Here is a 453,375-nt window from a genome sequence, read left to right as displayed (position 1 = left end):
CTCATCCTCACCAGCCACTACATGGACGACGTGGCGGCGCTGTGTCCGCGGGTCATCGTCATCGACAAGGGGATGCTGTCGTACGACGGAGGCCTGGACGCGCTGGTGCAGCGGGTGCGGCCGGAGAAGCGGGTGGTGCTGCGCATGAACCAGGTGGTGGACGCGGCCACGCTGACGGCGCTGGGCAAGGTGGTGACGCATGACAACGTCACGGCGGTGCTGCAGGTGCCGCAGGAGGCCGTCAACACCACCGTGAGCCGGGCGCTCTCCAGCCTGCCGGTGCAGGACCTGACGGTGGAGAACGCGCCCCTGGAGGAGGTCATGAGCGAGCTGTTCGCCGAGAGCAAGGCGCGGCGCGGGGTGGTGGGCTCATGAGCGTGCGGAGCACCCTGCGTGCCTTCCCCACGTTGCTCCGGGTGGGCATCTCCGAGGCGGTGGCCTACCGGGCGGAGATGTTCGTCTGGGTGCTGTCCACCACCATGCCGTTCATCTCCATGGCGCTGTGGACGGCCGTGGCGCGCTACTCGCCCGTGGGCCGCTATGGCTCCGGGGACTTCGTGCGCTACTTCCTGGCCGCCTTCGTGGTGCGGCAGATGACGGGCGCCTGGGCGGCCTGGCAGATCAACTTCGAGGTGCGCCAGGGCACGCTGGCCATGCGGCTGCTGCGTCCCGTGTCGCCGCTGTGGTGCTACGCGGCGGAGAACCTGGGCTCCTTCCCCATGCGCTTGTTCCTGGTGGTGCCGGTGACGCTCTTCTCCGTGTACCAGGTGGGCGCCGGTTCCGTGCCCCAGACGGCGTGGGGCTGGGTCTTCTTCTTCGTGTCGCTCGCGGGGGGATGGCTCATCACCTTCCTGGCCAACGTGGCCATCGGCACCATGAGCCTTTACATGGAGAGCAGCACCAAGCTGATGGACGTGTGGGTCGCGCTCTTCTTCGTGTTCTCCGGCTACCTGTATCCGGTGGATCTCTTCCCTTCCGCGCTGCGCTGGCTGCTGGAGTGGCTGCCCTTCCGCTATCAGATTGGCCTGCCGGTGGAGTTGATGACGAACGCGCACGGTTTCGGCGAGGCGCTCGGACTGCTGGCGCGTCAGTGGCTGTGGGTGGGGTTGATGCTGCTGGTGGCGGTCGGACTCTGGAAGCGGGGCCTCAAGCGCTTCGCGGCCTTTGGAGGGTAGGGAGATGCTGCACCGCTACCTGCGCCTGCTCGGTGTCCGGCTCCGGGCCTCCAGCCTGCTCGCGATGCAGTACCGCGGGGATTTCCTCATCGACGGCCTCATCTCCATCTTCTGGACGGCCACCACGCTGGTTCCCCTGTTCGTCGTCTTCCAGGCCCAGCAGCAGAACATCGAGGGGTGGACCTTCGGCGAGTCGCTGCTGGTCATCGGCTGGTTCACGCTGCTGCAGGGCATCCTCGAGGGAGCCATCAACCCCAGCCTCACCGGCGTGGTGGAGCACATCCGCAAGGGGACGCTGGACTTCGTGCTGCTCAAGCCCGCGGACGCGCAGTTCCTGGTGTCCACCGAGCGCTTCCTGCCGTGGCGCGCCATCAACGTGGTGGCGGCGCTGAGCATCTTCGTCTACGGCTTCCACCTGCTGGGGCGGACCCCGTCACCCGTGGGCGTGCTGGTCTCCCTGGTGCTGCTGGGCACCAGCGTGCTGCTGCTCTACTCGCTGTGGATCCTCACGGTGGCCGCCGCCTTCTACGTGGTGAAGGTGGACAACCTGACGTACTTCTTCACGTCCATCTTCGATGCGGCGCGCTGGCCGGCCCCGGTGTTCCGCGGGGTGCTGTCCTTCGTCTTCACCTTCGTGATTCCGTTGGCGGTGATGACCACCTTCCCGGCGCAGGCGATGCTGGGGCGGCTGCCGTGGACGTCATTGCTGTGGGCGGTGGTGGGCTCCATCCTCTTCGCGTTCATCTCCCGCCGGGTGTGGTTGCGCGCCATCAGCCGCTACACCTCCGCGAGCAGCTGAGGCGCGCCCCTGCTTCAGAAGGCCAGTCCCATCTCCATCAATCCGACCTGGAGCGAGGGGCCCGCGGTGGCGAAGTCCGTCCCATAGCCCACGCCCAGCTCCAGCACCGACACGCAGCTGCCTCCCTCCATGCAGAAGCGCAGCGGCGCGAGCGTCACCCCGAGCGCTCCGGCCGGTCCTCGGGGTGACCGGGGGATGGTCTCGGTGCGTGTCGTCAGGGCATCCCCCATCAGCAGGGACACCGTGGCGAGCGCCGCGGGCGACCACGTGCCCCCACGTTGCACGCCCGCCCCCAGGCGCACCTCACCCACGTGCCCGAGCAGCGTGAGATAGCTCGCGTCCGCCTGGAGGATGAACCGGTCCTTCAGCACGTCGCGTACGCCCACGCCCACACCCAGGCCGCCCATGGCCCGAGAGGGCGCGAGCACGGCCGAGACGCCGCCGCGGAGATAGACCGAGAGCTGGTGGGCGCCCGGTTCCCGTGCGCTGGCGAGGGAGGGGAGGAGGCACAGGGCGCCGAGCAGCAGCCCCAACACAGGCGCCTTCATTGGACACCTCCCGCCCAGTAGGCGAGCGATACGGCCGACAACCGCACCACCTCTGCGACGAACTCGAAGTCGACGGTGTCCGGTGTATCCGTGGGCTGGTGGTAGTGGGGGCTGCGCAGGTCGGCCGTGTCTCCCAGGAAGATGGCGGGCTTGCCTGCCAGCCAGAAGGGGGCGTGATCGCTGCGCATGAGGTCTCCGGTCGCCGGTCCGTTTCCATTGCCCGGCGCGCCGAGCGTCATCACCCGGGTGAGTCCCAGGCGCTGGTTGAGCGCCCACAGCTCATCGGCCTGCTGGGAGGAGTCCGCGTTGGTGGTGGCGAGGATGAAGTCCGCCGCCGAGGGGAAGGAGAGCGGTGGCACCGACTGCTGCGAGCCGGGCGTGGTGTCCCGGTAGCCGATGCTGTCGAGGATGAGGGCCACCACCACCTTCTCGCCCTTCACCTGCTCGTTCACGTACCGGGTGCTCCCCACCAGTCCGAATTCCTCCAGGTCGAAGCCCACGAAGCGCACGGTCCGCTCGAAGGAGTGGGCCGACAGGACGCGCGCCAGCTCCAGCACCGCGGCCACTCCGGTGGAGTTGTCATCGGCCCCCGCGTAGAAGGCGTCGTAGTGCGCGCCCACCAGCACCACCTCGTCCGGGAAGCGTGTGCCCCGCTTCTCCGCGACCACATTGGCGACGTCGAGCTCGCCATCCCGCGACACCTGGTCGTTCACGGTGTAGCCCAGCTCCTGGAGCTCGCGGTGCATGTACTCACGCGCCTTCTCCCGCGTGTGGTGACAGAAGGGGTTGTCCTCGGTGGCGTCGGGGATGCCGAGGCGCGTGCAGTCCAGCGGCGTGTCGCTCCGGTGCGCGGCCACCACCTCCTCCACCGTGTTCCTCAGCCGCACCTCATCCACGGCAGCGGAGAGCTCCGGCAGGCCAGGCATTCGTGCCTCGTCGAGCGGGAGGGGTTCGGTGGCGCAGCCCGCTGACAGGGCCATGGCCATCCACAGCGGGGTGAGCCGTCTCATGGTGCGCATCAAAAAGTTCCTCCCAGGTGCAACAGGCCGAGCTGGACGCGGACGGCCGAGCCGAAGTCCTCCAAGGGGGTCGCCGCCTGTAGCTCCGCGGCGCTGACGGTGAATCGCCCGAGCTGGAAGCGCAGTGGCGCGAGCGCGAGGCCGGCATAGGTGAGTCCCAGGCGCTCCTGCACCACTCCGCGAACGCCTCGGGGGTAGGCGGGGCTCTCGCTGTAGCGACTCAGGTGGGTGAAGCCGCTCACTCCCACTTCCGGGCCCATCGCGGGCACCCAGGGTCCCACCCGCGCCACCAGCTCCACACGCCCGTAGCCCTCCAGTGGCAGCTCGGCGCTACCCGGCGGGCCCACGCGGACTCCCGCCGTCAGCCGCACGCTCCGCGGCCTCGCTCCCATGCCCAGCGTGTAGTGCCAGGCGACATCCAGGGTGAGCTGCGTCTCCGTGGAGCCCAACGAGGCAAGGGTGAGAAACGAGGTGGCGCCTACGCTGACTTCGTGGCGCGCGGGGGAGGTTGGGCCGGAGGTCTCCGCGCGTGCTCCTCCTCCCACCAACATCAGGGTCGCGGCGAGCACGTGGCTCGCTCGCTTCATGGCATTCGTGTCGGGATGTCTCATGGCGTCGGGCCGTACGGTACCCGCTCCATTGTGAGCTCCCTGCAACGTTTTCGTGCGGCTCCCGCTCCGCCGTCACCAGGCGGTGTGGCGGTAGTCCTTGAAGAAGTTGCCCCACACGTACTGGCCGGTGTTCTCCGAGTAGATGACCGGATCCACCACGCGCGCCGCGCCGTCGACGATGTCCAGCGGCGGCTGGAAGTCGAGTTCCTGCTGCTTGCGCTCCGCGTGCACCACCGGGTCCTCATCCGTGACCCAGCCGGTGTCCACCGCGTTCATGTAGATGCCGTCCTTCGCGTAGTCCGGCGCGGAGGTCAGCGTCATCATGTTCAGCGCGGCCTTGGCCATGTTCGTGTGCGGATGCTTGTCCGTCTTCGTCCCGCGCGAGAAGCTTCCCTCCATCGCGGAGACGTTCACGATGTGGCCGGGCTTGGAGCGGTCCCGCATCATCAGCGGCTTCAGCTTCCCGCAGAGGATGAAGGGCGCCACCGCGTTCACCAGGTGGACCTCCAGCATCTCGGCCGTCGGGACTTCCGCGAGCTTCATCCGCCAGGAGTTCATCGTCCGCAAATCCACCTGCTGCAGGTCCGCGTCCAGCCGGCCCTGGGGGAAGAGGGCGCTCGTGTCGCCCTCCTGCTCGAGCACGTACGGCAGCTGCGACAGCGCGGCGGACGAGTGGATGCCGAGCGCGGGATCACTGCTGCGCCACGTGGGCACGAGCGTCGAGGGGTCGACGCCGCCCGCGGCCAGGGCCGGCTGCACCGCCGCGACGCACTCCTCGTGTCCGGTGAGGAGCGGGCGCAGCTCGGGCGGGAGATCCTCGATGGGGCGCAGCTCGCCCTCCAGCAGGTGCGCGTAGAAGCCGGGCGGACGGCGCACGGTCTGCGCCGCGTTGTTGATGAGGATGTCCAGCCGCTGGTGCGTCTGCTCGATGTGCCGCGCGAAGAGCTCGACGCTGGGGGCGTGCCGCAGGTCCAGGCCATGGATGTGCAGCCGGTGCGACCAGGACGAGAAGTCCGGCTCCTGCGCGTAGCGATACGCCGCGTCCTTGGGAAACCGCGTGGTGGCGATCACCCGCGCACCCGAGCGCAGCAGCATCAACGACGCCTGGAAGCCGATCTTCACGCGCGCGCCGGTGAGCAGCGCGACCTTTCCGGACAGCGGCGCCCGCTGGGTCCGCTTCGCGTAATTGAAGTCCCCGCACTCGATGCACATCATGTCGTAGAAGAAGTGCAGCTTCCGGTACTCCGCCTTGCAGACGTAGCACCGGCGCGGGTTCTCGAGGATGCGCTCCGGACCCGTCTCCGTGGGCGGCGGCGGAGGAAGCTGCGGCACCGTGAACACGGGGGAGCGGCGCAGCGTGCGGATCTCCGTCGTCGCGCGGACGTTGCGGTCGTGCTCGCGCTTCGTCTTCTTGCGCTCGTGCCTCAGCGCCTTCGCGAGCCGCGACTTCGCGTCGCGCTCCGGGTGCACCATGTTGCCCGCAGCGGTCAGGAGCGCGATCCGGTCCTCCTCCGGGAGACGCATCAGCAGGACGCGGTCCTTGACGATCGCCTCGATGAGCTGCGTGCATCGGCGCACCTCGTCCAGCGACAAGGCGGTCGGCGGTGCATCGGCTGGGAGTGTCTGGGCTGTCTCGTCGTGCTTCATTGCCCCGGTGCATACCTCCCGAGGGGGGCAGGCGGGAAGGGCGGAGGCGGGGTCGGCTCGTAGGCAGGGTGGGGGGCCGTGCGATCGAGCCCCTCGCGCCTCATTGCAGCAGGAACCCCTTGGGCGTCAGCGGCTCGGGCACCGGCTCGCCCAGCCAGTCCGAACGGCAGCAGCAGGCAGAACAGGTATGCCGTCCGGTGCAGCAACAGGCTGTAGGCGAAAGGGGGGCCGGAGCAGGTCGTAGACCCTCACCCCGACCCTCTCCCAGAGGGAGCGGGGACGTACATGGCGTATGGAGGGGGGGCTGTGTGCCTGGATGCTCCCCGGGGGGACGCCTCATACGGACGGAACCCCGCGAAAAAACACACGCCCCGTGATAGTTCCCTTCCCGATATGGCATCCGAGCTCGACCAGGAAGTCGCCCGTCGGCGCACTTTCGCGATCATCTCCCACCCCGACGCGGGTAAGACGACCCTCACCGAGAAGCTGCTGCTCTACGGTGGCGCCATCCACCTCGCTGGCAGTGTGAAGGCTCGCCGTGCGAGCCGCCACGCCACGAGCGACTGGATGGAGCTGGAGAAGGAGCGCGGTATCTCCGTGACCTCCTCGGTGCTCCAGTTCCCCTACCGGGGCCACGCGGTGAACCTGCTGGACACCCCGGGCCACCAGGACTTCTCCGAGGACACCTACCGCACCCTGGCGGCGGCGGACTCGGCGGTGATGCTCATCGACGCCGCCAAGGGCGTCGAGCCGCAGACCAAGAAGCTCTTCAAGGTGTGCCGCATGCGCGGCATCCCCATCTTCACCTTCGTCAACAAGCTCGACCGCTTCGGCCGCGCGCCGCTCGAGCTGATGGACGAATTGGAGCAGGTGCTCGGCATCCGCGCCTACCCGATGAACTGGCCCATCGGCATGGGGCCGGAGTTCCGGGGCGTGTATGACCGGCAGAACAAGGTGGTGCACGTCTTCTCCGCGGAGGGCCGTCACGGCGAGTCCGAGGTGGCCGAGCGCTCCGTGTCCATCGACTCGCCGGACATCCACTCCGTCCTCACCGAGCGCGAGCTGGCCACGCTCAAGGAGGAGATCGAGCTGCTGGACATCGGCGGGGACGAGTTCACCCGGGAGAAGGTGGCCACGGGTCAGCTCACGCCGATGTTCTTCGGCAGCGCGATGACGAACTTCGGCGTGCGGCCGTTCCTGGACCACTTCCTGGAGCTGGCGCCGGCCCCCACGTCGCGTCAGACGAAGAACGGGCCGCGCGAGCCCACGAACCCGAAGTTCGCGGGCTTCGTGTTCAAGATCCAGGCGAACATGGATCCGGCGCACCGCGACCGCATCGCGTTCATGCGGGTGGTGTCGGGCCGGTACGTCAAGGGGATGAGCGCGTTCCACTCGCGGCTGGGCAAGGACGTGCGCCTGGCCAAGCCGAGCCAGTTCATGGCGGCCGAGCGCACGGCCATCGAGGACGCGTGGCCCGGGGACGTCATCGGTCTGTTCGACCCGGGCATGTTCCGCATCGGGGACACGCTCTGCGAGGGCGAGGATCTGCTGTTCGACAGCGTGCCGCGCTTCAGCCCGGAGCACTTCGCCATCGTGCGCTCGAAGGATCCATTGCGGCGCAAGCAGATGGAGAAGGGCCTGGAGCAGCTCTCCGAGGAGGGCACGGTGCAGATCTTCCAGCAGCTCGGGATGGGGATGAAGGATCCCATCGTGGGCGTGGTGGGAGCGCTGCAGTTCGAGGTGCTGCAGTACCGGGTGGAGCACGAGTACGGCGCTCGCATCATGCTGGACCGGCTGCCGTTCAGCCACGCGCGGTGGGTGGTGGGGCCGAACTTCGATCCGAAGAGCTTCGACTGGGAGGGCAACCGGCAGACGGTGCAGGACCGTGACGGACTGCCGCTGGTGCTCTTCCGGGACGACTGGGCGTTGCAGCACGCCGAGGAGAAGCACCCGGAGCTGAAGTTCCTCTCGGCGGCGCCGCAGCTGCGCGAGCTGGCCGCCACGGGCTCCTGAGTTCCGGTGCTACGACCCGCCCTCTTCCACTTCGAGGAGAGGGCCGGGGTCGATGCAGCCTCTGAGTTCGAGTTTCGCACTTTTGGCCGAAGCGCAAGCCGCTGCCTGCATGTCGGCGAAGGAGGGACGTACCTTGTGCCTATACCAGGGCCGCAAGGGATGCTCGTAGAGAACGTGCCCCTCCTGGGCGAACCACAGCACCGTGAAGCAGTCCGCGTTTGCGTGCCAGGGTGTCATCGAGGGTGAGCGGCACGGGGCCCGAAATGGACTTCATCCGACGAATCAAACCACACCTCAAGTCGACACCAGTCTAAGCCCCGCCCGCTGACGTTCCGCCTGGGCGTTCTCTCCGACATAGGCATCCAAGGCAACATCCCTCTGGAGTCCTTTACGTGCCACTGAAAACACTTTCTTCGCCCAGGCTTGAAAAGCGGCGGGCTTCTCAACCCAGTTGCCCGTCTCATCATAGAAGCCCCGATCATAGAACAGGCGTCCAACACGAAGGATCTTCCCGTCGTAGAAACAGCGGCTCAACTCGATAGCGGGTGACCGCAACAGATCCACGGTCCAGTAGCCCTGTTGCATCACATTCTCGAAGCTGAGCGCCTCCAATGATTCTGGCGGCACCAGGAGCATCGGCAGCCACGTCTTGCCGAACTCGGCCACAGCGAGCGTGGAGAGCAATCTCGGAACAGGCTGTTCCGACCTGTAGTCCAGATAAACCACCGGACAGTGTGCCTTCAGCCGCTGCTCGAGGATTTGAAGGTCCGCAGGAGTCAGAAAAAACCTGATCTGGTGTCCCATGTGAGTCGGCTATTCATCTTTGTATGGGTGGAACTCTGGACGCTCCCCCGTTGCTTTCTGGATATCATCCAAGGCTTTTCTTTCACGAGCCACGGGCTGACCGTCCTTCGTTTGGCGACCCACCTGATGCATTTCCTCGACACTCCCTGTCGACGGTTCCACGCCCACCACATCAACGAATCGCTTGCTCTTCGATCCTTGGGGCGTCTGAACTATGGCGAGTAACCTCATCATGGGTTCACGCCCTTCGACTTGCTTCGAAACAGGCAAGTCCCTGATTGTTGACTGGCAGTTCAACGGATGGTGACAGAGTGTAACTCAGGGCCTGCGAGGCGATCCAGACCAGCAGGTGCCCCTTCCCACTGGCGCGTCAACCGTTCGGGTAGCGCCAACCTTTGGTCAGCCGACGACGTAAGCGGTGCTATCTGCCTCGCACCTGATGGACGATGGCCTCCACCAGACGCTCCATCGCGCGTGGCCCGCCCTGGCGGAGGAAGAGGTTGGGCTCGGTGACTTCCTGTTCCATGAGCCGCAGCCCGTCCTGCTCGTTTCTCGACAGGGGCCGGTTCCATAAGGGCCGGGGCTTGGGTCGGCTCTCCTCCCCGTAGGTGCATCCGCACCTGGTTGTCCCTTCCGCGGCTCAAGCCTACTCCTGCCGGATGCCCGGAGGTGATGACCTACCTGGTAAGGTGCCTTCCATTTCTCCGCCCTTCCATGGTACGTGTCGGAGCACGTTGGAAATAACCAATGGGGACTCGCACTCCTCTCAGGCGATCCGCAGCGCACGGGAAACCACATGATCGGAACCGGCAACCCGCCCACGGACACGGGGCGCTTCACCTTCGAGTCAGGAGGCTTCCGTTACGAGGTGTTTCGTACCCTCCTCGAACACGTGGACTACGACACCCTGTTTCTCTCGTGGTGCAGGCCCTTGAAGGAGAAGGCTCGCCGGAGGCTCGTCGTCCTGAAGCAGGTAGAAGTTCCGGAGGGGCGCGAGGGCCGGACCCGAGCAATCGAGGAAGTTCAGCTCGCCGAGTACCTGCATCACCCGAGGCTCGGCCGCGTTCTCCGGCTCGCCGAGTATCAGGGGGCCCCTTTCGTGGTGATGGAACACTCGCCAGGAGCGTTCCTGGCCACGATCATCGGCTCCGGGCTGCTGCTGGAGCGGAAGCTCTCGCCTGCCCTCGCCGCCTTCATCGCCGCCGAGGTGGCCAACGCTCTCGACTACGCCCACCAGTGCGAGGACGACAGAGGGCGCGAGCTTCACATCGTTCACCGGGCCGTGAGTCCCATGAGCATTCGCCTCGGACGCAACGGTCGGGTGAAGCTCACCCACTTCGGCGCGGCCTTCTCCGAGCTTCTCGGCCGCGTTCCCACTCCGCCGCGAGTGCTCCGAGGAAACTTCGCCTACGCGGCCCCGGAGATCATTCGCTCCGTCTCCGAGAAGGGCCGGGCCGGTCTTCTCTCGCCCAAGGGGATCGACAGCCGCGCGGACATCTTCTCGCTCGGGCTCGTGCTGCTGGAGATGATCGCGGGCCACCATCCGCTCGATCCTCCTGACGTACTGCCACCCGAGGTATCCAGACGCGCGCTTCGGCTCGTTTCGGGCGTGAAGGCCGAGCAGTCGGCGTGGGCTTCCATCGAGGTGCTGGCTGACCGGCTCTTGCGCTTCGGACCCGAGGACGTGGAACGCATCGCCCAGCAAGCCCCGGCCCCTTTGAAGAAGATCGCACTCCGGGCCCTTCAGCGCGACCCCGCTGAGCGCTACCAGTCGGCCGCTGAATTGCGTGACGATCTGCGCGCGTACCTTCGCAGTCTCGGCCAACCCTTCGGCGCCACCGAGGCGGCAGCGGAACTGGCCGACATCCTCAAGAAAGCATCCGCCCTCAAGCGGAAGGATGCGCACCCTATCGAGATGGGTGTCCTCCCCTGGCCGAAGGCATCGAGCATCCGATAACCACTGGACCGAGCGCACCGATGACGGACAGGCAGAACGAGAAGAAGAAGCTGATGGTCCACCTGGCAGCGGTCGTGCGTGAGGCTCGCAAGACGGCCGAGCTGACCCAGGCTGATGTGGCGGATCGCGTTGGGATCGTCACCGAGGTTTTCGGTCGGCTGGAGCGAGGATACCTACTCCCGAGCGTTCCGACCTTTCGCAGGTTGTGCCGCGTGCTGCGCCTGGACGCAAACATCGTCCTGGGGCTCGATGTCGAGAAGGCTCCTTCGTGGCTGAAGGTGCCTGAACCCGAGGCAGATGATCCACCCGAGCTGCGCCGACTGGTGAGAACGCTTCGCCGCATGGACGCCGCACAGGTATCCGTCATGCTCAGCACGGCCAATGCGCTGGTGAGACACACGGCACAACGGCCAGATGGTCAAGCCGAGTAAGCGGATGGTTCTACCTGGCTCAATCCTCGAAGGAGGAAGCAAGTACGGTCAGCACCTTGCTGAGCACCTTCAGCCGCTTCGGCGTCCACGTGCGAAGTTGATGGAGGATGCGCCGAAGTTCAGGCGAGAGGTTCTCCACTGGGGGCGCTTCATCCACCGTGGCTGCAACCCGCGAAGGGCTCACCCCCATCAGCGCGTCAGACGAGATTCCCAGGACGATGCTGATTCGCCGCAGGCTCGGGACGGACGGCATCATGTCGCCGCGTTCGATCCTCCCGTAGACACCCGGGACGAGACCCACCTTCTGGGCGACTTGGGCCTGCGTGAGTCCGAGGCGCTCCCGTGCCGCGCGAGCCACCTCTCCGAGGGAGCGCTGAAGTTCTTCGTCCATGGAGGCCGTCTACCACGGTGGACGGGGGGCCGTGGCTTTCGGAGCGCAGCTCGCTCTCCACGAGGCTGGTAGGCTCGGCATTCTCGGGGGTGGTTCCGTGGGATTGGTCTACAGGTTGCCGGAAACCCAAGAAATGGTCGGGGGCTACCGCATTGTCGAGAGGCTCGGCAGCGGGAGCTACGGCTACGTCTACAAGGCCGAGCAGGCTGGATGCTTCTACGCCGTCAAGATCCTCCGGGGCCACTTGTTGAATGACAGGGCCAAGCGAGAGAGCAGCATCCTGAACCACCTGGAGCATCCCGATGTCGTCCGCTTCTTCGGATGCGGATACTGGCCGGATCCATTCGTCGGTCACCCCTACATCGTCATGGAGTTCGCCGGGGGCCGGACCCTGGAGACGTATGTTTCGGAGGAGAACCCCTCGGCGCGCAAGTCCGCGCGCATCATGCTGGATATCGGGCTGACGCTCGGCGAAGTGCTTCGGCAAGGCGTCATGCACAGGGACCTCAAGCCGGACAACGTCATCATCCGGGATGGGAACACGAGACCGCTGCTGATCGACTTCGGCGTGAGCACGCTCACGGGGCTCCCAGCCCCCACCACTTCGCGTCTTCCGCCAGGAACCATCGAGTTCCGCGCGCCCGAGGCGTGGCGTTTCAGCAGAGATAACGATTCCGGGAGCTACGACTACAGCCCAGCGGACGAGCTTTGGGCCCTTGGGGTGTCGTTCTATTGGCTGCTGACGGACATCCTTCCGTTCGGAGACAGGGAGGATGGAGAAGAGGGCGGACTCGCGGAACGCATCCTCCACCAAACGCCTGTGGCGCCGCATGTTCTCAATCCACGAGTCTCGCGAGCACTCTCCGACATCTGCATGCGGATGTTGGAGAAGGACCCGGCAGCACGCTACGGGAGTGTGGTCGATTTCTGCGCGGCACTCGATGCGGCCATGGCCAACGCCGAGGCCGATGCAAGCTGGGACCTCCCGCTGTTCGAGCCGGACTCGCCCCACACCAGGACGACCGAGGAAGATCCCGCGCTGGTGGATGTGGACGACTCGAAGCGCTGGCTCCGACGTTGGCTGAAGAAAGAGCGTCGGAGAGGCCGGATGCCACCGAAGAAGGTTCCGGCTCTTGCACCCGAGGCCATGGAGAAGGCCGGAGAAGCACCTGCGCCCAAGGCCGAAGTTGTCGCCGTCGTGCCGGAACAGCAATCTCCCGTTGCTGCTGCTGTCCTTGTCTCGGAGCCGGTTCCACCGGAGCCGGTTCCGCCACCAGCATCCCAAGCCCCGGCCCCTCATGGAGCACCGCGAGCTACACCAGCCCCGACCCCTCCGGTCTCGCGCCGTCGCTCTCGCTTCGCAGCAGCAGTGGGGGGCGCGGCTGTGGCGCTCGGCGCGTTCCTGTTCGCAACCTCGCTGCCCACTGGTCCTGAGTCGGCTCCACTCCACACGTCATCCGAGGCCGCTCCCACTCGACAAGCCGGGCCCGGTCGTGAAGTGGCGCAATCCGCGAAGCCGCTGGATCCTCCAAGCGGAGAAGGCGCCGAGCCTGCGATGGGCTCCATTTCCGCGCCTGTCATGATCACGATGCTTCGCAAGGACGACAGCAGCGAGAAGCCCCAACAGAAGAAGACGAAGGTCCTCGGACGCGCGGGCAATGCGCTTGGTTCAGCGGCCCTCTGTACGGCGCTGTCTGGCTGCCCAGCACCGCAGGTTCGCCCCACTCCGGAACCTGCTCCATGTCCGGCGGGCGCGGTCGAGACGATGAAGACGCTCGGCCTCGACATCGGGAACCAACATCCCGCGACATTCCCCTCGCCTGAGGCCATGTACATCACCGTGAAAGAGGGTGACACCACCATCCGATTGATTGGCGACTGGGGGAAGTTGCCGCAGAAGACTCTCTTGTCCGGGCGGCTGATCTTCGGCGATGGGCGCGTGTACGGGAGACTCACCGAAGCCAAGGTGCCGGGCGGAGACACGTTCAAGGTCTGCCTGGAAGTGAGAGACGAGGAGGGTGGGAGAGGCGCCATTCGGGAGCCGAACGGAGGACCGGAGAGCGCACGAGTCTTCTCCACGGTGCGCGTGAGAGCCGTCAGCAGCTTCGAATAAGGGCCTGCCGAGCGGTCAGTACCATCGCCCCGGGCTCAGTCACCATGGGGCCCGGAGCCGTGATAGAGGCGGACACCGTTTCTGCTTCGGAGTCTTCTCCCCGTGTTCGCTTCGTTGCCTGCTGCGTTCCTGATGATGCTGCTTCTCGCGGGGACTTCCGCCACCGCGCAGACCTGTCCTCCGCCAGGGGAGGCAGAGGGCCGCTGCATCGAGCTGACGGCGGAAGGGACCAACGAAGTCCCCGAGGTTCAAATCAGTCCAGGGCAGCCCACCACCTTCCGCTTCGACTCGGATGTGCGGGCGGGCGGGATGACGTTGGAGAATCGCGAGCACTTCGAGGTGGCGCCTGGAAGGCGGCTCCTCACGCTTGAGCCCTCGGAGAAGATGCGCGGTGCGAAATCCAGCATGGTGACGGTGTGCTTCGCCGATGATGCGGTTCCTGCTTGCGCAAACTTCCGGTTGGTTGTCCATCCCGCGATTGGTGAGCGCCAGGTGGAGATCTTCCGCCACCCGCGTTCGGTGGACTCCGTCCAGGCCGAGTTGAGGAAGACGCGCGAGGAGAACTCGGATCTGCGCGCGGAAATCCAACGGCTGCACGCGGAACGAGACAGGCCGGAGGGCCTGATCGGGCTGTTCGCCTCGGGCATGGTGGGGGAAGCGGGCATCCCGTCTCAAACCATCACCAAGCGCATCACCAAGCGCGAGAGCAACACCCTACGGCCACGGACTGTAACGACATTCCGCGCTCCTGGCCGGGTCGCCATCGAGTTGTGGTTGGAGAACCCGGACGCGGTGAAGTCGTGGACACCGCAAGGCGCGGTTTTGGTCGGGCCCAGGGGAGAGGTACTGGACGCGACCTTCTGGCCAGCCGAGCCCATCCCTTCGGGTGAGGAGCGCCGCGTCTGGCTCGAAGTGATGGCCCCGGACGCGCGGACAGAGGGCACCTTCACCCTGAAGCTCTGGGAGGCTGACGGCCAACGAACCTTCGTCATCGGGAACGTGACCTTTCCGGCTTTGACTGTGGGGCTGGGGCTTTGATGTGAGCCCGCGTGTCTCGACGCGGGAAGGCCCCTCATTGCTCAAGCCCCGGCGGGGCTGCCTGTTCTCCCACAGGACTGGCTTCCGGTGGCCATGAACGCCTCCAGACTGACCGGGTCAATCCTCACGGCAGTCCCACCCGAACGAACCGGAGCCGCCCAGCGGCGCACAGGCTGTGAACGGTAGCAGGAGACACCGCCAGCCGTTCCGCCACCTCTCGCACCGTCAGCAGCCGCGCCAACATGGGCCGCGCTTGCTGCACCTGTGTTGGTAACGTCTGGACGCAACCCCAGCCCTCCTCGGGGAGAGGGCGGGGGTCGAGACGCGCTCAGGCGCGAAGCCCGCTCACTGATCGTCGCAGGGCGTGCCCAGCCGGACGCCGGTGTAGGGCCCCAGCTCGTTGTAGATGAGCGGCAGGTTCTCCGAGACGGGCACCGCGCGCAGCTCGAGCTTCTTCTTCTTCTCGATCCAGATCGAGGGCTTCTTCTCGTCCACCACGAGCCGGAGATCGCCCTTCTTCGTGGAGAAGATCTGCCCCTCCGAATCGGAGACGAGGTTGACCATCTGCTGCGGCTTGAGATTGCCCTTGGGCCCGATGGACACCCGGAAGCGGTTCTCCTCCTCCGGCCGGAAACCCCGCTCCACCAGGTAGTAGACGCCCTTGCTGTCCCGGAGCAGGGCGTAGGGCACGAACTTCTGCGGGTTCTCCGCGAACGAGGCGGACAGGAGCAGCTCCTGTGCCTTCTCGGACTCGACGAAGGAGAAGGGGACGGTCCGCTCGCCGCAGCGCACCGCGCAGCTCCCCTTCTCCCTGTCCACGATGACATCCGAGTACACGCGCATGTCCATGCCGCGGAAGTTGGGGTTGCGGCTCTTGTCGACGAAGCGCGGCTCCAGGAAGGAGGTATTGGAGTACCGGGCGAGGGGCACCTGCACGAACGTGCGGCCGTCCCCGTAGAAGAGCTGGTCCGGGCCGTCCCTGCCGGGTGTCAGGGTGAAGTAGTGACCCTTGCCATCGGTGCAGACGGCGGTCTTCTCGAGGAGCCGCTTCTCTCCCAGGTTCTGGGCCTTGCCCCATGGGGGCTCGATGGCCCACGAGGCGTTGGAGGTGAGGAGGACCGCGGCGGTGGCGAAGATGTGACGAGCTGACATGGGCGCTCCGTCTAGAGGTTCTTTTCGAAATACTGGACGGCGAAGTCTTCCTGGTTCGCGGCATCCTGCTGCGTCGTCCACGTCACGCGCCCCGCGTCGACGGACAGCTTCATCTCATCCCCGAACTGGCAGCGGACTTCCCGCACCTTCTCGCCGATGATCCGCTTGCTCACGTTCGTGTCGCACAGCTTCTCCAGCGCGGTGAGCGGGCTCTCGCAGAAGGAGGCGATGCTGTAGTCCTTCAGCAGCTCATCCGAGATGGAATCCCAGACGATTGTCGCGGTCACCGAGGTGCCGCAGGTCTTGTTCATCGCGTTCAGCGTCTCGGCGAGCGACTGGTCGTGCCGCGCCATCGTGCCCGTGCGGTCGAACGCCGCGAGCTTGTCGAGCGTGCCGTCCGCCTTCTGCTTCTCGTACAGCGCGTAGATGTCCCTGGCCTTCAGCGCCTGGGTGCGAGCCTCGTCGTAGGAAACGCGGATGCCATTGTTGCGCCCGGGCACATGGAGCTGATGGCTCCGGGCGCCCCCTTGGGGCCGCACGATGAACGTCCGGTAGTCGCTGCCCCGCAGCGTCGTGGTGTAGTCCTCCTTGCCGTCGTAGGCGTCGTGCTTGTGCGGGAGCGCCTTGCCGTCGAACTCGCCGCCCGTGCCCTGGACGTAGACGAGCGCCTTCTGCTCCTCCGCGGGGAGGAGCGGGATGACCGCCACTTCTTCGCCCTGTGGGCCCGAGAAGACCTTCCCGGCTCCGATGGGCGCCCGGGTCGTGGCGCAGCCGAACATCCCCACGGCGATGACCATTGTCAGAATGATTCTCACGTTCGCATGTCCCCCGATGTCTTTCGCGAGCTCAAAGGTTGATTTCGTATAGCTTGCAGTACTGACGCACCCGGTTGCGCTCCGCCGGGAGAACCTTCTCCCACTGCGCGCGGGCGTTGGTGAGATCTCCCTGGCGACAGTGCGCCCGGGTCAGGAGCGAGAACGACGCCTTGGTGACCTTCGTCCGCTGGCTGCGGCGGGCGAGTCGGATCGCCTCCGCGGCATCGTTCGCGGCAAGGGCTTTCTCCGCCTCTTCCAGATCCATCCGGACCGCCTGGGGCATGACCTCGGCCGTGACCTGGCGCGTGGGGGCTCGCGCGGATGGACCGGGCTCGGCGGCGGTAGGAGCCGGCGTCTGCTCGGAGACCGCGGGCTCCTCCGGGCGTTGCTCGGAAGGAGGCTCGGCTTCAGCCTGGGCCTGGGCCGGAGACTCGACGGCGGGCGGCGGGGGCGGGTCGGCCGGTTTCGGGGATGGCTCCGCCTTCGCCGTGCTCTCCGGTGCGCTGACGGTGGGGGCGGGGGCGGTGCGCAGCAACCACCACCCGGCGGTCGCGGCCACCAGGATCAACACCGCCGCGCCCACGGCCATCGGGGCCTTCGACTTCGGCGGGGCCGCGGGGAGCGGGGCCTCGGGGGCCGACACCACCGCGAGCGCCGGCTCCTCCGCGACCTTCGACTTCGCCGCGGCACCGGGGCGCAACGCCACCGTGCGATTGGGAGCCTCCGCCTGGGGCGGCGTGGGCGCGGCCCGGGGGCCCGCCGTCACGATCTCCTGCCGGGGACGACGGGGCTCTGGGCTCGGCTGCGGCTGCGGCTTGGGCAGGCTCTGGAGCGGCGTCCCGGTCAGCGCTTCGATGAATGACGCGACGTCCGGGAAGCGCTCCTGCGGCTCCTTCGCGAGCGCCCGCTCCACCGCCGCGACCACCTCCGCGGGAAGGTCCGGACAGAGCTGGCTCAGCGGGACGGGCGGATCATGCACGATGTTGTAGATGAGCCCCGCCACGGACTCCGAGTTGAAGGGCGGCCGTCCCGCCAGCATCTCGTAGACGATGGCTCCCAGGGAGAACAGGTCCGAGCGGGCATCGAGCTCGCGGTTCTTTCCCTTCGCCTGCTCGGGCGACATGTACCGCGGCGTGCCGATGAGCACGTCCTCCTGGGTGTGGAGCGTCTGGGCCGAGACGAGCTTCGAGATGCCGAAGTCGAGCAGCTTCACCCGCTCGTGGAGCACGCCTCCGGACTCGGTGGGCACGAGGTACACGTTGCCCGGCTTCAGGTCCCGGTGGATGACCCCCGCCTGGTGGGCGGTGTGGAGGGCCGAGCCGATCTGCCGCGCGATGAGGAGCGCCTCCTGGAGTGGGAGGGGGCCCTTCCGCATCCGCTTCGAGAGGCTCTCGCCGCGCAGGTACTCCATCACCAGGTAGGGCGTGCCGTCCTCCATGCTGTGGAAGTCGAGCACCTCGACGATGTTCGGGTGGCCGAGCCGCGAGGTGATCTCCGCTTCACGCTGGAAGCGCGCGTGCAACTCGGGGCTGACCTCCTCCTGGCAGTGGAGGACCTTCACCGCCACCTGCTTGCCGGGAAGCCGGAGGTGCTGGGCCAGGAAGACGGCGCCCATTCCTCCTTTCCCCAGCTCCGAGATGAGCTCGTAGGTGTCTCTCAGGATGGTGCCGACGCGGACGGGGGCAGTGGCTGGATGGCTCATGAGGCGTGGGGCCGCTTCATACCAACTTTCCACTCCGGTCTGACTCCGCGGACCCATGACCGCGTGCGTCAGCCCGTCCGTATATTCCCAACGATTGAGAAAGACGGGCCTACTTGTACGGCACCACCGTGCCGCCGCGGTGGGCCGAGTCGCGCAGCACCAGCCGGGTTTCCTTGTGGAGGCGCGCGGCCTTGGGGCCCACGAAGAAGGCCTTGGGGTCACCCTTGCGGAAGGTCTTCTTCAGGTACTCCTCGATCTCGCGGTACAGGCGCCGGAACTGATCCGAGGCCGCCTCCTTGCGGCCCGTCTGGGGCGTCACCTCCAGCTCGGCCCACATCTGCCCGCTGAGCAGCTCGCCCTCCTCGTTCATCCGGCAGCGCTCCATGAAGATGACCGGCGAGCGCACCTCGTCGATGCGCCAGAAGCCCTTGTCCGGGCCGCGCTTCACCTTGTCCACGATGGCCGGGCCCACGGAGACGGCCACCAGGTAGAGGTCCTCCTCGGGCAGCCGGGGGACGTTCTCCTGGCTCGCTCGGAAGGCCTCCCAATCAGGGGGGACGCGCCGGGGGTACACCTCCAGCTCGAAGCGCTCGAGGAAGCGGAAGAAGGCGACCTCGTCGTCGGGGGACATGAAGAACTGAAGCTGGCTGGCCATGGGTGGCCCATTAACCGAATGCTGGCGCTTGCGGAAGTCCGAGGCGAATCGGACTAAAGGATCGCCATGGAAAAGACCTTCGACACGCTGCTCGCCCGGATGCAGGAGCTCCGGGATATCGGTGGACTCATTGGCCTGGCCACGTGGGACCAGGAGACCTACCTGCCCGCCAAGGCGGCGGAGTCGCGAGCCCACCAGCTCTCCACCTTGCAGGGCATCCACCACGAGCGCCTGGTCGATCCCCGGCTGGGCGAGCTGCTCGCCTGGGCGGCCGACAACAAGAGCCTCACCGCCGACCAGCGGGCCATGGCGCGCGTGCTCACCCAGGAGCGGGACCGGGCGGTGAAGGTGCCCAAGGCGCTGGTGCAGGCGCTCGCCGAGGCGCAGAGCCGGGGTCTCGTGGCGTGGCGCGAGGCGCGCAAGCAGAACCGCTTCGCCGTCTTCCAGCCCGCGCTGGAGCGGATGCTGGCCCTGCGGCGCGAGCAGGCGGATGCCTATGGCCACGGCGGCGAGCGCTACGACGCGCTGCTCGAGGGCTACGAGCCCGGGATGCGCGTGGCCCGCCTCACCCCGGTGCTCAGCGCCCTGCGCGACAACCTCATTCCGCTCGTCGCGGCCATTCAGGCGGCGCCGCGCAAGGTCGAGGACCTCTTCCAGGGCCGACGCTTCGATCCGGAGGCGCAGTGGCGCTTCACCCTGCGGTTGTTGGGGGACATGGGGTTCGATCTGGAGGCGGGGCGGCAGGACAAGAGCATCCACCCCTTCTCCAGCGGGCAGCACCCCACGGACGTGCGTCTCACCACGGGCATCGAGGAGGGCTCGCTGACGGCGCTCCTCAGCACGCTGCACGAGGGCGGGCACGGCCTGTACGAGCAGGGCTTCTCCGAGGCCCACTACCGCACGCCCCTGGCGAACGCGCCCTCCATGGGCCTGCACGAGTCGCAGTCTCGCCTGTGGGAGAACCTGGTGGGACGCAGCCGCGCCTTCTGGACGCACTACTTCCCGGCGCTGCGCGAGGCCTTCCCCGAGGCGCTCTCGGGCGTGGACCTGGACACCTTCCACGCCGCCCTCAATCGCGTGACGCCCTCGTTCATCCGCGTGGAGGCGGACGAGGTGACGTACAACCTGCACATCGTCCTGCGCTACGAGCTGGAGTTGCTGCTCATCCGCGACGCGCTGCCGCTGGAGGAGCTGCCCTCGGCGTGGAACGAGCGCATGCAACGCTTCCTGGGCGTCACCCCTCCGGACGACACGCGGGGCGTGCTGCAGGACATCCACTGGGCCTGGGGTGAGTTCGGCTACTTCCCCACGTACTCGCTGGGCAACCTCTACGCCGCGTCCATCTACCGCGCCGCGCAGCGCGCCCTGCCGAAGCTGGAGGAGGGCCTCGCCCGCGGTGAGCTCCGGCCCCTGCGCGACTGGCTGCGCACCCACGTGCACTCCGAGGGCTACCGCCAGCCCGCCGAGGAGCTGGTGCGCAAGGTGACGGGCCAGGGCCTCACCGACACGGACTTCCTCGCCTATCTCAAGTCCAAGTTCGGCGCCCTCTACGGCGTGGCCCTCTGACGTCACGCCGGGCCCGGTGCGGTCCGGCCTGGGAGCATGCGCTCCAACCGCGGCCACTTCCCCTCTCCCTTCGGAGAGGAGGTATCAGTCCTCTTCGGTCATTTTCCTGAAGAGGGTTGGGGGGATGTGGCGCCAGGCGCGCGCCGCCGTGCCGCCTCCTCGAGATAGACGCGCACCACCTGGGCGAGGGGCAGCTGGAGCGCCGTGTCGAGGTCCAGGAACCGGGCCCATACCACCTCGCGGTTGTCGAGGACGAGGGGGGGCTCGGCCTGGAGCTCGAGCTCGACGAAGTGGCACCGGTCGCGCTTGTACTCTTCCGTGCCCCGGGTCTCGAAGACCTCGCGCAGCTCGTGAGGGGAGACACGCAGCCCCACCTCCTCGCGCAGCTCGCGCGCGCCGGTTTCCTGCGGGGTCTCCCCCCAATGCCTGCCACCTCCCGGTAGGGCGAAGGCGCGTCTGTACGAGTTCTGCAACAGCAACACCTTGCGGCCCAGCCACACGCCGACGAGGGTGCCCTCCGTCTTCGGGCGGCGCACGAACCAGTACGCCGTCGCCAGCTTGTAGGCGCCGCGGTAGGCCACGCGCGCGAGTGGGTCGAAAAGAGTGCTCACCACACCTCCTCCTCAAAGGCTAGCCGAGCCGACCGTCACCGTCGATGCCAGGGTGAAGCCCTCTCAGGTCCGGTTTCCGCGCAGCCGCGTGTAGACATAGGAAACGGCCAGCAGCATCACCCCGAGCAGGATGAAGGTGAGGATGCGCTGGTCCGGGGGCAGCCCCGCCAGGTCGATGAGCATCAGCCGCCCCAGCGTGAAGGCCAGCACCGCGAGGCCGACGAAGCGGTACCAGCGCTCGCGCACGGCGAAGCCCAGGGCGAACATCCCGAAGGCCGCCACGCCCCAGCCCAGGGTGGTGAGCTCCTTCGGCATCAGCTCGCCCACGAGCCACAGCAGCGCGAGTCCCGCGCCGGCCGTGCAGAAGAGCTGGAGCGCGGTGCGGCGGCTTCCCTCGACGGGCGGGGGCAGCCGCTCCGAGCGGGCCACGGAGAGCCGCTCGACGAGCGTGAAGCTCACGAGCAGGGCGGCGTACAGGAACGCGCGTCCCGAGGGCGGCAGCCAGGTGGCTCCGAGCGCCACGTAGAGGATGAGCACGCCCACCACCCGCAGGGCACCCGCGCCCAGGACGCGCCCGGCGAGCCCCGCCACGAGCCCCACCGCCGTCCAGGCCCGCACCAGCGACGTGTCCTCGTAGTGCGAGGGCATGCCCAGGGCGAGCGTGAGGACGCTCGTGGCCAGGTACGCCTGGACGAGCATGGGAGAGGCGCCCCGCCACCAGGCCACCGCGGCGCCCGCGCCCTGGGCCAGCGCGACGGTGGCGAAGAAGGCGAAGAGGTGGGGCTCGCCCCAACGCGCCACCTCCACGGCCCCCAAGGTGAGCAGTCCCACCCAGTTGAGCAGCGCGAAGGAGAGCGAGGCACGCTTGGACAGCTCGCGCGGGTGCACCAGCAGCGCCACCGAGAAGAGGACGTAGTAGAGCGCGAGGAAGGAGAGGCTCAGTGCCAGCCGCTCGCTGTCGGGCTGGCCCGGGGCGATGGCCCCCGTGCGCATCGCCCAGACGACGTGCGTCGAGTAGACGGCCACCAGGCTCGACAGCGGCACGATGACCCAGCGGTTCTTCACCAGGAAGAAGAGCGCTCCGCCCGCCAGCATCGTGGTGGACATGAGGGTGAAGAGGGTGATGTCGCTGAGCATCCCCGTGTGCAGCCCGAGGAAGAGCGCGATGCCCGCCACCGTCTCCGACTGCATCCGCTGGGCGATGAGGACGATGCCCACCACGTTCAGCGCCAGCAGCACGAGCGCGAGCGTCTCGCTCTGGATGACCCGCACCGCCGGCACGAAGTGCAACGCGTACGTCACGAAGTAGGCGAGCGCGAGTCCCCCTCCGAACACGATGCGCCCGAAGAGCTCGTGGCGCCGTGACAGCCACAGGCCCAGCGCCGCGAGCCCCGCGCTCAGCAGGTAGCCCGCGCCCACCCGCACCAGCACGCCCAGCTCGCCGAAGTGGTAGATGATGAGGAAGGAGAAGCCGAGGATGAGCGCCACGATGCCCGCCCGGCTCAGCCAGTACGTGCCGAGGTGGGCCTCGAGATCCCTCGTCTCCTTCGCGGGCTCGGGTGCCGGGGGAGCTGCCTGCTCGGTGGACTGCCGGGGGAGGGCGGGCTGTGTCCGGGCCGCCGTCTCCAGGTGCTCGATGCGTGTCTCCAACCGGGAGACCGTCTCCTCCAGTCGACGCACGACATCCCGCAGATCCTGCCCGTCTCCCTCCGCCATGTGCTCCTCGTGACTTCGCCGCTCGATACCGGCCCGTCCCTCCCGCCGCACCTTATTGGGAAACGCGCGGCGCCGCGCTATTTAGTGGCCGCGAGCGGCTGCCACTCCGAGCGAAGGATTCCCATCACGAGCGTGTTCACGTACGCGCCGTCCACGTAATGGTGCTGCCTCAGCAGGCCCTCCCGGTTGAAGCCCACCTTCTCGTAGGCGCGGATGGCTCCCACGTTGTGTTCCAGCACCTCCAACTCCACCCGGTTCAGGTTCAGCGTGCCGAAGGCGTAGTCCACCATCATCCGGGTGGCCTCCGTGGCGTAGCCCTTGTTCCACTCGGACGGCTCGCCGATCAGCAGGCCGAAGACAGCGCGCCGGCTCCGGAAATCCAGCTCGTGCAGCCCGGTGGTGCCGATCATCCGGTCTCCATCTCGCAGCGCGATGGCGAAGAGGATGTCCCGCTGGCTGGCGGCCATGGTGTCCACGAACGCCACCTCCTGCCCCACGTTCATCGGGCGGTGGGTCAGCAGGTTGCGGCGCACGTCGGGGTTGTTGACGAAGGAGGCCAGCCTCGGCGCGTCCTCTCGCTCGAGCGGGCGGAAGTACAGGCGCGGGCCCAGTAAGAACGGCGTCTGCACGGTGGGGTCTCCTTTATGGAAGTGGAAGACCCTCACCCTAACCCTCTCCCAGGGGGAGAGGGGATTCGTTCCCTCAGGTGAAGAGCAGCGGCCGGCAGGCCCGGGCCAGATGCAGCGCATCCCGCGCCAGCACGTGGGCGGACAGGTTGCCGTCCAGCCACGCGGCGCGCGCCACCTGGTTGCTCAGCTCGAAGCACAGCGTCGCCGTGCGCCGCGCCAGCCGGCTGTCCTTTTGCAGGGCGCGGGCATTCAGCTCACACAGCTCCGCGCATTGCCGCAGCAGGCGCATCGGCTCGCTGTCAGCGCGCATCCCTGTCGCGGCCAATTGCGCCATCGCCGCCTCGCACGAGGCCTGACAGCTCAGGCTCGCCGCGATGCAGTGATGGATGTCGGCCGTCGCGCCACCCAGTCGCACTCCTGACATGCCCGTGCCACCTCCACAGCGGCTTGAAAACTACGCACGTTCCCCCCAGCCGCAACCGGAAGCGTCACCCTTCCGGCCACATGTTAAATCGGCCTCATGACAGGGCGCCCGTGCCTACTGCCCTCGAGAAGAACGCACAGGCGCTTACCGGGATTTTTGCCCCGCTCTCCGAGGAACTCCGGCAAAGCCCCAGGCGTGCATGTCGTCACGTCACATGCACGTGGGGCTTGTGGGGGGAACGTCCTACGCCCGCGCCGGGTCGCACGGGTGGAAGATTACGTTCCGTCTGGGTCCGGCCCTGGAGACGCTGGTGACGGGCGCGTCAAGAAGCGCATGAGTCCGGGCCGGAGGGCCTCCCGCTGGGCGATGCACAGGTCCACCCGCTCCAGTGTCTGAGCGAGGAACTTGGGGCCGCCGGGGTGGTGGGCCGAGCGCTCCTTGAAGAAGGCCTCGATGTCCTGACGGTGCGCGGGGTCGCAGAAGGCCACGCCCAGGGTGGGCGCCGCGCCGCGGGCCTCGTGCGGCAGCCGCTCGGTCAGGGCGTCGTAGTGGTCCTTCACGTAGGTGTAGAGCAGCTCGCGCGGGACTTCTTCGTTCATCAACTCTCCCGCCATGTACATGATGACCTCGAGCGGGGAGAAGTCGTCGGAGAGCAGCAGCGCGATGCTGGCGCGGACGAGCGTGGGATCGTTGAAGGCGCCCAGCGCGCCGAGCAGGGCGCCGCGCTCGGCCGGGTCACTCGTCCCGCGGGCCTCGGCCAGCATGCGCTGGTGCAGCGCCGCGTCTCCCTTGCGCGCGCCCAGTCGCAGCACCACCTCCACCATCTCCGGCGAGATGGCGCGGCGGTCCTCCAGCCACTTGCGCGTCAGCTCGAGCGACTGTGTCTGCAGCGACTCATCCCGGCCCAGGTCGGCCACGGCCTTCACCAGGGTGGGCCGCAGCAGGCGCGTGGCCTCGTCCTCGCCCGGGCGGGGCCGCAGGCCGAGCGCGTGCGCCTTGTCGCCGAACGTGCGGCGCACGAACGCCGCGTACCTGGGCCTCAGCGACTCGGGGATGAGCTCCCTCCGCACCGAGCCCACCAGGGCCAGCGCGCCGGTGAGGAGCTCCCTGTCATCCGTGGGCAGCAGGCGTGTCACCACCCCGAGCGCCTCGTCCACCGGCAGCTCATTGCTGGCCATCAGCGCCTGCGCGTCGCCGAGCAGCCCCATGCGCTCGGACAGGGTGAGCTGCTTGCCGCCGCCTTTCGTGAGCCGGCCGAGCAGGTCTCCGTCCAGCTTCGCGTGGTAGTAGCCGCGCGCGTCCGCGTTGGGGAGCACCCAGCCGGGGCAGCCGGTGGCGCCCGTCAGCACGAGCTCGCCCGTCTTCCCGGTGAGCAGGGTGCAGGCCCGCGCCTCCTGCTTGCCCATGCCGTAGCGCACGCATACGGGCACCTGCCAGGTCTGCTCCGCCGTGCTCGCGGCTCGAGAGCCCACGGGCAGGAAGCGGCGCTGCGCCAGCGTCAGCTTCGGTGGCGCGCCCGCCGCGCACTGGAGGCCCATGGTGACGAGCGGCACGCCGGGCTGGTCCAGGAAGGTGGTGAGGGGGGCCGTCATGTCGGTGCCCGCCGCCTGGGAGAGGGCCTGGAAGAAGTCGGCCGCGGTGGCGTTGCCCAGGGCGTGCTTTCGCATGTGGGCGCGCACGCCCTCGCGGAAGCGCTCCGGGCCCACCCACGCCTCGAACATGGCGAGCACCGCGTTGCCCTTGGCGTAGGTGATGTTGCCGTCGAAGGCGGTGAGGATGTCGCTCTCGTTCTCGACGGGCTGGCGGATGCGGCGCGTGGTGGCGAGCCGGTCCGCCGTCATCGCCTGCGCGCGCTCCGTCACGCGCTGGGCGTCCAGGTTCCACGAGGGCTGCCACTGGCCCGTCACCTTGAGGGAGAGCCAGTCCGCGAAGGACTCGTTGAGCCAGGTATCATCCCACCACGCCAGTGTGACGAGGTTGCCGAACCACTGGTGCGCCAGCTCGTGGGCCTGCACCCGCGCGAAGGAGCGCTGACGCTGCAGCGTGTCCTGCTCGGGCCGGGCCAGCAGCAGCGGCATCTGGAAGGTGATGAGGCCCGGGTTCTCCATGGCCCCGAAGAGCACGGGCCGCGGAATGGCCAGCACGTCCAGCTTCTCGTAGGGGTAGGGGATGCCGAAGTACTCCTCCAGCAGGCCCACCAGCGGCGGCGTGGCCTGGGCGGCATACGCGGCCTCGGCCTTGCGGCCCTTGGGGACCACGATGCGCACCGGCGTGCGCTTCTCGCCCGCGGGCGCCGCGTCCACTGTCTCGAAGGGGCCCACCGCGAAGGCCACCACCTCGCTGGGCAGCGGCGGCGTGGGCCGGAAGCGCACCGTCTTCCACCCGTCCGCGCCCTGTTCCTCGGAGGCCACTGGCGTGTTGGAGAAGGCCTGTTGGTTCCGGGGGACTCGCAGCGTCAGGTGCCAGGGCACCTTGAAGCCCGGCTCGTCGAAGCACGGTATCGCCCGGCGCGCGTCATCCGGCTGGAACTGCGTCAGCGCGTACCAGGTGTCCCCGTCCTTCTGCCGGAAGAGGCCCGTGGTCTCCTTCTCCGACGCGATGCCCTGGTAGGCGACTCGCAGCGTCGCGGGGCCCGGACCCACCGGGCGCTCGAGCAGGAAGCCGATGAAGTGGGTGCCCTCCGTCACCGCGCGCGCCGGCCGCGTCTGGCCTCCCGCCGCGAGCGTGGCCTCCTTCACCTTCAGGCCGTTGCCGTGCAGCCAGAGCTGCCGCGTGGACTCGGACAGGGTGAGCGCGATTTCCACCACGCCCTCGAAGGTCTCCTGCTCCGGGTCCACCGTGAGCTCCACCTGGTAGCCCGTGGGCTTCACGTGGGTGCCCAGGCGGAAGGTGGGAGGCCGTGGGGTCTCGGCCGCTGGCTCGGGAGCGGGGGCCGTGTTCTGGGTGGGAGCAGTGCGCTGCTGCGGTGTGGCACAGGCCACGGTGAGCGCGAGCAGCGCCCAGGGGGTGCGGCGGAGGCGGAGGTTCATGGGTCCCTCGGTTGGGTCGCGAGGGAACGTCCGAGGGGCGGTTTTATTGCAGGCGGGGTGGTGTGACCCCGATTTCCCGAGATGGCCAGGCGTGGACCTCGGGTCAGGCGTCTACGCCTGTGCACAACAGGGTCGGGTCACGGCAGGTTCTCGGGGCTGTCCAGGAAGAGCGCATGAAAGAGCGTCGTCTCCGGTGGCTCCGTGAACTGGACGTAGAGCGGGACATGGAGCTCGGCCAGTTCGTGCGGAAGCGCGGTCACTTCAAAGCTTGCTTCGATTCTCCTGGCGATGGTGTCGGCGGTCGCCTGTATTTCGGGCGGAAGCGGCCAGAATGCGAGCTTCTTGAAGATTCGCTCGTTGTTGCTGTAGTCGAATTGCACTCCGTAGACGATGTAGACGGGCGCTAGGAAGCTGACGCAACCGACGACGACCCAACGCAAGTCAGGCTGGGACCTGCTGTGTCTCGGATATGCCACACAGCAAAAGCAGGGACCAGGCCCTGTGTAGTCGCCAATGTCGAAATCGGGTAGTTCGCCCTTGAGCTTCTTCTGGAATGCCAGCCAGCGGTCATGCTCTTGAAGTTTCTGTTTGATGACCTCGAAACGCTTTTGGTCCTCGGGACTGGGGTCCTGGCTGTAGTCCTTGAACGACTGCCAGTAATTCAGCGCAATCGAAATCAACTGCGTACGGTCGAGACTCATGGCGTTACGGGCGGGGTGGGGTGAGTCTGACAGGGGGGATTGCCTCGCGGCATCTTTTCGTGACCCTGGCTCCATCAATGATGTTCTTGAGGGTCAGGTGATAGAGGGTCTTGAATTCTTCACATGCGATGCCAATGGGGGTTGCCGGCGTGACGGTGGATAGCGTTGTCTTGGCTGCTTGATTGGCGCAGCTCGCGGCGATGCTCCGCGCTCGGTCGATGGGGATTTCTCCCTGCCTCGTGTTCTTGATTGGCATTTCGACGCCAAACTTGCAGTAGAACAATTCCCCCGTGTTGTTTCTCTCGATGCCTACTTCGAGGCATGCAGCCCGCCAGCCCCCTGGTTCATTGTCATCCTTTTTGGTGACGACATCGTGGAAATGAAAATGCCTGGGACTCAGGCCTCCTTCGACAGAGGTCCTGATGCCTCCCGCAGCGCATCCTGAAAGCAGGATGCACAACACCGACCGGGCGAGCAGCGGCACGGGTTGTCTGGACATGTCCGTGGTCTCATCCCTCTCGAGCAGCAGGACACGGTGGTCGGCACGGGGTTGGATACCCTCACCCCGTCCCTCTCCCAGAGGGAGAGGGGAGGGGGCTCAGCTCTGGACCGGGTGCTGGGCGAGCAGCGTCAGCAGCTCCTCTCCGTAGAGCTGCACGCGCTTGTCTCCGATGTATGGCACCGCCCTCATCTCCTCGAGGTTCGCCGGAGGCCGTGACACCAGCGTGTCGAGGATGGCGTTGGGCATCACCACCGACGGCGTCACCTTGCGCGCCGTCGCCTTCTCCGCCCTCCACGCCTTCAGCGCGTCCTCCCTCTTGCGCCGGTTCACGTCCCTCGGGCCCTTCTGCTCCCCGCCCTCCGCCTTCAGCTCGCCCCGGCGTGACTTCTCCAGCAGCTCGCGCACCAACGCCAGCACCTCGTCCCCGTGCGACCTCACGAAGGCGCCTCGCACTCCCGCCGCCTTCGCCAGCTCCTTGGGGTTTCCCGGTGGCTTCACCGCGATGTCCGAGATGGCCATGTTGGAGAGCATCCTCCCCATCGGGACGTTCTCCGCCTCGGCCCACTCCAGCCGCTTGCGGTGCAGCGCGTGGGCAATCGCGTTGGCCAGCGTCAGTTGCGTCGGGTTCAGTCCCCCCTTCGGCAGGCGCGGCTTGAAGTCCGCTCCCACGTCCGGGCGCGCCGCCGCCTCGTCGCACATCCGCTGGCAGTCGAGCAGTACCTCCTCCAGGATGTCCGCCTTCCGGCACGCCTCCCGCACCTGCCTGCCCAGCTCCACCAGGTAGCGCACGTCGTTGGCGATGTAGTCCCTCATCCCCGGAGGCAGCGGCCGCAGCGAGAAGTCCGATTGTTGGTGCTCCTTCGGCAGCTCCACGCCCAGCCGCTCGCGCGCCAGGTCCGCCAGCCCCACCTTGGGCCACCCCAGCAGCGTGGCCGCCCGGTGGGTATCGAAGAGTCCGCGCACCCGGACTCCCGCCTCGGCCAGGTAGGGCAGGTCCCCCGAGGCGGCATGGAAGAACTTCGTCCGCCCCGGGTCCTCCATCACCGGCGCCAGGAGCGACGGCTCCACCCCGGGTTGCAGCGTGTCGAAGAGGTACACGTCCTCGTCCGTGCCTACCTGGAGGAAGCACAGCCGGGCCCGGAAGGCGTGCATCGCGTCCGCCTCCACGTCCACGGCCAGTTCCTCGGCCTGCTCCAGTTTCCGGGCGGCCGCATGGGCCCCCGGGGCATCTACGATGTCTTGCGCACCTTGTGGGAAGGTCGGCATGGCGGAGAGCAGGCTAGCGGAGCAGGTATGTACGTGTAGCGTGTTTTTTCCCCAGCCGCCGCTAGGATGACAACCCCGATGAACCCCGACGTCCTTCGCCTCGAGAAGAATCTCCTCGGCCACATGGGCCGCGCCATCTCCGACTACTCCCTCATCTCCAATGGGGACCGCATCATGGTGGGGGTGTCCGGTGGGAAGGACTCGTACACCCTCCTCTATCTGCTCCGGGAGCTTCAGCGCCGCGCGCCCGTGAAGTTCGACCTGCTGGCGGTGAACCTGGACCAGGGCCACCCCGGCTTCCCCGCCGACAAGCTGGAGGGCTGGTTCAAGAGCGAGGGCTTCGCCTACAAGATGCTCAAGGAGGACACCTACTCCGTCGTCCTCGAGAAGACGCCCCCCGGGAAGACCCAGTGCACCGTCTGCTCCCGGCTGCGGCGCGGCATCCTCTATACGGCGGCCGTGGAGCTGGGCTGCAACAAGATCGCCCTCGGCCACCACCGGGACGACCTGGCCAACACCCTGCTGCTCAACCTCTTCTTCGCCGGCTCGCTCAAGGCCATGCCGCCCATCCTCAAGAGCGACGATGGGCGCAACACCGTCATCCGCCCGCTGTGCTACGCGCCGGAGAAGGAGATCGCCGCCTACGCCGAGGCCCGGCGGTTCCCCATCATCCCGTGCGACCTGTGCGGCTCGCAGGAGAACCTGCAGCGCAAGCGCATGCAGCGGCTGATGGAGGAGCTGGGCAAGGAGATTCCCAACGTCCGGCAGAGCGTGCTGTCCGCCATGAGCAACGTGCGGGCGAGCCATCTGATGGACCGGAGCCTTTTCGACTTTTCCGCGCTCGCGTCCGAGGGTACTCAACCCGAGGGTGGTACGCAGTCGCGGGACGACGACGGCAGCAAGAACCCAGGGAGGGCTGGCGGATGCCTCGAGAGCAGGCAGTGAAGGCGCGCAAGGAGCGGAACGCGGCGCTGGTGGAGGTGATGCTGCTGGCCGCCATGGCCGATGGCCAGGTGTCGCAGCGGGAGATGCAGACGTTGTTGCGGCGCGTCATCGAGCGCCCCGAGTTCGAGGGCACCAAACCCGAGGAGCTCAACGCGCTGGTGGAGACGAGCGCCCAGAGGTTGTCCAAGGCGCACGACCTGGAGGAGATCCTCGCCTCGTTCCGGGCGCGGCTGCCGGACCACAAGAACCGGATGCTGGCCTTCGGGCTGGCGGCGTCCGTGGCGTTCGCGGACCACCGGGCCACGCGCACGGAGCTGGGCCTGCTCAAGACGTTCCAGGCCGCGCTGGGCATCTCCGAGGACGAGGTGGCGCAGATCATCGACGTCATTGAGAGTGGAGGCAGCCTGGCGGAGGCGCTGGGCGAGCCGCTGGAGCGCCTGTTCGCGGAGGTGATGGTGCTGGTGAGCGCGGCGGACGGACGTCTGAAGGAGGCGGAGGCGAGGGCGCTGGTGGAGAGCTTCGCGTCGGATCCGCTCTTCCACGACGTGAGCCCCGAGCGGGCGCAGGCCTTCGTGAGCGAGGCGGTGGCGGCGCTGGCGGCCGAGGGCCTGCCGACGCGGTTGCAGGTGCTGGCGCGTGGGCTGACGACGCATCCCCAGCGGCTGAAGGCCTACCGGCTGGCGACGAAGATCGCCCACGCCAGCGGACAGGATCCGAGCCTGAGCGAGCAGCGCATCCTCAACATGCTCCAGGCGACCTTCGGGCTCGCGGACGACGAAGTGGCGCGTCTGGACCGCGAGGCGTAAGAGGAGTCCGGCCCCCCATGTCCGCCCCTCCTTCCACTCCGGCACGATTCTCCTTCCGGTTCGGCCTGCCGCCCTCGCTGGGCAACGCGCTGGCGCGCGAGCGGGCCGAGCTCTTCACCTCGTTCATCGAGCGGGCCCTGAGCCGCAAGGTGGAGGTGAGCGTGGCGTCCAGCTACGAGGCGCTGGCGAAGGATCTGCTGGCGGGCCGGGCGGACGCGGTCTGGGCGCCGCCCTTCGTGTGCGCGAGGGTGGAGGCCATGGGCGTACGGGTGCTGGCGCGCGGGGTGCGGCGGGGCCGCTCGTCGTACCGCTCGGCGCTGGTGACGCGGGCGGGCTCCGGGCTGACGCTGGAGAAGCTGCAGGGCTCGCGGGTGGCGTGGGTGGACCGGGATTCGGTGGCCGGTTACCTGCTGCCGGTGGCGTACCTGAAGGCCAAGGGCCAGGAGCCGGCGAAGACGTTCGCCTCGCAGCAGTTCGCGGGCTCGTACAAGGCGGCGCTGGAAGCGGTGCAGAGCGGGGCGGCGGACATGGCGAGCATCTTCTGCCCGCCGGAGTCCACGGGGCTGACGTACGCGGACGGCGTGGAGGTGGTGCTGCCCGGCAAGGGTGGCGCGTTCGAACTCATCGCCTACACCGAGGAGGCGCCCAACGACGGGGTGCCGGTGGGCATGAGCGTGGCGCCGGAGCTGGCGGGCCTGCTGGAGCGGGCCCTGTTGGGGCTGCACGAGAGCGACGACGGCAAGCGCCTGCTGGAGGAGATCTTCTCCGCGGAGCGCTTCGAGCCCGCGCCGCGCATGGGCTACCGCGCCCTCTATCGCGTGGCCCTCGCGAGCCTCTGAGCTTTCGCCATCCCGTTGCATGCGTCGACGCAGGGCGTTATCGCGAGGGCTCCATCGTTTCTTCAAGGGAGACCCATGGCGATTCAGGTCGGTGACGAAGCTCCGGACTTCAACTTCACCCACAAGGATGGCGGTCCGGTCAGCCTCAAGGCCCTGCTTCAGAAGAAGAAGGCCGTGGTCCTCTATTTCTACCCGAAGGACGACACGCCGGGCTGCACGGCCCAGGCCTGCTCCTTCCGCGACTCCTATGAGTCCTTCACCGAGGCGGGCGCCGAGGTCATCGGGGTCAGCTCCGATGAGTCCACGTCTCACGACGCTTTCGCCTCCAAGCACCGGCTGCCATTCACGTTGATCCCCGATGGGGACGGCTCGCTCCGCAAGCGTTACGGTGTTCCGCGCTCGTTCCTGGGCCTGCTGCCGGGCCGGGTGACCTACGTCATCGACAGCAAGGGCGTCGTCCAGCATGTCTTCAACTCCCAGCTCCAGGCCACCCGGCACATCACCGAGGCGCTGGAGGTCATCAAGCGGTTGCAGTCCTGAGCGCCCGGAAAATCGTTTCATGAAAGCGCGGGGCTCCTCCCCTTCAGGGGGATGACAGACACAGCCGTGTCAGCGGGTGCGCGCCGGGCCGGGCGCACGCGCGGGCCAGCACCGCGACGGCGACACCGCCACGGCCGAGCTCTACACGCCGTGAGTCCCCGCCCGCGCGGGGCCCAGCGTCTGGCGCTCGAGTGTGCTCGGGGCCACCGGGAGCTGCTCCATCCGGTACTGCGGCAACGCGCGGAACAGCAGCCAGTCCCCGCTCTCGAGTGGCCCCTTCACCAGGTGTCCGGTGTCCAGCAGTTGCCGCCCGGTGGGAACCGAGGTGTCGCCGCGCGCGAGCTGGAAGCGGACGTGCTCCAGCCGTCCGTCCTCCAGCTTCACCCGGCCCTCCACGTACACGCTGTCATCGCGGAGGAAGAGCTGGGAGGCACCCTCCACCCGGCCGTAGGAGTTGTCCGCGAGGATGAGCTCGAACTCCTCCTCGCGGAGCACCGAGGGACAGTCTCCGCTCGGCGTATGACCCACCACGAGCCGGTGGATGCCCGAGCGGGCGAGCGTCCGGATGAGGGCGGGAGAGGGGAGGCCGGGATGGTTGCGCTCGTCGGCCATGCGTCCGTACACCACGCTGGCGGTGTTGATGCGCTTGCCGGGCGTGGGGGCCTGGTAGGCGATGAGCGGCTCCCAGGCCGGCGTGCCCGTCCCGTCGAGTCGGCCCTCGATGAAGGCCGCCATCTGCTCGCGGTACCAGTGGTTGAGGGCCTCCACCCAGGCGTCCACGCCCTCCACGCGCTCCCCCGTGGGCACCACCCCGAGGCTGTGCTCGTGCACCCCGCCGTGGACGAAGAGGGTGTTGCCGATGCGGTGGGCGAGCTGGCACGCGGCGAGGTAGTCGCGCATCAGCCCCTTGGGGCCAAGGTCCTCGAGGAAGCTGGCCACCACGTCCTCCTCGCTCACGGATGCGTCGGTGCGGGCCAGCTCGGTCCATCGGAACCCGAAGGCGTCGCGCGCTCCCATGGTGTTCTCGAAAATCCAACGCAGGAGCACCGGCCGAGGGGCGCTCCGCATGTCCGCTGGTGTACGGGCGAGGGGATGGCCGTTCAACTCGCGCGCCAGGCGCAGCTTGTTGATGTCCCGGTTGCCCGCCAGGAGGATGACCTGCGATGGGTACTGGCGCCTGGCCTCGAGGAGCGTCCCGAGCACCCGCCGCCCATCGGGGCCTCGGTCCACGGCATCTCCTCCGTAGACGAAGGTGGCGCCCGGACGCACCACCAATCGCCTCCCGGCCTCGAGGGACACGTGGGGGTTGTCCCGGCAGAAGCTGGCCAGCTTCTCCCAGATGCCCTCCACATCCGTGAGGTAGGCGACGGGGTGGTCGGCCTTGCTCGTTCCCGGCAGGGTGCTCGCCATGGATGAATGGTGCTCCTCCACGCCGGGTCCGTCTACGCCTCATCCCAGAGGGCGGCGAGCTCCAACTCCACTGCCTGGAAGGGCTCGGCGCGTACACGGGCCGTGCCGGTGTGTGTGCTCAGCAATGAATAGCGCACCCCTTCCAGCTGGAATACCTCCAGCTCGCGCTTTTCCGGCTCGAGAAGCCAGACGTGCCGCACACCCTCGCGCGCGTACACGGGAAGCTTGTCCTTCTGGTCCAGGGTCGCGGTGGACGGCGAGAGCACCTCGCACACCCAATCCGGGGCGAGCGTGAAGGCCGGGGTACGCGGAACGCGGGGCATCCGCTCTCTGCGCCAGCCAGCCAGAGCCGGTACCAGCACGTCCTCCCCCAGGTGCAACTCCGGTTCATCCAGGATGACCCATCCACCGGGGCCTCCCCGTCCCCGGTGGAACGCTCCCCCCAGCTCGATGCCCAGCACGGAGGCCGCCACGGTGTGAGGACCCGCTGGCCGGGGGCTGACATGGAGCTCCCCGCCGATGAGCTCCCCCACCACCCCCTCCGGCAGTGCTTCCAGGTCGGCGTAGGTGGCCGGTCCACGTCCCATGATTTCCCTCTGTCCCTCGACGCCCGTCTCCGTTTCCATGGAGCCGGTCTAGTACCTGGGTCTGACGTATGGAGGCGCCCGACACCACCTGCCCTGAGAAGTTGCCTCCGGAAGATACCCGGCGCAAGTCCGACGTCCAGGAAGGGCGGGCGGCTCCGTCAATCCAGTCCCCAGGAGAAGGCGATCTCGTTGTCCAGGGCGCCCACCAGCCGCCCTCTCACCCGAACGCCCTTCGCGCACATCACCTCGAACAGGGAGAGCAGGGCGCCCTCGTGGATGACGGGGTGGATGAAGTCGTGCTTCGTGAGGATCAGCCCGCTCCTGGGCCCCGTCCACTGAATCCAGCTCTCCCCATAGCTCACCGCGGCCCGGTAGGCCGTGGGCAGGCTGCTGATGAGAAGCCTCGGATTCCTCTGGTTCAAGGTGAGCATCGTCCTGCCCACGGCGGAGGACAGGAACGGAGGTATCACCATGCACCCCACGTATCTCAGCGCGTTCTCGAGGCTGTCGTGCTGCTCCTTCAGGAGATTCGCCGCCGTGTAGGTGACACGGAGGTAGGCGGCGGCGGGGTATCTGAAGAAGCTCGTGAAGCTCGTCTCCTGGCCCGCCTCGAGGCAGCGCTTCACGGCCTCGTCTCCAAGGCTCCGGACCGCCGCCAGCGCGCCGTTGAAGAAGAACCCGCACATGGTGTCCGCGGGTGTCGCCAGGGCCATCCTCCGTTCGAACTCCTGGGCCGAAACGAGGCCTCCCGTGTCCTGGCCAATGGACATGCCGATCATGCTCATACGCTCCCCCCGTCCGCAGAACTGCCAGGACGAGCAGAATGCAGGAAGGACCAGGAAGGGCAAGACTGCCCCCGGGGCTCGCTGTCCACTGGGTCACTCCCACCTGGACGGAGCCCGAGCCCGAGCGCGACGGGGCGGGGCTAGTTCTCTTCCGTGTCCTCGCCGGGCTCGCGAGTGCTGTCGGGACGACGGGGCGCGGGGGCCTGAGCGGTCCGGGGGCGAGCACCCTGCACGGGAGCCCGCGGCTGCCGGGCCTGCTGCCCCTGGGGGGTGGGGGCCACCCTGGTCGAGGACGGTGAGCTGGCCTCCCGCACGAGCCGTGGGTCGTACTGGATGACGGTGGGCTCGCTGGCGAAGCGCTCCTCCTCGAGCTCCGCGGCGTACAGGTCCTTCATGAACGCGGTGAGGTGCGCCTGGGTGCCGGGGAGCCGCTCGGAGAGCAGGAAGTCCTCGAGCGCGAGCTGGAACTCCCCGGCGCTCTGGAAGCGCTCCTCGCGTTTGCGCGCCAGCGCCTTCATCACCACGGCGTCCAACGTCCTGGGGATGCCGGGCACGGCCTCGGAGGGGAGGGTGACGCGGGCACCGACCACGGCCTTGAGCGTGGCCATGTCCGACTCGCGCTTGAAGAGCCGCTGGCTGGTGAGCAGCTCGTAGAAGACGATGCCCAGGCCGTACACGTCCGAGCGCGCGTCGAGCTCCTCGCCGCGGGCCTGCTCCGGGGACATGTACGCGTGCTTGCCCTTGATGGTGCCGACGATCGTCTGCGACAGCTTCCCCGCGGCCTTGGCCACGCCGAAGTCGATGAGCTTCACGTTGCCATTGAAGCCCACCAGCACGTTCTGGGGGGACACGTCGCGGTGGATGAGGCCCAGCCGGCGGCCCGAGGGCGTGCGCGCCTGGTGCGCATGGTCCAACCCCGCCGCCGCGTCCGCGATGATGCGGCACTTGAGCCCCAACGGCAGCCCGCCCTTGCGGTGGTTGGCGCGCGCGTTCACCTGACTGACGGCCTCGCCCTGGACGTACTCCATGGCGATGTAGAGCATGCCGTCCACGTCCCCCAGCTCGTAGATCTGCGCGATGTTGGGGTGGTTGAGCAGGCCGGCGATGCGCGCCTCGTCCAGGAACATCTGGATGAATTCCTGGTCCTCGGAGAGGTGGGGCAGCAGCCGCTTCACCACCAGCAGCTTCTGGAAGCCCACGGGGCCCTTCTGGCGGGCCAGGAAGACCTGGCCCATTCCGCCCGTCGCCAGTTTTCGTAGCAGCTCGTAACGGCCGAAGGTTTCCACGCGAGGGGACAACCATATCCGCCCCGGGGCCACCAGCGGAAGGACCCCGTCGTCTTGACGGGGCCCCTCGGGGACGCTCAGGGCGCCCGGGGAGGCACCACGCCGCAGGCGCTCCGGTAGCGGACCTCGATGGTCTGGCCCGCCGTGGGGACCGCGGCGCTCCGGAAGACGACCGCGTTGCGGGCGGCGTCGTAGGTCCACTGGTCCTCGGGGAGCGTCACGCCCTGGACGCGCACGGACATCTCCGCCGTGCCATTGGGCGTGGTGCTCAGGGTGAAGTCCGCCTGGAGCCCCTCCGCGCGCTGGAACAGCTTGTCCAGGAAGGGGCCGTAGTCACCCCGGCAGATGGACTCCGCCGCGCCGCCCGTGCGCTGGGCCACGGTGGTGAAGCGCGGCCCCGGGGGACCCGCGGTGGTGCAGCTGTTGTCGGTGGGCACCAGCGCGTGGAGCTGGGTGCGGTGCGCCATGCCGGTGCCCTTCACGGCCTGGAGGAACTGCACGTAGCTCTCCGGGTCGAAGCCGGAGTGATCGTCCTCGTCGGCCACCACCACCACCGCGAGCCGGGCCGTGGAGCGCAGGAAGCCCAGGTTGCCGTCATTGGGCAGCGGGGTGCGTGGATCATCCGCGCTGGTGGCCAGGGGCGAGGAGAGCGCCTGACGCATCGTCTCCAGACCCTGCACCAGGTTGTGGCACAGGCCCGTGTCATCGATGTTGGCCCGCAGCGTCTCCGCCGCCGTGGGCGAGTCACTGGAGACGGCACGCGCGCGGCGGCCGTCCACCGGGACGAGCCGTCCCCCGTCACCGCCTCCCGACACCCCGGCGCACACGGCCGCGCGGGCCGCCAGACCCGTGCTGGTGACGCCCATGCGCAGGTCCACCCCGGCCTGCCGCGCGCGCTCCACCCACCCGGGCAGGGCCGCCTTCAGCCGCGCCTGGTAGGGCTCCATGGTGGTGGTGTTGGACACCACGAAGAGGACGTCCAGCTGGTTGGTGGTGCCCTGGATGAAGCGGTCGAGCTGGAGGCCCTCGTGGTTCGTCTCCGCCAGCAGGGGGACGAGCAGCGGACTCTCGCGCTCCGCGGTGACGAAGAAGGGGCTGTAGTGCTGGCCGAGCACGTTGCGCGCGTAGGTGAACTCCAGCTCGAAGCCCTCGCCGGGGTTGAGCATGCGCGGCAGGGCGGGCGGCGTCGTCAATTGGAACTGCTCACTGGTGCCCGCGCCGAGGGCCGTGTCGTTCACGACGACGGGCGCGGCGCACTGGTTGGAGATGAGCGTGCGCCGGGGCACCGTCGGGCAGTCGTAACGGATGGGCCCGAAGTCCACGAAGGTCGGCGCGGCCACCAGGCACGTCGCCAGCGACACACCGTGGAGCGGCAGCGTCACCGTGGGCGCGGCGGGGTTGTTCACCGTCATCTTCAGCTCGCCGTGGAACTCGCCCTGCGTCGAGGGGCGGAAGGCGATCATCGCGCTGAAGGCCGTGTCGTACGGCACCACGCCGCCCGCCAGCTTGCCGCCCGGCATGAAGAAGGCGCCCCCGCCGTCATTCGACAGGTGGATGTCCTTCACCGCGCACTCGGCCCGGCCGGGGTTGCGGAAGCGGAAGCCCAGCACGGCGCCGCGGCCCGGCTCCACGTTGCCGAAGTCCAGGAGCGGCTGCGGCGTCAGCTCGTAGACGCAGGGGCCCGTGCTCCGCGCGCGGCCGGTGAGGACGATGGTGCGCTCGGGGTTGAAGAGGTCATCCGAGACGAGCACCAGCGTGGCCTGCCAGGAGCCTTCGGACTGGGGCTCGAAGTACACCGTCAGATCGAGCGCGTCCTCGCCCGGCGCGATGGGGATGTCGTCGGCTTCCAGCGCCGGCCAGGCCGTGCCCGCCTTCCAGGGGTAGGCCTGCTTGCCGCGCAGGGGCACGTCCACCGAGAAGTGCTCCGCGGCCCCCGTCCCCTTCACGCCCCGGAAGTACAGGTTGCCGGTGCTGCCGCTGTTGGTGATGCGGATCGTCTTCCCCACCTTGCCGCCCGCGGGCAGCTCGCCGAAGTCCAGCGCCACCGGGGCCACCGCCAACGCGGGCCGGCCTCCGCGCGCATCCAGCATCACCTGCGCCTGGCGCGGCTTGTCCGACTCGTAGCCCACCGTGAGCAGGCCCGTGTTGGGCCCGGAGTAGCGCGCCGCGAACTCCAGCGGCAGCTCCACCATCTCCCCCGGCTTCACCTCCCGCGCGCCCGGCTGCGCGAGCGGCGTGAAGGACTGGTCACTGGTGCTCAGCCCCCGGAGGGTGACCGGCCGCCAGGTGATGTTGCGCGCGCGCGTGAAGGACTTCGTGCGCTCGTGCACCGGAATCTTGTCGAAGGGCACCGGCTCGGGATCGAACGCGAAGGCGTGTGCCACCGAGCGGCCCGCGAGCTCCGCCGTCGTCGGAGTGCAGGTGGCGCAGGGCCTCACCTCCACCTGCGCGCGCATGTCGCCCAGGGAGCGCGGCAGGTACTTCGTCTCCAGCTGCTGCGTGCTGAGCGGTGGCACGGTGAAGGTGTCCGTGCTGAAGGCCTCGGCCGCCTCGCCCTTCACCGTCACCGTGAGGGGCAGGTCCACCGGGTTGGTGATGGTGAGGCGCAGCGTGCGATCGCTGTCCACCTCCAGCGTCTCGAAGTCCAGCAGCGCCGGGGAGATCTGCACCTGCAGGGGCACGCCCCGGCCCTGCACCCGGACGGTGTGCTCACGGCCCGAGTTGGCGTCCGTGGTCACGTGGACCGTCTCCTCCAGGGGGCCCTCGGAGAGCGGGTGGAAGCGCACCCGCACCCGCATCTCGTCGCCGGGCATCACCCGCCCCTCGCCCTCGAAGGAGACCTCGTATGACGGATCTCCCTTCAGCCCCAATGCCTCCAGTGCGTGAAAGGGCACGTAGCCCACGTTGCGTAGACGCACGACCTTCTCGCGCCATTGCCCGACCGGCACCTCGCCGAAGTCGAGTGCGTCCGCGTCCACCGCCGCCTTGGCCTGTACCGCGCGGGTATTCCCCGGCTCGTGGCACGCAGCCAGAAACGCCGTCAGCAGCGACAGCCAGATGATCCGCCCACCGCCCAGCCCCGTTCTCATCGCCCGTTCTCGCCTCGAACCCATCCGGCCCGTCTTCAATCAAAACGCGTACCAACCGCGTGTCGACTAGCGGCCCAATGAAAACAAGGGGTTGGCGAATTCCACGAGGGCGGATGGGACCGGAGGGAAGCGTCTTACCCTGTAGGGTGAAGGAGTTTTCCGTCGAGCCGGGGTGATCGGGCAGGACTTATGGGACGGCGGGTATGAATTGCCTCAGGGCCCGCGCCACGGCCTCCGGCTGCTCCAGGTGGACGTGGTGACCCCCGGGGAGGGTGAGGGGAGGGCGGAGCTGGCGAAGGGCGGAGATCCGCGCTCGCGAGCGCTCGTCATCGAAGCGGAAGCCCTCGCTGCCGAGGAGCAGCTGCATGGGGCAGGTGACGGCGGAGGAGATGGCGAGCCACTGGGCGTCGTCGTAGCCGAAGGCGAAGCGGCGGCGGTGGGCCGGGTCGAACGTGAAGACGAGGCCGTCCTCCACGGACTCGGTGCCGTGACGGGCCAGGTGGAGCGCGGCGTGCTCGGGCAGGGAGGGGTTGTTCTCCCGCAGACGGGCGGCGGCGGCCTCCACGCTGGGGTAGCGCTTGCGGTGGGGCTCGCGCTCGAGGTCCTCGAGGAAGCCGCGCAGCCGCACGAGCGCGTTCTCCGGAGGGCCACCCGTGGGGCCGAGGCTCTCGATCAAGGTGATGCCGAGCACACGCGAGGGGCGCGCGGCGGCGTACGCCGTGGCGATGATGCCTCCCAGCGAGTGGCCGACGAGGTGCACCGCCTCCAACCCCATGGCGCGCACCACCGCCTCCACGTCCACCAGGTGGTCGGCGAACTGATAGTTCGCGTGGCGTGGCAGCCAGGCGCTCCGGCCCATGCCGCGGAAGTCGAGCATCAGCAGACGCCAGGAGTCCGGCAGGTGCTCGGCGACGAGGTCGAAGCTGTGGGAATGATCCAACCAGCCGTGCAGGAACACGACGGCGGGAGTGCCCGCGGCGTTGCGCTGGCGCACGTGGAGGGCCAGGCCGTGGGCATCGACGGTCAACGATTCGAAGGATGAAGGCAACGGCGGCTCCTCAATGGGACCGGGAACACTTCCCCAGGTCCCTCGGCTTGCCACGTTCCGCCGTTACTGGGAACCGCCCGCTTCGACCTCAAGCCTGAGGCTGGACCGACTCCACCGGAGTCGAGGCGGCGAGCACCATGGCGAGCTGCTTCGCCTGACCCTCGGTGGTGCACCGGTACTCCTGCACCTTCCCGTTGGCCTTCTCCAGCCGAAGAATCCAGACATCCGCTTCCTTGGACACGACAGAACGAACCTGCGACATGGCTGCCTCCTTGAGGGCTGCCCTTCCCCCGCCTGCTCCTCAAGCATGCGGCGTGCCGACGTCCAGGTTTCGTTGCTACCCAAGGAATCCGGGGATTTATCATCTGCCCGTCCCTCCCCGAGTGACAAATCTTGCGGATCCAGGTGACAAAATGTGCGGGCAGGCCCGCACCTTTTGCGTAGTGCCTCGATGTAACTTTACAGGTCCCTACGTTCTCGATTTCAGAGAAAATCAACCAGGTGGCGGCGAGGCCTCTCCGCCACCTGTTCGCCAGGGAGGTGGGACTGTCAGCGGGCCTGGGGCGCCGGGGTCTTGGACTGCAACAGCTGCTGCATGGCGGGTGGGTAGCGATCTCCCGCCGCGACACCCCGGGGCGCGATGGCCTCGATGTCGGCGAGGTCCTGAGCGGTGAGCTTCACGTTCAGGGCGCCCAGGTTGTCGTCCAGGTAGGTGCGCCGCTTGGTGCCCGGGATGGGGACGAGATCGCTGCCCTGGGCGAGCACCCAGGCGAGCGCGAGCTGTGCCGGTGAGCACTGCTTGCGCTGGGCGAGCTGCTCGATGAGCTCCACCAGCTTCAGGTTGCGCTGGAAGTTCTCCCCCTGGAAGCGCGGGGAGTGGCGGCGGTAGTCGTCCTGCGCCAGGTCCTCGAAGCGCTTGAGCTGCCCGGTGAGGAAGCCACGGCCCAGGGGGCTGTAGGGGACGAAGCCCACGCCCAGCTCGCGGCAGGCCTGGAGCACACCGTCCTCCGGGTCGCGGCTCCACAGCGAGTACTCGCTCTGCAGCGCGGTGATGGGGTGCACGGCGCATGCGCGGCGCAGCGTGTCCGCGTTCACCTCGGACAGCCCGAGGTAGCGCACCTTGCCCTGCTTCACGAGCTCCGCCATGGCGCCCACGGTCTCCTCGATGGGCGTCTTCGAATCCACGCGGTGCAGGTAGTACAGGTCGATGACGTCCACGCCCAGCCGCCGGAGGCTGGCCTCGCACGCCTGCTTCACGTACTCGGGGCGGCCGTTGATGACGCGCGCCTGGGGATCATTCGGGTCGCGGACGATGCCGAACTTCGTGGCCAGCACCACCTTCGCGCGGTGCGGGCGCAGCACCCGGCCCACCAACTCCTCGTTGCGGCCCGGACCATAGGCGTCCGCGGTGTCGAAGAAGGTGATGCCCCGCTCCAGCGCGTGCAGCAGCGTGGCCTCCGACTCCGCGTCATCCCGCCCGGCGTAGAAGTCGGACATGCCCATGCAGCCCAGGCCCATGGCCGAGACGGTGAGCCCTTGCTTCCCCAGCTTTCGATTCTCCATGCTCCACCTCTCCTGTGGTGACCTTCGCGTTCCCTACAGCGTGTGCACTTCGTCCCCATGCGGCGGTGGCCGCTGGGCCCGGGCCGAGCCGCTCGGGTGGGGCCTTTACTGTTCTCACATATGAGAAATGTCAAGTCGAGTTCGAGTGGAGAGGAAGAGACCGAGCTGGAAGCGGCGGAGGCCTCGAGGTTGGGAGCGCGCATCCGGGAGTTGAGGCAGGAGCAGGGGCTCACGCTGGAGGCGCTGGCGGAGGCATCCGGGGTGAGCCGGGCGATGATCTCCAAGGTGGAGCGGGGGACGAACAACCCCACGCTGGTGGTGGCGGTGCGTATCGCGCAGGGGCTCGGGGTGGGGCTGTCGGAGCTGATGTCGCGCCCGAGGCCGAAGCAGGCCCGGGTGCTGCTGCCTCCCGCGCAGCAGCCCACGTTCCGCGACGCGGAGAGCGGTGTGGTGCGTCAACTCCTGGTGCCCCCGTTCGAGACGCGGGACGTGGAGTTCGTCCGTTTCACGCTGCCGGCCCATGCGTCGACGGGAGAGCTGCCCGGCAAGGGCGTGGCGGTGGGCAAGCACCTGGTCGTGGAGAAGGGCACGCTGCGCATCGACTTCCCGGACGGGAGCGTCACGGTGGCGTCACAGGATGCCTTCTACTTCGAGGCGGACGTGCCCCATGCCTTCGTCAACGTCGGGCGCGGCGAGTGCGTGATCTACTTCGCGATGGCACGTGTGCCGCGCTGAATCAGCGTGCGAGTCCCATCAGGCCGGTCCTCAAGGCCGTCGACCAGTCGTGCCGGTCCCTCGCCTCGGCCAGGAGCGCCGCGCGTTCCCAATCATAGACCACGCTGAGCAATTCGGTTGCCCAGCCCTCCGGTGTGCGCTCGATGAGGGCGTAGCGGGCGTGCGGGGAGCCGACTTCAACCTTGTGCGGGTGGGGACGCTCGTCTTCGTAGGCCTGGAGACCGACACTGCCCGGATTGACGATGGTGCGCCCGTCTCGCAGACGCACGACGCGGGGCATGTGCGTGTGTCCGCAGAGGATGAGCGAAGCCGCGCAGTCACCGGCCCGCTCCTCGACGAGCGCCACCGGGGCTGGCCCGCAGCCCGCGGGGGTGATCTGCTCCAGGAAGTAGGTCAGATCGTCGCCCGGCGTGCCGTGACAGAGGAACACCTCGTCGGAGAGCCACAGCGTCGGCGGCAGACTGGCCACCCAGTCGCGCTGGTCGGGCCGGAGTGATTGCGCGGCGTGACGATCCGATGGACCCATGCGCTTGAGGTCGGGCGCGAGGAGCTGTCGTTCATGGTTGCCGCGGATCGTCGGCAGAGCGAGGCGAATCAGCAGGTCCGCGGTTTCGCTTGGTTGGAGAGGACCCGAGACAATGTCCCCGAGGTTGACGATCACATCGGCGCCGCGCCGGTCGATGTCGGCCAGCACGGCCTCGAGGGCCTCCAGGTTGCCATGAATGTCGGAGATGGCGGCGATCTTCATCGCCGGGATACTAGCAGCCAGCTGAGGCTCCTTACTCGGGAAACGGTTCTCCAAGAAAGGCTTCGAGGGCCTGCCGGGCATATTCCTTGAGGCTGAGCATGCTCGCGGCATCATCGAAATCAATGGACCGCACCATATCCTGAAACCGGGAGAGCGCTGCTTTGCATTCGGCGGGGTTGGGAATCACCTTTGACTTGACGCTCTCCTCACGTGAAACCATGTCGAAAACGATGGTTGCGTCCTCGTGGAACTCTTCCCTTGGTTTCGCGTCGCCCTTGAATCTATGAGCCCACTCCAGAGGGTGTCCCATTGCAATGTGACCCAATCCATTGAGGGCAGCGGCAATGCGGGCGGCTTTCTCTTCAGGGGAAGTTGAAGGCATTTGCGGACTCGAGCATTTATTCGTTGAAGCAAATCGGACCGATGAAAAGCTTCGGAGCTTTAGAGGGTTTTCCGCTGCGTCCCTGTAAGCGCTTTCGTCTGGCGGTTGCTCTGTTGTCCCTCTGTTTTCGGCGTCGTCTTCACGTCGGGTTGAAGCAGAAGACGCGCAGCCACCCGCAAGGACGCTGACGAAGAAGCACAAGAGCCAGCGGAGAAGGCGTCCTTTCGGGAGGTCCATGGCGTTCCTTGGCGGTAGATTGTCAAGTGACTGTGCTTCGTGCTGTGCTCGCCTGTCAAACTTCGTGGGTCGGGAAATCAACGGTGTGGTGGGCCGCCAGGGACCAGCCCCATTTGCGCCGTGACTCGCTCGGGCCCCCGGCCAGCGGCTCGTTCCCGGTGGGCAGCTGGAGCGGATACGCTGGGCGTCATGGAATTGCTCGTCACGAGGGATGAGGGCGAGTCCGAGGAGTTCCGTTTCTTGTGCCAGCGGTTGATGTGCGAGACGCAGACGCTCGAGGAGAGTCAGAAGCTCCTCGAGCTCGTGACCCGTCTGAACCCCTTGGTGCGACAGGTTCTCTTCCCCGGGTTCCCCGAATCGGCCGAGCTGCTCCTTGGGCTGCTCGAGGACACCCAGGGCACTCCGCCCCGCCATGTCGATAAGCGCCTGTTGGAACTGCACCACGGCTCACCTCGCCTGCGCGCCTGGCTCATGAACCATGCGATGGAGGGGCCCGACCACGTCCTGAGTGTGGGGGCCTGCTCCTCCTGTTGCAGCGGCTCATCGCGGATCGGAGTGGACGGCACGTCGTTGCCCTTCACCGTGATCGCTGGGAAGGACGTCGTGGATGGGCAGGTCGATGTCTTTCCCGAGCCGGAGTCCCCCGAGGCAGTACGGGCAGCGCTGCAAGCGAAGCAGGCGGAGAACAGGGCGCTGCGTGCCGAGAACCAGCGCTATCGCCAGGAGGAAGTCTCGGTCGAGCACGCGCTGGCCACCCTGGAGCTCTTCAGAGACGGAGGGCTTCGGCCAGGCTACGTCGAGTTGGACCTGGCGGCCCTGGCGGCGCGCGTCCGTCGTTGAGCTTCATTCGTTCCATAGGCGGGAGTACGCCGCCCAGGAAGTAGGATTCCGGTTCATGGTTTCGACAAGAGCAACCCACCTCTCGGCCTTCATCCTGTTGTCCTGCTGGGGGCTCGGCTGTACGGGCCCTGGTGTGTCACTGCGGGCGGATGGAAGTCCAGGTCCTCAGGCGTGCGCGCAGAAGGCTTTGGAGGCAATGCGAATCCTGCGGCTCCGCCCCGGGGATAGCAGCGCATCCATCGTGATCGATGCCAACCAGAGCAGTCAGAGCCCGGTCTCGCTCACGGATGGGCCCGTCGAGAGCTACTTGCTCGAAGAGCTTGGGTATCTCTCTCCCCTGACCCGGCTGTACGGGCAGATATGGACGGGCGGGCCCAATGTCATCATCCGGTACTACGAGGCACGCCCTCCGGATGGTGAGCCCATTCCCATCTGCGCCGTGGCTCGCCTGGGTCATGGTGGCTTGCGGAAGAAGCCAGAGTCCCCGCCTGGAGTCGCGTTGATCGATGACTCTCGCGCGGCCGTGTTCATCGTCGACGGCTTCCGTTGAGGTGCTTCATGCCTGAACCCTGGCCGCCTCACCTCTGAATCCTCGGCCAATTCGTAGTTCATTCGCGTGGCGTCAGGGCCGCGCGGATCTGCTCAAGGGCGCTCGGGTCTTCCAGGGTGGTGAGGTCGCCGGGCTCGCGCTGCTCGGCCAGGGCCTGGATGCTGCGGCGCAGCAGCTTGCCCGAGCGTGTCTTGGGCAGCAGTGTCACCAGGTGCACCTGGGCCGGGCGGGCCAGCGCCCCCAGCGTCTTGTCCACCGTGGCCATCACCTCGCGCGTGAGGCTCGCGCGGCCCTCCTCCGTCCGCATCCGCGAGGCGTCCCTCGGCACCGCGAAGGCCACCACCACCTGCCCCTTGAGCGGGTCCTTCACGCCCACGACCGCGACCTCGGCGATGCCGGGATGCCCACAAATGGCCTCCTCGATTTCCCGCGTGCCCAGCCGGTGGCCCGCCACGTTGATGACGTCATCCGTCCGGCCGAGGATGAAGTAGTCCCCGTCCTCGTCCCGCGTGGCCCAGTCGAAGGTGCTGTAGACGGGCTTGTCGAAGTGGGAGAAGTACGTGGACACGAAGCGCGCATCGTCGCCCCACACCGTGGACAGGCACCCGGGCGGCAGCGGCGGCTCCACCACCAGCACGCCCTTCTGGTTGGGCTGCGTCACCTCCTCGCCCGTCTGCGAGTCCAGCAGTTTCACCCGGTAGCCATAGATGGCCGTGCCCGGTGAGCCGAACTTGCGTGGCCGCGCCTCCACTCCCGGACAGGGCCCGAGCAGGGGCCAGCCCGTCTCCGTCTGCCAGTAATTGTCCAACACCTGGGTGGCGGGCAGCGCGGCGGAAATCCACTCGTGGGTGGGTGCGTCCAGGGGCTCGCCCGCGAGGAACAGGTAGTGCAGGCTCGACGTGTCATGGCGCGAGAGGTGCGCCGCGTCCTGCTGCTTCAAGAGCCGGATGGCGGTGGGCGAGGTGAACATCACGTTCACCCGGTGCTCCTCCACGAGCCGCCACCAGATGCTCGCGTCCGGGCGGATGGGCAGGCCCTCGTACAGCACCGTCGTCATGCCGGCCAGCAGCGGGCCATAGACGATGTACGAGTGCCCCACCACCCAGCCGATGTCGCTCGCGGTGAACATCGTCTCGCCAGCCTTGCCGGTGAAGATGTTCCGCATCGAGGACGCCAGCGCCACCGCGTAGCCTCCCGTGTCGCGCTGCACGCCCTTGGGGCGTCCCGTGGTACCGGAGGTGTAGAGGATGTAGCTGGGCTCGGAGGACTCGAGCCACTCCACCTCGACTCGTGCGCCCTCGTGCTCGCGCGCCAGCGTGGCGTAGTCCACATCCCGCTCGGGCACGCGGGGCATGTTCGGATCCAATCCCCGGTCGAGCACCAGCACCCGCGAGGGCGGGTGTTGCGCCAGCTTCAGGGCCTCCTCCACCAGCGGCTTGTAGGGGATGACCTTGCCGCCGCGCATGCCCGCGTCCGCCGTCACCAGCAACGCCGGCTTCGCGTCATCCATGCGCGTGGCGAGGCTGTGCGCCGCGAAGCCTCCGAACACCACCGAGTGGATGGCTCCCAGCCGCGTGCATGCCAGCAGGGTGAAGACCGCCTCGGGAACCATGGGCAGGTAGATGATGACCCGATCGCCGCGCTTCACTCCGAGTCCGCGCAGCATGGCCGCGACCCGGTTCACCTCGGTATGCAGTTGCGCGTAGGTGTATCGGCGTTGCTCCTGGGTCTCCGTGGAGACATGGACGAGCGCGGGCTGTTGCGCCCGGTCCGCCAGGTGCCTGTCCACTGCGTTATGACAGAGATTGGTGCGTCCCCCGACGAACCAGCGCGCGAAGGGTGGACGTGAGTCGTCCAGGACCTTGTCCCACGGACGCTCCCAGTCGATGAGTCGGGCCTGTTCGGCCCAGAACGCCTCGGGCTGCTCAACGGACTGGCGGTGAAACTCCTTGTACGTGCCCATCGCGCGCTCCTCTCTCCCACGTCGGTGTGTGAGGCAGTTGAACGGCTTTTCTGGAGAGGACGGTGTCGTCCAATCCGTCATGTCTACCGCCGCGATGGGTGGTGGAACAAGGAGACGTTGAGGGGTGATGACGCACGGCGGTTGGCTCCCCGGGTAACGGCGCAGGATTTGCGCATCACCGCCGAGACCTTGCACATGCAGGCGCGGATCGCCGAGAATTTCCGGGGGCGGGCGGGCTGACGGCCAGGTGTCGCGGCGTTCGCAGGCCTTGTAGGTCGCCGCCTTCACGGCGGGGCGTTCAGGAGGTTTGGCCGCGCCGCTCAGTGCTCCATAAGGCTGCCCCAGGGGTCGCGCGGAACCTGCTCCAGCCCCTGGCGGTTCACGAGCTCCCGCATTCCCTCTGCGGTGGACGGAAAGCGCCGATGCTTCGAATGGTAGAGCCTCAGGGCGCTCTGGATGTTCGCGAGGTCCTGCCTGGCTGTTTCCTGCTTCGATGGCCTGATGTGTATGTAACTGGTCAGGAGGTCGCGCAGGAACGCCTTCCCGTGGAGCTTGGAATGCTCGAGGGGCTCGTGAGCCATGATGGGAGGCTCTTCAATCCACGTACCAGCCACGGGCGAGGCCTGCTCACCCCCCGCGCGAGTCCGGGCGGACCACGCTCCATGCCTACCTGTCCAAGAACTCCGATGGCGGGATGTCATTCTGTCGGAGCCAACCGGGGGACAAGCGTGAACAACGGTTCTCCGTCGTGGCCCACCAACACGAGTTTCCGACCAGCCGTGAGCACGGTCTCGAGCTCCGGTACTTCGGCCCCCAGTTCCCTCATCACGTCTTGTACCCGAAGCACTCCCCCATGTTGTTTCCGGTAGCTTTCGAGGAGAGGCTCCAAATCGCATGAGTCGCGAATCACGAACCCGAGCAGCGTATCCCGCCGGAGCGCATCACGAATGACTGGCCTGAGCGCTGCGCCTTGATTCCCAGTGCAGTCACGCGTGTGCGCGAGTTCATATCGAGATGGCGACACTCGCTCGAAGATGATGATCTTTTCGACGCCTCCAGCACTCGAGGTTCGTTGCGCGAATTCTTCGACGAAATGCCATGCCGGGAAGAGGGACTCAGGAGCAACGGTCCACTCAGCAAGCTCTATTCGGTTCATGCGTCTACCCATCAATCAGGATATCAAGAGGCCGGCTTTTCGAGGGTTGGAATTTCTGGAGCCTGCCCGAGAAGGCGGGGCGCCGTTGCCGGGATGCTTTCTGGCCGCCCTCGCGGGCTTCAGTTGTATCCATGTGCTCATGTGGCACCCGTAGAAGGTGGAGGAGGATCGGTGGGAACGAGCAGGACCACGGATGGTATTGCTTTCGAGATCGTGGGACGGGGGCAGCCCCTCGTCCTGTTGCATGGGGGGTCCGGTCGGCGGCAGTGGTTCTCCTCCATGGCTCCTCTGCTCCAAGACGACCATCAACTCGTGCTCATCGATCTTCCGGGGCATGGCGAGTCGCGCCACACGCCCGGGGCCTATCGTCTCCAGGACACCGCGGAGTTCGTGAAGAGGGTCCTGGACCACGTCTCGGTCGGCCCCGCGTGGCTGTTCGGACATTCTCATGGCGCGCACGTGAGCCTGGTCCTCGCGGCGAATTCCCCGCACCTGGTCACCGGTATCATCGATGGCGATGCGCCGCTGGGCCGGGAACGTATGCGCGCACATCAGGCGAAGTCGCGAGACCTCACGCTTGCCTGGAGGGCGCTCACGGGCCGGGGTCTCACCCCTGAGCAGGTCGCGGAACGGCTGCTCGAGCTCGAAATCCGGCCGGAGCCGGACCGGAGCGTCAGCTTCAGGGAACTCTTCGGCCCGGGGCACCCCTACATCCTCGAGCTGAGCCGGTCCCTGGCTTGCCATGATGGCGACTTGCTGGACGCGATCCTCGACAGGTTCGACGACACCTATGCCGCCCTGGAGGGCGCGTCCCTCCTCGAGAGACTGCGGTGCCGGCTCGTGTTGCTCCAGGCGGACCCGGCCGCGGGTGGGCTGCTGACCCAGGAAGACATCGACATGGCGACCCGCGCCCTGGGTGACGTCACCACGATTCGTCTCACCGGTGTCGGTCATGGCCTCCAGTTGCAGGATCCGAGGCAGGTCGCCGACGCGGTGAGGTCCGCCGTTGGGGCAGAGCGCCGTGTTGCGTGACACGGCGCCCCGCCAGGGACATCAGTGGATCAGGATGAAGCTTCCCGCGAACTTGGAGTCGATGCCGCTCCACAGGACGGTGTTTCCGAGCGATTCACCGGCACCCGGCTCGAGGGCGATCGGGCCGTAGGTGCGCTCCACGCCGTTGCGTTTGACACGCAAGGTGGCCGTCACGGCATGCGTGAGACGGGTGGTGTCCACGCCAACCCGTGTGATCCCCCAGAAGTTCTCGGGGTGCGGCGCGGACATCATGGCAATCAGTGGATAGTGGGTGGCGTTCAGTTGGAGCGTTTCGGACGCGCGTTCGATGGAAGTGCCTGTGTCGTCGGCGCTGAAGGTGACGTCCGTCGAGCCGCTCTTGACGCTCTGCCAGACCATCTGCCCTCGGTGCTGGCGGGGCTCATCCGGCAGCGGAGGAGGCGTTCCATCGGGCAGGGTGGGAATGTATGCCCAATAGGTCAGATCCACATCACCGCCACCCGCCCAGCTCACCGTGACTTCCAGCGTCGACGTGAGGTGGATTGACGCCGTGCCCTCGGCGCCGGAGGGCACCGTCAGCGTTCCCTGTCCCGTGACGGTGTCGCTTCGGCTGTAGGGCGAGAAGATGTCGAAGATATCGGGCGTGCTGGCGATGACCTCGTATTGTCCGGGGGCGATTGCTTCGAAGGTGGCCTGCCCGGCGGCGTTGGTCTTGGCGTGGTAGAGGGCGCGGCCTCCCTGGAGCAAGGTTACGTTCGCGGCGGGTGGCGCGTACCGCGTGTCCTGCTCATTCACGAAGCCATCGTCATTGCTGTCCCATCGGTTCGCGGTGGTGACGATGACGCGTGCGCGCCCGCCTGGTTCGTCCTGCGAGAGGTCATGCCCGGCGAGCTCGTCCACCAGGGCCTTCAGGTCGAGGCGACCCGCGCCGGTCTGCGCGTCCCAGCCGGGCGTGCCGAGGTCATGGGCCGTGCGCTCGAGCAGGCGGCGCACCTGGAAGGGCGTGGCACCGGGATGGAATTGTTTGATCAGCGCGACGGCACCCGCGACTTCCGGCGTGGCCATGCTCGTCCCGGAGATCGCCTGATACCCACCGTTGTAGCCGGGCTCCCGCTGGTTCAGGAAGGCCGGCCACGTCGAGAGGATGTTGACGCCGGGCGCGCTCACGCTGATGTGATGGCCGGTGGTGCTGAAGGTCGCTCGAGCATCCGAGGGGTCGGTCGCGCCCACCGCGATCACGCCCGGAACGGCCGCCGGGTACTGCGTGTCCGCTTGACCCGTGTTGCCCATGGCGACGGTGACGGTCGCGGTGCGGTCCGGTATGCCGTCCCCCGCGATGCCACCTCCCGTGCCGTCATCGTAGGCGGGCAGCGCCTGCCCATCGAGGTCACGGCCAGACAGGGCCAGGTTGAGGGCATCCGCGGTGGCGCTGTCGTACCCGAGCCCGCCCAGGCTCATGGTGATGACGTCGGGGACGAGCCCGTCCCCGTCGCGGTCCAGGATGGCCCCGAGCACCCCTTCGGCAATCACCGCGCTGGTGGTGGTGTCTTCGTTGAAGTCGCAGAAGACCTTGATGTCCATCAGGCGCGCTTTGGGGGCGACCCCCATGACGCCCTGGGCGTTGTCCCGGAGCGCGGCCGCGATCCCCGCGACGTGCGTGCCGTGCTCCAGGTTGTTGGTGGCGTTGACGTTCGGCGGAATGGGGTGGGGGCGCCGGTCGCTGGGGGAGGGCGGAATGAAGTAGTCGTAGCAACCCGACGCGTCCCAGCCATCGACGAACTTGCCGGCGAGATCCGGGTGGGTGCCGTCGATACCCGTGTCGACGACGGCGATGACGACTCCCTGTCCGTCTGGGAATTGTCCTCGCACGCTCGTCTTCCAGGCCGCCTCGGCGTTCATCCGTTCCAGGTCCCACTTCGTCGCGGCGAGTGGATCATTCACGCTCAGCGCCATGAAGGTCCTGGGCGTGAGTCCCGGGCGCTTGTAGGTGTAGTTCGGTTGCGCGTAGCGCAGCGTGGCGCGACTCCCCAGCGCGAGCTGCCCGAGGGCCCGCTCGACGGTCAGCGTGTCCGGCAGCGCCACGCGCGCCTGCTTGAGGGTGGGGTTGTCCCCCATGACCGTCGCCTGGAGCAGGCGCACGGCACGCTGAAGATCCTCGGAACGATGGTACCCAAGGAGGAGCTCCCCGGCTCGGTGCGGGTGTAGCACCGTGGCCTCGGGGAGGGGCGTGGTGTCGACTGGCGTGGGGGGAGGGTTGAGCGGATCGGCGGGGGCCGAGGGCTGGGTGCAGGCGGCCAGCAGGCTCGTGAACACCAGCAGGGCAGGAGCTTTTTTCATGGGGGGTTCGTCCTTCGAGCTCAGGGCGCGGTGGTGAAGCGGAAGACATCCGTGGACGCCACGGTGAACGGTCCGTACACGCCGTAGGAGTCAGCGGCGACACTGACGGCGGTGGGGGACGTGGCGCTGTCGGCGGCGAATGCCAGGCTGAGCTGCCATTCGTACGTTCTTCCGGGTTGGAGCTGCTCGTAGACGCTGCCGGTGTAGTTGTTGTCCTCGTTCCAGGTGAAGGAATCGCGGTTCACGAGGCGTGGCTGAGCCGAGGAGAAATTCAGGTTGCTGTTGCCGCTGACGGTGTCCCACAGCAAGCCGTTGTAGACGTGGATGGCCCCCACGGTTTGTGTGGGCTTCCACGTGAAGGTGGGCGTGGTGGACACGCCCGTGGCCCCCGCGGCGGGACCGGTGAGGCGAACGTCGAACGCCGGGAGCGGCGTGCTGGTGAGCGTGTTGGACGGCGCCGTCTCGTGTTTGTCATTGAAGGCGACGATCCGGTACGTGGCGGGGGTGCCGGGCTGGAGGTCGGCGCTCGTGTCCCGGTAGTCGGTGGTGTAGATGACTTCTCCGCACGCGTCGCCATCCAGGTCCTGGCCGATGCTCCATCCGGGGAGCGTCGCGATGGGCGTGAAGGCGCCCCATCCGATGCGTCGTTCCACGCGGTATTTGTACGGAATGGTGACGAGCGGGTCGCTGCAGGGGGGAACGTCCGTGGCGGGACTCCAGTGGACGTTGACGAACAGGCTCGCGCCTTCGGGCGCGGCCGTGGGATGGACGTTCATTGCCTCCAGGGCCTTGCCGAAGGTGACGGCGAGCGTGCTTTGAAGCACGGGCGGCGCGAGTGGCTGGCCAGGGGTCGAGGGGAGCACGCTGGTGAACGTGACGTGGCGGATGACGTGTGTGCGATTGTTGTTCGCGTCGTAGGCGACGACTTCGAAGGTCGTCGAGCCGAGGCCAACATAGGCGCGTGGCAGCAGGAAGCGTGGGCCCGTGGTGTCGGTCTGCGTGAAGGACTGGCTCTCCCCGGAGGCCCAGGCGGACCCGGGCGTCTTGCCGATCGCGGCGTAGATCATCTGCGTCGGCAGGGTGCCGGCGGGATCGACGGTGACGTCGTAGGGGAGGAAGTTGTCGGCGTCGTAGCTGCCGTTCTCGAGAACGTCGCCGACGTCGACGCTGGGCGCCTCGGTGGGCCAGGACGGGTGGAAGGCGCGTTGTTGCACGAGGTTGAGTCGCGTCAGGCCTCCGTCGGGGATCCGCACCCCTTCGACTCGGGAGGCCGCGTACCCGCTCTTCCGCAGCGTGAGGCTGTAGTCACCGGCGGGCAGCGCCAGGGTGTATCGGCCGTGTTCGTCGCTCTGGGTGGTCGCGACCGCCGGACCTCCCTCGGCGGGGTACGCCTGGATTTCGGTGGCGGTGACCGCCGCGCCAGCAGGGGCGATGGCGACGACACCCTGTAGGCCCGTTGTGCGCTCCGGTGGGGTCGTTGGGGGAGGGTCGGATGAGGGAGAGCCGCAGGCGGCGAGCAACAGGGCAATGCTCACGGGACGCAGCAGTCGTGCGGGGGGGGAATGCGGCATGACGCTCCTGGGTGTGTGGCTGAGTCGAGTGGCGATGCCCCGTCGTCGTGAGCGTGTTCCATCAACGCATGTCGCGAACGATTCGGCTGGGGCATACACCTCACGCCCGGGCACCCGTCCTGGGCGCCTGGCGCGTCGACCATCGTACGCGGACTTCACTCGAAGCTCTTCGAGTGAATTCGACGCGCGAGAGCATCTCGTTTGCTCGGAATGTGAGGGATGACGAGCGCGCGTCGTCAGCGTGGGAGTCGGGAGCGGGTTCCAGGCGCACATAGGCGGACTTCACCTCCACCCATGCCTGGAAGGGTGCCGTGAGGATTTTCACTCCATCGTCATTCGGACCAGACGAGCGCCAGTTCGAGCTCGATGGCCTCGAAGGGTTCGGCACGCACCGGCTCTTCTCCGGTGAAGGAGTGGACGAGGTGCCACTCGCCCTCGGTGAGCCGGAAGATCTCGAGCGTGCGGGCAAGCGGATCCACGTGCCACAGGTGCCGCACTCCTTCCCGGGCGTAGATGCGCATCTTCTGGCCCTTGTCCCTGCTCCGCGTGCGTTGGGAGAGGAGCTCGCAGGCCCAATCCGGGGCGAGGTCGTAATGGGCCGGAGCCTCGTCTCCTCCCACGGCGCGTGGCAGACGTTCGCGCCTCCACCCGGCGAGGTCTGGCACGAGCTTGTCCGGACGCGGGCCAAGGTGCAGCTCCGGCTCATCGATGAGGACCCACCCTCCCGGTCCGCCCCTGCCAAACTTGAAAGGCGCGGTGAGGAGGCCGCCAAGATTCGACGCCACGTTGGCATGCGGTCGTGCCGGGCGCGGGCCGAGGTACAGCTCTCCGTCGAGGATCTCCGCCACCATCTCCTCTGGAGCCGACTGAAAGGCCGCTTCGACGGACGGAGCGTTTCGCTCGGTGGACTCGGATTCGGGAGGGCGACGGGTGACCATGAGGGAGATCTTCCGCATGACCTCCGCGCCGTGCAACGCCGAGGCCGTTGAACGGCGGATGAGGTCCTGCACTCAACTCCGCCGGGTCTTCGCCAGGAGCGACGCCGCGAAGTCGAGGAAGACGCGCACCTTTGGCAGCAGGTGCCGGTTCTCAGAATAGAGCGCGTGGATGGGCCGCTCGTCGCACGCGTACTCCTCCAGGACCGGCACCAACTTCCCGGATGCGAGCTCCTCGGTGACCATGAAGTCGAAGAGCCAGCAGATTCCCAGGCCGGCCACGGCGGAATCGCGGAGCGACGCTCCCTGGTTCACGTGAAACGGGCCCTTCACTTCGTACTCGCCGGTGCGCATCCGCCACGGAACGGGACCTGATTCACGCAGGAACCCGAGGCAGTGATGCTTGGCGAGGTCCTCGGGTGTTCGGGGACGCCCGTGGTGTTTCAGGTAGCCCGGCGCGGCGCATGCCACCATCCGGGTGACGCCCAGCTTCCGCGCCATCATCCCCGAGTCCCGGAGCGTTCCGATGCGCAGGAGCACGTCGATGCCCTCGGTGACCGGATCCACCAGGTAATCCCTGAGGGTGAGCTCGAGCTCGATGCCCGGGTATTGCTTGAAGAACCTCGGAAGGAAAGGGACCAGGATGAGCTGTCCGAGCACCTGCGGAGCGTCCACCCGGAGCCTGCCCGTGGGTCGGGTTCGCACGCGGGTCATGGCCTCCTGCGCTTCTTCGAGCTCGCCCAGGATGCGCCTGCATCGTTCGTAGAACGCACGGCCGTCATCCGTGAGTCGCAAGGCGCGCGTCGTCCGGCGGAACAACGCCAGTCCCAGCTCCTCTTCCAGACGGGCGATCCGCCGGCTGACCGCCGAGGGCGTGAGTCCGAGTGTCCGGGCCGCGCGGGTGAAGTCGCCCTGCTCCACGGCTCGGACGAAGGCTTCGATGTTCGCGAGGGATTTCACCTGGAGGGTCTCCTCGTCTCCTGATTGATGCGCCGCTCGCACAAGTGAGCTTCCCGATGCTCGCTGGTGTTCGTGACTCGCACGGAACAGAAAAGTCTCAAGTACCTGGCCCCGTCGTCAAAGCCGGAGGAAGCGATGCCTGCTCATGAGAACCCGACCGATTTCCGACTCCTGGCCCGACGCTCCACCCGTGCGTCCCTGGGCGTCCTGTTGCTCACCATCGTCCATCACGTCTACGGGGCGTGGCTGTATGCCACTCCCTGGCGCCTGCACGTGGTGGGGATCGCCGTGGTCGCCGGAGCCTTGATTCTCGGGGCGAGCGCGCTGGCCGTCTCCCACCGCGGTGTGGCCCTCGCCGTGTTCACACTCCTGACGGCCGCCTTCCCGGTGGGGTGGATCGGTGCCTTCGAGGGGCTGTACAGCCATGTCCTCAAGGATCTCTTGTTCCTGGCGGGCGCCAGTCCCCAGGTGATGGGCCGTCTGTTCCCGGCCTCCGTCTATTCCCCGCCCGATGATCTGCTCTTCGAGCTCACCGGTGTCTTGCAGGTCCCCCTCGCGGCGTGGGTGGTTCGGGCGCACTGGCTCCTTCTCCGTGGGAGGTCTGGGCGATGAAGGGGGAGGCCATCGTGATCGTGGGAGGCTATGGGCAGGTCGGACAGGCCGTGGCCCGCTCCCTGGCCCCCGCCTTTCCCGGGCAGGTCGTCATCGCGGGTCGTCATCGGGTGAAGGCCGAGGCCTTCGCCGCCACGCTCGGCAATGGAGTCCAGGCAACGGGCCTCGAGCTCGCGGTGGGTCGTCCGCATCCCGTTCTGGCTCGGGCGCGGCTCGTCATCATGTGCGTGGACCAGGAGGGCTCGGATGTCGTCGAGCACTGCCTCGCCGCGGGCGTCGACTACATCGACGTGACCGCGAAGCAGGAATCACTGACGTCCTTCGAGCGACTCGACCCCCTGGCCAGACGGAACGGAAGCACGGCGATCCTCAGCGTGGGGGTGGCCCCGGGATTGACGAACCTCCTGGCGGCCCATGCGGTCGGGCGGTTCGACCGGGTGGCGAAGATGGACCTCTTCCTGATGCTCGGGGCCGGCGATGAGCATGGCGAGGCGGCCATCGGGTGGACCCTGGACAACCTGGATGGCGGGTTCGACGTGTTCCAGGACGGTCGTCTTCGCCGTGTCCGTGGTTTTGGCGAGCACGCGCGCGTTCGTTTTCCCGGCCTCCCACGGGAGCGGCGCGCCTACAGGTTCAACTTCCCTGATCAGCGCGTGGTGGCTCGTACGCTCGCCATTCCCACCGTCTCCACCTGGATGTGCTTCGACTCGGCGTTGCTGACTTCGGTGGTGGGCCTCGCCTCGCGGTTGCGTTTGTCGCGTTCGTTACGCGCACCCCTGTTCCGTCGCGGTGCGATCCGCGCGCTCCGGGCCGTGCACTTCGGTTCGGATACCTGCGCCGTCGTGGCCCGGGCCGAGGGCTTCATCGGGACGGAGCCCGCCACCCGGGAGCTCGCGCTCTCGGGCCGACGCGAGGCGGAGCTCACCGGTCTGGTCGCGGCGGAGGTCGCGCGGCTGCTGCTCTCCGGTCACCGTCCGGGTGGGGTGCTGCACGTCGAGCAGTTCGTGCAGCCGGGTGACTTCCTGCGGCGCCTGGGCACGGTACGGCCTGGACTCCAGCTGTGGCTTTGACCCGTCTCGCTTCTCGGATCCGGCGCTCAGGCGGCTTCGGAGGGATCGGGCCACTCCCAGGCGGAGCGGTAGCCGCCGCCCTCCTGGGTGGACTCGATGAAGCGCGCGTAGAAGGGATGGCCGCTGAGCGTGGCCGAGTCACCCACCACGAACAGGTGCCGGCGCGCTCGGGTGAGGGCCACGTTCATGCGGCGCAGGTCCGAGAGGAAGCCGATCTGCCCCTCGGAGTTCGAGCGGGTGAGGGTGACGAGGATGGCGTCCTTCTCGCGGCCCTGGAAGGCGTCCACGGTGTCCACCTCCACGTCGGCGGAGAGGGGCTCCACGCGCTCGCGCAGGGCGTGGGCCTGTGCGCGGTAGGGGGTGATGACGGCGAGCTCCCGGGGCTCGAGCCCGGCGGCGAGCAGCTCCTTCACCCGGGCGACGACCAGGTCCGCCTCGCCGGTGTTGAAGAGGCTGCCCGTGTCCTTCTCCTGCTCCTCCTCGAAGCCCTTGCCGGCGGTGTCGAGGAAGAGGACGGGTGGGGCGTCCACGCTCGTGTCCGGAGGTAGCACGTCCGCGAGCGTCCGGTCCGCCACGCTGGGGTGGGCGCGCAGCTCGCCGCCGTACATCTCCTTCGAGGGGAAGGTCATGATGGTGGTGTTCATCCGGTACTGCTCTCGGAGCATGCGCTTGACGCCCTCGCCGTGGTCCGCGAGCAGGCGCTCGAAGAGGCTGACGGCGAGACCGGCCTTCGCGGCCTCGGGGGAGAGCACGGTGGGCGGGAGCTGCTGTGGATCTCCAGCGAGCACCACCTTGGGGGCGCGCAGGAAGCCGAGCAGGGCGAGCGGCTCGGTGGCCTGGGTGGCCTCGTCGAGCAGCGCGAGGTCGAACTCCTCGTGGGAGAGGATGCCGGACTCGAGGCTTGCGAGCGTCACGCACACCACCTGGGCACGCTCCAGCACACCGCGCAGGGCCTTGCGCTCGAGGGCGCGGGCCTCGTCGAGGAGGCTCTTGGCCTCGGTGGTGGAGGCGCGGGCGTTGGCGAAGCGCTCGCGGCTGCGGCCCTGGTTTCGCTGGCGGCGGGCGTAGCCGAGCAGGGAAAAGGCCTCGTCGAAGAGCTCGCGGGAGAGCACGCGGTCCGGGTGCTCCTCCACCACGAGGTCCAACGTGTGCTCCTGGAGACGGGGCGTGACGCGGGCCGGGTGGCCGACGCGGATGGCGCGCAGGCCCTTGTCGAGGCAGAGGTCGGTGAGGTGATCCACGGCGGCGTTGCTGGCGGCGGTGCACAGCAGGCGCTGGCCCCGGGCGACGGCCTGGGCGGCCACCTCGGCGAGCACGGTGCTCTTTCCGGTGCCGGGCGGGCCGTGGACGAGGAAGAAGTCCTCGGCGGCGAGGGCTCGGGCGACGGCGTCATGCTGCTCGGGGTTGAGGGCACGGGTGGGGGTGAGCTCGCGGAGGGAGTCGAAGCGAGGGGGCTCGTTGCCCAGGAGCACCTCGCGCTTGTGGCGGGCGGCTCCCTTGTCGAGCGCCTTCACGCGCGAGAGGCCCGCGCGGACGCGCTCGTAGGTGACGTCGTTGGGGACGCGATCGAGGCGCAGCAGGCCCTCGTGCACGAAGGGAGGGGGCTCGCGGTCGAAGGCGAGCTGGACGCGGGTGGCGGTGGCGCGGGCGACGAGGGCGCGCGCGGGCTCCTTGATTTCGGAGCGGCGGGGGAAGACGGCCACCTGGTCGCCGTTGTCCAGGCGGGCGGGGAAGCGGGCCCTGTCCTTGCGAGCGAGCGTCACCAGGACGCGGCCACCGAGGCCTACCTCTTCCTCGATGCTCTCCAGGTCGAGGAAGGAGAGCCCCTGCTCGGCGCGCTGCTGGAGGGACATGCCCTCGGCGAGCGCTTCCATGCGGGCGCGCTCGGCGTCGCGCTCGAGGGCGAGAAGGCGGCCAAGGGAGTCGAAGAAGGAGACGTCGCGAGGCATGGGGGAGGTTTATGCCACGAGGCGGGCTACCGCATGTCTGACGTGTGGGGCCGGGCGCCTGCTGGCCAACGGGAGAAGGCCCGGAGTCAGCGCTTCGGACAGCGCACCACCCAGCCTCCAGAGGGGTGGCACGGCTCGGTGAGCTGCTCGAGCGAAGGCGGCAATGGCTCCCAGCCCTTGGGGTTGTACACGAGGTAGTCGAAGGCGGGCGGCTCCGGTTGGATGCCCGCGGAGTAGAGCCGCACGGGGTGCGCGGTGCGCAGGAGCTCCAGCACGGCGGCGGGAGCCCCGATGACCCGGGCCTCGTCCGGAATCCAGTCCAGGTGCGACGCGTCGATGAGGTGGTCGAACTGCTTTCCGAGCAGCAGCGGCTGGAGGAAGAAGTAGCCGGCGAAGCCCGCGAGGCCCAGGAGCGCCGTCACCCCGGCCCTCAGGGAGCCGTGGGCTGACGCGAGGGTCGCTGCCGCTCCACGGCGGCCTTGAGCTGGCCACAGCCCGCGTCGATGTCGATGCCCCGGCGCTGGCGCACGGTGCTGGGCAGGCCGTAGCTGGCCAGGATGTCCTGGAAGGCGCGCACGGCGTCGGGGCCGCTGGGGCGCTCGCCGTAGCCCACCGTGGGGTTGAGCGGGATGAGGTTCACGTGTGCCTCCATCCCCTTCAGCAACTGGCCCAGCGCGTGGGCCTGCTCGGGCGTGTCGTTCTGCCCGGCGATGAGCGCCCACTCGTAGAAGATGCGGCGCTTGCGCTTCTCCGCGTAGTAGCGGCAGGCGTCCACCAGCTCGGCGAGTGGCCACTTGCGGGCCGCGGGCACCAGCGCGCCGCGCTCCGCGTCCGTGGCGCCGTGCAGGCTGACGGCGAGCTGCACCGGCCGGTCCTCGTCCGCGAGCCGGCGGATACCGGGCACCACGCCCACGGTGCTCAGGGTGATGAAGCGCGGGGCCAGCGCCAGCCCCAGCTGATCCACCATGATGTCCACCGCCGCCATCGTGCCTTCGTAGTTGTGCAGGGGCTCGCCCATGCCCATCAACACCACGTTGCGCAGCGACTCGTCCGTCTCGCGGAGGATTCGCGTGACGTGCAGCACCTGGCCGATGATTTCCCCGGGCGACAGGTGGCGCACGAAGCCCATCTGCCCCGTGGCGCAGAAGACGCACCCCATGGCGCAGCCGGCCTGCGTGCTCAGGCACACCGTGGCCCGGCCCTTGAAACGCATGAGCACCGTCTCCACGGTCTGCCCGTCGCGCAGCTTCAGCAGCAGCTTCCGGGTGTAGCCGTCCGTGCTGTGGACCTCGTGGTGGGTGACGGGCCGCTCCAGGCGCGTGCGCTCGCGGAGGGTCTGGACGAGCTCCGGCTTCAGCCCGGTGAGGGCGTCGAACGACTCCACCTGCTGGCGGTAGAGGGCTTCCCAGAGCAGGTCGCGGTAATAGGCGCTGTAACCCCAGCCGGCGAGCAGCTCGCCAAGGGCGGCACGCGGCAGGTCATACAGGTTGACCGGAGAGGTGGCGGGCGTGGGCTCCATCGTCATCGAGCGATAACACACCCCGACGCCCGACTCATGGGGCGCGGGCGGCCGAGCGAGCCCGAGTGCGTCTCCCCTCCTTATATAGGGAGGCCGGATTCCAGCCCGGGAGGTGCTCCCTCGAAATTCGTACACGTCCCCCTGGAGAGTAGACAGTCAAGGGGGGATGTAGGACCTGCACTCGAGGATTAAACTCTCCATGTGCGAATCGAGTCGCGGTGGGACGTACTCATAGTAGGTGGGGGAGCAAGTGGCACACTGTTGGCGGCCCAGCTCTTGCGGAACGCCTCGGGTCCCCTGCGGGTGGCCCTGCTGGAGCGCTCGGGGCGTGTGGGGCCCGGCCTCGCCTACTCCACGGACAGCGCCAGCCACCTGCTGAACGCCCCCGCCGGGCGGATGAGCGCCTTCCCGGACGATCCCGAACACTTCCTGCGGTGGATTCGCCGCGTCGAGCCGGACACAGGCCCGGGTGACTTCGTCCAGCGCAGGCGCTACGGCCAGTACCTGGAGGCGGTGCTCCGCGAGGCCCGCGAGAAGGCCGCGCCGGGCGTGGGCCTGGCGCTCCTCGAGGGCGAGGCCGCGTCCCTGTCCCAGGAGGGGGACGACGTCCGGTTGGTGCTCGCCGATGGCACGCGGCTCCTGGCGCGGACGGTGGCGCTGGCGGTGGGCAATGCGATCCCCGCGGACCTGCCGGTGCCGGATGGGGGGCTGTACTCGAGCCGCCGCTACATCCGTTCCCCCTGGGCCGAGGGCGCCCTGCGCCACGTCCAGCCCCACCACTCGGTGCTGCTCATCGGCACGGGCCTGACGATGGTGGACACGGTGCTCTCGCTGGCCGAGCACAACCATGAGGGGCGCATCCACGCCATCTCCCGGCACGGGCTGCTGCCGCACGTCCATCGTCCCGGGGTGGTGGCGGGCCCGCCCGTGAGCCTCTCGGAGCCCTCCCGCGTCCGCTCCGTCCTGAGCGCGCTGCGCCGCGAGGCCCGGCGCACCACGGACGAGGGCGCGGACTGGCGCGGTGTGATGGACGGCCTGCGGCCCCTGACGGCCTCTCTGTGGCGCGGCCTGCCGGTGCCCGAGCGGCGCCGTTTCCTCCGCCACCTGCGCGCCCTCTGGGACGTGCACCGTCACCGGATGGCGCCCGGGGTGCACGACATCCTCCAGCAACTCCAGAGCGCCGGTGTGCTGCGCGTCCACGCGGCCCGCGTGCGCGGCTTCCAGGTGACGGGCGAGGGATGGGTGATGGCGCGAGTCCGGCCCCGAGGGGTGGAGCGCGAGGCCACCTTCCGTGTCCAGCACGTCATCAACTGCACCGGACCGGACGCCTGTATCGGCCGGGCGCACCCGCTGCTGCGCGGGCTCATGGAATCCGGGCTCGTCCAGGCGGATGCGCTGGGGCTCGGCCTGGCCACGGACACCGAAGGCGCGTTGCTCGACGCGGAGGGCCGGGCCTCGCGCGTGCTCTTCACCCTGGGCCCCCTGCGCCGGGGTGTCCTGTGGGAGAGCACGGCCATTCCGGAGATCCGCGTGCAGGCGCTCGCCCTGTCGCGACGGCTGCTGGAGCAGCTCGCCTCCCGCGCGGACGTGCCCGAAACCCTCCTCTCGCCCTCGCCGACCTTCCCCTAGGGGAGTGCCGCCATATGGGACTCCAAATCCACAAAGAGACGTTCGATGCCGAGGATCACGAGCGGTTCGCGCGGCGCCTCGCCGAGAGCCTGGAAGTGCTCCGGACCGTGTTGGAGCGGCCAGGGTTCGGCGTGGGCCCGCGGACCATCGGCGCCGAGCTGGAGATGTTCCTGGTGGATGCCGCGGGCTTCCCGCTGCCGGTGAACCGGCAGGTGCTGAGCCAGACGGTGGACCCACGGGTGACGGTGGAGATCGACCGGTTCAACCTCGAGGTCAACCTGCGGCCGGGGCCGCTGGCGGGGCGTCCCTTCACGGCGCTGCGCGAGGAGTTCGAGAGCGCGCTGGCGGAGGTGCGGCGCGCGGCGGCCACGCAGGGGGCGCGGGTGGCGGTGACGGGCATCCTCCCCACGCTGCGCGAGGCGGACCTGGGCAGCGCGTCGCTGACGGGGATGCCTCGCTACCGGGCGCTGTCGGCCGCCATCCGCAACCGGCGTCAGGAGCCGCTGCGCGTGGTCATCAAGGGCGAGGACTCGCTCACCCTGGAGTGGGACGACGTGTCGTTGGAGGGCGCCAACACCTCGCTGCAGTACCACCTGCGCGTGGACCCGGCGGACTTCGCGCGGATGTACAACGCGGCCCAGCTGGCCACGGCGCCGGTGCTGGCGGTGAGCAGCAACTCGCCCTTCCTGGTGGGGCGGCGGCTGTGGGACGAGACGCGCGTGGCGCTCTTCCGCCAGGCGGTGGATGACCGGGGCGAGTCCTCGTCGGAGGCCCCGCAGCACGGGCGCGTCACCTTCGGCCACGGCTGGGTGCGCCAGGGCCCGCTGGAGCTGTTCGCCGAGTCGGTGGCGCTCTACTCGCCGCTGCTGCCGGTGCTGGGCCCGGAGTCGCCGCTGGAGTGTCTGGCCGCGGGGGGCCTGCCCCGCCTGGACGAGCTGCGGCTGCACCAGGGCACCGTGTGGAGCTGGAACCGCGCCATCTACGATCCGAGCGGGGGCGGCCACGTGCGCATCGAGCTGCGCGCGCTGCCCGCGGGCCCCTCGGTGGTGGACATGCTCGCCAATGGGGCGCTGCTGCTGGGCCTCACGCTGGGGTTGAGCGACGAGGTGGAGGCACTGCTGCCGGGGATCCCCTTCGCCTGTGCCCGGGGCAACTTCCTCCGCGCCTCCAAGGAAGGCCTGGACGCGATGCTGCTGTGGCCCGAGCGCAACGCTCCCTCTCCCCGGCCGGTGCCGGCGGTGGCCCTGGTGGAGCGCCTGCTCCCCGTGGCCAGGGAGGGCCTGGTGGGCGCCGGCGTGGCCGCCGAGGAGGCGGACGCGCTCCTTTCCATTATCCAGGCCCGATTGCGTGCGGGTTGTACGGGGGCACGGTGGCAGCGGAAGATGTTGGCGCGATTGGAAGCCCACATGCCCCGGCAGGACGCCCTGGGGGCCTTGCTGGAGCGTTACATGGCCCACTCCACGTCTGGCAGGCCGGTCCACGAGTGGCCGATGGACTGAAGTGGTGGTCAACCTGCTTCGAGGACTTGCCCCGAGGCCCTCACCTGCGCGACGCTTCGCCCATCTTCATGCCCCTCGTTGCGTTGGTCTGCCCTGGTGAGTGAGCCTGTTGCTGCGAAGGTCCTCGTCGTCGAGGACAACCGGACGATGCTGGCCTTGATGCAGTATTACCTGAGCAAGGACTTCACGGTCTTCCTTGCCCGGTCCGCTGAAGAAGCGCTCGAAGTGCTTCAGCGGGAACAACTGCACGCGGTCGTATCGGATCAAAACCTTGGGGACGGCCTGATGGGGGTAGACCTCCTCAAGCGTGTTTCCGAGCTTCAACCCCATGCCGCGCGCATCCTGGTGACGGCCTCCCAGAAGTTGGAGGACGCCCAGAAAGCCATCAATGAAGCGCGGGTGAACCACTTCTTGACGAAGCCGTTCACCGAGCAGGAGTTGAAGAACACCGTGGGCCAGGCGGTCCACAATGCCGCCCTTGTCGCGATCCGCGACAAGATGGTGCAGGAGCTGAAGGAGCAGCTCGGCTTGCGTCCCGCCAAACCGGCGGCCGGCAAACCGGGGTCGCCCCCGAGCTCGCGCGTCAAGACGGTGGAACCGAAGCCCGAAGCCAAGGGCGCGGCATCCCAGTCGCTCATCCCCGAGAGCGAGCGGCTGGCGTTCCGTGACGGCCTGACGGGCCTCTACAACCACCGCTACTTCCAGGAGGCGCTGAGCGCGGGCCTCCTGAGCGCGCGGCGTCGGGAGCAGAAGCTGGCCCTGGTGCTCATCGACATCGACGGCTTCCGCCGCTTCAACCTCTCGCGGGGTTACGCCGAGGGGGACAAGCTGCTGCGCCGGGTGTCCCAGCTGGTGACGGAGATGATGGAAGATCCCGTCACGCACGCCCGGAGCGACAACTCCTCGGAGATCGCCGCCCGGTACGACTGGGACGTGTTCGGTGTCATCCTCTGCAACGCCGACGTGGAGCGGGCCCGCACGTACGCGGAGAAGCTGCGCAAGGCGGTGGAGGAGATGGCCTTCCCCGAGGACGAGGGCGTCGCGGGCGAGGTGACGGTGACCGCCTCGGTGGCCGTCTTCCCGGACCAGGCCCGCAACGAGCAGGAGCTGATCTCCGCCGCGGAGAAGACGCTCGGCGCGTCCAAGGCGAACGGCCCCAACCGTGTGGTGCTGTCCGTCAAGTGAAGGTTCCCTGGGATGGGGGATTCAAATCCCCCTCCCAGCGTCGGCGTGGGGCCGTGGAGCCGCGGCCTCTCGCTCGCTCGAGCCCCGTCAGCGCGCGTACTTGTTCACGGTGACCACCCGGGTGTCCGCGATGTGATCGTGGAGGCAGCGGCGGTCGCTGGTGAAGATCATGAGTGCGTCGACGATGTCGAAGAGGCCGCAGGTGGCGTAGTTGATGACCACCGGCACCAGGTTGCGCAGGAGGATGAGCCGGCCGAGGTCGATCGGGCTCCCGTCGGTGCGGACCACCTGGATGCCCAGCATGCGCTTGCCAAGGCTCTGGCGCGTCGTGACGAGCAGGTAGAGCTGGTAGCCGAGCACGCCGAGGCTCCCCAGGAACCCCACGCTCATCAGCAGGAAGACGACGCTCTTGCCTTCCTCTTGCGTCGTCGAGGCCACCAGGGCTCCGATGAAGGCCGAGACCATCACGGGGAGGACCACGGAGAAACGGTCCACGAGGAGGGCCACGAAGCGGGTGCCCGGCTCCGCCAGCTGGTGCTGGAGCGGGATGCAGCTGACGCAGTAGTCCTGGCGGTCACTCCCCACCCGGAGGCAGAGATCGCAGGCATAGCCGCCGCACCGGGTGCAGATGGTGGCGGCCGGGCGATCGACATGGGTGGCGCAGAACGCGCCCGAGCGTTGGGTGGGAAGGGGGTCTGGCTGCGGAAGCATGGCGCGCATGTTCGCAGCCCGTGCCTCGTGGCCTCAAGCCCCGGGCTCGTCCTCCAGGCCCCGGCGCAGGCCGAGCATCCGGCGCAGCTCGCGCGCGGACTGGCGGCTCACCTCCACCGTGTGTCCACGCGCGGTGCGTGCCATGTAACCGCCCGTCTCCAGCGGCTCCAGCCGGGTGACGTGGGCGAGGTTGACCAGGGCGCGCCGATGCACCCGGTAGAAGCCCTCGGTGGGGAGCCGATCCACCAACTCCTGCAGGGTGAAGTCGGTGAGGTAGTCCCCCTGTGAGGTGAAGACGGTGACGAGCTCGTCCTCGAGCGTGGCGTGGGAGATGGTTTCCGGATCCACCAGCACGATGCCCTGGCGGGTGGGGATGGGCAGCCGGGCGAGTGGACGCGCGAGCTGCTCGACGGCGGAGCCCTTCGCTGGCTCGGGAGCCCTGGACGCGAGCCGGGCGCGGGCCCGCTCCAGCGCCTTCTGCAGGCGCGAGGCCTCCACGGGCTTGAGGACGTAGTCCACGGCGCCGTGCTCGAAGGCCTCCACCGCGTGGTCGGCGTGGGCGGTGACGAGGATGACGTGGGGGCCTCCCGCGGGGAGCAGCGCGAGCGCGTCCATGCCACTCAGGCCGGGCATGTGGATGTCGAGCAGCACCACATCCACGCCGCCAGCCCGCACCGCCTGGAGCACGGCCTCGCCATCGGCCGCCTCGCCGCTCACGGAGACATCGGGGAAGGCCGCGAGCAGGCGCGTGAGCCGCTTGCGGGCGACGAGCTCGTCATCGGCGATGAGGACGCGCAGAGGAAGGTTCACAGGAGCAAGTGTAAGCGAGCGCGAGTCAACGCTCCATGGGGGGACCCCCGTGCGTCGCGTTGCGCTCGGGTCCTATCCTCGACCGCATGTGAACGGGGGTACACCATGAGGACGCTTTCCATCCAGCACAAGCTCTTCCTCCTGCTGTCGCTGGCGACGGGGCTGCTCATTGGTCTCTGGGGGACGATGTATTGGATGAGTGACCTCTTCCGTCGCAACAACATGACCGTCTCCGCTGCGATGAAGATGGCCGGGTTGCTCGACGAGGTCGGCCACCTGCTTCATCAGCTCGAAAGCCCCGGCAACGACGTGCTCGAGCGCCAGGATGCGGTGGGCGAACTGGCGAAGTTCGAGAAGTCCGTGGGGGAGTACGCGAGCCATTTCCAGGAGGTCGAGGCGGCGTTCGCGTCCTCCGGGCCGGAGCTGGTGCGAATCCTGGAACAGGTGAGGCGCGAGGTCGAGCTCCTGCGCTCCCACGCCCAGGCGGTCCTGCTCGCCGCGCGGGAGCGGGATGCGGCGGAGCGAGCGGGAGACCGCGCCGCCGTCGAGTCCGCCATCGCCCGGGCCGGGCAGGGGATGGTGATGATGGACCAGTCCTTCAGCCGCGCCATCTCCCTCTTCCAGCGCGCGGAGACAGCCCAGCGCGAGCGCGAGTTGGCGCTCGTGGCGGCCACGGCTCGCTTCGGCGCGCAATGGGTTCCCTGGACGCTCGCGGCGTTGTTCGTCGCGCTCCTGGTGCTCGGCGTGTTGGGGATGACCCTCGTGCGCTCCGTGGTGGGCCCGCTGCGGATGGCCGCGGGAGTGCTGACGGAGATCTCCCGGGGCAACCTGGCCCGGCGCATCGAGGTGGGCTCGAAGGACGAGCTGGGGGTGTTGATGGGGGCCATGGGCGAGATGCTCGGCTACCTCTCGCGCATCATCGGGGAGCTGCGCACCGGCGCTCAGGGGCTCGCATCGGCGGCCAGCCAGCTCTCCGGGACGTCCCAGGCCTTGTCGATGGGGACGCGCGAGCAGGTCGCCTCGATCGAGGAGTCCACGGCGAGCCTGTCCCTCATGCGTGCCTCCATCGAGCGGACGGCGAGCAACAGCCAGAGGATGGAGCAGATGGCGCTGCGCGGCGTGAAGGACGCCGAGGCAAGTGGCAGGGCGGTGGGTGAGACGGTGGGGGCGATGAAGACGATCGTCGAGAAGATCTCCGTCATCGATGACATCGCCTACCAGACGCACATGCTGGCGCTGAATGCCGCCATCGAGGCGGCGAGGGCGGGCGAGCACGGCCGGGGTTTCGCCGTGGTGGCCGCGGAGGTGCGCAAGCTGGCCGAGCGCAGCCGGACGGCCGCACGGGAGATCCTGGAGCTGGCGGGCTCCAGCATGAAGGTCGCCGAGAGCTCCAGTGCGCTCCTCGATGAGCTGGTGCCCGCCATCCGCCAGACGGCCGCGTTGGTGCAGGACGTGGCGGCGGACTGCGGCGGCGAGTCCCAGGCGGTGATGCAGATGGACCAGGCGATGCGGCAGGTGGACCAGGTGGCCCAGGCGAGCGCGTCGTCGGCCGAGGAGCTCTCGGCCACGGCGGAAGAGGTGGCCTCGCAAGCCGAGGCGCTGCGGCGGCTCGTGGCGTTCTTCCAGGTCGGCGCGGAAGAGGAGGAGCCTCCCACGCGTCCATTCCTCGTCTCGCGCTCCCCCGTGCTCGCGGACCCCGGGTTCATCGCGGGCGGGGAGGGCGACGCTCACGAGGGGTTGGTGCACTCACGAGGCACGGGCACCTGACCCGGGTGGCACCTCACCCGGGACGCGACTGTGTAGACTCGCGGCCATGGCCACGGATGAGGCGCTGCGTGACTACCTCCGCCAGCAGGTGGAGGCGGCGGTCCTGGGGGGATACCTGGACGAGACGAAGGTATTCGCCTTCGTCGAGGAGCGCGTGGAAGACGAGCTGGGGACGAGCGACGAGACGGAGGACTTCCTGGCGTACGCCCGGCGCCTGCTCGAGGAGCAGCGCGCGGAGGAGGCCCGCTGGACCGAGCCCACGACGAACGATGCGATCGACCGTGCCTTCGAGAAGCTGAATCGCCAGGGCATCATCGCGCTGCAGAACGCGGGCTACACCTTGTCGGAGGGCTGGGAGGATGTGGCGGCCGCCGCGTCGGAGAGCTACGAGCCCGTGCGCGGTGCCACCTTCTTCCATGGCCAGGATGTCGAACGCGGAGTGCTGGACATGGGCCTCATGCTCGCCTTCGGTGCCTTCGAGGATGATCCGAAGCTGCACGACGAGGCGAGCCTCGCCATTGCCCGCGAGGTTCGAGAGACCCTCTCGCGGCACGGAGTCCAGACGGAGTGGAACGGAAGCGTGAAGACGCGCATCGAGATTCCCCCCTTCCCGTGGCGCAAGCGCCGCCACACCGCGCTTCCCAGAGAGGGTGCCGATGGCGCGGACACGGGCTCGCGTTGTGAGCGGGTGCTGCGGCGCGTGGTTCAGGAGAAAGGCCTGACCCGGGAGGCGGCAGTCTCGGCCCTCGAGGCTTTCATCTGCGATGAGGTCCGAAAGCACTACGGCGAGGGTCGCCGGCTCGAGGCCCGATACAACCCGGAGGAGGGGCTGGTGGAGGTCTATCAAGCCCTCACGGTCGTGGAGCAACTGGGAGATGCGGTCGAGGCCGTGAACCAGCGGACGCTTTCCCAGATGGGCGAACTCAGGGGCGAAGTCGATCCAGGCGACGAGCTGGTGTTCCAGATCTTCTATCGCGAGGAGGATGCCTGGCTGGCCCGGGCGCAGGATGCGAAGTACGGCGAGATCCTCAACCTGAGAACCTTCGGTCGCGGCATGGAGCCTTGGACCGCGCGAGCCCTTCGGGACGGCATTCTCGGTCATCTTCCCGCGAAGGAGCGTTGACGGCGGGGAGGAGGCACCTCCACCACGGAGTCACCGGCGATGGCGAAGAGGCGCTCGCCGGTGCGCGGGCGGATGTCCATGCCTCCCGTGAAGGCACTGAAGGCGGGCAGCACGCCCACTCCGGTGCCCAGGTGGAAGCAGGGCAGGCGCAGCCGGTCTGCCCCAGTGCTCAGTCGCACCGTGGGGTGGAGGTGGCCCGCCCAGACGTAGCGCCCCTCGGCGGGCTCGGGGTGGTGGGCGAAGCGGAAGGGGCCCTCGTCGAGGTGCGGCTCCACCAGCGACATGCGCCACGCGCCAGGCAGTGCGTCCAGGTGCCGGTCATGGTTGCCGCGCACCAGCACCATCTCCACGTCATGACCGGTGCGCCAGGCGGCCACGCGCTCCACCACCTCTCGCGTGAGGCCCCGGCGCGAGTGGATGAGGTCTCCCACGAGCAACAGCCGGCGGGCCCCGGTGGCATGCAGGGCGGCGGAGAGGCGGGCGAGGTCGTCCTCCAGTACCTCGGGGGGCAGGGGAATGCCGTGCTGGTGGAAGCTCTCCGGCTTGCCCCAGTGCAGGTCCGCCACCGCGAGCACGCCGCCTCCAGGCCAGTGGAGGGCGCGCTCGGGACGCAGCTCCAGCTCGGTGCCGCCTAGGCGGACAGGGAGTCCTCGCGCAGCCATTTCTCCTTCATGCGCTCCACCCGATCCACCAGGGATTCGTTGGAGAGGGTGGCGCCGATGCGCTCGATGACGAGCGGAAAGCCCAGCGGCGTGGGCCGTGGGACGTGGATGCACTCCAGCGGCGAGCGCTCCAATCGCTCCAGGGTGCGCACGAGCCGCACCTGTTCGAAGTGCTGCTCCAATACCTCGCGCCGTGCCTGGGAGAGCAGCAGGTGGTCCGGCTCGTAGCGGGCGAAGACGTCATAGAGGAGACCGGCGCTGGCCTGCACCTGACGGGTGGATTTGCGCGCACCGGGCAACCCCGGCATCACCAGCCCCGCCACGCGGGCCACGTCGCGGAACTGACGCCGGGCCAGCTCGCCGAGGTTGACGCTCTCGAGGATGTCCTCCACCAGCCACTCGCGGGTGAAGAGCGCGGGACGCAGCGCCTCCTCGAAGGGGAAGGGCGAGGGCGTGAGCAACTCCAGCCCATAGTCATTCACCGCGAGGCTGAAGGTGGCCTTGCGCAGCCGGGTGAGGCGCAGGGCGAGCAGCGCGGCGAGGCCCTCGTGCACCAGGCGGCCCTCGAAGGGGTAGAGGAAGAGGTGGTGGCCCTCACGGCTCTGGCACAGCTCGGCGAGGCAGGCGTCCTGGGAGGGAAGGCGGGACAGGCGGGCCTGGGCCTCCAACACGGGACGAGCCGCTTCGAGCTCCGCGGTGTCGAGGCGGCCCTCGCGAGCGGCGTGGAAGGCGCGGCGCACGGCGGCGGCCAGCGAGCCGGAGAGGGGCAGACGTCCGCCGCTCCAGCGGGGCGTGGCCGAGGCCCGCTCCTTCGCGGCCTTCACATAGGCGGTGAGGTCCTTCATGAGGCGGAACTCGAGCCGCTTGCCGGCGAAGAGGAAGGTGTCACCGGGGCGGAGGCGGCTCACGAAGGACTCCTCCACCGTGCCGAGCCGGGCGCCCTTCAGGTAGCGCAGCTCCACGGTGGCGTCCGAGGCGATGGTGCCCACGTTGAGGCGGTGGAGCCGGGCCATGCGCGCGTCCGCCACCACGTATCGGTCCTCGAGCCGTTGGACGCGGCGGAACTGCGGATAGGCGCGCAGGGTGGGGCCGCCCTCCGTCACGAGGAGCAGGGTGCGGTCGAAGTCCTCCTCGGAAAGGTCCTGGTAGGCGAGCGTGTCTCGCACCTCGGAGAACAGCTTGTCGCGGGTGAAGCCGCCACCGAGCGCACAGGTGACGAGGTGCTGGGCGAGCACGTCGAGGGGCTGACGCAGGGGGGCGCGGGGCTCCACCTCGCGGTGGGCGAGCGCCTCGCGGGCGGCGGCCATCTCCACCAGCTCGAGGGCATGAGTGGGGACGAAGAGGAGGTGCGCGGTGGCGCCGGGGCGGTGGGCGCTGCGGCCGGCGCGTTGGAGGGTCCGGGCGATGCCCTTGGGGCTGCCCACCTGCACCACGCGCTCGACGGGGCCGAAGTCCACCCCGAGGTCCAACGAGGAGGTACAGACGACGAGCCGCACGCTGCCGTCCTTGAGCCCGCGCTCCACGCGCTCACGGGCCTCGCGGTCGATGGAGCCATGGTGGAGGGCGAGGACGCCGAGGAGCTCATGCCACTCGTCGACGATGACACAGCGCAGGGTGGCGAAGAGCTCATGCGCGCGCTCGTTGCACAGCAGGAGGGAGAGGGACTCGGGGGTGGTGATGAGGACTTCGGGGAGACGCTCGCGCTGGCGGCGGCGGACGGAGGAGGAGGTATCACCGGTGCGGCTCTCGACGGTGAGGTCGACATCGAGGGCGGACAGAGGCGCATTCAACGCGAGCTCGATGTCACGGGAGACGGCGCGAAGCGGGGTGACATAGAGGATCTGCAACCCCTTCTGTCGATGATGAGCGACCTCGGAGAGGGGGCCGATATAGGCGGCATAGGTCTTCCCGGCGCCGGTGGGGACATGAATGAGGCCGCTCTGGCCGAGGGAGTAGGCCTCCCAGGCCTGAAGCTGAAAGGGAAAAGGAGCCCATCCCTGAGAACGAAACCAGGAAAGGAGTCCCTCCCCGACACCCACGGAAAGAGAAACTCGAGTTGAACCCTCTCCCTCTGGGAGAGGGGACGGGGGTGAGGGTATGGGATGAACTCGAGTTCCCCCACGAGGACCCGTGAGCCCGCCCTGAGAGCGCCTACGCGGGGGCATGCAGCAACTCCTTCAACTGCGCGAGCGAGTCCGCGTCACGAGGCGTCTTGTCCGAGCGCCACCGTGCGATGCGAGGGAACCGCAGGGCAATGCCGGACTTGTGCCGTGGAGAGGCTGCAATGCCCTCGAAGTGAAGCTCGAACACCTGCACGGGGTCCACGGAGCGAACAGGACCAAACTTCTCCCGCGTATGCGCACGAATCCACCGGTCGAGCCGACCAATCTCCTCGTCGGTCAGCCCGGAATACGCCTTGGCGATGGGCAACAACTCCTCGCCGTTCCAGACGGCGAAGGTGTAGTCCGTATAGAGCGAGGCGCGGCGGCCATGACCGGGGTGCGCGTAGAGCAGGATGGCATCCACGGTGAAGGGATCGATCTTCCACTTCCACCAATCCCCGCGCTTGCGGCCGTGCTGGTAGGGGGACTCGAGCCGCTTGAGCATGAAGCCCTCGACGTTGCGAGACCGGGACTCGCGCCGGACCTCGGCGAGTGCGGCCCACGAGCCCGCCTCGATGGCCGGTGACACGGGAAACATCGGCCTGTCGCGAAGCAACGCCTCCAACCGGGCGCGGCGCTCGCGGAGAGGCAGGGTGCGAACATCCCGCCCCTCCTGCTCGAGCAGGTCATACGCCATGAAGGCGGCGGGGGCCTCGGCGAGCACCTTGGGGGTGAGCTTCTGTCGCCCGATGCGGCGCTGGAGGCGGCTGAAGGGCAGCGGCTGCCCATTCTCATAGGCGAGCACCTCACCATCGAGCACGGTGCCATCGGGAAGGGAGGCGGCGGCCTCGGAGATCTCCGGGAAGCGCTCGGTGATGAGCTCCTCGCCGCGGCTCCACAGGAAGACGCCGCCCTGACGGCGGATGAGCTGACCGCGGATGCCATCCCACTTCCACTCGACGAGCCAGCCCTCGCGCTCGCCGAGCTGTTCCACGGGCTGCTCCAGGGGGCTGGCCAGGTAGAACGGATAAGGGCGCGAGCGGTCGCCATCGGAGACGTCCGGGGCGACGAGCTGCTCGAAGAAGGCGCGCGAGGGGGCCCAGGTGCCCATGAGGCGGTGGGACACGGAGGCCGGAGGCAACCCCGCGTGCTGCGCGAGCGCGCGGACCACGAGCGTGTCGGAGACGCCGACGCGCAGCTCGCCGGTGAGCATCTTGTTGAAGAGGAACAGCTCGCGGCGGGGGAGCACGTGCCACCAGCCGGTGATGCGCTCGCGCTGCTCGGGGAGGGAGAGCCCGGCCAGGGGCAGCAGACGCTCCTCCAACCAACGGGACAGGGGCAGCTCCTCGGGCTCGCGAGGGCGCTCGTTCTGGTCGAGCAGCAGCGCGATGACCTCGGCGAGGTCACCCACGACGGCATACGCCTCGTCGAAGAGCCACTCGGGGGTGTCGGTCAGCTCGCGGATCCACTGGCGGAGGGCCTTGGGGGCCACGAGCCGCTTGAGGCGGCGGCCGGTGAGGAAGAACAGTCCCCACGCGGCGTCCTCGGGAGGCGTGTCGCGGAAGTACGCCACCATCGCCTCCACCTTGGCGTTGGTGGAGGTGGTGGAGTCGAGCGCGTCGTAGAGGTCGGCGAGTCGTCGCACGGGTCAGTCCTCCGTCTCGCCCTCGAAGGGGGTGGCGAGTGGCGCCGCGTCGATGCCCTGGTGCTCGCGCAGGTAGCGCGCGAGCGTGTCGCTGGAGCCGTGGGTGACGAGGACGCGCGAGGCACCCGTCTCCTTCGCGGTGCGTAGGAGGCCCGGCCAGTCCGCGTGGTCGGAGAGGACGAAGCCGCGGTCATGACCCCGGCGGCGGCGGTTGCCGCGCACGCGCATCCACCCCGAGGCGAAGCCCGTCTCGTGCTCGCCGAAGCGGCGCATCCACGTGGAGCCGGCGGCGCTGGGCGGGGCCAGCACGAGCGCTCCGGCGTAGGAGGTGCCCTTCTCCATCTCGGACACGGGGCGGGTGGGGAGCATGCGGACGCCGGCCTCGCGGTAGCACTCCACGAGCGCGTGTGTGGCGCCGTGCACCAGCACCTCGCGGTCCGTGAGCCGGGCGAGCTCCGCGAGCAACCGCTGCGCCTTGCCCAGCGCGTAGCAGAAGAGCACCGAGGCCCGGCCCGCCTCGCGGTTGCCGTCCCACCAGCGCAGAACCTCCTCGGCGACGAGCCGCGTGTCGTCCCAGCGGTAGATGGGGAGCGCGAAGGTGGCCTCGGTGATGAAGGTGTCGCAGCGGATGGGCTCGAAGGGCGCGCACGTCGGATCCGGGTCGCGCTTGTAGTCGCCGGACACGACCCACACCTCGCCCCGGTGCTCGATGCGGATTTGGGCGCTGCCCAGCACGTGGCCCGCAGGGTGGAAGCTGACCGTCACCTCGCCGAGGGACAGGCGCTCGCCATAACCCAGCGTGGAGATGTTCGCGTCCGCGCCCAGACGTTTGCGCAGCAGGCCCAGACCGGGGCTCGCGCCGAGGTAGCGCTGGCTGCCCCATCGGGCATGGTCGCCGTGGGCGTGGGTGATGAGGGCGCGGTCCACGGGCCGCCAGGGGTCGATGTGGAAACCCCCCGCCGGACAATGGAGCCCGTCGGGGGTGACCGTGACGAGAGGCTGTCTATCGAGCGAGGGCGAGACGTTCATCCAGACCCTTTGGGATAACGGTCACGGCGAGGCACGACCACGGGAGGGCGGGCCTGCCCGGGATCGCCTCTTCCCTCGCCTGCTGGGGGGCCGGGAATCACTCGTCCGTTGGCTCACCCCGAGCGCCCGGCGCACCGCGCTCACCCCGGCCGCCGTGCTTGTCGTACTCCTCGGACAGGCCCTTCTCGAGGCTGCTGCTGTTCCATGGCTCGCCCACCTCGGAGCGCTGACCCCCGTTCTGTCCGGTCACATCGTTGAGTCGCTCGGACCGGCCCTCGGCGGGGACCCGGTCACCATGTTCCTCTGGGTCCTTCTGCTTCGCCGGATCCAGGGGGATGCCCATGGGCCGCTCGAGGAATTCCTTCTTGTCCATGGCGTCGCTCCATTCGTGAGTGCTTGTGTCGTTCATCGTGTGCATCGCGACGGGCATCGGGGGGCTGGACGCCTGGAGCGCCAGGGGCTGGAGGGAGGGCGAGCAGGAAGGCGGAGCTTTGCCTGTAGATCCTCCATTCCCAATGTGATGGCTGGAAGGCAGAGGAGCGCGGTTCGGAGCCAACGCCGCGTGAAGGTGTGCACACGCGGCGTATAGGATTCGCCTCCGCGCGCGAGGACGCGCCACGGGGGAAGAGATGATGCTCGCTGAACGCCTGCGCGACGAGACCCTTGCTCACCAGGCCCGGCTCGAGGTTCTTCCCTGCTTCCAGGCCCTCGTGTCGCGGACCCTTCTTCCCGAGAGCCAGCGAGCCCTGCATCAAGCACTCGCCCTCCTGAATCGGGATTTGATGTGGGCACTCGCCGCCGCGTCGCATCCCGCCCTGGTCGCGGCCCGCGCGGAGGACCCGCCGCTTCATCCGCTCCTCGAGCCTGGCCTCGTCCACGAGTCGCCTCGGGAAATACACCAGCGCCCTGTGCTCATTCGTGCCATCGCGCTCGGGGAGCGGATGCGTTCCGCGCTCCACCGGGAGCCCCTGTCACTGCTCGGCTACCACTACGCGTTGCGACTGGCCCTCTTCCCCCTTCCAGACACCTCCCCCTGGCTCGAGCTCACGCGTCTGCTCGAGGGCGTTTCCCTCGAGGCCGCCCAGGAAGACGGGCTCGTCCGCGCGGTATCCGAGGCTTTCTCCCAGGTCGAGGGTCTGCTCGACACGCTCCACCCTCCGAGCGCGCTCCCTCCCGTCTACTGGCTCAACCGTGATGCCGGGAGCCAGCCCATCACCACGGATGTCGACGAGCTGAGGGCCGCCATCCGCGCCGCCGAGGCCTCGTGGGAAGCGTCCTCCTATTACACGTGGCGCTATGGCGAGCACGGTCGTCCCTTCTCCTGGAGCGACAGCGCGTGGCTGGTGATGCTCGGAGACGAGTCCGACGACGCGGTATGGAAACATATCTCCTGGCTGGGCCGGCTGTTGGCCGCCCGTGGCATGCCGCGTCTCCTGCTCGAGCGACACCTGCGGGTGCTCCACCAGGAGCTCGTCCGCGCGAAGCCCGCGCTCCAGGAGCGCTACGGTGTGCTCTCGCGAATGGCGGAGCGCATGGCCGGGGAGCGGCGCCAATTCCTCGATGACGAGACGATGAGCATGCTCTCGGTGGATTTCGATGAGCGTGTGGGGCCGGAGTGGAGCCAGCGGCTGCGGCGCACGGGCGAGCTGCTGGCGGCGGCCGTGGCGGACGAGTGCGGGGGACTCACGCAGGCCGTTCCGAGCCTCGCCGCGTGGATGTGCGAGCCCTCTCGTTTCCCCTCCTCGTGGATCCGCGCGGTCGAGGACACACTCGTGCGGGCACGTGGGCTCTGCCGTGTTGGCGGAAGCTGAGCTCAGCGGGGAACCGGTTCGTCCTTCCAGAGGGCGCTGCCGCCCAGGAGCCCGGCGATGTTCTCGGTGAGCTCCACGTTCTTGGGGAGCGGGAAGTCGACGAGCCTGGAGTTTCCGCCGCCCAGGTAGATCTTCCGTGGGTTGAAGATGGGTTGGACCTGCTCCAGCACGCGCTGCACGTGCTTGTTCCACTTCTTCCTGCCGACCCGCTTCAGCGCGGCATCGCCCACGTACTCCTCATAGGTCTTCCCATGCCGGAACGGGTGGTGGGCGAGCTCCAGGTTGGGCACGTACTTGCCATCGACATACAGCGCGCAGCCCATGCCGGTGCCCAGGGTGAGGACCATCTCCACCCCGCGCCCCTCGATGACGCCGAACCCCTGCACGCCGGCGTCGTTGAGCACGCGGGTGGGGCGGCCGGTCGCCTTGGACAGCGCCTGGGCGAGATCGAAGTCCTCCCAGCTCTTGTGGAGGTTTTGGGCCGTCTTCGTCACGCCTTCCTCCACTACGCCCGGGAAGCCCACGGACACCCGCTCGAAATCGCCGAGCGGTTTGATGAGCTTCATCAGCGCACGCATCACCGCCTGGGGGGTGGCGGGCTTGGGCGTGGCCACGCGCTGGCGCTCGGAGAGCGGCGCTCCATCCGGCCCGAGGACGAGCACCTTGAGTCCCGAGCCTCCGATGTCGATGGCCAACGTCCGGGGACCGGAGGCGGACGTGGAGGACTCCCGGGGCGTCTTCTTGCGTGGAGACGGGCGAGGGGCGGCGGCGACGCGAGGCATCCATTCCTCCAGCGGTGGAGCGTCAGTGTAGGGCCCACTGCCCGAACGGCAACGGGTCCGTCGTCGCTGGAGGACGGGCGCGTATGCGAGCGGACAAGTCGGGTGGACTACGGAGAGGCGCGTGACTCGGAGAGCCGGCCGCGCTCGAGCTTCATGCATCGGTCCTGGACCACCTGGATGCCAGCGCGAGCGAGTTGCTCGGCGGCGGCGTCGTTGCGGATGCCGAGCTGGAACCAGACGGCCCTGGGCTTCTTGGCGAGCAGGTCATCCACGTGCGGGCCGATGTCCTCCGGTTTGCGGAAGACCTCGACGATGTCGACGGGGCCGGGCACCTCGGCGACGGAGTGGTAGGGCTTCTGGCCGAGCTCGGTGGGGCCCACGTCCTCCGGCGCCCTCCGCGCGTTCGCGGTAGAGCTCGCCTTCGGCGGTGAGTCTCAGCCGCCGGGTGGAACGCTCGATCAGCCGCACGCCGAGCCGGCCTTCGATGCGGCTGATCAGCTTGGCGGTCGAGGACGGCGTCATGCCGACCACGCGGCCCGCGCCGCTGAAACTGCCGGTCTTCGCCACCTGCAGGAAGACCTTCATCACCCAGGCTCGCTGATCGCTCATGAGGTCACCTTGTCATTGGAGGACAAGGTGTTACGACCTCTCGAGCTGTTCCCCCAGGAAAGATGCGTGTGTACCCAAGGGATTCAAGTCACCCAGAAGGAGAATCTCGATGGACCTGCAGCTGAAGGGAAAGACGGCTCTCGTCACCGGCTCGACCGCGGGCATTGGCCTGGAGATCGCCCGGCGGTTGGCCGCCGAAGGCGCGGACGTGATCATCTGTGGCCGCAACCGGGCCAAACTGGACGAGGCGGTTGCTCGGCTCAGCGCCTCGGGCGGCGGAAAGGTCCGTGGCGTGCTGGCCGATCCGGCCACCGCCGAGGGCGCGAAGGCCCTCCTGGAAGCGGCCCCTGGCATCGACATCCTGGTCAACAACCTCGGCATCTACGAGTCCAAGGCCTTCTCCGACATCACCGACGAGGACTGGCGGAAGCTCTTCGAGGTGAACGTCCTCAGCGGTGCGCGTCTGGCGCGCCAGTACATTCAGGGGATGCTCGAGCGCAACTGGGGGCGGATCATCTTCGTCTCCAGTGACTCGGCGCTCAAGGTGCCTCCGGACATGATCCACTACGCGATGACCAAGACCGCCCAGCTGACGATCTCACGTGGCCTGGCCGAGTTGACGAAGGGCACGCGGGTCACGGTCAATTCCGTCCTGCCGGGCACGACCCGCTCGGAGGGCATCGTCGACTTCCTGAAGAGCGTCGCCAGCAACCCGAATGCGCCAGCGGCCGAGATCGAGGCGGAGTTCTTCCGCGAGGAGCGCCCCACCTCGCTGCTCCAGCGGATGATCGAGCCGGAGGAGATCGCCAACCTCGTGGCCTATGTGGCGAGCCCCCTGTCTTCCGCCACGAACGGAGCGGCCCTGCGCGTCGACGGAGGAGTCACCCCGACCATCGCCTGATTCTCGGGGCTCCGTGGATGTCCCCTCTCCCAGAGGGAGAGGGCGCATGCGCAACACGTGGACACTCCACTAGGATGGGCGCCCTTTCGGGAGGCCCCATGAATCGGATTGTCGGCTGTGTGATGGCGTGTCTGGTGCTGTTCTCGCCGGCGGCACTTCGGGCACAGGCGGCCGGTGGGAACACGGCCGATGTCGAGGCCACCCACCAGGCGCTGCGCACCATCAAGAACGACATGGAGCAGGCGCTCAACGCGCGGGACCTCGACCGGTTGCTCTCTCACGTGCACCCGAACGTGGTCTTCACCACGATGAACAACGACGTGCGCGTGGGCAAGGACTCCATCCGGGCCTACTACGACCAGATGATGAACGGCCCGGACCGCGTGGTGCAGAAAATCACCGCGAGGTTCGAGGTGGATGAGCTGACCCGCCTGTACGGGAACACGGGCATCGCCCAGGGCTCCTCGACCGATCACTACCTGCTCACCGACGGCACGGACATCGTCGTCAACGGCCGATGGACCTGCACCCTGGTCAAGGAGGGAGACCAGTGGCTCATCGCCGCCTTCCACTACTCGACCAACGTGTTCGACAACCCAGTGCTCGACAAGGTGAAGATCGCGGCGGTGACCTTCGGTGGCATCGGGACGGTGGGGATGCTCGTCATCGGCCTCGTCATCGGCCGCCTGTCGGCGCGCCGGAAGGCCACGAGCTGACCTCGGAGGACTCGCGAAGGAAGGGCATCTTCCGAGGCAGCCGCTTCGCCCAGAAGCCCCTGATGGAGCGGTGGAACAGCCGCAGCAGGCCCACCCCGGAGCGGCCCTCGAGCGCGGACAGCTCCACCGCGGCCTGCTCGAGCAGGGCCCGCGCGCGGCCGTACTCGGCCAGCATCCAGGCCCGTCCCGCCACCGAGCCCACCAGGTCCTCGTAGCGAAGCGGGTCCACGCCTTCCGCGCGCACTGCCCGGCATACCTCGGCCGGCACGTTGAGCAGGCCCTTGTCCAGGTCCTCGCGCAGGTCGCGCATCGTGGAGCACCAGCCGAACGCATCGAGCAGGGCGGGCGAGTCCGACGCACGGACCTCGACTCCGGCCACGTGCAGCATCAGTCCCACGGACAACCGGAAGGTGTCCCGGTGGTGCGAGCGGAGCGCCTCGGCCTCGAGCTCCCGGCGCTCCCGCACGCGCTCGCGGTCCTTCCGCATGGTGCGCACGAGCTGCAACGCCTCGGCTCGCGCACCGTCGTCCCCGAGCCCGGTGAGGAACACCCGGCCCAGCGTGGAGGCCGAGCCCTCGTCGCTCCAGCGGCCGGTCTCCATCTGGCCGAGGAGGGCGTCCACCTGGTCGAGCGGCTCTCCGTCGATGGGGCGATCTCCGTCCAGCACGTCATCCACGAGCTGGAGGAAGCAGAACCCGGCTCGGGCCACGCGCGTGGCGCGCCACCGGGGCAGAGAGTAGCGGTAGAGGCCCAGGGCGATCAGCAGGTAGCGCAGGTGGCGGCGGGAGAAGAGGTACAGCTCCCGAGCGCAGAGGGCCTCGACCCGGATGGCCTCGAGGAAGTCCGCGCGGGAGGCACGAGACGCCACGACGCGCCACGTGCCCCACGCGAGGATCGCACCCGCGAGCACATCGGCCAGGTGGTGCTCGTGGATGAGCAGGGTGGACGCGGTGATGGCCATGGCCCAGAGGCCGAACAGACTCCGCGCGAGCCAGCCTCCACGCTCGCCATAGGCCAGGGCGGCGGTACACGCGAAGGCCACGTGCAGCGAGGGCAGGTAGTTGCGCTCGAGGTTCATCGTGTCGGCGAGGAAGAAGACGCTGGCCCATCCTCCGGAGACCTCGCGGGGAGGCCAGGCCACCTCGACGGGGAGGAGCAGGAAGCACGCGGCGCCCAGCACGGTCTCCAGGCAGAGCGCGAGCACGAAGGGCGCCATCTCGCGCCACGTCCGGAAGACGAGCAGCGAGAGCAGGAGCAGCAGGTCCATGCTCACGTAGACGGCGGCCCAGGCGGGCACGAAGGGGATGTGGCGCTCGAAGGGCAGGTCCACGCGCACGCCCCAGGTGTAGAAGCCGGTCACCGCGCTCGCGCCGCCGTAGACGACGAGGAAGAAGAGCGCGAAGCCGAACGCCATCGAGCCCGTGAGGAGAAGCTCGTCACGGCGGGGCCAGCCGCAGAGGGGAGTCCTCGCGCTCATCGCTCCTCCACGGGGCTCGGGAGGGGCCGGGGGCCGCGCCACATGGACAGCCAGATGCGCAGGAACGAGGGCCGGGGCACCTCCGGGTCCACGTAGCGGCCCAGGTAGAGCCAGGGCACGCGGGGGTGCCGGTGGTGGGCGCGGTGGTAGTGGTAGTTGAGGAACAGCCAGCGCACGGGAGCGGCCACACGCAGGTCCCACGCCCCATCGCGCACGTCCAGCGGAGACCAGGCATGGTCCGCGTATTGGAGCGAGCTCCAGTTGATCGCGAACGCCGCGTAGCACAGCGCCCATCCGGATGCGGTGAGGTCCAGCCCGAGCACCAGCCCCACCTGCACGGCCAGCGTGAGCAGCGCTTCGAGCCGGATGGTGGAGCCCGGCGCGTCCTCGAGCCGTCCGAGGTAGGCCTCGGCCCCGGTCTGCTCGCCATAGCGGGTGCCGGTGCCGCGGAGCCGTCGCAGCAGCCCGGGGAAGAGCGCGAAGGCGATGCAGCCCAGCGGGACGAAGGCCCAGTAGAGCCCGGTGAGGATGGAGTACCACTGCGCGTGCTTGAGGAAGCGGTTGTCCCCGGGGCGCAGGTAGTCGAACTGCTCCAGCTCGGTGCGGTTGTTGCGGTGGTGGGTGAGGTGGAAGGTGCGCTGCAGCGTGTACGACGTGGGAAAGAAGGCCGCCGCGAGCCGTCCGAGCCAGTCATTGGCGCGCCGGGACGTATGGAGTACGCCGTGGGTCGCCTCGTGGAGCAGCGAGAAGACGGTGTTGTTCACATAGGAGAACGCACCCGCGGACAGCAGCCGCACGGTGAGCGACTCCGCGTGCGAGGCGAGCCAGAGACACCCGGCGCAGGTGAGCAGGGCGGTGGCGAGGAGCACGGTGTTGAGCGTGGCCGGAATGGGGACGTCCTCACCCGTGCTCGGCATCGGAGTCCTCCGGGAGCTGGGCGGCGAAGTCGAGCAGGTGGCGCAGCACGGGATCGGCCGCGGCGGCGGCGGGGTTGAAGCGCATCCCCTCGAGCACGGACAGGTCCCTGCGCAGGAACGAGGTGAAGAGCCACCGCGACACGGCGAGGCGCAGGCGCTCCAGTCCCGGGACGCGGCCCGGGCGCGCGGCGAACGACATCAACACCGACACGCCGTCGGGGGCGGGGCGGAAGCCGGCGAGCAGGGCGCTCCGGGTGCGGCCGAGGTCGCTCTCCACGGACAGGAGCGTGCCTCCGTGGAGGGTGATGGTCACGCCGATGCGATTGCCCGACAGCGCCTTCATCAACCGGTCGCTGGCTCCGGTGCCGATGACGCGCGAGGTGTAGCGCAGCCGGAGCGTGAAAGGATCCGGGCGCTCCACGACGGGGGCATCCCAGAGCTCGCGGTGGTGCACGGTGCGCAGGTGCTCGATGTCGAAGGAGTTCGCCGCGAGCGGGAGCCACGAGCACCGCACGGTCACCGGCGGTCCGGTGCGCCACAGCAGGCCGGGCTCGCCCACCTCGGGTGGGGGGAAGAGGCTCACGGGCCCGTTGAACACGAGGATGGCGCCGTAGCGCTCCACCACGGGGAACGCCCGCTGTCCGGGCCTGCCGGTGGGATTCGAGTGTCCTGGCGCCGCGCGGCAGATGCCACTGCCGTCGAACCGCCAGTGGTGCAGGGGGCAGCGCAGGTGCTCGCCGATGACGGTGCCGTGCGCGAGGTGGGCCCCCATGTGGGCGCAATGGGCCGAGAGCGCCTGGACGCGGCCACTCTGGCCGCGGAAGAGCACGAGCTCCCGCCCTCCGAGGCTCCAGCCCCGCACCTGTCCGGGCCGGAGGGCTTCGGAGGGACACGCGAGGTACCAGGAGCGCAGCCGTGCCGGCTCGGAGCGACGGACCGGATCCGTCCACGCCACGACATTCACCGCCATGGGGTGACCCTACTGGATGCTCACCGGGTGGTCTAACCTGATGGGACTTCAGCGCGAGAAGGCACTCCCATGAACGAGCCACGGTCTCCCCGGACGGCGTCTCCGTCCCCCAGTGTCGGTTCCCAGGCCAGGGCTCCGGTCCGCGATGGCGTGCGTTCGGCACTGCGCGCCGCCCCGGCCCACGAGGAGCGCGAGTGGCTGGCCCGGGCGTGGGCACGGCATCCGCTCGTGGCGATGGTGCGGCACCGGCCGCGGCTCACCTTCTTCCAGGGGCTGCACCGGATGATCCGCGCGGGGATCGGCCTGCCCATCGCCTTCTCGGAGCTGTCACGTGGCGCGGCGAGAGATCCCTTCCGTCGCGCCGTGGCCCAGGTGGGCGAGGCCGTGGCGGCGGGCTCCAGCCTGGCCGATGCGATGCGGCGGCATCCGCGCTGGTTCGAATCCCAGACGGTGGAGTTGCTGGGCGCGGCGGAGGCGGCGGGAACGCTCGAGTCGGCCCTGGAGCGCATCGTCGAGCAGATGGAGGAAGCGCAGCGCATGCGTTGGCGCGCCGTCTCACTCTGCGCCTATCCGGCCTACCTGCTCGTCGCGTTCGTTTTCGGGGGCGCCCTGCTGGATACCGCGGGCAGCCTCAGTGCCTCCGGGCGCGTGAACGACATCCTCGGGATGTTCCTGTCCCATTTCATTCGCAAGGTGCTGCAGGTGGGCTCGGCCGGGTTGGCGGCGTTCCTGGCGCCGCTGGTGCTGGCGGCTCCGGGCATCGCGCCCCTCTGGTCGGACTTCCGCATGCGCGTTCCCCTGCTGGGCCGCGTCCACCGGGAGCTCCAGGCCAGCCGCTTCAGCCTCGTGCTGGGCGCGACGCTCGGGGCGGGGCTGGAGGTGGGCCGGAGCCTTCAGATGGCGCTCGAGGCCACGGGGAGCGCGCGGCTCCGTGCTCGCGCCAACCTGGCGCTCCATCGCCTCCGCACCGGTGCCACCCTGACGGACGTGGTGGAGTGGCTCGACGTGTTCGATGGGGAGTCGCTCCAGCGCGTCGCCACAGGGGAGCGCACGGGGGACCTGGAGCCCGTGCTCACCGGGTTGTCGCGGGAGCACGCGGACACGGCGATGCGCTGGCTGCGGACGTTGATGTTCGTGATCATCGCCCTGCTGTCGGTGTTCCTCTTCGCCACCAACATCGGCAAGGTGGTGCAGCTCCAGAGCGGCTATCAGCGCCAGTTGGGGGAGCTCGAGCAGCTGGAGCGCCGGTGAGGGCAGGGGACCGCGAGCCCGCGGTCCCCGCTTCATGTCACGGCGTGAGGGCCGTCCAGTCGGAGTTGGCCACGTTCACCTGGAAGTTGTAGGCGCCGTTGGTCCAGCACAGGCCGTAGGGCCCGAGGTCGCTGGTGTTGCTCGCGTCCAACGTCACCCATGCGAAGGAGCTCGTCATCAGCTGGAGGCCCGAGGCGCGGATGCGCGGGAAGGTGGGGCACACCTGGGCCTGGTCCATCAGGTGATGCGACTCCCACATGGTCCAGCCGGTGGCGAAGGTGGACGAGCCGCAGATGGCGGGAGACACCTTCTCCTCCCAGATTCCGAGGTTGAAGTTGTACATCAGCCCGTGCCAGCAGCCGTTGCCGTCCTTGTAGGCCTCGGTGAAGTAGCGCTCCTCGCCGTCGTAGACGCGCGCGTATTTGCTCTTCCACGCCGCGTCCATGTCCTCGAAGTTCTGCCAGCCCGTGGCGCCGTCCAGGCCGCAGTGGTCCCAGAAGCCATGCGCGTGCGCGGTGGTGGCCATGCCGCTGTAGCGCCAGTGCGCCGTCACCGTCTCCACGCAGGCGTTGCCGGCGGGCATGTGCGTGGGCGCGTAGATGGTGGTGCCGATGGCGTTGTCGGGGATGACCAGGTCCGTCTGGACATCGTTGGCGGCGAAGACGCCCTGGCCGCTCCAGATCCAGAACCCGCGGTCTCCCGAGCCCGGGAAGATGTCGGGGATCTGCCCGTCCGGGCGCGGCTTGCGGGCGCGCTCCGGCAGGCGGGCCCGGTTGCGGCTGACTTCGTTGACCTGGGGCTGGGTGTTGGGATGGGCGGGACCGTGAACGGCCTCGTCATACGGCTGGGGAGGCGCGTCGATGGCCTCCTCCGGCGGGATGGGCTGGCCATACGGCAGATAGCGCTCCCCTCTCAGCGCGACCGGCGACTCCCAGTCGTCCTGCGCCTGCGCTCGTGCCTCGGTCCCCACCCACGACGAAGCCATCACTGCCGCCATGAACCACATGCCGCGCATACGGTTTTTCCTTTTTTGGAGCTATGGCGGCTTTTAAATGGTTCCCTTTTTCCGGGACAAGGACCGATTACGTCACGTTCTCGGACACGGACGAGCCCCAGGACACCTGGTGGGTCAGAACGAGACGCGACTCAGGTGACGATGCCGGGCACGGGGCCGCAGCGGGGCAGGGTGACGGTGACGCGGGTGCGAGCTTCCTGGCTGTCGAGGGCGAGGCTCGCGCCGCCAGCGTAGGCGAGGGCGAGCCGGCGCTCCACGGTGGGCAGGCCACTGCTGCCCTCACGAGGACCCTTGGAGGCACCGGGGTTCTCCAGAGAGAAGAGGAGCGTGTCGCCTCGGGTCTGGACGGAGAGGGAGATGGAGCCGCGGTGGCCGGCGGCGGGCCCGTGCTTCACCGCGTTCTCCGCCAGCGGCAGCAGGACGAGGGGTGGCACGGGGAAGGACTCGAGGCCGGGCTCCACCTGCACGGAGAGATGGAAGAGGTCCGGGTCGCGCAGCAGGTGCAGCTCGAAGAGGGTGCGCACCAACTCCAGCTCGCGCTCCAGGGGCCAGGTGGCGGCGCGCACGCCGGCGAGCACACTGCGCAGCATGGAGGACAGCCGCAGCACGGCGGCCTCGGCCACGGCACCGTCCGTCTGGCACCACTCGGCGATGGCGTTGAGCGTGTTGAAGAGGAAATGCGGGTCCAGGTGGCTGCGCAGGGCGAGCAACTGTGCCTGCTCGGCCTCGAGCGCGAGCCGGGCGGCGCGGGCGCGCTCACGGGCGAGGCTCTCCTCGAAGCCGATGTCCCGGCCCAGGCCCCAGCCGCCCACGAGGAAGAGGGCCATGCAGATGGCGAGGCTGTAGCGGTCGGTGAGGAAGGTGGGTCCCATGCCGATCAGCTTGGGCAGCACGACACCCGTGGACAGCACGACGCCCACGCCCACGGTGGCGTAGAGCAGCAGGCGGATGCCGCCGTGGCTGAAGTCGAGGCCCTCGGGGAAGATGACGCGGTAGGACACCGGGGCCACGGCCACGCACACGGCGCACAGGAGAATCCCCAGGTGGGCGGCCATCGGCTCGTAGCTGAAGCGGGCCTGGGCGGCCACCAGCGGCACGCTGATGAGGATGATGGGGAGCAGCCGCCTGGGCACGAAGAGCGCCTTGAGGGTGGCGCGGACGATGGAGCCTTCGTTCATGACGGACCGGGGCGTGAGTATATCACCCGGGCCGGGCCCGGGCGGTGGGGCTCAGGAGTGGGCGTGTCGTGTCCCGCTGACGCCGAGCGCCAGCGCGCCCAGCAGGACGAACGGGAAGAGGAGGACGGCGAGGGGGACGAGCAGGGCACGGCGGGGCGAGGCCATGGTGTGCTCCGGAGGAGAGGGGGTCATCCGGAGAGTGTCTCGTCTGCCCCTGACATGGGGAGCCGGGCGGGCGAGCAGTCGGAAACCGGGGATGAACGGTCTTCCCCAGTGGCATGCCAGGGCGGAAACGAGGGCGCCGTGGCTTCATCAATTGGCCCCAGGTGACCTGAGCGGTTGGAATCACCGGGCCAGGGAATCCGTCCGCATTCACCCGTCTTTTCTCGTCTATCCGGATTCGTCGGAGGTGCCCGCTAGAGTGGGAGTTCCCCATTGGAGGCGCTGATGACGTCCGCGCTGCTGGTGCTGCTGCTCTCCGCCATGGCCCTGCTGTCCACCGGCTGCGTGTCGCTGACGCCACCACCCGGCAGGGGGATGAGCCTGCGCTACACGTCGGGCGAGGCCACGGGGCCTGCATCGGCCCAGGGGCCGGGTGTCGAGTCTCCCCGCCTCCTCGCCTCAACGCCCGAGTCCGAGACACCGGAGCGGTTGCACCGGCACCGGGCCGCCCGCGGGGAGGTGACGGCGGCGGGCCTGGACCGCGCGGAAAGGGAGGCGCGGCAGCGGGCCCTCGCGGCCCAGCTGGCGTTTCGCGGTGCTCTTCGCGAAGTGTCAGGCACCACCCGCCGCATCTCCAGAGAGTTCGCCCGGCTCAACGCCAGTGGCCGGGGCCTCGCCAGTGGAAACGGTGTCTTCCTCCGCTACGCCGACTACGGCGCCACGCAACTGAGGTGGATGGAGGCCCAGCTCACCGCCGCCACCCGGCTGGCCAGCGCCGCGTCGGAGGTGGAGGACCCGGACATTCAGCTCGCCCTGCTGCGCGTGGCCGGCCCACGGCTGGAAGCCGCCATGGTGGGCTCGCTCCTGCTCGCCGTCTGGCTCGATTTCCTCAACCTCGCTGACGTCGCGCTCGAACAGCACCTCTACCCCGTGGAGACGCTCTTCGCGGACATGTGGCGCAGGCAGGAAATGCTTGAGCCCGCCATGCGGGCGCTCTCCTCGCGAGAGCACGAGCAGGTGGAGGCCGCGGCGCGAGACGTGCCGCTGCTGGTAGGCCATCTCACCGACGAATTCGCCACCACCGTGGAGAGAATGCGCGTGGCGGCGGAGCACCTCCAGAAGATGCTGGTGCTCAAGGAAGCCATCGAGACTGTCACGATGCTCTCGACGATGAGGTTCTCGCTGCCCTCGGCGCCTCCGTCCGCGCCCGCCCTGGTGGGTATTGGCCTGGCGGTAGGCGGCGACGGGGTGATGATGGGTACGCGGATTGTCGTGTCCGCCGAGTGGGTGGAGAGGGTGCGCCAGTTGGTGCGCGCGGGTGTCCTCTCCCTGCCCGTTGTCAGCGCCGCCGTGCGGATTCAGGCGGGCCAGGTGATGCTCGCGCAGGCGCATGGCGAGCTGCCGAGGGGCGTGCGCGACGCGCTGGGCGATGGGCCCGAGGTGGGGGCCATGCACGAGACGGGCAAGGCGGGGGCTGGCATGGCCGAGCCGCCGCGGCACCACGTCCTGCCGAAGGAGTTCCGCGAGTGGTTCGAGAAGCGCGGCTTCACCGGCGAGATGGACATCGACGAGTTCTGCGTCAGGCTGGAGCAGGCGCACCACGAGGCCATCCACGGCGGTGGGAACTGGAAACTGGGGCGCACATGGCCCGGTGAATGGAACCGGATGATCATGAAGGCGCTGCGCGACGCCGAGTTTGAAGCTGGCCGGATGTTGACGCGGAACGAGGTCATGGACATCGTCGCGGATCGTATGAAGTTCTACGACATCCCGATGAATTTCACTCCTTGGAGAAGGTGATGACCGACGGACGTTCCTGGGAGGGCAACTGGAAGGTGCGCCTGTACGAGCGGGTCCGCGAGCGGGGCTACGACTCGCTCTCCGCCTTCGCAGATGCTCGTCCGACCGCTTCGCTGGTGGCGCTGGCCGAGGAGCTTGGCAAGGACGACGTCGCCGGGGTGCAGGTGTTCAGCGGGTTGCTTGCCGAGGCGGAGCGAAGCCATCGGGTCACTCGCCTTGTCCGCGGACAACTCGTGCGAGAACTGTGGGCATGTCTCCCAAACGGCTGGCCGACCGTTATGGATGACGCCAACCGTTTCAAGGTTGCCAAGGCAATCGGATTGTGGAGTTCCCTTACCCCAACAACCCATGAGAAGCGCGTCGAGCAGGCTCGGGCAGCGCTTCGTGCCACGCCACCACCGCCCGGTTGGCTCCCGCACGGGCCCGACGATGAGTTGCTGCTGACGCTCCTGCCCGACGAGGGGGTCTGAGCTTCACCCATTGGAGTGGAAGATGAGCAATGAGCCTGGGCATGGCGTTGCTCAGCGCGCGAGTGTGTCCACCAGCGCGTTGGCGTTGCGGATGCAGTCGGTGAGGCCCACGCCCTTGTAGGCGTTGCCGGTGAGGTACAGCCCGGGCAGGCGGGCCACGCCCTCGTCGATGGCCGCCACCCGCTCCAGGTGGCCCACGTTGTACTGGGGGATGCCTCGCTTCCAGTGGAAGACCTCGGTGAAGGAGGGCTCGGCCGTCACTCCCGCCAGCTCCCGCAGCTCCTCGCGCGCGAGCGTCACCAGCGCCGCGTCGTCCAGCTCCACCAGATCCGGCCGCTTCGCCCCGCCCACCATGCACGTGAGGAGGATGCGTCCGCCCTCGGCGCGCCAGGGGAAGGTCGAGGAGGCGTGGATGACGCCCAGGACGCGTCGCCGCTCCAGCGTGGGCACGAGGAATCCGAAGCCATCCGGAGGCGGCAGGCTGCCCGGCGCGAAGCCCAGGTGCACCACCGCGACGGGTGCGTAGGCGATGCCCTCCACGCGCGCCGCGAGCGTCTCGTCCAGGGGCCGCAGCAGCTTCGCCGCCACGTACGCCGGCACCGCGAGCACCACCCGGTCCGCGGTGAGCTCCGCCCGCTGCCCGTGCTCCTCCACCGCGAGCCGCCAGCCGTTCCCCTCGCGCCGCAACCCCTCCACCCGCACTCCCGTGCGCGCCGCTGTTCCGAGCGATCGCGCCAGGGCGTCCACCAGCACCCCCAGGCCTCCGTCGAACGAGGAGACCGCGCCCGACGGCTTCGGCGCGCCCTCGCCCGGGGGCAGTGCCTTGCGCGCCGCCTTCTGGGTCCGCACCATGCCCAGCACGAGGCTGCGGTGCTGCTTCTCCAACTCCACCACCTTGGGGAAGACGGCGCCCACGCTCAGCGCCTCCACGTCGCCCGCGTAGATGCCCGTCTGCATCGCGTCCACCAGCACCGCCGTCGCCGTGCGCCCCACGTGCCGCCGCCCGAAGTCCGCCAGTGACTCGTCCCCATCCGGCGCGCGCCGGGTGAAGAGCTCGCCCATCATCCGCAGCTTCGCCCCCAGCGGCACCACGTCCGACTTCAGCAGGGCCGGCGGTGACGAGGGCACCTCCCGCAGCTTCCCTCGCGAGTAGATGTAGCGCCGCTTCGCCGCGGGGTCCGCCGTGCGGATGCGCCCCTCGATGCCCAGGCTCGCCGCCAGCTGGCGCAGCGTGGGCTCCCGGTCCACGAAGCTGTTGGGGCCCGCCTCGATGATGAACCCGTCCCGGCTCAGCGTCTGGATGTTGCCCCCCAGCTTCGGGCCCGCCTCCAGCAGCGTCACCTCGGTTCCTCGCGCGCGCAGCCCATGAGCCAGCGCCAGACCGCTGATTCCACCGCCAATGATTACGACGCTCATGATTGGTTCCGCTCCCGGTGCAATCCGGGGTTTCCACCGCTTGTCACTCCTGGTCAAGTGCCTCGGAGCGCTGTGTCTTTCCTGATGGGCCCGCGTTTAATGGGGCTCATGCGCTATGCCATCACCGGTGCCAGCCGGGGTCTGGGTCTCGAGTTCGTTCGTCAGCTGCTCAACCGTGGTGACTCCATCGACGCGGGAGTCCGCTCACCCTCCGAGGCGAAACAACTCCAGTCACTCGCCCATGAGGCGGGGGGCCGGCTCCGGATTCATGCGCTCGACATCTCCGACGCCAGGAGCGTGGACGCCTTCGCCGCCGCGGTGGGGGAGGGCCAGCCCCTGGATGTGCTCATCAACAACGCGGGCGTGTACGGGAAGGAGGGGACGCTGACCGCGCTCGACTACGAGTCGCTGGCCGACACCTTCTCCGTCAACACGCTGGGCCCCCTGCGCCTGTCCGCCGCGCTGCTGCCGGCCCTGCGGCGGGGCTCGGCGCGCCGCATCATCCACATCACCTCGAAGATGGGCTCCATCGGCGACAACGGAGAGGGGGGCTCCTACGCCTACCGCATCTCCAAGGCCGCCATGAACATGGCCATGCGCAACATGCACCTGGAGCTGCACCGCGAGGGCTTCGTCACCGTCTCCCTGCACCCGGGCTGGGTGCAGACGGACATGGGCGGCCCCCAGGCGCCGCTGCGCCCCGAGGACTCCGTGCGCGGGATGCTCAACGTCATCGACCGGCTCCGCGCGCAGGACGGGGGCCGGTTCTTCAGCTACGAGGGCCAGGAGATTTCCTGGTAGCGGCTCACGGATAGAGGATGTCCGTCTTCCAGCCTTTGCCCTCGCGCAGGTAGACGAGCCGATCGTGGAGCCGGCTCGGACGCGCGTGCCAGAACTCGATGCGGTCGGGCACCACCCGCAGGCCGGACCAGTGCGGCGGCCGGGGCACGGTCTGCCCCTCGTACTTGCGCGTGAGCTCCTCCACGCGCGACTCCAGCAGCTCGCGCGAGGGCAAAGGCTGGCTCTGCAGGCTCGCCCACGCGCCCACCTGGCTTCCGCGGGGCCGGCTCTGGAAGTACGCGTCCGCCTCCTCGTCCGACACGCGCTCCACTCGCCCCTCCACCCGCACCTGGCGTTCCAGCGGCTGCCAGAAGAAGCAGAGCGCCGCCCACGGGTGGGCCAGCAGCTCCCGCCCCTTGCGGCTCTGGAGGTTGGTGTAGAAGACGAAGCCTCGCTCGTCGAAGTCCTTGAGCAGCACCACGCGCGAGGACGGCCTGCCCTCGGGCCCCACGGACGCCACGATCACGGCGTTGGGGTCCACGGGGATGACTCGCTTCGCTTCCTCGAAGAGGGCCGCGAAGCGTTGGATGGGATCCTGGGGTAGCTCCACGCCCTCCACCATACCAACCCGCTCCGGGAGTGCGAGTCGCGTGTTTGGGTTGACTCGCCCATCCCACACGGCATCGTCTCATTCCATGAAGATTCTCTACGTGGCCTCCGAAGTAACGCCCTTCTCCAAGACGGGCGGACTCGGAGACGTGGCCGGCTCCCTGCCCGCGGCGCTCGCGGAGCTGGGCCACGAGGTGAAGATCGTCACTCCTCGTTACGCGTCCATCAAAACGGATCGCCTCACCCCCACCGGCCATCACCTGGAGTTGCGCTTCCCCTTCGGCATCGAGCGCGGGCCCATCCTCTCCCTGCGTCAGTCCCCCACCCTGGAGGTCCTCTTCCTGGAGAACGAGCACTTCTACGGCCGGGGCGGCATCTACGGGGACGCCTGGGGCGAGTTCGGTGACAACCACCGGCGCTTCGCCTACCTGTCGCTCGGCGCGCTCCAGGCCGCCCAGCGCCTGGGGTTCCACCCGGACATCATCCACGTCAACGACTGGCAGACGGGACTGGTGCCGGTGGCGCTCCAGCGCGGCTACCAGGGGACGCCCCTGGCGCGGGCACGCAGCGTGTTCACCATCCACAACCTCGCCTACCAGGGACAGTTCAACAAGCACGTCATGGAGGACCTGGGGCTGCCCTGGGAGCTCTTCAACGCCGAGCATGGGCTCGAGTTCTACGACACGGTCAACTTCCTCAAGGGCGGCATCCAGTTCGCCGATGCCCTCACCACCGTGTCGCCCACCTACGCGAAGGAGATTCAACAGCCGGAGGGCGGGGCCAGCCTGGACGGGTTGCTGCGCCGGCGGCAGGGGGTGCTCACCGGCATCCTCAATGGCATCGACGTGCACGAGTGGAGCCCGGAGACGGACACGTACCTCCCGGCGCGCTACGGGGCGAACGATCTGTCGGGGAAGGCCGTCTGCCGGCGCGAGCTGCTGCGCCGCTTCGGGTTGAGGGAGGACACCTCGGCCCCGGTGTTCGGCATCGTCTCGCGGCTGGCCTGGCAGAAGGGGATTGATCTGCTGCTGGAGGTGATGCCCCAGGCGCTCCACTCGGACATCCGCTTCATCGCGGTGGGCAGCGGCGAGGGCCACTACGAGGATGGGCTGCGCGCCCTCCAGCACCACTTCCCCCAGCAGGTGGGGACGTTCATCGGCTTCGACCAGGGGCTGTCCCACCTGGTGGAGGCGGGGGCGGACTTCTTCATCATGCCCAGCCGCTACGAGCCGTGTGGCCTCAACCAGATGTACTCGCTGCGCTACGGCACCGTGCCCATCGTCCGGGCCACGGGAGGTCTGGTGGACACGGTGGAAGGGGGGCTGGACGGCAACGGCATCCTCTTCGAGGCCTTCCACCCCACGGCGCTGCTGGCGGCACTGCGGCGGGCGCAAGCCCTCTACGCCGAGCCCGAGCGCCTGCTGGCCTTCCGGCGCAGGGGCATGGGCAAGGACTTCTCCTGGGCGGCGTCGGCTCGCAAGTACGAGCGCCTCTTCGCTTCCTTGTGAACGGAATAGTGGGGCTTCAGCGAAAAGCGGGGTAGGCTGGGCACGTGTCGCAGCAAGCAGGAGACCTGGGCGGGTACGAGGTCGTTGGCCGTCTCGCGGTAGGCGGGATGGCCGAGGTGTACCAGGTGCGTGCGAAGTCCTCGACGCAGCGCTCGCCGGGTGAGCCGGACGAAGTGGTGCTCAAGCGGCTGTTGCCCACGTACCGCAACGATGGCGCGTACGTGAAGGCCTTCGTCGACGAGGCGAGGCTCACCGTGCGCCTGCGCCACCCGAACATCGTGCGCACCTTCCGCCTCTTCAAGGCGGGGCCGGACTACCTGATGGTGCAGGAGCTGGTGCCGGGCCGCACGCTGGGCTTCATGCAGGAGCTGCTGGTGAAGGCGGGAGCGGCGATGCCGCCGGCGGCCGCCTGCTACATCTCCTGGTGCATCCTCAAGGCGCTGGACTACATCCACCGGGCGAAGGTGGGCGAGGGCGGTGCCACCGTCATCCACCGCGACGTCAACCCCACCAACATCCTGCTGAGCGTGACGGGGGAGGTGAAGCTCACCGACTTCGGCGTGGCGGACGTGGAGGGCGTGATGCGCGGGGACACGGGCGCGCTGCGCGGCACGCTGCCGTACATGAGCCCGGAGCAGGTGCTGGGGCAGCCGGTGGATGCGCGCAGCGATCTGTACTCGGTGGGCGTCATCCTCTGGGAGCTGCTGGCCAACCGGCGCCTGTACACCGCGGACGGCGAGGCGGAGTTGATGTACCGGGTGCGGGACGCGCGGGCGCCGCTGCTGTCCACGCTCCAGCCGGAGCTGCCGGACTACGCGGTGCAGGTGGTGCGCAAGGCCCTCTTCGCGGACAAGGCGCGGCGCTTCCAGTCGGCCTCGGAGTTCATCCGTGCGTTGGAGGCACTGTCGCGCCGCACCGGGTGGCCGCTCGGGGTGGAGGCGCTCAAGCCACTGCTGGGGGGCTGATGCACCGGCTCGTGTCGCTGCTGCTGTTGCCGTGGATGGCCGGGTGCGCCGGGGTGACGCTGCGCCCGCATGCCATGGACCACGCGGTGCGGGTGGAGGAGGTGGGCCTGGCCTTCACACCGGACGGCGCGGGGGCGCTCACCCTGCGCCTGGACGTGGAGAACCCCACCTTCTGGGACGCGGAGGTGACGGGGGTGGACTTCGAGCTGCGCCTGGACGGGCGGCGCTACGCGGTGGGCACGCGCGGGGTGAGCCAACCGCTGGCCGCGGACGCGCGACACACCCTCACGGTGTCCTTCCCGCTGCGCTCCGAGCCCGTCGGGTCCGACTTCACACCGCGCACGTGGCGGGTGGAGGTGGGGGGCGGGGTGGCGCTGACCTTCGGGGAGACGGTGCGCCTGCTGCCCTTCCGGGCCGAGCGCTACCTGCGGCTCCCGTACTTCCGGCCCATGGTGCCCGAGTCGGACTGAGGCTCAGGCCTTGAGCTCCTGGCCCGCGGCCTCCTTGGTGCCCGAGCTGTCCTTGGGAGACGTGGGCTCCTTGGTGGTCGCCTTGAGCTTCGTCATCCGCACGCGGTCGATGCGCGCGCCCTCCTTGGCGTGAACGATGAAGGCCCAGCCGTCGTAGACGAAGCGCTCGCCCACGTCCGGCAGGTGGCCGGCCAGCGATGACAGGAAGCCGCCCAGGGTGTCGAAGTCGCCTTCCGGCAGCTCGAAGCCGAACGTCTGGGTGAACTGCTCCACCTCCAGGGCCGCGTCCACCAGGTAGCTGCCATCCTGCTGCTTCTCGACCTGCTTCTCCTCCACCTCGAACTCGTCGCCGATGTCGCCGACGATCTCCCGGAGGATGTCCTCCAGCGTGACGATCCCCATGAAGCCGCCGTACTCGTCCACGACGATGGCCATGTGGATCTTCTTGCGCTGCATCTCGCGCAGCAGATCTCCAATCGGCTTGAGCCACGGCACGAAGTGGGCGGGACGGATGGTGTCCTGAAGGACGATGAGCTCGGGGTGCTGGAGCAGCGGAATCAGGTCTCGCGCGTGGAGGACGCCGAGGATGTGGTCCACGTCGTCCCGGTAGACGGGGATGCGCGAGTGGTTCTCCTCCGCGAGCAGGCGCAGCACCTCCTCGGACGGGGTGGAGATGTCCACGCACACCACCTCGGTGCGGGGCACCATCACGTCGCGGCAGCGCTTGTCGGACAGCTCGAAGATGGAGCGGATGAGCTGGGGCGCGCTCTGATCCACCTCCTCCTTGGCGGCCTGGGCGGCGAGCAGCTTCTCCAGCTCCTCGAGGGGTGGAGGCGGGGGCTCGAAGCGCAGGGTGCGGCCGAAGCCACGGGCCACGAGGTTGATGGGACCCATGAGCAGACGCATGGGCGGGTAGAAGAGGAAGACGAGCAGCGAGACGAGCCAGGACAGGCGCAGCGCCCAGCGCTCGGCACCCGCGTTGGCCAGGCCCCGCATCGTCACCTCGATGAGGGTGGCGAGCACGCCCACCAGGAGGGCCCCCGCGAGCACGGTGGCCACGTCCAGCCAGGCGGACTCGCCCCAGCGGGTGAAGTCGAGCAGCTGCGGTGGCACGAAGGAGCCGATGGCGGCGGCGAGGAAACCACTGAGGACCATGCCCACGCGCAGGGCGGTGGCGGTGGCCTCGCGCTCGGTCTTGTGGCGGAGCACGCGGCCGCCCGCGCCCGGTTGGGACTGCGCCAACTCCTGCGCGCGCAGATCGGAGGTCCCATAGAGGGCGGACTCGGCGGCGGCGATGAAGCCCCGGAGGAAGACGAGGGCCAGGCAGGCGGTCCAGAGGACCCAGGTAGGCATAGGGTTTCTCTACATACCCCGTGGTAAGAGGACTCGCACACTTTCCGAGAGGGTCTGGATGGGGATCCGTCCACCAGTGAGCCGCTTTTCCCTGTTCGTCCCGTTGGCCGCGCTCCTGCTGGGCCTGCTTCCTCCTCCTGCCGCCGCCTGGCCGGTGGACGTGTCGGTGCCACTGGAGGCCGGCAAGGAGCGCTTCCACAAGTTGAGCGCGGTGGAGTGGGTGGAGGTGGAGGACCCGTCCATCGCCACGGCGGAGGTGCTCGCGGGGAGCAACGAGCTGCTGCTCACGGGCGTGAAGCCCGGGCGCACGCTGCTGCTGCTGTACGCGGAGGGGAAGTTCGCGGTGTGGCGGCTGTCGGTGGGCGCGCCGGGCCGGCCTCCCGAGCCCGAGCCCTTCACGGAGCCGCTGGCCGCCGCGCGCAAGGCCTGCCCGGGGCTGAGGACCACCGAGGGCTCCGAGCGCACGCTGATGGCCGAGGTGAAGAACGCGCGCTGCCGCGAGGCCCTGCGCGCCTTGCTGAAGACGGACGCGTACCTCGCGCGCGAGCTGGAGCTGACCTTCGAGCTGCCCCTGCTGCAGGAGCAGCTCACCACCCTGTCGCCCGTGCTGAAGGGCCTGGGCCTCGGCGCGAGCTATCGCGGGGCGGGGCTGGTGCTGGAGGGCACCACCTCGCCGGAGGGGCACCGCCGCGCGCTGTGGGAGCTGTTCCGCCAGTCCCTGGGCCGCGTGCCGCTGGAGGACCGCGTCACCGTGGAGCGGCCGGCGAGCCCCGACGCCGGCACTCCCGCCGACGCCGGACGCTGAGTCAGGCGGGAGCGGCCTGCTCGGGCGGGGGGCTCCCGTCGAGCACGGCCCTGGCCGCGTCGATGGCCTCGTGCGTGCCGGCCAGCGCGAGGACATCTCCCGCTCGCAGCAGCTCGTTCGCGGTGGGAACGACCACCTGTTCCTCTCCGCGCCGGATGGCGAGCACCGTGGCGCCCGTCATCCCGCGCAGGTTCAGCTCCGCGAGCGTCCGTCCCACGGCCGGGCTGGAGCGCTCGAGCCGCACGGGAGTCGGCTCGCCAAGGCCGGGGAGGATGGCATGAACGGTCTTCAGCGCCCTGCCATGTGGCGCCGCCTTCCTGTCGTGGTGGGCCTGGGCGGCGAGTGCCGCGACGATGACCTGTGAGCCCGCGCGGACATGCCCCTGGAGGTTGGTGGCGCTGCGCCAGAACGCCACGCCGAGCACGATGAGCAGGACGAGCAGCGCGGCCGCGCCGAGGATGCCCGGGAGGAAGGGCTGGGTGAGGGCGACGAGGGGCGCGCCCACGATGAGGACGCTCGCCAGCTGGAGCGTCACGAGGAGCGCGCGGCGTGGCGCGGCGGCCCTGTCCAACCGGCCCTCCGCCGCCGGAAAGGCCGTCTCCGCGAGCAGCGTCCCCAGGGCCCGGGCCACCTGGACGACACCCACGCAGAACGGAGTCGCGAGGGCGGAGGCCAGCCCGATGACGAGCAGCCGCGCCACCGGGGCGTCCAGTCCGATCGAGCTCTCGACGGCCGCGGCGATCCTGTCGAGCCACACGGACGTCCCGATGATGATCGCCGCGAGCAGGGCCGCATCGAGCAGCAGGAGGCGGATCTTCCGGCGGATCTTCGCGCCGGCGGTCTGCCGGGGCGGCGCGGAGCGGAGCTCCTCCACCCAGCTCCCATAGAGGACCGCGAAGGTCTGGAGCGGCTTGGGCAGCTTGCGGTCCACCATGTTGGCGACCGGACCCGAGGCCCGGATGAGGAAGGGCGTGGTGAGGGTGGTGATCGCCGACACGGCCACGGCGATGGGGTAGAGGAACTGCCCCGTGGCGTTCAGCGACAGGCCCAGGCCCGCGATGATGAAGGAGAACTCGCCAATCTGCGCCAGGCTCATGCCCGATTGGATCGCGGTGCGCGTCCCGCTGCCCGTGAGGAACACGCCCAGGGCGACCCCCACGAGCTTGCCGAGGATGACCACCACGGTCAGCACGACCACCGCCAGCCAGTGTTGGGCGATGAGCGCCGGGTCGATGATCATTCCCACCGAGACGAAGAAGATGGCGGCGAACATGTCCCGCACCGGTTGGACGAGGTGCTCGACGTCCTTCTCCTTGCCGGACTCGGCGACGAGCGAGCCCGCCAGGAACGCGCCGAGCGCCACCGAGTAGCCGAAGGACTGCGCGAGCAGCGCGATGGCGAAGCAGATGCCGATGCTCGCCACCAGCAGCGTCTCCGGGCGCTGGAGTCGATGGACGGCGCGCACGGTGCGGGGGATGACCAGCAGCCCCACTCCGACGAGCCCCACCAGGAACAGGGCCAGCCGGCCGACGGTGAGGGTCAACTGCCCCGCCGACAGGCCCGCGCCGGTGGAGATGGCCGTGAGGGTCGCCATCAGCAGGATGGCGATGAGGTCCTCGACGATGAGCACGCCGACGACGATCTCCCGCAGCTTGCCCTGGATGCCCTGCTCGTCGAAGGCCTTGGCGATGATGGTCGTGCTGGAGATGGCGATGATGGCGCCCGTGAAGATGCTCTCGCGTGACGTCCAGCCGAAGGCCCGGCCCACGACGAAGCCCAGCCAGATCATCAGGCTGCACTGGATGATGGCGGTGAGCCCCGCGGTGGGCCCCACCTGCCACAGCTTGCGCAGGCTGAACTCCAGCCCGAGCGAGAACATGAGGAGGATGACGCCCAGCTCCGACAGCGTGTGGACGATGGCGGCGTCCGCGACGAGGGGGATGGGGACGTGAGGACCGATGATGAGCCCCGCGATGATGTACCCGAGCACGATGGGTTGATGCAGCCGTTGGAAGACGACGGACGTCACCGCCGCGACGCAGAGGACCATCGCCAGGGCCAGGAGGAAGTCGTGTGCATCGTGCATCGGCTGAATCACTCTCCCTGGGAGGGAAACGGATGGGAGGAAGGGAATCGCGGGACCACCCGCGCGGTGCGTGGGCGGTCCCCGTGCGGACGAGGTGGGCAGCGCTGGCCCGGCCTGTCAGCCGGACTTCTCGTACGCGATGGCCGCGCCCAACTCAACCAGGCAGGCGAATTGGCATCGTACCGCGGTACTCGATCCGCACGGCAGGTCGGGTGACTAGCTTCGTCGGCGGAAGCGCACGAGCCCGGGAGTCGCGGGCAGGGGAGGGGCGTACGGATGCTTCAACACGGCTGGTCATTGAATCTGGACTGGGTGACACCCGAGCTGGCCGTGGGGGGCCGCTTCCCCATCGAGGCCGCGGAGCACCTGGCCCGGAGTCTCTCCATCCGTCACGTCGTCGACGTTCGCCGCGAGGCCTGTGATGACGAGCGGGTCCTGCGCGAGCACGGCATTTCCCTGCTGCACCTGCCCACGGAGGACCTGTGCTCCATCAGCCGGCACATGCTCGAGCAGGGGGTGCGATGGGTGAACGGCCACCTGTCGCGGGGAAACAAGGTCTACATCCACTGCGAGCACGGAATCGGCCGCAGCGCGCTGCTGGCCCTCTGCGTGCTGGTGGACCTCGGCCATGCACCGCTGGACGCGCTCTCCCTGGCCAAGCGTGCGCGCCCGCGCGTGTCGCCCAGTCCCGAGCAGCTCGAGACCTTCATCGCCTGGTCCGAGGAGCGCCGCGTGATGCGGTCGCTCCCCTGGCGTACGCCCACCTTCGACGAGCTGGCCGACATCGCCTACAGCCACCTGCGGCCGTCCCCGTCCGTGGTCTGACACCGGCGCGACGCGCCTCCCGTCACGCCGGTGCCAGCGAGGGGTGCGCTACTTCCTCGGCTGCGTGCCGGTGCCGGGGGTGCCGCCCATATCGGTGGTACCCGTGCCCGTGGAGCCCGCCGGGCTGGTGCCCTGGCTGCCCGCGCCGCCGACGCCGGTCGTCATGGCCTGGCCCAGCTTGCCGAGCACGGAGTACGCCTGCTGGCGGTGCTGGGCGATGTTCTGGGACAGCTCATCCATCATCGAGGTGAGCTGGGCATTGCCGCTGAGCGCCTGCCGGCCGGCCATCAGCTTGCCGAGCGTGGCGTCATGGTCCCCCACCTGGTTGGCGATGTAGACGGAGTCGAACGCATCGCCCTTGAGCGCCTGGAGCTCCTCCATGACGGCCTTGTCGGCGGAGATCATCTTCTTCTCCATGTCGTTGAGCGGCTTGGGCGTGTCGGAGAGCTTCAGGCCCCGGCTCCGCGCCATGCTCATCAGCTTCTGGTCGGCGGCGGTGTGCTCGCGCACCATGCTCTCACCAAAGGCCTTCACGTCCGGGTTCATGGAGTTCTGCTGGGCGAGCTGGCCCAGCTTGATCTCCAGTTGGTTGGTGTAGTGCAGCCGCTCGAGGAAGGCCCTCTCGTCGGTGGGCACCACGAACCCGCGGAGCTCGGCCGTTCCCTTCTTGTTGCCCTCCGCCTTGCCTGCCTGCTGCGCGAGCGCGGAACCACCGATGACCAGCGTGCCAGCGACGAGGAACCCCTGAATCGTGCGCTTCATTGTGTGTGCTCCCTTCCGTGGAAAGCGGGGCGCACGTTGGTCGGGCCACCGAAGGGGGTTCATCGGCCTGGAGTCTCATCCGTGCGGAACCGCACGGCGGGCCTTATCTCCTGATGGATGGTGGACGTTCGTTCTGTCCCGGGTCGGACGGAACGTGCGGTCCCGTGCCATCACCTCCAGATTTGGTGGGCATTCGGTTTGAAAGGATTCCGACGCGTATGACCAGAGAAGTATGGCCGGGAAAGCCGTACCCACGGGGCGCGACGTTCGACGGCACGGGAGTGAACTTCGCGGTCTTCTCGCAGGCCGCCACCCGCGTCGAGGTGTGCCTCTTCGATCCTCAGGACCCCTCCAGGGAAGTGGACCGCTTCGAGTTGCCCGCGGTGACGGACTGCACGTGGCACGGCTACGTGCCGGGGCTGGAGCCGGGCACGCTCTACGGCCTGCGTGTCCACGGCCCCTACGAGCCGCAGAAGGGCAACCGCTGCAATCCGTACAAGCTGCTGGTGGACCCCTATGCCAAGGCGCTCCACGGGAAGGTGGACTGGGCCCAGCCCGTCTTCGGCTACACGCTCGGGCACGAGAAGCAGGACCTCATGCGCGACGAGCGCGACAGCGCCGCGGGCATGCCCAGGTGCGTGGTGGTGAGCGACTACTTCGACTGGGGCAACGAGCGCCGCCCGGACGTGCCCTGGCGCAAGACGGTCATCTACGAGGCCCACGTGAAGGGCCTCACCATGCGTCACCCGAAGGTGCCCGAGCACCAGCGCGGCACCTACGCGGGGCTCGCCCACCCGGCCGTCATCGAGCACCTGCTCAAGCTGGGCGTCACCGCGGTGGAGTTGCTGCCGGTGCACGAGTTCGCCGATGACTCCTTCCTGGGGGAGAAGGGCCTCTCCAACTACTGGGGCTACAACACCCTCTGCTACTTCGCCCCCGAGCAGCAGTACGCCAGCCGCCCCACTCCGGGTGCCGCCGTCAACGAGTTCAAGGGCATGGTGAGGGCCCTGCACGCGGCGGGCATCGAGGTCATCCTCGACGTCGTCTACAACCACTCGTGCGAGGGCAACCACCTGGGGCCCACGCTGTCGCTCAAGGGCATCGACAACGCCACCTACTACTGGCTGATGCCGGATGCGCGCTACTACCTGGACTTCACCGGCTGCGGCAACAGCCTCAACGTCTCCAATCCGCAGACGGCGCGGCTCGTCGTGGACAGCCTGCGCTACTGGGTGGAGGAGATGCACGTGGACGGGTTCCGCTTCGACCTGGCCACCGTGCTCGGCCGCGTGGGCAAGGGGGAGTTCTCCCCCAACTCCGCCTTCTTCCAGATCATCAACCAGGATCCCGTGCTCGGCCGGGTGAAGCTCATCGCCGAGCCGTGGGACGTGGGGCTCGGCGGCTACCAGGTGGGCGGCTTCCCCGCGCCCTGGCGCGAGTGGAACGGCAAGTACCGCGACGCCCTGCGCCGCTACTGGAAGGGCGACGAGAACCTCGCGGGCGAGGTGGGCTACCGGCTCGCGGGCTCCGCGGACCTCTACCAGGAGGCGCGGCGCCGGCCCCAGGCCAGCATCAACTTCGTCACCGCCCACGACGGCTTCACCCTGCACGACCTCGTCACCTACAGCCACAAGCACAACGAGGCCAACGGCGAGCACAACCGCGACGGCGCCGACGACAACCAGGCGTGGAACTGCGGCGTGGAGGGCGAGACGGACGACCCCGGCATCATCTCCCTGCGCGAGCGCCAGAAGCGCAACCTGCTGGCCTCGCTCTTCCTGTCACAGGGCGTGCCGATGATCGTCGCCGGCGACGAGATGGGGCGCACCCAGCGCGGCAACAACAACGCCTACTGCCAGGACAACGAGCTGTCCTGGGTGGACTGGAACCTCGACGAGCGCCGCGAGGCCCTGCTCGAGTTCACCTCGCGCCTCATCCAGTTCCGTCACCGCCAGCCGGTGCTGCAGCGCCGCCGCTTCTTCCAGGGCAAACACATCTGGGACTCGGAGCACAAGGACCTGACGTGGTTCCGCCCGGATGGCACGGAGATGAGCCAGGAAGACTGGACCAGGCCCTTCGTCCGCTCCCTGGCGTTCCTGCTCGGAGGGGACGCCATCCCCACGCCCGACGAGCGCGGCCAGCGCGTCATCGGCGACGCGCTGCTGGTTCTGCTCAACGCCCACCATGAGCCCGTCCAGTTCACCGTGCCTCCTCCAGCCGAGGGCTCGCGCTGGGTCATCGAGTTCTACACCGCGGATGACACGCTGGGCCCCGACGCGCCGGTGCCCGAGGGCCGCTTCGAGCTCACAGGCCGCTCGCTCGCCGTCTTCCGTCAGGTGTCACCCGAGTGAGGCCCGGTGCTCCAGCGGGCGGGCACCCACCCGCCCCTGGGGAATAGCGTCACGGCGCCGGCTCCGCGCTTGTCTCCCGTCCCCTTCATGCGGAGTGTGTGTCGCTGAGACGACAGCACCCCGAGGGGGGGGGACAGCAAGGAGCCGATACCGTGAGCGCGATCGATCTACTCAAGCAACAGCACCGGGAAGTCGATGACCTGTTCCTGCGCATCAAGTCCAGCGAGGGGGACGAGCGCATCTCCCTGCTCGGCAAGGTGGCCGAGGCCCTCACCATCCACGCGGCGCTGGAGGAGCAGTTCTTCTATCCCTTCGCCCGCGAGCAGGGCGTGGACGGCATCATCGACGAGTCGTTCAAGGACCACGCCGAGGTGAAGCACCTCATCTCGGAGATCCTCCAGGTCAAGCAGACGGATCCCCGGTTGAACGAGCTGTGTGGCCGCCTGGAACGGATGGTGACCGAGCACGTCAGCCACGAGGAGCGCACGCTGATGCCCAAGGTGGAGTCCCTCGCCAATCGCGAGGACCTCGTCTCCATGCGCGATGGCATGCTGCAGGCCATCGACAACTGGCGCAACAGCGAGCTGCTGCGCATGGCCGAGCACCAGGAATCCCCTCCTCCTCCCGCCTTGATGTAGGCGTGCAGGCGCTGTTGCCATACCAGAAGGGGGAGAGCAGCCAGGGAGAAGCCACGGGCCACCCAGGGTCCGTGGCTTTTCACGTCGAGCCCGGGGAGCATCCTGGCGGACGGCCCCTGGGTGCGCCCGCTTCCCGCGTCTTCTCGCCTCGGACTTTCAGCAGGTTCCCCTGGTTTTGCCGGACCGGCATAAACTGTTGAGGATCTTGCTGAACCCGCGGACCGACGCCCATTCCATGAATTGCTCCTTCCTCCGCGCACCGCGGAGTACCCGTCGCGGCTGTTCGCCCACGGTTTCACCACGAATCATCGAGCTGCCCATGTGTGGGCAGGAGGCCCTTTCATGAGTCCTCCCGCGGGGGAGCGCCGCCGGATTCTGGTGGTCGACGACAACCCATCCATCCACCAGGACTTCCGGAAGATCCTCGCCAGGCCCGATGACGACGTCGAGGAGCTGGACGCGATGGAGTCCATGCTCTTCGGCGAGGCACCGCCCCGGAGTGGCACCAGCCGCTTCGAGCTGGACTTCGCGTTGGGCGGGGAGGAGGGCGTGCGGCGCGTGAAGGACGCGGTGCGCGAGGGGCGTCCCTATGCGATGGCCTTCGTGGACATCCGCATGCCTCCGGGCATGGACGGCGTGGAGACGACGCTGCACATGTGGCGCGAGGAGGCGGATCTCCAGGTGGTGCTCTGCTCGGCGCACTCCGACTATTCGTGGGACGAGCTGTCGCGGAAGCTGGGCCAGAGCGAGCGGCTGCTCATCCTGCGCAAGCCCTTCGACAACATCGAGGTGCGGCAGATGGCGCACGCGCTCTGCGAGAAGTGGGAGCTGCTGCGTGCGAGCCACCAGCGCATGGAGGACCTGGAGCGCATCGTGCAGGAGCGGACGCGGGCGCTGGCGGAGGCCAATGCCCGGCTCATGCATGCGCAGAAGCTGGAGGCGCTGGGGCGCATGTCGGCGGGCCTGGCCCACGAGGTCAACAACCCGCTGAGCTTCATCCTGTCCAACCTGCGCCACGCGGTGCGGGGGCTCGAGAAGCTGCCGTGCCCGCCCGAGTCGATGGCGGCGCGGGACGATCTGCGGGAGGCCTGCCGCGACGCCATCCTCGGCGCCGAGCGCATCGAGCGCATCGTCCAGGACGTGCGCGTCTTCGCCCGGGTGGACGAGCCGCCGAGGGATCCGGTGGACGTGCGCGCGGTGGCGGAGCTCTCCATCTCCATGGCGTCGGAGGCCCTGCGCTCGGGCGTCCGGCTCGTCCGGGACTTCCAGGAGGTGCCGCGCGTGCTGGGCAGCGAGCACGGCCTGGGGCAGGTGTTCCTCAACCTGATCGTCAACGCCGCCCATGCGCTGAGGGGCCGGGAGGATCCGTTCATCCGGCTCGGCGTGATGCGTGGGGGGGATGGCCGGGTCGCGGTGGAGGTGCAGGACAACGGCTGCGGCATTCCGGCGGAGAACCTGGGGCGCCTCTTCGAGCCCTTCTTCACGACGAAGCCTGTGGGCACGGGCACGGGGCTCGGCCTGTCCATCTGCCATGGCATCGTGACGCGGCTCGGCGGCGACATCACCGTGCACAGCGCTCCGGGCAAGGGCACCACCTTCCGGGTGGTGCTGCCCGCCGCTCCGGAGTCGGCGGAGGTGGAACCGGCCCCCCTGGAGCGGACGCGTTCGGCGTGAGCGAGGGGCGCGTGAGTCAGGAGCGGTGGATGCACGGGCGCGGGTCCCCGCGTGACCGGGTGCTGGGATTGCTGGATGCATGGCTGACGGACGAGCAACGCCAGTTGCCTCCAGCCGAGCTCGGCCGGTTCCGGGTGGTGGTGGGGGCCACGGGCCTGCTGCTGGTGCTCAACCTCCTCCTCCTGCCCGCACTCGCCTCGTATCCTCCCGCGGAGCGCCTGCCCGTGGGGCTGTCGGTGCTGGTGAACGGGCTCTGCTCCGGGGGCGTGTTGTGGCTGGTGCGCCGGTTGCGCTCACCCACGCTTCCGGCCTTCCTGCTGTGCGCGTCCCTTTCCACGGTGTTCATCCTGACCACGCTCGTCATGGGCGAGCCCGGCACGGCCGTGCACGCGGCGACCATGTTGATCCCAGCCCTGACCGTGTATCTGCTGGGGCCCGTCCCGGGGCTCGTCTTCACCACGCTCTTCGTCCTCAACGCCGCGCTCTTCCATGAGCTCGGCCACTGGATTCTCGGCCGGCCGCTCCCCGCTCTCGCCAGCGAGTGGTTCGAGGTGGACCACCTCCTGGCGGGCGTCTCCCTGCTGGGCGGGTGGTTGCTGAACTGGTTGCACAGCACCACGCGCGAGGAGTCCCACGCGGCGCTGGAGCGGGCGCTGAGGACGTTGCGCGAGAGCGAGGGCAAGCTGCTCAGTCTCATCGACAGCACGGATGACGTGGTGCTGGCGCTCGACCTGGAGGGGCGCGTGGTGGCGACCAACCACGTGGCCAAGGGGCTGTTCCACGCGATCACCGGCCAGGAGTTCCAGCCGGGCGTGTCCTTCTTCGAGCTGGCGCCTCCAGCTCTGCGGACGATGTTCCAGGAGCACATGGCGCGGGCCCTGGAGGGCCAGCGTCTGAAGTTCGAGGCGGCTCTTCCCCTGGCGGATCGGCTCCGGACGTTGGAGATCACCTTCAACCCGGTGCGGGAAGGGGAGCGGGTGGTGGGGATGACCGTCTTCAGCCGGGACATCTCCGAGCGCAAGGAGGCCGAGGCGCGGCTGGAGGAGATGCACCGAAGCCTGCTGGACGTGTCGCGCCACGCGGGCATGGCGGAGATCGCCACGGGTGTGCTGCACAACGTGGGGAACACGCTCAACAGCGTGAACGTGTCGGCCAACCTCGTGAGCGAGCGGGTGCGCGGCTCGCGCGTCGCGGGCCTGGAGCGGGCCGTGGAGCTGCTGCGCGAGAACGGCCCGAAGCTCGCGGCCTTCCTCACGGAGGACCCCCGGGGCCGGCAGCTCCCGGCCTACCTCGAGGCGCTCTCGGCCCAGCTCAAACAGGAGCGGGAGGGCGTGCTGGAGGAGATGCGGCGGTTGGGCGAGAGCGTGGACCACATCAAGTCCGTGGTGAGCATGCAGCAGAAGCACGCGCGCTTCTCCGGCATCCTGGAGCGGGTGGAGGTGCCCGGGCTCATCGACGATGCGTTGCGCCTGCACGCCGTGGCCATCGAGCGTCTGGGCATCCAGCTGCGGCGCGAGTACGGCGCCCAGATTCCTCCGGTGCTGGTGGACCGGCACAAGCTGCTGCAGATCCTTGTGAACCTGGTGAGCAACGCGCGGCATGCGCTGCTGGAGAGCGGGAGACAGGACAAGCAGCTCACCCTGAGCGTGGAGCGGGTGGGGGAGAAGCTGCGCATCTCCGTGGCGGACAATGGGGTGGGGATCGCCCCGGAGAACGTGTCGAGGCTCTTCACACAGGGCTTCACGACGAAGAAGGAGGGCCACGGCTTCGGGCTGCACATCAGCGCGCTGGCGGCCGAGGAGATGGGCGGGGCCCTCATGTGCGAGAGCGGAGGCCCCGGCCAGGGTGCCACCTTCACGCTCGAACTGCCCCTGACGTGAGGCTCAGGGGTTCGTCCACCTGCCGCGGCGGGTGGGCTCCTCCAGGGCCCTGCCGAGCGCCTGGAGGAAGCGCTTCCTCGGCCAGTGCTCCGCGCCGAAGCGCGCCAGGTGCTCCGTCTCCACCTGGCAGTCGATGAAGTGGAAGCCCCACTCGCGGAAGCGCTCCACCGCCGTGACGAAGGCCACCTTCGAGGCATCCGGCGCGCGGGCGAACATGCTCTCGCCGAAGAAGGCCGCCCCCAGCGACACGCCGTAGAAGCCGCCCTTGAGCTCGCCCTCCGCCCACGCCTCCACCGAGTGCGCGAAGCCCAGCTCGTGCAGGGTGACATAGGCCTCGAGCATCTCGTCGGTAATCCAGGTGCCGTCCTGTCCGGGGCGCGGCATGCTGGCGCACGCGGTGATGACGTCCTCGAAGGCGGTGTCCCAGCGGATGTCGTAGAGGCCGGCCTTGAGCGTCTTGCGCAGCGAGCGGCCCACGTGGAGCTTGTCCGGCGTCAGCACGAAGCGCGGCTCCGGCGAGTGCCAGAGGATGGGCTGGCCCGGGCTGTACCAGGGGAAGATGCCCCTTGAGTAGGCGGCGAGCAGGCGCTCGGGGCTCAAGTCTCCCCCCACCGCCAGCAGTCCGCTGCGGTCCGCCCTCTCCGGAGGAGGGAAGAGCTCCGGGTCTTCTCCGAGCAGATAGATGGGCACTACCGCGACACGTTGAGCTTCACGTCTCCGGACAGCGAGTAGGAGACACGCACCAGCGGGCCGGTGAGCTCGCCCGCGATCTCATACGGCAGTGTCCCCTTGGCGATGAGCGCCCTCACGTCCTGCCCCCACGTCTCCTTCGTCACCGCCACCTCCAGGGGATACACCCCGGTGGCCGCCGCGTCCACGGTGTCGTACCTGCCCTGCGTGCCTTGGCTCAACTTCCGGCCCCCCACGGTGAGGGCCCAGCTGAGCCCCTCCAGCCGCAGGGGGAAGGGGTTGGGGTTCTCCACCGCCAGGCGCACCATGAGGTCCACCTTCTCCTCCGAGTAGCGCGCTCCATCCAGGCCCTCCAGCTTCACCACGGGCAGCCGGGGCACGCGCACCTGCCGGGAGGCGGCGAAGGGGAGCGTCTGGACGGCGTCACCCGAGCGCACCGTCAGCGTGCCACGCAGCGCCACGAGCAGGGTGCCCCCCCGCTCGCTCAGCGCCCGCAGGTCCTCCGGGGTGCGCACGTAGGCGGCATCCGCCTGGAAGGAGAAGGGCGTGGGCGCACCCGGGGTGAGGGTGACGCCCAACGGCGCCGTGCCCGTCTCCACCACCTGCCCATCGGAGACGAGCTCGTAGTCGGCCTTCTCCAGCACTGCGGGTCCGGGGCTGGTGAGCTGGCCGGAGTAGCTCAGTCCCATCTCGGTGAGGCCCTGCGTGGTGACGCGGGTCTCCTCGGCGCCGAGCGAGACGGGAGCCATGGGGGCCGCGGACGGCGTGGAGGCACACCCGGCGACCCATGCGGCGAGCGTCAGGAGGTGGACGATGGCACGCGGGGCGGAACGCATGGCGCGAAGGTGTGGCGGGTTCCGGCTGGCCTCAAGGGGTTTTGCTGTACACTGTTGACTACACCGTGGCCACACGCCGCCCGAACTTCAACAAGGCCGTCCGCGCGCTCATTCGCGATATCGCCGCGAAGATGCCCGAGTTCTCCCACGTGAGGGCCAGCCGCATCCTGGTCATCGCTGGCGAGGCGAGGCGGGCCTCGCGCGGCACGGTGAAGCCGCTGTGCTTCCGGGGCGGGCGCAGCACGGACCGCACCGGACGCCGCAAGCCCATCATCCGCATCAAGGGCCGGCGGATGCTCTACTGCATCACCCTGCGCCCACTCTTCTTCCGCTCCTCCACGCCCAAGGGCCGCGTCGAGACGGTGATGCACGAGCTCTTCCACATGTCGCGGCGCTTCGACGGCACGCTGCACGCGGGGCGGAGGCACTCGGTGCTGGGCAAGGACTTCACCCGCCGCCTGCGCCCGCTGGTGCGCCGCTACCTCAAGCAGTGCCCGAAGGAAGTGCTCGAGCCCTTCGCGTACTCGGGGGAGCTGAAGGTGCTGCAGTGGCTGGAGCGGCCCGGGCCCGCCTACGTCCCCGGCACGCCCCGGGTGCGCAAGGTGTACACCGAGGATCAGCTCTACTACGGCATCGCCCGCATGGTGACGCACAAGCGGCCCCGTCCCTCGAAGCCCAAGCCCCAGCGCAAGGCGGGCGTGGAGAAGGCGCGGCTGCACTGAGGCTCGCCGCGCCGCTCAGTTGAGGTACTTCGGGCGGGGCGGCGGGGGCGGCTCGGGCGGCTGGGCCTGCATCATCTCCAGCCCCTGGCGGGTGAGCAGGAAGCGCACGATGCCGGAGCCGCGCTCCGTTTCGATCTCCGCCTCGAAGGCGGGACCCGAGATGCTCCCCATCTGCACGTCCTTGCGCAGGTTGTGCACCTTGCCGGTGAGCAGATCTCCCGCCACCGGCTGCACCGACTCGCCGCGCCGGTAGAGGTCGAACGCCGCCTGGTGCAGCGTCATGGCGAGCGTGGGCGACAGCGGCTGCGAGCTGAACAGGACCGAGATGAGGACCCAATAGGGGGGGGACTGTTCGGCCATTGCTTTCATCCTAACCCCCCCGAGTCGCGCTGTCTTACCTCAATCCCTCCCCGCGCCCCTGATGCGCCCAGGGTGGAGTAGTTGGGCATCCGACATGATGCGCCACGTCACGGGTTCGAGGAGATCGTCCGCTCGCCTGACAAGCACGGAAACGGTAAAGCGCCTGTCCGCTTCATCTTCTTACCCCCGGAGAAACTCCCAATGTTCAAGAAGAAGGTGTTGGGCGCGGTTGTGTCGTTGTCGTGGGCCCTGGGCCTGGCGGCGTCGTCGGCCGCGTACGCGGGCCCGATGGATGGCAACAGCAGCGACGTGATGCTGCAGGGCTTCCACTGGCGGTCCACCGAGACGTCCCCATGGTGGGGCGTCATCCAGGGCAAGGCCGCGGACATCAAGAACAGCGGCTTCACGATGGTGTGGTTCCCGCCCTCGAGCGACGCGGCCTCCAACGAGGGCTACCTGCCGCGGCAGCTCTACGTGCAGAGCAGCAAGTACGGCACCGAGGCGCAACTCAAGTCGGCCATCGGCGCGCTGCACACCTACGGTGTGAAGGCCATCGCGGACATCGTCGTCAATCACCGCGTGGGCACCACCAACTGGGCGGACTTCTCCAACCCCACCTGGGGCTCGTGGGCCGTGACGCGGGGCGATGAGTGGACCGGTGCCACCGGCAACTACGACACCGGTGATGGCTACAGCGCCGCGCGTGACCTGGACCACACCAACGCCACCGTCCAGACGGACCTCAAGAGCTGGATGAACTGGCTCAAGTCCAGCATTGGCTACGACGGCTGGCGCTACGACTACGTGAAGGGCTTCAACGGCTCGTACGTGGGCAACTACAACACCGGCACGGTGCCCTACTTCTCCGTGGGCGAGCTGTGGACGGACCTGAACCTGGGCAACCCCGACGCCCACCGGCAGCAGCTCATGAACTGGATCGACGCCACGGGCGGCAAGTCGACGGCGTTCGACTTCACCACCAAGGGGATCCTCCAGCAGGCCGTGCAGTACAACGAGTTCTGGCGGCTGAAGGACAGCGCGGGCAAGCCCTCGGGCGCCATCGGCTGGTGGCCAGCGAAGTCGGTGACCTTCATCGACAACCACGACACGGGCCCGAGCTCCCCGAGTGGCGGCCAGAACCACTGGGCCTTCCCGAGCGACAAGGTGATGCAGGGCTACGCCTACATCCTGACGCACCCGGGCATCCCCTGCGTCTACTGGGTGCACTTCTATGATTGGGGCCACGCGGCCGCCATCAAGAGCCTCATCGCGGCGCGCAAGGAGAAGGGAGTCACCTCCACGTCGGCGGTGAGCATCCAGGCCGCGGACACGAGCAAGTACGCCGCCATCATCACGGGCAACAGCGGCAGCCTGGCGATAAAGATCGGCTACGGCTCGTGGTCCCCGGGCACCGGCTGGACCCTGGTCAACTCCGGCACCAACTGGGCCGTCTGGAAGAAGTAGGCCCGAGGGGGGTCGTGGTAGGGTCGCGGGTGCGATGATCCAGTTCACCCGCAACTACACCGACCGCTCCAACAACTACGGCTTTCAGTTCGAGTTCCATTGCGACAAGTGCCGCAACGGGCACATGTCGCCCTTCATCGCCAACAAGGTAGGAATGGCGACGGGCATCCTACGCGCGGCGGGCTCCTTCTTCGGGGGCTCGCTGTCGCGAGCGGCCTACGCGGGCGATCACCTGAAGGACGCGCTGCGCGGGAGTGCCTGGGACGACGCCTACGCCGAGGCGGTGGGGGAGGGAAAGAAGCACTTCAAGCACTGCACCCGCTGTGGCCAGTGGGTGTGCCCGGAGGCGTGCTGGAACGAGGCGCGTGGCCTGTGCGAGGAGTGCGCCCCGAACCTGAACGAGGAGGCCGCGCACATCCAGGCGAAGGTGTCGGTGGAGCAGGCCTGGGACAAGGCGCGCAAGGTGGACCAGGTGGAGTCGCTGGACATGAAGGCCCATCGCTCGGTGGCGGCCTCGTCCTGCCCCCACTGCAACGCCCGTATCGAGGGCGGGAAGTTCTGTTCCGAGTGCGGCAAGCCACTGGCGGCGGCGAAGGTGCACTGCACGCAGTGCGGCACGGAGTTGAAGCCCAACGCCCGGTTCTGCTCCGACTGCGGCACGCCCCGAGGTGGCTGAGCCGTTCCTCCCTCCCTCTCCCTCTGGGAGAGGGTCGGGGTGAGGGTCTGGAGGGGGTTCTCGACCCTGCCTGCCGACAGCGTGAGCAGGACTACCCGAGGGACATGTCCCCATGCCCTCACAGGTATTGACGCCCGGTACGGAAGGGCGAACCCTTACGTCAGTGACGTCGAACCACCAGTCAGGGCCGCTGCCCGTGGGGTGGAGGCGAGTGCTCCTCCTCCTGCTCCTCCTCGGGGCCCTGGTCCTGCTCGCCTCCTCCAGCGCGTTCCAGGCCCTCCTGTCGCGGTTCCTCTCGGCGACCGGGCCCCTCGTCGCGGAGCATCCCTTCTGGGGCGCGGTGCTCTTCGTCCTCTTGTCCGCGCTCTCGGCCATGCTGGCCTTCTTCTCCAGCGCGGTGCTCGTGCCCGTGGCCATCCACACCTGGGGCGAGCTTGTTTGCGTGCTCCTGCTATGGCTCGGGTGGATCCTGGGCGGCGCCTGCGCTTATGGCCTCGCCCGGTTCTGGGGCCGTCCGGTCGTCCGCCGGCTCGTGTCCAGTGACCTGCTCGCCCGCTACGAGGAGCGCATCTCCCGGCATAGCACCTGGGGTCTGGTGCTCCTCTTCCAGCTGGCGGTGCCCTCCGAGCTTCCTGGCTACGTGCTCGGACTGGCTCGCTATGGGCTCCGCAGGTACCTCGCCATCCTGGCCCTCGCGGAGCTGCCGTACGCCGTGGGCACGATCTATCTCGGCTCCAGTCTCCTCGCTCGGCGGACCCTCGTGCTCCTGGGGCTGGGTGCTCTCGGCATCCTCTTCAGCGCGTGGGCCCTTCACACGTTGCGCAGGCGCCTCGGCCCGTAGCTGGCGCGACCTGGCCTCATCCGCGCTCACGAGCCGGCCGGCCCTCAGGCGAACTTGCGTGCGTCGAGCACCTGCCCGTTGCCCTTGCCCTCCACGCTCTCCACGTAGGCACGCGCCACCTGGGCCGCGGGCATCCCCGGCACGTCCTTCATCCCGAGCGCATTCAGCGTCTCGTTCACCCAGGGCGGGCTGACGACGTTGATGCGTACCCCTCGTGGCATCTCCAGCGCCGCCGCGCGCGTGAAGCCCTCGAGCGCCGCGTTGACGAGCGCGATGGCGGAGGTGCCCGGCATCGGCTCCTGCGCGAGCACTCCGCTGGTGAGGGTGATGGAGCCCCCGTCTCGCACGTGCTCGAGCCCGAGCCGCGCGACATTCACCTGGCCCATCAGCTTGTTGCCCAGGCTGAACTGGAAGTCCTCGTCTCCCAGCTGCGTGAGTGGCTTGAAGGCCGCGGAGCCCGTCGCCGAGATGATCACATCCACGGGACCGACGGACCGGAAGAGCTTCAGCAGTGAGTCCTTCGAGGTGATGTCCACGGGATGGGTGCCATGGCTGCGTGCCGCCTTCAGCACTTCGTGCCGTCCCTCGAGCGCCTGCACGATGGCCTGCCCGATGGTCCCCGTCGCGCCAATCACCAGGATTCGCATGTGCCGTCTCCGTGGGTAGGTGTCCGCCGCTTCGACCCGGCACACGCTGGGGGCGATGACCTCGTGTGGCAAATCGCTCCCGTTTCTCTCGTACGCTGGGGAGGCGAGGGGGGTGCTCGGGATTTCCGAGCTGGCCGGTAGACCCTCACCCCGACCCTCTCCCAGCGGGAGAGGGAGTTACTTGCGCAGCACGGCGTGGGCCGGGGCCGCGGCTCCCAGTCGCTCGGGCGCGGGCTGCTTTCCGGGCTCCTCCGCCCGCTCGAGCGACCAGCCCGTCTTCAGCCCCACCACGAACCACGCGAGCAGCAGCGCCCCCACCGCGAAGAGCACGTCCCCGGGCACCCGCAGCCACCTCAGCGTGTCCATCAGCGGCGTCTGCAGGAACTCCGCGCTGCGCGCCCACCACGTCCCCTGCTCGATGGCCGCCTTCGTCTGCAGCACCCCGATGGGCAGCAGCGACAGCACCACCATCAACACCAGGCCCGCGTTGATGCTCCAGAAGGCCCACGCCAGCGGCTTCGTCTTCCACCTCGCCTCCGGCTGCATCATCCGGAACGAGAAGAGCATCAGCGCGATGCCCAGCATGCCGTACACCCCGAAGAGCGCCGTGTGGCCGTGCAGCGGCGTCAGGTTGAGGCCCTGCATGTAGTAGAGCGCGATCGGCGGGTTGATGAGGAAGCCGAACAGCCCCGCGCCCACCAGGTTCCAGAACGCCACCCCGATGAAGAACAGGATGGGCCAGCGGTACTGCGCCATCCACCCCCGCAGCCGCGACAGACGGATGTGGCTCCACACCTCGCGGCCCACCAGCACCAGCGGCACCACCTCCAGCGCGCTGAACGTCGCGCCCAGCGCCATCGCCGCCGACGGCGTCCCCGAGAAGTACAGGTGGTGGAACGTGCCGATGATGCCGCTGCTCAGGAAGAGAATCGTCGAGGAGAGCACCGCGGGCACCGCCGTGCGCGTCGACAGCACCCCCATCCGCGTGAAGAGGAACGCCATCACCACCGTGGCGAACACCTCGAAGAAGCCCTCCACCCACAGGTGCACCACCCACCAGCGCCAGTACTCCACCATGCCCATGTGGCTGCGCTGCCCGTACATCAGGCCCGCTCCATAGAAGGACGCGATGGCCATCGAGGAGATGACGAAGAGCACCAGCAGCGGCCGGCCCTCCGACGGCTTCCTCAGCGCCGGCCACACCGCCCGCGCCGTGAGGAACAGCCACACGAACAGGCCCACGAAGAGGAAGATCTGCCAGAAGCGGCCCAGGTCCACGTACTCCCAGCCCTGGTGGCCGAACCAGTACCAATAATCCCCGTTGCCCATGCGCTGCTGCACCGAGGCCCACTGCCCGAAGAGCGCCCCGACCACGATGATGAGCAGGCACACGAAGAGGAAGTTGACCCCGAGCCGCTGATACTTCGGCTCCACTCCGCTCACCGCCGGGCCCACGAAGAGGCCCGTGGCCAGCCACGCCGTGGCAATCCAGAAGATGCCCAGCTGCGTGTGCCAGCTGCGCGTCACCGCGTAGGGCAGGTACTTCGCCAGTGGCACGCCGTAGAAGCCCGCCCCCTCCACGCCGAAGTGCGCCGTCACTCCGCCCAAACCCACCTGCGCCAGGAAGAGCGCCACCACCACCAGGAAGTACTTGCCCGTGGCCTTCTGGCTCGGGGTGAGCTGGAGGCCGGAGAACGGATCCTTCTCGGGCAGCGGCTGCTCCTCGTCCTCCTTCTTGCCGCTCAGGTACCAGACGAGCCCGCCCACTCCGGCGAGCAGCAGCACCACCGACGCCATGCTCCACAGCGTCATGCCGGCCGTGGGCTGGTTGCCCACGAGCGGCTCGTGCGGCCAGTTCTGCGTATAGCTGACGGTGTCTCCGGGCCGCGTCGTCGAGGCCACCCAGCTCGTCCACCAGAAGAAGGCCGCCAGGTCCTTCAGCTTCTCGGGATTCGTGAGGGCGCCCTCGGGGATGGCGTAGGCCGAGCGGCCCTTCGCGAAGACGTCCGCGTAGTGCGCGGCGTTGTCCCGCATCGCCTCGGCGCGCTCGGGGGCCAGCGTCACCGTGCCCGTGCTCGCGTCATACGTGTTGGTGCGCATCAGCGCGGTGAGCCGCTCGCGCAGGGCCGCCTGCTTCTCGGCCGGGGCCTGGGCATAGGCGGTGCTGCCCTCGGCTCGCGCCCAGGTGTCCAGCACGAAGGTGGCCTCGCGGTGCAGCCAGTCCGCGCTCCAGTCCGGCGCCACGTACGCGCCGTGGCCCCACACCGAGCCCACCTGCTGGCCTCCAATGGACTGCCACACGTTCTGCCCACGCATGATGGACTCGCCCGTGAGCAGCACCGTGCCCTCCGTCGTCATCACCTTCTCGGGGATGGGTGGCAGCGTGCGCGAGATGCGGACTCCCTGGCCTCCCAGCACCAGGAAGGAAAGGAGGACGACGAGGCCTAGGCCGAGCCAGAGCTTGCGGTGTTGCATGACCGGGGGCTCCTCAAAGGAGGGTGTCAGTGGGTTGGGGCCTCCCAGAGCAAGCCCCGTTCCAGGCCCCTTCCCCCGAGCCCTCACGCTCCGTGCGCGCAAGCGGTGCGTTCGCGGGGTTGAAGCCCCGCAAACCATGCATCTGGCATGCATGGTTGAAGGAGGGCGGGCGAGCAGGCGTCGGGGAGGTAGGGTGCGTGGGGTGGGCGCCCGCTCCGCGCTCATTCCCTGGAGAAGCGTTGAGCCCTGTCGCGCTGGTGTTGGTGCTGTCGTCCGCGTTCTTCCATGCGCTGTGGAACGCGCTCCTCAAGCGTCACGAGGACCCCGAGTCCGCCGTGGTGGGCGTCATCGCCGTCACCGTGGTGTGCGGAGGGCTGTGGGCGCTCGGCCTTCAGGGCGCGGCGTTCCCCACGTCCGGGGCCCTGCTCTGGTCGCTCGTGGCCGGCGTGCTGGAGAGCGGGTACCTGGTCACGCTCACGCGGGCGCTGCGCCGGGCTCCGCTGGGGCTCGCGTACACGGTGTCTCGCGGTGGGGCGCTGCTGCTCGTGTGGCCCGTGTCCGTGCTGTGGTTGGGCGAGCAGCTCACGCCCTGGTCCGTGGCTGGCGCGGCCACCGTGGCCCTGGGCATGGCGGGGATGAACCTCGTGCTGCCGCGGGGCGCGGTGGGCGAGGGCGTGCTCTGGGCCATCGTGTGTGCCGCGTGCATCGCCGGGTTCAACCTCAGCTACAAGCGGGCCCTCGGCGCGGGCGCGCAGCCTCCGGCCCTCTTCACCCTGTCGCTCGGCGTGGCCCTTCCCCTGCTCGTCCTCATGCGCCGCCGGGAAGAGGCGGGTTGGGGCGCGCTGGCCCGCAAGGTGATGACCCGGCCCCTGCTGCTCGTCACCGCCGGCGTCCTGTGCACGCTGTCCTTCTCGTTGCTGCTCATCGCACTCGTGAGCAGTGGGACAGGGGCCGTGCTCACCCTGCGCAATACGTCCATCGCGTTCGCGCTGGGGCTCGGTGCGCTCCAGGGAGAGCGGATGGGACGGCGGCAGCTCGTCGGCGCCGGGCTGGTGATGCTCGGGGCCGTGATGTTGGGGGGGCCACGGACTTGAAACCGGGACTTCCCTCCGTCCCCCTCTCCGTGCAAGCGTTCCTCCAACGGAACAGCGAGAGCCCCTTCATCAATGACCCAGTCTTCTTCGTGGCGTCGCCCAGGTTCGACCGGAGAGATTCCCGCCGTTCCGAATCAGGTCTTCCGGAACGAGCATTTCACCGTCTATGTCGATGAGCGGATGCGCCTCGTCCGCACCGTTCGCAGCGACAAGCCGTTCGCCTCGATGTCGGAGTTCGATCGCGTCTTCATGGAGCTCGGCGAGGCCCTGGATCGTCTGGACCGGGCCCGGTATGTGATCATCGCCGATATGCGGGCCGCTCCGGGCCGGAACGATCCCGAGTTCGAAGCCGGCATCCTTCGCATGCGCCCGCGCTGGCTCGGAGGCTTTCGAAAAGTGGGCGTGCTCGTCCAGACGACGGTCGGAATGATGCAGATCCAGCGCTACGCCCGGCACGATGGCATCAAGCGCCTGGTGACGACCGACGAGGAGGAGATCCATCGTTACTTCTCGCAGGCGGATTGAACCCGGGGCGCGGGGTACCCTCACCCCGACCCTCTCCCGGAGGGCGAGGGAGGGCACCCGCGGACAGCCCTCACTTGCGCTTCGTGCGGCTCGCGGCCTTGGTGGCGCGCTGCTTCTTCTCCGGCGCGGGCGGCTTCTGGCGCGGCGCGGGGCCCCTGGTGGGCTTGCCCTTCCTGTCGAAGAACGCGTCGAAGATCTCACTGCCCGTCAGCCAGGAGGGGGAGGCGGGTGCCTGGGCGACGTAGACGTTGCCCTCCTCGTCCAGACGGAGCACGAGCACCTCGTCCTGCTCCAGCCCCGGCAACAGCATCGCGGAGTGGGTCGTGGCGACGAACTGGAGCCGGGGGAAGACCGCCTTCAGCGCGGGCACGAGCGCGGCCTGCCAACGCGGGTGCAGGTGCAGGTCGAGCTCGTCCACGAGCACGAGCCCCTCCATCTTCTCGGGTGGCACCGGCTTGCCCGCCTCAAGCAGGATGTGGCCGATGAGGTCCGCGAGCCAGGCGATCGCTCCCTGGTACCCGTGGGACAGCCACGTGGCCGGAATCTGGATGCGCTTGCCGCCCTGATCGAGCTCGAAGCGGTGGGCTTCCAGCAGATCCTGCCGGGTCCGCACGACGCCATGGCTCTGGAGCTCCAGGTCCACGACGCCCGGCAGGAGGTTGCCCTGCAGGAGCACCTGCTTGAGCACCCGGGTGTAGGCCTTCGCCTGGGCCGGCTCGAAGAAGTCGGCGAAACCCGTGGCGACCGGACGGCCCTGATCGAAGAGGTTCACCAGGCGCTGCTTGATGGGATCCGTGAGGCCCTCGCCCTGGATGGCATTGGGGCGGGGCAGGGCCCTCGCCGTGCCGTAGCCCGCGACGAACCACCCCGGCAGCTGCGTCCGGCGCGCCTCACGGATGGGGTCGAAGACCTGCGTGTGCTCGACGCCCACGTAGCGGGAGCTGCCGACGAGCTCGCGCCAGGTGTTCTTGGCCGCGATCGAGCTGCGCACGTAGGGCGGGAGCGAGTGCTTGTGCTCCAGGCCCGGGTAGCTCCGGGCCCTGTGGCCTTCCTGTCCGAAGGTGAACTCGGCGCCGATCAGCATCAGCTCGGTGGAGGGCTGGCGCCGGTCCGGCAGGGCGGTGACGTCCGCGAGCTCGCTGCCCAGTGAGGAGCCGCTCGCGGCGAGCGCGATGGCCTGGAGGATGGCTGTCTTTCCCAGCCCGTTCTCCCCGACGAAGACGGTCCATGGCCGGATCTCCCCATCCGCGCGGGTGAAGGAGATGGCGACATCCCTCAGGAGCTTGAGGTTCTGGAGCGTGAGGCTGCGCAGGTACATGCGGAGGGCCGGCGGGTGTGAACGGGGTCCGGCAACCACCATACCCTCACCCGACCGACTTGTGGGCATCCCAGAGAATCTGGAACGTCCGGGTGTGGACCGCGGGCTCTTCACTCGCCGCGTGGGCTGGGTTCTACAATCCCCGCGACCCCGGTCCTTGCGCAACTTCGAGGGCATGTTGCCGGTGCCCCCGCACGGCTCCTCCGTTCGCTACTACTTCCTCGTCCAGGACGAGGGCACGCGCTGGGCGGACGACAAGGACTACCGCCTGGAGGTGGAGATGAAGCCCTGACCTTCCCCGCGCCACCCACGGGAGATGCCTACGAGGTGAAGGGCTCCATCTCCCATGGCCTGGGCCGGCTCGTCGGAAATGATCCGACGAAGGGGCAGGGCGTGCGTGGCCCCGCGGACTACGACGCCGTGCCCACCGACGTGGACACCTTCACCTTCTTCTTCCCTCGTCCGAGACGGTGGAACCAAGGTGACGGTTCAGCCCTATGCCTGCGCCTGTCTGGAGCCGCGCTTCCTCAAAGGCGGCATCCTCGAGGTGGCCGTGAGCGGCGTGGAGCGCACGGATTACGGCGCGGCCGGGTACACGCTGCGCACCGCGCACACCCGCTATCCGAAGACGTACTCCAGGCCCGACGGGGGCACCGCCTCCTGTCCGGAGGGGGGCATGACCGAGGATGGCGGAACGGTGGCGGTCTGCGACTTCACCCGGCAGCCGTGAGACGGAGAGTTACGGCCACAGCGATCTTCTTCGCTCCCACGGTTGGCGTCACGGAGTTGTGTCCTACGCGGTGTGTCAGGGGGTCATGGGAGGACGGGGAAAAGCGAGTTAAAAAGAGAACCTTCACTCATGGAGGTCGTATGAAGTTCTCGTCGTACGGTGCTGCTGGAGTGCTCTCGCTGTGCCTGCTGTCCTCCCCGGCCCTTGCCAATTCCACCGGCATGACCGGCTACTCGGGCAAGACCTCAACGCAGACCTGCTCCTTCTGCCACACGGGTGGTTCCGCGCCCACGGTGGAGATCGAGGGTCCCACGTCGATCGCAGCGGGTGCGACGCAGGTGTACAAGCTCATCATCCGTGGTGGTCCCGGGCAGAAGGGTGGGTTCAACGTGGCCGTCGACAACGCGGCGGCGTCGCTGCGGGAAAGCACGGGCACGAAAAAGGTGGGGGACGAGCTCACCCACTCCGCGCCGCGGTCCCCTACCAGCGGAGAGATCATCTTCGACTTCCTGCTGGTGGCGCCCCAGACCGGGGGCAAGGTCACGATCTTCGGCGCTGGCAACTCGGTCAACGGTGACGGCAACTCCACCCTGGACGGGGCCGCGACCACGTCGCTGACCGTGAACATCACGGGTGGCTCCTCGGGCGATGGCGATGGCAATGGTGGTGGTGGTGACGGTGGTGGTGACGATGACAACGGTGGTTGCTCCACCACCGGGGGTTCGCCGGTGATGCTGCTCTCCCTGATCGCCGGTGGCATGACGCTGCTCCGCCGTCGTCGCGACTGAGTCTTGCGTGGTTCTTCCCTCCTTCCGTGTCCGCGAGACCGGAAGGAGGGTCATTTTGAAGTAGAATCAAGCGGTCTGTCTCCCCTGCACCCGAGTCTCCCGTGCCGCTTCCCCTCCGCTCGCGCCACCTGTTCCAGTCGTTCCCTCGAGTCTGCTGCGGCATCCTCTCCGCGCTGCTGGTGTTCGCCGCTCCGGTGAGCCAGGCCGCTCCGTCCAGGTCATCCAAGACATCGAAGGCATCGAGGTCGTCCAAGGCGAAGACGAGCGCGTCCAAGAAGTCCTCGGCCGCGCAGCCGGAGGAATCTCCTCTCGCGCCCTTGCCCGGGCCCGCCACGGAGGCGAAGGCCGCCGAGGAGCCCGCTCCCATCGTGGCGTCCAAGCCGGCCCTGGAGGCGAAGGCCGCCCCGGCGCTCCGGCCCGCTCCGGCGCCTCGTTCCACTTCCGCGGCACGTGCTTCCTCGCCAGCGGCCTCGGCCGCTTCCGGCCCGATGCGCATCGGCGTGGGGCCGGACCTCTTCCTGGAGAGCGCGCGGATGAATGGCTCGCAGGGCATCAACACCTCGCTCCGGGACGAGTCCTTCGAATACTCGAGCGCGGGCTTCCTGTCGGCCACGGCCTGGCTGACCACGCCGGTGCCCTCGGTGAGCGAGCGGCTGCGGGTGGGCGGTGGCCTGCGCATCTTCGGCAACTACGCCGCGGGCGGAGGACGGCAGTTCGGCTTCGGCATTCTGAACGAGGTATTCGCCTCCGGGGAGTACGGCCTGCCGGTGGCCGACAAGACGGAGGTCGTCTTCGGGGGGCGCGCGGGGCTGTCCTTCCTGGTGCCCGGCCGTGAGTTCTCGGCGGAGATCCACCGGCTCCAGGAGCAGGGCGTGAGCGTGTGGAGCGTGCCGCGCGTGGGCTGGCTGCTGGGTCCCTCCGTGGGAGGGCGGCGGCGGATGTCCGAGCGCATCTGGCTGCGCGCGGACGTGCTCGCGCAGGTGGAGCAGCAGTACCTCTTCGCCACGAGCCAGGAGATCTCCGGGCTCGATTTCAACAAGAACTGGAGCACCATGGCCCTCCGCCTGGGTCTCTCCCTCGGGGCCGAGTTCTCGCTCTGAGTCCCTCCACCTTCCGCAGGGAGTCGCGCATGGCCGTGTCTCGGACGCTCTTCCTCCCCGTGCTCGCGGTGTTGGCCGCGTGCCAGCCCACGTACACCTTCGAGCCGGAGCAGGTGGCCGCCGGTCCCGGGGGCATGGTGGGCAATGGGGATCCCATCACGTCGGGCAACTTCTCGGGCGGGGATGACGTGCTGCCCGCGGCGCGCCCGGTCTCGACGCTGCCCAACGACACGCGCCCGCCGGACTGTGACGCGGACTGCGTGAAGTACTGCAACGAGGCAGGTCTGCAGAACCCCGTCAACCGCGGGCTGTGCCGCAGCCTGTGGGGCGTGGGGCTGTCCAGCCGTCCCATCGTCCAGGCCGAGGCCTGCCGCCGGCTCTTCGTGGACATGCTCGGGCGCGTGCCCACGGCCGACGAGGCCGAGTCCACGTGCTCGGGCGGGTGGGGCGCCACGGTGAAGCGGCTGATGGACAGCGACGAGTTCATCCTCGTCCAGCAGCGCCGCGCCGCGGACCGCTTCCTCTACAGCAACGAGGTGACGAGCCTCCAGGCCATCTACGACATGGATCGGCTGGTGGCGAAGCTGTACCGCGGGCTGGTGCCGTATGACCTGTTCGCGGCGGTGGTGAGCGCCCATCCGGTGTTCACCCGCCGCTACGCGGATCCGGGCGACAAGGCCGAGGCGCTCTTCACCCAGTTCCTGGGCCGCCCGCCCTTCGAGCATGAGCGCGCGGACATGGCGCGCCTCTACAAGCTGTGGCACTCGGGCTACTACGACCATCCGCAGCTGGGGATGCGCCTGCCGGACGCCTTCATCCGCTTCCGCTGCCTGGATGACACCGGGGCCGTGGACGAGGTGTCCCGAGGCGAGTGCGCCAGCGTGCTGTGGGGCTACAACGAGGTCATCTTCACGCCGGACCTGCGCGCCGCGCGCGACCCGAACCTGAGGGAGCTGACGTTGTGGAGCGGTCTGCTCTCCGGTGAGGAGTGGGCGCAGCTCCAGACGCCGGGTCGCATCGTCGCGGGCCAGCTGGACTTCTGGGAGCGCGCGGTGGACGACGTGCTCATGCAGTACCTGGGGTATGAGCTGTCCGCGAAGGTTCCCGAGGTGCGCGAGGAACTGGTGCGCTGGGTGCTGCGGAACAACGGGGACATCCGCTCGGTGCACTACGCGGTGGCCACCTCCGCGGCCTACCTCCAGTCCGCCGAGGGGGCCTCGTCCAACGCCTACCGGTGGACGTACGGCCCGCTCAAGCAGGTGGACGCGGAGGTGTGGATCGACTCCATGGCCCGCAACACGGGCCTCGAGCTGTCCGGGTGCGACCACCGCATCAGCCAGCCGGAGGCGCTGCTGAACTCGGGCAGTGTCGCCGCCTACCGGGTGCTGCAGGAGTCGCGCTGGAAGATGGACGAGAAGGGCGAGGTGGACGAGCGCTACTCGGAGGTGGCTCGCACCCTGGGAGGCTGCCCGGAGAACGTGGTGGGCGGACGCTTCCGCGTGGTGAGCATCCTCACCACCGCCACCCAGCTCTCCTTCGTGCAGACGCTGTGCAACCCCACGCTGGACCCGGCGGTGAAGGGCGCGGCGGCGGTGGAGAAGCTGCTTCCCGCGAGCGTGGGCCCGAGCCGCGCGGTGAACGCGGACGTGGCCGAGGAGATCGCCACCCACCAGTACCGGCTGTTGCTCGGCCGTTCGCCGGATGACACGGAGCGGGCCGAGGCCCGCGAGGCCGGTACGGCGTGTGCCCTCACCCTGTGCTCGGCGGAGGATTTCGCCCGGCCCTTCTGCTTCGCGCTGCTGTCGAGCGCGGAGCGCGTCTTCTACTAGCCCACGGAGCCCTCTCCCATGTCCGACTCCGATGACACGAAGTCCGTCACCTTCGGCCGCCGCCGGCTGCTGCAGGGGCTGGGCGCTGGTACCGCCGCGCTGGCCTTTCCCCACCTGTGGCTGCCGCGTGAGGCCCGTGCCCAGACGGCCGGGCACGGCACCGTGCGCCACCTCATCTACATCCGCCTGTCCGGCGGCTTCCGCTTCACCACCGCCTTCAACGGCGACGTGGCCGACGAGTTCAACCCCTTTGGCAAGGCGAACCCCGCGTCCGGCACCGAGTGGGGTGTGGGCAAGCTGCTGGAGCGCGCGGGGTGGCTGGACGGGGAGGAAGGCAAGCCGCGCCGCGACCTGGGCATGAAGCCGGTGACGGACTTCACCAATGAAATCTGCGTGCTGCCGTGCGTGGACCACGAGCCCTTCTCGGCGCGCGCGGATGGTGGCCACGGCACGGGCCTGGAGCGCTTCCTCACGGGCTACGTGGGCGGGGCCACCGGCTTCCTGACGTACGTCAACTACGGGGTGCGCGAGCGTGTGAAGGAGGCGGCCTCGCGGGGCGTCACCCTGCTGCCGGCCTTCAGCCTGGGCGAGGCGGGCATGGCCACGGGCTCGCCCGAATACGCCACCTACCGGCCGCCGGTGCTGGAGGGCAGCAACTTCCAGGGCTTCAGCGTGGACCCGGACTCGAGCCTGCCGGAGTGGGCTCGCACCATCGCCACGAAGATGGACGCCCGCTTCCGGGACAGGCTCCACACGGCGCTGCAAGGGAGTGTGGAGACGTACCAGCAGACGCGCAAGGCCACGAGCGACTACGGGAAGATCTTCCGCGACCCGATGCTCCGGGTGAGCACCGATAGCAATGACGTGGTGGACGGCATCTCCAACAAGGAGCTGCGGACGCTGCTGGGCACGGACACCACGGGCCAGCGGGCGGCGCTCGCGCTGCGCCTCTTCCATTTCGGCTGCCCGGCGGTGTTCCTCAACCAGGGGGGCTACGACTTCCACTCGCGCGAGGACGCCGAGCTCCCGGGCGAGATGGAGGCCGCCAACCGGCTGGTGAGTGGCCTGCGCACGGCCCTCCAGCGGATGCAGCACCCCGAGGGCGGCTCGTACTGGGACAAGACGCTGGTGGTGCTCGGCAGCGAGTTCGGCCGCACCACGGGTGGCAGCCGCTTCAACTCCGCCAACGGTAGCGACCACGGCCCCGACCTGGCCACCCGGTGGATGTCCATGCCCTTCATGGGCGGCGTCATCTCCGCCGCTGGCAAGGGCGGCAAGAGCCTGGGCTCGGTGAACCGCTCGAACCTCAAGGCCACCGGTCAGGTGTACTCCTACCGCTCGGTGCTCAAGACGATGTTGGACCTGCTCGGTGCCGACCACCAGGGCATCTTCCCCGCGGACGCTCCCATCCAGGACTTCTTCGCATGAAGCGCTCCCTTCTCGTTGCCTCCCTCGGTGCCCTGACGCTGGCCTGTGGCTCCTCCGGTCCCAACACGCAGGACCCGGGCTCCATCCCCTTCGAGCCGAATCGCCCCACGCCGGGCACGTCCACGGACGTGGTGCCGTACACGGGCTCGGACGTGGACGTGCTGGCGGCGCAGCTGACGTACCCCACGGGGATCGACCTGCACCGCAAGCTGGTGATGCGCACGTGCAGCGGCAGCAATGGCGTGTGCCATAACCAGAAGGAGTACCCGGACCTGCACACGCCGGGCACCTTCGTGGCCTCCATCAACGCCCCGTGCAACGTGCAGTCCGGAAACCCGACGGGCGTGTTCGACCGGTGCGAGCGCCTGGGCGACCGCTTCCGCTTCGCAGAGCAGACCTTCAAGGAGATCGAAATCGGCTGGTTCGAGCTCGTCCCCGGCGAGACGCCGCAGTTCGACAACGGGGCGCGGCCGGACGCCAGCACCGTGGGCCTGCACCTGTACCTGCACGATCCCGTGCCCGTGAAGGAGGAGCGCCTCAACGCCACGGGTACCTTCATCCGCACCTTCGTCAACGGCCAGGGCAACGTGCAGGAACTGGCCTTCGCCAGTTACAAGACGACCTGGTGGGTGCTCGGCGATGATCGGAAGCACCTGTTCGCCCAGGTGAGCGAGAACCAGCGCGACACCGTGGAGGGCCTGGTGGCCAGCGGCATCGTGCAGGGCGACCAGAACCGCAACGGCACCTTTGGTGCGCGCGTCCCCGGCAACACCGTGCCGCTCATCAAGCCGGGCAAGCCCGAGGAAAGCTACCTGGTGGCGCGCCTGCGTGGGTACATGGCCGACCAGACGGTCCCCGGGACGCGCATGCCGCTGGCCAACCAGCCGCCGAACGTGCCGGACATGCTGGCGCTGATGTGCTTCATCGAGGGGCTCGACTCGAACGCCACGCAGTGGAGCCTGTCCTCGTCCATCGACTACAACAAGTGCACGTACTCGGCGAACCCGTCGGCCCTCAGCCTCGCGGGCTCCGGTGACACGTGGAGCGGGCGCGTGCTGCCCATCCTCCAGTCGAACTGCGGCGGCTGCCACGGGGGTGACAACCCGCAGGGCGGGCTGAACCTGCTCGGCACCTCCCATGAGGTCTACGAGCGCCTGGTGATGAAGCCCTCGAGCCAGAAGCCCTCGCTCAACCTCATCGAGCGCGGCAGCCTGGAGAAGAGCTACCTGTACCTCAAGCTCACCGGCGACGGCAGCATCACCGGCAGCCGCATGCCCATCAACCCGCTCAACGGGAACTCTCCGCTGCCCGACGCCGATCGCCAGTCCATCGAGAACTGGATCCTCCTGGCCGGAGCCGCGGAGAACTGAGGACCCGAGGCCGTCCGCGGGCGTACCAGGCGACGCCCGCGATGGGATGGAGGTTCATGGCCGGTAGCTCTGAATGCGGGACTCGGGCACGCGCTGGGCCAGGCGCTCCATGGTCTTCGCCACTTCGGTGAGGACGCGCTCCTTGTCGATCGTGAGCAGGCGGCGCTCGCGCATGATGACGCGGCCATCGACCATGACGGTGTGCACGTCGCTGGCGCGAGCGCTGTACACCAGCCCGGCCATGAGGTTGTGGGGGGGCTGCCAGTGGGTCCCCCGGGTGTCCACGAGGAGGATGTCCGCCTGGTAGCCGGGCGCGAGCACTCCCAGCCGGTCGCCCATGCCCAGCGCGGCGGCGCTGCCCCGCGTGGCGATGTCGAGCGCCTCATGGAGGGGCATCACCTCGGGGTCGAGCGCCTCGTGCTTCTGCAGCAGGGCCATGAGGCGCAGGCTCTCGAGGATATCGAGGGTGTTGTTGCTGACGGCGCCGTCGGTGGCCAGTCCCACCGGGATACCGGCCTTGCGCAGGGCGCGGATGGGGGCGATGCCCATGACCAGCTTGAGATAGGTCTTGGGCGCGTGGGCGATGCTCACGTTCTCGCGATGGCGGGCGAGCAACTCGAGATCCTGGGGCAGCAGGCCGCAGCCATGGGCGATGAGGGTGGGCACGTCGAGGATGCCGGTGTCCTGGAGCACCTGGATGGGCGTCAGTCCCCGCTTCTGCACGCTGGCGAGCGTCTGGTTCATCTCCTCGGCGGCGTGGATGTGGATGCCGATCCCCAGCCGCGCGGCGTGTTCGGCCGAGGCGCGCAGGAAGCCGTCATCGCAGGTGTAGGGCGCGTGTGGCGCCATGCAGGTGGTGATGCGGCCACCAGCCCCCCCCTTCCAGCGCTCGGCGAAGGCGGCGGTCTCGGCGAGAACCTCGTGGCCGCGGCTGGAGAACACGGCCCACCCGAGATGTGCCCGGGTGCCGGCCTCCTCGACGGCCTGGGCGACCCGGTCCATGAAGAAGTAGTGGTCGGCCACCGTGGTGACGCCCCCTTCGATCATCTCGATGAGGCCCAGCTGCGCGCCCCAGTAGACATCCTCCTCGGTGAGGTTGCTCTCCAGCGGCCAGATGAATTCGTTGAACCAGCGAGCGATGGGCACGTCCTCGGCCAGTCCCCGGAAGAGCACCATGGGGACGTGGGCGTGCGTGTTGATGAGCCCGGGCATGGCGAGCATCCGGTTCGCCTCGAGCACGGTGACGCCGGGCTCGATGGGGCTCCCGGTGGGGCGGAGCTCCGCGATGCGGTTGCCGCGGACCAGGATGTCCTGGTGGCGGGCGAGGGTGAGCGAACCGCTCGGGTCCGGTACGAGCGCGTGACAGTCGCGGATGCAGGTATCCGTCATCGAGGGTCTCTCTTTCGTCGAACGCCCGAGAGTATCGTACCCGGGTGAATGGCGGGGCAGGGGGGGGGCGGGTTACATTGCAGGCGCCGTGCCCGACAATCGTCCACTGTCCGATTCCGCCCCCGATGAGGGCGACCGCACCGTCATTCGCGCCACCACGGATTCGACTCCACCCAGGGAGTCCCCGTCCGGGCCTCTGTTCGCCGGGCGGTATGCCCTGCTGCGCATGCTCGGCCGCGGTGGCATGGGGACGGTCTATCAGGCACGCGACAGTCTCGTGGGCGACGTGGTGGCACTCAAGAGGCTGGAGCTCGGCGAGGACGCCGGCCCGGACGCGATCGAGCGCTTCAGCCGCGAGGTCCGCCTGGCGCGTCGCATCACCCACCCCCACGTGGCGCGGATGCATGACCTGGGCACCCACGAGGGCCAGACCTTCCTCACCATGGAGTTCGTGGAGGGGGAGGATCTCCGCACGCTGCTCGCCCGCGAGCGCCCGTTGACCGCGCCTCGCGCCGCCCGCCTCGCCCTGGCCGTCTGCGAGGGGCTGGCCGCGGCCCATGCCGCCGGGGTGGTGCACAGGGATCTCAAGCCGGCCAACATCCTCGTCGAGTCCGGCGGGCGCGTCGTGCTCACCGACTTCGGCATCGCCCGCGCGCTGGCGGGGGAGCTCGCCTCGCGCACCATGGGGGCCGTTGGCACGCCCATGTACATGGCGCCGGAGCAGGTGTCGGGAGAGCCGGTGGACGCCCGCGCGGATGTCTACGCGGTGGGGCTGTTGCTGTTCGAGATGCTCACGGGCGAGGTGCCCTTCACCGGTGAGACGCCGTGGGCCGCCGCCATGGCCCGCCTGCGCCAGTCTCCGCCGGACCTGCGGCAGCGCGCCAACGTCCCTCCGCCCCTCGCCGAGCTGGTGCACCGCTGTCTGGGGCGCGCTCCGGATGAGCGGCCCGCGAGCGCGCTCGAGGTGGCCGGGGTGCTGCGCGACTGGCTCGTCAGCGTGGGGGAGCCCACCTTGTCGGGTCCGCCCATCCCGGCACCCGTGACGGGAGCTCATGCCCCCGCGTCCGTCTCCCACGCCTCCACGACGCGCACCTCGCCCCGCAGCACCACGCCGACGGTGAAGCAGGGGGTGGCGCTCCTGCCCCTGCGCTTCCAGGGCCCGCGCGATTCCGAGTTCCTGGGGGACTCGTTGACGGAGGCGCTCATCGACCAGCTCTCCCGTGCCCGCGGGCTGCGCGTGCCCGGCAGTGGGGTGACGGCGCGCTTCCGTGAGGCACGAGACCCACGGGCCGTGGGGCGCGAGCTCGGAGTGGAATTGGTGGTGGACGGGACGGTGCAGAGCGCGGGCCCGGCGGTGCGCGTCTCCATCCGGTTGCTCGAGGCCCAGTCCGGCACCCAGCTGTGGAGCGGCCGGTTCGAGCACGCCTCCAACGATGCCTTCGAGCTGCAGGATCGGCTGGTGCCGCGCATCGCCGAGGAGCTGCGCGGTGAGGTGGTGCTCGCGGGTTGGCGCGCGAGCACCCCGCCCGAGGCGCTGGCGCTCTACCGGCAGGCGAACACCCTGATCCATGGGGCCTTCCGGGGGCACCACGACAGGGAGCCGCTGGCGCTGCTCGACACGTGTCTGGAGCTGGTGCCGGACTTCTCGCCCGCCATCGCGCTCCATGCCATCGCGAGCCTGCGTACGTGGTTCATGAGCATGAAGGACTCCTCGCGAGACGATGCCGCGACCGCGCGCGCCAGTGTCGAGCGGGCCCTGCGTCTGGCGCCGGCGATGGCCGAGACACACCTGGCGCGGGCGATGCTCGCCGCCCAGCAGGATGACTGGCACTCGGCGGTGACGGCGCTTCGCACGGGCCTGGACATCGCGCCCTGGCATGCGCCGACGCTCGAGTACCTGGGCAACATGCAGTGCGAGGCGGGCCGCGCGGACGAGGGGCTCGTGCGGCTGCGGCTGGCCTATGATCTGTCTCCCTCGCTGGTGACGGCGCTGTTCGAGCTCGCCCGTTGCAGTGCCCTGCGCGGGAAGATGGAGGACTACCGGTGGGCGCTGGAGCGGCTGGCCGCGTCGCCAGCGCACCGGACGGCGGCGGAGTCGCTGCGGGCCCGCGTCGCCGGGTGGACCCGGGATGAGGAGACGCTGCGACGGTGCGGGGCCGCGGTGGCGGAAGAGTCGGACTTCGTCTCCCGCATCACGGGCCTCTATGTCTCCGCGGTGCTCGGCGAGGTGCGGGCACTCGATTTCGTTCCCATGTTCGACGAGTCGATCTCCCAGGCGAACAGCCCGCGTTTCGCCTCGTTGATGTGCCAGATCTCCACGGAGGTCCTCGGTCTCTGCGGCCATGCGGAGCAGGCGCTGGGCTACTTCCGCCGGGCCGCGGACACGGCGCTCATCGACCTGGAGTGGATCGACCACTGCCCGGCGCTCCAGCCGCTGCGTGTGCTGCCGGGCTTCGCGGAGGGGCGGCGCAAGGTGCGCGCCCGCGTCGAGGCCCTCTGGAGCGTGTGAGGGGGCTCGAGCGGAAGAGCGCCAGGAAGAGGGCGGTGGGGCGGGCGCACAGGAGCACCAGGAACACCTTGATACCGGTGATCAGTGGCTCGCCCTGGGCCGTGCCCCACATCCCCCTCCCACCCGCGGCCCAGGGACTCCATCCAGAGCGCTCCCTCCCTCGCTCGCATGGGCGCATTCTCGCGCTCCCCCAGTACGGGAGCCTTCTCCCCGAGTGGTCGCGGCTCGACCAATGCCGCTCCGGCTACGTGCCGCCCCTTACCAGAGTTCGCGGCACCGGGTAGCCTTGTACCGGGAGCTATCGTCGTAAGAGGGATGTACATGGAAAAACCGGCCACTGCGGACCCGTCACAGCTCGAGCTTGGTACGGAGGAGGAGTTGCGGTGGCGGCTCTCTCTTCTCGCGCCCACGGATCTCATGCGCGGGCTGTTCCTCAACAGCGTGGTGGATGAGGTCCGGCAGCACCTGGGCGAGGATGCCGTGCGGCGCTGCCTGACGGAGATCGGCGAGGAGCGGATCCTCGACTTCTTCAACTACCCCCATCACACGTACATGCGGCTGCTCTACATGGCGGCGCGGCTGCTGAGCGAGAAATACGGCAACTTCGAGAAGGCCGTGTGGGAGCTGGGCTACGCCGCGTGCCGGACCTTCTATGCGTCCGCTGCGGGGCGGGTCCTGTTGTTGATGGCGCAGGGCGACCCCCGGCGGCTCATCAGCAACGTGCCGGCGGCCATGGAGGCGGCGTCGCGGAACTCGGAGTGCAAGGCGACGCTGACGGGCCCCAGGAGCGGCGTCATCATCAAGCATGACCTCATGCCCCGGCAGTGGATCGAAGCGGGCTTCCTGTCCCTGTTCCACACCGCCAACGTGAAGGGGGCCAAGGTGGTCTCCCGGCCCCTGGGTCCCACCGAAAACGAGTATGTGATTACCTGGGAGTGAAGGGGGGTGTAAGGCCAGACATGACACGGCCCCCGCTCATCGCATGAATGTGGCCGCCACACGTGGGCGCACATCAGGCGCCTTTTCGCAAGGTCCACATGCCCGGCGTTGAACGGCAGTCCACGCTGGGAGGCGGGGTTGCGTCGCCAAGGCGATATTCCGACATTGCATAGATAGCAGTCTTGAAAGATTGATTTTATTTTTCGAGTGCTCCCGGTGTAAAAATACATCCGCCCGTCTTGTACCGGACGTATTACGGCCAGGAGCGGGAGTGCCGAGAACGCGCGGTGAGGTCAGACCTCACTGCCATCGTCGCAAAGCGTCTCGAAGGAGAGAGCGATGCGTCTGAACATAGGGGAGGGGGTACGGATGCCGTCTGATACCCACGAGAAGAGTTGGAGTGGTTTCCGCAGCCGGACGTTGATGGCCCTGAGCGTGCTGTTGCTCGCGGCCTGCGGCGGCGGAGCGCCATCGAGTTCGGAGGGTGCGAGCCAGGAGTCGAGGTCGGCGGTGCCGCCCTCGGCCGTGAGCACGCGCCCGCAGGGCCTTGGCAGCAGCAACAAGGTCCTCGTCCTGGCCGGTACGGTCACCGATGGTGAATACAGTGTCGAGGCGCAGGCCGCCTTGAGCCTGGGCTACGCGGTGGAGGTCGTCTCCGACGCGGAGTGGGCCGCGAAGACCTCGGCGGACTTCGCCACCTATCGCGCCATCATCCTGGGGGACCCCACGTGCAGCACCAGCCCGAGCCTGATCTCCGTGGTCGAGGAGACCCGCGAGATCTGGGGCCCGGTGGTCGACGGTAACGTCATCGTCGTGGGAACCGACCCCGTGTACCACGCGGCGGATCTGTTCTCCCAGAACTCCGTCAAGTTCGCCGCCGCTCAGGAGGGCAAGACGGGTGCCTATATCAACCTGAGCTGCTACTACCACGGGACCGCGGCCAACACGGTGGTGCCGGTGCTCGAGCCGTTCGGCACCTTCACCGTGACGGGCGTGGGCTGCTACGACAACGCCCACATCGTGGCCACCCACGCGGCCCTCGATGGCGTGACGGACGCGCAACTCTCCAACTGGAGCTGCTCCGTTCACGAGGCCTTCGACTCCTTCCCGGCCGCCAACTTCACCCCGCTCGTCATCGCGCGTGACCCGACCTACGGCGCGCGCCTGCCGGGCTCCATGGACTTCGCGGACGGCTCGCACGGCGTGCCCTACGTCCTGGCGCGCGGTGCCATCCCCGTGCGTTGCGGCGACGGCGTGATGCAGTACCCCGAGGAGTGCGACACGGGCGCCAGCAACGGCGTGCCCGGCACGGCCTGCTCGTCCGTGTGCCGTCTGCACTGGTGCGGTGACGGCACGCTGGACCCCGGTGAGGAGTGCGACACCGGTGCCTCCAACGGCTCCGGCTCCTGCAGCGCTTCCTGCCGGCTGGTCGCCGTTCCCCGTCCTCCGGTGGCGCTCTGCAAGGATGTCACCGTGTCGGCCGACAGCCTCGTCTGCTCCGTCTCCGGCAGCCTCATCAACATCGACAACGGCTCGTATGACCCGGACGGTGACCTGACGGGCTGCACCCAGTCTCCGAGCAACTTCGCTCTGGGCTCCACCCCGGCGACGCTCACCTGCGTCGACTCGGCGGGCCAGCGGTCCTCCTGCACGGCGACGGTGACCGTCGTCGACACCACGGCTCCGTCCATCACCTGCCCGGCCAACGTGTCGGCCGAGTGCGTCTCGGGCGGTGCGAACGTGGACCCGGGCCAGGCGTACGGCGATGACAACTGCAGCGACGCGACGTACTCCAGCAGCCCCGGCGCCGGCCGCTTCCCGGTGGGCAGCACCCCCGTCACGCACACCGGCAGGGATTCCGCTGGCAACACCGCCACCTGCACCAGCACGGTGACGGTGAGCGATACCCAGGCTCCGGTCGTGACGGTGTCCGGCTACCCCTCCATCACCATGACGTGCGGCAACGCGTACGTCGAGGCCGGCGCCAGGGCCAATGACGCCTGCCAGGGTGACCTGAGCTCCGCGGTGACCGTCTCCGGCTCCGTCAACACCAAGGTCGCGGGCACCTACACCCTCACCTACACGGTGAAGGACGCGGCGGGCCACGTGGGCACCGCCACCCGTACCGTCACCGTGATTCCGGGCCCCTCCGGCGAGTGCGAGGACCGGCACGGCGGCTGGATTCTGACGGGCAGCATGGCCCTGCCGCGCATGCTGCACACCGCCACCCTGCTGGACGACGGCCGGGTGCTGGTGGCCGGTGGTTTCAACACCACCTCGGAGCTGTACAACCCGGAGACCAAGACCTGGTCCGCTACGGGCAACACCCTGGGCGCGCACCGCGGTCACACGGCCACCAAGCTGCAGGATGGCCGCGTGCTCATCACGGGCGGCGGCTCGTGCCCCATCACCGACGCCACCGCGGAGCTGTATGTCCCCGCGATCGGCAAGTGGAAGCCGGCGGGTCAGCTCAACCAGCAGCGCTTCCACCACTCGGCGGTGCTGCTGCCCAACGGCAAGGTGCTGGTGGCCGGTGGTCGCGTCACCGAGTACGACGGCAACGTCTTCGCCTCGGCCGAGCTGTATGATCCGGCCACGGGCTCCTGGACGTACACCGGCAGCATGCAGACGGCGCGCGCCTACCACACCATGACCCTGCTGCCTGGCGGCAAGGTGCTGGTGACGGGCGGCAGCGATGCCTCCGACGCCCTCATCAACTCCGCGGAAATCTACGACCCGGCCTCCGGGACGTGGACGAGCGTGGCGAGCATGGGCGCTGGCCGCTCCTCTCACACGGCCACCCTGCTGCCCAACGGCAAGGTGCTGGTGGCGGGCGGTGCGGGCATCGACGTGGCGCTGAGCTCCTCGGCGGAGCTGTATGACCCGGCGGCCAACACCTGGACGGCCACGGGCAGCATGAAGGAGCCGCGCAAGTGGCACACCGCCAACCTGCTGCCGGACGGCCGTGTGCTGGTGGCTGGTGGCTACCACCAGCTCACGGGCATCATGACCGCCTCCGAGCTGTATGACCCGGCGACGGGCAAGTGGAGCGTCACGGCGTTCATGAACGTGGACCGCTACCGTCACACGGCGACCCTGCTCAACAACGGCACGGTGCTCGCGGTGGGCGGCGTCAGCAACCACGACAACGCGTCGGCCGAGTACTACGACCTGAACGAGCTGTAATCGCTCGGGGACCGGGGGGGCGTCCGTCGCCCTCCCGGTGATGCAAACCAAGGCGTAGCAGGCTTTCATGCAGGGGGCGCGAGGCTCCCGGGACACTCCCCGGGCCCCGCGCCCCCTGTGTTTTTTCGTGCGCCCGCGTGGGGCGCACTCCGTCTGGAGAAGGAGGGAGTGGATGTCTCGTCGGACCCTGGAGTGGCTGTGTCCCCTGGCGCTCGTGCTGACGGGGGGGAGCGCCCCGTTGGCTCATGCGGAGGCCACTCCGCTCCCCGGGTGCCGTCCTCCCGCGGCGATGAAGGACGTGGCCAGGGGGTCGGACAGCTCGTCGCCCTCCTCCTTCCTGCGCATGGGCGGGACGCTCTACTTCGTCGCGAGCGACGGAGAGTCCGGGGCCGAGCTGTGGAAGAGCGACGGGACGGAAGACGGCACGGTGCGCGTCAAGGACATCAACCCCGGGGCGGCGGGTTCGCGGCCGAGCCTGATGACCGCGCTGGACGGGGTGCTCCTCTTCTCCGCGAATGACGGTGTGCACGGATCCGAGCTCTTCAGGAGCGATGGGACGGAAGCCGGCACGGTGATGGTGCGGGAGATTGGCGAGGGGCTGGAAGCCAGCGGCATCACCGACATGCTCGTGATGAACGGGAAGATCTTCCTCGCCGCCGCGGACCATGTGGCGGGCCGGGAGTTGTGGGAGACCGATGGGACGTTCCATGGCACGAAGCTCGTCGCGGACATCCTGCCCGGCGATCGCAGCTCCATCACCGCCAGGTCGATGAGGCTCCTGGGCAACGACACCCTCTTCTTCGCCGCGGATGATGGCATCCACGGCTTCGAGTTGTGGACGAGCGACGGGACTCGAGCGGGCACGAGGCTCGTCAAGGACATCGCGCCGGGAGCCACCAACGCCAACCCGGGGCAACTGACGGTGGTGGGCGGCACGCTCTACTTCACGGCCACCGACGGCACCGCCGCCAGCGAGCTGTGGAAGAGCGATGGGACGGAAGCGGGCACGGTGCGCGTCAAGGACAGCGCGGGCAGGACGATCACCTCGCCCGAGAGCTTGAAGGCCGCGGGGGACAAGCTCTTCTTCCGCTTGAAGGACGCCGAGTACGGCTCCGAGCCGTGGGTGAGTGACGGGACGGAGCAGGGCACGAGGCTCCTCGCGGACATCTTCGAAGGGAGCACGGGCTCGACCCCGAACGCCTTCACCGACCTGAACGGAACGCTCTACTTCACCGCGAATGATGGCGTCAGCGGTGTCGAGCTATGGAAGAGCGATGGGACGGAGGAGGGCACGGTGCTCGTCAAGGAGCTCCGCGCCGGGAGCCTGGGCTCGTCGCCGCAGTCGCTGACGGCGGGGGGCTCGATGCTCTTCTTCTCGGCGGACGATGGCAACGGCTTCAATCTGTGGATGAGTGATGGGACGGAGGAGGGAACCCGGCTGGCGGCGCCCGAGCTGGCCATCCGGGATCCACAGCAGCTGACGTTCACGGGCGACGCCCTCTACTTCTCCGCCGATGATGGGCTCCGGGGACGGGAGCCGTACTCGGTCTCCCCGGCCTTCTTCGGCGACTGCACTCCGCCGAGCCTCACCTGCCCGGAGAGCGTGACGGTGGAGGCCACGGGCCGCTCTGGCGCCCTGGTGGGCTACGGCCCCGCGCGGGCTTCCGATGACGGCGCGGTGGCGCCCACGGTGAGCTACAGCCAGGAGTCCGGGACGGCCTTCCCCGTGAAGGACAACGTGGTGACCGTCACGGCCACCGACGCCGCGGGCAACACCAATACCTGTACCTTCACGGTGGCGGTGAAGGACACCCGGGCACCCCTCCTCACCTGCCCGGCGGACGTGGAGGCCTCCGCCACCAGCCGGGAGGGCGCGGTGATCAACTACTCGCCAGCGCAGGCGATGGATACCGCCTCGGACGTCATCCTCGACTACTCCACGCCGCCCGGTGCCACCTTCCCTCCGGGCGATACCCGGGTGCAGGTCACGGCGACCGACGCCTCGGGCAACGCGGCGACCTGCTCCTTCTCCGTGAAGGTGGGGGCCGCCCCGAGTACGACGGAGTCCGGGTGTGGCTGCACCTCGGGCCTCGCGGCGGACGCGCCCTGGCTGCTGCTGGGCGCACTCGCTCCGCTGATGGCGCGCCGCCGTCGTTCCTCCTGACAGCCATGCGACGCGGAGCCCATGCATGGAACTGACGGGAGCCCAGCGGGCGAGGTTGTCCGAAGCGCTGCTCAGCGCTTTTCCCCGATTGCGGCTCCTCCAACACCTGGTCCGGTCCACGCTGAACCGGGACCTGGACGACTTCACCGACGGGCCGCCGCGCGAGCGCGTGTTCCAACTCATCCAGGAGGCCGAGCGGGAGGGGTGGACCCACGAGCTCATCCAGGGCGCCGTGCGGGACTCTCCCGGCAATCCACGGCTCGAGGCCTTCGTCCAGGAGTACTCGGCCTCCATCCAGCGCGAGGCTCCTGGCCCCACGCTCGAGAAGCTGCTCGTCGACACCCGCTCCCGTCTGGACCCCATGCGCTGGCGTGAGAGGCTCGAGGCCATCGAACGGCAGGTCTGCCGGGTGGAGCTCGCGGGCAGGGCGGTGGGGACGGGCTTCCTGGTCGCTCCCGACCTGGTGCTCACCAATCACCATGTGGTGCACGAGGTGCTCAGGGGGACGGTGTCCCCGGAGCTCGTGGGGTTGCGCTTCGACTACCAGCGCTCGGAGGCGGGCTCCGCGCCGGAGGGCAGGCGCCATGGGCTGGCGCGGGATTGGCTGCTCGATTCCAGCCCCCATAGCCCGGTCGACTTGATGAACCCCAAGCTCCGGGAGGCGACGGTGGAGGAGCTGGACTACGCCTTGCTGCGGGTGAGGGACGAGCCAGGGCGGGAGCTCATCGATGGGAGGAGGATCCGCGGCTGGCTCGAGGTTCCCGCGGACGCATACGACTTCGCGCCCGGCTCGCCGGTCATCATCGTCCAGCCTCCTCAGGGGGCGCGGTCGCGGCTGGCCATCGAGACCCACGGCGTCATCGCGGTGAACGCGGCCCGGACCCGGGTGACGTATCGGACCAATACCCTGGGAGGCTCCTCCGGCTCTCCCTGCTTCAACCAGGACTGGACGCTGGTGGCGCTCCACCACGGCGGAGAGCCCGCGTTCCAGGCGCGGTTCAACGAGGGCATTCCCCTGTCCACCCTCCGCGCCCACCTGCCGGACGCGGTGCGCGCACAGCTCGGCTGGGATTGAGTCAGTCCCCCTCGCTCTGCACCAGTCCGTACTTGTGCAGCAGCGAGTAGAGGTACTTGCGATCCAACCCGGCCTCGCGCGCGGCGCGGGCGATGTTGCCCTTGGTGTGACTGAGCAGCCGGGTGAGGTACTCGCGCTCGAAGGCGCGCACCAGCTCGTCCTTGCACGCTTTGAAGGGGCCCGAGTACGCCACCGGGAGCAGCTCGCCCGTGGAGGGGGGCCGGGCGCGTTCGATGGCGTCGCGCAGCTCGCGCACGTTGCCCGGCCACGTGTGCCCGAGGAACTGCTCGCGCACCTTCTCCGGCAGCCGCGCCCACGACCCCTCGCCTCCGAAGGCATCCACCAGCACGGCGATGTCCTCCTTGCGGTCGCGCAGCGGCGGCAGCGTCACCGTGAAGACGGACAGCCGGAAGTACAGGTCCTCGCGGAAGCGGCCCGCCTGCGTCTGCGCCCACAGGTCCTTCCTGCTCGCCACGATGATGCGCGCGTCGAAGGGCACGGGCTCCGGCGCGCCGAGCCGGTGGAGCTCCCGGTCCTCGATGGCGCGCAGCAACCTGAGCTGCGGCTCCAGGGCGAGCGCGTCGATCTCATTCAAGAAGAGGGTGCCTCCGTGCGCGCGCTCCAGGCAGCCGGTGCGCTGGCCCACCGCGCCGGTGAGGGCGCCCTTCTCGTGGCCGAACAGCTCGCTCTCGATGAGCGAGTCCGACACCGAGGCGCAGTCGAACACCACGAGCGGCCCCGACGCGCGCGGGGAGCGCTTGTGCAGCGCCCTGGCCGCGGCGCCCTTGCCCGTGCCCGTCTCGCCCACCAGCAGCACCGAGGAGTCCGTGGGGGCGATGCGTTGGAGGAGCGCGAAGATCTGCCGCATCGGCACGCCGCGGCCCACCAGCTCGCCCAGCGTGTCCTCGGCGGAGGGAGCGATCTCCACCGGGGCCACCTGGGGACTGAAGCGCAGCCGCACGTCGCCCACCGCGATGAGGGCACCGGGCCGCAGCCAGGCCTCGCGCACCTGGGCGCCATCGAGGAGCGTGCCTCGGGTGGAGCCGAGGTCCTGCACCAGGAACCGGTCCCCCTGACGGCGCACCAGCAGGTGGCTGCGGCTGACGCTGGGGTGGTCGAGCACGACGTCGTTGTCCGGCGCCTTGCCGATGCGCAGAAGCTCGCCGCCGATCGGGAAGACGGTGCCGGCGTGCTCGGTGTCCAGCAACACCAGGTGGAACCGCTGTGCCGCGAGCCTTTCTCCTCGAGCCCTCTCGCCGAGGACCGTGTGCGTGGGGCTGGGGACTGGGGGAGCGGAGGTCATGGGCGCCCCAGATTCTATCGTGATACGAGGGCGGCCATGCGCTATCGCCACCTCTCCCTGTTGCTGTTGACCTCCTGCGCGACCGTTCCGTCTGCCTCCAATACTTCGGCCGGGCCCGTCTCCGCCGGGTCCAACACCGCGAGCGCCTCCACCCCCGCGGCCACCTTCCGCCAGGAGCGCCCGGTGGTGGTGCGGCACGCCACGGTGATGCCCGCCACGGGGCCGGCCATCGAGGACGGTGCCATCGCCTTCGCGGACGGGAAGATTCTCGCCGTGGGCCGGAATGCGGACGTGGCCACCCCGCCCGGAGCCGAGGAGGTGGATGGCACGGGCCTGTACGTGACGCCGGGCATCATCGACGCCCACAGCCACCTGGGCGTGTACGCCTCGCCGGAAACCAGCTCCACCAGTGACGGCAACGAGGCCACGGCTCCGGTGACGGCCGAGGTCTCCGCCGAGCACTCCTTCTGGCCGCAGGATCCGGGGCTGCGCCGGGCGGCGGCGGGCGGCATCACGTCCATGCTGGTGCTGCCCGGCAGCGCCAACCTCATTGGCGGACGCGGCTTCCCGGTGAAGCTGCACTTCGGACGCTCGGCGGCGGAGATGCGCTTTCCCGGCGCGAAGGACGGCCTGAAGATGGCGTGCGGCGAGAACCCGCGCCGCGTCTATGGAATGGGCCAGCACCGCGCGCCCTCCACGCGCATGGGCAACGTGGCCGGCTATCGCCAGGCCTTCGCCAGGGCGCGCGAGTACATGGAGCGCCAGGAGGACTGGAAGAAGAAGCACGACAAGAAGCCCGAGGAGGCCGGACCCGCGCCGCTGCGCGATTTGCAGCTGGAGACGCTGGTGGAGGTGATGCGCGGCAACATCCTCGTGCAGAACCACTGCTACCGGGCGGACGAGATGGCGGTGATGCTCCAGGTGGCCGACGAGTTCGGCTACTCCATCCGAGCCTTCCACCACTCGCTGGAGGCCTACAAGCTGAGAGATCAGCTGGCGGCGAAGCAGGTGGCGGTGGCCACGTGGGCGGACTGGTGGGGCTTCAAGATGGAGGCCTGGGACGGGATTCCCGAGAACGCGGCGCTGGTGTCGCAGGCGGGCGGACGCGCCGTCATCCACTCGGACTCGGCGCTGGGCATCCAGCGGCTCAACCAGGAGGCGGGCAAGGCGCTGTGGCGGGCGCGCGAGTCCGGTGTCCCCATCTCCGAGGAGGAGGCGCTGCGCTGGGTGACGCTCAACCCCGCGTGGGTGATGGGGGTGGAGGACAGGACGGGCTCGCTGGAGCCGGGGAAGATGGCGGACGTGGTGCTGTGGAAGAACCACCCGCTGTCCGTCTACGCCCGCGCGCAGCGCGTCTGGGCGGATGGGGTCGTCACCTATGACGCGGACCGGGGCGTCGTGGATGCGAGTGACTTCGAGCTGGGCGAGCGCGTGGAGGCCGCGGCGAAGCTGGTGGCGCGGCCCTCTGCGTTGCCGGCCCTGAAGGACGCGGGGCTCGACGTGCGCTGCGAGCCCACGAAGGACGCGCGGTGCGCCCGGCCGCTCGAGCTGAAGGCCGAGGCCTCGTGCACCTCGTTCCAGGACGTGGCCGTGCTCTCCAACGGCACGTGGATGGCGCATGCCTCGGTGCTGGTGGAGAACGGGAAGGTGACGCGGGTGGGGACGAGGGGGGCGGCCGGCGCGGTGCCCTCGGGGTGCCGCACGGTGGACGGCGAGGGGAGGGTGCTGGCGCCGGGCTTCGTGGATCCTCTCACCAGCCTGGGAGTGGTGGAGATTGGAGCGGAGGAGTCCACGGTGGACGACTCCCTGCGGGGCGAGGCGGTGAAGAATCCGATCCGCGCGGCGCTGCGGGCCGTGGACAGCCTCAACCCGGCGGCGGAGACGTTCCCGGTGGCGCGGCTGGGCGGAGTCACCACGGCGGGCGTGGTGCCGATGGGCGGGCTGGTGTCCGGGCAGAGCGCGTGGGTGAGCACGGACGGCACGGTGCGCCGTGCGCCGCTGGCCCTGCACATCCACCTGGGCGTGAGTGGCCGGGACGCGGTGTCGGGTCCCCGCTCGCTGGTGCTCGAGCGGCTGCGTGAGTTGCTGTTCGACGCGCGCGAGTACAACAAGCGCCGGGGGGACTTCGAGCAGAACCGCATGCGCACGCTGTCGGCGAGCCGGTTGGATCTGGAGTCGCTGCAGCCGGCGTTGGCGGGGACGATGCCGGTGGTGGTGACGGCGAACCGGGTGTCGGACATCCGGGCGGCGCTGGCGCTCGGGCGCGAGTTCGGGCTGAAGGTGCTGATCGCCGGAGGGCGCGAGGCGTGGATGGTGGCGCCGGAGCTGGCGGCGGCGAAGGTGCCGGTCATCGTGCAGCCCACGCAGAACCTGCCCTCGAACTTCGATGGGCTGAACAGCCGGCTGGACGCGGCGGCGCTGCTGAACGAGGCGGGGGTGAAGGTACTCATCTCCACGATGGGGGAGCCGCACATGGTGCGCACGCTGGCGCAGGAGGCGGGCAACGCGGTGGCGTGGGGGCTGCCCTACGCGGACGCACTGCGCGCCATCACGTCCAACGTGACGGAGGCGTTCGGCACGGAGGGCGGACAGGTGGCGGCGGGGCAGGTCGCGGACCTGGTGCTGTGGAACGGAGATCCATTGGAGTTGAGCAGCCGCCCCCTGGGCATGTGGCTGGGAGGCCGGCAGGTGCCGCTCACCAGCCGCCAGCAGGCCCTGTTCGAGAAATACCGCACGCTGTCGAAGTAGCGGGCGGTGTGGAGTCGTGAGGGAGCCCCCGCGAATTTCGTCACGGGTGGTATCTTGCCCAGAGCTTGGGGAATCTTCTCGCGAGATTTCCCTCCTCTTCGCTCCATTTCTCACCGACAGGGTCGACAGGGGTGGGCTCTTCGTACGTGGGAATCTCGTGCCCTGTCAGTTCCTCATAGGCCTGCTCCGGCACATATCGAAATTCTTCGAAGAAGATGTCTTCGAGCCCGGGCGCATCGACTACTTCGATGAGCGATTCCGCGTTCGACAGTGCGTTCTCGAAAACACGGCGCCCCATCGAGATCAACCAGCTTCGGAAATCCGTGAAGCCATCATCCGAGCAGCCACCCGCGATGAGGTACGCAGCTCCCAGCTGCAACAGAAGTCTTCGGAGCTCCCCGAGTTGCTGTTGCATGTTCCCGTCGACCCGGAGGGGTCTCCTTTTAGCCTGGGCCTCGAATGGCGACGCGCCGCGAGCTGGCGGCTCGCTATTTCCGGGCCTCCCTCTTCAATTCAGGGTTCACTGGGGGTATAAATATGAATTCCAAGTAAAGGAGTATTTTCATGGAATTCAACATTCAGCCCAGAGCCGTGCTGGCGCTGGCACTCATGATGGCGCAGGGCTGTGGTCCCGTGGCGCAGGAGCCCGAACCCGCTCCGGTGGCTTCGGCCGCGCGGGGGCTCGCGGTGAGCGGCTTCGCGGAGCTGCACCACCACATGTTCGCCGAGGAGGCCTTCGGCGGCGGCTGGTTCCACGGCAGCCACACCGGCGCGCTGGCGCGCTGTGACGGTGGTGCGCCGGAGAGTGACCATGCCCGCATCCGCATGGACGTGAGCGAGCTGCTGAAGCTGTGCCCCAACTCGGGCAGTGTGGATCTGCGCGGCGTCCCCGTGCTCGCCGGGCTCTTCGGCATCGGCGGCGCGGTGGGCTCGGAGTTCATCGGCAAGATCGAAGGCACGGAGGGGGACACGGGCCTGCACCTGGGCCGGCGCGAGGTGCGCACCGAGTGGCCCCGTTGGGACACCCTCGCGCACCAGCAGTCCTGGGACGGCTGGCTGAAGCAGGCGCACCAGGGAGGCATGTCGCTGGTGGTGGTGTCGCTGGTGAGCAACCAGTTCCTGTGCAAGGTGTTGCCGTACCAGAACATCAAGCGTCCGTGCGACGAGATGGCGGACGTCGAGATTCAGCTCCAGATGGCGCGTGATTTCGATGCGCGCACGGACTGGGCGGAGATCGCCCTGTCGCCCGCGCACGCGCGCAGCATCATCTCCTCGGGGAAGCTGGCGATGGTGCTCTCCATCGAGACGAGCAACCTCTTCGGCAACAAGGACTGGCGCGGCGAGCTGGACCGCTTCTATGGGCTGGGCGTGCGCTCCATCCAGCCGGTGCACCAGGTGGACAACCGCTTCGGCGGCGCGGCGCTGCACAACCCCCTCTTCCACGCGGCCCAGTTCCTCGAGAACTGCCACATCGACTTCGACTGCGGCACGACGACGAAGGACTTCACGCTCGGCTTCGACGTGGCCCGGGATGCGGCGGGCAACTGCCGCAACACCAAGGGGCTCACCGCGGACGGCAAGGCGCTGGTGCAGGCGATGATGGCCAAGGGGATGCTCATCGACCTGGCGCACATGGGGGAGAAGGGCGTGCGGGACTCCATCGCGCTCGCGCAGGCCAACACCTACTACCCGCTCTATGTGTCGCACGGCCACTTCCGCGAGGTGATGAACCCGAAGCTGGCGGACGACGAGAAGACGACGCCGGCGTGGGTGGTGCGCGCCCTGCGGCAGACGGGCGGCATCTTCGGCCTGCGCACGGCGCACGACGAGACGCGCACGTACACGAAGTCCGGCGTGGCCAACAACTGCCACGGTTCCACCCGCTCGCTGGCGCAGGCGTACGAGTTCGGCCGCCAGGGGCTGAAGGTGCCCATGGCCTTCGGCGCGGACCTCAACGGCTTCATCCAGCAGACGCGGCCGCGCTTCGGGCCGCACGGCGCGTGCTCGGCCTCCTTCCAGGCGGAGGCGGATGAGCAGGCGCGCCAGCAGGTGCTGTCCGGGCCGGGGCGGTTGGGCACGGACTTCGACGAGTACGGCCTGGCGCACGTGGGCCTGCTGCCGGACCTGTTGAAGGACCTGGGGCGGGTGGGAGCGAACACGGCGGGGCTCGCCAACTCGGCGGAGCTGTACATCCGCATGTGGGAGCGGGCGAACGGTCCGCGCACGGGGATGGCGGATGCGGCCTCGGACATCGACACGAGCGGGGTGGCCCCGTACGAGGACAAGTCCGTGCGCGAGGCGCGCTACCCCACGATGTGCGGCATGGCCTATGCGCCGGACACGAAGGCGCTGAACGAGGGCTGCCGCTTCGACGCGGAGTGCATCAGCGACCAGTGCACCTCGGTGCTGTGCTCCACCTTCGATGGACGCTGCGTGTGCAACGACGACGGGGACTGCGGGGGCTCGGCCTACTGCCAGGACGAGATTCCGGCCAACCCGGGAGACAACGACTGCGTGCCGAAGAAGGCGGACTGGGCCTCGTGCAGCCGGGATGGGCAGTGCCTGTCGGGGGAGTGCGGCGGCTGCGCGGACACGGTGGGCTGGTGCTACACGCCGAACTCGAAGACGTACGGGCAGAGCTGCAAGTCGGATAACGAGTGCACGACGGGGCGGTGCGGCGCGGACTGCTACGTGAACCCCACGGGCACGTGCCTGTGCGACAGCGATTCACACTGCGCGAGCAACCAGTACTGCGGATGGGGTACGAACTCGGGCAAGTGCCAGAACAAGAAGTCGAGGGGAGCGGCGTGCGCGAACGACCGCGAGTGCCTCTCCAACAACTGCCGCTGGTCGTTCACCTGCGCCTGAGCTGAGCCCCCACCCCTCTCCCCCCGGGAGAGGGACGGGGTGAGGGTATCGAGGACCCCGGATTCCCCTCCGTGCCCACGGAGGGGAACCGTGCTTCACACTTCACCCCCGCGTCTCAATTCCCGGTGTAGATGCCGATGGCGCCGGGCACGTGGGTGACGTCGTAGCCCATGAAGCCCACGAGGATGCGACGTCTGCCGTTGGAGCGGTCCACCTGGATGTCGGAGATGCGGCTGTTGCAGAGCCGGTTGTCGAACTGGGCGCAGCCGTAGGTCTGCACGCTGTCGTTCTTCACCCGGTAGATGATGCCGAGCCAGCGGGTGCCGGTCCACACGCTGCCATCCAGCGGGTCCACCGCTACCGAGGAGAGCTCGGACACAGGGAGTTTGACGTATTGGAGGTCGCCGCCTTCCGCGTTCATGCGCGCGAGCCCGCGGGTGAAGGAACTCACCCAGACGGTGTCATCACCCGCCACGGCCATGCCGGAGACGTTGTCGTCGATGCGGTCCTCGGGCCGGGACATGTTCGGCTCGCCCACCTTGTCGGGCCAGATGTCGAAGCGGTTCCAGGCGTAGGGCGCATCCTCCGTCATCGACTGCGCCGTCCAGTAGCTGAAGCCATTGGTGCCGTAGCGGAAGCGCGTCGAGCGGTTGGCGCCGCCGAAGAAGGCATCGCCGCTCGGGTGCACCGCCACGCCGTAGTAGGCGTCGGTGAGGAGGACGCCATTGCCCGTGTCACCGATGGCGTTGATGGCCGGGTGCACGTGCTCGTACACGCCGGCGCAGGAGAGCTGCCCGTTGCAGGTGTTGTTACCGGTGAAGCGGGCATCGCCCCGGGCGAAGCCGTGGTTGCCGCCGAACCAGACGCTCTGGGTGTTCTTGTCGTAGGCGATGCGCAGGATGTTGCAGAGCTTCTCGCGGCCGCGCTGCTCGTCACGCACCACATTGGGGCCCGAGAAGATGTCGTAGTGGACGACCTCGAGGGTGCCATCCGGGCGCAGCGTCACCTTGTCCGCGTCGCCGCTCTTGTAGCGGGACGGGTCCGGAGCGATGCCGTCCGTGCGGTCCCAGTTGTTCTCGCAGTGATCCCCGTTCTTGCCGGGCCTGCCCTCGTAGCCCACGAAGACGGTGCCGGCGGGGCCGCCCGCCACGGAGATGACCTTCAGGTACTTCTCACCCGGAGGCTCGCTGCCGTCGGCCATGAAGCCGTAGGGCCGCAGGCCGTCCGCCATCGTGAAGCGCTGGAACGTGGTGGCGCCCGGACGGAGCAGGAAGAGGCCCTCCTCGCCGCCAGCAACCCAGACGTTGCCGCCCTCGTCCGCCGTCACGCCGTAGACGCGCTGGGGCCCACCGTGCTGGGTGCCGAAGAACTGCCAGCCCGAGGTCTGGGGGAAATCGATTTGCGCCTCGGTGGGAGGCGTCGGAGTGCCCGGGTCGGGAGTGCCCGGGTCGGGCGTGCCCGGGTCGGGCGTGCCCGAATCAGGCGTCTGGGTGCCCGCGTCGGGGCTCACGCCTCCATCCGTCCCCGTTCCCGTCCCCGTCCCCGCGTCGGGAGGCGGCCTGATCGTGCCGTCCCCATCCTGCCGGGGCGTGTCCAGTCCGGGGTTGCCCTGCTCGGACTCATCATGATGCTTCTCCGTCTGCGTGCAGCCCGCCCACACCGCGCCCGTCACGACGAGCGCCGCCGCCCACCGCCATCCACCCTTCATGTTCCTGCCCACCCGTTCTCTGTGGAGTCCAGGTGCCCACCGGGCACCCTCGAGCCCTTGCATCGCAAGCCGTGGGCCAGCCGGACCCGTCTCGTGGAAGGGCCCATGCGTCGGTTCCCGGACAGCGTTTGGGTAGACCTGTGCCCAGGGGCGGCAGGGTCCTGGCCCCGTTGTGCCTCCAACCGTGTTACTGCGGAAAAGCAATGGCCGGAAACGACACGCGTGGTCGCACGCCGCTCTCTCTCGTCGGGCACGAGCCCGACATCCTCTTCTATACCCGCCAGGCCACCGGGCAGGGCGGGGCCGTGTTGGTGCTGGGCTCGGCCAACGGACGCGTGGCCTGGGCGCTGGCCGAGGCCGGCCTGTCCGTGCTCGGCGTGGACCCGTCCGAGCGGATGGTGCGGGCCGCCGAGGAGCTCCGGGCCTCCGAGACGCCCGAGGTGTCCGGCCGCATGCGCTTCCTGCACGCCGATCCGCGCTCGCTGCGCCTGTCCGAGCGTTTCTCCGTGGTGCTCGCTCCCCAGCACGCCCTGGGGCTGATGGGCTCGCACGAGGACCTCGAGGCCTTCCTGGCCACGGTGCGCCACCACCTGGAGCCCGCGGGCATCTTCGCCTACGACGTGCTCAACCCACCGGCCGAGCCCACGTCCTCGCGAGACGAGGACGAGGACGAGCCCGGTGCCGCGCTCGAGCCGCGCCGGCCGGTATTCGCCTTCCACCTGCGCGAGCGCCGGCAGCCCGGGATGCCGCTGGGCATCCGCCGCCTCAAGCTGAAGCCCTTCTCCGTGGAGGAGCTGGACGGGGCGATGAAGGCCTGTGGGCTGACGCCTCGCGAGCGGTACGGGCGGTTCGACGGCAAGCCGTTCGAGCCCGAGGACTCGCGGCACATCGGCGTGGTGGACGGGTAGGGGCCGCTCAGAACCGGACCGCGGCGCCGAGGAGGAAGGCCGGCGTGGAGAGCGTCCGCTGGTGCGCGGGCTCGCGGAGGGCGTCGAGCTGGCCGCGGGCGAACAGGCGCAAGGTCTCCGTCACGTCCACCTGGCCCTCGGCGTAGGCCCCGAGGTCCGAGGGGGCCGAGAATCCACCGCCCCCGCGGCTCCACCCCAGGCTGATGCCCGCGTTGCCGCCCAGGACGAGTCCGAGCCGGAGCTGCCGGGCGGGAAGCCACTCCGCGCCGGTTTCCGCCGCCAGGGTGGCGACGTGCACGCCATGGAACGCGCTCAGGTCGGAGCGGTGGAGGGCCCCCTTGTAGCCGACCGCGTCCAGTGCCACGGACGCGAACACCCGGAGCCGCTGCCGTTCGCCGAGGCTCGTCCCCATGCTCGCGCGGGCCCCGGCGACGGAGAGCTCGAGGCCCCAGCTCCGGTCCATCATGGTGAACCGGGTGAGCCGCATCGGAGTCCACGCCACCCCGGCGGACAGCGTGTCGCCCGTGTCCGCGTTGTTCATCTCGACGCGCCGTTCCACTGGCGTGAAGCGGAGGTCGGCATGGGGGAGCGGGTCTCCCCGTGGGCCGGGACCCACCGCGAGCCTCCCGTCGAGCGAGGCCCAGAGCTGGTACTCCGGGAGCCGCACGGCATCCCACGTGTCTTCCGGCACCACGACTTCCCGGAGCACGAACCGCGTGCGGAGCAGGGCGCTCCAATCGGAGCCGGAGAAACGGATCCCTCCCACGCCGACCTCGAACCGGGGCTGGAGGATCGGCTCGTCGAAACGCGGGGCCTCGTACCGTGGCGCCGGACTGGCATTCGCCACCAACGCGTCGTCCGGAGCGTTCCCCGCGGCGGTAGCGAAGTCTGGCCGGCTCAGGCCGCAGGCGGCCCAGAGCGAGTAGTCCTCCTGACGAGGAACCTCACCCCGGGCGCTCAACTCCCGGACGTAGCGGACGTTGAAGTCATCCGGTGTTCGCGGGTAACGCGCGTTGCGCCGGTAGTGCTCCAGGAACACGTCACTGTCGAGCCGTGGGCAGTAATCCCGCCGCAGGTTGGCGCGGACCTCGCTCCAGCGTTTCGCCGTGAAGGCGGAGTTGTTGATGCTCTCGTCGAGCCGGGGGGAGACGTACTCGCGCCAGTCGAACGGGCGCCGCAGCCGCCATCCCTCGGGGGTCTTCACGAGCCGTGGGTTCTCGTCCTCGCACAGGCTCCGATAGAAGAGGAACCCCTGGTAGTTGGCCTCGAGATCGGCGAACGAGAAGACCCCCGTGGTCGTCAGGCCGAGGGAGCCTTTCTCCGTGCCCACCCCGTAGCGGATGATCCTCTCGAGCGCCTCGCGTTCGGGGACTCCCGCCCTGCGGTAGGCCTGGTGGCGCTTGTTGTACTTCCACCCCGTCTGGAAGAAGTGGGAGAGCTTGTCGGCGCCCATGTGGACACCGGCGACGTTGAACGTGGCCTTGACCCCGAAGAAGAGGCCCCAGTCCCAGAGGCGCGCGTTGCGGTAGATGGACGCGTTCTCCTGGAACGCGTCGTACTCCGCTTTGAGGGGCGTCCGGTCGATGCGGGGGGTGTTCTCCGCCCAGAGCTCGATTTTATGGAGCCCGATGATGCGGAAGTGCTGGTAGATGCGATGGGCGACGTCCTCGCAGGAGACGCTCTTCCAGTCCTCTGTCCGGTTCACGAGCGCCAGGGCCCCGAGGATGTCGCGGTTGACCTTCTGGTTGAGGATCTCGAGGGAGTCCCTCGGCGGCTTGTCGATCGCGAAGTACTGATCCGTCTCCGTCGCGTGGGCCGCGCCCGTCACGGTCACGGCGGCCCACGTGGCCAGGATGACGGGCCATGTTCTCGAAGGTGCTGAACCCACCCGCAACCCATAAGGATCCTTCGGGCGGGAGCCACCTGGTGAAATGCCGGGACTGTCCGACAGTGGACGTGGCCGCCCGGGGGGCCGCTCAGCGGTCGAAGCGGTAGCCGAGCCCCCGCACGGTGAGGAAGTGCCGGGGTTGCTCGGGGTCCTTCTCCAGCTTGAGCCGGAGCTGGCGCATGAAGTTGTCCACCGTGCGGGCGCTGCCGTCGTAGTCGTAGCCCCAGGCGGCGCTCAGCAGCTCCTCGCGGCTGAAGGTGCGCCCCGGGTGCGCGAGGAAGTGGGCCAGCAGCTTGAACTCCTGCGCCGTCAGCTCCACGGGCTTGTCACCGCGCGACACCGTCTTGGCGTTCAGGTCCACCTGCACGTCGCCGAAGCCCACCGGTGGCGGCGGCCCCGAGGCCGGGTAGCGCCGGCGCAGCACCGCCTTGATGCGCGCCAGCAGCTCCTGCAGTCCGAAGGGCTTCACCACGTAGTCGTCCGCGCCCAGGTTGAGGCCGAGGATCTTGTCCGGCTCCGCTCCCTTGGCGCTGAGCACGACGACGGGGGTGTCCCGGCCGCGCTGGCGCAGCTCCTTGAGCACCTCGAAGCCGTTGAGCTCGGGCAGCATCAGGTCCAACACCAGCAGGTCCGGCGTCTCGTCGAGCGCGCGAGCCAGACCCTGCCGGCCGTCCTGGGCCTGGAGGACCTCGTAGCCCTCGAACTTCAGGTTCATGGAGAGCCCGGTGAGGATGGCCAAGTCGTCCTCCACCACCAGGATGCGTGTTGGCTTGTCGCTCATACCTTGTGCACCGGAAGCTGGATGGTGAAGCGGCTGCCCTTTCCCAGCTCGCTCTTCAGGGTGATGCGTCCGCCGTGAGCCTCCACGATGCGCTTGGCGATGGCCAGTCCCAGTCCGCTGCCTTCCGTCTTTCGCGTGAGCAGGTTGTCCACCCGGTAGAAGCGCTCGAAGATGCGTTTTCTGTCACGCCGTGCGATGCCCATCCCGTGGTCCTCCACCGTGAGGCACACCCAGCGGCGGGCCGACCGGACGGACAGTGCGATGCGCTTGTCCTCCCGGCTGTACTTGTAGGCATTCTGCAGCAGGTTGAGCAGGGCGCCGGCGATGGCGACGCGGTCCACCTGGACCGGGGGCAGGTCCTCGGGCACGTCGACGGTGAGCTGCATGTCGCCCTCCAGGCGCTGGGCCCGGAAGGCGGACACGGCGGTTTCCACCACCACCGGCACGGGCAGCGTTTCCCGGTGGTACTCCTTGCGGCCGCTCTCGATGCGGGACCAGTCCAGCACCCGTTCGACGAGCGTGCTCAACCGCTCCGTCTCCTGGGTGAGCATCTTCAGCACCTCCTGCGTCTGCGCGGGGTCCTTCACGCGGCCCAGGGCGAGCGTCTCGATGAACATGCGGATGGAGGTGACGGGGGTGCGCAGCTCGTGGCTCACCAGGGAGACGAAGTCCGTCTTCATGCGTGAAAGCCGTGCCTCGCGGTACAGCACGCGGCCGGTGTAGACGACGCCGAAGGTGAGGGTGACGTAGAAGAGGCCGAGCAGCACCACGTACAGCAAGCGGTTGCGGTAGGAGGCGCGGGCCACGGGATCCTCGCCCGTGGGCACCACGCCCAGGCGGAAGTCCTGCAGGGGTGGGGGCAGCAGCAGCTCGGCGAGCACGGCGGATCCGAGCGCGTTGGCCCGTGCCTGCGCCACCTCCGACACCAGCTTGCCCATGAGGCCCTCGCCGGTGGACTCATGGCGGGCGACGAGGACGAAGCGGACCGGCTCGGTGGTGGATACCCAGCGCTCGGCCCGCTCGTCGAGCAGGGCCTCCACGGCATCCTGGTCCAGGCGGACGCCGTGCACCACGTCACCCTGGCGCTCGGCGGCGATGAGCGTGGCGCGCCCGCCCACCATGAGGGAGAAGCGCGAGCTGCCGGGCGGGAAGTCCGAGGCGGAGAACTTCACCGCCTCCAGGGCCGCGGCGAGCTCCGTGTCGTTGGTGGTCACCTGCTGGCCCTCGACGCGGAAGGCGGACGGGGTGGACAGCAGCCGCCCGCCGGGGGCCTCCAGCCGGGGCTCGCCGTCCACGAGCTCGAAGCGCGCGGAGCGCAGGAGCACGGGCAGCTCCTCCGCGAGCGACTCCAGCGTGCCCTGCCAGACGGCCTCCAGCCGTTTCTCCACCGCGGCGCGCTCGTTGATGATGGCCACCACTCCGAAGCCCGAGAGCCCGGCCGACGGCAGCACGATCAGGACGATGAGCAGCGCGAAGGTGCGCCGGAAGCTGAGGATGACGGAGGGCTGTGGGTTCGACACGGCCTCCCTCCTTTACCCCCATGGTGGGACGGGTGCTCGACTTCGTTCTCGCGGAGGCTCCGACGGATGCGTGGAGGCGCGCGTTTTCATGCCGGAGGTTGCTGGAAACCTGCATGAAACGGCCTGAAAACGACGAGATTCCCGCGGAAACCCATTGAATCCGGGTGAAAACAGGCATAAACATGCATTCGGAAGGAAGATGAACGCATGAGCACGCAACCTCCCGCTCCCCCAGAAGCGCCAGCGCCGGTCCTGCTCCCCGAGGAGCGGCGGCGCGTCATTCTCGAACAGCTCGGCCTCCGGGGCCGGGTGTTGGCCACGGATTTGTGCCGGATGTTGCAGGTTTCGGAGGACACCATCCGAAGGGATCTGCGGGACCTCGACGAGGCGGGCCTGCTCAAGAGGGTGCATGGGGGAGCGCTGCCGCTCACCCAGGGGTCCGTGGGCCGTGCCTTTGGTGTCCCCCAGGCGGGGAAGCAGGCCATCGCCCGCATCGCGGCCGGGCTGATCCGTCCCGGCCAGGTGGTGTTCCTCGATGGAGGCACCACCCTGCTGGAGGTGACGCGGAGCCTGCCCGCGGACCTGCGCGCCACGATCATCACTCCCAGCCCGGCGGTGGCGGTGGCCCTGGCCGACTACGGGGGGCTCGAGGTCCATCTGGTGGGGGGACGCCTGCACCCTGGCTCCCTGACGGTGGTGGGGGCGGAGACGGTGGAGGCGCTGCGGCGGGTGAGGGCGGATCTCTGCCTGCTGGGCGTGTGCAGCCTGCACGCCGAGGTGGGCATCTCCACCGCGTACGCCGAGGAGGCGACGACCAAGCGCGCCATGCTCGAGAGCGCGGCGGAGACCGTCGCCGTGCTCACCGCGGACAAGCTCGGGACCGTATCGCCCTTCGTGGTGGCCCCCGTCAGCCGGTTGACCACCCTGGTGACGGAGGCCAGCGGTACCGAGGCGCAGCTCGCGCCCTTCCACAAGCTCCCACTCCGGCTCCTGAGCGCATGAACACGAACATGAACACGATGAAGCTTCCCGTGGATGCACGGTTGGCGTGGGTGAGGCGCGTGGCCATCGCCACCATCTTCTTCGTCAACGGCGTCGGCTTCGCGAGCTGGGTCCCGCACATCCCCGCCGTCCAGGCCCGGTTGGGTCTGAGCACCGCGGAGCTCGGTCTGGCGCTGCTCGCCGTCGCGGGCGGGGCCCTGGTGTCCATGCCGCTCACGGGGGGGCTCCTCGCGCGGTGGGGCAGTGGCCGGGTGACGCTCGTCAGCTCCCTGCTCTTCTGCGTGCTGGTGGCCCTGCCGGTGCGCGCGTCCGAGCTGTTCCTGTTCTTGCTGTCGTTGTTTGCCTTTGGCGCGGCCAACGGCGCCATGGACGTGGCGATGAACGCTCACGGGGTGGCCATCGAGCGGTGGATGGGCCGGCCCATCCTCTCCTCGCTGCATGCCCTGTTCAGTCTCGGGGGGCTGGTGGGAGCCGGGTGCTCCATGTTGGTGCTCAAGTCGGGCCTCTCGCCGGCCGCGCACATGGTGGGGGCGGCGGGAGGAGGGCTGCTGCTCGTTGGCGCCGCCGCGCGTTTCCTGGGTCCGGGCTCGGCCGGTATCGCTGGCTCCTCGCCCTTCTTCGTGCTGCCTCGCGGGCCACTGTTGTTGTTGGGGCTCCTGGCCTTCCTCGTCCTGCTCACCGAGGGGGCGGTGGCGGACTGGAGCGCCGTCTACCTGCGCAACGCGCTCAGTGCCGACCCGTACCTGGCGGGAGCGGGCTATGCCGTGTTCTCGCTGACCATGACCACGGGGCGGTTGTTGGGAGATCGCCTGGCCGCGGCCTTCAGTCGTGTGACGCTGTTGCGTGCCGGGGGGCTGCTGGCCGCCGGGGGGTTGGGGGCGGCCCTGCTGCTCCACCATCCCCTCGCCGCGGTGGTCGGGTTTGGCTGCATGGGGCTGGGCCTGGCCAACATCATCCCCTTGATGTTCAGCGCCGCTGGCCGCACACCGGGAGTCCCCTCGGGAATGGCCATCGCCTCCATGTCCACGGCTGGCTATGGCGGCTTCCTGGCCGGCCCGCCGCTCGTCGGCTTCGTGGCGGACGTGGTGGGCCTGCCCCTCGCGCTCGGAATGCTCGTGGCCTTCCTGTCCATCGTCGTGGCCACCGCGGGTTGGGTGGGCGCCTCGAGTCAGGAGGAGGCGGAGCTCGAGGTGGACGCGCTACGCGGGTGACGAGGCCGTGGTGGCCTCAGGGCCATCCGGCGTCGGGAGGAGGGGCGTCCACGGGGGGGATGCTCGGGGGCGGCGGGGCAGGGGCGTGCCGGCCCGCAGGAGGCGCTCGTTGGTGGTGGCGAAGAGCGTCATGCGGGCGATGTCGAGCGCGCGCTCCTTGTCCTTGCCCAGCCACGTGACGACGATGCCGCAGGGCGTGTCGTCGTCCCAGGCGGCGACCTGGAGCATGCCGGGGGCGGGCTCGCGGCGGGCGGCGGCCCTACCCATGGCGGGCACCTCCACGCCACCCGCGCGCAGGGTGGGCTCGAGCAGCGCCCGCACGTCCTCTCCCTCGAAGTGCTTGCGGCAGTCGTAGGCGATGGAGAGGGTGACGTCCTTCTGCTCGGCGGACTGGAAGGTGCAGAGCGGTCCGCAGCTGGGGCAGGGCCGCTCTTCCTTCAGGGTGAAGCCGGGCAGGGACTCGCGCACCTCGAGGGGGACGAGTCCCTCGCAGGTGAGAGCGCTCGGTGGAGGCAACACGCCCGCGTCATTCGTCCCCGCGTTGCGTGAGCGGCACGCGCCGAGCACCAGTGCCAGCACCACTCCCGCGCCCCTGCCTGCCCTCATCCCGGACTTCCTCCTCCAGTGCGCACACCCGTGAGGCGGCGGATGGTAGACCGACCCGGCCCCCGGATGGCCATGAGGAAGTGCGGCTTGCCTGCTGTCCGACGTTGCGTCGCCCGCCCGCTGGGAAACCTCGTTCCGGGGAGGGGGGGGTGGTCTAAGCTGCGCATCCCCCTCGTTCCTGGGAGATTCGCACCATGCGCGCCAGTGTCATCGGCTCCGGCTCCTTCGGTACCGCCCTCGCCAACGTGCTCGCGGTGAACTGCGAGCAGGTGGGCCTGTGGGGGCGGGATGCGGCGCTCGCCGAGGCCATCAACGCCCGCCACGAGAACGCGTCCTACCTTCCCGGCATCCCCATCTCCCCGCGCGTGCGGGCCACGACGAGCCTGCGGGAGACGTTGGAGGGCTCGGAGATGGTGGTGCTGGCCACGCCCAGCCACGCCACGCGCGAGGTGGTGTCCCACGCGCTGCCGTACCTGCCCCGGCACGTGCCCCTCATCACCGTGGCCAAGGGCATCGAGAACGAGACGCTCTTCACCATGACGGAGCTGCTCGAGGACTGCCTGCCGGAGGAGTGCCACCCCTACATCGCCGTGCTCTCCGGCCCCAGCTTCGCCAAGGAGCTGGCCCAGCGCATGCCCACCGTCGTCACCATCGCCTCGCACTGGGAGAAGGTGGCGGTGCGCTGCCAGAAGGCGCTGCAGACGGAGACGTTCCGCTCCTATACGTCCAATGACGTGGTGGGGGTGCAGTTGGGCGGCGCGCTGAAGAACGTCATCGCCATCGCCGCGGGCATCGCCGACGGGCTGGGCATGGGCCACAACGCCCGCGCGGCCATCATCACCCGGGGCCTGGCGGAGATCACCCGCCTGGCGGTGCGCAAGGGCGGCAACCCGCTCACCCTCTCGGGCCTGTCCGGCATGGGGGACCTGGTGCTCACCTGCACCGGCGAGCTCAGCCGCAACCGGCACGTGGGGATGGAGCTGGGCCGGGGCCGCTCGCTGAAGGAGGTCCTCGGTGACATGAAGCAGGTGGCCGAGGGCGTGAAGACGGCGAGGAGCGCGCGCGATCTGTCCCGCAGGTTGGGGGTGGAGCTGCCCATTTGCGACCAGGTGTACGCCATCGCCTACGAGGGCAAGAGCGCCCGCGCCGCGGTGGTGGAGCTGATGACCCGCCAGCCCAAGTCCGAGCTGGTGTGAGGGCGGGCCGGGACGGTGGCGCTCAGTACCGGCCGCCGATGCCCTTCACCCGCCACACGGTCTGGCGCTGCGTGGTGGTGTGCGAGACGAGCACGCCATCCTGCTGCATCTGATCCAACAGCCGCACCAGCTTGCTGCGGTCCAGTCCCGTCGCCGCCGCCAGGTCCGGGGTCTCCAGGCCCGCGGGGTAGCGCCGCAGCTCGTCGACGATGAGCTTCTTGAACTCGGCCTTCACGGCGCCATCCATGTCCTGGGCCTTGGTGGCCTGGAGGATGGCGACCGTCACCAGCGCGAGCACCATCAACCCGAGGACGGGGTAGACGATGTGGCTGTTGCGCTCGAGCAGCTCGAAGTAGTTCGGATCCACCGACGAGGCGGGCTTCTCCAGCTCCCGTCGGAGGCCGGGGATGGGGAGCTGCGCGAGCAGTGGGGGCAGGAATGGGAGGGCGAGCGGCATGAGCACGGCACCGGGACTGTAGAGTGCCCCGGTGCCCGCCCGCAACCCTCCGCCCCGGGGCTACGCCGCCCCGAGGTTCTGCGCGGGCTCCTCGTCGAGCTCCTCGGAGACCAGCCCGAGGTCCGGCGAGGGCTCCTCGGAGACCAGCCCGAGCTCCCGCGAGGCACCCTCGGCGAAGAGGGTGGTGTCCGCCTTGGCCAGCAGGGCGGACAGGCCCTCGCGGCTCGCGGCGCTGATGGCGACGCCGCCGCGGGTGCGCAGCAGCGACTCCACCTCCTCCTGGGTGAGCAGGTCCGCCTTGTTCCACACCATGAGGCGCGGCTTCTGCATCAGGTCCAGCGAGTCGAGGATGCTCTCCACCGCCTCCACCTGCTCGTCGCGCGAGGGGTCGCTCGCGTCCACCACGTGCAGGAGCAGGTCCGCGTCGTACAGCTCCTCCAGCGTGGCGCGGAAGGCGGCCACCAGGTCCTTGGGCAGGTCCCGGATGAAACCCACCGTGTCGGTGATGATGACCTCGCGCTCCTGGGGGAAGCGCAGCCGGCGGCTGGTGGGGTCCAACGTGGCGAACAGCTTGTTCTCCGCGAGCACCTCGGAGCCGGTGATGGCGTTGAGGAGCGTGGACTTGCCCGCGTTGGTGTAGCCCACGATGGAGATGACGGGCAGGTCGCGGCGGTTGCGCTGCGCCCGGCGGACCTCGCGCTCACGGGAGAGCGAGTCGATGCGCTTCTCCAGGTGGTTGATGCGATCGCGCGCGCGGCGGCGGTCGATCTCGAGCTTCGTCTCACCAGGGCCGCGCCCGCCGATGCCACCGGCCAGACGGCTGAGCGAGGTGTCGCTCTGGACGAGCCGTGGCAGGCGGTACTTGAGCTGGGCCAGCTCGACCTGGAGCTTGCCCTCGGCGCTCTGCGCCCGCTGGGCGAAGATGTCGAGGATGAGCTGGCTGCGGTCGATGACCTTGAGGCTCGTGGCCTCACTGATGTGGCGGCCCTGCGAGGGGGTGAGGTCCTTGTCGAAGATGAGGACGTCCGCCATGGCCTGCATGGAGCGCAGGTTGAGGTCCTCCAGCTTGCCGCGGCCGATGAGGTAGCGAGGGTCGGCCTCGCGACGCATCTGCAGCACGCTGTCGATGACCTCGACGCCGGCGGTCCGCGCCAGCTCCTTGAGCTCGGCGAGGCTGGCCTCGGCGTGGGCGCGGTTTCCGTCCAGGCACACGGCCACGAGGATGGCCTTGTCGCGACCGGAGACGGTGCGCGCGGCGGCCTTGCGGTTGAGCTCCTCCTCCAGTGCCTCGAGTGTGTCGAGCACGTCCGGCTGTCCGTCGTGGACGTCGGGAAGCGTGGTGACATTCCAGAAGTGGCCGGTGCCGTTCTCGGGCACGAGGTGCGCGTAGTGGAGCACGCCGGGCAGACCCGTGTGGCCCACGCCCACCGCGGCGACCATGTCCAGGCGCAGCAGCGCGAGGTCCGTCAGGTCGTCCTTGGTGAGGGGTTCGCTCTTGAGGTGGGTGTGCACCAGGCGCAGACCACGCAGACGCACCTGACCGGCGCGGGCGCGGCCGATGTCCGGCAGCTCCAGCTTGTGGGCGTTGCCCACCACCACGTACTCGATTTCGCCCTTGCGGTTGAGGAGGACGCCCACCTGCCGGTTGGTCTCCCTCGACAGCTCCGTGAGGTGACGGGCGAGCTCGGGGGAGACGATCTCATGAGGCGAGACGCGGCGACGGTAGGTGTTGCGCAGCCGGCTCTGCTCGCTTGCCTTGAGTCCGAGGGTGTTTCCGTAGATTTCCTTCAAAAGTGTCCTTCTCCCGCGCGGAGGGAGGGCGCCCGCGCCACGCCGTCATCCTGTCCTTCTTCATCAGGAGGATAGGGTCCTTCCGGTCCGGATTCATCTCCGGGTTCGCCGAATGGCCGACCTCGTACAACACGAGCCCGACGCGCGGACTTCCGGCATACTGACAGCGCGTGAATCTTTCTGGACGAGACGCGGTGCGCGCCGCTCGGCGCGTGGTGGTGAAGATCGGGACCAACGCCCTCACGAACGCCACGGGGCGCTTCAACCGGGCCCACTTCGAGGCGCTGGGCGAGGATCTGCTGTGGGCGGCCCAGGGCCGGGAGCTGGTGGTGGTGTCCAGCGGCGCCATCGCCCTGGGAGTCGAGCGGCTGGGGTTGCCCGCGCGTCCCAAGGACATCCCTGGCAAGCAGGCATGCGCCGCGGTGGGCCAGAGCCGCCTCATGCAGGCGTACGAGGAGGCCTTCGGCAAGGCGGACCGGCGGGTGGCCCAGGTGCTCCTCACCCATGGCGACGTGCAGGATCGCCGTCGCTACCTGAACGTGAAGCACGCGCTGGAGCGCCTCATCGAGTCGAACGTGGTGCCCGTCATCAACGAGAACGACACCGTCTCCGTGGACGAGCTCAAGTTCGGTGACAATGACACCCTGGCCGCCCTGGTCGCCGGTGTGGTGGAGGCCGACGCGCTCATCGTCCTCTCCGACGTGGAGGGCCTCTTCACCGCGGATCCCCGGAAGGATCCGAACGCCCGGCTGCTCTCCCAGGTGGACGCCGTCACCCCGGAGCTGCTCGCCCTGGCCGGTGGCTCCGGCTCCCAGGTGGGCACGGGGGGCATGTCCACCAAGATTCGCGCCGCCGCCCGCGTCACCGAGCTCGGCATCCGCTGCGTCATCACCTCCGGCGCCGTGCCCGGCCGTCTCCGTTCCGTGCTGTCGGGCGAGCCCGTGGGGAGCCTCTTCGAGACCTCCGGCACCCGGCGCAGCGCGCGCATGGCGTGGATCGCCCATGCCCTCAAGCCCAAGGGGCGCCTCATCGTGGATGGGGGCGCGCGCGAGGCCGTCGTCGTCGGCAAGCGCAGCCTGCTGCCCTCGGGCATCCGCGCCGTGGAGGGGGACTTCGGACGGGGTGACCCGGTGGACCTCGTGGACGCGCAGGGGCAGGTGTTCGCCCGCGGGTTGAGCGCCTATGAGGATGGGGAGCTGCGGCGCATCGCCGGCCTCAAGAGCGCCGATATCGAGTCCGTGCTCGGGTACCGGTACCTCGACGAGGCCGTGCACCGCGATGATCTGGCGGTGTTGTGATGCTCAGATGGGACGGCCGGAGCCGCCCACCGCGGGATCTTCCGTCAGATCCATCAGCGCCCTGAACTCGGGCGAGTCCACCTTCATCAGCAGGAGCGAGACCTCCAGCTCACCCGGCCAGCGGCCGAGCTGGACCTTGCCCTCCTGGCCATGCAGCAGCGCCAGCTCCGAGTGTCCCTTGATCTCCGGCAGCATCAGGTCCAGCTCCAGGCGGAACGTCTCGCCCTCGGCCGTGGGGGTGAGCACCAGCCGGTAGTCGGGCTCACGGGCGCCGGGCTTGCGACGCTCGGCGCGTACCGTGCGGCCCGTCTCTCCCAGCAGCTTGGGCTGGGCCACCAGCCGCCCCTCGCGCCGTACCTCCAGCGCGAAGTACAGCGGCTCGGCCTGGGCCTCCTTGGGCAGCGACGCCACGCAGGCCAGTCCCACCAGCGCGAGCCCGAGCCATGCCTTCTTGATGAGGGTGGAGCGCGTCATGTGGGTCCTCGCAGGGCATACCGCCAGACGAGCCCGCCCCGGCCAGGCGCGCACGTCGCAGATTCATAGGAATATCCCAGTTGAGCCCCGTTCGCGAGCCCGGTTACGGCGAACGCTCGCTCGCCATCCGGAGGTCGGTTTCACTCATCCACGAACACACCTGCTCGGCCGTTCAGCAAAAAGCTGTTCAGGTGCCTGTCCGCCGGGTAGATCCACGATGGCACGGACCGAGAGCGGGCATCCGCCTGTTGTCATGGTCCGTTGCCTTGACCCGACCTGACGCTTTTGCGCATTGTCGAAGACCTTCAGATGGACCGGACCGAACGCCTCCTCGACCTCGTGGCTCTGTTCCTGGACGCTCGGGAACCCATCTCCTGGGCGGAACTGCGCGAGCACTTCCCCCACGACTACATGGGCATTTCCGACGACGCCGCCGAACGCAAGTTCGAGCGGGACAAGGCGGAACTGCTGGAGCTGGGTTTCCCCCTCACCTACATCCAGGGCGATGACGAACGGCGGGACGGCTACGTCGTCGACCGCGACGCCTACTACCTGCCCGAGGTGGACCTCACCAAGGAGGAGCTGGCCGTCCTCTACGCCGCGGGCAGCGCCGCGCTGACCTCCGGGGCCTTCCCCGGCCGGGACGACCTGTCACACGCCCTGCGGAAGATCGGCTTCTTCGCCGGCAACGCGCTGCCCACCCCGCGTGTGCGCATGGAGCTGGGCACCGAGCAGGGGAGCCCGCAGCTCGCCGCGCACCTGGAGCAGCTCTGGGAGGCGTGCGCCTCCCACAAGTGGGTACAGATGTCCTATGCCTCGCCCAAGCGCGCGGATCTCACCGAGCGTAAGGTGGACCCGTACGGGCTCGCGCTGCGCAGGGGCATCTGGACGTTGGTGGGCTACTGCCACCTGCGCCAGGGGGTTCGCACCTTCCACGTGCACCGCATCCGCTCGCTCAAGGCGAACACGGCCCGGCCGCGCTCTCCGGACTTCGAGGTCCCCGAGGGCTTCTCCTTCGACGACTACGTCGCCACCTATCCCTGGCAGCACCGCTTCCACGCACGCATGGACGTGCGCCTGCGCCTCACCGGGGAACTGATGGGTCGCGCGGCCTCGCTCTTCCCGGGCGCGAGCGTGGCTCCGGCCGCGGACGAGGCGGGTGTCCTCGTGGAACTGCCGGTGACGTTCCTGGATGGCCTGTTGCGCTTCTGCATGCAGCTCGGGCCGGACTGCCGCGTGGAATCCCCCGAGGACGCCCGTGAGCGGGTGAAGGCCATGGCCGCGCGCATCCTCGAGAAGCACGCGGCGCATGGGGAGGTGGCGGCATGAGTGTCCACGAGCGTTTGCGCCGCCTGCTGTTCCTCGTCCCCTTCGTCTCCTCGCGCCCTGGTATCTCCGTGCAGGAGCTGGCGAGCGCCCTCAACGTCAGCCGGGAGCACCTGCTGGAGGATCTGGATCTGCTCGCCTGCGTGGGCCGGCCTCCCTTCAACCCGGACGACTACATCGACATCTACGTCGAGAACGAGCGCGTCTACGTCGATCTCGACCAGCGCCTGTCCGCGCCGCCCCGGCTGACGGTGGGCGAGGCCTCGGCCCTGGCCGCCTCGGCGGAGCTGCTGCGTCCTGCGGCGGGTGATGCGCTGCGCAGCGCGGTGGAGAAGCTGGAGCGCGTGCTGCCTCCGGGCGCGGGCGAGCGCTTCCGCGAGATGTACCGGAAGATCGACGCCGCGGTGGATGCCCCGCAGGCCCTGGGACCGCTCACCCGCGCCATCCACGAGCGGCGTGAGGTGACGTTCGACTATGCCACCCCCGGCCGGGGCGCCCCCGAGTCGCGCCGGGTCCGGCCGCACGAGCTGCTCAGCCACCGGGGCCAGTGGTACCTCCAGGCGTGGTGCCTCAACCGCCAGGACGATCGGCTCTTCCGGGTGGACCGGATGCAGACCCTGGCCCTCACCGACGCCACCTTCCAGCCCCGGGAGGACGCTCGCGCCGAGGTGCCCAACCCCGCCCGGACCAATGCCGCCGTCCGGGTGCGCTTCTCCCGGCTCGTGGCGCCCTACGTCCGGGAGCGCTTCGGCGAGGACGCCCGCCTGCTCGCGGATGGGGGCGTCGAGGTGCGGGTCGCGGGAGACAACGAGCGCTGGTTGACGCAGTGGGTGCTATCGTTCGGCGGAGAGGCCGAGGTGCTCGAGCCTGCCTCGGCCCGTGCGGCCGTGGCCCGTGCGGCGAAGGCCGCTCTAGGAGTCTGAGGGTTTTCCATGAGCTTCCAGCTGACGATCGCCGAGGGCAAGGAGGCCGGGAAGGAGTTCGTCTTCGAGCAGGACTCCGTCCTCATCGGCCGTGTCGCCGAGTGTGACGTCGTCCTGTACGACGCGGGCATCTCCCGCCGCCACTGCCGCATCTTCTCCGAGAAGGGTGGGTACTTCGTCGAGGACCTCGGCAGCTCCAATGGCACCCGGGTCAATGGCACTCTGGTTGCGGGGAAGCAGGCGCTGGCGGAGGGCGATCAGTTGTCGCTCGGTCCGGTGGTGTTCGTCTTCAAGCCCGCGGAGGACCCGGTCACGGCGGAGGCACCGGTCCAGCAGGACGACAACAGCACGCGTATCGTGTCCGTGGAGCAGGTGGCGCGTCCGCGCAGCCGTACCCGCGGCGAGGCCCTGGCTCCCGAGGGCGCGAACGCGGAGGAGCTCGAGGAGGCCCGGCTCAACACCACCCGCCCCATCCAGGCCCTTCGCACGCCCACCCGCGCGGGAACGCAGCCCGCCCTGCCCGCGACGGCTCCCGCTCGCACATCCACCCGCGCCGGTTCCCAACCCGCCGCCCTGGCGCGTGCTCCGGACTCCGCGCCCGCGGCTCCGCCCCGCCGTCCCACCGCCAACGCGGTGGCGCGGGGTTCTCCGGCGGCTCAGGGCGGTGGAGGGTTGTCCGCCGCGGAGCGCGCCCGCATCCGGCGCGAGTCTCCCGGTCTGGTGGCCAACATCAAGCTCTTCTGGCTCGATGCGAGCCAGAACGTGCGCCGGGGCATCATCGGCGCGGGCGTGGTGGTGGCGCTGGGCCTCATGGGCCTGCTGTACTGGGTGGTGCTCGGCGGCGAGCAGAAGGTGGCGCGGGGCCCCGAGCCCACCACCCTCAGCGCCAGGCCCATCGATGATTCCTTCGGCCTGGGCGAGGGCGTGATGTGGGAGCGCTCGGATCAGAAGGTGTTCGAGTGGGAGTACACCGCCGCCACACGCGCCCTGGGCCTGCTGCACTACCAGGCGCAGGGGATTTCCGAGGGCGAGGTGGTGATCACCGTCAACGGCGTGGACCTGGGCAAGGTGCCCCCGGACACGATGGCCAGCCAGGATCGCGTCCTCGAGCTGATGATCCCCTCGGAGATGCTCAAGAAGGGCGAGGTCAACCGCATCACCTTCGACAACACGAAGAATCCTCCGGGTGAGGACTCGTGGCGCATCTGGAACATCTGGCTGGAGAAGGTGCTGCTGCCGGAGATTCCACCCGAGCAGCTGCTCGAGGAGGCGCGCAAGTCGTACGTGCGTGGCCGCAAGAACATGGAGAACGCGACGGTGGGCGCGCGCAACCGCTACGAGGCGTGGAAGTCCTTCCGCGAGGCGTGGCTGCTGCTGGAGGCCCACCCCGAGCCCAGGCCGGACCTCTACTTCGAGGCGCGCGAGCGCGTGAAGGACGCGCAGAAGGAGTTGGACCGCGTGTGCTCCAAGCTGATGCTGGAGGTGGAGGGCTACGCGAACCAGAACAACTGGCAGGCGGCCTCGGCCACGTTGGATCATACGCGCGAGTACTTCCCGGACGACTACGACCAGCCCTGCGCCCGCATGGCGGAGGTGAAGCGCGCCAACCTGGGCCTGTAGTCGTTGTGTCGGGGTTGACGCCGGCGCGGAGCTGAGCGGTTGCCGGATCGTCCGATCATTCCCACCCTTGTCTCACCATGCGTGAGCTGGAGGTGGGGATCGGCGCGGAGGCCAGGGAGCGGACCGGGGAGACACGAGAGCAGGAGGTTGGCTGCCTGCCTGCTCCAACGCCGGTGTGGAGCCCCCAGGTCTCTCCCTCGCTGCTCGCCCGCTACTACCTGCCGCGCTCGCACTCCGTCCTGCGGGGCAATGCGTGCCAGTTGCTGCGCGATGGGGTGGAGGCCTACCCGGCCATGTTGGCGGCCATCCGGGGCGCCCGCCGCTACATCCACCTCGAAACGTACATGTTCATCTCCGACGCGGTGGGGGAGCTGTTCGGAGAGGCGCTGGCGGAGGCGGCCGAGCGCGGCGTGCACGTGAAGGTGCTCTACGACGCGCTGGGCTCCTGGACGAGCCGGCGCGATTTCTTCGAGGGACTGCGCGCGCGCGGGGTGGACATCCGTCCCTTCAAGCCCTTCACCCGCCTGGGCCGGGGCCTGCGCTACCTGCTGCGGCGTGACCACCGGAAGATATTGGCGGTGGACGGTGAGGTGGCCTTCATCGGCGGGGTGAACATCTCCGCCCACTGGGCCCCCGAGGGACAGGGCGGTGCCTGGCGCGACGACGTGCTGAGGGTGGAAGGGCCGGCGGTGTACGAGCTGGAGCGCCGCTTCGTGGCCACCTGGCGCATGGCGTTCCAGGATCGCTTCCGCTCCTGGCGGGACTCGCGCCACCGGAAGCGCCAGGCCGCGCTGCGCAGGCGGGGGGAGGTGAGCCTGGCGGTGCTCTCCAGCCGTCGGAGCATCCACCGCGCCTACCTGCATGCCATCTCCCGCGCGAAGCGCAGCGTGCTGGTGGCGGCCGCGTACTTCATCCCGGACCGGAAGCTGGTGGCCGCCTTGCGCGAGGCCGCCCAGCGCGGGGTGGAGGTGAGCCTGCTGCTCAACTCGAAGGGGGACCACCCCTGGCTGGTGCACGCCACGCGCGCCTTCTACGAGAAGCTGCTCACCGCGGGCGTCCGCATCTTCGAGTGGGAGCGCTGCGTGCTGCACGCGAAGACGGCGGTGGTGGATGGGGCGTGGGGCACCATCGGCTCGTTCAACCTCGAGCGGCTGTCGCTCCTCTTCAACCATGAAGTGAACGCCGTCTTCGCGGACCCGCGGCTGGGGCGCGTGCTGGAGGAGTCCTTCCGCGGGGACTGCCAGAGCTGCCGGGAGGTGGACCTGGCGGAGTTCCGCCGCCGTCCGCTGTGGCAGAAGCTGCTCGAGCGTGTGCTGTACGCCTTCCGCAAGGTGCTCTGAGCGGGCCCAGGGCTCCTCCTCTCCGAGGAGGGGGAGGGCTCGCATCGGCCGGCCGCCGGGTTTCGGACCATCGGTTCCACGGCGGGATCACGGACCCGGCGTTATCTCTGGTATTACCGTCCTCGGTCGGGGAGAGTTCGTCGTAAGCTCTCCCTCCTATCAGGCGAGCGGGCACCTGGAGGCACTCCTACATCGGGAGGCCACAGTGTCACGCACGGGACGTGAGGAAGGGGGGCGGCCTTACGTCCGTGTCGGGCACCCTGTCATACCGAAGCGGCCTGTCCCACTTTCGGGGGGACAGGTCCAGAACCCATTTCGAAGGAGAGTCAACATCATACGCGAACAGAGAAGCAGCCGCGGCGGGAGCCGCGACCAGAGAACCAACCGCCGTATCCGCGCTCGCGAGGTCCGTGTCGTGGGCTCCGATGGCGGTCAGCTCGGCGTCATGCCCCTCGAGGCAGCGCTCGAACGGGCCCGGAGCGAGGGACTCGATCTCGTCGAGATCAGCCCCATGGCCAGTCCACCGGTCTGCAAGATCATGGACTACGGCAAGTTCAAGTACGAAGAGAAGAAGAAGGCCGCGGAAACGCGCCGTGCGCAGGTGAAGGTCGAGCTCAAGGAAGTGAAGCTCCGTCCGAAGACGGAGGATCACGACTACGAGTTCAAGGTCCGCAACATGCGCCGCTTCATCGAAGACGGGAACAAGGCGAAGGTCGTCGTCCAGTTCCGAGGGCGTGAAATCACACACCGGGAACAGGGCACCGCCATCCTGGAAGATGTGGCGAAGGACCTGAAGGACGTGGCGGTGGTGGAGCAGCCGCCCCGGATGGAAGGTCGCCTGATGTTCATGATTCTCGCCCCCACGCCGAAGGTCGCCCAGCGGGCGCGCGAGCTGGCGCGAGCGGCCGTGGCCAAGCGGACTCAGCGTGATGAGCCGTCGGAGCCCGCCCCTTCCAAGTCCCCCGAGAAGGGCGCGCAGGATGAGCAGCAGACCGCCACTCCCTGAGTGAGGACGCCCGCCACGCGGTGGACCCCCTCCACCGCGTGGGGCACGGGCGGGCTTCCAGGAGAGGCGCTTCTCTTCCGAAGAGGTGCCCCCTGACAGCATTGCCCTGGCTCACCGTGACATTGACGTCGCGGTTTGGGCCGGCGGCTCCTTCCGAGCCCGGCAGGCCCTGGGTGGCGGCTCGGGTCACGAGCAGCGAATGGGGCGACCGAGCCCACGAGTGCGGCAGTCGTGCTCGATACCGCGGACGCACCGGTGCCGCTCCGGGTGGAGGAGTACGTGACCGTGGTCTGCGGAACGGGGGACGTGTGCGAAATCCGCCGGTGCGCGCGCTCGGCGCGCTCTGGCGCGGCACCCACGTTCCCCGCGTGGCTCCGGTGGCTCATACCGCGGACGTGGCCGATCTCCTGACGCTCCCCGCGCTCTTGCTGCCGCTGTGGCTGGGCCGGGCACGTTGCCGTCGCGCCAGCGCCACGGGCCTTCGCTAGGAGTACGTTCCCGGCTTGCCTGCCTCATACGCCCATGCTAGGCCGCAGCACGTTCAGTCTCTGAATCTGCAACTTAGAATCATTCTCAAAAAGCCACGAAATGTCTCCTCCCATTCCAGATAGGCGTGTGCGGCGCTTCACCATGCAGGGCACTCTCGCGGGCGTCTCACTCCTCGTGCTCGCGACGACGGCGGTCGCGCAGGAGCAGGAGCAGGGGACGCCGCTCACCCTGGACACCGTTCATGTCGAGAGCGAGCGGGAGAGCGCCACGGGCCCTGTCGGCGGCTATGTCGCCCGGCAGAGCGCGAGCGGCACCAAGACGGACACGTCGCTCCTCGAGACGCCGCAGTCGGTCTCCGTCGTGGGCCGTGAGCAGATGGAAGCCCAGCAGGCGCAGACCATCGTCGAGGCCACGCGCTACACGCCCGGAGTCCGTTCCGAGTCGTTCGGCGCCGACTCGCGCAACGACTGGTTCCTGATGAGGGGCTTCCCCTCGCAGGAGGCGGGCTACTACCTCGACGGGTTGCAGCTCCTCTCCAGCTCCTTCTCCACCTGGAGGCTCGAGCCTTTCGGGTTGGAGCGGATCGAGGCGGTGCGAGGCCCCTCGTCGGTGCTCTACGGCGGCACCAATCCAGGCGGCCTGCTCAACCTCGTCAGCAAGCGGCCTCCCTCCGATCGGCTCCTCCATGTGGAAGCCGGCATCAACGAGTACCTCAATGGCTACGGCGCGATCGACCTCGGTGGTCCCATCGGCCAGGGCGGGCAGTGGTTCTACCGCGTGACGGGATTGGCCCGGGGTGGGAACACCCAGGTCCAGTACATCGACAACAACCGCCTCTTCGTCGCTCCGAGCGTGACCTGGAAGCCGTCCGCCGGTACGAGCCTGACCCTCCACGCCAGCTACCTGGTGGATCGCACGCGCGGCCAGAACTTCCTGCCCTACGTGGGCACCGTCGTGGACGCACCCTATGGGCGCATCCCCACGGACCTCTTCACGAGCGATCCGGACCTGGACCGCTTCAAGCGTGACCAGGCGCTGATCGGCTACGAGTTCGAGCATCGCTTCAACGGCACCTGGACGGTGCGCCAGAACCTGCGCTACGGCCACCTCTCCATCGATTTCCAGAACCTGTACGGCGTCGGGTACGAGGGCTCTCCGGCGGATGCGCGGCTCGCCCGCGGCAACTTCGTGACGACGCCCCTCGCGGAGCTGTTCACGGTCGACAATCAGGCCCAGGTGCGTTTCGACACCGGTCCGCTCCACCACACCGTGCTGTTCGGACTCGACTACAAGCACTACGCACTCGATGACGAGCAGGGATACGAGGCCGGGGCCTCGCTCGACCTTCTCGAGCCCGTCTACGTTCCCGCCACGCCCACCTCCTCGCGCTACACGCTCAACGCGGTCCGCCAGAACCAGCTCGGTGTCTACCTCCAGGACCAGCTCCGGATCGCCGATCGGTTGAACCTGGTGCTCAGCGGACGCCAGGACTGGGTGGGCATGCGGCTCGACAACGAGCTCTTTCCGACCTCGAGCTACGACGGTAGCGAGCAGGCCTTCAGTGGCCGCGCGGGCCTCATCTACACCTTCGACAGCGGCCTGGCGCCGTACGTCAGCTATGCCCGCTCCTTCAACCCGGTCGCCGGAACCACCGCGACGGGAGAGCTCTTCGAGCCCGAGCGGGGCGAGCAGCTCGAGGCGGGCATCAAGTTCCAGCCGGACGAGGTGAAGACCTCGCTCAACCTCTCCGTCTTCGAGCTGCGGCGGGAGAACTTCCTGACGACGGATGGCTCCTTCAACCAGCTGCAGATCGGCGAGGTGCGCTCGCGCGGTCTCGAGCTGGAGGCGAACGCGAGCCTGATGCAGGGGCTGAGCCTCATCGGCTCCGCCTCGCTCTACCAGCTCGAAATCACCGAGGGCGCGGACTTCGAGGTGGGCAAGGTGCCGGTGGGCGTGCCTCGGCTCCTCGCCTCCCTGTGGCTGGACTACACCCTCCAGAGCGGGGTGCTCGAGGGCCTTGGGGTAGGAGCGGGCGCGCGCCACGTGGGTGCGTCGTTCGCCGACCGTGACAACGCGTTGGAGGTGCCGGGCTTCACGCTCGTGGACGCCGGCGTCCACTACGAGAAGGGCCACTGGCAGGCGGCGGTCAACGCCTCGAACCTCCTGGACGACACGTACGTCTCGTCCTGCAGCTCCGCGACGGCCTGCTTCTACGGTGACCGGCGCCGGGCCACGTTCAAGGTCGGCTACACCTGGTAGCCACGTGGGGGCGTCTCGACGGGGGCCCGAAGGACCTCCGTCGGACGTCCCCGCGCCAGGCCTCTCGCGAGGCCGCCACAGCCCAGGGCGAGCGAGCACAGCAGCAGCTCCGAGATGAAGACGGGCGGCAGTCCTCGAGAGATCGCCGTGAACAGGTTCGCATCCCTGAAGGCCACGTCCGCGACGACGACTCCGCCGAAGAGCGTCGCGGCCCCCATGCAGAGCACGACGCCCGCCTGTCGTGAGGAGGCGCGCGGCACGAGCGTCCAGCCGACCGCGAGCGCCCAGGCCCCGAGGAACAGGCCGAACTCCCAATCGGCCCGCCGCGGGGCTTCCCACGGCAGCGCGCGGTTCGCCGCGAAATAGACCGAGGTCGCGAAGGCGAGTCCCCCGGACACGCCCACGGTCAGCCGCTCCAGGAGCCGGTTGCCCAGGTGCTCGCGCCGGCTGTCCCGGCGCTCGAGCCAGATGAGGTTGCCGGTGAGGATGACCCCGCACATGGCGAGCGCGAGCAGTGCGTAGAGCAGCTTCAACAGCAGCCCTCCATAGCGCGCATAGTGCAGATCGAAGAGCACCCGCTCGAAGGAGAAGGAGGGGGTCGCGTACTCGCGGCTCGTCGCGATCGGAGCGCCGCTCACCGAGTCGAGGAAGGCGAAGTGGTCCGCGCCGAGCGGCTCGAGCTGGAAGAAGATGCCCGCCCACGCGTTCGCGTCACCGTGGAGCTGAAGCTCGACGTAGCGGGGCGTGCCCGTGGCCCCGGGCACGGCGGCACGAGCGCGGGACACGAGCTCGTCGATGGGGCGCATGACGGCGTCCGAGTGGGCCTCCTCGCGGACGGGCTGTGCGTAGCCCGCGAGCTCGCTCACCCGCCTGGGATTTCCATCGAACACCGTGGCCGTGAGCCCCTGCCCCGCCAGGGCGGAGAGGCACAAGACGGCCCCCGTCCAGCCGAGCATCACGGTGAAGGGTAGCCCGAAGACGCCGAGCACCTTGTGCGCATCGGACGCGGAGAAGCGCGGCTTCTGTGAGGGGCGGAATCGCCACCACTGCTGGCGCAGGTCCTTGAGGTGGATCCAGAAGCCGCTGACGAGCGCGACGAGCGACGCGATGGCGATCAGGCCCGTGAGCTCCATGCCTCGCGGCACGCGGTAGAAGAAGTGCATCCAGTAGAGCTCGCTCGAGAGCCGGCTCCGCGGGGCCAGTTCCGCGCCGGTGACGGGATCGAGCCAGACTTCCCGCGGCTCGCCCGGCGAGAAGAGGTAGGCCGTGACGAAGCGTGTCTCCTCGTGCGTGAGGAAGCCCACATGCGCGCCGCGCGCGAGCGGGCCCTTCTTCGTCAGGTGGGCCATCAGCGCATCGAAGGACGGGGCCGTGCCTCCCGCGGGGGCGACGTGGAGCGCGGGCTCCTGCCAGACCTCGAGCTCCTCGCGGAACAGCGCGAAGACACCACAGAAGAAGATGACGAACAGGAACAGACTCGCGGTGACGCCCGCCCACGCGTGCAGGTCCCACTGGATGCGGAAGGTGCGAGGAGCGAGCTTCACCCGAGCCTCCGGAGCACCAGCGCGGCGGCGACGGGGCCCGCGAAGGCGAGGCACACGCCCCACGCCACGCGCCCGTTCTTCAGCAGCGGCAGCACGCACGCGAGCGTCACCCAGAGCGGCACCATCACGTGGAAGCCGATCAGATAGGCCACTTCGGGAGACACCGGCAGGAAGGCCACCAGTCCCGCGCCCACCGCGAACGCGGCGAGGGGCGCACCCAGAAGGGCGGCGAGTGTCCGCGCGAGGGTGTGTCCCGCGGCCTTGTCCTCGGCCACCGTCGTCACCCGCGGGCTCCCGCGAGGAGCGCGGGCACGAGCCCGAGCAGCCCACTCACGATGGCGACCGTCCGAGCGTGCTCGGGCCGGGGCGCCAGGACGAGCACCAGCACCGAGGCCACCGTCATGGCGAGGACGAGCGTCACGAGCAGTCCCTGTACGGCACCATACGCCGCGATGGAGGATGCCGCCGCCGCGAGCGCCGCACCCGCCGCCACCCACCGCGAGCCGCCCCGCGCCCCATTGCTCAGGAACGACACCGCCGAGACGGAGAAGGCGAGCGCCGCCAGGCTCAACATCGCCGCTCCCCGCGCCAGGGCGCACCGCCGTCATCACGGCTCTTCGGGTCGCGCGTTGGGTTCGCCGTTCGCCAGAACATGAGAATGATTTGCATTTTCAGCTGGGCCCGCTCTCCCGTCAAGCCTCGGATGTGAACGGTGGCCGGACGTTGGGGTTGTGGGAAGGGAATGGCCGTGTGAAGAAGCGCCCATGCATCGCTCACTTTCCCTGCTTCTCACCTCGCTCGCCCTGGTCATGACGGGCTGCGAGAAGAAATCCCCGCCCGCTCCCGCCACGCCCGTCACGGGTGGCTCGGCGGGTGCTCAGGCCACACCTCCAGCTGCTTCAGGTGCGCTCGTCGTGGGCGTCCTGGGGAGCCTCACGGGAGGGGAGGCCACCTATGGCATCTCCGCGCGCAATGGCATCGAGCTGGCCATCCAGGAGGCCAACACCGCGGGCGGCGTGAAGGGCAGGAAGCTGGAGACGCGCGTCTACGACAGCCAGGGCAAGCCCGAGGAGGCGGCGCAGGCGGCCACGCGACTCATCACCCAGGACAAGGTGGCCCTCATCCTGGGGGACACGGGCTCCTCCGCGTCCCTGGCGGTGGCGGAGAAGGCCCAGGCGGCTGGCGTGCCGATGATCACCCCCAGCGGCACCAACCCGGCGGTGACCCAGAAGGGCGACTCCATCTTCCGCGTCTGCTTCATCGATCCCTTCCAGGGCTCGGTGATGGCGAAGTTCGCGCGCGAGCACCTGAAGTTCGACACGATCGCCGTGCTGCGGGACAACAAGAGCGCCTACTCCATCGGTCTCGCGGACACCTTCGTCGGCAGGTTCTCCGAGCTGGGAGGGAAGATCGTCGCCGACGAGAGCTATGCGAAGGGAGACACGGACTTCCGCGCGCAGCTGACCGCCATCAAGAAGGCGAAGCCCCAGGCCATCTACATTCCCGGCTACTACAGCGACGTGGGCATCATCGCCCGCCAGGTGCGGGAGCTGGGCGTCACGGTGCCCCTGCTCGGGGGTGATGGCTGGGGCTCCGACAAGCTCTTCGAGCTGGGCGGCAGCGCGGTCGAGGGCAGCTACTTCTCCAACCACTACTCGCCGGACAACCCGGACGCTCGGACCCAGAAGTTCATCGCCGACTACAAGGCCGCCTACGGCAGCGTGCCGGACGCCATCGCGGCACTTGGCTATGACGCGGCCCGCGTGGCCGTGGAGGCGATGAAGCGGGCGCAGGACACCTCGGGCGCCGCCCTGCGCGAGGCCATCGCCTCGACGAAGGACTTCCCCGGTGTGACGGGCACCCTCAGCCTCGATGCCAATCGCAACCCGGTGAAGCCCGCCGTCATCCTCAAGGTCGGTGACGGGAAGACGGAGTTCGTCACCACCGTGGCGCCCTGACCAGCGCCCCGTTCAATCCCCGCGCGAGGCGGTGCCCGTGCGGCCCGCCTGGAGCGCGTCGCGCAGGGGAACGACCTTCGTCTGGGAGAGGTCCACGGACGTGGTGAACTCGTCGTCCGGGGCGCGCTCGCTCCACTTCGCCAGTTGCTTGCGTAGCCTCTCCTGCCGCTTCTCCTTGCGGGGGTGCTCGGTGGAGAGCCCCTTGTCCGGCAGCTTCGACAGGAAGGCCACGTACTCCTCGGGGGCGTAGCCGGCGGCCGCCATCAACTCCACGGCCTCGAGGTCGGCGGCGTACTCGTCGTCCGTGTCGAAGCCCTTCTCGAGGAGGTGCGAGACGAATCCGTCGGTGAGGGCCTTGATGGCGTTCTTGCCCAACGCGTTGAAATCCACGTTGGCCGCCAGCCCCTGGAACAGGTTCCGCAGCTCGCCGGGAGGGAGCTGTATCGGCGCGATCGCGCTCCCGATTCCCTTCACCGTGTTCACGGCCGCATCCACCCGCGCGGCCGTCACCGCGCCCTCGCATTGCTTCACGAGATACCTCTGGTACTCGTGCATCGCGTGCTTGCCGGTGATGTGGGCGATCTCGTGCGCCAGCACCCCCGCGAGCTGGGCCTCGTTGTCCAGCCGTGCGAGCAGCCCCTCGGAAACGAAGACGTAACCCCCCGGTCCGCTCACCGCGTTGACGCCCTCGGACTGGAGCACTCCGAAGGTCCAGGGGAGGTTCGGCCGGCTCGACTGGGCCGCGAGGTTCTTTCCAATCTTGTTGAGCTGCACGTGCAGCGCACGGGCATCTGACCGGTTCGTGAGCCCTCCTCCCTGGCTCACCCAGTTGACGCTCACCGCGCCACCGAAGGCGGTCTCTTCCTCGAAGGAGACGGTGCGGGCCCTCAACGCATCGCAGTCCTTCTTCATCTCGTCGGCACGTTGGAAGGACTTCGAGTTGTCCTCCATGACCCGCCCGACCTTCCCGAGCGTGCCACCGGAGTTGCTCGCGAATCGCTGGAACCGTGCGCAGCCCGGAAGGCCACTGAGTACCAGGCACGCCACGAGGAATTTCATCCGACGCCGGTCCATCACTTGCGCCCCCTCTTCGACGACGTGCGGTTGCCCGGCTTCGCGGAGGAGCGGCTCGCCACCTCGGGCCGGCCCACCACCTCGGGCAGCCCGCCCGCGCGGGCGTACTCGGCCACCTGGGTCTCGTCGATGGATTTGGCGAGCGACTCGAGCGCGATGAGCTGCTGGACGCTCTCGGGCCGGCTCAGCGACTTGCCGTACTCGATGGCCCCGGGCCCCAGCGCCTTGACGGCCGCGCCCGAGGAGGCGAAGGCCTCGGGGGACAGCGGCTTGCCAGGGTTCTTGCTGGTGACCTCCAGCGAGGGCGGCGAGACCGCGAGGTTGGCCTGGTAGATGAATCCCTGGACGGGGGCCTTCTTGTCCGCCGACACCGTCACCTTGCACCAGGGCGTGCTGCCCTCGCGGCCGTTGTACGTCACCTGCTTGCCGGGTTGCAGCACCACGAGCGTGTTCGCGGTGGGGCTGCTCGAGGCCTTCAGGTGGGTGTTCTTCGCCTTGATGTACAGCGTGCCCCCGGGCGGCACGGCGAGGGCCGTGCCACTGGTGGCCACGCACGCCAGTGCCAGCAACGTGGGGAGTCTCTCGAGTTTCACGGTCACTTCTCCAGGCTGGCCACCCCGTCGAAGGGGAGGGCGGGAGGATTCAACGCGTAACGCCTGCACCGCGCAAGGAGTGCCCTGCTGGGACCATCCTCCGCGTCCGCCGCGAGCGCCTCCTCCAGCACGAGGGCCGCCTCCTCGAAGCGCGCTTCCCGGTAGAGCGCGAGTGCCCGGTGGTAGCGCTCCACGGTGGTGCGCTTCGCCGCGGGCAGCTCTCCAGCGCGCGCCAGCAGCTCGTACACGGTCACCGCCTCCTCCTTGCCCGCCACCTTCACCCGGTCCAGCTCCCGTGCCTCGATGTGCTCGCGCGCCATTTCGTAGGTGCGCGGGCCGATCATGATGACCGAGCCGTAGGCCTTGTTGGCGCCCTCCAGCCGGGAGGCGAGGTTCATCCCATCCCCGATGGCGGTGTAGTCGAGCAGGTGCTCGCTGCCGAAGTTCCCCACGAACATCTCCGCGGAGTTGAGGCCGATGCGGGTGTAGACGTCCGGCAGGCCCTCCTTCTGGAGCTCGGCGCGGAGGGCATCCACCTCGGCGCGCACGGCGAGCGCGGCGTGGCAGGCGCGCACCGCGTGGTCCGGCATGTCCAGCGGTGCGCCGAAGAGGCACACCACCGCGTCGCCGATGTACTTGTCCAGGCAGGCCCCGTGCGCCATCAGCACCGAGCTCACCCGGGTGAGGTAGCGGTTGAGCAGGGCCACCAGCGCCTTCGGGTCGTCCTTGAAGCGCTCGCTGAAGGAGGAGAAGCCGCGGATGTCGGAGAAGAAGGCGGTGATCTCCCGCGTCTCTCCTTCCAGCGAGGGGAGCTTCTGCTGCTCCACGAGCTGATCCACCAGCGTCTTGTCCAGGAAGCGGTTGAAGGCCTGGCGCAGCCGCTCGCGCTCCCGGTTGGCGAACATGTGGTTGAAGGCGATCGCCGACAGCGAGGCGACCTCCCCCGCGTAGATGGGCATGGCGCTCAGCACGTGCACCCGGCCGTGCTCGAGGAACAGCCCGGTGACGAGGAAGAGGCCGAAGAAGAGCAGCAGCGGCCAGGCGATCTCCAGCGCCGGCGCGCGCACGAGCGTGATGAGCGTCACGGAGAAGAGCGCCACCCCGAAGGTGAGCAGGAGCGACATCCAGAAGGGCGCCTCGGTGATGAAGCCGCCGGACAGGAGCGCCTCCAGCATCACCGCGTGTTTGACGAGGCCGGGGGAGTCGCTCTGGAAGGGCGTGGCCTTCACGTCGCTCGTGCCCAGCGACAGCCCGCCCACCAGCACCACCTTGTCGCGGAACGTGCCCTCGGGGATGGCCGGCACGTAGGGCGTGCCCTTCGCCCGGTGCTCCTCGCGGCGGGCCCAGTCCTCCAGCACCGCGTACACACTCAGCGCCTCGAAGCGGTCCTTCCACGCGCCGCCGAAGTCCAGCTCCGCGCTGCCGTCCGGGTTGATGGGCAGCTCGCGGGAGCCGATCTTCAGCCTGCCCGGTGTCAGCTCGACGCGCTCGGCGCCGAAGATGTCCGCCGCGGCGGCCAGTGACAGCGTGGCATAGGTGTTGGCGCCGTCCGAGTAGGCGAAGCGCGTGCGGCGCAGGCGCCCGTCCCCGTCCTCCTCCAGCACGACGAGCCCGAAGCCCGGTGTGGTGCGTACCAGGCCGGGCAGGGGCTGCACCGGGTGGCGCTGTTCCAACGAGGGCAGGGACAGGCCGGGGTGGTGCACGGGAAAGGCGAGCGCCCGCGCCACTTCTTCCCGCGTCAGGGGCGGAGAGCCCTCCGTCTCCACGAAGTCGTCCCCGGCGGCGACGCCCGTGGGCACGGCCTCGACGAAGTCCTCTCCCTCCTCGCTGACGGGGCTGACTTCCGATGCTGGGGCCGGGCGTGGTGTGGGCACCCGAGGCAGGCGGTTGACCGGCTCCACCCGGGGCAGGGAGGGCTGGCCCGCGTTGATGCTGAAGCCGAGCGTGAGGGGAATGCCGCGCTCCTCCAGCACCTGCGCCAGGGCGAGGTCATTGCTCTCATCGGTGCCCCGCTCGTCCATCACGCCGTCGAAGACGATGGCGCGGGCGCCCTGGTCCACGAGGTGCTCGAAGACGCGCGCCCACAGGTTGCGCGAGTAGGGATAGACGCCGTAGTTGCGCACGTACTGCTCGTTGTCGCGGATGCCCTGCAGCGTCTTGTCGTCGATGCCGACGATGACCACGTCCCTCGAGCGCGGATGGCCTCCGGTGAAGAAGGTGAGGCCCTGGTCGTAGGCGCCGAGCTCGGCGTCGCTCATCCGCAACAGGTCGTACTTCTGGCAGAGCGCGGCGCCCCCGGTGGCGAGCACGGCCACCAGGAGCATGAACTTCCAGCTGTTGCGCAGCCGCAGGATCAGGACGCGAAGGAAGGGCTTCACGGGTGGGCTCGCTTGGGACGGTGCGTCATGTACCCGACATGTTACGGAAGGTAACGCCCGTTTCCGCGCGTGACGTCTCGACGCGCCGCGTCCAGAGCGCAACCCTCTGGAAGAAGGTGGATTTCAAGCCGGGCATGGTGCTTGCCTCAGGCGCGTTGAATTCACACAACCCTACCCCAGGGGGAGACCATCATGCTTCTCGCTCCGAAGGAGCCCATTACCGCGGGCGCTCGCGTGAAGAGCCTCGAGGAGTACCAGCGCCTCTATCGCCAGAGCATCGAGGATCCCGTTGGATTCTGGGGTGCTCAGGCGAAGCGGCTCGACTGGTTCCACCCGCCGCAGAACGTGTTCGACGCGGACATGGAGGAGGTGGACTTCTCCTGGTACGGCGGTGGCAAGCTCAACGCCTGTCACAACGCGGTGGATCGGCACCTGCAGAAGCAGCCGGACAAGGTGGCCATCATCTGGGCCGCCAACGAGCCCGGGAAGTACGAGCGCATCACCTACCGCGAGCTCAAGCACCAGGTGGCGCGCGTGGCCAACGTGCTCAAGGCGCACGGCGTGCAGAAGGGTGACCGCGTCTGCATCTACATGCCCATGACGCCCGCGGTGGCCTACACCATGCTGGCGTGCGCGCGCATCGGCGCGGTGCACTCGGTGGTGTTCGCCGGCTTCTCCGCCGAGTCCCTGCGCGACCGCATCCTCGACTCGGGGGCGCGCATCGTCGTCACCGCCAACGAGGCGCCGCGTGGCCCCAAGGCCGTGCCCCTCAAGTCCATCGTGGACCAGGCGCTCGACGGCCTCACCCAGGTGGAGACGGTGCTCGTCAGCCGCCGCACCGACACGTCCGTGGCCATGAAGGCCGGGCGCGACAAGTTCCTCGAGGACGAGATGGTGAAGCACCGCTCCACCTGCCCGGTGGAGTGGATGTCCAGCGAGGATCCGCTCTTCATCCTCTACACCTCGGGCAGCACCGGGAAGCCCAAGGGCGTGATGCACACCACCGCCGGCTATCTCGTCTACGCGTCGATGACGCACGAGTACGTCTTCGACATCCACCCGGACGACGTCTACTTCTGCAGCGCCGACGTGGGTTGGATTACCGGCCACAGCTATCTCATCTACGGCCCGCTGCTCAACGGCGTGACGACGGTCATCTTCGAGTCCACGCCGATGTACCCGGACGCGAGCCGCATGTGGCAGGTGGTGGACGACCTGAAGGCGACCATCCTCTACACGTCTCCCACGGCCCTGCGCGCGCTCATCCGCGAGGGCGATGAGTGGGTGAAGAAGACCTCGCGCAAGAGCCTGCGCATCCTCGGCACGGTGGGCGAGCCCATCAACCCCGAGGTGTGGCGCTGGTACCACGACGTGGTGGGCGAGGGCCGCTGCGATGTGGTGGACACCTGGTGGCAGACGGAGACGGGCGGCATCCTGATCACCCCGCTCCCCGGCGCCACGCCCACCAAGCCCGGCAGCGCCACCTTCCCGTTCTTCGGCATCGAGCCGGTGCTGGTGGACGAGAAGGGCAACGTCATCGAGGGCAATGGCGTCTCCGGCAACCTGTGCCTCAAGCGCCCCTGGCCCGGTCAGGCCCGCACCATCTGGGGCGACCACCGGCGCTTCCGCGAGACGTACTTCTCCACGTACCCGGGCATGTACTTCACGGGTGACGGCTGCCGCCGCGACGAGGACGGCTACTACTGGATCACCGGCCGCGTGGACGACGTGCTCAACGTGTCCGGCCACCGGTTGGGCACGGCGGAGATCGAGAGCGCGCTGGTGGCGCACGACGTGGTGGCCGAGGCCGCCGTGGTGGGTTTCCCGCACGACATCAAGGGCACGGGTATCTGCGCGTACGTGACGGTGAAGAGCGGGCAGGACCTGAACTCGGAGCAGCTGGTGGGCGCCCTCAAGGAGCAGGTGCGCCGCATCATCGGCCCGCTGGCCACGCCGGATCGCATCCGCGTGGTGAGTGGTCTGCCGAAGACGCGCTCGGGGAAGATCATGCGCCGCATCCTCCGCAAGGTCGCCGAGGGCCAGACGGACAGCCTGGGTGACACCACCACGCTGGCCGAGCCTCAGGTGGTGGATGAGATCCTCCAGCTCGAGCAGAAGGAGTCCTCCAAGTCGCGCTGAGCCGTCCCGCGAGACAGTACCCAGAGTAGGGTAGGAAGCGAGCGGAAGACCTGATGGGTCTTCCACTCGGCTTGACGATCGAGGTAGAGGAAGCGGGCGGCGGAGGACCCCCGGTCAGGCTTTTGCCGGGCGGGCCGAGCGTGCTGACCCTTGAGGGGATGGCGACCTCGAGACGATCCAGGACTTCCGCTCGTGAGCGCTTGGGGACGTACCGCGCCAGGCGTGACTTCTCCCTGACTTCGGAGCCCGCGCCGGAGGCCACGGCTTCACGTCATGGCTCCAGCCCGATCTTCGTGGTGCACAAGCACGATGCCACCCGGCTGCACTATGACCTGCGGCTGGAGATCGACGGCGTGCTCGTGAGCTGGGCCATCCCCAAGGGCCCCAGCTACGACCCGGCCGACAAGCGGCTCGCGGTCCAGACCGAGGACCACCCCCTGGCCTATGCCTCCTTCGAGGGCCACATCCCCGAGGGCGCCTATGGGGCGGGGGATTCGCTCCTGTGGGAGTCGGGCACCTTCGACACGGTGCCGCCGGGCCAGGCCTCCGAGCAGCTCGCGCGGGGACGTCTCCACGTGGCGCTGAACGGAGAGAAGCTGAAGGGTGGGTGGCACCTCATCCGCACGCGCCCGGTGGGGAAGAAGGCGCAGTGGCTGTGCTTCAAGGCCAAGGATGGCACCGAGCGGCCCGGCTACGACGTCACGGAGGAGCGCCCCGAGTCCGTGAAGTCCGGCCAGCGCGTCACCCAGGGGCCCCGCCGTACCCGTCGTACCGCCGCCCCGCCCACGCGAGCCAAACGTCCCGCGCGTCGCAAGGCGCGGGCCCGTACGCCCGAGGCGCTCCTCGAGAAGGTCTGGGCACCCATGCTGGCCACGCTGGCCCAGGTGGATGCCACCGAGGGGAACGACTGGCGCTTCGAGGTGAAGTACGACGGCTTCCGCGCGCTCGCGGCCGTTCAGGGTGAGCGGAGCGCCCTCCAGTCGCGGGGCGGGAAGGATCTGTCCGCGCGCTTCCCGGCCATCGCCCGGGCGCTCGAGGCGCTGAGCGGGCACGAGGTGGTGGTGGATGGGGAGATCGTCGCCCTGGATGCCCAGGGACGCTCGCGCTTCCAGTTGCTCGGAAAAGGGGCCGAGGAGCGCTTCGTCATCTTCGACGTGCTGTGGCTCGATGGGGAGGACGTGCGCTCCCTTCCGTTGGATGAGCGCCGGGAGCGGCTCGAGCGGCTCCTCGCGCGCGGGAGGCCTCCGCTGGAGCTCGCCGAGCGGGTGGAGGGCAGCGCGAAGAAGGCCCTGGCGGCGGCGAGGCGGCGCGGGCTGGAAGGGGTCATGGCCAAGCGCGTGGACAGCCCCTACACCCCGGGTCGCGGCGCCGACTGGCTCAAGCTCAAGGTGCAGGCCAACCAGGAGGTGGCCATCGTGGGCTTCACGCCCATGGCCAACGAGCGGCCGGAGCTTGGCTCGCTGCTGGTGGCGGTGCGTGAGGGCGACAGCTGGCACTACGCGGGCAAGGTGGGCACGGGCTATTCCACGAAGGTGCGGCGCGAGCTGCGCACGCTCCTGTCGCGCGACGTGGTGAAGAGGCCGCCGGTGGAGGGTGCCCCCCTCGTGCGGGACGCCCTGCACAACGAGGAGGCGTTCTGGGTGAAGCCCCGCTACGTGGCCCAGGTGGCCTTCACCGAGTGGACCGAGGACGGCCGCCTGCGCCACCCGTCCTTCCAGGGGCTGCGCACCGACAAGCGTCCCGAGGAGTGCGTACGGGAACAGCCGCGCAGTACGCCCGTGCGTGCCACGCGAGGCCCCCACCGGCGGACGGGGACCAAGGCTCGCAAGAGCACGCGGGCCGTGGGCCGGACCGCCGTGGCCCGGATGAAGACCCCGGCTGCGCCCAGCGCGGCGCCCGTGGTGCTCACCCACGGCGACCGGGTGCTCTTCCCCGAGCCGGGCTTCACCAAGGCGGACGTGTTCGCCTACTTCCGGGACGTGGCGCCCCTGATGGTTCCGGCGCTCGAGGGCCGTCCGCTCGCGCTCCAGCAGTGGCCCCGGGGCGTGGACGCGCCCGGCTTCTTCCGCCAGGAAGTGCGAGGCGCGCCGGACTGGCTCACCACCGTGTGCATCCACCACGAGACCCGCTCGTTCACCCACGTGGTGGTGGATCGGCCCGAGTCACTGTCGTGGCTCGCCAACCAGTCGGCCCTCACGCTGCATACCTGGTCCAGCCGGGTGCCGCGCCTGGAGGAGCCGGACTGGGTGGTATTCGATCTCGACCCCGGACCGGGGGGCACCTTCGACGACCTCATCCAGCTGGCCACCGCCTTGCGGCGCCACCTGGAGAAGCTGGAGCTGACGAGCGTGCCCAAGACGTCCGGCAAGCGGGGCCTGCATGTGCTGGTGCCGCTCGCCCCCGGCCATACCTACGCGCGGGTGCGGGAGTTCGCGCTGGAGAGCTTCGAGGTGCTCGCCCGGGAGCATCCGGCACTGGCCACCACGGAACGCTCCAAGGAGCGGCGCCAGGGCAGGCTGTACCTGGATGCCGAGCAGAACGCCTGGGGCAAGACGGTGGTGGCGCCGTACTCCCTGCGTGCGCTGCCACACGCTCCGGTGTCCACGCCCCTGGCCTGGTCCGAGGTGACGCCACGGTTGGACCCCCGACGTTTCACTCTTGCTACGGTGTTGCGACGTCTGGACAAGGTAGGAGACCTGTTCGCTCCGGCGCTGGCCGGCGGGCAGAAGCTCCCGGTACGTTGAACCCCCTGGGCAATCTTCGGGGGGGTGGTAGCGTGCGGCGCTCGTGAGCGTGAGCACGGATGATTGACGCATCGGACAAGCATCTTTCGCAGCGGGAACTGGCCGGACAACTGGCGGCCCGTGGGCGGGTGGACCTGGCGGTCGCCGAGTTCCGGCAGCTCGAGCAACAGGGGAAGACCGAGGCCGCCGCCGCCGGCTACGAGGCCCTCGCGAGGGCCTGGGCCCAGGGCAGTCAGCTCCTGCGTGCCATCGTGGCGTGCAAGGAGTTGCTGCGGGTCGATCCGCGGCACACACGCACACAGGCCTTCATCGCGAACCTCTACGCGCGCTACTCCACACCACCCCTGGAGGGCACGGGGGACACGGTCTCCGCCGAGCTCGATCTGCTCCCGGAGCGGGAGGACCCGGTGGCGGTGCCCATCTTCTCGATGCTGTACCGGGATGCGTTCGTGGCGCTGCTCGAGGCGGTGGACGTCCGGGTGTATGGGATCGGCCAGCCGGTGATGCGCGAGGGAGACCCGGGCGCCTCCATGTTCTTCATGGTGGAGGGGCGGGGCGACGTCATGCGGCTGCTGGAGGGCCGGGGACCGCAGGAGGGGCCGGTGGTGGACGGCTGGGTCTTCGGGGAGATGGCGCTCATCACCGAGGGGCCCCGGTTCTCGACCGTGATGCCCTCGGTGCCGTCGGTGCTGCTGGAGCTGACGCGGGCGCGGCTGGCGGAGCTCTCCAAGCGGCACCCGTTGGTGGAGCGGGTGGTGCAGGCCTTCTGCCGCAAGCGCGCGGCGGACAACCTCTTGCGCACCCATCCCATCTTCTCGCCCCTGCGCTTCGAGCAGCGGCGGCTGTTGGCTCGCGAGTTCCAGCTCCATCGGGTGCCGGCGGGGACGACGCTGCTCACCGCCGGGACGATGGGGGATGCCCTCTACCTGCTGCTGCGTGGCCGGTGCACCCCGTACCACGTGCACCCGGACGGACGGGAGTCGCCCTATCCGGTGCTGCGCGAGGGCGATGTGTTCGGGGAGATCTCCCTCATGCTGGACAAGCCGGTGACGGCCATGGTGCGGGCGGACGTCCCGTGTGTGTTGCTGCGGCTGGACCGGTCGGCCTTCGAGCGCCACATCTACAACCAACCGGGCATGCGGGACGCGCTGATGCAGATTGGCGCCGAGCGTCTCCAGCGCACGGCGCGTCTGCTCGCGGACCGGTAGCCGGACGGTTCAGAAGGCCACGCGCAGCGTGCGCAGGGCTGGTGCGCATCAAGAAGTTGTAGGTCGGAGACGTCTGAACGGAAGCGGCTGCCGTGCTCATGGAGGGGCGCCCTGGTGGACGGAGGGATGTGACAAACCCGTCAGGACGGGATTTCCACCAGGTCGCCTGCCTGGGCCGCTCGCGAGTGGGTTCCCTCCATGTAGGAGTGGTGAACCAACCCGGACGGTCTGTGAAGTTTCCCCAACCGTCCGCCCCTGGAATCTGCCCCGCAGGATCTCTTTGCAAGCGGCGTTCGACGCGCCTAGAAGACCCTCGATTCCAGATTCCCGATTCCGGCAAATCGGTCCTCAGCGGACGGAAGGAAGGACGGCACTCACAATGACGGACAGTTTCAAGAGCAAGAGCCAACTCACGGTGGGCTCTGCGTCGTACGAGTTCTACAGCCTCGCCAAGGTGGGCAAGGACCACGCCTCGGTCGCGCGCCTGCCCTTCTCGCTGAAGATCCTGCTCGAGAACCTGCTGCGCAACGAGGATGGCCGTGTGGTGAAGCGCGAGCACGTGGAGAAGATGCTCGCCTGGAACCCGAAGGCCGATCCGGACACGGAGATCTCCTTCCACCCGGCGCGCGTGCTGCTGCAGGACTTCACCGGCGTGCCCGCGGTGGTGGACCTGGCCGCCATGCGCGAGGCGCTCGCCTCCATGGGAGGTGATCCGGCGAAGATCAACCCGCGCAACCCGGCGGACCTGGTCATCGACCACTCGTTCCAGGTGGACGTGTTCGGCACCTCGGACGCCTTCCGGGCCAACGCCGAGCTCGAGTTCGACCGCAACAAGGAGCGCTACGCGTTCCTGCGTTGGGGCCAGAACGCGTTCAAGAACTTCCGCGTGGTGCCCCCCGACGTGGGCATCTGCCACCAGGTGAACCTGGAGTACCTGGCCCAGGTGGCCTTCCGCCAGGGCAACGTGGTGTGCCCCGACACGCTGGTGGGCACCGACAGCCACACCACCATGGTCAACGGCCTGGGCGTGGTGGGCTGGGGCGTGGGCGGCATCGAGGCGGAGGCGGCGCTGCTCGGCCAGCCCATCACCATGCTGATTCCGCAGGTGGTGGGCTTCAAGCTGACCGGCCAGCTCCCGGCGGGCGCCACGGCGACCGACCTGGTGCTCACCGTCACGCAGATGCTCCGCAAGAAGGGCGTGGTGGGCAAGTTCGTCGAGTTCTTCGGCGACGGCCTCAAGAGCCTGTCGCTGCCGGACCGCGCCACCATCGCCAACATGGCGCCCGAGTACGGTGCCACCATCGGCTTCTTCCCGGTGGACGAGGAGAGCCTCAACTACCTGCGCTTCACCGGCCGTCCGCCGGAGCTCGTCGCGCTGGCCGAGGCCTACTTCAAGGAGCAGGGCCTCTTCCGCACCGACAGCACCCCGGAGCCGGTCTTCACGGACACGCTGGAGCTGGACCTGTCCACGGTCGTCCCGAGCCTCGCCGGCCCCAAGCGCCCGCAGGATCGCGTGACGCTCAAGGACATGAAGTCCGCCTACGAGAAGTCGCTGGTGGAGATGCTGGCGGCGGGCAAGAGCAAGGGCGAGGACGACGAGGGGGGTGGCAAGGCCAAGGCCGCCGCGGCCCCGGTGCCTCCCGAGCGTCTCAAGCAGACCGTCACCGTCAAGGCCGGCAACCAGAGCTACGAGCTGGGCCACGGCGCGGTCGTGATCGCCTCCATCACCTCGTGCACCAACACCTCCAACCCGGCGGTGCTGCTGGGCGCGGGCCTGCTCGCGAAGAAGGCGGTGGAGCGCGGCATCAACGTGAGGCCCTGGGTGAAGACGAGCCTGGCCCCGGGCAGCCGCGTGGTGACGGACTACCTCAAGGAATCGGGCCTCATGCCCTACCTGGAGGCGCTCGGCTTCCACGTGGTGGGCTACGGCTGCGCCACGTGCATCGGCAACTCGGGCCCGCTGCCGGACCCGGTGGCGGATGCCGTCACCTCGGGTGACCTGGTGGTGGCCGCGGTGCTCAGCGGCAACCGCAACTTCGAGGGCCGCATCAACCCGCACGTGCGCATGAACTACCTGGCCTCGCCGCCGCTGGTGGTGGCGTACGCGCTGGCCGGTGAGGTGGGCAAGGACCTGGACAACGAGCCGATCGGCACGGACCGCAACGGCCGCCCGGTATTCCTCAAGGACATCTGGCCCTCGGCCGAGGAGATCCGTCAGGCCATCTCCACCTCGGTGAAGCCGGAGCAGTTCCGCAGCCAGTACTCGCGCGCCATGGAGGGCGACCAGCTCTGGCAGCAGCTCCCGTCGGGTGGCAGCAACACGTTCCAGTGGGATCCCAAGTCCACCTACGTGCGCAAGCCGACCTTCCTGGAGAACATCCCGGCCGAGCCCAAGCCGCTCACGGACATCAAGGCCGCGCGGGTGCTCGCGGTGCTGGGTGACTCCGTCACCACGGACCACATCTCGCCCGCGGGCAACATCGCCAAGACGAGCCCGGCGGCGAAGTACCTCATGGAGCAGGGCGTGGAGCCGAAGGACTTCAACTCCTACGGCGCGCGTCGCGGCAACCACGAGGTGATGGTGCGCGGCACCTTCGCCAACATCCGCCTGAAGAACCTGCTGGTGCCGGGCGTGGAAGGTGGCGTCACCGTCCACATCCCCACGCGCGAGCGGATGAGCATCTACGACGCGTCCATGAAGTACCAGCAGGACGGCACGCCGCTGGTGGTGCTGGCCGGCGCCGAGTACGGCACGGGCTCCAGCCGTGACTGGGCGGCCAAGGGCACGGCGATGCTGGGCATCAAGGCGGTCATCGCCAAGAGCTTCGAGCGCATCCACCGCTCGAACCTGATCGGCATGGGCGTGCTGCCGCTGCAGTTCGAGGCGGGCCAGGACGCGCAGAGCCTGGGCCTGACGGGTCACGAGACGTTCGAGATCACCGGCATCTCGACGGATCTGGCGCCGCAGAAGAAGCTCACGGTGAAGGCGACGGGCGAGGGCGGCACGAAGGAGTTCACGGTGCTGTGCCGCATCGACACGCCGAACGAGCTCGACTACTACCGCCACGGCGGCATCCTGCTCTACGTGATGCGTCAGCTGGCCAAGGCCTGAGCGAGCTCCACCCCTCCTCCCTCTCCCTCCGGGAGAGGGCCGGGGTGAGGGTGATTGAAGTCCACAGCGGCCCGGTGTGCCCCGAGAGGCGCGCCGGGCCGTTGTCGTCGTGGCCCGACAGGCCGGGTTACGCCTCCCTCAGTCGAGCCCATGCGGCCCGGTAGCGGGCCAACCGTTCGGCGTCCTCGAGGGGGGCACGGGCACGTCTCCATTCACCAGAGGCCCTTCTTGCTGCGCTGGGCCTTCTTCTCTCCCTCGCGCTTCTTGGTTTCCAGACGACGCCGCTGGGAGCCCTTGGTGGGCTTTGTCTTGTGGCGCTTCTTGGGGACGTAGGTGAGAGCCTTCAGGCCCTCGCGCAGGCGCTCGAGCGCGGCGCCCTTGTTCTGGGATTGGCTGCGGCGCTCGGTGCCGGTGACGGACAACCCGGTCGGGGGGTGGGTCAACCGTACGCCACTGGCCGTGGTGTTGCGGTGCTGACCCCCCGGGCCGGAGGCGATGAAGTACTCCACCTCGCACGCGCGGAGCAGTGCGTCATCATCCAGGGAGAGCGCCTCCAGTGCGGCCTGCCGGCGAGCGGGATCGACATTCATGAGGGCGCCACCCTAGTCACACTCGACGCGTTGTGCACCGCCCCTGCCCCGGTGGGAGTTGCATGGATGTCGGACTTGTCTGCATGCGCCGGGTGTTCATCGGGGATCGCCGACGGGGTGGCCATCTCCGCGGGCCACCACCACACCCTGGCGCTGCTCCGGGACAACACGCTGCTGACCTGGGGGTGCACGACTCCGGGCAGCTCGGGGATGCGTCCCACGGCATCCGCCCGAGCCCGACCCGGGGCATGAAGCGCTGAGCGACGGGGCGCCCAGGCTCCGGTGCCTCACCTCGCGAGCCGCTTGCGGAGGGGTTTCTCCTCGAGCAGGCGGCGCGCGAGCTTCCGGCCGATCGTCAGCAGGAAGATGCCCATCAGGACCTGGGCGCCGAGGATGATGCGGTTGACGTCCACCGCAGGCATCCAGCTCACCTTCCCGTTGCGCAGGACGAAGGCCCCGGCCGGCCGGGCGCGCAGGCCGAAGCCGCTGCCGTAGCCCTTGCCAGTCCCCCCGGCGTTCTCCGCTCCCTCGGGCGCGGTGCCTTCGCCGCCGCCTCCACCCCCTCCGCCGCTCACCCAGGCCGCGGGAACCAGCGTCACCTCGCCCTGCTGGATGGGTTCTCCGAAGACGCGCCGGACGTTGAAGGCGTCGCGAGCCCTGTCGATGACCTCGTTGACATCCATGGTGTACCCCCTGTGTTCGAGGACCGTCCCGGATGAGGTACGCACCCGCTGAAGGGGTCGCATCGGGCGCTTGCCCGGAGGTTCCTCCGGCCCTGGAGCGGGAGGAGGGGCCTTTCGGAATGAGAGGAACGGGCTCTCCAGATGAGAGGGTGAGGCTCTCATTTTGAGAGTATTTTGAGCTCCTGGAGAGTTGGAGCTTCGTGATTCCAGGGGGTTGGACGTTGGCAGGCGGGTTGCTCCAGGGAAGGGGCGGAGAAGCACTTCCTGGGAGACGACTTCGATGTCCATCGAGACCTGGCAGATCGACAACGCCCACACCTCCATCAATTTCACGGTGCGGCACATGGTGGTGGCCCGGGTGCACGGCCGCTTCTCGCGCTACGAGGGGCGGCTGTTCGTGCACGGCGGCCTGGAGAACACGCAGGCGGAGGTGAAGATCGACGCGGCGAGCATCGACACGCAGGTGGAGGCGCGTGACAAGCACCTGCGCTCGCAGGACTTCTTCGATGTGGCGGCCTTCCCGCGCCTCATCTTCCGCAGCCGGCGTGTGGTGCCCGCCGGTGGCGACCGCTACCGCGTGGTGGGGGACCTGACCATCAAGGACACCACCCGCGAGGTGACGCTGGACGCCGAGTTCCTCGGCCGGGTGAAGGATCCGTTCGGCGTCGAGCGCCTGGCCTTCAGCGCGCGCACGAGCATCGACCGCAAGGACTTCGGGCTGACGTGGAACAAGGGGCTGGAGACGGGCGGGGTGCTGGTGGGGGAGCGCATCGACATCGAGCTCGACGTGCAGGCGGTGAAGGCGGCGGCGGGAGCGAAGGCCGCGTGAGGCGGCGGAGGGCTGGCCGCTCAGCCGACGCCAGGTGGCTGGCGGGCTGGTGGCCGGCGTGACGGGCCTGATGGGCGGGTCGCTGCTCGCACGGGGCGAATCGCCGCGGGGCCCTCGGGCATCGGAACAGACTGGAGAACAGGAGTACCCCATGATGATCGTTCGACCTTCGGAAGCGCGCGGACATGCGAACCACGGGTGGCTGGATTCCCACCACACCTTCTCGTTCGGCGACTACTACGACCCCAGCTACATGGGCTTCCGCGCCCTGCGCGTCATCAACGAGGACCGCGTGGCGCCGCGCAGTGGCTTCGGCACGCACCCGCACCGGGACATGGAGATCATCACCTACGTGCTCTCGGGACAGATCGAACACCGGGACAGCATGGGTACGCTCGGCGTGCTGCGTGCGGGAGAGCTGCAGCGGATGTCGGCGGGCACGGGCGTGCTGCACAGCGAGATGAACCGCACGGGCAAGGAGCTGCACTTCCTGCAGATCTGGATCCTCCCCGAGCGCCAGGGCCTGACGCCGAGCTACGAGCAGAAGTCCTTCACGGAGGAGGAGCGCCAGGGCCGCTTCCGGCTGGTGGTGTCGCCGGAGGGGCAGGAGGGCGCGCTGAAGGTGCACCAGGATCTGCGGCTGTACAGCACGCTGCTGGGGAAGGGTGAGCAGACCGAGTACGCGCTGGCGCCGGGCCGGCATGCCTGGCTGCAGGTGGCGCGAGGCGCGGGCTCGCTCAACGGCGTGGAGCTGAAGGCCGGGGACGGGGTCGCCCTGTCCGACGAGTCGCGCCTGGTGCTCTCGGCCACCGAGCCGTTGGAGGCGCTGCTGTTCGACCTGGCGTGAGGTCCGCGTACGCGCCGTGCCACCCGCTGAACGTCCCGGGCGGGTGGCACCCCCGGACCCGCACTTCGACAACGACATTGCCGTCGACCCGGTCTATCCCACCGCCCATCAACCGGTGCGGTAGGAGACCTCACGGCAATGAGCGAGAACGCGTGGATTCGAAGAGGGATGTGGGTGCTCGGCGCGGCCCTGTGCCCGATGCTGGGCTGCGATCCGGAGCCAGAGCCGGAGCCGACTCCGGGGACCCGGGTCCAACTGAGGGTGCCGCTCTATTCATACATCCCGGATGCGGCGGGGGATGGCCTCGAGGCCATGGCGGCGCGCATCGAGAGCGACTTCGAGCGGCAGCACCCGGAAGTGGACCTGGTGGTGAATCCCTCGTGCTTCAAGGATGACCTCTACGAGCCCGCCCAGCTCGCGAGCTCCCTGATGGGGGAGGGCGACTGTGCCTACGATGTCGTCGAGACGGACACGTCCATCCTGGGAGAGCTGGTCGGCACCGGAGCGGTCCGTCCGTGGTCGGCGTTGCCGCAGGGGTCGAACTGGCACCCTGCGGGCGTCGCGGCTTCGACGCTGGACGGCAAGCTTTACGGCGTGCCCCACTGGCTGTGCACGCACTACATCGTCTCGCGCAGCGAGTCCGTGAGCAACGCCCGCACGGTGGACGAGCTGGTGCAGATCCTCTCGTCGCGGAAGACGCCGGAGGTGGACCTGGCGGCCAACCTGCTGGGGAGCTGGAACCTGCCCTCGCTCTACCTCGACGCGTGGACGGATACGTACGGCCCCTCGCAGGTGCAGTCGGCCGTCACCACGGAGAACTACGACGCGCAAGTGATTGCCGGGCTGAAGAAGCTCGCCGGGGCCTGCGAGACGTCCACGGGGAATCCCTGCATCGATGGGACCTACGACGCGGCGGAGAACTTCGATCTGCCCGCGACCCTCTTCGCGGAGGGCAAGGCGGACGTGACCCTGGGCTACTCGGAGCGGTTGCACACCATCCTGAAGAAGCTGCCCGAGGGGGCGAACCGGGAGGAGCTGCGCATCTCCCCCGCGCCACTGGGTGAGGGCAACCAGCCCCTGCTGTTCACCGACTCCTTCTTCCTCGGGGCCAGGTGCGTCGACGAGTGCGAGAAGGCCGCGACGGCGTTCGTGAGCTACATGAGCCAGGCAAGCACGTTCGCGTGGATCCTCCTCAGCGAGGACGCTCCCGAAGCCGGACGCGTGCCGCGCTACCTCATGCCCGCGGTGCTGGATGCCTACCAGCAGCCCGGGTTGAAGGAGGATCCGTTCTACCAGCGGATCGACAGCTCCACCCGGACGGGCGGGGCGTTCCCCAACAGGGGTCTGCTGGAGATCCGCAAGACGATGCGGGACCACATCCTCCGGGAGCTCTCCACCGCCAGGGCCCCCTGAAGTCCGAGGGGAGCGGTGAGGCGCGCTCGGGGGCAGGTGACCGCCCCGAGCGCGCCGGTGGTGCGTTCAGACGAGCCGCTTGCCGTTGACCAGCTCCAGGCCCAGCGGGTTGCCGCGATAGTGGATGGGATCCAGGAGCACTGCGTCCCAATGCGTTTTCCTGGAGGATGCGGCGGAAATGGGGCGCGTGGAGTTGGTGAGGCCCACTCCTCTCTGCCGGGAGGCCAGGGCCGAGGACGAGGCCGCCCCGGCACCCGTCATTCATTCCGGAACCACTCCGGGGGAATGCCTAGCGCCACGAGAATTCGCTCGGGCGAGCGCTCGCCCTGGATGTCGCTGACAACTGGCATGAATGAGTCCTCCCGAGGCGGCTGCGCAAATTGCCCGATGCACTCTCCTCCTTGAAGCATGTTGACAATGAAGACGTCCAGACCTGGCGAGGCAATCACTCCATAGACAGTGGCATTGGGGAGCCGCTCCGATAGATTGACATCAGCGAATCCTATGTCGCCCGTTCCACTAGAGATCCGGAGACCTCGCGGCGTATCCTCTAGGTGGTAGCGCCCCGGTGGGAGTGGTTCTCCGTAATCTTCCTCCAGCGCGCGATGTGCCTCGTGGGCCCGGACTCCTTCCACGAATGCGACATGCCGCAACGGCTTTCTCGCGGTTTGGTCCGGCGATTTCTCGCTGCCGGGCAGCGGGGAACCGAGAGCGCTCGCCAGTGCTTCTGGATCCTCCTCCAGGACCTCCGGTGTGCCCTTCCGCCATGACATGACGGTCCACGGGTCATTGGCGCGTTCAATCGAGTACACGGGCTCATCACATTCGAGCGATAGTTCCTTGGCGATTTGAATCTCGGCGCCTACATCAATGGGGGTTGTCCCAACGAGGGCATGGTAGCGGCCACTCCCTTGGCTCAACTCAAAGGGCGGCCCTTCTTCGTCCTCGTCGTCTTCTTCCAAACCCAATGCGTCGAAGGCACGTTTCTTCATCCATGAGGGATCGCCTGGCGCCAGGACTGCCCAGAGAGGCCACCGGCTCATGGCGCACCTCCGGACGAGTTCTCTGGCATCTTGAATGCTGCACGCAACTGCTTCGTCTGCTCCAGTATTCGAGCCTCCCCCATTTGAATGAGCGAGGAGCCGGCGCCCATGTAAACGAGGCTCCCTGAATCGCGAACCCTGTACGGCACCCGGCGAGCTGCAGGCGATCTCCACCTCACCAGCCTGTCCAGGTCCAGTTGCCGTAGTGCTCGCTGAGGACAGCGCTGGGACCGGAGCCTGTGAGCCTTATGGTAGCGGTATTGTATGGGTTTCCGATGCACGGTCCTTGGTTCCGCTCGCCTTCATAGACTCGTATTCCCCCTTCTTCCGTTCTCAGGAATCGAATGTTCCTCCATACCTGGTCACCCACGAACCAGCAGTTGTCACCAGCGTTGGTTGTCTCCACGGCGGTACCATCAACGGAGACGCGCATTGTCCAACGCCCACCACCGGTCGCCCACACAGCGATGAGGGGATCATCCACGCTCAATCCTTGTGCCACCTGTGAAAAATGGGTTTCGACTGGTGCGGCTCCACCACAACCGGTCAACGTCCCCAGAATCGCAACCAAAAGCAGCCGATGCATTTGACCCCTCCATCCTCTCGTTCGTGTCTGAATTTTTACTGAATGTGAAGATTGGCGCACGGACGCGATTGGATGTCAATTTTTAGAGGGAACCGTGTTCAGCAACGCTTGACGTTTGTGACAAAATCGTACTAGCGGAAGACGGAGAGGGCCGTCTCGTAGGTGCCCACGTGGGCCTCGAGCGTGGCGGTGATGGGCTTCGCATATCCGCCGCCCAGGGTGAGCACGAGCGGGATGCCCCGATGCCAGGCCGCCTCCAATACCAGACGGTCCCTCTCCCTCATCCCCACGTGGGTCAGGGAGAGCCGGCCGAGTGCGTCTTCGGCGAGCGGATCCACACCGGCCTGGTAGAAGAGGATGTCGGCGCCGGAGGCCTCGAGCACCTCGGGCAGGTGCATGGCGAGCACGTCGAGGTAGGCGCGGTCGTCCACGCCATCGGGCAGGCCCACGTCGCGGCTGGAGCGCTGCTTGCGGAAGGGGAAGTTGTGCTCGCCGTGGATGGAGAAGGAGAAGACGGAGTCGTCGCCCTCGAAGACCGCGGCGGTGCCGTTGCCCTGGTGCACGTCGAGGTCCACCACCACGGCGCGGTGGATGCGGCGCTCGGCCTGGAGGACGCGGATGGCGACGGCGATGTCGTTGAAGACGCAGTAGCCCTCGCCGTGGTCCGGGAAGGAGTGGTGGGTGCCTCCGGCGAGGTTGCCGGCGATGCCGTCCTCGAGGGCGGCCCGGGCGGCGCCCACGGTGCCCCCCACGGAGGCGCGGGAGCGCACGAGCAGATCCTCGGACCAGGGAAAGCCCAACCTGCGCGCTTCCGCCTCGGTGAGGGTTCCCGTCCAGAGCGCGTCGAGGTAGCGCGGGGTGTGGACGCGCTCCAGGTCCTCGCGCGAGATGGGGACGGAGGCCCGGAGCCACTCAGGGGGGATGACCCCGCGCTCCAGGAGCAGCTCGCGCAGGAGCCGGTACTTCTCCATGGGGAATCGGTGCCCGGGGGGGAGCGGGACGACGTACTGGTCACAGTGGAAGACGCGCACGGGTGGGCACAGGCGTAGCGCCCGGACGGAGCGGGTGCAACCGGGGACGATAGACCCGGATGGCGGCTCGTCCGTTACACCACCGAGCGCACGCTGGAATTTCGACTCGGATTTACCTCTCCCCGGAGCCCTTTCCATGACCCTGAAGCCCTTCTCGCGCCCCATGTTCGGGGCCGCGCTCGCCCTCGTCACGCTCGCGTCCCCCCTGGCCCTCGCCGAGACCCCTCCCATGTCCGCGAAACCCCAGGCCCAGCCCCAGGGGGCGCCGGTTGCCCAGGTTCCACAGAAGCAGGCGCCGCGGTCCCAGCAGCAGCAGGCCCGGCCGAGGATCGACGTGGTCTTCGTCCTGGACACGACGGGCTCGATGGGAGGGCTCATCGAGGGGGCGAAGCAGAAGATCTTCTCCATCGCGTCGAGGATTGCGCAGGGCAAGCCCACGCCGCGGGTGAGGGTGGGGTTGGTGGCGTACCGGGACGTGGGGGACGAGTACGTGACGCGGCGGTACGAGCTCACGGAGGACCTGGACGGCCTCTTCACGAACCTGCGCCAGCTGCGGGCGGACGGAGGTGGAGACACGCCGGAGCACGTGGGGCGGGGATTGGGCGAGGCGGTGTCGAAACTGTCGTGGGACGAGAGCCGGGAGACGATGAAGCTCATCTTCCTGGTGGGGGACGCGCCGCCGGCGCAGCGCAGGGACGACTGGAACTTCAACCACTGGGTGAAGCGGGCGGCGGAGAAGCACATCGTGGTGAACACGGTGCGCTGCGGCGGGGATCCGGAGACGGAGACGCACTGGAAGCTCGCGGCGAAGATGACGGACGGGCGGTACGAGTCGCTGGAGCAGTCGGGCGGGATGGTGGCGGTGGCGACGCCGTATGACGCGGAGCTGGCGAAGGTGAACGCGGAGCTGGCGCGCAAGACGCTGTACGCGGGGAAGAAGGAGGCGCAGGTGGCGAACCGGGCGAGGGCGGAGCAGATGGCGGAGCTGGCACCGGAGGCGGCGGCCGAGCGCATCCAGTTCCTGAAGACGACGCGAGGGGCGGGGAGCGCGCCAGCCAAGGCGGCGTCGGTGAGCAGCGCGCCGGTGGCGGTGGGCGGGGCGGTGGACCTGGCGTCACAGCCGGAGGCGTTGGCGAGCGTGAAGGACGACGAGCTGCCGGCGGAACTGAGGGGGCTGGACGCGAAGGCGCGGGAGACGAAGGTGAAGCAGCTGGCGGACGAGCGGAAGGCGCTGGAGGAGAAGGCGGCGAAGCTGGCGGCGGAGCGTGACAGCTGGCGCGCGAAGAACGTGGCGGAGAAGGAGGACTCTTTCGACGCGAACGTGATGAAGGGCGTGAAGGAGAAGGCGGCGAAGTACGGCTTGACCTATTGAGCCGCATCACCCTCTCCCTCTGGGAGAGGGCCGGGGTGAGGGTCTACACGAAGGGGCACGGCTTGACCCGGCTGCCAGCCACTCTCTGTAATCGGCGGGCTTTGCTTCCAACTCGGGCGGCCCGCCCGGAGAGGTGCGGCAATGTCCGTCCATTCTGTCGATACTCGCCCCGTCTGCACACGGCGACCCTTGCGCGTGGGGGCGTTGGCCCTGGCGGCGCTGATGCTGGTGACAGCGTGCGCCACAGGGGTCCCCATGGGGGCTGCTGCGTACCGTGGCGACCAGGGAGAGGCTTTCTTTACCAGGTTGCCCACGGACTTCGCGCCAGTGCAGGTGAGTGACGCCGAATTCTCGGCGGCCATGGCGACCCTTCTGCTCGACACCCCGCTACGGCTCGCCACGCTCCGTCCCCCGCTGTATGTCGGCCGTAGGTTGGCATTGGCTTCCACGCCCTCGAGCGGCGAAGCGTGGCGCTCAGGTCTGGCACAGTCCTACGGGCGCTATTGCGAACGGCGCGGTACTCCAGGGGATTGCCTGACACTGTTCGAGGATGGGCCCCGATTTCAGGATGACGATAAGTGCCGCCTGGCTCTTGCCCTGGCGGTGGGTCCTGCCCTGGAAGGCGTGAGCGCGGAAGTGAGGGCCACGCTCGACCCTACGCGGATGCTTACAATGGTGAGCATTGGCATCACGGTTTACATGGCGCTGCTGTTGGCGCCCGTGCCCGAACCGGTGACGAAGGGCGCGGCCCTGGTGTTTGGCGTCGCCTTGTGGGGTTACCTCGGGTGGGAGTTCTTCGATGTGCTGCGGGCCTATGCGCGGCTTCACGAGGATGCGCCCCGAGCTTCCTCCTTCGCGGAGTTGCGCGAGATTGGCGAGCGTTTTGGACGAGTTATCGGCCCCAACAGTGTGCGGATTCTCGCGCTGGTGGGGACTGCGGCGATAGGTGAAACGGCGGCGCTCGCATCCAAGGTCCCGAAGCTCCCCGGATTCGCTCGAGCGTCAGAGAGGGGATTCGACCCGCTATTACTAGATCCACGAAGCTGACGGTCAGGAAGTGGCTCAGCATCCAATCTTATGAGGCGCAACGGGAGTTCGGTCTGCTGGCGATTGAGAATGTCAAAAAGGGAGTTTGGAGATGAGCCTGGAGGATATCGCCGAGGAGTTCGCCCGCAACGTGGCCGCTCAGACAGATGCGATCATGCGTGGCGATAGCAAGTTTGGAAATAAGTGCGCCAAGCGTTATACGGCTGCTTTCAAGAAATTGCGCGGCCACGGAGAAGCAGGACGGGACGCGCTCGCGGCTTTATTCGCGCATCCGCGCATGGATGTTCGAGTCTATGCGGCGGTTTTCCTGCTCAGTGAGCGACCGGAACAAGCCAAGCCCGTTCTAGAGGAGGCCGCCAAGGGGGAGGGGCTGATTCCTTTTGAGGCATCCCAGGCGTTGAAGCATTGGAATGCGGGCAATTGGAGCTTGGATGTTGATTAGGCACGGGGACGACCCGTGCTCCCTTTTCAATTCCCACCCGGGTGAGCGCACTACGCGAGGGCGCGCAGGAACTCCACCAGCGGAGGATTGACGACCTCGGGGTGGGTGAGGTTGGCCGCGTGCGCGGCGCCGGGCACGGAGACGAAGCGCTTGCTGTTCGGCAGGGCCTTGTGGAGGTACTCGCCCTCCGAGTGGGGAATGCCGTTGTCATCGGTGCCATGGAACACGATGGCCGGGCAGCGGATGTCCCCGAGCCGGTTCTTGATGTCATCTCGCTCGATGAGGTTGTTCATGGCGGCGACGAAGTTCGCCTTGGGCGTCTGGCGCCAGCGGTCGAGCCACGGGGAGTGGAAGCGCGAGTCGCCGATGATGCCGCCAGCAAGGTTCTGGACGATGTTCTCGGTGGCGCCCGGAGTCCCCCACAGGTCGCGCACCTGGCGGTACCCGGCGCGGACCTCCTCCTCGTCGAGGGTGCCGCGGGTGCTCATGAGGACGAGGGCCCGGACGCGCTCGGGGTAGCGCAGGGCGACGCGGAGGGCGCAGTAGCCGCCCTGGGACATGCCGCCGACAACCGCCTGCTGGATGCCGAGGTGGTCGAGCAGGGCGACGCAGTCAGCGGCTGAGTCGTAGAGGTTGAAGGGCTTGCCGTCCCAGCGGGTGCGGCCGAAGCCGCGAGCGTCCCAGCGGATGACGCGGAAGCCGGGGGCGAGCGCCTGCACCTGCGCGTCGAACATACGGCCATCCATGAGGAAGCCGTGACCGAGGATGACGGCGGGACCGGAGCCGCCGGAGTCCTCGAAATAGAGACCTTGGTGGTTGAGCTCGGCGATGGGCATGAGGGCACTTTTTAACACGGTGGGGCGGCGTGGGCTCGGGGGCCGTGGTCCGGGAGCGGGCTGGCAAGGTGACATCCGAGGGCATGCCTCGACAGCAGACCGGGAAGGTGGGTTATGCTGCGCGAGGGAACCTCGCGAGTGAGGTCGCCCGAGAGGAGGTTGGGTCTCGATGGCCGCGCGTATTGGCAGGGTGGTGGTGTTGCTGCTGTGCCTGTTTCTCGTAGGCGTGGGCCTCGGGCGGGTCCTGCGCGGGAGGGTCCAGCCGGAAAGGGGTGGCCCGGTGGAATCGCCCCGGCAAGAAGGGGTGGATATACCGGAGACCCTGGAAGACGCCTGGGTGGAGGAGGCGGGGGAGGGCGAGAATTGGGACTCGGAAGAAGATCTCGGCAAGGATGGCAACCTGGTGTGGGTTCCGAAGCTGGGGTTGGAGGGGCCATGGAGGGATGGGCGGCGGCCGTTGACGGGAGACGTGCGGCTCCTCGAGGAGATGCCTCATGGGCTCTGCGAGCCCGGTATCCGGTCGCTCTGGTTGCGCCTCTTCCTCGAGTCGCACATGGGGACGGGAGAAGCCTGGGCCGTCTTGAAGATCCCCAGGTTCTTCAGTGAGTTCCTGCGCATCGAGAGCAACTACTTCGAAACCCCGGAGATCGACCTCTACAAGCCTCGGGACGCGAAGAAGGAGAAAGGAAGCAGACCCGTGTCGTCCAAGAGCAGCAATCCGCCCGAGACGGCGGAGGTGAGCGTGAACATGAAGATGCTGACACTGTGCATCGGCCTGTCGGCGAGCGCCTGCGCGGCGGTGCAGGTACGTCAGGTGGACACCGAGTGGCTGGAGGACTGCCCGAAGGAGGCGCGGGTGGCCATCGAGGCACTGGGGCTGGGCACGGGCGAGCCGTATGACGTGGGTTTGGAACTCGACTTCAGCCGTCGGCGGGCGACGCCGCTCTTCATGAAGGAGGGGCCGCTGGTTGCGCGCTGGGAGGGCCTGCACCTGGGACCGGAGTTTCCCCGCTCGGAGCTGGGGCGGCGCATGAAGGGGGCGAAGCTGTTTGGCCGGGCGAAGAGCTACGGGCAGCGGATGTCCATCCAGTTCGACCGATTGGAGTTGGCGGATGGCCGCAAGCTACCTATCTGCGCCATCGGCTATGACGTCTGGGGCAAGGAGCCCGGATTGGATCGATGGGGCCCTGGTTCTCATCCGGGCGTGAATGTCGGCAACGACGACCCGAAGATGCTAGCGGCGTTGGAGGAGCTTCGGCCTGGAGAGTTCCCCATCGCGGCGTCGACCATCTGGATCAGCTTCGGGATGCCCTTCCGCCCCCAGTGGTTGGCGCGGCGCTGAGTCTGGCGGAGTGGGCCAGGGAATGACCTTCGCGACGAGCTTTCGCGGCCCGTTGCGTTCGCTCACCACGAGCGAATAGGCAATGCCATCGGCTTCGGCCTCGGGACGCTTCACCACGATGGAGATGTTTCCCTCGGCATCCAGACGAGTGCCGAGCACCTTGATGCGTCCGAGAGGGCCATCGAAGCGAACATGGCCGAACGCAAAGGGCTCTCCTGTCGACTCGATGCTCAGGGCCACGACCGCGAGCCTTGAAAGCGGAAGGGCACCCCAGACCTGGAGTTTGACGCCTTCCTCCCCCGCCTCCTTGATGTCCTGCCGGAACGAGAGCTGGCGGATGGTGCGCACGGGCTCGCGGAGCAGCAGCTCCGCCCCTGCGGCATCGAGGTTCTCCGGTTCGGACGTGATGCACTGGCCGCGCTGGATGAACACCTGCACGTCCATCTCGTTCTCGTCCATCACGAGCGCGAAGACATGGCGTGCACCATCCTCGGCGGTGATCTCCAGGGTGGGCTTGTGCCAGGTGGGCAGGTGCTTCGCGGGACGGACGATGACGGCGTCCACACCGAGTCGCTGGACGGCGACGTGTTCCGCTCCGGGCCCGGAGAGCGTGACGGCTCGGAGGGGCAGCTCGAACTGGAGCGTCGTCACCATCTGCTTGCGGACGTAGATGGGGGACGAGGGCGCATCGCCGTCCGGGGGCGCCGGAACGGTGAGCGTGCGTGTCAGCTCGGAGGCGGGAACCTGGGCCACGGCGCTCCTGGCCAGCAGGGTGAGCGTGAGGATGGCGGCCTGGACGGCGGTGGATGTTCGCATGACTCCTCCCGTAGGAACCGCCACCTTACGGCAGAGGTCGTGCCTCCCGTCAACGGGAACGCACGCGGGACGTGCGAGGTCGGACGCGCGGATGGAGTGGCACGAAGCCGTTCCGAGTGGCTGTACCCCAACCGGGCGTGCGTGGGGGGCCCGGTCGTGGTCCTCCCGGGTGCCTACCGTTGGGATGTCCTTTCTCCCAAGGAGCCGTGCATGGACACAACGCCCACCCCGGACAAGAAGACCCCTCGCCAGCCCGTCCCCGTTCCCACGGCGGTGCGCGAGAGCCGCAAGGGAATCATGGACCGGAGTGCGGCGGCCGGAATCCCCGCGTTGCCCCTGCTGGGCCGGCTGCCGCTGAGCCGGCGCATCCCGCAGGATCTGCACTCGCTGCTGGATTACCAGGGGGCGCTCACGGTGGCCGGAGTGGGGCTGTTGTCCGGCTCGAAGGCGGCTTGCACGGCGGGACTGGCGTTCGGTTTCGCGGGGGCGGGCGTGGCGCTGCTCACCGATTACCGGTTGAGCCTCAAGAAGCTCATCCCCATCGAGGTGCACGAGGTGATCGACTACGTGTGGAGCATCGGCGTCATCGCCGCGCCCTTCGTCTTCGGCTACTCGCGGCGTAGCCGGTGGGTGACCCTGATGCACACCCTGGTGGGGGCGAGCACCATCGCCGCCTCCCTCTTCACGGACTACCGGGCGCAGCTCGGCTTGCAGTGGGGCAAGGGACGGAAGACCGACCTGGGCCCGGTGGGCGGCTGAGGCCCACCGTCAGTGGGGCGAGCAGGATGGGCGAGTGCGTGCCTATAGGGTAGGCCTTGCCCGTGAGTCAGGGAGGCGAAGACTTCCAGGCGCGGTGGATGGCGGGAGCTGATGCCATCGCCAGGCTCTATGTGGCTCTGGTGGATGCCCCTTTCGAGGAGTACGAAAGGGCGTTCCTGGCCTTACAGCGCGAGGTGCTTGCCTCAGTGAAAACCCCCTGGGAGCACTTGGAGACACGTCGGCGCATCGCGGAGGAAATCCTTTTGGGTGCCTTGGGTCTGAATGCGCCCTGGTCGGATTTCGGGCATGCCCTTCGTCGCATCCGAGGGCTGGGTTATACGGACGTCGAGCGACGGGTGCATGTGGCCATTCTGTTCGCACGATGGGCGAAATGCCACCCGGAGCACCTGCCGGCTGCGAGGCGCATGCTGAATCTGGCCGAGCGCCACTTTCAATCCCTCTCGCCAGAGCATGCCCAGTACGGAGACGTCAAGGGGAGTCTGGAGTTGATTCGGCAAGAGAAGGAGTTCAGTCACTCCCGTGTCACCGCGCGCAGGACGATCTCCCGGCGCTGCTCGAGCAGCCGCAGGGCCAGGGGGAACAGCGCGCGGTACAGCACCGCGTTCACCCCGGCGCACAGGGTGATCATCGCCAGTGTCTGCCAGCCGGGCCCGCTCGTCCCGGCGAAGCGCAGCGCCCACGCGAACGGGGCGCACCCCACGCTCGCCGCGACGATGCCGAGCACGGACGCGGTGAGTGGCAGCTTGTCCCGGCGCTTGAGGCTCGCGTGGAACTTCACCGGGAAGTACAGCGACAGGAAGTTGCCCGCCGCGAGCAGCACGGGGACGACGGCCCCCACGGCCGCCATGGCGCACAGGAAGTCCAGCGCCGTGCCCCTGCCGAAGTACACCCGGTAGAAGATGCCCACGAGCAGGGCCATGCCGCTCGCGGCCGCGCCCTGCACCACGTTCTTGGCCCGCAGCACGTCCCCCAGCTCCACGGGCGCGGCGATGAGCATGGCCAGCCCGTGCCCGTCATAGGCGAACGTGTTCTGCGAGAACGTGGACGCCATCACCACCGCGCCGTAGATGCACAGGCCGCCCATCAGCCACGCATCCACGCTCGCGCCCAGCATGTATTCGAAGAGGGCCCGTCCCGAGGTCAGCTTCAGCAGGATGGCCAGCACGAAGGGCACGGACGCGAGCAGCCGCGCGCGCGGGTTGCGCCACAGGTCCAGCGCCTCGCGCACGAGCAGCGTGGTGGACCGGGTGCGCGTCCGGGCGAACGGGTCGTTGTCCCCGGCCTCCTTCACCGCCGGGCCGGCGCGGCCCACGTTGCGGTGGAAGTACAGCAGCAGCGCGTAGGCGATTCCCAGCCCCATCAGCATGAAGACGAGCATGCCCACGCCATTGGCCAGGGCGTTGCTCCGGTAGCCATAGGAGAGCTCCAGCAGCGCGTCCCCGAAGTAGCCTGGAGGCACCCGTCCGAGCGCGAGCGTCGCGTTGACGATGAGGTCCATGTCCATCTTCTCCACGCTCCCCTCGCCCACCACGGAGGTCAGCCACGAGGTGTCGATGGGGGGGATGAAGGACGCGGCCACGAGGAAGAACACGAAACCGCCGCCGATGAGCTGCGCGCTGTTCTTCGCTCGCAGCACGTTGAGCACCAGGTGCAGGCCCACCCGGCTCCAGGTCGCGTTGAGCAGCGCGAACAGCACGTAGAGCAGCACGGCGATCCACTTCATTCGCACCGTGTGCACGGAGGCATACCCGAGCGCCGCTCCCGTCAGCGGCGCGTAGAAGACGAGCGCGCGTGGCTCGAAGAGGCTCGCCACCGTGGAGGCGATGAGCAGCCGGAAGGGGGAGATGGGGAAGGGCGCGTAGCGGCTCAGCTCCGAGTGGTCATCCACGCCCGCGCTCATCAGCGGCCACATCACCCATACCGCCGAGGTGACGAAGCACAGCAGGTTGAGGATGAAGAAGGGCCAGACCTCGTTCTGGGCGACGGGGCGCAGGCGCATCAGCCCGTAGAACGACACACCCAGGCCCCAGGCCGGCGCGCTCGAGAGGAGGAAGGCGCCCACCGCCATGAGCCGGCTCTTCCCCGGCCCCTGGTTGAGCCCGATGTTCAGACGCAGACCCCACAGCAACCACAGGTGCTGGAAGAAGCCCGGTGCGGCCGGCCGGTTCATGCCGCCCCCCGGCGGGTGTCCGCCCGGGTGGGTGATGTGTCGCCGTAGAAGGACAGCTTCGCGTTGCGCGCGGCCGGCACGGAGATGAGCTTCTCGAAGACGGCCTCCAGCGAGGGCGACTCGTAGCGCTCCATCAACTGCCGCACCGTGCCCTGGTCCAACATCCTCCCGCCGCGGATGACGCCCGCGTGCGTGGCCAGCCGCTCGGCGATCTCCAGCACGTGTGTGGTGAGCAGCAGTGTCACTCCGCGCCGGCTCAGCTCGCGCAGCAGCTCGCGGATGACGCCCGCGGCGAGCACGTCGATGCCCTCGAAGGGTTCATCCAGCAGCACCAGCTCCGGCGCGTGGATGAGCGCCGCCGCGATGGCCAGCCGCCGCCGCATGCCCTTGGAGTACTCGGCCACCAGCGTGCCCGCCTTGTACGTCAGCTCCGTGAGCTCGAGCAGCTCGGCGGCCCGCGCGGCGGCCTCGTCCCCGCTCAATCCATACATCCGCCCGCAGAAGGTGAGGTATTGCCGCCCGGTGAGCCGCTCGAAGAGGCTCAGCTCCTCGGGCACCACGCCGATGTGGCGCTTCACCTCCAGCGGTTTCGCCACCGCGTCCACCCCCAGGAGGGAAATCCGCCCGGCGTCCGGTGCGTACACCCCGGTGAGCAGCGCGATGGTGGTGGACTTGCCCGCCCCGTTGGGGCCGAGGAAGGCGTAGAAGGCGCCCCGGGGAATGGACAGCTCCATCCCGTCGAGCGCGGTGAAGTCGCCGAAGCGCTTCACGAGCCCGTGGGCATCGACGGCCAGATCTGGAGGGGTGGGGGACATGAAAGGGCCGGATTTCAGCCGACTCCGCCACCCCCTGCAATCCCCCCCTCGAGGCCGGGAGATCGTCCTCCGGGGTGCCTCCCCTGGCGTAGGATTCCTCCCATCTCCACCTTCCGGGCACTTCGAACCATGCAATCTCTCTCTCAGACGAACGTGAATCGGGCCCGGCTCCTCATCACCTGCGCGGACCGCCCGGGTGTGGTGGCGGCCGTGTCCCAGCTTCTCTATGAGCAGGGGGCCAACGTCGTGGACTCGGATCAGCACACCGAGCCCGATGACCTGCGCTTCTTCATGCGGCTGGAGTTCGATCTCCCGGGGCTCCAGGAGCGGCTTCCCGCGCTGGAGCAGTCCTTCCGTCCGGTGGCCGAGCGCTCCGGGATGCAGTGGCAGCTCACCCCCGCCGCGCGCGTCAAGCGCATGGCCGTCTTCGCCCCGTCACCCCGGACACCAAGGCCCAGGCCGAGGCGGAGGTGCTGGAGCTCATGAGGACCCACCAGGTGGACCTCATCGTCCTCTACATGCAGATCCTCAGCGCCGGGTTCATCGAGCGCTTCGGCCGGCCCATCATCAACATCCACCACAGCTTCCTACCGGCCTTCGTGGGCGCCAATCCCTACGCCCAGGCGCATGCCCGAGGGGTGAAGCTCATTGGCGCCACGGCGCACTACGTGACGGCCGAGCTCGACGCCGGGCCGATCATCGACCAGGACGTCCATCGGGTGGGGCATCGGGATGCGGTGGCGGATCTGGTCCGCATCGGGCGGCGGGTGGAGCGCACCGTTCTGGCGCGCGCGGTGACCTGGCACCTGGAGGACCGGGTGTTGCCGCACGGCAACAAGACCGTCGTCTTCGCCTGAGCGGCTCCGGGCCCGCTCAGTGCACCATGGCCACCTCCGGCGGGCCGATGATGCGCTGCACGGTCATCCTCACCTTGTCCAGGTCCACCGGCTTGGAGATGTAGCCGGCGGCGCCGACCAGCTCGGCCTCCCATTCGAAGCCATAGCCGGAGATGATGATGATCGGCAGCCCTCGCGCCCGCGGCATCTTCTTGAGCGCGTCCAGCAGCCCCCAACCACTCATCACGGGCATTCGCAGATCCAACAGCACGGCCTGGGGGATGTCTCCCTCGAGCAGATCAAGGGCCTCTCGCCCGTTGGCGGCCTGCTCGGTGCGGTAGCCCATCTCCTCCAGGGCATCGCAGATGAGCGTGCGGTGGCTCGCGTCGTCGTCGACGACCAGGATGTAGGACATGTCGGGGCCTCGAAGCGTCTTCCAGAGGGGATGGCGGATTCTATGGGGGGCAAGATGCGGATGGCTTCTCGGTTCCGGAAGGGGTGTGCCCGCTTTTCAACACCCCTCGAAAAGTCTCAGGGAATTCTGCCCCAGGATGCCTGCCTCCACCTCGTCCCCGAGCTTCAGGGCCAGCAACTGCTTGAGCTCGCGATCCCAGGCGTAGGGCAGGTTGGGAAAGTCCGTGCCGTAGAGGATGCGCTCGGGACGCACCTCCAGCAAGCGGCGGGGGACGCGCATGGGGAAGTAGTTGGCCACGGCCATGGTGGTGTCCAGCCAGAGGTTGTCGTGGCGCTCCAGCAGCCGCTCGTAGGCGTCGAACTCGTCCGCTCCCAGGTGGGGCACGCACAGCTTGAGGGTCGGGTGCTCCTCGAGGACCCGCTCCACCCGCTCGGCCGAGCAGAGGGCGTGGACGTCGCACTTGTACTGGGGGCTGGCGGGCTCGCGGCCGGCATGCATCACCAACGGCCGCCCGGCCCGCGCGCAGGCGGCGTACACCTCGTGCAGCGCGGGGGCGTCCGGGGCGAAGCACTGCACATGGCAGTGCAGCTTCACGCCCTTGAGGCCCGCGGCGAAGGCCTCGGCGAGGATGTCCGCCGCGCCCTCTTCGCCCGGCAGCACGGTGGCCAGCCCCCAGACGCGCGGCTCGGCCCGGGCCACCTCGGCGATGTAGGCGTTGAGGAAGCGCGCCATTCCCGGCTTGTGCGCGTAGTGGAGCGCCACCACCCGGTGCACCCCCCGTGACAGCAGGAAGGACACCACCTGGGGCGTGTGGAGCTTGTAGCGGATGGGCCAGCCGTACTGGTCGAACCAGCGCCACACCGCCTCGAACACGCCGTCCGGGAAGAGGTGCACGTGGGAGTCCACCACGGGTGGCAGCCCCTCGGGCAGGCGCGGACCTTCCTCGTCATCCAAGGCCGGCAGGGGGGGAACGGACGTTCCAGGCCCCAGCCAGCCCGAAATGGCGCCCAGGCAGACCGGCGAATCGTCGGGATGATCCATGCGAAGCGGAGGTCTACTCCTTCTTCCGCTCCACGTCGCCCGGCGCCTCGTCCAGTCGCCGCAGATAGGTGTTCTGCGAGTAGCCCGCGCGCTCCAGGCGCTGGGTCTCGATGAGGTCGGCGACCTTGGTGCACACCTGGCTCAGCAGACGCAGGGACTCGGCCAGGAGCTTCTCGGCCTGGTCCTGCGCGTCCGCTCGCTTGATGACGGTCCGGTCGCGGCGGAACAAGAGGGGCAACTTCATCCCGCCGAATCTAAGGGATGGCGTGTCCTCGTGCCACCCGGACTTCGAGCCAGGGGTTTTCCCAGCGCGCGGCGCCTGCCTGATGTGTCAGGTCCAGGCGCCCGGTCCGATGACGCGGCCAGACGACGCACTCCGTCGGAAAATCAACAACTTAACAAGCCAGCAAATTTACACGATGAACCCGGCTCCGCTGGTGAATGGCGCCGCTCCGAGGGGAAGCGTCGGGTAAACGACCAATATCAGGGCGCTTTCACGAATTTTCAGCTGGGGGGATGACGCGCGGAAAATTTGTGCTTACAGTGCGTCCATTCACTTCCCGACTTCCTGTCCGGATTGTCGAAAGGGGGAACTGCGCATGGCTTACGACGGCGAGCTGGTGAAAATGGCGAATGGCCGCTGGGCGCGGTTCCAGCGCTGCCAGGTGTCCCGCCCGGGCGTCGAGGACGCTGGCGAGACGATGATGTTGATCGCGGTGGAGCTGGACGAGCGCTATCAGCAGTTGTTGGACGAGGTGTCTGACTCGTTGGCGCACTACCGCCACCGGGGGATTCCGGTACAGGTGAAGCTGGACGAGGCGCAGCGGCTGACGCTGCACCCGGAGTCGCAGTCCAGCGCGTTGCACTAGTCAGCGAGGGCGGTAGAAGCGCGCGGCGTTGTCGGAAGCAACGCGCTTCACCACTCGCTCCGAGAGCTTCGCCTTGGCCAGCAGGTTGGCCACGCGCGCGAGCCCCAGGATGTCCCCGGCGCCATCGCCGGCATCCGAGTTGAGCACCAGCCGTTCACTGCCGAGTCGGCGAACCAGGGCGACAACGCGCTCGGCCCGCAGTGCTTCGGGGTGCAGGGTCAATCCCGCCCAGTGTCCACAGCCGAGGATGTTGCGCACGGTGCGCCCGTTGGCGTGGTCCACGAGCACGCGCGAGGGCCGCACACCGGACTCACGCAGCAGGGTGAGGATGCGCCGGGTGTGGCGCTCCTTGTCGTGCACCGGGGTGTGCACCACCACCTTCAGCTTGAGCTGGCGCGCGAGCGCGAGCTGCTCGAGGAAGGCCTCCTCCTCCTCGATGCCGCCCGCGTGCAGCCCCGTCTCGCCCAGGGCCACCACGCGTCCGCCGCGGAAGTAGTCGGGGAGGCTCGCGAGCACCTCGGACAGGCCGCGGCGGGGGATGGCGCGCGGGTGCACCCCCAGCGCCGCCCAGGCGCGGATGCCCAGCCGCTCCAGGCGCGGGAGCTGACGTTGCACCAGGTCGTCGAAGTGCTTGCGCAGGGCCTTGGGGGTGGGCTCGGGCGGGTGGTGGGCCACCACCAGCGCGCGCTCCACGCCGAAGAAGCGCATGGACTCGAGGTCCTGGTCGCTGAGGGTCTCCGGGTGGAGGTGCGCGTCGAAGAGATGGACGAGCTGCTCGGGCACGGTGTGCTCGCTCTTGGAGGGGTCAGTCCTGGCCGAGGGCGGTGCCCTCGTTGCGGGGATCGCTCGCGGCGTAGCGCAGGTTCGTCCTGGGGTCGTTGTAGACGGCCTCGGCGTCGCCCCAGGTCTCCTGCTTGCGAATCTTGTGGCCCTTGGCCTCCAGCGCCGCCTGCGTGGTGGGCTCCAGGCCCCAGCGGTCCACCCACAGCTCATCCGGCAGGTACTGGTGGTGCACCCGGCCCTCGCCCACCGCGCGCGTCACGTCCATGCCCTGGTCCACGATGTTGGAGATGACCTGGAGGACGGTGGTGGGGATGGTGGAGCCGCCCGGGCTGCCCACCGCCAGCATCACCTTCTTCGGATCGTCCTTGGAGAAGACGAGCGTGGGGGCCATGGAGGACATGGGCACCTTGCCCGGGGCGATGGCGTTGGCCTCGCCCGTCACCAGTCCATACGCGTTGGGCACGCCGGGCTGGGCGGCGAAGTCGTCCATCTGATCATTGAGGACCACGCCCGTCCCCTTGGCCACCACGCACGAGCCGAAGATGTAGTTCACCGTGGTGGTGAGGGCCACCGCGTTGCCGTCCTTGTCGATGACGGAGATGTGCGTGGTGTTCTTCTTCTCCGGCACGGAGGGGTCGTACCAGGTGTCGGTCGGGTTCTTCAGGGTGGAGCGGGGGGTCCCCTCCTTCGGGGCCAGCAGCGAGGCGCTGGGGGTGGCCTTCCCGGGGTCGATGCTGCCCGCCAGGTCCGCGATGTAGCCGGACGAGGTGAGGCGCTCCATGGGGATCTTCACGAAGGCCGGGTCGCCCAGGTACTTCGCCCGGTCCACGTATACGCGGCGCACCGCCTCGGCGTAGAGGTGGAGGTCCTCGGGGTCGCGGTAGCTCAGGCCCTTGGGGCGCAGCCGCTCCAGGGCGCCGAGCACCTGCACCACCGCGAGTCCGCCCGCGCTCGGCGGCGGCATGGTGAGGATGCGGTGGCCGCGGTAGCTGCCCTCCAGCGGCTCATGGGTGCGCGTCTTGTAGGTCTTCAGGTCCTCCAGCGAGAGCAGGCCACCGCCGGCCTTCACGGTGTCCACCATCGCCTGGGCGATCGGGCCCGAGTAGAAGGGCTTGGGGCCGCTCTTCGCGAGCGTCTGGAGCGTCCGGGCCAGCTCCGGCTGGCGCACCCGATGGCCGATGGGCGGCACGTCCGGCTCGCCCTTGTCGTTCTTCGTGAGGAAGAGGCGCGTGGCCTCCGGATCCTGCCGCAGGCAGTCGCGCCGCAGGGTGGCCATCGCCTGGTACTTGGGCGACACCCAGAAGCCGTTGCGCGCGGCCTCGATGGCGGGCTGCAGCACCACCGCGCGCGGCAGCTTCCCGTACTTCTCCAGCAGCTCCAGGTAGCCGGCGACCGCGCCGGGCACCGCCACGCTCGTCGCGCCGTCCGTGGACAGCCCCGGCACCACCTTGCCGTCCTTCACGTACATGTCCCGCGTGGCCGCCCCGGGTGCCACCTCGCGGAAGTCCAGCACCCGCGTTCCGCCCGTCTTCGCGTCGTGCACCAGCGCGAAGCCGCCGCCGCCAATCCCCGAGTGATAGGGCGCCACCACACCGTGGGTGAAGGCCGCCGCCACCGCCGCGTCCACCGCGTTGCCGCCCTTGTCCAACATCCGCAGCGCGGCCTCGCTCGCCTTCGGGTGGGCCGTGGCCACCGCTCCTCCCCGGTACGGTCGCGCAGCCCACGCGGGCCACGCCACCACCAGCGCCGCTACCGCCATGCCCCACCAATTCTGGTGAGTCCGCATCTTTACCGTCTCCACGTGAAAGCCTCCGTACGGGCCACCAACTCGCGCTTCTCCGAGTCCGGGTTCTGGAGTATCCCCGGCCGCCGCCTGGACTCGCTACCAAACGCTTTCATCATCGAGAAGTGTCCGGAGGACACCAACGCGCACGGCCGGGAGTTTGACCGGGAGAGGGGCGAAGGCATCCTGTGCGTGACGCTCCGGCCCGACGGGGGGAACATGAACGCCAACCTGATGACAGTGAAGCCGACGTCGAGCCCCGCGGATGCCACCGTGACGACGGTCTTCCTCAAGCCGAAGTTCGGTATCACCGTGGAGAGCAACACGTTGTCGGTTTCCGTTCAGGCCCGGCCGGAAGGCACCCGCTCCACGCGCGCGCCGGCTCGTGGTTGACGCGTCGCGATCGCGTCCCTAGTAATCGCCGACATGACAGCTTCTTTGGCGGCGGTGGTGTTGTGCGCGGGCAAGGGCACGCGGATGAAGTCGGAGAAGGCCAAGGTCCTTCACCCCATCCTCGGCAAGCCCCTCTGTGCCTATCCCCTCATGCGAGCCCTGGAACTGGGCGCCTCGCCGGTGGTGTCGGTGGTGGGCCACCAGGCCGAGGAGGTGGAGCGCTCCATCCGCGCCCACTTCCCCACGGCGCCCCTGCGCTTCGCGCTCCAGAAGGAGCAGCGGGGCACGGCGGACGCGGTGCGCTCGGCGGAGAGCGAGCTGAAGGACTTCGACGGACGCGTGCTCATCCTCTACGGTGACGTGCCGCTGGTGCGCGGCGAGACGCTCGCCGCGCTCGCCGCCGCGCACGAGAAGGGCGGGGGCGTGCTGTCGCTGGTGTCCACCGTGCCGGCGGATCCGACGGGCTACGGCCGCGTCATCCGTGAGATGGGCAAGGTGGTGCGCATCGTCGAGCAGAAGGACGCCACGCCCGAGCAGCGTCAGGTGCGCGAGTGCAACGCCGGCATCTACCTGGTGGAGTCGTCCTTCCTGTGGAAGGCGCTGGCCAACATCCGCAGCGCCAACGCGCAGGGCGAGTTCTACCTGACGGACCTGGTGGAGATGGCCGCGGCGCAGGGCCCGGTGGCCTCCATCGAGGCCGAGTTCGGCGAGACGGCCGGCGTGAACGATCGCGTGGAGCTGGCGGCGCGGGCCAAGGAGCTCCAGTCGCGCATCAACACCTGGCACATGCGCAACGGCGTCACCCTGATGGATCCGGCCACCACGTACATCGAGGAGGGGGTGGCCATCGGGTCGGACACGGAGATCGCCCCCATGGTGACGCTGTCGGGCGCCACGGTGGTGGGCCGCAACGTCTCCATCGGGCAGGGCTGCGTCGTGCACGCCTCCTCGGTGGCCGACGGGACGACCGTGAAGCCGTACACCGTGCTGGAGGAGGCCCGGGTGGGCGAGCGCTGCATCCTCGGCCCATTCTCGCGGTTGCGGCCCGGGACGGACCTCGCCGAGGAGGTGCACCTGGGCAACTTCGTGGAGACGAAGAAGGCCCGCCTCGGCCGCGGCTCCAAGGCCAACCACCTCGCCTACCTGGGTGACGCGAAGATCGGCTCCAAGGTGAACGTGGGGGCCGGCACCATCACCTGCAACTACGACGGCGTGAACAAGCACGTCACCGAGCTGGGCGATGGCGTCTTCATCGGCTCCGACACCCAGCTGGTGGCCCCTGTGAAGGTCGGGGACGGTGCGTATGTCGGCGCGGGCACCACGGTGACGAAAGATGTGCCCTCCGGGAGTCTCGCCGTGTCCCGTGCGCCACAGGTCAACCTGGAAGGCTGGGTGGAGAGGAAGAAGGCGCGGATGGCCAAGTCCTCGGAAACTGGCCCTTCCAAGTCGGACAAGGCCTCCGCGGGGTGAGCGGCCCGCGATTTGCTTGTCGTCCGGGTGACAGGTGTCGCCCGGTGTAGGTGGAGTTCCCCCCCGCATTTGCCAGTGGGGGGTCGGGCGTGAGAGAGGACGGACAACATGTGCGGCATTGTTGGGTACGTTGGTGACAAGGAGTCGGCTCCCATCCTGGTGTCGGGGCTCAAGAAGCTCGAGTACCGGGGGTATGACTCCGCGGGCGTGGCGGTGGTGAACCGCAACGTCCTGAACGTGGTGCGGGCCACGGGCAAGCTGAGGAACCTGGAGAACCGCGTCCAGAACGATCTGCCCCAGGGCACCATCGGAATCGGCCACACGCGTTGGGCCACGCACGGGCGTCCCTCGGACGAGAACGCCCACCCGCACACCTACGGCGGCGTGGCGGTGGTGCACAACGGCATCATCGAGAACCACCTGGCCCTCAAGGAGGAGCTGCGCGCCCGGGGGCACCACTTCTCCTCCGAGACGGACTCCGAGGTCTTCGCCCACCTCATCTCCGATGAGCTCAAGAGCGGGTTGGATCTGCCGGCGGCGGTGCGCGCGGCCATCTCCCACGTGAAGGGCACCTACGCCCTGGCGGTGGTGACCACGAGCGATCCCAACCGCATCGTGTGCACCAAGGACTCCTCTCCCATGGTGCTCGGCCTGGGCCAGGGTCAGAACTTCGTGGCCAGCGACGTGCCGGCGCTGCTCGAGCACACGCGCGACTTCGTCTACATGGAGGAGGGTGACCTGGCCGTCGTCACCGCCGCCAGCGTGGACATCTACAACCGCTCCGGCCAGAAGGTGAACCGGCCCACCCGCCGCATCGACTGGACGCCGATGATGGCGGAGAAGGGCGGCCACAAGCACTTCATGCACAAGGAGATCATGGAGCAGCCTCGCGCCGTGGCGGACACGCTGCGCGGCCGCATGCTCCTCTCCGAGGGCGACGTGCACTTCGAGGGCTGGAACCTGAGCCCGGAGAAGGTGCGCGCGCTCACCAAGGTGACGATCCTCGCGTGCGGCACCTCGTGGCACTCGGGCATCGCCGGCAAGGCGATGATCGAGTCGCTGGCGCGCATCCCCGTGGAGGTGGAGCTCGCCAGTGAGTTCCGCTACCGAGATCCCATCGTGGAGCCCTCGCACCTGGCCATCGCCATCAGCCAGTCCGGCGAGACGGCGGACACGCTGGCGGCCTTCAAGGAGGCCAAGGCGCGTGGCGCCACGGCGCTCGCCCTGTGCAACGTCATCGGCAGCGCCATGACGCGTGAGGCGGACATCACCATCCTCACCAACGCGGGCCCGGAGATCGGCGTGGCCTCCACCAAGGCCTTCACCACGCAGCTGGTGGGTCTCTACCTGCTCGCGGTGAAGCTGGGGCGCATGCGCGGCACGCTCACCGTGAAGGCGGCGCAGGAGCACCTGACCGCGCTCACGGAGATTCCGAAGATGATCGAGGACGTGCTCAAGTGCGAGGCCTCGGTCAAGCGCGTGTCGCGCGAGTTCATGAACGCGCAGGACTTCCTCTTCCTCGGCCGCGGCCCCATGCACCCGGTGGCGCTCGAGGGCGCGCTCAAGCTCAAGGAGATCTCCTACATCCACGCCGAGGGCTACGCCGGCGGCGAAATGAAGCACGGCCCCATCGCGCTCATCGACGAGAAGATGCCGGTGGTGGTGATCGCGCCGAAGCAGCCGCACGTCGCCTACGAGAAGATCATCGGTAACATCGAGGAGGTGCGGGCGCGTGGCGGCAAGGTCATCGCGATCATCGACGAGGATGACGCGCATGTGGCCTCGCTGGCGGATCACGTCATCCGCATCCCCGCCGCCAGCGCGCTGCTCGCGCCGGTGGTGGCCACGATTCCCCTGCAGCTGCTCGCCTACCACGTGGCGGACCTGCGCGGGAACGACGTGGACCAGCCGCGCAACCTCGCCAAGAGCGTGACGGTGGAGTAGTCCGCCGCGCTCGGACCGAGGTCCGGTCCTTCACGCCCGGGGATGCCTCGCATCGAGGCCCCCGGGCGTTTTCATGTCGAGCCCCTTCAATGTTCCCTCTCCCTTCGGGAGAGGGGAAGTGGCCGCATTCCTTGACTGACCTCCCTGAGGGGCTCAGAAGGCGGCGTCGAAGGTGACTTCCCCCTCGACTCCCACCTGGTACGCCGAGACACGGCGCTCGAAGAAGTTCGCCAGCTCCTGCACGTCCTGCAGGTCCATGAAGCCGAATGGGTTCTTCGCCCCGTAGCGCTTGGGCAGCTCGAGCATCACGAGCCGCTGATCCGCGACGAACTCGAGGTACTGCCGCATCTCTCGCACGGAGAGGCCCGCGACGCCGAGCCCCAGCAGGTCCTCGGCGAACTGGAGCTCGCACTCCACCGCCTCGTCGAGCATGGCGGCGACCTCCCGCTCCATCTCCGCGTCGAAGAGGCCGGGCTCCTCGCGGCGCACCGTCTTCACCACCTCGAAGGCGAAGGCCATGTGCGCGCTCTCGTCGCGGAAGACCCAGTTCGTCCCCGCGGCCAGCCCGTGCAGCAGCCCCCGCGAGCGCAGGAAGTACACGTACGCGAAGGCCGCGAAGAAGAAGAGCCCCTCGATGCAGGCCGCGAAGCAGATGAGGTTCAGCAGGAACTTCCGCCGCTGCTCCCGTGTCTCCAGCCGCTCCAACTCGCCGATCGAGTCGATCCACTTGAAGCAGAACTCGGCCTTCTTGCGGATGCTCGGGATGTTGTCGATCGCCGCGAAGGCCAGCGCCCGCTCGTTGGGGTCCGGCACGTACGTGTCGAGCAGCGTGAGGTAGAACTGCACGTGCAGCGCCTCCTCGTAGAGCTGCCGCGACAGGTACATGCGCGCCTCGGGCGCGTTCACGTGCTTGTAGAGGTTCAGCACGAGGTTGTTCGACACGATCGAGTCACCCGTCGCGAAGAAGGCGACCAGGCGCTGGATGAGGTGGCGGTCCGCGGCCGTCATCTTCGAGCGCAGGTCCCCCACGTCCGTCGAGAAGTCCACCTCCTCCACGGTCCAGGTGTTCTTGATGGCGTTGCGGTACATCTCGAAGAAGACCGGGTACTGCATCGGGCGCAGCGTGAGGTTCAGGCCCGGATCCAACAGGCGCGCCCCCGTCTTCGGCGTCGCGTGCGTCCAGGGGGTGTTCGTTGGGGTGCTCACTGGCAGGCCTCGCAGGCTTCGGGGTTCTCGAGAGAGCAGGCGATGGCCTGCGTGTCGGTGGGCTTGGGCGCGGGCGATGGGGTGGCGGTCGTCTTCGCGATGCGCGTGGCGGGACGCGAGCGCAGGTAGTAGGTCGTCTTCAGCCCCTTCTTCCAGGCGTACATGTACATGGAGCTGAGCTGGCCGATGTTCGGCGCCTCCATGAACAGGTTGAGCGACTGGCTCTGGTCGATGAAGGCGCCCCGGTCCGCCGCCATGTCGATGAGCGAGCGCATCGGCAGCTCCCACGCCGTGCGGTAGATGGCGCGCACCTCGGCGGGAATCTCCTCGAGCGACTGGATGGAGCCCTCCGCCAGCTTGATGCGCGCGCGCATGTCCTCGTTCCACCTCCCGAGCGCCTTCAGCTCCTCGACGAGGTAGCGGTTGACCTGGAGGAAGTCACCCGAGAGCGTCTCGCGCTTGAAGAGGTTGGACACCTGCGGCTCGATGCACTCGTAGCAGCCCGCGATCGAGGCGATGGTCGCCGTCGGCGCGATGGCGATGAGCAGCGAGTTGCGCAGGCCCACCTCCTGGATTCGCTTCCGCAGGGCGTTCCAGCGCGCAGGGTCCTCGGGCACCACGTTCCATGCGTCGAACTGGAGCTCTCCGCGCGCGGCCCGCGTCTCGGGGAAGGACGGGTGTGCACCGCGCTCGGCCGCCATGTCCGACGAGGCGGAGAGGGCGTGGAAGTAGATCTCCTCGGAGATCTTCCGCGAGAGCGTGCGCGCCTCGGCGCTGTCGAAGGGCAGGCGCATCTGGAAGAACACGTCCTGCAGGCCCATCAGGCCCAGTCCCACCGGGCGCCAGCGCAGGTTCGAGCCCTTCGCCGTGGCGATGGGGTAGTAGTTCAGGTCGATCACCCGATCGAGCTGCCGCACCGCCGAGCGCACCGTCCGCGCGAGCTTCTCCCAGTCGAACGTCACCCGGCCCGAGTCGTCCACGGACGTGTGCCGCGCGAGGTTGATGGAGCCGAGGTTGCAGACCGCCGTCTCGTCCTTCGAGGTCACCTCGAGGATCTCCGTGCAGAGATTCGAGAGGTGGACGACCCGGCCCGGCAGCGCCGTCTGGTTGCAGGCCCGGTTGGACTTGTCCTTGAACGTCATCCACCCGTTCCCGGTCTGCGCGAGCGTCCGCATCATGCGCCCGTACAGCTCCCGCGCCTTCAGCGTCTTGAGCGCGAGGCCCTGCTGCTCCGCCTGCGCGTAGGCGCGCTCGAACTCCTCTCCGTACAGGTCCGTGAGGTGCGGCACCGTCTTCGGATCGAAGAGGGACCAGTTCCCATCGGCCTCCACGCGCTTCATGAAGAGGTCCGGAATCCAGTTCGCGAGGTTCAGGTTGTGCGTGCGCCGGGCCTCGTCACCCGTGTTGTCGCGCAGCTCGAGGAACTCCTCCAGGTCCGCGTGCCAGGTCTCCAGGTACACGCAGCACGCGCCCTTGCGCTTTCCTCCCTGGTTCACCGCCGCCACCGAGGCATCCAGCGTCTTCAGCCACGGCACGATGCCGTTGCTGTGCCCGTTCGTGCTCCCGATGAGCGAGCCGCGCGAGCGGACCCGGTGGTACGCGAGGCCGATTCCCCCCGAGAACTTCGAGAGCATCGCCACGTCCGTGTAGCGCTGGTAGATGCTCTCCAGGTCGTCCCCGGGCGAGTCCAGCAGGAAGCAGGACGAGAGCTGCTCGTGGCACGTGCCCGAGTTGAAGAGGGTGGGGGAGCTCGGCACGTACTCCAGCGTCGAGAAGAGCCGGTAGAGCTCGAGGATCTCCGGGACCGTCTCCCCGAGCGCCACCGCGATGCGCATGAAGAAGTGCTGGGGCGTCTCGAGCACCTCGCGCGTCTTCGGGTGCTTGAGCAGGTAGCGGTCATAGACCGTGCGCAGTCCGAAGTACTCGAAGAGGCGGTTGCGCGAGGGATCGATCGCGTCGTTCAGCTTGCGGGAGTTCGTCACGACGAGCTTCGCCACCCGCTCGTTCACCAGGCCCACCCGCTGGCCGGCGGCGATCGACTGGGAGAAGGAGTGGATCTCCTGCCCGGAGACCTCCTTGTCGATGAACGTCGCGAGCAGCCGCGCCGCGAGCTTCGCGTACTCGGGCTCCTCCAGCGTCAGCGAGGCCGCGGTCTGGATGGAGAGCTGATCCAACTCCTTCGTCGAGGCGCCGTCGTAGAGCCCGGCGATCGTCTTCGTCGCCACGCGGATGGCATCGACCTGGCGCAGCCCGTCGCAACACCGGCCGATCGCCCGGACGATCTTGTTCAGGTCCGCACCCTCGAGGCTCCCGTTGCGCTTGCGCACCCGCATGGTGGTGGGCGGCGTGGCCACGGGGGCCGTCTCCTGAAGGCCGTGGGCGGACATGGACTGCGAGCCCTGCTCGCGTCCCGCGGTGTGGCTGACGTTCAACATTCTCCTCCTCCTCCGTTCGCGACCGTGTTGAGCCGAGGAGGAAAAGGTCTGCCCGCGCCGCGCATGCGACGTGCGATGACTCGCAAGGCCGACCCCCGCCCCCTCGGGCGACTGGACGATGCGTCCAGGTCGAGCCGCCGCTGGATTTCTCCCCAGTGGCAGGTGCTGGCAGGTCTTCGGGCTCGCGAGCATCCGGCGTGTGGCCGGTGCTGATTCCTAATGCCGTCTACTTCCCAGCCTCTCGGCCAGTGTGTGGTGGACGGGTTCGTTCTCGCTTACCGCTGCGGGGCAGCTCCGGATTCACACCGGATTCCCTTTCAAGCCAGAGCGGATGCTCGGGCACCAGCGACGCGCGCCACCGTACGGGTGGACCCTTACCCTGTCAACGATCAGGCCAAGGGCTTCGGATCGCGACAATTCCTTCGTTCGGTGGCGCTTTCCGATCTACCTTGGGCGACCCTTCTCCCGCTCCCAGAGGGCCAGGGAGAGGGCCTGCTGCAACGAGGGCTGGAGCTCGCGCGGAGCGAAGGGCTGGCCCGTGTCCAGCGCCCAGGTGAAGAGTGCTCCAGCGAACTCTCCCGCCGTGCGGTAGCGCTGGTTCACGTCCGGCGCCAGCGCCTTGCGGAGGATGGCCCCGAGCTGCCGATCCAGCCTGTCCGGGAGGATCAGCTTCGCCGCCCGGATGGCGGCCATCACCACCTCGGGGTCGTCGCTGTCGCGCGCGAAGGGGTGGAAGCCCAGCACCAGCTCGTGCAGGACGATGCCCAGCGAGAAGAGATCCGAGGACTGCGTCAGCGTGTCCCCGCGCGTCTGCTCCGGAGACAGGTAGTGCAGCTTGCCCGCCGTCACCCCGTCCTCCGGGCCCAGGTCCAACCCGCGCGCCTTGGCCACGCCGAAGTCGCCGAGCTTCACCTCGCACTGCCCGGAGAAGAAGATGTTGGAGGGATTCACGTCCCCGTGGATGAGCTCCAGCGGCCGGCCGCTGCGCGTGCGCGCCTGGTGGAAGTAGGCCAGCGCCCGCAGCACCTCGATGCACACGTGGACGCCCACGGCCACCGGCGGGGGGGCGCCCTGGCTCTCGTGCGCCCGGAGCAGCCCCTCCAGGTCGCCGCCCACGAGGAACTCCATCGCGATGAAGTAGCGCCCGAAGGCCTCGCCAATCTCCAGCCGGCTCACCAGGTTGGGGTGCTCCAGCAGGCCCATCAGGTCCGCCTCGTCGGCGAAGGCCTCCGCGGTGACGTCCTTGCGCATCAGCTTCAGCGCCACCTTGAAGGGCATGCCCTTCTCGTCCCTCGCCTCCGCGAGGAACACTTCCGCCATGCCCCCCGAGCCCAGGCGCGAGCGCAGCACGTAGCGCCCGAAGCGGCGCGAGGGGATTTCCACGGTCTTCGCGGGAGGGGGGGCGGAAGACAAGGCGCCGCCAGTCTACTCCGTCACCGCTCCTCCGGTGCTGTCTTCCGTGCCGCCGCGTCGCGCGGGGAGGTCCTCTCGTGGACATCCCGGAAGGGAGGGGCACTGTCGTCCGGGCGCCGGAGGGGGGCGCTCGCGTCGGTTGGTGGAAGCTCCAGGGCGAGGGGCCGTCGGGACGCTTTGAAGCGGGTGTGAGCCGGTCGTTACAGTTTCCGCCATGTCTGGCACCACTCATACGCGCCCCCCCGGCTCCGGCACCCGTCAGGGCGAGCCGACGGAAGGGGAGGGCTCGGCGCCGCCGTCCCTGGCTCCGTGGGAGGCGCCGGTCGAGGCTCCGGTCCAGGAGCTCGTCGAGGAGGCTCGCGGCGCTACCACCGACGCCGAGCGGGCCGCGCTGGCCGCGAGGATCAACCGCCAATTGGACGCACTGGCGGCCGGAGGGGGCTCGCGAGAGGTCGCGGACCTGCTCCATCACCTGTTGGAGAGCGGCCAGCTGGCGGGGCTGGTGGACGCGGCGGGGCGCTCCTGTCGGGCCTCGGCCACCGAGGCGCTGACGCGGCTCGGCTTCCCCTTCGCCCTGGAGGTCCGCCCGGAGGACCTGGACCATCTGCGGGGCCTCGACGCGGATGCCCCGGGCTTCCGGTGGGCGCCCCTGGCGGCCGGGGGGACCCTGGGGGCCGGCATCGTCGCGGAGTGGGTGCTCCTGCTCGAGCGGGGGCTGCCCGAATCCGATTCCCTCCAGCCCTCCGTCCTGCTCATGGGACTGTCGCTGCTGGCGCTGGTGACCGGGGTGTTGGCTCCTGAACGCTCGACCTCCCAGCGGGCGGGTATGCTGGTGCTGGCGATCTTGTCCGTCATCCAGGTGTTTCTGGGTGTTTTCTGGGGTTATGAGGGGGCGATCAGCGGACTTGCGGGGCTGTTGGCCTGCCTGCTGATCTGGCTGCCTCGACGCTGAACGTTGTGGGTCATGTCAGAGGGATGGACTAGGGTCATCCTTCAGCGTACTAAACGCGAGTTCAGGTGGGCCGGGGTGGCTCGCCGCATACGCAAGGAGCAAGACGAAATGGCCGTGAATCCAGAGAAGGAGAAGGCGATCGAACTGGCGATGTCCGCCGTGGAGCGCCAGTTCGGTAAGGGGTCCATCATGCGGCTCGGCAACGAGGAGCCGCTGGTTCGGGATGTTCAGGCCATTTCGACGGGAAGCATCTCGCTCGACATCGCGCTGGGCGTTGGCGGCGTGCCCAAGGGCCGCATCGTCGAAATCTACGGGCCGGAGTCTTCCGGTAAGACGACCCTCTGCCTCCACATCGTGGCCGAGGCGCAGAAGCGCGGCGGCGTGGCCGGCTACATCGACGCCGAGCACGCGCTGGACATCGGCTACGCGCGCAAGCTGGGTGTGCGCACCGATGACCTGCTGCTGAGCCAGCCGGACACGGGCGAGCAGGCGCTGGAGATCGCCGAGATGCTGGTGCGCTCGGGCGCCATCGACGTGCTGGTGGTGGACTCGGTGGCCGCGCTCGTGCCGAAGGCGGAGCTCGAGGGCGAGATGGGCGATGCGCACATGGGCGTGCAGGCCCGCCTGATGAGCCAGGCGCTGCGCAAGCTCACCGGTACCATCAGCAAGAGCCAGACGTGCGTCATCTTCATCAACCAGATCCGCATGAAGATCGGCGTGATGTTCGGCAACCCGGAGACGACGACGGGCGGTAACGCGCTGAAGTTCTACGCATCGCAGCGCCTGGACATCCGCCGCGTGGGCGCCATCAAGAACGGCGAGAACGTGGTGGGCAGCCGTACCCGCGTGAAGGTGGTGAAGAACAAGGTGGCGCCTCCCTTCAAGGAGGTCGAGTTCGACATCATGTACGGCTCGGGTATCTCGAAGGAGGGCGACCTGATCGATCTGGCGTCGAACGACGGCATCATCGAGAAGAGCGGCAGCTGGTTCTCCTTCAAGGGCGAGCGCATCGGCCAGGGCCGGGAGAACGCGAAGGACTACCTGCGCGACCACCCCGAGGTGCGCCTGGATGTGGAGAAGCAGGTGCTGGACAAGTACGGCATCGGCAAGCCGGCCGTGGCTGTTGCCCCCGCTCCCGCGGAGGCCGAGGCTCCCGCCGAGGGCCACACCGAGAAGCGCCAGCGCGTGAAGGCCGTGAAGTAGTCCGGGCCTCTACCGCGTGAAGTTCCAGGGGCTGTCTCCCGCGAGGGGGGCAGCCCCTTTCTTCTTGGCGGGTTGCTCCGGTCGTGAGCGCTCGCCCCCCGCGCGAGCATGCGGGACACCCGACGCGGGCGGTTCGTGGCAATCTCCGCGCCGGGAGCGGAGGCTCCCCGCATCGATGAACCCTTCTTCATCCCTCAAGCCCGCGTGGGAGCGGTGGATACCCGTGGTCGGGGTGGTCCTCGCCGTCCTGGTGGTGGCGCTCAAGCGCGGTCGGCAGCACCCGGACGAGATCTTCCAGTTCCTGGAGCCGGCCCATGGGCTGGCCTTCGGGTATTGGAGCGCGGCCTGGGAGTGGGGCGTGGGCCTGCGCAACTGGGCCGTCCCCGGGGTGCTCGGCGGTGTGCTCGCGCTCTGTGGGAAGGTGGGGCTCGTTCACCCGTGGGCCATGGCCTCCATGGTGTGGCTCTGCTGTGCCGCCGTGCAGGCGTGGGGCACCGTGGCGCTGTTCCGTCTGGTCGAGGAGCGCGATGGGCGTGAGGCCGCGCTCCTGGCCTCGGCCGTCCACGTCACCTGGGGCGGGTGGCTCCTCTATGCGGCGAGGCCGCTCGCGGACTCCTTGAGCGTGGCTCCCCTGCTGGGCTCGCTCCTGTGGGCCTGGCGTGCCCGGGCCCGGGACGCTCTGCTCGCGGGGTTCTGGTGTGGCCTCCTGCTGGGCCTGGCGTTCGTGGTGCGCTACCCCTCGGCGGTCTTCGGGGTGCCCATCGCCGTGAGCCTGTTGGCGGCGCGGCGCTGGCGCTCGGTGGCGGGGGCCGCGGTGGGCGTGGGCGTGGTGCTCCTGGGGCTCGGCCTGCTCGACTGGCTCACCTGGGGCGCGCCCTGGCACTCCGCCTGGAAGTATTTCGAGTTCAACATCCTCCACAAGGGCTCGGAGAAGTTCGGCACCAAACCGTGGTGGTGGAACCTCACCACCCTCGCGGGCATGGTGCCGCTGCTGCTCGCCTGGCACTTCGCGCGCGGGCTGGCCCGGAGAGATCTGCTCGTGGGCGCCTTCGCCTTCTACCTGGGCATCATGACGATGCTGGCGCACAAGGAGATCCGCTTCCTGGCGCCGCTGCTGCCGCTCTTCGTGGCCATCGCGGCCGGGCCCGCCTGGCGCACCCTCTCGCGGCGCGTGCTCTCCCACCGGGCCATTGGCGGGCTCGTGGGGGTGTACGCGCTCTCCTCGCTCGCGGCGGCCACGGTGCAGATGCCGGGCGCACTGGCCCGCGAGCAGATCGACGCCATGGTCTTCGCTGGCCAGCAGCCCGACCTCACCGGGCTCATCGTCGCCGGTCAGCAGGAGTGGAATGCCGGCGGCCGGTTCCATCTGCACCGCGACGTGCCGCTGCTCGTACGCCCCGACAAGGACATCCAGGACCTGGAGGGCCCGCTCTCGGAGACTCGCTTCTCCCACGTGCTCGTCATCAAGGGGGCACTGAAGGAGCACGCGCTGGAGGCGGACGGGTTCTGCGTCCTGCGGCGGTGGGGTCCGGCCGTGCTCTGGCGGCGCTGCCCCTCCCCGCGTGCCTCCCAGGAACTGCTCACTTCCCCCTCCGGGCCTTGAGGGCGCGTCTCGGAACTCCCTCTTGAATTCGTTCGACAAGTGTGGGGATGTTGAGAGTGATTCTCAATTTCAACTCTCGGGTCCCCATGAAGCGACTCTCCCTCTGCCTGCTCGTTTCTCTCGGCTGCGCCCACTCTGAAACCCCGCCCGCTGCGTCCCCGGAGGCGCCAGCTCCAGTGCCCAGGACGCTCGCTCCGTTGGACGGGGAGGTGCATTTCAACTCGCTGCGGCAGCTCACCCTCGAGGGGGAGAACGCCGAGGCCTACTGGGCCTTCTCCGGCAAGGCGCTCACCTTCCAGGCCCGTCACGAGGGGCAGAAGTGCGATCGCATCTACTGGATGGATGCCCAGACGGGTGAGACGCGTCCCATCTCCAGCGGGGCGGGTGCGACGACCTGTGCCTACTCCTTCCCGCCGGATGATCAGCAGGTGCTCTACGCCTCGACGCACGGGGGCGGCCCGGAGTGTCCTCCGAAGCCCGACATGAGCCACGGCTATGTCTGGCCGCTCTACGACACCTACGACATCTACAAGGCCAACGCGGACGGCTCGAACGTGCGGCCGCTCACCCAGGTGAAGGGCTACGACGCCGAGGCGACGGTGTGCCCGAAGGACGGCTCCATCGTCTTCACCTCCACGCGCGATGGAGATCTCGAGCTGTACCGCATGGACGCGGATGGCGGGAACGTGAAGCGGCTCACGCACGCTCCTGGCTACGACGGCGGCGCGTTCTTCAATGCCGACTGCTCGAAGCTCGTCTGGCGCGCCTCGCGGCCCAGGCCGGGCAGCAAGGAGCTCGAGGATTACCAGGCGCTGCTCGCCAAGGGGTTGGTGCGGCCCACGAAGCTCGAGCTCTATGTCGCGGACGCGGATGGCTCCAACGCGACGCAGATCACCTACCTGAACGCCGCGTCCTTCGCTCCCTCGTGGCATCCGACGAAGAACCGCATCCTCTTCTCCTCCAACTACCAGGATCCGAAGGGGCGGGAGTTCGACATCTGGGCGGTGGACGCGACGGGCGCCGGGCTGGAGCGGATCACCACCTCGAAGGGCTTCGACGGCTTCCCGCTGTTCTCCCCGGATGGGACGAAGCTCGCGTTCTCGTCCAACCGCGTGACGCCGGAGGGCAAGACCGACACCCACGTCCTCATCGCCGACTGGAAGGACGAGCCGCGGGAGACGCGCGTGCCGCTGCCGGCGGACCGGGTGATGACGGACGTGCGCTTCCTCGCGGCGCCCGAGCAGGGAGGCCGGGGCGTGGATTCACCCGGGCTCGAAGTCGCGGCGAGCTACCTCGAGAAGCGCTTCGCGGAGCTGGGCCTCTCGCCCGCGGGTGACAACGGAAGCTTCCGTCAGAAGTTCCCGGTCATCACCGAGGTGAAGGTCGGGAGCGGCACGGCGGTGACGTTGGGGGGCACCCAGGCGAAGGCCGATGCCTTCATCCCGCTGGGCTTCTCCGCGGAGGGCGAGGTGAGCGGCGACGTCGTCCTCGCGGGCCACGGAATCCAGGCGAAGGAGCTGGGCATCGACGACTACGCCGGACTCTCCGTGAAGGGGAAGATCGTGGTCGTCAGGCGCTTCGTCCCCGACGTGCCGGCGTTCTCCGCGAACGAGGCGCAGCGTCGCTATGGAGACCTCCGCTACAAGGCCTGGACGGCGAAGGAGGCCGGTGCGAAGGCGCTCATCGTCGTGGATTGGACGCCGGGGGCGGAGCAGGGAGCGGCCGAGGCCCGGTTGCCCGTGCTCCGGCCCGAGGGCACGCAGGACGCGGGCATTCCGGTCGTCGTCCTCCAGCGCGCCGGGTTCGAGCCCGTGCTCACGCAGCTCGAGCAGAAGCGCAAGGTGAAGGGCCGCGTGGCGGTGAAGCTCGACAAGGTGATGAAGGACACCTGGAACATCGTGGGCAGGCTGACGGCCTCCGCGCAGGAGGCGCGTACCCCGGGCGTGGTCGTCGTCGGGGCGCACTATGACCACCTGGGTCTGGGCGGACGGGGTTCGCTGGCTCCCGAGCGCCACGAGCCGCACCTGGGCGCGGATGACAACGCCTCGGGCGTGGCGGGCCTGTTGGAGGCGGCGCGGTTGCTCGCCGAGCAGCGCACGCGCCTGCGGCGGGACGTCTATTTCACCACCTTCTCGGGAGAGGAGATGGGCGTGCTCGGCTCGACGGCGTGGACGCGCTCGCCCCCCGCTGGCGTCACGATGAAGGATGTCGTCGCGATGCTGAATCTCGACATGGTGGGGCGGCTGCGGGACAACCGCCTCTCGGTGCTGGGCGTCGAGTCGGGCCAGCAGTGGCGTGAGGTGCTCGCGCCGGCGTGCGAGCGGGCCCGGGTGCAGTGTGATGGCTCCGGGGATGGCTACGGGCCTTCGGACCACACCCCGTTCTACGCGGCGGGCGTCCCGGTGCTGCACTTCTTCACCGGCGCGCACGGCGACTACCACAAGCCCTCCGACAGCGCGGAGCGCATCAACGCCGCGGGACTGGCGCAGGTGGCGCTCATCGTGGCGGAGGTCGCGGCGACGGTGAGCCACGACGAGGCGCGCATCACGTACCGGAACGTGCCCGCGCCGGCGCCCGCGGGGGACATGCGCTCGTTCAACGCGTCACTCGGCACGGTGCCGGACTATGCGCCGCCGCAGGGGACTCGCGGCGTGTTGCTCGCGGGAGTCCGGCCGGGTGGGGCCGCCGAGCTGGGCGGAATGAAGCGGGGCGACGTGCTCATCCGCCTGGGGAGCCACGAGGTCGGCAGCGTGGAGGACTTGATGTACGCGCTCAACGCCTCCAGGCCGGGGGAGACGGTGACCGCCGTCGTCCTGCGCGACGGCAAGGAGGTGACGCTCCAGGTCACCTTCCAGGAGAGCAAGCGCCGCTGAGCGGCGCGGTACCTGTCTCCCTCACGGCGCGCTCACTGCACGAAGGTGAGCGCGCCCGGGGGAAGGAGCGTGCCCGCGGGCCACAAGACGTAGGCCGACCGGCGGGAGTGCTCAACGAGCTGGGAGGAGCATCTCCCGATGCATCCTCGTAGAGGCGGGAAGTCTCCGCGCTCCACCTCCTCTGAGGGGCTCTGCGCGTCGGGATGTAAAGGTCCGGGCCAGGCGACAGGTCGAGCAGCTCTCGTTGTCCTCATCGAGGCTGTGACGCGGACGCCGGGAATGTGAGGGGTCTTATGTGGGGAGCCCCTCGTCCGGGCGCATCCAGGTGTCTGGGGGCAGCGGCAGCGTACCGACAGGCAGTCGCGCCAGGTGGGGAATGTTGGGGTACTCGCGCTGCGTGGGCATTCCGCTCAGCTCCGCCAGCCGCAGGAGGGCAAACCCATTCATGAACACGGCCCCATCGGTGCGGCGCGCGTCCTCGGGATAGGCGTCCTTCTTGCGGAAGAGGCGGGCACGCTCCTCGCCTGCCTCGAGCAGTGTGGTGTGGAAGGCCTCGGTGTCGCGGAGCACCAGCGCCCGGCACACGTCGAGGTAGGGGGCGTGCTCGCCCTCCACTATCTGGGCCCAGCGCTCCAGCATCGCCTGGAAGTCGTGGTCCTCCGCCGCGTGCAGGTGCAGCAGACGCTTCTGCATGAAGCGGTGCAGGAGGAAGTCGTCCTCGTACTCGCAGCGGGGCTCGTGGCGGTCCGGCGACAGCCGCGCCAGCTCCGCCGCCAGATCGAGCTGCCCGGCGGTGACTGCGTCCACGAAGGAGAAGTTCCTGCTCCCGCAGATGAGGATGGGCTCGAAGCGCCTGCTCGTGGCCAGGCGCAGCATGAAGGCTCGCGCGAGCGCGGACTTGCAGAGCAGCACCTGGAAGCGGTCCGTGCGGGCCTCGGCGAGCAGCTCGCACAGCGCCAGCCGGTGGTACATGTAGGTGACGACGCCATGGGCCTTGCCGGTGCGCTCGGCGTCGGTCTTCTCCGAGATGGTCTTCAGGGCGTTGCCCAAGGCGAACCAGGCGTTGTCCTGAATCGTTTCCAGGTCCATGGGGTGCGCGCCTCGGTGGTCAGACGAAGTAGCCCCGCTCGCCCATGGCCACGTAACGGACGCCGGTGACGCCGTTCTGCTCGAAGGTGGCGCGCAGGTCATCGCGGATGATGAGGAGGTTTGGCATCGACCCCAGGCGGAAGAGCTTCAGGTCTGCGGGCACCTTGGCCGGGTCCAGATGGAGCTGCTTGATGACCTCGAACTTCCCGGGCTCGCCGACGGTCTTCTCCCCACGGGTCTTTTTCAGGTCGGCGCAGTCCTGGCTGCCGAGGACGTTGGCGATGTAGCAGTCCGGGGCGGCGACGCGACCCTTGTGGTCGTGGAGCGCGAAGGGCAGGAATTCGATCTCCACCCCGGCTTCCTTCTCGAGCAGGGGCTTCATCCGCCCGGAGACGAGATTCAGTTGCACGGTGTTGGGAATGAGGTCCGGGACGACGAGCCCGCGGTGGCGCGTGGCCATGTCCAGCCGGACGCCCGCGGGGTATTTGTTCCCCATGGGAACCCCCTCGGCTGCGGCCCAGGAGGTCTTGTTCAGCTCGCCGGGCAGCGTGTTGACCAGGCAGTTCTCGTCCGTATGGTCCTGCATGAGGAGGAAGTAGTCGTGTGGGGCCATGAGGTGTACCAGGGGAGGAGAGGGCGGGCGCGTCGCGGCTTCACCTAGGCGGAGGCCGCTGCTCCGAAGACTTGGTCCAGGGTCACGTCCTTGCCCGACAGCCCCTCGCGAAGGCCTGTCTTGCGCAGTTCCTTCCGGAGTGACTTGGAGATGTTCTCCAGCCGGGATTTCCAGGGCCTGTTCTGGGCTTCGGACAGCTCGGGGTGCCCTTCTTTCTTCGCCTGCTGCTTTCCAACGGCATTGCGTACCTTACGGACACGGTCCTCGAGGATGCGGCTGTAGCCCGGGTGGTTGTTGACGTGGGCAGGCAGCAGGTAGACACGTGAGCTGCTGCAACAGCGCCATGTCCTCCCCGAACGCCTCGGCGAGGGCGTTGGTCGGGATGATGTGGTGGGCCTCATGGTGCCAGGGCTTGTTGCTGTCTGACCAGAAGTTCTCGCCCGACAGCCCCATGTCCCAGGCCCCCGCGGTGACCAGGGGATTGTTGCGGTCCTCGCGCGAGGCCAGCCGCATCCCGAGCTGCCGTTTCCTGCCCGCCTTCACCCGCTTCTTCCTTTCCCCTTCCGTCTCCTTGTCGGGCTTGTCGTCGGGGTTGTACCGCCAGGCGAGCGCGGCCAGCAGCCGCTTCCGCTCCCTGCTGCCTTCCTGATGGAAGCGCAAGTTGTACCAGTACCGCTCGTTGGTAACGTGGTACTTGATGGCGTTTTCCTTGTGGTCGTGACCCTCGAAGAGGGCCCGCCCGGGTTTCCATCCCGTCTGAGGGCCGCGCACCTCCCGGACACAGCGGGTGACGCAGCCCTTGTCCTCGCCCGGCTGGTGGCTCTCCAGGGTCTTCAGCTGCGCCATGTGCGCGTCCTTCTCCTCCTTGTCCGCCTTCTTCTGGGCGTTCGCGGCGGTCTTCCCGGGCTTCTCGGCCTCGCTGAGCTCCTTACGGGCCTGGGTGATACCCTTCTTCTCCTGCTCGGCCTTGGCGAGGTTCTTCTGGGCCTCGTCCAGGCGTGACTGGGCCTGGGCGGCCTGCTGGCGGGCCTGCTCCGCCTGGGCCTTGGCTTGGCGGGCCTTGGTAGCTGCTTCGGTGTAGTTGGCCATTGCTCGCTGCCACGCTTCGCTTGGGTTCATGGCGCTACCTCTCTTGACCGGATGACGGGAGAAGGTCCTCGACGAGCACCGCGCCCCGCTCCTCGTCGTCCCCCAGGAGTAGCACCATGGCCGCGCGGCTGCCCGCGTAGTTTCGGCTGAAGCCTCGCACCGCCAGGCAAACGGAGGCGGCCCCCGTGGCCGCGCCCGTCTCCCCGAACGACGCAGGGGGGAAACCACTGCTGGAAGTCGTCTCGAAGAAGTGGCGCGGGCTGGCGCGGAAGCCCGTGCCCACGGGGTTGAGTGGCTCGAAGGCGGGCTTCGCCGGGTCCGTCCGGTCACAGCCACCGAAGGCGCGCTCCCTGGTGAGGGGCAGCTTGTCGAAGGGCCGCGGCTTCGTCGCGGCGACGCTGCCCATACTTCGGAACCACGTCCGCTCGCCCACCGCGCGCACGGCCTTCTTCAGCGGGCCCACCTGGAGGGCCACCAGCGTCTCGGTGGCGCCCTTCTGCTGCGGGTAGGTATGGCCGATGAGCACCACGTCCGTGGCGGGCTTGAAGAATGCGCGATGTTGGAGAAGCAGGAGAGCAATCGCCGCTGCGCGGCGCGCGGTCCCTTCCTCACAGAGCGCTCACTGCACGAAGGTGAGCGCGCCCGGGGGCAGGGGCGTGCCCGCGGGCCACAGGACGTAGGCCGACCGGCGGGAGTGGTCCCACGCCCGCTGCAACTCCTGGCGCTTGTACGTCACGTTCACCGACTCGTCGTTCGGGAAGGCGGGATCGTTGCAGACGACGTCCCCTTCCGGCGTGAAGCCCTTCACCACGATGAGGTGCCCGTCCGAGCGCGCCATGGGAGAGCCCGTCAGCTCGCCCTTCTCGAAGGCGATGCTGATGCTGACCGGGATGCCCTCGGCGATGAGCCGCTCCACCTGCGCGAACGAGTCGAAGCGCGCCACCAGCCCGTGCAGGGCACCCTCCCCGAGCGCGGAGGCATAGGCGGTGTTGAAGGGCCAGTTGCCGGTGCCCTGGTACACCTCGTCGTAGACGTACTCGGCCGCCACGGGCACCGGTACCACGAGCTCGTTGCGGCCCAGCCTCTTCCCCCAGTACGCGAGCAGCATGGAGACCGAGGTGGGCGAGCACCAGACGCCCCCATCCGGCGGATAGAGGAGCTGCGAGCGGCCGGGCACCTCCAGCACCGTTCCCCAGGCTCGCCGATCCGAGGTCTCCTCCGGCGCCGTGCGGCTCGTGTCCGTCATCGCCGCCGAGAGCGCGCGGATGCTCGGGCTCACGCCGGGCTTGGAGGAGAAGAGCCACACCGTCATCCGCAGGGCGTCCGCCTTCTTCTCGAGGGCGAGGGTATCGGTGAGCACCTTGCCGTGCCCGTCCTCCTGGCGCTCGCCGCTGTGGCGCACCACGGTGTCCTTGTCGAGCGCCCAGACGCCGAAGTCATAGTCCTTCGTCCATTGCCCCTCCACGCGCGCGGCGAGCGTCAGCCGCACCCACGTGCCCGGCGGGGTGAGCGCGTCGAACGAGGGCACCACGTTGTCGAAACCTCCAGAGATGGGCTGCTCCTCGGAGATGGCGCTGCCGAAGACGTAGCTGCCCTCGGGAATCGGCGTCTGCGTGCCGGGCGGCGTGTGGCTGGGGAACGGATCCGGCGCGGTGCGGACCGTCGCCGCGTCGAGCTCCAGGGCTCCCTCCGCGGTGAGCGCGGTGCCCTGGCGGGTGAAGCGCTCGAAGTCGCGCGCCTGGGCGCTCTTCCTCCAGATTCTCGCCACCGGGCCTGTCTCCGTGGGGGTGGGCCTGTCCCGCCAGGAGGCACAGGCCGTCAACGTGGAGGCCAGCAGGACCAGATACAGCGGAACGCGTGCGTTCGTCGGGGTCTTCATGAGGCTCGCTCGGGTGCTGTTGGGGGAGGGGTCGGCTCGCTCACTTCACCAGCTCGGACAGGAGGAGATGGACGAACTCGGCGCCGGGCTGGAGCGAGGCCACGGGAATCCGCTCGTTGGGGGCGTGGGCCGTGCGGGCGTCTTCCGGCGTGAGGGCGAAGAGGTCGATGCCATAGGCGTGGATGCCCGCCCGGCGCAGCGCGGAGGACTCGGTGGTGCCGGTGGACATGCGCGGGAAGACGGGCGCGCCCGGCCACACCTTCGCGGCGGCGGCCGTGGCGGCCCGGAACATGGCGTTGTCGCCCACCGGCGAGGCGGGCGAGTCCGGGGGATTCATGTTCATCTCCACCTGGATGTCCGGGTCGTTCACCGCCGCGACGAGCCGGGCGCGGAATGCCTGGATGTCCTCATCCGGGAGCAGCCGGCAGTTGATGGTGGCCTCGGCGGTGGCGGGGATGACGTTGGGCCGGGTGCCGGCGTTGAAGACGGTGGGCACGCAGGTGGTGCGCAGCACGGCGGCCAGGGCCGGCTCGAGCCGCGCGATGGTGTCCACCGCCTCCTGGGGCGGGTTGTCCGGCGAGGCCGCGAGCCGCTTCAGGGCTTCACCCAGCTCGCCGCTCGTCACCTTCACGCGGCCCTCCACATTCAGCCGGGTGACGGGGGTGAGCCGGGTGGGAAAGGTGAGCGCTCCGACGCGGGCCACCGCCGCCGCCAGACGCACCATGGGGTTGGGCGCGGCCGGTGGCACCGAGGAGTGCCCGCCCGGCCCGGAGGCCTTCAACACCACGTTGCGCGACACCCGCTCCGCGGCCTGGAGGTTGACGAAGCGCACCCGGCGGCGGTCCTCCGTCAGCGCCGTGAGGCCTCCCTCGTTGATGGCGAGCTCCGCCTCGCGCAGCTCGGGGTGGTGCTCCAGCAGCCAGTCGATGTCGTTGCCGGAGCCCACCTCCTCGTCCGCGCTGAGCACCAGCACCACGTCACGCGAGAGCTTCACCCCGTCGCGTTTGAGCCTGCGCAGCGCCAGCACGCTCGCCGCGGCCATGCCCTTGTTGTCCTGGACGCCGCGCCCGTAGAGGAAGCCGTCGCGCTCGGTGAGCGTCCATGGGTCGGAGGCCCACTCCTCCCTGCGGGCGGGGACCGTGTCCAGATGAGCGAGCACCAGCACGGGGCGCGCGCGGCCGTTGCCCTTCAGCCGGGCGAGGAGGTGGGCACGGCCGGGGGTCGGCTCGACGAGCTGGGATTCGATGCCGGCCTCGCGCAACCACCGCGCGGCCACCCGGGCGGCGGCGGCCTCGTTGCCCGGAGGGTTGGAGGTGTCCACGGCGATGAGCTCGGCGAGCAGCGTGCGCAGCTCCTCGGCGGCTCGGGGCGAGGTGCTCCGGGAGGTGCCGGCGGCATGGCCACAACCCGGCACGGCCAGGAGGGCGAGAATGAAAAGCAGGGGGCGCATGCCCGCAGTGTATGGGAGTCCATCGGCTCGTCCACGGTCGCCGTGTCTCGGTGTGCCCGGGGGTGTCCAACCTGTGGTAAGGGCGACCCTCCTGGGAGGCTCACCGCATGTCACTTCCGATGGATGTCCGAGTCATCGAGCTGCCCCTGCGCCATGCCTGGACGATTTCGCGCGGGACGAGCACTTCGAAGCGCAACGTGATTGTCGAGCTGCGTCACGGCGACGTGGTCGGCCGGGGCGAGGCGGCCCCGAACGTGCGCTACGGCGAGTCCGCCGACACGGTGACCGAGGCGCTCCAGAAGCTCGCTCCGGCGCTCGAGGGGGACCCGTGGCACTTCCGCGTCCTGTCGCAGCGTGTCGAGGAGGCCCTGCCGGGCAATCACGCGGCGAAGGCGGCGCTGGACATCGCGCTGTACGACCTGGCGGGCAAGCGGCTCGGGGTGCCGCTCTACCGTATGTTCGGCCTGGACCCGGCGCGGATGCCCATCACGTCGTTCTCCATTGGCATCGACGACCCGGCGACCATGGCCCAGAAGGTGCGTGAGGCGGAGCCGTATCCCGTCCTGAAGATCAAGCTCGGCGCCCAATCGGTGCGCGAGATGTTCGACGCGGTGCGGAGTGCGACCTCCAAGACGGTTCGGGTGGATGCCAACGAGGCCTGGAGCCCGGAGGAGGCGCTGAAGCACATCGAGTGGCTGGCGACGCAGGGCGTGGAGCTGGTGGAGCAGCCGCTGCCGGCGGCGGACGTCGAGGGCGCGAAGTGGCTGCGCCAGCGCTCGCCGTTGCCGCTGGTGGCGGACGAGGCGTTGATGATGGCCTCGGACGTGCCGCGGCTCGCCGAGGGCTACCACGGCATCAACGTCAAGCTGCAGAAGTGCGGTGGCATCCGCGAGGCGCTGCGCATCATCGAGACGGCGCGCTCGTGCGGGCTGAAGGTGATGCTGGGGTGCATGGTGGAGACGTCGGTGGGCATCGCGGCGGCGGCGCACCTGGGGCCCCTGGTGGACTGGCTGGACCTGGACGGCAACCTGCTCCTCTCGGCGGACCCCTTCCAGGGGCACCCGGTGGTGGATGGGCGCATCCGCCTGGGCGACGGGCCCGGGCTCGGAGTGGAGCCTCGGTCCGCCTCATGACGGAGCCGCTCATCCAGAGTCCCATGGCGGTGCTCGCGGTGCTGCTCACCGTGCTGGCGCTGCTGTTCCTCGCCGAGCGGCACCCGGTGGGCGCGCGCGTCTTCAGGGTGCTGCCCATCCTGGTGCTCGTCTACTTCGTCCCCACGCTGCTCTCGAACACGGGCGTCATCCCCACGAAGTCCGACCTCTACCGCTTCGTGTCCGCGTACCTGCTGCCCGCGAGCCTGGTGCTCCAGGTGCTGTCGATGGACCTGCCCGCCATCTCCCGGCTGGGGCGCGGCGCCGTGGTGCTCTTCCTGGCGGGGACGGCGGGCATCGTGCTTGGCGGGCCGCTCGCGTACCTCCTGCTGGGCCACTGGATGCCGGAGGAGCTCGGTGAGCAGGCCTGGAAGGGGCTGGCGGCGCTCAGCGGCTCGTGGATTGGGGGCAGCGCCAACTTCGTGGCCATCGGGCAGAGTGTCGGGACTCGGGAGGACGTCCTGAGCATGATGGTCGTCGTGGACGTGGGCGTGTCGAACATGTGGACCGCGGTGTTGCTCTACTTCGCGGGGCGCGAGCGGGAGATGGACACGCGGATGGGCGCGGACCGGAAGGCCATCGACGTGGTGCGCGAGCAGGTGGAGCGCTTCCACGCCTCGGTGTCGAAGCCCGCGAGCCTGTCGGACCTGGTGTGGATCCTCACCATCGGCCTGGGGACCACGGTGGTGTGCACGGCGATTTCGAAGTACCTGCCGGACGTTGGCTCCATCATCACGGGCTTCACCTGGGTGGTCATCCTGGTGACGACTGTGGGAATGGCGCTGTCGTTCACCCCGGTGCGCAACCTGGAGGGGGCCGGGGCGAGCCGGGTGGGCGCGCTGTTCCTCTACGTGCTGGTGATGACCATTGGCGCCCAGGCCGACTTCCGGCGGCTGCTGGACGCGCCCGCGATGGTGGCGGTGGGCGCGGTGTGGATGGCGGTGCACGCGGGCTTCATCCTGGCGGCGCGGCGGCTGGTGCGAGCGCCCATCTTCTTCGCGGCCGTGGGCTCACAGGCCAATGTGGGTGGCGCGGCCTCGGCGTCCGTGGTGGCGGCGGCCTTCCATCCGGCGCTCGCGCCCGTGGGCGTCATGCTGGCGGTGGCCGGCTACGTGCTGGGCACCTACGGCGGGCTGCTCTGCGCGCTGCTGCTGGAGCAGGTGTACCGGCTCATCCACTGACCCAGGGGCGAGAGGTCGTGCCCCCAGACGAGCCGATAGTGGTGCCGCGAGCGAAGGCGGCGACCACACCGGCGTCGAGCGGGCTTACCTCGCCGGCAGGGGGTGGAAGACAACGCCATCCAATCCCAGACGACGGCATGCGTCGACGAAGCGTTCGGTGCAAATGACTTCGGTGGAGAAGTCCTCCAGGCGGAACAGATCCAGGTGGCTGGGAAGTGTGGTGGCGTCCAGTAGGAGCTTATCGGGCAGGGAGAGTCCGTCGCGGCCACAGCGGTGACAGACCGGTTGGCGTTTCGAGGGCAGACAATCCGGGTGTGCGCGGCCCACGGGAAGGAGCTCCATCTCGAGCAGCTCGGGCGATGCACGCTGACGGAAGCGCAGCTCGGTGCGGCATCCCTTGAGTCCTTGCAGGCCTTCGGCCTGGAGCTTTTCCAGCGCCTCACGCTGCATCAGCAGGACCCAGGGAACGGGAGAGACGAGCTGCCCGAATCGGCCCTGGGCCCTGCCCACGATCGGGCCAAATCCCGCTCCAGGCACGAGCACGGCTCCGGGAGGCAGCAGGGGACGTACCAATTCACACAACCTTTCATACTCGTCCGCGGGCTCGGGCCGGGCTTTTTCGAAGTTGGCCAGGGATGCCACTGGAGTCAGGTCCACCGAGGGGTAATCCTTGGCGAGAGCACTCCATGTAGCCTTACATGTAGGGCAGATGATGCCCGGAAGCATCCACCTGTGGGAGCCATCGACATAGCCCGTGTAACCCGCGGCCCTGTCTTCCTCAATTCTGAAATAGCGCATGCGGGGACTTCTTGCCTTTTCAGTCGCAGTGATAGGGGACGAGCGAGCCATTCATGTAGAACCGGCTCATGAGTTCGAACGCAAACCGCCAGATGTCTTCTTGGGTAGCGGTCGTGTTGTTCTGCTTCGCGAACTGTCGCCAGGCTTCATTCCATTGGCCCCCTTTGGGGCCGCCGCTGTGCAGCCAGGCGTGGAAGCTCTTGGGGAGCCGCATGGTGAATGCATGAATGTTGATGCCCTTGCTTGCGAACCATTTGGCCAGGAATTCCTCCTGCGGAAAGATGTGATGTTTTTCGAAAGGTTCTCGAGAGGGGAGACACGGGGGGCGCAGAGCCCTGGGTGCATACTGGCCGCGGATGTTCCAGTTGTGCCAGGGGATTTCGAAGACGGGTTCCGTTCCTACAGGTGCCACCAATGGGCGTCCCCACCAGCGGGTGCGATTGCCCGGAGGGCGGAGGGTCAGGGTCCCCTTCGCCAGCACCACGGGGTGGGAGTCCACCTCCACCACGTCCTGGCAGCGCCAGATGGCGCACCGCTCCCCCTCGCACAGTGGCACCACGCAGCTCGGGTCCGCACGGGCCTCCTCCCAGGAGGACACGGCACCCAGAGCTTCGCCATCTTCGTGTACGGAGGGCGCGGAGGTGACACACGCGCCGAGCAGCACGCCGAGGAGGAGCAGCCACTTCATGGGAATCCGCGGGCTCATGCCGCCCACGTTACTCCCTGCCCCCTTCGCGCCTCACCGCTTCAATTCCACCGAGGGGGGGCGGGTCCGTGTGAGGACGTTGGTCTGGGCGTTGAGATGGGCGAGGGCACCAGCGGTGCGAGCGCCACTGCGCGCGAGACCGCTCAGGCAGGGGGAAACCGTTCCGCCTATCGGCTTACCTCGCCGGCAGGGGGTGGAAGACGACGCCATCCAATCCTAGACGACGGCAGGCGTCGACGAAGCGTTCGGTGCAGATGATGACGGAGGAGTAGTCCTCCAGGCGGAACAGGTCCAGGTGACTGGGAAGCGTGGTGGCGTCCAGCATGAGGTCATCCGGCAGGGGAGTGCTGTTGCGACCGCAACGAGGACAGGCCGGTTTGCGGTTCGTGGGGAGACAGTCCGGGTGCAGGCAGCCCACGGGGAGGAGCTCCAAATCGAGGAGTTCGGGCGAGTTGCGCTGCCGGAAGCGTAGGACTGTGGGGCAGCCCTTGAGACCGCGCACTCCCTCCGCCTGGAGCTTTTCGAGCGCCTCGCGCCGCACCAATAGCCACCAGGGGTCGGGAGACACGAGCGGACCAAAGAAGCCTTGTGCCCTGCCCACGAAGGAGCCAAAGGTTGCGCCGGGTTCCAGCACTGCCCCTGGAGGGAGCAGAGGACGTACCAGCTCACTCAGCCTTTCATACTCGTCGAGGGGCTCGGCCCGGGCTTTCTCGAAGTCCGCCAGGAATGCCACCGGGGTCAGATCCACCGAGGGGTACGCCTTGGAACCGGCACTCCACGTTGCTTTGCAAGCAGGGCAGATGATGCCCGGAAGCCCCCACTTGTAGGAGCCATCGATGTACCCAGTGTAATCCGAGCCTCTATCGCCCTTGATTCTGAAGTAGCGCATGCGTGTGGGGTCCGCGCCTCGTTTCTCATTCACAATAATAAGGGACGAGAGGTCCGTTCACTCCGAATCTGTTCATGAGTTCGAATGCGAATCGCCAGATATCCTCCGCAGTGGCGATATCACGGTTCTGGGTCATGAACTGTCGCCAGGCTTCATTCCATTGGCCTCCTTCGGGTCCGCCACTGTGCAGCCAGGCGTGGAATCTCTTGGGCAGACGGATGGTGAAAGCATGAATGTCGATATTCCTGCTTGCGAACCACTTGGCCAGGCGTTGCTGTTGCGGAAAGATGTGATGTTTTTCGAAAGGTTCTCGAGAGGGGAGACACGGGGGGCGCAGAGCCCTGGGTGCATACTGGCCGCGGATGTTCCAGTTGTGCCAGGGGATTTCGAAGACGGGTTCCGTACCGACAGGCGCGGCCAGAGGGCGTCCCCACCAGCGGGTGGGATTGCCCGGAGGGCGGAGAGTCAGGGTCCCCTTCGCCAGCACCACGGGGTGGGAGTCCACCTCCACCACGTCCTGGCAGCGCCAGATGACGCACCGCTCCCCCTCGCACAGTGGCACCACGCAGCTCGGGTCCGCACGGGCCTCCTCCCAGGAGGACACGGCACCCAGAGCTTCGCCATCTTCGTGTACGGCGGGCGCGGAGGTGACACACGCGCCGAGCAGCATGCCGAGGAGGAGCAGCCACTTCATGGGAATCCGCGGGCTCATGCCGCCCACGTTACTCCCTGCCCCCTTCGCGCCTCACCGCTTTCAATACCCACTCAGGCCACGGGCGCGGTGGCTTCCTCCTGCTTCGGCCTGGGCTGGCGCAGCATCGACGCCGCCACGCCGCTCAACCCAATCAGGCCCACGAGGTTGGGGAACACCTGCAAGCCATTCATCAGGTCGCCCCAGGCCCAGATGGTTTCCACCTTGCCCATGGCACCGAAGACCACCAGGCCGCAGTACAGCCAACGGTAGGGCAGGGTGACGCGCAGCCCAAAGGCATACTCGAGGAACTGCTCGCCGTAGTACGCCCAGCCGATCAGCGTCGTGTAGCCAAACAGGAAGGCGCAGAACGCGACGATCCACCCTCCCACCGTGGGCATCGCCGTGTTGAAGGCCTGGGCCACCACCGCCGTGCTCGTGAGCCCGGATGTCCACGCGCCACTCGTGAGAATCACCAGCGCGCTCATGGTCGACGTGACGCACGAGACGATGAACACCTCCATCACCGCCTGGAGCCCCTGCCGCACCGGCGCATCCGTGCGCGCCGTGCCATACGCCACCGCCGCCGTGCCGTACCCGGCCTCGTTGGCGTAGATGCCTCGGGCAATCCCGTAGCGCATGGCGGCCATCATCCCCACTCCGGCGGCGCCTCCTCCGGCCGCCTCCAGGGAGAACGCCTCGCGGAAGATGAGCGCGAACACCGCGGGCAGCTGCGCCGCGTGGGTGAGGATGACGACGAGCCCTCCGGCCAGGTAGAGCCCCACCTTCAGGGGCGCGAGGCGCTCCGCCGCGCGGCCGATGCTCTTCACGCCACCGATGACCACCAGCCACGTGAGCACCGCGATGGCCACGCCCGAGGCCAGCGGGGGAATCGAGAACTGGCTCTGCAGCACCACCGCCATGGAGTTCGGCTGGGTGAAGGGCGTCGTCGTGAGCGCCGCCACGCCGGCGATGACCGCGTAGAGCCAGGCCAGCTTCGGCGAGCCCAGCCCGTCCTTCAGGTAGTGCATCGGACCCGCGGAGAGCCGCTCCCCCTGCACCTTGCGGTACTGGATGCCCAGCACGGCCTCGCAGAACTTGATGGCCGTGGCGAAGAAGCCATACACCCAGATCCAGAACAGCGCCCCCGGCCCGCCGCTCACGATGGCCGTGGCCACTCCCGCGATGTTGCCCGTGCCAATCGACGCGGCGAGCGCCGTCATGAACGCCTGGAAGGGGCTCAGCGTGCCGGCGCCGCTCGCCTGGGCTGGCACCATCGCTCGCAGTCCCTCCCGGAAGCGCGCTACCTGAACGAATCGCAGCCGGATCGTCAGGAACACTCCAGTTCCCAACAAGAGGGCCATGGTCCAGGGACCCCAGACGAAGTTGCTGGCGACATCGATCGCGTTGCGAATGGGTTCAGGCAGCATGTGCCCGGCATAATCTCCCATCCGCGCAGCCAGGGCACCCACCGGAACAGAGAGGATCTTCGTGACCGCCCCCGCCTCACCTCGCGAGCTCTTCGACCTCTGGGCCGAGGTCCGTCTCCAGGGCCTCCCTCCGCCCGCGCTCGTCCGCCATCTCCACGTGGAGGCCCGGCTCCGGCACTTCCAGGCGTCGGCGCCGGAGCTGTTCCAGGTGGAGGAGGTGGGGCGCTCCGTGGAGGGCCGCTCGCTCAACCTCATCCGCTTCGGCTCCGGCCCCCGGCACGTCCTGCTCTGGTCCCAGATGCACGGGGACGAGCCCACCGCCACCACGGCGCTGCTCGACCTCCTCGAGTACGTCCGCCGCCATCGCGAGCACCCCCGGGTCGCCCGGCTGCTCTCCGCGCTCACCCTGCACGCCCTGCCCCTGCTCAACCCCGACGGCGCCGAGCGCTTCCAGCGACGCAACGCGCAGGGCATCGACATCAACCGGGACGCGCTGGCGCTCCAGACCCCCGAGGGCCGTACGCTCAAGGCGCTCCGGGACCGGCTCCAACCGTGGCTCGGCTTCAACCTCCACAACCAGGGCTGGCGGACGGCGGTGGGCGGCACCGGCAGGCCCGCCTCCATCTCGCTGCTCGCTCCGCCCTTCGACGCGTCGCGTGGCGACAACCCGGGGCGGGTGCTCGCCAAGAAGGTATGCGCCGTCATCCGCGATGCGCTCGAGCCGCTCGCGCCCGGGCAGATCGGCCGCTACGACGACTCCTTCGAGACCCGGGCCTTCGGCGACAACCTGGTGCGCTGGGGCACCCCCACCGTGCTCATCGAGACCGGCCCGTGGTCCGCGCCCGAGTCCGACGAGCCGCTGCTCCGGCTCAACTTCGTGGCCCTGGTGTCCGCCCTGGAGGCGCTCGCGAGCGGGGCGGTGGAGCACGCGGACCTCGAGCGCTACGAGTCCATCCCCCTCAACGACAGCAAGGGCCTGCTGCACCTCGTCATCCGGGGGGCCCACGTCTTCGGTGAGGCGGGCGAGGCCTTCGTCGCGGACATCGGCATCGCCGCGACCCAGGCGGTGCGTACTCGTGAGGGCACACCCTCCGTGGTACTCGCCGGCTCCATCGAGGAACTGGGCGACCTGCGCGTCCACGGGGCCGTGGAGGAGGTGGACGGAGCCGGACTCACCGTTGTGCCGCTCCCTCCCGAAGGCGTGAAGGAAGGGGACGTGTTGCCCTTGCCGTCCCGGAGTGGACGCACACTGGGTGTGGGCCTGCCCGCGGAGCTGATGCTGCTGCGGCCGGAGGGGGCTGCCGGGGAGTACCGGGTGGAGCGAATCGTCCGTTACGCGCGCTGATTCTCGGCTTCGGCGAAAGTGGGGCTAAGGTGTGGCCCTCTTCACAGGAGGGGGTCAGTCCTTTGTCTTCGCTCGTTCAACTCGCGCGCGCGGGGTGTGTCCTGTTGTTGCTGTCGGGCACCAGCGCGATGGCCCAGGGTTCCGCGGTCATCATCGGTAGGATCATCAATTCGGCGGACAAGAAACCGCTGTCGGACGCGGTGGTGACGGCCACCTCTCCGAGCCTTCAAGGCGAGCAGGTGGTGCTCTCCGATGCCAGCGGTCAGTACCGCATTCCCCAGCTCCCGCCGGGCCTCTACACCCTCCGGGTGGATACCGAGGGCTTCCGCCCCTATGTGCGCTCGGACATCCAGCTGCGCCTGGACCGCACCATCCGCGTCAACGTGGAGCTGCTGCCGGAGGCGGGGCTGAGCGAGGAGGTGATCGTCACGGCCACCCCTCCGACGGTGGACGTGGGCTCGAGCGCCTCGGGCCTGAGCGTCGACGCCAGCATGCTCAGGAACCTCGCGTTGAACCGTCCGGGCTCGAAGGGCTCGGCGTCGCGCTCCTTCGAGTCCCTGGCCGAGCTGGCGCCCGGCGCGCAGGAGGACAACTTCGGGGTGAGCATCAACGGCGGCACCTCGCCGGAGAACCAGTTCGTGGTGGATGGCCTGTCGGTGAATGACCCGGCGGTGGGCACCATTGGCACGCCGCTCTCGGTGGAGTTCGTGAAGGAGGTCAACGTCATCACCGGTGGCTACATGCCCGAGTACGGCCGCTCCACGGGTGGCGTGATGAACGTGGTGACCAAGTCCGGCTCCAACGAGTTCCACGGCTCCTTCTTCGGCAACGTCGCGCCGGGAGCCCTGCAGTCGGCGGGCCCGGTGATCCAACAGGCGGGGAGCGTCATCTCCGCGCGGGGCACGCCGTGGAACCAGGGGGACTTCGGCTTCGAGCTGGGTGGCCCCATCGTGAAGGACAAGCTCTGGTTCTTCGCTGGCGTGGCGCCCTCGTTCAATCGCATCCAGGTGTCGCGTCAGCTCAGCACCCTGGACATCTGCACGCAGGTGGACGAGGCGAACGGCTGCGCCAAGGTGGGCGAGGCACGCAAGGATCCGGTCACGGGCTATCAGGTCGCCACTCCCATCGACGGTACCCGGGTGGACCGCTTCGCGGACGAGCGCACCGTCCAATACATCGGCAAGCTCACCTACCTCTTCAACCCGGACCACAACCTGTCGCTGACGGTGTACGGCACGCCGACCTGGTCGGGCGGGGCGGGCCGGTATTCCTTCAGCCGCGATGGTGCTCCCGAGGTGTGCAGCGGGCTGTCCTGCACCGCGTACGTCCAGGGTTCCTATGAGGCCATCGCCACCCGGCGCACGGGCGGCGCGCTGGACATCGTGGCCAAGCAGTCCTCCTCCTTCCTCAACAAGTCGCTGCTCATCGACGCGACGCTCGGCTGGCACCACCAGGACGCCTCCATCCTCCCGTCGGATGGCTCGGGGCTCTCCAGCGGGCAGGGGCTCTCCTCGCGGTCCAACATCGCGTGGCGGCGCACGCGCAGTGTGCGGAACAACGGGACGACGGCGCGAGACTGGCACAGCATCACCGAGTTCGAGCAGCTCCCGGATCCCTCCGTCTGTGACTCTCCCGCGGAGCTGCCCGCGGGGGTGTATGCGACCCGGTGCCCCGTCTCCTCGTACGCGTCGGGAGGGCCGGGCACCATCAGCATCTCGGAGCTGGACCGCTACCAGGGCAAGGTGCTCGGCACGTACCTGCTCGAGGCGCTCGGCCACCACGTCATCAAGGCCGGCGTCGACGCGGAGGGCGCGAGCTTCTACAACAACCGCGCGCGCACCGGTCTGGCGCCCTGGCAGGAGTGCGCGAGTGGCTCGTGCTTCTTCACGCTCAACCAGTACGGCTACCTCGACGGACCGGACTCCATCGTGCCGCTGCCGAGCAAGGAGCGGACGTCCACCTCGCTGACGGTGGGCGGCTTCGTCCAGGACAGCTGGGCCATCCTCGACAAGGTGACGGTCAACCTGGGCGTGCGCTACGACGCGCAGACCATCTGGGGCGACGACGGCCAGGTGGGCCTGAGCCTGCCCAACCAGTGGTCGCCCCGTGTCGGCGTCATCTATGACTTCACCCAGCAGGGCCGCTCGAAGCTCTTCGTCAACTTCGCCCGCTTCTACGAGAACGTCCCGCTCGATCTGGCCGATCTGTCCTTCCCCCAGCAGCAATTGCTGTCGGCCACCTACAACGCGCCCGCCTGTGATCCGAGGGATCCCAACGACCTCGCGCCCGGTGGGGACTGCAACGTGGACAGCAACCGCCAGGTCATCGGCGGCACGGAGAGCCCCAACCAGTACTGGAACGCCGAGGGCGGTGATCGCGTGCCGGTGGATCCGAAGATCCGCGCCCAGTCCAGCGACGAGCTCGTCGTGGGTGGCGAGTACGAGCTGGGGCTCGGCCGCCTGGGCGTCTCGTACACGAAGCGCTACCTCAACGACGTCATCGAGGACATGAGCCGCGACGACGGCAGCACCTTCTTCCTGGGCAATCCGGGCAAGGGCTCCTCCTCGGACTTCCCGCTGGCCCGCCGCGACTACGACGCGGTGAACGTCTACTACACCAAGAGCTTCTCGGACGGCTGGCTGGCGCAGCTCAGCTACACGTGGTCCTCGCTGCGCGGCAACTACTCGGGCCTCTTCCGCGCGGACACCAATCAGCTCTCGCCCAACCTGACGCGCGACTTCGACCTGCTGTCGCTCACCGTCAACCGCGACGGCCCGCTGCCGGGTGACCGCACGCATGCCTTCAAGGCCTTCGGCGCCAAGGAGTTCCGGCTGAGCCGGGACCTGAGCCTCGACATCGGCGGTGGCTACCGTGCCCGCTCGGGCTCGCCGCTCAACTACCTGGGCTACCACCCCCGGCGCAGCGGCTCGGAGACGTTCATCCTGCCGCGAGGCAGCGCGGGCCGGATGCCCTGGGTCCACAACGTCGACGGGCACGTGGGCGTCAGTCAGCGGCTCTCCGGCGACTACACGCTCAGCATCTCCATGGACGTCTTCAACGTCTTCAACTTCCAGCAGGTGACGGCCGTGGACCAGACCTTCACCACCACCCGCGTCCACGCCATCGAGGTGGATGGCAAGCCGGCGGACGTCGAGAGCTGCCGGACGGATGAGCCCAGCTCCAGCTGCCGCGTCCTGGCCACCAGCACCAACACGGCCATCACCAACGCGGACATCAACCCCAACTTCAAGAAGCCGATCGCGTATCAGGCGCCCCGCTCCATCCGCTTCGGCGTCAAGCTGAGCTTCTAGGCACCCGGGAGAGACACCATGAATCTTCGACTGATGGGATTGGGTACGGGTGGGGTGGTGCTCGCCGCCACCCTGGGCGCCTGCGGCTCCGTCCAGCAGGACGCGCAGTGCGTGGTGGCTCGCGCCGTGTCGGACGGCTCCACCGGCTCGTTCGCGGCCACCTACACGTTGAAGCCGGGGCAGGACGCGACGGCCTCGTGCTCCCAGCACAAGCCGGGCAAGGTGGGCCTGCAGAAGTACTTCAGCCAGGACCCCAATGCGAAGGACACGGTGGCCATCCGCACCGAGCCCGTGGGCACGCTGATGGCCGACTCCGATGTCGTGTTGGATCCGGATGCGCCGAGCCAGCCGAACTCCGTGGGCGAGTTGACGACGGACGCTCCGGGCCCGGACAACTTCTGCGAGGTGCCCACGCTCACGCCGACGCGGCTGGTGGCGCGGACTCCCGCCCTGGACCTCACCTATGCGTGGTCCAACCTGCGCATCTACAACACGCCCGACGTCCCGGGGACGCAGTTCGTCGCGGACCTGCGCTACACCGAGAACGACTGCACCGCCGAGTACACGGTGAAGGGCATCTGGCCGGTGGTGAGCTGCTGGAAGGAAGTCGAGCTCGATACCGATGCCGATGGGGATGGCAAGAAGGACAAGGTGAAGGTGCCGGATGAGCCGAAGTGCGACCCGGACCCGGATCCGGAGAATGGCCGCCTGCGCGGCTCGGGCATCAACCCCAGCTTCCCGGTGAAGTGCGACCCGGACGCCCTCATCTGCGTGCTCACCGGTGAGGTGCCCTCCGTCCCGTAGTCCCCGGCCGGGTCCCCTGGCGGCCGTCCGGGGGACTCGCCATTTTGTGTGGGATGGTGTAGGGTTTGTGTCGCCATGCACGCCTACGCCGTCGAGCTGTCGAAGGAACTGGGCCTCAAGCCCGAGCAGGTGGATCGGACCCTGGCGCTGAGCGCCGAAGGAGCGACCGTCCCCTTCATCGCCCGTTATCGCAAGGAGGCCACGGGTGGCCTCGACGAGGTCCAGATTCAAACCATCCTGGACCGTGCCGCCGAGCGCGAGGAGCTGGACGCGCGCCGGGAGACGATCCTCCGCAGCATCGAGGGGCAGGGGAAGCTCACCCCCGAGCTGGCCCAGGCGCTCAAGCGCGCGAAGACGCGCACCGAGCTGGAAGACCTCTACCTCCCGTACAAGCCCAAGCGCCGCACGCGCGCGGCCATTGCCCGGGAGCGGGGCCTGGAGCCGCTCGCGGACCTGCTGTGGAAGCAGGAGCCGGGAAAGAGGGACGACGTGGCCGCCAAGGCGCGCGCGTTCGTCAAACCGGACAAGGACGTGCCGGACCTGGAGACGGCGCTCGCCGGAGCGCGTGACATCTGTGCCGAGCGCGTGGCCGAGGACGCGGGCCTGCGCCGTGGCGCTCGCGAGCTGTGCGTCCAGAAGGGCCGCCTGCGCTCGGCCGTCGTCTCCGCGAAGAAGGGCGAGGCCACCAAGTTCGACAACTACGCCGACCACGAGGAGGACCTGTCCAAGGCACCCTCGCACCGCATCCTCGCGCTGCTGCGTGGCGAGGCCGAGGAGGTGCTGCGCATCCAGCTGGCCCTCCCGGATGACGAGGTGAAGAGCACGCTGGCCTCCCGCGTCGTCACGAAGCCCCAGTCCCCGTTCGCCCCGGAGCTGCGCGCCGCGGTGGAGGACTCGTGGGACCGGCTCATGGGCCCGTCGCTGGAGTCCGAGCTGCGCAACGAGCTCAAGGAGCGCGCGGACCGCGAGGCCATCGTCGTCTTCGGGCAGAACCTGCGCCACCTGCTGCTCACCGCGCCCGCGGGGAGCCGGCCCGTGCTCGCGTTGGATCCAGGCCTGCGCACCGGCATCAAGGCCGCCATGCTGGATGGCACCGGCAAGGTGGTGGACACCGCCACGCTCTACACCGAGAAGAGCGGGAGCGAGCGCGCCGCGGCGGCGAAGCAGTGCGGCGCCATCATCCTCAAGCACAAGCCCGAGCTCATCGCCGTGGGCAACGGCACGGGCAGCCGCGAGGCGGAGACCTTCGTGCGCGAGGTGCTCAAGACGCTCGGCTCCCAGGTGCCCGTGGTGTCCGTGAGCGAGCAGGGCGCCTCCATCTACTCGGCCTCCGAGGTGGCCCGTGACGAGTTCCCCGACCTGGACGTGTCGCTGCGCGGCGCCGTGTCCATCGGCCGCCGGCTGCAGGATCCGCTCGCCGAGCTGGTGAAGATCGACCCCAAGAGCATCGGCGTGGGCCAGTACCAGCACGACGTGGACCAGGGCCTGCTCAAGAAGAAGCTGGGCGAGGTGGTGGACTCGTGCGTCAACGCCGTGGGCGTGGACGTGAACACCGCGTCACCGCAGCTGCTGGAGCACGTGTCCGGCATCGGCCCCACGCTGGCGAAGAAGATCGTCTCCCACCGCGCGGCGAAGGGCCGCTTCACCACGCGCCGGGAGATCCTCAAGGTGAGCGGGCTGGGCCCGAAGACGTTCGAGCAGGCCGCCGGCTTCCTGCGCGTCCACGGCCCCGAGCCCCTCGACGCGAGCGCCGTGCACCCCGAGCGCTACGAGGTCGTCGAGCGCATGGCGAAGGACCTGGGCGTCAACGTGAAGGAGCTGGTGGGCAACGCCGCGCTGGTGCGGAAGATCGACCCCAAGCGCTACCTGGGGCCGGACCTGGGCGAGATGACGCTCGAGGACATCCTCGCCGAGCTGGAGAAGCCCAGCCGCGACCCACGTGGCGACTTCACCGCGCCCGCGTACCGCGAGGACCTGCAGAAGCTGGAGGACGTGAAGGAGGGGATGGTGCTGCAGGGGGTCGTCACCAACGTGACCGCCTTCGGGGCCTTCGTCGACGTGGGCGTGCACCAGGACGGGCTCGTCCACGTGTCCCAGCTCTCCACCCGCTTCATCAAGGACCCCTCCGAGGCCGTGAAGGTGGGGGACCGGCTGACGGTGAAGGTGCTGAGCGTGGACCTGGCGCGGAAGCGGCTCGCCCTGTCCGTGCGCGCCCTCACCGAGGGCACCTCGGCGTCGTCCGCTGGCGCTCCGCGCTCCTCGGGGAGCCCGGCGCGCGGACCATCGCGTCCGCCTGAAGGCAAGCAGGCGAGCAACAAGGCGCCTGCTCAGCAGAAGCCCTCGGCCGAGCCCTTCAACAACCCCTTCAGGAATCTCAAGCGCTGAGAGCACGCGTTCGAGGACGCCGGAAAGATTCAGCCGGCGTCCTTGTCGCTCTCCGTCGCGTGGCCCTGGACGGGCCTGGGCCTGTATATTCAAGCCTCCCAGGCATTTCAGGGGTGCCATGCGACGACTGTTGCCACGGGTGTTCGCGTGAACATCCTCCGGAGCTTCCAAGGCAAGCTCCTCCTCTTCTTCCTGCTCATCGACGTGGCGCTGGTCGGGTTCCTGATCGCCACGGTGTCCAGTGGCGCGCGCGAGGCGCTCGAGACGGCGAGCCGCGAGCATCTGCGGGAGCTGGCGCGCTTCGCCTCGCACGACATCGACGAGCAGCTCCAGCTGCGATGGGCCCTGGCGCAGTCGCTCGCCTCCAACCCGTTCATGACCCACGGTGTCATCAACGCGTTGGGCCGGGGCGATCCGCTCGCGCCCCTCATGCGGCGGCTGAGTCTGCCGGGGCAGCAGGGGAGGGACGCGGACCTCTGGCTGTTGGATGCCAGGGGGAACGTCATCGCCCGGAATGGTCCGGGTCCGAGCGTGGGCTCCTTCGCGGACGCGCCCTGGTGGTCGAAGCTCCGCGGCGGGGTGCCCCAGGCATGGGTCGTCTCGGAGGAGGGCCTGTCGCGCGTGTTCTTCGCCTTCCCCCTGCTCTCCCCTCAGGACGCGGAAGGGGTCCTGGTCGCGGGCTTCGATCTCTCGTTCGTGCGGGGAGGTGCCGCGCGTCAGGGGCTCGAGGTGGTGCTGTTGGACGACGACAAGCCGCTGGCCGGGACGCTGCCCGAGCAGGTGATTGGCGAGCTGCGCTCCCTGGACTCCAAGCCCGGGCAGCGGAACACGGCCCTCATCGACGGGATGTTCTACCTGCTCGTGCCGGTGGAGGGCTTCGCGCGGGAGCATGGCTTCGGTTGGTCCCTGGTCCTCTCCGTGCCGGCGGAGCGCATCTCCGGCCCGGTGGAGGCGTTGCGCCAGCGGGTGAGCCAGGTGGGCGCGGGGGCGGTGGTCCTGGTGGCGCTGCTGGTCGCCTGGCGCACCCGGCTGCTCCTGCGTCCGCTCCATCAGCTGCGGGTCTCCATGCGTCGCATCATCGACGGGGGAGACCTGGGCGAGCGCGTCCAGGTCCAATCGCGGGACGAGCTGGGCGCCATCGCGGGCACCTTCAACCTGATGCTCGAGCGGCTCGCGCACCGCACCGCGGAGCTGGAGCGCTCGCGCGACCACCTCTCGCTGCTGGCGCAGATCACCTCCAGCTCACCCAACGCCATCGTCATGTTGGGGAGGGAGGGGTGGACGCTCGTGTGGAACGAGGCGGCGGAGAGGCTCTTCGGATGGCCGCGGCTGGAGATGCTGGGCGTCTCCTTCCTGGAGCGGGTGGTGCCCGGGGATGCGCGTGAGCGTTTCTCCGCGCTGCTCGCCCGCGCCGACGAGGGCAATCCCGTGGAGGCCGAGCTCTCCCTGCTCACCTGGCAGTCGGGCACCATCCCCGTGCAGCTCACCGTGTCGCGCATCCTCGACGCGGTGGGGCAGGTGCAGGGGCACGTCTGCATCGCGAGGGATCTGCGCGAGGTCAAGCGGCTGCGCGAGTCGCTGGTGCATTCGGAGAAGATGGCGGCGGTGGGCACGCTCGTGGCCGGGTTGTCGCACGAGCTCAACAACCCGCTCGGCATCATCCTCGGCTTCGCGCAGGGCCTGTTGAGGAGGCCCTCCCTGGACGATGCGTCGCGCAAGGGGCTGCTGACCATCGAGAGTCAGACCCAGCGCTGTGCCCGGCTGGTGCGAACGCTGCTGGACTTCTCGCGCAAGAGTGGACCGGCGCGCGAGCGCGTCGATGTGGCGTCGATGCTCGAGCGCGTGCTCGAGCTGGCCAGTGGGCAGGCGCGGCGCGGGCAGGTGCGGCTGGAGATCGTCGAGCTCCCGAACGGCCTGCCCGGGGTGGAGGCCAACGTCCCGGAGATGGAGTCCGCGTTGCTGAACCTGGTGGGCAACGCGCTGGATGCGACGCCTCCGGGGGGCACGGTGTCCGTCGGGGCGCGCGTCACTCCGGCGCGTGACGGGGTCGAGCTGTTCGTGGCGGACACGGGGAGCGGCATCCCTCCGGATGTGCTCCAGCGCATCTTCGATCCCTTCTTCACCACCAAGCCCGTCGGACAGGGGACGGGTCTGGGGCTGTCCATCACGCGTAGCATCATCGAGTCTCATGGCGGTCGCATCGACGTGGAGACGGCCGCCGGCGCCGGAACCACGATGCGGTTGTGGTTCCCGGTGGCGCCGGTACTCCCCAAGGAGGCCTCCGTATGAATCCGTGCACTCCCCCCCGGAGTCCCCCCATGCCTGAGCAGATCCTCGTCGTGGACGATGAGCGGGACATGCGCCTGCTCCTCCGGTATCAGCTGGAGCAGGAGGGGTACGCCGTCACCGAGGCCTCCGACGGCAGGGCCGCCCTGAAGCTGCTGCGTGAGTGCTCACCCGGCCTGGTCATCACCGATGTGCGGATGCCCTTCATGGGCGGGCTCGAGCTGCTGCGCGAGGTGAAGCAGCTGCTGCCGGCCACCGAGGTCATCGTCGCCACCGGGTACGCGGAGATCGAAACGGCCATCGAGTGCATGCGGGCCGGTGCGTTCGACCTCATCCGCAAGCCGTTCGACATCCATGAGATGTACTCGTGCGTGGCGCGCGCGCTCGATCGCTACCGGCTCAACGCCTCGGCGGACCTGGTGCGGGTCAGCCAGTCCTTCTTCGCGACGAACGAGTTCGATCGCCTGCCCCAGGCCATCGTGGAGGGGAGCCAGGGAATCATGGCGGCGGACGCGGTGGCGCTCCTGATGCCGGACGTGCAGGGCCGGCTCGCGGTGGCGCACGCGATCGGCCTGGCCTCCGAGGTGGAGGGACCGCTGCTGTGCGCGCTCGGCGAGCGGCTGATCCAGGCGCTGCCCTCGGATCGCACGGCGGCCCTGGTGGTGCCGGGCCTCGAGGATCCACGACTCGGCTCCATCCGGGCCCTGGGGCCGGAGACCTCGCTCATCCTGCAGCCCCTGCTCGTAGGGGAGCGGCTGCTCGGGGTGATGGGCCTGCTGCGCAGGGATCTGCCGCGCCTCTTCAGCAAGAAGGAGCTGGATCGGATGGCGGTGCTCGTGAGCCACGTGGTGCTCGCGCTGGAGAACGGGCGCCTGGCCTTCCAGCTCGCGGCCTCCGAGCGGTTGGCGACCCTGGGTCAGGTGGCGGCGGGTATCGGACATGAGATCAACAACCCGTCGGCCTACGTCCTGAGCAACCTCGGCTTCATCCGGGAGCAGGTGCTGGCGCTGCGCCAGGGGGCCCAGGTGGACCTCGCGGAGCTGGAGCAGGCCGTGTTGGATGCACGCGAGGGCGCCCTGCGCATCAGCGACATCGTCCGGGACATGCGCTCGCTGGCGCGGACGGACGACGAGGCCGGGGGCTGGTTCGACCTCAACGAGGCCATCCGCTCGGCGCTGCGCATCGCCCGCATCGAGACGACGCGGCGGGCCATCGTGCAGGCCGATCTCCTGGATGGGCTCGAGGTGAGGGGGAGCCCGGGGCCCGTCTCCCAGGTCTTCGTCAACCTGCTCGTCAACGCGGCGCAGGCGCTCGATGGATGGAAGGGCTCGCGCAAGGAGATCCGCGTCATCACCCGGCGAGAGGAGGGGCGGGCCGTCATCGAGGTGAGCGACACGGGGCCGGGCATCCCGCCCGAGCTGTTGCCCCGGCTCTTCCAGCCCTTCTTCACCACGAAGGGGGCGACGGGCACGGGGCTGGGGCTCTCCATCAGCCGGAACATCGTGCGCCGCTTCGGGGGCGACATCGAGGTGAGCAGCATTCCGGGAGACGGGACTGTGTTCACCGTTTCATTGCCGACCCGTTCACTGGCGGAGGGCTGACGAGTTCCGGTGGTGCCATGGGACGTCGCGGGTTAAGTCTCCGCGCATGAACTTCCGACATCTTGGCAAGAGCGGGCTCATGGTCAGCGAACTCTCCTATGGGAACTGGCTGACGCACGGTTCCCAGGTCGAGGAGGAGGCGGCGCTCGCCTGTGTCCGCGCCGCGCTCGAGGAGGGCATCACCTCCTTCGACACCGCCGACGTGTACGCCGGCACGCGCGCCGAGGAGGTGCTGGGCCGGGCGCTCCAGGGGCAGCGCCGCGAGGGCCTGGAGATCTTCACCAAGGTGTACTGGCCGACGGGCCCGGGGCCGAATGACCGGGGCCTGTCGCGCAAGCACATCCTGGAGTCCATCAACGGCTCGCTGCGGCGGCTGAAGACGGACTACGTGGACCTGTACCAGGCGCACCGCTACGACTACGAGACGCCGCTCGAGGAGACGATGCAGGCCTTCGCGGACGTGGTCCGCCAGGGCAAGGCGCTCTACATCGGCGTGTCGGAGTGGACGGCGGAGCAGATCCGCGCGGGCGTGACGTTGGCGAGGCAGCTGGGCATCCAGCTCGTCTCGAACCAGCCGCAGTACTCGATGTTGTGGCGGGTCATCGAGGGGCAGGTGGTGCCGACCTCGCAGGAACTGGGCGTGGGACAGATCGTCTATTCGCCCATCGCGCAGGGGGTGCTGACGGGCAAATACAAGCCGGGCCAGAAGCCGCCGGAGGGAAGCCGAGCGACGGACGACAAGGGAGGCTCGCGCTTCGTCCAGCGCTTCCTGAGGGATGACCTCCTCGACCGGGTACAGCGGTTGAAGCCGGTGGCGGACGAGGTGGGGCTGTCGCTGGCGCAGCTGGCGGTGGCGTGGGTGCTGCAGAACCCGAACGTCTCCTCGGCGATCATCGGAGCTTCGAGGCCGGAGCAGGTCAAGGAGAACGTGAAGGCGGCGGGAGTGAAGCTGAGTGGGGACGTGATGAGCCGGATCGACGAGATCCTGGGCCCCATCGTGGAGCGCGACCCGAAGAGGACGGAGAGCCCCGCGAAGAGACCCTGACTCCCTCTCCCCCTGGGAGAGGGTCGGGGTGAGGGTATGTCTCCCCAATCAGAACCCGTGGCCCAGAAGAGGGACCCCGGGTTCCACCCCTAAAGGGAAGGCGCGGCGATGGGGAAGGGGACGACCTCGTCGTTGAGACGGCGAGCGCGTGCCAGCAGCTTGTGGAAGCGGTTCGTCCCGTTACGCGCATCGAACTTCGCGGCGATGCCCTCCGCCTGTGACGCGAGCCAGCCGCGCAGCGCCCGCGTCTCATACGAGCCCTCGGGCGAGTACAAAGGAAAGGTGCGAGGCAGGGAAAGCGCCACCCGCTCCCGTCCTTCCGCCAGCACCCGCTCCATGAAGGCGAGCGCGGCCGAGAGGAAGGTGAAGCGGTCCCGATGGCTCGCGTGCTCGAGCGCCCACCCCAGATGTCGCTCGAAGAGCTTCAGTCCCCACTCGACGTTGACCGTCAGGGTGAGGAACTCCAGGTGCTCACCCACGGTGGCGAGGAACTCCCGGTTGCGCTGCACGAGCGCATAGCCGCGCAGGTGGCTGTCCCGAGCCTGCTCCAGCCGTCCCAACTTGAAGAGCGGGTAGAGCACGCTGCCGAGCGTCAGGTGGGGCACCTCCGCGCACGTGCTGCGCCCCTCGAGCAGGGGCCGCGCCTTGTGCAGCACCACGTCGTATTCACCCTGGTCGATGTGGTGGTCCAGCTCGTCGTCCAGCTCACAGGCCCGGCAGTCCGTGAGGTGATCTCGCGGCGTCTCCACCCACCGGGCCCACAGCGACCCGGCCAGAGCATCGTCGCCCATGTCCCGAGCGGCCTGGTAGCGCAGCTTGAGCAGGGCCCGCTGTCCGGCCCCGGCCTTCGCGAAGCACTGCTCCACGTCGTCCAGCGCGCCTTCTATCTGCTTGCGGCTGATGTGGGGGAACTCGTCCAGCCGGCCCACCACCCACTTCTGCTTCCACAGGAGCTGCTCCGGCGAGAAACGCTCCGGATCGCGCTGCTGCTGACCCCGGCACCACGCGAAGGCCACCAGGGCCCGGTCCGGGAAGCCGCCGAAGGTGGCCGCGTCGATGAGCGCGTCCCGCACCTCGAAGGCGAGTGGCACGTCCCCGTGTGCGTCCGCCAGCCGCGCCGCTTCCTCCAGGGCCATCACCTTGGCCTCGCCCGGCTCCAGCCGCTCCGCCCGCCCGAGCAAGGTCTTCACCTGCTCGCGCCAGTCCTGCTCCCTCAATGTACGCCCCCTGTGCCTTCGTCCTCGTCCAGGCGTGCCTCGATGAGGCCGAGCAGCCCCCGGTTGAGCAGCGCCATCTCTCGCGCGTTCAGCGGCCGGTGTCCCAGCAGCAACGCCTGCACGTACAGCATCTCCACGGACAGCTTGAGCTGCGCCACGTCCCGCACCCTCGCGAGCCGGCGCACCACCGGGTTGCGGAAGTTGAAGCAGAGCTGAGGCCGCTCCTCCTCGCGGGACTCGGCCAGCGCTCCCTCCAGCACCGAGGCGTACAGCTCGTCCGTCTCCTCGCGGGCGCGCTCCACGTCACGCCGGAAGGCCCCGTCGTCCACGTCTCCGTAGAGCGTGGGCACCTCGGCGGGGAGGAACTTCTTGAGCGTCACCTCGCAGCGGAACGGCTCCAGCGCCTCCTCCGCCACCTGGCGCAGCCGCTCCACCGTCTGGAGCTCCTCCGCCGTCAGCGCCTCGAAACCCTGGGGGAGCTGCGCCGCGGAGAAGAGCTCCACCTGGGCATCCGGCAGCACGCGAGGCAGCTTCTCCAGCAGGGCCGTGTCATGCGTATAGGCCGCGTTGATGATGCACAACCCCTGCGCCGCCGCCACGCGCGCCACCTGCCGGAAGGTATCCAGGCTGCTGACGTAGCGCACCGTGGGGGAGGCCTGGCGGTAGTGCCCCAGCGTCATCATCCCCGTCGTCGTCTCGAAGGGCAGCCAGTGGATGACGAGCCGGTAGAAGTCGTCGTCATCCAGCGCGAGCGCCTTCACGGACAGGCCGTGCAGGGCGATGAGCCGCTGCAGGTTGCGCGGGTCGCTGTGGGCCAGGTCCACCAGGTACTGGCGCAGCGACTGGCCGAGCGACTCGCGGGCGCGCGCCAGCGTGGCGTCCTCGTAGAAGGCCTCGCGGCTGGCGGTGGGGCGCAGGCCCTGGGCATTCACCACGCACCTGACGAAGAAGGCCCACTCCGGGAGCAGGTTCTCCGCGCTCTCGGACAGCAGCATGTCCTTGAGGTACACGCGGTGCTTCTGGCGCGCGTTGAAGTGGGGCGAGAAGGGCAGCACGAAGGCGATCCCCTCCACCTGGCCCGCCTCCGCGCGCAGCGGGATGCAGTCCACGAAGTCCATGCCGAACACCTCGCGCCCGTAGGCCAGCAGCGCCGAGCGGCGCTCCGCCACGCTCTCGTACGTGAGGCGCCAGGGGGGCGGGGCCGGGTTGAGGTGCTCGGTGTCGCCGTTCGCGGAGAGGTGGATGGGGAAGGGCAGCAGGCCGCCGTAGTGCACCGCGAGCTGCCGCACCCGCTCCGCGGTGAAGTACTCGGCGGCATCCGCCCGGGCGACGAGGAACACCTGGGTCCCCGGGTGCTCGAGCGGGTGCTCGGAGGGCCGCACGGCGTACGTGCCGTCATGCCGGCCCCGCCACTCCAGGGTGCGACCGTCTCCCCTGGCCGAGCGCGTCACCACCAGCAGCTCGTCGCACACCATGAAGCAGGACAGCAGGCCGATACCGAACTGGCCGATGAAGTCATTGCGGCGGGCCTCGAGCGTCTCGCGCTTGGAGCTCTCGCCGATGGTGGCCAGGAAGCGGTGCAGCTCCTCCTCCGTCAGCCCCACCCCGTCGTCGGTGAAGAGCAGGGTGGGCAGGCCACCGTCCTGCTTCTCGATGAGCTCCACCCGGACCGAGCCCCGGTGCGCGGGCTCCTGGTTCCGCCGGGCGCGGATGGCGTCCGTGGCGTTCTGCAGCAGCTCGCGCACGAACACGCCGGGCGTGCTGTAGAGGTGGTGGGAGAGGAGGTCGATGACCCCCCGGAGGTTGACCTGGAAGCGATGGTCCACGGGCGGAGCAGCCTATAGCGAATGGTTCGCGACCCGTACGACCTCACTGGTGACCTGTCCACCATGGCGCGTAGGGCCGCCGGATTTGCTTCTGGACGGCTGCTTGTCCGCCGGATATGCGGCCACGCGTCCGGAGACGGGCGGGACGCACGGTTTCGAACACCCCCATCGGCTCCTCGACAGGACGGCCGGTGGCGCCAGGGCGGTGAGTGGGGTATCTCCCGCACGCCGTTCGGCGCGGCATCCGGGGTGGACTTCCAATGGACCTAGGTAAGGCGGGTTGGCTCTCCTCGTTGCTCGAGGAGGCGGTCGCGGCCCATGCGCGCGCGCCCGGGCCCGTCGTGCCTCCGGGTCTCTCCGAATCCAGCTCCGGCCGTGCCCGTGCCCGCTCGTACCTGCGCCGGATGCTGCGCGCCAGCGGACTGCTCTACGGCACGCCCGCCGAGGGGGGCGCTCCTCAGGAGGGCATGTCCTCCGAGTCTCCGGGGACGGCTACGGGCGCTCCCGAGGAGGTGCTCTTCCGGGCCGTGGTGCGCACCTTCGCCCGCATGGCCCTGGACATCGCGTCCCTGGCCGGCACGCCCGCGGGCCCCCGCCGCGAGCAGCTCCTGCTCCTCTTCGCCGTCCTCACCGGCCAGCTCGACGAGGCCCAGGCCATCGAGGAGAAGGTGCAACGGCAGCACGAGGCGCCGCGGAAGTGGTGGGGGAGGGTAGAGGACGCGCTGGCGCGCCGTGCCATCTCGTTGTCGGGAGATCCGGCCTATGGGCTCGTCCTGCACAACGGTGCCCTCTACGCCGACGCGCACATGTTCGGCCGGCAGGCGCTCGACTACTTCGCCCGCGGTGGGTTGAACCGTGAGATGGCCCGGCGCCGCATCGACTTCGCCGCCCGGCAGAAGGCGCTGCTCGTGGAGGTGCTCACGGGCCTGGCCTGCGCGGACCGGCAACCGTCGTTCTCCGCGCGCCGCGCCATCCTCCGGCAGGTGGAGGACCTGGGACTGCCAGACACGCTCGAGGGCGAGCTGCGCGCCGCGGTGAAGCAGTCCTTCGAGCGTCGCCGCTCCCTGAGCGCGGCGGTGAAGGACGTGCGCAGCGTGGACCTGCGGCGCTTCATCCTGGAGCAGACGCTGCTGGCCTCTCTGGTGGATGGCCGGTGCTCGCGAGGCGAGCGCGCCTTCATCGAGCGGCTCGCCCGGGCGCTGCGGGTGCCCGAGAGCACGGTGCACCACCTGGAGCTGGAGGTGGCCGAGTTCTACGCGAAGAACCGCTCCGTGGTGGATGTCTTCACGGTGTCCTCGGCCGCGAACCTGTTGGGGGAGGACCTCGTGTCCAGCATGCAGGACACGCTGGAGCGCAACTTCTACCGGCTCATGCAGGAGGTCCGGGAGACGGGCGAGCTGTACCACCTGCTCACCAAGGCCGCGCGCAGGCAGCCGCTGACGGCCGAGGAGCGCCAGCGGATGCGGGCGCAATTGATTGACGTGGCCAAGGCGATTCCGGCGATTGCCATCTTCGCGGCGCCGGGAGGGATGCTGCTGTTGATCGCCCTGGCGAAAGTGTTGCCTTTCAATCTATTGCCGAGCTCCTTCCGGGATGAGCCCGCGCCCGTGACTCCCGAGGAAGAGGGCACGGGCGGTGGCGGCGAGCCTCCGGCGCGCAAGGCGGGCTGAGCTGCCCCGTCCGCGACGGCCGGTATCGTTCGCGTGACGCCCGTGAAACCGCGTGGTGTTTGTGATTTCACGTGACGTCCGTGAAAATACTTATCACTGGTGCTCGCGCTCGACGAGTGCAAGTTCTGAGCGCCAACACCCTCGGCTGAATGTCTGAGAACACCCGCTCCGGTCGCGGCGTCGTGACGGGGGCGGGTGCCGCCGCTGGCCATTGGGCTGTGAGGTTCGAAACGGCCAGCCACTTCGCACCCCCTCGTTTCCAAGGAGACCTGTCATGGCCAAGATCACCCTGAAGGGCAACCCGGTCGAGACCGAAGGCAACCGAGAGCGGCAAGGTCCTCCACGCCGAGCAGGTGCCGGAGATCGCCCAGGAGCCCAACTACGACGCGGCCCTCGCGAAGCTGTAGCCCCCTGCCGCGAGCTGGGGTTGATCAGGTCTTCCCCTGGACCGGGGCATAGGGGATTTCCAACGTGAAGGTGGCCCCGTGCCCGGGTCCGTTGCTGTGGACGGTCAGTGAGCCGCCCAGCTCCTGGGCCGCGAGGGCACTGGAGTGCAGACCGAAGCCATGCCCCTCGTCGCGGGTGGTGAAGCCGTATTGGAAGATACGGGTGAGCATCTCCGGTGCGATGCCCATGCCATTGTCATGCACCTGGATGCGGACATGGCCGGTGTCGGTGCGCTCCATCCGCAGGGAGAGCATCCGCTCGGCTGGAGACACCCCATCCAGGGCGTATTTGGCATTGCTGACCAGGTTGACGAGGATCATCAACGTCTTGTGTTTGTCGGTGAGAAGGGGGGGCAGGGCCGCCAGGTGGCGCACCACCTTCACCTGGTGGCGGGAGAGCCCGGCCGAGTTGATGCGCAGCGCGTCCTCCACCAGGTCGGCCAGTTGCACGGGTTCATGCAGCCGGGGCGTGCGCGCGTAGTTCTGCTGCACCTTGACGATGTCGCCCACGTGCTCGGTGTAGCGTCCCACATCCTCGAGCAGCGAGACGATCTCGCGTTGCTCGTCGAGCAGGTTCCGCCCCAGCTTGCCCAGGAATGGCAGGACGTGCTGGCCCCGCTCGTCCCGGGTGACGAAGCCCGTGAGGTCTTCCTGGTTCTCCCTCAGCAGGGTGGCCACGCGGCCCACGTGCTCCAGGCGCATCTCCTCCATGCGCTCCTTGGCGAGCTGCGCGGAGGTATAGACGCTGGTGAGCACGTTGCCCACGTTGTGCAGCACGTTGGTGGCGATCTCCGCCATGCCGGCGCGGCGGGCGGTCTGTACCAACTGCGTGTGGAGCTCCTTGAGCTCGCGGGTGCGCTCCTCGACGCGCTGCTCGAGGCCCTCGTTGGCCTGGCGCAGCTCCTCCTCGCGCCGTTGCACCTGATCGGCCATGAGCCGGAAGGCGTGAGCGAGCTGTCCCAGCTCGTCGCCCCGTGAGGTGTCCAGCTCGACGTGGAAATCACCGGAGGCCACCCGGTCGGTGGCTCGAGTGAAGGAGTGCAGCGGACGGGTGATCTGCTGCTGGAGCACCCAGTACAGGATGATCAGCTCGAGGAGGAGGGAACCGAGGCCGAGGAGCAGGACGATGCGTGCGGCCTGGAGGGCGGGCTGGGTCACCGTGGCTTCGGGGAGCACGGTCACGAAGTTCCAACCGGGCCCCTCCAGCCGGGCGGTGGCGAGGTACTCGCCGTGTTCGGGGAGCTCCAGCACGGTGTCGCCAGGCGGGTGTTTCTTCACCCGCTCGATGATGTCCCGGATGTGGGTCCTCTGCTCCGCGGAGCCGGGCCGTGCGGATGCTTCGTCGGGCTGCTTCGCGGTCTCCAGGACGTTGTAGATCCCCGCGGGGCCTTGCTCCGCCATCGAGGGATGAGCGATGAGCTGCCCATCGTCGCGGAAGATCACGTTGTATGCGGCGGGCAGGACATCGCTGAAGGTCCGGGCCTCCATCTCCTCGAGTGACACATCATGGCTGAGTGTCGCGACATGGTGGCCCTCCATGTCCAGCGGAGTGGAGACGGAGACCATCGCGCTCCTGGCCACCGGATCGAGGATGATCTGGCTCCAGGCCGTCTTCCTCGCCGGATTGTTCTTGGGAAGGCTGATGGAGAAGAAATCGAAGTCGGGGTTCCAGAAGTCCGGTTCGGCTTCCTGGGTCCAGGTGGGGTACTCGGGCCAGTAGATGACGAGCGGCCCCTCGGGCAGGGTGATGTACGTGTTCGCGAAACGGGTATGGAAGGCGGGTCCATACCAGGAGAGCACGTCGTACGCGGCGAGAATCCTCCGGCGCATGTCCGCGTCGGGGGTGACCCGCCGGGGAACGAAGACGCCCGGCATCTTCGTTCCATCGAAGCCCTCGGCGCGGTTGCGGACCGAGCCATCGGGCAGATGGGCGAACATCCGATCGAAGCGGGCGCCTACCTCCTCCTGCGTGAGCGACTGGATTCGTTCCTCCAGGGCCTTCTTCAGGAAGGTGTGGTTGTCCCTGGCCAGCAGGAAGATGGTCTGCTCCCGCTGGCTACGCTCCGTGACGTACCGCTCCAGATGGACGAGCGCTTCGTCGCGAAGGGTGTGGAGGATGTGGAGGTAACTCAGGAAGGTGGTCAGCGCGATGACCACCCCGATGCGCACACCCATGTGGATGAGCGTCGAACGGGCCAGGGGTGCACGGAGGGGGGCGGACGGCATTGAAGGACCGGGCGACCTGTGCTCGCTCACGGTAGGACCCTCCTGCCTGCTCCCATGAACGGGCTGGAGTGCATGCCGCGAGATGAATTGTAGGTCGGAGGGAAAAGTGAGCCGTTGCTAGAATAGCAACATTTCCACATTTCGGGCCATTTCGCACGGGACGAGAGTGGGCAAGGCACTTTTCAGCAGCGCGCCGGCCTCGCCCTTTCACGTGTGGCACGCGTACTTCACGCCTGGTACGGCGGGTACCGCACGCGGAGCGGCAAGCAGTCGTTGTCGATGCGCTCCCAGGTGTCCACGCCGATCCGGCGTTGGACGGCGCGCCGGGTGCCCACGACGAACGCGCGTCCGCCACCTCGGGTGTACACCGTGTCCGACCCGCGGTGTTGCTGCCGCCGCTCGTCCACGGGGGAGGTCAGGGCTCGTGCGGTGGTGGCGTTCATCACGATGTTCCGGCTCGGCGGGGGAACTCCGGTACCGCGGAACATTTCTGGAGCCGACGCAATCAATTGCGTGAGTTCTTGCGTTCGTGGGATGTTCAGCACATTCTGGTATTCCATGGATGGCATGGTTGGCGGGTAGTCGACAAGCATCGCATCCCCCGAGAAGAATGACCATGAGCAAGCTCGAGACGTGTTGCCTCGCAGTGGTTTCAATCGCTTTCAGCGCGTGCGGTCCCGCCCAGGAAGGAGTGGAGCCGGCCGGGAACGGAACCGGAGTCACGCAGACGGAGCTGACGACGAGGCGTATTCCAAACACGACGTGCCTTGTCGAGGCGACGGGGCCCTATTCATACGGTGACGGTACGATGAGCGCCCAGGCGTCTGTCTATGATTGCAGCACGTCGTATCCGATCATCTACGTCTGCTCGATGTTGGAGAAGCGGTCGGTGAGCAGCTCGGGCACTGTCACCTGGACACCCGTGGAGGGCAGCCGCAGCTGCTACCCCGAGAAGAACCTCGACTTCGGTGGTCAGACGGCGAACCGCACTGTCTACACCTCGGGGGACTTCCGCCAGCGCGCCCAGGCGGCGATCAAGCTCAACGCGACGACGTGGACCCCGGCGCAGCCGTCGGGTTGCACCACGCTGGCCAACGACATTCCGTGCGTGTTCACCAGCACGGTGTCCGTTGGTGTTTCGATGTAACGCGCGCTGTCCGGGCGGGAGCCTCGAAAGTCGGAGAGAAGCACGAGACGCTGCTCCCGCGGTGCGGTGGAGCGACTGTCGTGGATTCGGACAGGGGTGTCCTTTTCGAGGACAGAACTCGATTCGGAAGGAAACCCCAATGAATTCAGATGGATGGGACGGAGTTTGTCAGCCTGCTTTACAGGTTTGGAACTGAAGATGGAGTCCGGAGCTACCGATCCCACAAACTGACTCCAATGATTACAGGGGTCTGCGGTCTGGCACGCCGGCTGCTCAAGGCGGGCGCATGACCAAATCCCGCATCGTTGCATCCCTTGCCGGACTCTCGCTGCTGGCCACCGTTGGCTGCGGCGGGGCCGATGGCCTCCCTGACACCGGCCCCGTTGGCCAGGCGCTCTCGTGGGAGGAGTTCCGCGCCCAGGTCTACCAGGACCCCGAGGGCGTGTTCATCGTCAACGGGGATACCCCGATCCACAACGAGAAGCTGCTGCGTGAGTTCTACGAGCAGTACGTGAAGCCCGGGCAGCTCATCGTCCACACCTCGGGTGGAACGGACGCGAAGTGGAACGATACGCAGAAGCTCAACATCACCTACTGCGTGAGCAGCACCTTCGGCACCAACTACAGCCGCGCGGTGCAGGAGATGGCGAGCGCTGCCGCCGCCTGGGAGGCGGTGGCCAACATCAAGTTCGTGTATGTGAGCGCCCAGGACTCCAACTGCACCGCCAGCAACTCCAACGTCGTCTTCGACGTGCGGCCGGTGAACTCGGGAGGCCAGTACCTGGCGCGCGCCTTCTTCCCGGACTCGCCGCGCTCCGCGCGCAACGTCCTCATCGACACCACCGCCTTCGGCAACACCAGCCCGTGGACGCTGACCGGCATCCTGCGTCACGAACTGGGCCACACGCTGGGCTTCCGTCACGAGCACACCCGCCCCGAGTCGGGCACCTGCTTCGAGGACAGCAACTGGCGCGCCCTGACGACGTATGACTCTTCCTCCGTGATGCACTACCCGCAGTGCAACGGCAGCCAGACGGGTGACCTGGTCATCACCGCAAAGGACGAGATTGGCGCCGCCACCCTCTACGGCACGCCGAACGGCGAGCCGCCTCCGACGGAGCCGCCTCCGCCGAGCGGCACCCCGGTGACCGAGACGGTCAGCGGCAGCGTGGCCAAGAACCAGGACGTCAACCATGGCCCCTACAGCGTGGTGGCTGGCACCACCTTCAAGGTGACCATGACGGGTTCGGGTGACCCGGACCTGTATGTGCAGTTCGGCTCGGCCCCCACCAGCTCCTCCTTCGCCTGCCGTCCGTACGCCAACGGCGCCTCCGAGTCGTGCAACGTGACCGTGCCCGAGGGCCAGACCTCGGCCTACATCATGGTGCGTGGCTACGCCGCGGGCACCTACAGCCTCAACATCGAGTACACCAAGCCCTCCAGCACGAGCACCCCGGTATCCGAGACGGTCACCGGTAGCGTGTCCGCGAGCCAGAACAAGAACCACGGCCCCTACAGCGTGGTGGCCGGCACCACCTTCAAGGTGGTGATGAGTGGCTCGGGTGACCCGGACCTGTATGTCCGGTTCGGCTCGGCCCCCACCACTTCCTCCTATGATTGCCGTCCGTACCGCGACGGAGCCGCCGAGACGTGCGAACTGACCGTGCCCGCGGGCGAGAGCAGCGCGTACATCATGGTGCGCGGCTACACCGCGGCCACCTATAGCCTGGCCATCAGCTACACCAAGCCGTAACCGTTCCCCGGAGTCGCTGTCGTAGCGGGCGGCCCTTTTCCGAGGGCCGCCCGTGATGTTCATGGGCCCCATCCCACGATGACGCGGGCCCGGTGCTTCAGCGGAGGTCTCCGTTGCCATCATCGTGAATCACGCGAAAGGAATCGTCATGAAGAGAGCTACGACCACTGGTGTGGTGGCTCCATCCTGAACAGCACCTGGATTCTCACCGCGGGCCACTGTGAAAGTGGGTGTGCAACGCGCGTCAGTCGAGGAAGCGGCGCTCCCATCGACGCATGTCCGCCTCGGAGAAGCCATCGAAGGGAGCGCGGCCCATGAACAACCAGGGAGCAACCAGGGCTTGAGCACGCGTGCCAGTTCGCGGTGCTCGGGGAGCGTGTGGCCCTGCTCCGTATCTCCTGCTTCAACTGCACTTCGGGAATGTCGAGGCCGGGGTTAGCGGAAGGACAGGTCTCGGCTCGTCGCCGTGCGGAGACCTGACATGCCCCCTGCAGGCACACTCGTGGCGCATCCGGCCAGGAGCAAGGGGAAGAGCAGGCCCGGTGCGTTCGAGGCGAGTTGACGCTGTTGCCTGACTCGCGGCCATGGACTCATGTTCCAGGTGGACATGCCTCGACCTCCTCTCAGTGCTCGTGCTTGCAGCGGCCGAGGAAGCGGACCAGTTCCGAGTGGAACCATTGCGGCGCGTCCAGCATCGGCCAGTGACTCGCGTGCGGCAGCACGGAGCGGGGCAGCTCGGGTCGCTGGGCCACCAGCGTCTCCGGGCCGGTGGCTGTCACCAGGGCGTGGGTGGGTCCGGTGAAGCGCTCGAAGGCCTCGTCCGGGTTGTAGTGGAAGAGCGACTCCATGTTTCCGGCGATGGCCTCCCGCCGCGAGGTCCGCAGCGTCTTCATGACCAGCGCGCGCGTTTTCTCCTTCGCATCGAGGAGCAGGGGTGTGAGCCAGTGCTCGTGGAAGCCGCCATACTTCGCCTCGCTGAAGTTCTCGAGCCAGGCGTCCACGTCGGCCTTCTCCTGTCGGCGCAGGTCTCCCACCGGCTCGACGTAGAGGAGTCCAGCGAGCCGCTCGGGGTAGTACGAGGCGAAGGCTCCGGCTACCGCGGCCCCGAAGCCATGGCCCACCAGGACGAACTTCTGGGGCAGCAGCGCGTCGGCGACCGCGGCGACATCCTCCACCGAGGCCTCCACACCGAATGGGCCGTGGGCGCCGCCGCTTTCGCCCATCCCGCGCAAGTCGAATGCGACGCTTCGAGTCGCGAGGCCGTGCTGCGTCTCGGCCCAGTGCGTCCGGTCGGCGGCGAAGTCGTGCACGAAGAGGACGGGGATGCCCCCGTCGCCTTCCGTTGTCGCCATCAGCCGCCCCGCGGGTCCGGGGACGGTTACCGTCGTCGCTTCCTTGTGCTTCATCGTGTCTGCTCCCGGCCCCCAGGTATGGGCCAGGGCCTTCTTCGGAGTCTGTCCTACTGCACCGGCAACGAGTAGCGGCCGGGGCTCGCACGCTCACCTTCGAACATCGTGGGCGAACGTCTACGCGCCTTCCACCGCGAGCAGCGCCGCGAGGAACAGCTCATAGGTCAGCTCGGCGACCGGGCGCTTCTCGCGGCGGGCCTGGGTGCGCAGGGCCTTGGGCAGCGAGCACGGTCTGCCACGCTCGCCATCGCGCATCTGCACATAGCCTCGCTCGGAGAAACCGAGCACCTGCCACCCCCGCTCGCAGAGCGCCTGGCTGAGGTCGTCGGTGAGCTGGTGGTGGACGGCCTTGGCCATGGGCAACAGGCCGAAGATCTCGCTCGACCAGCCGCCGTCCTGCTCGCGCCAGCCCCTCGCGCGCAGGTAGTTGGCCTTGCGGGCGAGTGAGAGCCCTCCGACGTGACGCTCGAGCTTCACAGGGCCGCGCGGGTCAGTGGACCGTCGAAGCTCTGCCCCTCGCACTCGGCGTAGAAGTGATCGCCCACGAGGGTCAGCGACAGTTTGATTCGCCGTGAGTCGAAGCCGGAGAGTGCGCGCTGGAAGTCGTACATCGTTGGAGCGAGGGTCATCGAAGCGAGCTATAGCGCAACATCCGGCGGCCTGTTGTGCTCTCAGCGGACCGCCTCCGCCGCCCGTGCGCTCCGCCGGATCGCCTGGGGCGGCTGTCCGAACAACCGCACGAAGGCGCGGCGCATCCGTTCGGGGTCCGAGAACCCCACCGCGTCAGCCACCTGCTCGATGGACTCGGAGCCCGTCTCGAGCCGCACCCGGGCCGCCTCGGCGCGCAGCCGCTCGATCGCCTTGGCGGGTGTCTGTCCGGTCTCCGCCAGGAAGGCCCGTCCGAACTGACGCGGACTCAGACACGCCACCTCCGCGAGCCGCTCCACCTTCAACGGCTCATGGAGATGCTCGCGCGCGAAGGTCAACGCCTGGCGGATCCGATCCGAGGGCGGGTCGAGCTCGAGCAGTGTGGAGAACTGGGACTGTCCTCCCGGACGGCGGTGGTAGACCACCAGCGCGCGCGCCCTGGCCCGCGACACGTCGAGGCCGAGATCTTCCTCGAGCAGTGCGAGCGAGAGATCGATGCCGGCGGTGACTCCCGCCGATGTCCAGATGGGACCGTCCTGGATGAAGATCCGCTCCTCGTCGACGCGCACGCGCGGGTAGTGGCGCTGGAGATACGCGGCGAACCGCCAGTGGGTGGTCGCTCGCCGGCCGTCGAGCAGCCCCGCGGCGGCCAGGATGCCGGCGCCGGAGCAGATGCTCGCGACCCGCCGGGACACCGCCGCAGCGGCCCGGACGAAGTCCAGCACCGGGGGCGATTGCATCGCCGCGAGCGTCCCCGCTCCCCCCACGACCACGAGCGTGTCGAACGCGGGCTCGCCGAACCGCTCCGTCATGACCGCGACGCCGGAGGAGCTCGTGACCAGTCCTCCCTTCGCGGACAGTATCCGCAGCCGGTAGGGGGACGGCCCCCGGTCGCCTGGGGGCTCCTCGAAGACCGCCACCGGACCGGTGAAATCGAGGATCTGGAACGAGGGGAAGAGGAGGAAGCCAATGTCACGGGCCATGACGGAAAACGAGGGAACTACGTCCTTTCGGACATGAGGCTGACAGGACAGAGTGGCTTCGTCAAACCCAACAAGGAGTCCACGCAAGGGCTTCCAGCCTCGAGATTGTCTTTCCTCTCTACCCGGGTGTGTCGTTTCTGGATTTCATGGGACCGCAGGCGGTGTTCGGGATGCTTCCCGGTGCGAGGCAGATCTTCGCCTCCATGGGAGGGCAGCCGATCCGTGAGGGCTCCCTGACGCTCGATCCCCTGACCCGGCTGGAGGACGTGGAGCGGTGTGATGTGATTTGTGTCCCGGGCGGGCCCATCGCGAACGTGGTGAAGGATCGCGTCTTCATGGACGCGATCCGCCGTCTGGCTTCCACGGCGCGCTTCGTCACGTCCGTGTGCTCGGGCTCGGTCATCCTGGCGGCGGCGGGGTTGCTCGAGGGCCGGCGAGCCGCGAGTCATTGGGCCGTGCGCGAGCAGTTGTCTCTCTTCGGTGCCATCCCGGATGCGGGGCGCGTGGTGCGGGATGGCAATGTCCTGACGGGCGGAGGCGTCACGGCGGGAATCGATTTCGGACTGACGCTGGCGGCCGAGCTGGCGGGCCCCGTCGTCGCCCAGTCCATCCAACTCCTGCTCGAGTACGCTCCCGCGCCTCCTTTCAACGCCGGACGTCCCGAGGTGGTATCGGCGGAGGTTCTGGCCCAGCTACCCGCTCTCTCCACGGCGGTCGGTTTCGACATGGCCGCGGAGACCGCCGCCCTGCAGCAGGTGGGGGCGGAGTTCCGCGTGGGCCGGGCCTGACGTCCAATCCCTCTCAGGTCTTCTGTCTCTGAAGCCTGGCCACGAGCCGCCGGAGGTCCTCGTTCGCCCTCACATACTCCGTGCGGCTCTTCTCCTCGGAGAGCTGCTTCTCCAGTGTGGGCAGCGAGGCCCTCGCCTGGGCCGCGGCCTCCTTCTTGTCCTCCACCAGCCACTCCGCTCCGAGGATGAGCGCCATCCGCGTGTCCGGGTCCTTCTCCGTCATCCGTGACAGCAGGGCCCCCAGGTGTGCCGCGGCTCCACCGCGCCCCACCTCCAGCGCCGCGCGCGCCACCACGCCCTTGTCCGCGTCCTCCAGCCTCTTCGCCCAGCAGGCCGGGTCCGCACCGCACGTCTTCGCCGCCTCCAGACGCTGGCCGTACCGGGAAATCATCTCCGCCCGCTTCTTCCCCAGCGCCGCCGGATCCTCGCACCCCTCGCCGCCCAGCTCCGCGCACTCGGCCGCCGCCTTCGCCGGCTCCGCCGCCGCCAGCTTCTCCAGCGCCGGCTGCTCCCGCGCGTCTCCCAGCATCGTCAGGGCGTCGATGGCCGCCTCGCGCGCGTACCAGTCTCCCTGGCCCGCCGCCTTCTCCAGGGCCGGCAGCGCGTCGCGTCCGCCCAGCCGCGCCAGCGCGTGCGTGTACTGCCGCCGCAACCCCGCGTCCGGCTCGGACACCAGCGCCGCCAGGGGCTTCACCGCCGCCGTCGAGCGCATCCTCGCCAGTGCGTCCGCCGCTCGCGCCCTCACGCCCGCCTGGATGCGGGGATCCTCATGTTTGAAGGCGAGCTGCTGCACGAGGGCTCCCTCCGCCCGGCGCTCCCGCAGGTCCCCGAGGATCTCCGCCGCCTTGAAGGAGTAGCTCGCCGGGTTGATGCCGTTCTGCTTCACCCAGCGCGACAGCTCCTCGTCCTTGCCCTCCAGCACCGCGAGCAGCGCATCCGCCGCCGGCTGGCCCATCTGGAAGAGGGAGAACGAGCTCTCCACGTAGAAGGAGACGCCCCGGCGCTCCTTCGTCAGCATCCGCATCAGCACCGGCACTGCCCGCGCGTCCCCGATACGCCCCAGGGCCTCGATGGCCTTCTTGTTCAGGAAGGGCTCCGCGGTCTCATCCAGGGTGATTTGAATGAGGGGCTCCACCGCTTCCTTCGCGCGCAGGCGTCCCAGTGCGTCCACGGCCTCGATGCGTGTGTAGTTGTCCCGCGCCTTCAGCAGCTTCATCAGCTCCGGCACGGTCCTGGGGTCGCCAATCTCTCCCAATGCCGACGCCAATGCCTTGTTCATCAGGTTGCCGGCCGAGTCCGTCGCTCCCAGGTCCACCGCCTTCCCCAGCGGCTCCACCGAGGCCACGTTCTTCACATCCCCGAGCGCCCGCGCCACCGCCGCCTTCACCTCGGGCTTCTTGTCCGACGCGAGCTGCTCGTGCAGGAAGGGGAGGAAGCTCGCGTTGAGGGTGCCGGAGCTGCGGAGGGCTTCGATGACCCGTACCTGGTCCTGGGCCCTCCGGGCCCTGCCCAATGTCTTCTCCCAATACTCCGGAGAGGTCGGGTCCACCTTGCACCCGGAAAAAACGAGCATGAGCGCCAGGCTCGACGCGGCAAGAAGGCGAGACATGTGGGCCCCCCAAGGGACTACGGGTTGTACGTGCGTTCCGTCCTAAACCCGTCCTGTCGGAAGGATCAAACCGACCCAGGAGATTGGAGTACGCTGCCCAACGCCATGTCCGTCGATACTCAACCTTCCACGCGTCCTCATGTCATGCGCCGGAAATATCTGATCGATACCGGGTTCCAGCTCCGGTACATGCTCCGGCTCGCCGCGCTCGGCGGAGGCGGGGTGATGCTCGTCGGAGTGCTGGCGTACCGGGCCCACCGGGAAGCGGTGGAGAGCGGTGCGTCCCCCGAGGCCCTCGCCGCCGGTGGCGAGACGATGCTGTGGCTCATCGGGCTGGGCGCCCTGCTCATGGCGGGGTTGATGGCCCTGCTCGGGCTCGTGCTCACCCACCGCGTGGCCGGCCCCATCCATGTGATGAGCCTCTACATCGCGACGCTCGCCGCCGGCCGCTACCCGCGCATGCGCCCGCTGCGCAAGAAGGACGAGTTGCTCGGCTTCTTCAACCGCTTCAGCGAGGCGGTGGATCGCATCCGCGAGCGCGAGGCGGAGGAGGCCCGGTTGCTCGCCGAGGTCATCGAGGCCCTGCGGCCCCTGGCCACCACCCAGGATGCCCAGGCCGCGCTCAGCATCCTCGGCTCCATCCGCGCTCGCAAACGTCAGGCCATCGAAGGTCCCACCTCGGGTGCGCTGAAGTCCGTTGCCTGACGCGCCCGGGTACAGCAGAAGGCTCCCCCAATATGACCCGCCCCCGCATCGTCTTCATGGGCACCCCCGAGTTCGCCGTGCCCTCCCTGGCCGCCCTCTTCGACATCGGAGACGTGGTGGCCGTCGTCACCCAGCCGGACAAGCCCAAGGGCCGTGGCCAGGCGCTGGCCGTCTCCCCCGTGAAGGCCTACGCGCTCGAGCGCGGGGTGCCCGTGTTGCAGCCGCAGAAGCTGCGCACCCCTCCCTTCTCCGAGGAGCTGCGTAGGTTCGCCCCGGATGTCGCCGTGGTGACGGCCTACGGGAAGATCCTCCCCAAGGATCTGCTGGAGACGCCGGTGAAGGGGTGCCTCAACGTGCACGCCTCGCTGCTCCCGCGCTTCCGCGGCGCAGCCCCCATCCAGTGGGCCATCGCCCATGGGGACACGGAGACGGGCGTGGCGTTGATGGTGATGGACGAGGGCCTGGACACCGGCCCGGTCCTCGCGGAGAAGCGCCTGCCCATCGCCCCGGACGAGACGAGTGCCACGCTGCACGACAAGCTCTCCAAGCTGGGCGGGGAGCTGCTGCGCGAGTGCCTCCCCGCGTACCTGCGCGGCGAGCTGAAGCCGGTGCCACAGCCCTCGGAGGGCATGGTGCTCGCCCCCATCATCCAGAAGGAGGATGGGAAGCTCGACTTCAAGCGGCCGGCGGTGGAGCTGGAGCGGCGGCTGCGCGCCTTCACCCCGTGGCCGGGAGCCTTCACCACGCTGGACGGCAAGCTGTTCAAGGTGCACCGGGCGAAGGTGGGGCAGGGGCGTGGCGAGCCGGGGACGGTGGTATCCGCGGGCCCGCAGGGGTTGGAGGTGGCGTGCGGGGAGGGCTCCCTGGTGCTGCTGGAGGTGCAGCCCGAGGGCAAGCGGGTGATGGCGGCGGGCGAGTTCCTCGCGGGCCGCAAGCTGGCGCCGGGCAGCCGGCCATTCGACACGTAGGAGAGGACACGCGACATGGGCAAGAGGTTGTTGGTACTGCATGGGCCGAACCTGAACCTGCTGGGCGAGCGGGAGGGCAGGCAGGGGGGACGGCTCGCGGACCTCGATGCCGCCCTGAATGCCCGGGCCGCGGAGCTGGGGCTGGAGCTGAAGGTGGTGCAGTCCAACCACGAGGGCGTTCTCATCGACACGCTCCAGGCCGAGCGCTCCCGGTTGGACGGCGTGGTGGTGAGCCCCGCGGGGCTGTTCGGCTCGTACCCGCTGATGGAGGCGCTGGAGGCCGTGGGCGTGCCCGCCATCGAGGTGTACCTGGAGGAGCTCGGCGGGCGTGAGTCCGTGGTGGCCGAGGCCTGCGCCGCCACCATCGAGGGCCAGGGCTTCGACTCGTACCTCGAGGCCCTCGAGCGCTTCGCGAGCGGGGAGCTCGCCGGGGAGCTGACGGAGGAGGACGAGGAGCCGGTGGAGGAGGGCGAGGAAGGGGAGGAGTCGGAGGGGCGGGTGAAGACGCTCGGCCGCCGGAAGAAGGACATTCCCCGGGAGAAATCCCTGGCCGTGTCTCCGTCGAGGGCCCTGGCGCGCTCCGCCGATGCCCCGGTGAAGACGCTGGGCCGCAAGGTGAAGGGCACGCCCGCGGCGGACTTCCTCACCCGGGCCCTGGTGCGGCAGAAGATCGCCGACCGGCTGGCGGGCCGGCTGACGCCCGCGGAGCTGGCCACCTGGGCCCGTTCGAAGTGGACGGAGGTGCAGCGTGGCGCTCCGGCGGAGAGTGGCTACCGGGACATGCTGGAGGAGTCCCTGCAGCGCCTCACCCTGTCCACCATGCCCGCCAGCAAGCTGTCGGAATCGGAGCTCGTGGACATGATGACCCGGTTGGAAGGGTGAGAGGGGACGGATGAACGCACGCGCCATCGCCATCCAGGTTCTGAGCCGCGTCCGGGCCACGGATGCGTACCTCAATGTCGTTCTCGATACGGTGCTCTCGGAGTCGCCTCCGGCCGACCCTCGGGACACGGGGCTGATCACCGAGCTGGCCTATGGGACCACCCGCCGCCAGCTCGCGCTGGACTACGCCATCACCCGCTTCGCCGACCGCAAGCTGGACGCGCTGGAGGACAAGGTCCTGGCCGCGCTGCGCGTGGGGGCCTACCAGCTCTTCTACACGCGGGTGCCGGCACGCGCCGCCGTGGCCGAGACGGTACAGGCCCTCAAGGACGTGGGGCTGTCGCGCGCGGCGGGCTTCGCCAACGCCATCCTGCGCAAGCTGTCCTCGCTGCCCTCGCAGCCGCTGCCTCCGGAGGATGACCTCGCCGGGTTCCTGTCGGTGCGCGAGAGCCACCCCCGGTGGTTGGTGGAGCGTTGGTTGCGCCAGTTCGGCCGCGAGCGCGCCGAGGCGATGCTCGTCGCCAACAACCAGACGCCGCCGGTGGTCATCCGCGCCAACAGCGCGAAGGTGACGCGGGACGCGCTGGTGGAGCAGCTGCGCGAGACGGGGCTGGAAGTGCGGCCCACGGCGGTGTCGCCGGTGGGCATCGTGCTGCCCCCGGTGGGGCGGCTGGAGGACGTGTACGGCTACGCCGAGGGGCTGTGGCAGGTACAGGACGAGGCGGCGCAACTGGTGGGCGTCTACGGCGACATCCCGGAGACGGCGCGGGTGCTGGATGCGTGCGCGGCGCCGGGCGGCAAGGCGTGTCACCTGGCCGAGAAGCACGAGGAGGTGGTGGCCACGGACCTCCACGCCAACAAGCTGAGGAAGATCGAATCCGAGGCGAAGCGGCTGGGCCTCTCCGAGCGCCTGAGCGCCAGGGCGCACGATGCGTCGCAGCCCTACCCGGAGGAGTGGGGCGAGTTCCACGCGTTCCTGGTGGACGCGCCGTGCTCGGGGCTGGGGACGCTGCGGCGCCACCCGGAGCTGCGCTACCGGCGCACGCAGGAGGACATCGGACGGCTGGCGGTGCTGCAGCGGCGCATCCTGGAGAATTGTCAGGAGGCGGTGCCACCCGGAGGGCTGCTGGTGTACGCGGTGTGCACGTCGGAGCCGCAGGAGGGGCAGGATCAGGTGGAGATGTTCCTGCGCAGCCACCCCGAGTGGACGGCGGAGCCGCCGGTGTTGCACGAGGCGGTGAAGCTCCCGCTCACCCAGGCGTACCTGCGCACGCTGCCGGGCCCCGAGGCCTGGGACGGCTTCTTCGCCGCGCGCCTGCGCAAGATGTACTGAGCGGGGCCCGTCCGGGCGTCAGCGATCGCGCTCCTCGGGGACGGGGTGCTCGCGTTGATGGTTCTCCGGCGGTGGGGGGATGGGGTCGGGCAGGGACTTCAGCACCGGCTTCAGGGCCCGCATGGCCTCGGTGAGATTGCCGAAGCGTGCGCGTGGAGCCGCGGCCGTGGCCCGCTCCACCCAGTGCTCCCATCGCCCCCGCCACACCCCGTCCCGCCGCGAGGCCAGCATGTCCCGCACGATGAGCCCGAAGGAGAAGACATCGGCGGAGGCGGACACGGGACCCGCGTCGTCCAGCTCGGGCGCCACGTAGGCCCTCCCCACCTGGGGAGGCTTCATCCAGGCGTGGGCGTGGTTGCGCCGGAAGAGCTCCAGCCCCAGGTCGAGGATGGACAGCCGCACGCCCTGGGGCCCGGGGGCGACGAGCAACCGCGAGGGCCTCAGCCGACCATGGACGACGCCGGAGGCCTGGGCGGCGGTGAGCGCCTGAGCCAGCTGTTCGGCGAGTGAGTAGAGGTAGGCAAGCTCGAGCCCTACCTCATGGAGTCCCCCCAACATCGAGGGCAGCGATTCGCCATTCCACCAGGGGCGCACCCACCACAGCACCTCCCGGGCCACGTCGTACCCCACGTCCTCCACGGGCTGGAACGAGGGGTTCTCCGTCCGCTCACCCGTGTGCACGAGCCGCTCGAAGCACTCCAGCTCGGCCGGGGCGGGTGCGCGCAATGTTCGCCACAGTGTGAGCCGCCGGGCTCCACCGCCTCCAGAGGGCTCCACCCGGAACTCCGAGCCGGGCTCGTCGCCGAGGGCCGGACGGACGATGCGCCACTTCCCTCCGAGGACGTCTCCTGTGGTCAGTGCGCTCATGGTTGGAAGTGTAGACCGGGAGACCTCCGTGGACACCGGGGGCCCCCCCCATGAGACGTCCAGCCTCCAACACGAGGCGGAGGTGTCTTGACCCTGGAATCGGGGAGCCAATACTCGGAGGAGCCATGGAGAAGGGCTCACAGCGGGAGTTGGAACAGCGGCTGGCCCTATGCGGGCCCGAGGACACCCTGCGTGGCTTCTTCTTCACCGGCGCGCTGGAGGTGGTGCGCGAGCTGGAGGAGCCTCTGGTGCTGGAGCGCTGCATCGAGGCGGCGGGCGGCGCGCGGTTCATGACCTTCTTCAGCTACCCGGTGGGGGCGTTGAACCGGTTGCTCTACACCGCGGCCTGGGCGCTGAGCGAGAAGCATGAGGGCTTCGCCGCGGCGATGCGGCACCTGGGGCAGCGGGTGGCTCCGTCCTACCTGGAGTCGGGGGCGGGGCGCGTGTTGTTGATGCTGGCCGGAGGCGAGCCGAGGCGGATGCTCAATGGTTTTCCCTCGGCGTTCCGGACCTCGCTGCGGCATGGCGACTGCTCGGTGCACTGGACGGGACCGGGCTCGGGCATCGTCTCCATCAAGGGGAGCACCCTCCCGATGGAGTACTTCGAGGGCGCGGTGCGGGGCATCTTCGAGTCCACGAAGGTGGCGAACGTGAGGGCCACCGGGCGACAATTGAGCCTGAGCGACACGGAGATCGAGGTCTCCTGGTAACCAGGGGGGCATGCGGGGAGGGGCGGGCAGAATGCGCGCACGGGCGCTGTTCCGAGCGCGTTCGCGAGGAGGCACATGCGCCAGGTGGTCGAGCTGACGGAGCTGGGTCGAGGAGTGGGTCCCCGGGTGTTGTTGCTCCCCGGGCTGGGAGCTCGGGGGGCGGGCTTCCGGGCACTCGCCGAGCGGCTCTCCCGCGTGGCCCGTCCCATTCTCGTCGAGTACCCGGAAGGCGAGCATGCCGCTCGGGGGGCGGGGGCGCTCGCCAACGAGGTGCTGAGGGCGGCCGGTCCGGTGGACGCGGTGGTGGCCAGCTCCTTCGGGGGCATGGTGGCCGCGCACCTGGCGGCGGGGGGGGCGGCACGGGGCGTGGCCTTCCTCTGCGCCTTCACCCGGCCCGAGCACCTGGGCCTGCGCGGCAACCTCCTCGCGATGATGGGGCCCATCGCCGTCCTGGGGCGCCCGGGCCCGCTCACGGCGGCCCTGGCCTCGTGGAAGCCCATTCCGTTGGCGCGCGTCCCCGACGTGGTGCCCACCACGTGGCTGGAGCGGATGACCACGCTCCACCGCGCCTTCGCCATCGGCGGCGAGCCGCCTCCACCGGAGCTGCGGAAGCTGCCCGTCTCGTGTGTGTGCGTGCAGGGGGACCGGGACGTGCTGGTTCCCCCCTCGTCGATGGCGCGGCTGGCGGCCTCGCTGCCTCCGGGGACACCCCAACACCTGCTGCGAGGCGCGGGCCACGTTCCCTACTTCACGCACCCCGAGGAGTGCGCGCGGCTGCTGACGCCGTGGCTGGACGCGTTGGCGCCCGCCAGCGGCGTCGAGTCCGTTGCTTGAGGAGGGCTACGCCTCGTCGGTGGTGACCTCGGCGAGCTTGAAGGCCTCGAGCACCGCGGCCGACGCCCGGTCCAGGTACTTGCCCTTGCGGATGAGCAGTCCGATGGGGCGCGACACCGGACCCTCGGCGAAGGGCTTGGAGACCAGCGAGCCCTGCGCCACCTCGGCCGCCACCGTCGCCATGGGGAGGATGGCCACGCCGATGCCCATCTCCACCGCGCGCTTGATGGTCTCGACGTTGTCGATCTCCATCACCGGGTTGAGGTCCAGGTTCTTCTCGCGGAAGAGCCGGTCCAGCGCCTTGCGCGTGGGGGCCTCGCGATCGAAGGCGATGAAGGGCACGCCCGAGAGCGCCGTGAGGCTCACCTTCGCCTTGGTGGCGAACGGGTGGCTGGGCGAGCACACCACCGCCAGCTTGTCGTCGCGGAACGGGTGGATGTCCACGCCCGCGCGCGGCTGCGGGTACGCCACGATGCCAATCTCCGCCGCCCCCAGGATGACGTCGTCGTACACCTGGTCGTTGCGCCGGTAGTTCAGGCGCATGTTCACCTTGGGGTGCGTCTTCAGGAGCTGCTTCTGCACGCTGCGCAGCTCGTGCAGGCCCACCGAGTAGATGGTGGACACCGTCGTGGTGCCCGCCACCTCCGTGGACTGCTCGCGGATCTCGTTCTCCACCTCGGCGAAGCGGGCGAGGATCTCCTTGCACCCGCGAAACAGGCGCTCGCCCGCGGGCGTCGGAGTCACCTGGCGCGCGCTGCGCGACAGGAGCTTCTGCTCGTAGCGGTTCTCCAGCGCGCGGATCTGCTGGCTCACCGCCGACTGGGTCACGTGGTTGAGCTGCGCGGCCCGCGAGAAGGAGCCCGTCTCGACCACGTCACAAAACATCTTCAGGGATTCAAGCTGCATGAGGGCGCCTCTCCTAACCGAAGCCTAATGTCGAGGCTAGAGCTAATTAGCCGGTCTACGTCCCACCGGCAAAACCACTTACCTCGCCCGCTCGCCCTGCCGCTTGACGTCGGAGGGCCGCCAGGGGGGTAGGAGGGCGTATTCGGAGGAGGGGAGTTCGCTCTCAGTTCGAGGCCGGGCGTACCTTCGAGCGCACCAGCACCACCATGGCCGCCGCCAGGGACAGCAGGGCGGCTCCGGAGAGGGTCTGCATGCGGCTCATCTCCAGGGCGGCTTCCCGCGCGAAGCCGCACTCGATCTCGGAGAGGTCCGCACAGTCCGCCGGGGAGAAGCGCGTCTTCAGGCCCACGCCCAGCAGGAAGAGGCCCCCGAGCAGCAGGCCGCCACTGAGCCCCAGCAGGGCCGCCCGGGTGACTCCCGCGAGGGAGGCCCGCCCCTTGGTGTCCGTACCTTCGTGTTGCATGGCCCGGGACGCTACCGCCGCATGGGCTCGCGCGCCACATCCCGCGTATGCTGCGCACCCATGCGAATCCTCTACGGTGTCGTTGGCGAAGGCATGGGACATGCCACCCGCTCCCGTGTGCTGCTCGAGGAGCTCACAAAGGAGCACGAGGTCCACATCGTCGTCTCGGGCCGCGCCAAGGACTACCTGGCCAGGCGCTTCGAGAACGTGCACGGCATCTGGGGCCTCACCATCGCCTACGAAGGCAACTCGGTGAAGAAGTGGCAGACGGTGCTGCAGAACCTCTCCGGCGCCGTGAAGGGCTGGCCGCAGAACGTCCGCCAGTACTTCGAGCTCGTGGAGGACTTCAAGCCCGACGTCGTGGTGAGCGACTTCGAGAGCTTCAGCTACCTCTTCGCCCGCAACCACCGCCTGCCCGTCATCAGCGTGGACAACATGCAGATCATCAACCGCTGCAAGCATGATCCCTCGCTGATCGCCGGCTTCGAGGATGACTTCGAGGCCTCGCGCGCCCTCGTGAAGTCCAAGCTGCCCGGCAGCTTCCACTACCTCGTCACCACGTTCTTCTACCCGCCCGTCCGCAAGGAGCGCACCACGCTCCTGCCCTCCATCCTGCGGCCGGAGATCCTCTCGGCGAGCTCCGAGCCCGGTGAGCATCTGCTCGTCTACCAGACCGCCACCACCAACACGGCCCTGCCGGAGATCCTCAAGCAGAGCGGCCTGCCGTGCCACATCTACGGCCTGCGCCGCGACCTCACCGAGGACGTGCGCGACGGCAACCTCCTCTACCGCCCCTTCAGCGAGAAGGGCTTCATCGACGACCTGCGCACCTCCCGGGCCGTCGTCGCCGGTGGCGGCTACACGCTCATGAGCGAGGCCGTGTACCTGCGCAAGCCCCTGCTCTCCCTGCCCGTGAAGGGACAGTTCGAGCAGGTGCTCAACGCGCTCTATCTGGAGAAGCTGGGCTACGGCATGTACGCGCCCGAGCTCACCCTCGAGCGCCTGCGCGACTTCCTCCAGCGCGTGCCCCGGTGCCAGGAGGCGCTGAAGGGTTATTCGCAGGAGGGGAACGTGAAGATGCTCGAGGCGCTGCGCGAGCAGCTCGCCCGCGCCGCCGAGTACAAGGGCCGCTGGTGGGAGGAGCCGGAGCCGTCCGGAGCGTGAGCCTCACCCCGGCCCTCTCCCAGGGGCGAGGGAGCGTCAGTGCAGCAGGTCCTCCTCGTTGTTCTTCTGGGCCGCCTGCCTCGTCAGCCTCGTCACCCAGGAGCGTGTGAGTGGTGTCTCGCTCTCGCTTCCCCGGTGCCGGTCCGTGCTGCTGTCCTGTGGCATCATCCGGTTCACGTGCGCCAGCACCGCCGCCGTCAGGCCCGGTGCCAGCGCCCGGGCCAGCGCCGCCACCTTCGCCGGCATGCCCACCAACGCCTCCGCGTCGCCCCGGCGGCACGCCTCGAGGATCTTCCGCGCCGCCCGCTCCGCGTTCATCGACATCCCCGGCAGCGAGTCTCCCAGCACGAACCACGCGTACTCCGCCTCGTGGTTGCCCTTGAAATAGGCGTTGGGCGGGCTGCCCGTCCTCATGAGGCTCGGGCACACCGTCGTCACCAGGATGCCGTCCTGCGCCAGCTCCGTCCGCAGCCCGTCCGACAGGCCCACCAGCGCGAACTTGCTCGCGCTATAGGGCAGCAGGTGCGGGATGCTCACCTTCCCGCCAATGGACGAGATATTCACGATGCGTCCCCAGCCCCGCCGCTTCATCTCCGGCAGCACCGCCAGCGTCGTGTAGAGCGGTCCCCAGAAGTGCACGTTCATCGCCTCTTCGAAGTCCTCCTCGGTCATCGACTCCAGCGGGCCCACCTGGATGATGCCGGCGTTGTTCACCAGAACGTCCACCACGCCGAAGCGCTCGTGCACCTGCGCCACCATCGCCTCCACCTGCACCCGGTCGCTCACGTCGCAGGGGATGGCCAGCACCTCGCCCCCATCGCGCACCAGCTCGTCTCGCGCCCGGGACAGCTCCACCTCCTCCCGCGCGCTGAGGATGACCCGCGCTCCCTCGTTCAGGAACTGGCGCGCCATCACCAGGCCCAGCCCGCGCGAGCCGCCCGTCAGCAGCACCGTGCGGCCCTCGAAGCTCACCTTCTCCCGCATCAGTGCCCGGAGCCCCATGACCGCGCCCATTCCCGCCGCGCCCAGGGCCCCCAGCGACAAACGGGAGGCCTCCTTCTTCTTCCTGCCTGCCATATGGCTCCTCGCTCGTGTCGGGTTCAGGGCGCGAACGCGCCGGTGTTGGCCTCGGGTCCGGTGAGCCGCTCCAGTATCCGCCGCAGCTCCGGGTTCAACGCGTCCTCGCCCGCCACGCGGAAGCGCAGGATTCCGAAGCCGTCGTACACCAGGAAGGTCGGCACGTCGGTCACGCCGTAGGCCTGCTCCATCGAGCCATCATCCACCGCCACCGGGTGGCGGAAGCCCATCCGCTTCACGATGGCCTCGATGTCGTTGGTGTCCAGCGCGTGCTCCAGGTCCTCTCCCGCCATGGGCACGTGGACGCCGATGACCTGGAGGCCCTTGGGCAGGAACTCGTCCAGCAGCGTCTTGATCTTCGGCAGTTGCTGCTCGTTGGCCGGGCTCAGCTCGGACCAGAAGTAGAGGAGCGTCGGCCGGCCGCGCAGGTCGTGCACGTGCACGGGGGCGTTGATCCATCCGCCTTCGGGATCCAGCAGCGTCAAGGGTACGTCGAGTGAGGACATGGGTAGGGCCTCCTCAAGGGATGCAAGGACGCGATTCAAGCTATGCATCCGCCTCCCGCGTCCCCGTGCCGGACGCCCCTCCGCCCGCTCCCTGCCCATACGAGTCCCTGACGCGCCGCATCCAGGAATCCATGGGTGACACGTTGTGTCAGAATATTCTCCCTTTATGAGAATGGCCGTAATTCAGTTTTTGAGAAAATAAAAGTACAGTGCCTCCACCTGCCCGGCGGCCAGCCGAGCGGGTCCCCCCATGCAGGTTCGAGCAGGAGGCTGTCTCATGAAGAAGCTGTTCAGCACGGCCATCATCGCCGCCACCGCCCTGGTCGGCGCGGAGGCCTCGGCCACCAACTACTCCCTCTGGATTCACGGCCGTAACAGCGGCACCACCCAGCGCGGCAACTACGCCGACTTCAGCTACTGGGGCCCGAGCAGCACCGCGGCCGGTGTGAACAAGAAGGCAGTCAACTGGCTCGGCACGCAGAAGATCTCCGTGGAGAACTACCGCATCCGTGACGCGCTCGACTGCTTCTGCACCGGCGCCAACTGGTGCTACATCGCGGCGCACAGCGCGGGCAATCTGCAGATCGGCTACGCGCTGTCCCTGTACGGCGGCTCCACGCGCTACAAGAAGAACGCCATCCCCAACTCCTCGGGCGTGTGCGGCAACAAGGATGGCACCACCCAGGTGGGCTGGAACATCAAGTGGGTGGACATCGCCTCGGGCGCCGGCGGCGGCAGCGAGCTGGCCAACATGGGGGACTGGGCGTCGAGCGAGCCGCTCACGAGCGACCTGGTCACCTCCACCGCGCGCGCCATGTACAACCACAACACCACGCGCTCGAAGTGGTTCTACATGTTCGCCGGCGCCAGGGGGACGGCCTACTCCGGGACGCTGCCGGGCCAGGACGACGAGGCCGTGGCCTACCACTCCACCGGCGGCGTCTCCGTCACCGGCGGCTTCTGCAACCCCGGTGACTGGTTCTGCGACGGCACGCTGAACACCGGCACCTCGGCCACCAGCAACGGCAAGGCCAAGTGGTCCTACCACACGGTCGAGCTGCGCGATGACGGCGAGGCCTACGACCATTACGCCGCTGGCAACTGGGCGGGCATCGTCGGGCCCGTGCGCGCCGACATGGTCTCCTACGCCTACTGAACCGCTTCTGGCAGCATGGGATGTGCCCCATGAATCAGCGCCCTTCCCTCCGTGGTCGTTGGCTCCTCCTGCTTGTTCCTCTCGCGCTGGGAGTGGGAGGGTTGCTTCTCTCCGTGGGGCTCATCCGTCCCGGGTCGGGTGTGGCGGATGTGTCCGCGCCCGGTCCGGAGTCCTCTCCCGCGGGTCGCGCGCCCGAGGGCCCACCGCCTCGTGCCTCGGCGCGTCCGTCCGCGGGAGCTCCCGTGCGGCCCGATGCCGCTCCGCTCTCACCCGAGGACGCCGAGCGCGAGGCACAGCGGCAACTCTGGGAGCAGCGGCTGGAGCGGGCTCGTTTCACCCTCGACTCCTACCGGCGGTCCACGCGCTACCCGCCCGAGTCGCGCTCCATCAAGGAGCACCCGGATCAGGTGTACCCGGCCTCCCCGGAGCGCAAGCAGCCCCTCGGCAAGGAGCAGCGGGACATCTCGCTGCGCCTGAAGCAGGAGAAGGTCTTCGTCGTGGGCGACGAGGTGGTGCGCTTCTTCGTGGGCTGCGAGAACGCGCACACCGGCCAGCCGCTGTCGTGCGAGGTGCACTCCGCCTTCGCCCACGAGGCGCCGCACATGGAGGCGGCCGGGCAGCTCGGCTCGGTGCCGCTGGACTTCAATGACTCGGGCCGTGACGGCGACGACGTGGCCGGTGATGGCACGTGGACGGGGCGCTTCCAGCCGTCCCGCCAGGGCTTCGCCATGTTCGAGGGGACGCTGCGCGTGGAGTTCCGCGTGCGCGCGAATGGCAACGCCGAGGGAGGCGCCTTCTTCGACGTCATGTTCACCCCGGCTCCGCCCGCCACCTTCACCGGGCGGGTGCGCGAGGCGGTGGAGCACGGCTCGTTGCAACTCTACGTCGGCCTCCAGGTTCGCAAGCCCGGCCGCTACGTGATGGCGGGGCGCGTGGACGACGGGGCGGGTATTCCTTTTGCTTATGTATCCTTCAACGAGGAGTTGGAGGCCGGCGCGCGCGAGGTGAAGTTCACCGTCTTCGGACTGCTCCTCCATGACGAGAAGCCCGACTTCCCCCTCAAGCTGCGGGACGTGGAGGGGTTCCTGCTCAGGGAGCAGGGCGACCCGGACCGCGAGGTGATGAAATCGCTCTCTGGCGATGTGCACACCACCCAACAGTACGGCCTGGAGCGTTTCTCACCCGCTGAGTGGACGAGCGAGGAGCGCCAGCGCTACCTGGACGAGTTCTCCAAGGACGTGAACGAGGCCGAGAAACGGCGGGACGAGCTGGCCGGCCGGACGGGGAGGTCTCCCACTCCTTGAAAGAAAGGCTCATGGATTGAGAGGGTTTGGCTCATGATTCCCGGCGCACGATTTGCGGTGCCGTGACGCGGGATCGCGCAGCGGTTGCGTGGGGGGGTGCGCACAGGATCCGGACTTCGGGGTGATTGCGGGGTTCGGGGGCTCCGAAGGGGTCGGCCCGCGCCTTGCTATGCCAGGAGGTGTTCCCACCCCCTTTCCCCAGGGGTTCACCTCCCAGCATCGAGTGCCCGTATGAGCAGCGTCCAGGCGTTCCCGAATCGAAACACCCCGCCGAGCAACGTCCGTCCCTCCGACAGTCAGACGAGCGACCTGCGGCTCGTTCCCGTGGAGATCGCTCCGGATACCTTCTGGGTGGGCAAGCGTGACCCGGGCAACATCTTCTACGCCAACCCGTACCTGCGCCGCTTCCGGGGGTCGGACCCCAAGACGGGCCGGCCCAACGAGTTCAACCTGCTCATCGACCCGGGCTCGAGCAGTGACTTCGCCACGGTGTCCACCAAGGTGACGTCGCTCATCGGGGGGTTGGATCGGCTGAGCGCCGTCTTCATCAACCACCAGGATCCGGATGTGGGCTCGTCGGCGAGCATCATCTCCGCGCGCTACGCGCCCAAGGCGGGCATCCTCTGCTCCGAGGACACCTGGCGGCTCATCGTCCACCAGAACCTGCCGCGCAACCGCTTCATCGCCACGGAGAAGTTCAGCCACGGGCTGAACGTGCCCACCGGCCACCGGTTGATGCCGGTGCCCTCGCCCTTCTGCCACTTCCGCGGCGCGGTGATGCTCTACGATCCGCAGACGCGCGTGCTCTTCACCGGAGACCTGTTCGGCGGCATCACGGACGTCAACGCGCAGGGCCTGTGGGCGGATGAGTCCGACTGGAACGGCATCCGCGCCTTCCATCAAATCTATATGCCGGTGAACCTGGCGCTGCAGCGCGTGGTGGCCGTCATCCGCGCCCTGGATCCGGCGGTGGAGATCATCGCTCCGCAGCACGGACGGCTCATCCGCGGGCCGCTCATCCAGACGTTCCTGGACCGGATGGAGAAGCTGCCGGTGGGCCTGGACATCATGGACGAGGCCCAGGATCGCTCGCACCTGCAGGCGTGGAACGCGGTGCTGGAGCGGGTGCTGACGCTGGCGCGCGGCTACCTGGCGGGCTCGGTGGAAGAGAAGCTGATGGGCAGCACGGAGCTGGCGGAGACGGCCCGGGTGCAGAACGGCCAGGTGTCCATCCAGCGGCTGGGGCGGTGGACGGTGGAGCACGTCGTGGAGCTTCTGTGCCGCGGCGAGCCGCCGGAGATCGCCGGCCCCATCATGATGGAGGCCACCACGGCCGCCGCCGAATACAACCTGCCCACGCCCCACCTGGACATCGAGGGCAATGGCGGGGCCTCGAACGTGTCGCTGCTCGTCGGTTAGCCCGTGGGAAGAGGAGGGGAGGCTGCCGTGAAGGACAACGGGCACGACAGCGATGTGGCGTACCTGAACCTCGAGGAGGGGGCGGTGGTTCCGCCTCCCGAAGCGCTGGCGCCCACGCGTCAGTCGCGAGGGAGCGGGCCGGCGCGCACGTTGTTGCTGGGGAGCAGCGAGCACCCGGGGGGCGAGCAGGGCCACCCCGCGGTGCGCGGGCTCGTCCCGGGTCAGGTGGTGGCCGGGCGCTACCAGGTGGAGCGCTGGCTGGGCGCCGGTGGCAGCGCCATGGTGCACGAGGTGAAGGACCTCACCACCGGCGAGCACCTGGCGCTCAAGGTACTCGCCGTGCCGAGCGCGGACGCCTCGCAGATCGCCCGCTTCCGCCAGGAGGTGGAGCACGCCCGCGGGTTGGACCATCCCAACATCGTGCGCGTGTACGACGTGGGCGTGGATGGGGACCGGCACTTCCTCACCACGGAGCTGTTGGTGGGGATGGATCTCAAGCACCGCCTGCTGGGCGTGCGCCCGACGCTGGCCGAGGCGCTGCGGTGGCTCACCCACGCGGCGGCCGCGCTGGAGTTCGCACACGGGTGCGGCGTGCTGCACCGCGACGTCAAGCCGGGCAACCTCTTCCTCACGAAGCCCGGCATCCTCAAGTTGATGGACTTCGGGCTCGCCAAGAGTGGGCACGTGGCCGGCGTGACGGCGCAGGGCGCGGTGCTCGGCACCCCCGAGTACATGGCCCCCGAGCAGATCTCCGGCGCGCACCCCGTGTCGCCCGCGTCCGACCTCTACTCGCTGGGCGTGGTGGCGTACGAAGTCCTCACCGGGCAGCTGCCCTTCCGCCACCCGCAGCCCGTGCCGCTCATGTTCCTGCACGTGCAGCAGCCGCCCACGCCGCCGCGCACGCTCAATCCGAACCTGCCCGAGCCCTTCGAGCGCATGGTGTTGAAGCTGATGCAGAAGCACCCGGAGCAGCGCTACCCGAGTGCCGCCGCGCTGCGCACGGACCTGGCCCGGCTGTGGCCCCTCGCCCTGCCACCGAAGGCCGTGTCCCGGTAGGGAGGGCTACTCGCTCGCGGTGACGGTGGCGTAGGCGGACGCCCGGACGGCGGCGCTCGGGTGCTGACGCAGGGCGCGCAGGTGGCGGGCCGCGTCCTCGCGCCAGTGGAGCCGTTGTCCCGCGGCCGAGACGAGCTCCACCGCGGCGAGCGGGGCCTCGGAGCCCACCTGGGCCGCGACCTCCAGCAGGGCCTCGGGAGTCCACTCCGCGAGCGCGTCTCCCACCGAGGCGGCCACCGCGGCTGCGAGGGCCGGGGCGAAGAGGGGCTCCTCGCGTGCCTCGGCCGCCAGCTCGAGCACTCCCTTCGCGGCGCTCCCCGCGTCGCGCCACTCGAGGCAGGAGAGCCGGAGCGAGGCGCTCTCGGGCCAGAGCGAGGGCTCCCGGGCGAGCACCCGGGCCGCCTCGTCCAGGTGCGTGCGCAGTCGCACGCGCGTCGGTCTGGGCAGGGACAGCAACTCCTGGCGGAGCACCCTCAGCCGCTGGCGGGCGGGGACGTCCCGCTCGGGCGTGGCGTCCTGGGACTCGGGGACGGGGGCGGAGAGGAGCTCCGCCATGCAGGTCACCACGTGCTCGAAGGATTTGCCCTCCCGTGTCGCGTTCACCAGCGCCCGCGTGGCCTCTCGCCACTCGGCGCCGTGGGCGAGGTCCAGCACCCGCCCGGTGGCCTCGCGCGCCACCGGCTCCTCCACGCCCGCGGACCAGGCCGGGAGGGTCGTGAAGGCCCTGCGGCGCACGGTGAGCTCCGGGTGGCGGGAGACCTGGAGGAGGAGCGCCGCGTAGCGGGGACGGGCATCCGGGGGGAGTGCTCCCGAATGCGGGTCGAGGAGGCTCGCGGCCACGTCCGCGTCCGGGCTCCGGGCCATGGCCTCCAGCAACTCCCAGGCGGCCGCGTCATCGAGCAACTGGCGCGCGGCGTGGCCCACGGCGATGCGCACGTCCCGGTGGAGCTGGGGCTTGTCCCACTGCTGGCGGAGCAGGGCCACGCTGTGCGCGGAGCGGAAGGTCCCGAGCAGTCGCAGTGCCTCCTTGTGCACCGTCACCTTGAGCTTCTCGCGCGAGAGCAGCGCACCGAGCGCGGAGGAGAGTGTCTCCGGGGAGAGGCGCCTGGCCACGCGGGGCACCGCGTACATCGCCACCCGGGCGCGGTCCCCGTCGAGGTGTTCCAGCAACAGGGGCAGCGCGGGCTCCGGTCGATCCATCCCCGCGAGCGCACCGAGCGCGGCCTCCACCGTGGGCACGTCCTTCGAGCCGAGGAAGGGCGTGAGGGTGTCCACCGTCACCACCTGCATGCGCGGGAGGATGGACAGCACGTTCATCCGCTCCCAGGCGCTGCGCTCGGTGTCCTGGGCGATGCTCAGGAGCACGTCGAGGAAGCGCCGCTGCTGACGCGGCAGCCAGCGGTGGAAGCCGTCTCGGACCTGGGGCACCTGTCCCGTCTTCCCCGTGCTGAAGCGCCCCCGCAGGCGCCGGCCCTGGATGTAGGGGTCCAACCACTCCTGCCGGCGCCGGTGGAGGTGCTCGAAGACGAAGGGGAAGGTGGCGATGCTCTCGTCCCGGTCGAGCAGCCCGCGCACCCGGACGTCCCGCGTGCGCGGCGGGGCGAGCCACAGCTCGATGGCCGACTGCGCGAGCATGGCGGGCACGGCCTCGGTGATGGGCTCGAGCAGGGCCTGGAGCATGTCCACGTTCCACGCGCGCCGGCCGAGCGCCTGGGTGAGCGTGAGGATGAGGCCGTAGCTCTCGCGCTGGCTGGCCGAGCGGATCATCGGGAGCAGCGTCGCGAAGAGGTGGTGCTCGGCGCCGCGCGGCAGGTTGTGCTCCAGCGGGGGCAGGACGAGCGTACCGGACTGGCCGGCCAGCCGCTTCAGCGTGTCGAGGGCGAAGCGGAAGAGGGGACCCTCGGGCGCGGTGGCGTGGGCGCGGATGAGCCGGAAGGCCAGCTCCTGCAGCGCCATCTGCGTGCCGCGCGAGGTGTCCCGCGCCTCGACGACGTACGTCACCAGGGACTCGAGGGCGGAGATGTGCTCGGGCGCGACGAGGGACGGAGGCACCCGCGCGAGCTCGGTCAGTGCCGCGAGGCGCACCGGGTCCTGCTCGTTCTTCAGCCGGGCGAGGTGCGCGAGCGTCTCCGTGAGGCCCCGGCGGGACAGGCCGGTGCTGTACACGAGCAGCGCGAGCGCCCGGGCCCGGTCCTCGGCCTTGCTGGCGAAGGCGGCTTTCTGGAGGGGCTCGCGTGCGTGCTCGATGGTGCGCAGCGACTGGGTGGTGAGCTGCAGCTCCCTGTCCTCCTGCACCTCGCGCAGGCCGAGCTGGCGCGCGGCGACGGAGTCACGCAGCTCGTGGGGGAGCACGGCGAGCAGGGCCCAGGGAAGGACCCGCGGCGCCGTGCCCTCGAAGGCATGGGCGAAGAGGGCGGGGCGCTCGGAAGGGGGCAGGGCCCCCAGGAAGCGGGCGAGGTGCTGCGGGGCCTCCGCCAGGAGCCGCGCGAGGGCGAGCCGCTGGTCCTGGGAGAAGGCCCTTGCCTGGCGCAGCAGGCCGTTGGAGAGCCCCTGGGAGAGGAGCGTCGCCCGGAAGGCCGGACGGGTGAGGAGCGCGAGGACCTGCTCGGGGTGGCGCCGCGTGAGCCGCCGAAGGGTGTTCGTCACGAAGAACGGCAGCGTGTTCGGCGGGCAGAAGTCGCGCACGAGCACCAGCACGGCCTCGCCCTGGTGGAGCGTCAGCTCGGTGAGCGGAGCGTGGTAGACGTAGAAGAGGAGGTCGCGCTCGCGCTCCGGCGCGTTGGCGAGGCGCGAGCGGAAGAAGGCCAGCACCTCGTCCGGGTAGCGGTGCACCAGCGTGCGCCAGGTGTGGACCGTGTGCTCGAGCTCGGGGAGCAGGCGGCGCACCGCGTCCGCGTCGAGGGCGGGGAGGAGCAGGGCGGCTTCCGCGGCACCGTGGCGGGAGAGGACGAGGGGGAACAGCCGGGCCGCGAGCGCGCTCCTCCGGGTCAGTGCCACGCCCTTGAGGATGCGGCGGCGGACGAAGGGGGCCAGCTCCGGCAGGGCCTTCTCGAGAGCCGCGTCGTCCTGGATGAAGCTTCCGGCGAAGGCGGCGGCCCGGCCGCGGACGAGACTGGACGGGTGGGTGAGGCCTCGCAGCAACAGGGCCTCGTCGCGCGCGCCCCGGGCGAGCTCGAGCGCCAGGCACGCCTCGTAGGCCTCTCCAGACAGGAGCTCGGCCATGAGCCGCGTGAGCGCGGGGTCGCCCCGGCTGTCACGTCCCAGTGTGGCGGCTCGCGCGATGCGTGCTCCGTGGCCCAACGAGTCCAGCTCCGACAGCAGCGCTTCGCGCGACGGTACCCTCATGAATGCTCCCTCCTGGCCCCCCGGTGACGTTAGATCAACTCGCGCCCTGACGGCCGGTGGGCACCTGCCTCGAAGAGGAGCTCGCCCACGATGTCATGGGCCTTCACGGGGAGGCGTGCGGCGGGGCTCGCGGGATACTCGCTGGCCAGCAGGGAACTCACCCGATATCCCATCTCCCGGGCGCCCTCTCCCGCGCGCGTCAGGAGCGCCGCTTCGCCGAGCAGCTCCTTCTCGTTCGTATCGAGCACCGCGTAGATTCGGTCCTGGTCCAGATCGAACCTGCCGCGCAGGCTGCGCGTGAGCTCGAGGTGCTCGGTGCGGACGACATAGGCGGGAGGTTGGGCCATGGGCCGCTACCTTAACGGACTGGGGTCTGGCGTCCCCGGGGCGTGGACTCCCTGGCCGGTGCGCTGGAGTCTGGAGACCCCAGGGGCCCATGTCCTTTCGCGGGGTTGGCGTCGGCCTTCTCCTTGCTCTTGCCCGGGTGCTGGAGGAACAGCCGATGCGAATCGACAGCGCGGGATGGACGCACGTGGGACGCCGCTCCCACAACGAGGATTCCTGGATGGTCCGCGAGGACCTGGGCCTGTTCGTCGTGGCCGACGGGCTCGGTGGGTACGAGGGCGGAGAGGTGGCCAGCCGCTGCGTGGTGGACACCTTCACCGGCTTCTGCGAACGCGTGACCCACGACCCCGAGGCCACCTGGCCCCACAATCTCCGGCGGGGCTACAGCCGCGAGGAGGAGCTGCTCTTCAACTGCACGCTGCTCGCCCAGCGCGCCGTGCTCGCGCGCCGCGTGGGTCACCTGCGGGAGATGGGCTCGACGGTGGTGGCGCTCGCCCTGGGGACGCGGAGCGCGGCCGTGGCGCACGTGGGGGATAGCCGGCTCTACCGGCTGCGGGACGGGCGGTTGGAGGCGCTGACCCGCGACCACTCGGTGCTCGAGGAGATGCGCGAGGCCAGTGGCGAGGTGCTCGAGCGGGGGCGGAGCCCCTACGGGCACCTGATCACCCGCGCGCTGGGGACGGAGAACGCGGAGCCCACCGTGCGGAGGCTCGAGGTGCGGGAGGGCGACGTGTACCTGCTGTGCTCGGATGGGTTGTACGAGCCGCTCGGGCCGGAGCGGATCGCCGCGCGGTTGGGGATGGGGCGCGCGTTCGGCGTGGCCGAGCGGTTGGTGCAGGAGGCCTACGCGCTGGGCGGCACGGACAACATCACCGCCATCGTGGTCGCGGTGGGGGAGGGACACGCTGCCTGAGTGTTCCAGGGCCAGGCACGGGGCTGGGCTGCTCCCGTGCCATGGCTTTGGAGCACCGAAGCGCCGTCTACTTCGACTCTGGAGGATTCGACTTCATGAGCTCTTCTCCCGGGCCCCGGATGGGTCCGGGCTCGAAGCCCCTGCGGCGCGGCAACTCCGCCACCAACAGGGGCAGGTCCTCGCGCCGCTGCCTCGAGGACACGTAGCGTGGGCGGGGGGACATCCCTCATCCCGCGGAGGTCTCTTCCCGCTCGAGCGGCTGGCGCGGCAGCTCCACCGTGAAGGTGGCTCCCTGGCCTGGGGTGCTCTCCGCCCTCACCGTTCCGCTCAGCGCATCGACGATCTGCCGCGTCACGTACAGCCCCAGGCCGAGCCCTCCGTAGTGCCGCTCCGATACGGCACGCTCGAAGCGATTGAAGATGCGCCCCATCGCCTCGGGCTTGATGCCAATCCCTTCATCCCGGACCTCGAGCCGGGCCTGGTTGTCGTCCTCCTCGACATGGATGTGGATGGGTCTACCGGCCCCATACTTGATGGAGTTGGACAGCAGGTTCGTCAGGATCTGCTCCAGCCGGAGCCGATCCCACATCCCGACGACCGGCTCCCTCGCGTGGAGCTCGAGCGCGCACCCGGCGCGCTCCGCCTCGGATTTGAACCGGGCGACGACCTCGCGCGTCACCTCCGAGAGGTCCACTTCCTCGACCCGGAGCCTCATGCGTCCGGTGCTGATCCGCGACACGTCCAGGAGGTTGCTCACGAGATCCGCCAGGCGCTTCACCTGCTGGCGCATCACCTCCACCTCCTTGGTGATGCGCGCGGCCAGGGGGGCGTCCGGCTCGGCCGCCAGGCGCCTCGCGAGCGACTGGAGCCTGAGATTCAGCGGGGTGAGCGGCGTGTTCAGCTCGTGGCTGGCGATGGAGAGGAACTCGTCCCGGAGGCGCACCGCCTCTTGAAGCTCCACCAGGAGGCGCTCCCGCTCGGCCTGCTGGCTCTTGTCCCAGGTGGTGTCCCGCAGCTCGATGACGGTGCCCGTCGCCTTCCCGTCCTCGATGATGGGGCTCGCGGTGAAGGCGACCGGGTAGAAGCTGCCGTCCTTGCGGATGAACACGTCTTCCCCCTGCTCCTGGGCACGCGTCGGCAGTGCCCGGTCGATGGGGCACTCCGACATGGGGTAGTGCGTTCCATCGGGCCGGGTGTGATGGATGAAGTCATGGAGGGGCCTGCCCTGCAGCTCGTCCAGGGTGAAGCCGGTGATCTTCTCGGCCGCGGGGTTCATGAAGACGCAGTGCTGGCGCGCGTCCATCATGACGAGTCCCAAGGTGGCGTTGTGGGTGATGGCGGTGAGGCGGCGCTCGGCGTTCTCGAGGCTCCGCCGCGCCAGCACCTGCTCGGTCACCTCGAAGCCGAAGAGCATCACCCCGTCTGGCTTTCCGTTCGGCCCGGGCAGGGGTTGGTAGACGAAATCGAAGTAGCCCGTGCGTGGGTTCGCCGGGTCTCCCACGTGGGCGGGGACTTCCTTACCGATGTAGGGCTCACCCGTCTGGTACACCCGGTCCAGCAGCTCGTAGATACCCTGTCCCTCCAGCTCGGGCTGCGCCTGCCTGATGTTCCTGCCCAACAACTCCCGGTGGCCGAGGAGCCGCGCATGGAAGAGGTTGCTGAACTCGATGACGTGCTCGGGCCCCCGGTGGATGGCGATGATGGCCGGGGCGTTCTTGAAGAGCGCGAGGACCCGTTCGCGTTGTGCCTCGGCCTCGGCCCGCGCGGCCCGCTCGCGCACGTTCAGCCGGGTGATGAGGCAGGAGATGCCAACGAAGATGATGACCGACAGGGCGTCCTGGGGACTCACGGACAGTGAGTATCTCGGGGGCAGGAAGACGTAGTCGGCCAGCAGGACGGAGAGGCCGGTGCTCGAGAGCCCAGGGCCCCATCCCCCCTTCCACCCCGAGAGCATCACCGCTCCGACGAAGAGGAGGAAGGGCGAGGCCCGGACGTAGGGCTGGACGGCGAGTTGGATCAGCAGCGCCGCGGTCGTGACGAGGACGGCGAAGCCGTGAGCCGCGAGAGGGGACTCGCCCCACCTCCTGCTCCTTCGATACTCCAGTGACAAAGGACCTCTCCCTACGTCCCCATTTCGTAGCAAAGCGGGAAGTCAACCGCACCGCAGTCTTGAACGTATAGCGGATTCTGAACAGCACGGTGGGGAGGGGGAACGTTCGAGCGAGCTAGCCCGCCTCGCCGCCGTCGATGTTGTACGCCGCTCCCGTGATGCTGGCCGCCGCGTCCGTGGTCAGGAAGACGCACAGCGCCGCCACCTCCTCCGGCTGGATGACCCGGCCCAGCGCGTTCATGTTCGCCAGCGCCGCGTGCGCCTCCTGCTCCGAGCGCCCCGTGGTCTTGGAGATCGCCGCCTTCGCGCTCGTGAGCATGTCCGTCTCCACCCAGCCGGGGTTCACGATGTTCACCGTCACGTTCTTGCGCGCCCACTCCACCGCCAGCGAGCGCGTCAGCCCCAGCAGCGCGTGCTTGGAGGCGCAGTAGGCCGACGTGTACTTCACGCCCCTCGTCGCCGCGATGCTCCCGATGTTGATGACCCGGCCTCCGCCCGCCGCCGCCATCGCCGGAATCAGCTCGCGGCTGAAGAGGAACGGCGCGGTCACGTTCACCGCCATCACCTTCTGGAAGTCCTGCGTGGACGTCTTGTGCAGCGGCGCCGACACGGTGATGCCCGCGTTGTTCACCAGCACCCGCGGCGTCCCCTCCTCCAGAATCCGCTTGCTCGCCGCCACCACCGCGGCCTCGTCCGCCACGTCGATCGCCAGCGGGCGCACCGCGCCTCCCGACTCGCGCTCCAGCGACTCCAGCGCGTCCGCCGCCCGCGCCAGCGCCCATACCTCGTAGCCCTCCTTCACGAAGGCCTGCACCAGGGAGCGCCCGATACCGCGGCTCGCCCCCGTCACCACCGCCGTCTTCTTGGTCGTCGTCATGGCCCCGGAGGATACCCGGACCTCGTTCGGCTGGCCCGCCCGGTGATACAAGCCCCTCCCGCCCACCCCTGGAGGACGCCCCCATGCCTCGCGCGGACATCACCGATCTCTTCCGCATCGACGACCTGCTCTCCGACGAGGAGAAGGCCGCCCGTGACACCGTCGCCCGCTTCGTCGACACCGAGGTGCTCCCCATCATCGGCAAGCACTTCCGCGAGGGCACCTTCCCCGCGCACCTCGTGCCCCGGCTCGGCGAGATGGGCGTGCTCGGCGCCAACCTCCAGGGCTACGGCTGTGCGGGAATGAACACCGTCAGCTACGGCCTCATCCTCCAGGAACTGGAGCGTGGGGACTCGGGGCTGCGCTCCTTCTCGTCCGTGCAGGGCTCGCTCTGCATGTTCCCCATCCACGCCCATGGCAGCGAGGAGCAGAAGCAACGTTTCCTGCCCGGCATGGCCCGGGGCGAGCTCATCGGCTGCTTCGGCCTCACCGAGGCGGACTTCGGCTCCAACCCTGGCGGCATGCGCACCCGGGCCCGCCGCGATGGCGACACGTGGGTGCTCAATGGCTCCAAGACGTGGATTACGAATGGCACCCTCGCCAACGTGGCCGTCGTGTGGGCGAAGACGGACGAGGGCGGCCCCGAGTCCATCCGCGGCTTCCTCGTGGAGAAGGGCATGCCCGGCTTCACCGCCCGCGAGATTCCGGGGAAGTTCTCCCTGCGCGCCTCCACCACCAGTGAGCTGTTCTTCGAGGACGTGCGCGTACCGGACGCCAACGTGCTGCCCGGAGTGAAGGGGCTGCGCGGGCCCCTGTCCTGTCTCAACAACGCGCGCATGACGATCGCCTTCGCCGTCACCGGAGCCGCCATCGCGTGCTTCGAGGGTGCCCGTGAGTACGCGCTCTCCCGGGGCCAGTTCGACAAGCCCATCGCCGCCTACCAGCTCACGCAGGAGAAGCTGGCGGACATGCTGCAGGAGATCGTGAAGGCACAGCTGCTCTCGCTGCGGCTGGCGCGCCTCAAGGACGAGGGCAAGGTGACGCCCGTCATGGTGAGCCTGGCCAAGCGCAACAACGTGAAGGCCGCGCTGGAGATCGCCCGCGTGGCCCGGAGCATCTACGGCGCCAACGGCGTCACCGACGCCTACCCGCCCATCCGTCACATGCTCAACCTGGAGAGTGTCTTTACCTACGAGGGCACCCATGAGGTGCATACGCTGGTGCTCGGCAAGGCCATCACCGGCTACGACGCCTTCAGCTGACACACCACCTCCGAGGTCGGTAGGGAATACTCCTATTGTCCTGTAGGCCATGCTCTGGAGGGCGGAGGGGTCCGCCCCGGGCCGGGGCGTGGTGGGCTTGTGTCTCGGGAGTGGACTTCCCCGGTCACTCCCGATAAGGGCCAGGGCCGTGGCTCAGATCCCCACTGCTGCGCGTACAACCCGAGATGCCTGAGCGGAAGGTCCATAGCGAGGCGGTGAAGGCCTGGCGGGACGGCTGGGCGGGAACCCTGTCTCAGCAGGAGTTGCTCGACGTCTATGAGCGAGCCCTGGATGCGCTCTGGCGCCGGGCCCACATGAGCCTGGGAGAGGTCTCCCTGATGGCCATCGTGGACCGGGTGCTCCACCAGGGGACCGATCAGTTCCCACACCTCGCGGCGCTCAAGGTCGAGACGAGCGGAGTGCAGTTCGGAGAGTTGCGCCAGGTCGTGTCCTCGCTCGATAGGACGTTGCTCGAGGACTCCCTCTCGTACCTGGTGATCGAGTTGCTGCGGGTGTTCGGGGCTCTCACCGCGGAAATCCTGACGCCGGGTCTGCATGCGGAGCTGCGCAAGGTCCAGGCCCGGCCGGCGGATGGGAAGGGTGGAAAGGTATGAGTGGTCCAGGTGAGCAGCCGGTACTGTCCCGGTTGGAGACCGGCATCCCCAACCTGGATGCCATCTTCCACGGCGGCCTTCCCAAGGGCGTGGTGGCGGTCATGGCCGGCCCTCCGGGTTCGGGCAAGACCATCCTCACCCAGCAGCTGTGCTTCCACCACGCCGCCCAGGGCGGCCGGGTCCTCTACTTCAACACCCTCTCCGAGCCGACCGCGAAGACGCTGCTCTACCTGCGGCCCTTCTCCTTCTTCCAGCCGGCGTTGCTCGAGTCGCACATCCGCTTCGTCGACCTCGGCCTGATTCTGCGCACCAAGGGCCTGGAGCTGACGGCCAACCTGGTGATGGAGCAGCTCAAGCAGTTCAAGCCCTCGATGGTGGTCATCGACAGTTTCAAGGTCTTCGACGACCTCGCCAAGTCAGCCGAGGAGCTGCGCAAGTTCACCTACGAGCTCACCGTCCGGCTGATGGCCTGGGAGTGCACCACCTTCTTGATCGGGGAGTACAACCCCGAGCACTTCGAGCACCCGGCCTTCTCCGCCATCGACGGCATCATCACCCTCAAGCAGCGCGAACAGTCCGGGGAGCAGCAGCGGCTGGTGCAGATCATCAAGATGCGCGGCACCTCGCACAGCCGCGACGAGCACCCGTTCATCATCACCGAGAGCGGCGTGGAGGTCTACGCGCCGAGCGTCACCTTGCGGCGCAAGCGTGTCACCGGGCAGCGTCCGGAAGAGGTCCGCCGTTTGAAGACGGGCGTCTCCAGGCTCGATGAGCTCCTCGGCGAGGGCATCCCCTACGGCTCGAGCGTCATCGTCTCGGGAGTGGCGGGCTCCGGCAAGACGATGCTGGGGCTGGAGGTCGTCTACCGGGGTGCCCGGGAGCAGGGCGAGAGGGGCATCTACTTCTCCTTCGAGGAGACGGAGGAGCGCCTGCGCTCCACCGCCCGGGGGATGGGCTGGGAGCTGGACCGGGAGATCGAGCGGGGGCTGGTGCGGATCGTCTTCATCCCCCAACCGGACATCCTGGTGGATCGGCACCTGCTGGAGATTCAGCGCCACGTCGAGTCCTTCGAGGCCCGGCGCGTGGTGCTCGACTCGATGTCGGTCTTCCTCCACAAGATCGAGGACAAGCGCGTCGTGCGCGACAAGGTGTTCTGGCTGGCGAACATCGTGCAGAACCAGGAGGCGGTGGGCTTCTTCGCCAATGACATCCCCTCCGGCACGACGCAGGCCACCCGCTTCGGTGTGGAGGAGACGGTGATGGACGGGCTCATCCTCCTCACGTGGGAGCAGGAGGGCCTCGAGCGCCATCGCTACATCGAGGTGAACAAGCTGCGCAACACCGGTCATGCCAGGGGCCGGCACGCGATGAGCATCAGCCGCGGGGGCATCCGCGTCTTCCCGCGCGTCGATGAGGCGCTGCCCCAGGTGGAGTCCACTCCGCTCGCGCCCAGCCGGCGGCGGCTCTCCTCCGGCGTGCCGCAACTCGATGCGCTGGTGGGCGGCGGGCTGCTCGATGGCAGCGTGACACTGGTGTCGGGCAGCCCCGGGACGGGCAAGAGCACGCTCGGTCTGCACTTCGTGCTCGAGGCGGCGCGCAACGGGGAGCGCGCGCTCTACATCGGCCTGGAGGAAGGCCCCACCCAGATCCTCCAGGGGGCCGAGTCGCTGGGGCTGCCGCTGCGGGAGGCGCTCGATGCCGGGACGGTGGAGATCCTCTTCCTGCCTCGCGAGCAGTTGCACGCGGCGCGCTTCCTCAGCGTCGTGGAGGAGCGGATCACCAGGCTCAAGCCCTCCCGGGTGGTGCTCGACAGCGCCAGCGACATCGAGGTCCAGGGCCTGGTTTCCGATGAGCTGCGGTTGCTGCTCTACGGCCTGGTCATCCGCCTGCGCGGCCTGGGGGTGACGAGCCTCTTCACCCTCGAGGCCCGCTCACTCTTCCTGTCCGAAACCATCAGCGAGCGCGGGCTGTCTCCGCTCGCCGACAACATCCTCATGTTCCGCTATGCCCAGGAGGAGGGCCGGCTCGTTCCCATCCTGACGGTGGTGAAGACCCGCGGTAGCAGCCATGACCGGGCGACCCATCGCTTCACCATCGGGGAGGGGGGGCTGCTGCTGCCGGGTGGCCAGCCCGGGACGGCATCTCCACCTTCCGGGAAGGGACCGGCGAAGAGACGTCGCCCGGTGTCCAAGAAGGGGCGTCGGAAATAACGCCCGAGGGCCAGGGGCCATAGCCAGGAGGTCGTCTCGTGGAGGATGGAAGCTTGTCGCGTGAGTCGCCCGGATGTGGGCCCCGGGTCTTCCGCGAGCTCGAGCATGCCTGGCGTCATCTCGACCACCTGTATGAGATCAGCAAGCGGCTCGCCGCCTTCGAGGGGGCGGAGCGCACCTTCCCCGAGGTGATGGCGCTCGCCTCCGAGGTGTTGCCGCTGCGCACGGCCTTGCTGCTCGTGGGGATGGACCCGAGCGGCGAGTTCGTCCGGGCGCACCCCCATCTGCTCGTCTGGCACGCGGCGGATGTACCGAGCGCGCAGCTCTCCCTGGCCGTCGAACGGGCCGCTTCTACGTATGCCTGGCTGGTGGGGGTGAAGGCCGTGGTGCCCCTGGGCGAGGTGGTGGTCGGGTTGGGTGAGCCGGAGACCTGGCTCCTCCCGGAGCCTCCCGAGAGCTCCGGGCCAACCGTCATCACCCTTCCGCTGGTGTCCAAGGGGAGTGTCTTCGGCGCGCTCCAGGTGGATGCGGCCGGGGTGATGGCCGAGGAGGGGCTCGCCTTCCTCGACGCGGTGTCCAACCAGCTCGCGGTGGCCCTGGACCGGCACTGCGCCCTGCGGCGCGAGGTGCGGCTGCGTGAGCGCGCGGAAGCACTCGAGCTGGCCCAACGCGAGCACCTGGAGCGGGAGCGTCAGGCGCGTCTGGAGGCCGAGGAATCCCACCGGCGCCAGGCCTTCCTGTCCGAGGCCAGTGCCCTCCTTGGTGCCTCGCTGGACTACCGCGCCTCGTTGCCCGAGATCGCTCGCCTGCTGGTGCCCTCGTGGGCTGACTGCTGCGCCATCGACCTCTTCCAGGATGACCCCGGCGGCGCCGAGCGCATCGCCATGATGGCCGCCGAGCCTCCCCTCCATCCCCGTGGGAGCGAGTCCTTCGTGGCCCGGGTCCTCTCCTCGCATCCCTGGGTGGCCCTCCCGGCGAGTGCCGCGGGGTTGCAGGACGGGCACGTGTCGGTGGAGCGGGCCGAGTGGACCGGCTTCCCCTCCAACCTCCGGCTGCTCATCCGCGTGCGGGGCCGCACGCTCGGGGTGATGAGCCTGATCTCCGCCCGGCCGGAGCGCTATGGCTCCGCCGATGTCGTGCTCTTCGAGGCGCTCGCCCAGCGCATCGCGGCGGTGGTGGACTCGGCGTTGCTCTTCCAGCAGGCGCAGGATGCGGTGCGATGGCGCGAGGAATTGCTCGCGGTCGTCTCCCACGACATCAAGACGCCGCTGCTCGTGGTGAGGATGAATGCCGAGCTGCTTCTCAAGGCAGCGCGGCCTCCCGACGAGGAGCGCCGACGCCATGGCCGCCGCCATGTGGAGATGATCCTGCGCGCGACGGATCAGATGAGGGAGCTCATCGCGGGCATCCTCGACCGGGCCCGCCTGCAGGGGATGCCCATGCCGCTGGCGCCCCAGCCGTGGACGGTGGACGAGCTCTTCCATCAGGCGCTCGAGGTGCTCCGGCCGCTCGCCTCGAACAAGCACCAGGACCTGGTGGTGGAGGTGGGCCCGGGGCTGCCGCGCGTGCGTGCCGATCGGGAGCGCGTCCTCCAGGTGCTCTCCAACCTCGTGGGCAACGCCATCAAGTTCACCCCCTCGAGCGGCACCGTCATCCTGCGCGCCCGGAAGGTGGATGGGATGGTGCGCATCTCGGTGAAGGACAACGGACCGGGCATTTCACCCGAGGATGTGCCGCACCTCTTCGAGCGCTTCTGGCGGGCCTCTAGCGTGAGCGAGCGCGGAACGGGGCTCGGGCTGAGCATCGTGAAGAGCATCGTGGAGGCGCACGGTGGCTCTCTCTGGGTGGAGACCCAGGTGGGGCGGGGCAGCACCTTCTTCTTCACCCTGCCCATCGCGGAGTGATGGGTTGACCATTGGACAGACGGCGCTTCTTGTTCCGCGGATCAGGTGTGTTCCCGGCCCTCGCCCACCAGCTTCCAGGGAGCTGGTTCACCTTTCGCGAGGAGCACCTCACATGGATTCAGCCCCGGATCTCCGCGTTCCCGTCGAGTCGAGGAGCGAGGGCAAGCCGAGGGAAGTGAACCCGAAGTCCGCTCGGTGGAGGGTGACCGTGGCGGAGGACGCGCTGGGCTGGTGGGTCCGGCTCGAGGGGAGCGGTCAGGTCGACCGTTACCCCAACGTGACCCAGGCCATCCATCGCGGACGGAAGCTGGCGCATCAGAACAAACCCTCGTGCCTCGTCGTCCATCACGCGAGCGGGGTGGAGGAGCTGGCCTGGTTCGAGGAGTGAGCCAAGGCTCGGGCCCCGGGTTCTCCATGAACCCGAGGCCCTCTTCCAACTCAACGGTGAGGTGACGCCGGCATTCCGGGCTCAACGGCCCGTGCCGCCGCCGCCCGTGCCGCCCGTACCAGTCCCCGTGCCGGTTCCGGTCCCCGGACTCGTGGCCCCGCCCGACGTGCCGCCCGTGCCGGTGCCGGTGCCCATGTCGCCGCCGATGCCGCCGGTACCCGTTCCCGTGCCGGTGCCACCCGGGTCGGTGCCGGTACCCGTGCCGCCGGTGCCCGTGCCGGTGCCGCCCAGATCGTCACCCGTGCCCGCTCCGCCGGTGCCACCCAGGTCGGTACCAGTGCCGGTTCCGGTGCCGGTGCCACCCAGGTCGGTACCAGTGCCGGTGCCGGTGCCCGTGCCACCCAGGTCGGTGCCGGTACCGGTGCCAGTGCCACCCAGGTCGGTCCCAGTGCCCGAGCCGCCGGTGCCGCCCAGGTCGGTGCCGGTGCCCGTGCCGCCCAGGTCGGTGCCGGTGCCCGTGCCGCCCAGGTCGGTGCCGGTGCCGGTGCCGGTTCCACCCAGGTCACCACCCGTGCCGGTGCCGCCGGTGCCGCTGCCGCCCACGTCGCCGCCAGTACCGGTGCCCGTGCCAGTACCGGTGCCACCCAGGTCGGTGCCGGTGCCGGTGCCGGTGCCGCTGCCGCCCACGTCGCCGCCAGTACCGGTGCCCGTGCCACCCAGATCGCCACCCGTGCCGGTGCCGCCTACGTCGCCGCCGATGCCGGTGCCGCCCAGGTCACCTGCGCCTCCCGAGCCGATACCTCCCGTGCCGCCCGTTCCTCCCGTACCGGTGCTCCCGGCTCCCCCGGAACCTCCACTCGTCCCCGAGGTCCCTACGTCACCGCCGGTACCGCCCGTGGTGGAGCCTCCCGTGTCCGTGCCCGTAGCTCCCGCGCCTTGCTGGCCCGAGGGAGTGGTCTGCGGTGAAGACCTGCAAGCCGGTGCCCAGAGCAACGCCGACGCCAATGCCCCAACGACTACGACCCTGAAGTGTTTCATCACGCGTTCTCCATGTGACGTTCACCACACGGTAGGTATCGGACGCGCGATGACATACCGGCCTACAGGACTCGTACTTCGGCTCGGGGGCTGTCGAGCCGACCTTCCTCCTGCATGCAGCCCACCAGGCCAGCCGTACGGCCAGGGCCCCGTGTCCTGGCTACCCTCCGACGGTCCACTCCAGCTCCGCCTTCAGCGCGAGGTGATCGGAGACTCGCTCGGCGAGGGGGTGGTAGTGCGTGAAGCGCAGCTCGGGAGACGCCAGGATCCAATCCAGCCGCATCGTCGGCGCGCGGGCCTCGTAGGTGGGCTCGCCGCCACCCGGCTCGGGAGTGTGCAGCGCCAACTGCTTCATCATCCTCTCGATGCCCACTCCCGGGTTGCCCTGGCGCGAGTTCATGTCCCCCATCACCAGGCGTGGGCGGTGGGGACGGCGTTGGAGTGCCTCGATGATGTGGACCGCCTGCTGTTGCCGCCGACGCTCGGAGGCGAAGTCCAGGTGCGTCGACACCACGTCCAACAGGCGGTCCTCGTCCTCCACCGCGGCCACCACATAGCCCTTGTCGATGGAGGCGACTTCCTCGAAGCGTCGCGAGTCGGTCTCCAGCAGCGGCCGATGGGAGAGCAGGGCGGTGCCCCGGGTACAGAGCCCTGGCAGGTGGAGGTGGGCGCCGTGGAACATGTGCGCGTAGCCGGCGCGGGTAGCCAGGCGCTCCAGCGGGTCCACGGTTCCGCTGAAGAGTCCCGCACGGTCCACCTCCTGGAGCGCCACCACGTCCGCGTTCTCCCGTGCGAGCAGCCCGGCCATCTGGTCCAGGTGGCCCAGCAGCTTGCCGCGCGGGAGCAGGAAGGGCAGGGGGACGGGAATCGACGGCACGCCGTGCGCGATGTTCAGCGTGAGCACCCTAAGCATGCGATCCCGTCCTCTCCGCCCCGAGCGCGGGCCTACGGCTTCAGCTGGAAGTAGAGCAGATCGCTGGAGCCTCGTGACGTGTAGGTGCGCCGGAAGGTTTCCGTCAGGAGGCCTACTTGGAGGTCCGGTTGTCCACCCGCCCGTGACACATGGGGCAGGGGCGTGCCCCTCGGTGTGGAATGGCTTCCTTGGGTTGGGAAAGGGACGGCCTACCTGACAGGAGGGAAGGTGTTGCGCTTCGCGTCATGCCTCGCGCGTCCTCCACCCCGAGTGTGGGCTTGGCTATGGAGCGGCCCTGCGCTCGTGCGTGGGTCGCCCATTGTGGCCCAGGGTGGTGTAGAGGAGGAGACGCCTTCCGTTCCGAACCGGAGCCATTTCCCATGAGCACCAGCCCCCGGCTGAACAACGCCACCGCCACCGCCTCGTCCGAGCGCATCTGGGAGGAGGAGATCCTCCCCAGGCTCCACGAGTACATCCGCATCCCCAACAAGTCGCCCGCCTTCGAGCCGGACTGGAAGAAGAAGGGTGACATGGACAAGGCGGTGAGGCTCATCGCCGGCTGGTGCGAATCCCAGTCGAAGCACATCCCCGGGCTCAAGGTGGAGGTGGTCACCCTCGAGAACGAGAAGGGCGAGGAGCGCACCCCCGTCATCTACATGGAGATTCCGGGCACCGGTGACGACACCGTGGTGCTCTACGGCCACCTCGACAAGCAGCCCGAGATGACCGGCTGGCGCGCGGGTCTCTCTCCCTGGGAGCCCGTGCGCGAGGGCGACAAGCTCTTCGGCCGCGGTGGCGCCGACGACGGCTACTCGGCCTTCGCGTCACTGGCCGCCATCCGCCTGCTCAAGGAGCAGGGCGTTGCCCACGCGCGCTGCGTGGTGCTCATCGAGGCGTGCGAGGAGAGTGGCAGCTACGACCTTCCCGCCTACATCGAGCACCTCGCCCCGCGCATCGGCAAGGCGTCCCTCGTGGTGTGCCTCGACTCGGGCTGTGCCAACTACGAGCAGCTGTGGATGACCACCTCGCTGCGCGGACTCATCTCCGGCAACCTGCGCGTGGACATCCTCGACGAGGGCGTGCACTCGGGTGATGCCAGCGGCATCGTGCCCTCGTCCTTCCGGATCCTCCGGCAGCTCCTCTCGCGCGTGGAGGACGAGCAGACCGGCCGCATCCGCGTCGACGGCCTCCACGTCCACATCCCCCAGGCCCGCCGCGAGCAGGCCGCCGCCGTGGCCGAGGTGCTCGGCGAGGAGGTGTACTCGAAGTTCCCCTGGGTCCCCGGCTCCCGCCCCGTCACGGTCGACCGCGCCGAGCAGATCCTCAACCGCACCTGGCGCCCGGCGCTCTCCGTCACCGGCGTGGAGGGCATGCCGGCCCTGGGCAGCGCGGGCAACGTGCTGCGCCCCTTCACCTCGGTGAAGCTGTCCATGCGGATTCCTCCGCGGCTGGACCCCAAGGCCGCCACCCAGGCCCTCAAGCAGACCCTGGAGGCGGATCCGCCCTACGGCGCGAAGGTGACCTTCGAGGGTGAGAAGGCCAGCGCCGGTTGGGATGCTCCTCCGCTCGAGAAGTGGCTCGAGAAGGCCACCCACGAGGCCTCGTGCGCCTTCTTCGGCAAGCCCTTCATGGCCATGGGCGAGGGCGGCACCATCCCCTTCATGGAGATGCTCGGCCGCCGCTTCCCCGAGGCCCAGTTCCTCATTACTGGCGTGCTCGGGCCCAACAGCAACGCCCACGGGCCCAACGAGTTCCTGCACATCCCCACCGGCAAGAAGCTCACCTGCTGCGTGGCCAGCGTCCTCTCCTCTCACTTCTCGCGGTAGGGCGCTCCGGGGCAACCCGGGGGGCTCGTTACCCTCACCCCGTCCCTCTCCCGGTGGGAGAGGGGTGGGGGCTCAAGTGGGGGTTCAGTGACTCAGGACGGCGTCGGCTCCGTGCCCCCCTCGGGGCTTCCCTCGGGGCTCACCGTGTCCTCGGCCTGCGCGGTCTCCTCGCCGCCCTCGGTGGTGGACTCGTCGTCCTCCTCCACCTGCGGCTCCTCGCCCCGCGCCTCCGCCGCCTGCTTCTCCTTCACCTCGTCGTCACTCATGAAGCCGATGGGCAGATCCTTCCGGTTCAGGAAGCGCACCGACTTCTTGGAGATGGCGTACATCTGCTCGGCCACCGCCGCCGGCACCAGCGAGTGCTCGATCTGCGCCGGCTCCGGCCGCTCCACCACCGCCAGCGTGCCGTCCTCGAGCTGCTTCGCCTGCGTCTCCGTCAGCTCCAGCCGCCGCAGCTTCCCCTTGCGCGTCATGAAGTAGAAGACGGTGGCGCCCACGTCCACCGGCACCTGCCCGCCGTGCACCAGCTCGCGCAGCTTCCGGTCCTGCTCCACCTGCTTCTTGGACTCCATCCGCTGGGCCGCCTTCGAGCCCGGCAGCGGCGGCAGCTTGGGGACGATGCCGCCCCCCGGCTCACCGCCCGGACGCCCTCCCTGCGGACGTCCTCCCTGGGGCCGGCCTCCTCCCTGGGGTCGGCCTCCGCCCATGGGCCGACCTCCTCCCTGAGGCCGTCCTCCCTGCGGACGTCCTCCCTGGCCCTCGCGGCGCGGCGGCCGCTCCTCGCGCCCATGCGAGTCTCGCTCGTCGTGCTCACGACGGGGCGGGCCCTCGCGGCGCGGCGCTTGGGTGGGAGCAGGGCGGGCAGCCTTTGGAGCTGCGGTGGTTTCCGCCTTCTTCGCCTGGTCCTCGGAGACCAGGCCGGCCTTCAAGAGCTTGTCACGCAGGTTCTGCATAGGTGGCGTTCTATCCCGTACATTGGCGCGCGCAAGCCGTCCCTTGCCGCTCCATCACCCACCCCGTAATTTGGGCAACCCCCCGCTTGGAGCCGGAGGAACCGTGACCCGTTTCCCGAAGTCCGCCATCGCCGCAGCCCTGGCGCTCGCCGCCGTGGCCTGCCAGGACCCCGTCGACAAGGCGGCCAAGGCTCGCATCTTCTCCCCCGAGGACCCACCCAAGGTGGTGGCCTCCGCTGCCGAGAAGCTTCCACCTGAGGACGTGGCCGACAACCCCCGGGTGGCCCGCCGCATCCTCTCCATGGACGCAGCCGAGGTCACCGAGCGTCTGGGGCCCCACGCCTACAAGGCCACCGTCAGCTACGAGTGGGCCGGCGCCCCGGGGACCACCACCCCCGTCAAGCTCACCGAGACCCGCACCTTCCGTGCCGGTCCGGGCGGCGTCAGCGGCGACTTCCATGGTGTGCTGGAGAACAATCGCGACCAGGGCCTCGAGGTGATGCGAGTGGGGGGCAAGGTGTATGCCCGCAACCGCTACGGCACCTTCCGCCAGCGTCTGCGCGACCGCGGCATGGCCGAGCGCAGCCGCGCCGAGCTCACCGGCGCCATCCGGGATGTGGACGCGCTCTTCCGCGGCCGCATCCTCCTGGCGCCCCAGGGCACCGTCACCTACGAGGGCCGCACCGCCTGGCGCTACTCCGTGGACCTGGGTCCGGAAGGCGACACCGGCACCACGCCCGCCGTGCTGCCCGCCCTCCTCGAGCCCAAGGGCGGCCGGGATGAGACCACCAGGCGCCGTCTGGCCTTCTTCGAGCACCGCACCCCCAAGTCGCTCAGCGGCGAGGTGCTGGTGGACGCCTCCACGTCCGTCGTCCTCAAGGTCCGCCTGGATGGGCGCATCGCCGTCCCCGCCAACGACGCCGGGGGCGCCGCCGAGCTGCGCATGGTGCTGGAGTCCGCCCTGAGTGAGATCGGCCAGGACCCCAAGTTGCAGCCGCCGGAGAATTTTCTTCCGGACGCGGACAAGCCGCAGGGTATCGCGGATGCGTTGGATCGCTTCGGCATCCCTCGCAACAAGCCCGAGGGCGCCGGGTCCTCCGGTGCCGCCGGTGCCCCCGCGGACGAGCCCGGGGACGACGAGGGCAACTGACGCGTCAGGTGTCCTGCGCGGAGCAGGCCGCTACAGGGAGGCAGCGGCCTGTTGGAAGAAAATTTGACCCAACTCTTGCGTTCTCTACAATCCTCGACGGTTGCGGCTCGGACGCATCCGACATGAGCGGATGTTCAGGTGCCCACTGCAAGGGAGCGGAGATGGAGCGCAAGGTCGGTAGCAGCACGACGGTGACGGCCAAGGAGGTCGAGGTAGCGCTGGAGAAGGCGCGGACCCTGACGTCCGAAGAGGAGAAGGTGCTGCGCATGCGGCACGGAGCCGGGGCCGCCAAGAAGAGCGCGCCGCTCCCTCGTGCCGCGGGCAACAACGAGGAGCTGGGTGACGAGCTGCTCCTCATCGAGATGCAGCTGATGAAGGCCATGCGCGAGCGCACCGGCCAGACGAAGTCGGCCAGCAAGCCGAAGGCGACGACCGGCGCCAACGCGACGAAGGACAAGATCGTCCGCGCGCTGCGCAAGAAGAAGTAGTCCCCCGGTCGTCTCTCTCCCGGGCTGGCGCTCAGCGATTGAGCAGAGCCACGAGGCGGTCACCCGCCTCGGGGATCGTCAGCCCTTTTCCCGAAATCTCGGTGGCGAGCGTCTCGGCGTCATCGGTGCCGCCTCGTGCGAAGAGGCCCTGGAGCCAGCGGCCCGCGGTGGGGTTGCGCCACCAGTCCTCGTTGAAGCGCCCGGTGAGGTGCGCCGTGAGCCGTGTCTCCAGCGCCCAGGCGCGCAGGTAGCGCGTCACGTAGAGCTGGGGGTCCACGTCGAAGAGGAAGAAGCCCGGGTGCGGCTCGACGAAGAGCGCGCGCCGCTGGGCATCCGCGTACTCGTCGGCCCGCTCGGGCGAGGGCCCGCGCGTGTAGAGGGACAGCTCGTAGGACAGCTTCGCGCAGTGCCGGCGCAGCACCGTGAGGCCCTGGAAGGCGGCCATGCGGGTGGCGTCCCGCGCGGTGGCCGAGGGCAGGCGCAGGTAGCGCTTCAGCCACTCCTCGTCCGTGAGGAGCCGCTCGAGCAGGATGGCGAAGGCCTCCGTCACCGAGGCGTCCCCCAGCCGGCGCAGCTCCAGCGGCAGCTGCTCCGACACGTGGGCGTGGTGCAGGGCGTGGCCGTACTCGTGCAGCAGGCTGCCCAGCGCGTCCATGCCGGCGCGCTTCTGGAAGACGAGGCGCACCTCGCCCGGGATGCGCACCGCGGCGGTGAAGGGACGGGAGGCCTTGCCGGGTCGCTCCTCGTCGTCCATGCGGATGCGGCCCTCGGCGGACGGGTGGAAACCCCACTCGCCGAGCCACCGGATGACGGCGGGCAGCCCGTCCTCGCGCCGGAAGAAGCCGCTCATCCACGGCACCTGGGTGGCCGCCTGCAGGTCGTGCCTGCGCGCGTGGCCCGAGGGCAGGGGCCGCAGCAGGGGCTCCACCTTCTTGAGGGCGTAGCCGAGCACGTCCCGGTAGGCGTCCTCGGTGAGGCGCAGCGTCTGCTCGGCGGCCTCGGCCAGCTTGTTCAGCTCGATGCCGGAGACGTCCTCGCGCAGGGCGACGTAGCTGGGGGCGCGCAGCTTCTCGGTGACGCGGAAGGCGGCCTCGCGACGGGCGCCATAGCGGCCCCGGTTGTCCCAGAGGAAGCCGCCCGTGGCGCTCTCGAGCAGGGCGCGCCGGCCGCGGTTCGGCTCATGGGGGAGCTGGCCGAGCGCCTCGCCGAAGGAGAGGGTCTGGTCATCCACGGGGAGGTGGGCGCGGGCCTCCAGCTGGGCCACGGCCTCGGCGTCGGGGGCGGCGAGGGCCTCCTCGACCTGGGTGGCGATGAAGTCGCGCAGCAGCCGCAGACGGCGCACGCCGAGCGAGTCGCCCTTGGCCTGGGCCTTGGGAACGGCCTCGGTGGCGGCGGCGAAGGCCTCGGGGGAGGCGATTTCAGGCGAGTCCTCGTAGAGCTCGCGAAGGGGGAGCTCCTGGGCGAGGCCCGCGGCATGGCGGTACTGGAGGGTGGCCAGCTCGGCGAGGAAGTCGTCCAGGCTCGCGCGCAGGGTGGGGAGGGGACGGTCCATGGGGGGCCGGAAGGTAGACAGTTCGGCCTCGGGGGGAAAGGCCCGAGCACGTGGAGCGTGCCTCGTTCACAGCGTGAAGGGGCTTCCCCTCCGGAAGGCGATGTTGGATAGAGCACGCCGCCGGGTCCCCGTTCGATACGCGGGACCAATGCAGAGGGGGAAGCAATGTCGGTGGGAGTGTTCTTCAAGCCGTGGATTCTGGGTCTCGCGTCCGTCGTGGCGCTCGCCGGGTGCGGAGGGCCGCCGTCAGGGACGGGGACCGGCTCCGGCGAGGGTGCCGACAATGGCGGTGACGTCCTCGTGGATGGGGGCAGGGTCTCGCCGGAGCCGGACGCGGGCGCGGGCCCGGGTACCGATTCGGGCTCGGGTTCGGGAGGGGACTCGGGCTCCTCGGAAACGGGGGCGATCGAGGTCTCCGATGCGCCCGGGTTCGACTTCGGCCCGTCCCTCATCGGGACCACGGCCGAGCGCTGGTTCTTCTTGCGCAACCGGAGCGCGGGCACGGTGACGTCGTTGGCGGTGTCGCTATCGGGCGCCCCTTTCACGTTCGCGGGCGGCACCTTCCCGGGCATCGGAGGTATGTGCGGGGCGGAGCTCGCCCCCGGGGCCTCGTGCCAGTTCGCGGTGGCGTTCCATCCCACCGAGCGAGGAGCCGCGAATGGAACGCTCACGGTGCGGTTCGCGACGGGGCTGGTGGAGGGGGCCGTCGTCCGGACGCTCGCGGGGAAGGGGCTGGCTCCCGCGCTCGTGCAGGCCACGTCCACGATCGTTGACTTCGGAGCACTGGTTCAGGGACGGCAGAGTTGGCGCACCGTGACCCTGACGAACACCGGCGATGTGGACGCGACCCAGCTCTCGGCTCGTACACCTCCGGCGCCCTTCTCCTTCAAGGGCGGCTACCAGCCTGGAACGGGGGGCACGTGCTGGATCACCCTGGCGGCTGGAGAGAGCTGCACCCTCGTCCTGGGCTTCACTGCCTCCGAGACGGGAGTGGCGAAGACCACGTTGTCCATCTCCTATGAGGATGGCGTCGCCTTCCGGAGCATCCCGCTCGCCCTCGTCGGTTCGGTTGTGTCTCCCGCCTTCCTCTCCATCACCGACTCCCTCTCCGATGCGAACCCGTTCGACTTCGGCGATGTCGCCGTCGGAGCGGTCGCGGAGCACACCTTCACGGTCAGGAATACAGGAGATACGGCCGCCAGCAATATGACGCCACGTCCCATTGGGTCGCCCTTCGACTTCAAGGGGGGAGCCTATCCAGGCACCGGAGGCACCTGCGGCACGACGCTCGAGAGCGGCGCGAGCTGCACGCTGATCGTGACGTTCGCGCCGCTACAAGAGGGCCTGAGCCACGGTGTCGTCACTCTGACCTACGATAGTGGGAGCGGCTACGTCGGTGGTGGTTGGATGTCGGTGGACCGTAATCTCTTCGGCTCCAGTGGGCACCCGCGCCCGCTCGGTGTCTCCCTCCGGTGAGTTGAGACACGAGGCGTCCAGGTGGCATGGCGCTACGGTGTCACCTGGACGTCGACCTGCCGATGGTGCCGGAAGGTGCTGACCACGGCCGACGCGACCGAGACGCACGCTCCGAGTCCCAGGGCCACCGTGGGCCCGTGGCTCGAGAACGCCCGGAAGCACACGGCGACGAGGGTGGCACCGCATGTCTGCCCCAGGAGCCGGGCCGTCGCCTGCATGCCTCCCGCGCCGCCGCTGCGCGCCTTCGGAGCGGAGGAGAGCATCGCGCGGTTGTTCGGTGACTGAAAGAATCCGAAGCCCACGCCACAGAGGGTCATGCCGAGGACGATGATGCCGCTCGCCGCATGTGCCGGCAGGAGCGCGAGCAGCGTCAATCCCGTCGCCATCACCATCGAGCCCACGCCACACAGGATGGCCGCCGAGAAGCGATCCGCCAGCCGCCCCGCGATGGGCGCCATGACGGCGACGGCGACCGGCCAGGGCGTCATCAACAGCCCGGTCTCCACCTGACTGCGCCCCAGGACGTTCTGGAAGTAGAAGGGGAGTGAGACGAAGGCGAGCATCTGCGCCGAGAAGGAGCAGATGGACGCCGCGATGGAGAAGGCGAAGACCGGGATGCGCAGCAGGTCCACGGGGACGAGCGGCGAGGTCCTCGAGAGCTGGCGCCGCACCAGCACGATGCCCGCGGTGAGGCCACCGGCGAGCGCGAGGGCTCCAGGCAGCGCACCGGTCGTCAGGCTCTCGAGTCCGATGATCAGCAGCCCGAACGTCAGGGCATTGAGCAGCGCGCTCGTGAAATCGAACGGGAGCCCCGAGCGCCGGGTGTGCGGCAGGGCCTGGCGCGCGATGAGCAGGGAGACGGTTCCCATGGGCACGTTGATGGCGAAGAGCCAGGGCCACGACGCGGTGGACAGGATGGCCGAGGCGATCGTCGGACCGACGGCGGAGGAGACCGCGACCACCAGGGCGTTGATGCCAATGGCCCGGCCCAGCAACCGGTTCGGGTAGGTGAAGCGGACGAGGGCGGCATTGACGCTCATGACCGCGGCGGCGCCGAAGCCCTGGAGGATTCGCGAGAGCGTCAAGCCCACGAGGGAGCCCGACAGCGCGCAGGCCAGCGAGGCCAGCGTGAACACCAGGAGGCCCATCTGGAAGACCCGCCGGTAGCCCACGATGTCGCCCAGCGAGGCGAACGGGAGGATCGAGACGACGATGGCGAGCTGGTAGGCGTTGACGATCCAGATCGACGCGGCGGGCGAGGCGTTCAGGTTCCGCGAGATGGCGGGCAGCGCGACATTGGCGATCGCGCCATCCAGAACGGCCATGGAGATCGCGAGCACGATGGCGACGATTGCCCAGTATCGGCGGGGTGTGGGGAGACCATCGGAGGCTTCCATTCCGGGATTCGTCTTGATGTCTTCCATGTCCGGGGCCGTATGTTCCCACGTGGACGCCACGAGGAAACCCACTGAATGAAGCGCCGCACCTTTCGAGTCGAAGCCGCCCACGTGAACCGAGCCCTGGGAGAGGCGCTGGCGGCGGAGCTGGGCGTGCCGCGTGAGGAGGCCGCGCGCCTGGTGGGCGTGGGAGCGGTGTACGTGGCCGGGCGCCGGAGCCGGGACGCGGGGACGCGGCTGACCGCGGGGCAGGTGGTGACGGTGGTGCTGGAGGAGGGGGGACAGAGCCCTCTCGCCGCGGCGGCGGCTCCCGCCCTGGCGCTCCGGGTGCTGCACGAGGACGAGGACGTCATCGCGGTGGACAAGCCGGCGGGAATGACGGCGCAGCCCACGGAAGGGCGGGTAGGGGACAGTCTGGTGGACAAGGTGGGTGAGCACCTGAAGCGGCCGGCGGGGCTGGTGCACCGGCTGGACCGGGAGACGTCCGGGGTGACGGTGTTCGGGAAGACGCCTCGGGCGACGACCGCCCTGGCGGAGGAGTTCCGCGAGGGCCGGGCCCGCAAGCGCTACCTGGCGGCGGTAGGGCCGGTATCACTGCCTTCTGAAGGCACCATCGATCTGCCGCTGTCGAAGGACCCGTCCCGGCCGGGGCGCTGGCGCGCGACCCGCGCGGCCAATGGCATTCCCGCGTTCACGCGGTACCGCGTGCTGCACGCGGGCTCGGACTTCTGCCTGGTGGAGCTGTTGCCCCAGACGGGACGCACCCACCAGTTGCGCGCGCACCTGACGGCGCTGGGCGCGCCCATTCTCGGGGACAAGCGTTACGGCGGGGCGGCTCGGGCGGGAGGGCTTCCGGCTCCGCGTTGCCTGCTGCACGCGCAGGCGCTGGAGTTGGGGCATCCGGGCACGGGCCAACCGGTGCGGTTCGAGGCGCCCGTTCCGGAGGACCTCGCGCGCTTCTTCGAGGCCGCGCGGGTCCCGGCTCCCCTGGGGGCCATTCGTTGATTCCCAAGGACGGTCCGGTTGCTCCTACACCAACCTCCTCGTACCCTGTGGACGTACCGTGGCACGCTCCCATATCAAGCTCGACGAATTCGTCCCCTACAGACTCTCGCTTGCCTCCAACGCGGTGAGTCAGGTCATCGCCCGGGCCTACGAGGAGCACTTCGGCCTCAAGATGCACGAGTGGCGCGTCATCACCGTGCTGGCGCAGGACGGTGAGCTCACCCAGCAGGAGATCGTCGGCCGCACGAAGATGGACAAGGTGACGGTGAGCCGCGCCGCGCAGGTGCTCGAGCGGCGCAAGCTCCTGCGCCGTGTGACGAACGCCGCGGACGCCCGCTCCCTCCGTCTCTCGCTCACCGCCGAGGGAAAGAAGCTCTACGCCCGGGTCGCGCCCGCGGCGCTGGAGCTCGAGGCGGAGGTGCTCGAGGGGCTCAGCGAGCGGGAGGTCGCCGCCCTCAAGGACGTGCTCCGCCGCCTGGAGATGGCCGCCGAGCGCGTGCTCGCTCGCCGCTGACGCGCCGCGTCGGCTCCAACCCGTCCGCTCTCCAGGCACCAGTTCCCCGGCACTCCCGTTCCGGGTTCAACAGGCTCCCATCTGGTGTCTTGCGGATTTAGTTTCAGACGTTACTATTTATTCAATAGTTTCAGATGTTACTATCTGGGCCGTTTACGGAGGTCACGGGTCATGAGCGCCACGGCGGAGAATCCCCTCGGGTTGAATGGTTTCGAGTTCGTTGAGTTCACCTCGCCGGAGCCCGGCAAGATGATCGAGCTCATCGAGCGGTTGGGCTTCACGGCGTACGCGACGCACCCGACGAAGGACGTCATCCGCTACAAGCAGGGCGGCATCAACCTGCTGGTGAACCGCGAGCCGACCGGGCAGGCGGCCGAGTTCCGGGCGGTGCACGGACCGTCGGCCAACGGCATGGCCTTCCGCGTGGCCAACGCGAAGAAGGCCTACGAGATGGCGATCGAGCGTGGCGCTCGTCCGGCGGACCCGAACGCGGGCACGCTCGGCCCCGACAGCTATGTCCTCCAGGGCATCGGTGGCAGCCTGCTCTATCTCGTCGACCGCTACGGCGAGAAGGGCTCCCTCTATGACGACTGGCGCCAGATTCCCGGTGCCAGGGAGATGGAGGCGAAGAACAGCACCGGCCTCGACATCCTCGACCACCTCACGCACAACGTGCGCCGCGGCGAGATGCGCACCTGGTCGACCTTCTACAACCGCGTGTTCGGGTTCACCGAGCAGAAGTACTTCGACATCAAGGGCCAGGCGACCGGCCTGTTCTCCCAGGCGATGATCGCCCCCGATCGCGCCATCCGCATCCCGCTCAACGAGAGCCAGGACGACAAGTCGCAGATCGAGGAGTTCATCCGCCAGTACAACGGCGAGGGCATCCAGCACCTCGCGCTGACCACCAACGACATCTACGGCACGGTGGAGAAGCTGCGCGAGCGCGGAGTCATCTTCCAGGACACCATCGAGACCTACTACGAGCTGGTGGACAAGCGGGTGCCGGGCCACGAGGAGGACCTGGCGCGGATGAAGAAGAACCGCATCCTCATCGACGGCAGCAAGACGGAGGGCTTCCTGCTGCAGATCTTCACCGAGAACCTCTTCGGCCCCATCTTCTTCGAGATCATCCAGCGCAAGGGCAACGAGGGCTTCGGCAACGGGAACTTCCAGGCCCTGTTCGAGTCCATCGAGCTGGATCAGATCCGGCGCGGCGTCATCAAGGTGACCACCCAGAAGTAGTCGGCCGCCAGAGCGCAATCCGAGGAGGGAACCATGGCGATGGACGGATACCTGTCGGGGTTTGCCAACGAGTTCGCGACCGAGGCCGTCGCGGGGGCTCTGCCGGAGGGACAGAACTCTCCCCAGCGCGTGCCCTATGGCCTCTACGCGGAGCAGCTCTCGGGCTCGGCGTTCACCGCGCCACGGCGTGAGAACCGCCGGAGCTGGCTCTACCGGATTCGCCCCAGCTCGAGCCACGGCTCGTTCCGTCCGCTCCCGGAGGGACTGCTGCGCAGCGGTCCCTTCTCCGAGGTTCCCGCCACGCCCAACCGCCTGCGCTGGAGTCCGCTGCCGCGTCCGTCCCAGCCCACCGACTTCATCGAGGGGCTCGTCACGTTCGGCGGGAACGGCTCGCCGGCGCTGGGCGCGGGCGTGGGGATCCACCAGTACCTCGCCAACCGGTCGATGACCGACACGGTGTTCTACAACGCCGACGGGGAGATGCTGATCGTCCCCCAGTCCGGGCGGCTCCGGCTCGTGACCGAGCTGGGCGTGCTCGGGCTCGCGCCGGGTGAGGTGGGGGTCGTCCCGCGCGGCGTGCGCTTCCGCGCCGAGCTGCCCGACGGCCAGGCCGCCGGGTACATCTGCGAGAACTACGGCGCGTTGTTCCGGCTCCCCGAGCTCGGGCCGATCGGCTCCAACGGGCTCGCCAACCCGCGCGACTTCCTCACGCCGGTCGCCGCGTACGAGGACGTCGACCGGCCCACGCGCGTCATCCAGAAGTTCCAGGGCCGCCTCTGGGCCGCCGAGCTCGACCACTCGCCGCTCGACGTCGTGGCCTGGCACGGCAACCTCGCGCCGTACAAGTACGACCTGTCACGCTTCAACACGATCGGCACGGTGAGCTTCGACCATCCGGATCCGTCGATCTTCACGGTGCTCACCTCGCCGAGCGAGATTCCCGGCGTCGCCAACTGCGACTTCGTCATCTTCCCGCCGCGGTGGATGGTCGCCGAGAACACCTTCCGCCCGCCCTGGTTCCACCGGAACGTCATGAGCGAGTTCATGGGGCTCGTGCACGGTGAGTACGACGCGAAGGCCGAGGGCTTCCTCCCCGGCGGTGCGTCGCTGCACAACTGCATGAGCGGCCACGGCCCCGATCGCGAGACCTATACGCGCGCGGTGGAGGCCCGGCTCGCGCCCCAGAAGATCACCGACACGCTCGCGTTCATGTTCGAGAGCCGTTGGGTGATCGCCCCCACGCGCTTCGCCATGGAGACGCCCGCCCTGCAGCGTGACTACGACGCCTGCTGGTCGGATTTCCCGAAGGCCCGGCTGCCCGGAGCGGGCTCGGAGAAGGTGACGCGGTGAGGCTCGCATCGCTGAAGTCGGGGCGCGACGGCCGCCTGGTCGTTGTCTCGGATGATCTGGCCTGGTGTGCGGATGCCTCGGTGATCGCGCCGACGTTGCAGCGCGCGCTCGACGAGTGGGAGCGCTGTGAGGCGCCGCTCCGTGCCCTCGCCGCGGCGCTGAATCGTGGCGACGCGCCGAGGATGCCGTTCTCCGAGGAGGGGTGTGCCTCGCCGCTGCCTCGCGCCTATCAATGGGCGGATGGCTCGGCGTACGTGAACCACGTCGCGCTCGTGCGCAAGGCTCGCAAGGCCGAGATGCCCGAGAGCTTCTGGAGCGATCCGCTCATGTACCAGGGCGGCTCGGATGGTTTCATCGGTCCCCGGGAGCCCATCCCGCTCGCGGACGTGAGCTGGGGCTGTGACCTGGAGGGAGAGGTCGCCGTCATCACCGGAGACGTGCGCCAGGGCGCCACCCGCGAGGAGGCGCTCGCGGCCATCCGGCTCGTCATGCTGGTCAATGACGTGTCGCTGCGGAACCTCATCCCCGCCGAGCTCGCCAAGGGGTTCGGGTTCTTCCAGTCCAAGCCTGCCTCCTCCTTCTCGCCCGTCGCCGTCACGCCCGATGCGCTCGGCGAGGCCTGGCGCGAGGGCAAGCTGCACGGGGCCCTGCGTGTCTCGTTGAACGGGGAGCCCTTCGGGCGCGCGGACGCGGGCGTCGACATGACGTTCGACTTCGGCACCTTGATCGCTCACGCCGCCAGGACGCGCGACCTGTGCGCGGGCTCCATCATCGGCTCGGGCACCGTGTCCAACCGCGATGCGGATGGGGGTCCCGGCAAGCCCATCCGTGATGGGGGGCTCGGTTATTCCTGCATCGCCGAGGTGCGCACCGTCGAGACGCTCCTGACCGGGGCTCCGAAGACGCCCTTCCTCCGCCACGGCGACCGCGTGCGCATCGAGATGCTGGATGCGGCGGGCCGCTCTCTGTTCGGCGCGATCGACCAGGTCGTCACGGAGCCTCGTAGATGAGTGAGGGGCCGCGCTCTCGCGTCTTCGAGACTCCCGCTGGCGTTGCCCTCTGCACGCTCGATTCGCTCGCGGACCCCGGTGCTCGCAACTTCGTCCTGCAGATCGATGAGGCCTTCTTTCATGGCTTCCTCGTGCGCACCGGAGAGAGTGTTCGGGGCTATGTGGACCGCTGCCCGCATCAGGGGCTGCCGCTCGCGCAGAAGCTCGACGGCTATCTGACTCCCGATGCCCGGTTGATCTCCTGCTCGTGGCATGGGGCGCTCTTCCGCATCGAGGATGGGGCGTGCGTCGGAGGGCCGTGTTCCGGTGCTCGGCTGACTCCGTGGCCTGTGACGGTCCAGAATGGCGTGGTGCGCACGGCCTGAGGGGGGAGTACGGGGGCGGATACCGTCACCCCGACCCTCTCCCGGAGGGAGAGGGAGGGGGGCGGGTCATGCGGCACAGGTGAAGTGCACTCCCTCCACCCAGCCGCGGCTCGTGAGGGCTCCTCGGATTTCGTCTCGGATTCCTCTCACTCCCACCGCCGCTATCAGGTGGGTGTCCTCCGGCGGTGCTCCCAGTGACTCCGGTGGGTACACCGGTATCCCGTGGATTCGCGTGCCCACCTTTCGTGGGTGCACGTCGATGAAGCGCTCCACCCTCGCCCACTCCGCCAGCAGGAAGCGCGTGAGGATGAGCCCTCCAGGTCCTGTTCCCCAGATCGTCAGGGGACGTCCCGCTACCTCGCGGCTGCGCGCCAGGTAGCGCGCCTTGACCCAGATGAATCGCTTGTGCGCGTACCTCGGGTCCGTCCGCGTCAGCCGCTCCGTGCTGTCCCGCCAGCGCAACAGCACCTCCGGCAGGTTGCGCATCCGGTGGCCCCTGTCGATGAGCTTCAGCCACAGGTCGTAGTCTTCCGGGAAGTCGCCGTACTCCCACCCTCCGGCCGCCACCACCGCCTCCCGTCTCAGGCACACCGAGGGGTGGCAGATGGGGCTCTCCACGAAGCGCTCCCGGTGGAGCCGCTCGGCGGTGGTGAGCCCGTTGAGCCAGGCCGCGTAGTCCCGCATCGAGGGGCTCACCGGCTGATCCTCGCGGAACAACTCCACGCTCGTGCCCACGCCTCCGAGGCCCGGGTCCTCTTCCAGCGCTTCGACGCTCGCCTCCAGCCGTCGCGGCAGTGCCTCGTCATCCGCGTCCATCCGCGCCACGTAGGGCGAGGTGGCATGCGAGAGTGCCAGGTTGAGCGCCGCGACCAGGCCCCGGCCCCCTCCGTCGAGCACCTCCACCCGGGCATCTCGCGCCGCCAGCCCCTCGAGCACCGCGCGCGTCCCGTCCGTGGAGCCGTCATCCACCGCCAACACCCGGATTTCACGCAGGGTGCCTTCGAGGAGGCTCTCCACGGCGCGAGCCACGGTGCGCTCGGCGTTTCGGGCGGGAAGGAGGGTGGTGACGACCGGAGGCTGCATCCTGTGTAGACTGCCGCACCCATGGGTGGCGTGAGAAACGGCAACGACGCCGGTTCGTCGGAGTCAGCCGATACGCACCAGCGCTCGCCCGCTGGCCTGTCCCGGGTCGGGGAGGGCGCCGACGTGTCCGCGCTCGTCGAACGTCACCGCCAGAGCGCCGCCCGTCTGCTGAACCAGGGACATGCCGCACGGGCTTTCGGCGAGCTGGTCCGCGCCAGCCGCTCCCTGCCCATGACGCCGCGTCTGGCCTCGGCGCTGGTCACCTTCTCGCTGCGCGCCGGCACCGAGGCCTCCGCCATCGCGCTCCTCTCGTCCTCGCTCGGCCACACCCAGGGCCCCACCCGCCGTGCCGTACGGCTGCAGCTCGCTCGCGTGCTGCGCCGGGTGGAGCAGCTTCCTCGTGCCGTCGAGGTGCTCCAGGCGCTCGTCGACGAGTCCCCCGAGGATCGTCGCGCCCGCGGGCTCCTCGACGTCCTCCTCCGCCGGCTCTCTCGAGAGGGCACCGGCGAGCCCTCCTCGCCCTGGTCGGAGGATGAGCGCACCATGGAATCCCTCGGTCCGCCCGATGCGCGCTTCACCCCGCGGGCTCCCCAACCCCGAGCCGTGGCTCCCGAGGCCGCCGACGAGGAGCGACACGCCACCCTGCTCGAGCAGCCCGCTCCCTGGTTGCAGGACGAGACCACCTCCCAGGCGTCCGAGCAGCCCGTCTCGCTCGCCGCGTCTCCCGCCTCCGCTCCGCGGGACGACTCCGCCGGGGAGGATGAGTCCACCTCCGACGCTCCCGCGTTCCGGTCCGTATCCCCGCTCATTGCTCCACCGGCGGGGCTCAGGGCGGATGCACCCATTCCCTGGAGCAGCGACGAGGACACCGAGCCCTCCCGTCAGTTGGTGCCCCGGCAGGCCAATCCGGACGAGACGCGTCTCGAGGCCCAGCTCATCGCGCGCCGGAGCTGGCGCGAGCTGGCCCAGTTCTACCTGGCCCAGGCCGATCGCGCGCAGGACCTGGTGGTCCGCGCCGAGACCCTCACCCGGCTCGCCGAGCTTCTCGAGGACGAGCTGCAGGACACCGCGGAGGCGGCCCGGGTGTATGGCCAGATCGTCTCACTCACGGGGGACCAGGCCGCGCTCGCCGAGCAGGTGCGGCTCCTGACCCAGCGCGCCGATGGGGATGACTGGGTGGTGCGGCGCGTGCTCGACGAAGCCGTGCAGCGCGCGAGCAACCCCAGGGCACGTGCCGCGGCGTTCCTGGCTCGGGGCGAGCGGCTGTTGTCCATGGGCGAGCTGGCCCGCGCCCGCTCGGACTTCGAGGCGGTGGTGGCCATCTCCCCCCACTCGCTCCCGGCCTTGATGGGGCTCGCCCGGTGCGTGCCCGAGGCGGACCGCGCCCGGATGGCCGAGCGTCTGCGTGTCGCGCTCGCCGCCGTACCTCGCCGGACCGCCCACCGCGCAGAGGGGCTGCGGTGCCTCGCGGAGCTCGCCGGAGGGTCGCTCTCCGATGCGCGGCTCGCCCACTGGGCCTGGTCGGAGGTGCTCGCGGAGAACTCCGAGGACCTGCTCGCGCAGGACCACCTCCTGGAGCTGACGCGACAGCTGGGGGACAGGGTCGGGTTGAGCCGCCTGCTGCGTGCCCGTCTCGCTCGCGAGCCGCGTGGACCGGCGGCGCGCAAGGCCCGGCTGGAGTTGGTGGCCACGCTGGAGGCCGCGGGGGACCACGAGGCCTCGCTGGCGGAGCTGCGCCAGGCGGTGCGCTTCGAGCCGGGGCACAGGGAAGCGTGGCTGCTGCTCGTGGATCGTCTCGTCTCGCTGGGGCGGAACGGCGAGGCCGCGTGGGCCATGGAGCACGCCGCCACCGCCACCGAGGACGACGAGGCCCGGCTTGGCAGCTGGGATCGTCTCGCGCGCTTCTGTCGCGAGGTGCTGGGGGACCCGGCCCGCGCGCAGGTGTACGCCAACCGGGCGGAGAACCTGCGCAAGGCCATCGCCGAGCGCGCGGTTCCATCGCTGCACCCCGAGCCGCCTCGCAGCGCCGTCCCCAAGCGGGAGCCGAGCGGCTCTCGCACCGCCCTCCTCGTCCCGCCGCCCGGCACGGTGGAGCTCACGCCCACGCCGAAGGCCCCGGCCCCCGTCCCCTCGCCCGAGTCCGCGCCAACCCTCCTCGAGATGCCCGTGGTCCCCGCGGGCAAGGGCTCTGCTCCCACGAGCCCTCCTCCGCCCCAGCTCGCGCCCGAGCCGCCCTCCTCTCCGATGGCCGTGGAGAGCACCCGGTTCATCGCCTGGGAGGCGCCTCCGGGGAAGATGGACCCGGTACGCCGGCGTGCCCGGGTTGGAGCCGCGACTCCATCTCCCGTGGCCTCCGAGTCTTCCGCTCCTGTCGCTCCCTCGGTTTCCGCCAGGCCCGCTCCGGTTTCCGCGCCGGCTCCGGTTCCGGCTCCGCTGGAGACGGCTCGTCCGGCGGCCATCGAGCGTGTGCGCGAGCGCCCGCTCGATGCGGCGGCCTACCGGGAGCTCTCGGCCTTCTTCGTGAGCCGGGGCGACACGGCGCGGGGCTCGTTGATGGCGGAGGTGGCTGCGGCGCTCGTGGGGGAGAAGGGCGCCGTGCCCCGGCCTCCGCGCCACACGCTCACCCGCGAGGAGCGCGCGGGCCTGCGACACCCCGGTCTGCGCAACCCCGCGGGCGAGCTGCTCGCCTCCGTGGGTCATGCCCTCTGCCGCCTCTTCCCCACCTTCGGCAGGGCCGCGGGTTCCTCCGAGCCGCTTCGTCCGGACTCGGGCCCGGGGGCTCGCGCCGCCCTGGAAGTGCTGCAGTCCGTCGCTCGACTGCTCGATGTGCAGCTCCCCGAGATCTTCATCTCCGAGGACGAGGGGCCTCCCTTCTCGCTCGTCCACCCGGGAGCCCCGCGCCTGCTGGTGGGCCGGCTCGCGGTGCGCCAGATGCTGCCGGAGCCGGAGCTGCGCTTCTTCGCCGGGCGCGCCCTGTCCTGTCTCGGGCCGGACCTGCTCGCGCTGCGCTGCCTGAAGAAGGATCAGCTGCTGCGCGCGGTGGCCATCCTCTCCTCGGTGCTGCGCGGCGGGACGGAGTTCGGCCCCGAGTCCCGGGTGGTGCGCGAGGCACTGCATCCCCGGTCCCGAGAGCGGGCGCTGGCGCTGATGGAGTCGGCCCTGCGGGAGTTCGATGCCTCGGCGCTCGCGGAGGCAGCCCGTCATTCGGCGAATCGCGCGGGGCTCGTCGCCTGTGGAGGCCCGGGGCCCGCGGTGGCGGCGCTGCGTGCCCTCAAGTCCAGCGAGCAGGAATTGGTGGAGCTGGTGCGCTTCTCCGCCTCCGAGCGCTACCTCCCGCTGCGCGGCTGAGCGCGCTCAGCGCACCTGCACCTTGAAGGTGAGGGCGACGAGCCGTCCCCGCTCTCCGCCGAAGTCGTGGTGGTAGGCCAGGTCGATGCCGCCGCCTCCTCCCGTCAGCAGGCCGATGCCCACGCCGAGCTGGGAGGCACGGGCGAAGCCATCCCACGTGTAGCCCGCGCGCAGCGGGAAGCTCTGTCCGAGGACGTACTCGAGTCCACCGCTATAGGTGAACGTGGTGCGGTCGTTCGTCTCGAAGTCCGCGCGCACGTCCGCCGCGACGGTGAGCAGGCCGGCGAACACTCCCGCGTGGGCCGAGTAGTACCGGGTGAGCTCGGGGTTGCCGGTGCCGATGAGGTTGTGGGCGGAGACGCCGATGGAGAAGGCGTCGCTGGGGCGCACGAGGATGCCGGCGTCGGCGGTGAGGGCATTGGCCTGCCGGGCGCCGCGCAGCAGCAGGTAGCGCGTGGAGGCGCCGATCATCAGGCTGTTGGCCAGCGGCAGCGCGAGGGCCAACGTATTGAGGTGGCCGGTGGCGCGCTGCGTGCCCTTGCCGAGCGTGATGAGCTGGTAGGACACCCCGGCGGCGAGCAGGCTGGTGGACGAGTCCGCCACGGCCACCATGCCGAGCGCATCCTTGCCTACCCAGTCCCAGGAGCCGGTCAGCTCGATGCGGTAGGTGCGGAAGGCGGCGAGGGCCGCGGGGTTGCCGGTGCCCGCCTCGGCCCCGACACCCAGGGCGCGCCAGGCGCCGCCCATGCCCACACCCCGGGCACTCATGAGGTTTCTCAGGTCCTCGGCGGGCGGACGGATCGAGGTATCGGCCCCGGAATCCTCCTGGGCGGCGGCGAGGGTGGACAGAAGGACGGCCAACAGGACAGTCAGGCGAGGCCACATGGGGGGCACATCCTAACTGTCTTGATGGAGGGGTGGGCCATCACTAGATTCGCCGCCCCATGTCCACCCCATCAACGAGAGAACTCCTCATCCGCCAGTGTGTCGAGTTGGCCACGAAGGCCCTTCCGAAGACGACGTCGCCGATCGTCGACACACCGACACCCCTGTCGTGGACGCGGGGCGGGATTCGGATGGGGCGGTCGTGATGAAGCGCTCTCTCTTCGTCATGGGACTGCTGGCGGCGTTGAGCGCGGGCGCGTACGTGCTGCCCGGGGGCTCCATCCTGCGCCGGATGTCGGCGGCGAACGCGGATCAGCAGGTGTCCTCGCTGAAGGTGGATGGCTCGCTGCACTTCTACGGGCCGGCGGTGAAGGAGGCTGGAGCGGCACTGGGGCTGCCCACGGATCGGCCGGACATCGAGGCGGATGGCTCGCTGTACGTGAAGCTGCCGGGCCGCTGCCGTTTCGAGGCGCAGGCGCCGGAGGGGAACACGGTGGCGTCGGTGTCCTCCGGGGGACGCAAGCGGGTGGAGGGCACGGAGATTCCCGCGTTGTCGGAGGCGATTCAGCAGGTGTGCGCGTTGCTGGCGGTGCGCGCGGGGACGGTGCAGGACAGTCGCGAGGTGGTGGAGGAGCACCTGCGCTCGCTGGGCATCGAGCCGCGCTCGACGTCGCTGGCGCGCTTCGGCGGTGACGTGGTGTACGTGCTGGGGCCGCAGGGCGAGGGCAAGCCGCAGTTCTGGGTGTACAAGGAGGACTTCCGGCCGGCGCGGCTGCGCTACAAGGACGCGAAGGGCACGGCCTGGGACGTGCGCCTGCTGGACTACTCCTCGCCGGCCACGGGTGGGGCCCTGCCGCGCACCATCGAAGTGTGGCGCGGAGAGGACCGGGTGATGCGCTTCACGGTGCTCACGGGAGACACGCGGGCGACGCTCGCCGACACGCTCTTCTGATCACCGCTCCCTCTCCCTCTGGGAGCGGGTCGGGGTGAGGGTCGTGCCGACACTGCTTCAAATCCAGGCTTCACCGGAGCCCGGCGTCCCGCAGACGGCTCCACAGGAGCGAGAGTTCCGCTCGCTCCTTGGGGCCGGGTCTACCACAGAGCTCCACGCCATCCCGTGAGAGCAGGTACAGGGGCTCGTTCTCCTCGCTCTGACTCACGCGGAGCTCGCGGGCCTCGCGCAGCAGTCCGCCCGATTCCACGGCCGCATGAGCGAGGAGCCTGTCGAACTCGGTGTCGGGTAGCCAGCGGAGCTGCTCGAGGAGCCGCGAGACCGTGAGTCCCGCGCGAGTGGGAGCGCTCCAGGTTCCGCCGAGTGCCGCGAGCACGCGGGCTCCGTCTTGCGTCGGGAGGAAGGCGACCCGGTCGGGGCGGATGACGAGACAACCCGGCTCGACGTGGGGCTCGACCCAGGCACCACCGGGCACCTGGCGGCGGAGCCCCGGGATGCAGACGGCCTCGAGCGGACGCTCGGACACGGCCGCACCGAGGAGCGGGGGCTGGCGGTAGAGCTCCATCAAGGTGATGAGCCGTTCCGCATCCGTGAGGGACTCCAGCTGGACGGGGAAGCCGTCCTCCACCTCCACGCGCACGCTGTCGAGGATGCGCCGGAGGCCCTGGGGAGGAATGGAGCGCAGGAGCACCTGGACGGGTTGACCTCGCCGGGGCTTCCACACGAGCCGCTCCTGGGTGAGCCAGCAGTTCCCGGAGCGCCGGTACTGGAGGCCGAACCAGAGCAGCGCCATCAGCAGCCACAGGGCTCCAGCGGAGGGGTAGGAATGAAGGGAGAGGGGGATGGCCAGGGAGAACCAGAAGGGGGACTTGAGACTCGGTCTGAACGCTCCCCGGAACAGCAGCCGTTCCCGGGCATGGAGGGGCGAAGGGATGCCCTGGAGGACGTGCTGCGCGAGCTGACCGAGCGCCTCGGCGAGGGTGCCCTCCCTCTCGGACCAGCGGAGCCGCTCGTGGATGAGACCGCCCAGCCGCTGACGCCGGGCCTCCAACTCGCGTGAGAGCCGGAGCTCCGGAGTCTCCTCGGGCCAACCTTCCGCTTCCGCGCGCTTGTGGAAACGGACGAGCAACTCCTCGAGGACGGGCTCCTGGCGGGTCACTTCCCGCAGCAGCTCCAGGTTCGCATGCAGGAGGCGCTCCCATTTCCAGGAGCGCAGCAGCCCCTCCAGTTCCGCATAGGGCTTCCGCGCCGCTTCCAACGCATCGAAGCGGCCCTCGAGCTGGCGACGGATGTCCGAGGATGGGACGGACGTGGGCTGCATACCTGGCGAGCGTAACCCGTACGCACGGAGTAGGCTCGGCCCTCCGGGAAGAGTGACGAGAATGAGACGACTCCTGATGGGAATGGTGCTGTTGTGGCTCACCGGGGCGTGCCATACGAGGCGGTCCGAGCCTCCCGCGACGGTGCGCTATGTGGAGGTCCAGTGTGCGCCCTGCTCCATCGAGGAGCTCGTGCTCCAGGAGGCGGGGCCCTCGGCGGTGGACTGCGGGTGGGGTCGCGAGCCAGCGGCGTGGAGCACGGTCTCGGCATGCGTGCGGAAGGCGGATGCCGAGGGCCGTCCCTTCCGCGCGCTCGTGACCTTGCAGGGGATAGACTCGGAGATCATCGCGGGTTACGTCCGCAAGGCGGACGGATCGCGATGGGAGCTCTGGTACGACAGCAACGTGTCCGGGGGGCGCGGCTCCTGCAATGCGAGCGTGTCGCGGGTGTCATGTGCGAGCCTGGGCCAGGGTTCCGCGTCGACCTCGGGTGCGCCCCTGACCTGCGAATCTCCTGGCGAGCGCATGTCGCTCTGTCGGGAGCGCACGTCGCGGAAGGTGCGGCTCGGGCCAGTGCGAGATGCGACGGACGTGGAGTGTGATCCGGCGGACTCCGGCAAGAAGCGTCGCCTGTGCGTCAGGGGCCAGGCGCGTGGCAACGTACCGGCGGGGACGCCTCTGGTGTGCCTGCCATGGACTTCCGGTGGTGAGGATCTCGACTGCGTGGTCTCGTCCGGGGAGGAGATCCCCTTCCGGGCGTTGGCGCCGGAGGCGGAACGCGAGCTGGACGCGAAGTGAGTGCTCCGGAGGAGGGGCCATGTCCGAGCAGGATCGGCAGAGGTGGAACACCCGTTACCGCGAACAGACGGGGACAGGGGAGCCCTCCGGGTTCCTCCGTTCTCTCGATGCTCGGCTCCCGAGCACGGGCCGGGCGCTCGACGTCGCGGGAGGAGCCGGACATGACGCCCTGTGGCTCGCGAGACGAGGCCTGGACGTCACCCTGGCGGACATCTCGGATGTCGCGCTCGAGCGGGCCGGGGAGGCCGCGCGCGAGGCGAAGGTGGAACTCCGGCTCCAGCGTCTGGACGTGGAGATGGAGCCACTTCCTCCCGGGCCCTACGCGCTCGTCCTCTGCCTGAACTTCCTCTGGCGGCCGCTGTTCGCCGAGTTCCCGAAGGTGCTCGCGCCGGGTGGCCTGCTCGTCTTCGCCCAACCCACCCGGAGCAACCTGCGGCGGCATGCGCATCCCTCGGCGCGCTTCCTGCTTGAGGATGGTGAGCTGCCCAGCCTGATCCAGGGGCTGGAGCTCGTCTCGTACACCGAGGGCTGGACGGAAGAGGGTCGGCACGAGGCCCGGCTGGTGGCGCGAGCCTGACTCCGTCCCTCGAATGAGACGCGCGGGGCGTGAGCTGGAACGGACGCGCCGCGCTTCCCGGCGACGCCCGCTCGGAGGGGCGTGCCTGTGTCACATGGCCCACCGCTTGCTCACCGGCGCCGCGGGGACGATTGACCGGGCCCGCCGCGCGCCTCACCCTGGCGGGCATGGCACGGGACGAACAGGAGCGGGAGGACGCCTTTCCCCGGGCACCCTCTCGGGAAGAGTGGGCGAGGATGAGCGAGGAGGAGCGGGCCCGGGTGGTGGAGGCCCTGCCCGGGGAGGTGACGTGGGATGAGATGGCGATGCCGGAGGGAGACCTGCACTCCCAGGCGAAGATGGGGGCGTTGCAGGCCCTCAAGGGGTTCTTCTCCCGGCAACGGCGGCGGGTGTACCTGGGCACGGAGCTGCCGGTGTACTACCCCGCCGAGCGGCGCTTCGCGCCGGACCTGCTGGCCGTGCTGGACGCCGAGACACACCCTCGGAACAAGTGGGTGGTGAGTCACGAGGGCAAGGGGCTGGACTGGGTGCTGGAGGTCCACGTCGGCGGCGATCGGAAGAAGGACGCCGAGTACAACGTGAGGCGCTACGCGCGACTGGGTATCCCCGAGTACTTCATCTACGACCGGGCCCGTCAGCGGCTGGAGGGTTATCGGCTGCCGTCGAGCGAGGCGAGGGAATACGTGCCCATCACACCGGAGCAGGGCCGCTACGGCTCGGAGGTGTTGGGGCTGGAGTTGCAGGTGGAAGAGGGGCGGCTGCGATTCTGGGCGGGGCACGCGTTGCTGCTGGAGTACGAGGAGCTCATCGCCCGGATGCAGGAGATGATGGAGGGGTTGCAGCGGCGCGCGGATGAGGAAGCCCGGCAGTTGGAGGCGGCGGAGCGGCTGCGCCAGGAAGCGGAGCAGCTGCGCCAGGAAGCGGAGCGGCGTCTGGCGGACGAGACGCGGCGGAGGGAGGAACTGGAGCGCCGCCTCGCGGAGTCACAGGCCGAGCTGGAGCGCCTCAGGCAGCGCGGGGGATGAGTGGTTTCGTCGGCGGTTCCCCCAGGGCTGAAGATGTGCGGAGGTCCCGGTGGTTTCCCGGAGGGCCGCGCCGTAGAAGAGGGACCTCATGTCGCTCCAGAAGATCTCCGTCCCCCGCGAGGCCGCAGGTGAGCGGCTCGACAAGTTCCTCTCGGCGCACCTGCCCGGGCTCTCGCTGGAGCGGGCGCGGGTGCTCATCGAGCAGGGCCATGTGCGCATTCGCGGCAAGAAGTGCCAGATGTCGCGCAAGCTCTGGGGCGGAGAGGAGATCGAGCTCAGCCGCCCCCCCCCGCGAGCCCCGGCGCGGCGCCCCGTCGAGGGACCCGAGCTGCCCGTGCTCCACGACGACGCCTCCCTGATCATCGTGAACAAGCCGGCGGGCCTGGTGGTGGAACCCCAGGGGGGGAGCGTGCCCTCGGTGGTGGAGTTGCTGGCGGCGAGGATGCCTCCGTTCGACGTGGAGGGCGTGGCGCAGCCCGGGGTGGTGCACCGGTTGGACCGGGAGACGAGCGGCTGCCTCGCGCTCGCGCGTACGGACGAGGGCGTGGGGGCGCTCGACCGGGCGTTCCAGGAGAAGCGCGTGGACAAGCGCTATTGGGCGCTGGTGCTGGGAGAGACGCCCGAGCGCGACCGGCTCGAGGCGCCGTACGGGAGGGATCCCAAGGATCCGAGGCGCTTCACGACGAAGGTGCGCTCGGCGAGGCGCGCGGCGCTCTCGTACGAGGTGCGCGAGCGGTTGAAGGGCGCGACGCTGGTGGAGGTGGAGCTGGAGACGGGACGCACGCACCAGATCCGCGTGCAGATGGCCGAGGCGGGATACCCGGTGCTGGCCGACTCGTTGTACGGCCCCGAGGAGACGCGGGAGCACCCGGCGGCGAAGGAGCTCGGCCGGCATGCGCTGCACGCGGTGCGTCTGTCATTGCCGAGCCCCGCCACGGGTGGAGTGGTGAGCGTCGAGGCGCCGCTGCCCGAGGACTTCCAGAGAGCCCTGGCCCTGCTCCGGGCGTGACTATTGCGGCTGCTGTGCATCGTCCTCGCCCTGTTCCTCTTCATCCAGGGCAATGGAGAACGGGTAGAGCGCGCGGTGGTTGATGTTGCGATGGTACACCGCGAGATAGGATTCACCTGAAATCGTGATGAGGGATTGTGCAGACGGCTCGGTCTGACTCGTGAACCATGCCTCCGCTTCCTCACGTGTATCGAATGAGGCCACGGCAGGAGGGAGGCCTTCGCGCTTGAGCCGGCCGAGGTGATATTCGATCACGGCGAGTGGGATCAGGCGACGGTGGTTCAGCTCTCGGATGTACATGACGGTGTGATACTGGCCCGCGATCAGCACGAGAGTCGAATCGGGTGGTTCGGGCTGGCTGTTCAGCCAGGTTTCCGCCTCCTCGCGTGTCTTGAACGAGGCCACCACGGGAGGTGGAGCCTTGGACTTGAGGTACTCGAGGAAGTCCGCGAAGGCGTATCGCTGGCCCGTTGAAGTAATGAAGAGGAGCGCGTTGATGGCGACCCCGAGGAGCTCCTGTTCCTCCTCGGATTGCGTATTGGCGCGAATCCGCGCGAGAAGGTCCATCACGTCCGCGGTGGGCGTCCTCTTGTTCATGGCGACACCCCCGCGATGTAGGGCTCGGAGGGAATTCCTGGTGATGCCACGAGCGCAATGGGCGCGAGGACGGTGTGTCTGGTGCTCATTGAGGGGGATTGTTCCTTGCGGTCTTGACGTCCAACGGCGTCCAGTGACGTCCAGAGAGATGGAGCTTGTTCGGGGGTGATGGCGCTCACCGACTGTCCATCGTACACCACCCGGCGAAGACATGACCGCTGGAGTGGGCCGATGTGAGCCCGTGTCCTGTCGAGAGTTTTGTAAGTGCCTGAAAACAGGGGATAGGGGGCTCGAGCGAGCCGCTGAGGGGAGCGGCTCCACCGCGGTGGATGCCCCGGGGGATGTCAGACCCGGCGAGTAGTTTGCATCCTTGCCGCTGAACCGCAACCGACGCGCCATCGGCGTGGAGGAGGGTGTCAGTCGGCCAGGAGGTTCCATGCGAACGAAGCTGTGTGTGTTGGGGGCGGTGTTGGGGACGGCGTCGGTGCTTCCGGTGGTGTGCGCGCCGTCGGTGGCTCCAACGCAACAGACGAAGGAGGAGCAGACGCGAGGAGGCGTCTCGAGACAGGCCGGCCAGCCTTTCGATGGCCACGCAGCCGAGCCGCTCTCGCCGGTCGAGGTTCCGGCGGGTCCGGTGCTCGACGAGCCGAAGCACCCGTGTGAGCTCGTCACCGTGATGCGGGTGCCGTGCAATCCCGCGACCGCCACGTGCGAGTACACCTATTGGGAGTGCCCGCGGAACGCGAAGCCGCTGAGGGCATGACGGAGTGAAGACGCGCGGCCCCTTACTGGGCCGCCTCAGGCGCGGCGGGTCGGGCTCCTCGGAGCCTGGCTCGCCGCGCGGCCGTTTGCGGGCCTGGGGCATCCCGTGAGGACCCAGCAGGTCTCACGTGGGTTTACGGCATTGGAGGGTCGGATTAAGGTCGTGACCGAAGGGATATCTCGTCCAGAACTACCGTTGCCGGCTTCGCATCCTGGGTTTGGATCCGGTGCCGGTCAATTGGTTGCACGCACGTCGCGAGGCACAAACCCTTCAGGATACGCAACGTGAGGCCCCGGAGATGTGGGCTTCATGGCTTCGCGGCTCCAATCCCTCTCTCTCCCTGCCGCTGAATGCCGAGCCCCTGGCCTCGCCGGCGGCAGCCGACACGAGCAGGCCCTCGGGACAGGGGTTCTCCTCCAACACCCAGATGCGCAAGGCCGTCGAGCTCTACGCCATGAAGCGAGCCAGGGAGTACTTTCATGAGCAAGGTTTCTCCTCGATCGAAGACGTCTCGAGCAGGATGCCCTTCGATCTTCACGCGAAGGATGAGACGCGCGAGGTCTTCATCGAGGTGAAGGGCACTCAATCGGCGGGTTCCAGTGTCTTCCTGACCCGCAACGAAGTGGAGTTCGCGAGGAACAACAAGAGCAGGATGGTCTTGTTCGTCCTTCATTCCATCCAGATGAGCGAAGATCAGGGCGAGCCCCTGGGCGGGGTGCAAACCGTGTTCTGGCCCTGGGATGTGGATGGCGGCACTCTTGCTCCCATTCAGTACGTCTACGGGCTTCCGTAACAATTCCTGGGAATGTGGTTGTCCAGTTTCCGACCCGTGTTGATGGCCACGGGATGCATGTGAGCCTCTCGCCCCACTATGGGTGAGTCCCTGTGCGCCCGCGGTGGGAAGCGCGGTCGGAAACTACCGGTGTCAGTGGCCGCCGCTACAGTGGTCCCCAGTCGCCGTGAGCCCCTCGAACCTCGCCTCAGTCGCCGTTGGCCGTCCCGTCCGGGGCGAGTTCACCTATGTCGTCCCCGACGGCCTCTCCGGGCGTCTGTCGCCGGGCCAGCGCATCCTCGTGCCCTTCGGCAGCAGCATGTCGCTCGGCTTCTTCCTCGGGCCGGCCGCGCCTCCTCCCGATGGCGAGAGCGTCAAGCTCAAGCCCATCATGAAGGTGCTCGAGGACTCGCCGTCGCTCCCGCCGGATCTCATCGCGCTCCTGCGCTTCGCCGCCGAGCATTACCGCTACCCGCTCGGCGAGGTCATCAAGAGCGCGCTGCCTCCCGGGCTCACCAAGGCCGAGGAGGAGAAGGAGGCGAAGCCGGACGTGCAGGAGTTCGCCGTGGCGCTCGTCGCCGAGGCCCCCGCCGTCCTCCGCCGCGCCCCCGCTCAGTCCGCCGCGCTGGCCTATCTCCTCGCCGTGGGAGGCCGCGCCCCCATCGAGGAGGTGGCCCACGCCATCCCCGGCGCGCGCGAGACGCTGCGCAAGCTCGTCGAGCGGGGCTTCGTCCGCATCGACGAGGAGGTCATCGCCCCGGGCGTGAAGGAGGGGCTCGCTCAAGGCCGTCCCGAGAAGCTCACCCCCGAGCAGGCCGCCGCGGTGCTGGAGCTCCACTCGGCCATCGACGCCGGGGGCTTCCAGCCCTTCCTCCTCCACGGTGTCACCGGCAGCGGCAAGACCGAGGTGTACCTGCGCGCCGTGGAGCGGAACCTCGAGCGGGGCAGGGGCAGCCTCATCCTGGTGCCGGAGATCGCCCTCACGCCGCAGCTCGTGGGCCGCTTCCGCAGCCGCTTCGGCGGTGACGTGGCCGTGCTGCACTCGGCCCTCAAGGACCGCGAGCGCCTCTTCCACTGGCAGGCCCTGCGCAAGGGCACGGTGCGCATCGCCGTGGGCGTGCGCTCGGCGGTGTTCGCCCCCGTGGAGAACCTCGGCCTTGTCGTGGTGGACGAGGAGCATGATCCCTCCTTCAAGCAGGAGGACAAGCTGCGCTACCAGGCGCGCGACCTGGCCGTGGTGCGTGCCAAGCAGGCCGGGGCCGTGGTGGTGCTCGGCTCGGCTACGCCCTCGCTGGAGACGCTCGAGAACACCCGCCGCGGTCGCTACCGCAAGCTGGAGCTCAAGAACCGCGTCGATGACCGGCCCATGCCCACCATCGAGCTGGTGGATCTGCGCCAGGAGCGCCCCCGCGAGCCGCTCGTGCAGGAGGAGGCGCCCATCCTCTCCGCGCCACTGCTCGACGCCATGGCGGAGACCATCGGGCGCGGCCAGCAGGTCATCCTCTTCCTCAACCGCCGCGGCCACAGCACCTTCCTCATCTGCGAGGTGTGCGGCACCTCGGTGAAGTGCTCCGATTGCGACGTGTGCCTCACCTACCACCGCTCGCAGAACCGGCTGGTGTGCCACTACTGCGGCGTGGCCCACCCCGTGCCCGAGCACTGCCGCGAGTGCACCGGGCCGCTGCTCAAGATGGGCATTGGCACCGAGCGCGTGGAGGCCGAGGTCGCCGAGCGGATTCCCCAGGCCCGCGTGGCCCGGCTCGACAGGGACTCGGCCTCCAGCGCCGAGCGCCTCACGGAGATGCTCGCGTCCTTCGCCCGCCGGGAGATCGACGTCCTGGTGGGCACGCAGATGGTGGCCAAGGGACACGACTTCCCCGGGGTGACGCTGGTGTGCGTGGTGATGGCGGACACCTCGCTGGCCATCCCCGACTTCCGCGCCTCCGAGCGCACCTTCCATCTCCTCACCCAGGTGGCCGGCCGCGCCGGACGCGGGAAGGATCCGGGGCGGGTGCTCGTGCAGACGTACAACCCAGAGGCGGATCCGGTGAAGCGCGTGCTCACCCACGACTTCGACGGCTTCTCCGAGCGGGAGCTGGAGCGGCGCAAGGTGCTCGCCTGGCCGCCCTACACGCGCATGGCGGCGGTGCGGCTCGAGGGCGAGAGCGCCGAGCAGACCGCCAGCGTGGCCCGGTTCCTCGGGGACTTCATCGGCCGCAACATGCCCCCGGCCTCGTGGGGCGTGCGTCTGCTGGGGCCGGCCATCGCCCCCATCTCGCGCATCCGGGGTCGCACCCGGTGGCAGTTGCTCCTCAAGGCCCCTACCCACGCGGCGCTCGCCCCGTTGCTCGCCCGCCTGGAGGCGAAGCTGGTCGACATTCCGTCCGCCGTGCGTGTCACGATCGACGTGGATCCAGCGGCCATGCTGTAGACTCGCCCCCGATTTCCAATGGCCGAATCGGTCCTCCTCGTACACGACGACATCGCCACCATCGCCACCGTGCGCCGCCTGCTCGCGCGCGAGGGCTATGAGGTCATTCTCGCTACCTCCGTGGCGGACGCCCTCATCGCCTTTGGCCATCACCTGCCCGTGCTCATCATCCTGGCACCGGGGGTGGAGAGTGGTCGCGGCCACCTCGTCCTGGAGGAACTGGGGCTGCACCCGGACATGCGGCTCGCGCGCGTGCTGCTGCTTGGCGAGCCCGTCCCCGGCAGCGCAGCCCCGGTGGCTCCGCTGCCCCTGGATGGCTCCGGCTTCATGGAGCAGGTGGCCGCGGTCATCAACTCGCCCGCGGGCCCGGAGGCCTGGTACGCGGTGAAGGACGAGGTGGAACCTCCGGCTCCCGAGCCGGTCCCCGCGCGCTCCGGGCCGCCGGGGCTCGTCCAGAAGTCCTCCGTGTCCAGCCGCAACGCCGCGTTGGAGCACGCGCTCTTCGATGATCTGCCCAAGCCCGAAGGGGCCCGGCAGTCCCCGTCCTCCCTGGATGCGGAGGATCTGTTCTCCCAGACGGAGCAGGCGGTGGTCACGGCCGAGATCCCGAGGGTTCCGGGGCTGACCGAGCAGGATTCCGGGGACGAGGCGGAGTCGCTCTTCGGCGCGACGGAGCAGGCGGTGGTGGTGTCGGGCCAGGTTCCGGTGGTGACGCCCCCCGGGCCCGACGAGGACGAGATGCGGCGCATGGAGGACGACGTGCGTCGCGAGGCCGCTGCCCGGCGGCGGTTGAAGAAGGAGGAGCCCTCGCTGCCCGTGTCGTCGGCGGGGCTCTTCGCGCGGACCCCCGCGATGGGCTCGGCGATTCCCACCATCACCGCGGTGTCTCCGGTCGAGATGGGGCCCGTGGTGGACGCGGCGCCGGTGCCGGAGTCCGTCGAGCCCCTGTCCGCGCTGCCCGAGCTGCCCCCGGTGAAGGTCGTCGACATCGAGGCGGAGGCGCGTGCGGAGGCCGAGCGCCTCGCGCAGCTGGAGATCGAAGCGGCGTTGGCGCGGGAGCGGGCGGAGTCGTCCGGGAATGCCTCGCCCCAGCTCGGGGAGGAGGGGTTCTTCGATCTGGAGCCGACCCCGACGGTGCGCACGGCGGCCCTTCCCCCGGAGGACCTGGAGCCCGTTCCGGAGGACGCGCCGCTGCCGCCGGAGGGCGATGCGCCGGATGGATGGGAGGAGCCGCACCAGGAGAGCGTGGGCTCGGACTGGTTCGGCTCCGAGTCCACCGGGGGGCCGCGCGGCGAGCCGGTGAAGAACGAGCCGGTGGCGGAGGCCCGTCCCGTGCCGAGGGGCGTGGCGGAGACCACGTCGAAGTTCCCGCTGCGGCCCGTGCCTGGAGCGGCGGGTGCGCGGGATGTGGAGTCGCTTCCGGCGGAGGACGCGATCGCGGTGCTGGAAGTGCGCCTGATGCGGGCGGAGCGGCGGATCTCGCAGATTCTGTCCGAGCGCGATGGGGCGGTGGCGCGCCGGCGAGAGGCGGAGAGCAAGGCGTCGGAGCTCGAGACGCTCGTGGCGGAGCTCCGGTCCTCGCTGGAGAAGCAGGCGGATGCGCCGAACGCGCGGGAGGAGTCGCTGCGGAGCGAGGTGGAGGCGGCGCGCGCGAACGAGGCCTCGCTGCGCTCCGAGCTGGAGCGGCTGAAGCAGGAGGCGTGGGCCCGGGAGGAGTCGCTGCGGCACGAGGCCGAGGCGCAGCGGAGCCGGCTCGCGGCGCTCGCGGAGGAGCGGGGACTCGAGGCCTCGCTGCGGCTCGAGGTGGAGCGGCAGTTGGAGGCGGCGCGGGCGCGGGAGTCGGAGCTCGAGCAGGCACGTACCGCCGAGGCCCAGCGGCGTCAGGAGAAGGAAGCCGAGGGGCTCGAGGAGCTGCAGCGGCAGCTCGCGGAATGGCGTGCGAAGGCCGAGGAGCAGGAGCGGCGGCGCACCGAGGCGGAGCAGCGGGCCGAGGAGCAGGAGCGGCGGCGCACCGAGGCGGAGCAGCGGGCCGAGGAGCAGGAGCGGCGGCGCACCGAGGCGGAGCAGCGGGCCGCGTCCGAGGCGGAGGCGAGGGCCCGGGTGGAAGCCCGGGTGGAGGCGGAGAGGGCCGCGCGGGCGGAGGCGGAGGCACGGGCCGAGGCGGAGAGGGCCGCGCGGGCGGAGGCGGAGGCACGGGCCGAGGCGGAGACGAAGTCCCGCAAGGAGTGGGAGGCCCGGGCGCATGGAGAGGCGAAGGCGCGCAAGGACGTGACGGCGCGCGCCGAGAAGGAATCGAAGGCCCGGGCGGAAGCGGAGGCGCGAGCCGAGGCCGCGGAGAAGGCCCGGGCGGAGGCCGAGGCCCGTGTCGCCGCCGAGAAGAAGGCGCGGGCGGAGGTGGAAGCACGCGCGCGCTCCAACGCGGATTCGCGTGTGCAGGCGGAGATGAAGGCCCGTACCGACGCGGAAGCGCGGGCCGACGCGGCGGACAAGGCGCGCTCCGAGGCGGAATCGCGGGCCGACGCGGAGTCGCGGGCCCGGGCCCGGGCGGAAGCGCGCGCTTCCCAGGCGGAGCAGGAGCGCACCGAGGCGCTCGGGCAGGCCGAGGAGTTGGAGCGGGCACGGGTCGACGCGGAGACGCGGGCCGCCAACATGGAGCGGCAGCGCGTCGAGCTGGAGGCCCGGCTCGAGCGCGCGGAGAAGGCGCGGACCACGTCGGACGAGCAGTCCGAGGAGTTGGAGCGGGCACGGGTCGACGCGGAGACGCGGGCCGCCAACATGGAGCGGCTTCGTGTCGAGATGGAGGCCCGGCTCGAGCGCGTGGAGAAGGCTCGCGCCGCCCTGCAGGCTCGCGCCGCGGAAGAGAAGCAGGCGCGCGCGGAGGCGGAGGCGCGCGCCGAGGCCTCCGAGCAGGCTCATGCCGAGGCCCAGGCCCGGGTGGAAGCGGAGTCCCAGGCGCGCGAGGAGCTTTCCCGCGAGCGCTCGGAGCTGGAGGCGCGGCTCTCCCGCCAGCTTCGCGAGGCCCGGGAGGAAGCGGAGCAACTCGCGCGGACGCTGGCCCAGGAGCGCGAGGAGCGGGAGTTCCTCTCCCAGGAAGTGGAGCGGCTCGAGGCCGCGAGGGCCCAGGCGGAAGCGGAGTTGGCCGAGCGCCTCGCCCGCGCCGAGCGGGCCCGCCGCGAGGCCGAGGAGAAGGCCGTCCGTGATGCCGAGGCGACGGTCACCCGGGTGCGCGCGGAGACGGACGCGGCCCTCGCGAAGGCCCGCGCCGAGGCCGAGGAGATGGCATCCCGGGCCCGCGCGGCGATCGTCTCGCTCCAGGTTCCCGGCCGGTTCGAGGTGGACATCCCCCGCAGCGGTAGCGTCAACCAGGAGGGGCTCGCGCGGCTCGTCACCCGGCTCCAGGAGGCGCGTGCCCAGGTGCGCCTCGAGCTCAAGGTGACCGGGGCCCTGCGCATCCTCTGGTTGAAGGACGGGGTGCTGGTGGGCGCGGTGTCCTCCGCCCCCGACGAGTCGCTCGTGGAGCGCGCCCGGGCGGATGGGCTCATCGACGCGCGCCAGGAGAACGAGCTGCGTCTGGTGCGTGGTGCCTCCACGGGGGCTCTCATCGACGCCATGCGTGGCCGCGGCTACCTGCGGGAGAACGAGGTCGTCCCGCTCGTGCAGCGCTACACCGAGCAGGTCGCCCTGGACGCGCTCGGGGAGTCCTCCTCTCTGTACCGGCTCACCGAGGAGCCGCCGCCGCACGAGGTGGCCCTCGCCGCCTCCACCCGGCCGCTGCTGCACCTGTTGGCCGAGTCCCTGCGCAACGGTGTCTCCTCCGATTCCCTCGTGGAGGCCGCCGGCGGCCTGCGCGCGGTGGTCGTCCGGGGTGAGCCCGAGCCCTCGCCGGAGGCCTTCGGGCTGTCCTCGCGCGAGCTGCGGCTCCTGGAGGAGGTCGATGGCGAGCAGTCGCTCGAGCAGCTCCTGCTCGGCGCGGGCATGCCCCAGGACAGCGCCCTCAAGGTGCTCGCGGTCGCGCGCGCCCTGGGCCTCATCACCCTCCGGCCCGCCCCGGCGGTCTCCTCCGCGCAGGAGGCTCCGGGCGAGCTGGACGTCCGCCGGCTCGAGTCCAAGTTCGAGGAGATCCAGGACGCGGACTACTTCACCGTGCTCGGGCTCTCGCGCGGCGCGGGCAGCGAGGAGGTGAAGCGTGCCTTCGCGTTGCTGGCCGCCGAGTTCCACCCGCTGCGCTTCGCGGGGCATCCGGATCCGGCGCTCCAGCACCGCGCCCAGCAGATCTCCAACGCCCTGTCCGAGGCGGCGCGGGCGCTCGCGGATGATCGGCTGCGCGAGGAGTATGCTCGCAGCCTGATGGACTGAGTGGCGGCGGCGGCCCGTCCTACTTCGGCGCGACCTTGAAGGGGTTGGACTGGGCGACGATGTCCTTGCCGACGCGCACGGTGAGCACGACCTGTCCGCCCTGTTTGTCGAGGACGACCTGTTCCCGCCGCACGCCCTGACTGAAGGCGTTGCTCAGGTTCGGGCTGACGCGCCCCTTGTTGGAGGAGATCTGCACCTGCCCCGCGAAGCTGGCCGCCGCCGGGCCCTCGGCCCGCAGGGTGATGACGAACGGGACGTCGCGAACCTGGTCCGCGATGGGGTCGATGCTCAGTCCGGTGATCTCGGGGGCGGTCGGCGTGTCATTCCCCGGGTCGGTGTCCCCGGTGAGGGGACTCAGCTCGGGAGGGACCGGGAGCACCGTGAGTTCCTGTTCCCGGTGCGACTCGTTTCCGTCCTCCATCTCCAGCCGGACCTCCTGGGGCCCGGCCGGGAGGTTCGTGGGCACGTTGGCCCGCAGCATCCCCTTTTGCTCCAGGAGCGCGATGGCCACCTTCTGCCCGCCGATCAGGACGGTCGGCGTCAACACCGTCGCCGTCCGCTGGCCGTAGTCCACCTTCACGGGGAGTGGCGCGTCCAGCTCGAGGGTGATCGTCGACGCCTCGCCGCTCACCACCTCCTCGGGCTCGATGGAGACGATATTCGGGGCGGGCGACGAGTAGCTCCCACAGGCGTAGAGCAGTGAGGTGGACAGCAGCGCGATCTTCCGGAGCACGGCGAATTCCTCCTGAACCGACCTACCGGGGAATCCGGACTGGCTCAGTGTGCTCCTCCTCTCACCCGTTGGTAAAGAACCCCGGCTGCTTTTTTGTCACGGCCCTCGATGTGAGGGACCGGATTCCCTGGAAGTCGGGAGCACGGCTCGGGAATCCGGCTGGAGGGGCAGGGGGCCCTGCCCGAGCGGGTGACAGGCGGGGCACATGGGGGGGCCTGGGGCGGGTTGCCCGTCCGTGACCAGGGAGTTAAGAGGGGCTCCATGGTTCGCGAAATCCTCATCTGGCCCGATCCCATCCTGAAGCAGAAAGCCAGGCCGGTGGCCCGGGTCGACGATTCCATCCGCACGCTGGTCAAGGACATGTTCGAGACCATGTACGCCGCCGATGGCGTGGGGCTCGCCGCGCCGCAGGTGGGCATCCTGCAGCGGGTCATCGTCCTGGACACCCGTCCGCGCCAGCCCGAGTCCCAGCCGCTGGCGATGATCAACCCGGAGATCATCGCCCTGGAGGGGAAGACGACCTACACCGAGGGCTGCCTGTCCATCCCCGGCGAGGCCGAGGACGTGGATCGCGCCGCGGTGGTGACGGTGAAGTTCCTCGACCCCGAGGGCCGTGAGCAGACGCTGACGTGTGACGGGCTGCTGGCCATCGCGGTGCAGCACGAGACGGATCACCTCAACGGCACCGTCTTCGTGGATCACGTCTCCACGCTCAAGCGCGAGCTCATCCGCAAGCGGATGAAGCGCGTCAAGGCGTCTCGCGAGGACCGGCTGTCGGTCTAGTCGTCACGCCCTTCCTGGGGCAGAGGTCCGCCACGGGGCAGCGCTCGCACGCGGGCGCCCTCGCCAGGCAGGTCCTCCGTCCGTGCCAGACCAGGAGCTGGTGGCCCTTGGCCCACCGCTCCGATGGCAGCAGGGCCTGCATGTCCTCCTCCACCTTGTCCGGATCCTCGTGACGGGTGAAGCCCAGCCGGTAGGCCAGCCGCTTCACGTGGGTGTCCACCGGGAAGGCGTCATCGCCTCCCAGGTGGATGCACACCACGCCGGCCGTCTTGCGGCCCACGCCGGGCAGTTGCTCCAGCGCGGCCCGGGAGCGAGGCACCTCTCCGCCGTGCTCCTTCACCAGGGCCTGGGCCGCCGCGATGATGTTCTTCGCCTTGGCGCGGTACAGGCCGCATGACTGGATGAACGGCTCCACCTCGCCGACATCCGCCTGGGCGTACGCGCGCGCGTCCGGGAAGCGTTGGAAGAGGGCGGGGGTGACCAGGTTGACCCGCTTGTCCGTGCACTGCGCGGAGAGGATGACCGCCACCAGCAGCTCCAACGGGGTGCGGTAGTCCAGCTCGATGCGCACGTCCGGCATGGCCCGCTCCAGCCGGTCCAACACCTCCACCGCCCGTTTCCGTTTCGACTCCACTGTCTCGCGTGCCACGTGACCGCTGTATGCCAGACCGACCTGCGACGTAAAGAGGATTCCACTACCTCGCAGGACACCCCGGTGGAGTGCTCCTCCAGGGGCCAGGCGGCTCGGCACGGGAGCCGGACCCCGTTCCGTTCCGGACATTGACGAGGCGTGGGTCCGCCTCCACTCGGCGGCTGGCTGGCCGATTCCCGGGGCGTTGGTAGACTGGCGACGCCTTGCGTCGTCTCGCCGCCCTCATGCTGCTCGTCCTGTCTGCGTGTGCCGCCCCTCGCGCGCGCCAGAAGATGAGTTTCGACGAGCTGTATGCCGAGGACACGTCGCCTCCGGCCGACCTGTCGGCGGGTGCGTCCCAGGAGGGCACGGGCGAGGGCATGCTGCGGACGAAGAAGGCCGAGCCGCTGCTGGACGCCCCGGCTTCGATGGAGCTCCGGGCCGCGCTGGCGGAGTTCGCCACGCTGGCACGCGCCTCACGGGCGCAGGTGCCGCGGGGCAGTGCCATGCCGCGCGAGCAGGCGGACAACTGGCGGCGGATGAACGCCACCCTGGATGCCTTCCTCCGGCAATCCGCGCGCAAGACGTCCTCGCTGGACGTGGTGCGTGCCCGGGTGACGCTGGAGGCCGAGCTGGAGGAGGACGCGCGCGCCTACGGGGACATCCCCGGGGACCTGGCCGACGCGGTGCTCGCCCGGGTGGACCTGCTCGCGGTGCGCATGGCCCAGCTGCGCCGCCTGCAGCTCAAGCCCTCGAAGCAGCCCCTTCGGTTCACCTGGCCGGTGGACCCGGTCATCATCACCAGTGTCTTCGGCAGCCGGGTGCACCCCATCACCGGCAAGGAGAGGGATCATCTGGGCCTGGATCTGGCGGCGAAGCGGGGCCAGCTCGTCTCGGCCGCGGCGAAGGGCGTGGTGATCCGCGCCGGGTGGAACGGCGCCCATGGCAACCAGGTGGTCATCCAGCACGAGGGGGATGTCACCACCCGGTACAGCCACCTGTCGCGCGTGCTGGTGACGCCGGGCGAGGTGCTCGAGCCGGGTGACGTGGTGGGCGCGGCCGGCAAGACGGGCCTGGCCACCGGCGTGCACCTGCACTTCGAGCTGTGGCGCGGGGGCGAGCCGTGTGATCCGCTCGACGAGCTGGGCCCCACCGAGTCCGGGGAGGAGCCCGCCTTCGTGCGGCACGAGCAGCACGACGTGGGAACGAGAAAGGGGCGCCGTCCCATGCTCGGACGACGCCCCCGGTGAGGTCGGAGCGCGCTCGCGGGCTTTGCGCCGACTACAGCGAGTTCTTCAGCTCCTTGGCGGGCCGGAAGCCGATCGTCTTCGACGCCTTGAGCTTCATCATCTCGTTGGTCTGCGGGTTGCGGATCTTCCGCGCCTTGCGAGAGCGGACCGACCAGGTGCCGAAGCCGGGGTAGCTGAAGCGCTGGTCCTTCTTCACCGCCTTGCCGATGTTGGCGAAGACGATGTCGAGAATCTCCGCCGCCGACTTCTTCGTCAGCCGCGACTGCGCCGCCACCACCTCCACGAGCTCTGCCTTGGTCATCCGCTCCTCCATGCCGCGTTGAAATGCGAAAGCCCGAGGTTGGTAACAAATCGCTCTTTTGTCTGTCAATGCTCGCAAACCGTTGCGAGGCCGGAAGATCGGCCTCCGCGCGATTCGCGAGGAATTTGACGGATCGCCCGGCTCCTCTAGAGAGGAGGAGCACGTCGCGCACCGGTCCTCCAGCCTCGTGGCTCCGGGGGCCGGGATGTGTGGATGTGATCGATTGAGAGGGTTTTTCTTTGTCATTTCGATCACTTGCGTGGGTGTTGCTGATCCGGACGAGCGGGGAAGGCTGTCAGGTAATAGTGTGGGCGATCGAATGCTCCGCTGCCTGCTGATGATCGCCTGCCTGACGTTTGCACCCCGCCGCGCCGCCGCCGCGGTGATCGCCCCCGAGACGCCCACCGGACGGGCCGAGGTCTGGGTGGACGGCGCCCATCACGGGCCCGGAGATGGCTCGCGGGAGCGGCCCTTTTCCACCCTGGCGGAAGCGTTGACGCGTGGGGCGGAGGGCGGCCGTCCGTTCCGGGTGTACCTGTCACCGGGGCGTTACCCGGGGTCCTTCGTCCTGCCCGCCGGGCTGGAGCTGGTGGGGGCGGGGGAGGGCTCGGTGTTGCAGGGGGAGGGGGCAGGGCCGGTGGTACGGGCTCCGAAGGGTTCCTCGTTGAGGAGCCTGGCCATCCAGGGGGGAAGCTGGGGGCTGGAGGCGGCCGGAGGGGTGCGGCTGGCGGCGGTGCGCTTCAGCGGGCAGGGCACGGGGGCGGTCCGGGTGGAGGCGGGGCACCTGTCGGTGGAGGGGGGCGTGTTCGAGGCTGGAGGCGCGGGGACGGTGGGGGTGATGCTGGTGGAGGGCTCGCGCGCGGAGGTGCGGGAGGGCTCGTTCGCCGGCGCCTTCCGGCGGGGCGTGGAGGCACGGGATTCGGAGGTGGAGCTGGAGTCCGTGCGGTTTCGGGGGCCCCTGACGGCGCTCTACCAGGCCGGTGGACGGGTGCGACTGCGGCATGCCGCGGTGGAGGGCGGGTCCGAGGTGGGGCTCTTCGTTCAGCGGGGCACGCTGCGGCTCGAGGATGTCACCGTCACCGGGCACGAGTATGGACTCCAGGGCCTGGAGGCCACGCTGGAGGCGCGCGGCTTCACCTCGGTGCGAGCGGTCCGGGCGGGCGTGGCGCTCATCGGCTCGCGGGGGACGCTGGAGGACTCGTGGGTGCTGGGCAGTGGCGGCTTCGGGGCGGTGTCGCTGGTGGGCTCGGACATGGTGCTGCGTGGCATCCGGGTGGATGGGGCGGACGCGTATGGCATCTCGGCCACGCGCGGGCGGCTCCGGCTCCAGCGGACGCTCATCACCCGGCTGACGACGCGCGAGGGAGACTCCGGTGACGGGCTGCACCTGCGCGACGCCGAGGTGGAGGTGGAGGGGCTCGTGGTGCGCGACGTGGCGGGCGTGGGCGTGCTGGCGGCGCAGGGCTCGCGGGTGGTGCTGCGCGACGTGTCGCTGGAGGCGTGCCGGGAGGCCGGAGTGTGGGCGGAGACGCTGGCGCGGGTGACGGCCGAGGGCCTGGAGGTCCGAGGCTCCGGCGGGCCCGCACTGGTCGCCCTGGAGGACGGCGTGCTGCGGGTGGACGCGCTCTTGGTTCGGGACAACGCCGGGGGGCTCGTGGTGGCCGACTGCCAGGGCGCCACCTCGGTGAAGCTGGAGCGCGTGGTGGGGCGGGGTCCGGGTCAGGTCGCCGCGGAGCCCGGGGCGAAGTGTGTGATGGGGGGGGGCTCGCCCTGAGGTTCGCTCCGGGGGGACGCGGAGATGGGTGTGGCGCGGGCCACCAGCCAGTCGCGCACCTCGGGTTGGATTTCGAGCGGCGCGCCCGTGCCGAAGAGCAGATCTCCATGCCCGTAGTCCATCTTGTCGCCGCGCTCGCAACCGAAGACGTGCAGCTTCTTGTCCGGGGAGCCGATCAGCTCGTACTGCGCGCGCAGGTTCTTCGGCGAGGCCAGCCGGTCCACGCTCCCGCCCATCACCATCACCGGCAGCGAGAGCCGGGCCAGCCCCGCGCGCCAGTCCACGCTCCCATCGAAGGAACGGAAGGCGTCATGGTCGATCCAATCCTGGAACTGGCGGAGCACGCTGCGGCTCATCGACGCCATCATGTTCGCGTAGACCTTGCGCTGGATGGGCGGGGGGATGTGCCTGGGGTTGATGATGACGTCGGACAGGGGAAGGGGGACGTAGCCGAGGAAGGGGGCCAGCGTGCAGCTCAGCCACTCGTTGCGAAAGCCGCGCGGCCACGCGGCCCGGGTGCCCACGTGGATGAGCCGGCGGATGAGCGGATCCGGCGGAAAGAAGACCGGCGAGCCCAGCGTGAGCAGCCCCGCGAGCTTCGCACCCGCGGGGCCCTGCGCCACCGCGTAGCCCACGAGTCCCCCCAGACTATGGCCCACCCAGAAGGCGCGCCGGGCCCCCGTCTGGGAGAGCGCCAGCTCGATGAGCGCGGGCGCGTCCTGGGTGACCAGGTCATCCACCGTGACGTCCGGCCAGCGGCGGCCCCGGGGCGGGGGACGCGAGGCGCCGATGCCTCGCCACTCCACGCTGAAGCAGTCGAAGCCGGCCTCGGTCAGGGCGTGGGCCAGGGAGTAGGGCGGCTCGAAGTCGAAGGTGCAGCGGTTGGCGGCCAGCCCATGGCACAGCAGCACCGGCTCCTCGAAGCGCCGGTGCGCGGCACGCCGCACGTACACGGTGAGCTCCCAGCCATCCTGGCAGCGGACCCGCAGCCGCTCGGGAGGAGGTGTGCGCAGGCGATACCACCAGCGCACACCCAACACCCACAAGGCGTTCACACCCACCAGGGCGAGTCCCGCGAGCAGTACCCAAAGGGTCCAACGCACTGCGTCCATCAGCCCTCCGCGAAGAACGGGCAAATAAAACCCTGATATGATCCGTTCCCCCCCGGCTTCAACCGGAACGGCCAGTGGCCAACACCAGGAGGCAGGAGAACAGATGAGACCGCGTAAGTTGTTGTTCGTCCTGCCCAATCTGTTCACCGTCACCTCCATCCTCTGTGGCTTCTACGCGATGACGTTGTGCTCGGGGGACGCGGGCCCGACGCAGCTCTACCAGGCCGCCCTCGCCATCCTCTTCGCCATGTTCTTCGACGGGTTCGACGGCCGCGTGGCCCGCCTGACGAAGACGCAGAGCGACTTCGGGATGCAGCTCGACAGTCTGGCGGACGTCGTCTCGTTCGGCGCCGCGCCTGGCCTCCTGATCTACAAGTGGGCGCTGGAGCCGCTTGGCTTCCTCGGCCTGTTCCTCTCCTTCTGCTTCGCCACCTGCGGTGCGCTGCGGCTCGCGCGCTTCAACGTGCTCGCCATGCGCAGCCCCCATGGCGGTGGCGGGAGCTTCTTCGTCGGCCTGCCCATTCCCCTGGCCGCGGGCGTGCTCGTCTCGATGATCATCGCCCACCATGCCGCCACGGGCGGTGAGGTGCTCGATGAGTCGGCCCGGGGCCCCGTGGCGGTGGCGACGACGGCGCTCGCGCTGCTGATGGTGTCCACCGTCCGCTACCGGACCTTCAAGGACCTGCGCCTGTCCCCCCGTTCGGCGCTCATCCTCATGCTGGTGCTCGCCAGCGGCGTCATCATCGGGACCCGTTTCCACCCGGCCTACGTGCTGGTGGCCTACTCGTTCGCCTACCTCGCCTTCGGCCTCATCGAGTCCGCCTTCGGAGTGCGCAAGCGCCTCGTGGCCCGGAAGCTGGGGCGCGGAGCAGCCGCCGCCGTCGTCCTCGAGGAGATCGACGACGAGTCGGAGGACGAGCAGAAGGTGGCGTAGAACCCGCGACCTGGCACGTGCCGGGGGCGGGGTGTGCGGCTAGGATGCGCCGCCCATGCGAGTCGAGCTGCTGTGTACTGGTGACGAGCTCGTCACCGGACTGACCACCGACACCAACAGCCCCTACCTGGAGGCGCGGCTCTTCGAGCTGGGCGTCAAGGTGCGGCGGGTGGTGCTGGTGGGCGACGTCCGGGAGGACATCACCCTCGCCCTGAGGGAGGCCGCCGCCCGGTCGGACATGGTCATCGTCTCGGGAGGGCTGGGTCCCACTGCGGATGACTTCACCGCCGAGTGCGCCGCGACGGCCGCGGGCGTACCGCTCGTCGAGGACGCCGGGACACTCCAGTTCCTCCGCGAGCGTGTCGCGAAGCGGGGCCGGGAGTTGACACCCAATGTGGCCCGCATGGCGCTCGTGCCCGAGGGCTCGGAGGTGGTACCCAACCCCGTGGGGGCCGCGCCCCTGTTCATCCTCCGGCTGGGCGGCTGCCGGCTCTTCTTCCTGCCCGGCGTGCCCCGCGAGTACCGGGCGCTGGTGGACGGCGAGGTGCTGCCGCGCGTGCGGGCGGAGCTGGAGAAGCGGCCGGGGCGCACGTACCGGGCCTTCCGCCTGCTGCGCACGGTGGGCATCCCCGAGTCCGTGCTCGACGCGCGCGTGGCCCCTCTGGCGGCGGCGCACTCCCGGGTGGTGTTCGGCTTCCGCACGCATGCGCCGGAGAACCAGCTCAAGCTGATGGCGGAGGCGCCCTCGCAGTCCGAGGCGGATGCCGCCCTGGCCGCCGCCGAAGCCGCGGCCCGCCGGGAGCTCGGCCTGGCGGTGTACGGCTCGGACGCGGACACCTACCCCGAGGTGTTGGGGAGACTGCTGACGGAGGCCCGGGCCACGCTGGCGCTCGCCGAGAGCTGCACCGGGGGCCTCATCGCCGCGCAACTCACCGGGGTGTCCGGCGCGAGCAACTTCCTGTTGGGCGGAGCGGTCGTCTACACCGAGCAGAGGAAGAGGGCCTGGGCGGGAGTGCCCGCCGAGCTGCTGGAGCGCCACGGAGCGGTGTCTCGCCCGGTGGCGGTGGCCATGGCCGAGGGAATTCGCGCGGCCTGCAAGACGACCTACGGCCTGTCGGTGACGGGTTTCGCGGGCCCGACGGGGGGAACGCCCGAGGACCCCGTGGGCACCGTCTACTGTGCGCTCGCCGCGGAGGGAGCCCCCACCCGCTGCGAACGCTTCTCCATTCCAGGCGATCGGGATCTCGTGCGTCTCTTCGCCGCCTCGAACGCGCTCGAGCTGTTGCGTGAGCGCCTGCTGACTGTTTCCGCCCCATGAGCCGCTCCAAGTCCAAGCGTCCCAAGTCATCCGCCGCGCAGACGCCCGAGTCCGTGGCGTCCGCTCCCGAGTCCACCGCCGAGCCTCGGACGGCCACGCCCGTGCCCGGGCGCCCCACGGAGCCGGGAGCTCCGGAGCAGCCCGTTGCGCCCACCGTGTCCTCGGACGAGCGGGGTGGGGTGGTGGGGGCGGCGCTGAGGATGTGGCTGGCGGCGTACCGGGTGGAGGTGGTGCTCTTCCTGGTGAGCTTCGCGGTGCTGGCCAGCTTCAGCTCGCAGCGCTTCCTGCGGCAGAGCGAGGCTCCCCACTTCGTGTACCAGGCGAAGGCGTGGCTGGAGGGGCGGCTGGACCTGGACCCGGAGGTGTTGCCGAACCTCGAGGACTGGGCGTGCGTGCGCGAGGTGGCGGGGAAGAAGGTGCGGTGCGAGGGGCGGCTGAGGCCGGGGGACCGCTGGTACGTGAGCTTCCCGTCGTTCCCGGCGGTGGTGATGCTGCCCTTCGTGGCGCTGCACGGCTACCAGTTCAACGACACCTCGTTCGGGGTCATCGTGGGGGCGCTGGCGGTGGCGCTCTTCTACTCGCTGCTGCGCTTCCTCGCGAAGGAGGGGGAGACGGCGCGAGATCGCATGGAGAACGTGGGCCTGGCGCTGGTGCTGGCCTTCGGCACGCTCTTCTTCTACGCGTCCATCCGCGGCGAGGTGTGGTTCAGCGCGGAAGTCATGGGCGTGGCCTTCACGTGCCTCTACGTGCGCAACGCGGTGCGGGCGCACCGTCCGGTGCTCGCGGGCCTCTTCTTCTCCATGGCGACGCTCACCCGCACGCCGCTGCTGTTCACCGGGCTCTTCTTCGTGCTGGAGGCGCTGTGCCCCGGTCCGGACCGGATCGAGCAGCTCAAGGCGCTGGGCTCCCATTGGAAGCCCGCGCTGCGCAAGCTGGGCCTGTTCGCGCTCGGGGCGGCACCGCTCGCGCTGCTGGCGGCGGCCTACAACTTCTACCGCTTCGGCAGCCCGGGCGAGTTCGGCCACGCGTTCCTCTACAACAACCGCGTCAACGTGGACATCGACCGTTGGGGCCTCTTCGACCTGGTCTACCTGCCTCGCAACCTGGAGGCGGCCTTCCTCCTGCTGCCGAAGGTGTCGTTGAACCCGCTGCGGCTGGGGTACAACCCGCATGGCCTGTCGCTGCTGCTGACGCTGCCGCTGCTCGTCTTCCTGGTGGTGCCGAGGCTGAGGCCGCGCCTGCACTGGCCGCTGTGGCTCACCGTGGCCGTGACCGCGTTGCCCGGGCTCTTCTACCAGAACGACGGCTACATGCAGTTCGGCTTCCGGTTCAGCATCGACTACACGCCCTACCTCCTGCTCCTCTTCGCCCTTAGCGGCTGGTCCCTGCGCAACCGGGCCGTGCTGGCCACGGTGGTCTTCGGAATATTGGTGAACTTCTGGGGCGCGGTGGCCTTCCGCGGCTATACCGAGCTTGTCCGGAACTGGTAGGGCCGGGCGCGTTGGCTTGACCGGCCGCCTTCGGGCGAGCAGATAACGAGACGTGACCCAACCGCCTCCAGGACCTCCCTCGGGACCGCCTCCCCCCGGCAAGCGCTGGCACACCCGCGAGGACAGCGGCATCCGGCTCGATGCGCGGCTGCGTTGGTGGCACGATGACGAGCCCATCGAGCACCCGCGCATCATCGAGCTCTTCAACACCTCGCTCGTCCTCGACGAGCAGGGGCGCTACCAGCTCCAGATTGGCAAGGACTGGTGCTACGTCCAGGTGGAGGACGCCGCCTACGAGGTGCGCACCGTGGATGTCACCCCGGACGAGCGGGTATCCGTGCGCCTGAGCGACCGCACCGCCGAGGCGCTCGAGCCAGCCACCCTCGCCGTGGACGCCGAGGGCGTCCTCACCTGCCGGGTGAAGGGCGGCCGGGCCGGGGCACGCTTCTCCCGGGACGCCCAGTACCAGCTCGGCGAGTTGATGGAGCAGGACGAGGGAGGCCAGTTGTATCTGCGTGCCGGCCAGCGCCGCCTTGAGGTGCCGGTGTCGCTTGAGGCCCCTGGCGCCTAGGCCATCGCCGCGGGCGCCTCCATCTCGGCGCTCGGGTTCGGCGCCGGGACGGGGCGGGTCATCCCCACCAGCTCACGGGCGAGTCCCTCCAGGGCATCCGGGTGCTCGCGCAACCACTCCGAGGCCCGCTCGCGGCCCTGGCCGATGCGCTCTCCGCGCAGGCTGAAGTGGCTGCCGGACTTGTCCACCAGCCCCGAGTGCACCGCCAGGTCCAGCACCTCGCCCGCGCGGTGGATGCCCACGCCGTACAGCAGGTCGAACTCCGCCTCCTGGAAGGGCGGGGCCACCTTGTTCTTCACCACCTTCACCTTCGCCCGCGTGCCCACCACGTTCTCCCCGTCCTTGAGGTTGCTCGTGCGGCGGATCTCCATGCGCACCGAGGAGTAGAACTTCAGCGCGTTGCCGCCCGTGGTCGTCTCCGGGTTGCCGAACACCACGCCGATCTTCATGCGGATCTGATTGATGAAGATGATGCAGCACCCCGAGCGGCTCACCGCGCCCGTCAGCTTGCGCAGCGCCTGGCTCATCAGCCGCGCCTGCACACCCATGTGCGCGTCGCCCATCTCGCCTTCGATCTCCGCGCGCGGCACGAGCGCCGCCACCGAGTCCACCACGATGAGGTCCACCGCTCCCGAGCGCACGAGCTGCTCGGTGATTTCGAGCGCCTGCTCGCCGGTGTCCGGCTGGGAGATGAGCAGCTCCTCCACGCGCACGCCCAGCTTGCGTGCGTAGTTGACGTCCAGCGCGTGCTCCGCGTCGATGAAGGCGGCCACGCCCCCCTGGGCCTGCACCTGCGCGATGGCGTGCAGCGTGAGCGTCGTCTTGCCCGAGGACTCGTTGCCGAACAACTCCACCACGCGCCCGCGCGGGTAGCCGCCCACGCCGAGCGCCCGGTCCAACCCCACCGAGCCCGTGGGGATGACCGCCACCCGCTGCTCGCGCACCTCGCCGCCCAGGGGCATCACCGCGCCCTTGCCGAACTGCTTCTCGATCGCCGCCACCGCCGCCGCCACCGCCTTCAGCTTCTCCGTCAGTTTGTTCATCGTCGCACCTCGCCGCCCTTCATGAGTGGGCCGCGCCTCGGAGCCGGAATGGCTCCGGCGCGCCGCGAGGAGCATGAGCAACGGCCGTGCCGCGCCCGGCTCACTCGGAGCACGTGGTGCGCGGGCGTCTCATTGGGTGCGAGGTGTCCCGCCGGGTGGAGCGGTGCGCGAGAGCGAACTCCTGAGCCAGGAGAGGAGCATCCTGTCAGGGGTGACAACCGGAGCCAGCGCATGCCGACCTCCGGCCGCACGTCTCTTCCACTTGTCCGACAGTCGGACAACAAGTCGCCGAAGACTGAGCCTGGGGAGGCGCCTGTTTACGAGTCGTTCGGGTCCCTGAAGGGCCGTTCTTGGGCTGGCTCAACTGTTTCCCGCGGTGGATGTGTCCTGGGGCTCTCCGCCCGCACCACCGATGTCCCGATGGAGCTGGATGATGACGTCGCGCACTTCGAGCATGAGGGCCTCGCGATCGGCTCCCTTGCGCCCCGCGGTGCTGATGGGGGGGCCCACCTTCACGCGGATGGGACTGCGGCGCAGCCGGATGCTGCCGGGAGGAAGCATGCCGTTGGTGCCCTCGACGGCCATCGGGATGATGGGCACACCGGCCTCCACGGCCAGCACGAAGGAGCCCTTCTTGAAGGGGAGGATGCGTCCGTCCTTCGAGCGCGTACCCTCGGGGAAGGCGAGGATGTTGGAGCCGGCGCGGATGCGCTCACCGGCCTCCTTGAGGCTGCGCATGGCCTCGCGCCGGTTGGAGCGGTTGAGGAAGATCATCCCCGTGCCCGCCATGTACCAGCCGAGGAAGGGAACCCACTTGAGCACGTGCTTGGCGATGAATCGGATGTTCACGGGAATCACCGCGAACGCCACGGGGATGTCGAAGGCGGACTGGTGATTCATCAAGAAGATGTGGGGCTTGCTCCAGTCGACGTCGGGCAGCGGTTCCACGAGCAGCGGCGAGCCGGTGATACGCCAATGCATGGGGGCCCAGAAGCGCCGCGCCATCATCAGCGGCACCTCTCCGTTGAGGGTGAGAAGCGCCGCGAGTCCGGAAAGGGTAATCCAGAACACCAGCCACAGGATGAGGAAGACGGCCTGGAAGAGTGCGATGAAAGGAGACAGGAGCTTCATCAAGCGGCCTTCTAGCTCGCTCCATCGCCGCCGTGTACGGTGGAGACGCGCGGACGTCGATTCCGTTGAATTTCCACTCGCCGGGAGGAAGTTCCAGTGCATGGCGACCCAAGGCGACAAGTACCCCCACGTGGTCATTCTCGGCGGTGGTTTTGGCGGCCTGTACGCGGCACGTTCGCTGCGCAACGCTCCGGTGCGCGTCACCGTGGTGGACCGGCAGAACCACCATCTCTTCCAGCCCCTGCTGTACCAGGTGGCCACGGCCACGCTCAGCCCGGGGGAGATCGCCTCGCCCATCCGCGGCCTGTTGAGCCGGGAGTCGACGGTCCTGTTCGCCGAGGCGACGGGCGTGGACGTGGCCAACAAGCGCGTCCTGCTCGCCGACGGTGAGCTGTCCTACGACTACCTGATCATCGCCACCGGAGCGACGCACTCCTACTTCGGTCACGACGAGTGGGCGAAGTACGCCTTGGGGTTGAAGACGATCGACGACGCGCTGGAGATCCGTCGGCGGGTGCTGCTGGCCTTCGAGATGGCCGAGCGCGAGTCCGACCCGGTACGGCGCCGGGAGTTGCTCACCTTCGTCATCATCGGAGCGGGGCCCACGGGGGTGGAGATGGCGGGGGCGCTGGCGGAGATTTCCCGCCACACGCTGGCGAAGGACTTCCACAACATCGACCCCTCCCAGGCCCGCATCCTGTTGTTGGAGGGGGTGCCGCGCGTGCTGCCCGTCTACCCGGAGCCGCTCTCGGAGAAGGCGCGGCGGGCATTGGAGAAGCTCGGGGTGGAAGTGCGAACCCACACGCGCGTCACCCATATCGACGAGACGGGCGTGTACATTGGCGAGGAGCACATCGCATCGCGGTGCATCATCTGGGCGGCGGGGGTGGCCGCTTCACCGGTGGCGGGCTCGTTGGGGGCGGAGCTGGACCGCGCGGGCCGCGTCAAGGTGTCGTCCGAGCTCACGATTCCCGGCCGCCGGGACGTCTTCGTCATCGGGGACCTGGCGCACTTCGTCCAGGACGGCAGCCCCATTCCGGGAGTGGCGCCCGCGGCCATCCAGCAGGGGAAGCACGCCGCGCGCAACATCCGCCGCCACCTGGAGGGGAAGGGGATGGAGCCCTTCCGCTACTGGGACCGAGGCACCTACGCGGTCATCGGGCGAGGCAAGGCGGTGGGGGTGGCCTTCCAGCGTTTCCAGTCCTCGGGCTTCAGCGCGTGGATGGCGTGGCTTGGCATCCACATCCTCTTCCTCATCGGATTCCGCAGCAAGCTGGCCGTGCTCCTGGATTGGGCGTACTCGTTCATCGCCTTCAAGCGCTCGGCCCGCCTCATCACCGGTCCGCTGCTCGAGCTGGTGCGGCCCGAGAAGCGGGCGGAGGCGGGCACGCTCAAGGATCGTCCGGGTGCCGGGAGCTCCGAGCGGGGGGTAGCAGCTGGCTGAAGGCGTCCTGTCGGCCGGGTGGGCCTCCATGGGTGTTGGTGTTCAGCCACCCCCTCCGGTCGAGCTGTCGGCATCCGATGGCCAGGTTCATGTCCACCTCCTCGATGCGGTCGTGTCCTTCCAGGTCCGCCCGGGACAGAGCCAGTTTGAGGATGCGGTCATGGGCGCGTGCGGACAATCCGAACTGGAGCACGGCCTTCTCGAGCTTCTCCGCGGCCTTGGGTGAGGGCTTGCAGTAGCGGTGCAGCAACCGCACCGGCATCTGGGCGTTGCAATGCACTCCCGGCTCGTCGCGGAAGCGGAACCGCTGGCGCTCGCGCGCGGCCTCCACGCGCTCCCGGTAGTACGCGTTCGTCGGCTCCTCAGCGCCATTCCGGGCGATGTGGTGGTACTCCACCGGGCGCGTTTGAAGGGTGATGTCGATGCGGTCCAGCAGGGGGCCGCTCACCCGGGAGTGGTAGTCATGGATGCGGTACTCCTTGCAGGTGCAGCGCTGACCGGGGACGTTGAAGTAGCCACACGGGCAGGGGTTCATCGCCGCCACCAGCATCACCCGGCAGGGGTAGGTGACATGCTGGGTGGCGCGCGCCAGGTGGATGGCGCCTTCCTCCAGCGGTTGCCGCAACACTTCCAGCACGTTCTTGCGGAACTCGGGCAACTCATCGAGGAAGAGCACCCCGTGGTGTGCGAGGGAGAGCTCGCCGGGCCTCGTGTTCGGGCCACCGCCCACGAGGCCCGCGTCGGAGATGGTGTGGTGGGGAGCGCGGAAGGGTCGCTCGCGCATCAGCGCCTGTTCGTCCCCCAGCAGGCCGAGCACGGAGTAGATCTTCGTCACCTCCAGGGCCTCGTCGAAACCCATGGTGGGGAGGATGCCGGGCAGGCGCCGGGCCAGCATCGTCTTGCCCGAGCCTGGAGGGCCGCACAGCAGCACGTTGTGACCTCCGGCGGCGGCGAGCTCCAGTGCCGTCTTCAGGTCCGCCTGCCCTCGGACATCGGACATGTCCAGGGGTGTCTGGCGCGCCCGTGAGCGGGCAGGGGAGGCATTCTCGCGGGTGAAGGGGAGCAGGGGCTTCTCCCCGGTGAGGTGGTCCACGGCCTCGCGCAGGTGGCTGACGGCCAGCACCTGGATGCCCTCCACCAGCGCCGCCTCGGCCGCGTTCGCCGTCGGTACCATCACGCCCTCGTAGCCCCCGTCACGCGCCGCTACGGCCAGAGGCAGCACGCCCTTGATGGGCTTCACCCACCCGTCCAGCGACAGCTCCCCTCCGAAGAGGTAGTGCGACAGGGGCTCCTCCTCCATCAGCTTCGCCGCCGCCAGCACCCCCAGCGCGATGGGCAGCTCGAAGGCCGCGCCCTCCTTGCGGATGTCCGCCGGGGCCAGGTTCACGGTGATGCGCTTGGAGGGCAGCTCGAAGCCGCAGTTCTTGAGCGCGGAGACGACGCGCACCTTGGACTCACGCACCGCCCCTTCCGGGAGCCCTACGACGTTGAAGTAGGGAAGTCCCAGGGCCATATCCACCTCGCACTCCACCACCACCGCGTCGATTCCCATCAACGCGCCCGACCGTACCCGCGCCAGCATGTCCCGCCCTCCGAAGGGTTTTCGCCACGCGGGAGCAATGCGCGTACCGGTCCCTCTCCGAGGATCGGCTCTCTCCTTCAGGTCCCCGGGCGCGGATGGCGCGTCCCATGGGTCGAGCACCTGCATCCGGAAGTCATGCTCGTACCGCAGGGCAGGAAGCGGACGGCCAACGTGGAATTCGGTTAATCTCACGGGCCATGGAACACACCGTCCCTGCTCCTCATACGGAGAGTTCTCTCCCTGCCCTCCACGTCCGTCGCGCGGACCTGAAGCGCAACGCGCGGCTGAAGCTGACGTTCGCCATCTTCCGCTTCTGTCTCTACGGAATGGTGGGCCTGTCGTCGGAGATCTTCTTCTACAACCTGGTCCGCATCGCCCGGCACGTGCCGGTGCTCGAGATGCTCTTCCGCTTCCAGTGGCGGGTGGATGACCGGCTGGGGCTCAACGACATCTGGGACACGCCCGTCGTCACGGCCTACGGCCAGTGCTCGCTGTGGATGTTCCTCATCTACGGCGTGGCCTGCTTCTTCTTCATCGAGGCCATCTACCGCCGCACCTTCCGCCAGCACACCCTGCTGCGCGCGGTGCTCTACGGCCACGCCATCCTCCTCTTCGAGGGCATCAGCGGGCTGTTCCTGGAGAAGCTGACGGGCTACCGCATCTGGTACTACGCGGACAGCGGAGCCATCCTCTGGGAGATGACGTCGCTCTACATCCTGCCCATCTGGATGGTGACGGGCCTCATCGCGGAGTTCATCTACAGGGAGCTGATGGATCCGGATCTGGTGGCGGCCCTGGAGTCGCCCTTGCCGGCCACGCCCGAGGAGACGGAGGCCTCGCTCCAGCTGATGCAGTAGGTGCAGCCGTGGCCGTCGTAGCCGGTCATGTCGATGCGGATGTTCTCCGCGCCGGCCGTGCGCAGGCCGGCGTGGAGGATGCCGGCCGTGAACGAGGGCAGGGGGCCGACCTCGTTCATCCACAGCTCGAACTGGCGCGGGCCCAGCTCCTTGAGACGTGACTCGGTGTAGTTGTTGCCCGCACGGAAGTTCTGGGTGGCGCGCATGAGGGCGCGGCGGGGCCCGAGCACGCGCAGCAGCGAGAGCACGGCGCGCCCCAGCATCGTCTCACGGAAGCCGTCGATGCAGGCTTCGCCCAGCTTGAAGGCTCCCTGCTCCAGGGACTCGCCGGGGTAGAGCTCCTCGGCCGTGATGCGCAGGAACGTCATCCACGCGTCGAAGGCGTACGCCGGGCGGAGTTTTTGATCCAGGTCCAACCCCGCCTCGCGCAGTCGCACCTTGCAAGCAGGCGGGAGGCGCCCGTGCAGAGCGCGCACGTAGACCGCTTCGAGGGTCTGCTCAAAAACCAGGAGCTCGTCGGGCATGGGAATGTCCCACTCTAACCGACGAGCCCCTGGATGTGAATCACACCGAGACTACGGGGCCGGGGCGGGGGCCGGCGCTGCGGCGCCCGGGTCACCCGCCGGATCCCCCGCCGGAGCGGCGGCGCCGGCCGGGATGTCCTCGGTGGCCATGCCCAGCACGAAGGCACCGGCCTGCTTGGCGCCGTCGAAGGCCGCCACGAGCTTGCCGTAGTTGGCCTTGTCGTCCGCCACGAAGAAGACGATGCGGTCCTCCTTCGACTTGGCGGCCAGCATGCGCTTGAGCTTGTTGACGTAGTCGCCCGCCGACACCGGCTCCGTGTTGATGGAGTAGGTGCCATCGGCGTCCAGCTTGACGATCAGCTGGCTGTTGTCCTGCGGCATCTGCTCCACGGGCACATCTTCCGTCTCCGGAATACGCACCTCGATGTCCTTCTCGAGGAGCGGGGTGACGACCATGAAGATGATGAGGAGCACCAGCACCACGTCCACCAGCGGCGTGACGTTGATCTCCGAGTTCGGGGGGGTCGTCGGCTTGACGAACTTGCGGGAGGTAGCCATGGCTAGTTCTTCAGCTCCTCGACACCCAGGAAGATCTTCTTGGCCTTGGCCTTGCGGGTGACTTCCATCACCTGGCGCACATCGCCCACGGAGAGGGAGCTGTCACCCTTGAGGAGGATCTTCTTGTTGGGCAGGTAGGCCAGCGTGTCCTTCAGCTTGGCTTCCAGCCCCGCCGCGTCGTACTCGTCCTGCTCCACGAACATCTTCTTGTCGGTGGTGACGGAGAGGATGATCGGATCCGGATCGTTCGTGCTGCCCTTGTCGTCCTCGACCTTGGCCGCCTTGGGCAGGCTGACGGACTTGCCACGCTGGAGCATGGGCGTGACGACCATGAAGATGATGAGGAGCACCAGCACCACGTCCACCAGCGGCGTGACGTTGATGTCGCTCTTCGGGCCCCCCTGGGGACCACCTACGGACATTCCCATGCGTGCACCTGTTACCAGAGATGAGAGCGCCCGCCCCACGTGGGGTCTCCCCTTCCGGGAGACCCGTTGCACGAGGAGGCGGGCCGGGAAATCTCGGGGTGACTAGGCCTGGGGGGCGTGCGAGCCGCCGCCCAGGTTGCGCGCCACCACGTCGAGGAACTCGTTGGACGACTCGGAGATGTCCACCGAGCGAGCGTCCACCCAACCCGACAGGAAGTTGTAGGCCATAACCGCCGGGATGGCCACCAGCAGACCGAAGGCCGTGGTGATGAGCGCCTCGGCGATACCGGCGGAGATGGTGCCCAGACCACCGGAGCCCGCGGCCGCCATGAGCTGGAAGGCGTTCACGATACCCATCGTGGTGCCGAGCAGACCCACGAACGGGGCCGTGGAACCCACCGTGGCCAGCACGCCCAGACCGCGCTTGAGGCTCTGCACCTCACGCTGCGCCTGGCGCTCCAGCGCACGCGCCACCGACTCCACCGCCACGTCCTTGTCGGACGGGCTGATGCGGTACGCCGTCAGGCCCGAGCTGATGACGCGGCCCAGGTGGCCGATCTCCTTGCCCATGTTGGTGTTGGCGGCCTGCTGCAGATCGCCCTTGGCCAGGATGGCGCCCATCTTGGCGGCGAAATTGCGCGAGTCCTTGCGCGTCTTACGGAAGACGATGATGCGCTCCGCCATCACCACCAGCGACGACACGGACATGAACGCCAGAGTGAAGATGACGCAGCGGGCGAAGAGGCCCGTGTGGTGCCAGATTTCGGTAAGCGTGAATTGCATGGCTGGGGGAAGCGCTCCTCCTCGAGCGCGGTTGGGATACGGCGGTTACGACGAACGGCGGAGCCCTACTAACGGGGCAGGCTCAGACGGATGTTGAAGGTATAGTCGACCTGGACGGGCCGACCCTGGAACGTCACCGGCTTGTAGCGCTGCGCATACAGCGAGTCCAACACGGCCTGCTCCATATGGGGCAACGGCTTGATGATGCGGCACCGCTCGATAGCTCCCTCGGTGGTGATGACGCACTTGACGATCATCAGGCCCTGGACGCGCGCCTCGAGGGCCTCGCGGGTGTACTGAGGCGCAGGACCAGAAAGCTTTTCGGGGCGAGTCATTCCCGCGCCGAACGGAAGCACGTCCGTTCCCGTGCTGCCCACCTGTCCACCAAGCACTCCACCAACCACACCTCCCACCACGCCGCCAATCACACCGCCCGGCACGCCTCCCTCGACTCCTCCCTCCACCTCTTCCTCACTGGCCTCCTCCTCCTCCTGGCCGGCGTTCGGATCAGGCTCCACCTCGGGCGGCTTCTCCTGGGGGATCTCCTTGGGCTGGACAATGACGTCCGGCTTCTTCACCACCGGCTTCTTGGTGGGGTTGCTCTTCTTCTTCGCCGGAGGCGGCGGAGGCGGAGGCGGCGGCGGGGCGGCCATCGCCGGAGGCGCCATCGCCTGCTTGAACGTCACCTCCACCTCCTTCTCCTTCTCCTTCGGAGGACGGGTGGAAAGCCAGACCGCAGCGGCGAACAGGCCGACGTGAAGGACGACCGAGATGACGGCGCCCACGCCGAAGCGAGACTTGGGGCCTTGTCCGCGGTCAAGGACAGAGTCGAACATGCGCTACGCTCCTCTACTCCGGTGGACTCCCACCACGTCCTGACCGGGATCGCAAAAGGCGCGCTACATTACAAAAACCGGGGACGGGTGCAAGTGACCCCACCCTGGAGGCCACCTGTTTGATCGCGCAATGCCCCAGTAGTCACCAAAAAGCAACGGCATATTGACAACTGGTGGACCTCGGATATTTTCCCGGACCATTTTAGTTGCAGTGCAAGCCCACCTTGGAGGGGTTCCCAGCATGCAAGTAAGACGGATGCTCCGGGCAACTGGAGTGGTCGTGGTCGCGAGTCTGTCGTACGGGACCGCGGCTTATGCCGACAGCGTTATCGTCGGTACGGTCGTTAGCGCCGAAAACAAGAAGCCGGTCGCAGATGTGGTCGTCACCGCGACGTCGCCCAACCTTCTGGGCGAGCAGGTCGTCGTTACGGACGCTCAGGGCCAGTACCGTATTCCCCAGCTGCCGCCGGGTGTCTACACCCTGCGTTTCGACAAGGAGTCGTTCAAGCCGTTCTCGCGTCCGGACATCCAGCTGCGCCTGGACCGTACCATCCGCGTGAACGTGGAGCTGCTGCCCGAGAGCTTCACCGAGCTCATCGAGGTGACGGCCCGCCCGCCGACCATCGACGTCGGTTCGACCAACACGGGCGTCAGCGTCGACCAGGATTTCATCAAGCGCATCGCGGTGAACCGTCCGTCGGGCCGTGGCGGCGCGTCGCGCTCCTTCGAGAGCCTCGCCGAGCTGGCCCCTGGCGCGCAGAGCGACCAGTACGGTGTGTCCATCAACGGCGCCACCTCGCCTGAGAACGGCTACGTGGTGGACGGCCTGTCCACGAACGACGCGGCGTTCGGCATCAACGCCAGCCCGCTGAGCGTGGAGTTCGTGCAGGACGTCAACATCATCACCGGCGGCTACATGCCGGAGTACGGCCGCTCCACGGGCGGCGTGGTCAACGCGGTCACCAAGTCGGGCTCCAACGAGTTCCACGGCACGGTGTTCGCCAACTGGACCCCGGGCTCCCTCGAGGGGACCCGTACCGCCATCAGCAGCAGCGGCTCGGTCATCACCGGCCAGAGCTCTCTGGCGAACCTGGGTGACCTCGGCGCCACCCTCGGTGGTCCGATCATCAAGGACAAGCTGTGGTTCTTCGCCGGTGTGGCTCCGTCGGCGACCCGGTGGAAGCACCTGCGTACCCTCAACGCCTACACCGAGTTCGACGCGGACGGCAACCCCACCGCCACCCGCCTGATCCCCGGCTCCGAGCGCACCTTCTTCGCCGATCAGCGCAGCGTCCAGGCGATGGGTAAGTTGACCTACCTCATCAACCAGGACCACAACCTCTCGCTGTCGGTCAACACCTCGCCCACCACGAGCGGTGGCAATGGCCGGTTGACGATCAACCGCCTGACCGGTGGCGTCATCAGCCGCATCGACGCGAGCCCGGATGCGACCGGTCTGTCGGAGGTGAACACCAACAGCACGGCGGTTGGCCTCAAGTACGCCGGCTCGTTCATGGAGAAGAAGCTCCTGCTCGACGCCAACGTCGGTGTGTTCCACCAGACGGCCTCCACCCTGCCCATCGACGGCAGCGGAGATCTGCTGGGCACCCCCGAGGGCGACAAGGAGATTCTCTCGGGCAACGGTCTGGCGGGCCTTTCCCGCGTGACGTACGTCTACCCGCGTTCGCTGGTGGGCCTGGAGTCCCTGCCTGGGATCGCCACCACGGCCGAGTACTGCGGCACCACGCCGGAAGAGCAGCTGGCGCGCTGCCCGGTGCAGGCCTACGACATCGGTGGCTTTGGCGGCATGTCCAAGACGCTGATCGACCGCTACCAGGCGAACGTCAAGGCCACCTACCTGGCGAACTTCTTCGGTCAGCACGTGATCAAGGCGGGCGCCGACACCGAGATGCTCGTCTATGATCAGACGAAGGCCATCTCGGGCGGAGTCTCCTTCCAGGAGGTGGAGCTCAGCAACGGTGAGATCGGCTGGTCCGACTTCCGCCGCTACGGCTACCAGACGGGTCCGGACTCCCCGGTCAACCTGGCGAGCCTCCACACGACGAACTCCAGCATCACCGTCGGTGGCTTCGTGCAGGACAGCTGGTCCATCGCCAACCGGGTGACGATCAACGCCGGTCTGCGCTACGACGTGCAGTCGCTGTACGGTGGTGATCAGCTCGCGTTCGTGCTGGGCAACCAGTGGTCGCCGCGCGTGGGCGTGATCGTGGATCCGCTCGGCAACGGCCAGATGAAGGTCTACGCGAACTACGCGCGGTACTACGAGCAGGTGCCGCTCAACCTGGTGGACCGCCAGTTCCCGGGTGAGTCGCGCTACAACACCTACCGGGTGGCCGCCAGCGCGGATGCCGAGGGCTGCGATCCCAGCACGCTCGCGGGCCAGCGTGGCAACTGCGCGGATCCGGACTACATCTTCGAGTCCGCCGAGAGCAGCCGCAACCCCAGCCGTCTCTACACGGGCGGTAAGCTCGAGAACCTCTCGGTCGACCCGGACATCTCGGCGCAGTCGTCCACCGAGTACCTGGTGGGCGCCGAGTACGAGCTCCTGGCCAACACCCGCCTGACCGCGACCTACACCCACCGCGCCATGAACTCGGTCATCGAGGACATGAGCCGCGATGACGGCGCCACGTACTTCCTGGGCAACCCGGGCTCGGGCTTCGCCAAGGAGTTCCCGACGCCGGAGCGTACCTACAACGCGGTGACGGTGGCCCTGACCCGCGCCTTCGGCGAGGGATGGCTGGCCCAGGCGAGCTACACCTGGTCCCGGCTGTACGGTAACTACCCGGGCCTCTTCCGCCCGGAGACCGGCCAGCTCGACCCGAACATCCTGTCCGACTTCGACCTCATCTCGCTGCTGGACAACCGGACCGGTCTGCTCCCCTACGACCGCACCCACTCCGTCAAGGTCTTCGGTGCCAAGGAGTTCAACTTCACCAAGGACTTCTCGGGTAGCCTCGGTCTCTCCTACCGCGGTAACTCGGGTACGCCCATCAACTACCTGGGCGGCCACGTGGACTACGGTGAGGGCGAGGGCTTCGTGCTGCCGCGCGGCTCCGCCGGCCGTACGCCCTGGGTCAACAACATCGACACCAACATTGGCCTGAACTACCGCGTCACCAAGACCAGCACGGTGTCCTTCACCCTGGACGTGTTCAACATCTTCAACTTCCAGACGGAAACGCTGGTGGATGAGAACTACACGTACGCGGCCGTGCTGCCGGTGAAGGACGGCACCCCGGCTGACCTGCCGAACAAGGTGGTCGTCGTGGGCTCCAATGGCGACCAGCGTGCGATGACCGCGGATGACGTGAACCCGAACTTCAAGAAGCCGACGCAGTATCAGTCGCCGCGTCAGGTTCGCTTCGGCGTCCGGTACACCTTCTAAGCAGCCCCAAACGGATTGGAACTCAAGCACATGACCATGAAGCGCGTTTCAACGGTGGTAGCCGTGCTCGGGGCGGGTCTCCTCGTGACGGCTTGCGATATCGAGCAGCCTTCCGCGGGTTGCGTCGTGCAGGACTCGATCAATTGGATCGCCCGGTATGACCTCAAGGAGGGGCAGCCGACGTGCGTGCGGCCCCTGCCGCCGGGTGAGCTGGTTGGCGTCTTCAAGTACCGGGATCCGAACAAGGAGAACTCCAACGTCCTGGCGCTGCGGCCGGCCGGGCTCGCCTCCCGCGGCGCCCGCGACACCAGCAGCGACCAGAGCAAGCAGACGGCGATCGGCTCCCTGGGCTCGGAAGTGGATGCCAACGACTTCTGCAAGGCGGAGACGCTGAGCGAGGCCTCGGTGGCGGCTGCTTCCAGTGATACGGAGGACGCGACGCAGATCAGCTACAAGTTCTCCAACGTGGAGGTCTACTCGGCCCCCCGCGCTCCGGGAACCCAGCTGAGGGCGGATCTCACCTACACCCGCGATGGCTGCACCGCGGAGTACGAGGTGCATGCCATGTGGCCGGCCCGTCCGTGCGATCCCGCTCACCCCGAGGAGCCGGCGCTCAACTGCGGCAAGGGCTCGCTGATCAACCCGGACATGGCGGTCACCTGCCACCCGACCCTGAAGCTCTGCGTGCTGGCCAAGGACGTTCCCTCCTTCGTCGACTAGCAAGGAGGCGAGCTCGGCCTCGGCCGTAGACGCCTGAAGTGAATCGCGGCCCCGGTTGCTCTTCCCCCACGTGGGAGTGGCAGCCCGGGGCCGCGGTGTTTATGGACGGTTGAACTCCGTTTCGAGACTCGTCGGGAAGGTGCATGGAGGGTCGGTACTCACTCGTTGAACGTGTCGCGGCGCTGCTGGCGGACGAGCAGGGCACGCTCCGCAAGGAGGCGCCCTACCGGGTGGCCCTCTGCTACCCGAGCCCCTACCACGTGGGGATGAGCTCGCTCGGCTACCAGGCCATGTACCGGGAGATTCACTCCCACCCGGGGGCCACCGCCGAGCGCGCCTTCCTGCCCGATGACGTGGAGGCCTACCGCCGCACGCGCACGTCCCTCTTCACCTTCGAGTCACAGGCCCCCGTCTCCAGCTTCCACATGCTGGCCTTCTCGGTGGCCTACGAGCTGGAGCTGTCCGGGCTCTTCTCCATGCTCGAACTGTCCGGCATCCCCCTCCTCAAGGAGGAGCGGGACGAGCGCCATCCCCTCGTGGTGGCCGGCGGGCCGCTCACCTTCTCCAATCCGGATCCGCTCGAGCCCTTCGTGGACGTGCTCGTGCAGGGAGAGGCCGACGATCTCATCCACGTGCTGGTGGAAGCGGCGGCGTCCATGGAGAAGGACGCGCTCCTCACGCACCTGGCGGGCATCCCCGGCTTCCGAGTGGCGGGCCGTGGCGGCATGCGCTACCACGTCGCCAAGGCCTCGGACGCGCGTCTGCCCGCCCGCTCGGCCATCATCACCCCGCACACGGAGCTGCGCTCGATGTTCCTCATCGAGCCCGAGCGCGGCTGCTCGCGCGGGTGTCACTACTGCGTCATGCGACGCACCACCAACGGGGGCATGCGCACCGTGCCGCCCGAGCGCGTGCTGTCGCTCATCCCCGAGCACGCGAAGCGCGTGGGCCTCGTGGGCGCGGCCGTGACGGACCACCCCCGCATCGTCGAGCTGCTGCGGACCCTCGTGGACTCGGGCCGCGAGGTGGGCGTGTCCTCGCTGCGCGCGGATCGGCTCACCCAGGAGCTGGTGGATCAGCTGCGGCGCGGAGGTGCCACCAACCTCACCGTGGCCGCGGATGGGGCCTCGCAGCGCATGCGCGACCTGGTCGACCGTAAGCATTCGGAGGAGCAGATCATCCGCGCGGCGAACTTCGCCAGAACGGCGGGGATGCGGCAGCTCAAGGTGTACAACGTCGTCGGCCTGCCCCTGGAGGAGGACGCCGACATCGACGAGCTGGCCCGCTTCACCGTGGAGCTGTCGAAGATCCTCCCGGTGGCGCTGGGAGTGGCGCCCTTCGTGGCCAAGCGCAACACGCCGCTGGATGGGGCGCCCTTCGCCGGCATCCGCGAGGTGGAGGGCCGGCTGGAGCGACTGCGGCGGGGCCTCAAGGGACGCGCCGAGGTGCGGCCCACCTCGGCCCGCTGGGCCTGGGTGGAGTACATGCTGGCCCAGTGTGGCCCCGAGGCCGGCCTGGCCGCCATGGACGCCTGGAGGGCCGGTGGGAGCTTCGCGGCCTTCAAGCGCGCCTTCCAGGAGCGTAACTGCCAGCCCTACCTGGCCCGCCGCGTGGAAGACGGGCGGCGCCGGCCCACCGAGTGGCCCCGGGTGGAGAACGTCGCTCCGCATTACGTCTGACACTGCGCGGCCAACCCTTGCCCCTGGTCGCCTTCTCTCTGTTAGAAGGCCGCGTGCGCCGTTTCCAGGCGCCAGGAGGCTTGCATCCGCAGTGAGCACGGATCGCGTGGACAAGGCGTGGCAGCGTAAGGGGCTGAAGGACTACTCGACGGAGGCCATCATCGGGACGCTCGGGCACTACGGCGTCCAGGTGAGCGAGGCGGACTTCCGCCAGCTCGCCGAGAAGAAGTATCCCAGCGGCATCGCCGAGGGCTGGATGTCTCAGTGGAAGGGCACCGGTCAGTTCGCTCCCTTCCCCTATGCCGCCGCCGGGGAGCTGTGGAAGCGCTGGTTGTCCGACCGGCTCGCCCCGTACGAGCTCTCCGAGAGCCTCGCCCAGCTCATGGGCGCCCTCGGCCAGCTCCTCCAGGGCTCGCAGCAGGCCCCCGTGGACTCCTCCTTCGCGCGCATGAACGAGGTGCGCCAGCGCGTGCCCGTCAATGACAAGGGCGAGCCCGAGCCGGCCTTCATGCAGGAGGCCCTGCGCGTGTTCGACGAGCGCGCCGCCCGTGCCTTCGACGACCTCGCCGAGATGCTCGCCAAGGCCGGCCACGTCCAGCACGCCGAGGCCTTCTCCGACCTGGAGGAGTTCCTCCTGCCCGACCGTCGCGGTGTTTCCAAGCCCATCATCCGCGCCGCCCGGGGTGAGCGGGACGCGGCGCTCGAGGACCTGCAGAAGGTGGCCACGGATGGCTCGCGCGCGCCCATCTCTCGCGTGCTCGCCGTGGATGGCCTGCTGCACCTGGGTGCCAATGATAGGGTCGCCGCCGTGGGCCGCCCCATCCTGGAGGAGGCCGAGCGCGCCCAGGACTGGCACCTCGCGCTGGACATCGTCGCTCGCCTGGAGCACGCCTATAAGCAGCTCGGCGACCGCACCTCGCTCGCGGCGCTCTCCCAGGACCGCGCCCGCGTCGAGAAGGCCCACGACGAGGCCCACCCGGGCCACCGGCGCCACCAGCACCAGCACTGACGGGTTGCAGCCCGTGGTCCCTCGGTTGGGGCCACGGGTTGAAACCGGGGTTCCCTAGACCCTCACCCCGTCCCTCTCCCAGGGGGCGAGGGTCAGTAGGGCACGTCTTCCTCGGGCTTGTCCTGGGCCTCCGGTGGCACGGGAGGTCCTTCCCCCGTCGACTGCGTCTCCTCCGCCGTGCGTCCCCGGCGGGGCAGGGGGATGAACTTCACCTCGGGCACCGCCTCCTGCACATCCTTCACCGGCACCACCGCTCCCACCGTCGTGTAGCGGATGGCTCCCGTCTGCGTGAAGGTGTGCCGCAGCTCGTAGGACTTCGCCCTCGGCAGGAACCACTCGCGCACCGCCTTCAACGGCAGCACGTGCAGCTCCCCCTGCGCCAGGAACACGTACACCAGCAGATCCGCGCCGCTGTAGAGGAAGCAGCCCGGTGTGTCCCGCTCCAGGTTGGAGACCAGCTCGAAGAAGTAGCGCCGGCGGCGCGGCTGCCGGTCACCCTTCACCTCGATGCCGCGCACCTCTCCCGAGGGCAGCTCCCACAGCAGATCCACCCCGCGGTGCTGGAAGCGCGGGTCTTCCTGCACGTCGTGGATCCGCGAGCCGGGCTCGGCCGATAGCAACCAGTTCCGGGCGTATTGCACGGCCCGGTCGGCCGCGCCCATCACGCCCCTCATGCTGAAGCCGCGTGCCATCGTTCAGCGGCGCAGCTCAACGCCCGTGGCCACCAGCTGTACCTCGCGCGGCTTGCCGTCGCCGCCACGCGGCACCATGGCGCCCTCGGCCTCGTAGTGCTTCGCCATGGCCTCGCTCAGCTCCGTCACCTTCACCACTCCCTCCACCCGCGCCGCCGAGCCCGCCGAGTCCACGGGCACGAAGAAGCCGTAGTCCTTGAACGTCACCCGCACCCCGGCGCCCTTCTGGCCCTCGGCGAGCTCCATCCAGCACCCCTTCTTCTGGCAGGCCTTGCGCACCTGGCCCTCCACGCGCACCGTCTTGCCGTCGTGGGCCTGCGGCTTCGTCAGCAGCTCGGCGAGCGTCACCGCGGGGGCCCCCTTCAGCGCCTCGCCGCGCGTCAGCGTCCAGCCCGAGGCCGGCTTCGCATCCGCGGGGGGCGGCGGGTGGGGACAATCCTCCTGCACCTTCCCCGACTTCGCGGCGGCCTCGGCGGGCTTCTGCGCGGCCGGGGCGGGGGCCTCGGCGAGCGCCACGAGGGGAAGGGCGAACAGCGTCAGCAGGGCGGAGCGGAAGGTCTTCATCCCTCACCGATAGCCCGAAGCCTTTGTCCGGGCAAGGAGCCCTCCTTCCCGGTTACACTACCCAACGTGAAGGTCTCCCTCCCCAAGCCCAACCGCACCTTCGGTCTCGCCGACGTGCTCGGCCTCGTGGGTCTCGTCGGGTTGTTCGTCGCCCGCTACATCCCCGTGGCCAGGCTCATTCCCTTCTGGGGCTGTGCCCTGCGGGAAACCACCGGGTGGCCCTGCCTCGGCTGCGGGCTGACGCGGGTCGCGGACCGGGTGGCTCACTTCAACCTCGCCGGAGCCTGGGACGCCAACCCGCTCGGGACGGTGGCCGCCCTCTTCTTCGCCCTCATGATCGTGGTGATGTTGCTGCACCTCGTCTTCGCCATGCCCATCCCCCAGCTCGAGCTCTCGCCCACCGAGTGGCACTGGGTCCGCATCGCCGCCGCCGCCATCGTCCTCGTCAACTACGCCTGGGTGGTGGTGAAGGCGAAGTTCCCCTACCTGCTCGCCTAGGGGGCTCCTTGCACGCCGCCGCCCTTCTCCTGTTCGGTTACCTGGCGGGCTCCGTGCCCTTCGGCGTCCTGCTCACCCGCTGGCTGCGCGGCGTGGACGTCCGCCAGAGCGGCAGCGGCAACATCGGCGCCACCAACGTCACCCGTGTGGCCGGCAAGAAGCTCGGCGCGGTGGTGCTGCTGCTGGATGCGCTCAAGGGCGCCCTGGCCGTGGCCCTCGCCCTGTGGCTGATGCCCGGTGCCCCCCGGGTGCACGCGGCGGTGGGGCTCGCCGCCTTCCTCGGCCACGTCTACCCCGTGTGGCTCAAGCTGCAGGGCGGCAAGGGCGTGGCCACCGCGCTCGGGGTGCTCGCCGTGCTCGTGCCGCTGGCGGCCATCTCCGGGGCGCTCGTCTACGCGGGGCTCGTGGCGGCCTGGCGCGTGAGCTCCGTGGGCTCCCTGGCCGGGGGCATGACGGCCGTCGCCGTCGCCTCCCTCATCGCGCTCGCCCCCGAGTACGCGTGGCTCTCAGCCCTGCTCTTCGCCCTCATCCTCTGGACGCACCGAAGCAACATCCTGCGTCTTCTCCGGCACACCGAGCGGCGCTTCTGAGCCCTGCGCGCCCGTGCGCACCGGCACCGCCGAGTAGCCGAGCAGCGTGCAGGCGATGGGGCCATTCCACAGGTCGCGTCGGCTCCGCGGGCGCGCATGGAAGGCGCTCTCGAAGGCCGGGTTGCCCGAGAGCACCCACACGCGCCAGCCCGGCAGCGAGCGCAGGCTGTCGCCCAGCTTGAAATAGAAGGTCTTCATTCCCTTCTGTCCGCCCGAGCCCAGCCGGTCTCCATACGGGGGATTGGTGAGGATGAGTCCGCCGCTCTCGGGCAGGGGAGGGAGCTTCGTCGCGTCGCCCTCCTCGAGGTGGATCTCCTCCGCCAGCTTCGCCGCCTTCACGTTGCGCCGCGCGGCCTCCAGCGCCTCCGGATCCTTGTCGAAGCCGAGCAGCGGCACCGTCACCTTGCGCTCGCTGCGGCGGGCATCCGCGCGCAGGTCGTCGAGCAACTCCCGTGCACGCGCGCCCAGGTGGGGCCACTTCTCCACCGCGAAGTCCCGGTTGATGCCAGGGGCGCGTCTCCGGGCGATGAGGCCCCCCTCGATGAGGATCGTCCCCGAGCCACACATCGGGTCCACCAGCCCCTCCTCGCCCGTGTAGCCCGCGGCGCGCAGCAGGGCCGCGGCCAGCGTCTCCTTCAGCGGGGCCGGCGTTGGACGCACCCGGTAACCCCGGCGGTGCAGGGGCTCGCCACAGAGGTCCAACGAGAGCGACAACCGCTCGCGCACCAGGTGGGCCACCACGCGCACGTCCGGATTCCGGGGGTCCACGTCCGGCCGGGCCCCCCGCTTGTCACGCATCCGGTCCACCACCGCGTCCTTCACCTTGAGCGCCACGAAGCCCGTATGGCTGTGCTCGCTGTCCTTGAGCGTCGCCTCCACCGCGAAGGTGGTCTCCGGCGTCAGGTGCTCCTCCCAGGGGACGCTGGCCACGGCCTCGTACAGGCCCTCGGCGCCGCGGGCCTCGAATTCGCCCAGCGGGTAGAGCACGCGCATGGCGATGCGCGACCAGAGACATACCTTCAGCGCCTCGTCGAGCGAGGCCATGAAGCGCACCCCGCCCCGGTCCTGACGGATGCGGCGCGCGCCGAGCTCCTTGAGCTCCTCGGCCAGGAGGTCCTCGGTTCCGCGGGCGGTGGTGGCGAAGAGGGCGAGACGTTCAGCCATAGGGGGGCTCGCCTTAACGGATGCTGGCCCGGTTTCAAACGGGAAAGCCGTTCGGCTCTTCAGAAGCTGCTCACTGCGTCACCACTTCGTACATGCTGCAGATGGCGTCCTGCCGGGCGCTGGCCGCCTTGGTCGCCCTGAAATCCTCCGACTGGAAGGAGGCCTCCAGGCGCTCGGCCTCCTCGGCGGACGTCCGGAAGCGGTTGATGGTGACGATCATCGTGCGGGCAACGGTCATGGGCGGGAGTTGTATCCCGCCCCGTGCCCGGGTGCTCAGGGGGTCCGCTTGCGCCGACGGCTCACGCCGAGCAGCAGCACCACGACTCCGAGTGCGCTCCCTCCCAGCACTCCGCCCAGGCCGCCCCCGTCCGTCGAGCAGCCTCCGCCGCCCCTCATGCCCGGCGTGCAGACCGCGCCCAGCCCCGGGTAGAGCGAGGACTCCTCCTGGTCGGTGTTGGCGTCCTGCGGGCAGTTGTCGCACGCATCGCCCACGCCATCGCCGTCCACGTCGACCTGGGAGGTGCCGGCCTTGGCGGGGCAGACATCGCACGCATTGCCCAGGCCATCGCCGTCCGTGTCCTCCTGTTGGGGGTTGGGCACTGACGGGCAGATGTCGCACACATCGCCCACCCCATCGTCGTCCACGTCCTGCTGGCCGCTGTTGGCGATCGCGGGGCAGACATCGCACACATCCCCCAGCCCGTCCCCGTCTTCATCCCGCTGGTCGGGGTTGGCGCGGCCCGAGCAGTTGTCACACACATCGCCCAGCCCATCCCCGTCCGAGTCCCGCTGATCCGCATTGGATTGGCCCTGGCAGACGTCACACACGTCTCCGGCTCCGTCCCCGTCCGAGTCCCGCTGGTCGGGATTGGCCCGGGAAGGGCAGTTGTCACACGCGTCACCAATCCCATCTCCATCCGAGTCCAGCTGGTCGGGATTGGCCTGGGCGGGGCAGATGTCACAGGCATCCCCGACCCCATCTCCGTCCGAGTCCAGTTGGTCGGGATTGGCCAGGGCGGGGCAGTTGTCACACGCGTCACCGAGCCGATCCGCGTCCTGGTCCACGGCGAGCTGTGGGCCGCAGGTGGCCGCCTGTCCGGGGCCCTGAGCGACATAGTCATCGCACGCGCGCAACGGGGGGAGCTCACCCTCTCGGCACGACAGGCCGTTGAGCGAATAGTCGATGCAGTCTCTCGGCGGGAAGGACGTGGGATCCTTCTCGACCGAGCGATCGATGCCGTTGCAGTTGACGTCCTCGAAGGCGAACGCCGGCGCGGCCGAGGCGGCGAGCACCACCAACATCAAGTAGGGGGCATGGCGCATGGTTGCTCCTTACTTTCGGGACTGGGCCTGGTTCGGGGTGGGGGTGGGGGCCGGGGTCGGAGTGGGCCGCTCGGGGCACTCGCCGGGGCGAGGGTGGCGGCGCTCGCGGTTGACGAGGATGAAGTCCACCCGCCGGTTGACGGCACGGCCCTCCTCGGTCGCATTGGAGAGCAGGGGGCAACGCTTGCCGTAGCCCACATGGCTCAGCCGCTCCGCCGGCACGCCCTTGGTGCCGAGGTACTCGCGGATGGCCTTGGCCCGGCGCTGCGACAGCTCCAGGTTGTACTGATCGCTCCCCACGTCATCCGTGTGGCCGTCGATGCGGATGGGGCCGAGCTCGGGGTGCTCGCGGATGAAGCGGGCCACCTCGTCGAGCAGCGGGAAGCTCACCGGGTCGATGGTGTCCTTGGCGAAGGCGAAATACACCGGCTCCCACAGCTGGAGGCGGACGTCCTGCTCGCCCACGGTGATGCTCGGTGGCTGGGACGGAATCACCGGGAGCACGGAGGGCGGAACGAGCGGCGGCGGCTTCGGCCGGTACTGCCACGAATAGGACAGGCCCGCCATCACCCGCACCCGGGGCTCTCCATAGCCCGCGTTGAGTCCCGAGCCCGCGCCGAGGAAGACGCTCCAGTCACGCACCTGCGCCTTGCCCGCGAGCATCGCCTCGGCGGGGCTGCTCACGCCATCGGTGGCCCCTGGAGCGGCCAGCCCATACACCTCACCGAGCAGGGAGATGGGCATGTTCGCGTAGCGCGCGACTTCGACCTCCACACCCGCGCCGTAGAGCAGGCCGTTGCCGGAGCGGATGTTGAGCAACCGCTGCTCGCTCGCCGCCCACCGCCAGCCGAGGTTGAGCGCCACCGTCAGCCGCTGGAACCGGGCGTGGCCGACGAGCCTCGCCGTGCCTGTCACGCTCTCCGAGCCGAGGAAGCTCCCGGCGTTGCCCGTGGGTGCCACCACCTCGGCCACACCGCCGAACCCGAACTGCTCGTTGCTCCAGAAGCGCCCCTTGAGGCCCAGCCGCAGGTCCTCCAGCCCGCTTGCGGAGATGCCCGGAAGCGCGCGCGGCTCGCGCGTCACCACGTCCGGGTAGGTGATGAGATCTCCAGCCTGGTGGAGCGTCACCGGCAGGGCCACGCTGAGCTGCACCCTGTCCAGCAGGGAGAAGGCGAAGGACAGGTCCGCCGTGATGCGATCCCTCACCAGCTTGCCCGTCACTTCATCGCCGAAGGTGTAGGCGAGCGGCAGGTCCGCGTAGTGCAGCACGAACTGGGACACCACCCCGGGCGAGCGGCCCACGTCGGCGAGGTCGACGGTGAGCAGACGGCCGGAGCCCGGCGCGGGGTGAAAGCGATTGACGTCCAGGCTCGGAGCGCCATTCTGGGCCTCCGCGGCCGGGGCGAACAGCGCTCCCGTCAGGGTGGCGAGCACCACCAGCGCCCGGGAGATGGAACCCGATGGGGTGTAAAGTTTCATCAGGACTCGCAGGGTAGAGAAAGGACCGGCACGGGAAAGAGGACACGCGGTTCTTCTTCACATTCCCGACTCTTCCGGTTCTTTCATGACTGCTATCGGATGGAGCCCTCCGACCCGGGGGATGGGAGCGGAGGGCCCAGGGCTCACGCGGCGCCGGGCATCTCTCCCACGGCGCGGATGAGCACCTCACGCGGTTTGGCGCCATCCGCCGGGCCCACCACACCGTCGCGCTCCATGCGCTCGATCATTCGCGCGGCGCGGTTGTAGCCGATGCGCATCTTGCGCTGGAGCATCGAGATGGACACCGCCCGCATCTCGCTCACCGTCGCGAGCGCCTGATCGTACAGCTCGTCGGACAGCTCGTCCTCCTCGCCACCGCCACCCTCGCCCTCCTCGTCGCGCGGCTTGAGGATGGACTCGTCGTAGACGGGCTTGCCCTGCGACTTGAGGTGGTCCACCGCCTTCTTGATTTCGTTCTCCGAGACGAAGGCGCCGTGCACGCGCTGCAGGTGCGCGCTCGTGGGCGGCATGATGAGCATGTCGCCCATGCCCAGCAGGGCCTCGGCGCCCACCGTGCCGAGGATCGTCATCGAGTCCGGCTTGGAGCGCAGCATGAAGCTGATGCGCGTGGGGAAGTTGGCCTTGATGATGCCCGTGACGACGTCCGTGGACGGGCGCTGCGTGGCCACCATCAGGTGGATGCCGGCCGCGCGAGCCATCTGCGCCAGGCGCGCCACGTACGTCTCCACCTCGCGGCTGGCCACCATCATCAGGTCCGCCAGCTCATCGATGATGACCACGATGTAGGGCAGCTTCTTCCACTCCTTCTTCTCCTCGCGGGGCGATTCGGCGCCGGCGGCCTCGAGCGCGGCCTCCACGGCGTCGGACATCCCGTCGTCGTCGTCCTCCTCGGCGGCGGCCTGGACGCTCTCCGGTGCCTCCTCGGGCTCGGGCAGGGTCTCGCGCAGCTCCTCCACGTCGTCCCTGGGCGCGGCGACCCCGGGGCCCGAGCTGGCGCTGGCGGACGCGGGCTCCTCGATGATGGCGTCCTCGGGGGTGGCCACGTCCACCACGACCACCTTCTTGGGCTTCTTCGGCGTGGCCTTCTTCGCGGACTCCTCGGCGGGCTTCGCGTTGGCCTTCTCGGCGTCCTGCGTCTCCACGAACTTGTTGAAGCCGGCGATGTTGCGCACGCCCGCCTCGGACAGCATCTGGTAGCGCCGCTCCATCTCCTCCACGGCCCAGCGCAGCGCGAGCGCCGCCTTCTTCGGATCCGTCACCACCGGCAGCAGCAGGTGGGGAATGCCCTCGTAGACGGAGAGCTCAAGCATCTTCGGGTCCACCATGATGAAGCGGACCTCCTCCGGCGTGGACTTCAGGAGGATGCTCATGATCATCGAGTTCACCGCCACGGACTTACCGGAGCCGGTGGTACCCGCGATGAGCAGGTGGGGCGCCTTGGCCAGGTCGAAGACGTACGGCATGCCCTCGATGTCCTTGCCCACGCACATGGTCAGCTTGCTGGCCGACTTCTGGAAGACGTCCTGCTCGGCGATCTCCTTGAGGTAGACCGTCTCGCGATCGCGGTTGGGCACCTCGATACCGACCACGCCCTTGCCGGGGATGGGGGCGACGATACGCACCCGCATGGCCTCCATGGCCATGGCCAGGTCGTCCTGGAGCGCGGCGATCTTGCTCACCTTGATGCCGGGTCCCGGGAGGAACTCGTACATGGTGACGACGGGGCCGGGGCGGATCTCCACCACCTCGCCGGAGATGCCGAAGTCGGCGAGCTTCGCGCGCAGCTTCTCCGCCGTGGTGAGGAAGGCCTCCTTGTCCAGCGCGGAGCGCTCCTTCTTCTCGATCTCCAGCACGTCCAGCGGGGGCAGCGAGAAGCTGGTGCGGCCGCCCACGAACTGGAACTGCTCCTGGTCCTTCTTCTTGGCGACGACGGCGGTGGGCTTGGGCGGGGCCTTGGGCTCCACGATGAGCGGCATGCGAGCCGCCAGCGCGGAGGGTTGGGCCGGGACGATGGCCGCGGGCGAGGCCGGAGCCTGGGCCGCCGCCGGAGCGGGCGCAGCGGCCACGGGCGGAGCGGCCACCGCGGGCTCCGCGGCCGGAGCGGCGGGCTGCTCCGCGGAGGGGACCGGACCGGTGACGATGTTCGGCGTCTTGCCGCGCTTGCCCTTCGCGGCGTCGGCGGGAGGCGGGTTGGGCACCGCGTTGGCGGCGGCCGAGGGCGCCAGGAAGTTGGCCCACACCGGATCCGCTCCCGGAGCGAGCGCGGGGGCGGCGGCCTCGGTGGGCTTCTTCTCGCGGGACGCCTGCTTCGCGGCCTCGCGAGCGTCCTTGGCGGCCTGCTTGGCGGCGGCGGCGCGCTCCTTCTCCTCCTGGCGGGCCAGGCGTACGGCCTCCTCGGCCATGGCCTCCGCATCGGCGGCCTCGGCCTCGGCGGCCAGTCGCTCGGCCTCCTCGAGCTCCGCTTCCTCCTCCTCGAGCTGCGCGAGGAAGGCGGCCTCCTCCTCCCTCTCCTGGGCGGCGCGCTCCTGGCGCTCCTTGTAGGCCACCTTCTGCTGCTCCCAGATGGCGAGGGCGTTCTCCTGGATGCGCCGGCCGAGCACGCACGCTCCGGCCCACGCCAGCGAGCACAGCTTGAGGAAGGTGTACTGGGTGCCAACGATGAGCGCGGCGGCGCACACGGTCGTCACCAGGATGATGGTGCCGACGGTGGAGAACATCCCCACCAGCATGCCGCCGAGCGTGGCGCCCACGAAGCCTCCGGGCGGGTGGGCCTGGCCGGGCTGGTTACCGATGAAGAGCTGGGCCAGCACCGCGCCGCTCAGCGTCAGCAGCACGAAGGCCACGATCTGCGGCCAGCGGCGCCGCTCCCGGCTGCCCACGAAGACGACCATGGCGGCGTAGACGCCACACAGCGGGAGCAGATAGGCCCACATCCCGAGTGCTCCGCGCAGGCCTTCGGCGATGAGGTGGCCCATGGGGCCCACCGCGTTCTCGAAGCCGGGGCCCTTGCGGTCCTTCGCGCTGAAGGTGGCCACCGACACGAGCGACAGTACCGAGGCGGCCAGCAGGAAGAGTCCCACGAGGGCCCGTTGACCGGGGCCCGCGTCGCCTCCTCCTCGCTTCGCCTTCTTCTCCGCGAGCGCCTTGCGCCGCGTGGCGATCTCCTGCCGCGAAAGGACCGACTTCTCCGCTCTGGCCTTCCGTTCCGACATGACTTCTCACACTCCCCGTAGCGGGCTGTAGCAGCCGTCCGCGGAGTGTAGGGAGGGAGGGGGGGCGGTCAATTTTCCGGCTGGCCGTCCGGCGGTATACGAGGCGGCCACTTTGCGGCACCGGTCCGTGGCGGAGCATGTATGTTTCCGGCGCCGAGTATCAAGAAAAGGAGACCTACATCATGGCCACCCAGGACAAGCCGTCGTCGACCGAAGAGGAGTACTTCGCGCGCGAGGAAATCGAGAAGAAGCGCAAGCTGGCCATCCAGCAGTCCCAGTCCATGGCCGCTCAGCAGCGCGAGGAGCTCAAGAAGCTGCACTTCATGAAGTGCCCCAAGTGCGGCATGGACCTGCAGGAGCTGAAGCGGGGCGACATCGAGATCGACACCTGCTTCAACTGCCATGGCGTCTTCCTGGACTCGGGCGAGCTGGAGCGGCTGCAGGAGCAGATGGCGCACGAGAAGGATGGCAGGTGGATGGGCGCCGTTCTCAACCTCTTCAAGGGCAAGTAGTTCATCAGGAGGTCGGAGCCATGAAGCTCACCGTCGAGCAGGTCCGCCATGTGGCCACCCTGGCCCGGTTGTCGCTCACGTCCGAGGAGGAGACGCGTTACGCGGAGCAGCTCTCCGCCATCCTCGATGCGGTGAACCAACTCCAGGAGCTCGACGTGAGCGGAGTGGAGCCGACCTCGCATGCCACGCTCGCGTCCTCGCTCCTGCGCGAGGACGTGTCGAGGCCCTCTCTGCCCCCGGAGAAGTCGCTGGCCAACGCGCCGGCCAAGGTGGGCACCAGCTTCGCCGTTCCGAAGATCCTGGAGTGACACCATGCAGCTGACCGACCTGACCCTGCTGGAGCTGGCGGCGAAGCTGGCCTCGAGGGAGACGAGCTCCGTGGAGGCCACCCAGGCGTGCCTGGCGCGCATCGCCCAGGTGGATGGGAAGGTGAAGGCCTTCCTGCGGCTGGACGAGCACGGAGCGCTGGCGGCCGCCGAGGCCAGCGATGCGCGCCGCAAGGACGGCAACCCGCTCGGGCCGCTCGATGGCGTGCCGGTGGCCGTCAAGGACATCTTCCTCACCGAGGGCGTGGAGACGACCTGCGCCTCGCGTATCCTCGAGGGCTTCGTCCCGCCGTACGACGCCACCTCGGTGAGGCTGTTGAAGGAAGCGGGCCTGCCGATCCTCGGCAAGCTCAACCAGGACGAGTTCGCGATGGGCTCGTCCAACGAATCGAGCGCCTTCGGCCCCTGCCACAACCCGTGGGATCTGACGCGGACGCCGGGAGGCTCCTCGGGAGGCTCGGCGGCGGCGCTGGCGGCGCGCGAGGTGTTCGGCACGCTGGGCACGGACACGGGCGGCTCCATCCGTCAGCCGGCGGCGCTCACCAACACCGTGGGGCTCAAGCCCACGTATGGGCGCGTGTCGCGCTACGGCGTCATCTCCTACGCCTCGTCGCTGGACGCGCCGGGCCCCATGGCTCGCACGGTGGGGGACGTGGCGGCGCTGCTGCAGGTGCTGGCGCGGCATGATCCGCTGGACTCCACCTCGGCGCCGGCGGACGTGCCGGACTACCTGGCGGACCTGGAGCACGGGGTGGCGGGGCTGAGGCTGGGCGTGCCGCGCGAGTACTTCGTCGAGGGCATGGATCCCGAGGTGGAGGCGTCGGTGCGCGCGGCCCTGAAGGAGTACGAGCGGCTGGGCGCCACGCTGGTGGACCTCTCGCTGCCGCACACGAAGTACGCGCTGGCGGCCTACTACCTGATCGCCCCGGCGGAGGCCTCGAGCAACCTGGCCCGCTACGACGGCGTGCGCTATGGCCACCGGGCGCGCGATACCAAGGGCCTCAAGGACATGTACGGCCTGACGCGCGATCAGGGCTTCGGCCCCGAGGTGAAGCGCCGCATCATGCTGGGCACCTACGCGCTGTCGGCGGGCTACTACGACGCCTACTACCTGAGGGCGCAGAAGGTGCGGACGCTCATCCGCGAGGACTTCGCGAAGGCCTTCACCCAGGTGGACGCGGTGGTGACGCCCACGTCGCCGGTGCCGGCCTTCAAGCTGGGCGAGAAGGTGAACGACCCGCTGTCCATGTACCTCATGGACGTGTGCACGCTGCCGTGCAATCTGGCGGGACTGCCCGGCCTGTCACTGCCGTGCGGCTTCACGAAGGCGGGCCTGCCCATCGGGTTGCAGCTCATGGGCCGCCCGTTCGACGAGGCGAAGCTGTTGCGGATTGCCCGGGCCTTCGAGCGCGAGCACGACTACGTGCGCCGCCAGGCCCCCATTTGAGAGAGGACTTCCGGGAGACGCCATGCCCCTGAGCGATTTCCAGCCGGTCATCGGGCTCGAGGTCCACGCCCAACAGCTGACGAACACGAAGATCTTCTGCGGCTGCTCCACCGAGTTCGGCGCGGCGCCGAACCACAACACCTGTCCGGTGTGCCTGGGCCTGCCCGGGGTGCTGCCGGTGCTCAACGCGCGCGTGGTGGAGTTCGCCATCCGCACGGGACTGGCGCTCGGCTGCACCATCAAGAAGACGAGCGTGTGGAGCCGGAAGAACTACTTCTATCCGGATCTGCCCAAGGGCTATCAAATCACCCAGTTCGACCAGCCCATCTGCGAGTGGGGCCAGCTCTCCATCGACACGCCCGAGGGGGAGAAGGTCATCCGCGTGCGCCGCATCCACATGGAGGAGGACGCGGGCAAGAGCGTGCACGATGCGTCGGCCTCCGAGAGTCTGGTGGACCTGAACCGCGCGGGCGTGCCGTTGCTGGAGATCGTCAGCGAGCCGGACCTGCGGAGCGCGGACGAGGCGGTGGACTACCTCAAGGCGCTGCGGGACGTGCTGGTGTACCTCGGGGTGAACGACGGGAACATGGAGGAGGGCTCGTTCCGCTGCGACGCCAACGTGTCGGTGATGCGCAAGGGCGCCACGGCGTATGGCCAGCGGGTGGAGCTCAAGAACATCAACTCGTTCCGGTTCGTGAAGCAGGCCATCGAGTACGAGATCTCCCGGCAGGTGGACCTCATCGAGTCGGGCGGGAAGGTGGATCAGGAGACGCGGCTGTACGATCCGAACAAGGGCGTGACGCGCTCGATGCGCTCGAAGGAGGAGGCGCACGACTACCGCTACTTCCCGGAGCCGGACCTGCCGCCGCTGCACGTGACGGACGCGCAGATCGACGAGGTGGCGAAGTCGTTGCCGGAGCTGCCTCGGGCGAAGATGTCGCGCTTCACGAGCCAATACGGGCTGCCGGCGTATGACGCGAGGATTCTGTGCGCGGAGCGCCCGCTGGCGGACTACTTCGAGGCGGTGGCGCAGCACTTCAAGGACTACAAGCGGCTGTCGAACTGGTTCCTCGGGGAGCTGCTGCGGCTGCTGAAGGACGAGGGCGGGAGCGTGACGACGCTGCGCTTCTCGACGGTGCAGTTCGCCAACCTGCTGGCGGCGGTGGAGAAGGGGAGCATCTCGGCGAACGCGGGCAAGGACGTGTTCGGGGAGATGTTCCGGACGGGGAAGGACCCGGAGGCCATCATCGCGGAGAAGGGCCTGTCGCAGGTGAGCGACACGGGCGCCATCGAGGCGGTGGTGGACGAGGTGCTGGCGAAGAACGCGGGCGAGGTGGAGAAGTACAGGGCGGGCAAGAAGCAGATTTATGGCTTCTTCGTGGGCCAGGTGATGAAGGCGATGAGGGGCAAGGGCAACCCGGCCCTGGTGAACGGGCTGCTCAAGAAGAAGCTGGGCGAGTAGCCACGCCTCAGCGCCAGACAGTGCCCGTCAGGTCATACACCTCCTGGATGTTGCGCAGCGTCTCCCGGAAGTCGAGGTTCAGGTCCTTGATGAGCCCGTTGCGCAGGTCGAACACCCAGCCGTGCACGGTGGGGTAGCCGCGGGCGAGGAAGGACTGCTGCACCGCGGCCGTCTTGATGATGTTGGTGTACTGCTCGGTGACGTTGAGCTCCACGAGGCGATCGTAGCGCCGCGCCTCGTCCTCGAGGGAGTCCAGCTCGGCCTTGTGCATGCGGTACACGTCGCGGATGTTGCGCAGCCAGGGATTGAGGATGCCCAGGTCCCGGGGCTGCATGGCCGCCTTCACGCCGCCGCACCCGTAATGGCCGCACACGATGATGTGCTTCACGTCGAGGTGCTTGACGCCGTAGTTGATGACCGACATCACGTTCAGGTCGACGTTGTTGACCAGGTTGGCGACGTTGCGGTGCACGAATACGTCGCCTGGCGACAGGCCCATGATCTGATTGGCGGGCACCCGGCTGTCGGAGCAGCCGATGTAGAGGAAGTCCGGGCGTTGCTCGCGCGCGAGCCGGTTGAAGAAGTCGGGATCGGCTCGCAACTGCTCCTCCGCCCAGAGGCGGTTGTTCTGGAAGAGCTGCTCGTACGGGGTCATGGTCGGAGGGCCCTCGCGGAGGACAGGGTGCGCATGCGGCGGCATCACCCTACTCACGGGCGGGCGGAGCCGGGAAGGCAGTTGATTCAGAACAGACGGATGCCCGCCAGGAGGAGGGTGCTGAGGCCTCCTCGGACCCAGTGACGGCCGTCGTCATAGGAGCCGGAGGCGAAACGCAGCCGGGCCTCGCCGCCCACGAAGAACGGCGGGGAGAGGAAGTAGCTGCCGCCCACTCCGAGACCGAATGCCAGACCCCGCCCACGTCCCTCATAGTGGTCGTCCGGAGAGCGCTGGGTGGTGCGCGCTTCCATCACACCCGCGAGCAGGAAGCCAGAGAGCTTCATCCTGTCGTCATTCCTGTCATCGAGGGTGAAGTGATAGCCCACGCGGCCGAGGGCATGGATGTCACGGTTCGAGACCGTCCGCAGGTCGAGGAGGTCGCGCACCGAGCACGCGAGCACGCATTGATGGATGCCGATCTCCGCGCCGACGGAGAGCGTACCGGCACCGAGCCGCACCATGCCGAGCTCCGTGCTGATCCCCGCTTCGATGGAGGGTGGCAGGAGCGAGGCCCCACCTTCGACGCGGAGGTCGAGGTTCCCCGGATGAAGGAGCGGATGGAAATCCCGGGCCACGGCCACACCTGGAGTCATTCCGAGCCATCCGAGCAGGAGCAATTTCCACATAGGCTGTAGAAACGACGCTTCGATGTCAGCCCGGCTCAAGAGTTTTTCACGTCCGGGGTGACATCCACTAGGATTGGCGCCGCAGTCGACGTGTTTCCATTTCAAAAGAGGGGCAGAAGAGATGAAGAAGTTGGCGCGGGTGCTGTGCGCGGCGATGGCGGCTTCGATGGTTCTGACGGGCTGCGGTAACTCGGCGTGCGAGGATTTCGTGGACGCCTTCGTGGAACTCGGTGAGAAGGGCGCCGCCTGTGGTGATGATTATTCCAGTGGTATCACGGACGCCAATCGGGACGAGTCCGTCGAGCAGTGCGAGGCGGAGGAAACGTTCGAGAACTGCTCGAGTGATGATCAGGCGGCGATCCGCGACTTCGCCGAGTGCGTGAGCGATATGCCTACGTGCACCACCGCCAACGAGGAGAACTTCCAGGTTGCCTTCTCGGGCTGCATCTTCACCCTGGCAAGCGATGTGAGCGATGAGTGCTTCTCGACGAGTGGCGAGAGCATCCGGCGCAAGGTCGCCCGCATGACCACCTCGCACTACTGATTCTCGTAGCAGGTGTTCAGGAACCCAGCCGCCTTCCCGGGGCTGGGTTTCGCCTTTTCTGACCCAGGAGGTTCCACGCGGCCCCCGCTACTTGATGAGGCCGATCTCCCGCAGGCGCTGATTAAGGAAGGCTTCCGCGGTGATGGGGGGCTGGCCCGGCTTGTCCGGCGTCACCGTGCACTCCAGGGGTTCGAGCACGCACTTCGGATGGGGGTGCACGAAGAAGGGCATGGAGTAGCGCGTGTTGTCCTCGGCGGCCGAGGGCGGGTTGACCACGCGGTGGGTGGTTGCGGGGATGACGCCGTTGGTCACCCGGCTCATCATGTCGCCCGAGTCCACGACGATCTGCCCGCGCAGCGTGTCCACGGGAAGCCACTCGCCGTCGCGGGTGAGGATCTCCAGGCCCGAGGCGGTGCCCTCGCACAGGAGGGTGAGGAGGTTGATGTCCTCGTGCTCGGCGGCGCGCACCGCGCCGGGGATGAACTTTTCCTTCAGGGGCGGGTAGTGGATGACGCGGAGAACGGAGGTGCCGTCCTGCGCCATGTCGCTGAAGGTGTTGCGCTCGATGCCGAAGTACTCGGCCACGGCCCGCAGCATCACCGCCGCCGCCTCGTCGAGCGCGCGGTAGAGGGCGAGCGTGTGGGTGCGGAAGGTGGGCACCTCCTCCGGCCAGACGTTGTAGGCGGCGAGTTTGGGGCGGCGCGGGTGTCCCTCGGGGAGGTCGCGGCCCACGTGCCAGAACTCCTTGAGGTCGCCCACGGTGCGGTTCTTCGCGTGCTCCTTGCCGAAGGGGGTGTAGCCGCGCTGACCGCCGAACTCGGGGACGTGGTAGCGGTGCTTCACCTGCTCCGGCAGGTGGAAGAAGGACGCCACATCCTCGTAGGTGCGGCGGATGAGTTCGTCGTCGATGCCGTGGCCCTCGATGGAGACGAACCCGAACTCCTTGAGGGCATCGCCGAACACCCGGACGAAGCGGGCGCGCTCCTCGGCGTTGCCGGAGCGGTAGTGGGACAGGTTGACGAGGGGGATGCGGCGGGTGGCACGGGACATGGCGTGCGCACTCTAGCGGTTCGCCGGGTGGACCGTGAACCGCCCGAGCGTGAACGCCGTGGACCGGGGCCAGGATTGCCACCGGTTCACGGAGGGGCGCCGTGAGCGATTATCCGCGGGCGCAGTGCGCCTCTGGGGCTCACTCTTCGGCGACTCCGGCGATGGCTTTCTCGCAGGGCTCGCTGAGGTTGGCCACGTTGGTGAGGGCGCAGCCGAGGAGCGCTGCTTCGAACTTATCCTCCTCGGCGGGGGAGCACGTCTTCATGTCCCGGAAGCAGTCGGCCATCTTGCTGAGGGACTCCTTGTCCTCGTCCGTGCAACTTTCCATCGTCTCGCTGCACTGGTCGATGCCGATGCTTGTCACCTCGCCAGCGTCCCGGCAGGGCTCGTACTTCTCGGTGACCTCGTCGTACGCGTTCTCGAGGTCATCACAGACGTCGCCACACCCCGTCAGCGCCATGGCCGCGAGGGCCACCATTCCGAACATCTTCTTCATGTGTCTTGTCCCCGCTTGTTCCTCACGAGTGTCCGCAAGGAGGGCGGGCATCCTAGTGATTCGCATGCTGGGAGCGAGTAAAGACGCTTACGCACGGTGTGTTGAAGCGGGGATGCCCATTCGCTGGAGTTGGGGGACCTAGAAGATGGCCGCCTCGCACGCGTTGCTCAGGGCATGGCTGTCGCAGAAGGTGATGTCCTGGAGGAATGACGCACTCTGGTCCGGCTGGCAGGTGCCGAGCTTCTGGTAGCAGACGATCTGGGCCTGGAGCTGATCCAGATCCTCCCCGTCGCACTCTCGGAGGTTCTGTTCGCACAAGTCAGGGTCGAAGGCGGGCAGGGGAGCGCTCTCCAGGCAGGGCTGGGACTTCCGGGCCACGTCGGCATAGGCGTCGGCGAGCTCCTCACATGCCGCGCTCCGGCACCCGCCGAGGATCGCCACCGTCGCCAGGGAAACGAGCAACCATCCGGACTTCCTCATGGGGGGGTCATCCTTTATAAGGGAAACCGCTATCCTACCCACCGGGCAGGCAACCGGGCGGTGGGTAGGGCTCCCCGTGTCCACAGGAGGGTTGGAGCGGGGGCGGGTGTCAGGAGGATGCAGTATGTGCGCCGTCCCTCTGCATCTGCCTTGACTCCCCTGGCCTTCTCCCGTAGATCGGGCGCCCTTTGCATCGTAGGGCGGGTTTACCCGTCCGAAATGCGCGCCGGCCTTTCACGGGTTGAATCAACCCGGAACAAAACTCAGGGGTTCTACGATGTACGCAGTCATTCGCACGGGCGGGAAGCAGTACCGCGTGGCCGAGGGCGACGTGCTCCGGATCGAGAAGGTCGCGGGGAACGTCGGCGCCGAGGTGACCTTCAATGATGTTCTGATGCTCGGTGGGAGCGACAGCCCGAAGGTGGGGCAGCCGACCGTGTCGGGCGCCAGGGTCGTGGGCAAGATTCTCGCCCAGGACAAGCACCGCAAGGTGCTGCACTTCCGCAAGGAGAAGGAGGGCTGGACGCGCCGCCGTGGCCACCGTCAGCCCTACACCGAGGTCAAGGTGACCTCCATCTCCGGCTAGTCCGGGTCACAACTTCCCGGAGCGCCGCGGGGCGCGCCGGCAGCATCAGGAATCGGTGTCATGGCTCATAAAAAGGGACAGGGTTCGTCGCGCAACGGTCGCGATTCCAATCCGCAGTACCGCGGCGTGAAGGTGTTCGCGGGCGAGACCGTGAGCGCGGGGAGCATCCTCGTGCGGCAGCTCGGCACGGTCATCCACCCGGGCGCCAACGTGAAGCTCGGTCGTGACTACACCCTCTATTCCACGGTGGACGGGGTGGTGAAGTACGAGCGGCAGGGTCGGGACCGCAAGAAGGTCTCGGTCTATCCGGCCCAGGCGAGCGCCTAGTCAGGTGTCGTCTGAAAGGGGAGCCTGGCGGTAGCGGGTTCCCCGGGTTGCCTCGCGAGCGGGTCGCTCCCGGTCCATACGCCTCTGGCGCTGGACGCGGAGGCGGCCCGTTCCGCATTTCTGGGGTCTGGGATGAAATTCGTCGATGAAGTCCGCATCCACGTGAAGGCCGGAGACGGAGGCAACGGGGCCGTTGCCTTCCGCCGGGAGAAGTACGTCGATCGCGGTGGCCCGAGCGGTGGAGACGGGGGCAACGGGGGCTCGGTCATCTTCGAGGCCGATCCCCAGCTCACCACGCTGCTGGACTACCGCTACCAGCAGCACCACCGGGCGAAGAACGGTGAGGGCGGCATGGGCAGCGACTGCAACGGTCGCTCGTCGGATGATCTGATCCTCAAGGTGCCCGTGGGCACGCTCATCCGCGACGCCGACACCGACGAGGTGCTGGCGGACCTGAACACGGCCGGCGAGCGCGTCGTCGTGTGCAAGGGCGGCCGGGGCGGCCTGGGCAACATGAACTTCGCCACCTCCACCCGGCAGACGCCGCGCTTCGCCCAGGAAGGCACTCCGGGCGAGGAGCGCACGCTGCGGCTGGAGCTGAAGCTGCTGGCGGACGTGGGCCTGCTGGGCTACCCGAACGCGGGCAAGAGCACGCTCATCTCCATCGTGAGCCGGGCGCGGCCGAAGATCGCCGACTACCCGTTCACCACGCTCGTGCCGAACCTGGGCCTGGTTCAGTACAAGGACGGCCTGTCCTTCGTGATGGCGGACATCCCCGGCCTCATCGAGGGCGCCAGCGAGGGCGTGGGACTGGGGCTCCAGTTCCTGCGGCACGTGGAGCGCTGCAAGGTGCTCATCCACCTGCTGGACATGGGCGCCGAGGGCGAGGGGCGTGATCCACTGCACGACTTCGACGTGCTCAACGAGGAACTGCGCAAGTACAGCGAGGAGCTGGCGCGCAAGCCGCAGGTGGTGGCCGCCAACAAGCTGGACCTGCCGCACGCGCAGGAGCGGCTCGCGCCGTTGACGGAGGAGATGCGCAAGCGCGGCATCGCCGTGTTCCCCGTCTCGTGTGCCACGGGTCAGGGCATGCAGCCGCTGCTGGACGCGGTGGCCGAGGTGCTCTTCACCGGCAAGACGGACAAGCTGCACGTGGAGCCGCCGCCGAAGCCCCGGGCGGAGAAGAAGGCGCTCCCCTCCGAGCGTCGGCCCGCCGAGGCCCCCATGAAGAAGACCGCGGAGAAGAAGGCCCCCGCGAAGAAGGCCGCGGCGAAGAAGGCTCCCGCGAAGAAGGCGGCGGCGAAGAAGGCCCCGGTGCGCAAGGCCGCCGCGAAGAAGGTTCCCGCGAAGAAGGTGGCGGCGAAGAAGGCTCCGGTGCGCAAGGCCGCCGCGAAGAAGGTGGCGGCGAGAAAGGCCTCCTCGAAGAAGGCGGTGGCGAAGAAGGCCCCAGCGCGCAGGGCTCCCGCGAAGAAGGCCGCGCCGAAGCGGGCCCGGAGGTCCTGAGGTAATGGCTGGCGGCGGTCCCCGTTACGAGAAGCTCGAGAAGGCTCCGATCGACCCGGAGTCCCTCCTGCTCGATGTGCGCAAGGAGAAGATCGACAAGGTCATCTCCCACCGCACGCGCACCTTCACCATCGTGCTCGATCGGCTGGAGGACAGCTTCAACATCGCCGCCGTGCTCCGCACCTGCGAGGCCAATGGCCTCCAGGAGGTGCACGTCATCGTCAACCCCGAGGCGCCCTTCATGCCCAACTCGCGGGTGGGGCAGGGGTGCGACAAGTGGCTCGACGTGAGGCTCTACAAGGACTTCGCCTCGTGCCGCGAGCACCTCAAGTCGCGGGGCTTCTCCCTGTACGCCTCGGCCATCCGCGAAGATGCCACCAGCCTCTACTCGATGCGCTTCGACTCGAAGATCGCCCTCATCTTCGGCAACGAGCGCGAGGGCGTGAGTCCGGAGGTGCTGGCGGGCTCGGATGGCACCTTCTGGATTCCCATGCGCGGCTTCAGCCAGAGCCTGAACATCTCCGCCGCGGCCTCCGCGTGCATCACCCGGGCGATCTCCTGGCGCGAGGAGCACCTGGGCCGCGTGGGAGACCTGACCGAGGCCGAGGCCCAGGAACTGCGCGACCGCTTCTATGTGCTCGCCGTGAAACAACGGAAGCGCATCTTCAAGAAGCCCTCTACCCCCAGGCCTTGAATCCCGGGCCCGGGGCCCCGTCTGTAGGTACAGTTGGAAACGCGGGCCGCTCGCCCGCCTGGAGAGAGCCCAAGCCATGTACCTCGAGAAGCTGCTCGTGACCCTGCTCGCCGCGCCGGTGATTGCCCCGGTGCCCTCCACCGTTGCCCATCAAGTGGTCGCCCAGGCGCCAGCCCCGCAGGCCCCCGCTCCCAAAGCCGCCCCCAAGGCCGCCGAGGCTCCCAAGGCCGCCGGGAAGAAGGTGGCTCCGGAGGTGAAGGACCTGGTGGAACGGATGCAGGCCTTCTACGAGAAGACGCAGGACTTCTCGGCCGACTTCAAGCAGGACTACAAGTACAAGGCCCTGCGGCGCACGCAGAGCTCGACGGGCACGGTCATCTACAAGAAGCCGGGCCTGATGCGTTGGGAGTACGAGAAGCCCTCCAAGCGCACCTTCGTGCTCGCGGGCGAGAAGGTGTACGCGTACGACCCGGAGGCGCAGACGCTGAGCGTGGGCCGCATCGACACCAGCCAGTTGTCGGCCTCGGTGACGTTCCTCTTCGGCCAGGGGAAGCTGGCGGACGAGTTCTCCATCAGCAAGGGCGCATGCAAGGACTGCAAGGGCACGCTGCTGGTGCTGGATCCGCTGAAGGACGAGCCGCGCTTCCGCCAGGTGCGCCTGGAGGTGGACCCGAAGACGGCGCAGGTGCTGAAGAGCACGGTGGTGGATCCGGATGGCAGCGAGAACGCCATCGCCTTCCTCAACCTGAAGACGAACGTGGGCATCGACTCGGATCGGTTCAAGATCAACCCGCCCGAGGGCACGCGCATCGACGACTTCACGAAGGCGATGCGGAAGTAGCCCGTGCGGCGCGCGTGTCTCGGGGCCCTGTTGTTGCTGCTCGCCGGGTGTCACCGGGCGGCGGGCCCCGCCGCGCCCGTGGCTCCGGGCAGCCTCGCGGGCCAGACGCTGCCGCTGCTGCCCTCGCCCAACCTGCGGCTCGTGGTGGAGGGCCACCTGAATGGACGTCCGGTGCCGGTGGTGTTGGATGTCGCCCGGCCCCTGTCCGCGGTGTCCTCGGGCTGCTGGGATGACAAGCGGCCTCCTCCTCCTGTCATGGGCTCGGCACGCGTGCCGGATGTCTACGCCGGACCCGGGGGCCTGAGGGACTGGCCGCTGGTGCGCCTGTCTGGCCTGCGCGTGGGAAGTGTTCCATTGGGGCCTCGGGGGATGGGGCTCACCGGCGAGCGCGCCTGCGCGGTGACGCTCGGCGCGGATGTGCTGTCCCCCTATGCCTTCACGGTGGAGCCGCTGCGCCGTGAGGTGTCCTTCGAGAAGTCCCGCCCCCGCTCGGAGTACCTGGCCGAGGCGTCCGCTCCCGGTGCGGACCCGGCCGAGGAGGTACATCGGCTCGAGCTCTCCCGTGATCCGGTGGGCGACTGGCCGCTGCTGGCGGCACGGGTGACGCAGGGCGAGGCGGTCCTCACGGGACCCTTCGTGCTGGGCTCCCGCGAGCCCTTCTCGCGAGTGGCGCTGGGTGCCGCGCAGGCGCAGGGCTTCCAGCCCCTGGAGACGGGCGCCAACCTGCCGCCAAGGGCCTTCCTGGTGGACGCGGTGGAGGTGGCCACGGACGTGGGGGTGAAGCCGCTGGTGCTGGAGGCCGGGGTGGGGTGGAGGAACCCGACCACGCTGGGCCGGCTGGGGCCAGACGTCTGGGGACGCTTCCGCGCCACGGTGGACGTCCAGGGAGACACGTTGGTGCTTCGCCGGCCACGCGTGCAGGTCATCGAGGGCCGTCAGCGCTGTGCTCGATCGGGCTCCCAGAATCCCGAGGAGCCTCGCGAGGAGTCCTGCTTCGGGCTGCACGTGCGGCGAGGGACGGACGGACGGATGGCCGTCACGGGCGCGGTGTTCCGAGATCTGCCAGAGGGCGGGCGGCTGCACCTGGATCCACTCGGCGAGGACGGCAAGCCGCTGACGTTGGACTGTCAGGTGGGCTTCTCGTTCGCGCCCACGAGCCGGGGCGTGACGACGCAGCACCTGGTGCCGTGGCCAAGGCTGGCGCAGGCGATGCCCGAGTGCGGTGAGACCCTGAAGTCGGTGCGTGGGTACACCCTGGCCCTCTTCGAGGAAGGGCAGCTCCAGGAGTGCCCGAACGCCTGCATCTTCGTGCACCAGCCGAGCACCCGGCGCACGGTCTGCGAGTGCCAGCCGACGCCGCTGGGCGAAGTGGCCGTGCCCCGGCGGAGCAACACGCCGCAGCCGCCGACGCGGAAGGAGCGCGAGAAGGAGCCCGAGGACCCGAAGTAGCGGAACGGCGGTATAAGGGGGACGGAACATGTCCCGAGAGCCGTTGGCCGCACCCATTTCCCCGCACGAGCCCTGGAAATTCGCCGTCCTGCTGGTGGCCTGGGGGAGCTTCGCCGCCTGGTGCGTGAGCGGTATTCCTCCCTCGGTGGATCTGCCCGCCCACGCGGCCCAGATGCAGACGCTCGCGGCGCTCGTCCGGGGCGATCCGTCGGTATCCGCCGTTTACGAGGCGCACCTTCCGCTCGGCTACGGGCTGCCCATCTGGTTCTTCCTGCCGGTGACGTTGCTCACGAATGGTGCCTTCGCGGCGCGCCTGGCCGCCTGGACGGGGTTGATGCTCTTCCCCCTGTCCCACCTGGCGCTCGCGCGCGTCCTGCGGCGGCCCGCGTGGACGGTGGTGCTCGGGCTCCCGCTCGCCTTCAACATCTCCTACTGGTATGGCTTCCTGCCGAGCTTCTTCTCGCTGCCGCTCGCCCTGTTCTCGCTGGCGCTCTACCTGCACGCGCTGCGGAGCCCCGGGCGAGCGGTGGGCGCGGTGGTGGGCCTCGCGCTCCTGTCCACCGCGACGATGTTCTCGCACCTCGTTGCCTTCGGTGCCCTGTGTGTCGGCATGGCGGCGCTCGCGCTCTTCTCAGCCTCTCGACGGCGGGCGGTGGGGCTCGCGGCGGCGGGTCTCGCGCTCCCCCTGGGCCTGTGCGCGGCGCGCATCGCGACGCTCGCGTCGAGGGCCTTCGCGCCCGGCAACGCCGCTCCCACGGACTACGGCTGGGGCTCCCACTTCAACTGGCTCCTGCGCAACTACCGCCCCGAGGGAAGGCTCGCCGTCGTGGGGCCGCTGCTCATCACGCTCGTCTTCGTGGTCGCGTACATGCGCCACCGGCGTGAGGAGCCCCGTGCTCCCTGGGTGCTCTTCCTGTCGCTGGGCGCCCTGTTCTTGCTGACACCCAAGGCGCTCTCGGGCGCATGGCTCATCCACGTGCGCCTGCCCGTGCTCGCGGGCGTCGTCGCCCTCGTGTTGGTGGATCCGGCACGCATCGCCCGGCCTCTACGGGCCCTGCTGCTGCTCGTGGTGGTGGCCTCGTTGGCGGAGACGGCGCGCTTCCACTGGCGCTTCAAGCAGGAGGTGAAGGGACTCGAGACGCTGGTGGCGAGCCCTCCTCCGCCCGGGGTGCATGGCTATGTCTCGCTCGTCGGGAACCGCTCCCAGGGCAGCCGGCTCGTCTATCTGGAGCACCTCGGCCAGTGGTGGACGGCCACCCAGGGCGGAGTGGGGCACCACTTCTTCGCCGATGGAGACCACCTGCCGGTGCGCTTCCGACCGGGCCAGTCACTGCCACAGTGGCTGGACGGTGCCTCCTCCGAGCAACTCGCTCCCTTCAGCGCGCTGCTGGTGTACGGAGCGGGGCCGCTGCCCGGCACCCTCGCGGGATTCGAGGAGTCCGGGCGCGCGGGGGACTGGCGCCGTCTGGAACGGCGCTGATCAACCGCCCGGAACGTCGTCAGCGCGCCGACGGCACCACGGCCATGGGGAAGGACTCGCGCGGCTTGTGCACGCGGTCCTTCGGGTTGGGGCGCTCGACCACCTTGGCCACCAGGTCGTAGTCGTGCGCCTCCGTCACCTCCACGGTGACGAACTCGCCCGGGTAGGCCAGGCCGTCGTTGATGTAGACCAGACCGTCGATCTCCGGCGCCTGGCCCTCGTGGCGGCCCACCAGCAGGTGCTCGGACTCCTCGCTCGGGCCCTCCACCAGCACTTCAATCCGCTGACCCACCAGCTTCTTGTTCTGCTCGCGGTTGATGCGCTTCTGGATGGCCATCACCTCACGCCAGCGACGCTCGATGGTCTGCTTCGGCACCTTGTTCTCGTAGTCGTACGCCGCCGTGCCTTCCTCGTCCGAGTACTGGAACACCCCGAGCCGCTCGAAGCGCTGCTCCTTCACGAACTCCTTGAGCATCTCGAAGTCCTCCTCGGTCTCGCCGGGCAGGCCGACGATCATCGAGGTGCGCATCACCAGCCCCGGCACCCGGGCGCGCAGCTTCGTGAGCAGCTCCTTGAGGAACTTCGAGTCCCGGCCCCGCTTCATCGACAGCAGCAGCTTGTCGCTCGCGTGCTGCAGCGGCATGTCCAGGTACCTGGCGATCTTCTTCTCCGTCGCCATCAGCTCGATGAGCTCGTCCGTGAAGACGCGCGGGTAGGCGTAGTGCAGGCGGATCCACCGCACGTCCACCTTCACCAGCTCGCGCAGAAGGTCATGCAGCTTCGGCTTGCCCGGCAGATCATGCCCGTACGCCGTCAGGTCCTGCGCGACGAGGTTCAGCTCCTGCACGCCCTGCTCGGACAGGCGCTGGGCCTCGGCGACGATGTCCGAGATGCTCCGCGAGCGCTGGCCACCGCGCAGCGTGGGGATGATGCAGAAGGCGCACGCGTTGTCGCAGCCCTCGGAGATCTTCAGGTATGCCGTGTAGGACGGCATCGAGTTCTCGCGCGGCGTCTTCGCGTCGTGGATGTAGTCCGGGTCCGGAATCACCTGACGCGGGCTGGCCTCGGCTGCGAGCAGGTCGCCAATCTGGGCGTAGGCGCCCGTGCCGAGGAAGTGGTCCACCTCGGGCATCTCCTTGGAGAGCTCGGCGCCGTAGCGCTGCGAGAGGCAGCCGGTGACGACGAGCGTGCTGCACGCCCCCGACTTCTTGAACTCGGCCATCTCCAGGATGGAGTCCACGGACTCCTGCTTGGCGGGCCCGATGAAGGCACAGGTATTGACGACGATGACCTGGGCCGCGGCGGGATCCTGCACCAGCGAGTAACCGCGCTGCTTGAGGGTGCCGAGCATCACCTCGGAGTCCACCCGGTTCTTCGGGCAGCCGAGGGTCATCATGTAGAGGCTCTTGGTCTCTGGGGGATTCTGCACAGCGCTTACCGCTTTCCGAGTTCGGTCCGCTCGAAGTGGTCGCCACTCCAAGCAAAGTTGATGGTCGGGCCGTTCGAGTAACGGATGCTCAACGCGCCCTCTTCATCGAGCACCACTGAAGTAGCTCGTCCCAGCGCACAGGTAGCGGCCGGCCATTCGAGCACCCGTTGCGCCGTCTTCCCCTTCACCAGGTAGAGGCCGAGGCGCAACTCCTTGTCCGAGTCGCACGTGCCCGGGGCACTGTAGGGGTTCTCCCCGGACAACACCGTCAGCAGGGGCGTCCCATTCGGCAGCGGGAGCGTGTCGGGCACGTTCACCCCGGCCTTCTCCGCCTCCACCGCCTGGGTGGTCACCAGCTTCTCGAGCAGCTCGGGCGTCAGGGGGGCGTCCGCCTCCACCCAGCTCGGGTAGCGCAGCACGCCGTAGCCCAGCCAGCCATCGGAGTGGGCCTCGAACGCCACCACGCTCGTGGGCGGCTTCAGCTTGAGGCCCTTGCGGAAGTCGTCGGGCAGCCGGAGCACCTCGCCCAGCATGCCGCCGTCCTTGCAGTTGGACACGGCCGGAGGTCTGGCGCCCGCCGCGTCCACGTCGTCGTAGGTGAGGCACAGGTCGAGCGCGAGCGGCTCCTCCGCGGGGAAGCGCGGGAAGGCCCGGGCGGGAATGGCCACCTCGAGCGTCAGGGCGTTGTCCTTGCGCTGCACGCCCACCTCCACCCGCTTCTGGGCGAACTCGGGCGTGCCGCTCTCCGGCGGTGAGGCGCGCTTGCCATCGAAGGCGAAGCGGAACACGTGGCCGGTGGCGGTGGGCCCGGCGTCGGGGAAGAAGAGCGAGAGGGTGAGCAGGTCTCCTGCCTGGAGCTGATCATCCGTGGCCTCCACCCCCACGTAGAGGGTGTCCTTGCGCCAGCCGACGCGGGCGGTGAAGGAGGCGCTCGCGTCCACCGAGGCCGGGGGCTTGAGGGTGAGCGTGGCGGGCACGTCCTTGAGGTTCCCATCCAGCTTCGGCTCACGGCCGAGCGAGGGGACGTTCTTCACCGCACGGGGCTTCGCGGGGGCCGGGTCCTTCTCTTGCGCGGAAGCCGCCCCCGAGGCGAGCGCCGCGAGGACGGCGGAGACGACGAGTGAGCGCACGGCTAGTCCCGGAAGTTGGTGAACTGCATGTCGAGCTTCAGCCGATCCGCTTCCTTGCGGAAGAGGGCGATGGCGGCCTGGAGGTCGTCCTTGTTCTTGCCCGTCACGCGCAGCTGGTCACCCTGGATGGAGCCCTGGACCTTCATCTTGGAGTCCTTGAGCAGCTTCACCAGCTCCTTGGACTTCTCCACGGGAATGCCCTGCTGCAGCTTGATGAGCTGCTTCACGTTGGACAGGCCCGTCTTCTCGATGGGCTCGTACTCCAGCGCCAGCAGCGGGATGCCGCGCTTGGCCAGCTTGCTGAGAAGGACTTCCTTGGCGGCCTGGACCTTCTCCTCGCTGTTGGCCTTCACCGTGATGGAGGTCTTGTCCGGGGAGAGCACCACGTCCCCGTTGACGCCCTGGAAGTCGTAGCGGGTGGAGATCTCCTTCTTGGTCTGGTTGACCGCGTTGTCCAGCTCGGCAATGTCGATTTTCGAGACGACGTCGAAGGAAGGCATGGCAGTTCGCGCCCTTATCACACCTTGATGACCATCGGCACCACGACGGGCCGCTTGGATGTATACAGCTTGAAGGCCCGGCGCACCGCGCGGGCGAGCTCCTCCCGCGCCCGGGCATCATCCCCTCGGAGTTGGGGGGACATCTCCAGGAAGAAGGCACGGGCGTCGGCGGCCACCCGGGGCAGCAGCACCTGCTCGTCCAGGTTCAGGCCCTGCCCGGAGAGCTGCGGCCCCGCCAGGACGGACAGGCTGGCCCGATCGATGACGAGCACGGCCACGATGAGCCCCGTCTCGGCCAGCCGGGTACGCTCCTGGAGGATATCGGGCGTCACCACCCCGTTGCCGAAGCGGTCGCGGTAGATGCGGCCGGTGGGAACGCTGCCCCCGAAGCGGCCCTGGCCCTCCTCGAAGACGAGCAGATCTCCATCCTGGGCGAGCAGGAGTTGCTCGGGGGCGAGCCCGGACTCCTTCGCGGTGGCGAGGTGTCGGTGCAGGTGGTGAAACTCGCCGTGAATGGGGACGAAGTTCCTGGGGCGCACCAGGTCCAGCACCCGCCGCTGCTGGGGCTGGCTGGCATGGCCGGACACGTGCACGCCGGGCTCCACGTCCGGGTAGACGACGCGGGCCCCGCGCCACAGGAGCTGGTCGATGAGGCCGGTCACGGCGCGCTCGTTGCCGGGGATGGCCCGGGCACTGAGGACGACCAGGTCCCCGGGGCCCAGACGCAGGGGGCCGTCACCCGCGGCGAGCTGGGAGAGGCCGGCACGGGGCTCTGCCTGGGAGCCGGTGGCGAGCACCAGCAGGCGCTCGGGGGGAAGCGAGGCGGCGGCGTCGAGCGGGACGAAGAGGCCGTCGGTGACACTGGGGAGGTAGCCGAGCTGGCGGGCCATCTCGATGTTGCGCGCCATGCTGCGCCCCATCGTCACCACCTTGCGCTCCAGCTTCCGGGCCAGGTCCAGCACGTGGTGGATGCGGTGCAGGTGGGAGGCGAACATGCTCACCACGATGCGGCCGGGGACGTTCTGGAAGAGGCGCTCGAAGGTCTGCTCCACGAGTCGCTCGCTGCCCGTCTCGTGGGTGCGCTCGGAGTTGGTGGAGTCGGACAGGAGACAGAGCACGCCCTCGTCGCCGAGCTCGCCCCAGCGCTCCAGGTCGGTGCGCAGGCCGTCGATGGGATCCGGATCCAACTTGAAGTCCCCGGTGTGGATGATGGGGCCCTCGGGCGTGCGGACGATGTAGCCCACGGCGTCCGGTACCGTGTGGGTGACGCGGCAGGCCTCGACGGTGAAGTGGGCGCCCACGCGGAAGGGATTGCGGGGCTCTATCTCCCGCAGGTCCGCATCGAGGCCCAGCTCCTCGAGCCGGCCGCGCACCATGCCCAGGGTGAAGCGGGTGCCGTAGACGGGGACGGGCACCTCGTTGAGGAGGTAGGGCAGGGCGCCGACGTGGTCCTCGTGGCCATGGGTGAGGACGATGCCCTTGAGCAGGGAGGCGTTCTGTCGCAGGTAGGTGAAGTCCGGGACGATGATGTCCACGCCCAGCGTGCCCATGGGAGGGAACATCAGTCCGCAGTCGATGAGGAGCAGCTCCCCCCGGCAGGCGATGACCATGGCGTTGAGGCCAATCTCACCGAGTCCGCCGAGGGGAATGACGTGGAGCATGGTCCTACATATATGGGCACTGGGGGGCAGGCGACTTCAGGAATCGCACGGCCCCCCGCTCGCGGGTTAGCTTCCGCCGCCATGCCCCCTCGTCCCTACCGTATTGACGTCCCCGACGCCGTCCTCACCGATCTCCACCGACGCCTCGATGCGACGCGCTTTCCGGAGCCGCTCCCCGGTGGCTGGGAGCGCGGTGCCGATGTCTCCTACGTGCGCGAGCTCTGCACGTACTGGCGCCACCAGTACGACTGGCGCAAACACGAGGCCGAGCTGAACCGCCATCCGCAGTTCCTCTGTGAGGTGGACGGAGTCGACATCCATTTCTGGCACATCCGGGGAAAGGGGCCCGCCCCCGTTCCCCTGCTGCTCATCCACGGCTGGCCGGGATCCATCTACGAGTTCCACCACCTCATCGGCCCTCTGACGGACCCGGCCGCGCACGGCGGAAATCCGGCGGACGCGTTCGACGTCGTCATCCCCGCGCTGCCCGGCTACGGGTTCGGCGGCAAGCCTCGCGAGGCCGGGTGGAATCCCGCGCGTATCGCCGCGGCCTTCGATCGGCTCATGCGCGAGGATCTCGGCTACTCCCGCTACGGAGCGCAGGGCGGTGACTGGGGCAGCATCGTCACCATGGCGCTCGGAACGAAGCACGCCGAGCACCTGCTGGGCATCCATCTCAACATGCCCCTGGCCGCGCCTCCTCCTGGGGTGGAACAGAGCGAGGAATTCAGGAGCTTCGGCCAGAAGGCCGCGGCCTGGCAGGCGGCCGAGGCGGGCTACAGCCACGTGCAGGGGACCAAGCCGATGTCGCTCGCCATCGCGCAGGCCGACTCGCCGGCGGGGCTCGCCGCGTGGATCGTCGAGAAGTTCCGAACTTGGAGCGACTGTGGCGGGGACGTGGAGCGCGCCTTCTCCAAGGACTGGCTGCTGACGAACCTGATGTTCTACTGGGCGCCCAACAGCATCGCGAGCGCGGCCAACCTGTACTACGAGACCAATGCCCTGCGGCTGGTGGACCTGACCACGCCCATCCGCGCCCCCACGGGGGTGGCGGCGTTTCCCCGGGAGATCCTCACCTCGCCCCGGAGCTGGCTGGAGGCACGGTTCGATCTGCGGCGGTACACGGAGATGCCACGAGGCGGTCACTTCGCCGCCGTCGAGGAGCCGGAGTTGTTCCTCGAGGACGTGCGCGCGTTCTTCCGCTCGCTGCGTTAGCTCCTGGCCCCAGGAGGGTTGCCAGGTGGCCTGCTGGGGCGGCTGAGCACGTACACCGCCCCGATGAGCATCACCGAGCCGGACATGGCGAGCACGTGCCACTTCACGCGCATGACGAACGCCATGAACAAGAAGCTCGCCGTCATCGCGGAGAGGGAGGTGAGCTTCACCCTCACCGGCACGATGCCGTACTGGTGCCACTCCTGGAGCCGGGGTCCGAAGCGCGGGTGCGTGTACAGCCAGTGGTGGAAGCGGCGCGAGCTGCGCGAGAACGCCCACAGTGCCACGAGCATGAAGGGCGTCGTCGGCAGCAGCGGCAGGAACGCGCCGAGCATGCCGAGTCCGACACAGATGAACCCGAGCGCCAGGAAGAAGAACCGGAAGCGGGGGTTCCAGTCCTCTGTGACGCTCGGGGGACTCTGCTCCAGCGGTGGTTCGGTGGACACCCCGCATGTATACAGCAGCGGTCTCACGCGCGCCCCGCCCTCATTTCGGCGGCAGGTGCTCCTGACGGAGGACCTCCGCTGGCTGGTTGCGGCGGAGTGGCTCCAGGATGATCACCACCCAGGCCGTCAGGGGCGCGGGGAGGACCACCAGTCCGAGGATGAAGAGAAGACGAATCACACGAAAGACGAAGCGCAGGCTGGCGCGCACGAAGGCGCGCACGGCCTTGGGAAGAAAGGTCATGGCGTACTCCTCCAGTTGAAAGACTTTCCAGGTACCGGTCCCCGGAAAGGCTCAGTGGAGGAGCGCACGATGCATCAGGAAGAGGCGGCGCGGCGGACCCGCGGTGCGCACCTCGTGGCGGATGCCCGGAAGCGCCGCACGGACGTGGACCCGCGTGGGAGCCGTGTCCGCACGCACCCGCGACACGGGGGCCTCGACCGCCGGACGTGGCCTCGAGGGCTCGTGCCGCTCGACCCAGACCGCCACGATGGACCCGGCGGTCGGCAGCGCGTGCGCCGGCGCGCTGGCCCCGGCGACCGTGAGGAACGCCAGCACCAGCCGCAGCCAGCGAGCGACGCGATGCAGGGGGCCGGGCATGGGCCTCAATCTGACCATGAGCGTGCCCGTGTCAAACTGTCGCCGCCTCGACGGGCCGGGCTACACTCGGGTCCACCTCGAAGCCCGCGGAGCCCTGCCCATGCCCCTGCCGCTCGAAGACTACGCCCTCATCGGTGACACCCAGAGCGCCGCGTTGGTGGGAAGGGATGGCTCCATCGACTGGCTGTGCTGGCCGCGGTTCGACTCGGATGCGTGCTTCGCCGCGCTGCTCGGGGATGCCTCGCACGGACGGTGGCTGCTCGCGCCCGTGGGGAACATCCGCAAGGTGACGCGCCGCTACCGCCCCGGCTCGCTCGTGCTGGAGACGGACTTCGAGACGGATTACGGCTCGGTGCGCGTGGTGGACTGCATGCCCCCTCGCGGCGCCGAGCCGGATCTCGTCCGCGTGGTGCAAGGCCTCTCGGGGACCGTCCCCATGCGCATGGAGCTGGCCGTCCGCTTCGGCTACGGCGACCGGACGCCCTGGTTGCGCTTCGGTGACAATCAGGTCGTCGCCAAGGCTGGCCCGGATGGGGTGGCCTTGAACACCTCCGTCGCACTGAGGCGCAGCCAGGGCGTCCTCACCGCGGACTTCCCCGTCAACCCGAGGGAGCGCGTTCCCTTCGTGCTCTCCTGGTTCCCCTCGCACCAGCCCGTGCCGCGCGCCATCGACGGGCTCTCCGCCGCCGACGACACGGAGGCGTGGTGGAAGGCGTGGTCCTCTCGCCTGCCCACCCACACGCCCTGGGCCGAGCACGTCCAGCGCTCGCTCATCACCCTCAAGGCCCTCACGTACTCGCCCACCGGTGGCATCGTGGCGGCCCCCACCACCGCGCTCCCCGGAGGCGCCGGAGGGGATGCGCGCTATTGCTGGCTGCGCGACGCGACGCTGGCACTCCAGGCCCTGTTGGACGCGGGCTACCTGGACGAGGCCCGCGCCTGGCGCGACTGGCTGGTGCTGGCCGTGGCGGGTGAGCCCGAGGAATTGCAGCCGGTGTATGGGGTGGCCGGTGAGCGCCGCCTCCCCGAACAGGAGCTGCCCTGGCTGCCCGGCTACGAGGGTAACGCGCCGGTGCGAATCGGCCGGCGGACCGAGCGCGTGCTTCAGCTCGAGACGCTCGGCGAGGTGATGGACTGCTTCCACGAGGCCGAGCGCCTGGGTCTACCTCCGAGCGGTGACATGTGGTCGCTGCAGAAGGCCCTGCTCGAGCACCTGGAAGGCGCCTGGAAGCGCGCACCCGAGGGCCATCCCACCACGCTCTCCGGGGTGATGGCCTGGGTGGCGGTGGACCGGACGCTGGCGAGCGCGGCGCGCTTCGGCCTGGACGCGCCGGTGGAGCGCTGGAAGCAGCTGCGCGCGGACATCCACGCCGTGGTGTGCCGCGAGGGCTTCGACGCGAACCGCAACACCTTCGTCCAGGAGTACACGGGCGGGAACAGGGGGCTCGACGCGCAGTTGCTGCGCATTCCCCTGGTGGGCTTCCTGCCTCCCGAGGACGCGCGTGTGCGTGGCACCGTGGAGGCCATCGAGCGCGAGCTGAGCGAAGGAGACTTCGTGCGCCGGAGCACCGCGCGTGACAGCGGCATCTCGCTCCCGTGTAGCTTCTGGCTGGCGGACTGCCTGCAACTCATCGGCAGGCGCGAGGAGGCCCATGCGCTCTTCGAGCGATTGCTGCTCGTGCGCAACGACGTGGGGCTGCTCCCCGAGGAGTACAACCTCCATCGCCGACGTGGCGTGGGTGCCTTCCCGCACACCTCCAGCCACGTGGCGCTCGTCCACACCGCCATGAGCTTCGCCCGCGGATCGACGGGGGCTCGCTAGTCCCGCGCCGGGCGCTACGTGACCTGGCCGCCCTTCATCTCGAGCGTCCGCTGTCCGTCCCTGATGACGTCCCAGCGCACCTGGGGGCGCATCCCCGAGGCACGTGCCTCCTCCTCGTGACCATCCGAGACGTCATGGGCATGGAACCAGCCCAGCGTGACCTTCAGGGAGCAGGCGCCGCACGTGTACTCGGTAGGCGTGCGCCCGGCATCAAACCACGACATGCCCCGTCCGTGACGCTGGCGCTCCCAGGCGGGACGAAGTACGCAGGGGAGCGGACGGAAGCGACCCGGTGGCGTCTCCGAAAGAGCCCCGGGAGAAAGGACCCGCTGTGAACACGCTGAAGGGGAAGACCCTGTTCATCACCGGCGCGAGCCGGGGCATCGGCCTGGCCATCGCGAAGCGCGCGGCGCGAGACGGTGCCAACGTCGTCATCGCCGCCAAGACGGCCGAGCCCCACCCGAAGCTGCCCGGCACCATCTACTCGGCCGCCGAGGAGATCGAGAAGGAGGGCGGCAAGGCGCTGCCCCTGACGGTGGACATCCGTTTCGAGGACCAGCTCCACGCCGCGGTGAAGCAGGCGGTGGAGCGCTTTGGCGGCATCGACATCCTCGTGAACAACGCCAGCGCCATCAGCCTGACGGGCACGCTGGAGACGCCGATGAAGAAGTTCGACCTGATGTTCGGCGTCAACGTGCGAGGCACCTACGCCACCACCCAGGCGTGCCTCCCGGAGCTCCTGAAGGCGAAGAACCCGCACGTCCTCACGCTCTCGCCCCCGCTCAACATGAAGGCGAAGTGGTTCCAGAACCACGTGGCCTACACCATGGCCAAGTACGGCATGAGCATGTGCGTGCTCGGGATGGCCGAGGAGTTCCGAGACCGGGGCGTGGCCTTCAACGCGCTCTGGCCGCGCACCGTCATCGCCACGGCGGCCATCAACATGATCGGCGGCGAGGAGATGATGCAGGCCAGCCGCACCCCGGAGATCATGGCGGATGCGGCCCACGCCATCCTCACCCGTGACAGCCGCGCCTGCACCGGCAACTTCTTCATCGACGAGGACCTGCTGCGCGAGGCCGGAGTGACGGACTTCGCGAAGTACCTGGTGAAGCCCGGCACGGAGCCGCTTCCGGACTTCTTCCTCGACTGAGACGGGGGCAGGGGAGGCGAGCTCCGTGGGTGTCCCCTCTCCCAAGGGGAGAGGGAGCATGCGCAACCCGACCCTGTCGATCCATCGGACACATCACCAGCGGTGCGCGTAACAGTCATGTCGAATCCTCCCTCCCGTCTTCCTGGCTCACCCTCCATTCTTGGCTCCCCGCTGCTCTGGGGGCTCGTGGGCTGGGCGTTGGCACTGATGCTGGCGCACCACGCGGTGTTGCTGTCGGGCCTGCGGGTCACCCAGGGGGACGAGGGCGATGCGCGTTTCGTGCACTACGTCCTCGAGCATGGCTTCCGCCACCTGCGTGGGGATGCCGCTCACGCGCGCTTCTGGGACGCGCCCATGTTCCACCCGGCCGCCAACACGATTGCCTACTCGGATCCGCTGCAGGGCGTGTTGCCGCTGTATGCCGTCTGGCGAGCCGTGGGCATGTCGCCGGACAGGGCCTTCCAGTTCTGGGTGTTCACCGTCACCTCCCTGAACTTCCTGTCGGCGCTGTGGCTCCTGCGCAGGGGGGTCGGGGCGTCCGCGGGCGCGGCGATGGTGGGCGCGGTGCTCTTCGCCGCGGGGGCCTCGCGCATCAATCAGGCCAACCACCCCCAGTTGTTGCCGCAGTTCTACAGCGTGCTCGCGGTGGGGGCGCTCCTCGCCCTGGCGCGCCCTGGACTCTCACGCCGGGCCGGAATGGGATGGGCCGCGCTGCTGGTGGCCTCCTGCGTGGCGCAGCTGTACGCCGGTTTCTACTGGGGATGGTTCCTGGGCTTCTTCCTCGCCCTGACGGCGCTCGTCGCGCTTGGCTTCCCCGACACACGCGCGAAGCTGTTCCAGGGCCTGCGCACCCACGGTCCGGCGCTGCTCTTGTGGGGCGTGGTGGGGGTGGTGGCCCTGCTGCCGCTCGTCCAGCACAGCCTGGCCGCGGCGCGGGAGGTGGGGCTGCGGTCCTTCGGCGAGGCCGAGGGCATGGTGCCCCGATTCGCCTCCTGGTTCCACATGGGAGACACCAACTGGCTCTACGGCTGGATGGGCCGCCTGAAGCCATTCGCGCGCATTCCCGTGGAGGGGGAGCACCGGGTGGGGCTGGGCGTGTTGACGCTGGTGCTCGCGGGAGCGGGGTTGTGGCACGCCCGGCAACGCCCGATGGCGCGGCTGCTGCTGGGGGTGGTGCTCGTCACCGTCTTGATCGCCACGCGCTACCGCGGGGGCATGACGCCCTGGTGGCTGGTGTTCCACGGCTTCCCGGGCGCCAGCGCGGTGCGGGCCGTCTGTCGGATGGGGGTCTGGTTGCTGCTCCCCGCCTCCGTGGGATTGGCCCTCTTCCTGTCGCGCCAGGCCCGAGAGGGGAAGGTGTGGCTGGCGGCGCTGCTGGGGAGTGTGTGTCTGCTCGAGCAGGGCGTGAGCGGGAGCACCTTCGATGTGGCTGCCGCGCGCGCGGACGTGCAGTGGGTGGCGGGGCAGGTGGGTCCCGGCTGCGAGAGCTTCCTCTACAGTCCGGCCGGAGGGAACGAGCCCTCATGGAAGTACCAGATCGACGCGATGTGGGCTTCCATCGAGCGGGGAGTCCCCACTCTCAACGGCTACTCCGGCAACGTGCCGCCGGGTTGGGCGCTGGAGCCAGTGGCTCCCACCGACGCGCCGAGCGCGGCCCGGCTCGACGAGGCGCTGCGGGCCTGGGCGGGGGCGCGAGGGCTGGACGTGTCGAGCCTCTGCCGCATCGAAGCCCCGCCGTCTCACCGATCCGTCAGCGTCCAATAGAAGCGCTTGTTGTCCTTCCCCTTGTTGTCGAACTTCCTGATGCGCGCCTGGCCGATCTCGCGTGTCGAGTGCACGTGCGTTCCGCCGCACGCTTGCGCATCGAACCCTTCGATCTCGACGATCCGCACGGTCCCATCGACGATGGGGGGGAGGACATTCAGGGTCCGGATGAGCTCGGGCCGTCCTCGGAACTCGTCTTCGCTGATGACCGAGGACGCCACGGGGTGACCCTGTTGGAGCACGTCATTGACGCGGCTCTCCAGGTCGGCAATCTGCTCACGCGCGAAGCCGGTCAGCTTGAAGTCGATGCGTGACTCCTCGGGACCGAGCTGCACGCCCGTGATGAAGCCCCCGAAGTGTTGGCGCGCGACCGTATTGACGACGTGCATCAGGCCATGATGTCGCATCAGTGCGTGTCTGTAGGACCAGTCGAGGATTCCCCGTACGGCCCGGCCCGCCGCGAGCTCCCGCTCGATGCGGTGCCATATCCGGCCCTCGGTATCCTCTCGGACTTCGGAGACCACGACGGTGTCTCCCTCCAGGCTCAAGTGGCCGCGATCGCAGGGTTGCCCGCCACCACCCGGGTAGAAGGCCGTCCGTGACAGGACACACCATCCGTCCGCGCTTTCGAGCACCTCGGCGTTGAACTCACGTTGGTACGAGTCCTCGAGGTAGAGCCTGACCGTCATGGGCGGACGTCCCCTTGTTTGGAGTCAAGGATGGCTGCTGGGGCCTTCGTCCGCGCCCGGACGAATATCCGCGTGGTTTCCTGACATTCAGTGGGTGGCGAGCGACGCGCCCAGGCGTGCGACCGCGTTCATATCCGCTCTCATGTCCGGGCCGCATCGTAGCGCCGCGGTCCGCGGCCCGGACACATCCTGAACGGATTACGGCACGCAGGCGCAGAGCGTCATGTCACACCGGGTGCCCGTGCCGCAGGTCCCACCACAATCGGGCTTGCAGACGCACCAGGTGCCCGAGGCTCCGCACTCCAACCTGGGGCCTTCACAGTGGTCCGGATCGATCGGGCTGTAGTTCGGGTCGTTCTCGCAGGGAATGACGCCGTTGGGAGCCTTCACCGAGTCCACCCAGTACTGGTACGACACCGCCACCTGGGTCGACTCGGTCGCGGGACGGCAGGCGCCGAAGAAGGAGAGGGTGCGCGAGTTGCCGTCGAAGTCGAAGCCGTTGACCGTGCTGCGCGGAATGTCGTTGCTCGCACTGCAAACCGCCGGGTTGAGCACGTTGTCCATGGCCACCTTGATGGACGCGCCAATGGGAGGCTCGAGGGTCTTGTAGCCCGAGTTGCCAATGGCGTCGGCGATGATCGCTTCCATCGACGCCTCGATGGAGGCGGTATCGAGGATGGAGCCGAGTACGCCACCCGAGGCGTTGACCACCGCTGCGTGGCGCAGCTTGGACACGCCGCCCACGGGCTGCGGGTTGAACTCACGGGTGGAGTTGGACAGATCGCAGATCCCCGTGGCGCAGCCGCAGGCCTGGCCGGACGGGCACACGATGCCGTGGACGGTGATCGGCTTGCCCGTCTTGTTGGTGGGGGGCAGCTCCGAGCGATCGCCGAAGAACCTCATGAAGTTCGCGACGTTCTCGCAGCTGATTCCGGCCACGTCCTTGGTTCCGCCGCTCCCGCAGTTGGCGATGGTCGTGGTGTAGCCACTGGTCTGATCGTCCGCGTCTCCGAGCAGGATGACCACGAGCGCGGCATCCTTGCGCACCTTGAGACCGGTCTCGACACCCCCTGGGTCGGTGCCCGGGGTCATGTCGTCGATGACCTTGCGGGCCGCGCCGAGCAGACCCTCGTTGCCGCTACCAGTCATGCCCACCCAGCAGCCCCCGTTGACGCCTTGCGAGGTGTCGCCAGGGCAGTCCGCGGGCATGGGCGTGGTGGGAACCACGCTGCACGTCCCCGCGTTGCATACGCTGTTCTCCGTGAGCCAGGCCTTCACCTTGTTCACGTTGCGGGTGAAGTGCCGCACCTTTCCCGCGTTGCTGCTCAAGCCCGTGGGGCCCAGATGATAGCTCGTGGTGACGAGCGCCATGCGCCAGTCCAGCGATGCGGCATTGAGTGCGTTCGCCGCGGACTGGGCGGTGGCGGCCAGCGACAGCTGCGAGCTCATCATCGAGCCGCTGTCGTCCACGACGAAGATGAAGTCCACCTTGGACTCCGGGGGGGTGAAGCGCTCGCACCGTACCGCCGTGGGCTCGCCGAACTGGGCGAGCGCGGAGCCATCCGAGAGGTCCTTCACGGAGAAGGCCGCGGGGGTACCGCGGTTGCTGCCCGTTACGCTCGCCAGGGGCGCCACCGCGATGAGCACCACGAGGCTCTGGGACGAGCGGTGCACGAAGAGCGTCTGGAGGCGGAAGTCTCCCATCACCCCCGCCGCCGTACCGCTGAGGCGGCCCGTGCTGCCGGGCACCAGGGCGTCGACCAATTGGTCCGTGCGGCGCTTGAGGTCCGTGGTCGTGCCGTCCTGGTCATAGAAGGCCTGCACGGCATCGAAGCCCTCCCAGGTCTTGAAAGCCTGGGCGGTGCGGTTGCGAAGGGCGCCCTTGGACGCGATGGCGGGCCGCAGCGCCTCCTCGTCGCCGAGCGGATCCGTGGCGCCGACGGGCGGGGTGGTGCGGAAGGCCAGGAAGGCGGTCTTCGAGGTACTGTCGTACCCGACCAGCCCCTTCACCTCGGCGCCCGACTTGATCTGGGTGACCTCCGTGAAGGTGGGCGGCAGTGCCAGCTTGATGTCCGGCCCGCTCTCGGACTGGAAGGTCACGGGGCGCAGGTTGTCGGCGGTGCATACCTGCCCGACCGGACCCGTTGCGTCGCCGCCGTTGTTGGGGTCCAACTCACCCGGGTCCACCCTGCCGTTCTGATTGTCGTCCTCGACGCCGTCGCTCACCCCGTCACCATCGGTGTCCGGTTGGGTCGCATCCGTGGTCGTGCCCGGGTCCATGTCCGGGAGGAAGCCGGTGCAGTTCGCCGCGTCCGGGTGGGTGGTGACGCCCCGTTCCACGCCGTCCACGATGCCGTCACCATCGGTATCCGCCTGGCGCGGATCGGTCTCGCTGGCCTCCCGGATTCCATTGGCGTTCTGGTCCTCGCCCTTCACGCTCCCGGTGCTCGGGCCATCGACCAGTCCGTCGCAGTCGGTGTCCTTGCGCAGCGGGTGGGTTTCGGTGTCATCCACCCTGCCGTTCTTGTTCGCGTCCTCCACGCCGTCCCACAGGCCGTCGCCGTCCGTGTCCGCGTTGACCGGGTTCGTATTCGATGCGGTATCGGCGTCCTTCGGCAGGGTGCAGTTCGTGCCCGGCACCGGCTGGTCGATGCCCAGCTCGAGCCCGTCCTGGAGTCCATCTCCATCGGTATCCGCCAGGCCGGGGTCGGTGTGCTTGCCATTGCCCCGATCCGTCTCGAACTCGACCTTGTCGCTCAGTCCATCGCAGTCGGTGTCCTTGGTGGCGTTGTTCGGGTCGCTGGGATCGGGAGGCAGCGGCGTCGTGCCGCCGTCCGGAACCTCCGAGCCGCCGTCCGGAACCTCCGAGCCGCCGTCCGGAACCTCCGAGCCGCCGTCCGGAACCTCCGAGCCACCGTCCGGCTCCGGCTCGTTGGTCCCCGCGTCACGGGGATTGTTCCGGACGCACCGGAACTCCTGGCAGACGTAACCTTCCGCGCAGTCCACCGTCTGGATGCACTCGGCGCGACACACGCCCTGCAGGCACAGGTGCGGCTCGGTACAGTCCGAGTTGTAGACGCAGCCCTGGACTCCCGCATCGAGCCCAGCATCGAGCCCAGCGTCACCGGTATCCTGGCGGACGCAGCGCTGGTCGGAGCAGATGTAACCCTCTTCGCAGTCGACGTTGCTCTTGCACTCGGCGACGCACGTGCCGCTCCTGCACACGTTCGAGCCTTCGCAATCGGAGTTGTAGACGCACTCGGGTTTCGGCCCCGGACAACCCACGACCGTCGTCAGGAGCGCCACGAGCAGAGGCAGCCCGAGGCGCAGCGGTCCTCGGGATGACGTATATACGGAAAACACGGATGGAATACCCCCTCTTGCACAGACACCACCGAGGATCGGCCCTCAGTTTCGTGCTGGCAGGGGCGCACTAAGCAAACCGGAGCGCGACGCGTCAAGCGGCGATGGTCTCTCTCTCGGTTTCGTAGATTTCCAGAGGCAGATCATCCGGATCCCGGAAGAAGGTGAAGCGCTGGCCGGTATGCGGATCGACGCGGACCTCCTCCGTTTCGATTCCGTGCGCCCGCAGGTGCGCGATGACCGGGTCGATGTCGGCGACCGCGAAGGCCAGATGGCGCAGACCGCAGGCCTCGGGCCGGGTGGGTCGCGGCGGCGGATGGGGGAAGGAAAACAGCTCGAGCTGAACCCCTGGACCCACTTGCAGGTCCAGCTTGAAGGAGCTCCGCTCGACCCGATGGACCTCCCGGATGATCGGCAGGCCCAGGATCTCCGTGTAGAAGGCCTTGGAGCGCGCATAGTCCGAACAGATGAGCGCGACATGGTGGACCGAATCGAACAGCGGTTTCATCCTGTGACACCTCAGTGCTGCGTCCCACGCCGGCGGAAGACGTCGTTCATCCGCCGCTCGCTGCGCCGCAGCGAGTGCGCCTGAACGTAGCCGAGCAGTGTCACGAAGACGAGGCCGCCCACGAGGTTGCCCAGCAGCGCGGGCAGGAAGTTCATCCACGCCCACTGACGCACCGACACGGGTGCGCCCAGGCCCATGGCCATGAAGACCTCGGCCGCCGAGATGACGACGTGGTTGAAGTGTCCGGCCGCGATGAGGAAGCCCATGATCCAGATGATGAACAGCCGCGAGCCCTGTCCGCGCGCCGCGAGCAACAGCCACGTGAGCGTCGTCATCAGCCACCCCGCGAAGACGGCCTTCATGAAGGCCGTGGACCAGGGCACGAAGACCTTGTCGTGCGCGAGCTGCACGAGGAAGTGTTTCGCGCCGTCCGCCATGACGCCCGGGCGCGAGACGAGGAACGCGAACACCACCGCGCCCACGAGGTTGAAGGCCAGCGTGGAGCCCCACAACACGAGCAGGTCGCGGACCTTCCCCCGGCCACTCATCACCCCGGTGACCGGGACGAAGAAGTTCTCGGTGAACAGCTCGCCCTTGCCCACGAGGAGGATGATGAAGCCGATGGGGAAGGCGAGCGAGCCCAGCAGGTGCACCTGATGGTGCTCCATCACGTGGCTCCACGGTCCGGCCGTCCAGGCCATGGCCACCGCGCCGAAGCTCACGGCCAGTCCGCCAATGAGCGCCGTCATCGAGTGGGCCAGCGTCATCCGATGGAGCCGCCGCTCGCCGAGCGCGATGGCGTTCTCGACGACCTCCGGTGACTCGGCGCTCAGCTCCTCGCTCGGAGTCGAGGTCTCCCTGGTCAATCCGGAGATGCGCTCGAGGACCTGCTCCACGAGGTTCGCCATTCCCTTGAGCCGGTCGTGCGAGGCGAGCAGCTCGGCGGCGGCCACCTTCCCGATGCGCTGGAAGCCTCGGTACGCGAGCTGCGCCAGACACTCGCGGGCCGCCTGGAGGCCGCGCAGCAGCTCGGTCATCTCCGTCTGGGCCTTGCCCACCGCGACCATGGCGCTGGCGGAGGCGCGTGGGCCCGGTGCCTCCATCCCCTCCAGCTCCTTCCGGAGGGTTTTCCATATCGCGTCGAAGCCGTCCACGAGCTCCTCTGCGAGCGCCGCCAGGAAGCGATCCGTCCCCCCGGGAGCGTCGTGGTGGAGGAAGCGTGCGCGGGCCTGTTCCACGGACCGGAGGGAACGTGGCGCCGCGGTGAGCACGGCGTCGTCGGTGAGCACCACGTCCAGCCGGTCCCACCGCAGGGTTCCCTCCTCGTTGAGCTCCGGGACGTTGAGCCGGACGAGGAGCTGGCGCGGGAACTCGACGGCCCCGGGCGCGAAGTCCATGTCCTGGAGCTGGTGCAGCAGGCTCTGATGGAGGCCGAGCGACTGCCGGAGTGCTTCAAGCTCCTCACGGGAGGGGTGGATGGTGCGCAGGTGGCGCAGCTCATGGTCGGGCGCCACCTTCCAGGTCACCGTGTTCAGGGAGGGCGTGGGTGTCTCGGTATTTCGCACCCGAGGAGCTTGGGCATCATCCGGGATGTGAGCAGCCATTGTCCCGCTGGTTACCCGCCAGGGGGACAGGCGCCACATCCCGGATTCGACCCGGGTGGTCCTCTACCCCGTGGTGGACGCGGGCTGCGGCAATTCCTCCGCGGGAGCAACCTCCGCGACCGGCGCCTGCTTGCGCGCCTGCCGGCGATCCACCCAGCCCGCCAGCGACACGTAGGCCACGGGGATGACCAGCAGGGTCAGCAGCGTGGAGACGGTCATGCCGCCGATGACCCCGCGGGCCATGGGCGCCCACATCTCCGCGCCGTCTCCCAGCTCGAAGGCCAGCGGCACCATGCCCAGCACCGTGGTGAGCGTCGTCATCAGGATGGGGCGCAACCGGCTCCGGCCCGCCTCCATCGCCGCCATCACCAGGTCCTCTCCCTCCAGGCGCCGCGTCTTCAGCACGTCGATGAGCACGATGCCGTTGTTCACCACCACGCCCGCCAACAGGATGATGCCGATGAGTGCCGTCACCTGCATCGTCGTGTTGCTGACCACCAGCGCCAGCACCACACCCGCCACGGCCAGCGGCACCGAGAACAGGATGACGAAGGGCTCCAGCAGCGACTCGAACTGGCTGGCCATCACCATGTAGACGAGCACCACCGCCACCACGAAGGCCAGGCCCAGCGCCATGAAGGAGTCCTGGAGATCCTCCGCCGTGCCCGCCACCATCGTGGAGATTCCGGGCGCTTCCTCCTGTGCGGCGATGGTCTCGTTCACCCGCTGGATGAGCGTGCCGAGCGCCACGCCGCTGGCCGACGTCAGATTGATGGTGGCCAGCCGCCGCTGGTTCTCCCGGGCGATGGCCGTGGGCCCCAGCGCCTGCTCGATGTCCGCCACCGTCTCCAGCGGCACCGTGACGCCCAGGGGCGTCGCCACCGGCAGCGCCCGCAGCCGGGTCACGTCCTCGCGCACCTCCTTGGGCGCCCGTACGAAGACGCGGTACTCGTCACCGCCCTCGCGGAACATGGTGGCCGTCGTCCCCAGGAAGTACGTGGACACCGTGGACGCCACGTCCGCAGGCGCGAGTCCCAGCAGCCGGATCTGCTCCCGGTCCAGCTCCACCTTCAGCTCCGGCTGGCCCTGCTCCATCGAGAACGTCACGTTCGCCGCCTCGGGCATCGCCTCCAGCCGGCTCTTCAGCTGCGCGCCATAGGCTCGCACCTTCATCAGGTCGTCGCCGAACACCTTCACCACCACGTCGCCGCCCGCTCCCGCGAGGCCCTGCTGCTGCGGCAGGACCTCCAACCCCGCCAGCCCCTTGAAGTGCTCGCTCAGCACGTTCTCGATTTCCTGCTGGCCGCGCTCGCGCTCGGAGCGCGGCGGCAGGCGTATCTGCACGCTGCCCGAGTACGAGTTCTGCCCGAAGAGCGCCGCGATGCCCTCGCCCCCACCGAACTGGGAGACAACCACCTCCGCCTCGGGGACCTCCGCGCGGACGATGGTCTCCACCTGCTTGAACAGCTCGTCCGTGGTCCACAGCGACGTGCCAGGGCTCGCCTTCACCGAGAAGCGCAGCTCGCCGTTGTCCGTCTTGGGCATGAAGTCCACGCCCAGCAGCGACGTCAGCGACATGATGGCGATGAAGACGAGCAGCGTGCCCGCCAGCACCTTTCCCCGGTGCCGCAGCGCCCGGCCCAGCACCCGCGCGTAGCGCTCGGAGAGGGGGTCCAACCACATGGTGAGCCGGGCCATCCACTGCTCCAGCCGGTTCTGTTTCGCGCCCAGCGCCATCAGGCTGGCCATCAGTGGCACCAGCGTGAGCGCCACCAGCAGCGAGGCCATCAGCGAGATGCAGATGGTGAGGCTCATGTCCCGGAAGAGCTGGCCGGCCAGCCCGGGCACGAAGAGGATGGGCGCGAACACCGCCACCGTCGTCAGCGTCGAGGCGGCGATGGGCATGGCCATCTCCTTCGTCCCGTCGATGGCGGCCTCCTTCGCGCTCTTCCCCCGGCCCAGGTGCGTGAAGATGTTCTCCAGCACCACGATGGAGTTGTCCACCAGCATGCCCACCGCCAGCGCCAGGCCCGCCATGGAGATGATGTTCATCGTCACCCCCTGGAAGTCCATCACCGCGAAGGTCGCCAGCAGCGACAGGGGGATGCTCACCAGCACGATGCTGCTGGTGCGCCAGCTGCGCAGGAACGCCAGCAGCACCGCCGCCGTCAGGAGGATGGCCAGCAGCGCGCTGTCGGAGAGGTTGGAGAGGGCCCGGGTGATGGGCAGGCCCTGATCGAACACCCGCACCAACGTGACGCCCTCGGGCAGCCGCTTCTGCAGTGCCTCCATCTCCTTCATCACCCGCCTCGCCACCTGCACCGTGTTCGCGTCCGACTGCTTGCGGATGGCCATCATCACCGCGTGCCGGCCATCCGCCCGGACCACCGCCGTCTCCTCCTCGAACGTGTCCTCCACCCGCGCCACCTCGCGCAGGTGCACCCGCTGCCCGTTCTTCTGCCCCACCACCACCTCACGCACCTGCTCCACGCTGCGGAACTCGGCGTTGGTGGAGATGTTCAGCTCCTGCCTTCCCTGCTGCAGCTGCCCGCCCGGAATCATCACGTTGGCGCCCCGCAGCGCCGCCACCACCTGCTGCGCCGAGATGCCGTAGGCCTCCAGCCACTCGGGCTCGAGCCGCACCTGGATCTCCCGCTTCGTGCCGCCCATCACCTCGGCGGAGGCCACTCCCTCGATGCGCGCCAGGTAGGGCTCCACCATGTCCTCGGCCAGCTTGCGCACCGAGTGCGGCGTGCCGGGCGCGTTCACCGTGAGGAACACCACCGGCTGCAGCGCCGGATCGAACGCGAACGTCAGCGAGCGCGTGATGTCGTCGGGCAGCGTGTCCTCGGCGAAGAGCTCCAGGTTCTTGCGGACGTCCTGCTCGGCCGTCTGCATGTCCGTGCCCCAGGCGAACTTCACCATCACCAGCGAGGTGCCCTGCTGGCTGGTGGAGTTGACGTCCTCCACGTTCTCCACCGACGCCATCGCCTCCTCGATGGGGCGCGTGACGAGCTGCTCGATGGAGTCCGGGCCCGCCCCCGGGTACTGGGTGATGATGGCCACCATGGGGAATTCGATGTTCGGCAGCATGTCCAGCTTCAGCCGGCTGAAGGTGAACACCCCGAGGATGGTCAGACACAGGAACACCATCACCCCCGTGATGGGGCGACGGACCGACAGTTCGGTGAGATTCACTTGCCCGCCTCCTTCTGGTTCCCGGCCAGCAGGATGGGGTTGCCGTCACGCAGCAGGTGCACCCCCTGCACGATGAGCTGCTCCCCGGCCGCCAGTCCCTCGCGGATCTCCATCCGGTCCCCCTGTCGCACGCCCACGCGCACCTGCCGGCGCGAGGCCTTCTGGCCATCGGCGACGAAGGCCGTGGCCAGTCCCGTCCGCTCCGTATCGCCCTCCAGCAGCACCGCCTCGGCTGGCACGAGCACTACGCCCTCCCGGCGGCTCAGCTCGATGGTGGCGCGGATGGCCGAGCCGGCGACGAGCTGGCCCTCCTTGTTGTCCAGGTGCACCTCCACCAGCCCGGTGCGCGTCGTCCGGTCCACCACCGGCCCCTTGAGCGACACCTGGCCCTCCACCGTCTGCTCGGGCCGGGCCAGCGGTGACACGCGCACCGGCATCCCCTCGCGCACCCGGAGGAAGTCGCGCTCCGGCACGCGCAGCACCGCCTTGAGGCGCTCGGACTTCACCACCGTGACGACGGGAGAGCCCGCACCCGCCAGGTCTCCTTCGCGCAGGTGGACGGCGGCGACGACGCCCGAGATGGGGCTGCGGATGGTGGTGCGGCTGCGCTGCGCCGAGGCCTGTGCCACCGCGGCGCTCGCCTGGCGCACCTGGGCATCCGCGCCCCGGTACTGCGCCTCGAGTGCTTCGAGCTGGGCCTTCGTCACCGAGCCCGACGCCAACAGCTCCCGCGTGCGCTTCAGGTTGTCCTCCACCGCGTCGCGGTTGGCCCGGGCCGCCTCCAGCGCCGCCTGGGCCTGGTTGAGGCTCTCCGATTGCAGATCCCCATGCAGCGTGGCCAGCAGGTCTCCCTGCTTCACCCGGACGCCCTCCTTCACCGCCAGGCTGAGGATTCGCTCGGGCATCACCGGCGACACGCGCACCTCCTCCATCCCCTCCAGCTCGCCCACGAGCGCCACCGTCTCCACCACCGCCCCCTTCTCCACCGGGACGACGCTCACGGGACGCGCCACCAGCTCCGCGCTCCGGGCCGCCTCGGGTGCTGGCTTCCCGCATGCCGCCAGCGCCAGCATCGTCACGCAGGCGGTCTTTCTCAGGGTGCTCTTCATCGCGTTCTCCAGGAACTGCGCTCTCTCTGTCCTCGGGGCCAGGGGCCTCGGGGGATTGGGATCGAAAAGGTCAGGGGGTTTCGGGGAGGGGCGCCGGGCGCGCGGAGAGCCGGCCCACCAGCTTCTCGAAAATGCGCACCAGCGCCGTGCGATCCTCGGGCTCGAGCAGGCCCAGGAAATGGCCCAGGCTCTCCTGGGCCTGGGCGTGGACGCGATCGGAGGCCTCCCTCCCTCGCGGGGTCAGGCGGACATGGACGACGCGTCGGTCCAGGGCGTCCCTCTCTCTCTGGGCGTACCCCTCGCGCTCGAGCCGGTCGACGATGCCGGTGATGGTCTTCTCCGTGACGCCCACCCGCCGCGCCAGCTCCCCCATGGAGAGCGGACCGTCCAGCCCCAGCCACAGCACGCCATGGAGCTGGGGCGGCGTGAGCTCCAGCGTCTCGGTGAGCTGGGCGAGCGGATCCCTCAGCGAGTTGCGCCGGCCCGCCTCCACCAATAGTTCCATCATCCGACGCGCTGCGTCGTCAAACCCGGCGATATTCCGCATTCGCGAATATCACCTAGCAGGAAGCATCGAGCCGGTACAAGCCCCCTTGGTCAAGGCGAGTGTGTGAGGCCGGGCGAGCAGGGGAGCGGGGGCTGGGTGGAGGCCCTTGACGCGCCCATTGTCCGGCTGCGTGCGGAGCGGCTCGGGACGGTGGCCTGACAGCTGTTACGGTCACGCCCCATTTCCTTCATTGAAGGGTGTCGCGTGCAGCCGGTCATCTCCGTCAAGAACCTCAGCAAGACCTACGCTTCGGGTTTCCAGGCGCTCAAATCCATCAACCTGGAGATAAGACGCGGGGAGATCTTCGCCCTGCTGGGCCCCAACGGGGCCGGCAAGACCACGTTGATCAGCATCATCTGCGGGCTCGTCAACCCGAGCGGAGGCACGGTGCTGGCAGACGGGCATGACATCGTTTCGGACTTCCGCGCGGCCCGGTCCACGATCGGGCTGGTGCCGCAGGAGCTGTCCACCGACGCGTTCGAGAGCGTCTGGGCCACGGTGAACTTCAGCCGCGGCCTGTTCGGCAAGCCCCGAGACCCGGCCTTCATCGAGAAGGTGCTGCGCGACCTGTCGCTGTGGGACAAGAAGGACGCCCGGATCATGACGCTGTCCGGCGGCATGAAGCGCCGGGTGCTGATCGCCAAGGCGCTGTCGCACGAGCCGCAAATCCTGTTCCTCGACGAGCCCACCGCGGGCGTCGACGTCGAGCTGCGCCATGACATGTGGCAGATGGTGCGCCGTCTGCGTGAGAGCGGGGTGACCATCATCCTGACCACGCACTACATCGAGGAGGCCGAGCAGATGGCCGACCGGATCGGGGTCATCCGCAAGGGCGAGCTCATCCTCGTCGAGGACAAGGCGGTGCTGATGCGCAAGCTCGGCAAGAAGCAGCTGACCTTGACCCTGCAGCATCCGCTGGAGCGCATCCCCGAGGCGCTGGCCGGGCTTTCGCTCGAGCTGTCCAACGACGGGAAGACCCTGGTCTACACCTTCGACACCCAGGTGGAGGAGACAGGCATCGCGACGCTGCTGCAGCGGTTGGGCGAGCACGGCATCGGCATCAAGGATCTGCATTCCCGTGAGAGCTCGCTCGAGGACATCTTCGTCAGCCTGGTGAGGGCCCGGTCATGAACCTGTATGCGATTCGCGCCATCTACCGGTTCGAGATGGCACGCACCTTCCGCACGTTGATGCAGAGCATCGCCTCGCCGGTGCTGTCCACGTCGCTGTACTTCGTGGTGTTCGGCTCGGCGATCGGCTCGCGCATGGGGCAGATCGATGGTGTCAGCTACGGGGCCTTCATCGTCCCCGGCCTGCTGATGCTCTCGCTGCTCAACGAGAGCATCTCCAACGCCTCGTTCGGCATCTACATGCCGAGGTGGTCGGGCACGATCTACGAGGTGTTGTCCGCGCCGGTGTCCTACGTCGAGGTGGTGATTGGCTACGTCGGCGCCGCGGCCACCAAGTCGGTGATGCTGGGCGTGCTGATCCTCCTGACGGCCCGGGTGTTCGTGCCCTATGAAATCCAGCATCCGCTGTGGATGGTGCTCTTCCTGGTGCTGACCGCGGTGACCTTCAGCATGTTTGGCTTCATCATCGGCGTCTGGGCGGACGGCTTCGAGAAGCTGCAGGTCATCCCGCTGCTCGTCGTCACCCCGCTGACCTTCCTCGGCGGCGCCTTCTACTCGATCAACATGCTGCCGCCGCTCTGGCAGAAGGTCACCCTGTTCAACCCGGTGGTGTACCTGGTCAGCGGCTTTCGCTGGAGCTTCTACGGCGCCTCCGACGTCAACGTGGTCGTCAGCGTCGGCATGACCCTGGGGTTCCTCTCCCTGTGCCTCGTCGGCGTGTGGTGGATCTTCAAGACGGGGTACAAGCTGAAGTCCTGATGGACCGGGCCTCTGTCTTCGAGGTTTGTCTTTGACATGTCGTTCAGGCCGCGGTGGCGGTGGGCTCCTCCATCCGCCGCCGCCAGAAGGGCTCGTCCGGCCAGCGCCGCTCGATGGCGTAGTGGCCCAGGCGTGCCTCCAGGTACCGCGCGAACTCGGAGGCCTGGGCCTCCGCGTAATGTAGGGGGGCCGTGCCGTCTCCTCCCAGGGTCGCGCCGAGGGCCTCGGCGGCCCTGCGTGCGGAGCGGAGTGCCTCGAGGATGCCGCCCGACGACAGGGGGTCGAGCCCCGACGCGGCATCTCCGACAGCCAGCCAGCGCTCCCCACCAGAGTGCTCGAGGGAGCTGGTCTCGCACGGACGGACGTGGAGCCGGAGCTCTTCCGGCGGCGTGCCCACGCGCTCCCGGATGTATCGCGTGGCGGAGAGCAGCTCGCGCCACCCGGAGGGCCGGAGCGCACCGGCGAGTGCGAGCAGATCGGCATCGCTGAGGAGCGAGACGATGACCCGCTGGCCGGGCAATGGCGCGGTGTACCACCAGCCCAGCGGGGTGGACTCGACGAGCAGCGTCTGCTCCATGCCCGCTGGCTGCGCGAGGACGACGGACACGCTGCACAACGCGTCCACCTTGTTCCTCCGCACGCCGCACTGCCGCGCGATGGACGAGGCCCGCCCCGTCGCGTCCACCACCAGCTCGCAGGTGAGCGCCAACTCCCCGGAAGGCGAGCTGGCGTGGACGTGCCACGAGCCCGGGCCTCGCTCGACGTGCACGGCGGAGGTGAGCCGCAGGATGGGGACCTGGTGCTCCTCCGCGTGCCAGGCCAGCAGCGCGTCGAAGCGTTGCCGGTCCATGTGCCAGCCTCCCCCGTAGGGGTTGGTCATGAATGAGTGGAACTGGGGATGCTCGGAGCCCCAGGCCGCCTCGATGCCGTGCGAGGGAATGAAGTCCTCACCGGATTCCGGCAGGGGCACGCCGAGGCGCAGCAGCTCCGCGTGAGCCAGTGGGGAGAGCGTCTCCCCGGGCCGCCACTGGTTGTATTGCGTCCGCTCGAGGACACAGACCGGAATGCCTTCCCGGGCCAGGGAGAGTGCGGTGGTCGTCCCCGCCACGCCGCCCCCGACCACGATGACGGCGTACTGGTGTGTGGAGCTCATTCAGCGCTCCGTGGTTGGAGCGGAGTGGGGTGCCACGCCGGGTGTGCGGATGCCGAGTGTCTTTGACGGCTTTTCGTAGGTGATGCCCGCGGCGAGGCCCGTCATGGGTAGCCGCTCCGCGCAAATGGCGAGCGCTCGCACGGCTCGTGCGAGTCCGGTGATTCTCGGCATGGTACTCCCCCCTGTTGGCTGGCCCGGGGGCCCGCCTTCATCCGCTCCGTGGTTCCCCCGGGATTCCTCGAAGGCGTGTAGATGCCGCGCCAGCCTGGACGCTCTCCCTATTCGAAAGGGAGGCCTGTCACGGGGGATACCAGGAAACGTGAGGAAATCGAGTGTGCTGACGTGTCTTTGACGTGTCAACACGCTTGATGATGCGTTGGCCCTGGATGAGCAGGAATTCCCGAGGTGTTTGCCCTTGGGGATGAGGGCTTCGTTCTCCTGCTTACAATAGGATGTAGGGGTTCAGCCTTCCAGCTGATCCTCGACGAGCCGCCGGTAATGGCCGCCCTCGAGGGCCAGCAGCTCCGCGTGGGAGCCCTGCTCCACCACGCGCCCGCGCTCCAGCACCACGATGTGGTCCGCCCGGCGCACGGTGGAGAGCCTGTGGGCCACCACCACCAATGTCCTTCCGGCGGCCTCGCGCTGGAGCGACTCGGTGATGGCCCGCTCGGTGGAGGCATCCAGGTGGCTCGTCGCCTCGTCGAGGAAGAGCACGCGCGGCTCCCGATAGAGGGCACGCGCGAGCTGCAGCCGCTGCTCCTCGCCCCCGGACAGCCGGACGCCCGCCTCGCCGATGCGTGTCTCCAACCCACGAGGCAGTCCGAGCAGATCTCCCAGGCTGGCCGTGTGCGCCGCGTGGAGCACCCGCTGCCGATCCGGCTCCGGGTCCCCGAGCGCGATGTTCTCCGCGAGCGTGCCATCGAAGACGTCTGTCTTCTGGAAGACATAGGCCACCGAGCGGCGCAGGCCCGCGAGCGGGAATTCCTCCAGGGGCCGGCCGTCATAGAGGATGCGACCCGCCTGGGGGCGGTAGAGGCCGGACAGGAGATGGGCGAGCGTGCTCTTCCCCGCCCCGGAGCGCCCCACGATGGCGGTCATCTTCCCCGCGGGGATCGTGAAGCTCACATCCTCCAGCGTGGGCGGCTCGTGGGGGGCGCCATAGCGGAACGTCACGTGCTCCAGCCGGATCTCCGGCGCACGCCCCAGGGCGGGTGGGGCGCGCTCCTCGTCCCCGAGCGGCTCGGGCTCCACCTCGTGCACGACGTCCACCCGGCGCAGCGAGAGCCCCACCTCCTGCAGGTCCCTCACGAAGGAGACGAGGTTCTGCAGCGGCGCGAGCACCAGTCCGAGCACCGCCGTGGTGGCCACCATCTGCCCGAGCGTCAGCGCTCCGGAGATCACCAGCCAGGCCTCGTACAGCAGGATGCCCGCGAACATGGCCTGTCCCACGAAGAGGGTGCCGGCCTGGTGCAGGGTGTCCAGCCGCCACAGCCGGTGGCTGGCCTCCAGGTCGCGGGCCTGGAGCCGCTCCCAGGCGGTACGCAACTGCCGCTCGGCGCCGCACGCCTTGAGCGTCTGGATGCCCGAGAGCATCTGCATCTCCAACCGGTTGGCCTCGGCGCCGACCCGGAAGCGCTCGGTGTCCAGCTCGGTGCGCCGCGGTAGCACCCACAGGGTCCACCCCACGTAGGTCGCGGTGCTCACGAGGAAGATGACGAAGATGCCCGTGCCATAGCGCAGCAGCAGCGCCCCGTAACCCACCAGCATCAACCCATCCAACAGCACCGAGGCCGACGTGCCCTGCAGTACGCGGCGGATGCGCTGGTGGTCCCCCAGCCTCCGCAGCAGGTCTCCCCGGTGACGTCGGGCGAAGAAGGACAGCGGCAGCGTCAGGAGCCGCTCCCAGAAGCGCGTCAGCAGCAGCGTCGAATAGCGCCCCGACAGCCAGAAGAGCGCCGCACCCCGGGCCACCGTCGCCACGGCCTGCGTGACGAGCACCCCCGCGAGCGCCACACCAATGCTCCCCAGCAGCGACACCTGCCTCCCCGCCACCGCCCGGTCCACCAGCCGCTGCAGGAGGAAGGGCTGCGCGAGCGCCAGCCCTTGCAGCAGCACCGTGGCCAGCAGCGCCTGCGCCAGCAGTGCCCGGTAGCGCAGCAGTCCCCGGGCGAAGCGTCGCAAGGGGGACGGACGGCGCACGTCCCTTCCTGGTGGTGCCGGGCGGAACACCGCCTCGGTGGGCTCGAGCAGCAGCAGGATACCCTTCCAGTGCTCGCCCAGCCGCTCACGAGGCACGCGCCGCAGCCCGGCGGCGGGGTCTCCCACCACGGCCTCGCGCGCGTTCACCTCATACAGGACGACGAAATGGTCCTCGTTCCAGTGCGCGAGGGCGGGCAGCAGCGCGCGGCCTTCCTCGTCCTCCAACTCGCCGGGGTCCTCCACCTGTACGCCGCGCGCGTTCCAGCCCAGTTGCCGCGCCACGTTGAGCAGGTCGAGCAGCGAGGTCCCCCCGGCCCGTACGTGCGCCAGTTCCCGCAGCAGCTCGGGCGGATGACGGACACCGTGCCAGGCGGCGATCATCTCCAGGCATGCGGGGCCGCAATCGGCCTCCTCGAGCTGGCGTCGGATGGGGTAGCGCCGCCAGGCGGCGGTGATGCGGGAGAGGGGAGACACGCCTCGGGGTTATCACGGGCGAGGCCCGAAGGCCCCGCCCTGGTACAGCGGGAGACGTCCGCGACTACAGCGGGTCGCAGCCGCCCGGCTCCTCGCCACAGGCGAGGGTGCTGGTCGCCTTCACGTTCTCGGCCGGGGTGTAGCCGCGGCCACCCTGGAGGCGGGCGAGGTCCTGGATGAACAGCTCCTTGATGGCCTTGGTCTTCTTCTCGTTCTTCTCGTTCTTCACGATGCCTCCGGGGGGAGAGGAACTGCGAGACCGGATTCATTCCGGCCGGGCGATACGGCCCTGGAACATCCTATCGAGTCCCGGAAGCGAGGAAGAAGCGGATTCAGCCCTGGACCCGGACCACGGAGCTGACGAAGAGGCACGGCGATGGGTTGCTCGAATCGAACAGGCGCACGTTGGCATTCGAGACGTGGGCCTCCACCTCCTGCGGGGCGCCCGTGTTCTTGTCGCGGCCCATGTAGATCGACACGTGCGCGATGTTCCCCGCGGCGCAGGCGCGATAGATGATGAGGTCACCCGGGCGACGCTCCGCGAAGCTCACGGTGCGGCCCCAGGTGCCGAGGTTCGACACGCTCACACGAGACACATTGAAGCCCGCCTGACTGTAGGCGAAGTAGGGCAGACCGACGCTGTCGAACCCGTCCGGACCCGAGCCCCCAACGACGAAGGGCTTGCAGATCTGATCTCGGGCCACCGTGAGCGCCTTCTTGACGTTGGCGGAGTCGGGCTCTTCCCAGGGGTAATCCGCGGGGCGCGAGCACACCTCCTGCTGCTCGACGCCCATCCGCTCCTCGGCCGGTTCGCCTTCCGACACCTCGGGACCCGCGTTACAGCCGACGATGGACAGGGCGAAGATGCACGAAGAGGCAACGAGAGACATTCGTTTGTGGAAGGACACGGTGTGATTCTCCTGAGAATGAACTTCAATCCCTTCGCCGGTATGGAGGTGACGGAGAGGAGAATCGGGTCAACGAAGGAGCGGGTTCCATCGTCAGGCTTCGTTGTGCCGCTCGACTTCTCCTTTCGTTCGAGCACCGTGCTCCAGCCGCTGAGATACGCGCGAACGTCTATCGCGGGGGCAGTCGATTGGACTAGGAGGGGAGGCAGTCCACCGCTCGCAGGTACTCGCAATGGCCGCCAGTCCCGAGGCTCCCGTCTACTTCCAGGCGCTCATCTTCCTCGGCGCGGCCGTCATCGCCGTGCCCCTGTTCCGCAAGCTGCGCCTCGGCTCCATCCTCGGCTATCTGGCCGCCGGGCTCGTCATCGGCCCCTTCGGGCTCGGGCTCCTCTCCGACTCCACCTCGGTGATGCATGTCGCCGAGCTCGGCGTCGTGCTCTTCCTCTTCATCATCGGACTGGAGCTGAACCTCTCGCGGCTGTGGGCCATGCGCCGCGACATCTTCGTGCTCGGCACCGGGCAGGTCGTCTTCTCCGGCCTGCTCGCCATGCTCTACCCGCTCCTCGTGGCGGACCGTCCCTGGAAGGCCTCGCTCATCGCCGGATTGGGCCTCGCCCTGTCGTCCACCGCGCTCGTCATGCAGTTGCTCGGCGAGCGTGGCGAGGTACAGCAGCCGCATGGCCAGAAGGCGTTCGCCATCCTCCTGCTGCAGGACCTGGCCATCGTGCCGCTGCTCGCGCTGGTGGCGCTGCTGTCCCCGGTGGACTCGGCGGGAGGAGACCCCGCGTGGCTGTCCGCGGCGAAGATGGTGGGCGGCGTGGCCGCGGTGGTGCTCACGGGCCGCTACCTGCTCAGCCTCTTCTTCCGGGTGCTCGCGAGCGCGGGGGCTCACGAGGTGATGACGGCCGCCGCGCTGCTCGTCGTCATCGCGGCGGCCACGCTGATGACGTACGTCGGGCTGTCCTCGGCGCTCGGTGCGTTCCTCGCGGGCGTGCTGCTCGCCGAGTCGAGCTACCGGCACGAGCTGGAGGCGGACCTGGAGCCCTTCCGGGGGCTGCTGCTCGGCCTCTTCTTCATCTCCGTGGGCATGACGGTGGACCTCCAGCTCATCGCGAGGAGCTGGGCCGTGCTGCTCGGCGCGGTGGTGACGCTGACGGTCATCAAGACGGCGGTGGTGTACGGGCTGATGCGGCTGCTGCGCAACGGGCACGAGGTGTCCATCCGCACCGCGCTGCTCCTGCCCCAGGGGGGCGAGTTCGGCTTCGTCCTGTTCTCCACCGCGGTGGCCGCCCGGGTGATGGAGCAGGAGCAGGCCACGCTGCTCGTCGCGCTCGTGACGCTCACCATGGCGCTCACGCCGCTGCTGGCCGCGCTCGCTCCCAGGCTCGTCGGCACGCGAGCAGCTCCCGAGCGGGAGGAGCGCTTCGATGGCGCGCGTGGCTCGGTGATCATCGTCGGCTTCGGGCGATTCGGACAGGTGGTCAGCCAGCTCCTGTTGGCGGAGGGCGTGGACGTCACCGCGATCGACAACGACGTGGAGATGATCGAGGCGGCCGAGCGCTTCGGCTTCAAGGTCTACTACGGTGACGGCACGCGGCTGGACGTGCTGCGCGCGGCCGGCGCGGAGCGGGCCCGGCTCGTCTGCGTGTGCGTGGAGCGCAAGGAGGCGGCCACCCGTATCGTGGAGCTGTGCCGGACGTCATTCCCGCTCGCGGAGGTGTACGTGCGCGCGTACGACCGGGTGCACGCGTTGGAGCTGCTGGAGCACGGCGCGCATTACCAGATACGGGAGACCCTCGAGAGCGCCATCGTCTTCGGGCGCAGCACGCTCGTGGGGCTGGGGCTGTCACCGGAGCGCGTGGCGGAGGTGGAGGAGGACATCCGCCAGCGGGACCGGGAGCGCTTCGCCTTGCAGCAGCAAGGGCGGGACCCCGGAGCTGGCAGGGACAGGCTCTACACCCGCCCGGTTCCCCGTCCCGAGCCGTTCCTCCCCCCTCAACGGCAGGCCATTGCGCTGAACCCGGTCCCAGGGACGCAGGACGCCTCCACGCAGGACGGGAAGGAGCGCTAGTCATGGAGGGACGTCCACGAGTAGCCAGGAGAGCGGGCACTCCTTCGTCGAAAGGATTGCCACGCCGAGCCGTGTTGTCTCCGGACGGTCTCGAGCGCCTACCTCCGCGACGGCTACTCCTCCATGATGAGCGAACTCAATCCCCAGCTATTCGAGCAAGGTCCCTCCCTCCACGTGCGCCACGTGGAGTTGCTGGCTGAGGATGACCCGCAGCGTCACCGCGAGAAGCTGGCGCGCATCGTCCTCGACGAGATGTACCAGTTCGTCGGGTTGCTGGACGTGAAGGGGACCCTGCTCGAGGTGAATCGGGCGGCACTCGAAGGGGGTGGCATCCGGCGCGACGATATTCTCGGGAGACCCTTCTGGGAGTCGCGCTGGTGGTTGGTATCGGCGGGGACTCAAGCGCAGTTGCGTCGGGCGGTGGCACGAGCGGCCCTGGGAGCGTTTATTCGCTACGACGTCGAGGTCTACGGCCAGGCGGCGGGTGAAGAGACGATCATCATCGACTTCTCGCTCATCCCCGTGAAGGACAAGGCGGGCCGGGTGGTGTTCCTGCTGGCCGAGGGGCGCAACATCACCGAGAAGAAGCGGGCCGAGGCGGAGCTCGCGCGGAAGAACCAGGAGTTGGAACAGCTCCTGTCTCGCGTCCGTGAGCTGGACGAGCTGAAGAGCCAGCTCTTCGCCAATGTCAGCCATGAGCTGCGCACTCCCCTGACCCTCATCCTGGGTCCGGCCGATGCGCTGCTGGCCAGGGGCCACAACCTCACCGAGCCGCAGCGGCGCGACGTGGCGGTGATGAGGCGCAACGCCGCGACCCTCCTCAAGCACGTCAATGATCTGCTCGACATCTCCAGGTTGGACGCGGGCAAGATGACTCTGTCCTACGCGGAGGCGGACCTGGCCTGGCTGGTACGCAAGATGGCCGGGCTCTTCGAGGCATTGGCGCCGCAGCGGCGGATCTCCTTCGTCGTGGACGTGCCCGAGCGCCTCCTGGCGCAGGTGGACGTGGAGAAGCTCGAGCGCGTGGTGCTCAACCTCCTGTCCAATGCCTTCAAGTTCACCCCCGAGGGCGGGCGCATCAAGCTGTCCTTGCGCGAGACGCTAGAGGGGAGGGCGCTCCTGTCCGTCCAGGACTCGGGCCCAGGCGTCCGGCCCGAGCTGCGCGCGTCCATCTTCGAGCGTTTCCGGCAGGGAGAGGGTGGTACCACGCGTCAGTTCGGAGGGACGGGGCTGGGGCTGTCCATCGTGCGGGACTTCGTGGAGCTGCACGGAGGGCTCGTCAGTGTCACCGACGCACCCGGAGGCGGGGCGCTCTTCCTGGTGGTGATGCCGCGCCGGGCTCCCGAGGGCGTGCGCGTGCGCGAGCTCCCGGCTCCCGAGGAGGAGGCACTCCAGGCCGAGATGGCCTTGCGCGGCACGCTCGATGAGCTCATTTCCTTGTCCGGAACGCATGCCAGGGCCGAGGCCCGGTCCGTGGAGGAGCAGGGGCGCGGTGACCGTCCGCGCGTCCTGGTGGTGGAGGACAATCCCGAGCTCAACCGCTTCCTCGTGGAGACGCTCCGGGACGAGTACCGCGTCACCACCGCCTTCGACGGGATGGAGGGGCTGGAGAAGGCCACCACCCTCGCGCCCGATCTCATCCTCACCGACATCATGATGCCGCGCATGAGTGGAGATGCGTTGGTGGCCGCTCTCCGCGAGCTGCCGGCTCTCGCCCAGGTGCCGATCATCGTCCTGTCCGCCAAGGCGGACGATGCGCTCCGGCTGAAGCTCCTGAACGGAGGCGCGCAGGACTACGTGGTGAAACCCTTCTCCGCGGAGGATGTCCTCGCCCGGGTGAAGAACCTCGTCTCCCTCAAGCTCGCGCGCGGGGCGCTGGAGCGGCAGAACGAGGAGCTCAAGCGGCTCAAGGCGCAGGTCGAAGCGCAGGCCCGGGAGGACATCCGGTTGCGCGAGGAGCGCTTCCGCTCGCTCGTGACCGCGACCGCGCAGGTGGTGTGGACGACGGATGTCTCGGGATCGATCGTCGAGGACAGCCCCACCTGGCGCGCCTTCACCGGCCAGTCCTTCGAGGAGGCAAGGGGGTATGGGTGGCTCGACGCGGTCCACCCCGAGGACAGGGCGCGAGTGGAGCTCGAGTGGAGGCATGCCGTCCGGACCCGGAGCGTCTACGAGACGGAATATCGCCTGATGCGTCCGGATGGCGGCCATACGCCCACGATGGCTCGTGCGGCTCCCGTCGTCGAATCGGATGGCACCGTGCGCGAGTGGGTGGGGATGAACCTCGACACCAGCGAGAAGAAGCGCGCCGAGGCCGCTCTGCGTGAGAGCGAGGCTCACTTCCGGATGCTTGGCGAGACCATCCCCCAGCTCGTCTGGGTCGCGCGGCCGGATGGTCGGGCCGAGTTCGTCAATCGGCACTACTCCGAGTACACGGGCATCACCTTCGAGGGGGCGAAGAACATAGGGTGGCTCGCCCTCGTCCACCCGGAGGATCGGGAGCGGGTCGGGGAGTGTTGGCAGCGGTCGCTGCGCCTGGGTGAGCCCTATGAGGTCGAGCACCGCTTCCGCCGTGCCTCGGACGGGGAGTACCGGTGGTTCCTCACGCGAGCCCTGCCGGTGCGCGACGGCCGGGGCCAGGTTACCCGGTGGTTCGGCACGAGCACGGACATCCAGGAGCGGAAGCTGGCCGAGGCGGAGCTACGGCGGGCCGTGCGGTTGAGGGACGATTTCCTCTCGGTGGCGGCGCACGAGCTGCGGACTCCCCTCACGTCCTTGAAGCTCCAGCTCGAGTTGATCTCCCGGGCGGCGGAGGACGCGGGCGCGGGGCTCCCCGCGCGTCTGGAGTCGAAGCTGAAGGCGGCACACCGTCAGGCGAACCGGCTCAATCAGCTCAACGAGGCCCTCCTGGACGTCTCCCGCATCGGGACAGGCCGCCTGCACGTGGAGCGCGAGGAGGTGGACTTCGTCGAGGTGGTCCAGGAGATGCTGCAGCGGCTCGCGCCCGAGTTCGAGCGCGCCGGCTGCATGATTGGCACCGACCTGTCCGCCGAGGTGCGCGGGCAGTGGGATGGTCTCCGCCTGGAACAGGTGGTCGTGAATCTGCTGATGAACGCGACCCGCTATGGAGCGGGAAAGCCCATCGAGGTGCGCCTGGGCCGAGAGGGCGGGGCGGCCGTGTTCTCCGTGAGGGATCACGGGATTGGAATCGCGCCGGAAGATCAGCAACGCATCTTCCGGCGCTTCGAGCGCGCGGTGTCCGTGCACAACTACGGAGGACTCGGGCTCGGGCTGTACATCTCCTCGGAGATCGTCTCGGCCCTGGGAGGCAGTATTTCCGTTGCCTCCCAGCCGGGGGCTGGCGCCACCTTCACCGTCCGGCTTCCCCTGGCGGGCGTGTAGAGGTTCGTCGTCCGACCTGAGTCGCAGAGGTGGCTATCAGCCCACGAGGGCGGATCCTTATACATGCAGGACGTGCTGTCGGGGACCCAGCCCCTGCAGCTCGATGAGCACGATACCCCCGCCGCCCACGGCGATCGAGGCGTTGGCTGGAACGGGTGCCATGAGCCTACATCATTCGAGCACGTGGAGCGCGCGTTCCTTCCGAGCCAATGCCTCGCTGAAGGGGCTGCCCCTGCCCACGGCGACACAGACGAGCACTCCGTCCAAGGAGCCACAGGTGGCTCGGTCCGCGGTGTCCTCCTGGAAGCGCGCGGCGACGGAGGCATGGACGACATAGATTGTGTCCGGGTCCAGCCGCCCCTGGCGCATGTCGTGCTCCAATTCCTGACAGTAGGCCAGGGTGCGTTGCTCATTGACCCGGGCGACGTAACCGGCATTGAAGGTCATGCCGGCCAGCCAGGCCTGCCAGGCGAAGGGGAGGCTCTCCTCGGTGGAGAACGTGTGGTCGGGAGGGCAGCCATGCCCGGTGCCATCCACCATGACGGTGGGGTAGAGGACGACGTGCCGATAGTGGCCGGTGGCGAGACTCCAGAGGGCGCTGCCTCCTGGAATCCTGGATGACTGGGGTTCGAAGCGGGAACCCCCTCGCAGCTCCTCGGGGACCTCGAGCACCTGGATGGCGAGCGCCAGTCCCAATGCGCCCGCGGCGGCGCGGGGGTGGTGGCGGAGCAGGCGCAGCAGCGCGGCCACCACACCGGCCATGAGCGCGTAGTGCAGGGGCCAGATGAAGCGCCCCGACGCGCGGAAGATCTTCCCGAGGGGCTCGAACGTCACCTCGTACAAGCGCTCATACGAGAACACGGTGAGCTGGGCGAGCTGGATCCGTGCCGAGAAGGCGAACAGGGCCAACAACAGACACGCGGCCACCAGGGGCCACAGGTGTCGTGGGAGCAGAGGCTCCTCCTTGCTCCGCACGACGAGGGCACTCCCGGCCAGGGCGCCCAGTCCGAGCACGCCCAGTCCGAGGTAGGCGATGCCTTCGAACTGGCGACGTCCGATGGGGAAGGCCGGGAGGAAGCGGGACAGGCCGGCCGGGTCGATGAAGGTGAGGAGGTTGGAGGAGAAGGAGTTGTAGCCGAACGCCTCCGTGGTGACGCCAGAGAAGAAGCCGAAGAGCGCCATCACCCCGAGTGCCACCGCCGGCATCCCGGTGGCCCACGCGCCCGCTCGCCGCGCGGAGAGGTGCTCATCGAGGAGCCACAGGCGCACGGTGAGGGACAGGGCCAGGATGAGGTTCATGGCCGCGAGGTAGACGTGGACACCCGCGGACAGGGCGATGAAGAACGTGGCGAGCCCCAGGGTTCGCGTGGCGGTGCGCGCGTCGGGGCATGGCCGCAGGTATAGCCAGAGGAAGACGAGCACCAACCAGTGGGCACACAGCGAGACGTGGCTCAGGCGCGAGTTGAGGGCCGGGGAGAGGACGAAGAGCGTTCCCGACAGGAATTGCAGCAGGGGTCGCGGGGTGAAGCAGGCGGCGATGCGGGCGCCGAAGAAGCCCTGGAGGGCGAAGCAGAGGGCGAGCCACGGCCCATGCACCTGGAAGACGGTGGGCAGCCAGGGGGAGAGCAGCTTGAAGAAGGTGCTCAGCCAGGGCGTGGCATCGGTGTAGGCCAGCGAGGTGCCGATAGGGTGGAGATAGCCCGGCGCCTGTCCGAGTGGGAGGCTCCACGGGGCGCTCCGGGTGTAGAGCCAGCCGAACAGCGGCGGGGCCCAATCGTCGCGCATCATCCACGAGACGGAGGTGGGATCGATCGTGGAGGGGCCAATGAGATATGTCCCCCAGGCCAGACCGGCCACCCCACACAGGGCAAGGACCCACCACCGAGGTGAGGAGGCGGGTATTGACTCGGATTGCGCGGACATGGGCCCCGCACGCTAGACCAGTGGGCGGGACGCAGGGGAGGGGGGCTGGCGGCCTCTGCGTGGCGCCGTCACGCGTCCGTGCGTGCACCGTTCTCGGCGAGCCGCCGCAGCAACTCGGCGGTGGGCCGATCCGCGGGGAAGAAGGATTCGATCGCCAGTTCGGAGAGGGTGATGTCGATGGGGGTGCCGAAGACGGTCGTGGTGCTGAAGAGTGACAGCTCCCCGTACCGGGTCTTCAACCGCATCGGCACGACCACTCCCGCGAGGTCCTGTTCTCGGGCGGGCCCACCGGGCTGAGATGCTCCGCCATACGTGGTGCCTTCGCGGAGCTCCTTGTGGAGCGCGGCGAGGGTCTCATCGGCGGAGACGTCGATCTGTCGCTGGAGCCGCGTGAGCACGTGGGTCCTCCACTGCTCGAGATTGACGATGTTCCGGCCGAGGCCGTCGGGGTGCAGGCTGAGCCGGAGGACGTTGACGGGGGGCTGGAGCAGCTCGGGCGAGACCTCTGCGAGGAGCACGCCGACGGCGCGGTTGGCGGTCATCAAGGTCCAGTGTCGATCCACGGCCAACGCGGGGTAGGGCTCGTGCCCGGAGAGGACCAGGTCGACCGCCTCCCGTGCGGCCCGGAGAGCGGGTGCATCGAGGCTCTCCTCGGAATAGACGGGCGCGAACCCCGCGGCGATCAGCAGCGCGTTGCGCTCGCGCAGGGGGATGTCGAGCTCCTCGGAGAGGTGGAGCAGCATCTCCCGGCTCGGCTTCGACCGGCCGGTCTCGAGGAAGCTGACATGCCGGGCGGAGACGTCCGCACGGCAGGCCAGGTCGAGCTGACTGAGAGAGCGTCGCTGGCGCCAGACGCGCAGCATTTCTCCGACGGGGCGGCTTGGGAGCGTCATGCCCCGAAGATAGGGCCGGGACGTAGTGCCACCAATTACCTCCCACGTAATCGACACCGGAACCGGCGCGGCGCACCTTGGGTCTTGAAGCGAACCCATCCCAATCGAGGACACACATGAGCGCAACGACCGTTTCGAACACCCTGCTGGGCCGTGCACTGCTCGCCGACGGAGTCGTCAGTGGAGCCACGGGCGTCCTGATGTTCGCCGCCGCCGGTCCCCTGAGCCAATTGCTGGGGCTGCAGACCACCTTGCTGCGGACCGCGGGTTTCAGCCTGCTCCCCTTCGCGGCCCTGCTGGTGTTCCTCGCCGTGCGGCCCCGCGCCCCTCGTCCCCTCGTCTGGGGAATCGTGGGCTACAACCTGCTGTGGGCCATCGACAGTCTCCTGCTCCTGACGACCGGATGGGTCTCGCCGACGCTCTGGGGCTATCTCTTCACCGTGGTGCAGGCGCTGGCGGTCGCCCTCTTCGCCGGGTTGCAGTTCGCCGGACTGAGGCACTCGAGCGCGGCGCTGGCCTGACGGGTTTCCGGACTTCAACCGAGGTGATGTCATGAAGAGACACAACATCCTGACTCGCGACGGCGTTGACCTGTTCTACAGGGATTGGGGCACGGGCAGGCCGGTCGTCTTCCTCTCTGGCTGGGCGCTCTGCTCGGACATGTGGAACTACCAGATGGTCCCCTTGTCCGAGCAGGGTCTTCGCTGCGTCGCCTACGACCGGCGTGGGCATGGCCGCTCCAGTGACCCGGGGCGCGGGTATGATTATGACACGCTGGCGGATGACCTGGCGTTCGTGCTCGAGGCGCTCGACCTGCGCGAGGTCACACTCGTAGGCCACTCCATGGCCAGCGGCGAGCTGGTCCGCTACCTGACGCGCCACGGTGCCGGCCGGATTGCGCGCCTCGTCTTCGTCGCTCCGGCGGCCACGCCGTTTCCACTGAAGACAGCGGACAATCCGGAGGGGATCGACGCGAGCGTCTTCGAGTACGTCCGCGACCAGTTGATGCTTCGGGATTTTCCGAAGTGGCTGGCCGACAACGCCCGTCCGTTCGTCACCGAGGAGACGTCGCCCGAGATGGTGGAGTGGATCATGAGCCTGATGCGGCAGTGCTCGATGAAGGCCGTCATCGAATGCAACCGCTCCAGCACCACGACGGACTTCCGGGCCGAGTTGCCTCGCATCAAGCTCCCGACCCTGGTCATCCACGGAGACAAGGACGTGTCCGCACCCCTCGAGCTCACCGGACGGAAGACCGCGCGGCTCATCCCAGGCAGCAGGCTCGAGGTGTATGAAGGCGCGCCGCATGGCCTCTTCGTCACCCACATGGACCGGCTGAACGCGGACCTGCTGGCCTTCGCGCGGACCGAGGGCTGAACGGGTGGTGGACACCGGCCGCCCCTGCCCGGGTCAGGGGCCCGTCGCCCTCGCCACCGCGTGGCTGTCCTCGAAGAGCCGGTAGCGAACGATGAGGCCGTTCCGTACCGTCAGGTGTAGGGCGAATTCACTGTCGATGATTCTGCCCGTGCTCTTGACCCGTGATTCCAGGTGGCCTGGCGCCACGGCCTCGTTGCCTTCGACGACGAGCGAGCGGACCTCGAAGCGGAGTGATTCGACCTGCTCCCGAAGCTCGCGGAAGAAGCCCGCAACGCCAGCACGCCCCTTTCTTTTCCCTATCCAGGGGACCCGACGGGTGTCGCCTGGGATATCCCAGTCGACGTCCTCGCTGAACAGCGACGCGAGGGCGTCCGGCTCCGCTCCCGCTCGCAGGCGTTCGAAATAGGTGCTGGCGATGGTGCGGGTATCCGCGTGCTCCGCGGGTCCGCCCCGTAGGAGCCGGACACGCTCCAGGTCCGCGCTGGTGAAGTCCGGATCGACGTAGATATGAACGCGCCGGATCAGCGGCCCCTCGAATTCAAAGACATTGCAGAAGCGGCCCTGGGAGATCTCGTTGTCCGGCCAGTGCACACCGTCGCGCGTCACGCCGCGCTCCGTTCCCTCGACCACGATGCTGTCGCCCGAGACCACGTAACGAAAGCCCTCGATGTCGTGCTCGATGCTCTCCAGGTAGCTCGTGAGCAGTTGCGAGAACCTCGCGAGCCCGGCCTTGCCTCGGCTCACGCCAAACTTGGGGAAGAACAACTGCACGTCGTCGGTGAAGAGCTCCATGATTCCAGGGTCTCTGAGATCCACCTTCCTGAAATAGTCCTGGACCGCCCTCAACCGGCTGTTGCTATCGGGTTGCTCCACCATACCGCCCCTTTATGTAGAACCGACTACAGAAATAGGGGCCTTGATGGGGAGCGTCAAGAAATTCCATAATCCCGGCTACAGAAATAGAGCCGACATGTCGAATCGAGGAAGACCCCGGAGTTTCGATCGCGATCTCGCGCTGCGGCGCGCGTTGGAGGTGTTCTGGGCCAAGGGGTACGAGGGGGCACAGATCGCCGATCTCACCTCGGCCATGGGCATCAATCCGCCGAGCTTCTACGCGGCCTTCGGTTCGAAGGAGGCCGCTTTCCGCGAGGCGTTCGAGTTGTATCTGGGCACGTCCGGTGCCGGCAGCATGCGAGTCCTGGACGAGGTGGCGACAGTCCAGGAAGCCATCGAGGCCATGTTGAGGGAGAGCGTGGAGATCGCGTTGGCCGCTCCCCACACGAAGGGCTGCCTGGTGGTCCTGGGGCTCGTCAACTGCGCTCCGGACAATGCCCCACTCGGGGGCTTCCTCGTGGAAATGAGACACGCCACCCTCAGGCGGATCCAGCAGCGAATCGAGCGAGGAGTGCGAGAGGGCGACCTGCCCGCCCATGTCGATACGAAGGCCCTGGCCGCCTTCTACTGCACCGTCATGCAGGGCTTGTCGCTACGGGCCAGGGATGGCGCCCCTCGCGAGGAGCTTCTCGGCACGGTGTCCTTGTCGATGAGCGTCCTGAACGCCCACGAAGTTCTCTCGCCGTCGAATCGCCGGAACTACCCTACTGGAGCACGGCGCATCTGACCCATGAACGTCTATCATCTGCTGGTCCTGGCGGATCCCTCGTCACCGTACCTGAAGCAGCTCGAGCGGCTGGCTCCGAGAATCACCCTCACCGTGGGCCTCACGGAAGAGCGCCTGGGCCCGGCCATCGAACGAGCCCAGGTGCTCCTGGTGGGCGTGCAGAAGAAGGAGCTGCTGCGCACGCTGCTACCACGGGCGAAGGCCCTGCGATGGATTCACGCCCTCTCCGCGGGGGTGGAGAACCTCCTCTTCGAGGAGCTCATCCACGGTCCCCTTCCCCTCACCAACTCCAAGGGGGTCTACAGCGGTTCGCTCGGTGAGTTCGCCCTGGCCGCGATGTTGTTCTTCGCCAAGGACTTGCGCCGCCTGGTGCGCCAGCAGGGCGAGGCGCGCTGGGAACAGTACACCCCCGTGGAACTGCGTGGACGGACACTGGGCATCCTCGGGTACGGGGACATCGGCCGCGCGGTCGCGGAGCGAGCCAGGCCCTTCGGCATGCGCGTCCTGGCCTGCCGGCGCCGGCCGTCGCGGAGCGAGGGAGATCCTCTGGTGGATGAGCTGTTTCCCCTCGAGCGGAGGCTGGAGATGATCGCCGCCTCGGATTACCTGCTCCTGGCCATGCCCCACACGCCCGGAACGCAGCGGTTGATGGGTGAAGCGGAGCTGCGGGCGATGAAGCCACAGTCGGTGTTGATCAACATCGGCCGCGGCAGCACCGTGGACGAACAGGCGCTGGTGAAAGCCCTGGAGGAGGGACGCCTGCGAGGGGCCGCGCTGGATGTCTTCGAGACCGAGCCGCTGCCACCAGGGCATGCCTTCTGGCGGCTCGAGAACGTCCTGCTTTCACCTCATTGCGCCGACCAGACGCCCACCTGGAGGGAGGACGCCGTGGCGTTGTTCCTGCGCAACCTCGACAGATTCGAGAACGACGAGCCGCTGATGAACGTCGTGGACAAGGAGGCGGGTTACTGAGCGGCTCCCCGCGTGCTCATTGTAGGATTCTCAAAGAAAGCTCGGAATACCAACAAAGCTGCTTTTGGAAGGAATGCTCCCCATGGCATAGAGCGGGCCCATCAACCTCAAAGGATGCCTTTCATGAGAATCATACACTGGTTGCTCGTGGGGATGGCCTTCGTCGCGATGAGCGGGATGGCCCTGGAGGCCCATGCGGGCCGACTCCCGGAATCACTCACCGTCTCCAACAAGCAGCTCCTGGTCGCGGGCAAGCCCTTCGTGGTGCGCGGGGTCAACTACCAGCCCGTGCCCAGAACGGGGCCTGGCAACTGGCCCGATGACTGGACCATGGACACGGGGGTTGTCCTCAGTGACTTCGCCAAGATGAAGGAGATGGGTGTCAACACGATCCGCGTCTACGTGAAGTACGATCGGCTGTTCCAGAACTGGAACGAACAGAACGATCCCTCCCTCGACATGCCCCGGGTGGACCCGGCGGTACTCAGCCGTTACCGCACCGTCATGACCGAGGCCGACAAGCAAGGCATCTACGTCATCATGAACTACTGGCTGCCCGAGGGAGTGGACTACCGCCCGGGCCAGCAGGTGAAGTTCAACAAGGACGCGCGGACCCGCCACAAGCTCCAGTTCCGCAACATCATCAACGTCTTCAAGAACCGGAACGACTTCCCGATGGTCCTCATGTGGGCCTTCGGCAACGAGAACAACTTCGACGGCAAGCGCGGGCCACTCACCCCCGCGGAGCTGTTCACCTTCTACCAGGAGGCGGTGAGCGAGGCGAAGAGCCAGGCGGATGCCTCGCATCCCTATACCGTGGTGCTGGGAGACAACCCCCAGCTGGACATCCACAACACCAGCCTGCTCAATCGAGCGCCCGCCGTGGATGTCTGGTCGCTCAACATCTACAACACCGAGCAGGGCTTCAAGAACATCATCCAGAACTACCCGCTCAACAAGCCGCTCCTGTTCACGGAGTTTGGTTATGACGCCTGCGATAACAGCGTGGGCTGTGATCACGGCACGTGGGATGGCCAGGGCTTCGCGCAAGCCCAGCGGAATCAGGCCAACTTCTACAAGAACCGCTGGGAGAACACGATGCTCCCCAACCTGAGCGCCACCTCCTCCCGCGCGCTGCTGGGAGGCGTGGTCTTCGAGTGGAATGATGAGTGGTGGAAGTCCGCTGGGGATTGGAGCGTCCACGACGACGGAGGGTTCGCCAACGGGAACCTCGGGCCCGACTACTTCATGAACGAGGAATGGTTCGGGCTCTCCACGGCGCTCGAGGGCGGAGTGACCAGCGGACGCTACTACCGCTCCGCGTTCCAGGAGTTGAAGCGGATGTGGACCAGCACCACGCCTCCACCTCCTACCGGCACGGTCCAGGTCGTCAACCCGAGCTTCGACCAGGATGGCTGGACGCAGCAGCCCTCCGGGTGGAGCACCTGGTCTCCCAACGGCTCGGAGGACGCGGACTTCGCTGAGACCTACGGCGGGCGGCAGGAGAACAACCTCCACGGCACGCACTACAAGACCGTGCCCTATCATGTCTTCACCTACCAGCCCCTCTCCGGACTGGCGAACGGGACCTATACGCTGCGCGCCTGGGTCTACTCCTCGGGTGGGCAGACGCGCGCGGAGATGCACGCCAAGGATTTCGACGGAACGGGGACGATCCTCCGTCTGCCCGTCGCGAAGACGTCCGCCTGGACCCAGGTCTCCATCCCCAACATCCAGGTCACCGCAGGACAGCTGACGATCGGCTTCCTGTCCGATGCACCGGCCTACTCTGCCTTCTACTTCGATGATGTCGAGGTGTTCCGCCAGTAGCCAGCAGCAGGGGCGCGAAGCAGATGGCCTTCGCGCCCCCGATGAGGAGGTGTTGGGGGATTACTCCGCCAGGGCGAGGCACTCTCAGGAACTCTTGACCCTGGCGCTGTTGAACATCCAGCTGATGCCGAACTCGTCGCAAACCACGCCGAACAGGCCACCCCAAGGAGCGTCGATGAGCGCTTGGATGACCTGGCCGTTCGTCGCCAGCGCGTCGAAGCATCGCCTTGCCTGATCGGGATCATCGATGGTGAGGGCGACGCTCACGCTTCCGCCCCGCGGCGGCGCCTCCTCGTTGGGGCCGTCGCTCATCATCAGGGTCGCGTCGTCCACGCGCAGCATCGCGTGCATGACCCGGCTCTTCATCGCCGCGGGACAGCTCTGGTTGACGTCTCCGAACCGCTGCAGCGTCTCGAGCTTCGCGCCGAGGGCACGTTGGTAGAGGGCGATGGCCTGCTCGGTCCTTCCGTTGAGGATGAAGTAGGGGGTCGCTGCCTTGATCGCCATGACGGATCCTCCTGATTGAGAGTTGAGAAAATGACTCCCTACATGGGAGCCTCAACCCATGGACGGCCGGCCCGGCTCGAAATCATCGGTCACCCCGTCGATTCCGAGATTCGCGCGCAATGGGGACTCTTCGGAGTGTGCCATCGGCGCCTGAATCGGATCCAGGGCCACAGGAGCACCGGCAGCGCCACGAGGGCTCCTGGTGCCGAGGTGCAGCCCAGGTCCGTCGTCCAGGGCCCCACCGGGTCCTCGTCCGGGTCTCCCTCTCCATCGGGAGGCGCGATTCCCTCCAGGGGGAGCGTCGCGGAGAGGAAGTCCGGGTGCGTGGCCTTCACCGTCGCCTTTCCTCCGGTGCCGCCAGGTCGGAAGTACACGCGCTGTTCGGAGGCTCCCGCGAGGAGGAGCGCGCCCGGCACCGGGAACCCGCAGGCCGCATCCACGTGGAAGCGGCCCGCTCCCTCCGTGACGGCCAGGGCCACCTCCATCGTGTACGGCGCGGGCGCGGGCGCACCGGTGGCGGAGCTCCTCAGGGACACGTCCACGGCGACGCACCCCGAGGAGTCCCCCGCGCCAACCGGTCGTCGGAGCTCCAGGCGGCTCGCCATGGGCGTGGCGCTCACCCGCACGTCATCGAAGTCGATGGAGCCGATGAAGTTTCCCGCATCCGCCCACGGCTCGCCCACCACCAACCTGCTCATCAGGTAGTTCGTGCCGCGCCAGTCGCGCCCGGAGAAGACCCCCTGCTCGACGCCGTCCACCCATAGTTTGGCCTCTCCGGCGTTGGTGCCCAGTCCCCAAGCGCTGAACTCGACCAGGTACCATCGCTCCTCCTCCACCCGCGAGCCATGGATGCTGACGTAGGTCGACTGGTCCGCGCCATTCCTCCCCGCCAGCTCCCAGATGGGGCCGGGCGCGAGCAGCCGCAGCTCCAGCCTCGCCGGCAGGGCCTGCAGGACCACCATGCTTCCGGGCGTGCTGACAGCCCGCAGGCGCAGCCACGTCCGGACGTGGAGCTCCGTGGTCAAGGGGTCACGCACGACGTTGGCGTTCGCCTGGGAGCCCGCGTTGCTGGTGCGATCGACCACGGTGAGCCCGTACTGTCCCCGGTGCGCCCCCGCCGTCCCGTTGGTGAGGGTATTGGGGCTGCTGGCTCCGGTGCTGTCCCACCGGCCCGCGGGGGTGTCGCTCGTGCGCAGCGTTCCCGTCTCGAAGTCATCCGAGAACCAGTCGCCGGGGGCCGCGGCGCCAGACAGGGGCTGGAGGAGCACGCAGCTCCCCAGCACCATGCTTGGCCACGACCGTCTGACCCTTCCCGCGAGCATCCTGACCCAGTCTCGTCCCATGGCTCGAGGATAGGGCACGTTGGGGCTTGCGCGATGCCTCGTACCCGGCGGGCCCGCTGTCGCGCTTCTCCTGTCCTCTCCCGAGAACAGGACCTGTTCACTCGACAGGACAGGTCCTCGATTGTGGGCGTGGCAGGGCGCGAATCGGGTCCCCACCGGGCCGCTCGTCGACGGAGGCAGACTGTCGGACAAGTGGGCGAAGAGAGTACCCGGAGGTCGAGGGGGGGAGCGGGCTAGAGTCCCCGCGCATGTCCCATCAACTCATCCTCCACCACTACCCGCGTTCACCCTTCTCCGAGAAGGTCCGTGCCATCCTCGGCTTCAAGGGCCTGCACTGGAACTCCGTCATCATCCCCACGGTCATGCCCAAGCCGGATGTGATCTCGCTGACGGGCGGTTATCGCAGAACGCCCCTGCTGCAGATCGGCGCGGACATCTACTGCGATACGGCGCTGATCGCCGACGTGCTGGAGCGGCTCGCCCCCACGCCAACGCTGTATCCCGCCGAGTCCGCGGGGGTGGCGCGCATCCAGGCGCAGTGGGCGGACTTCACGCTGTTCTGGACCGTGATCACCTATTGCTTCCAGCCGGCGGGCGTGCAGAGCGTCTTCGGCAACCAGCCGCCCGAGCAGATCAAGGCGTTCATTGCGGACCGGGCGGCCTTCCGTGGCAACGCACCGCGCATGCACGTTCCGGAAGCGGTCGGAGCGTTGCGGCTGTATCTCCAACAGCTCGAGGCCCAGCTCGCGGACGGCCGGCCCTGGCTGCTCGGTAGGTCCACGAGCATCGCCGACTTCTCCGTCTACCACGGGATCTGGTTCGTCCAGGGGGCGACAGCGGTCGCGGGCATCCTCGAAGCGCACCCGCACCTGGTGGCATGGATGGAGCGCGTCCGGGCGCTGGGCCACGGTACCTCCGAGACGATGGAGAGTGGCGCGGCCGTCGCGCTCGCCGCCGCCAGCACGCCGGCGTCCACGGAGGGTGAGGACTTCCTCGACCTGCACGGCCTCGCGCGTGGCGAGCGCGTGACGGTGGCGCCGACCGACTACGGCATCGATCCGGTGGAAGGGGAGCTCGTGCTCTCGCGCCCCAATGAGGTCGCCGTCCGGCGCGTCGACGCTCGCGCGGGCGAGGTCGTCGTGCACTTCCCCCGCCTCGGCTTCCAGGTGCGGAAGGTGGAGTGAGGCGCTCATGCCCACGAAGCGCTTCCCATGGGAGAAGGGCCCTGATGCTCACTCCCGGGCCGCGGACGACGACAGGGTCCGTACGCCGGTGACGGCGGCGCCGGAGACAAGCGCCGCCAACACCAGCAGCCCGATCATCGGCGAGATCGGCAGGGAGGCGCTCGACGGCCTGGGCTGGTAGCGGGGCATCTGCTCGAAGTCTGCCTGCTGGAACGGCCGCTCATGGAACATGTACGGGTAGTAGAAGTCGCGAAGCCGTGTGTGGAACCGTTCGATGCTGCCCTGGTACGCCAGATGCGCCAGCAGGTCGCTGTCCGCAGCCCGGTGGAGGATCGTCTGGACGGCGGCCGCCGGCAGGACCCAGCCGAGCCGGGCGGTCCACACCTCGCGGGCCGTCAGGCTCTGGCGGTAGTCCGCGACCTCGGCGGCGACCCCGTCGTCGCCCACCTCGTGCATGGCGTAGTACCACTTCCAGTGGAAGCGACCGAGCACCGGCGGCGTGTCGCGCCACTCCGGATGCTTGACGAAGAAGGGACGGAAGGTCTCCTCCTTGGGAATGTCCCAGGCGCGGTGCACCCGCTCACGCTGGGCCAGGGTCAGGTCGATTCCCTTGGCCACGGGGATGGCGCGGGAGAGCACGGCGTTGGCCAGCGCGGGCGCCAGCAGGGTCAGGACGATCCAACATCCGATCAGCGTGGCGCCGTTGGCCGCCGAGCTCCGGCCCCGAGCGGCGACGAGAAGCGCCAGCCCCAACCAGAACGCCACATAGAGCGCCGCCGCCAGGGCGATCGCGAAGGTCCCCGCCACGGGAGCCCTGCTGATCGCGGCGCCCATCACGAGCGGCACGAGCAGGGCGCCCAGGACCAGCAGATAGCGCAGGACGCTGCGACGTACCCACACCCCGCGACCGGATGCCGGCAAGGAGACCAGGAGCCGGAGCCGCCCTGCCTCACGTTCACCCGACACCAGGTCGTGCATCAGGGCGATGATGACCAGCGGAGCCAGGTAGATCAGCACGAAGGCGAAGTCGAAGGCGCCCGGAAGCGCGAGCTCCGGGTTCAAGGTCTCGGACTCGTAGAGCTGCGATTGCAGGCCCAGCAGCCGCACCCGGAGGACATAGGGCTGCACATCCCGCTGGCCGAGCGCCGCGAAGGCCAGGGGCGACGGTGGGTCCGTGGTGAGGTGGAAGGTGTAGTAGGCGGCGTTGCCCGCGTCTCCGTCGGGCTTGCCGTAATCCCTCGTCACCGAGGCCAGGTCCCTCCGCTGGGCGGCTTCCACCCGCTCGATGATGGCCTCCTGCCGAGCGGTCGCCGCGAGGCCGGCCGCCACCGACAGGGCCGTCACGATGAGGAGCAGCAGGAGCGCGCCCGCGCTCAAGGGTGCCCGGAACAGCAATCGGAGATCCGCTTTCCAGGCGTTCATCGTGCGACCTCCCCCAGACGGCGGGCAGCCAGGCCGCAACCGGCGAGCAGGGCCGCCAGCCAGCAGACCAGAATCAGAAGGTTGGCCCGGATCCGGTCGCCCGCGAGCTGGAGCACGTTCGGCTCCCGGTAGGTGAAGCTCGGCAGCGTCTTCCAATGAGCGGCGGATATCCGGGGGTCCGCTCCGGCGTTCCGGTTGGGGATCTTCGTCACCTGCAGGAGGTTCAGCGCCTGGACGAAATGGTAGCGGTGCCGTTCCACCTGCTCGAGGAAGTCCTGGTGGCTCTCGGTGTCGGTGGCGGCCAGACTCATGGAGAGCTGGCGCACGGCGATGAGCGGGCTGATGACCCCGAACTGGCGCACGAGCCGGTTCTGCTCGGCCTCTCTTGCGAAGGCTTCCCGTGCATAGCGGTCGAACAGCCCGCTCGTCAGACGCTCTCCTTCCATGCCGACCAGTCCCGCCCACTGGACCGGAAGATCCTCGACCTTCTCGACGCCGTATTGGGCGAGGGTCTTCGCCTTGAACTCGGAGAAGTAGGGGTCATCTGGATTGTGGCTGTCGCCAATCTGCTTGAGGGCGTGATGAATGGCCACGTCCGTCTCGATGCGCGTCGGCGTCGGGATCCGCGCCACCGCGAGCTCGGGAAGGATCCGAGGCGCGAGGATGACCACCCCCATCCACGCCGCGACCAGGACGATCAGCGCGTCCCGGGCGCGCCGTACCAGCAGCGACACGAGCAGGGCCGCGACCGCCCAGATGGACAGATAGACGAGATAGCCGGACACCATCAGCAGGCTTGGGACCGGCGGCGCCTGGCCGGCGAGCGCGGCGGCCGCCAGCACCAGGAGCGCCGGCGCGGCGATCGCGGCCACCACGCCGACATAGGCCGACAGCTTGCCCGCGGCGAGCTCGGATGGCCTCAGCCCCTGGGCCAGGAGCAGCCGCAGGGTTCCCTGTTCGCGCTCCCGTGAGACGGCGCCGAAGGCGAGGAAGACGATGAGCAGCGGCGCCAGCGTCTGCAGCACGAAGGCCGGCGTCAGTTGGCCGAACCGCAGCAGCAGCGAGGATTGCCGCGCTTCGCTGAAGTTGGCGCTGTTCTGCCTGTGTCCTTCCAGGAACACCGTGTTGCCGGTGAAGCCGTCCACCCCCGGATCGAAGAAGGCCAGCGCCGAGAGCGGCCGGAAGACGAATTGCCCATAGTGCACCATCCGGTGCGGATGGCGGTCCGGCTGGGCATCGAACGCCTCGTCCGACGTGGCCTGGTAGCGGGCCCTGGCCGCCTTCGTGGCATTGCGCTGCTCCATTCCCAGGATGGCGGAGGTCACGATCAGGGCCGTGAGCGTGAGACTGGCGATCATCGCCACCCGGTTTCGCACCAGGGCCCGCCACTCCTCGGCGGCGACCCTCAGCACCTTCGTGCTTCGGAAGCTCATGCCGCCTCCCCCGCATGCGCATAGCGCTGATGCAGGGCCCTGACATCGAACCGCTCCTCGCCGGTGGCGGCCAGCTCCTCCTCGAGCCGGCCCTGAGCCAGGAAGCCGATCCGGTCGGCGATCTCGGCAGCGCTCAGCAGGTCGTGCGTCACCATCAGGGTGGCGACGCCGCGCGTGCGCGCCGTGTCCAGCAGCCGGTTGAAGTCGCCGGTCGCCCGCGGATCCAGGCCGGAGGTCGGTTCGTCCAGCAGGAGCACCGGTACGCGCCGGGCGATGGCGAGTGCGATCGCCACCTTCTGGCGCATGCCCTTGGAGAACCCGCCCACGCGCTTTCCCCACGCCTCGCGCGCCAGTCCGACCGCCTCCAGCGCCTCGTCGATGTTCGACGGTGAGCGCTGCTCGCTTCCCGCGATGGTCAGGAAGTAGTCGATGTTCTCCCGCGCGCTGAGGTGCTCGTAGAGGGCCACGTTCTCGGGGACATAGGCCAGCCGCGACCGCGCGGCCCGGGGGTCGACCGCCACGTCGTGGCCACAGACCCGGGCCTGCCCCGCCGTCGGGCGAACCAGGCCAAGGAAGATGCTGAGCGTCGTCGACTTGCCCGCGCCGTTGCCGCCGAGCAGGGCATAGATCTGACCGGGCTCCACGGTGAAGTTCAGCCCCCGGAGAACGGTCTTCTCGCCGTAGCGGTGCTCGAGCCCGATCGCCTCCAAGGCGCCGGTATTCACGACATCGGACATGCTCTCCTCGCTCCGAATCAACTGCGACGGCTCGTGGAACTCCACCGTCGCGCTCCGGAGGCTATATGCAACTCAGTGGCGAAAGCAAGGTCGCGGGTGATGCGTTGGCCGCCACGTTTCAAGGCTTCTACTGGCTGACATACGCGAGGGCTCGCGGCCTTTCCCGGAGGAGGGCCTCGATGCGGTCCTTGGCGAAGGCGGCGAGCCGCACGGGGCTGGAGCGGGCGCTGGCCAACCGGGTGCTGCGCTGGTCCGGCGGCAACCCCCCGTGGACGATGCTGGGGGCGATGGGGCTGACGTTCGCCTTCTCCATGTTCATGTCCAACACGGCCACCACGGCGATGATGCTGGCGGCGGTGGGGCCGCTCGTCGCGGGCCTGCGTCAGGACGAGCCCTTCGGGAAGGCCCTGCTGCTGGGCATCCCGGTGGCGGCGAACCTGGGAGGGATGGGGACGGTCATCGGCAGTCCTCCCAACGCCATCGCCGCGGCGGCGCTGGAGCCCTCGCGGCCCATCGGCTTCTCGGTGTGGATGATGGTGGCGTTGCCTCCGGCGCTGGTGCTGGCTGGGGCGGCGTGGCTGTACCTGCGGCACCGCTATCCGGTGGGGGTGGCCCGCATCGTCTCGCTGACGGGACGAAGGGGGCGGAAGCGGACGTACGCGGCCTGCTGGCTCCCCGCGGTGTGCTACTGGCCCGCTCCGTGCTGGGGCGCCGTGCGCCATGCCCGGACCTCATGACCTCTTCGCCCGCTATACCTTTGGCCGCCCCGAACGGGCGGAGGCCGAGTTGCGTGCCGTCCTGCCCGCCCATGTCGTCTCCGAGGTGGACTGGTCGAGTCTGCGTCTGGAGCCTGGCAGCGTGGTGGACCCGGAGCTGCGGGAGACAGAGAGCGATCTGCTCTTCACCGCCCGCCTGCGTACGGGCCGCTCGCTGCTGCTGTACGTGCTGCTGGAGCACCAGTCCACTGTGGACAGGTGGATGGCGCTGCGCATGCTGCGCTACGTGGTGCGCCAGGTGGAGCGCTGGCGTCAGGAGCACCCGGAGCGCTCACTGTTGCCGGTCATCATCCCGCTGGTGATGTATCACGGGCCGGAGGGGGCCTGGACCGCGCCGCGGCGGGTGGAGGACCTGTTCGAGCTGCCGGGAGAGATAGAGGAAGAGAGGAATCGCTGGAGAGCGTGGGTGCCGCGCTTCGAGTACCTGCTCGATGACCTGACGGCCGAGCGGGAAGAGGCGTTGAAAGCACGGCCCGGTCCTCCGCTGGTACGGCTGGCATGGTTGGTGCTGCGCTACGGGCGTACCGGGGAACTGGCGCGGAAGCTGCCGGAGTGGGTAGGCCTTTTTGCCCAGGTCCAGGCGGCTCCAGAGGGCTCCGAACACCTGATGGTGGTCATCCGTTATCTGCTGTGGACTGGGGACAAGGCAGTCCATGACGCCACGGGTCAGGTGCTACATTCAGTCCTGGATGAGCAACGCGCGGAGGAGTTGATGCGGAGCTATGGCGAGGAACTCATCGAGCAGGGACGTCAGCAGGGCCTGGCGCAGGGGCTGGTGCGAGGCAGGGAAGAGGGTCTGGCACGGGGGCTGAGCCGAGGACGTGCCGAGGACATCCTGCGGATTCTCGCCATACGGAGGGTTCACGTGGAGGAAGGAGCCCGGCAGCGCATCCTCGACTGCACGGACGTGGACACGCTCGACAGCTGGTTCGACCGGGCCCTCCAGGCCACGACCCTCTCCGAGGTGCTGGACGGCGGGGTACACGCGTCTCGGCGGAAGGACTCGTAATACGGCCCCGTCCGGGCCCCGGAAGATGTAGCGGGATTCGAACCCGTGACCGCCCCTGCACAGCGACGACTCCTCCCACCCTGAAGCCGGAGCCGCGCTCCTCCCGCGAACGCCGAGGCGCGGCGAGGGGCCCGGGCGCTCCGCGCTCCCTCCGCCCGCAATCCCTCCTGGGCTGCTGCTGTTCCTGCCTTCAGGAGGGGTCGTGGCCGGGTCACACCCAGAGGAGCAGGCACACGGCGGCCTGAGGCCGTCTTCGGGTCAGGGCACCCACGCGGGAGTGGAGGACTCGCTGCGGGAAATCCAGCAGGCCCTCCGCCGCCAGCGAAGGCTGGATGCGCTGCGCCGCGGGTTGAACTCGCCCGTGGTGGGGCGCTGGAACCGGCTACGTCTGGAGCAGGTGGTCGTCAACCTGCTGACCAATGCCATCAAGTACGGGCAGGGCCGGCCCATCACGTTGAAGCTCGAGGTGGATGAAAACCACGTGTGGATCACCGTGCGCGACGAGGGAATTGGCATCGCGCCGAGGGATCAGGAGCGCATCTTCGAGCGCTTCGAGCGGGCCGTGTCCGAGCAGCATTACGGCGGCTTCGGTCTGGGACTGTGGATCGTCCGGGAGATCGTCCACAGGCTGGGCGGCTCCGTCTCCGTGACCAGCAGGCAAGGCTCTGGCTCGGCCTTCACGGTGGAGCTGCCCCGTGGTCCGGTGCCGAACCCCGTCTCGCTGTTGCACTGAGGGGCGCTCCGTTTCGTGGGCGCGATCCCCATCCCGCATCCGGGATGGGCGGCGGACCGCATCGTCGGATGTGACGCTCGGAACGTTTTCCTCGTTGGAGTTGGCAGGGCGCCTGCACACGGGACGCCGCCATGACTCCACGAGCACCCTTCATGAAGCGCCTGTATGTCGTTCCCTTTCTCCTGCTCTCCGTCCTGGGTTGTGGTTCCGCCGGTGAGCGGTTCCTCGGCCGTTACGCGGTGACGGGGACCGCCCACTCCAGCATCCAGGAGCTCGGCAACCGCTCCTCCCAGGTTTCCGAGACCTTCCTCGTGTCGGAGGGGACGACATCGGAGCTCGTCCTCACCGATTCGGAGGGGAAGTGCTTCCTGCTCGCGGAGGTGGAGGGAGAGGTGGCGAGCCTCACACGGGGTGCCTCGTGCTCCTGGAGCGACAGCGGCGTCTCCTTCACCCTGACCCTCACGCACGGGACGTTCTCCCTCTCTGGCGGGAGCGGCCGGTTCGACATGGCCGGCACCGTGACGGCCACGGCGCGAGGGAAGATGTACACGGGCTCCTTCTTCCAGAACGCCACGATCACCCGGCTCGGGGAATAGGTGCCACGGGCCGGGCAGGACGCACTCTTCGTGTCCACATTCCCGGGGCCTTACGTGACCGGGACGATCCGGAATCGAGGAGATGCGGTATGGAGAACTTGACGCTTGGCTATGGATCGCTGCTGACGACACTCGGAGTGGGCGGGTTCCTCGCGACGGGGGCGCAACACAAGACGGCGCTCATCCCCGCGGGCTTCGGGACGGCCGCGCTCGGCCTGGGGCTGTTGGCGCGCCGCGGGTCCTCGCCGCGAGGGGTATTGGGGGGCTCGGCGCTCGTCGGGCTGCTTGGTTTCCTGGGGGCCGCCCGAGGACTCCGCGAGCTGCCCGCCCTGCTGCGCGGTGAGAAGGTCGAGCGGCCCATCGCGATCGTGTCCCAGTCCGTCATGGCGGGACTGTCCGCGGCGTACGCGTCGCTCTGCCTGCGCAGCCTGCTCGCCAGGTAGAGCCTGGAGGCCCGCGAGTCACTCGCGGGCCTCTTCTGGTTCCATCCGCCGTCAGGGCTGGAGCGACGCGTTCGCTCCGTCCTGCGAGTTCACCAGGGGGAGGAGCCACAGCTCGTTGCCGTGGACCGCGTCGTTGGCGACGAAGAAGACCTTCGAGCCCACGCGGGTGAAGTCCCGGGGGAACGAGGAGGTGGCACCCGGCGCGATGTCCCGTACCCGCCGCGTGCCGTTCTCCGTTCCGTCGCTCACCCAGGGCTCCAGACCGTTCGCGTCATCGCTCCCACTGAAGAGGACGCGGTCGTCCAGGGTGTACAGCGTGGAGCCGAACTCGTCGGACAGGCTCAGCGGGTGGTGCAGCAGCTTCGTGCCGGCGCTCGTCCCATCGCTCACCCAGAGCTGGGTATCGAGCGGAGCCGGGCCCATGCCCTGGAGGGACAGCGCGAGGAAGAGCTTCCCGTTCGCCACGGTGGAGGTGGTGACGGAGAGGGACGTGTCCGGATCGATGGAGGAATTGGGCAGCGGGGCGACGAACTTCACGTTGACGCCCGTGGCGTCGTTCCTCAGCCTGTACAGGCGCATCGAGCGGTTGGCCGTGTCCCTCGTCGTGAGGTACAGGTCGCAGCCGGCCGGCGCGAGGAGCTGCGGGAAGCTGCTGTCCGGGCCCGGCAGCAGGTCCGCGACGAGCGTCGTGCCCGCCTCGGTGCCGTCGGTCCTCCACAGCTCGGTCCCGTGCGAGGCCTCCGCCGCGGTGAAGAAGACGTGCTGGCCCACGGCGCGCAGGGAGAACGGGTTGGAGCTGTCGGGGCCGGGGACGATGTCCTTGACGAGCCCCGTACCGGCCTCGGTGCCATCGCTCTTCCACAGCTCGCTCCCGTGCGCCGCATCCGAGAGGGCGAAGAAGAGCGTGTTGCCCACGATGGCCTGCGAGAAGATCAGGGACGCGTCGGGCCCCAGATCCTTCACCATCACCGTACCGGTGTCGGTGCCATCACTCCGCCACAGCTCATTGCGCGCGGGGGTGGTGGTGGTGGCGGAGACATAGCGGAAGAAGAGCAGGGTGCTCCCCACGGCCTTCAGGTTGTACGCACCCGAGTCCTCCTGCCCCGGCGCGATGTCCTTCACCAGCCGGGTGCCCCCGGGGGTTCCATCGCTGACCCACAGCTCGCTGCCGTGCGTCTCGTCGTTCACCACGAAGAAGAGCCGCGTGCCCAGGGGCGTCAGCTGCGTCAGCGAGCTGGAGAAGATGGGCCCCGACAGCGGTGGGAACTGCTTGATCGGCGCGGTGCCCTCCGGGGTGCCGTCGCTCGTCCACAGCTCCCTGCGACCGTCCTCGAAGTTGGCGGCGAAGAAGAGCCTGCCGCGCAACTCCACCAGGTTCTCCGGATGGGGCCCGTACCACGCGGGCCCCGAGAGGGGAGGGAAGAGGTCCTTCACGAGCCGGGGGGTCCCCAACGCGGGGCGGTTCCCCTGCGCGGCGGCTTCTCCGTCCTCTTCCTCGGACGGTGAGCGAGCCTCCGGCCGTTCGTCTTCTTGAATTGCTTCCTCGGGGAGCTGCCCGCCACATCCCACCGTCAGCGAGCAGAGCAGTACCACGTGATGCCACGCACCCATCCCCTACCTCCATGCATTTGGTGATACCGGAGGGTGGGGCGACCAGGGCGGTTCGTCCAGTGCCCCCCCTGGAATGGGAATGCCCCTGGCTCTTGTTCGCATGCTCCGTCCCCGGGTGCGGAGCGATTCACTCCCGGGCATTTCCGAGGGCCCTCCCTGTCATTCCGCGACACGCGCGTCATACCCGGCGGGGTCCTCCGCTGCGCGCCCAGAGGGAGGACGGCCCGGCATGGAGTTTGCGAGCGCCTGGGGTGCTTTTTCGCTGGGAGGAACACCCATGACGAAGCCCCCTCGTCGTCTGCTGCTCTCCCTGATGGCCGTGTCGTGTCTCTGCGCCTGTGATCCTTCCTTCACCGTGCCGGTGGAGGTGACCGTCTCCCAGCGATTCCAGGCGGAGTGGGAGTCGGGCTTCCCGGCGGAAGTGGGCATCCTCTACACGACCCGGGTGGGCCTTCCGTCCTACACACGGGGCAGCCGGTTGGGCTACTTCTGCGAGGCCCCTTCCGCACCCGTGAAGTTCCTGACCACCCTGGACGAGCTGGGCTGTGTGCCGGAGGACCTGGAGGTGACGGTGTGGATCGCTCCGGCCCCCGGGCTCGCGCGGAGCCGGTGCGCGGAGCAGGGCGGCGGCGTGGTGGGCCAGGAGGGCACTCCCCTGGTGCCGGAGACCCTGCCCGAGCAGGGAGTGGTCAAGACCCTCCAGGTGAAGGCCCGGAGCTGTTCGAACGGGGAGACCGTGTTCCTCGACTTCTGAGGCACGCGCTTCCGGCCCTCCCGCTCAGTTGGGCCGCACGTCGAAGGACAGGAACTGGGGCGCGCGGCAGGTGGAGCACCGCACGCGCAGGACGGTGAGGGTCCGGCCATCGCTCCCCGTGTGCCGCAGTTGCTGGGCGTCCGGTACGGGCTCGAAGCTCCCGCCGCAGGAGCAGCGCTCCCCGCGGATATGCCGCTCGGCCTGATCCAGGCTCTCCACGATGAAGGGCGCCGGGCCCTCCTCGCGCACGCGCAGATGCCGCACGGGGCGGGGTGCGACGTTCCTCCGGGCCCTGCGCTCGCGCACGAGCCGGCGCAGGCGCTGGGGGAGGCGCAGCCCGAAGACACCCAGCAGCAGCAGGAACGTGGCGCTGATGGCGAGGCTGGTGGTCCGCGAGAGCGCCGCGGGATTGGACGCGGACGCGCTGGAGATGGCGCCGGGCGGCGCGGAGAAGGACAGGCCGAGGTGCGAGCGCATCTCTCCCATCGCCTCGACGTGCCGGGCCACCGCGTCCGGTGCCACCCGGTCCGCCAGGCTCCGGTACTCCACCTGGTAGACGAACCCGCTGAACTCGGGGAGCACGGACATCTCCAGGCGCGAGGCCGGACCCTCCACCGTGTGCTGCTCCGGGGCCACGCTCAACAGGGAGCCCGAGCGCACCTCCCAGCGCACGCGCAGGTGGCTGGGGTGGGCCACCGCCAGGGGGAAGGCACGGCCCTCGGTGTGGCGCGGGAGGGCGAGCTCTCCGCCGAGCTGGGCGACGGAGACGCTCAGTCCGCCACTGGCCCAGACATCCTCGAGCTTGTAGCGCTCCTCCAGCGTCACCGTGTTGGCGTCCTCGTCGTCCTGGACGCGCGGAGCGCCCTCGGATTGGAGCTTGGGGAAGAGGGGGCGGTAGCGCTCCAGGCCGCGGGTGGTGAGCTGCTCCTCGGACAGGCTCGCGAGCCACGAGCGCGCCTTGTCCGCCTCCGAGCGCGAGAGGCGGGTGGTGACGGCGAGCGTCCCGGTCCCATCGTCTTCCACGGAGAGCACATAGCGCACGTCCAGCTCCGGCTCTCCGGGAGCGGGCTCGGGGATGGACTCCAGGCCGGTGGTGCCGGGCGCGAGCACGAGCGCCTTCCCATAGGGGAGTGGGCGGCGCGCGCCGAGCCGGCCCCGCTGATGGGTGAGGGTGGCATCCACCCACTCGGTGCGCCCGGCGACCCGGGCGCGAACGATGGCGTGGTTGAAGGCGTAGGGGGAGGGCAGGAGGGAGGCCACGCCGCCCCGCCGGCGGGAGTGCACCAGGACGACGTCCGCGGGGATGTCCAGCGTGCGCAGCAGGGTGGCCAGCAGGAGCGCCTTGTCCTTGCAGTCGCCGAAGCGCTGGGCGAGCACCTGCCCCGGGGGATGGGGCTGGTGGGTGTTGGGGCCGAGCTCGATGCCCAGGTAGCGCACCTCGTCCTGGACGAAGCGCACGGCGGCGAGGAAGCGCGCCTCCTCGGTGGGAAGGGAGCGCCAGGACTTGGCCCGTGCCGTCACCTCGGGGGAGCCGGGCAGCCCCTCCTGCAGCGCGAGGCCCCAGGCGGCCACGTCCGCCCAGCTCTGGAAGCTGCTCACCTGGACATGGGGCCAGACCTCCACGTCGGCGGGGACGCCGTCCTCCTGGGTGATGGCGCGCACGTCCCTGCGCTCCCACCGGTACTCGCTCAGGCCGCCCACCTCGCGCACCGTGGGCTCGGCCGCCGCCGCGCCATGGGTCTTGAAGTGCAGCTTCAGGTCCGCCGGGGCGAGCAGCCGGTGGACGAGGTGTCCCGTGGGCACCGGGCCCACCAGGGAGATCGCGTCCAGGTGATGGCCGCGGAAGAGCGGATGGACGTCCTCCACCGTGTAGGACTCCTCGATGAGGTCGCCCACGCGCACGTCCTGGAGGAAGACGAGGGCGGTGCGCTCGTCGCTGTAGATGCCCATGTCCAGCGCGCGCTCCTGCTGGAGCAGCTTCACGTCCCCGGCGCGCAGCAGCTGGGTGCGCACGCCCTCGCGGGTGCGCCAGATGCCGTGCAGGCGCAGGCGCTGGTGGGTGTTGGAGAAGGTGACCCGGAGCTCGGAGCCCGTCTCCACGCCCCGGCTGCTGACCACGCGCCGCACCTGGCGCGAGAAGCGCTCCGTCCCCTCCGGCGAGACGCGGACCTGCTCCTCGGACAGCAGCAGGTGGAGGCCCGAGACGGCGTCCTCCGCGCGAAGTGCGCGCTCCCCATCCACCGCGGTGGGCTCCACCCAGGAAGGGGGCTCGGTCAGCACGAAACCGGCCTCGGCGCGGGCGGGCAGCGTGGCGAGCGCGGACAGCAGCAGCAGGAGTCTCGGGAGTGGCATGGCCGGGCCATCCTCCCAGGTGGGATCCCCGGGTGGGAAGTGCCCGGCACCCCCGCCGGCTCAGCGCGTGGGTTTCAACGTGGAGAGCGAGCGCTCCACCCGGGCCGAGCCGGGCCCGTAGTCACGCTCCGGCGCGGTGTAGAGGACGAGCACGAACCGGTCCTCGAGAGGAAGGAAGTACACGAGGGTCCGGGACGTGCCTTGCTGGAACTCGTAGCGCGCCACCGGCCCGGCGGGGAGCGTCCCCTGGGTGGCGTTCAGCCGCCTGCCGGGCACGGGGACTCCCGCGGCGCCCAGCACGTCCTCGGGGGGCGAATCGACCTTGGGGACGCCCTGTCCGGCGACCGAGCGCACCTCGAGGCCTCCGTCGAAGCGTGCCACGGCGGGTGGACCCGGCTCCTCGGTGCGCAGGGCCATGCCCGAGGGGGGCTCGTACTGGAGCCCGAGCGTGTGGGACTCCAGCTTGCGCGAGCAGGCCAGGGCACAGCACAGGAGCAGCCACGGGAGGAGCGCGGAGCGGTTCACACACGGGACTGTGCCACAGCCGGGGCCCGGGAGCCTGGCTCAGAAGAGGCAGAGGCCGCAGTCCAGGGCGCAGTGCCGGGTGCTGATTCCGAGGCCGCAGGACTCGGTGAACTGGCAGGTGCCGTCACCGCACCAATAGATGTCCTGGGGATGGATGCGGGTGGTGATGGCGGCGTAGGTGGTGCCTTTGTATGTGCAGTGCGTGTAGTACTTGTTCGTGGGGTCGGGCGTGCAGTTCGCGGCACAGCTTCCAATCCGGGTGATGGGCTCGCACGCGTTGCCGCTGCCCTGCCCGAGCGCGCAGATCCGCACGCTGCTCTCGTTCCAGGCCAGCGGCCGGGCATCGTGGCCGGAGAAGACGCCCTCGTGGATGAAGAGGTTGCCGAAGAAGCATCCCTCCCGCTGCCCGAACTCCTGGAGCTCCTCTGGCGGAGTGGGGATGGGCTGACCGTTCGCGTCGTTCCCCTGTACGGAGATGGCCACCTTCCGCCCGTACTTGTTGACGTGGGCGGCCAGACACGCGGAGATGAGCTGCTGCTCCAGCACCGTCGCGGGCATGCCGCTGGCCCAGTCCGGCGCCAGTCCCAGCGCCCCCTCCCACACGTAGACACCGCCGTTGTCGTCCTGGTAGGTGCGCGTCTCTCCAGCGGGTACGGCACAGGCGGTGATGTACTTCATGACCATCGCGGCCTGGGCGGGGTCCTGCTCGAACCAGGACGAGAAGCGCGCGTCGTTCAGCCCGTTGAAGGCGAGGCCGTTGAACGCCAGCCCGTTGAAGGCGAGGCCATTGAACGCCAGCCCGTTGAGCGCCTCGCCATTGGTGGATTCGAGCCCCTGGGACTGCGTTGCGGGCTCCTGGAGCTCGGCGGCTTCATCCACCGGCTCACACGCCGTGCTCGCCAGCAGCAGCGCCACCAGGTGCGGGCCGACTCCCAGGCATCGAAGGACATGGTGGCTCTTCCGGATCATCGTCGTTTGCATTCACTTCCCCCCCTGTGCGATGGGCCAAAAGCGCGCTTTCAAAGAAAATGCCGCTGTTTGTGCAATCCTGAAAAGGTCCCGCACTCCGTGTTCCGCCTGAACGTCACCCGGAGGATGTTTCGGACGTGAAGTGGCGGACGGTTCACGAGGATTCCGTTTGCCGCCGGACGCTTGGGTAGGATGGCCGCCATGTCCGTCCCCAAGCACCAGTCCGCGTCCATGTTCGTCGACTTCGAACGTGAGACGTGGAGGGCCCTGCGCGCCGCGACCCCGCTCCCCCTCACCGCGGAGGAGGTCGAGGGGTTGCGCGGGCTGGGGGAGCACCTGGACCTGGAGGAGGTGGCGGACGTCTACCTGCCGCTCTCCCGTCTGCTCAACCTGCACGTGTCGGCGACGCAGAGCCTCTGGGCGGCGCAGCAGGCGTTCCTCGGCGGCATCACCCAGAAGGTGCCGTTCATCATCGGCATCGCGGGCAGCGTCGCGGTGGGCAAGAGCACCACGGCGCGCATCCTCCAGGCGCTGCTCTCGCGGTGGCCGGATCACCCACACGTGGAGCTGGTCACCACGGACGGGTTCCTCTTCCCCAACCGCGTGCTCACCGAGCGCGGCATCATGCACCGCAAGGGCTTTCCGGAGAGCTACGACCGGCGCGCCCTGGTGCGCTTCCTCGCCGAGCTCAAGGCCGGACGCGCCGAGGTGACCGCGCCCGTCTACTCACACCTCGTCTACGACATCGTCCCCGACCAGGTGGTGACGATCCGCCGGCCGGACATCCTCATCCTGGAGGGGCTCAACGTGCTGCAGACGGGGCCGGTGGAGGGCGGGAAGCTGCCGCACACCTTCCTCTCGGACTTCTTCGACTTCTCCCTCTACGTGGACGCGCACGAGCAGGACATCCGCCGCTGGTACGTGGACCGCTTCCTGCGCCTGCGGCAGACGGCGTTCCGTGACGAGCGCTCCTTCTTCCGGCGCTTCGCCGAGCTCACCGAGGAGCAGGCCATCGCCCGCGCCGAGTCCGTGTGGGGGGAGATCAACGGGCCGAACCTGGCGCAGAACATCGCGCCCACGCGCTCCCGGGCGCGGCTCATCCTCGTGAAGGGGTCCGATCACAAGGTGCGCCGCGTCCGCATGCGCAAGCTCTGACTTCACACGCGCAGCACCCGCCCGAAGCCGCGCTCCCGGCCCAGCTCCGGTTGGAGCGCGCCGCCATGCACCGCGAGCCGGCCGTTGATGAGCACCGTCTCCACCGCGCCACCGTTCTGGTTCACCAGCCGCGCGAAGCCGTCGAAGCCCTCCATCGTGGATTCCCGGGGCACGTCCAGCCCGGCGCCGAGCCGCTCCGGGTCCATCACCACCACATCGGCCCTGCGGCCCGGCGCGAGCGTCCCGGCGTCCAGCCCGAGCCAGTCGGCGAGCTCCCCGGTGAGCCGGTGCACCGCGCGCTCCATGGACATCACCGGCTCGCCGCGCTTCTCCGCCTCGCGCACCAGCCGCAGCATCCGCAGCGGGAAGTTGTAGTGCGCCATGTTGCGCAGGTGCGCCCCCGCATCCGAGAAGCCGATGAGCACGTCCGGGTGGCTCACGATGGACTCCAGCTCGCGCGGCCGATCATTGGCCATCACCGTGTACCAGCGCAGCTCCGGGCCATGGCGCGCCACCAGGTCCAGGAAGGTGTCCACCACGTCCTGCCCCCGCTCCCGGGCGATGTCCGCGAACGAGCGCCCCACCAGCGATGGATCCGGCGCCTTCAATATCCGGGACTGGTTGAAGTCCCGGTGGAACACCTTGGGCAGCAGCCGGCTCTTCCACTGCCGCTTGAAGCGGGCCCGGTACTTCGGGTCCTCCAGCAGGCGCTTGCGCTCCGCCGCATCCTGCAGGTGCAGCGCCGCCGCTCCCGCGCCGAACTCCTCGAAGACCACCAGGTCGATGCCGTCCGACCACAGATCGAAGATCTCCGGCAGCGCCTGCCAGCGGAAGTCCGCCTTCAAGAGCCGGTTGAAGAAGCGGGACAGCAGGCCGACCTGCCAGTGAATGCCCCGGTTGGCGCGGCTGTCCATCATGGAGATGACCGTCGTCTTCAACGGCTGGCGCAGCAGCCCCACGCTCTCCCAGAGGAAGAGGAAGACGTTCACCTTGGTGGTGATGTTGGGCACGCCCTGGAAGACGCGGCCCCGCTCGCGGAGGATGCGCGTGAAGCGGCGGTACTCGGACCAGCTCGCGAAGGTGGAGGGCAGGGGTTGGCTGCGGATGGCGCGGCTGCCTCCAATCTTGTCCCACTTCAGCGTCATGATGGAGAGGCCGGCGTAGCCCTCGTCGAGCCCCTCGCGCAGCAGGGTCTCCATCCGGGCCAGTTCCTCGGAGGAGGGCTTCACCGTGCGGTCCAGGCTGCGCTCCAGTCCCATCACATGGGCGCGGATGGCCGAGTGGCCCACGAAGGAGCCCACGTTGGGGCCCAGCGGCATCCCATCCAGGTGCGCGAGGTACTCGCCGTGCGTCTCCCAGTCCTTCTTGCGCTCGAGCAGCGAGCGCACGGTGTCATAGGGGATGGCCTCCACCCGGCAGAACTGATCGGCGAGATCCTCGGGGGTGCCCACCGCGAGGCTGAGCGAGCAGCTCCCCACCATCACCGAGGTGACACCGTGGCGCACGGATTCGGAGAGCGAGGGCGCCAGCTCCACCTCGGCGTCATAGTGGGTGTGCAGGTCGATGAAGCCGGGCATCACCCAGCGGTCCGTGGCGTCGATGACGCGCGCCCCGGGCCCGTGCGGCAGCGGCGACTCGCTGACGGCGGAGATCCGTCCATCGCGGATGCCCAGGTGCCGCACGCGCGGAGGGCTGCCCCGCCCGTCGAAGAAGAGGCCATTGGCGATGATGAGCTCGTACGGCGAAGCAGTCATGGGGCCCTCCAGGTGGGGTCGCAACGCCGAACCCTAACCTCGTTCAAGGGGGGAGGGGCTCGTGGCCCCGCCGTGTTGACCAGGGGTGGACCTTGCCACCGGGGGGCAGGCGTCCCTGGGACGGCATCCGGGCAGGGTGTGCATCTTTCCATTTCGAGGAGGGTGCCCGTGGGAGCAGAGGACGGCCACACTCCAGTGGGAATTGCCCACCTGGAGCAGGCGGCACAGCAGGCCCAGATGGGGCGGTATGGCGCGCTGGCGAGCCTGGGGCAGCTCGCCTTGCAGGGACTCTCCCTGACGAGCCTCGTGCGTGAGGCGCTCGCCCAGATCCTCGAATCCCTGGAGCTGTCCCAGGGCGTGTTGCTGGAGCACCTCGCCGGGGGCCGTTTCCAGTGTGTGGCCAGCTTCGGAGCCTCCCTGGAGCCCGGTCGAATCCTGGAGCCGTCGGAGCTCGGCGGGTGGCGGACGCTCCTCGCGACGCGCTCCCTCACCGCGGAGGTCTTTGGCCAAGAGGCGCGGGTCCCTCTCACGCCGCTCGGGACGGGCGCGCGAGGGATTCTGGTCCGGCTGCCGGATGCCCTGGGGGAGACCGTGGCCCTGCTGGCTCTCGCGGTGTACCCGGAGCGGCGCCTCGACGTGGATACCATCTCCTTTCTCCAGGCCGTCGCCCACATCCTCGGAGCGGCCATCACCCGCGAGCGCCAGGAGCGGACGCGACGGGAGGAGGTGGCCCGGCTCGAGGCACTCCTCGAGCGCTCACCCCTGGTCATCTGCCTGAAGGGGCCGGACGGACGCTATGCCTATGTGAATCGCCGGTTCGCCGCCTACCTGCGCAGGTCCGTGGACGAGGTGCTCGGACGCACCGACGAGGAGCTCTTCCCCTCGGACATGGCTCGGAGGTTGCGCGCCCATGACGACGAGGTGCGGGCCTCGGGCGAGGCGCGGGAGCTCGAGGAGGAGCTCGAGCTGCCCGAGGGAGCCCTGTTCTTCCTGGTGGAGCGCTTCCCGCTTCACGACCCGAGCGGTGGGCCGGCGGTCCTCGGACTGATGGCCACCGATATCTCCGGCCTGAAGCGGGCCGAACGGGAGCTGCGGCGCGTCGAGGCGGAACTGCGCCAGATGGTGGATGGGCTCCACGATCAAGGCATCATCATGTTGGACGCGGAGGGCCGGGTGGCGAGCTGGAGCCGCGGCGCGGAGCGGCTCAAGGGCTACCGGACGGAGGAGATCATTGGCCGCTCGGTGACCTTCATCCATGAGGGCGAGCTCTCTCATCCCGGCATGGTGCGCGAGATGCTGGCGCAAGCCGCGGAGGATGGCCGCGCCGAGTTCGAGAGCTGGTGCATCCGCAAGGACGGCACGCGGTTCCTCTCCGAGGATACGGTGTTCCCGCTGTGGTCACGAGACGGCGAGGTCCGGGGGTTCTCGGTGGTGAGCCGGGACGTCACCGAGCGCCACCTGTCGCGGACGCGGCTGGAGCGCAGCGAGGCGCGCTACCGACTGGTGAGCCGCGCCACGCGCGAGTCCATCTGGGAATGGGAGCTCCTCCAGAACCGGATGGAGTGGGGCGAGCAGGCGCTGGGACGGTTGGGGTACGCCGAGGAAGAGGACGCCAGTCATCCGAGCTGGTGGGAGGCGCGCATCCACCCGGCGGACCGGGAGGAGGTGCTGGCGGGGCTGGTGCATGTGCTCGAGGACGGAGAGGAGCGCTGGAGCGCCGAGTTCCGCTTCCTGCGAGGGGATGGCAGCTACGCCTGGGTGAGGTCCCAGGGCTATGTGGTGCGCGAGGACGGTCGGCCGGTGCGGCTCATCGGAGCCATGGCGGACATCACCCGCCGGCGGCGGGCCGAGGAGGCGCGGAGCCGCCTCTACCTGGAGGCTCAGGAGGCCATCCGCCTGCGTGACGAGTTCCTCTCGGTGGCCTCGCACGAGCTGAAGACTCCCATCACCCCCCTCCAGCTCCACCTGCAGACGCTGCGCGTGCTGGCCTCGAAGGGGAGCGCCGCCTTCGCCGCCGAGCGGGTCACGCGCAAGCTCGAGCTCGCCGAACACCAGGTGCGGCGGCTGGCCCGGCTCGTCGATGATCTGCTCGACATCTCCCGGCTCAACTCCGGGCGGATGGAGCTGCGCTTCGAGACCGTCGACGTGGCCCGCCTGGTGCGCGAGCTGTTGGAAAGGCAGCGGACAGCGCTCCAGAACAGTGGCTCGGAGGTGCGGCTCCAACTCCGGGATGCGCGCATGGCCCGGGTGGACCCGATGCGGTTGGAGCAGATCCTCACCCACCTGCTCGCCAACGCGGCGAAGTACGGGCGGGGCAAACCCATCGATGTCACGCTCGAAGGGGACGAGGCCGGGTACTGCATCCGGATCCGCGACCGGGGCATTGGCATCGCACCGGAGGACCAGCAGCGCATCTTCGAGCGCTTCGAGCGTGCCGCCTCCGAGCGCCACTATGGGGGGCTCGGCCTGGGGCTGTGGATCGTCCGGCGGATCGCGATGCACCTCGGGGGCTCCATCGAGGTCCGGAGCCAGCCGGGAGAGGGCGCCACCTTCGAGGTACGCCTGCCGCGTTTCCCGCTCGAGGCGCGCCCCACCGGTGAGCCGGACGCACCGATACCGATGATGACGTGAGCGCGTTCAGCTGCGGTAGTCCGCGTTCTCGCTGATGTACTCGTGGCTCCGGTCCGCGCCGAGCACCGTGCTGGCCGCCGGGCCGGTGCCGAGGTCCACTTCGATCTCCACCGCGCGCTCGTGCGGAGGGAACGACACCGGCGGGCGGAAGGTGAGCCCGTCCGCCGGCGGCACGCTCGCGTAGAGCTCGGCGCCCTTCATGTGGGCCACCAGCGCCTTCTCGGCCTCGTTGTCGAGCCGGAAGGCTCCGTGCTCGAGGATGACCCGGCTTCCCAGGCGCAGGGTGCAGCGCGAGAGGTCCACCTCGGGGTGGTGCGCTCCCACGTACTTGCCGATGGCCGCCACCAGCCGGCCCACGTTCGGATCGTTCCCGTTCACCGCGCACTGGAACAGCGGCGAGTTCACCACCGACTTGCCGATGCCCCGCGCCACCTCCTCGCTCGGCGCCCCCCTAACCCGCACGCGCATGACGTGGTGCACGCCCTCGCCGTTGCGCACGATGTCCTCGGCCAGGTCCGCGCACACCCGCTCCAGCGCGGCCTCGAACTCCGGGAGGCTCGGGCAGGGCACCTTCCTCGACGACAGCAGCGCCACCGAGTCCGACGTACTCGTGTCGCTGTCCACGCTGATGCAGCCGAAGGTCCTCTGCGTCACCGCGTGCAGCGTGGTGCGCAGGGCCTCGCGCGGCACGTCCACGTCCGTCATCAGGAAGACGAGCATGGTCGCCAGGTTGGGCTCGATCATCCCCGCCCCCTTGGCGATCCCCACGATGCTCCCGCTCCCCACCGTGGCCCGGCGCACCTTGGGGTACAGGTCCGTCGTCATGATGCCCTCGGCGGCGGGCATCACCGAGCCCGTGTCGAGCGCGGAGACCGCCTGGGGCACCGCCTCCACCATCGCGTCCACCGGCAGGCGCCAGCCGATGACGCCCGTCGAGCAGGGCAGCACGTGCGAGGCGCTCAGCCCCAGCTTCCCCGCCACCGCCGCGCACAGCCGCTCGGAGGCCTCGACGCCTCCTGGCGCGCACACGTTGCTCACCTTGTTGTTCACCACCACCGCGCCCAGCGTGGGCTCCTTCAGCCGCTCGCGCCCGATGAGCACCGGCGCTCCCGGGAAGGCGTTCCGGGTGAACAGCGCCGCGAACGACGGCGTCGGCTCGTCGAGCACGATGAGTGTCAGGTTCATCTTCGCGGGCTTCGCCACCTCGACGGGCATGAACTCGAGGCTCGTGCGTCCGACGCGGAAGCCGCGCGGAAGGGCGGACTGGCCCTCCAGCCAGTTCCGGTGGGCCTCGGCGGACGGGAAGGTCAGGTTCGTGCTGGGAATGGCGGTACCTCGTGGCGAGGGGGATGGCGCTTGGTGCCGCAATCCCGCGCGCGAATCAATGACGGAAACCCGGCGCCGGTGGGGGGACGTGGCACCGGAAGCCTCCGTTTCTCACCGCCAGTGCGGCTCAGCCCGTTCGCCGAGAACCTCTGAAACATCTTCCGTCCACCCCCTGTAAGAGCTTCCGTTCGTCAGTGAACGCTGCTCGTAAGTGGTTGATCTCTCGAAGATGTACGTTGGCCTGTTTTGTGCTCAAAATACGAGAAGACCCCAACCGCGACGTTTCATGCACCGTTCCGTCTACACCGTCGACATCAGCCCTCCCGCGTGGACCCAGCTCGCCCATCTGACGCTGGAGACCTACCGCCGTATCCGCGAGGAGCTGGATGCCGTCGCAGTCTCCCTCACGCAGCAGGGGCACCGCGCCGGGCCCAGCGCCAGGCCCAACAAGGTGAAGACGGACGAGCAGGCTCCCCCCAAGCTGTCGGTGGTGGTCGATGACGCCGTCGTCCTCTACGACGTGGACCATTCGAGCCGGCGGGTGCTGCTGCTCGAGGTGGAGCGTCGTCTCCCCCGGAAGCTCTCGCCAGGGGAGTGACGCCTGCCGGGCCGTCTACCCGGCGGGCGCAGGGGCAACGGAGCCCGTGCGCGTCTCCGCCTCCGGTACAGGGTTTGCGTTCACATCCTTGGGATATGGCCACGCATGAGCCAGTGACCGAAGCCGAGGGGCGGCTCCGCCTCTGTGACTTCATCCGGGCGCAGCGCACCGTGATCCTGGAGGACTGGGAGCGCGCGGTGCGGCGGATTCCCTCTGCCCGGCAGCTCGATTCCCCCCAGCTGCTCAACCACCTGCCGCTCCTGTTGGATCGGGTGGCGAGCCTGGTGGAGGACGTCCACACCGGCGAGCGGGGCTCGCTGGAGGAGTTGCCGGAGATCCACGCGCTGCAGCGGCTGGACGTGGGGGCGGACCTGGAGCAGGTGACGAACGAGTTCGCCCTGCTGCGCGCCAGTGTCCTGCGGCTCTACGGGCGGTACCTGGGAGGGCACGGCGCGGGTGACGTGGAGCTGCTGCTGCGGGAGGTGGAGCGCTTCGACACGCTATTCGACGAGGCCGTGTCCATCGCCGTCTCCCGCTATACGCGGGCCCGGGAGCGCCTGCTGGTGGCGTTGGATCGCATCTCCGAGGCGGCGCTCGGCACGGAGGACCTGGACTCCTTCCTGGAGCGGCTGCTGCGCGTGGCGCTGGAGACGACCGAGGCGGTGGACTCCGTCACTCTGTTGTTGCGCGAGGGCGACGCGCTCCGGACGAGGGCCTCGGTGGGCCTGGTGCTGGGCGGGGACCTCGCCGGGAAGATCGCCGCCGAGCGGCGGCCACTGGAGGTGCGCTCGGTCCAGCTGCTCCAGGAGCGGGGGACGCGAGCCCTCTACGGGGTGCCGCTCATCGCCGGGGAGGAGCTGCTCGGCGTGGCCCTCATGGGCAGCACCACCGCCTTCGAGTTCTCCAACGAGGACAAGCTCCTCTTCCGGGCGATGGTGGGGCGGGCCACGGCCCTGCTGGTGCAGACCCGGCTCGCCACCCGCGAGCGCGAGGCGCGGGAGGAGACGCGGACGCGCGACGAGCTGCTGCGCCTCTTCAACGCCGAGGCCGAGCGGCAGTCCGAGACGCTCGCGCTGCTGGACGCGCTGCTGTCCACCGCGCCCATCGGCCTGTCCTTCGTGGACCAGGCGCTGCGCTACGTGCGCCTCAACCGCATGCTCGCGGACATCCACGGCGTGCCCATGGAGCGGGCGCTGGGGCGCACCGTGCGCGAGGTGCTCCCCGACGAGGAAACCAACGCCCTGGAGCCCCTGCTGCGCCAGGTCTTCCAGACGGGCAAGCCCCTGCGGGACGTGGAGCTGACCCTCTCCTCGAAGGTGGACGCGGGCCGGCCCCACCACTTCCTGGTGAGCATCTACCCGGTGCGGGACAGGCGGGACGAGGTGCACTGGGTGGGCATGGTGGTGGTGGACATCACCGAGCGCCAGCGCACCGAGGCGGAGCTGCGCCGGGCGGCGGAGTTCCGCGAGCGCTTCCTGGGCATCGTCTCGCATGACCTGCGCAACCCGCTCAACGCCATCCTCCTGTCCGCCACCACGCTGATGTGCTCCGAGGATCTGCCCGCGCGCCACCTCAAGGCCGTGCGCCGCGTCGTCACCAGCACCGAGCGCATGGCGCGGATGATCGGCGAGCTGCTGGACTTCACGCGTGGGCGGCTGGGGGGAGGCATTCCCGTGTCACCCCAGCCGATGAACCTCCGCCACCTCGTCCGGCACGTGATGGAGGAGCTGGAGGCCGGCCACCCCGGGCGCGAGCTGCACCTGGAGGCGGAGGGCGACTTCCAGGGGGCGTGGGATCCGGATCGGCTCGCCCAGGTGGTGGGCAACCTGGGGAAGAACGCGCTCGACTACAGCCCCGAGGAGACGCCCGTGCGCTTCACGCTGCGCGACGAGGGAGAGAGCGTCGTCCTGGAGGTGAACAACGGGGGGACACCCATTCCGGCCGAGCAGCTCGCCACCATCTTCGAGCCCTTCCGGCGGCTCACCCGGGCGAGCCCGCACCCGGCCTCGGGCCTGGGACTGGGCCTCTACATCATCGAGAGCATCGTCCGCGGCCACGGGGGCACCATCTCGGTGCGCTCCAGTGCGGAGGAGGGCACCACCTTCACCGTGAGGCTCCCCCGGCACGCGGTGCGCGCTGACTTGTCCGCGGCCATTTCCCCTCTCCCCTCGGGAGAGGGACGGGGTGAGGGTATCGGGTGAACCCGGGTTGAACCCACTGTCCACACCGTGGGCCACGGGTTGAATCGAAGAGGAGCAGGTCGCGTGGGCCTACGGCGTGGTCTGGCCCGCGACGCTCGGGGTGCTGGGAGCGCCAGGCGCGCCGGGCGCGGTGGCCGGGGGGGCGAGCTCCTCGGGCTCGAGCGGCGCCGGGGAGATGGCTCCGTCCTGCGTCACGACCCACGAGTTGTAGCGCTTCTCGCTGACCTCGCGCAGCTTGCCCTCCTCGTAGCAGACGACGTGCAGGACGAAGGACTCCACCTTGATGCTGGGGCGGCCGTACTGGAAGCACTCCTGGTTGCCGCGGCGCTCCTTGCTGGTGGGCTGGCCGAGGATGCCCGAGACGTCCTGGGGCGACATCCCCTTGCGCACCGTCCGCAGGCCCCACGTCGTCTCCACGCGGATGGGCGTGGCCTCCTGCTCGAGGGACACCGTCCAGATGCCGAGCCCGATGAGGAGCAGCAGGGCCGCGGGGTAGAGGAGGATGCGAGGGTTGAAACGGACGCGCTGCTGCTCCGTGTAGGCGCGGAAGATGGGCTTCTGCTGACCCTGGCCCATCGCGATCGACCCCATCTGCTGCTGCTCTGGCTGGCTCACACCCTGTGACATGCCCCGCGAGGACGCTGGATGCAAGCAGGTCGAGGCCTGAAGCGGGCAGGCGAGCGGATGGACTGTCAGCTGGGCGGGGAGCTGTGCTCTCTTGCGTGACATGTCGCGCCCTCTCATCTATCGCCGCTATGGCGGCTCCCTCCAGGTCTCCATCCCCTCCTTCGATGTGCTCGTGGAGGCCATCCGGATTCCAGAAACCCAGTGGCTCGCCACCGCCTGCCCGCTCGAAGGGCTCAACTGTGATCGCCGCTTCCTCGAGCTCCTCGATGCCGACCACAACGGACGCATCCGGGTCGCCGAGCTGCGCGCCGCCGTCGAGCACACGGCGAAGCTGCTGAAGTCCCACCAGGGCGCGGACGCGGCGAGCGACGTGCTCGTGCTGGACGCGCTCTCCGAGGAAGGCGCGAAGCTCCGGGACGTGGCGGGCATCCTGCTGGGGACGCTGAAGGCCGAGGATCGGACACGCCTTTCGCTGGAGCAGGTGCGCGCCAGCGAGAAGGCGCTGCGCGAGGCGGGGCAGAACGGGGACGGCATCGTCGCCCCGGCCTTCCTGCCCGAGCCGCTGCGTCCCCTGGCCGAGAGGCTCATGGCCAGCTTCCCCGAGGTGAAGAACCGGGCGGGGCAGGCGGGCGTGGACCTGCCGATGCTCCAGCGCTTCCGCGAGGAGCGGAGCGCGCTGTTGACGCACCTGGCCGGGAAGGAGTCGGTGCTCGTGTGGGGGGCGCAGAGCGTGGAGCGCGCGCGGCGCATCCAGGAGATCCGCGCGCTGCTGGACACGTACTTCCTGCAGTGCCGGCTCGTGGCGGCCCAGCCCGAGGCGGTCACGAGCCTCAAGCTGGAAGCGGGAAGGGTGCAGGGGGCGCTCGGAGACACCCAGGCGCTGGCGCGGGTGGTGTCGGAGCTGCCCGTCGCGCCTCCCGAGCCTGGAGGCGCGCTGCGTTGGTCCCGGCTGTACCGGGGCCAGGCGTTCGAGAAGCTCGATGCCTTCCGGAAGGACGTGGCCGTGCCCATCACCGCGGACATGGCGACGCTCGGGGACGCCACCTGGCGGGAGATGTGCACGAGGGCCGATGCCATCCTGGCGTGGCAGGCGAGGCTGGATGCGAGCCCCCTGCATGGGTGGGTGGAGGGACTGGCGGACATCCCCGAGTCCGCGCTCGACGGCCTGGAGGCGGCGTGCCGGGCGGACCTGGCGTTGAAGGACAAGCTGGACGCGGTGGTCGAGCTGGAGCGGTTGATCCTCTACCAGCGCTGGCTGCTGACGTTCGCCAACAACTTCATCAGCATGCCGGACCTGTACCAGACGAAGCGGCGCGCGCTGATGGAGAAGGGGACGCTCATCCTGGGGGGCCGCCGGTACAGGCTGTCGGTGCTGGTGACGAACCGGGCGGCGCACTCCGCGCTGACGAGCCAGGGGACGACCTGCACCCTCTACGTGCAGGTGGCGTCGAAGGATGGCGGTGAGAGCTACGAGGTGGCCGTGCCCGCCACGCGTGGCCGGAGTGGTGGCCTCGCGGTGGGCAAGCGCGGCGTGTTCTACGACGTGGAGGGCCGCGAGTTCGACGCCGTGGTGACGCAGGTCGTCCGCCAGCCCGTGTCGCTGTGGGAGGCGATGACGATGCCGTTCGAGCGGATCGGCCAGTTCATCTCCAAGAAGATCGAGGGGATGGCGGCGGCCGGGGAGAAGACGCTCGATGCGTCGCTGGAGAAGGGCTACGCGCACGGCTCCACGGTCGCGGCCACGGCGGCGACGGCTCCAGCCACACCGGCTCCGGCGGCTCCCGCGGCTTCCCCGGCGGCGGGGCCGGGTGGCTTCATCGCGGCCACGGGCATCGCGTTCGCGGCGGTGGGCTCGTCACTCGCGTTCATCGTGACGCAGGTGAAGTCGCTGACGCTCTTCGATGTCCTCTCGGCGTCCATCATTGTCGCCGCCCTGGTGATGCTGCCATCGGGCCTGCTGGGGTGGCTCAAGCTGCGCAAGCGCAACCTGGCGCTGCTGCTGGAGGGCTCGGGCTGGGCGCTCAATGACAGGCTGATGCTCACGAGCGACCTGGCGGCCCTCATCACCCGGAGGCCGAGGCTGCCGAAGAACGCCACCGTGGACCGGACGGACATGTTGCGCTCGGCCCTCGTGAAGGTGCGCGAGGATGACGAGGAAGAGGAGCGCTCGCCGGGTCTCCGGGTGGGCATCACGCTCCTCCTCCTCTTCGTCGTGCTCTGGCAGTTCCGTGAGCCGCTGATGCGCGAGGCCTGTAAGCGGCAGTGGCTGCCCGGCAGCACGTGCGAGGCCGTGCTGTCACCGGGCGCTTCTCCGGCGGTGCCGCCCACGCAGCCGAATCCGTGAGACGCTGGCGCTATTTCCAGCCGAGCAACCCGCGGAGATAGAGCGTCATCTGCTCGGCCACGCGCTGGTGCGTCTTGCGGCTGGGGTGCCAGGTGCAGCCGAAGCCCTCGTCCTCGAGTCTGGGAGGGACCTCGACGAAGTGCACGCGGGCATCGCCGGCCTGGCGCAGGGTCTCCACCACGCCGGAGATCATGGCTCGGGCGTGGGTGCGCGCCTTGACGTCCTTGGGATGGCTGTCGCTGAGGCTGGAGCCCAGGACGCAGACGATGTGGGCACCGGGGTAGTGGCCGCGGATGCCCTCCACGAGGGAGCGGTAGG

396 protein-coding genes, 2 pseudogenes and 1 riboswitch (2 of these 399 only partly in view) are annotated in these 453,375 nt (G+C 68.9%); of the genes and pseudogenes, 199 read left to right on the top strand and 199 right to left on the bottom strand.

All coding sequences use genetic code 11. From position 1 onward, the window contains the following. The 3 genes in view from JQX13_RS03165 to JQX13_RS03155 are tightly spaced (at most 4 nt apart) and all read left to right on the top strand, a layout consistent with a single transcriptional unit that may run on beyond the window. On the top strand, positions 1-375 hold the final stretch of the coding sequence (locus tag JQX13_RS03165; RefSeq protein ID WP_203407607.1) for an ABC transporter ATP-binding protein. 621 nt of this gene lie to the left of the window's left edge; the window shows 375 of its 996 coding nt (coding positions 622-996); the start codon falls outside the window, past its left edge; its stop codon occupies positions 373-375. After that, on the top strand, positions 372-1,175 hold the full coding sequence (locus JQX13_RS03160) for an ABC transporter permease (protein WP_203407606.1): 804 nt from the start codon (positions 372-374) through the stop codon (positions 1,173-1,175). Before JQX13_RS03165 ends, JQX13_RS03160 begins: the two co-directional genes overlap by 4 nt. 4 nt (positions 1,176-1,179) lie before the next feature. Beyond that, on the top strand, positions 1,180-1,974 hold the full coding sequence (locus JQX13_RS03155) for an ABC transporter permease (protein WP_203407605.1): 795 nt from the start codon (positions 1,180-1,182) through the stop codon (positions 1,972-1,974). Between the two features lie 14 nt (positions 1,975-1,988). Here the strand turns inward: JQX13_RS03155 and JQX13_RS03150 are convergent, their stop codons facing one another. The 5 genes from JQX13_RS03150 to JQX13_RS56090 form a co-directional block, all read right to left on the bottom strand. Continuing rightward, the gene (locus JQX13_RS03150; protein WP_203407604.1) at positions 1,989-2,522 is read right to left on the bottom strand and encodes a hypothetical protein; all 534 of its coding nucleotides are present in this window, start codon (positions 2,520-2,522) and stop codon (positions 1,989-1,991) included. After that, a complete protein-coding gene (locus tag JQX13_RS03145; RefSeq protein ID WP_203407603.1) occupies positions 2,519-3,541 on the bottom strand; it encodes a M28 family metallopeptidase in 1,023 nt (340 codons plus the stop codon). Before JQX13_RS03145 ends, JQX13_RS03150 begins: the two co-directional genes overlap by 4 nt. Further along, entirely contained in the window at positions 3,541-4,128 is a 588-nt protein-coding gene (locus JQX13_RS03140; RefSeq protein WP_203407602.1) for a hypothetical protein, read from the bottom strand. Before JQX13_RS03140 ends, JQX13_RS03145 begins: the two co-directional genes overlap by 1 nt. A gap of 96 nt (positions 4,129-4,224) precedes the next feature. Beyond that, a complete protein-coding gene (locus tag JQX13_RS03135) occupies positions 4,225-5,799 on the bottom strand; it encodes an SDR family NAD(P)-dependent oxidoreductase (RefSeq protein ID WP_203407601.1) in 1,575 nt (524 codons plus the stop codon). Continuing rightward, complete coding sequence (locus tag JQX13_RS56090) at positions 5,796-6,005, bottom strand: hypothetical protein (RefSeq protein WP_275424978.1); 210 nt, start codon at positions 6,003-6,005, stop codon at positions 5,796-5,798. Before JQX13_RS56090 ends, JQX13_RS03135 begins: the two co-directional genes overlap by 4 nt. Before the next feature lie 187 nt (positions 6,006-6,192). Here JQX13_RS56090 and JQX13_RS03130 point away from each other — a divergent pair, with 187 nt between their 5' ends. Further along, on the top strand, positions 6,193-7,812 hold the full coding sequence (locus JQX13_RS03130; RefSeq protein ID WP_203407600.1) for a peptide chain release factor 3: 1,620 nt from the start codon (positions 6,193-6,195) through the stop codon (positions 7,810-7,812). Positions 7,813-8,106: 294 nt separating this feature from the next. Here JQX13_RS03130 and JQX13_RS03125 read toward each other — a convergent pair whose 3' ends face one another. Continuing rightward, the gene (locus JQX13_RS03125; protein ID WP_203407599.1) at positions 8,107-8,616 is read right to left on the bottom strand and encodes a hypothetical protein; all 510 of its coding nucleotides are present in this window, start codon (positions 8,614-8,616) and stop codon (positions 8,107-8,109) included. A 796-nt stretch (positions 8,617-9,412) separates the two neighbouring features. Here JQX13_RS03125 and JQX13_RS03120 point away from each other — a divergent pair. Next, entirely contained in the window at positions 9,413-10,573 is a 1,161-nt protein-coding gene (locus tag JQX13_RS03120; RefSeq protein WP_203407598.1) for a serine/threonine-protein kinase, read from the top strand. Positions 10,574-10,593: 20 nt separating this feature from the next. After that, positions 10,594-11,004: a helix-turn-helix domain-containing protein gene (locus tag JQX13_RS03115; protein ID WP_203407597.1), complete on the top strand. Its 411-nt coding sequence runs from the start codon at positions 10,594-10,596 to the stop codon at positions 11,002-11,004. Between the two features lie 19 nt (positions 11,005-11,023). On the opposite strand, the gene JQX13_RS03110 is transcribed toward JQX13_RS03115, so the two are convergent. After that, complete coding sequence (locus tag JQX13_RS03110; RefSeq protein ID WP_203407596.1) at positions 11,024-11,395, bottom strand: helix-turn-helix domain-containing protein; 372 nt, start codon at positions 11,393-11,395, stop codon at positions 11,024-11,026. On the opposite strand from JQX13_RS03110, the gene JQX13_RS03105 reads away from it, so the two are divergent. Further along, positions 11,394-13,508: a serine/threonine protein kinase gene (locus JQX13_RS03105; protein ID WP_203407595.1), complete on the top strand. Its 2,115-nt coding sequence runs from the start codon at positions 11,394-11,396 to the stop codon at positions 13,506-13,508. The genes JQX13_RS03110 and JQX13_RS03105 overlap by 2 nt on opposite strands. Before the next feature lie 102 nt (positions 13,509-13,610). Further along, entirely contained in the window at positions 13,611-14,546 is a 936-nt protein-coding gene (locus JQX13_RS03100) for a DUF2381 family protein (protein ID WP_203407594.1), read from the top strand. 124 nt (positions 14,547-14,670) lie between these two features. Here JQX13_RS03100 and JQX13_RS56085 read toward each other — a convergent pair whose 3' ends face one another. The 5 genes from JQX13_RS56085 to JQX13_RS03075 all read right to left on the bottom strand — a co-directional run bounded on the left by JQX13_RS56085 (position 14,671) and on the right by JQX13_RS03075 (position 18,870). Then, positions 14,671-14,790 (bottom strand): helix-turn-helix domain-containing protein, encoded by a 120-nt coding sequence (locus tag JQX13_RS56085; protein ID WP_203407593.1) that lies wholly within the window; start codon positions 14,788-14,790, stop codon positions 14,671-14,673. Between the two features lie 101 nt (positions 14,791-14,891). Then, on the bottom strand, positions 14,892-15,698 hold the full coding sequence (locus tag JQX13_RS03090) for a hypothetical protein (protein WP_203407592.1): 807 nt from the start codon (positions 15,696-15,698) through the stop codon (positions 14,892-14,894). 11 nt (positions 15,699-15,709) lie between these two features. Further along, the gene (locus tag JQX13_RS03085; RefSeq protein ID WP_239014506.1) at positions 15,710-16,513 is read right to left on the bottom strand and encodes a hypothetical protein; all 804 of its coding nucleotides are present in this window, start codon (positions 16,511-16,513) and stop codon (positions 15,710-15,712) included. Positions 16,514-16,544: 31 nt separating this feature from the next. Beyond that, positions 16,545-18,215 carry a serine/threonine-protein kinase gene (locus JQX13_RS03080; protein ID WP_203407591.1) on the bottom strand — a complete coding sequence of 557 codons (1,671 nt, stop codon included), beginning with the start codon at positions 18,213-18,215 and terminating at the stop codon, positions 16,545-16,547. Positions 18,216-18,324: 109 nt separating this feature from the next. Continuing rightward, positions 18,325-18,870 (bottom strand): hypothetical protein, encoded by a 546-nt coding sequence (locus JQX13_RS03075; protein ID WP_203407590.1) that lies wholly within the window; start codon positions 18,868-18,870, stop codon positions 18,325-18,327. Between the two features lie 66 nt (positions 18,871-18,936). On the opposite strand from JQX13_RS03075, the gene JQX13_RS03070 reads away from it, so the two are divergent. Beyond that, positions 18,937-20,436 carry a carboxypeptidase M32 gene (locus tag JQX13_RS03070; protein WP_203407589.1) on the top strand — a complete coding sequence of 500 codons (1,500 nt, stop codon included), beginning with the start codon at positions 18,937-18,939 and terminating at the stop codon, positions 20,434-20,436. A 98-nt stretch (positions 20,437-20,534) separates the two neighbouring features. Here the strand turns inward: JQX13_RS03070 and JQX13_RS03065 are convergent, their stop codons facing one another. The 8 genes from JQX13_RS03065 to JQX13_RS03030 form a co-directional block, all read right to left on the bottom strand. Continuing rightward, positions 20,535-21,047 carry an NUDIX hydrolase gene (locus JQX13_RS03065; RefSeq protein ID WP_203407588.1) on the bottom strand — a complete coding sequence of 171 codons (513 nt, stop codon included), beginning with the start codon at positions 21,045-21,047 and terminating at the stop codon, positions 20,535-20,537. Between the two features lie 63 nt (positions 21,048-21,110). Continuing rightward, positions 21,111-22,763 (bottom strand): DUF2339 domain-containing protein, encoded by a 1,653-nt coding sequence (locus JQX13_RS03060; RefSeq protein ID WP_203407587.1) that lies wholly within the window; start codon positions 22,761-22,763, stop codon positions 21,111-21,113. 77 nt (positions 22,764-22,840) lie between these two features. Continuing rightward, entirely contained in the window at positions 22,841-23,392 is a 552-nt protein-coding gene (locus JQX13_RS03055) for a GNAT family N-acetyltransferase (protein WP_203407586.1), read from the bottom strand. A gap of 73 nt (positions 23,393-23,465) precedes the next feature. Beyond that, positions 23,466-23,816, bottom strand: a complete 351-nt coding sequence (locus JQX13_RS03050) for a hypothetical protein (protein WP_203407585.1) — start codon at positions 23,814-23,816, stop codon at positions 23,466-23,468. 275 nt (positions 23,817-24,091) lie between these two features. After that, positions 24,092-26,845, bottom strand: coding sequence for a M1 family metallopeptidase (locus tag JQX13_RS03045; protein ID WP_203407584.1), 2,754 nt, complete (start codon positions 26,843-26,845; stop codon positions 24,092-24,094). Positions 26,846-26,982: 137 nt separating this feature from the next. Beyond that, the gene (locus JQX13_RS03040) at positions 26,983-27,546 is read right to left on the bottom strand and encodes a hypothetical protein (protein WP_203412648.1); all 564 of its coding nucleotides are present in this window, start codon (positions 27,544-27,546) and stop codon (positions 26,983-26,985) included. Positions 27,547-27,550: 4 nt separating this feature from the next. After that, on the bottom strand, positions 27,551-28,045 hold the full coding sequence (locus JQX13_RS03035; protein WP_203407583.1) for a hypothetical protein: 495 nt from the start codon (positions 28,043-28,045) through the stop codon (positions 27,551-27,553). Positions 28,046-28,144: 99 nt separating this feature from the next. After that, positions 28,145-29,314, bottom strand: coding sequence for a ribonuclease D (locus JQX13_RS03030; RefSeq protein WP_203407582.1), 1,170 nt, complete (start codon positions 29,312-29,314; stop codon positions 28,145-28,147). A 66-nt stretch (positions 29,315-29,380) separates the two neighbouring features. Here JQX13_RS03030 and ttcA point away from each other — a divergent pair, with 66 nt between their 5' ends. The 4 genes from ttcA to JQX13_RS03010 all read left to right on the top strand — a co-directional run bounded on the left by ttcA (position 29,381) and on the right by JQX13_RS03010 (position 32,444). Next, a complete protein-coding gene (gene ttcA / locus JQX13_RS03025) occupies positions 29,381-30,259 on the top strand; it encodes a tRNA 2-thiocytidine(32) synthetase TtcA (protein WP_203407581.1) in 879 nt (292 codons plus the stop codon). Beyond that, complete coding sequence (locus tag JQX13_RS03020) at positions 30,238-31,065, top strand: TerB family tellurite resistance protein (RefSeq protein ID WP_203407580.1); 828 nt, start codon at positions 30,238-30,240, stop codon at positions 31,063-31,065. Before ttcA ends, JQX13_RS03020 begins: the two co-directional genes overlap by 22 nt. 17 nt (positions 31,066-31,082) lie before the next feature. After that, positions 31,083-31,904, top strand: a complete 822-nt coding sequence (locus JQX13_RS03015; RefSeq protein WP_203407579.1) for a phosphate/phosphite/phosphonate ABC transporter substrate-binding protein — start codon at positions 31,083-31,085, stop codon at positions 31,902-31,904. 75 nt (positions 31,905-31,979) lie between these two features. Beyond that, entirely contained in the window at positions 31,980-32,444 is a 465-nt protein-coding gene (locus JQX13_RS03010; protein ID WP_203407578.1) for a peroxiredoxin, read from the top strand. A gap of 141 nt (positions 32,445-32,585) precedes the next feature. Here the strand turns inward: JQX13_RS03010 and JQX13_RS03005 are convergent, their stop codons facing one another. The 8 genes from JQX13_RS03005 to JQX13_RS02970 form a co-directional block, all read right to left on the bottom strand. Next, entirely contained in the window at positions 32,586-33,854 is a 1,269-nt protein-coding gene (locus JQX13_RS03005) for a metallophosphoesterase (protein ID WP_203407577.1), read from the bottom strand. Positions 33,855-33,886: 32 nt separating this feature from the next. Then, on the bottom strand, positions 33,887-34,441 hold the full coding sequence (locus JQX13_RS03000) for a Uma2 family endonuclease (RefSeq protein WP_203407576.1): 555 nt from the start codon (positions 34,439-34,441) through the stop codon (positions 33,887-33,889). A 158-nt stretch (positions 34,442-34,599) separates the two neighbouring features. Further along, entirely contained in the window at positions 34,600-35,220 is a 621-nt protein-coding gene (locus JQX13_RS02995) for a TIGR02265 family protein (protein ID WP_203407575.1), read from the bottom strand. Positions 35,221-35,366: 146 nt separating this feature from the next. Further along, positions 35,367-36,512 carry a serine/threonine protein kinase gene (locus JQX13_RS02990; protein WP_203407574.1) on the bottom strand — a complete coding sequence of 382 codons (1,146 nt, stop codon included), beginning with the start codon at positions 36,510-36,512 and terminating at the stop codon, positions 35,367-35,369. Between the two features lie 77 nt (positions 36,513-36,589). Then, positions 36,590-39,601 carry a choice-of-anchor D domain-containing protein gene (locus JQX13_RS02985; protein ID WP_203407573.1) on the bottom strand — a complete coding sequence of 1,004 codons (3,012 nt, stop codon included), beginning with the start codon at positions 39,599-39,601 and terminating at the stop codon, positions 36,590-36,592. Between the two features lie 187 nt (positions 39,602-39,788). Continuing rightward, complete coding sequence (locus JQX13_RS02980) at positions 39,789-40,649, bottom strand: alpha/beta fold hydrolase (protein WP_203407572.1); 861 nt, start codon at positions 40,647-40,649, stop codon at positions 39,789-39,791. 88 nt (positions 40,650-40,737) lie between these two features. Beyond that, positions 40,738-40,911: a hypothetical protein gene (locus JQX13_RS02975; protein ID WP_203407571.1), complete on the bottom strand. Its 174-nt coding sequence runs from the start codon at positions 40,909-40,911 to the stop codon at positions 40,738-40,740. 287 nt (positions 40,912-41,198) lie between these two features. Continuing rightward, complete coding sequence (locus JQX13_RS02970; protein ID WP_203407570.1) at positions 41,199-42,212, bottom strand: aldo/keto reductase; 1,014 nt, start codon at positions 42,210-42,212, stop codon at positions 41,199-41,201. A 189-nt stretch (positions 42,213-42,401) separates the two neighbouring features. On the opposite strand from JQX13_RS02970, the gene JQX13_RS02965 reads away from it, so the two are divergent. Beyond that, on the top strand, positions 42,402-42,947 hold the full coding sequence (locus JQX13_RS02965) for a helix-turn-helix domain-containing protein (RefSeq protein WP_203407569.1): 546 nt from the start codon (positions 42,402-42,404) through the stop codon (positions 42,945-42,947). A 1-nt stretch (position 42,948) separates the two neighbouring features. On the opposite strand, the gene JQX13_RS02960 is transcribed toward JQX13_RS02965, so the two are convergent. Beyond that, entirely contained in the window at positions 42,949-43,695 is a 747-nt protein-coding gene (locus JQX13_RS02960) for a metallophosphoesterase family protein (protein WP_203407568.1), read from the bottom strand. A 31-nt stretch (positions 43,696-43,726) separates the two neighbouring features. Further along, the gene (locus JQX13_RS02955; protein ID WP_203407567.1) at positions 43,727-44,077 is read right to left on the bottom strand and encodes a hypothetical protein; all 351 of its coding nucleotides are present in this window, start codon (positions 44,075-44,077) and stop codon (positions 43,727-43,729) included. 426 nt (positions 44,078-44,503) lie between these two features. Here JQX13_RS02955 and JQX13_RS02950 point away from each other — a divergent pair, with 426 nt between their 5' ends. Together JQX13_RS02950 and JQX13_RS02945 are read left to right on the top strand one after the other, a co-directional pair. After that, on the top strand, positions 44,504-45,154 hold the full coding sequence (locus tag JQX13_RS02950; protein WP_203407566.1) for a DUF2381 family protein: 651 nt from the start codon (positions 44,504-44,506) through the stop codon (positions 45,152-45,154). Between the two features lie 196 nt (positions 45,155-45,350). Further along, positions 45,351-45,704 (top strand): hypothetical protein, encoded by a 354-nt coding sequence (locus JQX13_RS02945; protein WP_239014505.1) that lies wholly within the window; start codon positions 45,351-45,353, stop codon positions 45,702-45,704. A 58-nt stretch (positions 45,705-45,762) separates the two neighbouring features. Here the strand turns inward: JQX13_RS02945 and JQX13_RS02940 are convergent, their stop codons facing one another. From JQX13_RS02940 to JQX13_RS02930, 3 genes are all read right to left on the bottom strand, one after another. Then, positions 45,763-47,667, bottom strand: coding sequence for a propionate--CoA ligase (locus JQX13_RS02940; RefSeq protein WP_203407564.1), 1,905 nt, complete (start codon positions 47,665-47,667; stop codon positions 45,763-45,765). Between the two features lie 320 nt (positions 47,668-47,987). After that, positions 47,988-48,248, bottom strand: a complete 261-nt coding sequence (locus JQX13_RS02935; protein ID WP_203407563.1) for a type II secretion system protein GspG — start codon at positions 48,246-48,248, stop codon at positions 47,988-47,990. Positions 48,249-48,364: 116 nt separating this feature from the next. After that, complete coding sequence (locus JQX13_RS02930) at positions 48,365-48,823, bottom strand: hypothetical protein (protein WP_203407562.1); 459 nt, start codon at positions 48,821-48,823, stop codon at positions 48,365-48,367. 279 nt (positions 48,824-49,102) lie between these two features. Between JQX13_RS02930 and JQX13_RS02925 the strand changes: the two genes are divergently transcribed. Further along, a complete protein-coding gene (locus JQX13_RS02925; RefSeq protein ID WP_239014504.1) occupies positions 49,103-49,855 on the top strand; it encodes an alpha/beta fold hydrolase in 753 nt (250 codons plus the stop codon). Between the two features lie 21 nt (positions 49,856-49,876). Here the strand turns inward: JQX13_RS02925 and JQX13_RS02920 are convergent, their stop codons facing one another. From JQX13_RS02920 to JQX13_RS02905, 4 genes are all read right to left on the bottom strand, one after another. Next, on the bottom strand, positions 49,877-52,171 hold the full coding sequence (locus tag JQX13_RS02920) for a S8 family serine peptidase (RefSeq protein WP_203407560.1): 2,295 nt from the start codon (positions 52,169-52,171) through the stop codon (positions 49,877-49,879). A 20-nt stretch (positions 52,172-52,191) separates the two neighbouring features. Continuing rightward, the gene (locus JQX13_RS02915; protein ID WP_203407559.1) at positions 52,192-53,742 is read right to left on the bottom strand and encodes a carboxypeptidase-like regulatory domain-containing protein; all 1,551 of its coding nucleotides are present in this window, start codon (positions 53,740-53,742) and stop codon (positions 52,192-52,194) included. A 332-nt stretch (positions 53,743-54,074) separates the two neighbouring features. Further along, on the bottom strand, positions 54,075-54,698 hold the full coding sequence (locus JQX13_RS02910; RefSeq protein ID WP_343211064.1) for a Uma2 family endonuclease: 624 nt from the start codon (positions 54,696-54,698) through the stop codon (positions 54,075-54,077). A gap of 54 nt (positions 54,699-54,752) precedes the next feature. Next, positions 54,753-55,637, bottom strand: coding sequence for a LysR family transcriptional regulator (locus tag JQX13_RS02905; protein ID WP_203407558.1), 885 nt, complete (start codon positions 55,635-55,637; stop codon positions 54,753-54,755). Positions 55,638-55,772: 135 nt separating this feature from the next. Between JQX13_RS02905 and JQX13_RS02900 the strand changes: the two genes are divergently transcribed. Both JQX13_RS02900 and JQX13_RS02895 read left to right on the top strand, forming a co-directional pair. Beyond that, positions 55,773-56,249, top strand: coding sequence for a hypothetical protein (locus JQX13_RS02900; protein ID WP_203407557.1), 477 nt, complete (start codon positions 55,773-55,775; stop codon positions 56,247-56,249). Next, positions 56,246-57,319 (top strand): saccharopine dehydrogenase NADP-binding domain-containing protein, encoded by a 1,074-nt coding sequence (locus JQX13_RS02895; RefSeq protein ID WP_203407556.1) that lies wholly within the window; start codon positions 56,246-56,248, stop codon positions 57,317-57,319. Before JQX13_RS02900 ends, JQX13_RS02895 begins: the two co-directional genes overlap by 4 nt. A gap of 26 nt (positions 57,320-57,345) precedes the next feature. Here the strand turns inward: JQX13_RS02895 and JQX13_RS02890 are convergent, their stop codons facing one another. The 3 genes from JQX13_RS02890 to rlmN form a co-directional block, all read right to left on the bottom strand. Continuing rightward, positions 57,346-59,268 carry an AAA domain-containing protein gene (locus JQX13_RS02890; RefSeq protein ID WP_203407555.1) on the bottom strand — a complete coding sequence of 641 codons (1,923 nt, stop codon included), beginning with the start codon at positions 59,266-59,268 and terminating at the stop codon, positions 57,346-57,348. A gap of 86 nt (positions 59,269-59,354) precedes the next feature. Then, a complete protein-coding gene (locus JQX13_RS02885; protein ID WP_203407554.1) occupies positions 59,355-59,690 on the bottom strand; it encodes a hypothetical protein in 336 nt (111 codons plus the stop codon). A gap of 8 nt (positions 59,691-59,698) precedes the next feature. Continuing rightward, complete coding sequence (rlmN, locus tag JQX13_RS02880; protein ID WP_430384149.1) at positions 59,699-60,793, bottom strand: 23S rRNA (adenine(2503)-C(2))-methyltransferase RlmN; 1,095 nt, start codon at positions 60,791-60,793, stop codon at positions 59,699-59,701. Between the two features lie 255 nt (positions 60,794-61,048). On the opposite strand from rlmN, the gene JQX13_RS02875 reads away from it, so the two are divergent. The 3 genes from JQX13_RS02875 to JQX13_RS02865 all read left to right on the top strand — a co-directional run bounded on the left by JQX13_RS02875 (position 61,049) and on the right by JQX13_RS02865 (position 65,100). Continuing rightward, complete coding sequence (locus tag JQX13_RS02875) at positions 61,049-62,416, top strand: FAD/NAD(P)-binding protein (protein WP_239014503.1); 1,368 nt, start codon at positions 61,049-61,051, stop codon at positions 62,414-62,416. Between the two features lie 14 nt (positions 62,417-62,430). Next, the gene (locus JQX13_RS02870; RefSeq protein WP_203407552.1) at positions 62,431-63,915 is read left to right on the top strand and encodes a glutamate--cysteine ligase; all 1,485 of its coding nucleotides are present in this window, start codon (positions 62,431-62,433) and stop codon (positions 63,913-63,915) included. A 96-nt stretch (positions 63,916-64,011) separates the two neighbouring features. Further along, positions 64,012-65,100: a GGDEF domain-containing response regulator gene (locus JQX13_RS02865; RefSeq protein WP_203407551.1), complete on the top strand. Its 1,089-nt coding sequence runs from the start codon at positions 64,012-64,014 to the stop codon at positions 65,098-65,100. A gap of 87 nt (positions 65,101-65,187) precedes the next feature. On the opposite strand, the gene JQX13_RS02860 is transcribed toward JQX13_RS02865, so the two are convergent. Both JQX13_RS02860 and JQX13_RS02855 read right to left on the bottom strand, forming a co-directional pair. Continuing rightward, positions 65,188-65,820: an RDD family protein gene (locus JQX13_RS02860; protein WP_239014502.1), complete on the bottom strand. Its 633-nt coding sequence runs from the start codon at positions 65,818-65,820 to the stop codon at positions 65,188-65,190. 24 nt (positions 65,821-65,844) lie between these two features. Then, positions 65,845-66,621 (bottom strand): LytR/AlgR family response regulator transcription factor, encoded by a 777-nt coding sequence (locus tag JQX13_RS02855; protein ID WP_203407550.1) that lies wholly within the window; start codon positions 66,619-66,621, stop codon positions 65,845-65,847. 105 nt (positions 66,622-66,726) lie between these two features. On the opposite strand from JQX13_RS02855, the gene JQX13_RS02850 reads away from it, so the two are divergent. Together JQX13_RS02850 and JQX13_RS02845 are read left to right on the top strand one after the other, a co-directional pair. Continuing rightward, positions 66,727-68,388, top strand: coding sequence for a methyl-accepting chemotaxis protein (locus JQX13_RS02850; RefSeq protein WP_203407549.1), 1,662 nt, complete (start codon positions 66,727-66,729; stop codon positions 68,386-68,388). 46 nt (positions 68,389-68,434) lie between these two features. Then, positions 68,435-69,511, top strand: coding sequence for a DUF6891 domain-containing protein (locus JQX13_RS02845; RefSeq protein WP_203407548.1), 1,077 nt, complete (start codon positions 68,435-68,437; stop codon positions 69,509-69,511). Here the strand turns inward: JQX13_RS02845 and pdeM are convergent. The 5 genes from pdeM to JQX13_RS02820 form a co-directional block, all read right to left on the bottom strand. Continuing rightward, on the bottom strand, positions 69,487-70,173 hold the full coding sequence (gene pdeM, locus JQX13_RS02840) for a ligase-associated DNA damage response endonuclease PdeM (RefSeq protein WP_203407547.1): 687 nt from the start codon (positions 70,171-70,173) through the stop codon (positions 69,487-69,489). The two genes, JQX13_RS02845 and pdeM, sit on opposite strands and share 25 nt — an antisense overlap. Next, entirely contained in the window at positions 70,143-72,212 is a 2,070-nt protein-coding gene (locus JQX13_RS02835; RefSeq protein WP_239014501.1) for a DEAD/DEAH box helicase, read from the bottom strand. The genes pdeM and JQX13_RS02835 overlap by 31 nt, the downstream gene beginning before the upstream one ends. A 112-nt stretch (positions 72,213-72,324) precedes the next feature. Beyond that, the gene (locus JQX13_RS02830; RefSeq protein ID WP_203407545.1) at positions 72,325-73,920 is read right to left on the bottom strand and encodes an ATP-dependent DNA ligase; all 1,596 of its coding nucleotides are present in this window, start codon (positions 73,918-73,920) and stop codon (positions 72,325-72,327) included. Between the two features lie 3 nt (positions 73,921-73,923). Further along, complete coding sequence (locus JQX13_RS02825; RefSeq protein ID WP_203407544.1) at positions 73,924-74,949, bottom strand: ligase-associated DNA damage response exonuclease; 1,026 nt, start codon at positions 74,947-74,949, stop codon at positions 73,924-73,926. Positions 74,950-75,046: 97 nt separating this feature from the next. After that, entirely contained in the window at positions 75,047-75,322 is a 276-nt protein-coding gene (locus JQX13_RS02820; protein ID WP_203407543.1) for a hypothetical protein, read from the bottom strand. Positions 75,323-75,578: 256 nt separating this feature from the next. Between JQX13_RS02820 and JQX13_RS02815 the strand changes: the two genes are divergently transcribed. After that, on the top strand, positions 75,579-76,760 hold the full coding sequence (locus tag JQX13_RS02815) for a hypothetical protein (protein WP_203407542.1): 1,182 nt from the start codon (positions 75,579-75,581) through the stop codon (positions 76,758-76,760). Between the two features lie 2 nt (positions 76,761-76,762). Here the strand turns inward: JQX13_RS02815 and JQX13_RS02810 are convergent, their stop codons facing one another. The 3 genes and pseudogenes from JQX13_RS02810 to JQX13_RS02800 all read right to left on the bottom strand — a co-directional run bounded on the left by JQX13_RS02810 (position 76,763) and on the right by JQX13_RS02800 (position 78,127). Further along, complete coding sequence (locus tag JQX13_RS02810) at positions 76,763-77,542, bottom strand: ROK family protein (protein WP_203407541.1); 780 nt, start codon at positions 77,540-77,542, stop codon at positions 76,763-76,765. Between the two features lie 107 nt (positions 77,543-77,649). Continuing rightward, a pseudogene (locus JQX13_RS02805) lies at positions 77,650-77,907 on the bottom strand (CoA-binding protein); the annotation flags it as partial. Continuing rightward, positions 77,807-78,127, bottom strand: coding sequence for a helix-turn-helix domain-containing protein (locus JQX13_RS02800; RefSeq protein WP_239015222.1), 321 nt, complete (start codon positions 78,125-78,127; stop codon positions 77,807-77,809). The gene JQX13_RS02800 and the pseudogene JQX13_RS02805, both read right to left, overlap by 101 nt. 133 nt (positions 78,128-78,260) lie before the next feature. On the opposite strand from JQX13_RS02800, the gene JQX13_RS02795 reads away from it, so the two are divergent. Next, entirely contained in the window at positions 78,261-79,052 is a 792-nt protein-coding gene (locus tag JQX13_RS02795; RefSeq protein ID WP_203407538.1) for an SDR family NAD(P)-dependent oxidoreductase, read from the top strand. 98 nt (positions 79,053-79,150) lie between these two features. Beyond that, a complete protein-coding gene (locus JQX13_RS02790; protein WP_203407537.1) occupies positions 79,151-79,768 on the top strand; it encodes an SgcJ/EcaC family oxidoreductase in 618 nt (205 codons plus the stop codon). On the opposite strand, the gene JQX13_RS02785 is transcribed toward JQX13_RS02790, so the two are convergent. From JQX13_RS02785 to JQX13_RS02775, 3 genes are read right to left on the bottom strand one after another with little or no spacing between them, the layout of a single operon-like run. Then, positions 79,728-81,245: a phosphatase PAP2 family protein gene (locus JQX13_RS02785; RefSeq protein WP_203407536.1), complete on the bottom strand. Its 1,518-nt coding sequence runs from the start codon at positions 81,243-81,245 to the stop codon at positions 79,728-79,730. The genes JQX13_RS02790 and JQX13_RS02785 overlap by 41 nt on opposite strands. Continuing rightward, the gene (locus tag JQX13_RS02780) at positions 81,242-82,162 is read right to left on the bottom strand and encodes a fatty acid desaturase (RefSeq protein ID WP_203407535.1); all 921 of its coding nucleotides are present in this window, start codon (positions 82,160-82,162) and stop codon (positions 81,242-81,244) included. Before JQX13_RS02780 ends, JQX13_RS02785 begins: the two co-directional genes overlap by 4 nt. Continuing rightward, positions 82,146-83,132, bottom strand: a complete 987-nt coding sequence (locus JQX13_RS02775; RefSeq protein ID WP_203407534.1) for a Rieske 2Fe-2S domain-containing protein — start codon at positions 83,130-83,132, stop codon at positions 82,146-82,148. Before JQX13_RS02775 ends, JQX13_RS02780 begins: the two co-directional genes overlap by 17 nt. A gap of 69 nt (positions 83,133-83,201) precedes the next feature. Between JQX13_RS02775 and JQX13_RS02770 the strand changes: the two genes are divergently transcribed. Continuing rightward, on the top strand, positions 83,202-84,383 hold the full coding sequence (locus JQX13_RS02770) for a type II secretion system F family protein (protein ID WP_203407533.1): 1,182 nt from the start codon (positions 83,202-83,204) through the stop codon (positions 84,381-84,383). 37 nt (positions 84,384-84,420) lie between these two features. Here the strand turns inward: JQX13_RS02770 and JQX13_RS02765 are convergent, their stop codons facing one another. Further along, positions 84,421-85,398 (bottom strand): hypothetical protein, encoded by a 978-nt coding sequence (locus JQX13_RS02765; RefSeq protein ID WP_203407532.1) that lies wholly within the window; start codon positions 85,396-85,398, stop codon positions 84,421-84,423. A 131-nt stretch (positions 85,399-85,529) separates the two neighbouring features. Further along, on the bottom strand, positions 85,530-86,576 hold the full coding sequence (locus JQX13_RS02760) for a sensor histidine kinase (RefSeq protein WP_203407531.1): 1,047 nt from the start codon (positions 86,574-86,576) through the stop codon (positions 85,530-85,532). 447 nt (positions 86,577-87,023) lie between these two features. Here JQX13_RS02760 and JQX13_RS02755 point away from each other — a divergent pair, with 447 nt between their 5' ends. Next, positions 87,024-88,538: a DUF2380 domain-containing protein gene (locus tag JQX13_RS02755; protein ID WP_203407530.1), complete on the top strand. Its 1,515-nt coding sequence runs from the start codon at positions 87,024-87,026 to the stop codon at positions 88,536-88,538. Beyond that, the gene (locus JQX13_RS02750; protein WP_203407529.1) at positions 88,538-89,008 is read left to right on the top strand and encodes an NUDIX hydrolase; all 471 of its coding nucleotides are present in this window, start codon (positions 88,538-88,540) and stop codon (positions 89,006-89,008) included. The genes JQX13_RS02755 and JQX13_RS02750 overlap by 1 nt, the downstream gene beginning before the upstream one ends. Positions 89,009-89,059: 51 nt before the next feature. On the opposite strand, the gene hemG is transcribed toward JQX13_RS02750, so the two are convergent. Continuing rightward, complete coding sequence (gene hemG / locus JQX13_RS02745) at positions 89,060-90,424, bottom strand: protoporphyrinogen oxidase (protein WP_203407528.1); 1,365 nt, start codon at positions 90,422-90,424, stop codon at positions 89,060-89,062. Between the two features lie 108 nt (positions 90,425-90,532). Between hemG and JQX13_RS02740 the strand changes: the two genes are divergently transcribed. Then, complete coding sequence (locus JQX13_RS02740) at positions 90,533-91,225, top strand: SDR family oxidoreductase (RefSeq protein WP_203407527.1); 693 nt, start codon at positions 90,533-90,535, stop codon at positions 91,223-91,225. 4 nt (positions 91,226-91,229) lie between these two features. Here the strand turns inward: JQX13_RS02740 and pdxH are convergent, their stop codons facing one another. Then, positions 91,230-91,826: a pyridoxamine 5'-phosphate oxidase gene (gene pdxH, locus JQX13_RS02735; protein ID WP_203407526.1), complete on the bottom strand. Its 597-nt coding sequence runs from the start codon at positions 91,824-91,826 to the stop codon at positions 91,230-91,232. A gap of 73 nt (positions 91,827-91,899) precedes the next feature. Between pdxH and glgA the strand changes: the two genes are divergently transcribed. The 3 genes from glgA to JQX13_RS02720 all read left to right on the top strand — a co-directional run bounded on the left by glgA (position 91,900) and on the right by JQX13_RS02720 (position 94,756). Beyond that, positions 91,900-93,321, top strand: a complete 1,422-nt coding sequence (gene glgA, locus JQX13_RS02730; protein ID WP_203407525.1) for a glycogen synthase GlgA — start codon at positions 91,900-91,902, stop codon at positions 93,319-93,321. 107 nt (positions 93,322-93,428) lie between these two features. Beyond that, positions 93,429-94,286 (top strand): serine/threonine protein kinase, encoded by an 858-nt coding sequence (locus JQX13_RS02725; protein ID WP_203411850.1) that lies wholly within the window; start codon positions 93,429-93,431, stop codon positions 94,284-94,286. Beyond that, positions 94,286-94,756 (top strand): hypothetical protein, encoded by a 471-nt coding sequence (locus JQX13_RS02720; RefSeq protein WP_203407524.1) that lies wholly within the window; start codon positions 94,286-94,288, stop codon positions 94,754-94,756. Before JQX13_RS02725 ends, JQX13_RS02720 begins: the two co-directional genes overlap by 1 nt. 3 nt (positions 94,757-94,759) lie before the next feature. Here the strand turns inward: JQX13_RS02720 and JQX13_RS02715 are convergent, their stop codons facing one another. Continuing rightward, entirely contained in the window at positions 94,760-96,109 is a 1,350-nt protein-coding gene (locus JQX13_RS02715) for a hemolysin family protein (protein WP_203407523.1), read from the bottom strand. A gap of 76 nt (positions 96,110-96,185) precedes the next feature. On the opposite strand from JQX13_RS02715, the gene JQX13_RS02710 reads away from it, so the two are divergent. Continuing rightward, positions 96,186-96,914 (top strand): pilus assembly protein N-terminal domain-containing protein, encoded by a 729-nt coding sequence (locus JQX13_RS02710; RefSeq protein ID WP_239014499.1) that lies wholly within the window; start codon positions 96,186-96,188, stop codon positions 96,912-96,914. Between the two features lies 1 nt (position 96,915). Here JQX13_RS02710 and JQX13_RS02705 read toward each other — a convergent pair whose 3' ends face one another. Continuing rightward, positions 96,916-99,000, bottom strand: a complete 2,085-nt coding sequence (locus JQX13_RS02705; RefSeq protein ID WP_203407521.1) for a cation:proton antiporter — start codon at positions 98,998-99,000, stop codon at positions 96,916-96,918. 276 nt (positions 99,001-99,276) lie between these two features. Here JQX13_RS02705 and JQX13_RS02700 point away from each other — a divergent pair, with 276 nt between their 5' ends. Next, a complete protein-coding gene (locus tag JQX13_RS02700; protein WP_203407520.1) occupies positions 99,277-99,825 on the top strand; it encodes a protein-tyrosine phosphatase family protein in 549 nt (182 codons plus the stop codon). 48 nt (positions 99,826-99,873) lie between these two features. On the opposite strand, the gene JQX13_RS02695 is transcribed toward JQX13_RS02700, so the two are convergent. Further along, the gene (locus tag JQX13_RS02695) at positions 99,874-100,587 is read right to left on the bottom strand and encodes a DUF4142 domain-containing protein (protein ID WP_203407519.1); all 714 of its coding nucleotides are present in this window, start codon (positions 100,585-100,587) and stop codon (positions 99,874-99,876) included. A gap of 218 nt (positions 100,588-100,805) precedes the next feature. On the opposite strand from JQX13_RS02695, the gene glgX reads away from it, so the two are divergent. The 4 genes from glgX to JQX13_RS02675 all read left to right on the top strand — a co-directional run bounded on the left by glgX (position 100,806) and on the right by JQX13_RS02675 (position 107,130). Further along, positions 100,806-102,938 (top strand): glycogen debranching protein GlgX, encoded by a 2,133-nt coding sequence (gene glgX, locus JQX13_RS02690; protein ID WP_203407518.1) that lies wholly within the window; start codon positions 100,806-100,808, stop codon positions 102,936-102,938. A 152-nt stretch (positions 102,939-103,090) separates the two neighbouring features. Next, positions 103,091-103,576, top strand: a complete 486-nt coding sequence (locus tag JQX13_RS02685; RefSeq protein ID WP_203407517.1) for a hemerythrin domain-containing protein — start codon at positions 103,091-103,093, stop codon at positions 103,574-103,576. A gap of 342 nt (positions 103,577-103,918) precedes the next feature. Continuing rightward, positions 103,919-105,250: a sensor histidine kinase gene (locus JQX13_RS02680; RefSeq protein ID WP_203407516.1), complete on the top strand. Its 1,332-nt coding sequence runs from the start codon at positions 103,919-103,921 to the stop codon at positions 105,248-105,250. Between the two features lie 29 nt (positions 105,251-105,279). Further along, on the top strand, positions 105,280-107,130 hold the full coding sequence (locus tag JQX13_RS02675; RefSeq protein WP_203407515.1) for a two-component system sensor histidine kinase NtrB: 1,851 nt from the start codon (positions 105,280-105,282) through the stop codon (positions 107,128-107,130). A 3-nt stretch (positions 107,131-107,133) separates the two neighbouring features. On the opposite strand, the gene aat is transcribed toward JQX13_RS02675, so the two are convergent. Together aat and JQX13_RS02665 are read right to left on the bottom strand one after the other, a co-directional pair. Continuing rightward, the gene (gene aat, locus JQX13_RS02670) at positions 107,134-107,820 is read right to left on the bottom strand and encodes a leucyl/phenylalanyl-tRNA--protein transferase (RefSeq protein WP_203407514.1); all 687 of its coding nucleotides are present in this window, start codon (positions 107,818-107,820) and stop codon (positions 107,134-107,136) included. Continuing rightward, positions 107,820-108,656, bottom strand: a complete 837-nt coding sequence (locus tag JQX13_RS02665) for an LEA type 2 family protein (RefSeq protein WP_203407513.1) — start codon at positions 108,654-108,656, stop codon at positions 107,820-107,822. Before JQX13_RS02665 ends, aat begins: the two co-directional genes overlap by 1 nt. 65 nt (positions 108,657-108,721) lie before the next feature. Between JQX13_RS02665 and JQX13_RS02660 the strand changes: the two genes are divergently transcribed. Then, positions 108,722-109,378: a hypothetical protein gene (locus JQX13_RS02660; protein ID WP_203407512.1), complete on the top strand. Its 657-nt coding sequence runs from the start codon at positions 108,722-108,724 to the stop codon at positions 109,376-109,378. 15 nt (positions 109,379-109,393) lie between these two features. Here JQX13_RS02660 and JQX13_RS02655 read toward each other — a convergent pair whose 3' ends face one another. Continuing rightward, positions 109,394-109,738: a hypothetical protein gene (locus tag JQX13_RS02655; RefSeq protein WP_203407511.1), complete on the bottom strand. Its 345-nt coding sequence runs from the start codon at positions 109,736-109,738 to the stop codon at positions 109,394-109,396. Between the two features lie 201 nt (positions 109,739-109,939). Here JQX13_RS02655 and JQX13_RS02650 point away from each other — a divergent pair, with 201 nt between their 5' ends. From JQX13_RS02650 to JQX13_RS02640, 3 genes are all read left to right on the top strand, one after another. Further along, complete coding sequence (locus JQX13_RS02650) at positions 109,940-111,202, top strand: glucan 1,4-alpha-maltotetraohydrolase domain-containing protein (protein WP_203407510.1); 1,263 nt, start codon at positions 109,940-109,942, stop codon at positions 111,200-111,202. 34 nt (positions 111,203-111,236) lie between these two features. Further along, complete coding sequence (locus JQX13_RS02645; RefSeq protein ID WP_203407509.1) at positions 111,237-111,878, top strand: zinc ribbon domain-containing protein; 642 nt, start codon at positions 111,237-111,239, stop codon at positions 111,876-111,878. A gap of 211 nt (positions 111,879-112,089) precedes the next feature. Further along, entirely contained in the window at positions 112,090-112,719 is a 630-nt protein-coding gene (locus JQX13_RS02640; RefSeq protein WP_239014498.1) for a TVP38/TMEM64 family protein, read from the top strand. Positions 112,720-112,763: 44 nt separating this feature from the next. On the opposite strand, the gene JQX13_RS02635 is transcribed toward JQX13_RS02640, so the two are convergent. Then, a complete protein-coding gene (locus tag JQX13_RS02635) occupies positions 112,764-113,366 on the bottom strand; it encodes a short chain dehydrogenase (RefSeq protein WP_203407507.1) in 603 nt (200 codons plus the stop codon). 177 nt (positions 113,367-113,543) lie between these two features. Further along, positions 113,544-115,841 (bottom strand): nitric-oxide reductase large subunit, encoded by a 2,298-nt coding sequence (locus JQX13_RS02630; protein WP_203407506.1) that lies wholly within the window; start codon positions 115,839-115,841, stop codon positions 113,544-113,546. Between the two features lie 239 nt (positions 115,842-116,080). Here JQX13_RS02630 and JQX13_RS02625 point away from each other — a divergent pair, with 239 nt between their 5' ends. After that, positions 116,081-116,935 (top strand): DMT family transporter, encoded by an 855-nt coding sequence (locus JQX13_RS02625; protein ID WP_239014497.1) that lies wholly within the window; start codon positions 116,081-116,083, stop codon positions 116,933-116,935. Positions 116,936-117,115: 180 nt separating this feature from the next. Further along, on the top strand, positions 117,116-117,460 hold the full coding sequence (locus JQX13_RS02620; protein ID WP_239014496.1) for a hypothetical protein: 345 nt from the start codon (positions 117,116-117,118) through the stop codon (positions 117,458-117,460). Between the two features lie 70 nt (positions 117,461-117,530). On the opposite strand, the gene JQX13_RS02615 is transcribed toward JQX13_RS02620, so the two are convergent. Further along, a complete protein-coding gene (locus JQX13_RS02615) occupies positions 117,531-118,820 on the bottom strand; it encodes an AAA family ATPase (protein ID WP_203407505.1) in 1,290 nt (429 codons plus the stop codon). 115 nt (positions 118,821-118,935) lie between these two features. On the opposite strand from JQX13_RS02615, the gene JQX13_RS55230 reads away from it, so the two are divergent. From JQX13_RS55230 to JQX13_RS02585, 7 genes are all read left to right on the top strand, one after another. Beyond that, the gene (locus JQX13_RS55230; protein ID WP_275424977.1) at positions 118,936-119,070 is read left to right on the top strand and encodes a hypothetical protein; all 135 of its coding nucleotides are present in this window, start codon (positions 118,936-118,938) and stop codon (positions 119,068-119,070) included. A gap of 189 nt (positions 119,071-119,259) precedes the next feature. Continuing rightward, entirely contained in the window at positions 119,260-119,508 is a 249-nt protein-coding gene (locus JQX13_RS02610) for a hypothetical protein (RefSeq protein ID WP_203407504.1), read from the top strand. Positions 119,509-119,648: 140 nt separating this feature from the next. Continuing rightward, complete coding sequence (locus JQX13_RS02605; RefSeq protein WP_203407503.1) at positions 119,649-120,296, top strand: MXAN_6652 family MXYO-CTERM-anchored protein; 648 nt, start codon at positions 119,649-119,651, stop codon at positions 120,294-120,296. A 101-nt stretch (positions 120,297-120,397) separates the two neighbouring features. Beyond that, the gene (locus tag JQX13_RS02600) at positions 120,398-121,396 is read left to right on the top strand and encodes a hypothetical protein (RefSeq protein WP_239014495.1); all 999 of its coding nucleotides are present in this window, start codon (positions 120,398-120,400) and stop codon (positions 121,394-121,396) included. A gap of 29 nt (positions 121,397-121,425) precedes the next feature. After that, positions 121,426-123,225 carry a hypothetical protein gene (locus JQX13_RS02595; protein ID WP_203407502.1) on the top strand — a complete coding sequence of 600 codons (1,800 nt, stop codon included), beginning with the start codon at positions 121,426-121,428 and terminating at the stop codon, positions 123,223-123,225. A gap of 18 nt (positions 123,226-123,243) precedes the next feature. Next, positions 123,244-124,653 (top strand): DUF1501 domain-containing protein, encoded by a 1,410-nt coding sequence (locus JQX13_RS02590; RefSeq protein WP_203407501.1) that lies wholly within the window; start codon positions 123,244-123,246, stop codon positions 124,651-124,653. Further along, positions 124,650-126,023 carry a hypothetical protein gene (locus tag JQX13_RS02585; protein ID WP_203407500.1) on the top strand — a complete coding sequence of 458 codons (1,374 nt, stop codon included), beginning with the start codon at positions 124,650-124,652 and terminating at the stop codon, positions 126,021-126,023. Before JQX13_RS02590 ends, JQX13_RS02585 begins: the two co-directional genes overlap by 4 nt. A gap of 54 nt (positions 126,024-126,077) precedes the next feature. Here the strand turns inward: JQX13_RS02585 and JQX13_RS02580 are convergent, their stop codons facing one another. Beyond that, on the bottom strand, positions 126,078-127,412 hold the full coding sequence (locus JQX13_RS02580; RefSeq protein ID WP_203407499.1) for an amidohydrolase: 1,335 nt from the start codon (positions 127,410-127,412) through the stop codon (positions 126,078-126,080). Between the two features lie 88 nt (positions 127,413-127,500). Here JQX13_RS02580 and JQX13_RS02575 point away from each other — a divergent pair, with 88 nt between their 5' ends. The 5 genes from JQX13_RS02575 to JQX13_RS02555 all read left to right on the top strand — a co-directional run bounded on the left by JQX13_RS02575 (position 127,501) and on the right by JQX13_RS02555 (position 137,285). Further along, on the top strand, positions 127,501-129,921 hold the full coding sequence (locus JQX13_RS02575) for a serine/threonine-protein kinase (protein WP_239014494.1): 2,421 nt from the start codon (positions 127,501-127,503) through the stop codon (positions 129,919-129,921). Positions 129,922-130,242: 321 nt separating this feature from the next. After that, the gene (locus JQX13_RS02570) at positions 130,243-130,860 is read left to right on the top strand and encodes a TIGR02265 family protein (protein WP_203407497.1); all 618 of its coding nucleotides are present in this window, start codon (positions 130,243-130,245) and stop codon (positions 130,858-130,860) included. 369 nt (positions 130,861-131,229) lie between these two features. Next, a complete protein-coding gene (locus JQX13_RS02565; RefSeq protein WP_239014493.1) occupies positions 131,230-134,046 on the top strand; it encodes a kelch repeat-containing protein in 2,817 nt (938 codons plus the stop codon). 172 nt (positions 134,047-134,218) lie between these two features. Further along, positions 134,219-136,210 (top strand): ELWxxDGT repeat protein, encoded by a 1,992-nt coding sequence (locus tag JQX13_RS02560; RefSeq protein WP_203407495.1) that lies wholly within the window; start codon positions 134,219-134,221, stop codon positions 136,208-136,210. Between the two features lie 25 nt (positions 136,211-136,235). Continuing rightward, the gene (locus JQX13_RS02555; protein WP_203407494.1) at positions 136,236-137,285 is read left to right on the top strand and encodes an effector-associated domain EAD1-containing protein; all 1,050 of its coding nucleotides are present in this window, start codon (positions 136,236-136,238) and stop codon (positions 137,283-137,285) included. Between the two features lies 1 nt (position 137,286). Here the strand turns inward: JQX13_RS02555 and JQX13_RS02550 are convergent, their stop codons facing one another. Then, the gene (locus JQX13_RS02550) at positions 137,287-138,588 is read right to left on the bottom strand and encodes a sigma 54-interacting transcriptional regulator (RefSeq protein WP_203407493.1); all 1,302 of its coding nucleotides are present in this window, start codon (positions 138,586-138,588) and stop codon (positions 137,287-137,289) included. A gap of 36 nt (positions 138,589-138,624) precedes the next feature. On the opposite strand from JQX13_RS02550, the gene JQX13_RS02545 reads away from it, so the two are divergent. Then, positions 138,625-141,336 (top strand): amidohydrolase family protein, encoded by a 2,712-nt coding sequence (locus JQX13_RS02545; RefSeq protein WP_203407492.1) that lies wholly within the window; start codon positions 138,625-138,627, stop codon positions 141,334-141,336. A 40-nt stretch (positions 141,337-141,376) separates the two neighbouring features. Here JQX13_RS02545 and JQX13_RS02540 read toward each other — a convergent pair whose 3' ends face one another. Further along, positions 141,377-141,751, bottom strand: a complete 375-nt coding sequence (locus tag JQX13_RS02540) for a DUF4240 domain-containing protein (protein ID WP_203407491.1) — start codon at positions 141,749-141,751, stop codon at positions 141,377-141,379. 149 nt (positions 141,752-141,900) lie between these two features. Between JQX13_RS02540 and JQX13_RS02535 the strand changes: the two genes are divergently transcribed. Next, complete coding sequence (locus JQX13_RS02535) at positions 141,901-144,204, top strand: membrane dipeptidase (RefSeq protein ID WP_239014492.1); 2,304 nt, start codon at positions 141,901-141,903, stop codon at positions 144,202-144,204. A 115-nt stretch (positions 144,205-144,319) separates the two neighbouring features. Here the strand turns inward: JQX13_RS02535 and JQX13_RS02530 are convergent, their stop codons facing one another. After that, on the bottom strand, positions 144,320-145,912 hold the full coding sequence (locus JQX13_RS02530; RefSeq protein ID WP_203407490.1) for a hypothetical protein: 1,593 nt from the start codon (positions 145,910-145,912) through the stop codon (positions 144,320-144,322). 203 nt (positions 145,913-146,115) lie between these two features. Here JQX13_RS02530 and JQX13_RS02525 point away from each other — a divergent pair, with 203 nt between their 5' ends. After that, positions 146,116-146,820: a class I SAM-dependent methyltransferase gene (locus JQX13_RS02525; protein WP_203407489.1), complete on the top strand. Its 705-nt coding sequence runs from the start codon at positions 146,116-146,118 to the stop codon at positions 146,818-146,820. Positions 146,821-146,827: 7 nt separating this feature from the next. Here JQX13_RS02525 and JQX13_RS02520 read toward each other — a convergent pair whose 3' ends face one another. The 3 genes from JQX13_RS02520 to JQX13_RS02510 form a co-directional block, all read right to left on the bottom strand. Then, entirely contained in the window at positions 146,828-148,708 is a 1,881-nt protein-coding gene (locus JQX13_RS02520; protein WP_203407488.1) for a hypothetical protein, read from the bottom strand. An 88-nt stretch (positions 148,709-148,796) separates the two neighbouring features. Next, positions 148,797-149,489: a response regulator transcription factor gene (locus tag JQX13_RS02515; protein WP_203407487.1), complete on the bottom strand. Its 693-nt coding sequence runs from the start codon at positions 149,487-149,489 to the stop codon at positions 148,797-148,799. Continuing rightward, on the bottom strand, positions 149,486-151,009 hold the full coding sequence (locus tag JQX13_RS02510) for a sensor histidine kinase (protein ID WP_203407486.1): 1,524 nt from the start codon (positions 151,007-151,009) through the stop codon (positions 149,486-149,488). Before JQX13_RS02510 ends, JQX13_RS02515 begins: the two co-directional genes overlap by 4 nt. 207 nt (positions 151,010-151,216) lie before the next feature. On the opposite strand from JQX13_RS02510, the gene JQX13_RS02505 reads away from it, so the two are divergent. Together JQX13_RS02505 and JQX13_RS02500 are read left to right on the top strand one after the other, a co-directional pair. Next, positions 151,217-152,011, top strand: a complete 795-nt coding sequence (locus JQX13_RS02505; RefSeq protein ID WP_203407485.1) for a DeoR/GlpR family DNA-binding transcription regulator — start codon at positions 151,217-151,219, stop codon at positions 152,009-152,011. A gap of 8 nt (positions 152,012-152,019) precedes the next feature. After that, positions 152,020-153,222, top strand: a complete 1,203-nt coding sequence (locus JQX13_RS02500) for an MFS transporter (RefSeq protein ID WP_203407484.1) — start codon at positions 152,020-152,022, stop codon at positions 153,220-153,222. Here JQX13_RS02500 and JQX13_RS02495 read toward each other — a convergent pair. Next, on the bottom strand, positions 153,211-153,828 hold the full coding sequence (locus tag JQX13_RS02495) for a hypothetical protein (RefSeq protein WP_239014491.1): 618 nt from the start codon (positions 153,826-153,828) through the stop codon (positions 153,211-153,213). The genes JQX13_RS02500 and JQX13_RS02495 overlap by 12 nt on opposite strands. 194 nt (positions 153,829-154,022) lie before the next feature. On the opposite strand from JQX13_RS02495, the gene JQX13_RS02490 reads away from it, so the two are divergent. Beyond that, the gene (locus JQX13_RS02490; RefSeq protein WP_203407483.1) at positions 154,023-155,024 is read left to right on the top strand and encodes an NAD(P)H-dependent glycerol-3-phosphate dehydrogenase; all 1,002 of its coding nucleotides are present in this window, start codon (positions 154,023-154,025) and stop codon (positions 155,022-155,024) included. Between the two features lie 22 nt (positions 155,025-155,046). On the opposite strand, the gene JQX13_RS02485 is transcribed toward JQX13_RS02490, so the two are convergent. Beyond that, a complete protein-coding gene (locus tag JQX13_RS02485; protein WP_239014490.1) occupies positions 155,047-155,481 on the bottom strand; it encodes a hypothetical protein in 435 nt (144 codons plus the stop codon). A gap of 60 nt (positions 155,482-155,541) precedes the next feature. Further along, the gene (gene hflX, locus JQX13_RS02480) at positions 155,542-157,272 is read right to left on the bottom strand and encodes a GTPase HflX (protein ID WP_239014489.1); all 1,731 of its coding nucleotides are present in this window, start codon (positions 157,270-157,272) and stop codon (positions 155,542-155,544) included. Positions 157,273-157,442: 170 nt separating this feature from the next. On the opposite strand from hflX, the gene proB reads away from it, so the two are divergent. Further along, positions 157,443-158,570: a glutamate 5-kinase gene (gene proB / locus JQX13_RS02475; RefSeq protein ID WP_239014488.1), complete on the top strand. Its 1,128-nt coding sequence runs from the start codon at positions 157,443-157,445 to the stop codon at positions 158,568-158,570. 3 nt (positions 158,571-158,573) lie between these two features. Here proB and JQX13_RS02470 read toward each other — a convergent pair whose 3' ends face one another. Beyond that, positions 158,574-159,044: a hypothetical protein gene (locus JQX13_RS02470; protein WP_203407481.1), complete on the bottom strand. Its 471-nt coding sequence runs from the start codon at positions 159,042-159,044 to the stop codon at positions 158,574-158,576. Between the two features lie 309 nt (positions 159,045-159,353). Between JQX13_RS02470 and JQX13_RS02465 the strand changes: the two genes are divergently transcribed. The 7 genes from JQX13_RS02465 to JQX13_RS02435 all read left to right on the top strand — a co-directional run bounded on the left by JQX13_RS02465 (position 159,354) and on the right by JQX13_RS02435 (position 168,007). After that, positions 159,354-160,373 carry a helix-turn-helix transcriptional regulator gene (locus JQX13_RS02465; protein WP_203407480.1) on the top strand — a complete coding sequence of 340 codons (1,020 nt, stop codon included), beginning with the start codon at positions 159,354-159,356 and terminating at the stop codon, positions 160,371-160,373. Beyond that, positions 160,370-161,293: a helix-turn-helix transcriptional regulator gene (locus JQX13_RS02460; RefSeq protein WP_203407479.1), complete on the top strand. Its 924-nt coding sequence runs from the start codon at positions 160,370-160,372 to the stop codon at positions 161,291-161,293. The genes JQX13_RS02465 and JQX13_RS02460 overlap by 4 nt, the downstream gene beginning before the upstream one ends. 9 nt (positions 161,294-161,302) lie before the next feature. Beyond that, a complete protein-coding gene (locus JQX13_RS02455) occupies positions 161,303-162,913 on the top strand; it encodes an FHA domain-containing protein (RefSeq protein WP_203407478.1) in 1,611 nt (536 codons plus the stop codon). A gap of 77 nt (positions 162,914-162,990) precedes the next feature. After that, the gene (locus tag JQX13_RS02450) at positions 162,991-164,253 is read left to right on the top strand and encodes a phospholipase D-like domain-containing protein (protein WP_203407477.1); all 1,263 of its coding nucleotides are present in this window, start codon (positions 162,991-162,993) and stop codon (positions 164,251-164,253) included. Between the two features lie 415 nt (positions 164,254-164,668). After that, positions 164,669-165,259 carry a translation initiation factor IF-3 gene (infC, locus tag JQX13_RS02445; RefSeq protein WP_430384148.1) on the top strand — a complete coding sequence of 197 codons (591 nt, stop codon included), beginning with the start codon at positions 164,669-164,671 and terminating at the stop codon, positions 165,257-165,259. Between the two features lie 308 nt (positions 165,260-165,567). Then, positions 165,568-165,747, top strand: a complete 180-nt coding sequence (locus tag JQX13_RS02440; protein ID WP_203407476.1) for a hypothetical protein — start codon at positions 165,568-165,570, stop codon at positions 165,745-165,747. A gap of 100 nt (positions 165,748-165,847) precedes the next feature. Further along, positions 165,848-168,007, top strand: coding sequence for a TonB-dependent siderophore receptor (locus tag JQX13_RS02435; RefSeq protein ID WP_239014487.1), 2,160 nt, complete (start codon positions 165,848-165,850; stop codon positions 168,005-168,007). On the opposite strand, the gene JQX13_RS02430 is transcribed toward JQX13_RS02435, so the two are convergent. The 3 genes from JQX13_RS02430 to JQX13_RS02420 are packed head-to-tail and all read right to left on the bottom strand — an operon-like array spanning position 167,995 to position 170,125. Next, positions 167,995-169,551, bottom strand: coding sequence for a PepSY-associated TM helix domain-containing protein (locus JQX13_RS02430; protein WP_203407475.1), 1,557 nt, complete (start codon positions 169,549-169,551; stop codon positions 167,995-167,997). The two genes, JQX13_RS02435 and JQX13_RS02430, sit on opposite strands and share 13 nt — an antisense overlap. Then, positions 169,548-169,835: a hypothetical protein gene (locus JQX13_RS02425; RefSeq protein WP_203407474.1), complete on the bottom strand. Its 288-nt coding sequence runs from the start codon at positions 169,833-169,835 to the stop codon at positions 169,548-169,550. The genes JQX13_RS02430 and JQX13_RS02425 overlap by 4 nt, the downstream gene beginning before the upstream one ends. After that, the gene (locus JQX13_RS02420) at positions 169,832-170,125 is read right to left on the bottom strand and encodes a hypothetical protein (RefSeq protein ID WP_203407473.1); all 294 of its coding nucleotides are present in this window, start codon (positions 170,123-170,125) and stop codon (positions 169,832-169,834) included. Before JQX13_RS02420 ends, JQX13_RS02425 begins: the two co-directional genes overlap by 4 nt. Positions 170,126-170,315: 190 nt before the next feature. Here JQX13_RS02420 and JQX13_RS02415 point away from each other — a divergent pair, with 190 nt between their 5' ends. After that, entirely contained in the window at positions 170,316-171,509 is a 1,194-nt protein-coding gene (locus JQX13_RS02415) for an ABC transporter substrate-binding protein (RefSeq protein ID WP_203407472.1), read from the top strand. A 12-nt stretch (positions 171,510-171,521) separates the two neighbouring features. Here JQX13_RS02415 and JQX13_RS02410 read toward each other — a convergent pair whose 3' ends face one another. From JQX13_RS02410 to JQX13_RS02400, 3 genes are read right to left on the bottom strand one after another with little or no spacing between them, the layout of a single operon-like run. Next, the gene (locus JQX13_RS02410) at positions 171,522-172,568 is read right to left on the bottom strand and encodes a M48 family metalloprotease (protein WP_203407471.1); all 1,047 of its coding nucleotides are present in this window, start codon (positions 172,566-172,568) and stop codon (positions 171,522-171,524) included. 14 nt (positions 172,569-172,582) lie between these two features. Continuing rightward, positions 172,583-173,176: an SH3 domain-containing protein gene (locus JQX13_RS02405; protein ID WP_203407470.1), complete on the bottom strand. Its 594-nt coding sequence runs from the start codon at positions 173,174-173,176 to the stop codon at positions 172,583-172,585. A 2-nt stretch (positions 173,177-173,178) separates the two neighbouring features. Beyond that, positions 173,179-175,554, bottom strand: coding sequence for an adenylate/guanylate cyclase domain-containing protein (locus JQX13_RS02400; protein ID WP_343211063.1), 2,376 nt, complete (start codon positions 175,552-175,554; stop codon positions 173,179-173,181). Between the two features lie 192 nt (positions 175,555-175,746). Here JQX13_RS02400 and acs point away from each other — a divergent pair, with 192 nt between their 5' ends. The 4 genes from acs to acnA all read left to right on the top strand — a co-directional run bounded on the left by acs (position 175,747) and on the right by acnA (position 184,757). Next, positions 175,747-177,693: an acetate--CoA ligase gene (acs, locus tag JQX13_RS02395; protein ID WP_203407469.1), complete on the top strand. Its 1,947-nt coding sequence runs from the start codon at positions 175,747-175,749 to the stop codon at positions 177,691-177,693. Positions 177,694-177,893: 200 nt separating this feature from the next. Then, positions 177,894-180,437 carry a DNA ligase D gene (ligD, locus tag JQX13_RS02390; protein WP_239014486.1) on the top strand — a complete coding sequence of 848 codons (2,544 nt, stop codon included), beginning with the start codon at positions 177,894-177,896 and terminating at the stop codon, positions 180,435-180,437. 59 nt (positions 180,438-180,496) lie between these two features. After that, entirely contained in the window at positions 180,497-181,645 is a 1,149-nt protein-coding gene (locus JQX13_RS02385) for a cyclic nucleotide-binding domain-containing protein (RefSeq protein ID WP_203407467.1), read from the top strand. A 379-nt stretch (positions 181,646-182,024) separates the two neighbouring features. After that, positions 182,025-184,757, top strand: coding sequence for an aconitate hydratase AcnA (acnA, locus tag JQX13_RS02380; RefSeq protein ID WP_203407466.1), 2,733 nt, complete (start codon positions 182,025-182,027; stop codon positions 184,755-184,757). A gap of 212 nt (positions 184,758-184,969) precedes the next feature. Here the strand turns inward: acnA and JQX13_RS02375 are convergent, their stop codons facing one another. Next, positions 184,970-185,347 carry a peptide chain release factor family protein gene (locus JQX13_RS02375; RefSeq protein WP_203407465.1) on the bottom strand — a complete coding sequence of 126 codons (378 nt, stop codon included), beginning with the start codon at positions 185,345-185,347 and terminating at the stop codon, positions 184,970-184,972. 66 nt (positions 185,348-185,413) lie between these two features. Between JQX13_RS02375 and JQX13_RS56080 the strand changes: the two genes are divergently transcribed. Next, positions 185,414-185,599 (top strand): RCC1-like domain-containing protein, encoded by a 186-nt coding sequence (locus JQX13_RS56080; protein ID WP_203407464.1) that lies wholly within the window; start codon positions 185,414-185,416, stop codon positions 185,597-185,599. Positions 185,600-185,634: 35 nt separating this feature from the next. Here JQX13_RS56080 and JQX13_RS02365 read toward each other — a convergent pair whose 3' ends face one another. Continuing rightward, positions 185,635-186,030, bottom strand: a complete 396-nt coding sequence (locus tag JQX13_RS02365; RefSeq protein WP_203407463.1) for a spore germination protein GerW family protein — start codon at positions 186,028-186,030, stop codon at positions 185,635-185,637. Between the two features lie 280 nt (positions 186,031-186,310). Between JQX13_RS02365 and JQX13_RS02360 the strand changes: the two genes are divergently transcribed. The 3 genes from JQX13_RS02360 to JQX13_RS02350 all read left to right on the top strand — a co-directional run bounded on the left by JQX13_RS02360 (position 186,311) and on the right by JQX13_RS02350 (position 189,119). Further along, positions 186,311-186,859, top strand: coding sequence for a YceI family protein (locus tag JQX13_RS02360; protein WP_203407462.1), 549 nt, complete (start codon positions 186,311-186,313; stop codon positions 186,857-186,859). A 151-nt stretch (positions 186,860-187,010) separates the two neighbouring features. Continuing rightward, the gene (locus JQX13_RS02355; RefSeq protein ID WP_203407461.1) at positions 187,011-187,706 is read left to right on the top strand and encodes a pirin family protein; all 696 of its coding nucleotides are present in this window, start codon (positions 187,011-187,013) and stop codon (positions 187,704-187,706) included. A 138-nt stretch (positions 187,707-187,844) separates the two neighbouring features. Next, positions 187,845-189,119, top strand: coding sequence for a hypothetical protein (locus JQX13_RS02350; RefSeq protein ID WP_203407460.1), 1,275 nt, complete (start codon positions 187,845-187,847; stop codon positions 189,117-189,119). 66 nt (positions 189,120-189,185) lie between these two features. Here the strand turns inward: JQX13_RS02350 and JQX13_RS02345 are convergent, their stop codons facing one another. From JQX13_RS02345 to JQX13_RS02335, 3 genes are all read right to left on the bottom strand, one after another. Then, the gene (locus JQX13_RS02345) at positions 189,186-189,380 is read right to left on the bottom strand and encodes a hypothetical protein (RefSeq protein ID WP_203407459.1); all 195 of its coding nucleotides are present in this window, start codon (positions 189,378-189,380) and stop codon (positions 189,186-189,188) included. Then, positions 189,377-190,111 carry a hypothetical protein gene (locus JQX13_RS02340; protein ID WP_203407458.1) on the bottom strand — a complete coding sequence of 245 codons (735 nt, stop codon included), beginning with the start codon at positions 190,109-190,111 and terminating at the stop codon, positions 189,377-189,379. Before JQX13_RS02340 ends, JQX13_RS02345 begins: the two co-directional genes overlap by 4 nt. A gap of 768 nt (positions 190,112-190,879) precedes the next feature. Then, positions 190,880-191,719 (bottom strand): histone deacetylase family protein, encoded by an 840-nt coding sequence (locus JQX13_RS02335; RefSeq protein WP_239014485.1) that lies wholly within the window; start codon positions 191,717-191,719, stop codon positions 190,880-190,882. 196 nt (positions 191,720-191,915) lie between these two features. Between JQX13_RS02335 and JQX13_RS02330 the strand changes: the two genes are divergently transcribed. The 3 genes and pseudogenes from JQX13_RS02330 to JQX13_RS02320 all read left to right on the top strand — a co-directional run bounded on the left by JQX13_RS02330 (position 191,916) and on the right by JQX13_RS02320 (position 194,640). Further along, entirely contained in the window at positions 191,916-193,151 is a 1,236-nt protein-coding gene (locus JQX13_RS02330) for a vWA domain-containing protein (RefSeq protein ID WP_203407456.1), read from the top strand. Positions 193,152-193,292: 141 nt separating this feature from the next. After that, a pseudogene (gene sitA5, locus JQX13_RS02325) lies at positions 193,293-194,156 on the top strand (SitA5 family polymorphic toxin); the annotation flags it as partial. Positions 194,157-194,289: 133 nt separating this feature from the next. After that, complete coding sequence (locus JQX13_RS02320; RefSeq protein ID WP_203407454.1) at positions 194,290-194,640, top strand: DUF2019 domain-containing protein; 351 nt, start codon at positions 194,290-194,292, stop codon at positions 194,638-194,640. A 50-nt stretch (positions 194,641-194,690) separates the two neighbouring features. Here JQX13_RS02320 and JQX13_RS02315 read toward each other — a convergent pair whose 3' ends face one another. Then, positions 194,691-195,476, bottom strand: a complete 786-nt coding sequence (locus tag JQX13_RS02315) for an alpha/beta fold hydrolase (protein ID WP_203407453.1) — start codon at positions 195,474-195,476, stop codon at positions 194,691-194,693. 169 nt (positions 195,477-195,645) lie between these two features. Here JQX13_RS02315 and JQX13_RS02310 point away from each other — a divergent pair, with 169 nt between their 5' ends. After that, positions 195,646-196,818, top strand: coding sequence for a hypothetical protein (locus tag JQX13_RS02310; protein ID WP_203407452.1), 1,173 nt, complete (start codon positions 195,646-195,648; stop codon positions 196,816-196,818). Here JQX13_RS02310 and JQX13_RS02305 read toward each other — a convergent pair. Continuing rightward, a complete protein-coding gene (locus JQX13_RS02305; RefSeq protein WP_203407451.1) occupies positions 196,711-197,634 on the bottom strand; it encodes a DUF2381 family protein in 924 nt (307 codons plus the stop codon). The two genes, JQX13_RS02310 and JQX13_RS02305, sit on opposite strands and share 108 nt — an antisense overlap. Positions 197,635-197,844: 210 nt before the next feature. Here JQX13_RS02305 and JQX13_RS02300 point away from each other — a divergent pair, with 210 nt between their 5' ends. Continuing rightward, complete coding sequence (locus JQX13_RS02300) at positions 197,845-198,393, top strand: hypothetical protein (protein ID WP_203407450.1); 549 nt, start codon at positions 197,845-197,847, stop codon at positions 198,391-198,393. A gap of 532 nt (positions 198,394-198,925) precedes the next feature. Here JQX13_RS02300 and JQX13_RS02295 read toward each other — a convergent pair. Beyond that, a complete protein-coding gene (locus JQX13_RS02295) occupies positions 198,926-200,584 on the bottom strand; it encodes a hypothetical protein (protein ID WP_203407449.1) in 1,659 nt (552 codons plus the stop codon). Continuing rightward, positions 200,581-201,399 carry an ABC transporter ATP-binding protein gene (locus JQX13_RS02290; RefSeq protein ID WP_203407448.1) on the bottom strand — a complete coding sequence of 273 codons (819 nt, stop codon included), beginning with the start codon at positions 201,397-201,399 and terminating at the stop codon, positions 200,581-200,583. Before JQX13_RS02290 ends, JQX13_RS02295 begins: the two co-directional genes overlap by 4 nt. 129 nt (positions 201,400-201,528) lie before the next feature. Between JQX13_RS02290 and JQX13_RS56075 the strand changes: the two genes are divergently transcribed. After that, positions 201,529-201,885 (top strand): ACT domain-containing protein, encoded by a 357-nt coding sequence (locus JQX13_RS56075; RefSeq protein ID WP_430384147.1) that lies wholly within the window; start codon positions 201,529-201,531, stop codon positions 201,883-201,885. After that, positions 201,882-202,256, top strand: a complete 375-nt coding sequence (locus JQX13_RS56070) for a formyltransferase family protein (protein ID WP_430384146.1) — start codon at positions 201,882-201,884, stop codon at positions 202,254-202,256. Before JQX13_RS56075 ends, JQX13_RS56070 begins: the two co-directional genes overlap by 4 nt. A gap of 16 nt (positions 202,257-202,272) precedes the next feature. Here JQX13_RS56070 and JQX13_RS02280 read toward each other — a convergent pair whose 3' ends face one another. The 3 genes from JQX13_RS02280 to JQX13_RS02270 all read right to left on the bottom strand — a co-directional run bounded on the left by JQX13_RS02280 (position 202,273) and on the right by JQX13_RS02270 (position 203,935). Beyond that, positions 202,273-202,650: a response regulator gene (locus JQX13_RS02280; protein ID WP_203407447.1), complete on the bottom strand. Its 378-nt coding sequence runs from the start codon at positions 202,648-202,650 to the stop codon at positions 202,273-202,275. Positions 202,651-202,746: 96 nt separating this feature from the next. Beyond that, positions 202,747-203,691: an amidohydrolase family protein gene (locus tag JQX13_RS02275; RefSeq protein ID WP_203407446.1), complete on the bottom strand. Its 945-nt coding sequence runs from the start codon at positions 203,689-203,691 to the stop codon at positions 202,747-202,749. A 13-nt stretch (positions 203,692-203,704) separates the two neighbouring features. Then, positions 203,705-203,935 (bottom strand): hypothetical protein, encoded by a 231-nt coding sequence (locus JQX13_RS02270; protein WP_203407445.1) that lies wholly within the window; start codon positions 203,933-203,935, stop codon positions 203,705-203,707. A gap of 355 nt (positions 203,936-204,290) precedes the next feature. Between JQX13_RS02270 and JQX13_RS02265 the strand changes: the two genes are divergently transcribed. Continuing rightward, on the top strand, positions 204,291-204,560 hold the full coding sequence (locus tag JQX13_RS02265) for a hypothetical protein (RefSeq protein WP_203407444.1): 270 nt from the start codon (positions 204,291-204,293) through the stop codon (positions 204,558-204,560). Here JQX13_RS02265 and JQX13_RS02260 read toward each other — a convergent pair whose 3' ends face one another. Both JQX13_RS02260 and ggt read right to left on the bottom strand, forming a co-directional pair. Then, on the bottom strand, positions 204,561-205,343 hold the full coding sequence (locus JQX13_RS02260; RefSeq protein ID WP_203407443.1) for a TatD family hydrolase: 783 nt from the start codon (positions 205,341-205,343) through the stop codon (positions 204,561-204,563). It lies immediately after the preceding gene. Between the two features lie 22 nt (positions 205,344-205,365). Then, complete coding sequence (gene ggt, locus JQX13_RS02255; protein ID WP_203407442.1) at positions 205,366-207,129, bottom strand: gamma-glutamyltransferase; 1,764 nt, start codon at positions 207,127-207,129, stop codon at positions 205,366-205,368. A gap of 216 nt (positions 207,130-207,345) precedes the next feature. Here ggt and JQX13_RS02250 point away from each other — a divergent pair, with 216 nt between their 5' ends. The 3 genes from JQX13_RS02250 (at position 207,346) to glmS (ending at position 210,933) form a co-directional block, all read left to right on the top strand. Continuing rightward, entirely contained in the window at positions 207,346-207,519 is a 174-nt protein-coding gene (locus tag JQX13_RS02250) for a hypothetical protein (protein WP_203407441.1), read from the top strand. Between the two features lie 33 nt (positions 207,520-207,552). After that, positions 207,553-208,989 carry a bifunctional UDP-N-acetylglucosamine diphosphorylase/glucosamine-1-phosphate N-acetyltransferase GlmU gene (gene glmU, locus JQX13_RS02245; protein ID WP_203407440.1) on the top strand — a complete coding sequence of 479 codons (1,437 nt, stop codon included), beginning with the start codon at positions 207,553-207,555 and terminating at the stop codon, positions 208,987-208,989. A gap of 108 nt (positions 208,990-209,097) precedes the next feature. Further along, the gene (gene glmS, locus JQX13_RS02240; protein ID WP_203407439.1) at positions 209,098-210,933 is read left to right on the top strand and encodes a glutamine--fructose-6-phosphate transaminase (isomerizing); all 1,836 of its coding nucleotides are present in this window, start codon (positions 209,098-209,100) and stop codon (positions 210,931-210,933) included. Between the two features lie 153 nt (positions 210,934-211,086). Here the strand turns inward: glmS and JQX13_RS02235 are convergent, their stop codons facing one another. From JQX13_RS02235 to JQX13_RS02225, 3 genes are all read right to left on the bottom strand, one after another. Further along, on the bottom strand, positions 211,087-212,046 hold the full coding sequence (locus JQX13_RS02235) for a ribonucleotide-diphosphate reductase subunit beta (protein WP_203411842.1): 960 nt from the start codon (positions 212,044-212,046) through the stop codon (positions 211,087-211,089). Positions 212,047-212,135: 89 nt separating this feature from the next. After that, the gene (locus tag JQX13_RS02230; RefSeq protein ID WP_239015218.1) at positions 212,136-214,526 is read right to left on the bottom strand and encodes a ribonucleoside-diphosphate reductase subunit alpha; all 2,391 of its coding nucleotides are present in this window, start codon (positions 214,524-214,526) and stop codon (positions 212,136-212,138) included. A 198-nt stretch (positions 214,527-214,724) separates the two neighbouring features. Next, a riboswitch (cobalamin riboswitch) is annotated at positions 214,725-214,937 on the bottom strand. Positions 214,938-215,018: 81 nt separating this feature from the next. Continuing rightward, positions 215,019-215,987, bottom strand: a complete 969-nt coding sequence (locus JQX13_RS02225) for a serine/threonine-protein kinase (protein WP_239014484.1) — start codon at positions 215,985-215,987, stop codon at positions 215,019-215,021. 214 nt (positions 215,988-216,201) lie between these two features. On the opposite strand from JQX13_RS02225, the gene JQX13_RS02220 reads away from it, so the two are divergent. The 4 genes from JQX13_RS02220 to JQX13_RS02205 all read left to right on the top strand — a co-directional run bounded on the left by JQX13_RS02220 (position 216,202) and on the right by JQX13_RS02205 (position 222,618). After that, the gene (locus tag JQX13_RS02220) at positions 216,202-216,939 is read left to right on the top strand and encodes a hypothetical protein (protein WP_203407437.1); all 738 of its coding nucleotides are present in this window, start codon (positions 216,202-216,204) and stop codon (positions 216,937-216,939) included. Positions 216,940-217,047: 108 nt separating this feature from the next. Further along, positions 217,048-218,142 carry a recombinase RecA gene (recA, locus tag JQX13_RS02215; protein ID WP_203407436.1) on the top strand — a complete coding sequence of 365 codons (1,095 nt, stop codon included), beginning with the start codon at positions 217,048-217,050 and terminating at the stop codon, positions 218,140-218,142. Positions 218,143-218,317: 175 nt separating this feature from the next. Continuing rightward, complete coding sequence (locus tag JQX13_RS02210; RefSeq protein ID WP_203407435.1) at positions 218,318-219,745, top strand: glycosyltransferase family 39 protein; 1,428 nt, start codon at positions 218,318-218,320, stop codon at positions 219,743-219,745. A 176-nt stretch (positions 219,746-219,921) separates the two neighbouring features. Continuing rightward, positions 219,922-222,618 (top strand): M28 family peptidase, encoded by a 2,697-nt coding sequence (locus tag JQX13_RS02205; protein ID WP_239014483.1) that lies wholly within the window; start codon positions 219,922-219,924, stop codon positions 222,616-222,618. Positions 222,619-222,909: 291 nt separating this feature from the next. Here the strand turns inward: JQX13_RS02205 and JQX13_RS02200 are convergent, their stop codons facing one another. The 6 genes from JQX13_RS02200 to JQX13_RS02175 all read right to left on the bottom strand — a co-directional run bounded on the left by JQX13_RS02200 (position 222,910) and on the right by JQX13_RS02175 (position 228,738). Then, the gene (locus JQX13_RS02200) at positions 222,910-223,707 is read right to left on the bottom strand and encodes an Imm49 family immunity protein (RefSeq protein ID WP_203407433.1); all 798 of its coding nucleotides are present in this window, start codon (positions 223,705-223,707) and stop codon (positions 222,910-222,912) included. Positions 223,708-223,726: 19 nt separating this feature from the next. Then, entirely contained in the window at positions 223,727-224,320 is a 594-nt protein-coding gene (locus tag JQX13_RS02195; RefSeq protein ID WP_203407432.1) for an imm11 family protein, read from the bottom strand. 249 nt (positions 224,321-224,569) lie between these two features. Next, on the bottom strand, positions 224,570-225,439 hold the full coding sequence (locus tag JQX13_RS02190) for a hypothetical protein (RefSeq protein WP_203407431.1): 870 nt from the start codon (positions 225,437-225,439) through the stop codon (positions 224,570-224,572). Positions 225,440-225,443: 4 nt separating this feature from the next. Then, positions 225,444-225,938 (bottom strand): DUF2169 domain-containing protein, encoded by a 495-nt coding sequence (locus JQX13_RS53635; protein ID WP_239014482.1) that lies wholly within the window; start codon positions 225,936-225,938, stop codon positions 225,444-225,446. A gap of 90 nt (positions 225,939-226,028) precedes the next feature. After that, positions 226,029-227,288: a peptidase C39 family protein gene (locus JQX13_RS02180; RefSeq protein WP_239014481.1), complete on the bottom strand. Its 1,260-nt coding sequence runs from the start codon at positions 227,286-227,288 to the stop codon at positions 226,029-226,031. Between the two features lie 40 nt (positions 227,289-227,328). Next, complete coding sequence (locus JQX13_RS02175; RefSeq protein ID WP_203407430.1) at positions 227,329-228,738, bottom strand: M20/M25/M40 family metallo-hydrolase; 1,410 nt, start codon at positions 228,736-228,738, stop codon at positions 227,329-227,331. Between the two features lie 107 nt (positions 228,739-228,845). Between JQX13_RS02175 and JQX13_RS02170 the strand changes: the two genes are divergently transcribed. Together JQX13_RS02170 and JQX13_RS02165 are read left to right on the top strand one after the other, a co-directional pair. Then, complete coding sequence (locus JQX13_RS02170; RefSeq protein ID WP_203407429.1) at positions 228,846-229,871, top strand: dipeptide epimerase; 1,026 nt, start codon at positions 228,846-228,848, stop codon at positions 229,869-229,871. Then, positions 229,868-231,070 carry a DUF819 domain-containing protein gene (locus JQX13_RS02165; RefSeq protein ID WP_203407428.1) on the top strand — a complete coding sequence of 401 codons (1,203 nt, stop codon included), beginning with the start codon at positions 229,868-229,870 and terminating at the stop codon, positions 231,068-231,070. Before JQX13_RS02170 ends, JQX13_RS02165 begins: the two co-directional genes overlap by 4 nt. A gap of 84 nt (positions 231,071-231,154) precedes the next feature. On the opposite strand, the gene sitI6 (JQX13_RS02160) is transcribed toward JQX13_RS02165, so the two are convergent. From sitI6 (JQX13_RS02160) to JQX13_RS02140, 5 genes are all read right to left on the bottom strand, one after another. Continuing rightward, a complete protein-coding gene (gene sitI6 / locus JQX13_RS02160; RefSeq protein ID WP_203407427.1) occupies positions 231,155-231,868 on the bottom strand; it encodes a SitI6 family double-CXXCG motif immunity protein in 714 nt (237 codons plus the stop codon). Between the two features lie 19 nt (positions 231,869-231,887). Beyond that, positions 231,888-232,574 (bottom strand): SitA6 family polymorphic toxin lipoprotein, encoded by a 687-nt coding sequence (gene sitA6 / locus JQX13_RS02155; RefSeq protein ID WP_430384240.1) that lies wholly within the window; start codon positions 232,572-232,574, stop codon positions 231,888-231,890. A 175-nt stretch (positions 232,575-232,749) separates the two neighbouring features. Then, on the bottom strand, positions 232,750-233,463 hold the full coding sequence (sitI6, locus tag JQX13_RS02150; protein ID WP_203407426.1) for a SitI6 family double-CXXCG motif immunity protein: 714 nt from the start codon (positions 233,461-233,463) through the stop codon (positions 232,750-232,752). 25 nt (positions 233,464-233,488) lie between these two features. Further along, positions 233,489-234,175 carry a SitA6 family polymorphic toxin lipoprotein gene (gene sitA6, locus JQX13_RS02145; RefSeq protein ID WP_430384145.1) on the bottom strand — a complete coding sequence of 229 codons (687 nt, stop codon included), beginning with the start codon at positions 234,173-234,175 and terminating at the stop codon, positions 233,489-233,491. A gap of 53 nt (positions 234,176-234,228) precedes the next feature. Then, complete coding sequence (locus JQX13_RS02140; RefSeq protein ID WP_203407425.1) at positions 234,229-235,584, bottom strand: alanine/glycine:cation symporter family protein; 1,356 nt, start codon at positions 235,582-235,584, stop codon at positions 234,229-234,231. A 61-nt stretch (positions 235,585-235,645) separates the two neighbouring features. Between JQX13_RS02140 and JQX13_RS02135 the strand changes: the two genes are divergently transcribed. The 7 genes from JQX13_RS02135 to JQX13_RS02105 all read left to right on the top strand — a co-directional run bounded on the left by JQX13_RS02135 (position 235,646) and on the right by JQX13_RS02105 (position 248,361). After that, entirely contained in the window at positions 235,646-236,929 is a 1,284-nt protein-coding gene (locus tag JQX13_RS02135; protein WP_203407424.1) for a M14 family metallopeptidase, read from the top strand. Positions 236,930-237,057: 128 nt separating this feature from the next. Continuing rightward, complete coding sequence (locus tag JQX13_RS02130; protein ID WP_203411837.1) at positions 237,058-240,240, top strand: TonB-dependent receptor; 3,183 nt, start codon at positions 237,058-237,060, stop codon at positions 240,238-240,240. Positions 240,241-240,258: 18 nt separating this feature from the next. Continuing rightward, entirely contained in the window at positions 240,259-241,044 is a 786-nt protein-coding gene (locus JQX13_RS02125) for a hypothetical protein (protein WP_203407423.1), read from the top strand. 75 nt (positions 241,045-241,119) lie between these two features. Continuing rightward, positions 241,120-243,429: a Tex family protein gene (locus tag JQX13_RS02120; RefSeq protein WP_203407422.1), complete on the top strand. Its 2,310-nt coding sequence runs from the start codon at positions 241,120-241,122 to the stop codon at positions 243,427-243,429. A gap of 147 nt (positions 243,430-243,576) precedes the next feature. After that, on the top strand, positions 243,577-245,718 hold the full coding sequence (locus JQX13_RS02115; RefSeq protein WP_203407421.1) for a PAS domain-containing sensor histidine kinase: 2,142 nt from the start codon (positions 243,577-243,579) through the stop codon (positions 245,716-245,718). 29 nt (positions 245,719-245,747) lie between these two features. Next, the gene (locus JQX13_RS02110) at positions 245,748-247,316 is read left to right on the top strand and encodes a hybrid sensor histidine kinase/response regulator (protein ID WP_203407420.1); all 1,569 of its coding nucleotides are present in this window, start codon (positions 245,748-245,750) and stop codon (positions 247,314-247,316) included. A gap of 46 nt (positions 247,317-247,362) precedes the next feature. After that, positions 247,363-248,361: an aldo/keto reductase family protein gene (locus tag JQX13_RS02105; protein ID WP_203407419.1), complete on the top strand. Its 999-nt coding sequence runs from the start codon at positions 247,363-247,365 to the stop codon at positions 248,359-248,361. Between the two features lie 89 nt (positions 248,362-248,450). On the opposite strand, the gene JQX13_RS02100 is transcribed toward JQX13_RS02105, so the two are convergent. Both JQX13_RS02100 and JQX13_RS02095 read right to left on the bottom strand, forming a co-directional pair. Further along, positions 248,451-249,578, bottom strand: coding sequence for a hypothetical protein (locus tag JQX13_RS02100; protein WP_203407418.1), 1,128 nt, complete (start codon positions 249,576-249,578; stop codon positions 248,451-248,453). Continuing rightward, positions 249,575-251,404 carry an HSP90 family protein gene (locus tag JQX13_RS02095; RefSeq protein ID WP_203407417.1) on the bottom strand — a complete coding sequence of 610 codons (1,830 nt, stop codon included), beginning with the start codon at positions 251,402-251,404 and terminating at the stop codon, positions 249,575-249,577. Before JQX13_RS02095 ends, JQX13_RS02100 begins: the two co-directional genes overlap by 4 nt. Before the next feature lie 260 nt (positions 251,405-251,664). Here JQX13_RS02095 and JQX13_RS02090 point away from each other — a divergent pair, with 260 nt between their 5' ends. After that, on the top strand, positions 251,665-253,074 hold the full coding sequence (locus tag JQX13_RS02090; protein WP_203407416.1) for a TerB family tellurite resistance protein: 1,410 nt from the start codon (positions 251,665-251,667) through the stop codon (positions 253,072-253,074). A 431-nt stretch (positions 253,075-253,505) separates the two neighbouring features. Here the strand turns inward: JQX13_RS02090 and JQX13_RS02080 are convergent, their stop codons facing one another. Then, on the bottom strand, positions 253,506-255,695 hold the full coding sequence (locus JQX13_RS02080; RefSeq protein ID WP_203411836.1) for a sensor histidine kinase: 2,190 nt from the start codon (positions 255,693-255,695) through the stop codon (positions 253,506-253,508). Between the two features lie 278 nt (positions 255,696-255,973). Continuing rightward, entirely contained in the window at positions 255,974-256,189 is a 216-nt protein-coding gene (locus JQX13_RS02075) for a hypothetical protein (protein WP_203407415.1), read from the bottom strand. A 365-nt stretch (positions 256,190-256,554) separates the two neighbouring features. Here JQX13_RS02075 and JQX13_RS53630 point away from each other — a divergent pair, with 365 nt between their 5' ends. The 3 genes from JQX13_RS53630 (at position 256,555) to JQX13_RS56065 (ending at position 258,964) form a co-directional block, all read left to right on the top strand. Next, positions 256,555-256,893, top strand: coding sequence for a hypothetical protein (locus JQX13_RS53630; RefSeq protein WP_239014477.1), 339 nt, complete (start codon positions 256,555-256,557; stop codon positions 256,891-256,893). 286 nt (positions 256,894-257,179) lie between these two features. Beyond that, complete coding sequence (locus JQX13_RS02065; RefSeq protein WP_203407413.1) at positions 257,180-258,646, top strand: M57 family metalloprotease; 1,467 nt, start codon at positions 257,180-257,182, stop codon at positions 258,644-258,646. A 78-nt stretch (positions 258,647-258,724) separates the two neighbouring features. Further along, positions 258,725-258,964 (top strand): trypsin-like serine protease, encoded by a 240-nt coding sequence (locus JQX13_RS56065; protein ID WP_203407412.1) that lies wholly within the window; start codon positions 258,725-258,727, stop codon positions 258,962-258,964. A 305-nt stretch (positions 258,965-259,269) separates the two neighbouring features. Here JQX13_RS56065 and JQX13_RS02055 read toward each other — a convergent pair whose 3' ends face one another. The 4 genes from JQX13_RS02055 to JQX13_RS02040 all read right to left on the bottom strand — a co-directional run bounded on the left by JQX13_RS02055 (position 259,270) and on the right by JQX13_RS02040 (position 261,686). Beyond that, on the bottom strand, positions 259,270-260,052 hold the full coding sequence (locus JQX13_RS02055; protein WP_203407411.1) for an alpha/beta fold hydrolase: 783 nt from the start codon (positions 260,050-260,052) through the stop codon (positions 259,270-259,272). Positions 260,053-260,172: 120 nt separating this feature from the next. Continuing rightward, positions 260,173-260,532, bottom strand: coding sequence for a hypothetical protein (locus tag JQX13_RS02050; RefSeq protein ID WP_203407410.1), 360 nt, complete (start codon positions 260,530-260,532; stop codon positions 260,173-260,175). Beyond that, entirely contained in the window at positions 260,529-260,684 is a 156-nt protein-coding gene (locus tag JQX13_RS02045; RefSeq protein ID WP_203407409.1) for a hypothetical protein, read from the bottom strand. Before JQX13_RS02045 ends, JQX13_RS02050 begins: the two co-directional genes overlap by 4 nt. Before the next feature lie 42 nt (positions 260,685-260,726). Continuing rightward, positions 260,727-261,686, bottom strand: coding sequence for a GlxA family transcriptional regulator (locus JQX13_RS02040; RefSeq protein WP_203407408.1), 960 nt, complete (start codon positions 261,684-261,686; stop codon positions 260,727-260,729). A gap of 146 nt (positions 261,687-261,832) precedes the next feature. On the opposite strand from JQX13_RS02040, the gene JQX13_RS02035 reads away from it, so the two are divergent. Continuing rightward, the gene (locus tag JQX13_RS02035) at positions 261,833-262,474 is read left to right on the top strand and encodes a DJ-1/PfpI family protein (protein ID WP_203407407.1); all 642 of its coding nucleotides are present in this window, start codon (positions 261,833-261,835) and stop codon (positions 262,472-262,474) included. Positions 262,475-262,487: 13 nt separating this feature from the next. On the opposite strand, the gene JQX13_RS02030 is transcribed toward JQX13_RS02035, so the two are convergent. Further along, entirely contained in the window at positions 262,488-264,083 is a 1,596-nt protein-coding gene (locus JQX13_RS02030; RefSeq protein ID WP_203407406.1) for a HEAT repeat domain-containing protein, read from the bottom strand. 144 nt (positions 264,084-264,227) lie between these two features. Here JQX13_RS02030 and JQX13_RS02025 point away from each other — a divergent pair, with 144 nt between their 5' ends. Genes JQX13_RS02025 through rsmB form a run of 4 tightly spaced genes read left to right on the top strand, consistent with a single transcriptional unit; the run spans position 264,228 to position 267,971 of the window. Beyond that, the gene (locus tag JQX13_RS02025) at positions 264,228-264,788 is read left to right on the top strand and encodes a signal protein (RefSeq protein WP_239014476.1); all 561 of its coding nucleotides are present in this window, start codon (positions 264,228-264,230) and stop codon (positions 264,786-264,788) included. 32 nt (positions 264,789-264,820) lie between these two features. Then, positions 264,821-265,756 carry a methionyl-tRNA formyltransferase gene (gene fmt / locus JQX13_RS02020; RefSeq protein WP_203407404.1) on the top strand — a complete coding sequence of 312 codons (936 nt, stop codon included), beginning with the start codon at positions 264,821-264,823 and terminating at the stop codon, positions 265,754-265,756. Between the two features lie 15 nt (positions 265,757-265,771). After that, positions 265,772-266,638, top strand: coding sequence for a type II 3-dehydroquinate dehydratase (locus JQX13_RS02015; RefSeq protein WP_203407403.1), 867 nt, complete (start codon positions 265,772-265,774; stop codon positions 266,636-266,638). 10 nt (positions 266,639-266,648) lie between these two features. After that, complete coding sequence (gene rsmB, locus JQX13_RS02010) at positions 266,649-267,971, top strand: 16S rRNA (cytosine(967)-C(5))-methyltransferase RsmB (protein WP_203407402.1); 1,323 nt, start codon at positions 266,649-266,651, stop codon at positions 267,969-267,971. An 18-nt stretch (positions 267,972-267,989) separates the two neighbouring features. Here rsmB and JQX13_RS02005 read toward each other — a convergent pair whose 3' ends face one another. Next, positions 267,990-268,838, bottom strand: a complete 849-nt coding sequence (locus JQX13_RS02005) for a protein kinase domain-containing protein (protein WP_203407401.1) — start codon at positions 268,836-268,838, stop codon at positions 267,990-267,992. Between the two features lie 125 nt (positions 268,839-268,963). Here JQX13_RS02005 and JQX13_RS02000 point away from each other — a divergent pair, with 125 nt between their 5' ends. Both JQX13_RS02000 and JQX13_RS01995 read left to right on the top strand, forming a co-directional pair. Then, positions 268,964-269,548, top strand: a complete 585-nt coding sequence (locus tag JQX13_RS02000) for a TIGR02265 family protein (RefSeq protein WP_203407400.1) — start codon at positions 268,964-268,966, stop codon at positions 269,546-269,548. A gap of 75 nt (positions 269,549-269,623) precedes the next feature. Next, positions 269,624-270,382: an alpha/beta fold hydrolase gene (locus JQX13_RS01995; protein WP_203407399.1), complete on the top strand. Its 759-nt coding sequence runs from the start codon at positions 269,624-269,626 to the stop codon at positions 270,380-270,382. A gap of 6 nt (positions 270,383-270,388) precedes the next feature. Here the strand turns inward: JQX13_RS01995 and JQX13_RS01990 are convergent, their stop codons facing one another. Beyond that, positions 270,389-271,288, bottom strand: coding sequence for a LysR family transcriptional regulator (locus JQX13_RS01990; RefSeq protein ID WP_203407398.1), 900 nt, complete (start codon positions 271,286-271,288; stop codon positions 270,389-270,391). A gap of 163 nt (positions 271,289-271,451) precedes the next feature. Then, a complete protein-coding gene (locus JQX13_RS01985) occupies positions 271,452-271,751 on the bottom strand; it encodes a hypothetical protein (RefSeq protein WP_203407397.1) in 300 nt (99 codons plus the stop codon). A gap of 60 nt (positions 271,752-271,811) precedes the next feature. Between JQX13_RS01985 and JQX13_RS01980 the strand changes: the two genes are divergently transcribed. Then, positions 271,812-272,915, top strand: coding sequence for an MJ1255/VC2487 family glycosyltransferase (locus tag JQX13_RS01980; RefSeq protein WP_203407396.1), 1,104 nt, complete (start codon positions 271,812-271,814; stop codon positions 272,913-272,915). Between the two features lie 36 nt (positions 272,916-272,951). Here JQX13_RS01980 and JQX13_RS01975 read toward each other — a convergent pair whose 3' ends face one another. Further along, a complete protein-coding gene (locus JQX13_RS01975) occupies positions 272,952-273,992 on the bottom strand; it encodes an SDR family NAD(P)-dependent oxidoreductase (RefSeq protein ID WP_203407395.1) in 1,041 nt (346 codons plus the stop codon). A 23-nt stretch (positions 273,993-274,015) separates the two neighbouring features. Continuing rightward, positions 274,016-274,498 carry a TlpA family protein disulfide reductase gene (locus JQX13_RS01970; RefSeq protein ID WP_203407394.1) on the bottom strand — a complete coding sequence of 161 codons (483 nt, stop codon included), beginning with the start codon at positions 274,496-274,498 and terminating at the stop codon, positions 274,016-274,018. A gap of 277 nt (positions 274,499-274,775) precedes the next feature. On the opposite strand from JQX13_RS01970, the gene JQX13_RS01965 reads away from it, so the two are divergent. From JQX13_RS01965 to JQX13_RS01950, 4 genes are all read left to right on the top strand, one after another. Then, the gene (locus JQX13_RS01965; RefSeq protein WP_203407393.1) at positions 274,776-275,654 is read left to right on the top strand and encodes a hypothetical protein; all 879 of its coding nucleotides are present in this window, start codon (positions 274,776-274,778) and stop codon (positions 275,652-275,654) included. Positions 275,655-275,755: 101 nt separating this feature from the next. Then, positions 275,756-276,958, top strand: coding sequence for a hypothetical protein (locus tag JQX13_RS01960; RefSeq protein ID WP_239014475.1), 1,203 nt, complete (start codon positions 275,756-275,758; stop codon positions 276,956-276,958). 231 nt (positions 276,959-277,189) lie between these two features. Next, positions 277,190-278,377, top strand: a complete 1,188-nt coding sequence (locus tag JQX13_RS01955) for an MBL fold metallo-hydrolase (protein WP_203407391.1) — start codon at positions 277,190-277,192, stop codon at positions 278,375-278,377. Positions 278,378-278,404: 27 nt separating this feature from the next. After that, positions 278,405-279,433 carry a serine/threonine-protein kinase gene (locus JQX13_RS01950; RefSeq protein ID WP_239014474.1) on the top strand — a complete coding sequence of 343 codons (1,029 nt, stop codon included), beginning with the start codon at positions 278,405-278,407 and terminating at the stop codon, positions 279,431-279,433. 6 nt (positions 279,434-279,439) lie between these two features. Here JQX13_RS01950 and JQX13_RS01945 read toward each other — a convergent pair whose 3' ends face one another. Both JQX13_RS01945 and JQX13_RS01940 read right to left on the bottom strand, forming a co-directional pair. Beyond that, the gene (locus JQX13_RS01945; protein WP_203407390.1) at positions 279,440-282,778 is read right to left on the bottom strand and encodes a hypothetical protein; all 3,339 of its coding nucleotides are present in this window, start codon (positions 282,776-282,778) and stop codon (positions 279,440-279,442) included. A 29-nt stretch (positions 282,779-282,807) separates the two neighbouring features. Continuing rightward, positions 282,808-283,125 (bottom strand): hypothetical protein, encoded by a 318-nt coding sequence (locus JQX13_RS01940; protein ID WP_203407389.1) that lies wholly within the window; start codon positions 283,123-283,125, stop codon positions 282,808-282,810. A 155-nt stretch (positions 283,126-283,280) separates the two neighbouring features. Here JQX13_RS01940 and JQX13_RS01935 point away from each other — a divergent pair, with 155 nt between their 5' ends. Further along, on the top strand, positions 283,281-284,036 hold the full coding sequence (locus tag JQX13_RS01935) for a PP2C family protein-serine/threonine phosphatase (RefSeq protein WP_203407388.1): 756 nt from the start codon (positions 283,281-283,283) through the stop codon (positions 284,034-284,036). Positions 284,037-284,103: 67 nt separating this feature from the next. Here the strand turns inward: JQX13_RS01935 and JQX13_RS01930 are convergent, their stop codons facing one another. The 3 genes from JQX13_RS01930 to JQX13_RS01920 all read right to left on the bottom strand — a co-directional run bounded on the left by JQX13_RS01930 (position 284,104) and on the right by JQX13_RS01920 (position 287,023). Beyond that, complete coding sequence (locus JQX13_RS01930) at positions 284,104-284,259, bottom strand: hypothetical protein (protein ID WP_203407387.1); 156 nt, start codon at positions 284,257-284,259, stop codon at positions 284,104-284,106. Between the two features lie 3 nt (positions 284,260-284,262). After that, complete coding sequence (locus tag JQX13_RS01925; RefSeq protein ID WP_203407386.1) at positions 284,263-286,146, bottom strand: ATP-binding protein; 1,884 nt, start codon at positions 286,144-286,146, stop codon at positions 284,263-284,265. 115 nt (positions 286,147-286,261) lie between these two features. After that, positions 286,262-287,023 carry an SDR family NAD(P)-dependent oxidoreductase gene (locus tag JQX13_RS01920; RefSeq protein WP_203407385.1) on the bottom strand — a complete coding sequence of 254 codons (762 nt, stop codon included), beginning with the start codon at positions 287,021-287,023 and terminating at the stop codon, positions 286,262-286,264. An 83-nt stretch (positions 287,024-287,106) separates the two neighbouring features. On the opposite strand from JQX13_RS01920, the gene JQX13_RS01915 reads away from it, so the two are divergent. The 5 genes from JQX13_RS01915 (at position 287,107) to JQX13_RS01895 (ending at position 293,401) form a co-directional block, all read left to right on the top strand. Next, complete coding sequence (locus JQX13_RS01915) at positions 287,107-288,285, top strand: acyl-CoA dehydrogenase family protein (protein WP_203407384.1); 1,179 nt, start codon at positions 287,107-287,109, stop codon at positions 288,283-288,285. Positions 288,286-288,470: 185 nt separating this feature from the next. Continuing rightward, positions 288,471-288,899: a hypothetical protein gene (locus JQX13_RS01910; protein WP_203407383.1), complete on the top strand. Its 429-nt coding sequence runs from the start codon at positions 288,471-288,473 to the stop codon at positions 288,897-288,899. Beyond that, positions 288,896-291,109 (top strand): ATPase domain-containing protein, encoded by a 2,214-nt coding sequence (locus JQX13_RS01905; protein WP_203407382.1) that lies wholly within the window; start codon positions 288,896-288,898, stop codon positions 291,107-291,109. Before JQX13_RS01910 ends, JQX13_RS01905 begins: the two co-directional genes overlap by 4 nt. Before the next feature lie 38 nt (positions 291,110-291,147). Next, positions 291,148-293,013 carry a GAF domain-containing sensor histidine kinase gene (locus JQX13_RS53625; RefSeq protein ID WP_239014473.1) on the top strand — a complete coding sequence of 622 codons (1,866 nt, stop codon included), beginning with the start codon at positions 291,148-291,150 and terminating at the stop codon, positions 293,011-293,013. A 112-nt stretch (positions 293,014-293,125) separates the two neighbouring features. Beyond that, on the top strand, positions 293,126-293,401 hold the full coding sequence (locus JQX13_RS01895) for a DUF2188 domain-containing protein (protein ID WP_203407381.1): 276 nt from the start codon (positions 293,126-293,128) through the stop codon (positions 293,399-293,401). Between the two features lie 81 nt (positions 293,402-293,482). On the opposite strand, the gene JQX13_RS01890 is transcribed toward JQX13_RS01895, so the two are convergent. Then, the gene (locus JQX13_RS01890) at positions 293,483-294,439 is read right to left on the bottom strand and encodes a hypothetical protein (protein WP_203407380.1); all 957 of its coding nucleotides are present in this window, start codon (positions 294,437-294,439) and stop codon (positions 293,483-293,485) included. Positions 294,440-294,599: 160 nt separating this feature from the next. Further along, on the bottom strand, positions 294,600-295,352 hold the full coding sequence (locus tag JQX13_RS01885; RefSeq protein ID WP_203407379.1) for an endonuclease/exonuclease/phosphatase family protein: 753 nt from the start codon (positions 295,350-295,352) through the stop codon (positions 294,600-294,602). 380 nt (positions 295,353-295,732) lie between these two features. Here JQX13_RS01885 and JQX13_RS01880 point away from each other — a divergent pair, with 380 nt between their 5' ends. Further along, positions 295,733-297,178 carry a M20 family metallopeptidase gene (locus JQX13_RS01880; RefSeq protein WP_203407378.1) on the top strand — a complete coding sequence of 482 codons (1,446 nt, stop codon included), beginning with the start codon at positions 295,733-295,735 and terminating at the stop codon, positions 297,176-297,178. A 92-nt stretch (positions 297,179-297,270) separates the two neighbouring features. Here the strand turns inward: JQX13_RS01880 and JQX13_RS01875 are convergent, their stop codons facing one another. Next, on the bottom strand, positions 297,271-297,885 hold the full coding sequence (locus tag JQX13_RS01875; RefSeq protein WP_239014472.1) for a DUF2058 family protein: 615 nt from the start codon (positions 297,883-297,885) through the stop codon (positions 297,271-297,273). 349 nt (positions 297,886-298,234) lie between these two features. Here JQX13_RS01875 and JQX13_RS01870 point away from each other — a divergent pair, with 349 nt between their 5' ends. Beyond that, on the top strand, positions 298,235-299,281 hold the full coding sequence (locus JQX13_RS01870) for a hypothetical protein (RefSeq protein ID WP_203407376.1): 1,047 nt from the start codon (positions 298,235-298,237) through the stop codon (positions 299,279-299,281). A gap of 161 nt (positions 299,282-299,442) precedes the next feature. Next, on the top strand, positions 299,443-299,769 hold the full coding sequence (locus JQX13_RS01865; RefSeq protein ID WP_203411833.1) for a hypothetical protein: 327 nt from the start codon (positions 299,443-299,445) through the stop codon (positions 299,767-299,769). A 31-nt stretch (positions 299,770-299,800) separates the two neighbouring features. On the opposite strand, the gene JQX13_RS01860 is transcribed toward JQX13_RS01865, so the two are convergent. Beyond that, positions 299,801-301,321 carry a peptidase M3 gene (locus tag JQX13_RS01860; protein ID WP_203407375.1) on the bottom strand — a complete coding sequence of 507 codons (1,521 nt, stop codon included), beginning with the start codon at positions 301,319-301,321 and terminating at the stop codon, positions 299,801-299,803. A 165-nt stretch (positions 301,322-301,486) separates the two neighbouring features. Between JQX13_RS01860 and JQX13_RS01855 the strand changes: the two genes are divergently transcribed. Next, a complete protein-coding gene (locus tag JQX13_RS01855) occupies positions 301,487-302,797 on the top strand; it encodes a choice-of-anchor D domain-containing protein (RefSeq protein ID WP_203407374.1) in 1,311 nt (436 codons plus the stop codon). A gap of 32 nt (positions 302,798-302,829) precedes the next feature. Here the strand turns inward: JQX13_RS01855 and JQX13_RS01850 are convergent, their stop codons facing one another. Beyond that, a complete protein-coding gene (locus JQX13_RS01850) occupies positions 302,830-304,221 on the bottom strand; it encodes an MFS transporter (RefSeq protein WP_203407373.1) in 1,392 nt (463 codons plus the stop codon). 48 nt (positions 304,222-304,269) lie between these two features. Between JQX13_RS01850 and JQX13_RS01845 the strand changes: the two genes are divergently transcribed. The 6 genes from JQX13_RS01845 (at position 304,270) to JQX13_RS01820 (ending at position 309,683) form a co-directional block, all read left to right on the top strand. After that, complete coding sequence (locus JQX13_RS01845; protein ID WP_203407372.1) at positions 304,270-305,199, top strand: RluA family pseudouridine synthase; 930 nt, start codon at positions 304,270-304,272, stop codon at positions 305,197-305,199. 58 nt (positions 305,200-305,257) lie between these two features. Next, positions 305,258-305,713, top strand: a complete 456-nt coding sequence (locus tag JQX13_RS01840) for a MarR family winged helix-turn-helix transcriptional regulator (protein ID WP_203407371.1) — start codon at positions 305,258-305,260, stop codon at positions 305,711-305,713. Between the two features lie 171 nt (positions 305,714-305,884). Continuing rightward, on the top strand, positions 305,885-306,958 hold the full coding sequence (hppD, locus tag JQX13_RS01835) for a 4-hydroxyphenylpyruvate dioxygenase (protein ID WP_203407370.1): 1,074 nt from the start codon (positions 305,885-305,887) through the stop codon (positions 306,956-306,958). A gap of 33 nt (positions 306,959-306,991) precedes the next feature. Then, positions 306,992-308,308 carry a homogentisate 1,2-dioxygenase gene (gene hmgA, locus JQX13_RS01830; RefSeq protein WP_203407369.1) on the top strand — a complete coding sequence of 439 codons (1,317 nt, stop codon included), beginning with the start codon at positions 306,992-306,994 and terminating at the stop codon, positions 308,306-308,308. Further along, positions 308,305-309,318 carry a fumarylacetoacetate hydrolase family protein gene (locus tag JQX13_RS01825; RefSeq protein WP_203407368.1) on the top strand — a complete coding sequence of 338 codons (1,014 nt, stop codon included), beginning with the start codon at positions 308,305-308,307 and terminating at the stop codon, positions 309,316-309,318. The genes hmgA and JQX13_RS01825 overlap by 4 nt, the downstream gene beginning before the upstream one ends. Further along, the gene (locus tag JQX13_RS01820; protein ID WP_203407367.1) at positions 309,315-309,683 is read left to right on the top strand and encodes a Rieske (2Fe-2S) protein; all 369 of its coding nucleotides are present in this window, start codon (positions 309,315-309,317) and stop codon (positions 309,681-309,683) included. Before JQX13_RS01825 ends, JQX13_RS01820 begins: the two co-directional genes overlap by 4 nt. 66 nt (positions 309,684-309,749) lie before the next feature. Here the strand turns inward: JQX13_RS01820 and JQX13_RS01815 are convergent, their stop codons facing one another. Continuing rightward, positions 309,750-310,766: a glycosyltransferase gene (locus tag JQX13_RS01815; protein WP_203407366.1), complete on the bottom strand. Its 1,017-nt coding sequence runs from the start codon at positions 310,764-310,766 to the stop codon at positions 309,750-309,752. 21 nt (positions 310,767-310,787) lie between these two features. Here JQX13_RS01815 and JQX13_RS01810 point away from each other — a divergent pair, with 21 nt between their 5' ends. Beyond that, the gene (locus tag JQX13_RS01810; protein ID WP_203407365.1) at positions 310,788-314,114 is read left to right on the top strand and encodes a hypothetical protein; all 3,327 of its coding nucleotides are present in this window, start codon (positions 310,788-310,790) and stop codon (positions 314,112-314,114) included. Positions 314,115-314,120: 6 nt separating this feature from the next. Here JQX13_RS01810 and JQX13_RS01805 read toward each other — a convergent pair whose 3' ends face one another. Further along, positions 314,121-314,999: a hypothetical protein gene (locus tag JQX13_RS01805; protein WP_203407364.1), complete on the bottom strand. Its 879-nt coding sequence runs from the start codon at positions 314,997-314,999 to the stop codon at positions 314,121-314,123. 205 nt (positions 315,000-315,204) lie between these two features. Between JQX13_RS01805 and JQX13_RS01800 the strand changes: the two genes are divergently transcribed. Continuing rightward, a complete protein-coding gene (locus JQX13_RS01800) occupies positions 315,205-315,951 on the top strand; it encodes a hypothetical protein (RefSeq protein ID WP_203411832.1) in 747 nt (248 codons plus the stop codon). A gap of 70 nt (positions 315,952-316,021) precedes the next feature. Here JQX13_RS01800 and JQX13_RS01795 read toward each other — a convergent pair whose 3' ends face one another. After that, complete coding sequence (locus JQX13_RS01795; protein ID WP_203407363.1) at positions 316,022-317,272, bottom strand: hypothetical protein; 1,251 nt, start codon at positions 317,270-317,272, stop codon at positions 316,022-316,024. A gap of 61 nt (positions 317,273-317,333) precedes the next feature. On the opposite strand from JQX13_RS01795, the gene JQX13_RS01790 reads away from it, so the two are divergent. The 4 genes from JQX13_RS01790 (at position 317,334) to JQX13_RS01775 (ending at position 320,679) form a co-directional block, all read left to right on the top strand. Next, complete coding sequence (locus JQX13_RS01790; protein ID WP_203407362.1) at positions 317,334-318,068, top strand: hypothetical protein; 735 nt, start codon at positions 317,334-317,336, stop codon at positions 318,066-318,068. A 19-nt stretch (positions 318,069-318,087) separates the two neighbouring features. Next, on the top strand, positions 318,088-318,645 hold the full coding sequence (locus tag JQX13_RS01785) for a class I SAM-dependent methyltransferase (RefSeq protein WP_203407361.1): 558 nt from the start codon (positions 318,088-318,090) through the stop codon (positions 318,643-318,645). 167 nt (positions 318,646-318,812) lie between these two features. Next, complete coding sequence (locus tag JQX13_RS01780; protein ID WP_203411831.1) at positions 318,813-319,670, top strand: Uma2 family endonuclease; 858 nt, start codon at positions 318,813-318,815, stop codon at positions 319,668-319,670. Between the two features lie 88 nt (positions 319,671-319,758). Beyond that, positions 319,759-320,679: an RluA family pseudouridine synthase gene (locus tag JQX13_RS01775; RefSeq protein WP_203407360.1), complete on the top strand. Its 921-nt coding sequence runs from the start codon at positions 319,759-319,761 to the stop codon at positions 320,677-320,679. Here JQX13_RS01775 and JQX13_RS01770 read toward each other — a convergent pair whose 3' ends face one another. After that, positions 320,680-321,276 (bottom strand): head protein, encoded by a 597-nt coding sequence (locus JQX13_RS01770; protein WP_203407359.1) that lies wholly within the window; start codon positions 321,274-321,276, stop codon positions 320,680-320,682. A 436-nt stretch (positions 321,277-321,712) separates the two neighbouring features. Between JQX13_RS01770 and JQX13_RS01765 the strand changes: the two genes are divergently transcribed. From JQX13_RS01765 to JQX13_RS01750, 4 genes are all read left to right on the top strand, one after another. Further along, positions 321,713-322,039 carry a hypothetical protein gene (locus JQX13_RS01765; RefSeq protein WP_203407358.1) on the top strand — a complete coding sequence of 109 codons (327 nt, stop codon included), beginning with the start codon at positions 321,713-321,715 and terminating at the stop codon, positions 322,037-322,039. Positions 322,040-322,265: 226 nt separating this feature from the next. Next, the gene (locus JQX13_RS01760; RefSeq protein ID WP_239015554.1) at positions 322,266-322,832 is read left to right on the top strand and encodes a protein NO VEIN domain-containing protein; all 567 of its coding nucleotides are present in this window, start codon (positions 322,266-322,268) and stop codon (positions 322,830-322,832) included. 166 nt (positions 322,833-322,998) lie between these two features. Next, positions 322,999-325,242, top strand: a complete 2,244-nt coding sequence (gene priA / locus JQX13_RS01755; protein ID WP_203407356.1) for a replication restart helicase PriA — start codon at positions 322,999-323,001, stop codon at positions 325,240-325,242. Between the two features lie 18 nt (positions 325,243-325,260). Then, positions 325,261-329,598, top strand: coding sequence for a hypothetical protein (locus tag JQX13_RS01750; protein WP_203407355.1), 4,338 nt, complete (start codon positions 325,261-325,263; stop codon positions 329,596-329,598). 19 nt (positions 329,599-329,617) lie between these two features. On the opposite strand, the gene JQX13_RS01745 is transcribed toward JQX13_RS01750, so the two are convergent. After that, a complete protein-coding gene (locus tag JQX13_RS01745) occupies positions 329,618-330,331 on the bottom strand; it encodes a hypothetical protein (RefSeq protein WP_203407354.1) in 714 nt (237 codons plus the stop codon). A 261-nt stretch (positions 330,332-330,592) separates the two neighbouring features. Here JQX13_RS01745 and def point away from each other — a divergent pair, with 261 nt between their 5' ends. Continuing rightward, complete coding sequence (gene def / locus JQX13_RS01740; RefSeq protein ID WP_203407353.1) at positions 330,593-331,114, top strand: peptide deformylase; 522 nt, start codon at positions 330,593-330,595, stop codon at positions 331,112-331,114. On the opposite strand, the gene nth is transcribed toward def, so the two are convergent. Further along, positions 331,080-331,694: an endonuclease III gene (nth, locus tag JQX13_RS01735; protein ID WP_239015552.1), complete on the bottom strand. Its 615-nt coding sequence runs from the start codon at positions 331,692-331,694 to the stop codon at positions 331,080-331,082. The genes def and nth overlap by 35 nt on opposite strands. Before the next feature lie 275 nt (positions 331,695-331,969). Here nth and JQX13_RS01730 point away from each other — a divergent pair, with 275 nt between their 5' ends. Then, positions 331,970-332,995, top strand: coding sequence for a M23 family metallopeptidase (locus tag JQX13_RS01730; RefSeq protein WP_203407351.1), 1,026 nt, complete (start codon positions 331,970-331,972; stop codon positions 332,993-332,995). Positions 332,996-333,026: 31 nt separating this feature from the next. On the opposite strand, the gene JQX13_RS01725 is transcribed toward JQX13_RS01730, so the two are convergent. Further along, positions 333,027-333,296, bottom strand: coding sequence for an HU family DNA-binding protein (locus tag JQX13_RS01725; protein WP_108073827.1), 270 nt, complete (start codon positions 333,294-333,296; stop codon positions 333,027-333,029). 319 nt (positions 333,297-333,615) lie between these two features. Between JQX13_RS01725 and JQX13_RS01720 the strand changes: the two genes are divergently transcribed. Next, complete coding sequence (locus JQX13_RS01720) at positions 333,616-335,070, top strand: hypothetical protein (protein WP_203407350.1); 1,455 nt, start codon at positions 333,616-333,618, stop codon at positions 335,068-335,070. On the opposite strand, the gene JQX13_RS01715 is transcribed toward JQX13_RS01720, so the two are convergent. Beyond that, on the bottom strand, positions 335,016-336,182 hold the full coding sequence (locus JQX13_RS01715) for an alpha/beta fold hydrolase (RefSeq protein ID WP_203407349.1): 1,167 nt from the start codon (positions 336,180-336,182) through the stop codon (positions 335,016-335,018). The two genes, JQX13_RS01720 and JQX13_RS01715, sit on opposite strands and share 55 nt — an antisense overlap. 103 nt (positions 336,183-336,285) lie before the next feature. On the opposite strand from JQX13_RS01715, the gene pssA reads away from it, so the two are divergent. From pssA to JQX13_RS01695, 4 genes are read left to right on the top strand one after another with little or no spacing between them, the layout of a single operon-like run. Next, positions 336,286-337,116: a CDP-diacylglycerol--serine O-phosphatidyltransferase gene (gene pssA / locus JQX13_RS01710; RefSeq protein ID WP_203407348.1), complete on the top strand. Its 831-nt coding sequence runs from the start codon at positions 336,286-336,288 to the stop codon at positions 337,114-337,116. A 55-nt stretch (positions 337,117-337,171) separates the two neighbouring features. Then, the gene (locus tag JQX13_RS01705; protein ID WP_203407347.1) at positions 337,172-338,434 is read left to right on the top strand and encodes a CinA family nicotinamide mononucleotide deamidase-related protein; all 1,263 of its coding nucleotides are present in this window, start codon (positions 337,172-337,174) and stop codon (positions 338,432-338,434) included. Then, the gene (locus tag JQX13_RS01700; protein ID WP_203407346.1) at positions 338,431-339,924 is read left to right on the top strand and encodes a hypothetical protein; all 1,494 of its coding nucleotides are present in this window, start codon (positions 338,431-338,433) and stop codon (positions 339,922-339,924) included. The genes JQX13_RS01705 and JQX13_RS01700 overlap by 4 nt, the downstream gene beginning before the upstream one ends. 52 nt (positions 339,925-339,976) lie before the next feature. Further along, positions 339,977-340,495, top strand: coding sequence for a DUF1285 domain-containing protein (locus tag JQX13_RS01695; protein WP_203407345.1), 519 nt, complete (start codon positions 339,977-339,979; stop codon positions 340,493-340,495). On the opposite strand, the gene recA (JQX13_RS01690) is transcribed toward JQX13_RS01695, so the two are convergent. Then, positions 340,492-341,538, bottom strand: coding sequence for a recombinase RecA (recA, locus tag JQX13_RS01690; protein WP_203407344.1), 1,047 nt, complete (start codon positions 341,536-341,538; stop codon positions 340,492-340,494). The genes JQX13_RS01695 and recA (JQX13_RS01690) overlap by 4 nt on opposite strands. A gap of 360 nt (positions 341,539-341,898) precedes the next feature. Next, entirely contained in the window at positions 341,899-342,669 is a 771-nt protein-coding gene (locus JQX13_RS01685; protein WP_203407343.1) for a lysophospholipid acyltransferase family protein, read from the bottom strand. A 100-nt stretch (positions 342,670-342,769) separates the two neighbouring features. On the opposite strand from JQX13_RS01685, the gene JQX13_RS01680 reads away from it, so the two are divergent. Further along, complete coding sequence (locus JQX13_RS01680; RefSeq protein WP_203407342.1) at positions 342,770-344,113, top strand: NAD(P)/FAD-dependent oxidoreductase; 1,344 nt, start codon at positions 342,770-342,772, stop codon at positions 344,111-344,113. On the opposite strand, the gene JQX13_RS01675 is transcribed toward JQX13_RS01680, so the two are convergent. Continuing rightward, positions 344,061-345,695 (bottom strand): YifB family Mg chelatase-like AAA ATPase, encoded by a 1,635-nt coding sequence (locus JQX13_RS01675; protein WP_203407341.1) that lies wholly within the window; start codon positions 345,693-345,695, stop codon positions 344,061-344,063. The two genes, JQX13_RS01680 and JQX13_RS01675, sit on opposite strands and share 53 nt — an antisense overlap. A 197-nt stretch (positions 345,696-345,892) precedes the next feature. Between JQX13_RS01675 and JQX13_RS01670 the strand changes: the two genes are divergently transcribed. Continuing rightward, positions 345,893-346,552, top strand: coding sequence for a hypothetical protein (locus JQX13_RS01670; protein WP_203407340.1), 660 nt, complete (start codon positions 345,893-345,895; stop codon positions 346,550-346,552). Here the strand turns inward: JQX13_RS01670 and JQX13_RS01665 are convergent. The 5 genes from JQX13_RS01665 to JQX13_RS01645 form a co-directional block, all read right to left on the bottom strand. Then, on the bottom strand, positions 346,453-347,076 hold the full coding sequence (locus JQX13_RS01665; RefSeq protein WP_203407339.1) for a DUF2378 family protein: 624 nt from the start codon (positions 347,074-347,076) through the stop codon (positions 346,453-346,455). The two genes, JQX13_RS01670 and JQX13_RS01665, sit on opposite strands and share 100 nt — an antisense overlap. A 51-nt stretch (positions 347,077-347,127) precedes the next feature. Beyond that, positions 347,128-347,634 carry an ExbD/TolR family protein gene (locus JQX13_RS01660; RefSeq protein ID WP_203407338.1) on the bottom strand — a complete coding sequence of 169 codons (507 nt, stop codon included), beginning with the start codon at positions 347,632-347,634 and terminating at the stop codon, positions 347,128-347,130. A gap of 2 nt (positions 347,635-347,636) precedes the next feature. After that, on the bottom strand, positions 347,637-348,062 hold the full coding sequence (locus JQX13_RS01655) for an ExbD/TolR family protein (RefSeq protein WP_203407337.1): 426 nt from the start codon (positions 348,060-348,062) through the stop codon (positions 347,637-347,639). Between the two features lie 102 nt (positions 348,063-348,164). Next, the gene (locus tag JQX13_RS01650; protein WP_203407336.1) at positions 348,165-348,845 is read right to left on the bottom strand and encodes a MotA/TolQ/ExbB proton channel family protein; all 681 of its coding nucleotides are present in this window, start codon (positions 348,843-348,845) and stop codon (positions 348,165-348,167) included. A 68-nt stretch (positions 348,846-348,913) separates the two neighbouring features. Then, entirely contained in the window at positions 348,914-349,681 is a 768-nt protein-coding gene (locus JQX13_RS01645) for an energy transducer TonB (RefSeq protein WP_203407335.1), read from the bottom strand. 241 nt (positions 349,682-349,922) lie between these two features. Between JQX13_RS01645 and JQX13_RS01640 the strand changes: the two genes are divergently transcribed. The 4 genes from JQX13_RS01640 (at position 349,923) to JQX13_RS01625 (ending at position 356,498) form a co-directional block, all read left to right on the top strand. Next, positions 349,923-353,090: a TonB-dependent receptor gene (locus tag JQX13_RS01640; RefSeq protein ID WP_203407334.1), complete on the top strand. Its 3,168-nt coding sequence runs from the start codon at positions 349,923-349,925 to the stop codon at positions 353,088-353,090. Between the two features lie 36 nt (positions 353,091-353,126). Then, positions 353,127-353,810, top strand: coding sequence for a hypothetical protein (locus JQX13_RS01635; RefSeq protein WP_239014469.1), 684 nt, complete (start codon positions 353,127-353,129; stop codon positions 353,808-353,810). A gap of 143 nt (positions 353,811-353,953) precedes the next feature. After that, positions 353,954-355,489, top strand: a complete 1,536-nt coding sequence (locus tag JQX13_RS01630; RefSeq protein WP_203407332.1) for a radical SAM protein — start codon at positions 353,954-353,956, stop codon at positions 355,487-355,489. A gap of 91 nt (positions 355,490-355,580) precedes the next feature. After that, a complete protein-coding gene (locus JQX13_RS01625) occupies positions 355,581-356,498 on the top strand; it encodes a hypothetical protein (RefSeq protein ID WP_203407331.1) in 918 nt (305 codons plus the stop codon). Between the two features lie 92 nt (positions 356,499-356,590). Here JQX13_RS01625 and JQX13_RS01620 read toward each other — a convergent pair whose 3' ends face one another. Next, positions 356,591-357,190 carry a hypothetical protein gene (locus tag JQX13_RS01620; protein WP_239014468.1) on the bottom strand — a complete coding sequence of 200 codons (600 nt, stop codon included), beginning with the start codon at positions 357,188-357,190 and terminating at the stop codon, positions 356,591-356,593. Between the two features lie 3 nt (positions 357,191-357,193). Then, on the bottom strand, positions 357,194-357,754 hold the full coding sequence (locus JQX13_RS01615) for a DUF4920 domain-containing protein (protein WP_203407330.1): 561 nt from the start codon (positions 357,752-357,754) through the stop codon (positions 357,194-357,196). 66 nt (positions 357,755-357,820) lie between these two features. Between JQX13_RS01615 and JQX13_RS01610 the strand changes: the two genes are divergently transcribed. Further along, entirely contained in the window at positions 357,821-358,252 is a 432-nt protein-coding gene (locus JQX13_RS01610; protein ID WP_203407329.1) for a DUF2752 domain-containing protein, read from the top strand. An 8-nt stretch (positions 358,253-358,260) separates the two neighbouring features. Continuing rightward, positions 358,261-358,842 carry a glycerol-3-phosphate 1-O-acyltransferase PlsY gene (gene plsY, locus JQX13_RS01605; RefSeq protein ID WP_203407328.1) on the top strand — a complete coding sequence of 194 codons (582 nt, stop codon included), beginning with the start codon at positions 358,261-358,263 and terminating at the stop codon, positions 358,840-358,842. Here the strand turns inward: plsY and JQX13_RS01600 are convergent. The 5 genes from JQX13_RS01600 to JQX13_RS01580 all read right to left on the bottom strand — a co-directional run bounded on the left by JQX13_RS01600 (position 358,759) and on the right by JQX13_RS01580 (position 366,041). Then, positions 358,759-360,006, bottom strand: a complete 1,248-nt coding sequence (locus JQX13_RS01600) for a THUMP domain-containing class I SAM-dependent RNA methyltransferase (RefSeq protein WP_203407327.1) — start codon at positions 360,004-360,006, stop codon at positions 358,759-358,761. The two genes, plsY and JQX13_RS01600, sit on opposite strands and share 84 nt — an antisense overlap. 70 nt (positions 360,007-360,076) lie before the next feature. Next, entirely contained in the window at positions 360,077-360,244 is a 168-nt protein-coding gene (locus JQX13_RS01595) for a hypothetical protein (protein WP_203407326.1), read from the bottom strand. 35 nt (positions 360,245-360,279) lie between these two features. Further along, on the bottom strand, positions 360,280-361,329 hold the full coding sequence (locus JQX13_RS01590; RefSeq protein ID WP_239014467.1) for a thrombospondin type 3 repeat-containing protein: 1,050 nt from the start codon (positions 361,327-361,329) through the stop codon (positions 360,280-360,282). 9 nt (positions 361,330-361,338) lie between these two features. Further along, complete coding sequence (locus tag JQX13_RS01585) at positions 361,339-362,808, bottom strand: OmpA family protein (RefSeq protein ID WP_203407325.1); 1,470 nt, start codon at positions 362,806-362,808, stop codon at positions 361,339-361,341. Positions 362,809-362,951: 143 nt separating this feature from the next. Further along, a complete protein-coding gene (locus JQX13_RS01580) occupies positions 362,952-366,041 on the bottom strand; it encodes a DNA translocase FtsK (RefSeq protein ID WP_203407324.1) in 3,090 nt (1,029 codons plus the stop codon). Between the two features lie 182 nt (positions 366,042-366,223). Between JQX13_RS01580 and JQX13_RS01575 the strand changes: the two genes are divergently transcribed. Genes JQX13_RS01575 through gatB form a run of 4 tightly spaced genes read left to right on the top strand, consistent with a single transcriptional unit; the run spans position 366,224 to position 369,788 of the window. Further along, complete coding sequence (locus JQX13_RS01575) at positions 366,224-366,553, top strand: zf-TFIIB domain-containing protein (protein WP_203407323.1); 330 nt, start codon at positions 366,224-366,226, stop codon at positions 366,551-366,553. A 20-nt stretch (positions 366,554-366,573) separates the two neighbouring features. After that, a complete protein-coding gene (gene gatC / locus JQX13_RS01570; RefSeq protein ID WP_203407322.1) occupies positions 366,574-366,861 on the top strand; it encodes an Asp-tRNA(Asn)/Glu-tRNA(Gln) amidotransferase subunit GatC in 288 nt (95 codons plus the stop codon). A gap of 4 nt (positions 366,862-366,865) precedes the next feature. Then, on the top strand, positions 366,866-368,326 hold the full coding sequence (gene gatA, locus JQX13_RS01565; RefSeq protein WP_203407321.1) for an Asp-tRNA(Asn)/Glu-tRNA(Gln) amidotransferase subunit GatA: 1,461 nt from the start codon (positions 366,866-366,868) through the stop codon (positions 368,324-368,326). Positions 368,327-368,348: 22 nt separating this feature from the next. After that, positions 368,349-369,788 (top strand): Asp-tRNA(Asn)/Glu-tRNA(Gln) amidotransferase subunit GatB, encoded by a 1,440-nt coding sequence (gatB, locus tag JQX13_RS01560; protein WP_203407320.1) that lies wholly within the window; start codon positions 368,349-368,351, stop codon positions 369,786-369,788. Between the two features lie 7 nt (positions 369,789-369,795). Here the strand turns inward: gatB and JQX13_RS01555 are convergent, their stop codons facing one another. Beyond that, entirely contained in the window at positions 369,796-370,443 is a 648-nt protein-coding gene (locus tag JQX13_RS01555) for a carbonic anhydrase (RefSeq protein ID WP_203407319.1), read from the bottom strand. Between the two features lie 86 nt (positions 370,444-370,529). Continuing rightward, a complete protein-coding gene (locus JQX13_RS01550; protein ID WP_203407318.1) occupies positions 370,530-371,096 on the bottom strand; it encodes a hypothetical protein in 567 nt (188 codons plus the stop codon). A gap of 154 nt (positions 371,097-371,250) precedes the next feature. Between JQX13_RS01550 and JQX13_RS01545 the strand changes: the two genes are divergently transcribed. Continuing rightward, on the top strand, positions 371,251-371,673 hold the full coding sequence (locus JQX13_RS01545; protein ID WP_203407317.1) for a hypothetical protein: 423 nt from the start codon (positions 371,251-371,253) through the stop codon (positions 371,671-371,673). 87 nt (positions 371,674-371,760) lie between these two features. On the opposite strand, the gene JQX13_RS01540 is transcribed toward JQX13_RS01545, so the two are convergent. The 3 genes from JQX13_RS01540 to JQX13_RS01530 form a co-directional block, all read right to left on the bottom strand. Continuing rightward, positions 371,761-372,723: an isopenicillin N synthase family dioxygenase gene (locus JQX13_RS01540; protein ID WP_203407316.1), complete on the bottom strand. Its 963-nt coding sequence runs from the start codon at positions 372,721-372,723 to the stop codon at positions 371,761-371,763. Positions 372,724-372,862: 139 nt separating this feature from the next. After that, positions 372,863-373,219: a hypothetical protein gene (locus JQX13_RS01535; protein WP_203407315.1), complete on the bottom strand. Its 357-nt coding sequence runs from the start codon at positions 373,217-373,219 to the stop codon at positions 372,863-372,865. Positions 373,220-373,357: 138 nt separating this feature from the next. Beyond that, positions 373,358-373,699, bottom strand: a complete 342-nt coding sequence (locus JQX13_RS01530; protein WP_203407314.1) for a hypothetical protein — start codon at positions 373,697-373,699, stop codon at positions 373,358-373,360. Between the two features lie 277 nt (positions 373,700-373,976). Here JQX13_RS01530 and rplU point away from each other — a divergent pair, with 277 nt between their 5' ends. The 7 genes from rplU (at position 373,977) to JQX13_RS01495 (ending at position 380,579) form a co-directional block, all read left to right on the top strand. Beyond that, complete coding sequence (gene rplU / locus JQX13_RS01525) at positions 373,977-374,285, top strand: 50S ribosomal protein L21 (protein WP_203407313.1); 309 nt, start codon at positions 373,977-373,979, stop codon at positions 374,283-374,285. A 60-nt stretch (positions 374,286-374,345) separates the two neighbouring features. Then, the gene (gene rpmA, locus JQX13_RS01520) at positions 374,346-374,612 is read left to right on the top strand and encodes a 50S ribosomal protein L27 (protein WP_108073897.1); all 267 of its coding nucleotides are present in this window, start codon (positions 374,346-374,348) and stop codon (positions 374,610-374,612) included. A 132-nt stretch (positions 374,613-374,744) separates the two neighbouring features. Next, on the top strand, positions 374,745-376,115 hold the full coding sequence (gene obgE, locus JQX13_RS01515; protein ID WP_203407311.1) for a GTPase ObgE: 1,371 nt from the start codon (positions 374,745-374,747) through the stop codon (positions 376,113-376,115). 4 nt (positions 376,116-376,119) lie between these two features. After that, entirely contained in the window at positions 376,120-376,809 is a 690-nt protein-coding gene (locus JQX13_RS01510) for a TrmH family RNA methyltransferase (protein WP_203407309.1), read from the top strand. A 76-nt stretch (positions 376,810-376,885) separates the two neighbouring features. Then, on the top strand, positions 376,886-377,650 hold the full coding sequence (locus JQX13_RS01505; protein ID WP_203407307.1) for a LolA family protein: 765 nt from the start codon (positions 376,886-376,888) through the stop codon (positions 377,648-377,650). Between the two features lie 3 nt (positions 377,651-377,653). Beyond that, positions 377,654-379,099, top strand: a complete 1,446-nt coding sequence (locus JQX13_RS01500; RefSeq protein WP_203407305.1) for a hypothetical protein — start codon at positions 377,654-377,656, stop codon at positions 379,097-379,099. 28 nt (positions 379,100-379,127) lie between these two features. Next, positions 379,128-380,579 (top strand): hypothetical protein, encoded by a 1,452-nt coding sequence (locus JQX13_RS01495; protein WP_203407304.1) that lies wholly within the window; start codon positions 379,128-379,130, stop codon positions 380,577-380,579. A gap of 19 nt (positions 380,580-380,598) precedes the next feature. On the opposite strand, the gene rimO is transcribed toward JQX13_RS01495, so the two are convergent. From rimO to JQX13_RS01475, 4 genes are read right to left on the bottom strand one after another with little or no spacing between them, the layout of a single operon-like run. After that, a complete protein-coding gene (gene rimO, locus JQX13_RS01490; RefSeq protein WP_239015549.1) occupies positions 380,599-381,972 on the bottom strand; it encodes a 30S ribosomal protein S12 methylthiotransferase RimO in 1,374 nt (457 codons plus the stop codon). A gap of 41 nt (positions 381,973-382,013) precedes the next feature. Continuing rightward, the gene (locus JQX13_RS01485) at positions 382,014-383,138 is read right to left on the bottom strand and encodes a hypothetical protein (protein WP_203407294.1); all 1,125 of its coding nucleotides are present in this window, start codon (positions 383,136-383,138) and stop codon (positions 382,014-382,016) included. Positions 383,139-383,140: 2 nt separating this feature from the next. After that, positions 383,141-383,638 (bottom strand): YajQ family cyclic di-GMP-binding protein, encoded by a 498-nt coding sequence (locus tag JQX13_RS01480; protein ID WP_203407293.1) that lies wholly within the window; start codon positions 383,636-383,638, stop codon positions 383,141-383,143. A gap of 17 nt (positions 383,639-383,655) precedes the next feature. Further along, a complete protein-coding gene (locus JQX13_RS01475) occupies positions 383,656-385,299 on the bottom strand; it encodes a ribonuclease J (protein WP_203407291.1) in 1,644 nt (547 codons plus the stop codon). 81 nt (positions 385,300-385,380) lie between these two features. Between JQX13_RS01475 and JQX13_RS01470 the strand changes: the two genes are divergently transcribed. Further along, entirely contained in the window at positions 385,381-386,514 is a 1,134-nt protein-coding gene (locus JQX13_RS01470; protein WP_203407289.1) for an epoxide hydrolase family protein, read from the top strand. On the opposite strand, the gene JQX13_RS01465 is transcribed toward JQX13_RS01470, so the two are convergent. The 3 genes from JQX13_RS01465 to JQX13_RS01455 are packed head-to-tail and all read right to left on the bottom strand — an operon-like array spanning position 386,511 to position 387,558. Further along, positions 386,511-386,960 carry a YbaN family protein gene (locus JQX13_RS01465; protein ID WP_239014466.1) on the bottom strand — a complete coding sequence of 150 codons (450 nt, stop codon included), beginning with the start codon at positions 386,958-386,960 and terminating at the stop codon, positions 386,511-386,513. The two genes, JQX13_RS01470 and JQX13_RS01465, sit on opposite strands and share 4 nt — an antisense overlap. 40 nt (positions 386,961-387,000) lie before the next feature. Further along, positions 387,001-387,201 carry a hypothetical protein gene (locus tag JQX13_RS01460; protein ID WP_203407288.1) on the bottom strand — a complete coding sequence of 67 codons (201 nt, stop codon included), beginning with the start codon at positions 387,199-387,201 and terminating at the stop codon, positions 387,001-387,003. A gap of 51 nt (positions 387,202-387,252) precedes the next feature. Then, positions 387,253-387,558 carry a hypothetical protein gene (locus JQX13_RS01455; RefSeq protein WP_203407286.1) on the bottom strand — a complete coding sequence of 102 codons (306 nt, stop codon included), beginning with the start codon at positions 387,556-387,558 and terminating at the stop codon, positions 387,253-387,255. A 100-nt stretch (positions 387,559-387,658) separates the two neighbouring features. Between JQX13_RS01455 and JQX13_RS01450 the strand changes: the two genes are divergently transcribed. Continuing rightward, positions 387,659-389,380, top strand: coding sequence for a glycoside hydrolase family 15 protein (locus JQX13_RS01450; RefSeq protein WP_203407285.1), 1,722 nt, complete (start codon positions 387,659-387,661; stop codon positions 389,378-389,380). 14 nt (positions 389,381-389,394) lie between these two features. Here JQX13_RS01450 and JQX13_RS01445 read toward each other — a convergent pair whose 3' ends face one another. Further along, positions 389,395-389,604, bottom strand: a complete 210-nt coding sequence (locus JQX13_RS01445) for a hypothetical protein (protein WP_203407283.1) — start codon at positions 389,602-389,604, stop codon at positions 389,395-389,397. 107 nt (positions 389,605-389,711) lie between these two features. Between JQX13_RS01445 and JQX13_RS01440 the strand changes: the two genes are divergently transcribed. Then, positions 389,712-390,533: an SDR family oxidoreductase gene (locus JQX13_RS01440; RefSeq protein WP_203407282.1), complete on the top strand. Its 822-nt coding sequence runs from the start codon at positions 389,712-389,714 to the stop codon at positions 390,531-390,533. A 117-nt stretch (positions 390,534-390,650) separates the two neighbouring features. Then, positions 390,651-392,297 carry a hypothetical protein gene (locus JQX13_RS01435; protein WP_239014465.1) on the top strand — a complete coding sequence of 549 codons (1,647 nt, stop codon included), beginning with the start codon at positions 390,651-390,653 and terminating at the stop codon, positions 392,295-392,297. Here the strand turns inward: JQX13_RS01435 and JQX13_RS01430 are convergent. From JQX13_RS01430 to JQX13_RS01400, 7 genes are all read right to left on the bottom strand, one after another. Further along, positions 392,273-392,986, bottom strand: a complete 714-nt coding sequence (locus tag JQX13_RS01430) for an alanyl-tRNA editing protein (protein WP_203407281.1) — start codon at positions 392,984-392,986, stop codon at positions 392,273-392,275. The two genes, JQX13_RS01435 and JQX13_RS01430, sit on opposite strands and share 25 nt — an antisense overlap. Before the next feature lie 198 nt (positions 392,987-393,184). Continuing rightward, positions 393,185-396,349 carry an adventurous gliding motility lipoprotein CglD gene (gene cglD / locus JQX13_RS01425; protein WP_203407279.1) on the bottom strand — a complete coding sequence of 1,055 codons (3,165 nt, stop codon included), beginning with the start codon at positions 396,347-396,349 and terminating at the stop codon, positions 393,185-393,187. 94 nt (positions 396,350-396,443) lie between these two features. Continuing rightward, a complete protein-coding gene (gloA2, locus tag JQX13_RS01420; protein ID WP_203407277.1) occupies positions 396,444-396,857 on the bottom strand; it encodes an SMU1112c/YaeR family gloxylase I-like metalloprotein in 414 nt (137 codons plus the stop codon). A gap of 11 nt (positions 396,858-396,868) precedes the next feature. Further along, positions 396,869-398,422, bottom strand: coding sequence for a formate/nitrite transporter family protein (locus JQX13_RS01415; protein ID WP_203407275.1), 1,554 nt, complete (start codon positions 398,420-398,422; stop codon positions 396,869-396,871). A gap of 102 nt (positions 398,423-398,524) precedes the next feature. After that, positions 398,525-401,659: an efflux RND transporter permease subunit gene (locus tag JQX13_RS01410; protein WP_203407274.1), complete on the bottom strand. Its 3,135-nt coding sequence runs from the start codon at positions 401,657-401,659 to the stop codon at positions 398,525-398,527. Next, complete coding sequence (locus JQX13_RS01405; protein WP_203407272.1) at positions 401,656-402,768, bottom strand: efflux RND transporter periplasmic adaptor subunit; 1,113 nt, start codon at positions 402,766-402,768, stop codon at positions 401,656-401,658. Before JQX13_RS01405 ends, JQX13_RS01410 begins: the two co-directional genes overlap by 4 nt. Positions 402,769-402,838: 70 nt before the next feature. After that, positions 402,839-403,276, bottom strand: a complete 438-nt coding sequence (locus tag JQX13_RS01400; protein ID WP_203407271.1) for a MarR family winged helix-turn-helix transcriptional regulator — start codon at positions 403,274-403,276, stop codon at positions 402,839-402,841. Positions 403,277-403,519: 243 nt separating this feature from the next. Here JQX13_RS01400 and JQX13_RS01395 point away from each other — a divergent pair, with 243 nt between their 5' ends. Together JQX13_RS01395 and JQX13_RS01390 are read left to right on the top strand one after the other, a co-directional pair. Then, entirely contained in the window at positions 403,520-404,446 is a 927-nt protein-coding gene (locus tag JQX13_RS01395; RefSeq protein ID WP_203407270.1) for an ABC transporter ATP-binding protein, read from the top strand. Then, positions 404,443-405,204: an ABC transporter permease gene (locus tag JQX13_RS01390; protein ID WP_203407268.1), complete on the top strand. Its 762-nt coding sequence runs from the start codon at positions 404,443-404,445 to the stop codon at positions 405,202-405,204. Before JQX13_RS01395 ends, JQX13_RS01390 begins: the two co-directional genes overlap by 4 nt. 43 nt (positions 405,205-405,247) lie before the next feature. Here JQX13_RS01390 and JQX13_RS01385 read toward each other — a convergent pair whose 3' ends face one another. The 5 genes from JQX13_RS01385 to JQX13_RS01365 form a co-directional block, all read right to left on the bottom strand. Continuing rightward, entirely contained in the window at positions 405,248-406,357 is a 1,110-nt protein-coding gene (locus JQX13_RS01385) for an FAD-dependent oxidoreductase (protein ID WP_203407267.1), read from the bottom strand. Then, entirely contained in the window at positions 406,358-406,528 is a 171-nt protein-coding gene (locus JQX13_RS01380) for a hypothetical protein (RefSeq protein WP_203407266.1), read from the bottom strand. Positions 406,529-406,819: 291 nt separating this feature from the next. After that, positions 406,820-409,030: a peptidase domain-containing ABC transporter gene (locus JQX13_RS01375; protein ID WP_203407265.1), complete on the bottom strand. Its 2,211-nt coding sequence runs from the start codon at positions 409,028-409,030 to the stop codon at positions 406,820-406,822. Positions 409,031-409,094: 64 nt separating this feature from the next. Beyond that, entirely contained in the window at positions 409,095-409,259 is a 165-nt protein-coding gene (locus JQX13_RS01370) for a hypothetical protein (RefSeq protein WP_203407264.1), read from the bottom strand. A 103-nt stretch (positions 409,260-409,362) separates the two neighbouring features. After that, entirely contained in the window at positions 409,363-409,938 is a 576-nt protein-coding gene (locus JQX13_RS01365) for a C40 family peptidase (protein ID WP_203407263.1), read from the bottom strand. Between the two features lie 232 nt (positions 409,939-410,170). On the opposite strand from JQX13_RS01365, the gene JQX13_RS01360 reads away from it, so the two are divergent. Next, positions 410,171-412,009, top strand: a complete 1,839-nt coding sequence (locus tag JQX13_RS01360) for a monovalent cation:proton antiporter-2 (CPA2) family protein (RefSeq protein ID WP_203407262.1) — start codon at positions 410,171-410,173, stop codon at positions 412,007-412,009. Positions 412,010-412,132: 123 nt separating this feature from the next. Then, the gene (locus JQX13_RS01355) at positions 412,133-415,411 is read left to right on the top strand and encodes an ATP-binding protein (RefSeq protein ID WP_203407261.1); all 3,279 of its coding nucleotides are present in this window, start codon (positions 412,133-412,135) and stop codon (positions 415,409-415,411) included. Between the two features lie 171 nt (positions 415,412-415,582). Here the strand turns inward: JQX13_RS01355 and JQX13_RS01350 are convergent, their stop codons facing one another. After that, on the bottom strand, positions 415,583-417,268 hold the full coding sequence (locus tag JQX13_RS01350) for a DUF6311 domain-containing protein (RefSeq protein ID WP_203407260.1): 1,686 nt from the start codon (positions 417,266-417,268) through the stop codon (positions 415,583-415,585). 134 nt (positions 417,269-417,402) lie between these two features. Continuing rightward, positions 417,403-418,197 (bottom strand): helix-turn-helix domain-containing protein, encoded by a 795-nt coding sequence (locus JQX13_RS01345; protein ID WP_239014464.1) that lies wholly within the window; start codon positions 418,195-418,197, stop codon positions 417,403-417,405. A 146-nt stretch (positions 418,198-418,343) separates the two neighbouring features. On the opposite strand from JQX13_RS01345, the gene JQX13_RS01340 reads away from it, so the two are divergent. Further along, complete coding sequence (locus JQX13_RS01340) at positions 418,344-418,748, top strand: hypothetical protein (protein WP_203407258.1); 405 nt, start codon at positions 418,344-418,346, stop codon at positions 418,746-418,748. A 31-nt stretch (positions 418,749-418,779) separates the two neighbouring features. After that, positions 418,780-419,604 (top strand): alpha/beta fold hydrolase, encoded by an 825-nt coding sequence (locus tag JQX13_RS01335; protein ID WP_203407257.1) that lies wholly within the window; start codon positions 418,780-418,782, stop codon positions 419,602-419,604. Between the two features lie 33 nt (positions 419,605-419,637). Here the strand turns inward: JQX13_RS01335 and JQX13_RS01330 are convergent, their stop codons facing one another. Next, positions 419,638-420,480, bottom strand: coding sequence for a nuclear transport factor 2 family protein (locus JQX13_RS01330; protein ID WP_203407256.1), 843 nt, complete (start codon positions 420,478-420,480; stop codon positions 419,638-419,640). Positions 420,481-420,574: 94 nt separating this feature from the next. Here JQX13_RS01330 and JQX13_RS01325 point away from each other — a divergent pair, with 94 nt between their 5' ends. The 3 genes from JQX13_RS01325 (at position 420,575) to JQX13_RS01315 (ending at position 424,027) form a co-directional block, all read left to right on the top strand. Further along, on the top strand, positions 420,575-421,225 hold the full coding sequence (locus tag JQX13_RS01325; protein ID WP_203407255.1) for a TetR/AcrR family transcriptional regulator: 651 nt from the start codon (positions 420,575-420,577) through the stop codon (positions 421,223-421,225). Positions 421,226-421,228: 3 nt separating this feature from the next. Beyond that, positions 421,229-422,197: a D-2-hydroxyacid dehydrogenase gene (locus tag JQX13_RS01320; protein WP_203407254.1), complete on the top strand. Its 969-nt coding sequence runs from the start codon at positions 421,229-421,231 to the stop codon at positions 422,195-422,197. Positions 422,198-422,320: 123 nt separating this feature from the next. Continuing rightward, positions 422,321-424,027, top strand: coding sequence for a cellulase family glycosylhydrolase (locus tag JQX13_RS01315; RefSeq protein WP_239014463.1), 1,707 nt, complete (start codon positions 422,321-422,323; stop codon positions 424,025-424,027). Between the two features lie 84 nt (positions 424,028-424,111). Here the strand turns inward: JQX13_RS01315 and JQX13_RS01310 are convergent, their stop codons facing one another. Both JQX13_RS01310 and JQX13_RS01305 read right to left on the bottom strand, forming a co-directional pair. After that, the gene (locus JQX13_RS01310) at positions 424,112-424,534 is read right to left on the bottom strand and encodes a VOC family protein (protein WP_203407253.1); all 423 of its coding nucleotides are present in this window, start codon (positions 424,532-424,534) and stop codon (positions 424,112-424,114) included. Positions 424,535-424,623: 89 nt separating this feature from the next. Beyond that, positions 424,624-425,820: a hypothetical protein gene (locus JQX13_RS01305; protein ID WP_203407252.1), complete on the bottom strand. Its 1,197-nt coding sequence runs from the start codon at positions 425,818-425,820 to the stop codon at positions 424,624-424,626. Between the two features lie 305 nt (positions 425,821-426,125). Here JQX13_RS01305 and JQX13_RS01300 point away from each other — a divergent pair, with 305 nt between their 5' ends. Further along, positions 426,126-427,061, top strand: coding sequence for a glutathione S-transferase family protein (locus JQX13_RS01300; protein WP_203407251.1), 936 nt, complete (start codon positions 426,126-426,128; stop codon positions 427,059-427,061). A 48-nt stretch (positions 427,062-427,109) separates the two neighbouring features. Here the strand turns inward: JQX13_RS01300 and JQX13_RS01295 are convergent, their stop codons facing one another. From JQX13_RS01295 to JQX13_RS01285, 3 genes are read right to left on the bottom strand one after another with little or no spacing between them, the layout of a single operon-like run. Next, entirely contained in the window at positions 427,110-428,483 is a 1,374-nt protein-coding gene (locus tag JQX13_RS01295; protein WP_203407250.1) for an ABC transporter permease, read from the bottom strand. After that, positions 428,480-429,916, bottom strand: a complete 1,437-nt coding sequence (locus tag JQX13_RS01290) for an ABC transporter permease (RefSeq protein ID WP_203407249.1) — start codon at positions 429,914-429,916, stop codon at positions 428,480-428,482. The genes JQX13_RS01295 and JQX13_RS01290 overlap by 4 nt, the downstream gene beginning before the upstream one ends. Further along, on the bottom strand, positions 429,913-430,698 hold the full coding sequence (locus tag JQX13_RS01285; RefSeq protein ID WP_239014462.1) for an ABC transporter ATP-binding protein: 786 nt from the start codon (positions 430,696-430,698) through the stop codon (positions 429,913-429,915). Before JQX13_RS01285 ends, JQX13_RS01290 begins: the two co-directional genes overlap by 4 nt. A 134-nt stretch (positions 430,699-430,832) precedes the next feature. Between JQX13_RS01285 and JQX13_RS01280 the strand changes: the two genes are divergently transcribed. From JQX13_RS01280 to JQX13_RS01260, 5 genes are all read left to right on the top strand, one after another. Next, positions 430,833-431,390, top strand: a complete 558-nt coding sequence (locus tag JQX13_RS01280; RefSeq protein ID WP_203407248.1) for an SLC13 family permease — start codon at positions 430,833-430,835, stop codon at positions 431,388-431,390. After that, positions 431,374-432,438 carry an Rpn family recombination-promoting nuclease/putative transposase gene (locus JQX13_RS01275; protein WP_203407247.1) on the top strand — a complete coding sequence of 355 codons (1,065 nt, stop codon included), beginning with the start codon at positions 431,374-431,376 and terminating at the stop codon, positions 432,436-432,438. The genes JQX13_RS01280 and JQX13_RS01275 overlap by 17 nt, the downstream gene beginning before the upstream one ends. A 202-nt stretch (positions 432,439-432,640) precedes the next feature. Next, complete coding sequence (locus JQX13_RS53620) at positions 432,641-433,171, top strand: sensor histidine kinase (RefSeq protein ID WP_343211061.1); 531 nt, start codon at positions 432,641-432,643, stop codon at positions 433,169-433,171. Between the two features lie 152 nt (positions 433,172-433,323). Further along, positions 433,324-433,767 carry a hypothetical protein gene (locus JQX13_RS01265; protein WP_203407246.1) on the top strand — a complete coding sequence of 148 codons (444 nt, stop codon included), beginning with the start codon at positions 433,324-433,326 and terminating at the stop codon, positions 433,765-433,767. An 89-nt stretch (positions 433,768-433,856) separates the two neighbouring features. Then, complete coding sequence (locus JQX13_RS01260; RefSeq protein ID WP_203407245.1) at positions 433,857-434,210, top strand: hypothetical protein; 354 nt, start codon at positions 433,857-433,859, stop codon at positions 434,208-434,210. A gap of 51 nt (positions 434,211-434,261) precedes the next feature. Here the strand turns inward: JQX13_RS01260 and JQX13_RS01255 are convergent, their stop codons facing one another. Further along, the gene (locus tag JQX13_RS01255) at positions 434,262-435,821 is read right to left on the bottom strand and encodes an ELWxxDGT repeat protein (RefSeq protein ID WP_203407244.1); all 1,560 of its coding nucleotides are present in this window, start codon (positions 435,819-435,821) and stop codon (positions 434,262-434,264) included. Positions 435,822-436,098: 277 nt separating this feature from the next. On the opposite strand from JQX13_RS01255, the gene JQX13_RS01250 reads away from it, so the two are divergent. Next, positions 436,099-436,575 (top strand): hypothetical protein, encoded by a 477-nt coding sequence (locus tag JQX13_RS01250; RefSeq protein WP_203407243.1) that lies wholly within the window; start codon positions 436,099-436,101, stop codon positions 436,573-436,575. 24 nt (positions 436,576-436,599) lie between these two features. Here JQX13_RS01250 and JQX13_RS01245 read toward each other — a convergent pair whose 3' ends face one another. The 3 genes from JQX13_RS01245 to JQX13_RS01235 are packed head-to-tail and all read right to left on the bottom strand — an operon-like array spanning position 436,600 to position 440,433. After that, the gene (locus JQX13_RS01245; RefSeq protein WP_203407242.1) at positions 436,600-438,927 is read right to left on the bottom strand and encodes a DUF3857 domain-containing protein; all 2,328 of its coding nucleotides are present in this window, start codon (positions 438,925-438,927) and stop codon (positions 436,600-436,602) included. A 60-nt stretch (positions 438,928-438,987) separates the two neighbouring features. Next, the gene (locus tag JQX13_RS01240) at positions 438,988-439,452 is read right to left on the bottom strand and encodes a hypothetical protein (protein WP_239014461.1); all 465 of its coding nucleotides are present in this window, start codon (positions 439,450-439,452) and stop codon (positions 438,988-438,990) included. A 39-nt stretch (positions 439,453-439,491) separates the two neighbouring features. Then, positions 439,492-440,433, bottom strand: coding sequence for a hypothetical protein (locus tag JQX13_RS01235; protein WP_239014460.1), 942 nt, complete (start codon positions 440,431-440,433; stop codon positions 439,492-439,494). Positions 440,434-440,622: 189 nt separating this feature from the next. Here JQX13_RS01235 and coaA point away from each other — a divergent pair, with 189 nt between their 5' ends. After that, a complete protein-coding gene (coaA, locus tag JQX13_RS01230; RefSeq protein WP_203407241.1) occupies positions 440,623-441,576 on the top strand; it encodes a type I pantothenate kinase in 954 nt (317 codons plus the stop codon). A gap of 2 nt (positions 441,577-441,578) precedes the next feature. Here coaA and JQX13_RS01225 read toward each other — a convergent pair whose 3' ends face one another. Further along, complete coding sequence (locus tag JQX13_RS01225; RefSeq protein ID WP_203407240.1) at positions 441,579-443,330, bottom strand: N-acyl-D-amino-acid deacylase family protein; 1,752 nt, start codon at positions 443,328-443,330, stop codon at positions 441,579-441,581. Between the two features lie 168 nt (positions 443,331-443,498). Here JQX13_RS01225 and JQX13_RS01220 point away from each other — a divergent pair, with 168 nt between their 5' ends. Beyond that, a complete protein-coding gene (locus JQX13_RS01220) occupies positions 443,499-445,961 on the top strand; it encodes a PAS domain-containing sensor histidine kinase (RefSeq protein WP_203407239.1) in 2,463 nt (820 codons plus the stop codon). Between the two features lie 6 nt (positions 445,962-445,967). Here JQX13_RS01220 and argJ read toward each other — a convergent pair whose 3' ends face one another. Next, complete coding sequence (argJ, locus tag JQX13_RS01215) at positions 445,968-447,329, bottom strand: bifunctional glutamate N-acetyltransferase/amino-acid acetyltransferase ArgJ (protein WP_239014459.1); 1,362 nt, start codon at positions 447,327-447,329, stop codon at positions 445,968-445,970. Between the two features lie 244 nt (positions 447,330-447,573). On the opposite strand from argJ, the gene JQX13_RS01210 reads away from it, so the two are divergent. Next, positions 447,574-447,885: a type II toxin-antitoxin system RelE family toxin gene (locus JQX13_RS01210; protein ID WP_203407238.1), complete on the top strand. Its 312-nt coding sequence runs from the start codon at positions 447,574-447,576 to the stop codon at positions 447,883-447,885. A gap of 113 nt (positions 447,886-447,998) precedes the next feature. Further along, positions 447,999-450,086, top strand: coding sequence for a sensor histidine kinase (locus tag JQX13_RS01205; protein WP_239014458.1), 2,088 nt, complete (start codon positions 447,999-448,001; stop codon positions 450,084-450,086). A gap of 69 nt (positions 450,087-450,155) precedes the next feature. Here JQX13_RS01205 and JQX13_RS01200 read toward each other — a convergent pair whose 3' ends face one another. Continuing rightward, positions 450,156-450,701, bottom strand: coding sequence for a hypothetical protein (locus JQX13_RS01200; protein WP_203407236.1), 546 nt, complete (start codon positions 450,699-450,701; stop codon positions 450,156-450,158). 112 nt (positions 450,702-450,813) lie between these two features. Between JQX13_RS01200 and JQX13_RS01195 the strand changes: the two genes are divergently transcribed. Further along, positions 450,814-453,057 (top strand): kinesin, encoded by a 2,244-nt coding sequence (locus JQX13_RS01195; protein ID WP_203411821.1) that lies wholly within the window; start codon positions 450,814-450,816, stop codon positions 453,055-453,057. 10 nt (positions 453,058-453,067) lie between these two features. Here JQX13_RS01195 and JQX13_RS01190 read toward each other — a convergent pair whose 3' ends face one another. Further along, positions 453,068-453,375 carry the 3' portion of an SGNH/GDSL hydrolase family protein gene (locus JQX13_RS01190; RefSeq protein ID WP_203407235.1) on the bottom strand. Its footprint extends 811 nt past the window's final position, so 308 of the gene's 1,119 nt are visible here — the last part of the coding sequence; its start codon lies beyond the right edge, outside the window; it ends in the stop codon at positions 453,068-453,070.

It is taken from the genome of Archangium violaceum, assembly GCF_016859125.1.
Lineage (GTDB): Bacteria > Myxococcota > Myxococcia > Myxococcales > Myxococcaceae > Archangium > Archangium violaceum_A.
This window is presented reverse-complemented; position numbering and strand designations above follow the sequence as displayed.

What these genes read in the sequence shown, in the direction of transcription:
- JQX13_RS02615 (WP_203407505.1), bottom strand. Translation starts at nt 118,820, where the DNA reads ATGGTGGTTGCCGGACCCCGTTCACACCCGCCGGCCCTCCGCATGTAC.
- JQX13_RS01860 (WP_203407375.1), bottom strand. Translation starts at nt 301,321, where the DNA reads ATGGACCGTCCCCTCCCCACCCTGCGCGCGAGCCTGGACGACTTCCTC.
- JQX13_RS01905 (WP_203407382.1), top strand. Translation starts at nt 288,896, where the DNA reads ATGAGTGGTCCAGGTGAGCAGCCGGTACTGTCCCGGTTGGAGACCGGC.
- JQX13_RS01785 (WP_203407361.1), top strand. Translation starts at nt 318,088, where the DNA reads ATGTCCGAGCAGGATCGGCAGAGGTGGAACACCCGTTACCGCGAACAG.
- recA (WP_203407344.1), bottom strand. Translation starts at nt 341,538, where the DNA reads ATGAACAAACTGACGGAGAAGCTGAAGGCGGTGGCGGCGGCGGTGGCG.
- JQX13_RS01455 (WP_203407286.1), bottom strand. Translation starts at nt 387,558, where the DNA reads ATGCCCGGCCCCCTGCATCGCGTCGCTCGCTGGCTGCGGCTGGTGCTG.
- JQX13_RS03075 (WP_203407590.1), bottom strand. Translation starts at nt 18,870, where the DNA reads ATGGCCAGCCAGCTTCAGTTCTTCATGTCCCCCGACGACGAGGTCGCC.
- JQX13_RS01655 (WP_203407337.1), bottom strand. Translation starts at nt 348,062, where the DNA reads ATGGGAATGTCCGTAGGTGGTCCCCAGGGGGGCCCGAAGAGCGACATC.
- JQX13_RS01555 (WP_203407319.1), bottom strand. Translation starts at nt 370,443, where the DNA reads ATGACCCCGTACGAGCAGCTCTTCCAGAACAACCGCCTCTGGGCGGAG.
- JQX13_RS02485 (WP_239014490.1), bottom strand. Translation starts at nt 155,481, where the DNA reads ATGCCGCTCGCCCTCCCATTCCTGCCCCCACTGCTCGCGCAGCTCCCC.
- ggt (WP_203407442.1), bottom strand. Translation starts at nt 207,129, where the DNA reads ATGCGGACTCACCAGAATTGGTGGGGCATGGCGGTAGCGGCGCTGGTG.
- JQX13_RS02080 (WP_203411836.1), bottom strand. Translation starts at nt 255,695, where the DNA reads ATGGGTGTGCGCATCGGGGTGGTCATCGCGCTGACCACCTTCCTGAGT.
- JQX13_RS01280 (WP_203407248.1), top strand. Translation starts at nt 430,833, where the DNA reads ATGCGGTCCTTGGCGAAGGCGGCGAGCCGCACGGGGCTGGAGCGGGCG.
- JQX13_RS01750 (WP_203407355.1), top strand. Translation starts at nt 325,261, where the DNA reads ATGGCCGAATCGGTCCTCCTCGTACACGACGACATCGCCACCATCGCC.
- JQX13_RS01670 (WP_203407340.1), top strand. Translation starts at nt 345,893, where the DNA reads ATGGAACACACCGTCCCTGCTCCTCATACGGAGAGTTCTCTCCCTGCC.
- JQX13_RS02910 (WP_343211064.1), bottom strand. Translation starts at nt 54,698, where the DNA reads ATGCGGAAGATCTCCCTCATGGTCACCCGTCGCCCTCCCGAATCCGAG.
- JQX13_RS02110 (WP_203407420.1), top strand. Translation starts at nt 245,748, where the DNA reads ATGCCTGAGCAGATCCTCGTCGTGGACGATGAGCGGGACATGCGCCTG.
- JQX13_RS01985 (WP_203407397.1), bottom strand. Translation starts at nt 271,751, where the DNA reads ATGCAACACGAAGGTACGGACACCAAGGGGCGGGCCTCCCTCGCGGGA.
- JQX13_RS03080 (WP_203407591.1), bottom strand. Translation starts at nt 18,215, where the DNA reads ATGAGCCATCCAGCCACTGCCCCCGTCCGCGTCGGCACCATCCTGAGA.
- JQX13_RS01815 (WP_203407366.1), bottom strand. Translation starts at nt 310,766, where the DNA reads ATGCAGCCTCCGGTCGTCACCACCCTCCTTCCCGCCCGAAACGCCGAG.
- JQX13_RS01400 (WP_203407271.1), bottom strand. Translation starts at nt 403,276, where the DNA reads ATGATGGAACTATTGGTGGAGGCGGGCCGGCGCAACTCGCTGAGGGAT.
- ttcA (WP_203407581.1), top strand. Translation starts at nt 29,381, where the DNA reads ATGACAACCCCGATGAACCCCGACGTCCTTCGCCTCGAGAAGAATCTC.
- JQX13_RS03145 (WP_203407603.1), bottom strand. Translation starts at nt 3,541, where the DNA reads ATGCGCACCATGAGACGGCTCACCCCGCTGTGGATGGCCATGGCCCTG.
- JQX13_RS01345 (WP_239014464.1), bottom strand. Translation starts at nt 418,197, where the DNA reads ATGCTGCGCGTCTGGCGCCAGCGACGCTCTCTCAGTCAGCTCGACCTG.
- JQX13_RS01910 (WP_203407383.1), top strand. Translation starts at nt 288,471, where the DNA reads ATGCCTGAGCGGAAGGTCCATAGCGAGGCGGTGAAGGCCTGGCGGGAC.
- JQX13_RS01705 (WP_203407347.1), top strand. Translation starts at nt 337,172, where the DNA reads ATGCGAGTCGAGCTGCTGTGTACTGGTGACGAGCTCGTCACCGGACTG.
- JQX13_RS02760 (WP_203407531.1), bottom strand. Translation starts at nt 86,576, where the DNA reads ATGAACGAAGGCTCCATCGTCCGCGCCACCCTCAAGGCGCTCTTCGTG.
- JQX13_RS01330 (WP_203407256.1), bottom strand. Translation starts at nt 420,480, where the DNA reads ATGGTGGAGCAACCCGATAGCAACAGCCGGTTGAGGGCGGTCCAGGAC.
- JQX13_RS02335 (WP_239014485.1), bottom strand. Translation starts at nt 191,719, where the DNA reads ATGGAGAAGTACCGGCTCCTGCGCGAGCTGCTCCTGGAGCGCGGGGTC.
- JQX13_RS02525 (WP_203407489.1), top strand. Translation starts at nt 146,116, where the DNA reads ATGGCCGGAAACGACACGCGTGGTCGCACGCCGCTCTCTCTCGTCGGG.
- JQX13_RS02075 (WP_203407415.1), bottom strand. Translation starts at nt 256,189, where the DNA reads ATGAACGCCACCACCGCACGAGCCCTGACCTCCCCCGTGGACGAGCGG.
- JQX13_RS01880 (WP_203407378.1), top strand. Translation starts at nt 295,733, where the DNA reads ATGAGCACCAGCCCCCGGCTGAACAACGCCACCGCCACCGCCTCGTCC.
- JQX13_RS01790 (WP_203407362.1), top strand. Translation starts at nt 317,334, where the DNA reads ATGAGACGACTCCTGATGGGAATGGTGCTGTTGTGGCTCACCGGGGCG.
- JQX13_RS02165 (WP_203407428.1), top strand. Translation starts at nt 229,868, where the DNA reads ATGACGGAGCCGCTCATCCAGAGTCCCATGGCGGTGCTCGCGGTGCTG.
- JQX13_RS01955 (WP_203407391.1), top strand. Translation starts at nt 277,190, where the DNA reads ATGAGCAGCGTCCAGGCGTTCCCGAATCGAAACACCCCGCCGAGCAAC.
- JQX13_RS02570 (WP_203407497.1), top strand. Translation starts at nt 130,243, where the DNA reads ATGGAAAAACCGGCCACTGCGGACCCGTCACAGCTCGAGCTTGGTACG.
- hemG (WP_203407528.1), bottom strand. Translation starts at nt 90,424, where the DNA reads ATGAGCGTCGTAATCATTGGCGGTGGAATCAGCGGTCTGGCGCTGGCT.
- JQX13_RS02220 (WP_203407437.1), top strand. Translation starts at nt 216,202, where the DNA reads ATGTCTGGCACCACTCATACGCGCCCCCCCGGCTCCGGCACCCGTCAG.
- JQX13_RS02340 (WP_203407458.1), bottom strand. Translation starts at nt 190,111, where the DNA reads ATGAAGAAACGTGCCTTCGACGCATTGGGTTTGGAAGAAGACGACGAG.
- JQX13_RS02250 (WP_203407441.1), top strand. Translation starts at nt 207,346, where the DNA reads ATGAACGCCAACCTGATGACAGTGAAGCCGACGTCGAGCCCCGCGGAT.
- fmt (WP_203407404.1), top strand. Translation starts at nt 264,821, where the DNA reads ATGACCCGCCCCCGCATCGTCTTCATGGGCACCCCCGAGTTCGCCGTG.
- JQX13_RS02920 (WP_203407560.1), bottom strand. Translation starts at nt 52,171, where the DNA reads ATGAAAAAAGCTCCTGCCCTGCTGGTGTTCACGAGCCTGCTGGCCGCC.
- JQX13_RS02800 (WP_239015222.1), bottom strand. Translation starts at nt 78,127, where the DNA reads ATGAAGGTCTTCCTGCAGGTGGCGAAGACCGGCAGTTTCAGCGGCGCG.
- JQX13_RS01600 (WP_203407327.1), bottom strand. Translation starts at nt 360,006, where the DNA reads ATGGCTGAACGTCTCGCCCTCTTCGCCACCACCGCCCGCGGAACCGAG.
- JQX13_RS01265 (WP_203407246.1), top strand. Translation starts at nt 433,324, where the DNA reads ATGAAGCGCCTGTATGTCGTTCCCTTTCTCCTGCTCTCCGTCCTGGGT.
- JQX13_RS03140 (WP_203407602.1), bottom strand. Translation starts at nt 4,128, where the DNA reads ATGAAGCGAGCGAGCCACGTGCTCGCCGCGACCCTGATGTTGGTGGGA.
- JQX13_RS01505 (WP_203407307.1), top strand. Translation starts at nt 376,886, where the DNA reads ATGTACCTCGAGAAGCTGCTCGTGACCCTGCTCGCCGCGCCGGTGATT.
- sitI6 (WP_203407427.1), bottom strand. Translation starts at nt 231,868, where the DNA reads ATGCGCTATTTCAGAATTGAGGAAGACAGGGCCGCGGGTTACACGGGC.
- JQX13_RS53630 (WP_239014477.1), top strand. Translation starts at nt 256,555, where the DNA reads ATGAGCGCCCAGGCGTCTGTCTATGATTGCAGCACGTCGTATCCGATC.
- glmU (WP_203407440.1), top strand. Translation starts at nt 207,553, where the DNA reads ATGACAGCTTCTTTGGCGGCGGTGGTGTTGTGCGCGGGCAAGGGCACG.
- JQX13_RS01460 (WP_203407288.1), bottom strand. Translation starts at nt 387,201, where the DNA reads ATGACCTTTCTTCCCAAGGCCGTGCGCGCCTTCGTGCGCGCCAGCCTG.
- JQX13_RS56070 (WP_430384146.1), top strand. Translation starts at nt 201,882, where the DNA reads ATGAGGACCCACCAGGTGGACCTCATCGTCCTCTACATGCAGATCCTC.
- JQX13_RS01920 (WP_203407385.1), bottom strand. Translation starts at nt 287,023, where the DNA reads ATGACGACGACCAAGAAGACGGCGGTGGTGACGGGGGCGAGCCGCGGT.
- sitI6 (WP_203407426.1), bottom strand. Translation starts at nt 233,463, where the DNA reads ATGCGCTACTTCAGAATCAAGGGCGATAGAGGCTCGGATTACACTGGG.
- JQX13_RS01390 (WP_203407268.1), top strand. Translation starts at nt 404,443, where the DNA reads ATGAACCTGTATGCGATTCGCGCCATCTACCGGTTCGAGATGGCACGC.
- rimO (WP_239015549.1), bottom strand. Translation starts at nt 381,972, where the DNA reads ATGACCCTCGGCTGCCCGAAGAACCGGGTGGACTCCGAGGTGATGCTC.
- JQX13_RS01680 (WP_203407342.1), top strand. Translation starts at nt 342,770, where the DNA reads ATGGCGACCCAAGGCGACAAGTACCCCCACGTGGTCATTCTCGGCGGT.
- JQX13_RS01780 (WP_203411831.1), top strand. Translation starts at nt 318,813, where the DNA reads ATGGCACGGGACGAACAGGAGCGGGAGGACGCCTTTCCCCGGGCACCC.
- JQX13_RS01930 (WP_203407387.1), bottom strand. Translation starts at nt 284,259, where the DNA reads ATGTCCCCCCGCCCACGCTACGTGTCCTCGAGGCAGCGGCGCGAGGAC.
- JQX13_RS02590 (WP_203407501.1), top strand. Translation starts at nt 123,244, where the DNA reads ATGTCCGACTCCGATGACACGAAGTCCGTCACCTTCGGCCGCCGCCGG.
- JQX13_RS01540 (WP_203407316.1), bottom strand. Translation starts at nt 372,723, where the DNA reads ATGTCCCGTGCCACCCGCCGCATCCCCCTCGTCAACCTGTCCCACTAC.
- JQX13_RS02025 (WP_239014476.1), top strand. Translation starts at nt 264,228, where the DNA reads ATGCGCCGGAAATATCTGATCGATACCGGGTTCCAGCTCCGGTACATG.
- JQX13_RS01885 (WP_203407379.1), bottom strand. Translation starts at nt 295,352, where the DNA reads ATGCTTAGGGTGCTCACGCTGAACATCGCGCACGGCGTGCCGTCGATT.
- JQX13_RS01990 (WP_203407398.1), bottom strand. Translation starts at nt 271,288, where the DNA reads ATGCAGCTTGAATCCCTGAAGATGTTTTGTGACGTGGTCGAGACGGGC.
- JQX13_RS01590 (WP_239014467.1), bottom strand. Translation starts at nt 361,329, where the DNA reads ATGCGCCATGCCCCCTACTTGATGTTGGTGGTGCTCGCCGCCTCGGCC.
- JQX13_RS02235 (WP_203411842.1), bottom strand. Translation starts at nt 212,046, where the DNA reads ATGCAGTACCCGGTCTTCTTCGAGATGTACCGCAACGCCATCAAGAAC.
- JQX13_RS02945 (WP_239014505.1), top strand. Translation starts at nt 45,351, where the DNA reads ATGCGAATCCTGCGGCTCCGCCCCGGGGATAGCAGCGCATCCATCGTG.
- JQX13_RS03035 (WP_203407583.1), bottom strand. Translation starts at nt 28,045, where the DNA reads ATGTCCAGACAACCCGTGCCGCTGCTCGCCCGGTCGGTGTTGTGCATC.
- JQX13_RS03160 (WP_203407606.1), top strand. Translation starts at nt 372, where the DNA reads ATGAGCGTGCGGAGCACCCTGCGTGCCTTCCCCACGTTGCTCCGGGTG.
- sitA6 (WP_430384240.1), bottom strand. Translation starts at nt 232,574, where the DNA reads ATGAGCCCGCGGATTCCCATGAAGTGGCTGCTCCTCCTCGGCGTGCTG.
- JQX13_RS02190 (WP_203407431.1), bottom strand. Translation starts at nt 225,439, where the DNA reads ATGAACCCAAGCGAAGCGTGGCAGCGAGCAATGGCCAACTACACCGAA.
- gatA (WP_203407321.1), top strand. Translation starts at nt 366,866, where the DNA reads ATGCAGCTGACCGACCTGACCCTGCTGGAGCTGGCGGCGAAGCTGGCC.
- JQX13_RS03130 (WP_203407600.1), top strand. Translation starts at nt 6,193, where the DNA reads ATGGCATCCGAGCTCGACCAGGAAGTCGCCCGTCGGCGCACTTTCGCG.
- JQX13_RS01660 (WP_203407338.1), bottom strand. Translation starts at nt 347,634, where the DNA reads ATGGCTACCTCCCGCAAGTTCGTCAAGCCGACGACCCCCCCGAACTCG.
- JQX13_RS02030 (WP_203407406.1), bottom strand. Translation starts at nt 264,083, where the DNA reads ATGTCTCGCCTTCTTGCCGCGTCGAGCCTGGCGCTCATGCTCGTTTTT.
- rpmA (WP_108073897.1), top strand. Translation starts at nt 374,346, where the DNA reads ATGGCTCATAAAAAGGGACAGGGTTCGTCGCGCAACGGTCGCGATTCC.
- sitA6 (WP_430384145.1), bottom strand. Translation starts at nt 234,175, where the DNA reads ATGAGCCCGCGGATTCCCATGAAGTGGCTGCTCCTCCTCGGCATGCTG.
- JQX13_RS02385 (WP_203407467.1), top strand. Translation starts at nt 180,497, where the DNA reads ATGATTGACGCATCGGACAAGCATCTTTCGCAGCGGGAACTGGCCGGA.
- JQX13_RS01450 (WP_203407285.1), top strand. Translation starts at nt 387,659, where the DNA reads ATGCCCCTGCCGCTCGAAGACTACGCCCTCATCGGTGACACCCAGAGC.
- JQX13_RS02290 (WP_203407448.1), bottom strand. Translation starts at nt 201,399, where the DNA reads ATGTCCCCCACCCCTCCAGATCTGGCCGTCGATGCCCACGGGCTCGTG.
- JQX13_RS56080 (WP_203407464.1), top strand. Translation starts at nt 185,414, where the DNA reads ATGTCGGACTTGTCTGCATGCGCCGGGTGTTCATCGGGGATCGCCGAC.
- JQX13_RS03060 (WP_203407587.1), bottom strand. Translation starts at nt 22,763, where the DNA reads ATGGCGGAGGGAGACGGGCAGGATCTGCGGGATGTCGTGCGTCGACTG.
- JQX13_RS03000 (WP_203407576.1), bottom strand. Translation starts at nt 34,441, where the DNA reads ATGGGACGTGGACCGGCCACCTACGCCGACCTGGAAGCACTGCCGGAG.
- JQX13_RS01430 (WP_203407281.1), bottom strand. Translation starts at nt 392,986, where the DNA reads ATGACGGTCAGGCTCTACCTCGAGGACTCGTACCAACGTGAGTTCAAC.
- JQX13_RS01665 (WP_203407339.1), bottom strand. Translation starts at nt 347,076, where the DNA reads ATGCCCGACGAGCTCCTGGTTTTTGAGCAGACCCTCGAAGCGGTCTAC.
- JQX13_RS02595 (WP_203407502.1), top strand. Translation starts at nt 121,426, where the DNA reads ATGGCCGTGTCTCGGACGCTCTTCCTCCCCGTGCTCGCGGTGTTGGCC.
- JQX13_RS02950 (WP_203407566.1), top strand. Translation starts at nt 44,504, where the DNA reads ATGGAATTGCTCGTCACGAGGGATGAGGGCGAGTCCGAGGAGTTCCGT.
- JQX13_RS02410 (WP_203407471.1), bottom strand. Translation starts at nt 172,568, where the DNA reads ATGAAATTCCTCGTGGCGTGCCTGGTACTCAGTGGCCTTCCGGGCTGC.
- obgE (WP_203407311.1), top strand. Translation starts at nt 374,745, where the DNA reads ATGAAATTCGTCGATGAAGTCCGCATCCACGTGAAGGCCGGAGACGGA.
- JQX13_RS02015 (WP_203407403.1), top strand. Translation starts at nt 265,772, where the DNA reads ATGGGCAAGAGGTTGTTGGTACTGCATGGGCCGAACCTGAACCTGCTG.
- JQX13_RS01535 (WP_203407315.1), bottom strand. Translation starts at nt 373,219, where the DNA reads ATGAAGAAGATGTTCGGAATGGTGGCCCTCGCGGCCATGGCGCTGACG.
- JQX13_RS02795 (WP_203407538.1), top strand. Translation starts at nt 78,261, where the DNA reads ATGGACCTGCAGCTGAAGGGAAAGACGGCTCTCGTCACCGGCTCGACC.
- rlmN (WP_430384149.1), bottom strand. Translation starts at nt 60,793, where the DNA reads ATGACGATGGAGCCCACGCCCGCCACCTCTCCGGTCAACCTGTATGAC.
- JQX13_RS02770 (WP_203407533.1), top strand. Translation starts at nt 83,202, where the DNA reads ATGAACGAGCCACGGTCTCCCCGGACGGCGTCTCCGTCCCCCAGTGTC.
- JQX13_RS02960 (WP_203407568.1), bottom strand. Translation starts at nt 43,695, where the DNA reads ATGAAGATCGCCGCCATCTCCGACATTCATGGCAACCTGGAGGCCCTC.
- JQX13_RS01845 (WP_203407372.1), top strand. Translation starts at nt 304,270, where the DNA reads ATGAAGCGCCGCACCTTTCGAGTCGAAGCCGCCCACGTGAACCGAGCC.
- JQX13_RS02645 (WP_203407509.1), top strand. Translation starts at nt 111,237, where the DNA reads ATGATCCAGTTCACCCGCAACTACACCGACCGCTCCAACAACTACGGC.
- JQX13_RS02740 (WP_203407527.1), top strand. Translation starts at nt 90,533, where the DNA reads ATGCGCTATGCCATCACCGGTGCCAGCCGGGGTCTGGGTCTCGAGTTC.
- JQX13_RS03120 (WP_203407598.1), top strand. Translation starts at nt 9,413, where the DNA reads ATGATCGGAACCGGCAACCCGCCCACGGACACGGGGCGCTTCACCTTC.
- JQX13_RS01255 (WP_203407244.1), bottom strand. Translation starts at nt 435,821, where the DNA reads ATGGGTGCGTGGCATCACGTGGTACTGCTCTGCTCGCTGACGGTGGGA.
- JQX13_RS03125 (WP_203407599.1), bottom strand. Translation starts at nt 8,616, where the DNA reads ATGGGACACCAGATCAGGTTTTTTCTGACTCCTGCGGACCTTCAAATC.
- gatC (WP_203407322.1), top strand. Translation starts at nt 366,574, where the DNA reads ATGAAGCTCACCGTCGAGCAGGTCCGCCATGTGGCCACCCTGGCCCGG.
- JQX13_RS01320 (WP_203407254.1), top strand. Translation starts at nt 421,229, where the DNA reads ATGAACGTCTATCATCTGCTGGTCCTGGCGGATCCCTCGTCACCGTAC.
- JQX13_RS01325 (WP_203407255.1), top strand. Translation starts at nt 420,575, where the DNA reads ATGTCGAATCGAGGAAGACCCCGGAGTTTCGATCGCGATCTCGCGCTG.
- JQX13_RS01225 (WP_203407240.1), bottom strand. Translation starts at nt 443,330, where the DNA reads ATGACTGCTTCGCCGTACGAGCTCATCATCGCCAATGGCCTCTTCTTC.
- JQX13_RS02900 (WP_203407557.1), top strand. Translation starts at nt 55,773, where the DNA reads ATGCCTGCTCATGAGAACCCGACCGATTTCCGACTCCTGGCCCGACGC.
- glmS (WP_203407439.1), top strand. Translation starts at nt 209,098, where the DNA reads ATGTGCGGCATTGTTGGGTACGTTGGTGACAAGGAGTCGGCTCCCATC.
- JQX13_RS01980 (WP_203407396.1), top strand. Translation starts at nt 271,812, where the DNA reads ATGCGAATCCTCTACGGTGTCGTTGGCGAAGGCATGGGACATGCCACC.
- JQX13_RS01250 (WP_203407243.1), top strand. Translation starts at nt 436,099, where the DNA reads ATGACGAAGCCCCCTCGTCGTCTGCTGCTCTCCCTGATGGCCGTGTCG.
- JQX13_RS02585 (WP_203407500.1), top strand. Translation starts at nt 124,650, where the DNA reads ATGAAGCGCTCCCTTCTCGTTGCCTCCCTCGGTGCCCTGACGCTGGCC.
- coaA (WP_203407241.1), top strand. Translation starts at nt 440,623, where the DNA reads ATGTCCGTCCCCAAGCACCAGTCCGCGTCCATGTTCGTCGACTTCGAA.
- JQX13_RS02035 (WP_203407407.1), top strand. Translation starts at nt 261,833, where the DNA reads ATGGGACCGCAGGCGGTGTTCGGGATGCTTCCCGGTGCGAGGCAGATC.
- JQX13_RS01725 (WP_108073827.1), bottom strand. Translation starts at nt 333,296, where the DNA reads ATGACCAAGGCAGAGCTCGTGGAGGTGGTGGCGGCGCAGTCGCGGCTG.
- JQX13_RS02540 (WP_203407491.1), bottom strand. Translation starts at nt 141,751, where the DNA reads ATGCAACAGCAACTCGGGGAGCTCCGAAGACTTCTGTTGCAGCTGGGA.
- JQX13_RS01855 (WP_203407374.1), top strand. Translation starts at nt 301,487, where the DNA reads ATGTCGGTGGGAGTGTTCTTCAAGCCGTGGATTCTGGGTCTCGCGTCC.
- glgA (WP_203407525.1), top strand. Translation starts at nt 91,900, where the DNA reads ATGAAGATTCTCTACGTGGCCTCCGAAGTAACGCCCTTCTCCAAGACG.
- JQX13_RS02765 (WP_203407532.1), bottom strand. Translation starts at nt 85,398, where the DNA reads ATGCGCGGCATGTGGTTCATGGCGGCAGTGATGGCTTCGTCGTGGGTG.
- JQX13_RS02230 (WP_239015218.1), bottom strand. Translation starts at nt 214,526, where the DNA reads ATGTCCGCCCACGGCCTTCAGGAGACGGCCCCCGTGGCCACGCCGCCC.
- JQX13_RS02810 (WP_203407541.1), bottom strand. Translation starts at nt 77,542, where the DNA reads ATGCCTCGCGTCGCCGCCGCCCCTCGCCCGTCTCCACGCAAGAAGACG.
- JQX13_RS01620 (WP_239014468.1), bottom strand. Translation starts at nt 357,190, where the DNA reads ATGGCACGCGGCTTCAGCATGAGGGGCGTGATGGGCGCGGCCGACCGG.
- JQX13_RS02565 (WP_239014493.1), top strand. Translation starts at nt 131,230, where the DNA reads ATGCCGTCTGATACCCACGAGAAGAGTTGGAGTGGTTTCCGCAGCCGG.
- JQX13_RS01595 (WP_203407326.1), bottom strand. Translation starts at nt 360,244, where the DNA reads ATGACCGTTGCCCGCACGATGATCGTCACCATCAACCGCTTCCGGACG.
- JQX13_RS02360 (WP_203407462.1), top strand. Translation starts at nt 186,311, where the DNA reads ATGTCCATCGAGACCTGGCAGATCGACAACGCCCACACCTCCATCAAT.
- JQX13_RS02725 (WP_203411850.1), top strand. Translation starts at nt 93,429, where the DNA reads ATGGCCGAGGTGTACCAGGTGCGTGCGAAGTCCTCGACGCAGCGCTCG.
- JQX13_RS01495 (WP_203407304.1), top strand. Translation starts at nt 379,128, where the DNA reads ATGTCCCGAGAGCCGTTGGCCGCACCCATTTCCCCGCACGAGCCCTGG.
- JQX13_RS01975 (WP_203407395.1), bottom strand. Translation starts at nt 273,992, where the DNA reads ATGGCAGGCAGGAAGAAGAAGGAGGCCTCCCGTTTGTCGCTGGGGGCC.
- JQX13_RS01480 (WP_203407293.1), bottom strand. Translation starts at nt 383,638, where the DNA reads ATGCCTTCCTTCGACGTCGTCTCGAAAATCGACATTGCCGAGCTGGAC.
- JQX13_RS01630 (WP_203407332.1), top strand. Translation starts at nt 353,954, where the DNA reads ATGGAGGGTCGGTACTCACTCGTTGAACGTGTCGCGGCGCTGCTGGCG.
- JQX13_RS02815 (WP_203407542.1), top strand. Translation starts at nt 75,579, where the DNA reads ATGATGCTCGCTGAACGCCTGCGCGACGAGACCCTTGCTCACCAGGCC.
- JQX13_RS03045 (WP_203407584.1), bottom strand. Translation starts at nt 26,845, where the DNA reads ATGAACCTCCGCCTCCGCCGCACCCCCTGGGCGCTGCTCGCGCTCACC.
- JQX13_RS02470 (WP_203407481.1), bottom strand. Translation starts at nt 159,044, where the DNA reads ATGACGCGCTCCACCCTCATCAAGAAGGCATGGCTCGGGCTCGCGCTG.
- JQX13_RS02310 (WP_203407452.1), top strand. Translation starts at nt 195,646, where the DNA reads ATGGCCGCGCGTATTGGCAGGGTGGTGGTGTTGCTGCTGTGCCTGTTT.
- JQX13_RS03110 (WP_203407596.1), bottom strand. Translation starts at nt 11,395, where the DNA reads ATGGACGAAGAACTTCAGCGCTCCCTCGGAGAGGTGGCTCGCGCGGCA.
- JQX13_RS01685 (WP_203407343.1), bottom strand. Translation starts at nt 342,669, where the DNA reads ATGAAGCTCCTGTCTCCTTTCATCGCACTCTTCCAGGCCGTCTTCCTC.
- JQX13_RS01315 (WP_239014463.1), top strand. Translation starts at nt 422,321, where the DNA reads ATGAGAATCATACACTGGTTGCTCGTGGGGATGGCCTTCGTCGCGATG.
- JQX13_RS02500 (WP_203407484.1), top strand. Translation starts at nt 152,020, where the DNA reads ATGAACACGATGAAGCTTCCCGTGGATGCACGGTTGGCGTGGGTGAGG.
- JQX13_RS02055 (WP_203407411.1), bottom strand. Translation starts at nt 260,052, where the DNA reads ATGAAGCACAAGGAAGCGACGACGGTAACCGTCCCCGGACCCGCGGGG.
- JQX13_RS56075 (WP_430384147.1), top strand. Translation starts at nt 201,529, where the DNA reads ATGCAATCTCTCTCTCAGACGAACGTGAATCGGGCCCGGCTCCTCATC.
- JQX13_RS01195 (WP_203411821.1), top strand. Translation starts at nt 450,814, where the DNA reads ATGTCGCGCCCTCTCATCTATCGCCGCTATGGCGGCTCCCTCCAGGTC.
- JQX13_RS02870 (WP_203407552.1), top strand. Translation starts at nt 62,431, where the DNA reads ATGGGACTCCAAATCCACAAAGAGACGTTCGATGCCGAGGATCACGAG.
- JQX13_RS02925 (WP_239014504.1), top strand. Translation starts at nt 49,103, where the DNA reads ATGGCTCCTCTGCTCCAAGACGACCATCAACTCGTGCTCATCGATCTT.
- JQX13_RS02545 (WP_203407492.1), top strand. Translation starts at nt 138,625, where the DNA reads ATGCGCTATCGCCACCTCTCCCTGTTGCTGTTGACCTCCTGCGCGACC.
- JQX13_RS02550 (WP_203407493.1), bottom strand. Translation starts at nt 138,588, where the DNA reads ATGACCTCCGCTCCCCCAGTCCCCAGCCCCACGCACACGGTCCTCGGC.
- glgX (WP_203407518.1), top strand. Translation starts at nt 100,806, where the DNA reads ATGACCAGAGAAGTATGGCCGGGAAAGCCGTACCCACGGGGCGCGACG.
- gloA2 (WP_203407277.1), bottom strand. Translation starts at nt 396,857, where the DNA reads ATGAAACCGCTGTTCGATTCGGTCCACCATGTCGCGCTCATCTGTTCG.
- JQX13_RS01765 (WP_203407358.1), top strand. Translation starts at nt 321,713, where the DNA reads ATGCGAACGAAGCTGTGTGTGTTGGGGGCGGTGTTGGGGACGGCGTCG.
- JQX13_RS02210 (WP_203407435.1), top strand. Translation starts at nt 218,318, where the DNA reads ATGAACCCTTCTTCATCCCTCAAGCCCGCGTGGGAGCGGTGGATACCC.
- recA (WP_203407436.1), top strand. Translation starts at nt 217,048, where the DNA reads ATGGCCGTGAATCCAGAGAAGGAGAAGGCGATCGAACTGGCGATGTCC.
- JQX13_RS02755 (WP_203407530.1), top strand. Translation starts at nt 87,024, where the DNA reads ATGACGTCCGCGCTGCTGGTGCTGCTGCTCTCCGCCATGGCCCTGCTG.
- JQX13_RS01470 (WP_203407289.1), top strand. Translation starts at nt 385,381, where the DNA reads ATGCCCCCTCGTCCCTACCGTATTGACGTCCCCGACGCCGTCCTCACC.
- acnA (WP_203407466.1), top strand. Translation starts at nt 182,025, where the DNA reads ATGACGGACAGTTTCAAGAGCAAGAGCCAACTCACGGTGGGCTCTGCG.
- JQX13_RS02300 (WP_203407450.1), top strand. Translation starts at nt 197,845, where the DNA reads ATGGACACAACGCCCACCCCGGACAAGAAGACCCCTCGCCAGCCCGTC.
- JQX13_RS02265 (WP_203407444.1), top strand. Translation starts at nt 204,291, where the DNA reads ATGGCTTACGACGGCGAGCTGGTGAAAATGGCGAATGGCCGCTGGGCG.
- JQX13_RS01210 (WP_203407238.1), top strand. Translation starts at nt 447,574, where the DNA reads ATGCACCGTTCCGTCTACACCGTCGACATCAGCCCTCCCGCGTGGACC.
- JQX13_RS03135 (WP_203407601.1), bottom strand. Translation starts at nt 5,799, where the DNA reads ATGAAGCACGACGAGACAGCCCAGACACTCCCAGCCGATGCACCGCCG.
- JQX13_RS02130 (WP_203411837.1), top strand. Translation starts at nt 237,058, where the DNA reads ATGGCCCAGGGTTCCGCGGTCATCATCGGTAGGATCATCAATTCGGCG.
- JQX13_RS01435 (WP_239014465.1), top strand. Translation starts at nt 390,651, where the DNA reads ATGTCGAATCCTCCCTCCCGTCTTCCTGGCTCACCCTCCATTCTTGGC.
- JQX13_RS01850 (WP_203407373.1), bottom strand. Translation starts at nt 304,221, where the DNA reads ATGGAAGACATCAAGACGAATCCCGGAATGGAAGCCTCCGATGGTCTC.
- JQX13_RS03070 (WP_203407589.1), top strand. Translation starts at nt 18,937, where the DNA reads ATGGAAAAGACCTTCGACACGCTGCTCGCCCGGATGCAGGAGCTCCGG.
- JQX13_RS02090 (WP_203407416.1), top strand. Translation starts at nt 251,665, where the DNA reads ATGGACCTAGGTAAGGCGGGTTGGCTCTCCTCGTTGCTCGAGGAGGCG.
- JQX13_RS02620 (WP_239014496.1), top strand. Translation starts at nt 117,116, where the DNA reads ATGCGCCTCGTCCGCACCGTTCGCAGCGACAAGCCGTTCGCCTCGATG.
- JQX13_RS02490 (WP_203407483.1), top strand. Translation starts at nt 154,023, where the DNA reads ATGCGCGCCAGTGTCATCGGCTCCGGCTCCTTCGGTACCGCCCTCGCC.
- JQX13_RS02605 (WP_203407503.1), top strand. Translation starts at nt 119,649, where the DNA reads ATGAAGTTCTCGTCGTACGGTGCTGCTGGAGTGCTCTCGCTGTGCCTG.
- JQX13_RS02850 (WP_203407549.1), top strand. Translation starts at nt 66,727, where the DNA reads ATGAGGACGCTTTCCATCCAGCACAAGCTCTTCCTCCTGCTGTCGCTG.
- JQX13_RS02675 (WP_203407515.1), top strand. Translation starts at nt 105,280, where the DNA reads ATGCACGGGCGCGGGTCCCCGCGTGACCGGGTGCTGGGATTGCTGGAT.
- JQX13_RS02005 (WP_203407401.1), bottom strand. Translation starts at nt 268,838, where the DNA reads ATGAGCGCACTGACCACAGGAGACGTCCTCGGAGGGAAGTGGCGCATC.
- gatB (WP_203407320.1), top strand. Translation starts at nt 368,349, where the DNA reads ATGCCCCTGAGCGATTTCCAGCCGGTCATCGGGCTCGAGGTCCACGCC.
- JQX13_RS01260 (WP_203407245.1), top strand. Translation starts at nt 433,857, where the DNA reads ATGGAGAACTTGACGCTTGGCTATGGATCGCTGCTGACGACACTCGGA.
- JQX13_RS01775 (WP_203407360.1), top strand. Translation starts at nt 319,759, where the DNA reads ATGTCGCTCCAGAAGATCTCCGTCCCCCGCGAGGCCGCAGGTGAGCGG.
- rsmB (WP_203407402.1), top strand. Translation starts at nt 266,649, where the DNA reads ATGAACGCACGCGCCATCGCCATCCAGGTTCTGAGCCGCGTCCGGGCC.
- JQX13_RS01995 (WP_203407399.1), top strand. Translation starts at nt 269,624, where the DNA reads ATGCGCCAGGTGGTCGAGCTGACGGAGCTGGGTCGAGGAGTGGGTCCC.
- JQX13_RS02120 (WP_203407422.1), top strand. Translation starts at nt 241,120, where the DNA reads ATGCACGCCTACGCCGTCGAGCTGTCGAAGGAACTGGGCCTCAAGCCC.
- JQX13_RS02705 (WP_203407521.1), bottom strand. Translation starts at nt 99,000, where the DNA reads ATGCACGATGCACACGACTTCCTCCTGGCCCTGGCGATGGTCCTCTGC.
- JQX13_RS01445 (WP_203407283.1), bottom strand. Translation starts at nt 389,604, where the DNA reads ATGTCGTGGTTTGATGCCGGGCGCACGCCTACCGAGTACACGTGCGGC.
- hppD (WP_203407370.1), top strand. Translation starts at nt 305,885, where the DNA reads ATGAGCGCCACGGCGGAGAATCCCCTCGGGTTGAATGGTTTCGAGTTC.
- JQX13_RS02780 (WP_203407535.1), bottom strand. Translation starts at nt 82,162, where the DNA reads ATGCCGAGCACGGGTGAGGACGTCCCCATTCCGGCCACGCTCAACACC.
- JQX13_RS02180 (WP_239014481.1), bottom strand. Translation starts at nt 227,288, where the DNA reads ATGAAGACCCCGACGAACGCACGCGTTCCGCTGTATCTGGTCCTGCTG.
- JQX13_RS01635 (WP_239014469.1), top strand. Translation starts at nt 353,127, where the DNA reads ATGAAGCGCGTTTCAACGGTGGTAGCCGTGCTCGGGGCGGGTCTCCTC.
- JQX13_RS01550 (WP_203407318.1), bottom strand. Translation starts at nt 371,096, where the DNA reads ATGACTCCAGGTGTGGCCGTGGCCCGGGATTTCCATCCGCTCCTTCAT.
- acs (WP_203407469.1), top strand. Translation starts at nt 175,747, where the DNA reads ATGCTTCTCGCTCCGAAGGAGCCCATTACCGCGGGCGCTCGCGTGAAG.
- JQX13_RS01720 (WP_203407350.1), top strand. Translation starts at nt 333,616, where the DNA reads ATGCTCCGCTGCCTGCTGATGATCGCCTGCCTGACGTTTGCACCCCGC.
- JQX13_RS02890 (WP_203407555.1), bottom strand. Translation starts at nt 59,268, where the DNA reads ATGCCTCGCGACGTCTCCTTCTTCGACTCCCTTGGCCGCCTTCTCGCC.
- JQX13_RS02460 (WP_203407479.1), top strand. Translation starts at nt 160,370, where the DNA reads ATGAGTGTCCACGAGCGTTTGCGCCGCCTGCTGTTCCTCGTCCCCTTC.
- JQX13_RS02775 (WP_203407534.1), bottom strand. Translation starts at nt 83,132, where the DNA reads ATGGCGGTGAATGTCGTGGCGTGGACGGATCCGGTCCGTCGCTCCGAG.
- JQX13_RS01355 (WP_203407261.1), top strand. Translation starts at nt 412,133, where the DNA reads ATGATGAGCGAACTCAATCCCCAGCTATTCGAGCAAGGTCCCTCCCTC.
- JQX13_RS01380 (WP_203407266.1), bottom strand. Translation starts at nt 406,528, where the DNA reads ATGCCGAGAATCACCGGACTCGCACGAGCCGTGCGAGCGCTCGCCATT.
- JQX13_RS03155 (WP_203407605.1), top strand. Translation starts at nt 1,180, where the DNA reads ATGCTGCACCGCTACCTGCGCCTGCTCGGTGTCCGGCTCCGGGCCTCC.
- JQX13_RS01770 (WP_203407359.1), bottom strand. Translation starts at nt 321,276, where the DNA reads ATGAACAAGAGGACGCCCACCGCGGACGTGATGGACCTTCTCGCGCGG.
- JQX13_RS02435 (WP_239014487.1), top strand. Translation starts at nt 165,848, where the DNA reads ATGTCTCCTCCCATTCCAGATAGGCGTGTGCGGCGCTTCACCATGCAG.
- pssA (WP_203407348.1), top strand. Translation starts at nt 336,286, where the DNA reads ATGAGACCGCGTAAGTTGTTGTTCGTCCTGCCCAATCTGTTCACCGTC.
- nth (WP_239015552.1), bottom strand. Translation starts at nt 331,694, where the DNA reads ATGCCGGACGTGCGCATCGAGCTGGACTACCGCACCCCGTTGGAGCTG.
- JQX13_RS03010 (WP_203407578.1), top strand. Translation starts at nt 31,980, where the DNA reads ATGGCGATTCAGGTCGGTGACGAAGCTCCGGACTTCAACTTCACCCAC.
- JQX13_RS02940 (WP_203407564.1), bottom strand. Translation starts at nt 47,667, where the DNA reads ATGGGCACGTACAAGGAGTTTCACCGCCAGTCCGTTGAGCAGCCCGAG.
- JQX13_RS01340 (WP_203407258.1), top strand. Translation starts at nt 418,344, where the DNA reads ATGAGCGCAACGACCGTTTCGAACACCCTGCTGGGCCGTGCACTGCTC.
- JQX13_RS02320 (WP_203407454.1), top strand. Translation starts at nt 194,290, where the DNA reads ATGAGCCTGGAGGATATCGCCGAGGAGTTCGCCCGCAACGTGGCCGCT.
- JQX13_RS02450 (WP_203407477.1), top strand. Translation starts at nt 162,991, where the DNA reads ATGCGTGAGCTGGAGGTGGGGATCGGCGCGGAGGCCAGGGAGCGGACC.
- JQX13_RS01300 (WP_203407251.1), top strand. Translation starts at nt 426,126, where the DNA reads ATGTCCCATCAACTCATCCTCCACCACTACCCGCGTTCACCCTTCTCC.
- JQX13_RS02680 (WP_203407516.1), top strand. Translation starts at nt 103,919, where the DNA reads ATGAGTCCTCCCGCGGGGGAGCGCCGCCGGATTCTGGTGGTCGACGAC.
- JQX13_RS02560 (WP_203407495.1), top strand. Translation starts at nt 134,219, where the DNA reads ATGTCTCGTCGGACCCTGGAGTGGCTGTGTCCCCTGGCGCTCGTGCTG.
- JQX13_RS02455 (WP_203407478.1), top strand. Translation starts at nt 161,303, where the DNA reads ATGAGCTTCCAGCTGACGATCGCCGAGGGCAAGGAGGCCGGGAAGGAG.
- JQX13_RS02700 (WP_203407520.1), top strand. Translation starts at nt 99,277, where the DNA reads ATGCTTCAACACGGCTGGTCATTGAATCTGGACTGGGTGACACCCGAG.
- JQX13_RS01640 (WP_203407334.1), top strand. Translation starts at nt 349,923, where the DNA reads ATGCAAGTAAGACGGATGCTCCGGGCAACTGGAGTGGTCGTGGTCGCG.
- JQX13_RS02650 (WP_203407510.1), top strand. Translation starts at nt 109,940, where the DNA reads ATGTTCAAGAAGAAGGTGTTGGGCGCGGTTGTGTCGTTGTCGTGGGCC.
- JQX13_RS02315 (WP_203407453.1), bottom strand. Translation starts at nt 195,476, where the DNA reads ATGCCCATCGCCGAGCTCAACCACCAAGGTCTCTATTTCGAGGACTCC.
- JQX13_RS02275 (WP_203407446.1), bottom strand. Translation starts at nt 203,691, where the DNA reads ATGGATCATCCCGACGATTCGCCGGTCTGCCTGGGCGCCATTTCGGGC.
- JQX13_RS01675 (WP_203407341.1), bottom strand. Translation starts at nt 345,695, where the DNA reads ATGCTGGCGCGGGTACGGTCGGGCGCGTTGATGGGAATCGACGCGGTG.
- JQX13_RS02375 (WP_203407465.1), bottom strand. Translation starts at nt 185,347, where the DNA reads ATGAATGTCGATCCCGCTCGCCGGCAGGCCGCACTGGAGGCGCTCTCC.
- JQX13_RS02295 (WP_203407449.1), bottom strand. Translation starts at nt 200,584, where the DNA reads ATGAACCGGCCGGCCGCACCGGGCTTCTTCCAGCACCTGTGGTTGCTG.
- JQX13_RS02530 (WP_203407490.1), bottom strand. Translation starts at nt 145,912, where the DNA reads ATGAAGGGTGGATGGCGGTGGGCGGCGGCGCTCGTCGTGACGGGCGCG.
- JQX13_RS01475 (WP_203407291.1), bottom strand. Translation starts at nt 385,299, where the DNA reads ATGCTCCACGTCATTCCCCTCGGCGGACTCGGTGAGATTGGCCTCAAC.
- JQX13_RS02270 (WP_203407445.1), bottom strand. Translation starts at nt 203,935, where the DNA reads ATGAAGTTGCCCCTCTTGTTCCGCCGCGACCGGACCGTCATCAAGCGA.
- JQX13_RS01935 (WP_203407388.1), top strand. Translation starts at nt 283,281, where the DNA reads ATGCGAATCGACAGCGCGGGATGGACGCACGTGGGACGCCGCTCCCAC.
- JQX13_RS01360 (WP_203407262.1), top strand. Translation starts at nt 410,171, where the DNA reads ATGGCCGCCAGTCCCGAGGCTCCCGTCTACTTCCAGGCGCTCATCTTC.
- JQX13_RS02365 (WP_203407463.1), bottom strand. Translation starts at nt 186,030, where the DNA reads ATGGATGTCAACGAGGTCATCGACAGGGCTCGCGACGCCTTCAACGTC.
- JQX13_RS02655 (WP_203407511.1), bottom strand. Translation starts at nt 109,738, where the DNA reads ATGGCCGAACAGTCCCCCCCCTATTGGGTCCTCATCTCGGTCCTGTTC.
- JQX13_RS02535 (WP_239014492.1), top strand. Translation starts at nt 141,901, where the DNA reads ATGGAATTCAACATTCAGCCCAGAGCCGTGCTGGCGCTGGCACTCATG.
- JQX13_RS01580 (WP_203407324.1), bottom strand. Translation starts at nt 366,041, where the DNA reads ATGTCGGAACGGAAGGCCAGAGCGGAGAAGTCGGTCCTTTCGCGGCAG.
- JQX13_RS01805 (WP_203407364.1), bottom strand. Translation starts at nt 314,999, where the DNA reads ATGTGGCCTCGCCTGACTGTCCTGTTGGCCGTCCTTCTGTCCACCCTC.
- JQX13_RS03005 (WP_203407577.1), bottom strand. Translation starts at nt 33,854, where the DNA reads ATGGCGAGCACCCTGCCGGGAACGAGCAAGGCCGACCACCCCGTCGCC.
- JQX13_RS01295 (WP_203407250.1), bottom strand. Translation starts at nt 428,483, where the DNA reads ATGAACGCCTGGAAAGCGGATCTCCGATTGCTGTTCCGGGCACCCTTG.
- JQX13_RS03105 (WP_203407595.1), top strand. Translation starts at nt 11,394, where the DNA reads ATGGAGGCCGTCTACCACGGTGGACGGGGGGCCGTGGCTTTCGGAGCG.
- rplU (WP_203407313.1), top strand. Translation starts at nt 373,977, where the DNA reads ATGTACGCAGTCATTCGCACGGGCGGGAAGCAGTACCGCGTGGCCGAG.
- JQX13_RS02790 (WP_203407537.1), top strand. Translation starts at nt 79,151, where the DNA reads ATGAATCGGATTGTCGGCTGTGTGATGGCGTGTCTGGTGCTGTTCTCG.
- JQX13_RS01530 (WP_203407314.1), bottom strand. Translation starts at nt 373,699, where the DNA reads ATGAGGAAGTCCGGATGGTTGCTCGTTTCCCTGGCGACGGTGGCGATC.
- JQX13_RS56065 (WP_203407412.1), top strand. Translation starts at nt 258,725, where the DNA reads ATGACGCGGGCCCGGTGCTTCAGCGGAGGTCTCCGTTGCCATCATCGT.
- JQX13_RS02515 (WP_203407487.1), bottom strand. Translation starts at nt 149,489, where the DNA reads ATGAGCGACAAGCCAACACGCATCCTGGTGGTGGAGGACGACTTGGCC.
- JQX13_RS02495 (WP_239014491.1), bottom strand. Translation starts at nt 153,828, where the DNA reads ATGAGGGCAGGCAGGGGCGCGGGAGTGGTGCTGGCACTGGTGCTCGGC.
- JQX13_RS02045 (WP_203407409.1), bottom strand. Translation starts at nt 260,684, where the DNA reads ATGACCCTCGCTCCAACGATGTACGACTTCCAGCGCGCACTCTCCGGC.
- hmgA (WP_203407369.1), top strand. Translation starts at nt 306,992, where the DNA reads ATGGCGATGGACGGATACCTGTCGGGGTTTGCCAACGAGTTCGCGACC.
- JQX13_RS01970 (WP_203407394.1), bottom strand. Translation starts at nt 274,498, where the DNA reads ATGTCCTCACTCGACGTACCCTTGACGCTGCTGGATCCCGAAGGCGGA.
- JQX13_RS01305 (WP_203407252.1), bottom strand. Translation starts at nt 425,820, where the DNA reads ATGGTGCTGGGGAGCTGCGTGCTCCTCCAGCCCCTGTCTGGCGCCGCG.
- JQX13_RS02580 (WP_203407499.1), bottom strand. Translation starts at nt 127,412, where the DNA reads ATGACGGATACCTGCATCCGCGACTGTCACGCGCTCGTACCGGACCCG.
- JQX13_RS02350 (WP_203407460.1), top strand. Translation starts at nt 187,845, where the DNA reads ATGAGCGAGAACGCGTGGATTCGAAGAGGGATGTGGGTGCTCGGCGCG.
- JQX13_RS02555 (WP_203407494.1), top strand. Translation starts at nt 136,236, where the DNA reads ATGGAACTGACGGGAGCCCAGCGGGCGAGGTTGTCCGAAGCGCTGCTC.
- JQX13_RS02845 (WP_203407548.1), top strand. Translation starts at nt 68,435, where the DNA reads ATGGCCACGGATGAGGCGCTGCGTGACTACCTCCGCCAGCAGGTGGAG.
- pdxH (WP_203407526.1), bottom strand. Translation starts at nt 91,826, where the DNA reads ATGGTGGAGGGCGTGGAGCTACCCCAGGATCCCATCCAACGCTTCGCG.
- JQX13_RS03020 (WP_203407580.1), top strand. Translation starts at nt 30,238, where the DNA reads ATGCCTCGAGAGCAGGCAGTGAAGGCGCGCAAGGAGCGGAACGCGGCG.
- JQX13_RS02415 (WP_203407472.1), top strand. Translation starts at nt 170,316, where the DNA reads ATGCATCGCTCACTTTCCCTGCTTCTCACCTCGCTCGCCCTGGTCATG.
- JQX13_RS03030 (WP_203407582.1), bottom strand. Translation starts at nt 29,314, where the DNA reads ATGCCGACCTTCCCACAAGGTGCGCAAGACATCGTAGATGCCCCGGGG.
- JQX13_RS02175 (WP_203407430.1), bottom strand. Translation starts at nt 228,738, where the DNA reads ATGCGCCCCCTGCTTTTCATTCTCGCCCTCCTGGCCGTGCCGGGTTGT.
- JQX13_RS02785 (WP_203407536.1), bottom strand. Translation starts at nt 81,245, where the DNA reads ATGAGCGCGAGGACTCCCCTCTGCGGCTGGCCCCGCCGTGACGAGCTT.
- pdeM (WP_203407547.1), bottom strand. Translation starts at nt 70,173, where the DNA reads ATGGCTGCGCGAGGACTCCCTGTCCGCCTAGGCGGCACCGAGCTGGAG.
- JQX13_RS03115 (WP_203407597.1), top strand. Translation starts at nt 10,594, where the DNA reads ATGACGGACAGGCAGAACGAGAAGAAGAAGCTGATGGTCCACCTGGCA.
- JQX13_RS02695 (WP_203407519.1), bottom strand. Translation starts at nt 100,587, where the DNA reads ATGAAGCGCACGATTCAGGGGTTCCTCGTCGCTGGCACGCTGGTCATC.
- JQX13_RS01585 (WP_203407325.1), bottom strand. Translation starts at nt 362,808, where the DNA reads ATGAAACTTTACACCCCATCGGGTTCCATCTCCCGGGCGCTGGTGGTG.
- JQX13_RS02420 (WP_203407473.1), bottom strand. Translation starts at nt 170,125, where the DNA reads ATGTTGAGCCTGGCGGCGCTCGCCTTCTCCGTCTCGGCGGTGTCGTTC.
- JQX13_RS02820 (WP_203407543.1), bottom strand. Translation starts at nt 75,322, where the DNA reads ATGGACAAGAAGGAATTCCTCGAGCGGCCCATGGGCATCCCCCTGGAT.
- JQX13_RS02195 (WP_203407432.1), bottom strand. Translation starts at nt 224,320, where the DNA reads ATGGCCCCACACGACTACTTCCTCCTCATGCAGGACCATACGGACGAG.
- JQX13_RS01820 (WP_203407367.1), top strand. Translation starts at nt 309,315, where the DNA reads ATGAGTGAGGGGCCGCGCTCTCGCGTCTTCGAGACTCCCGCTGGCGTT.
- JQX13_RS02465 (WP_203407480.1), top strand. Translation starts at nt 159,354, where the DNA reads ATGGACCGGACCGAACGCCTCCTCGACCTCGTGGCTCTGTTCCTGGAC.
- JQX13_RS01545 (WP_203407317.1), top strand. Translation starts at nt 371,251, where the DNA reads ATGAAGAAGTTGGCGCGGGTGCTGTGCGCGGCGATGGCGGCTTCGATG.
- JQX13_RS02305 (WP_203407451.1), bottom strand. Translation starts at nt 197,634, where the DNA reads ATGCGAACATCCACCGCCGTCCAGGCCGCCATCCTCACGCTCACCCTG.
- JQX13_RS01800 (WP_203411832.1), top strand. Translation starts at nt 315,205, where the DNA reads ATGAAGCGCTCTCTCTTCGTCATGGGACTGCTGGCGGCGTTGAGCGCG.
- JQX13_RS01890 (WP_203407380.1), bottom strand. Translation starts at nt 294,439, where the DNA reads ATGAAACACTTCAGGGTCGTAGTCGTTGGGGCATTGGCGTCGGCGTTG.
- JQX13_RS02505 (WP_203407485.1), top strand. Translation starts at nt 151,217, where the DNA reads ATGAGCACGCAACCTCCCGCTCCCCCAGAAGCGCCAGCGCCGGTCCTG.
- JQX13_RS01940 (WP_203407389.1), bottom strand. Translation starts at nt 283,125, where the DNA reads ATGGCCCAACCTCCCGCCTATGTCGTCCGCACCGAGCACCTCGAGCTC.
- JQX13_RS03090 (WP_203407592.1), bottom strand. Translation starts at nt 15,698, where the DNA reads ATGTCAGCTCGTCACATCTTCGCCACCGCCGCGGTCCTCCTCACCTCC.
- JQX13_RS03015 (WP_203407579.1), top strand. Translation starts at nt 31,083, where the DNA reads ATGTCCGCCCCTCCTTCCACTCCGGCACGATTCTCCTTCCGGTTCGGC.
- JQX13_RS02140 (WP_203407425.1), bottom strand. Translation starts at nt 235,584, where the DNA reads ATGCTGCCTGAACCCATTCGCAACGCGATCGATGTCGCCAGCAACTTC.
- JQX13_RS01335 (WP_203407257.1), top strand. Translation starts at nt 418,780, where the DNA reads ATGAAGAGACACAACATCCTGACTCGCGACGGCGTTGACCTGTTCTAC.
- JQX13_RS02995 (WP_203407575.1), bottom strand. Translation starts at nt 35,220, where the DNA reads ATGATCGGCATGTCCATTGGCCAGGACACGGGAGGCCTCGTTTCGGCC.
- JQX13_RS56085 (WP_203407593.1), bottom strand. Translation starts at nt 14,790, where the DNA reads ATGTTGGCGCGGCTGCTGACGGTGCGAGAGGTGGCGGAACGGCTGGCG.
- JQX13_RS02170 (WP_203407429.1), top strand. Translation starts at nt 228,846, where the DNA reads ATGTCACTTCCGATGGATGTCCGAGTCATCGAGCTGCCCCTGCGCCAT.
- JQX13_RS01865 (WP_203411833.1), top strand. Translation starts at nt 299,443, where the DNA reads ATGGAGCGCAAGGTCGGTAGCAGCACGACGGTGACGGCCAAGGAGGTC.
- JQX13_RS01700 (WP_203407346.1), top strand. Translation starts at nt 338,431, where the DNA reads ATGAGCCGCTCCAAGTCCAAGCGTCCCAAGTCATCCGCCGCGCAGACG.
- JQX13_RS02280 (WP_203407447.1), bottom strand. Translation starts at nt 202,650, where the DNA reads ATGTCCTACATCCTGGTCGTCGACGACGACGCGAGCCACCGCACGCTC.
- JQX13_RS01875 (WP_239014472.1), bottom strand. Translation starts at nt 297,885, where the DNA reads ATGGGCGGAGGCCGACCCCAGGGAGGAGGCCGGCCCCAGGGAGGACGT.
- JQX13_RS02345 (WP_203407459.1), bottom strand. Translation starts at nt 189,380, where the DNA reads ATGACGGGTGCCGGGGCGGCCTCGTCCTCGGCCCTGGCCTCCCGGCAG.
- JQX13_RS01405 (WP_203407272.1), bottom strand. Translation starts at nt 402,768, where the DNA reads ATGAAGAGCACCCTGAGAAAGACCGCCTGCGTGACGATGCTGGCGCTG.
- JQX13_RS02860 (WP_239014502.1), bottom strand. Translation starts at nt 65,820, where the DNA reads ATGCGCGCCATGCTTCCGCAGCCAGACCCCCTTCCCACCCAACGCTCG.
- JQX13_RS01650 (WP_203407336.1), bottom strand. Translation starts at nt 348,845, where the DNA reads ATGCAATTCACGCTTACCGAAATCTGGCACCACACGGGCCTCTTCGCC.
- JQX13_RS02040 (WP_203407408.1), bottom strand. Translation starts at nt 261,686, where the DNA reads ATGGCCCGTGACATTGGCTTCCTCCTCTTCCCCTCGTTCCAGATCCTC.
- JQX13_RS02935 (WP_203407563.1), bottom strand. Translation starts at nt 48,248, where the DNA reads ATGGCTCACGAGCCCCTCGAGCATTCCAAGCTCCACGGGAAGGCGTTC.
- JQX13_RS01510 (WP_203407309.1), top strand. Translation starts at nt 376,120, where the DNA reads ATGGCTGGCGGCGGTCCCCGTTACGAGAAGCTCGAGAAGGCTCCGATC.
- JQX13_RS01645 (WP_203407335.1), bottom strand. Translation starts at nt 349,681, where the DNA reads ATGTTCGACTCTGTCCTTGACCGCGGACAAGGCCCCAAGTCTCGCTTC.
- JQX13_RS02000 (WP_203407400.1), top strand. Translation starts at nt 268,964, where the DNA reads ATGGAGAAGGGCTCACAGCGGGAGTTGGAACAGCGGCTGGCCCTATGC.
- JQX13_RS01945 (WP_203407390.1), bottom strand. Translation starts at nt 282,778, where the DNA reads ATGAGGGTACCGTCGCGCGAAGCGCTGCTGTCGGAGCTGGACTCGTTG.
- JQX13_RS02750 (WP_203407529.1), top strand. Translation starts at nt 88,538, where the DNA reads ATGACCGACGGACGTTCCTGGGAGGGCAACTGGAAGGTGCGCCTGTAC.
- JQX13_RS01895 (WP_203407381.1), top strand. Translation starts at nt 293,126, where the DNA reads ATGGATTCAGCCCCGGATCTCCGCGTTCCCGTCGAGTCGAGGAGCGAG.
- JQX13_RS02330 (WP_203407456.1), top strand. Translation starts at nt 191,916, where the DNA reads ATGACCCTGAAGCCCTTCTCGCGCCCCATGTTCGGGGCCGCGCTCGCC.
- JQX13_RS02630 (WP_203407506.1), bottom strand. Translation starts at nt 115,841, where the DNA reads ATGCAACACCGCAAGCTCTGGCTCGGCCTAGGCCTCGTCGTCCTCCTT.
- JQX13_RS01235 (WP_239014460.1), bottom strand. Translation starts at nt 440,433, where the DNA reads ATGCAAACGACGATGATCCGGAAGAGCCACCATGTCCTTCGATGCCTG.
- JQX13_RS02955 (WP_203407567.1), bottom strand. Translation starts at nt 44,077, where the DNA reads ATGCCTTCAACTTCCCCTGAAGAGAAAGCCGCCCGCATTGCCGCTGCC.
- JQX13_RS02665 (WP_203407513.1), bottom strand. Translation starts at nt 108,656, where the DNA reads ATGCGTTCCGCCCCGCGTGCCATCGTCCACCTCCTGACGCTCGCCGCA.
- JQX13_RS01575 (WP_203407323.1), top strand. Translation starts at nt 366,224, where the DNA reads ATGGCCACCCAGGACAAGCCGTCGTCGACCGAAGAGGAGTACTTCGCG.
- JQX13_RS02635 (WP_203407507.1), bottom strand. Translation starts at nt 113,366, where the DNA reads ATGCGAATCCTGGTGATTGGCGCGACGGGGACCATCGGGCAGGCCATC.
- JQX13_RS01245 (WP_203407242.1), bottom strand. Translation starts at nt 438,927, where the DNA reads ATGCCACTCCCGAGACTCCTGCTGCTGCTGTCCGCGCTCGCCACGCTG.
- JQX13_RS02895 (WP_203407556.1), top strand. Translation starts at nt 56,246, where the DNA reads ATGAAGGGGGAGGCCATCGTGATCGTGGGAGGCTATGGGCAGGTCGGA.
- JQX13_RS02970 (WP_203407570.1), bottom strand. Translation starts at nt 42,212, where the DNA reads ATGGAGAATCGAAAGCTGGGGAAGCAAGGGCTCACCGTCTCGGCCATG.
- JQX13_RS02125 (WP_203407423.1), top strand. Translation starts at nt 240,259, where the DNA reads ATGAATCTTCGACTGATGGGATTGGGTACGGGTGGGGTGGTGCTCGCC.
- JQX13_RS01795 (WP_203407363.1), bottom strand. Translation starts at nt 317,272, where the DNA reads ATGCAGCCCACGTCCGTCCCATCCTCGGACATCCGTCGCCAGCTCGAG.
- def (WP_203407353.1), top strand. Translation starts at nt 330,593, where the DNA reads ATGGTTCGCGAAATCCTCATCTGGCCCGATCCCATCCTGAAGCAGAAA.
- JQX13_RS01915 (WP_203407384.1), top strand. Translation starts at nt 287,107, where the DNA reads ATGCCTCGCGCGGACATCACCGATCTCTTCCGCATCGACGACCTGCTC.
- JQX13_RS01290 (WP_203407249.1), bottom strand. Translation starts at nt 429,916, where the DNA reads ATGAGCTTCCGAAGCACGAAGGTGCTGAGGGTCGCCGCCGAGGAGTGG.
- JQX13_RS02985 (WP_203407573.1), bottom strand. Translation starts at nt 39,601, where the DNA reads ATGAGAACGGGGCTGGGCGGTGGGCGGATCATCTGGCTGTCGCTGCTG.
- JQX13_RS01810 (WP_203407365.1), top strand. Translation starts at nt 310,788, where the DNA reads ATGGGTGGCGTGAGAAACGGCAACGACGCCGGTTCGTCGGAGTCAGCC.
- JQX13_RS02720 (WP_203407524.1), top strand. Translation starts at nt 94,286, where the DNA reads ATGCACCGGCTCGTGTCGCTGCTGCTGTTGCCGTGGATGGCCGGGTGC.
- JQX13_RS03050 (WP_203407585.1), bottom strand. Translation starts at nt 23,816, where the DNA reads ATGTCAGGAGTGCGACTGGGTGGCGCGACGGCCGACATCCATCACTGC.
- JQX13_RS02200 (WP_203407433.1), bottom strand. Translation starts at nt 223,707, where the DNA reads ATGGACCTGGAAACGATTCAGGACAACGCCTGGTTCGCCTTGGGCAAC.
- JQX13_RS01965 (WP_203407393.1), top strand. Translation starts at nt 274,776, where the DNA reads ATGAAGAAGCTGTTCAGCACGGCCATCATCGCCGCCACCGCCCTGGTC.
- JQX13_RS02975 (WP_203407571.1), bottom strand. Translation starts at nt 40,911, where the DNA reads ATGTCGCAGGTTCGTTCTGTCGTGTCCAAGGAAGCGGATGTCTGGATT.
- JQX13_RS03150 (WP_203407604.1), bottom strand. Translation starts at nt 2,522, where the DNA reads ATGAAGGCGCCTGTGTTGGGGCTGCTGCTCGGCGCCCTGTGCCTCCTC.
- JQX13_RS01615 (WP_203407330.1), bottom strand. Translation starts at nt 357,754, where the DNA reads ATGAAGACCTTCCGCTCCGCCCTGCTGACGCTGTTCGCCCTTCCCCTC.
- JQX13_RS01715 (WP_203407349.1), bottom strand. Translation starts at nt 336,182, where the DNA reads ATGGACGCAGTGCGTTGGACCCTTTGGGTACTGCTCGCGGGACTCGCC.
- JQX13_RS01385 (WP_203407267.1), bottom strand. Translation starts at nt 406,357, where the DNA reads ATGAGCTCCACACACCAGTACGCCGTCATCGTGGTCGGGGGCGGCGTG.
- JQX13_RS01275 (WP_203407247.1), top strand. Translation starts at nt 431,374, where the DNA reads ATGCCCGGACCTCATGACCTCTTCGCCCGCTATACCTTTGGCCGCCCC.
- JQX13_RS02105 (WP_203407419.1), top strand. Translation starts at nt 247,363, where the DNA reads ATGAACTTCCGACATCTTGGCAAGAGCGGGCTCATGGTCAGCGAACTC.
- JQX13_RS02355 (WP_203407461.1), top strand. Translation starts at nt 187,011, where the DNA reads ATGATGATCGTTCGACCTTCGGAAGCGCGCGGACATGCGAACCACGGG.
- JQX13_RS02915 (WP_203407559.1), bottom strand. Translation starts at nt 53,742, where the DNA reads ATGCCGCATTCCCCCCCCGCACGACTGCTGCGTCCCGTGAGCATTGCC.
- JQX13_RS02825 (WP_203407544.1), bottom strand. Translation starts at nt 74,949, where the DNA reads ATGAACGTCTCGCCCTCGCTCGATAGACAGCCTCTCGTCACGGTCACC.
- JQX13_RS01310 (WP_203407253.1), bottom strand. Translation starts at nt 424,534, where the DNA reads ATGGCGATCAAGGCAGCGACCCCCTACTTCATCCTCAACGGAAGGACC.
- JQX13_RS02715 (WP_203407523.1), bottom strand. Translation starts at nt 96,109, where the DNA reads ATGCCTACCTGGGTCCTCTGGACCGCCTGCCTGGCCCTCGTCTTCCTC.
- JQX13_RS03040 (WP_203412648.1), bottom strand. Translation starts at nt 27,546, where the DNA reads ATGAGTCTCGACCGTACGCAGTTGATTTCGATTGCGCTGAATTACTGG.
- JQX13_RS02065 (WP_203407413.1), top strand. Translation starts at nt 257,180, where the DNA reads ATGACCAAATCCCGCATCGTTGCATCCCTTGCCGGACTCTCGCTGCTG.
- JQX13_RS02930 (WP_203407562.1), bottom strand. Translation starts at nt 48,823, where the DNA reads ATGAACCGAATAGAGCTTGCTGAGTGGACCGTTGCTCCTGAGTCCCTC.